Origin of the sequence: Bradyrhizobium sp. Ce-3 (assembly GCF_022835695.1) — a bacterium.
Lineage (GTDB): Bacteria > Pseudomonadota > Alphaproteobacteria > Rhizobiales > Xanthobacteraceae > Bradyrhizobium.
In genome coordinates this window covers 1-447,500 of sequence record NZ_BQUV01000006.1, presented here as the reverse complement: position 1 = coordinate 447,500, position 447,500 = coordinate 1, and the positions used below count along the sequence as shown (strand labels likewise).

Annotated in this window: 415 protein-coding genes, 4 tRNA genes, 2 rRNA genes, 4 pseudogenes and 3 riboswitches (1 of these 428 running past the window's edge); of the genes and pseudogenes, 198 read left to right on the top strand and 227 right to left on the bottom strand. The window is 64.4% G+C overall.

All coding sequences use genetic code 11. The annotated features are described in order from the left end of the window. From BRSPCE3_RS22870 to BRSPCE3_RS22855, 4 genes are all read right to left on the bottom strand, one after another. Positions 1-1,195: ribosomal RNA gene (locus BRSPCE3_RS22870) — 23S ribosomal RNA — on the bottom strand (it extends 1,651 nt beyond the left edge of the window). Between the two features lie 431 nt (positions 1,196-1,626). Beyond that, a tRNA-Ala gene (locus tag BRSPCE3_RS22865) sits at positions 1,627-1,702 on the bottom strand. A gap of 35 nt (positions 1,703-1,737) precedes the next feature. Then, positions 1,738-1,814 (bottom strand) — tRNA-Ile (locus BRSPCE3_RS22860). 210 nt (positions 1,815-2,024) lie between these two features. Further along, a 16S ribosomal RNA gene (locus tag BRSPCE3_RS22855) occupies positions 2,025-3,513 on the bottom strand. Together the 16S and 23S rRNA genes with 2 tRNA genes alongside form the textbook arrangement of a ribosomal RNA operon. A gap of 1,019 nt (positions 3,514-4,532) precedes the next feature. On the opposite strand from BRSPCE3_RS22855, the gene BRSPCE3_RS22850 reads away from it, so the two are divergent. Next, on the top strand, positions 4,533-6,596 hold the full coding sequence (locus tag BRSPCE3_RS22850; protein ID WP_244068468.1) for a M23 family metallopeptidase: 2,064 nt from the start codon (positions 4,533-4,535) through the stop codon (positions 6,594-6,596). 104 nt (positions 6,597-6,700) lie between these two features. Further along, positions 6,701-6,958, top strand: a complete 258-nt coding sequence (locus tag BRSPCE3_RS22845) for a hypothetical protein (RefSeq protein WP_244068466.1) — start codon at positions 6,701-6,703, stop codon at positions 6,956-6,958. A 53-nt stretch (positions 6,959-7,011) separates the two neighbouring features. On the opposite strand, the gene clpB is transcribed toward BRSPCE3_RS22845, so the two are convergent. Further along, positions 7,012-9,663 carry an ATP-dependent chaperone ClpB gene (gene clpB, locus BRSPCE3_RS22840; RefSeq protein WP_244068464.1) on the bottom strand — a complete coding sequence of 884 codons (2,652 nt, stop codon included), beginning with the start codon at positions 9,661-9,663 and terminating at the stop codon, positions 7,012-7,014. Between the two features lie 191 nt (positions 9,664-9,854). After that, complete coding sequence (locus tag BRSPCE3_RS22835; protein ID WP_244068462.1) at positions 9,855-10,418, bottom strand: XRE family transcriptional regulator; 564 nt, start codon at positions 10,416-10,418, stop codon at positions 9,855-9,857. A gap of 57 nt (positions 10,419-10,475) precedes the next feature. Here BRSPCE3_RS22835 and BRSPCE3_RS22830 point away from each other — a divergent pair, with 57 nt between their 5' ends. Next, complete coding sequence (locus BRSPCE3_RS22830; protein ID WP_244068460.1) at positions 10,476-10,991, top strand: GNAT family N-acetyltransferase; 516 nt, start codon at positions 10,476-10,478, stop codon at positions 10,989-10,991. A 56-nt stretch (positions 10,992-11,047) separates the two neighbouring features. Beyond that, entirely contained in the window at positions 11,048-11,824 is a 777-nt protein-coding gene (locus BRSPCE3_RS22825) for an MOSC domain-containing protein (RefSeq protein ID WP_244068458.1), read from the top strand. 57 nt (positions 11,825-11,881) lie between these two features. On the opposite strand, the gene BRSPCE3_RS22820 is transcribed toward BRSPCE3_RS22825, so the two are convergent. Continuing rightward, positions 11,882-12,562, bottom strand: coding sequence for a TIGR02594 family protein (locus BRSPCE3_RS22820; protein WP_244068456.1), 681 nt, complete (start codon positions 12,560-12,562; stop codon positions 11,882-11,884). Between the two features lie 243 nt (positions 12,563-12,805). Between BRSPCE3_RS22820 and BRSPCE3_RS22815 the strand changes: the two genes are divergently transcribed. After that, positions 12,806-13,678, top strand: a complete 873-nt coding sequence (locus BRSPCE3_RS22815; RefSeq protein WP_244068454.1) for an alpha/beta fold hydrolase — start codon at positions 12,806-12,808, stop codon at positions 13,676-13,678. A gap of 151 nt (positions 13,679-13,829) precedes the next feature. On the opposite strand, the gene metW is transcribed toward BRSPCE3_RS22815, so the two are convergent. After that, complete coding sequence (gene metW, locus BRSPCE3_RS22810) at positions 13,830-14,495, bottom strand: methionine biosynthesis protein MetW (protein WP_244068453.1); 666 nt, start codon at positions 14,493-14,495, stop codon at positions 13,830-13,832. Next, on the bottom strand, positions 14,492-15,700 hold the full coding sequence (locus BRSPCE3_RS22805) for a homoserine O-acetyltransferase (RefSeq protein ID WP_244068451.1): 1,209 nt from the start codon (positions 15,698-15,700) through the stop codon (positions 14,492-14,494). Before BRSPCE3_RS22805 ends, metW begins: the two co-directional genes overlap by 4 nt. 85 nt (positions 15,701-15,785) lie before the next feature. Beyond that, positions 15,786-15,865, bottom strand: a riboswitch (SAM riboswitch). 174 nt (positions 15,866-16,039) lie between these two features. Between BRSPCE3_RS22805 and BRSPCE3_RS22800 the strand changes: the two genes are divergently transcribed. The 4 genes from BRSPCE3_RS22800 (at position 16,040) to BRSPCE3_RS22785 (ending at position 19,747) form a co-directional block, all read left to right on the top strand. Continuing rightward, positions 16,040-16,903 carry a chorismate mutase gene (locus BRSPCE3_RS22800; RefSeq protein WP_244068449.1) on the top strand — a complete coding sequence of 288 codons (864 nt, stop codon included), beginning with the start codon at positions 16,040-16,042 and terminating at the stop codon, positions 16,901-16,903. Positions 16,904-16,990: 87 nt separating this feature from the next. After that, on the top strand, positions 16,991-18,088 hold the full coding sequence (gene hisC, locus BRSPCE3_RS22795) for a histidinol-phosphate transaminase (protein WP_244068447.1): 1,098 nt from the start codon (positions 16,991-16,993) through the stop codon (positions 18,086-18,088). A gap of 8 nt (positions 18,089-18,096) precedes the next feature. Continuing rightward, positions 18,097-19,029 (top strand): prephenate/arogenate dehydrogenase family protein, encoded by a 933-nt coding sequence (locus BRSPCE3_RS22790; RefSeq protein WP_244068445.1) that lies wholly within the window; start codon positions 18,097-18,099, stop codon positions 19,027-19,029. A 286-nt stretch (positions 19,030-19,315) separates the two neighbouring features. Continuing rightward, entirely contained in the window at positions 19,316-19,747 is a 432-nt protein-coding gene (locus BRSPCE3_RS22785) for a VOC family protein (RefSeq protein ID WP_244068443.1), read from the top strand. Positions 19,748-19,888: 141 nt separating this feature from the next. Here BRSPCE3_RS22785 and BRSPCE3_RS22780 read toward each other — a convergent pair whose 3' ends face one another. From BRSPCE3_RS22780 to BRSPCE3_RS22770, 3 genes are all read right to left on the bottom strand, one after another. Beyond that, complete coding sequence (locus BRSPCE3_RS22780; RefSeq protein ID WP_244068441.1) at positions 19,889-20,875, bottom strand: tripartite tricarboxylate transporter substrate binding protein; 987 nt, start codon at positions 20,873-20,875, stop codon at positions 19,889-19,891. A gap of 89 nt (positions 20,876-20,964) precedes the next feature. Continuing rightward, positions 20,965-21,474: a hypothetical protein gene (locus BRSPCE3_RS22775; RefSeq protein ID WP_244068439.1), complete on the bottom strand. Its 510-nt coding sequence runs from the start codon at positions 21,472-21,474 to the stop codon at positions 20,965-20,967. Between the two features lie 93 nt (positions 21,475-21,567). After that, a complete protein-coding gene (locus tag BRSPCE3_RS22770) occupies positions 21,568-23,136 on the bottom strand; it encodes a hypothetical protein (protein WP_244068437.1) in 1,569 nt (522 codons plus the stop codon). Positions 23,137-23,449: 313 nt separating this feature from the next. Between BRSPCE3_RS22770 and BRSPCE3_RS22765 the strand changes: the two genes are divergently transcribed. After that, on the top strand, positions 23,450-23,767 hold the full coding sequence (locus BRSPCE3_RS22765; RefSeq protein WP_244068435.1) for an antibiotic biosynthesis monooxygenase: 318 nt from the start codon (positions 23,450-23,452) through the stop codon (positions 23,765-23,767). 16 nt (positions 23,768-23,783) lie between these two features. On the opposite strand, the gene BRSPCE3_RS22760 is transcribed toward BRSPCE3_RS22765, so the two are convergent. Further along, positions 23,784-24,971 (bottom strand): DUF2125 domain-containing protein, encoded by a 1,188-nt coding sequence (locus BRSPCE3_RS22760; RefSeq protein ID WP_244068433.1) that lies wholly within the window; start codon positions 24,969-24,971, stop codon positions 23,784-23,786. 126 nt (positions 24,972-25,097) lie between these two features. On the opposite strand from BRSPCE3_RS22760, the gene BRSPCE3_RS22755 reads away from it, so the two are divergent. The 5 genes from BRSPCE3_RS22755 (at position 25,098) to BRSPCE3_RS22735 (ending at position 33,213) form a co-directional block, all read left to right on the top strand. Continuing rightward, positions 25,098-25,706 carry a gamma-glutamylcyclotransferase gene (locus tag BRSPCE3_RS22755; protein ID WP_244068431.1) on the top strand — a complete coding sequence of 203 codons (609 nt, stop codon included), beginning with the start codon at positions 25,098-25,100 and terminating at the stop codon, positions 25,704-25,706. A 112-nt stretch (positions 25,707-25,818) separates the two neighbouring features. Next, complete coding sequence (locus BRSPCE3_RS22750) at positions 25,819-27,615, top strand: caspase family protein (RefSeq protein ID WP_244068429.1); 1,797 nt, start codon at positions 25,819-25,821, stop codon at positions 27,613-27,615. A gap of 163 nt (positions 27,616-27,778) precedes the next feature. Then, positions 27,779-31,072, top strand: a complete 3,294-nt coding sequence (locus BRSPCE3_RS22745) for an efflux RND transporter permease subunit (protein ID WP_244068427.1) — start codon at positions 27,779-27,781, stop codon at positions 31,070-31,072. A gap of 71 nt (positions 31,073-31,143) precedes the next feature. After that, on the top strand, positions 31,144-31,611 hold the full coding sequence (locus BRSPCE3_RS22740; RefSeq protein WP_244068425.1) for a peroxiredoxin: 468 nt from the start codon (positions 31,144-31,146) through the stop codon (positions 31,609-31,611). A 120-nt stretch (positions 31,612-31,731) separates the two neighbouring features. Beyond that, positions 31,732-33,213, top strand: a complete 1,482-nt coding sequence (locus BRSPCE3_RS22735) for an aldehyde dehydrogenase (protein ID WP_244068659.1) — start codon at positions 31,732-31,734, stop codon at positions 33,211-33,213. Positions 33,214-33,278: 65 nt separating this feature from the next. Here BRSPCE3_RS22735 and BRSPCE3_RS22730 read toward each other — a convergent pair whose 3' ends face one another. From BRSPCE3_RS22730 to BRSPCE3_RS22720, 3 genes are all read right to left on the bottom strand, one after another. After that, positions 33,279-34,034: an SDR family NAD(P)-dependent oxidoreductase gene (locus tag BRSPCE3_RS22730; RefSeq protein WP_244068423.1), complete on the bottom strand. Its 756-nt coding sequence runs from the start codon at positions 34,032-34,034 to the stop codon at positions 33,279-33,281. 244 nt (positions 34,035-34,278) lie between these two features. Continuing rightward, entirely contained in the window at positions 34,279-35,037 is a 759-nt protein-coding gene (locus tag BRSPCE3_RS22725) for a 1-acyl-sn-glycerol-3-phosphate acyltransferase (RefSeq protein ID WP_244068421.1), read from the bottom strand. 13 nt (positions 35,038-35,050) lie between these two features. Further along, positions 35,051-35,761, bottom strand: a complete 711-nt coding sequence (locus tag BRSPCE3_RS22720; protein WP_244068419.1) for a YdcF family protein — start codon at positions 35,759-35,761, stop codon at positions 35,051-35,053. Positions 35,762-36,068: 307 nt separating this feature from the next. On the opposite strand from BRSPCE3_RS22720, the gene BRSPCE3_RS22715 reads away from it, so the two are divergent. Then, on the top strand, positions 36,069-37,064 hold the full coding sequence (locus BRSPCE3_RS22715) for a hypothetical protein (protein ID WP_244068417.1): 996 nt from the start codon (positions 36,069-36,071) through the stop codon (positions 37,062-37,064). Positions 37,065-37,082: 18 nt separating this feature from the next. Here the strand turns inward: BRSPCE3_RS22715 and BRSPCE3_RS22710 are convergent, their stop codons facing one another. Together BRSPCE3_RS22710 and ftsE are read right to left on the bottom strand one after the other, a co-directional pair. Then, positions 37,083-38,054: an ABC transporter permease gene (locus tag BRSPCE3_RS22710; protein WP_244068415.1), complete on the bottom strand. Its 972-nt coding sequence runs from the start codon at positions 38,052-38,054 to the stop codon at positions 37,083-37,085. Next, complete coding sequence (ftsE, locus tag BRSPCE3_RS22705; RefSeq protein WP_244068413.1) at positions 38,047-38,706, bottom strand: cell division ATP-binding protein FtsE; 660 nt, start codon at positions 38,704-38,706, stop codon at positions 38,047-38,049. Before ftsE ends, BRSPCE3_RS22710 begins: the two co-directional genes overlap by 8 nt. 173 nt (positions 38,707-38,879) lie before the next feature. Here ftsE and BRSPCE3_RS22700 point away from each other — a divergent pair, with 173 nt between their 5' ends. Both BRSPCE3_RS22700 and BRSPCE3_RS22695 read left to right on the top strand, forming a co-directional pair. Further along, positions 38,880-39,749 carry an MJ0042-type zinc finger domain-containing protein gene (locus BRSPCE3_RS22700; RefSeq protein ID WP_244068412.1) on the top strand — a complete coding sequence of 290 codons (870 nt, stop codon included), beginning with the start codon at positions 38,880-38,882 and terminating at the stop codon, positions 39,747-39,749. A 38-nt stretch (positions 39,750-39,787) separates the two neighbouring features. Further along, positions 39,788-40,165, top strand: a complete 378-nt coding sequence (locus BRSPCE3_RS22695; protein WP_244068409.1) for a response regulator — start codon at positions 39,788-39,790, stop codon at positions 40,163-40,165. 323 nt (positions 40,166-40,488) lie between these two features. Here BRSPCE3_RS22695 and BRSPCE3_RS22690 read toward each other — a convergent pair whose 3' ends face one another. Next, on the bottom strand, positions 40,489-43,143 hold the full coding sequence (locus BRSPCE3_RS22690) for a TIGR02302 family protein (RefSeq protein ID WP_375709948.1): 2,655 nt from the start codon (positions 43,141-43,143) through the stop codon (positions 40,489-40,491). Between the two features lie 171 nt (positions 43,144-43,314). Between BRSPCE3_RS22690 and BRSPCE3_RS22685 the strand changes: the two genes are divergently transcribed. Continuing rightward, positions 43,315-43,698, top strand: a complete 384-nt coding sequence (locus tag BRSPCE3_RS22685; protein WP_018268955.1) for a carboxymuconolactone decarboxylase family protein — start codon at positions 43,315-43,317, stop codon at positions 43,696-43,698. Between the two features lie 99 nt (positions 43,699-43,797). Beyond that, positions 43,798-44,709 carry an NAD(P)-dependent oxidoreductase gene (locus BRSPCE3_RS22680; RefSeq protein WP_244068405.1) on the top strand — a complete coding sequence of 304 codons (912 nt, stop codon included), beginning with the start codon at positions 43,798-43,800 and terminating at the stop codon, positions 44,707-44,709. 95 nt (positions 44,710-44,804) lie between these two features. Here BRSPCE3_RS22680 and lysA read toward each other — a convergent pair whose 3' ends face one another. The 3 genes from lysA to argH form a co-directional block, all read right to left on the bottom strand. After that, positions 44,805-46,070 (bottom strand): diaminopimelate decarboxylase, encoded by a 1,266-nt coding sequence (gene lysA / locus BRSPCE3_RS22675; RefSeq protein ID WP_244068403.1) that lies wholly within the window; start codon positions 46,068-46,070, stop codon positions 44,805-44,807. A 48-nt stretch (positions 46,071-46,118) separates the two neighbouring features. After that, positions 46,119-46,394, bottom strand: a complete 276-nt coding sequence (locus BRSPCE3_RS22670) for a lipoprotein (protein ID WP_244068401.1) — start codon at positions 46,392-46,394, stop codon at positions 46,119-46,121. A 92-nt stretch (positions 46,395-46,486) separates the two neighbouring features. Continuing rightward, on the bottom strand, positions 46,487-47,884 hold the full coding sequence (argH, locus tag BRSPCE3_RS22665) for an argininosuccinate lyase (RefSeq protein WP_244068399.1): 1,398 nt from the start codon (positions 47,882-47,884) through the stop codon (positions 46,487-46,489). A 127-nt stretch (positions 47,885-48,011) separates the two neighbouring features. Here argH and BRSPCE3_RS22660 point away from each other — a divergent pair, with 127 nt between their 5' ends. Further along, a complete protein-coding gene (locus BRSPCE3_RS22660) occupies positions 48,012-48,704 on the top strand; it encodes a TlpA disulfide reductase family protein (protein ID WP_309296327.1) in 693 nt (230 codons plus the stop codon). On the opposite strand, the gene BRSPCE3_RS22655 is transcribed toward BRSPCE3_RS22660, so the two are convergent. Both BRSPCE3_RS22655 and BRSPCE3_RS22650 read right to left on the bottom strand, forming a co-directional pair. Beyond that, a complete protein-coding gene (locus BRSPCE3_RS22655) occupies positions 48,705-48,893 on the bottom strand; it encodes a putative motility protein (protein WP_244068395.1) in 189 nt (62 codons plus the stop codon). A gap of 95 nt (positions 48,894-48,988) precedes the next feature. Beyond that, positions 48,989-49,840 (bottom strand): LysR substrate-binding domain-containing protein, encoded by an 852-nt coding sequence (locus BRSPCE3_RS22650; RefSeq protein ID WP_244068393.1) that lies wholly within the window; start codon positions 49,838-49,840, stop codon positions 48,989-48,991. A gap of 108 nt (positions 49,841-49,948) precedes the next feature. Here BRSPCE3_RS22650 and BRSPCE3_RS22645 point away from each other — a divergent pair, with 108 nt between their 5' ends. After that, positions 49,949-50,332, top strand: a complete 384-nt coding sequence (locus BRSPCE3_RS22645) for a tautomerase family protein (RefSeq protein ID WP_244068390.1) — start codon at positions 49,949-49,951, stop codon at positions 50,330-50,332. Further along, complete coding sequence (locus BRSPCE3_RS22640) at positions 50,329-51,540, top strand: aminotransferase class I/II-fold pyridoxal phosphate-dependent enzyme (RefSeq protein ID WP_244068388.1); 1,212 nt, start codon at positions 50,329-50,331, stop codon at positions 51,538-51,540. The genes BRSPCE3_RS22645 and BRSPCE3_RS22640 overlap by 4 nt, the downstream gene beginning before the upstream one ends. Before the next feature lie 136 nt (positions 51,541-51,676). Here the strand turns inward: BRSPCE3_RS22640 and BRSPCE3_RS22635 are convergent, their stop codons facing one another. The 5 genes from BRSPCE3_RS22635 to BRSPCE3_RS22615 all read right to left on the bottom strand — a co-directional run bounded on the left by BRSPCE3_RS22635 (position 51,677) and on the right by BRSPCE3_RS22615 (position 55,441). Further along, the gene (locus BRSPCE3_RS22635; RefSeq protein WP_244068386.1) at positions 51,677-52,558 is read right to left on the bottom strand and encodes a 3-hydroxybutyryl-CoA dehydrogenase; all 882 of its coding nucleotides are present in this window, start codon (positions 52,556-52,558) and stop codon (positions 51,677-51,679) included. 248 nt (positions 52,559-52,806) lie between these two features. Continuing rightward, the gene (locus BRSPCE3_RS22630; protein WP_244068384.1) at positions 52,807-53,757 is read right to left on the bottom strand and encodes an electron transfer flavoprotein subunit alpha/FixB family protein; all 951 of its coding nucleotides are present in this window, start codon (positions 53,755-53,757) and stop codon (positions 52,807-52,809) included. Beyond that, positions 53,757-54,506: an electron transfer flavoprotein subunit beta/FixA family protein gene (locus tag BRSPCE3_RS22625; protein ID WP_244068382.1), complete on the bottom strand. Its 750-nt coding sequence runs from the start codon at positions 54,504-54,506 to the stop codon at positions 53,757-53,759. Before BRSPCE3_RS22625 ends, BRSPCE3_RS22630 begins: the two co-directional genes overlap by 1 nt. Before the next feature lie 117 nt (positions 54,507-54,623). Next, complete coding sequence (locus BRSPCE3_RS22620) at positions 54,624-55,196, bottom strand: cob(I)yrinic acid a,c-diamide adenosyltransferase (protein WP_244068380.1); 573 nt, start codon at positions 55,194-55,196, stop codon at positions 54,624-54,626. A 50-nt stretch (positions 55,197-55,246) separates the two neighbouring features. Next, positions 55,247-55,441 carry a twin transmembrane helix small protein gene (locus tag BRSPCE3_RS22615; RefSeq protein ID WP_024584739.1) on the bottom strand — a complete coding sequence of 65 codons (195 nt, stop codon included), beginning with the start codon at positions 55,439-55,441 and terminating at the stop codon, positions 55,247-55,249. A gap of 165 nt (positions 55,442-55,606) precedes the next feature. Here BRSPCE3_RS22615 and BRSPCE3_RS22610 point away from each other — a divergent pair, with 165 nt between their 5' ends. Continuing rightward, on the top strand, positions 55,607-56,467 hold the full coding sequence (locus BRSPCE3_RS22610; RefSeq protein ID WP_375709951.1) for a YihY/virulence factor BrkB family protein: 861 nt from the start codon (positions 55,607-55,609) through the stop codon (positions 56,465-56,467). On the opposite strand, the gene BRSPCE3_RS22605 is transcribed toward BRSPCE3_RS22610, so the two are convergent. Further along, complete coding sequence (locus BRSPCE3_RS22605) at positions 56,391-57,674, bottom strand: ATP-binding protein (RefSeq protein ID WP_244068376.1); 1,284 nt, start codon at positions 57,672-57,674, stop codon at positions 56,391-56,393. The two genes, BRSPCE3_RS22610 and BRSPCE3_RS22605, sit on opposite strands and share 77 nt — an antisense overlap. Before the next feature lie 181 nt (positions 57,675-57,855). Beyond that, positions 57,856-58,725, bottom strand: coding sequence for a tRNA glutamyl-Q(34) synthetase GluQRS (gluQRS, locus tag BRSPCE3_RS22600; protein ID WP_244068373.1), 870 nt, complete (start codon positions 58,723-58,725; stop codon positions 57,856-57,858). A gap of 166 nt (positions 58,726-58,891) precedes the next feature. Between gluQRS and BRSPCE3_RS22595 the strand changes: the two genes are divergently transcribed. Together BRSPCE3_RS22595 and BRSPCE3_RS22590 are read left to right on the top strand one after the other, a co-directional pair. Then, complete coding sequence (locus BRSPCE3_RS22595; protein WP_244068371.1) at positions 58,892-59,545, top strand: DNA-3-methyladenine glycosylase; 654 nt, start codon at positions 58,892-58,894, stop codon at positions 59,543-59,545. Positions 59,546-59,711: 166 nt separating this feature from the next. Further along, the gene (locus BRSPCE3_RS22590) at positions 59,712-61,274 is read left to right on the top strand and encodes a glycosyl hydrolase family 17 protein (protein ID WP_244068658.1); all 1,563 of its coding nucleotides are present in this window, start codon (positions 59,712-59,714) and stop codon (positions 61,272-61,274) included. 69 nt (positions 61,275-61,343) lie between these two features. Here the strand turns inward: BRSPCE3_RS22590 and BRSPCE3_RS22585 are convergent, their stop codons facing one another. Next, entirely contained in the window at positions 61,344-62,231 is an 888-nt protein-coding gene (locus tag BRSPCE3_RS22585) for a LysR family transcriptional regulator (protein ID WP_244068369.1), read from the bottom strand. 179 nt (positions 62,232-62,410) lie between these two features. Between BRSPCE3_RS22585 and BRSPCE3_RS22580 the strand changes: the two genes are divergently transcribed. The 5 genes from BRSPCE3_RS22580 (at position 62,411) to BRSPCE3_RS22560 (ending at position 69,110) form a co-directional block, all read left to right on the top strand. Then, a complete protein-coding gene (locus tag BRSPCE3_RS22580; RefSeq protein ID WP_244068367.1) occupies positions 62,411-63,382 on the top strand; it encodes a nitronate monooxygenase family protein in 972 nt (323 codons plus the stop codon). 23 nt (positions 63,383-63,405) lie between these two features. Further along, on the top strand, positions 63,406-64,923 hold the full coding sequence (locus BRSPCE3_RS22575) for an acyl-CoA synthetase (RefSeq protein WP_244068365.1): 1,518 nt from the start codon (positions 63,406-63,408) through the stop codon (positions 64,921-64,923). A 104-nt stretch (positions 64,924-65,027) separates the two neighbouring features. After that, positions 65,028-66,113, top strand: coding sequence for a DUF2855 family protein (locus BRSPCE3_RS22570; RefSeq protein WP_244068362.1), 1,086 nt, complete (start codon positions 65,028-65,030; stop codon positions 66,111-66,113). Between the two features lie 111 nt (positions 66,114-66,224). Continuing rightward, on the top strand, positions 66,225-68,009 hold the full coding sequence (locus BRSPCE3_RS22565) for an NAD(P)/FAD-dependent oxidoreductase (protein WP_244068360.1): 1,785 nt from the start codon (positions 66,225-66,227) through the stop codon (positions 68,007-68,009). A gap of 123 nt (positions 68,010-68,132) precedes the next feature. Beyond that, complete coding sequence (locus BRSPCE3_RS22560; RefSeq protein ID WP_244068358.1) at positions 68,133-69,110, top strand: peptidyl-alpha-hydroxyglycine alpha-amidating lyase family protein; 978 nt, start codon at positions 68,133-68,135, stop codon at positions 69,108-69,110. Positions 69,111-69,271: 161 nt separating this feature from the next. Here the strand turns inward: BRSPCE3_RS22560 and BRSPCE3_RS22555 are convergent, their stop codons facing one another. After that, a complete protein-coding gene (locus BRSPCE3_RS22555) occupies positions 69,272-71,032 on the bottom strand; it encodes a chloride channel protein (protein ID WP_244068356.1) in 1,761 nt (586 codons plus the stop codon). A 192-nt stretch (positions 71,033-71,224) separates the two neighbouring features. Between BRSPCE3_RS22555 and BRSPCE3_RS22550 the strand changes: the two genes are divergently transcribed. The 3 genes from BRSPCE3_RS22550 (at position 71,225) to BRSPCE3_RS22540 (ending at position 72,854) form a co-directional block, all read left to right on the top strand. Then, positions 71,225-71,782 (top strand): HNH endonuclease, encoded by a 558-nt coding sequence (locus BRSPCE3_RS22550; protein ID WP_016845270.1) that lies wholly within the window; start codon positions 71,225-71,227, stop codon positions 71,780-71,782. Between the two features lie 301 nt (positions 71,783-72,083). Continuing rightward, complete coding sequence (locus BRSPCE3_RS22545; protein ID WP_244068355.1) at positions 72,084-72,413, top strand: helix-turn-helix domain-containing protein; 330 nt, start codon at positions 72,084-72,086, stop codon at positions 72,411-72,413. Positions 72,414-72,605: 192 nt separating this feature from the next. Next, positions 72,606-72,854 carry a hypothetical protein gene (locus BRSPCE3_RS22540; RefSeq protein WP_244068352.1) on the top strand — a complete coding sequence of 83 codons (249 nt, stop codon included), beginning with the start codon at positions 72,606-72,608 and terminating at the stop codon, positions 72,852-72,854. 35 nt (positions 72,855-72,889) lie between these two features. On the opposite strand, the gene BRSPCE3_RS22535 is transcribed toward BRSPCE3_RS22540, so the two are convergent. The 10 genes from BRSPCE3_RS22535 to BRSPCE3_RS22490 form a co-directional block, all read right to left on the bottom strand. After that, complete coding sequence (locus tag BRSPCE3_RS22535) at positions 72,890-73,375, bottom strand: antitoxin Xre/MbcA/ParS toxin-binding domain-containing protein (protein WP_244068350.1); 486 nt, start codon at positions 73,373-73,375, stop codon at positions 72,890-72,892. 45 nt (positions 73,376-73,420) lie between these two features. Then, complete coding sequence (locus BRSPCE3_RS22530) at positions 73,421-73,789, bottom strand: hypothetical protein (protein WP_244068349.1); 369 nt, start codon at positions 73,787-73,789, stop codon at positions 73,421-73,423. 154 nt (positions 73,790-73,943) lie between these two features. Continuing rightward, complete coding sequence (locus BRSPCE3_RS22525; RefSeq protein WP_244068346.1) at positions 73,944-75,689, bottom strand: hypothetical protein; 1,746 nt, start codon at positions 75,687-75,689, stop codon at positions 73,944-73,946. Between the two features lie 285 nt (positions 75,690-75,974). Then, the gene (locus tag BRSPCE3_RS22520) at positions 75,975-76,271 is read right to left on the bottom strand and encodes a hypothetical protein (RefSeq protein ID WP_244068344.1); all 297 of its coding nucleotides are present in this window, start codon (positions 76,269-76,271) and stop codon (positions 75,975-75,977) included. Positions 76,272-76,299: 28 nt separating this feature from the next. Then, the gene (locus BRSPCE3_RS22515) at positions 76,300-77,073 is read right to left on the bottom strand and encodes a hypothetical protein (protein ID WP_244068342.1); all 774 of its coding nucleotides are present in this window, start codon (positions 77,071-77,073) and stop codon (positions 76,300-76,302) included. Continuing rightward, on the bottom strand, positions 77,070-78,203 hold the full coding sequence (locus BRSPCE3_RS22510; protein ID WP_244068340.1) for a DUF2235 domain-containing protein: 1,134 nt from the start codon (positions 78,201-78,203) through the stop codon (positions 77,070-77,072). The genes BRSPCE3_RS22515 and BRSPCE3_RS22510 overlap by 4 nt, the downstream gene beginning before the upstream one ends. Further along, positions 78,200-79,411 (bottom strand): DUF1488 family protein, encoded by a 1,212-nt coding sequence (locus tag BRSPCE3_RS22505; protein WP_244068338.1) that lies wholly within the window; start codon positions 79,409-79,411, stop codon positions 78,200-78,202. The genes BRSPCE3_RS22510 and BRSPCE3_RS22505 overlap by 4 nt, the downstream gene beginning before the upstream one ends. Further along, positions 79,408-80,172 carry an E2 domain-containing protein gene (locus BRSPCE3_RS22500; protein ID WP_244068336.1) on the bottom strand — a complete coding sequence of 255 codons (765 nt, stop codon included), beginning with the start codon at positions 80,170-80,172 and terminating at the stop codon, positions 79,408-79,410. The genes BRSPCE3_RS22505 and BRSPCE3_RS22500 overlap by 4 nt, the downstream gene beginning before the upstream one ends. 9 nt (positions 80,173-80,181) lie before the next feature. Next, the gene (locus tag BRSPCE3_RS22495; protein WP_244068334.1) at positions 80,182-81,663 is read right to left on the bottom strand and encodes an adenylate/guanylate cyclase domain-containing protein; all 1,482 of its coding nucleotides are present in this window, start codon (positions 81,661-81,663) and stop codon (positions 80,182-80,184) included. A 10-nt stretch (positions 81,664-81,673) separates the two neighbouring features. Next, a complete protein-coding gene (locus BRSPCE3_RS22490; protein ID WP_244068332.1) occupies positions 81,674-82,786 on the bottom strand; it encodes a cyclic nucleotide-binding domain-containing protein in 1,113 nt (370 codons plus the stop codon). A gap of 158 nt (positions 82,787-82,944) precedes the next feature. Here BRSPCE3_RS22490 and BRSPCE3_RS22485 point away from each other — a divergent pair, with 158 nt between their 5' ends. Both BRSPCE3_RS22485 and BRSPCE3_RS22480 read left to right on the top strand, forming a co-directional pair. Further along, positions 82,945-83,262 carry a helix-turn-helix domain-containing protein gene (locus BRSPCE3_RS22485; RefSeq protein WP_244068330.1) on the top strand — a complete coding sequence of 106 codons (318 nt, stop codon included), beginning with the start codon at positions 82,945-82,947 and terminating at the stop codon, positions 83,260-83,262. Position 83,263: 1 nt separating this feature from the next. Then, on the top strand, positions 83,264-84,139 hold the full coding sequence (locus BRSPCE3_RS22480; RefSeq protein ID WP_244068329.1) for an ImmA/IrrE family metallo-endopeptidase: 876 nt from the start codon (positions 83,264-83,266) through the stop codon (positions 84,137-84,139). A 134-nt stretch (positions 84,140-84,273) separates the two neighbouring features. Here the strand turns inward: BRSPCE3_RS22480 and BRSPCE3_RS22475 are convergent, their stop codons facing one another. Genes BRSPCE3_RS22475 through BRSPCE3_RS22460 form a run of 4 tightly spaced genes read right to left on the bottom strand, consistent with a single transcriptional unit; the run spans position 84,274 to position 92,291 of the window. Next, positions 84,274-85,377, bottom strand: coding sequence for a Wadjet anti-phage system protein JetD domain-containing protein (locus tag BRSPCE3_RS22475; RefSeq protein WP_244068327.1), 1,104 nt, complete (start codon positions 85,375-85,377; stop codon positions 84,274-84,276). Positions 85,378-85,379: 2 nt separating this feature from the next. Continuing rightward, positions 85,380-89,996: a hypothetical protein gene (locus tag BRSPCE3_RS22470; RefSeq protein ID WP_244068325.1), complete on the bottom strand. Its 4,617-nt coding sequence runs from the start codon at positions 89,994-89,996 to the stop codon at positions 85,380-85,382. Continuing rightward, a complete protein-coding gene (locus BRSPCE3_RS22465) occupies positions 89,983-90,885 on the bottom strand; it encodes a hypothetical protein (RefSeq protein WP_244068323.1) in 903 nt (300 codons plus the stop codon). The genes BRSPCE3_RS22470 and BRSPCE3_RS22465 overlap by 14 nt, the downstream gene beginning before the upstream one ends. Further along, entirely contained in the window at positions 90,882-92,291 is a 1,410-nt protein-coding gene (locus BRSPCE3_RS22460) for a hypothetical protein (protein ID WP_244068321.1), read from the bottom strand. The genes BRSPCE3_RS22465 and BRSPCE3_RS22460 overlap by 4 nt, the downstream gene beginning before the upstream one ends. 246 nt (positions 92,292-92,537) lie before the next feature. On the opposite strand from BRSPCE3_RS22460, the gene BRSPCE3_RS22455 reads away from it, so the two are divergent. Next, positions 92,538-93,524, top strand: coding sequence for a 5'-nucleotidase (locus tag BRSPCE3_RS22455; RefSeq protein WP_244068319.1), 987 nt, complete (start codon positions 92,538-92,540; stop codon positions 93,522-93,524). Positions 93,525-93,611: 87 nt separating this feature from the next. On the opposite strand, the gene BRSPCE3_RS22450 is transcribed toward BRSPCE3_RS22455, so the two are convergent. Beyond that, positions 93,612-93,908: a helix-turn-helix transcriptional regulator gene (locus tag BRSPCE3_RS22450; RefSeq protein ID WP_244068315.1), complete on the bottom strand. Its 297-nt coding sequence runs from the start codon at positions 93,906-93,908 to the stop codon at positions 93,612-93,614. A 442-nt stretch (positions 93,909-94,350) separates the two neighbouring features. Here BRSPCE3_RS22450 and BRSPCE3_RS22445 point away from each other — a divergent pair, with 442 nt between their 5' ends. The 14 genes from BRSPCE3_RS22445 (at position 94,351) to BRSPCE3_RS22380 (ending at position 112,700) form a co-directional block, all read left to right on the top strand. Next, positions 94,351-94,644 (top strand): hypothetical protein, encoded by a 294-nt coding sequence (locus BRSPCE3_RS22445; RefSeq protein ID WP_244068313.1) that lies wholly within the window; start codon positions 94,351-94,353, stop codon positions 94,642-94,644. A gap of 653 nt (positions 94,645-95,297) precedes the next feature. Next, positions 95,298-96,143, top strand: a complete 846-nt coding sequence (locus tag BRSPCE3_RS22440) for a metallophosphoesterase (protein WP_244068311.1) — start codon at positions 95,298-95,300, stop codon at positions 96,141-96,143. A gap of 537 nt (positions 96,144-96,680) precedes the next feature. Continuing rightward, the gene (locus BRSPCE3_RS22435; protein WP_244068309.1) at positions 96,681-98,825 is read left to right on the top strand and encodes an AAA family ATPase; all 2,145 of its coding nucleotides are present in this window, start codon (positions 96,681-96,683) and stop codon (positions 98,823-98,825) included. A gap of 799 nt (positions 98,826-99,624) precedes the next feature. Continuing rightward, complete coding sequence (locus BRSPCE3_RS22430; RefSeq protein WP_244068307.1) at positions 99,625-100,080, top strand: hypothetical protein; 456 nt, start codon at positions 99,625-99,627, stop codon at positions 100,078-100,080. Further along, positions 100,077-100,790, top strand: a complete 714-nt coding sequence (locus BRSPCE3_RS22425) for a TnsA endonuclease N-terminal domain-containing protein (RefSeq protein ID WP_244068305.1) — start codon at positions 100,077-100,079, stop codon at positions 100,788-100,790. Before BRSPCE3_RS22430 ends, BRSPCE3_RS22425 begins: the two co-directional genes overlap by 4 nt. 114 nt (positions 100,791-100,904) lie before the next feature. After that, positions 100,905-103,154, top strand: a complete 2,250-nt coding sequence (locus BRSPCE3_RS22420; protein WP_244068303.1) for a Mu transposase C-terminal domain-containing protein — start codon at positions 100,905-100,907, stop codon at positions 103,152-103,154. A 5-nt stretch (positions 103,155-103,159) separates the two neighbouring features. Continuing rightward, positions 103,160-104,323 carry an AAA family ATPase gene (locus tag BRSPCE3_RS22415; RefSeq protein WP_244068301.1) on the top strand — a complete coding sequence of 388 codons (1,164 nt, stop codon included), beginning with the start codon at positions 103,160-103,162 and terminating at the stop codon, positions 104,321-104,323. Then, entirely contained in the window at positions 104,323-106,692 is a 2,370-nt protein-coding gene (locus BRSPCE3_RS22410) for a TniQ family protein (RefSeq protein ID WP_244068299.1), read from the top strand. The genes BRSPCE3_RS22415 and BRSPCE3_RS22410 overlap by 1 nt, the downstream gene beginning before the upstream one ends. Positions 106,693-107,132: 440 nt before the next feature. Next, complete coding sequence (locus BRSPCE3_RS22405) at positions 107,133-107,342, top strand: hypothetical protein (RefSeq protein ID WP_244068297.1); 210 nt, start codon at positions 107,133-107,135, stop codon at positions 107,340-107,342. A gap of 193 nt (positions 107,343-107,535) precedes the next feature. Further along, positions 107,536-107,760, top strand: coding sequence for a hypothetical protein (locus tag BRSPCE3_RS22400; protein WP_244068295.1), 225 nt, complete (start codon positions 107,536-107,538; stop codon positions 107,758-107,760). A gap of 423 nt (positions 107,761-108,183) precedes the next feature. Further along, positions 108,184-108,828, top strand: coding sequence for a response regulator transcription factor (locus BRSPCE3_RS22395; RefSeq protein ID WP_244068293.1), 645 nt, complete (start codon positions 108,184-108,186; stop codon positions 108,826-108,828). A gap of 177 nt (positions 108,829-109,005) precedes the next feature. After that, on the top strand, positions 109,006-109,290 hold the full coding sequence (locus BRSPCE3_RS22390) for a circadian clock KaiB family protein (protein ID WP_244068291.1): 285 nt from the start codon (positions 109,006-109,008) through the stop codon (positions 109,288-109,290). Beyond that, positions 109,287-110,753 (top strand): circadian clock protein KaiC, encoded by a 1,467-nt coding sequence (kaiC, locus tag BRSPCE3_RS22385; RefSeq protein WP_244068289.1) that lies wholly within the window; start codon positions 109,287-109,289, stop codon positions 110,751-110,753. The genes BRSPCE3_RS22390 and kaiC overlap by 4 nt, the downstream gene beginning before the upstream one ends. A gap of 36 nt (positions 110,754-110,789) precedes the next feature. After that, on the top strand, positions 110,790-112,700 hold the full coding sequence (locus BRSPCE3_RS22380; RefSeq protein ID WP_244068287.1) for a response regulator: 1,911 nt from the start codon (positions 110,790-110,792) through the stop codon (positions 112,698-112,700). A 426-nt stretch (positions 112,701-113,126) separates the two neighbouring features. Here BRSPCE3_RS22380 and BRSPCE3_RS36185 read toward each other — a convergent pair whose 3' ends face one another. Next, entirely contained in the window at positions 113,127-113,354 is a 228-nt protein-coding gene (locus BRSPCE3_RS36185) for a DUF6894 family protein (protein ID WP_375709947.1), read from the bottom strand. A 127-nt stretch (positions 113,355-113,481) separates the two neighbouring features. Between BRSPCE3_RS36185 and BRSPCE3_RS22370 the strand changes: the two genes are divergently transcribed. Then, positions 113,482-114,198: a Crp/Fnr family transcriptional regulator gene (locus BRSPCE3_RS22370; RefSeq protein ID WP_244068284.1), complete on the top strand. Its 717-nt coding sequence runs from the start codon at positions 113,482-113,484 to the stop codon at positions 114,196-114,198. Positions 114,199-114,467: 269 nt separating this feature from the next. On the opposite strand, the gene BRSPCE3_RS22365 is transcribed toward BRSPCE3_RS22370, so the two are convergent. After that, positions 114,468-116,378 (bottom strand): sensor domain-containing diguanylate cyclase, encoded by a 1,911-nt coding sequence (locus BRSPCE3_RS22365; RefSeq protein ID WP_244068282.1) that lies wholly within the window; start codon positions 116,376-116,378, stop codon positions 114,468-114,470. A 224-nt stretch (positions 116,379-116,602) separates the two neighbouring features. On the opposite strand from BRSPCE3_RS22365, the gene BRSPCE3_RS22360 reads away from it, so the two are divergent. The 3 genes from BRSPCE3_RS22360 (at position 116,603) to BRSPCE3_RS22350 (ending at position 118,475) form a co-directional block, all read left to right on the top strand. Then, on the top strand, positions 116,603-116,842 hold the full coding sequence (locus BRSPCE3_RS22360) for a PilZ domain-containing protein (RefSeq protein WP_244068657.1): 240 nt from the start codon (positions 116,603-116,605) through the stop codon (positions 116,840-116,842). 607 nt (positions 116,843-117,449) lie between these two features. Continuing rightward, positions 117,450-117,836 carry a response regulator gene (locus tag BRSPCE3_RS22355; protein ID WP_244068280.1) on the top strand — a complete coding sequence of 129 codons (387 nt, stop codon included), beginning with the start codon at positions 117,450-117,452 and terminating at the stop codon, positions 117,834-117,836. Between the two features lie 477 nt (positions 117,837-118,313). Then, on the top strand, positions 118,314-118,475 hold the full coding sequence (locus BRSPCE3_RS22350; RefSeq protein ID WP_244068277.1) for a Flp family type IVb pilin: 162 nt from the start codon (positions 118,314-118,316) through the stop codon (positions 118,473-118,475). Positions 118,476-118,870: 395 nt separating this feature from the next. On the opposite strand, the gene BRSPCE3_RS22345 is transcribed toward BRSPCE3_RS22350, so the two are convergent. The 4 genes from BRSPCE3_RS22345 to BRSPCE3_RS22330 form a co-directional block, all read right to left on the bottom strand. Further along, positions 118,871-119,092 carry a hypothetical protein gene (locus BRSPCE3_RS22345; protein WP_244068275.1) on the bottom strand — a complete coding sequence of 74 codons (222 nt, stop codon included), beginning with the start codon at positions 119,090-119,092 and terminating at the stop codon, positions 118,871-118,873. Positions 119,093-119,463: 371 nt separating this feature from the next. Then, complete coding sequence (locus BRSPCE3_RS22340) at positions 119,464-119,643, bottom strand: hypothetical protein (protein WP_244068273.1); 180 nt, start codon at positions 119,641-119,643, stop codon at positions 119,464-119,466. Beyond that, complete coding sequence (locus BRSPCE3_RS22335; RefSeq protein ID WP_244068271.1) at positions 119,640-119,957, bottom strand: hypothetical protein; 318 nt, start codon at positions 119,955-119,957, stop codon at positions 119,640-119,642. The genes BRSPCE3_RS22340 and BRSPCE3_RS22335 overlap by 4 nt, the downstream gene beginning before the upstream one ends. A gap of 398 nt (positions 119,958-120,355) precedes the next feature. Beyond that, positions 120,356-120,811, bottom strand: coding sequence for an Hsp20 family protein (locus BRSPCE3_RS22330; protein WP_244068270.1), 456 nt, complete (start codon positions 120,809-120,811; stop codon positions 120,356-120,358). A gap of 711 nt (positions 120,812-121,522) precedes the next feature. Between BRSPCE3_RS22330 and rpoH the strand changes: the two are divergent. Next, a pseudogene (gene rpoH / locus BRSPCE3_RS22325) lies at positions 121,523-122,466 on the top strand (RNA polymerase sigma factor RpoH). A 960-nt stretch (positions 122,467-123,426) separates the two neighbouring features. On the opposite strand, the gene groL reads toward rpoH, so the two are convergent. After that, positions 123,427-125,049 (bottom strand): chaperonin GroEL, encoded by a 1,623-nt coding sequence (gene groL / locus BRSPCE3_RS22320; protein WP_244068267.1) that lies wholly within the window; start codon positions 125,047-125,049, stop codon positions 123,427-123,429. A 48-nt stretch (positions 125,050-125,097) separates the two neighbouring features. Then, positions 125,098-125,412 carry a co-chaperone GroES gene (gene groES, locus BRSPCE3_RS22315; RefSeq protein ID WP_244068265.1) on the bottom strand — a complete coding sequence of 105 codons (315 nt, stop codon included), beginning with the start codon at positions 125,410-125,412 and terminating at the stop codon, positions 125,098-125,100. Between the two features lie 702 nt (positions 125,413-126,114). Here groES and BRSPCE3_RS22310 point away from each other — a divergent pair. The 9 genes and pseudogenes from BRSPCE3_RS22310 to BRSPCE3_RS22260 form a co-directional block, all read left to right on the top strand. After that, the gene (locus BRSPCE3_RS22310; RefSeq protein ID WP_244068264.1) at positions 126,115-126,375 is read left to right on the top strand and encodes a hypothetical protein; all 261 of its coding nucleotides are present in this window, start codon (positions 126,115-126,117) and stop codon (positions 126,373-126,375) included. Positions 126,376-127,511: 1,136 nt separating this feature from the next. Beyond that, positions 127,512-127,967 (top strand): NADH dehydrogenase ubiquinone Fe-S protein 4, encoded by a 456-nt coding sequence (locus BRSPCE3_RS22295; protein ID WP_283843157.1) that lies wholly within the window; start codon positions 127,512-127,514, stop codon positions 127,965-127,967. 556 nt (positions 127,968-128,523) lie between these two features. After that, positions 128,524-128,745 (top strand): hypothetical protein, encoded by a 222-nt coding sequence (locus tag BRSPCE3_RS22290; RefSeq protein ID WP_244068262.1) that lies wholly within the window; start codon positions 128,524-128,526, stop codon positions 128,743-128,745. A 39-nt stretch (positions 128,746-128,784) separates the two neighbouring features. Beyond that, entirely contained in the window at positions 128,785-129,420 is a 636-nt protein-coding gene (locus BRSPCE3_RS22285) for a MarC family protein (protein ID WP_244068261.1), read from the top strand. 745 nt (positions 129,421-130,165) lie between these two features. Then, entirely contained in the window at positions 130,166-130,615 is a 450-nt protein-coding gene (locus BRSPCE3_RS22280) for an Hsp20 family protein (RefSeq protein WP_244068260.1), read from the top strand. Positions 130,616-130,699: 84 nt separating this feature from the next. Then, entirely contained in the window at positions 130,700-131,197 is a 498-nt protein-coding gene (locus BRSPCE3_RS22275) for an Hsp20/alpha crystallin family protein (protein WP_244068259.1), read from the top strand. Between the two features lie 92 nt (positions 131,198-131,289). Continuing rightward, positions 131,290-131,823: a hypothetical protein gene (locus tag BRSPCE3_RS22270; RefSeq protein WP_244068258.1), complete on the top strand. Its 534-nt coding sequence runs from the start codon at positions 131,290-131,292 to the stop codon at positions 131,821-131,823. A 479-nt stretch (positions 131,824-132,302) separates the two neighbouring features. Beyond that, a complete protein-coding gene (locus BRSPCE3_RS22265) occupies positions 132,303-132,536 on the top strand; it encodes a DUF6894 family protein (RefSeq protein WP_244068257.1) in 234 nt (77 codons plus the stop codon). 431 nt (positions 132,537-132,967) lie between these two features. Beyond that, a pseudogene (locus BRSPCE3_RS22260) lies at positions 132,968-133,240 on the top strand (carbonic anhydrase); the annotation flags it as partial. Positions 133,241-133,411: 171 nt separating this feature from the next. On the opposite strand, the gene BRSPCE3_RS22255 reads toward BRSPCE3_RS22260, so the two are convergent. From BRSPCE3_RS22255 to BRSPCE3_RS22240, 4 genes and pseudogenes are all read right to left on the bottom strand, one after another. Next, positions 133,412-133,603, bottom strand: coding sequence for a CsbD family protein (locus BRSPCE3_RS22255; RefSeq protein ID WP_244068256.1), 192 nt, complete (start codon positions 133,601-133,603; stop codon positions 133,412-133,414). 480 nt (positions 133,604-134,083) lie between these two features. After that, a pseudogene (locus tag BRSPCE3_RS22250) lies at positions 134,084-134,537 on the bottom strand (hypothetical protein); the annotation flags it as partial. Between the two features lie 58 nt (positions 134,538-134,595). After that, entirely contained in the window at positions 134,596-134,841 is a 246-nt protein-coding gene (locus tag BRSPCE3_RS22245; RefSeq protein ID WP_244068255.1) for a hypothetical protein, read from the bottom strand. A 24-nt stretch (positions 134,842-134,865) separates the two neighbouring features. Continuing rightward, positions 134,866-135,087 carry a hypothetical protein gene (locus tag BRSPCE3_RS22240; protein ID WP_244068254.1) on the bottom strand — a complete coding sequence of 74 codons (222 nt, stop codon included), beginning with the start codon at positions 135,085-135,087 and terminating at the stop codon, positions 134,866-134,868. Between the two features lie 441 nt (positions 135,088-135,528). On the opposite strand from BRSPCE3_RS22240, the gene BRSPCE3_RS36180 reads away from it, so the two are divergent. Continuing rightward, on the top strand, positions 135,529-135,747 hold the full coding sequence (locus tag BRSPCE3_RS36180; protein ID WP_375709946.1) for a hypothetical protein: 219 nt from the start codon (positions 135,529-135,531) through the stop codon (positions 135,745-135,747). Then, a complete protein-coding gene (locus BRSPCE3_RS36175) occupies positions 135,744-135,956 on the top strand; it encodes a glycosyltransferase (protein ID WP_375709945.1) in 213 nt (70 codons plus the stop codon). Before BRSPCE3_RS36180 ends, BRSPCE3_RS36175 begins: the two co-directional genes overlap by 4 nt. 572 nt (positions 135,957-136,528) lie before the next feature. On the opposite strand, the gene BRSPCE3_RS22230 is transcribed toward BRSPCE3_RS36175, so the two are convergent. Further along, entirely contained in the window at positions 136,529-136,756 is a 228-nt protein-coding gene (locus BRSPCE3_RS22230; RefSeq protein ID WP_244068253.1) for a hypothetical protein, read from the bottom strand. Between the two features lie 232 nt (positions 136,757-136,988). On the opposite strand from BRSPCE3_RS22230, the gene BRSPCE3_RS22225 reads away from it, so the two are divergent. Both BRSPCE3_RS22225 and BRSPCE3_RS22220 read left to right on the top strand, forming a co-directional pair. Continuing rightward, on the top strand, positions 136,989-138,092 hold the full coding sequence (locus BRSPCE3_RS22225) for a DUF1236 domain-containing protein (RefSeq protein WP_244068252.1): 1,104 nt from the start codon (positions 136,989-136,991) through the stop codon (positions 138,090-138,092). A 24-nt stretch (positions 138,093-138,116) separates the two neighbouring features. Next, entirely contained in the window at positions 138,117-138,434 is a 318-nt protein-coding gene (locus tag BRSPCE3_RS22220) for a hypothetical protein (protein ID WP_244068251.1), read from the top strand. Between the two features lie 207 nt (positions 138,435-138,641). Here BRSPCE3_RS22220 and BRSPCE3_RS22215 read toward each other — a convergent pair. From BRSPCE3_RS22215 to BRSPCE3_RS22200, 4 genes and pseudogenes are all read right to left on the bottom strand, one after another. Beyond that, positions 138,642-138,745: pseudogene (locus BRSPCE3_RS22215) on the bottom strand (DNA ligase); the annotation flags it as partial. 547 nt (positions 138,746-139,292) lie between these two features. Next, entirely contained in the window at positions 139,293-139,526 is a 234-nt protein-coding gene (locus BRSPCE3_RS22210; RefSeq protein ID WP_244068250.1) for a hypothetical protein, read from the bottom strand. A gap of 93 nt (positions 139,527-139,619) precedes the next feature. After that, on the bottom strand, positions 139,620-139,757 hold the full coding sequence (locus tag BRSPCE3_RS22205) for a DUF1236 domain-containing protein (RefSeq protein ID WP_244068249.1): 138 nt from the start codon (positions 139,755-139,757) through the stop codon (positions 139,620-139,622). Between the two features lie 198 nt (positions 139,758-139,955). After that, positions 139,956-140,153, bottom strand: coding sequence for a hypothetical protein (locus tag BRSPCE3_RS22200; protein WP_244068248.1), 198 nt, complete (start codon positions 140,151-140,153; stop codon positions 139,956-139,958). A 13-nt stretch (positions 140,154-140,166) separates the two neighbouring features. On the opposite strand from BRSPCE3_RS22200, the gene BRSPCE3_RS22195 reads away from it, so the two are divergent. Further along, positions 140,167-141,570 (top strand): TAXI family TRAP transporter solute-binding subunit, encoded by a 1,404-nt coding sequence (locus BRSPCE3_RS22195; RefSeq protein ID WP_244068247.1) that lies wholly within the window; start codon positions 140,167-140,169, stop codon positions 141,568-141,570. Between the two features lie 825 nt (positions 141,571-142,395). On the opposite strand, the gene BRSPCE3_RS22190 is transcribed toward BRSPCE3_RS22195, so the two are convergent. The 3 genes from BRSPCE3_RS22190 to BRSPCE3_RS22185 all read right to left on the bottom strand — a co-directional run bounded on the left by BRSPCE3_RS22190 (position 142,396) and on the right by BRSPCE3_RS22185 (position 143,399). Further along, on the bottom strand, positions 142,396-142,758 hold the full coding sequence (locus tag BRSPCE3_RS22190) for a PRC-barrel domain-containing protein (RefSeq protein WP_244068246.1): 363 nt from the start codon (positions 142,756-142,758) through the stop codon (positions 142,396-142,398). 80 nt (positions 142,759-142,838) lie between these two features. Then, on the bottom strand, positions 142,839-142,967 hold the full coding sequence (locus BRSPCE3_RS36080; protein ID WP_283843156.1) for a hypothetical protein: 129 nt from the start codon (positions 142,965-142,967) through the stop codon (positions 142,839-142,841). Between the two features lie 195 nt (positions 142,968-143,162). Continuing rightward, entirely contained in the window at positions 143,163-143,399 is a 237-nt protein-coding gene (locus BRSPCE3_RS22185; RefSeq protein WP_244068245.1) for a hypothetical protein, read from the bottom strand. A gap of 305 nt (positions 143,400-143,704) precedes the next feature. On the opposite strand from BRSPCE3_RS22185, the gene BRSPCE3_RS36170 reads away from it, so the two are divergent. Then, complete coding sequence (locus BRSPCE3_RS36170) at positions 143,705-143,839, top strand: hypothetical protein (protein ID WP_375709944.1); 135 nt, start codon at positions 143,705-143,707, stop codon at positions 143,837-143,839. A gap of 377 nt (positions 143,840-144,216) precedes the next feature. Here BRSPCE3_RS36170 and BRSPCE3_RS36165 read toward each other — a convergent pair whose 3' ends face one another. Beyond that, positions 144,217-144,756, bottom strand: coding sequence for a YihY/virulence factor BrkB family protein (locus BRSPCE3_RS36165; protein ID WP_375709943.1), 540 nt, complete (start codon positions 144,754-144,756; stop codon positions 144,217-144,219). Between the two features lie 20 nt (positions 144,757-144,776). Next, positions 144,777-145,163, bottom strand: coding sequence for a YhjD/YihY/BrkB family envelope integrity protein (locus tag BRSPCE3_RS36160; protein ID WP_375709942.1), 387 nt, complete (start codon positions 145,161-145,163; stop codon positions 144,777-144,779). Positions 145,164-145,725: 562 nt separating this feature from the next. Here BRSPCE3_RS36160 and BRSPCE3_RS22170 point away from each other — a divergent pair. The 5 genes from BRSPCE3_RS22170 to BRSPCE3_RS36155 all read left to right on the top strand — a co-directional run bounded on the left by BRSPCE3_RS22170 (position 145,726) and on the right by BRSPCE3_RS36155 (position 149,005). After that, complete coding sequence (locus BRSPCE3_RS22170; RefSeq protein ID WP_244068244.1) at positions 145,726-146,730, top strand: DUF3618 domain-containing protein; 1,005 nt, start codon at positions 145,726-145,728, stop codon at positions 146,728-146,730. Beyond that, positions 146,727-147,266, top strand: coding sequence for a hypothetical protein (locus BRSPCE3_RS22165; RefSeq protein ID WP_244068243.1), 540 nt, complete (start codon positions 146,727-146,729; stop codon positions 147,264-147,266). The genes BRSPCE3_RS22170 and BRSPCE3_RS22165 overlap by 4 nt, the downstream gene beginning before the upstream one ends. Continuing rightward, positions 147,263-147,658 (top strand): phage holin family protein, encoded by a 396-nt coding sequence (locus BRSPCE3_RS22160; RefSeq protein WP_244068242.1) that lies wholly within the window; start codon positions 147,263-147,265, stop codon positions 147,656-147,658. Before BRSPCE3_RS22165 ends, BRSPCE3_RS22160 begins: the two co-directional genes overlap by 4 nt. Next, positions 147,655-148,383, top strand: a complete 729-nt coding sequence (locus tag BRSPCE3_RS22155; protein WP_244068241.1) for a hypothetical protein — start codon at positions 147,655-147,657, stop codon at positions 148,381-148,383. The genes BRSPCE3_RS22160 and BRSPCE3_RS22155 overlap by 4 nt, the downstream gene beginning before the upstream one ends. 334 nt (positions 148,384-148,717) lie before the next feature. Further along, entirely contained in the window at positions 148,718-149,005 is a 288-nt protein-coding gene (locus BRSPCE3_RS36155) for a hypothetical protein (RefSeq protein WP_375709950.1), read from the top strand. 119 nt (positions 149,006-149,124) lie between these two features. Here BRSPCE3_RS36155 and BRSPCE3_RS22150 read toward each other — a convergent pair whose 3' ends face one another. The 3 genes from BRSPCE3_RS22150 to BRSPCE3_RS36150 all read right to left on the bottom strand — a co-directional run bounded on the left by BRSPCE3_RS22150 (position 149,125) and on the right by BRSPCE3_RS36150 (position 150,830). Continuing rightward, positions 149,125-149,805: an HAD family hydrolase gene (locus BRSPCE3_RS22150; RefSeq protein ID WP_244068240.1), complete on the bottom strand. Its 681-nt coding sequence runs from the start codon at positions 149,803-149,805 to the stop codon at positions 149,125-149,127. A gap of 192 nt (positions 149,806-149,997) precedes the next feature. Beyond that, positions 149,998-150,369, bottom strand: a complete 372-nt coding sequence (locus BRSPCE3_RS22145; RefSeq protein WP_244068239.1) for a nucleotidyltransferase domain-containing protein — start codon at positions 150,367-150,369, stop codon at positions 149,998-150,000. A 269-nt stretch (positions 150,370-150,638) separates the two neighbouring features. Then, on the bottom strand, positions 150,639-150,830 hold the full coding sequence (locus BRSPCE3_RS36150; RefSeq protein ID WP_375709949.1) for a hypothetical protein: 192 nt from the start codon (positions 150,828-150,830) through the stop codon (positions 150,639-150,641). A gap of 1,062 nt (positions 150,831-151,892) precedes the next feature. Here BRSPCE3_RS36150 and BRSPCE3_RS22130 point away from each other — a divergent pair. Both BRSPCE3_RS22130 and BRSPCE3_RS22125 read left to right on the top strand, forming a co-directional pair. After that, the gene (locus BRSPCE3_RS22130) at positions 151,893-152,240 is read left to right on the top strand and encodes a hypothetical protein (RefSeq protein WP_244068238.1); all 348 of its coding nucleotides are present in this window, start codon (positions 151,893-151,895) and stop codon (positions 152,238-152,240) included. Continuing rightward, positions 152,237-152,704 (top strand): DUF3147 family protein, encoded by a 468-nt coding sequence (locus BRSPCE3_RS22125; protein ID WP_244068237.1) that lies wholly within the window; start codon positions 152,237-152,239, stop codon positions 152,702-152,704. Before BRSPCE3_RS22130 ends, BRSPCE3_RS22125 begins: the two co-directional genes overlap by 4 nt. Before the next feature lie 220 nt (positions 152,705-152,924). On the opposite strand, the gene BRSPCE3_RS22120 is transcribed toward BRSPCE3_RS22125, so the two are convergent. After that, positions 152,925-153,527, bottom strand: a complete 603-nt coding sequence (locus BRSPCE3_RS22120; RefSeq protein ID WP_244068236.1) for a cysteine hydrolase family protein — start codon at positions 153,525-153,527, stop codon at positions 152,925-152,927. A 1,023-nt stretch (positions 153,528-154,550) separates the two neighbouring features. Further along, entirely contained in the window at positions 154,551-154,970 is a 420-nt protein-coding gene (locus BRSPCE3_RS22115) for a hypothetical protein (RefSeq protein WP_244068235.1), read from the bottom strand. A 182-nt stretch (positions 154,971-155,152) separates the two neighbouring features. Between BRSPCE3_RS22115 and BRSPCE3_RS22110 the strand changes: the two genes are divergently transcribed. Then, entirely contained in the window at positions 155,153-155,362 is a 210-nt protein-coding gene (locus BRSPCE3_RS22110) for a response regulator (protein WP_244068234.1), read from the top strand. 35 nt (positions 155,363-155,397) lie between these two features. Here the strand turns inward: BRSPCE3_RS22110 and BRSPCE3_RS22105 are convergent, their stop codons facing one another. Together BRSPCE3_RS22105 and BRSPCE3_RS22100 are read right to left on the bottom strand one after the other, a co-directional pair. Beyond that, entirely contained in the window at positions 155,398-155,676 is a 279-nt protein-coding gene (locus BRSPCE3_RS22105) for a nucleotidyl transferase AbiEii/AbiGii toxin family protein (RefSeq protein WP_244068232.1), read from the bottom strand. A gap of 88 nt (positions 155,677-155,764) precedes the next feature. Further along, positions 155,765-156,694: a type IV toxin-antitoxin system AbiEi family antitoxin gene (locus BRSPCE3_RS22100; protein WP_244068230.1), complete on the bottom strand. Its 930-nt coding sequence runs from the start codon at positions 156,692-156,694 to the stop codon at positions 155,765-155,767. 550 nt (positions 156,695-157,244) lie between these two features. On the opposite strand from BRSPCE3_RS22100, the gene BRSPCE3_RS22095 reads away from it, so the two are divergent. The 7 genes from BRSPCE3_RS22095 (at position 157,245) to BRSPCE3_RS22065 (ending at position 163,750) form a co-directional block, all read left to right on the top strand. Beyond that, a complete protein-coding gene (locus BRSPCE3_RS22095) occupies positions 157,245-157,619 on the top strand; it encodes a DUF6364 family protein (RefSeq protein ID WP_244068228.1) in 375 nt (124 codons plus the stop codon). Beyond that, positions 157,616-158,236, top strand: a complete 621-nt coding sequence (locus BRSPCE3_RS22090) for a hypothetical protein (protein ID WP_244068226.1) — start codon at positions 157,616-157,618, stop codon at positions 158,234-158,236. The genes BRSPCE3_RS22095 and BRSPCE3_RS22090 overlap by 4 nt, the downstream gene beginning before the upstream one ends. Positions 158,237-158,703: 467 nt before the next feature. Then, positions 158,704-159,906, top strand: a complete 1,203-nt coding sequence (locus tag BRSPCE3_RS22085; protein ID WP_244068225.1) for a DUF3150 domain-containing protein — start codon at positions 158,704-158,706, stop codon at positions 159,904-159,906. A 211-nt stretch (positions 159,907-160,117) separates the two neighbouring features. After that, positions 160,118-160,630: a MarR family winged helix-turn-helix transcriptional regulator gene (locus BRSPCE3_RS22080; protein WP_244068224.1), complete on the top strand. Its 513-nt coding sequence runs from the start codon at positions 160,118-160,120 to the stop codon at positions 160,628-160,630. Between the two features lie 2 nt (positions 160,631-160,632). Next, positions 160,633-162,684, top strand: a complete 2,052-nt coding sequence (locus tag BRSPCE3_RS22075; protein WP_244068222.1) for an FUSC family protein — start codon at positions 160,633-160,635, stop codon at positions 162,682-162,684. Continuing rightward, positions 162,681-162,887 carry a DUF1656 domain-containing protein gene (locus BRSPCE3_RS22070; RefSeq protein ID WP_244068221.1) on the top strand — a complete coding sequence of 69 codons (207 nt, stop codon included), beginning with the start codon at positions 162,681-162,683 and terminating at the stop codon, positions 162,885-162,887. Before BRSPCE3_RS22075 ends, BRSPCE3_RS22070 begins: the two co-directional genes overlap by 4 nt. Then, complete coding sequence (locus BRSPCE3_RS22065) at positions 162,884-163,750, top strand: HlyD family secretion protein (RefSeq protein ID WP_244068220.1); 867 nt, start codon at positions 162,884-162,886, stop codon at positions 163,748-163,750. Before BRSPCE3_RS22070 ends, BRSPCE3_RS22065 begins: the two co-directional genes overlap by 4 nt. A 53-nt stretch (positions 163,751-163,803) precedes the next feature. Here BRSPCE3_RS22065 and BRSPCE3_RS22060 read toward each other — a convergent pair whose 3' ends face one another. Further along, positions 163,804-164,670, bottom strand: a complete 867-nt coding sequence (locus BRSPCE3_RS22060) for a tetratricopeptide repeat protein (protein WP_244068219.1) — start codon at positions 164,668-164,670, stop codon at positions 163,804-163,806. Positions 164,671-164,744: 74 nt separating this feature from the next. Continuing rightward, the gene (locus BRSPCE3_RS22055) at positions 164,745-165,398 is read right to left on the bottom strand and encodes a FecR family protein (RefSeq protein ID WP_309296323.1); all 654 of its coding nucleotides are present in this window, start codon (positions 165,396-165,398) and stop codon (positions 164,745-164,747) included. A 473-nt stretch (positions 165,399-165,871) separates the two neighbouring features. Here BRSPCE3_RS22055 and BRSPCE3_RS22050 point away from each other — a divergent pair, with 473 nt between their 5' ends. Then, positions 165,872-170,734 carry a DUF5801 repeats-in-toxin domain-containing protein gene (locus BRSPCE3_RS22050; RefSeq protein WP_244068218.1) on the top strand — a complete coding sequence of 1,621 codons (4,863 nt, stop codon included), beginning with the start codon at positions 165,872-165,874 and terminating at the stop codon, positions 170,732-170,734. A 68-nt stretch (positions 170,735-170,802) separates the two neighbouring features. Here the strand turns inward: BRSPCE3_RS22050 and BRSPCE3_RS22045 are convergent, their stop codons facing one another. Continuing rightward, a complete protein-coding gene (locus BRSPCE3_RS22045; protein WP_244068217.1) occupies positions 170,803-172,572 on the bottom strand; it encodes an alkaline phosphatase family protein in 1,770 nt (589 codons plus the stop codon). A 305-nt stretch (positions 172,573-172,877) separates the two neighbouring features. On the opposite strand from BRSPCE3_RS22045, the gene BRSPCE3_RS22040 reads away from it, so the two are divergent. Beyond that, positions 172,878-174,308: a cytochrome c peroxidase gene (locus tag BRSPCE3_RS22040; protein WP_244068215.1), complete on the top strand. Its 1,431-nt coding sequence runs from the start codon at positions 172,878-172,880 to the stop codon at positions 174,306-174,308. Positions 174,309-174,320: 12 nt separating this feature from the next. Here the strand turns inward: BRSPCE3_RS22040 and BRSPCE3_RS22035 are convergent, their stop codons facing one another. The 4 genes from BRSPCE3_RS22035 to BRSPCE3_RS22020 form a co-directional block, all read right to left on the bottom strand. Next, positions 174,321-175,007: a hypothetical protein gene (locus BRSPCE3_RS22035; protein WP_244068214.1), complete on the bottom strand. Its 687-nt coding sequence runs from the start codon at positions 175,005-175,007 to the stop codon at positions 174,321-174,323. 119 nt (positions 175,008-175,126) lie between these two features. Then, the gene (locus tag BRSPCE3_RS22030; protein ID WP_244068212.1) at positions 175,127-177,184 is read right to left on the bottom strand and encodes an alkaline phosphatase family protein; all 2,058 of its coding nucleotides are present in this window, start codon (positions 177,182-177,184) and stop codon (positions 175,127-175,129) included. A gap of 237 nt (positions 177,185-177,421) precedes the next feature. Next, on the bottom strand, positions 177,422-178,798 hold the full coding sequence (locus BRSPCE3_RS22025) for a cytochrome c peroxidase (RefSeq protein ID WP_244068210.1): 1,377 nt from the start codon (positions 178,796-178,798) through the stop codon (positions 177,422-177,424). Continuing rightward, positions 178,795-179,580 carry an EfeM/EfeO family lipoprotein gene (locus BRSPCE3_RS22020; RefSeq protein ID WP_244068209.1) on the bottom strand — a complete coding sequence of 262 codons (786 nt, stop codon included), beginning with the start codon at positions 179,578-179,580 and terminating at the stop codon, positions 178,795-178,797. The genes BRSPCE3_RS22025 and BRSPCE3_RS22020 overlap by 4 nt, the downstream gene beginning before the upstream one ends. Before the next feature lie 300 nt (positions 179,581-179,880). Between BRSPCE3_RS22020 and BRSPCE3_RS22015 the strand changes: the two genes are divergently transcribed. Further along, positions 179,881-180,318, top strand: a complete 438-nt coding sequence (locus tag BRSPCE3_RS22015; protein ID WP_244068207.1) for an A24 family peptidase — start codon at positions 179,881-179,883, stop codon at positions 180,316-180,318. Between the two features lie 6 nt (positions 180,319-180,324). Here the strand turns inward: BRSPCE3_RS22015 and BRSPCE3_RS22010 are convergent, their stop codons facing one another. From BRSPCE3_RS22010 to BRSPCE3_RS21965, 10 genes are read right to left on the bottom strand one after another with little or no spacing between them, the layout of a single operon-like run. Continuing rightward, positions 180,325-180,963, bottom strand: a complete 639-nt coding sequence (locus BRSPCE3_RS22010; RefSeq protein WP_244068205.1) for a hypothetical protein — start codon at positions 180,961-180,963, stop codon at positions 180,325-180,327. After that, positions 180,963-181,526: a type II secretion system protein GspM gene (gene gspM, locus BRSPCE3_RS22005; protein ID WP_244068204.1), complete on the bottom strand. Its 564-nt coding sequence runs from the start codon at positions 181,524-181,526 to the stop codon at positions 180,963-180,965. Before gspM ends, BRSPCE3_RS22010 begins: the two co-directional genes overlap by 1 nt. Further along, on the bottom strand, positions 181,523-182,596 hold the full coding sequence (locus BRSPCE3_RS22000; RefSeq protein ID WP_244068202.1) for a PilN domain-containing protein: 1,074 nt from the start codon (positions 182,594-182,596) through the stop codon (positions 181,523-181,525). Before BRSPCE3_RS22000 ends, gspM begins: the two co-directional genes overlap by 4 nt. Next, on the bottom strand, positions 182,596-183,543 hold the full coding sequence (locus BRSPCE3_RS21995) for a general secretion pathway protein GspK (protein WP_244068201.1): 948 nt from the start codon (positions 183,541-183,543) through the stop codon (positions 182,596-182,598). Before BRSPCE3_RS21995 ends, BRSPCE3_RS22000 begins: the two co-directional genes overlap by 1 nt. Next, entirely contained in the window at positions 183,543-184,250 is a 708-nt protein-coding gene (locus BRSPCE3_RS21990; protein ID WP_244068200.1) for a type II secretion system protein J, read from the bottom strand. Before BRSPCE3_RS21990 ends, BRSPCE3_RS21995 begins: the two co-directional genes overlap by 1 nt. Then, positions 184,247-184,660, bottom strand: coding sequence for a prepilin-type N-terminal cleavage/methylation domain-containing protein (locus BRSPCE3_RS21985; protein ID WP_244068199.1), 414 nt, complete (start codon positions 184,658-184,660; stop codon positions 184,247-184,249). Before BRSPCE3_RS21985 ends, BRSPCE3_RS21990 begins: the two co-directional genes overlap by 4 nt. Further along, complete coding sequence (locus BRSPCE3_RS21980; RefSeq protein WP_212016541.1) at positions 184,635-185,099, bottom strand: type II secretion system protein; 465 nt, start codon at positions 185,097-185,099, stop codon at positions 184,635-184,637. The genes BRSPCE3_RS21985 and BRSPCE3_RS21980 overlap by 26 nt, the downstream gene beginning before the upstream one ends. Before the next feature lie 15 nt (positions 185,100-185,114). Beyond that, on the bottom strand, positions 185,115-185,630 hold the full coding sequence (gene gspG, locus BRSPCE3_RS21975) for a type II secretion system major pseudopilin GspG (RefSeq protein ID WP_244068198.1): 516 nt from the start codon (positions 185,628-185,630) through the stop codon (positions 185,115-185,117). Positions 185,631-185,647: 17 nt separating this feature from the next. Continuing rightward, positions 185,648-186,859 (bottom strand): type II secretion system F family protein, encoded by a 1,212-nt coding sequence (locus tag BRSPCE3_RS21970; protein WP_244068197.1) that lies wholly within the window; start codon positions 186,857-186,859, stop codon positions 185,648-185,650. Positions 186,860-186,863: 4 nt separating this feature from the next. Beyond that, positions 186,864-188,540 (bottom strand): GspE/PulE family protein, encoded by a 1,677-nt coding sequence (locus BRSPCE3_RS21965; protein ID WP_244068196.1) that lies wholly within the window; start codon positions 188,538-188,540, stop codon positions 186,864-186,866. A 345-nt stretch (positions 188,541-188,885) separates the two neighbouring features. On the opposite strand from BRSPCE3_RS21965, the gene gspD reads away from it, so the two are divergent. Both gspD and BRSPCE3_RS21955 read left to right on the top strand, forming a co-directional pair. Next, entirely contained in the window at positions 188,886-191,273 is a 2,388-nt protein-coding gene (gene gspD, locus BRSPCE3_RS21960) for a type II secretion system secretin GspD (protein ID WP_375709941.1), read from the top strand. A gap of 13 nt (positions 191,274-191,286) precedes the next feature. Further along, positions 191,287-191,820, top strand: coding sequence for a tetratricopeptide repeat protein (locus BRSPCE3_RS21955; protein ID WP_244068195.1), 534 nt, complete (start codon positions 191,287-191,289; stop codon positions 191,818-191,820). A 6-nt stretch (positions 191,821-191,826) separates the two neighbouring features. Here the strand turns inward: BRSPCE3_RS21955 and BRSPCE3_RS21950 are convergent, their stop codons facing one another. From BRSPCE3_RS21950 to BRSPCE3_RS21925, 6 genes are all read right to left on the bottom strand, one after another. Continuing rightward, positions 191,827-193,326: a PepSY domain-containing protein gene (locus tag BRSPCE3_RS21950; RefSeq protein WP_244068194.1), complete on the bottom strand. Its 1,500-nt coding sequence runs from the start codon at positions 193,324-193,326 to the stop codon at positions 191,827-191,829. 2 nt (positions 193,327-193,328) lie between these two features. Further along, positions 193,329-195,605 (bottom strand): TonB-dependent siderophore receptor, encoded by a 2,277-nt coding sequence (locus tag BRSPCE3_RS21945; RefSeq protein ID WP_244068193.1) that lies wholly within the window; start codon positions 195,603-195,605, stop codon positions 193,329-193,331. 105 nt (positions 195,606-195,710) lie between these two features. Continuing rightward, positions 195,711-195,907: riboswitch (cobalamin riboswitch) on the bottom strand. 203 nt (positions 195,908-196,110) lie between these two features. Next, positions 196,111-197,040 carry a GTP-binding protein gene (locus BRSPCE3_RS21940; protein ID WP_244068192.1) on the bottom strand — a complete coding sequence of 310 codons (930 nt, stop codon included), beginning with the start codon at positions 197,038-197,040 and terminating at the stop codon, positions 196,111-196,113. A 1-nt stretch (position 197,041) separates the two neighbouring features. Then, positions 197,042-198,532 carry an amidohydrolase family protein gene (locus tag BRSPCE3_RS21935; protein WP_244068191.1) on the bottom strand — a complete coding sequence of 497 codons (1,491 nt, stop codon included), beginning with the start codon at positions 198,530-198,532 and terminating at the stop codon, positions 197,042-197,044. Between the two features lie 151 nt (positions 198,533-198,683). Beyond that, positions 198,684-199,076, bottom strand: coding sequence for a hypothetical protein (locus BRSPCE3_RS21930; protein ID WP_244068189.1), 393 nt, complete (start codon positions 199,074-199,076; stop codon positions 198,684-198,686). 151 nt (positions 199,077-199,227) lie between these two features. Further along, positions 199,228-201,084, bottom strand: a complete 1,857-nt coding sequence (locus BRSPCE3_RS21925) for an ABC transporter ATP-binding protein/permease (RefSeq protein ID WP_244068187.1) — start codon at positions 201,082-201,084, stop codon at positions 199,228-199,230. 194 nt (positions 201,085-201,278) lie between these two features. Between BRSPCE3_RS21925 and rpmE the strand changes: the two genes are divergently transcribed. After that, positions 201,279-201,506 (top strand): 50S ribosomal protein L31, encoded by a 228-nt coding sequence (rpmE, locus tag BRSPCE3_RS21920; RefSeq protein ID WP_016845230.1) that lies wholly within the window; start codon positions 201,279-201,281, stop codon positions 201,504-201,506. A gap of 267 nt (positions 201,507-201,773) precedes the next feature. Here the strand turns inward: rpmE and BRSPCE3_RS21915 are convergent, their stop codons facing one another. Further along, the gene (locus tag BRSPCE3_RS21915; protein ID WP_244068186.1) at positions 201,774-202,406 is read right to left on the bottom strand and encodes a LysE family translocator; all 633 of its coding nucleotides are present in this window, start codon (positions 202,404-202,406) and stop codon (positions 201,774-201,776) included. Between the two features lie 236 nt (positions 202,407-202,642). Next, a complete protein-coding gene (locus tag BRSPCE3_RS21910; RefSeq protein WP_244068184.1) occupies positions 202,643-203,269 on the bottom strand; it encodes an FMN-binding negative transcriptional regulator in 627 nt (208 codons plus the stop codon). 98 nt (positions 203,270-203,367) lie between these two features. On the opposite strand from BRSPCE3_RS21910, the gene BRSPCE3_RS21905 reads away from it, so the two are divergent. Beyond that, positions 203,368-204,888: a PLP-dependent aminotransferase family protein gene (locus BRSPCE3_RS21905; protein WP_244068183.1), complete on the top strand. Its 1,521-nt coding sequence runs from the start codon at positions 203,368-203,370 to the stop codon at positions 204,886-204,888. Between the two features lie 16 nt (positions 204,889-204,904). Here the strand turns inward: BRSPCE3_RS21905 and BRSPCE3_RS21900 are convergent, their stop codons facing one another. Continuing rightward, positions 204,905-205,417, bottom strand: a complete 513-nt coding sequence (locus tag BRSPCE3_RS21900; RefSeq protein WP_244068182.1) for a DUF1465 family protein — start codon at positions 205,415-205,417, stop codon at positions 204,905-204,907. A gap of 510 nt (positions 205,418-205,927) precedes the next feature. Further along, positions 205,928-206,119 carry a DUF1192 domain-containing protein gene (locus BRSPCE3_RS21895; RefSeq protein ID WP_163158235.1) on the bottom strand — a complete coding sequence of 64 codons (192 nt, stop codon included), beginning with the start codon at positions 206,117-206,119 and terminating at the stop codon, positions 205,928-205,930. Between the two features lie 262 nt (positions 206,120-206,381). On the opposite strand from BRSPCE3_RS21895, the gene metG reads away from it, so the two are divergent. From metG to BRSPCE3_RS21880, 3 genes are all read left to right on the top strand, one after another. Beyond that, positions 206,382-208,061: a methionine--tRNA ligase gene (gene metG / locus BRSPCE3_RS21890; protein WP_244068181.1), complete on the top strand. Its 1,680-nt coding sequence runs from the start codon at positions 206,382-206,384 to the stop codon at positions 208,059-208,061. Between the two features lie 69 nt (positions 208,062-208,130). Further along, positions 208,131-209,129, top strand: a complete 999-nt coding sequence (locus tag BRSPCE3_RS21885) for an NAD(P)H-quinone oxidoreductase (RefSeq protein ID WP_244068180.1) — start codon at positions 208,131-208,133, stop codon at positions 209,127-209,129. Positions 209,130-209,249: 120 nt separating this feature from the next. Next, positions 209,250-212,126, top strand: coding sequence for an EAL domain-containing protein (locus BRSPCE3_RS21880; RefSeq protein ID WP_244068178.1), 2,877 nt, complete (start codon positions 209,250-209,252; stop codon positions 212,124-212,126). 192 nt (positions 212,127-212,318) lie between these two features. Here the strand turns inward: BRSPCE3_RS21880 and BRSPCE3_RS21875 are convergent, their stop codons facing one another. Further along, on the bottom strand, positions 212,319-212,576 hold the full coding sequence (locus tag BRSPCE3_RS21875; RefSeq protein WP_244068177.1) for a hypothetical protein: 258 nt from the start codon (positions 212,574-212,576) through the stop codon (positions 212,319-212,321). Between the two features lie 122 nt (positions 212,577-212,698). On the opposite strand from BRSPCE3_RS21875, the gene BRSPCE3_RS21870 reads away from it, so the two are divergent. Next, entirely contained in the window at positions 212,699-214,192 is a 1,494-nt protein-coding gene (locus BRSPCE3_RS21870; RefSeq protein ID WP_244068175.1) for a diguanylate cyclase, read from the top strand. 7 nt (positions 214,193-214,199) lie between these two features. Here BRSPCE3_RS21870 and BRSPCE3_RS21865 read toward each other — a convergent pair whose 3' ends face one another. From BRSPCE3_RS21865 to BRSPCE3_RS21855, 3 genes are all read right to left on the bottom strand, one after another. Further along, positions 214,200-215,327 carry a Cj0069 family protein gene (locus BRSPCE3_RS21865; protein WP_244068174.1) on the bottom strand — a complete coding sequence of 376 codons (1,128 nt, stop codon included), beginning with the start codon at positions 215,325-215,327 and terminating at the stop codon, positions 214,200-214,202. Between the two features lie 146 nt (positions 215,328-215,473). Continuing rightward, complete coding sequence (locus BRSPCE3_RS21860; protein ID WP_244068173.1) at positions 215,474-216,550, bottom strand: nickel/cobalt efflux transporter; 1,077 nt, start codon at positions 216,548-216,550, stop codon at positions 215,474-215,476. Positions 216,551-216,555: 5 nt separating this feature from the next. Further along, on the bottom strand, positions 216,556-216,834 hold the full coding sequence (locus tag BRSPCE3_RS21855; protein WP_016847064.1) for a metal/formaldehyde-sensitive transcriptional repressor: 279 nt from the start codon (positions 216,832-216,834) through the stop codon (positions 216,556-216,558). 250 nt (positions 216,835-217,084) lie between these two features. Between BRSPCE3_RS21855 and BRSPCE3_RS21850 the strand changes: the two genes are divergently transcribed. The 6 genes from BRSPCE3_RS21850 to BRSPCE3_RS21825 all read left to right on the top strand — a co-directional run bounded on the left by BRSPCE3_RS21850 (position 217,085) and on the right by BRSPCE3_RS21825 (position 222,336). Beyond that, on the top strand, positions 217,085-217,903 hold the full coding sequence (locus BRSPCE3_RS21850; RefSeq protein ID WP_244068172.1) for a sulfurtransferase/chromate resistance protein: 819 nt from the start codon (positions 217,085-217,087) through the stop codon (positions 217,901-217,903). A 73-nt stretch (positions 217,904-217,976) separates the two neighbouring features. Next, entirely contained in the window at positions 217,977-218,342 is a 366-nt protein-coding gene (locus tag BRSPCE3_RS21845) for a hypothetical protein (protein ID WP_244068171.1), read from the top strand. Positions 218,343-218,509: 167 nt separating this feature from the next. After that, positions 218,510-219,106: a superoxide dismutase gene (locus BRSPCE3_RS21840; protein WP_244068170.1), complete on the top strand. Its 597-nt coding sequence runs from the start codon at positions 218,510-218,512 to the stop codon at positions 219,104-219,106. Positions 219,107-219,245: 139 nt separating this feature from the next. Further along, positions 219,246-220,424 carry a chromate efflux transporter gene (gene chrA, locus BRSPCE3_RS21835; RefSeq protein WP_244068169.1) on the top strand — a complete coding sequence of 393 codons (1,179 nt, stop codon included), beginning with the start codon at positions 219,246-219,248 and terminating at the stop codon, positions 220,422-220,424. 96 nt (positions 220,425-220,520) lie between these two features. Beyond that, the gene (locus tag BRSPCE3_RS21830) at positions 220,521-221,495 is read left to right on the top strand and encodes a magnesium transporter CorA family protein (protein ID WP_244068167.1); all 975 of its coding nucleotides are present in this window, start codon (positions 220,521-220,523) and stop codon (positions 221,493-221,495) included. Between the two features lie 124 nt (positions 221,496-221,619). Then, positions 221,620-222,336: a dihydrofolate reductase family protein gene (locus BRSPCE3_RS21825; RefSeq protein WP_244068166.1), complete on the top strand. Its 717-nt coding sequence runs from the start codon at positions 221,620-221,622 to the stop codon at positions 222,334-222,336. 29 nt (positions 222,337-222,365) lie between these two features. On the opposite strand, the gene BRSPCE3_RS21820 is transcribed toward BRSPCE3_RS21825, so the two are convergent. Both BRSPCE3_RS21820 and BRSPCE3_RS21815 read right to left on the bottom strand, forming a co-directional pair. Further along, positions 222,366-223,184: an outer membrane protein gene (locus BRSPCE3_RS21820; RefSeq protein ID WP_283843155.1), complete on the bottom strand. Its 819-nt coding sequence runs from the start codon at positions 223,182-223,184 to the stop codon at positions 222,366-222,368. A gap of 171 nt (positions 223,185-223,355) precedes the next feature. Next, positions 223,356-224,081, bottom strand: coding sequence for a TetR/AcrR family transcriptional regulator (locus tag BRSPCE3_RS21815; protein WP_244068163.1), 726 nt, complete (start codon positions 224,079-224,081; stop codon positions 223,356-223,358). A gap of 204 nt (positions 224,082-224,285) precedes the next feature. On the opposite strand from BRSPCE3_RS21815, the gene BRSPCE3_RS21810 reads away from it, so the two are divergent. Next, entirely contained in the window at positions 224,286-225,554 is a 1,269-nt protein-coding gene (locus BRSPCE3_RS21810; protein ID WP_375709940.1) for an HlyD family secretion protein, read from the top strand. 16 nt (positions 225,555-225,570) lie between these two features. Then, on the top strand, positions 225,571-227,172 hold the full coding sequence (locus tag BRSPCE3_RS21805) for a DHA2 family efflux MFS transporter permease subunit (protein WP_244068162.1): 1,602 nt from the start codon (positions 225,571-225,573) through the stop codon (positions 227,170-227,172). Positions 227,173-227,257: 85 nt separating this feature from the next. Here BRSPCE3_RS21805 and BRSPCE3_RS21800 read toward each other — a convergent pair whose 3' ends face one another. Continuing rightward, positions 227,258-228,157 (bottom strand): LysR family transcriptional regulator, encoded by a 900-nt coding sequence (locus BRSPCE3_RS21800; protein WP_244068161.1) that lies wholly within the window; start codon positions 228,155-228,157, stop codon positions 227,258-227,260. Positions 228,158-228,237: 80 nt separating this feature from the next. Here BRSPCE3_RS21800 and BRSPCE3_RS21795 point away from each other — a divergent pair, with 80 nt between their 5' ends. The 4 genes from BRSPCE3_RS21795 to BRSPCE3_RS21780 are packed head-to-tail and all read left to right on the top strand — an operon-like array spanning position 228,238 to position 233,817. Further along, entirely contained in the window at positions 228,238-228,834 is a 597-nt protein-coding gene (locus BRSPCE3_RS21795) for a hypothetical protein (protein ID WP_244068160.1), read from the top strand. Then, the gene (locus BRSPCE3_RS21790) at positions 228,831-230,024 is read left to right on the top strand and encodes an efflux RND transporter periplasmic adaptor subunit (RefSeq protein ID WP_244068159.1); all 1,194 of its coding nucleotides are present in this window, start codon (positions 228,831-228,833) and stop codon (positions 230,022-230,024) included. Before BRSPCE3_RS21795 ends, BRSPCE3_RS21790 begins: the two co-directional genes overlap by 4 nt. Then, positions 230,021-233,140 carry an efflux RND transporter permease subunit gene (locus BRSPCE3_RS21785; protein WP_244068158.1) on the top strand — a complete coding sequence of 1,040 codons (3,120 nt, stop codon included), beginning with the start codon at positions 230,021-230,023 and terminating at the stop codon, positions 233,138-233,140. The genes BRSPCE3_RS21790 and BRSPCE3_RS21785 overlap by 4 nt, the downstream gene beginning before the upstream one ends. 20 nt (positions 233,141-233,160) lie before the next feature. Further along, complete coding sequence (locus BRSPCE3_RS21780) at positions 233,161-233,817, top strand: hypothetical protein (protein ID WP_244068156.1); 657 nt, start codon at positions 233,161-233,163, stop codon at positions 233,815-233,817. Between the two features lie 2 nt (positions 233,818-233,819). Here the strand turns inward: BRSPCE3_RS21780 and BRSPCE3_RS21775 are convergent, their stop codons facing one another. The 8 genes from BRSPCE3_RS21775 to coxB form a co-directional block, all read right to left on the bottom strand. Next, positions 233,820-234,653, bottom strand: a complete 834-nt coding sequence (locus tag BRSPCE3_RS21775) for an SURF1 family protein (protein ID WP_244068155.1) — start codon at positions 234,651-234,653, stop codon at positions 233,820-233,822. Next, on the bottom strand, positions 234,650-235,036 hold the full coding sequence (locus BRSPCE3_RS21770) for a DUF983 domain-containing protein (protein ID WP_244068154.1): 387 nt from the start codon (positions 235,034-235,036) through the stop codon (positions 234,650-234,652). The genes BRSPCE3_RS21775 and BRSPCE3_RS21770 overlap by 4 nt, the downstream gene beginning before the upstream one ends. A 62-nt stretch (positions 235,037-235,098) precedes the next feature. Then, complete coding sequence (locus BRSPCE3_RS21765; RefSeq protein ID WP_244068153.1) at positions 235,099-235,995, bottom strand: cytochrome c oxidase subunit 3; 897 nt, start codon at positions 235,993-235,995, stop codon at positions 235,099-235,101. Between the two features lie 56 nt (positions 235,996-236,051). Further along, on the bottom strand, positions 236,052-236,690 hold the full coding sequence (locus tag BRSPCE3_RS21760) for a cytochrome c oxidase assembly protein (protein ID WP_244068652.1): 639 nt from the start codon (positions 236,688-236,690) through the stop codon (positions 236,052-236,054). Between the two features lie 5 nt (positions 236,691-236,695). Then, positions 236,696-236,860, bottom strand: a complete 165-nt coding sequence (locus BRSPCE3_RS21755) for a CoxF protein (protein ID WP_244068151.1) — start codon at positions 236,858-236,860, stop codon at positions 236,696-236,698. A 38-nt stretch (positions 236,861-236,898) separates the two neighbouring features. Further along, complete coding sequence (locus BRSPCE3_RS21750) at positions 236,899-237,837, bottom strand: heme o synthase (RefSeq protein WP_244068150.1); 939 nt, start codon at positions 237,835-237,837, stop codon at positions 236,899-236,901. A 63-nt stretch (positions 237,838-237,900) separates the two neighbouring features. Further along, positions 237,901-239,517 carry a cytochrome c oxidase subunit I gene (ctaD, locus tag BRSPCE3_RS21745; RefSeq protein WP_244068148.1) on the bottom strand — a complete coding sequence of 539 codons (1,617 nt, stop codon included), beginning with the start codon at positions 239,515-239,517 and terminating at the stop codon, positions 237,901-237,903. A gap of 96 nt (positions 239,518-239,613) precedes the next feature. After that, positions 239,614-240,453: a cytochrome c oxidase subunit II gene (gene coxB, locus BRSPCE3_RS21740; RefSeq protein ID WP_244068147.1), complete on the bottom strand. Its 840-nt coding sequence runs from the start codon at positions 240,451-240,453 to the stop codon at positions 239,614-239,616. 484 nt (positions 240,454-240,937) lie between these two features. Between coxB and BRSPCE3_RS21735 the strand changes: the two genes are divergently transcribed. Beyond that, positions 240,938-241,468 carry an invasion associated locus B family protein gene (locus tag BRSPCE3_RS21735; protein ID WP_244068146.1) on the top strand — a complete coding sequence of 177 codons (531 nt, stop codon included), beginning with the start codon at positions 240,938-240,940 and terminating at the stop codon, positions 241,466-241,468. Positions 241,469-241,585: 117 nt separating this feature from the next. Here the strand turns inward: BRSPCE3_RS21735 and BRSPCE3_RS21730 are convergent, their stop codons facing one another. The 3 genes from BRSPCE3_RS21730 to BRSPCE3_RS21720 are packed head-to-tail and all read right to left on the bottom strand — an operon-like array spanning position 241,586 to position 243,130. Beyond that, on the bottom strand, positions 241,586-242,188 hold the full coding sequence (locus tag BRSPCE3_RS21730) for a TlpA disulfide reductase family protein (RefSeq protein ID WP_244068145.1): 603 nt from the start codon (positions 242,186-242,188) through the stop codon (positions 241,586-241,588). Between the two features lie 35 nt (positions 242,189-242,223). Beyond that, the gene (locus BRSPCE3_RS21725; protein ID WP_244068144.1) at positions 242,224-242,727 is read right to left on the bottom strand and encodes a hypothetical protein; all 504 of its coding nucleotides are present in this window, start codon (positions 242,725-242,727) and stop codon (positions 242,224-242,226) included. Positions 242,728-242,737: 10 nt separating this feature from the next. Next, positions 242,738-243,130 carry a DoxX family protein gene (locus BRSPCE3_RS21720; RefSeq protein WP_244068143.1) on the bottom strand — a complete coding sequence of 131 codons (393 nt, stop codon included), beginning with the start codon at positions 243,128-243,130 and terminating at the stop codon, positions 242,738-242,740. Positions 243,131-243,257: 127 nt separating this feature from the next. Here BRSPCE3_RS21720 and BRSPCE3_RS21715 point away from each other — a divergent pair, with 127 nt between their 5' ends. From BRSPCE3_RS21715 to BRSPCE3_RS21695, 5 genes are all read left to right on the top strand, one after another. After that, complete coding sequence (locus tag BRSPCE3_RS21715) at positions 243,258-243,713, top strand: helix-turn-helix domain-containing protein (RefSeq protein WP_244068142.1); 456 nt, start codon at positions 243,258-243,260, stop codon at positions 243,711-243,713. 278 nt (positions 243,714-243,991) lie between these two features. Beyond that, positions 243,992-245,416 carry a metalloprotease TldD gene (gene tldD / locus BRSPCE3_RS21710; RefSeq protein WP_244068141.1) on the top strand — a complete coding sequence of 475 codons (1,425 nt, stop codon included), beginning with the start codon at positions 243,992-243,994 and terminating at the stop codon, positions 245,414-245,416. Then, positions 245,416-246,186 (top strand): signal peptidase I, encoded by a 771-nt coding sequence (gene lepB, locus BRSPCE3_RS21705; RefSeq protein ID WP_244068139.1) that lies wholly within the window; start codon positions 245,416-245,418, stop codon positions 246,184-246,186. The genes tldD and lepB overlap by 1 nt, the downstream gene beginning before the upstream one ends. Positions 246,187-246,297: 111 nt before the next feature. Continuing rightward, entirely contained in the window at positions 246,298-246,642 is a 345-nt protein-coding gene (locus BRSPCE3_RS21700) for an MmcQ/YjbR family DNA-binding protein (RefSeq protein WP_244068138.1), read from the top strand. Positions 246,643-246,752: 110 nt separating this feature from the next. Continuing rightward, positions 246,753-247,319 (top strand): nucleotidyltransferase family protein, encoded by a 567-nt coding sequence (locus tag BRSPCE3_RS21695; protein ID WP_244068137.1) that lies wholly within the window; start codon positions 246,753-246,755, stop codon positions 247,317-247,319. Positions 247,320-247,436: 117 nt separating this feature from the next. Here the strand turns inward: BRSPCE3_RS21695 and BRSPCE3_RS21690 are convergent, their stop codons facing one another. The 3 genes from BRSPCE3_RS21690 to BRSPCE3_RS21680 all read right to left on the bottom strand — a co-directional run bounded on the left by BRSPCE3_RS21690 (position 247,437) and on the right by BRSPCE3_RS21680 (position 250,123). After that, positions 247,437-247,991 carry a PAN domain-containing protein gene (locus tag BRSPCE3_RS21690; RefSeq protein ID WP_244068136.1) on the bottom strand — a complete coding sequence of 185 codons (555 nt, stop codon included), beginning with the start codon at positions 247,989-247,991 and terminating at the stop codon, positions 247,437-247,439. Between the two features lie 143 nt (positions 247,992-248,134). Continuing rightward, entirely contained in the window at positions 248,135-249,505 is a 1,371-nt protein-coding gene (locus tag BRSPCE3_RS21685; protein ID WP_244068135.1) for a glutamate--cysteine ligase, read from the bottom strand. Positions 249,506-249,598: 93 nt separating this feature from the next. Continuing rightward, positions 249,599-250,123 carry a MarR family winged helix-turn-helix transcriptional regulator gene (locus tag BRSPCE3_RS21680; protein WP_244068134.1) on the bottom strand — a complete coding sequence of 175 codons (525 nt, stop codon included), beginning with the start codon at positions 250,121-250,123 and terminating at the stop codon, positions 249,599-249,601. Between the two features lie 130 nt (positions 250,124-250,253). Here BRSPCE3_RS21680 and gstA point away from each other — a divergent pair, with 130 nt between their 5' ends. The 5 genes from gstA (at position 250,254) to BRSPCE3_RS21655 (ending at position 256,004) form a co-directional block, all read left to right on the top strand. Continuing rightward, entirely contained in the window at positions 250,254-250,871 is a 618-nt protein-coding gene (gene gstA, locus BRSPCE3_RS21675) for a glutathione transferase GstA (RefSeq protein WP_244068133.1), read from the top strand. A gap of 295 nt (positions 250,872-251,166) precedes the next feature. Next, positions 251,167-252,351 carry a hypothetical protein gene (locus tag BRSPCE3_RS21670; RefSeq protein ID WP_244068132.1) on the top strand — a complete coding sequence of 395 codons (1,185 nt, stop codon included), beginning with the start codon at positions 251,167-251,169 and terminating at the stop codon, positions 252,349-252,351. 98 nt (positions 252,352-252,449) lie between these two features. Then, a complete protein-coding gene (locus BRSPCE3_RS21665; protein WP_244068131.1) occupies positions 252,450-254,240 on the top strand; it encodes a type I secretion system permease/ATPase in 1,791 nt (596 codons plus the stop codon). Next, positions 254,233-255,525 carry an HlyD family type I secretion periplasmic adaptor subunit gene (locus BRSPCE3_RS21660; RefSeq protein ID WP_244068129.1) on the top strand — a complete coding sequence of 431 codons (1,293 nt, stop codon included), beginning with the start codon at positions 254,233-254,235 and terminating at the stop codon, positions 255,523-255,525. The genes BRSPCE3_RS21665 and BRSPCE3_RS21660 overlap by 8 nt, the downstream gene beginning before the upstream one ends. Positions 255,526-255,695: 170 nt before the next feature. Then, entirely contained in the window at positions 255,696-256,004 is a 309-nt protein-coding gene (locus tag BRSPCE3_RS21655; protein ID WP_244068128.1) for a hypothetical protein, read from the top strand. 301 nt (positions 256,005-256,305) lie between these two features. On the opposite strand, the gene BRSPCE3_RS21650 is transcribed toward BRSPCE3_RS21655, so the two are convergent. The 4 genes from BRSPCE3_RS21650 to BRSPCE3_RS21635 all read right to left on the bottom strand — a co-directional run bounded on the left by BRSPCE3_RS21650 (position 256,306) and on the right by BRSPCE3_RS21635 (position 262,133). Continuing rightward, positions 256,306-258,519 (bottom strand): 3-hydroxyacyl-CoA dehydrogenase NAD-binding domain-containing protein, encoded by a 2,214-nt coding sequence (locus tag BRSPCE3_RS21650; RefSeq protein WP_244068126.1) that lies wholly within the window; start codon positions 258,517-258,519, stop codon positions 256,306-256,308. An 18-nt stretch (positions 258,520-258,537) separates the two neighbouring features. Next, a complete protein-coding gene (locus tag BRSPCE3_RS21645; RefSeq protein ID WP_244068125.1) occupies positions 258,538-259,746 on the bottom strand; it encodes an acetyl-CoA C-acetyltransferase in 1,209 nt (402 codons plus the stop codon). Between the two features lie 73 nt (positions 259,747-259,819). Beyond that, the gene (locus BRSPCE3_RS21640) at positions 259,820-261,607 is read right to left on the bottom strand and encodes an acyl-CoA dehydrogenase C-terminal domain-containing protein (protein ID WP_244068123.1); all 1,788 of its coding nucleotides are present in this window, start codon (positions 261,605-261,607) and stop codon (positions 259,820-259,822) included. 109 nt (positions 261,608-261,716) lie between these two features. Continuing rightward, positions 261,717-262,133, bottom strand: coding sequence for a nuclear transport factor 2 family protein (locus tag BRSPCE3_RS21635; RefSeq protein ID WP_244068122.1), 417 nt, complete (start codon positions 262,131-262,133; stop codon positions 261,717-261,719). A gap of 197 nt (positions 262,134-262,330) precedes the next feature. Between BRSPCE3_RS21635 and BRSPCE3_RS21630 the strand changes: the two genes are divergently transcribed. The 5 genes from BRSPCE3_RS21630 to BRSPCE3_RS21610 all read left to right on the top strand — a co-directional run bounded on the left by BRSPCE3_RS21630 (position 262,331) and on the right by BRSPCE3_RS21610 (position 269,872). Further along, positions 262,331-262,918, top strand: a complete 588-nt coding sequence (locus BRSPCE3_RS21630) for a PadR family transcriptional regulator (RefSeq protein WP_026191938.1) — start codon at positions 262,331-262,333, stop codon at positions 262,916-262,918. A gap of 371 nt (positions 262,919-263,289) precedes the next feature. Beyond that, a complete protein-coding gene (locus BRSPCE3_RS21625) occupies positions 263,290-266,862 on the top strand; it encodes a tetratricopeptide repeat protein (RefSeq protein WP_244068120.1) in 3,573 nt (1,190 codons plus the stop codon). A 274-nt stretch (positions 266,863-267,136) separates the two neighbouring features. Next, positions 267,137-267,838 (top strand): hypothetical protein, encoded by a 702-nt coding sequence (locus BRSPCE3_RS21620; RefSeq protein ID WP_244068119.1) that lies wholly within the window; start codon positions 267,137-267,139, stop codon positions 267,836-267,838. 325 nt (positions 267,839-268,163) lie between these two features. After that, on the top strand, positions 268,164-269,093 hold the full coding sequence (locus BRSPCE3_RS21615; RefSeq protein WP_244068118.1) for a sulfite exporter TauE/SafE family protein: 930 nt from the start codon (positions 268,164-268,166) through the stop codon (positions 269,091-269,093). Further along, the gene (locus tag BRSPCE3_RS21610; RefSeq protein WP_244068117.1) at positions 269,090-269,872 is read left to right on the top strand and encodes a TIGR02186 family protein; all 783 of its coding nucleotides are present in this window, start codon (positions 269,090-269,092) and stop codon (positions 269,870-269,872) included. Before BRSPCE3_RS21615 ends, BRSPCE3_RS21610 begins: the two co-directional genes overlap by 4 nt. On the opposite strand, the gene BRSPCE3_RS21605 is transcribed toward BRSPCE3_RS21610, so the two are convergent. Beyond that, positions 269,873-271,180, bottom strand: coding sequence for an aspartate aminotransferase family protein (locus BRSPCE3_RS21605; RefSeq protein ID WP_244068116.1), 1,308 nt, complete (start codon positions 271,178-271,180; stop codon positions 269,873-269,875). A gap of 147 nt (positions 271,181-271,327) precedes the next feature. Between BRSPCE3_RS21605 and BRSPCE3_RS21600 the strand changes: the two genes are divergently transcribed. Next, a complete protein-coding gene (locus BRSPCE3_RS21600) occupies positions 271,328-271,810 on the top strand; it encodes an Lrp/AsnC family transcriptional regulator (protein ID WP_244068115.1) in 483 nt (160 codons plus the stop codon). Between the two features lie 15 nt (positions 271,811-271,825). Here BRSPCE3_RS21600 and BRSPCE3_RS21595 read toward each other — a convergent pair whose 3' ends face one another. Together BRSPCE3_RS21595 and BRSPCE3_RS21590 are read right to left on the bottom strand one after the other, a co-directional pair. Further along, on the bottom strand, positions 271,826-273,154 hold the full coding sequence (locus BRSPCE3_RS21595) for an NRAMP family divalent metal transporter (RefSeq protein ID WP_244068114.1): 1,329 nt from the start codon (positions 273,152-273,154) through the stop codon (positions 271,826-271,828). 90 nt (positions 273,155-273,244) lie between these two features. Next, positions 273,245-274,183: a DMT family transporter gene (locus tag BRSPCE3_RS21590; protein ID WP_244068113.1), complete on the bottom strand. Its 939-nt coding sequence runs from the start codon at positions 274,181-274,183 to the stop codon at positions 273,245-273,247. A gap of 97 nt (positions 274,184-274,280) precedes the next feature. Between BRSPCE3_RS21590 and BRSPCE3_RS21585 the strand changes: the two genes are divergently transcribed. Next, on the top strand, positions 274,281-275,144 hold the full coding sequence (locus tag BRSPCE3_RS21585) for a LysR family transcriptional regulator (protein ID WP_244068112.1): 864 nt from the start codon (positions 274,281-274,283) through the stop codon (positions 275,142-275,144). 121 nt (positions 275,145-275,265) lie between these two features. Here BRSPCE3_RS21585 and pdeM read toward each other — a convergent pair whose 3' ends face one another. From pdeM to BRSPCE3_RS21565, 4 genes are all read right to left on the bottom strand, one after another. Further along, positions 275,266-275,937, bottom strand: coding sequence for a ligase-associated DNA damage response endonuclease PdeM (pdeM, locus tag BRSPCE3_RS21580; RefSeq protein WP_244068110.1), 672 nt, complete (start codon positions 275,935-275,937; stop codon positions 275,266-275,268). Positions 275,938-276,000: 63 nt separating this feature from the next. Further along, positions 276,001-278,739: a ligase-associated DNA damage response DEXH box helicase gene (locus BRSPCE3_RS21575; RefSeq protein WP_244068651.1), complete on the bottom strand. Its 2,739-nt coding sequence runs from the start codon at positions 278,737-278,739 to the stop codon at positions 276,001-276,003. A gap of 195 nt (positions 278,740-278,934) precedes the next feature. Beyond that, the gene (locus BRSPCE3_RS21570) at positions 278,935-280,161 is read right to left on the bottom strand and encodes an ABC transporter substrate-binding protein (protein ID WP_244068109.1); all 1,227 of its coding nucleotides are present in this window, start codon (positions 280,159-280,161) and stop codon (positions 278,935-278,937) included. Positions 280,162-280,484: 323 nt separating this feature from the next. Beyond that, on the bottom strand, positions 280,485-281,411 hold the full coding sequence (locus BRSPCE3_RS21565) for a methyltransferase domain-containing protein (protein WP_244068108.1): 927 nt from the start codon (positions 281,409-281,411) through the stop codon (positions 280,485-280,487). A gap of 143 nt (positions 281,412-281,554) precedes the next feature. Between BRSPCE3_RS21565 and BRSPCE3_RS21560 the strand changes: the two genes are divergently transcribed. The 5 genes from BRSPCE3_RS21560 to BRSPCE3_RS21540 all read left to right on the top strand — a co-directional run bounded on the left by BRSPCE3_RS21560 (position 281,555) and on the right by BRSPCE3_RS21540 (position 287,125). Further along, a complete protein-coding gene (locus tag BRSPCE3_RS21560) occupies positions 281,555-282,640 on the top strand; it encodes a ligase-associated DNA damage response exonuclease (protein ID WP_244068107.1) in 1,086 nt (361 codons plus the stop codon). Then, entirely contained in the window at positions 282,637-284,520 is a 1,884-nt protein-coding gene (locus BRSPCE3_RS21555; RefSeq protein WP_244068106.1) for a cisplatin damage response ATP-dependent DNA ligase, read from the top strand. Before BRSPCE3_RS21560 ends, BRSPCE3_RS21555 begins: the two co-directional genes overlap by 4 nt. 105 nt (positions 284,521-284,625) lie before the next feature. Continuing rightward, on the top strand, positions 284,626-284,931 hold the full coding sequence (locus tag BRSPCE3_RS21550; protein WP_244068105.1) for a DUF6460 domain-containing protein: 306 nt from the start codon (positions 284,626-284,628) through the stop codon (positions 284,929-284,931). Positions 284,932-284,953: 22 nt separating this feature from the next. Next, positions 284,954-285,688: an MBL fold metallo-hydrolase gene (locus BRSPCE3_RS21545; protein WP_244068104.1), complete on the top strand. Its 735-nt coding sequence runs from the start codon at positions 284,954-284,956 to the stop codon at positions 285,686-285,688. 114 nt (positions 285,689-285,802) lie between these two features. Continuing rightward, positions 285,803-287,125: an MATE family efflux transporter gene (locus BRSPCE3_RS21540; RefSeq protein ID WP_244068103.1), complete on the top strand. Its 1,323-nt coding sequence runs from the start codon at positions 285,803-285,805 to the stop codon at positions 287,123-287,125. Between the two features lie 95 nt (positions 287,126-287,220). Here the strand turns inward: BRSPCE3_RS21540 and BRSPCE3_RS21535 are convergent, their stop codons facing one another. Both BRSPCE3_RS21535 and BRSPCE3_RS21530 read right to left on the bottom strand, forming a co-directional pair. Continuing rightward, positions 287,221-288,318: a quinone-dependent dihydroorotate dehydrogenase gene (locus tag BRSPCE3_RS21535; protein WP_244068102.1), complete on the bottom strand. Its 1,098-nt coding sequence runs from the start codon at positions 288,316-288,318 to the stop codon at positions 287,221-287,223. Then, complete coding sequence (locus BRSPCE3_RS21530) at positions 288,315-288,659, bottom strand: DUF952 domain-containing protein (RefSeq protein ID WP_244068101.1); 345 nt, start codon at positions 288,657-288,659, stop codon at positions 288,315-288,317. Before BRSPCE3_RS21530 ends, BRSPCE3_RS21535 begins: the two co-directional genes overlap by 4 nt. A gap of 199 nt (positions 288,660-288,858) precedes the next feature. Between BRSPCE3_RS21530 and BRSPCE3_RS21525 the strand changes: the two genes are divergently transcribed. Beyond that, a complete protein-coding gene (locus BRSPCE3_RS21525) occupies positions 288,859-289,512 on the top strand; it encodes a helix-turn-helix transcriptional regulator (protein ID WP_244068100.1) in 654 nt (217 codons plus the stop codon). 176 nt (positions 289,513-289,688) lie between these two features. Here BRSPCE3_RS21525 and BRSPCE3_RS21520 read toward each other — a convergent pair whose 3' ends face one another. The 6 genes from BRSPCE3_RS21520 to BRSPCE3_RS21495 all read right to left on the bottom strand — a co-directional run bounded on the left by BRSPCE3_RS21520 (position 289,689) and on the right by BRSPCE3_RS21495 (position 295,144). After that, positions 289,689-290,474 carry a class II aldolase/adducin family protein gene (locus BRSPCE3_RS21520; protein ID WP_244068099.1) on the bottom strand — a complete coding sequence of 262 codons (786 nt, stop codon included), beginning with the start codon at positions 290,472-290,474 and terminating at the stop codon, positions 289,689-289,691. Positions 290,475-290,718: 244 nt separating this feature from the next. Next, positions 290,719-292,359: a lysine--tRNA ligase gene (locus tag BRSPCE3_RS21515; protein WP_244068098.1), complete on the bottom strand. Its 1,641-nt coding sequence runs from the start codon at positions 292,357-292,359 to the stop codon at positions 290,719-290,721. A 223-nt stretch (positions 292,360-292,582) separates the two neighbouring features. Next, positions 292,583-293,617: a transporter substrate-binding domain-containing protein gene (locus BRSPCE3_RS21510; RefSeq protein ID WP_244068097.1), complete on the bottom strand. Its 1,035-nt coding sequence runs from the start codon at positions 293,615-293,617 to the stop codon at positions 292,583-292,585. A 91-nt stretch (positions 293,618-293,708) separates the two neighbouring features. After that, positions 293,709-294,299 carry an SCO family protein gene (locus tag BRSPCE3_RS21505; RefSeq protein WP_244068096.1) on the bottom strand — a complete coding sequence of 197 codons (591 nt, stop codon included), beginning with the start codon at positions 294,297-294,299 and terminating at the stop codon, positions 293,709-293,711. An 18-nt stretch (positions 294,300-294,317) separates the two neighbouring features. Continuing rightward, positions 294,318-294,548, bottom strand: coding sequence for a hypothetical protein (locus tag BRSPCE3_RS21500; protein ID WP_244068095.1), 231 nt, complete (start codon positions 294,546-294,548; stop codon positions 294,318-294,320). A gap of 116 nt (positions 294,549-294,664) precedes the next feature. After that, the gene (locus BRSPCE3_RS21495; protein WP_244068094.1) at positions 294,665-295,144 is read right to left on the bottom strand and encodes a hypothetical protein; all 480 of its coding nucleotides are present in this window, start codon (positions 295,142-295,144) and stop codon (positions 294,665-294,667) included. Between the two features lie 281 nt (positions 295,145-295,425). Between BRSPCE3_RS21495 and BRSPCE3_RS21490 the strand changes: the two genes are divergently transcribed. After that, positions 295,426-297,084, top strand: coding sequence for an FAD-binding dehydrogenase (locus tag BRSPCE3_RS21490; RefSeq protein ID WP_244068093.1), 1,659 nt, complete (start codon positions 295,426-295,428; stop codon positions 297,082-297,084). Positions 297,085-297,166: 82 nt separating this feature from the next. On the opposite strand, the gene BRSPCE3_RS21485 is transcribed toward BRSPCE3_RS21490, so the two are convergent. Further along, positions 297,167-297,529, bottom strand: coding sequence for a hypothetical protein (locus BRSPCE3_RS21485; protein ID WP_244068092.1), 363 nt, complete (start codon positions 297,527-297,529; stop codon positions 297,167-297,169). Positions 297,530-298,014: 485 nt separating this feature from the next. On the opposite strand from BRSPCE3_RS21485, the gene BRSPCE3_RS21480 reads away from it, so the two are divergent. Further along, a complete protein-coding gene (locus BRSPCE3_RS21480; protein WP_244068091.1) occupies positions 298,015-298,683 on the top strand; it encodes a type 1 glutamine amidotransferase domain-containing protein in 669 nt (222 codons plus the stop codon). 644 nt (positions 298,684-299,327) lie between these two features. On the opposite strand, the gene BRSPCE3_RS21475 is transcribed toward BRSPCE3_RS21480, so the two are convergent. Further along, positions 299,328-300,062 carry a hypothetical protein gene (locus BRSPCE3_RS21475; RefSeq protein WP_244068090.1) on the bottom strand — a complete coding sequence of 245 codons (735 nt, stop codon included), beginning with the start codon at positions 300,060-300,062 and terminating at the stop codon, positions 299,328-299,330. A gap of 122 nt (positions 300,063-300,184) precedes the next feature. Next, positions 300,185-300,532: a helix-turn-helix domain-containing protein gene (locus BRSPCE3_RS21470; RefSeq protein ID WP_244068089.1), complete on the bottom strand. Its 348-nt coding sequence runs from the start codon at positions 300,530-300,532 to the stop codon at positions 300,185-300,187. Between the two features lie 105 nt (positions 300,533-300,637). Between BRSPCE3_RS21470 and BRSPCE3_RS21465 the strand changes: the two genes are divergently transcribed. Together BRSPCE3_RS21465 and BRSPCE3_RS21460 are read left to right on the top strand one after the other, a co-directional pair. Then, on the top strand, positions 300,638-302,089 hold the full coding sequence (locus BRSPCE3_RS21465; protein WP_244068088.1) for a CDGSH iron-sulfur domain-containing protein: 1,452 nt from the start codon (positions 300,638-300,640) through the stop codon (positions 302,087-302,089). Positions 302,090-302,210: 121 nt separating this feature from the next. Further along, entirely contained in the window at positions 302,211-302,561 is a 351-nt protein-coding gene (locus tag BRSPCE3_RS21460; protein ID WP_244068087.1) for a RidA family protein, read from the top strand. A 68-nt stretch (positions 302,562-302,629) separates the two neighbouring features. On the opposite strand, the gene BRSPCE3_RS21455 is transcribed toward BRSPCE3_RS21460, so the two are convergent. Next, complete coding sequence (locus BRSPCE3_RS21455) at positions 302,630-303,709, bottom strand: aromatic ring-hydroxylating dioxygenase subunit alpha (RefSeq protein ID WP_244068086.1); 1,080 nt, start codon at positions 303,707-303,709, stop codon at positions 302,630-302,632. 106 nt (positions 303,710-303,815) lie between these two features. Here BRSPCE3_RS21455 and BRSPCE3_RS21450 point away from each other — a divergent pair, with 106 nt between their 5' ends. The 7 genes from BRSPCE3_RS21450 (at position 303,816) to BRSPCE3_RS21420 (ending at position 309,166) form a co-directional block, all read left to right on the top strand. Beyond that, the gene (locus BRSPCE3_RS21450; RefSeq protein ID WP_244068085.1) at positions 303,816-304,724 is read left to right on the top strand and encodes a LysR family transcriptional regulator; all 909 of its coding nucleotides are present in this window, start codon (positions 303,816-303,818) and stop codon (positions 304,722-304,724) included. 101 nt (positions 304,725-304,825) lie between these two features. Continuing rightward, positions 304,826-305,515 carry an RNA polymerase sigma factor gene (locus tag BRSPCE3_RS21445; protein ID WP_244068084.1) on the top strand — a complete coding sequence of 230 codons (690 nt, stop codon included), beginning with the start codon at positions 304,826-304,828 and terminating at the stop codon, positions 305,513-305,515. A 94-nt stretch (positions 305,516-305,609) separates the two neighbouring features. Beyond that, positions 305,610-306,131: a DUF4142 domain-containing protein gene (locus BRSPCE3_RS21440; protein ID WP_244068083.1), complete on the top strand. Its 522-nt coding sequence runs from the start codon at positions 305,610-305,612 to the stop codon at positions 306,129-306,131. 11 nt (positions 306,132-306,142) lie between these two features. Then, complete coding sequence (locus tag BRSPCE3_RS21435) at positions 306,143-306,463, top strand: cupredoxin domain-containing protein (protein ID WP_244068082.1); 321 nt, start codon at positions 306,143-306,145, stop codon at positions 306,461-306,463. A 94-nt stretch (positions 306,464-306,557) separates the two neighbouring features. Next, positions 306,558-306,920: a nuclear transport factor 2 family protein gene (locus BRSPCE3_RS21430; RefSeq protein ID WP_244068081.1), complete on the top strand. Its 363-nt coding sequence runs from the start codon at positions 306,558-306,560 to the stop codon at positions 306,918-306,920. A gap of 171 nt (positions 306,921-307,091) precedes the next feature. After that, positions 307,092-307,889 (top strand): helix-turn-helix transcriptional regulator, encoded by a 798-nt coding sequence (locus tag BRSPCE3_RS21425; protein WP_244068080.1) that lies wholly within the window; start codon positions 307,092-307,094, stop codon positions 307,887-307,889. A 107-nt stretch (positions 307,890-307,996) separates the two neighbouring features. Next, positions 307,997-309,166, top strand: a complete 1,170-nt coding sequence (locus BRSPCE3_RS21420) for a cytochrome P450 (protein ID WP_244068079.1) — start codon at positions 307,997-307,999, stop codon at positions 309,164-309,166. Positions 309,167-309,172: 6 nt separating this feature from the next. Here the strand turns inward: BRSPCE3_RS21420 and BRSPCE3_RS21415 are convergent, their stop codons facing one another. Together BRSPCE3_RS21415 and BRSPCE3_RS21410 are read right to left on the bottom strand one after the other, a co-directional pair. Beyond that, on the bottom strand, positions 309,173-310,102 hold the full coding sequence (locus tag BRSPCE3_RS21415; protein ID WP_244068078.1) for a dihydrodipicolinate synthase family protein: 930 nt from the start codon (positions 310,100-310,102) through the stop codon (positions 309,173-309,175). 37 nt (positions 310,103-310,139) lie between these two features. Then, the gene (locus BRSPCE3_RS21410; protein WP_244068077.1) at positions 310,140-311,306 is read right to left on the bottom strand and encodes an NADH:flavin oxidoreductase/NADH oxidase; all 1,167 of its coding nucleotides are present in this window, start codon (positions 311,304-311,306) and stop codon (positions 310,140-310,142) included. 246 nt (positions 311,307-311,552) lie between these two features. On the opposite strand from BRSPCE3_RS21410, the gene BRSPCE3_RS21405 reads away from it, so the two are divergent. Next, positions 311,553-312,572: an LLM class flavin-dependent oxidoreductase gene (locus BRSPCE3_RS21405; protein WP_244068076.1), complete on the top strand. Its 1,020-nt coding sequence runs from the start codon at positions 311,553-311,555 to the stop codon at positions 312,570-312,572. A gap of 302 nt (positions 312,573-312,874) precedes the next feature. Here the strand turns inward: BRSPCE3_RS21405 and BRSPCE3_RS21400 are convergent, their stop codons facing one another. The 4 genes from BRSPCE3_RS21400 to BRSPCE3_RS21385 all read right to left on the bottom strand — a co-directional run bounded on the left by BRSPCE3_RS21400 (position 312,875) and on the right by BRSPCE3_RS21385 (position 315,124). Beyond that, positions 312,875-313,057: a hypothetical protein gene (locus BRSPCE3_RS21400; protein WP_244068075.1), complete on the bottom strand. Its 183-nt coding sequence runs from the start codon at positions 313,055-313,057 to the stop codon at positions 312,875-312,877. A gap of 43 nt (positions 313,058-313,100) precedes the next feature. Further along, on the bottom strand, positions 313,101-313,364 hold the full coding sequence (locus BRSPCE3_RS21395; RefSeq protein ID WP_375709939.1) for a DUF3551 domain-containing protein: 264 nt from the start codon (positions 313,362-313,364) through the stop codon (positions 313,101-313,103). A gap of 59 nt (positions 313,365-313,423) precedes the next feature. Then, positions 313,424-313,497: transfer RNA gene (locus BRSPCE3_RS21390), tRNA-Gly, on the bottom strand. Positions 313,498-313,603: 106 nt separating this feature from the next. Beyond that, the gene (locus BRSPCE3_RS21385; RefSeq protein WP_244068074.1) at positions 313,604-315,124 is read right to left on the bottom strand and encodes a 4-amino-4-deoxy-L-arabinose transferase; all 1,521 of its coding nucleotides are present in this window, start codon (positions 315,122-315,124) and stop codon (positions 313,604-313,606) included. 199 nt (positions 315,125-315,323) lie between these two features. Here BRSPCE3_RS21385 and BRSPCE3_RS21380 point away from each other — a divergent pair, with 199 nt between their 5' ends. The 4 genes from BRSPCE3_RS21380 (at position 315,324) to BRSPCE3_RS21365 (ending at position 317,715) form a co-directional block, all read left to right on the top strand. Continuing rightward, the gene (locus BRSPCE3_RS21380) at positions 315,324-315,902 is read left to right on the top strand and encodes a methylated-DNA--[protein]-cysteine S-methyltransferase (RefSeq protein ID WP_244068073.1); all 579 of its coding nucleotides are present in this window, start codon (positions 315,324-315,326) and stop codon (positions 315,900-315,902) included. Between the two features lie 9 nt (positions 315,903-315,911). Further along, complete coding sequence (locus BRSPCE3_RS21375; protein ID WP_244068072.1) at positions 315,912-316,763, top strand: AraC family transcriptional regulator; 852 nt, start codon at positions 315,912-315,914, stop codon at positions 316,761-316,763. Positions 316,764-316,819: 56 nt separating this feature from the next. Then, the gene (locus tag BRSPCE3_RS21370) at positions 316,820-317,179 is read left to right on the top strand and encodes a VOC family protein (protein WP_244068071.1); all 360 of its coding nucleotides are present in this window, start codon (positions 316,820-316,822) and stop codon (positions 317,177-317,179) included. 119 nt (positions 317,180-317,298) lie between these two features. Continuing rightward, positions 317,299-317,715: an SRPBCC family protein gene (locus tag BRSPCE3_RS21365; protein WP_244068070.1), complete on the top strand. Its 417-nt coding sequence runs from the start codon at positions 317,299-317,301 to the stop codon at positions 317,713-317,715. 191 nt (positions 317,716-317,906) lie between these two features. Here the strand turns inward: BRSPCE3_RS21365 and BRSPCE3_RS21360 are convergent, their stop codons facing one another. From BRSPCE3_RS21360 to BRSPCE3_RS21350, 3 genes are all read right to left on the bottom strand, one after another. Beyond that, positions 317,907-319,349 (bottom strand): MATE family efflux transporter, encoded by a 1,443-nt coding sequence (locus BRSPCE3_RS21360; RefSeq protein WP_244068069.1) that lies wholly within the window; start codon positions 319,347-319,349, stop codon positions 317,907-317,909. A 120-nt stretch (positions 319,350-319,469) separates the two neighbouring features. Continuing rightward, the gene (locus tag BRSPCE3_RS21355) at positions 319,470-320,519 is read right to left on the bottom strand and encodes a hypothetical protein (RefSeq protein ID WP_244068068.1); all 1,050 of its coding nucleotides are present in this window, start codon (positions 320,517-320,519) and stop codon (positions 319,470-319,472) included. A gap of 307 nt (positions 320,520-320,826) precedes the next feature. After that, positions 320,827-321,933, bottom strand: a complete 1,107-nt coding sequence (locus tag BRSPCE3_RS21350; protein WP_244068067.1) for a 2'-deoxycytidine 5'-triphosphate deaminase — start codon at positions 321,931-321,933, stop codon at positions 320,827-320,829. A gap of 133 nt (positions 321,934-322,066) precedes the next feature. Further along, a riboswitch (SAM riboswitch) is annotated at positions 322,067-322,146 on the top strand. Between the two features lie 76 nt (positions 322,147-322,222). Here BRSPCE3_RS21350 and BRSPCE3_RS21345 point away from each other — a divergent pair. After that, complete coding sequence (locus tag BRSPCE3_RS21345) at positions 322,223-323,437, top strand: O-succinylhomoserine sulfhydrylase (protein WP_244068066.1); 1,215 nt, start codon at positions 322,223-322,225, stop codon at positions 323,435-323,437. 66 nt (positions 323,438-323,503) lie between these two features. On the opposite strand, the gene BRSPCE3_RS21340 is transcribed toward BRSPCE3_RS21345, so the two are convergent. The 5 genes from BRSPCE3_RS21340 to BRSPCE3_RS21320 all read right to left on the bottom strand — a co-directional run bounded on the left by BRSPCE3_RS21340 (position 323,504) and on the right by BRSPCE3_RS21320 (position 331,050). Next, entirely contained in the window at positions 323,504-324,277 is a 774-nt protein-coding gene (locus BRSPCE3_RS21340; protein WP_244068065.1) for an SDR family NAD(P)-dependent oxidoreductase, read from the bottom strand. Between the two features lie 134 nt (positions 324,278-324,411). After that, positions 324,412-325,557, bottom strand: a complete 1,146-nt coding sequence (gene pimD, locus BRSPCE3_RS21335) for a pimeloyl-CoA dehydrogenase small subunit (protein WP_244068064.1) — start codon at positions 325,555-325,557, stop codon at positions 324,412-324,414. Positions 325,558-325,738: 181 nt separating this feature from the next. Next, positions 325,739-326,929 carry a pimeloyl-CoA dehydrogenase large subunit gene (gene pimC, locus BRSPCE3_RS21330; protein WP_244068063.1) on the bottom strand — a complete coding sequence of 397 codons (1,191 nt, stop codon included), beginning with the start codon at positions 326,927-326,929 and terminating at the stop codon, positions 325,739-325,741. Between the two features lie 186 nt (positions 326,930-327,115). Next, a complete protein-coding gene (pimA, locus tag BRSPCE3_RS21325) occupies positions 327,116-328,798 on the bottom strand; it encodes a dicarboxylate--CoA ligase PimA (RefSeq protein ID WP_244068062.1) in 1,683 nt (560 codons plus the stop codon). A 155-nt stretch (positions 328,799-328,953) separates the two neighbouring features. Next, the gene (locus tag BRSPCE3_RS21320) at positions 328,954-331,050 is read right to left on the bottom strand and encodes a 3-hydroxyacyl-CoA dehydrogenase NAD-binding domain-containing protein (protein ID WP_244068061.1); all 2,097 of its coding nucleotides are present in this window, start codon (positions 331,048-331,050) and stop codon (positions 328,954-328,956) included. A gap of 170 nt (positions 331,051-331,220) precedes the next feature. On the opposite strand from BRSPCE3_RS21320, the gene BRSPCE3_RS21315 reads away from it, so the two are divergent. From BRSPCE3_RS21315 to BRSPCE3_RS21265, 11 genes are all read left to right on the top strand, one after another. Beyond that, positions 331,221-332,087, top strand: a complete 867-nt coding sequence (locus tag BRSPCE3_RS21315) for an IclR family transcriptional regulator (protein WP_244068060.1) — start codon at positions 331,221-331,223, stop codon at positions 332,085-332,087. A 69-nt stretch (positions 332,088-332,156) separates the two neighbouring features. Then, positions 332,157-332,954, top strand: coding sequence for an ABC transporter ATP-binding protein (locus BRSPCE3_RS21310; RefSeq protein ID WP_244068059.1), 798 nt, complete (start codon positions 332,157-332,159; stop codon positions 332,952-332,954). Next, positions 332,951-333,664 (top strand): ABC transporter ATP-binding protein, encoded by a 714-nt coding sequence (locus BRSPCE3_RS21305; RefSeq protein ID WP_050406253.1) that lies wholly within the window; start codon positions 332,951-332,953, stop codon positions 333,662-333,664. Before BRSPCE3_RS21310 ends, BRSPCE3_RS21305 begins: the two co-directional genes overlap by 4 nt. A 12-nt stretch (positions 333,665-333,676) precedes the next feature. Next, positions 333,677-334,555: a branched-chain amino acid ABC transporter permease gene (locus tag BRSPCE3_RS21300; RefSeq protein ID WP_021076976.1), complete on the top strand. Its 879-nt coding sequence runs from the start codon at positions 333,677-333,679 to the stop codon at positions 334,553-334,555. A 2-nt stretch (positions 334,556-334,557) separates the two neighbouring features. Further along, positions 334,558-335,574 (top strand): branched-chain amino acid ABC transporter permease, encoded by a 1,017-nt coding sequence (locus BRSPCE3_RS21295; protein ID WP_244068058.1) that lies wholly within the window; start codon positions 334,558-334,560, stop codon positions 335,572-335,574. A gap of 16 nt (positions 335,575-335,590) precedes the next feature. Beyond that, the gene (locus BRSPCE3_RS21290; RefSeq protein WP_244068057.1) at positions 335,591-336,820 is read left to right on the top strand and encodes an ABC transporter substrate-binding protein; all 1,230 of its coding nucleotides are present in this window, start codon (positions 335,591-335,593) and stop codon (positions 336,818-336,820) included. Positions 336,821-336,938: 118 nt separating this feature from the next. Continuing rightward, positions 336,939-338,165: an ABC transporter substrate-binding protein gene (locus BRSPCE3_RS21285; RefSeq protein WP_244068056.1), complete on the top strand. Its 1,227-nt coding sequence runs from the start codon at positions 336,939-336,941 to the stop codon at positions 338,163-338,165. 241 nt (positions 338,166-338,406) lie between these two features. Beyond that, on the top strand, positions 338,407-339,633 hold the full coding sequence (locus tag BRSPCE3_RS21280; protein ID WP_244068055.1) for an ABC transporter substrate-binding protein: 1,227 nt from the start codon (positions 338,407-338,409) through the stop codon (positions 339,631-339,633). 159 nt (positions 339,634-339,792) lie between these two features. Next, entirely contained in the window at positions 339,793-341,019 is a 1,227-nt protein-coding gene (locus BRSPCE3_RS21275; protein ID WP_244068054.1) for an ABC transporter substrate-binding protein, read from the top strand. A gap of 203 nt (positions 341,020-341,222) precedes the next feature. Beyond that, positions 341,223-342,455, top strand: coding sequence for an ABC transporter substrate-binding protein (locus tag BRSPCE3_RS21270; RefSeq protein WP_244068053.1), 1,233 nt, complete (start codon positions 341,223-341,225; stop codon positions 342,453-342,455). A 21-nt stretch (positions 342,456-342,476) separates the two neighbouring features. After that, positions 342,477-343,760 carry a glycerate kinase gene (locus tag BRSPCE3_RS21265; RefSeq protein WP_244068052.1) on the top strand — a complete coding sequence of 428 codons (1,284 nt, stop codon included), beginning with the start codon at positions 342,477-342,479 and terminating at the stop codon, positions 343,758-343,760. Positions 343,761-343,835: 75 nt separating this feature from the next. Here BRSPCE3_RS21265 and BRSPCE3_RS21260 read toward each other — a convergent pair whose 3' ends face one another. Further along, positions 343,836-344,354, bottom strand: a complete 519-nt coding sequence (locus tag BRSPCE3_RS21260) for a MarR family winged helix-turn-helix transcriptional regulator (protein ID WP_244068051.1) — start codon at positions 344,352-344,354, stop codon at positions 343,836-343,838. 179 nt (positions 344,355-344,533) lie between these two features. On the opposite strand from BRSPCE3_RS21260, the gene BRSPCE3_RS21255 reads away from it, so the two are divergent. From BRSPCE3_RS21255 to BRSPCE3_RS21240, 4 genes are all read left to right on the top strand, one after another. Further along, positions 344,534-345,574: a branched-chain amino acid ABC transporter permease gene (locus tag BRSPCE3_RS21255; RefSeq protein WP_244068050.1), complete on the top strand. Its 1,041-nt coding sequence runs from the start codon at positions 344,534-344,536 to the stop codon at positions 345,572-345,574. A gap of 5 nt (positions 345,575-345,579) precedes the next feature. Next, the gene (locus BRSPCE3_RS21250) at positions 345,580-347,349 is read left to right on the top strand and encodes an ATP-binding cassette domain-containing protein (RefSeq protein WP_244068049.1); all 1,770 of its coding nucleotides are present in this window, start codon (positions 345,580-345,582) and stop codon (positions 347,347-347,349) included. Beyond that, entirely contained in the window at positions 347,346-348,077 is a 732-nt protein-coding gene (locus tag BRSPCE3_RS21245) for an ABC transporter ATP-binding protein (RefSeq protein WP_244068048.1), read from the top strand. Before BRSPCE3_RS21250 ends, BRSPCE3_RS21245 begins: the two co-directional genes overlap by 4 nt. 237 nt (positions 348,078-348,314) lie before the next feature. Continuing rightward, positions 348,315-348,710, top strand: coding sequence for an endonuclease domain-containing protein (locus BRSPCE3_RS21240; protein WP_244068047.1), 396 nt, complete (start codon positions 348,315-348,317; stop codon positions 348,708-348,710). 126 nt (positions 348,711-348,836) lie between these two features. Here the strand turns inward: BRSPCE3_RS21240 and BRSPCE3_RS21235 are convergent, their stop codons facing one another. The 9 genes from BRSPCE3_RS21235 to BRSPCE3_RS21195 all read right to left on the bottom strand — a co-directional run bounded on the left by BRSPCE3_RS21235 (position 348,837) and on the right by BRSPCE3_RS21195 (position 357,810). Next, a complete protein-coding gene (locus tag BRSPCE3_RS21235; RefSeq protein WP_244068046.1) occupies positions 348,837-349,988 on the bottom strand; it encodes an ABC transporter substrate-binding protein in 1,152 nt (383 codons plus the stop codon). Positions 349,989-350,076: 88 nt separating this feature from the next. Continuing rightward, complete coding sequence (locus tag BRSPCE3_RS21230) at positions 350,077-350,496, bottom strand: thioesterase family protein (protein WP_095731507.1); 420 nt, start codon at positions 350,494-350,496, stop codon at positions 350,077-350,079. 61 nt (positions 350,497-350,557) lie between these two features. Continuing rightward, on the bottom strand, positions 350,558-351,319 hold the full coding sequence (locus tag BRSPCE3_RS21225; protein WP_244068045.1) for an SDR family NAD(P)-dependent oxidoreductase: 762 nt from the start codon (positions 351,317-351,319) through the stop codon (positions 350,558-350,560). A 20-nt stretch (positions 351,320-351,339) separates the two neighbouring features. Continuing rightward, entirely contained in the window at positions 351,340-353,211 is a 1,872-nt protein-coding gene (locus BRSPCE3_RS21220) for a feruloyl-CoA synthase (RefSeq protein WP_244068044.1), read from the bottom strand. Further along, the gene (locus BRSPCE3_RS21215) at positions 353,208-354,002 is read right to left on the bottom strand and encodes a crotonase/enoyl-CoA hydratase family protein (protein ID WP_244068043.1); all 795 of its coding nucleotides are present in this window, start codon (positions 354,000-354,002) and stop codon (positions 353,208-353,210) included. The genes BRSPCE3_RS21220 and BRSPCE3_RS21215 overlap by 4 nt, the downstream gene beginning before the upstream one ends. Before the next feature lie 246 nt (positions 354,003-354,248). Further along, the gene (locus BRSPCE3_RS21210; RefSeq protein WP_244068042.1) at positions 354,249-354,710 is read right to left on the bottom strand and encodes a DUF3237 domain-containing protein; all 462 of its coding nucleotides are present in this window, start codon (positions 354,708-354,710) and stop codon (positions 354,249-354,251) included. A gap of 63 nt (positions 354,711-354,773) precedes the next feature. Continuing rightward, a complete protein-coding gene (locus tag BRSPCE3_RS21205) occupies positions 354,774-356,090 on the bottom strand; it encodes a TRAP transporter large permease (protein WP_244068041.1) in 1,317 nt (438 codons plus the stop codon). 6 nt (positions 356,091-356,096) lie between these two features. Then, entirely contained in the window at positions 356,097-356,663 is a 567-nt protein-coding gene (locus tag BRSPCE3_RS21200; protein WP_244068040.1) for a TRAP transporter small permease, read from the bottom strand. Positions 356,664-356,787: 124 nt separating this feature from the next. Next, entirely contained in the window at positions 356,788-357,810 is a 1,023-nt protein-coding gene (locus BRSPCE3_RS21195; RefSeq protein ID WP_244068039.1) for a TRAP transporter substrate-binding protein, read from the bottom strand. A 270-nt stretch (positions 357,811-358,080) separates the two neighbouring features. On the opposite strand from BRSPCE3_RS21195, the gene pobA reads away from it, so the two are divergent. Continuing rightward, entirely contained in the window at positions 358,081-359,250 is a 1,170-nt protein-coding gene (pobA, locus tag BRSPCE3_RS21190) for a 4-hydroxybenzoate 3-monooxygenase (protein ID WP_244068038.1), read from the top strand. 398 nt (positions 359,251-359,648) lie between these two features. Continuing rightward, positions 359,649-360,104, top strand: coding sequence for a PaaI family thioesterase (locus tag BRSPCE3_RS21185; RefSeq protein ID WP_244068037.1), 456 nt, complete (start codon positions 359,649-359,651; stop codon positions 360,102-360,104). A gap of 16 nt (positions 360,105-360,120) precedes the next feature. On the opposite strand, the gene BRSPCE3_RS21180 is transcribed toward BRSPCE3_RS21185, so the two are convergent. Continuing rightward, complete coding sequence (locus BRSPCE3_RS21180; protein WP_244068036.1) at positions 360,121-361,014, bottom strand: LysR family transcriptional regulator; 894 nt, start codon at positions 361,012-361,014, stop codon at positions 360,121-360,123. Between the two features lie 118 nt (positions 361,015-361,132). Here BRSPCE3_RS21180 and BRSPCE3_RS21175 point away from each other — a divergent pair, with 118 nt between their 5' ends. Beyond that, positions 361,133-361,768 (top strand): pyridoxamine 5'-phosphate oxidase family protein, encoded by a 636-nt coding sequence (locus tag BRSPCE3_RS21175; RefSeq protein WP_244068035.1) that lies wholly within the window; start codon positions 361,133-361,135, stop codon positions 361,766-361,768. On the opposite strand, the gene BRSPCE3_RS21170 is transcribed toward BRSPCE3_RS21175, so the two are convergent. Both BRSPCE3_RS21170 and BRSPCE3_RS21165 read right to left on the bottom strand, forming a co-directional pair. After that, on the bottom strand, positions 361,765-362,496 hold the full coding sequence (locus tag BRSPCE3_RS21170) for a glutathione S-transferase family protein (protein ID WP_244068034.1): 732 nt from the start codon (positions 362,494-362,496) through the stop codon (positions 361,765-361,767). The two genes, BRSPCE3_RS21175 and BRSPCE3_RS21170, sit on opposite strands and share 4 nt — an antisense overlap. A 64-nt stretch (positions 362,497-362,560) precedes the next feature. Continuing rightward, entirely contained in the window at positions 362,561-362,794 is a 234-nt protein-coding gene (locus tag BRSPCE3_RS21165; protein WP_244068033.1) for a hypothetical protein, read from the bottom strand. A gap of 194 nt (positions 362,795-362,988) precedes the next feature. Between BRSPCE3_RS21165 and BRSPCE3_RS21160 the strand changes: the two genes are divergently transcribed. Together BRSPCE3_RS21160 and BRSPCE3_RS21155 are read left to right on the top strand one after the other, a co-directional pair. Next, the gene (locus tag BRSPCE3_RS21160; protein ID WP_028336549.1) at positions 362,989-363,687 is read left to right on the top strand and encodes a YafY family protein; all 699 of its coding nucleotides are present in this window, start codon (positions 362,989-362,991) and stop codon (positions 363,685-363,687) included. After that, entirely contained in the window at positions 363,687-364,034 is a 348-nt protein-coding gene (locus tag BRSPCE3_RS21155) for a YkgJ family cysteine cluster protein (RefSeq protein WP_244068032.1), read from the top strand. Before BRSPCE3_RS21160 ends, BRSPCE3_RS21155 begins: the two co-directional genes overlap by 1 nt. A 64-nt stretch (positions 364,035-364,098) precedes the next feature. On the opposite strand, the gene BRSPCE3_RS21150 is transcribed toward BRSPCE3_RS21155, so the two are convergent. Further along, positions 364,099-364,506, bottom strand: a complete 408-nt coding sequence (locus BRSPCE3_RS21150) for a hypothetical protein (protein ID WP_244068031.1) — start codon at positions 364,504-364,506, stop codon at positions 364,099-364,101. Positions 364,507-364,675: 169 nt separating this feature from the next. Further along, positions 364,676-365,029 carry a DUF3307 domain-containing protein gene (locus BRSPCE3_RS21145; protein WP_244068030.1) on the bottom strand — a complete coding sequence of 118 codons (354 nt, stop codon included), beginning with the start codon at positions 365,027-365,029 and terminating at the stop codon, positions 364,676-364,678. 438 nt (positions 365,030-365,467) lie between these two features. On the opposite strand from BRSPCE3_RS21145, the gene BRSPCE3_RS21140 reads away from it, so the two are divergent. Next, positions 365,468-366,880, top strand: a complete 1,413-nt coding sequence (locus BRSPCE3_RS21140) for a TAXI family TRAP transporter solute-binding subunit (protein ID WP_244068029.1) — start codon at positions 365,468-365,470, stop codon at positions 366,878-366,880. 405 nt (positions 366,881-367,285) lie between these two features. Next, the gene (gene glgX, locus BRSPCE3_RS21135) at positions 367,286-369,400 is read left to right on the top strand and encodes a glycogen debranching protein GlgX (RefSeq protein ID WP_244068028.1); all 2,115 of its coding nucleotides are present in this window, start codon (positions 367,286-367,288) and stop codon (positions 369,398-369,400) included. 182 nt (positions 369,401-369,582) lie between these two features. Here glgX and BRSPCE3_RS21130 read toward each other — a convergent pair whose 3' ends face one another. Then, positions 369,583-370,470, bottom strand: a complete 888-nt coding sequence (locus tag BRSPCE3_RS21130) for a LysR family transcriptional regulator (RefSeq protein WP_244068027.1) — start codon at positions 370,468-370,470, stop codon at positions 369,583-369,585. Positions 370,471-370,578: 108 nt separating this feature from the next. Between BRSPCE3_RS21130 and BRSPCE3_RS21125 the strand changes: the two genes are divergently transcribed. The 4 genes from BRSPCE3_RS21125 to BRSPCE3_RS21110 all read left to right on the top strand — a co-directional run bounded on the left by BRSPCE3_RS21125 (position 370,579) and on the right by BRSPCE3_RS21110 (position 375,794). Further along, positions 370,579-371,604, top strand: a complete 1,026-nt coding sequence (locus tag BRSPCE3_RS21125; RefSeq protein WP_244068026.1) for a DUF1254 domain-containing protein — start codon at positions 370,579-370,581, stop codon at positions 371,602-371,604. Between the two features lie 209 nt (positions 371,605-371,813). Continuing rightward, positions 371,814-373,679, top strand: coding sequence for a sigma-54-dependent Fis family transcriptional regulator (locus BRSPCE3_RS21120; protein ID WP_244068025.1), 1,866 nt, complete (start codon positions 371,814-371,816; stop codon positions 373,677-373,679). A 124-nt stretch (positions 373,680-373,803) separates the two neighbouring features. Next, positions 373,804-375,387 carry a tetratricopeptide repeat protein gene (locus tag BRSPCE3_RS21115; protein WP_244068024.1) on the top strand — a complete coding sequence of 528 codons (1,584 nt, stop codon included), beginning with the start codon at positions 373,804-373,806 and terminating at the stop codon, positions 375,385-375,387. After that, positions 375,387-375,794, top strand: coding sequence for a hypothetical protein (locus BRSPCE3_RS21110; RefSeq protein ID WP_244068023.1), 408 nt, complete (start codon positions 375,387-375,389; stop codon positions 375,792-375,794). The genes BRSPCE3_RS21115 and BRSPCE3_RS21110 overlap by 1 nt, the downstream gene beginning before the upstream one ends. A gap of 22 nt (positions 375,795-375,816) precedes the next feature. Here the strand turns inward: BRSPCE3_RS21110 and BRSPCE3_RS21105 are convergent, their stop codons facing one another. From BRSPCE3_RS21105 to BRSPCE3_RS21090, 4 genes are all read right to left on the bottom strand, one after another. After that, a complete protein-coding gene (locus tag BRSPCE3_RS21105; RefSeq protein ID WP_244068022.1) occupies positions 375,817-376,572 on the bottom strand; it encodes an SDR family oxidoreductase in 756 nt (251 codons plus the stop codon). A 177-nt stretch (positions 376,573-376,749) separates the two neighbouring features. Beyond that, positions 376,750-377,304: a flavin reductase family protein gene (locus tag BRSPCE3_RS21100; protein ID WP_244068021.1), complete on the bottom strand. Its 555-nt coding sequence runs from the start codon at positions 377,302-377,304 to the stop codon at positions 376,750-376,752. Positions 377,305-377,383: 79 nt separating this feature from the next. Further along, positions 377,384-378,484: an LLM class flavin-dependent oxidoreductase gene (locus BRSPCE3_RS21095; protein WP_244068020.1), complete on the bottom strand. Its 1,101-nt coding sequence runs from the start codon at positions 378,482-378,484 to the stop codon at positions 377,384-377,386. A gap of 394 nt (positions 378,485-378,878) precedes the next feature. Further along, positions 378,879-381,218, bottom strand: coding sequence for a mechanosensitive ion channel domain-containing protein (locus BRSPCE3_RS21090; protein WP_244068019.1), 2,340 nt, complete (start codon positions 381,216-381,218; stop codon positions 378,879-378,881). A gap of 327 nt (positions 381,219-381,545) precedes the next feature. Between BRSPCE3_RS21090 and BRSPCE3_RS21085 the strand changes: the two genes are divergently transcribed. Then, entirely contained in the window at positions 381,546-383,276 is a 1,731-nt protein-coding gene (locus BRSPCE3_RS21085) for an ATP-dependent Clp protease adaptor ClpS (RefSeq protein WP_244068018.1), read from the top strand. A 7-nt stretch (positions 383,277-383,283) separates the two neighbouring features. Here the strand turns inward: BRSPCE3_RS21085 and BRSPCE3_RS21080 are convergent, their stop codons facing one another. Then, complete coding sequence (locus tag BRSPCE3_RS21080; protein ID WP_244068017.1) at positions 383,284-385,374, bottom strand: tetratricopeptide repeat protein; 2,091 nt, start codon at positions 385,372-385,374, stop codon at positions 383,284-383,286. Positions 385,375-385,511: 137 nt separating this feature from the next. Here BRSPCE3_RS21080 and BRSPCE3_RS21075 point away from each other — a divergent pair, with 137 nt between their 5' ends. The 3 genes from BRSPCE3_RS21075 to BRSPCE3_RS21065 all read left to right on the top strand — a co-directional run bounded on the left by BRSPCE3_RS21075 (position 385,512) and on the right by BRSPCE3_RS21065 (position 389,456). Continuing rightward, positions 385,512-385,976, top strand: coding sequence for an Rrf2 family transcriptional regulator (locus BRSPCE3_RS21075; RefSeq protein WP_244068016.1), 465 nt, complete (start codon positions 385,512-385,514; stop codon positions 385,974-385,976). Then, positions 385,963-386,781, top strand: a complete 819-nt coding sequence (locus tag BRSPCE3_RS21070; RefSeq protein WP_244068015.1) for a class I SAM-dependent methyltransferase — start codon at positions 385,963-385,965, stop codon at positions 386,779-386,781. The genes BRSPCE3_RS21075 and BRSPCE3_RS21070 overlap by 14 nt, the downstream gene beginning before the upstream one ends. Before the next feature lie 314 nt (positions 386,782-387,095). Next, positions 387,096-389,456 carry an IPT/TIG domain-containing protein gene (locus BRSPCE3_RS21065; RefSeq protein WP_244068014.1) on the top strand — a complete coding sequence of 787 codons (2,361 nt, stop codon included), beginning with the start codon at positions 387,096-387,098 and terminating at the stop codon, positions 389,454-389,456. Between the two features lie 421 nt (positions 389,457-389,877). On the opposite strand, the gene BRSPCE3_RS21055 is transcribed toward BRSPCE3_RS21065, so the two are convergent. From BRSPCE3_RS21055 to BRSPCE3_RS21025, 7 genes are all read right to left on the bottom strand, one after another. Then, positions 389,878-390,162: a hypothetical protein gene (locus BRSPCE3_RS21055; RefSeq protein WP_244068012.1), complete on the bottom strand. Its 285-nt coding sequence runs from the start codon at positions 390,160-390,162 to the stop codon at positions 389,878-389,880. Positions 390,163-390,237: 75 nt separating this feature from the next. Next, entirely contained in the window at positions 390,238-390,642 is a 405-nt protein-coding gene (locus BRSPCE3_RS21050; RefSeq protein ID WP_244068011.1) for a DUF3597 domain-containing protein, read from the bottom strand. 280 nt (positions 390,643-390,922) lie between these two features. After that, positions 390,923-391,423, bottom strand: a complete 501-nt coding sequence (locus BRSPCE3_RS21045; RefSeq protein ID WP_244068010.1) for a Rab family GTPase — start codon at positions 391,421-391,423, stop codon at positions 390,923-390,925. Continuing rightward, positions 391,423-393,174, bottom strand: coding sequence for an OmpA family protein (locus BRSPCE3_RS21040; RefSeq protein ID WP_244068009.1), 1,752 nt, complete (start codon positions 393,172-393,174; stop codon positions 391,423-391,425). Before BRSPCE3_RS21040 ends, BRSPCE3_RS21045 begins: the two co-directional genes overlap by 1 nt. 1 nt (position 393,175) lies before the next feature. Then, on the bottom strand, positions 393,176-393,538 hold the full coding sequence (locus tag BRSPCE3_RS21035; protein WP_244068008.1) for a hypothetical protein: 363 nt from the start codon (positions 393,536-393,538) through the stop codon (positions 393,176-393,178). Between the two features lie 160 nt (positions 393,539-393,698). Beyond that, positions 393,699-394,355: a response regulator transcription factor gene (locus tag BRSPCE3_RS21030; protein ID WP_212021280.1), complete on the bottom strand. Its 657-nt coding sequence runs from the start codon at positions 394,353-394,355 to the stop codon at positions 393,699-393,701. Positions 394,356-394,394: 39 nt separating this feature from the next. Next, complete coding sequence (locus BRSPCE3_RS21025; protein WP_244068007.1) at positions 394,395-395,465, bottom strand: sensor histidine kinase; 1,071 nt, start codon at positions 395,463-395,465, stop codon at positions 394,395-394,397. Positions 395,466-395,712: 247 nt separating this feature from the next. Here BRSPCE3_RS21025 and BRSPCE3_RS21020 point away from each other — a divergent pair, with 247 nt between their 5' ends. Continuing rightward, positions 395,713-396,021 (top strand): hypothetical protein, encoded by a 309-nt coding sequence (locus tag BRSPCE3_RS21020; RefSeq protein WP_244068006.1) that lies wholly within the window; start codon positions 395,713-395,715, stop codon positions 396,019-396,021. A 37-nt stretch (positions 396,022-396,058) separates the two neighbouring features. Here BRSPCE3_RS21020 and BRSPCE3_RS21015 read toward each other — a convergent pair whose 3' ends face one another. Further along, a complete protein-coding gene (locus BRSPCE3_RS21015; RefSeq protein ID WP_244068005.1) occupies positions 396,059-397,012 on the bottom strand; it encodes an alginate lyase family protein in 954 nt (317 codons plus the stop codon). Between the two features lie 247 nt (positions 397,013-397,259). Between BRSPCE3_RS21015 and BRSPCE3_RS21010 the strand changes: the two genes are divergently transcribed. Genes BRSPCE3_RS21010 through BRSPCE3_RS20995 form a run of 4 tightly spaced genes read left to right on the top strand, consistent with a single transcriptional unit; the run spans position 397,260 to position 399,908 of the window. Continuing rightward, a complete protein-coding gene (locus BRSPCE3_RS21010) occupies positions 397,260-397,712 on the top strand; it encodes a MarR family winged helix-turn-helix transcriptional regulator (protein ID WP_244068004.1) in 453 nt (150 codons plus the stop codon). Between the two features lie 45 nt (positions 397,713-397,757). Then, positions 397,758-398,333: an isochorismatase family protein gene (locus tag BRSPCE3_RS21005; protein ID WP_244068003.1), complete on the top strand. Its 576-nt coding sequence runs from the start codon at positions 397,758-397,760 to the stop codon at positions 398,331-398,333. Further along, positions 398,320-398,649 carry a hypothetical protein gene (locus BRSPCE3_RS21000; RefSeq protein ID WP_244068002.1) on the top strand — a complete coding sequence of 110 codons (330 nt, stop codon included), beginning with the start codon at positions 398,320-398,322 and terminating at the stop codon, positions 398,647-398,649. The genes BRSPCE3_RS21005 and BRSPCE3_RS21000 overlap by 14 nt, the downstream gene beginning before the upstream one ends. Next, on the top strand, positions 398,646-399,908 hold the full coding sequence (locus tag BRSPCE3_RS20995; RefSeq protein WP_244068001.1) for an MFS transporter: 1,263 nt from the start codon (positions 398,646-398,648) through the stop codon (positions 399,906-399,908). Before BRSPCE3_RS21000 ends, BRSPCE3_RS20995 begins: the two co-directional genes overlap by 4 nt. A 42-nt stretch (positions 399,909-399,950) precedes the next feature. Here BRSPCE3_RS20995 and BRSPCE3_RS20990 read toward each other — a convergent pair whose 3' ends face one another. The 25 genes from BRSPCE3_RS20990 to BRSPCE3_RS20870 all read right to left on the bottom strand — a co-directional run bounded on the left by BRSPCE3_RS20990 (position 399,951) and on the right by BRSPCE3_RS20870 (position 425,045). Further along, positions 399,951-400,142, bottom strand: a complete 192-nt coding sequence (locus BRSPCE3_RS20990; RefSeq protein ID WP_244068000.1) for a hypothetical protein — start codon at positions 400,140-400,142, stop codon at positions 399,951-399,953. Between the two features lie 120 nt (positions 400,143-400,262). After that, positions 400,263-400,688, bottom strand: a complete 426-nt coding sequence (locus BRSPCE3_RS20985; protein WP_244067999.1) for a hypothetical protein — start codon at positions 400,686-400,688, stop codon at positions 400,263-400,265. Positions 400,689-400,784: 96 nt separating this feature from the next. Next, entirely contained in the window at positions 400,785-401,705 is a 921-nt protein-coding gene (locus BRSPCE3_RS20980) for a lytic transglycosylase domain-containing protein (protein WP_244067998.1), read from the bottom strand. Between the two features lie 39 nt (positions 401,706-401,744). Further along, positions 401,745-402,278 carry a YbjN domain-containing protein gene (locus BRSPCE3_RS20975; protein WP_244067997.1) on the bottom strand — a complete coding sequence of 178 codons (534 nt, stop codon included), beginning with the start codon at positions 402,276-402,278 and terminating at the stop codon, positions 401,745-401,747. Positions 402,279-402,291: 13 nt separating this feature from the next. Next, complete coding sequence (locus tag BRSPCE3_RS20970) at positions 402,292-403,368, bottom strand: peptidylprolyl isomerase (protein ID WP_244067996.1); 1,077 nt, start codon at positions 403,366-403,368, stop codon at positions 402,292-402,294. Further along, on the bottom strand, positions 403,365-403,958 hold the full coding sequence (locus tag BRSPCE3_RS20965) for a hypothetical protein (protein WP_244067995.1): 594 nt from the start codon (positions 403,956-403,958) through the stop codon (positions 403,365-403,367). The genes BRSPCE3_RS20970 and BRSPCE3_RS20965 overlap by 4 nt, the downstream gene beginning before the upstream one ends. A 2-nt stretch (positions 403,959-403,960) precedes the next feature. Continuing rightward, positions 403,961-405,847 carry a putative porin gene (locus BRSPCE3_RS20960; protein ID WP_244067994.1) on the bottom strand — a complete coding sequence of 629 codons (1,887 nt, stop codon included), beginning with the start codon at positions 405,845-405,847 and terminating at the stop codon, positions 403,961-403,963. A 48-nt stretch (positions 405,848-405,895) separates the two neighbouring features. Next, positions 405,896-406,705: a TonB C-terminal domain-containing protein gene (locus tag BRSPCE3_RS20955; protein ID WP_244067993.1), complete on the bottom strand. Its 810-nt coding sequence runs from the start codon at positions 406,703-406,705 to the stop codon at positions 405,896-405,898. Continuing rightward, positions 406,702-407,223, bottom strand: a complete 522-nt coding sequence (locus BRSPCE3_RS20950; RefSeq protein WP_244067992.1) for a hypothetical protein — start codon at positions 407,221-407,223, stop codon at positions 406,702-406,704. Before BRSPCE3_RS20950 ends, BRSPCE3_RS20955 begins: the two co-directional genes overlap by 4 nt. 20 nt (positions 407,224-407,243) lie before the next feature. Further along, positions 407,244-407,648 (bottom strand): biopolymer transporter ExbD, encoded by a 405-nt coding sequence (locus tag BRSPCE3_RS20945; RefSeq protein WP_244067991.1) that lies wholly within the window; start codon positions 407,646-407,648, stop codon positions 407,244-407,246. Positions 407,649-407,653: 5 nt separating this feature from the next. Beyond that, complete coding sequence (locus BRSPCE3_RS20940) at positions 407,654-409,684, bottom strand: DUF2341 domain-containing protein (protein ID WP_244068649.1); 2,031 nt, start codon at positions 409,682-409,684, stop codon at positions 407,654-407,656. A gap of 5 nt (positions 409,685-409,689) precedes the next feature. Beyond that, positions 409,690-411,351, bottom strand: coding sequence for a ShlB/FhaC/HecB family hemolysin secretion/activation protein (locus BRSPCE3_RS20935; protein ID WP_244067990.1), 1,662 nt, complete (start codon positions 411,349-411,351; stop codon positions 409,690-409,692). Between the two features lie 264 nt (positions 411,352-411,615). Continuing rightward, positions 411,616-412,596, bottom strand: a complete 981-nt coding sequence (locus BRSPCE3_RS20930) for a FecR domain-containing protein (protein ID WP_244067989.1) — start codon at positions 412,594-412,596, stop codon at positions 411,616-411,618. Between the two features lie 453 nt (positions 412,597-413,049). Continuing rightward, entirely contained in the window at positions 413,050-413,592 is a 543-nt protein-coding gene (locus BRSPCE3_RS20925) for an RNA polymerase sigma factor (RefSeq protein WP_244067988.1), read from the bottom strand. 200 nt (positions 413,593-413,792) lie between these two features. Then, entirely contained in the window at positions 413,793-414,521 is a 729-nt protein-coding gene (locus BRSPCE3_RS20920) for an energy transducer TonB (RefSeq protein WP_244067987.1), read from the bottom strand. Next, entirely contained in the window at positions 414,518-415,288 is a 771-nt protein-coding gene (locus tag BRSPCE3_RS20915; RefSeq protein WP_244067986.1) for a secretin and TonB N-terminal domain-containing protein, read from the bottom strand. Before BRSPCE3_RS20915 ends, BRSPCE3_RS20920 begins: the two co-directional genes overlap by 4 nt. A 276-nt stretch (positions 415,289-415,564) precedes the next feature. Then, positions 415,565-416,638 carry an acyltransferase gene (locus BRSPCE3_RS20910; RefSeq protein WP_244067985.1) on the bottom strand — a complete coding sequence of 358 codons (1,074 nt, stop codon included), beginning with the start codon at positions 416,636-416,638 and terminating at the stop codon, positions 415,565-415,567. A gap of 8 nt (positions 416,639-416,646) precedes the next feature. Further along, entirely contained in the window at positions 416,647-417,900 is a 1,254-nt protein-coding gene (locus BRSPCE3_RS20905) for a glycoside hydrolase family 5 protein (RefSeq protein WP_244067984.1), read from the bottom strand. Between the two features lie 20 nt (positions 417,901-417,920). Next, positions 417,921-418,811: a class I SAM-dependent methyltransferase gene (locus BRSPCE3_RS20900; RefSeq protein WP_244067983.1), complete on the bottom strand. Its 891-nt coding sequence runs from the start codon at positions 418,809-418,811 to the stop codon at positions 417,921-417,923. Continuing rightward, positions 418,808-420,028: a glycosyltransferase family 4 protein gene (locus BRSPCE3_RS20895; protein ID WP_244067982.1), complete on the bottom strand. Its 1,221-nt coding sequence runs from the start codon at positions 420,026-420,028 to the stop codon at positions 418,808-418,810. Before BRSPCE3_RS20895 ends, BRSPCE3_RS20900 begins: the two co-directional genes overlap by 4 nt. Beyond that, the gene (locus BRSPCE3_RS20890) at positions 420,028-421,257 is read right to left on the bottom strand and encodes a glycosyltransferase family 4 protein (protein WP_244067981.1); all 1,230 of its coding nucleotides are present in this window, start codon (positions 421,255-421,257) and stop codon (positions 420,028-420,030) included. The genes BRSPCE3_RS20895 and BRSPCE3_RS20890 overlap by 1 nt, the downstream gene beginning before the upstream one ends. Further along, a complete protein-coding gene (locus tag BRSPCE3_RS20885) occupies positions 421,254-422,084 on the bottom strand; it encodes a polysaccharide deacetylase family protein (protein ID WP_244067980.1) in 831 nt (276 codons plus the stop codon). Before BRSPCE3_RS20885 ends, BRSPCE3_RS20890 begins: the two co-directional genes overlap by 4 nt. Continuing rightward, entirely contained in the window at positions 422,077-423,405 is a 1,329-nt protein-coding gene (locus BRSPCE3_RS20880; RefSeq protein WP_244067979.1) for an O-antigen ligase, read from the bottom strand. The genes BRSPCE3_RS20885 and BRSPCE3_RS20880 overlap by 8 nt, the downstream gene beginning before the upstream one ends. Continuing rightward, complete coding sequence (locus BRSPCE3_RS20875; RefSeq protein ID WP_244067978.1) at positions 423,402-424,841, bottom strand: GumC family protein; 1,440 nt, start codon at positions 424,839-424,841, stop codon at positions 423,402-423,404. Before BRSPCE3_RS20875 ends, BRSPCE3_RS20880 begins: the two co-directional genes overlap by 4 nt. A gap of 45 nt (positions 424,842-424,886) precedes the next feature. Continuing rightward, positions 424,887-425,045: a hypothetical protein gene (locus BRSPCE3_RS20870; RefSeq protein ID WP_244067977.1), complete on the bottom strand. Its 159-nt coding sequence runs from the start codon at positions 425,043-425,045 to the stop codon at positions 424,887-424,889. Between the two features lie 629 nt (positions 425,046-425,674). Between BRSPCE3_RS20870 and BRSPCE3_RS20865 the strand changes: the two genes are divergently transcribed. Then, positions 425,675-427,009, top strand: coding sequence for a lipopolysaccharide biosynthesis protein (locus BRSPCE3_RS20865; RefSeq protein WP_244067976.1), 1,335 nt, complete (start codon positions 425,675-425,677; stop codon positions 427,007-427,009). Here BRSPCE3_RS20865 and BRSPCE3_RS20860 read toward each other — a convergent pair. The 8 genes from BRSPCE3_RS20860 to BRSPCE3_RS20825 all read right to left on the bottom strand — a co-directional run bounded on the left by BRSPCE3_RS20860 (position 426,932) and on the right by BRSPCE3_RS20825 (position 433,650). Further along, on the bottom strand, positions 426,932-427,927 hold the full coding sequence (locus BRSPCE3_RS20860; RefSeq protein WP_244067975.1) for a glycosyltransferase family 2 protein: 996 nt from the start codon (positions 427,925-427,927) through the stop codon (positions 426,932-426,934). The genes BRSPCE3_RS20865 and BRSPCE3_RS20860 overlap by 78 nt on opposite strands. A gap of 13 nt (positions 427,928-427,940) precedes the next feature. Continuing rightward, positions 427,941-429,074, bottom strand: coding sequence for a GNAT family N-acetyltransferase (locus BRSPCE3_RS20855; RefSeq protein ID WP_244067974.1), 1,134 nt, complete (start codon positions 429,072-429,074; stop codon positions 427,941-427,943). A 400-nt stretch (positions 429,075-429,474) separates the two neighbouring features. Further along, entirely contained in the window at positions 429,475-429,849 is a 375-nt protein-coding gene (locus BRSPCE3_RS20850; RefSeq protein ID WP_244067973.1) for a hypothetical protein, read from the bottom strand. Between the two features lie 176 nt (positions 429,850-430,025). Beyond that, positions 430,026-430,313 (bottom strand): DUF5658 family protein, encoded by a 288-nt coding sequence (locus BRSPCE3_RS20845; RefSeq protein WP_244067972.1) that lies wholly within the window; start codon positions 430,311-430,313, stop codon positions 430,026-430,028. After that, positions 430,300-431,109: a sterol desaturase family protein gene (locus BRSPCE3_RS20840; RefSeq protein WP_244067971.1), complete on the bottom strand. Its 810-nt coding sequence runs from the start codon at positions 431,107-431,109 to the stop codon at positions 430,300-430,302. The genes BRSPCE3_RS20845 and BRSPCE3_RS20840 overlap by 14 nt, the downstream gene beginning before the upstream one ends. A 370-nt stretch (positions 431,110-431,479) precedes the next feature. Continuing rightward, positions 431,480-431,746, bottom strand: coding sequence for a hypothetical protein (locus tag BRSPCE3_RS20835; RefSeq protein WP_244067970.1), 267 nt, complete (start codon positions 431,744-431,746; stop codon positions 431,480-431,482). Between the two features lie 194 nt (positions 431,747-431,940). Then, a tRNA-Arg gene (locus BRSPCE3_RS20830) sits at positions 431,941-432,017 on the bottom strand. Between the two features lie 154 nt (positions 432,018-432,171). Further along, positions 432,172-433,650: a sensor histidine kinase gene (locus BRSPCE3_RS20825; RefSeq protein ID WP_244067969.1), complete on the bottom strand. Its 1,479-nt coding sequence runs from the start codon at positions 433,648-433,650 to the stop codon at positions 432,172-432,174. 363 nt (positions 433,651-434,013) lie between these two features. Here BRSPCE3_RS20825 and rpmH point away from each other — a divergent pair, with 363 nt between their 5' ends. The 11 genes from rpmH (at position 434,014) to dapE (ending at position 443,554) form a co-directional block, all read left to right on the top strand. After that, on the top strand, positions 434,014-434,148 hold the full coding sequence (gene rpmH / locus BRSPCE3_RS20820) for a 50S ribosomal protein L34 (protein ID WP_008542748.1): 135 nt from the start codon (positions 434,014-434,016) through the stop codon (positions 434,146-434,148). Between the two features lie 32 nt (positions 434,149-434,180). After that, the gene (rnpA, locus tag BRSPCE3_RS20815; protein WP_244067968.1) at positions 434,181-434,591 is read left to right on the top strand and encodes a ribonuclease P protein component; all 411 of its coding nucleotides are present in this window, start codon (positions 434,181-434,183) and stop codon (positions 434,589-434,591) included. Positions 434,592-434,594: 3 nt separating this feature from the next. Then, a complete protein-coding gene (gene yidC, locus BRSPCE3_RS20810) occupies positions 434,595-436,475 on the top strand; it encodes a membrane protein insertase YidC (protein ID WP_244067967.1) in 1,881 nt (626 codons plus the stop codon). A gap of 113 nt (positions 436,476-436,588) precedes the next feature. Beyond that, on the top strand, positions 436,589-437,239 hold the full coding sequence (gene yihA, locus BRSPCE3_RS20805) for a ribosome biogenesis GTP-binding protein YihA/YsxC (RefSeq protein ID WP_244067966.1): 651 nt from the start codon (positions 436,589-436,591) through the stop codon (positions 437,237-437,239). After that, positions 437,239-437,607 carry a DUF423 domain-containing protein gene (locus BRSPCE3_RS20800; protein ID WP_244067965.1) on the top strand — a complete coding sequence of 123 codons (369 nt, stop codon included), beginning with the start codon at positions 437,239-437,241 and terminating at the stop codon, positions 437,605-437,607. Before yihA ends, BRSPCE3_RS20800 begins: the two co-directional genes overlap by 1 nt. Positions 437,608-437,778: 171 nt before the next feature. Then, entirely contained in the window at positions 437,779-438,672 is an 894-nt protein-coding gene (gene argB / locus BRSPCE3_RS20795) for an acetylglutamate kinase (RefSeq protein WP_244067964.1), read from the top strand. Between the two features lie 59 nt (positions 438,673-438,731). Then, positions 438,732-439,718, top strand: a complete 987-nt coding sequence (locus BRSPCE3_RS20790) for a DUF1036 domain-containing protein (protein ID WP_244067963.1) — start codon at positions 438,732-438,734, stop codon at positions 439,716-439,718. A 171-nt stretch (positions 439,719-439,889) separates the two neighbouring features. Beyond that, positions 439,890-440,579, top strand: coding sequence for a pyrimidine 5'-nucleotidase (locus BRSPCE3_RS20785; RefSeq protein ID WP_244067962.1), 690 nt, complete (start codon positions 439,890-439,892; stop codon positions 440,577-440,579). A gap of 123 nt (positions 440,580-440,702) precedes the next feature. Further along, positions 440,703-441,548, top strand: a complete 846-nt coding sequence (gene dapD, locus BRSPCE3_RS20780) for a 2,3,4,5-tetrahydropyridine-2,6-dicarboxylate N-succinyltransferase (protein ID WP_244067961.1) — start codon at positions 440,703-440,705, stop codon at positions 441,546-441,548. A 214-nt stretch (positions 441,549-441,762) separates the two neighbouring features. After that, on the top strand, positions 441,763-442,350 hold the full coding sequence (locus tag BRSPCE3_RS20775; protein ID WP_244067960.1) for a DUF805 domain-containing protein: 588 nt from the start codon (positions 441,763-441,765) through the stop codon (positions 442,348-442,350). A 49-nt stretch (positions 442,351-442,399) separates the two neighbouring features. Beyond that, positions 442,400-443,554, top strand: a complete 1,155-nt coding sequence (gene dapE / locus BRSPCE3_RS20770; RefSeq protein WP_244067959.1) for a succinyl-diaminopimelate desuccinylase — start codon at positions 442,400-442,402, stop codon at positions 443,552-443,554. Positions 443,555-443,740: 186 nt separating this feature from the next. On the opposite strand, the gene truA is transcribed toward dapE, so the two are convergent. Genes truA through def form a run of 3 tightly spaced genes read right to left on the bottom strand, consistent with a single transcriptional unit; the run spans position 443,741 to position 445,971 of the window. Continuing rightward, entirely contained in the window at positions 443,741-444,478 is a 738-nt protein-coding gene (gene truA, locus BRSPCE3_RS20765; protein ID WP_244067958.1) for a tRNA pseudouridine(38-40) synthase TruA, read from the bottom strand. Beyond that, positions 444,478-445,413 (bottom strand): methionyl-tRNA formyltransferase, encoded by a 936-nt coding sequence (gene fmt / locus BRSPCE3_RS20760; RefSeq protein ID WP_244067957.1) that lies wholly within the window; start codon positions 445,411-445,413, stop codon positions 444,478-444,480. The genes truA and fmt overlap by 1 nt, the downstream gene beginning before the upstream one ends. Positions 445,414-445,443: 30 nt before the next feature. After that, positions 445,444-445,971, bottom strand: a complete 528-nt coding sequence (def, locus tag BRSPCE3_RS20755; protein ID WP_244067956.1) for a peptide deformylase — start codon at positions 445,969-445,971, stop codon at positions 445,444-445,446. A 170-nt stretch (positions 445,972-446,141) separates the two neighbouring features. Between def and BRSPCE3_RS20750 the strand changes: the two genes are divergently transcribed. Next, positions 446,142-447,350: a DNA recombination protein RmuC gene (locus tag BRSPCE3_RS20750; protein ID WP_244067955.1), complete on the top strand. Its 1,209-nt coding sequence runs from the start codon at positions 446,142-446,144 to the stop codon at positions 447,348-447,350. The last annotated feature ends 150 nt before the right edge of the window (positions 447,351-447,500 follow it).

Below are 447,500 nucleotides of genomic sequence, written 5' to 3'. Positions count from 1 at the left end.
ATTTAGACCAGTGAGCTGTTACGCTTTCTTTAAAGGATGGCTGCTTCTAAGCCAACCTCCTGGTTGTTTTGGGATTTCCACATCCTTTCCCACTTAGCCACGAATTAGGGGCCTTAGCTGTAGGTCCGGGTTGTTTCCCTCTCCACGACGGACGTTAGCACCCGCCGTGTGACTCCCGGATAGTACTCTCAGGTATTCGGAGTTTGGTTGGGTTTGGTAAGACGGTAAGTCCCCCTAGCCCATCCAGTGCTCTACCCCCTGAGGTATTCATCCGAGGCGATACCTAAATATCTTTCGCGGAGAACCAGCTATTTCCCAGTTTGATTGGCCTTTCACCCCTAACCACAAGTCATCGGAGTCTTTTTCAACAGACACCCGTTCGGTCCTCCAGTGAGTGTTACCTCACCTTCAACCTGCTCATGGCTAGATCACTAGGTTTCGGGTCTAATACAACGAACTTGACGCCCTATTCAGACTCGCTTTCGCTGCGCCTTCGCCTATCGGCTTAAGCTTGCTCGTTAAATTAAGTCGCTGGCCCATAATACAAAAGGTACGATGTCACCCAGAACGTATCTTGGGCTCCATCTGTTTGTAGGTGTCCGGTTTCAGGTCTATTTCACTCCCCTCGTCGGGGTGCTTTTCACCTTTCCCTCACGGTACTGGTTCACTATCGGTCGCTGAGGAGTACTTAGGCTTGGAGGGTGGTCCCCCCGTGTTCAGACAGGATTACACGTGTCCCGCCTTACTCGTGGATACATCATCGCATTACTCGTACGGGGCTATCACCCTCTGAGGCCCAGCTTTCCTGACTGGTTCCGATTGTCTTTGATGTATCACTGGCCTGGTCCGCGTTCGCTCGCCACTACTAACGGAGTCTCGATTGATGTCCTTTCCTCCAGGTACTTAGATGTTTCAGTTCCCTGGGTTTGCTTAAAACCTCCTATTTTATTCGGAAGTCTCATACCTTCTCTTGATAACCGGAAATCCAAAACCTCGCGGTCTGATTTCTTCCATTTCTGGTCGAACCCCAAAACACAAGGTCTTGGAGTTCCGGCTATCGAAGGTGGGTTTCCCCATTCGGAAATCCGTGGATCAAAGCTTCTTCGCAGCTCCCCACGGCTTATCGCAGCGTAGCACGTCCTTCATCGCCTCTCAGCGCCAAGGCATCCACCGAACACCCTTAAGGCACTTGATTGCTCTCATTATCAATGTCCACACACTCGGCAGAATGTTGTCTGCACAACTGCCCGGAGACCGGAGTCTCAGGCACGCATCCTCGATGAATGCGATTGTGCAGCCGGACATTGACTAGAAAGACCAGCTTGCTTCGTAAGATCGGCCCGATAGCGAGGCGGTCAAGCTTCGCTACAAAGATCGTTTTACAACTCGCTCACCTCACTCATCTTGCGATGAGCGACGATGCGCGAGCGCCGAAAACGATCTGGAGATTAGGAATGGTACCCGCGAATTGCTTCGCAGATCCAAACTCGGATCGATCTCCTCTTTACGATGTCAGAAAACACGCACGTCACCGTCCATCCGGACCAATGAGTGCGAAGTGATGTTTCGCGGACGATTTGAACAGAGCTTCCTGCACAAGGCGTATTATCGAGCTTCAATTCCATCTGGTGGAGCCAGACGGGATCGAACCGACGACCTCATGCTTGCAAAGCACGCGCTCTCCCAGCTGAGCTATGGCCCCGTACCAGAAGACGAATGCTCCGCACTCGATCAAAATGGTGGGCCTGGGAAGACTTGAACTTCCGACCTCACGCTTATCAAGCGCGCGCTCTAACCAACTGAGCTACAAGCCCCTAACACGAGAGACATGCCGGCGCGCACCCGACGTGAAGTCGGTGCATCGCACAGCGCTCAGCCCCTGGCGCGTGTTCGTCCGCGAAGAAAGAGAAACGAAGACGGCGAAATCCCGCCAATGGAGCTCAACAATCCTGAAACTGTTGGCCCCTGAATGTTTCTAAAACGGTTCGATAGTGAGCGTGAGCTCGCTGAAGAACCATCCTTAGAAAGGAGGTGATCCAGCCGCAGGTTCCCCTACGGCTACCTTGTTACGACTTCACCCCAGTCGCTGACCCTACCGTGGCCGGCTGCCCCCTTTCGGTTAGCGCACCGTCTTCAGGTAAAACCAACTCCCATGGTGTGACGGGCGGTGTGTACAAGGCCCGGGAACGTATTCACCGTGGCGTGCTGATCCACGATTACTAGCGATTCCAACTTCATGGGCTCGAGTTGCAGAGCCCAATCCGAACTGAGACGGCTTTTTGAGATTTGCGAAGGGTCGCCCCTTAGCATCCCATTGTCACCGCCATTGTAGCACGTGTGTAGCCCAGCCCGTAAGGGCCATGAGGACTTGACGTCATCCCCACCTTCCTCGCGGCTTATCACCGGCAGTCTCCTTAGAGTGCTCAACTAAATGGTAGCAACTAAGGACGGGGGTTGCGCTCGTTGCGGGACTTAACCCAACATCTCACGACACGAGCTGACGACAGCCATGCAGCACCTGTCTCCGGTCCAGCCGAACTGAAGAACTCCGTCTCTGGAGTCCGCGACCGGGATGTCAAGGGCTGGTAAGGTTCTGCGCGTTGCGTCGAATTAAACCACATGCTCCACCGCTTGTGCGGGCCCCCGTCAATTCCTTTGAGTTTTAATCTTGCGACCGTACTCCCCAGGCGGAATGCTTAAAGCGTTAGCTGCGCCACTAGTGAGTAAACCCACTAACGGCTGGCATTCATCGTTTACGGCGTGGACTACCAGGGTATCTAATCCTGTTTGCTCCCCACGCTTTCGTGCCTCAGCGTCAGTATCGGGCCAGTGAGCCGCCTTCGCCACTGGTGTTCTTGCGAATATCTACGAATTTCACCTCTACACTCGCAGTTCCACTCACCTCTCCCGAACTCAAGATCTTCAGTATCAAAGGCAGTTCTGGAGTTGAGCTCCAGGATTTCACCCCTGACTTAAAGACCCGCCTACGCACCCTTTACGCCCAGTGATTCCGAGCAACGCTAGCCCCCTTCGTATTACCGCGGCTGCTGGCACGAAGTTAGCCGGGGCTTATTCTTGCGGTACCGTCATTATCTTCCCGCACAAAAGAGCTTTACAACCCTAGGGCCTTCATCACTCACGCGGCATGGCTGGATCAGGCTTGCGCCCATTGTCCAATATTCCCCACTGCTGCCTCCCGTAGGAGTTTGGGCCGTGTCTCAGTCCCAATGTGGCTGATCATCCTCTCAGACCAGCTACTGATCGTCGCCTTGGTGAGCCATTACCTCACCAACTAGCTAATCAGACGCGGGCCGATCTTTCGGCGATAAATCTTTCCCCGTAAGGGCTTATCCGGTATTAGCTGAAGTTTCCCTCAGTTGTTCCGAACCAAAAGGTACGTTCCCACGCGTTACTCACCCGTCTGCCGCTGACATATTGCTATGCCCGCTCGACTTGCATGTGTTAAGCCTGCCGCCAGCGTTCGCTCTGAGCCAGGATCAAACTCTCAAGTTGGACTTGAACTTTTGAACCGGCTGATCACAACGTTTGACGAGGTCCCACCATTCTTCGTCGACCGAAGTCAACGAGCCGCCTGCGATTCACATCGTTGGCAGCGATGGTGTAACCTTTAAAACGTGTACCGCCGAAGTCTTTCGTCCACTCTCAGAAGTTCAAAAGCCGAAGCTTTCAAGTCTCCCGAGAGACGCAAGGACTCCGCCGTCCACGTTTCTCTTTCTTCATCTTCACTTGTCAAACAGCCCGGGATCCGATGACCCCACACCCTTAGAGGGTGGTTCTACCCCTCAGCGACGGACAGTGAACCTCAACCGATTTATGTCGGCTGCTGTGTCACTCATCGAAGTGAGGAGCATCAGAGGCGCGTTCGCTCGCCTTGGTCAGTGACCCGGCGGCGCCGCGCTCAGTGGTTGGTTTATAGTCCCCACCCCTCGGGATTGTCAACGGCCATTGTCAACAAATCGTCGCACGCCAAAATCGCTTGTGCAGTGCGAAGAAATTCTCGTGCTTTCCATGACTTAGGTCGGAGGTAAAAATTCGTCACCCGGCCCTCGCGGCAAAAAACTTCAAAAAAAACTTCAAAAAAGTTTGGCGCCGGGGTGCCCCGAGAGGCCCTCCCGAACGGGTTCCGGGCCGTCCCGGGCCGGATGGCGGCATCGACCTGGTTAAGGGAAGCTTTTCCACCTCAAATGCCGCACTTGAGCCACAATCCTGCGACGTTCTCGCTATAACGAATGCATTGAACCGCTCGTAACCTGTGGGGGCACGGGTGGTTTTTCTGGGGGACCAGGCGATTTTCTCCAAGAACCCGTCGCCTCTTCCCTTTACGGCCGAGCACCATCGAGAGATCTGCACACCATTGACGTTCGGGATCGCGGCTAGCTAATGGCCATCGGCTTCTCGACTTTGATGCGTGTGGCTCGCCACACCGCCGAGATTCCTCTTCGGGGGATCAGGGTGGGGACGAGGATGAGCAAAGGTCGCGCGCAGTTGCTGGAATTCGGGGGGATATCGGGTTGAGCCAACGGGCGTCACGCGGAAGCGGCATTGGGCGCGAGACCGGGATGATCGATCTCGGTCACGAACCGCCGCTTTCAGTCGACGGCACCGAGGCCGCGGTGATCGATCGCCGCCGTGTCTCCGTACAATGGTTCAGCGGCACCATTCTGACTGGTCTATGTGGCGCAGCCCTGATCGGCGGCGCCGTTTTTGCGTCGCTTGATGGCGAGATGACCTTCGCCAAGGTGCCGGAGCGCGTCGAAGGCGCGCTGCGCGGCGCCTTCACCGGCAACGATCGCGTCGTCAGCCTGCACAAGGGTGACCGCCTGCCGCCGCCGAGCGAATCCTCCGCCTCCCGCAGCCTGGTGCGCGTGTCGACCGTAACCCGCGTCGGCAATCGCGACGTGATGCGCGTCCGCCCCTTCATCCGGATTTCCGGCAATCTCTCGATGACCACGAGCGATCTGTCGTCGAAGATTCCGGCCTTCAATGCACAGCGTCTGTTGACCGATGTCGGCTCCGACGCGCCGGCGGCGACCGAGGATCCGAATGCGGCCGATGCCGCCGAGCCCGACGCCGAGGTCTCTTTCGTCACCAAGGATCTCGGATCGGTGCTGCCGAAAGCCAAGCTCGCCGCCGTTGTCGCGCTCGACGACATCCTGATGCGGGTGCGCGATGCCGCCAACTGGCGCGGCTCCGGCAGCTCGGTGCGCTACGCCTCACTTGCCAATGCCACGGCCGATGCCAGCGGCGCCGGCCCCGATATGCGGATGGCCTACGCCACCGAGGGCAACACATCCGATCCCTATGCGGGCTTCGAGACCCGCGTGGTGCCGGAGAATGTCACCCTGCTGCCGAAGACCAAGGAGCAGGTCACCGGCGGCAATCCGGTCGGCGAACGGGTCCACCTCGTCAAGAAGGGCGACAGCATCACCTCGATCCTGCGCGATCAGGGCGCAACGCCCGACGAGGCGAAAGCGATTGCCGCAACGCTCGGCCCGCGCGGCCGCGACGGCGGCCTGAAGGAAGGCCAGAAGGTGCGCATCCTGATGGCGCCGGCAGCACCGGGCGCCCGGCTGCAGCCCTATCGGGTGATCGTCGCCAACGAATCCATCGTGGAAGCCGTCGCCGCGCTGTCCGATCTCGGCAAATACGTCGCCGTCGACGTGCAGAGCATGAACACCACGACCGACACCGCCGACAATTCCAGCGACGATGACGAGGATGATGGCAGCGGCGTGCGGCTCTATCAGAGCATTTACGAGACCGCGCTGCGCAACAAGGTGCCGCCGACCGTGATCGAAGACATGGTCAAGATCTACTCCTATGACGTCGATTTCCAGCGCAAGGTCCAGCCCGGCGACTCCTTCGACGTGTTCTTCGCCGGCGAGGACGAGGGCGTCACCAGCACCGAAAAGACCGAAGTGCTCTACGCCGCGCTGACCGTGGGCGGCGAAACCAAGAAATACTACCGATTCCAGAGCTCCGACGATGGCGTCGTCGACTACTATGACGAGACCGGCAAGAGCGCGAAGAAGTTCCTGGTGCGCAAGCCGGTCAACAACGCGATCATGCGTTCGGGCTTCGGCGGCCGCCGCCATCCGATCCTCGGCTATGTGAAGATGCACACCGGCGTCGACTGGGCCACCGCCTACGGCACGCCGATCTTCGCCTCCGGCAACGGCGTGCTCGAGAAGGTCGGCTACGAGGGCGGCTACGGCAAATATATCCGCATGAAGCATTCGAATGGATATGAGACGGCCTACGGCCACATGTCGGCCTTCGCCAAGGGCATGGAGATCGGCAAGAAAGTGCGGCAGGGCCAGGTGATCGGCTTTGTCGGCTCGACCGGCCAGTCGACCGGCCCGCATGTCCACTACGAAATCCTGGTCAACGGCCGATTCGTCGATCCGATGCGCGTGAAACTGCCGCGCGGCCGTTCGCTCGAAGGCCCGATGCTGGCGGCCTTCGAGAAGGCGCGCGACGGGATCGAAGCCCAGATGTCCAGCCGCGGCAGCTCACGTATCGTCTCGGATGCCACGAGCTCGACGTCGCAGACCCGCTCCATCACCAACCGCTAACGTCACCGTCGGCCGGCGGGAACCCGCCAAACCGTTCCGAACGGAACGATTCACAGCCGATTCGGCTTGTCCAGGCTGGGCCCCCCCGTGCAGAGGAGGCAAGCATGGCCAGCATCACTCGCAACGACGTGTTGAAAGCCGTCAGCCACGCTGACGATGTTACGATCGCCAAGATCATCGCATCGGGAGCAACCTTGGCAGAGCTTGCCGAGGCGCAGGCTTGGCTTGCCAATGACGAGCCGCTGATCAATGCCGGCAAGCCGCTGGCTACAGGTCGCGCTCGCGAGCTGGTCGACATCCTGTCCGAGCTCGAGCCCGCGGAGGACGATGAGCCGTCACCACCCATCGTCCCGCAGGACTAATTCACAAGGCAAATCCTCCCCGCGGCGTGCGGGGAGGATTTTCGTTATTGCACTCAGTTCAGCTTGCGCTTCGAGACCGGGGCGTCGAACTGCACGATCTCGGCGGTCTTGGACACCTGGCCGTTGAAGGTCAGCACATTGCCCTTCTCCGAAATCACCACGCGATCGCCGTCCTTGACCTCGCCGGTGAGGATCATCTCGGCCAGCGGATCCTGCACGCTGCGCTGGATCACCCGCTTCAACGGGCGGGCGCCGTAAGCCGGATCCCAGCCCTTCTCCGCGAGCCAATCCCGCGCCTTGGCATCGAGCGTGAGCTCGATCTTGCGATCCTCGAGCAGCCTGGTCAGCCGCGCGAACTGGATCTCGACGATACGGCCCATCTCGTTCCGCTGCAGGCGGTGGAACAGGATGATCTCATCGATGCGGTTCAGGAATTCCGGCCTGAAATGCGCCCGCACGACGCCCATCACCTGATCACGGACCGCAGCAGTGTCCTCGCCCTCCGGTTGATTGACCAGGAATTCCGAACCGAGGTTCGAGGTCATGATGATCAGCGTGTTGCGGAAATCGACGGTGCGGCCCTGACCATCGGTCAGGCGGCCGTCGTCGAGCACCTGCAACAGCACGTTGAAGACGTCGGGATGCGCCTTCTCGATCTCGTCGAACAGCACGACCTGGTAGGGCCGGCGCCGCACGGCTTCGGTCAGCGCACCACCCTCGTCGTAGCCGACATAACCGGGAGGCGCGCCGATCAGCCGCGAGACCGAGTGCTTCTCCATGAACTCGGACATGTCGAGGCGGACCATCGCGGTCTCGTCGTTGAACAGGTCAGCGGCGAGCGCCTTGGTCAGCTCGGTCTTGCCGACGCCGGTCGGGCCCAAGAACATGAACGAGCCGGTCGGCCGGTTCGGATCCTGCAAGCCGGCGCGGGCACGGCGCACCGCGGTTGCCACCGCACGCACCGCTTCGGCCTGGCCGACGACGCGCTTGGCGAGCGCATCCTCCATCTTCAGGAGCTTGTCCTTTTCGCCCTCCAGCATCTTGTCGACCGGCACGCCGGTCCAGCGCGAGACGACCTGCGCGATGTGGTTGGCGGTGACCGCCTCCTCCATCATCTCGCCGCCGTTCGGCTTGCTGCTCTCCTGCGCCTCGATGTCGGCGAGCTTCCTTTCCAGCTCGGGGATCCGGCCATAGGCCAGCTCGCCCGCCTTCTGGAATTCGCCGCGACGCTGCGCATTGGCGAGCTCGACGCGAAGCGCATCGAGTTCGCTCTTCAGCTTCTGGGCATTGGAGAGCTTGTTCTTCTCCGCGCTCCAGCGCGCCGTCAGCGCCGCCGACCGCTCTTCGAGGCCGGCGAGCTCCTTCTCCAGCGTCTGCAAACGGCTCTTCGAGCCGGCATCGCTTTCCTTCTTCAGCGCCTCCTGCTCGATCTTCAGCCGGATGATGTCGCGATCCAGCGAATCGAGCTCCTCAGGCTTGGAATCCACCTGCATCTTCAGCCGCGCCGCCGCCTCGTCCATCAGATCGATGGCCTTGTCGGGCAGGAAGCGGTCGGTGATGTAGCGGTTCGACAGCGTGGTCGCGGCCACCAACGCGGAGTCGGTGATGCGCACGCCGTGATGCTGCTCGTACTTGTCCTTCAGGCCGCGCAGGATCGAGATGGTGTCCTCGACCGTCGGCTCGCTGACATAGATCGGCTGGAACCGGCGGGCCAGTGCGGCATCCTTCTCGACATGCTTGCGGTACTCGTCGAGCGTGGTCGCACCGATACAGTGCAGCTCGCCGCGCGCGAGCGCGGGCTTCAACAGGTTGGACGCATCCATCGCGCCGTCGGTCTTGCCGGCGCCGATCAGCGTGTGCATCTCGTCGATGAACAGGATGATGCCGCCCTCGGCGGACGAGACCTCCTGCAGCACGGATTTCAGCCGCTCCTCGAACTCGCCGCGATATTTCGCGCCGGCGATCAGGGCGCCCATGTCGAGCGACAGCAGCTTCTTGTCCTTCAGGCTCTCCGGCACGTCGCCGTTGAGGATGCGCAGCGCGAGGCCCTCGACGATCGCGGTCTTGCCGACGCCGGGCTCACCGATCAGGACCGGATTGTTCTTGGTTCGCCGCGACAGAACTTGAATCGTGCGGCGGATCTCCTCGTCGCGGCCGATCACCGGGTCGAGCTTGCCGTCGCGCGCAGCCTGGGTCAGGTCGCGGGCATATTTCTTCAGCGCGTCATAGGCATTCTCGGCGGTCGCGCTGTCGGCGGTGCGGCCCTTGCGCAGCGCTTCGATCGCCGCGTTCAGGTTCTGCGCCGTGACGCCGCCCTTGCTCAGGATCGAGGCCGCCTCGCTGCCCTTCTCGAGCGTGAGCCCGAGCAGCAGCCGCTCGACGGTGACATAGCTGTCGCCGGTCTTGTCGGCAGCCTTTTCCGCCGCATCGAAGGCGCGCGCCAGCTCCGGCGACAGGTAGACCTGTCCGGCGCCATTGCCCGAAACCTTCGGCAGCTTGTTCAGCGCCTCTTCGGTTGCTTTCAGGATCGCTCTGGAATTGCCGCCTGCACGGTCGATCAGACCGCCGGCGAGCCCCTCATTGTCGTCCAGCAGCACCTTCAACAGATGCAGCGGTGAGAACTGCTGGTGACCGTCGCGCATTGCGAGCGACTGGGCAGACTGGATGAATCCGCGCGAGCGCTCGGTGTACTTCTCAATGTTCATTCGTTTTCCCTCGGCCTGCCGTCACCACCCATTCAGGCATGGTTCCGGCATCTTCATTGGGTTTCCGCGGGCCGCGTTGACGTTCCTCAACCAGCCTCTGGTCGTCGCCATCATTTTTCAGGCTTGCCGCAGATGTGGGCACTTGGTTCCGAAACGGAAGAGCCACAGTCCGCGATTTCGCCCGATGAAGCTCAGCGCCGCACGATGGCGACAAGGTAGCGGCAAGGCTGAGCGGTCTCGTTACGGAAGACGATGTCGGACGGCGGCCCGAGCTCGACGCGGTCACCCGCAGCGAGTTCGTGACGCTCCGCCCCCTCCATCAAGGTGAGGCGGCCGCCGATGACCCACACCACCTGACGGACCAGGTGATAGGCGCTGGCAGGGAAGCCGGCTTCCTGGTTGGCAGGCAGTTCGACCTCGACCAGCTCCAGCGGATTGGCCGGATGCAGGAACACCTGCCGCCGCAGATAGGCCGCCTTCGGATCGCGCCACACCGGCTGATCCTTGGCCCGCTGCAGGCGGGAATGGCCAGAGGCAACCTCGAACAGCGCGGCCATGGTCAGGCCATAGGCCGTGGCAATCCGCGACAGCGTCGCCGCCGTCGGGCTGGCCTCCGCCCGCTCGATCTTGCTCAGCATGGCCTTGGACACGCCTGCCCGCCCGGCGAGTTCCGCCAGCGACCAGCCGCGGCCCTCCCGTTCGGCGCGAACCCGGCGCCCGAGAGCCTCATCGGCACTGTCTTCTATAATTGACATAACGTCTTATATAGTAGACGATGGGTGCGGTTCAAGAGATTTATCGAGGAACGGCCCATGATTATCCACCCCGCCACCGAGCAGGACATCCCTGCGATCACCGCGATCTTCAATGAGGCGGTGGTCAACTCGAGCGCGATCTGGACGGAGAAGCAGGATTCCGAGGCCGAACGGCTGGCCTGGATGCAAGCCCGGCTGGCGCTGGGCTATCCAGTGCTGGTCGCGGCGGAAGGGGCTGAGGTGCTGGGGTACGGCACGTTCGGCGATTTCCGGGCCTTCCCCGGTTACCGCTACAGCGTTGAGCACAGCGTCTACATCCATGCCGACCATCGCGGCCGCGGGCTTGGCCGGATCATCGTCGATCAGCTGATCACCGCGGCCACCGCGCTCGGCAAGCACGTCATGATCGCCGGCATCGACGGCGGCAATCCCGCCTCGCTCCGGCTGCACGCGCAGGCCGGCTTCGTCGAGGTCGCGCGGATGCCGGAGGTCGGGCGCAAGTTCGGCCGCTGGCTCGAACTCGTGTTCATGCAGCGCCTGCTGGATGCCGCGGGCGCAGCGCGGCCCGACTAGCTGCCTTGGCGTTGCCGGCGGTTCTCCTCGCAGGCCAAACAGGCTAGAGCGGGCGGATGGACAGCACGCAGACTTCCTCCGCCAGGATCACCGGCATCTACCGTTACCCCGTCAAGGGGCTCACGCCCGAGGCCTTGCCCCGCGCCGAGCTCAAGGTCGGCGAGACGCTGCGCTCGGATCGCCGCTATGCGATCGAGAACGGGCCGAGCGGGTTCGATCCCTCGACGCCGAAATGGCTGCCGAAGCCACACTTCCTGATGCTGCAACGGGACGAGTGGCTGGCGCCGCTGCGCGCCCATTTCGACGACGACAGCCACGTGCTGACCTTGCACCGGGATGGCGCGATGCTGGCGCAGGGCGATCTCGAGACGGAAGAAGGCCGCGCGGCGATCGAGCGCTATTTCACCGACCGTCATGCCGGCCAGATCAAGGGAGCGCCCAAGGTGCTGGTGAGCCCCGGGCACAGTTTCTCCGACGTGCCGCGCAAGGTGGTCTCGATCATCAACCTGGCGAGCCTGCGGGCGATCGAGGAGATGGTGCAGGCGCCGGTGCATCCCTTGCGCTTCCGCGCCAACCTCTATGTCGAGGGCTGGCCGGCCTGGCATGAAGCCGGCCTGCTCGACCAGACCATCGCGATCGGCAGCGCGCGGGCCAAGGTGGTGAAGCGCATCACCCGCTGCGCCGCGGTCAATGTCGATCCCGATACCGGCGCGCGTGACCTCTCGGTTCCGAACACGCTGATGCAGCGCTTCGGCAACAACGAATGCGGCATCTACGCCGAGATCATCTCTGACGGTGGCGCGGCCGTCGGCGACACCATTGCCGCCGAATAATCACTAGCGTCGCAGGCTGGGCGAGGCGCACATGCGCCCTGCCCAGCTTTCGACGGCTCAGTTCGACGGCATCACATAGGCGTAGATCCGGCCGCGCGAGACCGGCACCTCGCGGACGCGGTGGCTGCTGTTGCCCGAGATCATGATCGGATTGCCCTTGGCATCAACGCCGGTGATGATCCCGACATGGCCGCCGCCGCGGCGGCCCATCACGGCGATGGCGCCGACCTGCGGCCCGGATACGCGCGTGCCGTATCTGGCGAACGAGCTCGCCATGTCGGAGCCGGTGCCGCGATGGCCGGTCTGCTGCAGCACCATGTTCATGAAGCGCGCGCACCACAGGCTGGAGCGGCCGGTCGGGTTGCCGCCGCCGAGATAGCGGCGCGCCGTGGCGACGATGCCCGATGAACCGAAACCATCTGCCGCAATGACGCCGCCGGTGTTGGGCACAGCCTCAGCGCTGCCGGGCAACTGCGCCGCGTTGGTCTCGACGATCCCGCCTGGTTGCGCGAGTGCGCGGCGCTCGGCGCGCGACAGTCGCGCAGCGTGCCGATAGTAACGATGAGCTGAATGGCGCGCGTGATGACCGGCTTGATGACCGGCTTGGGCCGAATGCGCGTGACGCGAATGGTGCGGACGGGCCGACGCCGGAGCGGCGGAGATCACGGCAAGGGTGAGCGAACACAGAGCCAGCGCCAAAACTCGAAGCGACCGGCGATACGCAAGCAACTGAACCATACTTCACTAGATCCTCTGTCACGCCCCCCAACTCCCCGTCGCGTTCCCAAGCGAACACCTGACGGAACACGGCGGTGGTTTTGAAAATCGGGGTGTGGCGCGAGGAAGATTTCATGCGGCGCGGGGAGAACGATTTCTGGGTCATTCCGCGCAAATTCCATGACCAAAATAGCCAGAACTGCCGCATTGCAGCCGCGGAAATTAATTGCAAATCTGGGGCAGGCCAACGAGAGGAGAATTTCAATGCCCCCTGCCGTCACGAAAGATCATGTCCGCCTTCATTTCGAAGAAGCAGGCAGCGGCACCCCGATCATCTTCCTGCACGAGTTCGCAGCTGATCACACCAATTGGGAACCGCAGATGCGCTACTTCTCGCGCGGCCACCGCTGCATCGCCTATTCGGCGCGCGGCTACACGCCGTCGGACGTGCCTGCGAGTGCCGAGGTCTACACCTACCAGCATTTCTACACCGACGCGCTGGCGGTGCTCGACCATCTCGGCATCGCCAAAGCGCATTTCATCGGGCTCTCGATGGGCTCCTATTCATCGCTGCAAATCGCGCTCAATGCCCCGGAGCGCGCGCTGTCGATGACGCTGGCCGCGGTCGGCTCGGGCTCCAGCCTCGAGAATCTCGATGCCTTCCGCGCGCAGTGCCGCGCCAATGCCGAGCAGCTCGAGAGCATCGGCTCGGTCGAGGTCGCCAAGGTGACGCGCGAGGCGCCGAGCCGGATCCCGTTCCTGGTCAAGGACCCGCGCGGCCACGCCGACTTCTACGCAGCGCTCGCCCGCCACGACGCCAGGGGCTCGGCCAACACCATGCGCAGCTTCCAGGGCGGCAGACCCTCGATCTACACCATGACCGACGCCATCAAGCGCGTCGCGACGCCGGCGCTGATCCTGTGCGGCGACGAGGACGACAATTGCATCGCGCCGAGCATGTTCCTGAAGCAGCACCTGCCGGCCGCGGGCCTGTCGTTCTTCCCGAAGTCGGGCCACGTGCTCAACCTCGAGGAGCCGGCGCTGTTCAACGAGATGGTGGAGCGCTTCATCGCGCTGGTCGAGGCCGGCCGCTGGCCGGTGCGCGATCCGAGGTCGCTGGTGGCGGCACCGGTGTAGGCCGTCATTCCCCGGTGCGCAATTGCGCACCCGAGGGCGATGCGCAGCATCGAACCCGGAATCCATTCATCCACGGAGTCTGCGGCTCAATGGATTCCGGGTTCTCGCTTCGCGAGCCCCGGAATGACGACCGTGGTTGGTTGCCCAGCCGTCACTTGCCCTGCCCACCCCGGCTGAGCAAAAACACGCCCTGCTCGCCGAACATGTTCCAGACCCACCACGGCAGGTTGAGCGGCACCGGGCGGCCGTAGAGATCGAGCGCCACCGCGCGCTCCATCTTGACGTTGATCTGCTCGCAGAGCTCCACGAAGTCCTTGATGGTGCAGAAATGGATGTTCGAGGTGTCGTACCAGCTCGCCGGCAGATTCTCGGTGCGCGGCATGTGGCCGCCGATCAAAAGCTGCAGCCGCATCTTCCAGAACCCGAAATTCGGGAACGAGACGATGGCGCGCTGACCGATCCGCAGCAGGTTCTCCAGCACGACCTTGGGCTGCCGCGTCGCCTGCAAGGTCTGCGACAGGATCACGTAGTCGAAGGCGTCGTCGGGATAGTTGACGAGGTCGGTGTCGGCGTCGCCCTGCACCACCGCGAGCCCCTTGGCGACGCAGCCATTGACGCCCTCGCGCGACAATTCGATGCCACGGCCATCGATGCCGCGGCTCTCCAGGAGCTGCAGCAGCTCGCCGTCGCCGCAGCCGACGTCGAGCACGCGCGAGCCCGGCCGCACCATCTCGGCGACCAGGAGATGATCCCTGCGATAGCCGCCGGTCCGCTCCGGCGCGACGCCCGGCAAGGGCAAGGTTTGCTGCATGCTCATGACTGCGCGACGCCCTCGTTCAATCCGCGCGCCTTGCCTGCGGCCAGCAGGAAGGCGCGGGAGATGTCCAGGAATTCGGGCACGTCGAGCAGGAAAGCGTCGTGGCCTCGATCGGTCTCGATCTCGGCGAACGACACCCGTGCGCTCGACGCATTCAGCGCATGCACCAGCGCGCGCGATTCCGAGGTCGGAAACAGCCAGTCGCTGGTGAACGACACCACGCAGAACCGGGTCTGGATGCCGGCGAACGCCTTCGCCAGCACGCCGTTATGGTCGGCGGCGATGTCGAAATAATCCATCGCGCGGGTCAGATAGAGATAGCTATTGGCGTCGAAGCGCTCGACAAAGGACGAGCCCTGGTAGCGCAGATAGCTCTCGACCTGGAAATCCGCGTCGAACGAGAAGGTCGGCAGTTCGCGGTCCTGCATCCGCCGCCCGAACTTGCGGTGCAGCGCGGCGTCCGACAGATAGGTGATGTGCGCGGCCATCCGCGCCACCGCCAGCCCGCGATGCGGATGGGTGTCCTCGTCGACATAGCGGCCGCCGCGCCAGTCAGGATCGGCCATCACCGCCTGACGCCCGAGCTCGTGGAATGCGATGTTCTGCGCCGAGTGCCGCGTCGAGCACGCGATCGCAAGCGTCGCGAACACACGCTCGGGATAGGCCGCGGTCCATTGCAGCACCTGCATGCCGCCCATCGAGCCGCCGACCACGCAGAACAGCGTCGCGATGCCGAGCCGATCGATCAGCATCGCCTGTGCGCGCACCATGTCGGGGATGGTGATGATCGGGAAATCGAGACCCCACACCTTGCCGGTCGCCGGATTCAGCGACGCCGGCCCGGTCGAGCCCATGCAGCCGCCGATCACGTTGGAGCAGATGATGAAGTATTTGTCGGGATCGATCGGCCGGCCCGCGCCGACCATGGTGTCCCACCAGCCCGGCTTGCCGGTGACGGGATGGGTGTTGTTGACGTGCTGATCGCCGGTCAGCGCGTGGCAGATCAGGATCGCGTTGGAGCGATCGGCATTGAGCTCGCCATAGGTCTGATAAGCGATCTGGAACGGTGCGAGATCGACGCCGCAATCGAGCTTGAGCGGCTGGTCCATGCCGAACTTCGCCACCAATGACGACGGATGATCGGCCTCATGGGCGCGATCATCGCTTGGGGTTTGCGGGCTCGGTATCGGACGCACGTTGCTCATCTAGGCGACCTTGCCTCCGCACGGGAGGGCTCGACGGACCTCAGGCCAATAAAAAAACCCGGCCTGAACAAAGGTTCGGCCGGGAGCTGAAGCGTCCCCGGCCTGTTTAGCGAGTTGTTTAACGTGGCTGCAAGCCGGCCGGCTCAAATGACCACGGGACGCTGGGAACGTAGTCCCCACGCCCCCCGCCGTCAAGGCAGCCCGGCCCACGGCCGATTGGTTAACCGATTGCGCAAGGCACGCCTGCGCCGTTTCTCTTTGCTTTCGCTGCCCGTCTTTCCTAATCAGGGACCCTGTCCGACGCGGCAACGGGCCGCCCTGACGACAAGGTTTGAGAGCATGTCCAACCCACCCCCGTCGCCGCCCTCGCTGCAGGATCTGCGCAAGGAGATCGATGCGATCGACGAGCAGGTTCACCGGCTGTTGATGGCGCGCGGCGACATCATCGACCGCCTGATCCAGGTCAAGAAGACCCAGGAGGTCGGCTCGGCGTTCCGCCCGGCACGCGAGGCCAGCATGATGCGCGAGCTGGTGCGGCGTCATCGCGGCATCCTGCCGCTCGACACCATCGAGAGCATCTGGCGCGTCATCATCTCGACCTTCACTTACGTGCAGGCGCCGTTCGCGGTGCATGCCGACGTTTCGGTCGGCGAGTCCGCGATGCGCGACTCGGCACGGTTTCACTTCGGCTTCGTGGTGCCCTACGTCTCGCATTTCAGCGCCCAGGCCGCGGTCGAGGCGGCGGCGAAGTCGAAGGGCGACCTCGCGCTGGTCTCGGCGATCGCCAGCCGCACGCCGTGGTGGAACGCGCTGGAAGCCGATGGCGCGCCGAAGATCATCGCGCGGCTGCCGTTCCTCGAACGCGCCGACCATCCCGCCGCGTTGCCGGTGTTCGTGATCTCGCGGGTCGCCGACGACGCCATGGTGACCGAGGTGCAGACCTGGAGCGTGCGCGTCTCCGGCTGGAACGCCGATGTCGCCCGTGCGCTGGCGCCGCTCGCCGAGATCGTCGCGGTCCCCGACACCGCCTTCGACGGCGCGGCGCTACTGGTCTCGGTCACCGGGCAGGACCTGACCAACAAGGGTTTCGAGGCCATCAAGCTGGCGCTGATCAAGGCCGGCGCCTCGGTGCGCTCGTCGGCCCTCGTCGGCAGCCACGCAACGCGCTATACGGTGCCCTCTAACGGATCGGCCAAGAGCTAGCCGTCTGTACAAATTCTTGTTTTGACGCGTTTTCTTCACGCGAACCGGTATCCACTTCGCTGGAAAACGCTCTGTTCGGAGTTGATGATGTCCCGCCCCGTGCCGAACCCCGGCATCCTCGATATTGCGCCCTACACGCCCGGCAAGAGCCCGGTGCCGGAACCGGGCCGCAAGGTGTTCAAGCTGTCCGCCAACGAGACGCCGTTCGGCCCGTCTCCGAAGGCGATCGCGGCCTACAAGGCCGCGGCCGATCATCTCGAGGACTATCCGGAGGGCACTTCGCGCGTGCTGCGCGAGGCGATCGGCCGCGCCTACGGGCTCGATCCCGACCGCATCATCTGCGGCGCCGGCTCCGACGAGATCCTCAACCTGCTGGCGCACACCTATCTCGCCCCCGGCGACGAGGCGATCTCGACCACCCACGGCTTCCTGGTCTACCCGATCGCCACCATGGCGAACGGCGCCAAGAACGTGATCGCCGCCGAGCGCAACTTCACCGCCGACGTCGACGCCATCCTCAAGGTCGTGACGCCGAAGACCAAGCTGGTCTGGCTCGCCAACCCGAACAACCCGACCGGCACCTACATTCCGTTCGACGAGGTCAAGCGGCTGCGCGCCGCGCTGCCCTCGCACGTGCTGCTGGTCATCGACGCGGCCTATGCCGACTATGTCTCGCGCAACGACTACGAGCTCGGCATCGAGCTGGTCGCCACAACGGACAATACCGTGGTGACGCACACCTTCTCCAAGATCCACGGCCTCGCCGCGCTGCGGATCGGCTGGATGTTCGGCCCGGCCCATATCGTCGATGCATGCAACCGCATCCGCGGCCCGTTCAACGTCACGACCCCGGCGATGCTGGCGGCGGTGGCGGCGATCGAGGACACCGCGCATGTGCAGATGTCGCGGACCCACACCGAGCAGTGGCGCAACTGGCTGACCGAGGAGATCGGCAAGCTCGGGCTGAAGGTGACGCCGAGCGTCGCCAATTTCGTGCTGATCCACTTCCCGACCGACAAGGGGCGGACCGCGGCGGAAGCCGACGCCTATCTCACGAAGCGCGGCCTCGTGCTGCGCGCGCTCAACAATTACAAGCTGCCGCATGCGCTGCGCATGACCATCGGCACCGAGGAAGCCAACCGCCTCGTGGTCGATGGCCTGCGCGACTTTTTAGGTGGAAAGTGAACACCGACGTGACCACGGCTCCGCTCTTCAACCGCATCGCGCTGGTCGGCTTCGGCCTGATCGGCGGCTCGATCGCGCGCGGCGCGCGCGCGCAAGGCCTGGTCGGCGAGATCGTGACCACCGCGCGCTCGGAGAAGACGCGCGCCCGCGTCGCCGAGCTCGGCATCGTCGACCGCGTCGTCGCGACCAATGCCGAGGCGGTGAAGGATGCCGATCTCGTCATTCTCTGCATCCCGGTCGGCGCCTGCGGTCCGGTCGCCGCCGAGATCGCCGATCATCTGAAGCGAGGGGCCATCATCTCCGACGTCGGCTCGGTGAAGGGCGCCGTGGTCAAGGACATGGCGCCGCATCTGCCTGACGGCGTGCACTTCGTGCCGGCGCATCCAGTGGCCGGTACCGAGCATTCGGGGCCGGATTCCGGCTTCGCCGAGCTGTTCATCAACCGCTGGTGCATCCTGACGCCGCCCGAGGGCACCGATCCCGCCGCGACCGACCGGCTGCGCGCGTTCTGGGCCGCGCTCGGCGCCAAGGTCGAGATCATGACGCCGGATCATCATGACCTCGTGCTCGCGATCACCAGCCATCTGCCGCATCTGATCGCCTACACCATCGTCGGCACCGCCGACGAGCTGGCGCAGGTGACGGAATCCGAGGTCATCAAATTCTCCGCCGGCGGCTTCCGCGACTTCACCCGCATCGCAGCGTCGGACCCGACGATGTGGCGCGACGTGTTCCTCGCCAACAAGGACGCCGTGCTCGAGATGCTCGGCACCTTCACCGAGGATCTGTCGAAGCTCACCCGCGCGATCCGCCGCGGCGACGGCGAAGCGCTGTTCGACCACTTCACCCGCACCCGCGCCATCCGCCGCGGCATCGTCGAGATCGGCCAGGATTCCGCCGCGCCGGATTTCGGACGGCCACATGCCAATTTGAAGAAGTAGGCGGGATAGCCCCGACTCTCTCCACCCGTCGTCGCGGCGAAGGCCGGGACGACAATGAGGATAGTTCCTAGATTCATCGTCTCATACCGCCGGTGTCATCACCCGCGAAACACTGACCGGGCGATCCAGTATTCCAGAGACAGCAGTGCTTGAGCGGAGAGGCCGCGGCGTACTGGATCGCCCGGTCAAGCCGGGCGATGACAGTTGAGGATGCAGCCCCGACCGTCATTCCCGACTAGCCCAAAGCGCTGTAAGCTGACGCGCGCCGATGACAGGGAGCGATCAGATGATACTCAGTCCCGATCATGTGACCATCGCGGTGGCCGATGCCGGCCCGGCGATCGCATTCTTCGCACTGCTGGGTTTCAAGAAGACCCACGTCGCGACCATCGACGGCGGTGTTCCAGCGCAGTACATGGGCATGCCGGCGATGAAGGCGCAGCACATCACCCTCACACTCGAAGCAGCGGATTTTGAGATCCAGCTGCTTCAGTTCGACGCGCCGCCGGCGACCGATCCGGGCGTGCACCCGACCAATCTGCGCAAGCTCGGTTTCAATCACCTCGCGTTCCGCGTCGACGACATCGAGGCCGCCACCGCGCACCTGGTGACCAACGGCGTCACCATGCTGAGCGAGGAGATGGACTACATCAGCCGGAAGCTCCGGCTGTTCGAGGGGCCTGAGGGCATCACCTTCGAGCTGGTCCAGCGGGACTAATAAAACTGCTGCGGTTGCTATCCCTCGTCATTCCGGGGCAGCCCGGAGGGCCGAACCCGGAATCCATTCATCCTCAATCGCTGCGGCTCTATGGATTCCGGGCTCGTGCTTCGCACGCCACGGAATGACGAGGAGAGATGCCTACGCCGGCGGCAGACCGAGCGACTGGGCGGCTTCCATCCAGACCGGCAGTTCGCGCTGATACAGCGCATTGCTGTCCTGGAAGCCGATCGCGGGCTCCAGCACGAAGGTCGCGAGCACCTCCTTCACCTTCGCATCGTTGTTGGCGGCGACGCAGAGCTCGGATAAGCGATCCACGATCGGCTGCGGCGTCGCCTTCGGCAGCGCCCAGCCCGAGAAGCCGCTCACGGTGAAGAATTTCGACGTCGCGCCCTGCTCGGGCAGCGTCTTGATCTCCTTGATCGCATCGACCTTCTTCGCATGCACGGCGAACACGACGCCGCGGCTGCTCTGCAGCACGCTCTGCGCCGCGGTGTAGCTGCCCATCGCGACGTCGAGCGTGCCTTCCGCAAGTCCGGTCCACATCGGTGCCTCGCCGCGATAGTGGATCGGCTCGATAGCGAGGCCGTATTGCTTGTTGAGCTCGTTGATCGTCATGTGCGGCGCCGAGCCCGCGCTGTAGGTGCCGAAGTTCACCTTGTTGCTGCGCGCATAGGCGACGAACTCGGCGAGCGACTTGACGCCGAGCTTCGGGCTCGCGACCAGCAGGAGCCCGGCGCCCGGAATGATGCTGACCAGCGCCAGATCCCTGTCCATGTCGTAGCCGGGGTTCTTCATCATCGCCCGGTTCATCACGTAAGTGGTCGAGATCGAGCACAGGATAGTGTGGCCATCAGGCGCGGCACGCGCGACCTCGGCGGCGCCGATCGAGCCCGAGGCGCCGGCCTTGTTCTCGATGACGACGGTCTGGCCGACCTGCCTGGCGATGAATTCGCCGAACGCCCGCGCCAGCAGGTCGGTCTGCCCGCCGGCCGGATAACTGCAGATCATGCGGATTTGCCGCGACGGCCAGCCGGCCTGCGCCGAGGCGCCGCGCGACAGCAAGGGCATCGCCGCGGCCGCGGCTCCGGCAGTGATGACGTGACGGCGACTGAATTGCGCTGGCATGTAAGTCCCTCCCCGATTTTTCAGCGAGGGTAACGCATCGGGCAGCCTCAGCTACGGGACAGATTGGCGCAGCGGAGCCACGGCGGCACTCACCGTCGCAACCGTTGATCCCGGATCGGACCCGCCGCCGAGATCGGCGCGACCTTCTGTGCCGGCCGCTGGCGGCCGATGAGGCCGGCGATTGTCAGCATGACGCCGCCGCCGAACCACCACGAGCCGATCACAAACTCCCATGCGGGTGGCGGTATCTCGTCGAACACGATGCCATAGACCGACACCAGTGCAGCCAGCGCGGCGAGGAAGATGCCGGCCGCGCTCATCAGCTCGACGGCATCGATGCGCCCGGTCGCGCGCATCACGGGCCGCGGAATGTCGACGCCGAGGTAGAACCCGACGGCGCCGATCACGATCGTGGTCACGATGAAGGCCAGCGTACCGAACACGGCGATGTGCCCCTTGGCGAGCTGGGCCGCGACAAAGGTGCCGGCCATGGCCCCGGCCATCGCCAGCCCGGTCCGCTGCAGCACATGCGCGGCGCGGCTGACCGTCATCAGCTCGCGGGCGATCACCGCCCGCTCCTTTCTGCTCACGATTCTCATCGGCTGTGTCCTTTCCAGCTCTGCGCTCCCTCTCCCCGTTCTTGCGGGGAGAGGTGAAACGAAGCCCGCAGCCCTGCTCGAAGTCATCATGGCCTAGAACGGGTAGTAGCGGATCTGGGTCATGACGATGTGGTCGTCGGTCTTCGGCGCGCCGCCGACGCCTTCGAAGGCGAAGCGCTGGTTGTACGAGTACTGGACGCCGGCCTTGATCGCCCCGTAATCGCCCTTGAAGATCGTGTCGTAGAAGCCGACCGTGTATTGCCTGACCTCCGAGGTGTTGCCGTTGCAGGTCGCCGCCGGCGAGTTCTCGATGTTGCAGCCGAGATTGTTGTAGAGCGGATTGCCGTAGCCGAACGGCACCGAACCGACATTGGAGAACGTCGCCTTGGTCTTCTCGAGGCCGGCATAGGCGTAGAGATCGAGCGACGGCGTGGTGTGCCAGACCGTGCCGAGCAGGAACGCCGTGATCGGCAGCGGCTGGATCGAGCCGTCCTGGCGCAGCGTCGCATCCGGGAACGGCGTCGCGGTGAAGCGGCCGAGCGCGCCGTGCGACGCGGAGCCCTGCAGCTCCAGGACCTTCGGCACGATCTCCGCCGAGAAATGTCCGCCGAAACTTACCGTGTTGACGTCGTGATTGGCGAAGTTGAAGTGATCGTAGAAGTCGCGATACATCGCCCAGCCCTCGAGATGCAGCTTGTAGGGCCCGAGCCGCGGATCCCACGCGCCCTTCACGGTGAAGTCGGGTATGTGATTGAGGCTGACATTGTTGGCGTTGTTGAAGAAGCTGCCGCCCGGGCCGGTGAGGTTGACGAGGACATTCGGGTTCAGCACGCCCTGCGGGCCGACCGCGGGTGTGCCGACCAGCGGATTGTTGCCGCCGAAGAACGAGGTCTGCGCATTCTCTGCCGAGACCGCGAGCTTGAACTCGGGCCCGATATCCTGCCAGACGCGGATGCCGGGCTGCCGCGCCGCGAGGAAGCCGGGCACCGATTCGAAGTCGATCACGCCGGGAGCATCGACCCCGCGCGGATCGATGCCGGCCTTGCTCGGCGCGTTCAGCGACCAGCTCTGGCCGGCGAGTACATGCAGGCCGAGATCGGTGCGACTGACCTCGATGCTGGCCTGGCGCAGCCGCGGGTTGAACGAGTTGGTCGCAACCGAGTTCGCGGTCTGCGCCGCGCCCTCGAGGTCCAGTTCGCCGTAGCCCGCGACGCGGGTGTTGGCGAACACCTCGGCTTCCGCGAGCAGCGAGAACCGGCTCTGCCGCGCGGAGAAGCGCGATTCGTCGGTGTTGAAATTCTTGCTCTGCGGAAACGGAATGAAGTTGTAGACCGAGCCGGTGTCGGAAGCGAGATTGCGGCTGCGATAGATGCCGGTGAGATCGACCCAGCCGCCGAAGGTGAAGGTGACGCCCTTGTAGCAGAGCTTGCCCGACGCGCAGGGATCGAACGGCACCGGCGCCTTCGCCGCCATCTGTGTGTTCTGCAGTGCGCTCTGTCTTGCCGCCAGCGCCTCTTCCTTGCGCGCCTGCACTTCCATCTTCTGTTCGAGCTGCTTGAGACGCGTCTTCAACGCCTTCAGCTCCGACGCATCGTCGTCGGCCAGTGCTGGACCTGCCGACAACAGCATGCTGCCGAGCAGAATTCCCCCGAGAATTCGCATCGCTTCCTCCACACGAGGTTGTTTCCTCAGGCGAGAGAGCGGTACTCGGTGAATGATATTCGCGGGGCCCCGCAATATTCCGGTCACGTTTTTCTCATCGCGACCGCGGGAATAGTTCGCCGCTGTCGGCGATATCGCGCGCGAGGGATTAAGGAGTGAACGCTGTGTGTGGGCTGATTTTGCGCAGCACAATCTGCCGCTCCTCCGGCGGCGAAAAAAAGCGGACGCGTAACAACCGCGATCGCGAGACCGAATTGTCGTTCGGCGCCTGTTTCAAGCCGCCATGGACATCCGATGGACGAAGGGTAGCAACATGATCGGTGAAGTCATTGTGGTCGGTGACCTGAAGTTACGGGATGACGCCTCGCTCGACGAATACAACCGGCTCGGCGAACGCATGTACGACATCGTCAGTCGGCTTCCCGGATTCCTGTCCGTGAAGTCGTTCAAGGCGGCGGACGGCGAGGAGCTCACCCTGTTTCGCTTTGCCTCGGAAGAAGCGCTCGAAGCCTGGCGCCGTCATCCGGACCATGTCGAAACCATGCAGCGCGGACATTCCGAATTCTACGCCAGCGGCTTCCTGCAGGTCTGCAAGGTGATCCGCGAGGTCGGCCCGTTTGAGCATTCCTGACGAACCCGCTGTTTGCTCAGAACAGCGGCGGAATCTGCGCGACTTTCAGCGGACCGAGGAACACCGCGCCGTCGGCGAAGCGCAGCGGGAAGCTGCGCGCCTTCTTGCCTTCGAGCGTGGCTTCGGTGCCGAGCGAATTGATGCCGGCCGAGATGCCGGCATTGGCGTTCTGCTTGATCACCTTGCCGAGGCCGGGAATCGCACGGTCCAGCGCGCCAAAGAGATTGCTGAGGTCCTGGCTCTTCACGCCCGGGGCGACGCGATCGAGCGTCGACTGCGGCACGCCCTCCTCCAGCATCTTGTCGATGCCGAGCGCGGGGATGACGCGCTCGAGGCCGGCGACCGTCATCTGCAATTCGCCCTCGATGCGGCCCTGCGCGTTGAGGCGCAGCGTGCCGGCCGCGACCGACAGCACATCGCCCTGCTCGATCCGCGACTGCTGGATCTCGACGCTGCCGCCGGCGGCCTGGATCTCGCGGAAGCGATCCGGCCACGGCTTCGGCGAAAAGTCCCTGAGGCCGTTCAGCCGGGCATGGATGTCGGCGTTGAACGGCTGGGTGAGCAGCGGATGCACCTCCTGCAAGGTGCCGCCATTGATCTGCAGCACGGCCTCGATCGCGGGGCTGTCCGGCGCCGAGCCATCGACCTGCCTGCCGTGCAGCTCGATGTGATTGACACGCATCAGCGGCGTCGGCGCGGGACCGCCGGTGCGGTCGATCGCGAGATCGTCGAAAACCAGCGAGGCGCGTTGCGGCGGCGCCGGCAGGCCGACCACGCTGCTGCGTCCGAGCTTCCAATTCACCGACAGCGTCGGCTGCGCGTTGCGCTCGGCGATCGTGGCCGGGCCCTTGAACTCGGCGATGACCAGCTTGGGATCGTAGACCTGCGCCACCACCAGGATCTCGGCGAGCCGCGCCACGAACGCCATTCGCGGCGAGGCGGTCTGCGACACCAGCATCACGCTGGGCTGCTCGCAGCGGACTTCGAACCGGAACGGGTAACCCGCCACCGAGCGCTTGTCGCAGTCATAGACCCGGCCGGCCTTCGCCTCCTGCGCGCGCCAGGCATCGGCCTGCACGCCGACCTGTGAGGCGGCGAAGAACCAGAAGCCGCTCCACGCGACCGCGGCGATCAGGACCGCGACAGGGACGGCATACAGGCCGAAGCGCGAGCGGCGGCGGGGGGCGGAGGTCATCTCGGACATGCGGCGTCCTTTGGCGGGCGAATTTGTCAAAATCGAAGCGGCGGCCATCGTTCTAAAGGTTAAGTGTTGGAAACAGAACGAAATTTGCTTCGCTTCGACGGCCCGTTCTGCTAGCCCATCGGCGCGATGTCAGCAAATCCTCCCCATTCCGAGACCGACGGCGACCTCTGGGTGTTCGGCTACGGCTCACTGATGTGGAAGCCGGGCTTCGAGTTCCTGGAGCAGGTGCCGGCGCGGCTGATCGGTGAGCATCGCGCGCTCTGCGTCTATTCGTTCGACCATCGCGGCACGCCGGAGAAGCCGGGCCTGGTGCTCGGGCTCGACCGCGGTGGCGCCTGCCGCGGCATCGCGTTCCGCGTGGCCGCCCCGCTGCGCCACGACACCATCGCCTACTTGCGTGCGCGCGAGCAGACCACCAACGTCTATCGCGAGGTGATGCGATCGGTGTGGCTGGAGAACGCGGCACGCGACCGCGTCTCGGCGCTGGCCTATGTGGTCGATCGCGGCCATGTGCAGTATGCCGGGCGGCTGTCACTATCGGAGCAGGTGCGCCTGGTGCAGCAGGGCCACGGCCGTTCCGGCAACAACCGCGACTATGTGCTCTCGACCGTCGCCTCGATCGAGAAGCAGGGGTTTCGCGATCAGCCGCTGCATCAGCTCGCGGCGATGCTGCATGATTCGGGCACGACGCTGCACCGCGATGCGCACGTCGCTGACAAGCTCGATCCGGGCTGAAACGCCATTGACGTCGATCCCCGCGCGTTGAGGAACCCGGCTCGCGAATGTTCGCCACGGCGCGAACAATATTGTGGTCTCAATTTCCGGTCGCTGGAATGGAATGACCGGAATGCGCCCCTCGTTGTCGAAGCTCGCCGCGATCGCCCTGCTGTTGCTGCTGAACACCCCATCCTATGCCGGTTTGAGAGAGGATGGCGCGGTCTGCGACGCCAAGAATTCGCAGCCCGACCTGGTGATCCCCGCCTGCACCCGCCTGATCGCGGCCAATCCGAGGGGGCGCGACCTTTCGATCACCTATTACAACCGGGCGCTGGCCTGGCATAACAAGGGCGACCTGGAGAAAGCCAAGGCGGACTACGATCAGTCGATCGCGATCAATCCGTCGTTTGCGCCCTCCTATGGCCAGCGCGCCAAGGTGTTCCTGCAGAACCAGGACTATGATCGCGCGCTGAGCGACTTCGATCAGGCGATCCGGCTGAAGCCTGCCGGTCCGTTCAGCGCCGGCTGGTTCAACAACCGCGCCGAGCTGTTCGTCGCCACCGGCGACTATGATCGCGCGCTGGCCGACTACGGCAGATCGATCGAGCTCGACCCCAATTCCTGGTATGCCTATGTCAACCGCGCGCTGGTCTATGATTTCCGCGGCAAGGACCGCCTTGCGGCGCTGCATTGCCAGGATGCGATCAAGATCGCGCCGCGCGCCGGCGGCCCGTATTATTGCCGCGCCGTGGTCGAGATCAGCGCCGGTGACATCGACAATGCCGCACGGGACATCGAACATGCGATCGCCGTCCAGGACGGGCAATCCGAGTTCTACTCGCTGCGCGGCCTGACGCGCGCCGGCAGAGGCGAGCTCGACCACGCGATGCGCGACTACGACCACGCCACGCAGCTCAATGCACAGGGCGCACTGAACTACGCACGGCGCGGCCTCGCCGACGAGAAGAAGGGCGATGTCGATGCGGCGCGCGCCGACTTCCGCCACGCGCTCGACGTCATCGGCCTCGATCAGCTCGACCGCACCCAGGGCCAGCGCGTCGCGCGGGACGGCCTGCAACGGCTCGACAAGGTCGCCAGCACGGACAAGAGCGTCGCCGCGGATCACGACGTAGCTAAGCCTGCGCCCGTGGTCGCCGAGGCGGTTCCGGTTCCGCCGATCGGCGCGGGCCAAAAGGCCGCCGCGACCGAAAAGCGCGTCGCCCTGGTGGTCGGCAATTCGAAATACCGCTCGGTGCCGGTGCTGCCGAACCCCGGCCAGGACGCGGCGGCGATCGCCGACACGCTGCGCGCGGTGGGCTTTCAGGATGTCCGCCTCGTCACCGACGCCACGCGGGACAGCCTGGTCGAGGCCCTGAAATCATTCGCCAACGCGGCTGACGGTGCCGACTGGGCGGTGATCTACTATGCCGGGCACGGCATGGAGATGGCGGGCGAGAACTATCTGGTGCCGGTCGACGCAAAGCTCGCGACCGACCGCGACGTGCAGTTCGAGGCGGTCGCGTTGACCCAGGTGATGGGCGCCACCGAAGGCGCGCGCAAGCTGCATCTCGTCATTCTCGATGCCTGCCGCGACAATCCGTTCGCCAACCAGATCAAGCGCACGGTCGCGTCGCGCTCGATCGGCCGGGGATTGGCCCAGGTCGAGCCCGACAGCGGCACGCTGGTGGTCTACGCCGCCAAGCACGGCCAGGTCGCGCTCGACGGCGACGGCGGCCACAGCCCGTTCGTGACGGCCCTGATCAAGCGCATGCAGACGCCACGCATCGAGATCCGCAAGCTGTTCGATCTGGTGCGCGACGACGTCATGGCCGCGACGGATCGGCGGCAGCAGCCCTTCAGCTACGGCTCGGTCCCGGGAGCTGAGGACTTCTACTTCGTCGGCGCGAGCCAGAATGCCGCGAAGTAGTCCGCATTCGAAAACCACACGATCGGCAATACGGCGGTCGTCGGGCGTTTGTTGCGGCCAGACAAATCCCGGCGGACATATGGCAGCACCCTGTGACATTTAGGCTTTTGCATCGCGGCGCGGACGGATAGAAGCTGGTCCGCAAACATCGCTCGCTGATGCAATGAACCTCTCCGCTCCCTTCGTCCGCCGCCCGGTCGGCACCACACTGCTGTCGCTTGGACTGGTGGTGGCGGGCATCATTGCGTTCTTCAAGCTGCCGGTGTCGCCGCTGCCCGACGTCGATATCCCGACCATCATGGTGCAGGCGACGCTGCCCGGCGCAAGCCCGGCCGACGTCGCGGCCACCGTGGCGAGCCCGCTGGAACGTCACCTCGGCCAGATCGCCAGCGTCACCGAGATGACGTCGACGTCCTCGCTTGGCTCCGCCCGCATCACGCTGCAATTCGACATCGACCGCGACATCAACGGCGCCGCGCGCGACGTGCAGGCCGCGATCAACGCGGCGCGCGCCGATCTGCCGACCAACCTGCGCACCAATCCCACCTACCGCAAGTTCAACCCGGCCTCGGCGCCGATCCTGATCTACACCTTGACCTCGGACACGCTGACCCCGGCCGAGCTCTATGACGCCGCCTCGACCACGCTGGCGCAGAAGCTGTCGCAGGTCGAGGGTGTCGGCGAGGTCTCGGTCGGCGGCGGCTCGCTGCCCGCGGTGCGGGTCGAGCTGATCCCGCCGGCGCTCTATAAATACGGCATCGGGCTCGAGGACGTCCGCGCGGCGCTCTCGAGCGCCAATGCGCATAGCCCGAAGGGCGGCATCGACGTCGGCGACCAGCGCTACCAGATCTACGCCAACGACCAGGCCCGCAAGGCCGCCGACTACAAGCCGCTGGTCGTCGCCTACCGCAACGGCGCGGCGGTACGCCTGACCGACGTCGGCGACGTCATCGATTCCGTCGAGAATGTGCGCACGCTCGGCCTCTCCAACGGCAAGCCGGCCGTCGTGATGATCGTGTACCGGCAGCCGGGCGCCAACATCATCAAGATGGTCGACAGCGTGAAGGGGCTGATGCCGCAGCTCAGGGCCTCGGTGTCGCCCGCAATCGACATCACGCTGGCGATGGATCGCTCGAAGACGATCCGGGCCTCGCTGCACGACGTCGAGATCACGCTGCTGATCGCGGTCGCGCTGGTGATCCTGGTGGTATTCGCCTTCCTGCGCAATGCGCGGGCGACGCTGGTCCCTGTGGTGGCGGTCGGCGTGTCGCTGATCGCGACCTTCGCCGTGATGTATCTGCTCGGCTACACGCTCGACATCTTCTCGCTGATGGCGCTGACGGTGGCGACCGGCTTCGTGGTCGACGACGCCATCGTGGTGCTGGAAAACATCACCCGCCACATGGATGCGGGGCTGTCGCGCATGGAAGCGACGCTGCTCGGCACCCGCGAGGTCGGCTTCACCGTGCTGTCGATGAGCGTGTCGCTGATCGCGGTGTTCGTGCCGATCCTCTTGATGGGCGGTTTGGTCGGCCGGCTGTTCCGCGAATTCGCCATGACCATCACGATCGCGATCGTGATCTCGCTGGTGGTCTCGCTGACCACGACGCCGATGATGTGCGCGGTGGTGCTGCGCAAGGAGGAAGGCCAGTCGCATGGCTGGATCTACCGGGTCAACGAGCGCGCCTTCGAGCTGATGCTGAGCGGCTACCGCGCGACGCTCGGGCTTGCGCTGCGGCATCCGCTGCTGGTGATGCTGATCCTGGCCTCGACGCTCTATCTGAACTTCCATCTCTACAAGGTCGTGCCCAAGGGCTTCGTGCCGCAGCAGGACACCGGGCTGCTGGTCGGCTCGATCCAGGCCGACCAGAGCACCTCGTTCCAGCTGATGCAGCAGAAGCTGACCCAGTTCATCGACATCGTGAAGTCCGATCCGGCGGTCGATACCGCGGTCGGCTTCACCGGCGGCGGCGGCGTCGGCCCCGGCGGCACCAACACCGGCACCGTGTTCGCCTCGCTGAAGCCGATGGACGAGCGCAGGTTGAGGGCCGACAAGGTGATCGAACGGCTGCGCGAGCCGCTGGCAAGCGTCGCCGGTGCCACGCTGTTCCTGCAATCGATCGGAGATCTCGGCGCCGGCGGACGCTCCGGCAACGCAGCCTATCAATACACGCTGAAGGGATCGACCTTCGAGCAGCTCAATGAGTGGACGCCGAAGCTCGTCGCCGCGCTGCAGAAGGAGCCGACGCTCGCCGACGTCAACACCGACCAGCAGAACAAGGCGCTGCAGGCCAATCTGGTGATCGATCGCGACGCCGCCTCGCGGCTCGGGATCACCGTCAGCCAGCTCGACAACACGCTGTATGACGCGTTCGGGCAGCGCCAGGTCTCGACCATCTTCGTCGCGCGCAACCAGTATCACGTCATCATGGAGGTCGCGCCGCGCTTCTCGCGGGATCCGCAGACCCTGAAGGAGGTCTATATCTCGACCTCGGGCGGGTCGGCGAGCGGCACCCAGAGCACCAATGCGGTGGCCGGAACGGTGGCCTCGTCGTCGCAGAAGAGCTCGATCAGCTCGGTCGCCGCCAACGTGGTGCGCAACCAGGCCACCAACTCGATCGGCGCCACCGGCAAGGGCGTCGCCTCGACCGGAACCGCGGTCTCGACCAGCGCCGAGACGATGATCCCGCTGTCGAGCGTGGCGCGCTTCGAGCATGGCGAGACGCCGCTCTCGGTCAACCACCAGGACCTCCTGGTCGCCAGCACCATCTCCTTCAACCTGCCGCCGGGCGTCTCGCTGAGTACCGCGACCACCACGATCGAGAACGCGATGCATGCGCTCGGCATGCCCGCCGGCATTTCCGGCGGCTTCGCCGGCTCCGCGAAGATCTTCCAGCAGGCGCTGGCGAACGAGCTGTTCCTGATTCTCGCAGCGCTGGCGACGATCTACATCTCGCTCGGCATGCTCTACGAGAGCTACGTGCACCCGCTGACCATCCTCTCCACCCTGCCCTCGGCCGGCGTCGGCGCGGTGGCGGCGCTGATGCTGTCGGGCACCGATTTCGACATCATCGGCATGATCGGGGTGATCCTGCTGGTCGGCATCGTGAAGAAGAATGCCATCATGATGATCGACTTCGCGCTCGACGCCGAGCGCCAGCGCGGGCTGTCATCGCGCGATGCGATCTACGAGGCCTGCCTGATGCGCTTCCGGCCGATCATGATGACCACACTCGCCGCGCTGTTCGGCGCGGTGCCGCTGATGATCGGCCTCGGCGAAGGCAGCGAGCTGCGCCAGCCGCTCGGCATCGCGATCTTCGGCGGCCTGATCCTGAGCCAGATCCTGACGCTCTACACCACGCCGGTGGTCTATCTCTATCTCGACCGCGCCAGGCTGTGGACGCAGCGGCGCCGCGCCGCGCGCCGCGCAAGGCGGGCCGCGGCACGCGCGACTTGATCGCCAGCCGTTGACAGGCCGCTGGCGATCTTGCCAACTTCGCGCGGTGGGCGGACGCAAGGAACCAGGCCGTGACTCCAGCACCTGAAATCGCCGCGTCGCGCTGGTTCAACACCAGCGAGCCGCTGACGCTGGCCGCGCTGCGCGGCCGCCCGGTGCTGCTGCACGCCTTCCAGATGCTGTGTCCCGGCTGCGTCGCGCACGGCACGCCGCAGACCCAGCGCGCGTTCGAGCTGTTCAAGCATTCCGACCTCCAGGTGATCGGGCTGCACACCGTGTTCGAGCATCACGCGGCGATGACGCCTGTATCGCTCGAAGCCTTCATCCACGAGTACCGGCTGACCTTCCCGATCGGTGTCGACGAGGCCGGCGACGGCACGCCGATCCCCCTCACCATGGCGCGCTACGGCATGCAGGGAACCCCGACCAGCATCCTGATCGGCCGCGACGGCAACATCGTGCATCACGGTTTTGGCCAGCAGAGCGACATGGCGCTCGGCGCCATCATCGCAGCCGAACTGGCGGCGCCGCGCGGCTGATACCGGCCCCAAGCCGGCTGCAACCCTTGCATACCCCTCGCACGCAGCTGCGTTATGACGGCATCGCGCAAGGCGTGGTACCGTCTCGCCAACCAGAATATCGCCTTGCGGGAGGATCTCATGAAGACCTATCAGCTCTACATCAACGGCCAGTATGTCGACCCCGCCAACGGCGAATGGTTCGAGACGGTCGATCCCTATCGCGGCGAGGCCTGGGCGAAGATTCCGCGCGGCACGGCCGCCGACGCCGACAAGGCGGTGAAGGCCGCCAATGAGGCGATGTGGAACGGCCCGTGGGCCCAGATGACGGCCTCCGCACGCGGCAAGGCGATGCGCAAGCTCGGCGACCTCGTCGCCGCCAACGCCGAGCGGCTCGCCGAGATCGAGGTGCGCGACAACGGCAAGCTGATGGCCGAGATGCTGGGCCAGCTCCGCTACCATCCGGAATGGTGGTGGTATTTCGGCGGCCTCGTCGACAAGCTCGAGGGCGGCCTGGTGCCGATCGACAAGGCGGACACCTTCGCCTACACCACGCACGAGCCGGTCGGCGTCGTTGCGGCGCTGACCGCGTGGAATTCGCCGCTGCTGTTCGTCGCCTGGAAATGCGCCGCCGCGCTCGCGGCCGGTTGCGCTGTCGTGGTCAAGCCCTCGGAATTCACCTCGGCGAGCACGCTGGAATTCGCGGCACTGACCAAAGAGGCCGGGATTCCCGACGGCATCTTCAACGTGGTGACCGGGTTCGGGCCCGAGGCCGGCGCCGCACTGATCTCCCATCCCGGCGTCGCGAAAATCACCTTCACCGGATCGGACACGACCGGCGCAAGGGTCTACGAGACCGCGGCCAAGAGCCTGAAGCGGGTCTCGCTCGAGCTCGGCGGCAAGTCGCCGAATATCGTGTTCGAGGACGCCGACCTCACCGCGGCCGCGGCCGGCGCGATCTCGGGCATCTTCGCCGCGACCGGGCAGACCTGCATCGCCGGTTCGCGCCTGCTGGTGCAGAGCTCGATCAAGGAGAAGTTCGTCGCGCGCGTGCTGGAGCTCGCGAAGTCCGCCAAGATCGGCGATCCCATGCAGGCCGACACCAATGTCGGCCCGATCACGACGCCGGCGCAGTACAAGAAGGTGCTCGACTACATCGATATCGCGAAAGCCGAAGGCGCGCGCTGCCTGCTCGGCGGCAAGCCGGCCACAGGCGACGGCATCAAGGGCGGCCAGTTCGTCGAGCCGACCATCTTCACCGATGTCGACAACACCATGCGGATCGCGCGCGAGGAGGTGTTCGGCCCGGTGCTGTCGATCATCTCGTTCGACACCGAGGAAGACGCCATCCGGATCGCCAACGACACGATCTACGGGCTTGCCGCCGGGATCTGGACCAAGGACCTCGCCCGCGCCATCCGCGTGCCGAAGCAGCTGCGCGCCGGCACGGTGTGGGTCAACACCTATCGCGCCATCAGCTACATGATGCCGTTCGGCGGCATGAAGTTCTCCGGCGTCGGCCGCGAAAGCGGCATCGACGCGGTGCGCGAATATCAGGAGACCAAGAGCGTCTGGATCTCGACCGCGACCGACGTGCCGGCGAATCCGTTCGTGATGCGGTGATAGGCCTCTTTGGTTCACCTTTCCCTGATCGCGGAAAGGTGAACCGGGCGCACGCGCCGCCGCCGCTAATGCATCGCCATCGGATTGCCGCCGTCCACGACAATCGTCTGCCCCGTCACGCTGTCCATTCGGCAATAGGCCACCACAAGCTGGGCGATGTCATCGGCGCTTCCGGTTCGTCCAAGGACTGACTGGGCGCGCGCCGTTTGCCGCATGGCTTCGGGCACACGCTCCGCCATGCGCGTTCCTTCAACCAGGCCGGGGGCAACACAATTGACGGTCACTTCGGGCGACAGCGTGACTGCCAGGCAATGGGTGAGGTGGATCAATGCTGCCTTGCCGACCGCGTAGGCGATACTGCTGCCGCCCGGTGCAACCCCGGCGATTGAGGCAATGTTGACGACGCGACCAGCCTTGTACCGCCGAAGCTCGGAGGCAAAGCCGCGTGCCAGCAGAAATGGTCCGCGAAGATTCGTTTCAAGAATCCGATCCCAGATCTCGGGCGTCAAGGCGTCGAGTTCCTTGAACGGGATGCCGACGTTCCAGGCAGCGTTGTTGATCAGGATATCCAACCGACCAAAGTGGCCGGTCACGGCTTTGACACACGCATCGACCGATCGAGGATCGCGCTGATCAAGCTGTACTGCGAGACTGCGCCGGCCGGCTTTCCGAATCGCGTCGACCAGTTCACCCGCGCGCGCCGTTTCCGCCACGTAGGAAACGGCAACGTCCGCACCGGCGGCGGCGAGAGCCTTGGCAATCGCCTCTCCGATTCCACCGGAGCCGCCGGTGACCAATGCAACTTTTCCGTTGAGCTCCATGGCTGGCTTCCCCTTCGTCCACACGAACGGCAACGCTCGAGGCGAAGGATACACGTTTCAGCGCAGCCGGCAAAAATTGCGGTAAATCCATGCGCGTCCGTGTCCGGGCGAATACGCGGTCTTTATCTCCCGCCTTGATCGGACCAGTGACTATCGGCTTTCAACGCTCGATCGGCGATGATCTGGTTCGCTGATGCATGCCCCCGCGATTTTGTGCGACGGGAGAGCGTGAACGAGATCGGCCCTACCCCTTCGGGCTCGGCACGCCGCCGAACAATGTCGCCTGCTCGGCGCGGCCGGCGTCGACGATGCGGGTGGTGGCGGTTTCGATCGCTTCGCGCAGGAGGGTCATGAACTCGTCGCGCGGCAGGCCCGGCGGCAATGGATCGAGGAATTCGACCACCAGCGTGCCGGGATAACGCATGAAGGTGCGGCGCGGCCAGAACAGCCCGGAATTGAGCGCGACCGGCAGGCACGGCACGCCGCTCTCGGCATAGATCTGGGCAACCCCGGCCTTGTAGTTCGGCGGCGCGCCGGGCGCAGTACGGGTGCCTTCCGGAAAGATCACGAGCTGGCGGCCGAGCTTCACCTCGGCGGCCGCGCGCTTCAGCGTCTTGATCAGCGAGCGCGGGCCGCCGCCGCGCTCGACCGAGATCATGCCCACTTTCTTGAGGTACCAGCCGAACACCGGGATCATCATCAGCTCGCGCTTGAGGATGAACAGCGGGTGCGCGAAGAAGCGCACCAGCGCAAATGTCTCCCAGAACGACTGGTGCTTCGAGGCGACGACCAGCGGCCCGCTCGGGATCTTCTCGACGCCGCGGAACTCGATTCGGATGTTGCAGATCACGCGCATCAAAAACAGGGTGGTGTTGGCCCACAAGGCTTCGAGCGCCATCAGCGCGCCCCGCGGCAGCAGCAGCGCCGGCAGCGCGATGATGCAGAGCATCACCAGCACCAGATAGAACAGCACGTTGAAGATCAGCGAGCGCAGGAAGATCATTTCACACTTGGTCCTAATTCGCCTGCGCCGTCGCCGGGCGGCGTGGCATGGCGGCCGGCTCGGCAAGATCGGAGGTCAGGTCGAGGCCGATCGCGGCCAGCCGCACCCGCATCTCCGCGGCGACATATTTGGCGTATTCCGATAGCAAGAGACGGAACGTTCCGCCACTCGTCCACCACGGCTCGTCGCGCCATTTGTCGCCGACCACCGCGAACGGAATCAGCGTGATGTCCGGCATCGCATGCGACAGTTCCACGATCGCCCGCGGCATGTGGTAGTTCGAGGTCACCACGATCAGCGACTTGAAGCCGCGCTCGCGCACCCAGCGCCGCGTCTCCGCCGCATTGCTGCGGGTATTGACCGCCGAGCGGTCGAGATCGACGCAGCATCTCATCAGCCCCTGGCTGTCCGGAACCGAGCGCGAAATGTCGCTGGCGTCGTTGGTCGGATGCACGCCCGAGATCAGCAGACGCTTGCCGTAACCTGCCGCCAGCAGATCCATCGCGTCCGAGACCCGCGACGAGCCCCCGGTCAGCACCACGATGCCGTCGGCATTCTGCGGCGGATCGGTTTCGACGCCGCGCAATTGCGAGAGGAAACCGATGAAGCCGACCGCCGCGGCGACAAAGACAAGCGCCAGCGGCGCGACGATGGCCGCGCGCAGCCAGCCGCGCGGGCGCGCGGCATGGCCATTCGGCGACGTATCGTCGGACTGCAAACTCATGTGATGCGGCTGTCCTTCCCCCCGGGGATTTTAAAGCATGATCCGGAAAAGTGGAAACCGGTTTTGGCACGAGAATGGCCGCGCGGCCGTTCGGGCCAGCAAGCATTGCCGGGGGCGCTGCGCCGAAATGACGGTTGGCCTTGCGGCGGCTTCGCAGATCACGGAGCGATGAGACGGCCGCTTCGCCGCCACTCGCCCTTTAATTGTGGATAACGCACCGAAACACGCGGCAGCGAATTCGCCCCCCGATTGAGCTTGCAGGACGCTCTACCGATAGTGGGCACATTGCCAGACGGGGATTTTCATGATGAAGCGCGCGCTCGCCATTGCCTTTTCGCTGCTGACTGCAGGCTGCGTCACCGATAACGGAGCAGGCTTCGTCGACAGTGTCAGCGCGATTTCGTCGGCGCTCACTGCACAGGACACGCTCGAATTCGACCTTCGCAAGGACCTCGCGCGCAGATCGAATGAGCTCGAGTTCATGTCGAACGGGACGTATTCCTGCGGCGAACCGAAGAGCTCCTTCATCGCGGACTCCGAGGAGTATTACCGCGATCTCAACCGACGAAACGTCAAGAAGCCCATTGGTTGGAATGTCGTCCTCGAACTGCGCAAAAAGGACAGGGAGAACGACGAGTTGCTGAAGGCCGTTCTGACCTACGGCAATCAGATGAAGGCGCTGACGTCCGATTTCGAGTATGCAAAAGGCCTTGTTGGCGTGATCAAGGGCGAGGTCGCGGCCCTCAAACAGGGTGGCGGCCTGTCGGATGCCGGTTCGGTGCTGACCGGCCTCAACGCAGTCCTGGTCATTGCCGAACAATCGGCAGGCGGCTTCGAGGCAGCGGCGGTTCAGCACGCCGCGGCCGCGATGCAAGAGGGCCTGGCCCTCGCAGCCAAGCGTCTCTCCGCCGACGCCGTATTGGCCGGGCTCACGAAAACCGAAGCGATCGCCTTCCGCTACTGGGACGCCTGTCAGACCGAGCGCCTTCGATTCTATCGCGACTATTACTATCCGATCCGGAAGCAGAAGGAGTTCGTCAACGGCGACGGGCAGCCCTACTACCAGGGCACGGCGAAATCCAGCGTCATCGATTTCGCCCGCGAGTACCGGCAATATCAGCTCGACAGGGAGGCCTTCATCAGCCGCCGGCCCAATTTTGTCAGCCTGATCAACAATGTCGTCGAAGCCAACAAGAAGATCATCGAGGCGCCCGACCGCGACGCAATTCTGGCCGCCGGAAAGGCACTGGTCGACACGACGACGGCTATTCAACCCGCCGCGGTGACCCTCGCATCGCGGTGATCGCGAGATCGCAGACCGTCAGTCGATATCGTCGAGCGTGGCAAACAGGGTGCGCCGCGACGCCCATGCGGTGATCGCGGCGATCAGCACCGCCTGCAGCGCCAGCACCAGGTAGCCGGACGGACGCAGCGAGAAGGTGCCGAGCAGGGCCGCGAACTGGTCGCCGACCGGCGTGCCGGAGAACCAGTTGGCGATCGACTCGGAGAAGCCGAACGCCAGCATCGCCGCACCGCCGCCGATCAGCCCGCCCTCGAGGCCGAGCCTGAGGAAGTGCCGCAGGAAGCGGTTGGCGATGAAGCTGTCGCCGGCGCCGACGAAATGCAGCACCTCGACGATCGGCCGGTTGGCCGCCATCGCGCCGCGAGTTGCGAACGACACCGAGATGATGGTGGCGATGATCACGAGGATCAGGATGCCGACGCCGGCAAACACCGTGGCGCCGGTCATCGAGCGCATGCGTTCGATCCAGGCGCGGTGATCGTCGACGCTCGCGGTGGGCGCCGCCTGGGTCACCCGCGCACGCAAGCCGGCGAGATCGAGCGTGGTGCCGGGCTGCACCCGCGCCACGATCACGCGCGGCACCGGCAGTTCGTCGATCGAAAGCCCGCTGCCGAGCCACGGCTCCAGCAGCTTGGCGGATTCCTCCTTGCTGAACGGACGGACCTCGAGAATGCCGGGCTGCGCCCGCATCGCATCCACAGCGGCCTGCGCGTCGCGGTCGAGGTCGCGGCCCGGCGAGGGGCGTACCTGGATGGTGATCTCGCTCGACACCTCCGACTGCCATTCGGCGGCCGACGCGCTGACCAGCAGCACGGTGCCTGTGGTGAGCGAGGCGAGGAAGGTCATGATCGCGACCACCGCGACCAGCGCGCGGCCCGAGATCGAGGCGCGCGGCACGATCGGCGACATGTTGCGTGCGGTGGCCGGGACCTGCGGGCGTTCGCGCCCGAGATCGACCAACGACACCTTCTCGTCGCCGCTCCTACTCATAGATGTGCAGCCGTCCCTGATGCAGCACCAGCCGCCGCGCCTCGTATTGATCCATCAGCGTGATGTCATGGGTCGCGATGATCACTGCGGTGCCGGATTTATTGAGCTCGATGAACAGCCGCAGCAGCCGGCGCCCGAGCGTCGGATCGACGCTGCCGGTCGGCTCGTCCGCCAGCAGCAGTTGCGGACGCGAGATCACCGCGCGCGCGATCGCCGCGCGCTGCTTCTCGCCGCCCGACAGGATCGGCGGCAGCGCGTCCATGCGCTCGCCGAGGCCGACCCATTTCAGCAGGTCGATCACCTCGCGGCGATAGCTCGATTCCTCGCGGCCCATGACGCGGAACGGCAGCGCGACATTCTCATAGGTCGTCATGTGGTCGAGCAGGCGAAAATCCTGCAGCACGATGCCGATGCGCTTGCGCAGGTCGGCGACCTGCTCCTTGTTGAGCAGGGAGATATCCTTGCCGAACAGATTGACCAGCCCGCGGGTCGGCCGCAGCGACAGGAACAGCAGCCGCAGCAGCGAGGTCTTGCCGGCGCCGGACGGGCCGGTGAGGAACTGGAACGAGTGCGCCGGGATCATGAACGACAGGTCGCGCAAAATCTCCGGGCCGAGCCCGTAGCGCAAACCGACATTTTCGAACCGAACCAATGCGCTAGCTCCGTTCGAGAGGGCCTGTGGCCCGATACCCCATACTGGCGGCCCGAACACCCGCCGATCCGTTCGCGAACCGCACAGAAAGCTTGTGCGTCGGTTATGGTTTCCGATTCGTTAACGGTCGCTCAGTAGCATCCGGGCATACCACACGGTGGAGATTCGGCTCCATGCATATCGTTTGCCCGCATTGTACAACATCCTATGCCATCAATCCGGCCACCCTGGGCGAGGCCGGCCGGACCGTCCGTTGTTCCCGTTGCCGCGAGGTCTGGCTGGCCCGGCCGGAGGACGCGATCGGGGCTGTGGCGCCAAGTTTGGCCTACCAGGCCGCCGGCTCCGATCTCGCCGCCGAATGGGAGGCGATGGGCCGCGGGGAGGCTGACGAGACCCCGGTGGTCGAAAGCCCCTCGATTTCGGCCGATTTGCCGACCGATGGAAGCGACTCCGCGACCGAATGGCCGGTCGTGGCCGCCGCGGATGCCGCTGATCACGCCGACACCAAGGAGGCGGCCGGAACCCGACGCCGCTTCGGCCTGCCGCGGCTTCCCCGGCTGTTCCGCCTGCCGTCGCTGCCCCGGATTCCCTTCATGCCGGTGATCGGCGCGCTGCCGACCACCTGCGCCGCGATGGCCGCGCTGATCATCGCGCTGTTCGTCTGGCGCAACGACGTGGTGCGGCTGCTGCCGCAGACCGCGCTGTTCTATAAAATGGTCGGGCTCGACGTGAATTTGCGCGGCCTCGCCTTCAAGGACCTCAAGATCACCAACGAGACCGTGGACGGCAAGCCGGTGCTGGTGATCGAGGGCATGATCGTCGGCCAGACCAGGAAGCCGGTGGAATTGCCGCGGCTGCGCTTCTCGGTCCGCGACGCGCAGGGCGCCGAGATCTATGCCTGGAATGCGGTGCTGGAGCAGCCGGTGCTCAATCCCGGCGAACGCGCCTTCTTCAAGTCGCGGCTTGCCTCGCCGCCCCCCGAAGGCCGCAATATCGACGTACGCTTCTTCAACAAGCGTGATCTCACCGGCGGCCGCGCCTGAGGCTGCCGGCCAACACTTTCGGGACCTGACCAATCGCCATGACGCGTGTTCTGATCGCCGACGACGAAGACTCGATGCGCTCGCTGGTGGCGCGCGCCATCGCCATGGACGGCCACGAGACCGTGACCGCGCAGGACGGCGCCGAGGCGCTCGAGGTGCTGACGCGTGACGAAGGCGCGTTCGACCTCCTGCTCACCGACATCCAGATGCCTGTGATGGACGGCATCGCGCTGGCGCTGACCGCGGCGCGCGACTTTCCCGAGTTGAAGATCCTTCTGATGACCGGCTTCGCCCATCAGCGCGAGCGCGCTTCCGGCCTCGAGGCGATCGTGCATGATGTGGTGACGAAACCGTTCTCGGTGGCGGATATTCGCACCGCGGTGGCCGACGCGCTGGCGGCACGGAAGGGGAGCTGATCGTCATTGCCGTGTGGCCACAGACTTAAGCGGCCCCAGCTCGAAGTTTGAATTTCGATCTTGCCGGAACTAGAATAGCGGCGCCCTTAGCCAAGCCGGGAGAGTTTGACTTGGCAAGGGGATCAGCTGGGGCGTTGTAAAAGGCGCAGACGGGTCTCTCCCATCCTCCCAGCACCAAAAAATCCGAACCACGTCACCCCAGATTCGAATTGTGCCACCCGGCCGTTACTCGTCTTTGCGAGGAGCGATAGCGACGAAGTAATCCACGCCTCGGCAAGCCGAGATAATGGATTGCTTCGCTTCGCTCGCAATGACGAAGAGCCTCAATACTCCTTCAGCAGCCGCTCGATGTAGTCGAGCTCGATCTGCGGCCGTGACGGATCGGCGAGGCGGCGGCGCAGCTCTTCGAGAATGCGGCGGACGCGCTGCACGTCGATCTCGCCGGGGATCTTCACCGTGTAGTCGTCGCCGAATTCGCGGCCGTGCAACGGGCGGCCGAGCGGATCGGTCTGGTTGCCGCCGCTCTGCTGGCGGCCGGCGCGGTTGCCGGGGCCATCGCCGGGCTGGTCGCCGTCGCCCTGCTGCATCGCGTCGGCGAGGCTCTGCGCGCCCTTGCGCAGCGCATCGAGCGCGCGGCCCTGCGAATCCACCGCGGCGTCGGCATTGCCCTCGCCGAGCCGGCCGGAGGCATCGCCCATCGCGGAATCGGCCTGGTCGAGCCCGTCGCCGTCATCGCCCTGGTCGCCCTGATCGCCGCCTTGCTCGCCCTGCTGGGCCTGATCGCCCTTCTGGCCTTGCCCCTTCTGGCCCTTCTGACCGCGCTGGTCCGGGCCCATGCCGCGCTTGGCAAGTTCTTCCTGCAGCTTCTTCAGGCGGTCGCGCAGCCCCTGCTGATCCTGCTGCAGGTCGCCCATCGACTGATCACCCTGCTTGCCGCGCATCCGGTCGCGCCGGGAATCCTGGCCCTGCTTGAAGGTCTTGTCGCGCAGCTGCTGCTGCTTGCGGATCATGTCGCCGAGCTCGTTGAGCGATTGCTGCATGTCGTCGTCGCCTTGGTTGGGCTGCGCCATCTGCAGGTTTTCCAGCATCTGCTGCATCTGTTCCAGCAACTGCCGCGCCGCATCCTTGTCGCCTGACCGCGACATCCGCTCCATGCGATCGAGCATGTTCTTGAGATCCTGCTGGCTCAGCATCTTGGTGTTGGGATCGAGCGGCCGCGCCAGCTGCTGCGGATTGTTGCGGTACTGCTCGGCGAGCTGGCGCAGGAAATTGTCCAGCGCGGCGCGCAGATTGTCGGTGAGCTTCTTGATCTCCTCGTCGCTCGCGCCGCGCTCCAGCGCCTGCTTGAGCGCGTCCTGCGCCGCGCGCAGCGCCTTGTCGACATCGGTAATGTTGCCGTCCTCGATGGTGACGGCGAGCGCCCACAGGCTGGCGACGACCTCGCGCAGCTGATCGTCGGTGCGCGCCGCCTCGAGCTGGCGGGCCACGGTGTGCAGGCCGAGATAATAGCCGGTCTCCGGCATGAACATTTCGGGCGCGATCATCAGCGCGTCGAGCGCGGCGTAGACCTGGCCGTTCTGGTTGGCGTCGAGCGCCAGGATGCGGCGCTGCTCGATCAGCGCGCGCGCCAACGGCTTGGTGAACAGCCGCTCGGGCAGCCGCATGTTGAACGGCTCGCTCTTGCCCTCATTGCCGGCCTCATCCTTCGCCGTCAACGTCAGCGTCACGTCGGCGCCGGCATAGGGATCCTCGCTGAGGTCCTTCACGGTCTGGCCGACGCCGTTGCGGGTGCGCGCGTTCGGCAGCACCAGCGCGAATTGCGGCGGCTCGAACACCGGACGCGGCTGCGCCGCCTTGCCGTCGGCGTCCTTCCTGCCGTCGGCGTCCTTGGGCGAATCCTTCGGCGCATCGGCCGGCCGCGCCGCGAACTGCGCGCGCGCTTCAGTGACGCCGTAATCGTCCTCCAGCCGGTAGGACATCTGCAAGGCGCCGCGCGCCTGCCGCTCCGGATCCTTGGCGAGCGCAATCGACGGCGGCCGATCCGGCGTCGCGGTGAATTTCCACTGCGGCTGGCCGGCCGGCGCGCGGACATGCGCGGTGCCGTCGCCGGTGATCTTGAAATGCCGCTCGTTGGTGCCCTTCGGCGCCTGCCCCTCCGGCGCGACCTCGGCGACGCCGCCACCGACCACGACGTCGATGGTGCCGCCGCTGGAGCGCACCAGCAGCGTGCTGCCCGAGGGAACCGCGAGCGGGGTGGTGTCCGCCGCGTTGGCGTCCTTGTTGGCGTTCGACAGGATGATCGGCGGCTTGCCGGTGTAATTCGGCGGCGTCACCCAGGCATCGACCCGGACATTGGCCGGCGCCATGATGCCGTTCCAATCGAATGCGGACGCGACTCGCAGGCCGCGCTCGTCGCCGGCGGCGAAATAGGTTGCCACCAGCATCACGATGACCAGCGCGCGCAGCGCCCAGGGATCGTGCAGCGAGACGCGCGGCCGCGGCAGACCGGCACGGATGCGCTTGAGCGAGGCCAGCGTGCGTTCGCGCTGCGCCTGCCACAGCGCCAGCGCGAACGGGTCCTTGTTGGTGAGCGTATCGGAGAGCGTGGTCGCCGGGCGATGGCGGATGCCGGCACCGCGGTCGAGCCGGCTCAGGCCCTCCTCACGGCTCGGCCAGCGGAAGCGCAGCAGCGGCAACAGCGCTGCGAGCGCGGCGATGCCGAACAGGCCGGCGCCGGCGAGACGTGCGACAAACGGCAGCACCAGCCACAACCCGGCCCAGGACGCGACCAGGAACAGACCCACGACGGTCAGGAACCGCGCCAGATGCGGCCAGGCCCGTTCCCACGCGATCGCAAATTTCGCCCGCTGCAGAGCCTCCGTCAGCTTCGATTGCGTCAGTTTCAGCCGCGCGATCGCATCGCTGTCGGGGACGGCGTGTGACGGGGTGTCAGACGGGTCGATGTTGGCTCCGCTCAATAACATCTCCGGGGTAGCCGGCAGATCAGCCTAGCACAGCGGCGGCTTTGAGGCACCCGTTCCCCGACGTAACCCACACCGGGAAATACGCATAACACGAAGGCGTGACTGCGGCAGTTCGACCCCGTAACTTCCCGGCCCGAACCAAGCCTTAACGCATGAGGAAACGATATGGACCAGAAGACGCACGACAAGGGGCTCGAAATCCGCAAGGCGGTGCTCGGCGAGGCCTATGTCAACAATGCGCTGAAGAACTCGGACAGCTTCAACAAGCCGTTCCAGGAACTCGTCACCGAATATTGCTGGGGCGCGGTCTGGGGCCGCGAGGAGCTGCCGCGCAAGACCCGCAGCATGCTCAACCTCGCCATGATCTCGATCCTCAACCGGCCGCACGAACTCAAGGCGCACATCAAGGGCGCCCTGACCAACGGCGTGTCCCGCGACGAGATCCGCGAGATCTTCATGCAGGTCTCGATCTATGCCGGCATCCCGGCCGGCGTCGACAGCTTCCGCATCGCGCGCGAAGTGTTCGCCGAACTTGACAACAAGGCGTGAGGCGCACGCCGCTTCCGCATCGTCGTCCCGGCCTTCGCAGGGACGACATCGAGTACGGGGCGCGCGACTCCGCACATAACGACGTAGAGGAAACGACTCATGGAAATCGGATTCATCGGCCTCGGGAAGATGGGCTTCCCGATGGCGCGCCGGCTGATCGAGGCCGGCCACAAGCTCACCGTGTTCGACACCAGCAAGGACGCGCGCGATCGCCTGGTTGCGCTCGGCGCTCAGGCTGCGACGTCGCCAAAGGATATCGCCGACCGCGTCGAGACCGTGATGGCGAGCCTGCCCTCGCTGCAGGCCTCGCTCGAGGTCGCAACCGGCACAGGCGGCGTGATCGAGGGCAAGCGCGTCAAGCGTTTCATCGACCTCTCCACCGTCGGCTCGCGGATGGCGGTGAAGATCCACGATCTCCTGGCCAAGAAGAACATCGTGCAGATCGACAGCCCGGTCTCCGGCGGCGTCTCCGGCGCCGAGAAGGGCACGCTGGCGGTGATGGTGTCGGGCCCGCGCGCCGATTTCGAGCTGGTGAAGAGCGCGCTCGACGTCATCGGCAAGGTGTTCTTCATCGGCACCAAGCCGGGCTCCGGCCAGACCATGAAGCTCGCCAACAACTTCCTGTCGGCGACTGCGATGGTCGCGACCTCGGAGGCGGTGGTGATGGGCGTCAAGTCCGGGCTCGATCCGGCCGTGATGATCGACGTCATCAATGCCGGTTCGGGGCTGAACACCGCGAGCCGCGACAAGTTTCCGCGCTCGGTGTTGCCGCGCAGCTTCGACTTCGGCTTCGCCACCGGTCTGATGGTGAAGGACGTCCGGCTCGCGGTCGAGGAGATGCGCTCGCTCGGGCTGTCGATGGAAGTCGCCGAAGCGGTCGGCCGGCTCTGGGAGGTCATCATCCGCGACGAGGGTCCGGAGTCGGATTTCACCGCGGCGATCAAGCCGATCGAGAAGGCCGCGGGCGTGATCGTGGGTGGCGGCAAGGGCGGCAGTCACGCCGCGAAGTAAGACGCGTAGCCCGGATGGAGCGTAGCGTAATCCGGGGTTCGTGCCACATCAAAGACCTGCCCCGGATTTCGCTTCGCTACATCCGGGCTACGGCCTCACAGCCACGGCGCGGGCTTGTCCATCGCGATCAGCGCGTCGACGTCGATGCGCGGGCGGACCACGGCGTACTGGTCGTCCTTGACCAGCACCTCCGGCACCAAGGGCCGGGTGTTGTAGGTGCCCGACTGCACCGCGCCGTAGGCGCCGGCGGTCATGATCGCCAGCAGGTCGCCGGCCTTTGGCTGCGGCAGCGTGCGGTCGAGCGCGAGGTAGTCGCCGGTCTCGCAGACCGGGCCGACCACGTCGGCGATCATGGTCGGTGTGTCAGGCGCCGGCTGGCGCACCGGCAGGATGTCGTGATGCGCCTCGTACAGCGTCGGCCGGATCAGGTCGTTCATCGCGGCGTCGATGATGACGAAGTTCTTGGCGTCGCCCGGCTTCACATGGATCACGCGGGTGACCAGGATGCCGGCATTGCCGACGATCATGCGGCCCGGCTCAAACATCAGCGTGCAGCCGAGATTATGCGTGACGCGCTTGACCATCGCGGCATAGGCCGCGGGCACCGGCGGCGCGGCGCGATCCAGATGATAGGGAATGCCGAGGCCGCCGCCGAAATCGATATGCGAAATATCGTGGCCGTCGGCGCGCAGCGTCTGGACGAATTCGGCGAGCAGCCGGAAGGCGGCTTCCAGCGGACCGAGATCGGTGATCTGGCTGCCGATATGCACGTCGGTGCCTGTCACCTTGATGCCCGGCAGCTTCGCGGCGCGGGCATAGACCTCGCGGGCGCGGGCGATCGGAATGCCGAACTTGTTCTCCGACTTGCCGGTCGAGATCTTGGCATGGGTGCCGGCGTCGACGTCGGGATTGACCCGCACCGAGATGCGCGCGGTGGTCTTCATCTCGACCGCAAGGCGCGACAGCATCTCGAGCTCCGGCTCGGATTCGATGTTGATGCAGAGGATGTCGGCGGCGAGCGCGGCCCGCACCTCGCCTTCGGTCTTGCCGACGCCGGAGAACACGATCTTCGACGGCGGGATGCCGGCCGCCAGCGCCCGCTTCAACTCGCCGCCGGACACCACGTCGGCGCCGGCGCCGAGCTTGGCCAGGGTGCGCAAGACCGACTGGTTGGAGTTCGCCTTCATCGCGTAGCAGACCAGCGCCTTCTCGCCGGCGAAGGCCTCAGTGAAGACGCGGTAGTGCCGCTCCAGCGTCGCCGTCGAATAGCAATAGAACGGCGTGCCGACGGCTTCCGCCAGCTCAATGAGATTGACCGCCTCGGCGTGCAGCACGCCGTTGCGATAGTCGAAATGGTTCATGACACGCTAGGTTGTTTGAGCATGATTTTTCAGATCATGCTCCCGATATCAATTGCCGAGCAGCGGATCGAGGATGAAGGGCCGTTTATTGCCTTTCGGCGCGGCCGGCGCGGCATCCGACCCATAGGTCGGATTGAACACGCTGGGCTGCGCCGCCCGCTCGCTCTCGGTATCGCCCGGTGCCGCAGCCGTGCCCGGCGCGGCGTTCGCGGTCGGCGGCAGGTCGAGCGGTCCCTTACGGCCGCAGCCGCCGAGCGCCAGCGCTGATACGCTCAGCACAATGATGGCCCATCCCGAGGGGGTCAGGCGGTTCTTGCTAATCACGACGAATTCCCCAATTCGGGCGGCACCATACAAACATTGGCGTGCTCTGGCGAGAGGCGGAGGCCCGAGAAATCACCGCCAAATTTTCCGGTTCAGCCCAATTTTCGCTCTTTTTCCAGCCGCTTGGCCCAGGCCTTCGCCTGCGCCATCACATTCTTCGGCGCTGTGCCGCCAAACGAGGTCCGGCTCTTGACCGAGGATTCGACGCTGAGCACCTTCAGCGCGTCCGCCGTGATCTTCGGCTCGACCTCCTGCATGGCCGTCAACGGTAATTCGTGCAGCGCCACGCCCTGCTTCGAGGCCAGGCCGACGATGCGCCCGGTGACGTGGTGGGCGTCGCGGAACGGCATCTTCAGGGTGCGCACCAGCCAGTCGGCGAGGTCGGTCGCCGTGGCGTAGCCCTCACCGGCCGCGGCCTTCATCTTCGCCTCGTCCGGCACCAAATCCTCGACCATGCCGGTCATGGCGCGGATCGCGAGCGACAGCGCCTCGAAGGCCTCCATGGCGCCCTGCTTGTCCTCCTGCATGTCCTTTTGATAGGCGAGCGGCAGGCCCTTCATCACGATCAGCAGCGCGGTAAGCGCGCCGATCACCCGGCCGGTCTTGGCGCGGACGAGTTCGGCCGCATCCGGGTTGCGCTTCTGCGGCATGATCGACGAGCCGGTGGTGAACTTGTCGCTGAGCTTGACGAGGCCGACCAGCGGCGAGGTCCAGATCACGATCTCCTCGGCGAAGCGCGACATATGCACCGCGCAGATCGCCGCCGCCGACAGCGTCTCCAGCACGAAATCGCGGTCGGACACCGCATCGAGCGAATTGGCCATCGGCCGGTCGAAGCCGAGCGCCCTGGCGGTGGCGGCGCGGTCGATCGGAAACGAGGTGCCGGCGAGCGCGGCCGCACCCAGCGGCGATTCGTTCAATCGCTTGCGCGCGTCGGCAAAGCGGCCACGGTCGCGGCCTGCCATCTCGACATAGGCCAGCAGATGATGGCCGAAGGTGACGGGCTGCGCGGTCTGCAGATGGGTGAAGCCCGGCATCACGGTTCCGGCATGCTCCAGCGCGCGGGCGACCAGCGCCTGCTGGAACGCGGCCAGCGCGGCCTCGGTCTCGTCGATGGTGTCGCGGACATAGAGCCGGAAATCGGTCGCGACCTGGTCGTTGCGCGAGCGTGCGGTGTGCAGCCGGCCCGCCGCGGGACCGATCAATTCGGACAGCCGCGACTCGACGTTCATATGGATATCTTCGAGCGCGCGCTTGAAATCGAAATCGCCCTTGCCGATTTCTGACAAAATCGTGTCTAGACCTTTACCGATATTTTTCGCATCAGCAGCGGTGATGATGCCTTGCGCGGCGAGCATCGCGGCGTGGGCCTTGGACGCGGCAATGTCCTGGGCATAAAGGTGACGGTCGACGTCGATGGAGACGTTGATTTCCTCCATGATCGCGTCGGGACGCTCCGAGAACCGGCCGCCCCACATCTTGTTGCTCATGACATCTCGCTCACGAATTTGTATTTCAGGCCGCACTGTTTCATCGCCGGAGCGGCGAAACGGCGTGGCGGTTCGGGACGTATTCCCGGCACTGCATAGCCATATCTGACCCAGGATGACAAACGATATGCCCGAGACCACCCCATCCGAACCGACCGCCAAGCCGAGTGCCAGGCCGACCGCCAAATGGCGCATCCCGCTGGTGATCGGCGCCGTGCTGGCCGGGGCCGTGATCGGCTATGTCGGGGTCTCCGGCCTCAAGCATCCCGCCGGCGGCGATATCGCCTGCAACAGCGCGGTGGATCTGGCGAAGAAGATCGGCCCGCTCGCCCATGGTGAGGTCGCGGCGCTGACCATGGCGACCACCCCGCTCAAGCTGCCCGACCTGACCTTCGAAGACGCCAACGGCCAGCCGAAGAAGCTCTCGGACTGGCGCGGCAAGACCGTGCTGGTGAACCTGTGGGCGACCTGGTGCGTGCCCTGCCGCAAGGAAATGCCGGCGCTCGACAGCCTGCAGACCAAGCTCGGCGGCAAGGATTTCGAGGTGGTCGCGATCAACATCGACACCCGCGACCCGGACAAGCCGAAGAACTTCCTGAAAGAGGCCAATCTGACCAATCTCGGCTATTTCAGCGACCAGAAAGCCAAGGTCTTTCAGGACCTTAAGAACATAGGCAAGGCGCTGGGCATGCCGACCTCGGTGCTCATCGACGGCAAGGGCTGCGAAATCGCCAATATCGCCGGTCCCGCCGAATGGGCGAGCGACGATGCGATCAAGCTGGTGAAGGCAGCGCTACAGCCCGGCGCGGCGGCATTTTGATCAGGCAACGGCGTTGAGGTTGCCGCCGATGCCAGGGGACAGATTCGCGGTGGAGGGATTGCCGAGCAGGGTCTGAACCGCGAATTTCTCCGCGTCGAGGTTCTGCTTGGTCACGCGGGTCGCGATCTCACCCTGCAAATTGCCCTGCTGCATCGACAGGATGCTGGTGACCATGCTCATCATGTCCATACGCGGTACTCCCAAGCTGGTTCTGCGTAGCGCGCGAAAGTTAATGCTTGGGTAACGGACGGCCGCGTCAGGCTGACGCATCGTCTGAATGTGGCTCAGGCCGCGTTCGCCGCGAAGGCCGCGCCGAGGGTGCGCAGCGCCTGCCGGGTCCGCGCATCCGATAGCTTCGAGTGCAGCATGACATCGCGGGACGGCAGCGGCGGCAGGCCGAGCTTTGGCCCGAGGTCGACGGTATCGGCCGGCGCCACCCGGCGCGCCAGCGCCGCGACCGCAAGGCCCGCCGAGATCGCAGCCCCGATCGTCGCAAGCCCGCCGCCGACGAACGCCTCGGTCCAGGCGATGCCGGCAGCGTCGAGAGCTTCGACCGCCATGGCACGCACGCTGCACGGCTCGGCCTGGGTAGCCAGCCGCAGCGGCTCGCCCGGCCGGTGGTGAAAATCGGGCGCGGCCATCCAGCCGAACGGCTCCTCAAACAGCACGTCGCCATCGCGGCGCTTGGCGTCGTGGCGCAGCACGATCGCGGCATCGAGCTTGCCGTCGTCGAATGCACCGAGCACCGCACGCGAGGTGTCGACATGCAGCTGGATCACCAGGCCCGGATCGGTGCTGTTCATCCGCTTCAACAGCGAGGCCAGTTCCGATCCGACGATGTGGTGGCTGATGCCCACGACCAATCGCCGATGCTCGACCGCGAACGATCCCATCGCCGATTGATGCGCGGCCACCAGATTGCGCGCCGCGCCGAGGAAGGCGGCCCCCTCAGCCGACAGCCGAACCAGCCGCGGCGTCCGCTCCAGCAGCCGCCGGCCAAGTCCGTCCTCCAGCCGCCTGATCTTCAGGCTGACCGCCGACTGCGTGGTCTCCATGACCTGCGCCGCCCGCGTGAAGCTGCTGAGGTCGGCCACCAGGACGAAGGCCTGCACCGCCTCGACGTCGAGCGCTTTCATGGCCGTCCATTTAAATTGACAATCATTGAAATGCGATATCATACCGTTTTTCAATGATCAATCTGCTCCTAGGATCGGCTGCACGCAACGCTTCCAGGAGCCACCATCATGCCGCTGACCCACGTCTCGCTGCGACAGGGTAAGCCCGCCGCCTACCGCACGGCCATTCTCGACAGCCTTTATCGCGCCCTGCGCGAGACCTTCGATGTACCGGACGGCGATCGCTTCATGACGATCTCCGAGCACGACGGCGACGATTTCGCCTATGGCGCGGACTATCTCGGCATCAGGCGCAGCGACGATCTGGTCATCATCCAGATCACGGTCAGCAACACCCGCCCGGTGGCGCAGAAGCAGAAGCTCTATCGGCGGATCGCCGACCTGCTGGCGGAAAGCCCCGGCCTGCGCACTGAAGACATCTTCATCAACCTCGTCGAGGTGCTCCCCGAGAACTGGTCGTTCGGCAACGGTGAGGCGCAGTACGTCCGATGACCGCTGCCCCGATCCTCTCGCCGCGCATGAGCGGCATCAAGCCATCGCCCGCATCGGTGCTGCGGCGCCGCGCCCGCGAGCTGCGCGCCGCCGGGCGCGACATCATCGAGCTGTCGTCGGGCAATCTGGACTTCCCGACACCGGATCATGTGATCGCGGCGGCGCATGAGGCGGCGTTGCGCGGCGAAACCCGCTACACCGATGTCGACGGCACGCCCGAGCTGAAGCGCGCGGTGCAGGCCGCGCTGCTGCGCGACCATCGTCTCGACTATCGTCTGGATGAGATCGTCATCACCAACGGCTCGACCCAGGCGCTGTTCAACGCGCTGCTGGCGACGCTTGTGCCCGGCGACGAGGTGATCGTCCCCGCACCCTATTGGGCGCCGTATCTCGATCAGGTGCGGCTCGCAGGCGGGGCGCCGGTGGTCGTGCCCTGCGCGCAGAACAACGGCTTCAAGCTGCGTGCCGAGGACTTGCAGGCGGCGATCTCGGCGCGGACGCGCTGGATCGTGCTCAACAATCCGGTCAATCCCTCAGGTGCGTTGTATTCGCGCGAGGACCTGTCCAGGATCGCCGCGATCCTGCTGCGGCATCCGGACATCCGGGTGCTTGCCGACGGGCTCTACGAGCACATCACCTTCGACGGCGCGCCGGCGCCGACGCTTGCGGAGATCGAGCCGCGCCTGAAGCCGCGGACGCTGACCGTCAGCGGCCTCGCCAAGAGCTACGCGATGATGGGATGGCGCATCGGCTATGCCGCCGGCCCTTCGGCGCTGATCCGCGAGATGATCACGATCCAGTCGCAGACCACATCAGGCGCCTCGTCGATCAGTCAGGCCGCCGCGGTGGCCGCGCTCGACGGCGCGCAGGACGTGCTGGCAGAGCGCGCCGCCATCCTTCGCACGCGGCGCGACCGCTTTGCTGCACTCGTGAACGAATGCAGCGGTCTCTCCTGCACGCCGCCCGAGGCCACGTTCTATCTGCTGGTCAGTTGCGCCGGCGTGATCGGCAAGCGCGCACCCGACGGCAAGGCGATCGAGACCGACCGCGATTTTGCGGCCTATCTGCTCGAACACGCCGATCTGGTGGTGTTTCCCGGCGAGGATTTCGGGCTGTCGCCCTATATCCGCGTCAGCTTCGCCAATCCTTCACCAGTCATCGAGGAGGCCGGAAGGCGGCTGACGCGCGCCTGCGCGGCCTTGCAATGAGGCCTCACGGACACAGCCAGCGCCTCGCGCTGGCCGCGCATCTGCTCGGACTTGGAACGGGTGTGACTGTCATTATCGGTCTGGTGCCCGCGACGCTTGCGCTGTTGCGGGCACTGACCTGAAACGAGAACGGCGATTATCGCGTCGGGACCGGCTTGTCGCCGCGGTAGTCGTAGAAGCCGCGCTGGGACTTGCGTCCAAGCCAGCCGGCCTCGACATATTTCACCAGCAGCGGACACGGCCGGTACTTGGAATCGGCGAGTCCTTCGTGCAACACCTGCATGATCGACAGGCAGGTGTCGAGGCCGATGAAATCGGCGAGCTCAAGCGGACCCATCGGGTGGTGCGCGCCGAGCTTCATCGCGGCATCGATCGCCTCGACGTTGCCGACGCCTTCATACAGCGTGTAGATCGCCTCGTTGATCATCGGCAGCAGGATGCGGTTGACGATGAAGGCCGGGAAATCCTCCGACACCGCGACCTGCTTGCCGAGCTTGGCGACGAACGCCTTGGCGGTGTCGAAGGTCGTGTCGTCGGTGGCGATGCCGCGGATCAGCTCGACGAGCTCCATCGCCGGCACCGGATTCATGAAGTGAATGCCGATGAATTTCTCGGGACGATCGGTCGAGGCGGCGAGCCGCGTGATCGAGATCGACGACGAGTTGGTCGCAACGATCGCGTCCGGCTTCAGCACCGCACAGACGTCGTGGAAGATCTTGCGCTTGGTCTCTTCCTTCTCGACCGCGGTCTCGATCACGAGATCGCAATCGGCCAGCGCATCGAGCGTCTCGGCAGAGGCGATGCGGTCGAGCGCCTGCTTGCGCTCGCTCTCGCTGACCGCCTTCTTGGCGACCTGGCGGGTCAGATTGCCGTTGATGGTCGCCAGCGCCGACTTCAGCCGGTCGCCGGACACGTCGTTGAGCACCACGTCGAAGCCGGCCAGCGCCGCCACATGGGCAATGCCACTGCCCATCTGGCCCGAACCGATCACGCCGACCTTTTTGATTGCCACCGTCATCTTGTCATCCACCGGAACGGCGCGCATGTCGCGCCTGCCCAATTCCAACGATACCCGAAGTGAAGCCTTCCGGGTTGCCCAATCCGCCGGAAAACGTTTCCCGGGACCATGATGTGATTACAGGTCATCACACCCGGATCCCATTTTCCCCTGTCGAGCATGATCCTTTCGGAAAAACGTTTCCGGATCATTGCCTCGAAAATAACAACACCGGCCGGAGCTTAGCCACCCGGCCGGTGTCTTGTCGCTTACTTTCCGAGCTTGCCGAGCGCTTCGGTCAGCTCCGGAACCGCCTGGTAGAGGTCGGCGACCAGGCCGTAATCGGCGACCTGGAAGATCGGCGCGTCCTCATCCTTGTTGATGGCGACGATCACCTTGGAGTCCTTCATGCCGGCCAGATGCTGGATCGCGCCGGAGATGCCGACCGCGACATAAAGTTCCGGGGCCACCACCTTGCCGGTCTGGCCGACCTGCCAGTCGTTTGGCGCATAGCCGGCGTCGACCGCGGCGCGCGAGGCACCGACGCCGGCGCCGAGCTTGTCGGCGAGCGGCTCGATGTACTTCGCGAAGTTCTCGCGGCTCTGCATGGCGCGGCCGCCCGAGACGATGATCTTGGCCGAGGTCAGTTCCGGACGGTCGCTCTTGGCGACTTCCTCGCCGACGAACGTCGACAGGCCGGGATCGGCGGCCGATGCGGCGTTCTCGATGGCCGCGCTGCCGCCTTCGCCGGCAGCGGCGAAGGTCGAGGTGCGGACGGTGATCACCTTCTTGGCGTCCTTCGACTTCACGGTCTGGATCGCGTTGCCGGCATAGATCGGCCGCTCATAGGTGTCGGGTGCGACAACCTTGATGATCTCGGAGACCTGCATGACGTCGAGCAGGGCTGCGACGCGCGGCATCACGTTCTTGAAGCGCGAGGTCGCGGGCGCGACGAACGCGTCATAGCCGGACGCCAGCGCCACGATCAGCGCAGCCAGCGGCTCGGCCAAATCGTGCTCATAGGCGGGGCCTTCGGCCACCAGCACCTTGCTGACGCCGGCGAGCTTGGCGGCTGCTTCCGCCGCCGCCTTGGTGCCCTGGCCGCCACCGGCAACCAGCACATGGACGTCGCCGCCGAGCTGGCTCGCCGCGGTCAGCGCCTTGTTGGTCGAGTCCTTCAGGGTCTCGTGGTCGTGTTCGGCAATCAACAGCGTCGTCATCAGAGAACCCCGGCTTCGGTCTTGAGCTTGTTCACGAGTTCGGCGACGTCCTTGACCTTGACGCCCGCCTTGCGGCCTGCCGGTTCCGCGGTCTTCAGCACTTCCAGACGCGGCGTCACGTCGACGCCGTAGTCAGCGACGCTCTTGTCGTCGATCGGCTTCTTCTTCGCCTTCATGATGTTGGGCAGCGAAGCGTAGCGCGGCTCGTTGAGGCGGAGGTCAGTGGTGACGATCGCCGGGCCCTTCAGCTTGATGGTCTGCAGGCCGCCGTCGACTTCGCGCGTGACCTTGAAATCAGAACCATCGACCTCGAGCTTGGAAGCGAAGGTCGCCTGCGACCAGCCGAGCAGCGCGGCCAGCATCTGGCCGGTCTGATTGCTATCGTCGTCGATCGCCTGCTTGCCGAGGATGACGAGGCCGGGCTGCTCCGCCTCGACCACCGCCTTCAAGATCTTGGCGACACCGAGCGGCTCGACATTGCCTTCAGCCTTGACCAGGATGCCGCGGTCGGCGCCCATCGCAAGCCCGGTGCGAATGGTCTCGGAGGCCTGCGCCGGTCCGATCGACACCACCACCACCTCGGTCGCCTTGCCGGCTTCCTTCAGCCGCAGCGCTTCCTCGACGGCGATTTCGTCGAACGGGTTCATCGACATCTTGACGTTGGCGAGCTCCACGCCCGTCCCGTCGCTCTTGACGCGGACCTTGACGTTGTAGTCGACGACCCGCTTTACCGGCACAAGAACCTTCATCGATCCTCTTTCGCTTTGATTTTATGGGTTTCGGTTGGCTGGCGCGGAACCTAAAGGTCCCGTTTCCCCCGGTCAACGCGCCAAAGCCAAAAAACCGTCCCCCGGTTTTGAACCAGTTTAGCGGTTCTGGCCCGGCACCCACAACACGTCTCCCGCCCCCTTGTTGTTCAGGAAGCGGCTGGCAACGAACAGGAAATCCGACAGGCGGTTCATATACTGGATGCCAGCTGCATTGACCGGCTCGTCGGGCCGGGCGGCGAGTTCCACCATCATCCGTTCCGCGCGGCGACATATCGTCCGGGCGAGATGCAGATATGCCGAGGCGGCCGTGCCGCCGGGCAGCACGAACGAGGTCAGCGGCGCGAGCTGGTCGTTCAGGCTGTCGATATCGCGCTCGAGCCGCTCGACCTGGCTCGCCAGCATCCGCAGACGCTCGGCCTTGCCCTCGCGCTCGGGCACCGCAAGGTCGGCACCGAGATCGAACAGATCGTTCTGGATCCGGCCGAGCATCGCATCGGCGTCGGGGCTGTCCGCGAGATGCAACCGCACCACGCCGATCGCGGCATTGGTCTCGTCGACGGTGCCATAGGCGGCGACGCGCAGATCGTATTTCGGCCGCCGCTCGCCGGAGCCGAGCGCGGTGGTGCCGTCATCGCCGGTGCGCGTATAGATCCGATTGAGAACGACCATGGCCGTGATCCCCTAAGGTTTGCGCATCGCCCGCTTCGCTCGCAGCGAGTCTAGCGTCCCATCGCCCAGACTGCGAGCATCGCGATGACGATGGCGACGAACTGCAGCAGCACGCGCAGCCGCATCAGCTTCTGCGATGTGTTCGGCGAGCCGCCCTTCATCATGTTGATGAGGCCGAGCAGGAGCACCAGCGCGACGGCGCCGACGGCGATAGGAAGAATGATCGTGCTGAGGACAGATGTCATCTGCGGTACATAACACCGCAGGACGCGGACTTCCACACAGCCGAGCCATGCAACCAACTGGCTTTTCAAGGCGTAATATCAGATGCTGGGCCGTCCTCGGACCGAGCGGTTGTCGACAATGCCGGGTGGAATGTGAATCAGCTTCGTTACGTCACCCACGTCGTGATGGATGCCTTTTACACGTTCCTCGCCGATGACGGCTGGGCGATCGCGAGCCACATCGCGCTGTCGACCCTGATGGCGCTGTTTCCGTTCCTGATCGTGCTGACGTCGGTGGCCGGTTTCTTCGGCTCCAAGGAGCTCGCCGATCAGGCGGTCGGCCTGCTGCTCCAGGTCTGGCCGGATCAGGTCGCCGGGGCGTTGTCCGGCCAGATCCACGACGTGCTGACCAACACCCGCGGCGACATCCTGACCATCGGCGCGGTGCTCGCGGTCTACTTCGCCTCCAACGGCGTCGAGGCGCTGCGGGTCGCACTGAACCGCGCCTATGCCGTGATCGAGCCGCGGCGCTGGTACTGGCTGCGGCTGGAATCGATCGGCTACACGCTGGTGGCGGTGTTCGCCTCGCTGGCGATGGCCTTCCTGATCGTGCTCGGGCCGCTGATCATCGAGGCGGCGCGGCGCTATATCCCGTTCTTCGTCGAATCCAACGAGAGCCTGCTCAACACCGCTCGCTACGGCATCACGGTGCTGGCGCTGGTGGTCGCACTGTTCATCCTGCATGCTTGGCTGCCGGCGGGGCGCCGCAGCTTCACCCAGATCCTGCCGGGCATCATCTTCACCATGGTGGCGTCGCTGATTTCCGGCATCGGCTTCGGCATGTACCTGGCGCGCTTCGCCAACAATTACGTCACGATGTATGCGGGGCTCGCCTCGGTGGTGATCGCGCTGGTGTTCATGTATTTCATCGCCGCGATTTTCGTGTTCGGCGGCGAGCTCAACGCCGCGATCATGAAGTCGCGGCTACCGCGCGGCGTGTCGCTTCATGCAGCGCAGTTGCGAGTGCCCGCGGAGAAACAGGCTTGACCAGGAAAGCATCGGCGCCGGCGGCGCGCGCCGCGGCCTCGTCCTCGGCACGCCCGGAGATCCCGACGATCACGATCCGGCCGTGCGGCGGCGGCAGCGCGCGGATGCGCTTGATGGCCTCGACGCCGCCGATGCCGGGCAGCACCATGTCCATCAGCACGGCATCGAAGGCGCCCTGTCCGAGCCGATCGGGCGCGCCCTCGCCCTGACCGATGAATTCGGCATGGTGACCGAGCTCGGTCAGGATCGTGTTGAGCACGACGCGGCCGAACGGATTGTCCTCGATGCTGAGCAGCCGCAGCCCCTGCGATGACGGCGCCGCCGCGCTTTCGCTCGAAGACGCAGCGGCCGGTCCTGCGGCTGCAGCCAGCACCACGTTGAGCGTGAAGACCGTGCCGCCGCCCTTGCGCTGGGCCACGGCGATGTCGCCGCCCATGGCGCGCGCGAGCTGCTTGACCGAGGACAGGCCGAGCCCGGCGCCGCCGAACCGCGCGGCGATCGAGACATTGGCCTGCGAGAACGGCCGGAACAGGCGCTTGACCTCCGCCAGCGTCAGGCCGATGCCGCTGTCGGAGACCGCAAAGGCAACGCCGATCTTGCCGGCGTTCCTGCCGCGGCTCTTTTCCCTGGCCGCGCGCACCGGCGCGACGTGCAGCTCGATGCTGCCCTGCTTGGTGAACTTGACGGCATTGTCGATCAGGTTCTCCAGCGCGGCGCGCAGCCGGACCGGATCCCCGACCGCAAACGCCGGCAGCTTGTCGGAGACCTCGACCGCGGCCTGCAGCCCCTTGGCAGCGGCGCGGCCGGCCAGCGAATCTCCGGCGTGGCGCGCCAGCGTGCGCAGGTCGAAGAAATCCTGCCGGATCTCGAGCCCCGGCCCCTCGCTCCGGGAGGCATCGACGAACAGGGTCGCAAGGCTCGCCAGATGCTCGGCGCCGGCCCTGATGGTATCGACCCAGCGCCGCTCGCGCTCGCCGAGCTCCGAGGTCGCGAGTAGATTGCTGATCGCGAGGATCCCGGTCAGCGGCGTCCGTACCTCATGGGCAAAGGCGGCAAGCGCGGTCTCGACCATGCCGGGAGCAGATTTTGGGGCCGTCCTCGGCGCAGCCGGTTTGCGGCGCGGCCTGGCCGCCACCTTGACGGTGCCGGTCTTGGCGGCGCGTGTTTTGGCGGTTCGCGTTCTTGCGGCGCGCGTCTTCGGCGGCATCCTTTTGGATGGCCGCTTGCTGCGCCGTACGCGCGATCTTGACGCCATGGTCTCCGTGATCCCCGCCCCTGATCACAACATGGCATGCCAGGCGTGCTGGAGTCACGGCAGCGTTTGCGGGCGGCGGCCGCAACGCACATGATGGTAACCGCTCTGCTCCGCGATCGAATTTGGCCGCAATCTACGGCAGACCGACAAGACGGCGGATGTCGGCCGGGCTCGTCCCCGCCGCCCGCAACTCGCGCAGCCCGGTCGCCCGGGTCGATTTCGACAGCTTTTGGCCACCCGCGTCGCGGATCAGGCGGTGGTGCCGGTAGACTGGCGCGGGCAGGCCGAGCAGTTCCTGCAACAGCCGATGCACGCTGGTCGACCAGAACAGGTCAACGCCCCTGACCACATCCGTGACGCCCTGCAGGGCGTCGTCGATCGCGACGGAGAGATGGTAGCTGGTGGGGGTCTCCTTGCGCGCCAGGATCACGTCACCCCAGGCCTCAGGTTGGGCCGCCACCTCTCCTCTCTCGCTGGCCGGCCCGTCGCCCGCTTCCTGCCAGCGCAGCGCGCCGGCGCGGGCGCAGGCTGAGGCCATGTCGAGCCGCAGCGCGAACGGTGCGCCCTCCTCGATCAACCGGTCGCGTTCCCTGGCCGACAGCGATTTCGCTGCCCCCGGATAGAGCGGCGCGCCGTCCGGATCGCGCGGCCATGCGCCACCGGCCTCGCGCTCCGCGACCAGCCGCGCGATCTCGGCACGGCTTTCGAAGCTCGGGTAGACCAGCGCCTGCGCCGCCAGGCGATCGATCGCTGCACCATAGGCCGCAAAATGCTCCGACTGCCGCCGCACCGGGGTCTCCCAGGCGATGCCGAGCCAGGCGAGATCCTCGTAGATCGCCTGCTCGAACTCCGGACGGCAGCGCGTCGCGTCGATGTCCTCGATCCGCAGCAGGAAGCGCCCGCCCGTATCACGCGCGAGGTCGTGGTTGAGCAGCGCCGAATAGGCGTGGCCGAGATGCAGGTAGCCGTTCGGACTCGGGGCGAAACGGAAAACGGGTGGCATAGCGGTCGATCGTGCGTTCATTGCCGGGCTCGCCCCGGCGTCTCTGATTTGAGCATGAAACCGGCTTCCACTGTTTCCGGATCCCGCGCCTGGACAAGACTCTGTTACGATAGGGGATGAGCGCGCGGGTCAAGCCCGCGCATGACAAGCCGATGCAGACCCCGCAATGCTGATTCATCTCGAAACCCAGGCCGATCTCGACGACGCCATTCAGAAGCTGGTCGCCCAGGATCGCCGGCTGCGCCCGATTCTGGAAGCGACAGGCATGCCGGCGATCCGGCAGCGCGAGCCGGGGTTTGCCGGGTTGGCCGCGATCGTCTGCGGCCAGCAGCTATCGACCGCCAGTGCCGCGGCGATCTGGGGCCGCGTCAGCACGGCGTTCGACCCGTTCCACCATGATGCGATCCGCAAGGCGCGCGCCGACCGGCTCGGCCGGCTCGGGCTGTCGGCGGCCAAGATCAAGACGCTGAAGCATATCGCACGCGAACTCGCCGAGGAGCGGCTGAACCTCGACGTGCTCGCCAACGAGGAGGCCGATGCCGCCCACAACACGCTGACCGCGCTGCCCGGGATCGGCCCGTGGACCGCCGACGTCTATCTGCTGTTCTGCCTCGGCCATGGCGATGCGTGGCCGGCGGGCGACCTTGCGGTGCAGGAAGCGGTCAAGGTCGGGCTCGGGCTGAAGGAGCGGCCGACGCCGAAGCAGATGGCGCCGCTGGCCGAGCCGTGGCGTCCGCTGCGCGGCGCCGCCGCGCATCTGTGGTGGGCCTATTATCGCGTGCTCAGGAATCGCGAAGGCGTGATCGCCAGTGCAAAGTAGGCCGGCGAGAAAAACACTCCACCCGCGCGATCGGGTGATATAGCATCGGTAGACGGATACTTTTTCAATTTGCCGGCCTCGCCCATCTCGCACGCTCAGCACGTCCTATTGCAAGGAGACGGACCTGGTTTCCCTCCGTATCCCGCTGACGCTTCTCTCGATTTGTCTGGGCGCCATCGCCGCGGTGTGGTGGTGGCTGGGCATCCCGGTCAACCTGGTGCGCGCACCGATCGACCCGAACGAGAAGGTCCAGTGCATCTCGTACGCCCCGTTCCGCAACAATCAGACATCACTTTCGCCGGCGACGCAGGTGACGCCGGAACAGATCGCGGAAGACCTCGCGCAACTCGCAAGGATATCCAACTGCATCCGGACCTACGCGACCGATCTTGGCCTCGATCAGATTCCCGGACTGGCGGCCAAGGCGGGGCTGAAGGTCATTCAGGGCATCTTCCTCGATCGGGACCGCAAGAAGAATGCGACGCAGGTCGCAACGGCGATCCGCCTCGCCAAGGAATATCCGGACACGATCATCGCGCTCGTGGTCGGCAATGAGGTCTTGCTGCGCAAGGAAATGTCGGCATCCGACCTCGCCGCCACGATCCGCGCGATCAAGGCGCAGGTCAGTGTTCCCGTGACCTATGCCGACGTCTGGGAGTTCTGGCTGAGCAACCGCGAATTGGCCGACGCCGTCGACTTCGTCACGATTCACATCCTGCCCTATTGGGAGAATATTCCAATCGCGGCGGAACATGCCGCCGCGCACGCCGACGAGATGCGCCGGCAGGTCGCGGCGGTCTTTCCGGGCAAGGAAATCTTCATCGGCGAAGTCGGCTGGCCGAGCGAGGGGCGTATGCGCGAATCCGCGCTGCCGTCGCGCGTCAATCAGGCGCGGGTGGTCTCGGAAATGCTCGACCTGGCCCGGCGCGAGCATTTCCGCGTCAACCTGTTCGAGGCCTATGACGAGGGATGGAAGCGGGAGATCGAGGGCACGGTCGGCGGCTCCTGGGGCTTGTTCGATTCCGAGCAGCGCGCGCTGAAATATCCGCCCGGACAGCCCATCAGCAATTTTCCGCTCTGGAAGCTGCAAATGGGCAGCGGAATGGCGCTGGCGATCCTGGTCTTCGGCGCCGCATCGCTGACCTTGCGCCGCAAGCCGAGGGAGGGGCAATTAAGGTCCTGGCTTGCGGTCGGCGTATCGGCGACCACAGCCGGAATCCTGTTTGGGGTGGCCGCCCAAAGACTGGTCTATGAGAGCTACGGAACCGGCGGCTGGCTGGTGTGGGGCTCGCTGCTGCTGGCGGCAACGGCTTCGCCGGTGTTTGGCGCCAACGCCTTCATGTCGGGCCGCGCTCCGCCCAGTTTCCAGGAACTGTTGGGCCCAAAGGGCTATCACACGGAATCAGTGCTGGTGACCGCGCACGGATTGGCCCTGATGGTCACCGTCGTGGTGGGGACGGCGGCCGCGCTCGGTCTGATCTTTGACCCGCGCTTCATCGATTTTCCGTTCGCGCCGCTCACCATGGCGGCGGTGCCCTTTGCGGCGATGACGCTGCTCAACCCTCCCGGCAAGGGAATCCGCCCGCTGGCGGAATCGATCTTTGCCGCGATTTTCGTCGCAGCCGCGATCTATATGGTCTTCAACGAAGGACTGGAGAACTGGCAGTCGCTGTGGACCTGCGCGGTCTTTGTCCTGCTCGCGGCGACGCTGTGGCGGGCGCGAGCCTGAGGACCGCTTGGTTTGGCGTGTTTTCTTCCCGCGAACCGGTGTCCACTTCGCTTGAAAACGCTCCGGTTTCTAGCCGCGCAGCCTGACGCGGTCCTCGCGTGCACAGTCGGTGACGAAGCCGATCACGGCGCGCACCGCGGGTAGCTCGACCAGATCGGGATGGGCGAGCAGCCAGAGATCGGAGAGGCTCGTGAGCTTGTGCGGCGCGACCCGCACCAGATCGGGATAGTCGGCTCCGACCAGGCAGGACAGCGCCGTGATCCCGAGCCCGGCCCGCGCCGCCGCCAGCATGTCGCCCTGCGAGGAGCAGCGCATCACCAGCGTGCCCTGCCGCGTGATGACATCGCTCCACTGCGCCAGGCGCACATTCGAGGCCTGGTCGGCAAACCCGATCACGCTATGGCCCTTCCACTCGTCGGGCCGCTCCGGAAGCTTGCGCCCGGCCGCATAGGCGCGTGACGCATAAAAGCCGGCGCCGAGCCGCCCGATCTTGCGTCCGATCAGGTTCTCGTCCCCCGCATCGACCGGCCGCAGCACCACGTCGGCCTCGCGGCGCCGCACGCTGGCCGGAAACGGGTGGGTGATGATCTCGAGCTGGATGTTGGCATGGTCACGCAGGAACGGCCCGAGCCGCGGCATCAGCCAGTGCGCGGCAAGCGTCGCGCCGATCGACAGCTTGACCACGCCGCGGGCCTGCGCACCGGTTGCGGACGCCGAGGCTTCCGCGCGCAACGCCGCCGCGGACATCGCGTCAGCGTGCTCACGGAACTTGCGGCCGTGTGATGTCAGCGACAACCCATCGTTGGAACGGGCGAACAGGCGGGTGCCGAGTTGCCGCTCCAGCGCCGCGACGTTGCGGCCGACGGTCGGATGGCTGATCCGCAGCCGCCGCGCGGCGGCGGCGAAGCTGCGCGTCTCCGCCACCGCGACGAATGTCTTGCAAAGCTCCCAGTCCATGCCGCTCGCCCGCCCTGTCGTTCATTTTTGGATGATCCGCTGTTCAATATTGAACGCCATAACGGAGCCGTCCAGCCCTATATTGCCGCGCAAGAGAGCCGCCCGCTCCAACCATCACAAACAGATCGCGTGTCCGCTCCGGCTGCCGGCCGAGCGGTCCGCCATGGAGGATCCGAACAATGTCGCTGCCCGCTTCGCTCGCCAACAAGCTTGAACTGCCGGTGGTCGGCTCCCCGCTGTTCATCGTCTCGGGGCCGGAGCTCGTGATCGCGCAGTGCAAGGCCGGCATCGTCGGCTCGTTCCCGGCGCTGAACGCCCGCCCGGTCGGGAAGCTCGACGAATGGCTGACGCGGATCGAGAACGAGCTCGGCGAATACCAGGCGCTGCATCCGGAGAAGAAGGTCGCGCCCTACGCGGTTAACCAGATCTGCCACGCCTCCAACGACCGGCTGATGCACGACATGGAAGTGTGCGTGAAGCACAAGGTGCCTGTCATCATCACCTCGCTGCGCCCGCCGTCTGAGATCGTCGAGGCCGCGCATTCCTATGGCGGCGTGGTGTTCCACGACGTCATCAACGTGAAGCACGCCCGCAAGGCCGCCGAGCAGGGCGTCGACGGACTGATCCTGGTCTGCGCCGGCGCCGGCGGCCACGCCGGCACACTGTCGCCGTTCGCGCTGGTGCGCGAGGTCAAGCAATGGTTCAACGGCACGATCCTGCTGTCGGGCGCGATCTCCGACGGCTGGAGCATCGCATCCGCGCTCGCGCTCGGCGCCGACCTTGCCTATATCGGCACCCGCTTCATCGCGACCGAGGAAGCCAATGCCGATCTCAAATACAAGCAGGCGCTGACCGAATACGCCGCGCACGACATCGTCTATTCGAACCTGTTCACCGGCGTGCACGGCAACTACCTCGGACCGTCGATCGCCGCGGCGGGGCTCGATCCCGCCAATCTGCCGGTCGCCGACAAGACCAAGATGAACTTCGGCTCCGGCGGCAACACCAAGGCCAAGGCCTGGCGCGACATCTGGGGCTCGGGCCAGGGCATCGGCCAGATCACCGATGCCCCGCCGGTCGCCGAACTGGTGGCGCGGCTGAAGGCGGAGTACACCGAGGCGCGCAGCGACTTCCTGCGGGCGAGCGCCTGACGCCCGGACCTGGAGAGACCGGCATGATCATCAGCGGCGACAGACAGATCAGCTATGGCGACATTCACGCCCGCATCGCGCGGGCGGCCACCGGCTTGCGCGCGCTCGGCGTGCAGGGCGGCAAGCCGGTCGGCATGATGCTGCGCAACGACTTCGCGCTGTTCGAGGTGGCCGCAGCCGCAGCCGCGCTCGGCAGTCCGGTGGTGCCGATCAACTGGCATCTGAAGGCCGACGAGGTCGCCTACATCCTCGCTGACAGCGGCGCCGACACGCTGGTCTGCCACGCCGACCTGCTGCCGCAGATCCGCGACGGGCTGCCGGCGGCAATCAAGCTGCTGGTGGTGACCACGCCGCCGGAGATCGCGGCGGCCTATGGCGTAGCGCCCGCGCTCACAACCGTGCCTGACGGCTTGACCGACTGGGACGTCTGGCGTGAGACGCATCAGCCGCTGACCGACGCGCCGATCGGCGCCGCGCCGATGTTCTACACCTCAGGCACCACGGGCCTGCCGAAGGGCGTCAAGCGCAAGCCGATGCCGTTGGAGCAGCAGGCGGCCGCCGCGCGCGTCGGCGCCATGACCTACGGCGTCAAGCCGAACGAGGATCAGGTGATCCTGATGAACGGCCCGATGTATCATTCGGCACCGCACTCCTACGGCATGCTCGCGTTCCGCTGCGGCTGCGCGATCGTGCTTGAGCCGCGCTTCGATCCCGAGGACCTGCTGCAGCTGATCGCGCGACACGGCGTGACCCACATGCACATGGTGCCGACCATGTTCGTGCGGCTGTTGCGGCTGCCGGAGGAGACACGGCGACGCTACGACCTGTCGTCGCTGCGCTTCATCGTCCATGGCGCGGCGCCCTGCCCGGTCGACGTCAAGCGCGCGATGATCGAATGGTGGGGACCCGTCATCAACGAATATCTCGGCTCGACCGAGACCGGCATCCCGGTGTGGCATTCGTCCGCCGAGGCGCTGGCCAAGCCCGGCACCGTCGGCCGCGCCATCGAGGGCGGCATCGTCAAGATCTTCCGGCCCGACGGCACGCCATGCGACGTCGGCGAGCCCGGCGAGATCTTCATGCGCCAGACGTTGATCTCGGATTTCGACTACCACGGCAACGCCAAGGCACGCGCCGAGGCCGACCACGACGGCCTGATCAGCGTCGGCGATGTCGGCTATCTCGACGCCGACGGATATCTGTTCCTGTGCGATCGCAAGCGCGACATGGTGATCTCGGGCGGCGTCAACATCTATCCGGCCGAGATCGAGAATGCGCTGATCGGCATGGAAGGCGTCCGCGACTGCGCGGTGTTCGGCGTGCCCGACGACGAATATGGCGAGCGGCTGTTCGCCTGCGTCGAGCCGGAAGCCGGCAGCACGCTGTCGGCCGCATCGATCCAGGAATTTCTCCGCGGCAAGCTCGCCAACTTCAAGGTGCCACGCGATATCCGCTTCATGGACGCGCTGCCGCGCGAGGCCACCGGCAAGATCTTCAAGCGCAAGCTGCGCGACCTCCACCGCGAAGGACAGCTCCGCTGAGCGACGTGACGGCGGAGCGAACGGCGTTTGAAACTTAGTTGCTGTTGCAAAAGGCCGGCAATCGACGCAACGATGCCGGCGCATCGGAAGCTGGGATCATCGCCATGAACTCCACCGACTTCATCGTCATCCGCAACGACCTGCAGCAGTGCAAGGTGATCGAGACGCAGCTGCCCGACGCCGCAGCGCTGCCGGCCGACGCGCTGCTGGTGAAGGTGACCCGCTTCGCGTTCACCGCCAACAACATCACCTACGCCGTGATCGGCGAGCAGCTGAAATACTGGCACCTGTTCCCGGCGCCCGAGGGCTACGGCATCATCCCGGTGTGGGGTTTTGGCGAGGTGTTGGAATCGAAGCATCCCATGATCGCAGCCGGCGAAACGCTGTTCGGCTATTTCCCGATGGCGACCCATCTGGTGATCGAGGCGGCCGACGTCAGCAAGCGCGGCCTGCGCGATGCGGCCGCGCACCGGCAGGAGGTGTCGCCGGTCTACAACGCCTATGCCCGCATTTCCACTGACCCGACCTATGCCGGCCGGCAGGGCGACTTCCGCGCGCTGCTGCTGCCACTATTCATGCTCTCATTCCTGGTCGACGACGCCCTCGCCGAGAATGAATTCCACGGTGCGCGCCGCGTCATCCTGTCCTCGGCCTCGAGCAAGACCGCGTTCGGGCTCGCCCATCTCCTGCACAAGCGCGGTATCCGGGTGATCGGGCTGACCTCGAAGGGCAATGTCGATTTCGTCGCTTCGCTCGGCTGCTATGATGAGGTCATCACCTATGACCAGGTCGGCACGATCTCGGCGGCCGAGCCGGTCGCATACGTTGACATGGCCGGCAACAGCGCGCTGCGCGAGACGTTGCATCGGCACTTCGGTGTGCAGATGGTCTATTCCGGCCGGGTCGGGCTCACGCATCGCGCGAGTGGGCCGGACGAGCCGACGCTGCCCGGCGCCAAGCCGGTCTGGTTCTTCGCGCCGGATCAGATCCGCAAGCGCGCCAAGGAATGGGGGCCTGGCGGCATCGACCAGCGTTTTGGCGCCGCATGGGCCGAGCTCGTGCCGCATCTGCCCGATTGGCTCGAGGTCGTCGAGCGGCGCGGCCCGGCCGCGGTGCGCGAAGCCTATCTCGATACCCTGCAGGGCCGCGTTCCGCCGGATCAAGGCCTGATCCTGTCGCTGGCCGAATAGGCGATATCCCGTCACGCCCTTTCTGCGGCCGCGCCAATGGGTATAGGCTCGCGGACAAAGGGAACGCCGCCAAGAAAGTGTCACCAAGCGGCCGATGACGAGAAACGCCCGATGCTCGACAAGACGGACGATATTTCGGTCGCCGCCGACAATTGGCTTGTGCAGTTCGAGGATGCGCTGGCGGGCCCCGACGATGTGCTGCTGAAGCCGCTGTTCCATCCCGAGAGCTACTGGCGCGATGTGCTGGCACTGAGCTGGAACATCCAGACCGTCAACCGCGCCTTTGCGATCGTCGAGGAACTGCCGACACATGCGCGCCGCAGCGCGCCGCATGATTTCCGCATCGATGCCGAGCGCGCCGCGCCCCGCCGGGTGACGCGCGCCGGCATCGATACGATCGAGGCGATCTTCAAATTCGAGACCGCCGTCGGCCGCGGCCACGGCATCGTGCGGCTGATCCCCGACGCCGCCGACGGCGATCAACTGAAGGCCTGGACCTTGCTGACGGCGCTCGAGGAACTGAAGGGGTTCGAGGAGCAGCAAGGCCACACGCGGCCGCGCGGACAGGCCTATTCGCGCGACTTCCGCGGACCCAACTGGCTCGATTTGCGCAACGCATCCGCCGAGTATACCGACCGCGATCCCGATGTGCTGGTGGTCGGCGGCGGACAGGCCGGGCTTGCGATCGCCGCCCGGCTGCAACAGCTCAAGATCGATGCGTTGATCGTCGACCGCGAGGCACGCGTCGGCGACAATTGGCGCAAGCGCTACCATGCGCTGACCCTGCACAACCAGGTGCAGGTCAATCATCTGCCCTACATGCCGTTCCCGCCGAACTGGCCGACCTACATCCCGAAGGACAAGCTCGCCAACTGGTTCGAATCCTATGTCGACGCCATGGAGCTGAACTTCTGGACCGGCACGGAATTTACGGGCGGCAGCTATGACTACGCAGCGGGGCGTTGGACCGTTGAGCTGCGCCGCGCCGACGGCACTGTGCGCAAGATGCAGCCGCGCCATGTCGTGATGGCGACCGGCGTCAGCGGCATTCCCAGCATACCGGACATCCCGTCGCTGAAGAATTTTTCCGGCAAGGTCATGCATTCCAGCGGCTATGAGGACGGCGAGCACTGGGCCGGCAAGCGCGCGCTGGTCATCGGCACCGGCAACAGCGGCCACGACATCGCGCAGGACCTGCATTCCTCCGGCGCCGAGGTCACGCTGGTGCAGCGCTCCTCGACGCTGGTCACCAATATCGAGCCGTCGGCGCAGCTGGCCTATGCCGCCTACAATGAAGGCTCGCTCGAGGACAACGATCTGATCGCGACCTCGATGCCGCTTGCGCTCGCCAAGCGCAGCCATGTGCTGATCACCGAGCAGTCGAAAGAGCTCGACAAGCAGCTGCTCGACGGCCTTGCGCGCAGGGGGTTCAAGCTCGATTTCGGCGACGGCGGCACCGGCTGGCAGTTCAAGTACCTGACCCGCGGCGGTGGCTACTATTTCAACGTCGGCTGCTCCGATCTCGTCGCCAGCGGCGCGGTGAAGCTGCAGCAGTTCGCCGACATCGACACCTTCGTCAGCGAAGGCGCGCGGCTGAAGAGCGGCGAGACGGTTGCCGCCGATCTGATCGTGCTCGCGACCGGCTACCGGCCGCAGGAAGAGCTCGTGAAGAGACTATTCGGCGAGGCCATGGCCGCGCGCGTCGGCCCGATCTGGGGCTTTGGCGACGGCCAGGAGCTGCGCAACATGTACACCCGCACGCCGCAGCCCGGCCTGTGGTTCATCGCCGGCAGCCTCGCGCAATGCCGTATCAACTCGCGCTATCTCGCGCTGCAGATCAAGGCGATCGAGGCAAGTCTGCTGCCGCGCGATGTCGGGCCGGTGGCTAATTTTTGAACCGTCATTCCGGGGCGCGCGCAGCGCGAGCCCGGAATCCATCAGGCCACATCGCACGTGGCGAAATGGATTCCGGGCTCTCGCTTCGCGAGCCCCGGAATGACGAAGGGAGGGAGACCAACAATGCCAACCATCCTCGGCACCGGCGAGCACCGCTATCGCGTCGTCGAGAACTTCGCAAAACTGCCCGACGGCTGGAGCCTGACCGACGTCGCCTCGGTTGCCGTCGACAGCAAGGACCGCGTCTATGTCTTCAACCGCGGCGACCATCCGATGGTGGTGCTCGACCGCGAAGGGAATTTCATCCGGAGCTTCGGCGAAGGCGTGTTCTCGCGCGCGCACGGCCTGCACATCGACGCCGACGACAATCTCTATTGCACCGATGACGGCGACCACACCGTGCGCAAGTGCTCCACCGACGGCAAGGTTCTGCTGACGATCGGCATCCCGAACAAGCCGGCGCCGTTCATGAGCGGCGAGCCGTTCCATCGCTGCACCCACACCGCGCTGTCGCCGAACGGCGAGATCTATGTCTCCGATGGCTATGGCAATGCCTGCGTCCACAAATACACGCCGGACGGCAGACTGATCAAAACCTGGGGCACGCCGGGCACCGATCCCGGCCAGTTCAACATCGTGCACAACATCGCGACTGACTCCGATGGCTGGGTCTACGTCGCCGACCGCGAGAACCACCGCGTGCAGGTGTTCGACGGCAACGGCCGATACGAGACGCAGTGGAACAACCTGCACCGGCCGTGCGCGCTGTGCTGCTGCGGGGGCGGCAAGCAGCCGAATTTCGTGATCGGCGAGCTCGGCCCGGGCATGGCGGTCAACCGCAAGGTGCCCAATCTCGGCCCGCGGCTGTCGATCGTGGATCACGCCGGCAAGCGCATCGCCCGCCTCGGCGGCGAGCACGGCCCCGGCGTCGAGACCGGCAAATTCCTGGCGCCGCACGGCATCGCGCTGGATTCGCGCGGCGACATCTATGTCGGCGAGGTCGGCGTCACCGACTGGAAGACCAGCTTTCCGGACACCGAGATGCCGGCCGCGGTGCGCGTGACGCGGTGCTTGCAGAAGCTGGAGCGGGTGGCGGTGTAGCTATCGATATTGAGGCCATGCCGTCGCTCTAACTCCGTCACCCTGAGGAGCGCGCATCGCGCGCGTCTCGAAGGGTCGACGGCCCCGACCGTGGCCGTGCATCCTTCGAGACGCCGCTTCGCGGCTCCTCGGGATGACGGGTTGAATAGCACCCGCGAAAATCAAATCTCGCCGATCACCTCGCGGCGGCGCTGCTCGGATTCTTCAGCGTAGCGCCGCATCGCGTGCGCTTCGGTGAGCAGGCCGATCGGCCGGCGGTCGCCATCGCCTTCGACCACGGCGAGCGATTCCGCTTCCGCGGCGTCGAACACCGCGATCGCCTCCTGCACGTTCATGCCGGGATGCAGCACCACGTCGGAATAGCGCAAGATCCCGGCGAGTCCCTTGTCCTCCTCGAGGTCCGGCGCATGCGCTTCCGCCACCAGCGCCAGCCCGGCATAGCGTCCCTCGCCGTCGACCGCGACGACCTGGGTCTTCGAGCCCGGCGGAAATTCCTCGCGGAACGCCTCGATCGGCATCGCGGCACTCACCGTCGTCATATCCTGCCGCATCATCTTGCCGACCGTGAGATCGCGGATCCAGCCGATATCGGCGGCGCTGCGGATGGTCTCGCCGCGCAGATGCAGCCGCCAGGTCGCGAACGAGTAGCCGAACAGTTCGCGCGTGATCGTGGTCGAGATGATGACCGCGACCAGCACCGCGGTGGTGAGCCAGAGGTTGCCGGTGGATTCCAGCGCGATGAACGACATCGTCAAGGGACCGCCAATCACCGAGGCCGACAGCGCGCTCATGCCGATCACGGCATAGGCGTTGGGATCGAGGTTCAGTCCCGGCCACACGATGTCGACGCCGGCCGCGAACAGCCGGCCGCCGAGCGCGCCCATGAACAGCGTGGCGAAGAACAGCCCGCCACGAAAACCCGAGCCGAGCGACACGATCGAGGCCACCGCCTTCAGCGCGAACACGCCGGCGATGAAGGCGAGCGGCATCGCCACGATGCCGGCGAAGCGCAGCGCGCCATGGCCCGACGACATCACCTGCGGCGTCAATAGCGCCATCGCGCCGACCGCAAGCCCGCCGAGCGCCGGCCGCAGCGGCGGCCACAGCCGGGTCTTGGTGAGCAGCGCCTCGCACAGCGTCACCCCGCGCATGATCGCAATCCCGGTCAGCGCCGCGACCATGCCGAGCAGCGCGGCAATCGCCAGATCACGCCCGAGCACGTCGCCGACGGTTCCGACGCCGACGCCGAGCGGCAGCGGCTCGAAGGCATGGGCGACGAAGTATCCGGTCACCGCCGCCACGCCGACCGGGGTCAGGCTCGCCGGCGTGTAGCCGCCGATCACAAGTTCGAAAGCGTAGAATGCGCCGGCGAGCGGCGCGCTGAATGCGCCGGCGATCGCCGCAGCCGCGCCGCAGCCGACCATGATTCGCTGGTCGTTGCGACGGAGATGAAAGCCGCGGCCGAGCGAGGCGGCGAGGCCGCTGGAGAGTTGGGTGTAGCCGGCCTCGAGCCCGACCGAGCCGCCCACGCCACTCGACCAGATCGTCTGCAGCGCCACGATCACGCTGCCGCGGAACGACATCCGACCGCCATAGAGCGCATTGGCCTCGATCGGGTCGATCTCGCGGGCCGGCCGGACCCGGAGCAGCAGCAGGAACGCAAATCCCAGCACCAGGCCGCCAATTGTGGGAACCAGGAGCGCGCGCACCGGATCGATGCTCAGTTGGCTCGATAACCGGTCCCCCAACGGAATATTGAACAGCACCGAATGCAGCACCGTGACCAGGCCGCTCATGACCGCCACCACGAGGCCGCCAATGGCGCCGATCAGCACCGCCAGCACCACGAGGCTGGTCTCGTGCGCGCGCACGAATGCGCGCAACCGGCGCGGCGCTTCGAGATAGCTTGTGGTCGTGGTCATCGGCAGGGTCCGTCACTGGCCGACAGGGCCTTGCGGCTCCCTTTACGGGCCTCGCAGGCAGGAGGCAATCGGGGCAGGAACATGGCAGAGCCTGGCGGATAAGCCGCTCATTGCTCTTCACAATCCCGTCACGCTGCCTGTAGTATGTGAGTGCATGCTGCTTCGCAGCTAATGGGAGATCAGGAGCGTTATTTGAACGCACATGTCTCGCAAGGCGGTTGGCCGGTGCTGGTCTTGAATGCGGACTTCCGGCCGCTGAGTTACTACCCGCTGTCGCTCTGGTCCTGGCAGGACGCGATCAAGGCGGTGTTCCTCGATCGTGTCAACATCGTCGAATATTACGACCGCGCGGTACGAAGTCCTTCCTTCGAAATCCAGTTGCCGAGCGTCGTATCCCTCAAGTCCTTCGTCAAGCCGACCACCCACCCCGCCTTCACCCGGTTCAACGTCTTCCTGCGCGACCGATTCAGCTGCCAATATTGCCTGTCGGGCGACGACCTCACCTTCGATCACATCATTCCGCGCAGCAAGGGTGGCCAGACCACCTGGGAGAATGTCGTCGCCGCCTGCTCGCCCTGCAATCTGCGCAAGGGCAATCTGACGCCGCAGCAGGCCAAGATGTTTCCGAAGCAGACGCCCTACGCGCCGACGGTGCATCAGCTGCATCGCAACGGCCGGCTGTTTCCGCCGAACTATCTGCACGAGAGCTGGCTCGATTATCTCTACTGGGATACTGAGCTCGATCCGTAGGCCCGAGTCTCGGCGGTGTGCTGCGACTCATAAGAGTGTCAAAACACACATAAGAGTGTCACGTTTTTCGCCCCTCCCAAGCTCGAAAAATAACAACCTGAGGTAGGCAAACCGCCAGAATTCGGCGGAATTGGCTCTGATTCCGCAGTTGCAGCACGCAGCCGTCCCGCCTGCGGTAAGGCGCGGTGAACGTCTCAAAATGGTGCGCCTCAGAGATTGAGCGTCGGGCTGAAGCACTATAACGTTTGAAGAACCACGTTTTTCCCGCCGCTGAGCGCCTGTTGGACGTCCGGAGGTCCCGATGGGCTGGGTTCAAGATGCTGAAGCGCGCATGACCGCGGAAGCAAGGAAGGCCATGCTGGAGAGCGGCGATTGGTTGACGACTGCCGAAATTGCGAAGTTGACCGGCCTCAGCGCCCGCCATCCAAGCGCGCAGCCGAACAAATGGAGGAAAGAAGGCCTGATCTTCGCCATCCGACATCTGAACATCGACTATTTCCCGAGATATGCATTGGATCCCGCGGGCGGTCACTATCCATTCAAGTCAATGGCGCCGGTACTCAGAATCTTTCAGGGAAAAAAGAAGACTGGAATCTCGCGTACTGGTTCGCATCGGTCAACAGCTTCCTAGGCGGTAAGCGCCCGCAAGATGTCTTGGCTACCCAGCCTGAACGAGTTCTCGCTGCAGCGCAGGATGAAGTTGCGGGCATCCTCCATGGGTAGTGCCCTGCAGCCTTGGCGATGTCCATGCTGACCGAAATCTACGAGATCTCCACCCCAGAAGAGATACGCGCGGTCGACAATCGGAATTGATCACGTCGGGATGCTGGTCGGCGACGGCGAGTTCTCGCGCGAACAGCTTCTCGCCCGGACCGCGGCGGTCGCGGCGGCAATATTGGCGCCATCGCCGTTTTCGGCACTCTTTATCACGGCAAAAGCGGAATTCATCGTCGAATGGGCAGCGGAGGCATTAAAGCCCACGATCGCCCACTCAGGCGCGGCGCCCGAGCTGCTCGGTCCGGCTCAGGCCACAGCTGTGCTACGATTCATAAGAGTGTCAAAGCACGAATAAGAGCGTCGCGCTTTTCGGCTCAGCTGGCCAAAGCGCTATGAATAGACGCCGTATGCGAGGCGAGCGAGGTGTTGTTCGATGAGCTCAATGCCAACCGGCGTAGCAAGCAGATCGATCGGGTAGCGCCGGTCAAGACCAATGGCTGGACGCCTGAGCCACTGCTCGGCCTCTTTCTGCGAACCGAATACATCCGTGGCTTTGGCCAAAATCTCGGCGAACTTCCAAGTTCGCGCGCTTTGTTCCTGGCTGAGCAGTTTGGCTGGAGTGCTCTTGCGCCGCTGACAGGGACCAAGGCTGATTCCAACGGCCTTTTCCAACGCGTCCGCTTTGTCAATCACGATCAGGCTATGGACGAGGTAGTTCAGGGCGGACCTAGGAAGTCCGTCCAACAGCATTTCATGCGCGTCGAGGAGGCTTGTGATACGGCCAAATAGGATGCGCGGCCCGCCGAGCAGATCGACCACTTTCTGCAAATCGTTGCCGGGTTCATTTGAAACCGATTTTTCGGTTGCCCTGGTCATGTCTTGTCCTTTGACGGGTATCACCCCAACACGTGTTACCGCTTTTCAGTCCCGCTGAGCAGCGCCAAAATTTCGCTCAACGACCCTTCTGGCCGACCGCCTCAGCCGAACCCGCGCGTCGTAGCCGCCGAAATTGACGCCTTCTGCCAGGTAGAACGGCGACGAGTTGCGCAGCCTCACCATGTCACGATCGCGGCTGGTCAACCTGGAAGCAAGCTCTCTCGTCGGAAGCGCGAGCAGTTCCTCCCACTCACGCACGAACGGCCAGCCAGCGAATTGGCCTGCCTGGCCTGCGTGAGCGATCCTAGCCTTCTCAGCCAGCGACGGGTCACGACGAAGCATCCGCGCAATCAGCCGATGCATCATTAGCTTAGCGGTGTCGCTGACCACTCCCTCATTCACTTCGGTGGTCATTCCGGGTCGTCCTCTTCCTCCGCAAATATAATGTCTGGAGCTGGAGTGCGGGAGACTTTAGGCCATGAGGCCTTCAGCCGTCCTGCGGGTCAACGTGATCGCATCCGAAGTGATCGCCCAGCTCGCCCGCAAATCGAAGCAGCGTAGCCCTCCGTCATGACAGTCGACTCTCGAGCATCTTGATTGCTTCGCTGGCGCTTAGGATCCTGGGTTGTCTAGGATCCTGCTCCCACAAACGTTCGGAGCAATCCCAGATCCACTCCTCGAACGGAGAGACCACAAAGGGAACGAACCGACGAATCTGTCGAAAGTCGAAATTGCTACCAGTTGAATTGTCGCGAAAGAATTCAGCCAGACTCAATGCTTGAGAGATCTTCTTTTCCAAGCGGCGATTCCGTTCCGAAATCGTAGCTGGCCGCCCAATCTCGTAGTCAAGGGGACGGCCGATCGATACGCACTCGAATAGGAACAGCTCGTCCCCGATAATTACTCCGGCATCAAGCTCCCTGGTTTCGCCTTCCGGGGTCTTCTTGATGCCCGCCTCCACGTTGAACCCTCGTGACGTCAGCGCCGAACGAAAGACCTCTTCGAAGGCCGGCCCACGGCTCTGTGGATCATAGGCCAACCCGACGAACAGGTTCGTAAGCAACGCTGGTAGCGCATGCAAGTCAAGCACATCGCCGAGCCCAAATGGAATAAACAGATAACGGGGACCACCGCTCCAAAGAGAGATGGCTGCCTGACGCTCTATCGTGAGGGTCAACGCGGACACGATCGTAGCCGCCACGTCCCGCGGCACGGCTACCTTGACAGAGAGCAGAGGCAGGCGACGTTCGATCTCCTGATATAGGCGGTCAGACGAGAATTCGAGATGGCGGTATCCGCGCATCATGGAATTAAGGAGGTTCGAGCCGAACGCTCTCATCATGTCTTCTTCACGGGTGCTTGCGAAGAAAGGAGCTGGCGCGTTGAAGATGTTGGCTACCGCCCATATGACGCAAATATATTGCGACAAACTATATCCATATTGAGCTTCGAACGCCGCATCTAGGAACGTGTGCGAATCTAGAAACTGACGCACGTTAAAGATGCCAGGAAGATAGTTTGTCCGCGCCCGGATCGGCTCGTCCACGCCGAAGCCTCTCCAAAAATCAGGCCCAGTTTCCCTCCTAGACGTGTTGTAGACCGGAACAATCACTTCGTCGATCGTTGACAGCCCGGGCCTGGAAGCCGGCGCTGCTTGAGGGTCAAACCAGACCCCAAGGGTCGACGAAGCCCACGCCATCTCTGCAGTTCGAGAATCGATACTCGCAATCAGAAATTTCTGCTCTAGGGTGTCTTGCTCCTCCCAGCTGCCATCATCACTGACAACGATCTCGCATCCCTTTCCGATAGACCGGAGTAGAGCACATGCTCGCCAGTACTGGTAAGCAAGGCCCTCGACTAAATGCAAATCGATAAAGTCATCCGCCGAAAACTCGCCAATCACAAGTTGAGGGGAGCGAGCCAACGCCGAGACGAACTCTCGAAATTCGGCGCTCCGTTTGGGAAGGCCGGCATCGATGAGCCCGCGATTCATCCAACCTCCGAGAATTTGGTCTGCGGAAGCCTGATCGGATCTAACCACATCATTTGGCGTTCTGGACAGCGACCCATGCTTGAAAATGGCGAGTTCGACGGTCCTGCGGACGAGCGCGATGGTGCGTTCGTCGTCGACGCCCACTTCATGCCCAGGACTCAGTGCAATCCCGGTTCGCCGATATAAGTGGAGCCAAAAGAACACCGAGTGGCGACGCAAAGTTGATGCGATCTCGCCTTCAAGAGCATCGAGATACTCTCGGAAGACTGGCCATGCGCGCTCTACCGGGATCCGCTGTCCGATTGGAAGTCGGCCGGCCAAGAATCCCTTCCTAAATTCAACAGGCTTTTGAAGTAAAGCCCGATTGATTTCCCTCGAGTATAGCTTGGCAAGCGTTAGAAATGCCGGCTGATAGTACATCATTGAACGCAGGCCTGTCGGGTTGCAGCCTCGACTACGCTAAGGGCTCTCCTCATCATTTGAAACCACGGATGCATCTTATTTGCAGCGCATGTCCGAATCTGTAGGCCAGCTCAGCATAGCCGTCGGGATTGGAGACCCAAGCCGACGCCTCAAGTTGTCCACCTCCGCGGCAAACATTGCCACCTAGGGGAAATGGCTCTGACTGCCCGCGTGAAACGACCGATCAAAGCGCGACACGCTTGGAACGGATTCCGACTTGCAGCAATCCCCCTTATTGTTCTCCTCGAAAACAGGAGAGATCACCATGCCCAGGACCGAGCCAACTACTTCACCAAAAAGATCGCAAAAATGATCCCCTAGTCGTGTCTGTTCGATCGGCTCAGAGTCGGGTTTCCGCTTCAACGCCATTACGTTGTTGAACCGATTGCGGTCGCTGACGACATCCTGCACGCGGTCGTGACGCTGACCGTCGAATGACATAAGGGAATGTCACGTTCTCCTATCGAATTCAGGCGTTCCGAAGTCCTGGCGTCTCGATGAGGAACGGAAATCTGAGGTCGTCTATGTCGGGCGCGTCCTTCACCTGGGCCACCAGCGTCATAGTCAACTCCTCGCCGACGTACCGTCTGAAGACGGCCGAGGCGAAGCCGAAGGTGAATTCAGAGAGATCGCGCGCGACCGGCGCCATTTCCTCCAGAAGTTGCCGGAGCGCCCCGTTAACGTCGACCTCCGCGAGCGCCTTAGCCATGCCGTGGACCAGGACGAAATCGGACACGAAGAAGAACGTGTTCAGCAGTGCCTTGTTGAAATAGACCGCCCAATCCGCGTCTTCCCCTCGATCTTCCGCCGCCGCCTTCTCAAAGGCCGCCTCAATCTCGTCCATCTCCGGGTGGTGGAAGGCGTAGTTGTTGCGGATCACGGCGAGCCGATTGAACCTGCCGAACCTCTTCTTGAGGCTCTCCAGTGCTGCCGCACCCGGTGCATCGAGCAGCGTCAGGTATTCGCGGCCAATGGGCCTCTTTAGAAAGCGTCCCTCGATCAGCCGCCAGGCCTCCTGCATCGCGCCGATCGCGAGCCTGACGAAGATCTGCGTCTGAGCCCCCTCCAACCGTTCCTTGACCGGATCCGTATCCTCGCCGTTAGTAAGGACGATCACCAGTTTCCAGAGCGCGTTCACCTGGTTCGATGCATGACCGAGAGCGAGGAACAGACATCGCTCCTCCTTCTGCATCTTGCTAAGAAGCTCTTTCGTGATGTCCATTCTGAGAATGTCGAGCGTCACCGCACGTTCTCCTTCGGATCATCTGCACGGACTGCGCCCGCCAGCTTGCCGGGATCAACGGCCTTCTCCTTCGCCCATATGGCCAGGTTTGGCGGACGATAGGTCTCGTCAGCACGCCAACGGTCGAAGACCGAGCCATCGACGGTCTCGTTGATGCGCGAGGTCGTAGCCTCCGTCCCTCTGTCGGGTGCCAGGCCGACGGGTCGATAGAACGGTCGCGAGACCAAACGGTAGAGACCCCAAGCGAACTCGGCATAAGAATCCGTGACAGTCGGCGCGACCTGGGAAACGTCAATCGAAACCTGATCGCGGAAGGCGAGTCCCAAGCCGGCCGCCTTGTCCATCAGCCAATTCAACGGGCGCTGCGCCAGCGGGTCGCTGGCGTAGCCTCCGCCGACATTCGCATGTGCGCCGACAAACCATCGCTGCTCGACCTTCTCGATCTGTCGTTCGGCGGCACCTTCGTGCCCGATCCTGTCGGTCCTAGTCCAGAAGGTTGGCTCGAAATTCTTCCGGTGTTCGTCCAGCGCCAACGCGTGGAACGCGTTTTCGTTGTCGAGCCTGAGATGAGTATCGAGGAATTGAAACTTGCGGACTTTGGCTGCCACGGTCCAATCCGGAAACCCAAGCGAGCCAACGGTATCCCAGACACCGACGAACTTGATCTTGGTCGGTCGCGAATATGTAGTTAGCCACCGCTCCTCGATCGAGGCACCGTTCGGAAGTCCCTCCGTCAGCAGCGTCCTGATCGTCTTGGCGCCATAAATGCGATAGCGAGCGTAGAGTTGCTGGATCGACAGCGGCGCACCGACCTTGAGGACACCGCACTTGCTGATGAGGCCGGACAGGCTGCGGGCGGTGTAGGCGCCGCGACTGAACCCGAAGATGAAGATTTCATCGCCGTCGTCGAAGTTCTGGATGAGCCAAGTGTAAGCTTCGATGATCTCGTCGTCGATGCCCCATCCCGTGATACCGCCGCGCGCGGCCTCTCCGCTGCGCGTACCGACGCCTTGGCTATAGTAGACGCGCTGATCGGTGGTCTCGGCCGTCAGGGACTTCAACCGCCAGACGTTCGTGTTGTTGTTCAAGGTATTCCAAGTGCCGTCTAAGAAGATCGCAAGCCGCTTCATGAGCGTCCCCAAACCGTTGCCGGCCGCCGCGGCGCCTGATCGCTATCGTCCTCGAGCGGATCCAGATCTTTAGGTCCGAGGAAAATCTTGCCGTCGCGTTCGATCAGCCCCCTCGCGGCCTTCTCCAGTGCCAGCCGGCGCAGCCGATCTTCGTGCCGATGAAATGCTTCGATCATCTGACGGGACCCTGCCGGAAGCGATCGCTCTTCGATATCCTCGAGGAGGTCGCCATGAACGTGGCAGATAGCAATTGCGCCGTCGATCACTGTGCCGAACTGTACGATGGCGCCTTGCACCTCAAAGACTTCGTGCAGAAAGAGATCCGGACGCCGTGCGCGCGTCTTGTCCGGTTGGAATAAGGGAAAGTTGCGCAGCACCGAGAGCGCGTCGACTACCGAGGCGAAAAGCCCGGGATTGTGGTAGAATCGGATGAAATACTGAAGCTCCTCGCGCTCAAAAGTCTCTTCGGACACGATGCCCAGGAAATGAACCCGCTCGCGGAAGTGTCGGGCCCCGCGCATAGGGTTGCGCGGGTCGAAGGTGCCGACGATTGGAAACATCCTGCCGTTGTCGCCGATCCAGCGGTAGCCGGCCCAATCCGGGACGGCGTCGATTCCGTAGGCAATCTGTCGGCAATCGATACGATCGGGTCTACCCGCAGCGCGAGCGTCAACGACCAGCATCGAAATCGACTTCCCGTCGGGCAAGGGAAACTTTGACGGCCGCCCATCGTTCTGCGCCTTACCGACGATCCTTTCGATGGCCTTCAGGGTCTCGCCCTCCGGACTTTGTTTCCTCAGATCGCTGCGCCGCCGCCGCTCGCTCTCGTCGAGAGACGCTTCACCGGCTGTCGGTGGCATTGGCGAGGTCAGCATCCTGCCGAAGAACGGACCATGCTCCCACGTTGCGGCCTTCGCCGCTTCGGACTCGTCGAACGACAGAAGTTCAACGTTCCAACCGTCGAAGGCGAAATCGACCCTGGTCTCTCCGACACCAGTGGCATGTTCGTAGACAGGAGAGACGCCGCAATCGTGCAGCGCACGAGCGAAGCGGACCTCGAACAGCGTCGCCATGTTTTCGGTTGACAGGCCGCCGCGCTCGCCGGCGCGCGCGAGTAAGGCTCCCGTCCAGGATAGTGGTCGGAGCGTCTCGATCGCTTCGGCCGTGGAGAGCGCCTCCGCCGTAGTGAGGACGGAGAAGGAGGTCATGTCGTCGTTCCTTCCGTTTTCGCTAGAACAGCACTGTCGCCGGAGCTCCTCAGCGGACACTCCTGCATCGTACCACAACACGTTACGTGGCCGCGCAGACTGCGCCAGTATCGATCGACCATGATCCGCCGTCGGTGTTCGAGCGCAATCGGACAACCGAGTCCGCTACGGTAACAGTCTCGTCGCAGCAGGATGCGTCCGCGTCGGTCGGTTCGGCCGCAGACGCACGCGCTGCGTCCGTTCCGCAACGTTCCAGTCCTCGGATCAACCTTGCGCAATCCGGACGCGATGAGACCTGTGTCAAACGCGACGGCCTCGCGGTAGGCAGCGCGCAACCCGAGTTGGTCTGCTGCGCTCTCCGCCGCGAGTTCCACTTCGCCGGCGTCTCCATGAGAAAGTTGGGCTTCGCTGGGCCAGAAACCTGTCTCCGCCGCAGTCTCCTGGCAGAGCGCGAATGCATGCAGCTTGTCCCACCATGCCGGCGCCGTCTCGGCGGTGATGCCTTCGCCCGCTCGCAGCCCGATGCAGAAGGAGCCGTCTGGGTTGATATGCCGTTCCGGGCAGAACGCCGGCAGCGTGCTACCGATATGGCGCTCGGACACGCTGACGTCGTCATCGAGGTGAAGGAGCCTGAGCTCGAAGAGCCTGGTGAAGGTCTTGCTGGTCCGCAGTGCGACCATGTCGACAGAGGCCTCACGGCCACCGATCGACCGGAAGTCAGCCCAGGTCGGGCAGCATGCTGCGAGCGCGGCGAGAGACATGACTAACCGTCAACCCCGAGGCGGTTTTCGCGCTGCCGCGTGGGAACGCGCCGCCGGTTCGTTGCGCAGGATCTGCACCGCGGGTGCCTGCGCCGTCCAGAGCAGATCCGAGGCGGCGTCGAAGGACATCAGGCGGCCGGCGGAGAAGTGCTTGCGGACGGCCGGATCGGCGATCGCAGCGGCGGACGCTCCCAGCCGGACGCCGCCGCGTTCGATGGCCTGCTGCGTCCGCTCGGCCTCAATTGTCGCCCGGCTGGCGGCGCAGCGAACGCTGTCGTCGCCACGCTGTCCTAACCGCGTCATCGGCGTCGTGCCGTACTCAATGCCGACGGCCAGGTCGATCGCCGCGTCCGAACGCACGGTCTCCAGGCAGAGGTCGAACGAGGACCTCATCGCGGAGGCGCAGAGCACCGCCTCGCGTACGCTCTTGGCTGCATCGTCGGCTCGTTCGCCTTCGGCCAAGCAACCATGGATGCAGTCGCCGATGAAGCGCACGCGTTTGCCGCCGAAATCCTCCTTCAGGACGGAGTTGAGTTCCTCCCGGATGACATGGACGATCTTGACTGCTTCGCGAATCTTTACCGATCCACCCAGGATCGACTGGTCGACAAAGTTGGTGAACCCGTCGATATCCGCGAAGATCGAAGCCATACCCATGCGGATCGAGTTCGCTGGCGAGAGTTCACTGAACTTGACAGTGGACAACGGCAGCGTCGGGCGCTTGAAGCGGAACGTCGGTTCCGCAGAGTCGATGGCGATCTCGTTAGCAGTGCGATCGAGGCTGTCAAAGGTGTACTTTCTCGCGGCATTCAGAACGTATGCCTCGTCCAGCGTCATGGTGCCGGCGTGCTTGCGGATGGCCTGAGCAGCCACACGCTTCTGCGCTGTATCGGTGAGGAAAATGCCCTGTTCGATCCCGGAGGAGACGAGCTTCGCCGCATGGTTGGCGGGCCGACCGAGGAACAAAGTGTCCTTCTCATGCGCACCACGTCCGGTCGTCATAGCGAGGCACTTGCCGTGATCGATGCCGAAGCGGATACGCGAAGGAAACCCGTGAGCCTCGCCGACCTTGCGCGCCGCTTCCGTAAGCTTGCGTGCGAGCGCCACGGCCCGTTCGATCTGGGCTGCGGGATCGCCAACGGGCGAGGCGATCACGGCATGAAGCCGGGCGCCGTGGTAGTCGACGCGATCGCCGTCGTCGCCATCGACTATGGCGTCCCAAACCCGATAGTGCATGTTGAGGAAGCGGAGCAGGCGCCGGTGCGCCTTTTCGGTCTCCCGACCTTGATCCGCGACCAGATCCTCGAAGTCGAGGAGCTGTCCGTAGAGGTGGGCGCCCTCAACCACGAAGGCCTCGCTCGTCGGCATGCGGCTCAGCAGGCCACGCTTGGCCAGCACGGAGCTGTCGAGCGCCACCTGGCGGTCAACTTCAGGCACAGTCTTGAGGTGCTCGCGGATTCTGGATTTGGCGCGGTCTGCATTCCAAGGCATTGTGTCCTCCTCAGATGGAATAGACGTCGATCTCGACGCCGTGCTTCACTTCCACCTTCGTCGGGCCCCGGAAGGTGTCGGGGTTTGCGCCGGATCGGACCATCAGGTCGCGGAGGGTTGGGCTGATCCTGATTTCGCCGAGGTCTGGGGACTTCGCCTGTTCGTATCTCGCGGCGGTGTTGACGGCTGCGCCGAGCAACGTGACAGCGATCCTGCCCTCGGCACCGAAATCGCCGAAGGAAACCTCGCCGGCGTGCAATCCGATTCGCAGGCCGAGCGGCAGGCCGTGCTTCTCGAAATAGGCCCTGCAGTCCGACGAGACCTTCAGCACGCATGCGAGGACCGCGGCGGGCTCGCACTTCTCGCGGTCGCCGGAGTCCACGAACCAGTAGGCCATCGCGCCGTCGCCCATCAGCTTGTCGATCTGGCCGCCGCTGTCGCATACCGCGTTAATCTGAATGGCGGCAATGTCGCGGAGATGGGCCGCAACCTCGCTCGGAGACTTGGACGCCGACCAGACGCTGAACCTAGCAATGTCGCTGAAGAGGATGATTGCGCGGCGGTTCTGGATCGCAGGCCGCTCGCCACGGGTCGCCATCTTGACGAGACCGAGGGCGTCGCCGTCAGAGAATCGGCGAAGAAGCAGTTCGTGCTGAGCGACCAGGCTTCGCAATTCGGAGCGCATGTCCGTCGCCTGCTCGAGCTTGTGATTGATGACGCTTGCCAACGTCAGCGTCCAGACGACCTTCTCGTGGTCGTTCAGGCGCTCCTGGAACGAAGCGTCGATGCACAGCAGTTTGACCGGACCGATCGCCTTGACGTCGGCGGTCCGGGTCCCGTCCTTGCCCGACAGGACGTGAACGAGCCCTTGCTCGCCGAACAGTTCGCCGGGTCCGCGGAAGGCAACTATCTGATCATCGGCGCGAACCTCGACCTGGCCGTCGATGACGAGCCAGCACCCCTGAACACGATCGCCCCGTTTGCAGATCGGCTCGCCCGGCAGGAAGTCAAGTTCGGTACGCAGGCTGGTACGTTCCAGCGCGCTCCGGATCACTGCCGGGTCGGGGCAGAACTGCTCAAGGAAGAGGCTCAACTTCTTTTCGACGACGGCGGGAAGACCCATATTCCGGTTCCATCAGTGGGAACGTGAAGACTAAAAGGCGCCGATTCGCTTTCGCGCCACATTAAGTATGTCGATTCCGAACATATCGAAGGCCTTTGCCGCAAGTCAAGGACGGGTTATGGTGCTACTCCGAACAAAACGCACAGGGGAAGCGGCGCGTGGCAGAGACAATCCGCGATCGGATTAAAGCACTGAGAAAAAAAGAGAAATTGACGCTTGATCAAGCCGCGGAGCAGGCTGGCCTGAGCAAATCCTATCTTTGGGAGCTCGAGAACCGCGATCTACCCCGCCCGTCCGCCGACAAGCTTGCCGGCCTGGCTCGCGCCTACAACGTGACGGTCGACTATCTTTTTGGGGGCGACCCGGCCGAAAATTTGGAGTCGGCTGAGGACAGGGCATTCTTCCGCGAATATCAATCGATGTCGTCCGAGGCCAGGGCTCGGCTTCGGCGCCTCGCGAAGGCGTTGGACGAGTGACATGAATTTCGAGGGTTGGGGACCTCAGAGGTGGGCAATCCACTTCAATCAGATGTTGAACCTTGCCAACCCTCCCAATCGGTATCGCTTCGATGTCGGCCGCCTCGCCATGGAAACTTCGCGAGCCATGTTTCCTGCCGATCCAATTACCAAGGTCGAAGAAGAAGATCTCGACGGCTTCGCTGGGTCCCTCGTTCCCGCCGACTCTCGGACCAGGTGGGGTATCGCCTTCGGCAGAGGACAATCGAGCGGCAGGCGCCGGTTCACGATCGCGCACGAGTTCGGTCACTTCCTTCTTCACCGCAAAAAGTTTCCTAATGGCATTCACTCGAGTGAGGCCGCCGTCGATGGCCGGACAAAGCTCGAGGTAGAGCGCGAGGCGAACGAATTCGCGTCGTGGCTTCTGATGCCGTTGGACGACTTCCGCAAACAGATCGCTCCCAAGGACAAGCCTGATTTCGACGCCATTGGCGCGTGCGCTGACCGCTACGAAGTGTCGTTGGTCGCAGCAGCCCTGAGGTGGCTGAGGTACACGGAGCGGCGAGCCGTTCTTGTGACTTCGGTCGACGGCTTCATCAAATGGGCTTGGTCCAGCGAGATTGCGCTTAAGAGCGGAGTCTTTATCCGAACCAGCCGCGGCCCAGTCGAGCTTCCCGGTGGATCCGCGGTCGGACAGGAGCTGTTTACGCCGGAGGCCCGAACCGGCATCGATCATCCGGCAGGTGTGTGGTTCAATCAGCCCACCAAAGAACATTCCTTCAGGAGCGAGAAGTACGACACCGCCTACACTCTGCTCCATCTCGGTGATGCTGAACCAAAATCGTGGGCCGAAGAAGAGCCGCTCGAAGACACATTTCAGCGTTTCATGCGGAGATAGCGCGCTTGCGCTACTCGCTGATCGGATGAGAGGTCCCTGATCGCCGCATTCGAGCTTCAGCGGAAGCCGGTGCTTGAGCTATTGGGCGTCCAATCTGAACGGCTACCTCGAGTTCGACTCAGACTATCCCTTCACTACTTGGCCACCTCGGCTTCGCCGCGCGGATATTCTAAAATCCGGTCAGCCAGCGCTACGAGATCGGGGTCGGCTACGTATTCTTGGTCGACGGCCCGGAGACGACACGCATCGGCAAGGCGGGAGATGACGATATCCGTGCCGAGCGGCTCGATCTGCCCCGTCTTGTCTACCAATCCACAGTACGGATGGCTTGTCGCGGGATCCGCTGCGGCTACCAGCATGGGACCGTAGAGCGCGCTCAAGTTTAGATGCGGCACAACTGCACGAAGCTTGATGAATATGTCCAGTCCGGCCAGATCTAGATCACCCCAAAAGCAGCAGGTATCGACGGCGACGGCCTCCGCCAAGGTGAACGGCGGTGTGCCGGCAATGCGTGCGATCTTGATCCGGTCCAACCTGCCTTCGGTTCCCGCGCCAGACCAGGCTATACCATACCCATAGGTGGCGATCACGGTGATGCGCTCTGCGATGCCGAGTCCGACCAATCGCTCGAAGCATTCAGGATTTTCAACGAGGAGAGTGAACTTGCTTCGTGTCGGGCCGGCTCCCAACACATATCGGGGGCGGCTTCCTAGCGATGCATCCGACAATCCAGCGGCGGAGAGAGCCTTCCCCCACTTTCCCAAGATCTTGGACGAGCCAAGCAAATATTTGGCGCTGATTTCATAAGGATCACGCCCAGCGAACGTGTCTCTATCCGCAACAAGCCGGAAAAAGCCATCCAGAAGATGCTCCATGTCGGAGCGCGAGAGCCCAGACAGAGCCGGACCGACCTCTCGCAACGCCGCCTCCACCCCGGGATCGATGGTCCGCGATGCGAGCAAATGGCGCCATTCACGCTCATGCAGCGGAATGATCATCGGTCGGGCAGGCAAAAACTGTTGGATGGTGACGCGGCCCAATCCGTCGCCGGTCGGCGCTATGTTATCGATGACCCCTGCCTGCGAGAGGGCAAAGAGCCGATGTCGGATCTCAAGGTGTGCAATCCCCAGATTGTCGGCCAGGCGCTGCACCAGCCGCGAACCATTCACCCAACCGCGATCTCCGGCAAGCCGCTGGAGCTCTCTTCGGATCCTATTCGCGTCGGCATCTTCGGTCATGTTCATTGCCCGAGCGTGGCGTGATCGATCGTTTCATCGTCGGCTTTCACCGCGCCGTTTGCACCCTTTCTCTCATGAACGCGATCGATATGGAGCGAGACCGGTTCGATCTCTCCTTCGTGACGCCCCAGTTCGCTTGCATCGACGGATTTTCCGTCCTCGAGGTAGACGTACGAGCCGCTTCGGCCGCGCTTCATTCGTGCAAGAACTATATGGTTCGGGAAAATCTCCGCATCATTTTGGTACTGAGGATGATGAATCAACCCGATCAGTTGGAAGTTGCCGCGCACCTTGGACATCGCGCGCAATGATTCCTTGATCAACTCGCGGTTCGAAAGGTTCGAGAAAAGGCCGTCGATGATGACGACTTTCTGCGCCAGAGCCCGAGCGAGGCGGCGCCCACGAGCATCCTTCACTTGCAGCCTGATGTCCCGCTCGATCGCGAAGTCCGCGAGTTTGAGCAAGAGCATGAGCATGATCGCGTTCTGTTGTCCCGTACTGATCTCATCATCCAGCCGATAGGATTCGCCGGCCCGCAACTCGGGATGGCGGATCCTGACTTCCGGCTCCGAGAACATGCCGCGATAGAATCGCAGCCGGATCTTCTCCTTCAGCGTCTCGTCGTATCTTTCCTGGCTCGGGATGACGTCCGAGCGCCCAGCCTCGATTTCCTTTTGGCGATGATCTTCGTCGCTTTCGATCATCTCGACGATCTCGTTCAGCAAGGCTTCCGTCTGCGATTCGCTATGAATAACTGCCCGGATCTGAATGCCCGCCTCGTCCAGCGCCCCGCTCTCCGCTTCAGCGTTCCAATTCATCGCCTTGCGCATCGCCTCGAAATTGCTTTGCAGTCGTATGGTCATGTTCTTAAGCGTCGTCGCGAGCTCGCGCCGCCGTTCCTCCAACGTTTCGTGGGCTTCCTGCGACAGTTTGTTATTGTCCTGCCATTGCTTTTCGAAGTGTCGGAACATTTGTTCCGCATGTTTGGGCTCGTTGCGAGCCTGGTCGAGCCGCTCCTTCTCGTTTGAGCTGAGCCGCAGACCCTGGTCGTCGAGAACTTTGCGGATTTCAGCGTGCAGCAGCTTTCGAAAGCGCTCCAAGTCCGACTTCGCTTCCTTGATCGCTTTGCTCCGGGTCCTAAGATCGAGGGCCTCGACGTCGGTGCGTAATTCGCCGGCAAGTTCGACGATCGCATGTGGATCGTCCTTATCCGCCTCATCGAGTCGCCTGGAAGAACGGATCGCTCGACCGAGCTCGTCGGATACAGTATCGGCGGCGTCCACGGAAACTTCGAGATCAGCGAGCACTTCCTGGGCGATGCGGTATTGGGCCGTCAAGCGGCGAGCGACTTCGTCGAGCGTAGCCGACCTCGGACGCCATTCGTCCAAGCCGTTTTGAGCATCCCACTCGCTCCTCCTATGCGTCTCCATGGCCTCGCCAAGATCGCGCCGTTCGTCGCTCTTCTTGCGGATTTCGGCATCAAGATTCGCTTCGACCCCTGCGGCCAACTCCACGCGCTGTTGAGCAAGTTCGAACTGGAATTTCGTGCGTGTTCTCGCCCGTTCGCGAACCTTCCGCAGTTCAGCGCCGACGCCGGGCGCGGTCTGCATGAAACTCGGCCCCCCATCGCGAACAAACCTAGAGAGGTCCCGCAAGCCCGGCACTTGCGACGCCCGCTCCGCCATCCTCGAGAACAGAGCCTCCGCATTTGAAACGGATAATTCGGCATTTTCGAGGGCCACGCCGGCCTCGGTCGCTTGGCTCCCCAGTTCCGTCAACCGTCGAGAAATGTCCTGCTGTTCGGCCAGCAGGGTATTATATCGAGCCTCGCCGCCGAGGCTGGTGTACCGCTCCGCCCCGCGGATCGCTGCTACGGAGTCTTCGCTTGCCCGTTCCTCGAGGCGGGGCAGTCTGACCTCGATGTCGGCCAACTCCTTCTCGGCCAGCGCCGCAGTCTCTTCGAGACGGTCCTCCTCCGACTTGCGAGCAGACTCCACGAGCCTTGTATCGGAGTGGCCTGGAGCGAGAGCGGCCTTTTCCTGCAGCGCCGCCGCAAGCTCCGCCTTGAGTTTGGCAGCTCGCTCCTCAAGCTCACGTTTCTCGCGCTCCACGAGGCCGGGATCAAGAAGGCAATCAACCGGTCGCGTTCGCGCACCTAAGATATAACTGTACGCGCTTCCATCCGATTCTTGGATGTTTCCATCGCGACAAAACGCTTCGAGTTCGGAACGCACTAGCACGGGAGCGGGGATTCCCTCCGAAAAAAGTACGTTGGCGACAAGATCAGCTTCCTCCACCGTCTCAAGGACCGGGGCGAACAGAAGGCCGGAGAAGTGCGTGAGGGCCAACCTCAGACGATCCGGAGACAAGTCGAAACTCGAAACCGAAGCGTGCAACGGTTGCACTCCTTTCCCTGCGGTGCGCAGGATACGGTCCTCGACCTGGCCGGCGGCGATTTGGGCGCGTTCGAGCTCTGATCGCCGCCGCTGCACGTCGCCGTAGCTCTTTTCGAGTTCGGTACAGATCCCCACCATTTCGTCTCGACGTCTTGCCCGTCTGGTAGAGACCTCAACCGCGATCTCGCCCGGGAATGCCGCTCGAAACGCAGCAAGTTGCTGCAATGGCCCCTCTGCTGCAGCGATCCGTGCCTCAAGGCGCGCCTTCTGATCGCTTGCTTCCCGCAGTTCACGCTTGACCCGTTCGAGAAGTCCAGGAACCGCCTCGCCTGGAAACAATGCAGCAAACTTTTGAGCCAATCGACGCTCCGTCGTGATGCGGTTCAGGGCATCCTCAGACTGTTGCTGACGCCGTGTCTCGGTTTGCAGGTCCCTGGTGATAGCATTGAGTTTGCGTTCTGCGTCCTTCTGGTTGCGTCGCGCCTGTTCCAGCCCATCGGTCGCCGTACGCTTGGCGGCTTCGATTTCGTCCGCGAGAGACCCAGGATTTGCATCGCGGCCGTTCTCCGACAAAAAAGCGTTCCATCGTCCATATAGCGCGGCATCAGCCGCGAAGCGTTGCTGGTGCTCTTCGAACCGCTTTTCCGCGAGCTGAAAATGCTCCTCAGCCAGAGCTCCCGTCTTCGCGGGAGCCGCAAGGTCGTTATCCGAGAAGAGACCGCTCCGTGCCATCTCGTCATATGCGTGGCGAGCCGCATCCATGCTGCGCTGGCGCGAATGCAAGCCCTCGAGCTCCTTTTCTACCTCCTTCCGCTGCCCCTCAGCCTGGGCGTACTTGCGCCCCGCTTCGGCTCTTTGGCGATCGAAAGCGACGACCTGCTTTCGGGAGAAGTTCGTATCAGCTTCGGTCTCGGCCCATTCGAACGCTGCCCCCAGCGCCCTCAGGGCTGAGTCCTTCGACCAGCCCGGAGCAAAGCCGGACGCAGTCGCAATCAAGGCAACGGCGGCATCGTCGCCGTAAAGCGTGGTCGGACCACTCGACGAAGGGGCCCGCGAAGGGATTTCGATTGCTTGCGCCCGAACAAGCGCAACTCCACGTTGGCCCGTGCGGCTCGCCCGCTCGTTCACCCTTGCCGGCTCTTCTCCCGTCATCGCACCGATCGCCGCGTCCGGAAGGCGCCAGATATTCTCCTGGATCTTCAGATACGCCGCGACTTCCCTCGTCTTCTCGTCGCCGGGCAACGAGCACTTGGGGACCCCGGGAACAGGCCGCTCGATTACGAGCGTCCGAAGAAAGGTGGCTTCGCCAGCCAGGGTTCGGCATCTGACTTCGTACGTCCGACGCGCCGCCGTCACGTCGCTCGCCGCCACCTTTACGCGCTCGATGGCGTCGAGAGCTCGCTTGGTCTCCGATAGCTCATTTTGCCGACGCCTGGACTCCGCGAGGGCCATGCCGATCTTGCGAGCGGAAATCAGGATCGTGTCCTCGAAGCGCCTCTCTCCCTCCACGGCCTCGTTTCCCATCGTGCCAACCAGGAGCTCTGGCGCCAACACGCTATAGAAGAACGCTTCGTCGTACCGTTCACCGTGCTTGGACTTCACTTTCAAGAAGCTGGAGGTACCGTCGCCCGCGCCCTTCTTCTGGTATTCGATGATCTGCCGAATGTTTCCGCGGTCGAAATGTTTGCCGATCTCGATAAGCCATTCGTCTTCGGTGGGGTCTATGAGAGCTCCCTTCGCGGCTCTCAAGCCACGGCGGAACACATCGTCCGCGATCAATGTCACCCGGTGACCGTCCCGGACCGCCACGGGACAATCCTCGAGCTTGCCGTCGTATTTATAGAAGACGACCTTTTGACCGTCGCCGCTGTAGCCGTAGATTCCAAGCACGTATCGTTCACCGCCAACCGGCTCATCTCCGGTACGAGAAACGCCGGCATGCCCCGACTCTAACGGATGCAGCACCTCCATGCGTATGTGGGACCCGCACGGTGCCGAGCGGGGCGCCATTTTTGCGCGAGCGTCGCTGGTGAACTCGCGGTCACGGCCCAGCAGAGCCAGAATCGCCCGGGTCATCCGCGTTTTTCCAGTGCCGTTGTGAGCCTGGACGGCCGTCGATTGACCGCGGAAATCCAACACGACGTGGCGGTAGTCCGGGTTCCACTCTCTTGTTCGCGTAAGGTCGAGCCAATTGGCGATCTCGATCCGGTTAATGACCGACATCGGCGCCCCCGTTCAGATGTCGGCGCTTGTCGGATTCTTCATCGGGATCCTCGTCCATCTCTTCGTCCGGGAAGCTTGCAGTTCCGGAAGATCGATCTTCGGCGAAGGTTTGGGTACCCTCGATTATGCTAACCACTGCATCTTCCGCTGGCTGCCTGTCAGTTTCATCTGCGGCCATGAGATAGAACGCCTGGCGTTCGAAATTCAGGGACATCTCGACCGCTGCGTTCAGCGTCTGCCGATATTGTAGTTCGCCTTCCCCTTCGATCCGATCTAGTAGCGCCGCTTCCTCCATTGCGACGAGAAAACGCCGCGCCCTTGTCTCGATCGAGCTTCCTGTGCTGTCGATGAGAATTTCCCAGACAGCCCGCCCGCGCACGTCCGACGGCGCGCCTCGCGTGCGCATCAGTTCGATCTGTTCCTGAACCTCGCGCGCTAGTTGGGAAACGTTGACAAACGCTTCCTTGAAGCGCCCGACGGCATCGATGCCACGATCAAGACGCGTGTAGAAGAACCACTGCATCATGGCCCAGAGCTGTGCAGCCCAGACGACCACGTGTTCGAGGGGCTCGGTACTCCGGCGGTCCCTCATTCGCTCGAATATCCACCCCGAATCGATGTAGGGCGCTTGTTCATCCGTGCAGCGCCTTGCCATAACGAAGACTTGGCCGCGCGCCGCGACGCCGATGGCTCCTTGCTCGTAGGAGCGCATGGTGAAGCCTTGCGCGTTCAAGAACGCTTCGAAATCTTGATAGCCGGAGATCTCGCTTGTCAGGATTTCAGCTACCTGAGCTTCGCCGTCGCGCCTTCTTCTTCCCTCGGGGTGGGTCGAGCAAGTTCGATAGGCAAACAGGAAGGAAAAGGCGCGCCCCATATCCGCTGGCGTCATGCACTTCCTCCGTCGATCCAAATAACGGGATCGTCGCCGCGTAGCCGAAGAGGACCAACGGTCACGTCCATACGTGCGCCAGACAACCCGACCGAAATACTGACCTCTTCGTCCGCAAGTTCATCGGGCAGGCTGAAGACTCCGAAAAAGCTTGCCGGGGTTTCACCCTCTAAAAAAGTAAGACCAGCATCCTTCACAAAATCACTCAACGCTACCGGACCTTGGCGAAGGCGAGCCAATATCCATGATCGATTTCGCTCGAGAAACGACTGAAATCTTTCCTGCGCGATTTCTTCAGTCTGCTCTTCAAATACGACTGCCTCAGCGCTTGGCCGAACTGCGCCAAGGTCCGCCCGTCCGACGAAGTCCTTCGGATGAAACCAGACGCTCCGGGCGCGCCATGGCCCCAAGTCGGCGAAAAGATTCAAGAGCGCGTCATGCGATGGCGCCGAATAGACCAGCCGCCGGCACACCTCGTGGAAGCGGACGACGCCTAGTGGCGCGCGACGACGACTTTGGATGTTCTTGATGAATTCGATGAAATGCCGCTCGAGACTATGCAGCGAGTGGTGGACTCCCTCAACATGGCTAAGAGCGTCCGCGATCTCCAGGCCCTCGATACCCCGGAACGAGCGCCATCGCTCAAAGCGCTCCCTTGTGGTGGGCGATGCCAGCGCGGTCAGAGCTCGTGAGAGGGCTGTGCCAGCCATGTTCAACATCTCGCGATATTGTTGGCCGCGCTCCTGAAATTCAGCCCGCAAACTTTCGAACGTAGGACTTTCCTCAATCTCGGTGAGACGCTCATTCAAGGCACGGAGGTTACCGATAACCTCGTCACAGATGCGGGGGATGTCCTCGAAGACGCCTCGCTCGATCGAAGCAGGTATCCGCTCGACGTCCTTGTCTTCATAGAGCCAATCCTGGTGCAGCGCGCTGATACGCATAAACAGCCGTCCAGCGTCGCTGAGACGAACTTGTCCGAATCGCTTGTCAAACCTCAGCAGCTGCGTCGGGTTCTGCGTAACGCGACTTTCTTCTGCCGGCAGAGAACCGGGATCGAGGTATCGGATTTCGCGCTCTAACGACAGAAAGCTCAGACAATACTCCAGGTCTGAGCGCTCTATGCCGCCGATCTTCTCCGAAAGTTCTTCGTGGAGCCTGGAGACCGGGACTGGCCCGCTACTGCCTTGCTTTGCACGGCGGTGCAGGAGTTCGATGGTCTGCAGACCAAGCCATAAGTAGTAGCCTGCGGCAGCGCTAACCTGGGGCTGCTGTGCCACGTTGGTCGAGCGAGAACCGCGATCTCGCCTGCTGTTGTGGAGATCGAGCAGGCGGGCAACCGTCGCGACCAGTCGCACGTCATGCGGCAGATCTCCCTGATTAGCCGTCGCCAGTGCTTGCGCCATGGTCCCCCAGAACTGCCACCGGATTGAACCTTTCCCACTGCTCAACCACAAGGGAAAAGATATTGAACTTTATGGGTATTTCGTCGCGGCCTTCTGCCGGGTCAAAATCCAAATCGCAGGAATGGCTGGTTCGCCGAGATCCGGGCGGATATGTCGCGCGAGCACTGGCAAAAGCCGTCGTCGCTACAAAGGGAAAACAAGAGGCTAGACCTGGCAACGCAAACGTAAGTGAATCGAGACGGATAGATGGTCGTTGTTGGCACCTCAATCGAGTCAAGTAATCCTGCTCCAAATACTGACCCCGCGGCTTCCCTCAGAGCTAATCCGCTTCGGATTGGCATATCAACGCGTGCGCTGTTCGACTTGGAGGAAGAGCATCGTGTTTTTGAGAAGCAGGGCGTGAGGGCTTATGCCGCGATGCAACTAGATCGCGAAGGCGTAATCCTTGGTAGAGGAGCCGGTTTCGATGTGGTGGAGCGACTTCTTGCGTTGAACGTGTCCGGAAATATCCCATACGTCGAGGTGATCCTTTTGTCGCAGAACTCACCCGATCTCTCGCTACGAGCATTCAAGTCAATTGATCACTACGGCCTTGACGTGAAGACTGGAAGTTTCACGAGTGGGCGTTCTCTTTCACCCTTCGTGCATGCATGGGGGATTGACCTCTTTCTCTCGAACATGGATGCCGACGTAAAGGAAGCCGTTGCAGGGGGCGCAGCGGCCGCACGACTGGGTAACGCGCCCAAAGATCGACCCGAGACACCCGCCGACGAAGTTCGGGTCGCATTTGACGGCGACGCGGTCGTGTTCGGTCCTGAGTCCGATATCATCTATAAGGAACAAGGCCTTGAAGCTTTCTTGGCACATGAGACCGCGAACGCGAGCAATCCTATGGCGCGCGGCCCGTTCGGCAACTTTCTTCACAAGTTGTCTGCTTTACGTCGGGTCTTTCTGGACGAGGGAGGCGTCAGCAAAGTCCGAATAGCGCTTGTAACTGCTCGAAACGCTCCTGCCCATGAGCGCGTCATTCGCACACTCCGGGCGTGGGGAACGCCGGCTGACGAAGTACACTTCGTCGGTCCCCAGCCAAAGGCACCAATCTTGAAGGCCCTTGGCGCCCACATTTTCTTCGACGATCAGGAGAAGCATGTCCTCGGAGCGGCGGCGGTGGTCCCAGCGGGTCACGTGCCTGGACCGCACGATCCGAACGCACCGGTAATCCCGGCACGCTAATGGTCTATGGCGCACCAGATGCGCTTAGAACTCGTTGTCTAGCCAAGACAACGTACGGACACCAGAGCCTTCACCAAGAGGTTTGCGTTATAGCAAGCCGATCTCTGCGTCAGGCACCCTCTCGATGCCAACCGCGACCATCTTCCTGAACTGAAATCGTATGCCCGCCGCCTCCAGCGTCTTGCGGAGGATCTCCGACGTCTCTGAGTACGGCACGGACTTGCCCTGTTCAAACCGATTCAAGGTCGTCTTAGATACGCCGGCCCTCTTTGCGAGATAATCTTGGTTCCAACCTAGCCAGGCACGCGCGGCTCTCACCTGCGCAGGCGAAATATCCGGCTCGCGCGCGTTAACCATAACTCTGGACTTTTTGTCCTCGACCATATCAATCCGAGCGACGATTTGTTATATTAACGAGCGGTTAAACATGGCGCCTTGGTGGGACAACGCCACACCAACAATCGAATCCTACAGTGACAACCCTTTCCAGGTCCTTGGCCTGGGAGAGGTGCGGTATTGCCCGCGTCTGCCAAGAAACGGAAGGCCGTCAAATGAATCCTTGGCGAAGTCGATAACAAAAGCAACATCGACACCGAGCCAACAGCGCTCGGGTCTCATCCTCAGAGCTCGGTATCGTTCAATGGCAACCACCATACGTTTGGGGGAACACATGCGCGCGACCCATGAAGGCGTTGCTCACGGCAAACAGCAACTGGACCCAAATACCCACCTTTCTTGGGTTCACCACTTGGCGGCTCCGCCGACTCACTGGTGGCGAATTCGATCCCCGTACGACTTCAGCTCGAAGGACGTACGAGCGATCCGCATGGCACTCCTTCGCACCGACATCGTCAACGACGCGGACTGGTTTCGAGCGGTCGGTGGAGATGCGGCCGCTGCTATCGGTATCGCAATCAAGACGCTGAAATGTCATGGGATGAGAAATCCTGTGACGGACGCAGTGATCTCGGCGGTTCTCTGTTGTGCCCTCGAAGAAGATCCCGCCGCAAAAGTCGTGATGCTTTCAGTACTACGTCGTCGGGCGAAAATCGATCCGGTCTGCTACGGCCTTCGGCTTCGCTGGCTTCATGCGAGATTTCACGACGTGCTGACCTGGTAATTTGTCTAGCTCCGGTCAGGACGGTCGACCTCAGCACGTCATCTCTGACGGCGAGACGATCAGCGCGATACCTCTTCGTTCGAACGATGCAAGGAGTCGATCGAATGGCCGTTTCCGGACCGAACTGGCGTATCCAATTGATCAACGCCCACCGTGACCTGTTTCGGGCTCCAGCCAGGGCGCCTGTCCTCGCGCAAGCTTATCCGCAGTGTGGTCCGGGATGGCAGGAGATACTCACCAAAGCCTGTGCGCGGATAAGCGCTTCTCTCGGTCCGCAGGAGAGTATCGAGCTTGAACAGATCAAGGCGAAGCGCGGCGCCTTGCGCATCTACTGGCGCGGCAGATTGTCAGAGCACTCAAAATGGATGGTGGAGGGTGCTGTTGCTCTGGCTGAAGCCAGATCAGCTACGACTTGCGAACAGTGCGGTCAAGAAGGTCGACTCACTCGTGCAGCACGTATTCTAGCGACTCGTTGTCCGATGCATCAGACGGGCCGTCTTGTCCCAACTGAGGCGAGATTTCAGAACGTCCATATCGTCCAAAGTGTAGTCGACGGTCGATGCACAGTCGCTTGTCAACGGTACGACAGGGCGACTGACAGCTTCGTCGACATCGACTGAACGGATGACAAAACAGGACGGGGAGTTGACCAAATGCGGCTGTGGATTCTCTCGGACCTGCACGTCGAATTGACCCGTGGCTGGGATCTGCCCTCAGGCGACGCGCAACCAAACTTCGACGTCCTCGTTGTTGCCGGTGACTTGATTCCGCGCATGGAACGCGGCGTCCGCTGGCTGCTCGAGCGCGTGCCCGACAAGCCCGTCGTCTACGTCCCAGGGAACCATGAGTTCTACGGCACCGATATCGACAGAACTGTCGAGAAGGCAGTCGAAGCCGCCGCAGGTACAAAGGTCTTCGTGTTGCAGGATCGCTGGATCAGACTCGGCGATGTCACCTTCGCGGGCGCGACCCTCTGGACTGACTATGCGCTATTTGGCGACGAACACCGCGCCATGACCGTAGCTGCGGATCGCATGAATGATTTCAAGAAAATTCGCGTGGGTCGCTACGTCGAGCGCTTTCGGCCACCGCATGCACTGTTACGGCACAGGAAGTCACGCGCCTTCTTGGAGACCGAGTCACGCAAATCACAGGGGAACGGCAAGCTGGTCATTGTTACGCATCATGCTCCGATGCCGAGTTGGGGCCGCCTTGTGGCCCCGCTCCGTCCGGGCGCCAAGCCCACTGACGACGAGGTCCTGGACGCGGCTTACCGTAGCGACCTGACCTCGCTGATGTGGCCGGCCCCGATCGCAGACGGCAAGAACGCGCTGCGGCCTGCGGACCTCTGGATCTACGGCCACACGCACGAATCCGAGGACGTCATTATTGGGCACACGCGCATCGTCAGCAACGCGAAGGGTTACGGCCCTTGGTTGCCGAAGCAGCGCGACTGGGACAATCGGCGGTTCGACCCGAACCTCGTCATCGAAATCTGAGGGAGGTCGGAGTGACGCACATCGCCAACAGTGTGCAGCCGGCCAACGTAACGTGCCTTCTCTTGCGCTCGATTTCGAGAGCCAGTTCATATTCGACAGTATCGACAGCACGGAGCTGCCCAAACCGTTGGTTTCCACCGCGACCGCCGCTGTGGTCTTGGCGTGAGGTTCGGCGCTTCGACACACATTCAATCAACCTCGGCCCGATCCACGGCCGCGGTCGAACTCCGATCGCGCATCGACGACTATTGCATCGTTCAACCAGAACTCGAATTCGGTCAGGTCGCTGCTCGACGTCACTTCGGCGAGGTGCTCTCGCGGAGGAACGATCGCGCCGAAACGGTTCGAACCCGACAATGGGATCGTAGTTCCTGAGACCCGAATCTGAGTACGTGCATTCTCTCAGGCGCGATGGTTGCGGTCACCCACGACCAGACCCGCCATCTGCAGTGATCGTGCACTCCGTCCTGAACAGTCGCCTCTCTCTTTTCTGTCTTCAAGCCGTTTGGCCAAGGTCAACCTCGTCAGGAGCCATTGATGACGCGCAAGAATGTCGCTACAGCGCAGCGTAATCGAATTACGGCGCACGCGAAGAAGCAACCTTCCGCAAGAAGAGCGCACGTCGCTGACGATGGCCTCGTCATGCCGCGTTTTGACCTCGGGCGTATCCGGGATGTGTTGACGATAGGCGCCGAAGGACCCACTCCGCAGAAGCTGAGCGTTCTGCCCGCCCCAAGCGGCGGTGAATCGGCGCCAAGCGCCGCGGTTACGAGGAAAGACCGTCCATCGGCTCGATGCACGATCGTAGCGGCGGCGTTTGATGCAGCAACCAGTGGCGCAACTCGACGTCAGCTAAAGGGAAACTTCGCGCTCGCAGTGATCGTGCTGGTACCGGGACCCAGCTGGATACAACCTGTCCAGAACCTATTCACCTCACGATTCGGTGGGCGATGGCTGATGGTCTCCGCGGAGAGCCTTAAAACGCCTCAGCAGAGGTCCGATCGAAACGCCGAGGTCGCAGCCGATCTCGCGAGCGGTCAACCGGTCGTCGGATTCGCTGTGCAGCGCGATGCTTTGCCTGCGGCCCTGACGACGGCGGCGGACTTGACAATCCGTATCAACGCACCGACCGGTGCGACTATCGGACGCGCGATGCGAATGTTCACCGGGCGAAGGACCCCAAGCGAGATCGAAGAAGTGGTCAGCGGCGGGCTCGATTTTCACGATCTTGTTGCGGCATTTCGTGCAGAATCCTCGCCGGCTCAGATCATTGAGCGCCTTCGGAATGCTGCGATGGCGCTGAGGGGTGCCAACACGACGGAACGACTGCCAAAGTTAGAGGACGCAGCCGAGTATGGCGCAGCAAGGACATGGGGTTTGGCGCTGGCGAGAGATATCGCAGACTACCGTGCGGGTCGTCTCGACTGGCAAGGTGTCGACCGCGGCGCCGTCCTATATTCAGAGCCTGGGCTCGGCAAATCCCTTTTCGCACGAATCCTTGCAAAAGCATGCGGCGTACCGCTGGTCACATCTTCGATTGCCGATCTGTTCGCCGGTTCGCCAGGGTATCTGGATTCCGTGGTAAAAGCGTCTCGCGCAATATTCGAACGCGCCGCGACGATGGCGCCTTGCATCCTGTTCCTCGACGAACTCGATGCGCTGCCGAACCGCGCCACCATGTCACCTCGCGGGGCCGACTGGTGGACGCCTGTAGTGACTGATTTCCTGCTTAGCCTAGACAATGCGGTCGCCGGCAAGCGATCCGGAATCGTTGTGGTCGGCGCTACCAATAACATCAGTGGTGTCGACGCCGCCTTGTTGCGGCCTGGCCGACTGGAGCGAGCGATCGAAATCAGACGCCCCGATCACGTAGGCGCGCTCAACATACTAAGCTACCATCTGGATGGGGAGCTGGCGCAGGCGGACCTCACCGACATCGCCCATCTGATGGACGGATCAACCGGCGCCGAGATCATGATGGCCGTGCGCAACGCGCGCCGCATTGCCCGTTACGCCAACCGCGCGCTATTGCTGGATGATCTCGTGCAGGCGGTCGCGCCGGTAGAGGATATCGCGCCAGCGGCGCTCAACCGGATCTGCATTCACGAAGCTGCCCATGCGGTGGCCTCGCTCGTCGTCCCTTCGGGAGTGCTCAAGGGCTGCATTATCGGCAAGAGCGGCGGATCGGCCGGCCGAACGATGTCGACCTGGGAGGCTAACGACCTGGTGACAGCCAATTCCATTGAAAAGCGCGCGGTCGTCATACTAGCCGGTCGAACCGCCGAGCAAGTTCTAATTGGCAATGCGACCGTAGGGTGCGGTTTGGACGATGACTCAGATCTCGCGCAGGCAACTCAGCTTATTGCGATGGTGCACGCTTCCGCTGGCCTTGGGGACACTCTAGCCTACACGACTTCGCATGGGGACGCGCTGAAGGCCGTACGCGATGATCCCGACCTCAGATTCAAGGTCGAGCGACACTTGCAGATCCTGCAAAGTCGCACCCAGGAGATCGTACGACGTCACCGCGACGCGATCGTCGCAGTCGCTGACCGGCTCCGCGAGCGCCGCCGGCTTTCGCGAGAGGAGATTTGTCAGATCGTCGACGCGACACCAGCTGCGAACGCATTCGCGAGCGATCAGTTTCGGCGCCTGTGGCAGAGGTTGCGGACAAGATCGTGAATGATGCATCGAAGTTTAGCGATCACGGGTAGGAAACCTTCAAAGTTTTCATCTACGCAGTGGGGCATGAGCACCAAGACCCACATCCTTAGAGCGCGCCTCGGGGCGATGCGTCTGATCCGTCCGGTAGTCTGACCGGCCGAAGGTTCTTTAAGGACCGTCGGCCCCAGCGCCGGCGGAGAGGTCATCTCCTCGAAATTGCGGTTAATCCGACGACCGGTCCGCCGAGACCGGAGAGGAGCTGTAGCCGATGATTTCCCCCGTTCCCAAAGGCGGTTTCGCGTCAGTCGCGTAGCGGATTCCTAAGTCCGCGCTTCGACGGGGCGCCGAAAGCGCCGGAGGGAAAGTCCCCGTCGAGAAAATCCGGCGGGATCCACCCAAGACCGAAAACTGAGGAAAGGTCGCTGCGCGCGAGTGCAGCTGCCTCCGGAGAGCATTGCCAAACACTAGCAAAATGAAAATCCGTCGCTGAAAGGCGACGGTTTCGGAAGACGTCAACTGCGCTTGAAAAAGCAAAGCGCCCCTGACGTCGGCGGGAGACCAGCGTGTTAGCCGCACCTGGTCCCTGCCGACGGGAGCGTCGAAGACGGCAACCGAAGATTCACCCAGAGAGGGTCAACGAGCGCCGCAGTAACAGCTCAAGCTCTTAGCCCCTCTCCGACCAGGAAACAACCCGCGCGCCGACCGCGTGCGGGAACGGCGGAGCTTTGCCCCGGACATGGTGAACGAATCCCGACCTCGACGTCGGCTCGTCCGAAGAAGTCCTGGGTGAGGTCTCCGTCGCAATCGGAGAAACCCGATGTGCGATTCCGAATCCGCGCCTCGTCACGAGGCGTTTCTTCGCCACGGAGGCCTGGCCCTCCACCTCGACGTTTTCATCGAACCTCTGTCTGGGGGTGCGACCTCCTATCGCATCACGTGCACAGAGCAGGAAACCGGCTGGATTCTCGGCAGCGCACTGCTGGCGGGAGGTCCTGACGGTGGTCCACCGAGCCTCAGCCTTTCGGACCTGGCGCCGTTGCTTGGCGGCTCCTATCGCCTCGCGTCGATCTTCGTCGAAGTCGAATCCGAGCGACTGCGCAGGCAAACCCGGCGGGCGGCTGATCGCTTAAGACGCCGTGACCGAAGCTGGCTCCGCCGCGCGAGGCGGCTCGTGCCGGACGCCGAACTGTCGATCCCCTACGAGTCCTCACTCGAAAGGGATTGGCTCACCCGGACGGACGCGACCGGCACCTTCCTGGAGCCAGCCGCATGACCTTCGAGTCGATCAGGGATCTCAGGAGGTATTTTGGTCCGTCGATCGGGTCCGTGAATATCGCTCGAGACAGGTACCGGTCCGTCCCTTTCGAGTCAGAGCTCGAGAGGGACTGGCTGCTCCTCACGGACGCTTTCGATCTCGACCTGAGATCGATCGTGTCCCAGCCGAGAATAGGCACCGGAAAGAGCGGCGGCCTGCCGTACCGCTTCGACGGTCGCTTGTGGCACTGGATCCCGGATTTCGTCCGGATTCGGAAGGGCCGCAGAGGACTTCAAGATCCGTCCCCGGATCTGGTCGAGATCAAGCCGCTTGGCGAACTCTATCCGGAGTACCCGGATGATGAGCGGCGGCAGGAGTTCGAGCGGGCCTGGATCAAGGCGAAGTGGGAGGCGGTCAGCGCCCACTGCCAAGCTCGTGGCTTCGGCTTCGAGCTCGCAACGGAGAACGAGATCCGTGTTCAACCGGGTCTCATCAACGCGGAGACGATGCGATCCTGCGCTGGTCCGCACTTTCCGTCGCATTGGGAAAAGCTCGGGCGATTGGCTGTGTTGCGCTTGCCACGTGAGAGCAGCACCAGCGACCTTCAGCGGATGCTGCCGGCCGATGTGGACGCGTTCTCCGTGGCATTGCGCCTGGCGTGGCGGGGTGAGCTTTTGCTCGACCCGTTGGAAGAGTGGTCGCGGACGACGAAGTTCACTCGCGGCTGAGAGGGGTCCAGCAAGGACTCGTTGTCGATGAATCGATCGTAAACGCCGCAGAACGCGCGCGTTTACGATTTGATTCTTGCTGGCGTGGAATCCTTCGAGCGGGGGCGAAACGAAATGAGCGTACAGGTACCCGTAAGGATCCAGACCGGGGCGCCAGTCAGGATCGATGGCAAGGAGTATTCCGCCGGTCCGGTCATCAGCGGCGGCCGCGTCTTCTATGACAAGGAGGCCGGCTCCCAGATCGTCCTGAGCGAAGTCGTACAGATGCAGATGGCGTTGGCCTATCGGCTGCGCGACGATAAGCCATATCAGAAGCTCAGCAATGCCCGGAAGCACAGCCTTCGCATTGATTGGGGTACCTTTACTCCGGCTGAACGCAAGACCGCGCTCGCGCGCGCGTTGTTCGTGCGCAAGCTCGACAAGGTTGAACCGGCGAACCTGCGCGCAAGGAAGAAGATCATCCTACGTATCGTCGAAGAGATCTGCAGATGTTGGAAGATCCCGCCGGAGAAGCAGCCCTCCGTTCGCCAGGTGCGAACTTGGTATCGGATCTTCGTGACTGCGGGCCGCGACGTGCGCGCCTTGGTGCCGTGCAATTGGGCTAAGGGCCGCCGCGAGACACGCTACCCTCAATGGCAGATCGATGAAATCAATCGGCTGATCAACGAGAAGCTTGCGGTACCGACGCCGTCAAGCTTCCGCCAGGCTAGGATTCTCGCAAACGAGCGGCTTAAGACAGCGGCCGCAGGTCGCGGCGAGGCGCCTGTACTGCTTGGACGAGGCGGTCGCATCGGCGGGAACCTACTTGCGCGCATGCTGCGCGAGCGCGACAAGTTCGAGGTCTTGGTGGCGACCGCGAACATGCGAGAGGCAAAACGCCAGGCGCAGTCGGTGCAACTCGGGCCGCAGGGTAATCTCGTCAACCGCCAGTGGGAGGTCGACCACACCCTACTGGACATTCTGGTAATCGACGAGAGCACCATGCAGATCGTCGGCCGTCCTTGGATGACCGCTATCATCGATCGATATTCGCGCTGCATCGTGGGCTTTTCCCTGAGTTTCGCCCCACCGTCATGGGCGAGCATCATGGATGCCTTGCGCGTGGCCGTGATGAAGAAGGACTGGATCATCGCCGGTCTCGGTGGAATCACGCGGACATGGGATTGCTTCGGCGTTCCGCGACGGCTGATCACGGACCACGGTCGCGATTTCAAGTCGATCTCTATGGAGGAGGCCAAGGTCGCGCTGGATTTCGAGCTCAAGCACGCGCCGCCTCGCAAGCCGTGGTTCAAGGGCAAGATCGAGCGCTGGTTCAGGACTCTCGAGGAGCAGATCATTCACACCATTCCAGGCACGGTGTTGTCGAAATGGGAGGATCGCAAGTTCTACGACTCCGAGGAGTTCGCGGTGCTCACGATCCATGAGGTGAACTGGATCGTCGCCAAGTGGGTCATCGACGTCTACCACCATACCCAGCATAGCAAGCTCGGTCGCTCGCCGGCCCAGGCCTGGGCGGAGGGATTGCACGAAATTCCGCCGCCGCGGGAGCCGCCGGCTGACCTGCTAATACCCATGACCGGATTAGTGGTGCCGCGTTCACTGCAAAAAAGCGGCATCCGCTACATGGGACTGCGCTGGGAATCTCCGGAATTCGCGCGAGCGCGCGCCTTTCTTCCGGATTCTGCCAACGTGAAGGTCAGGATCGATCCGCTCGATATTTCGATCGCCTACATCTACGACGAACATAGAGAGAAGTGGGTCGAAGGCCAGCTCGTCGAACCAACGGAAGCGCGTGGCCTTTCTCTCAATCAATGGTGCACGATCGCCAAGCTCCGGCGGCGCATCGCGGAGGACGATGCTCTGAGCGAAGAGGCTGCGCTGGCCCGAGCCTTGGAGGAAATTGGAGAATACGTTAAGGAGCGCGTACGGGAGCGCCGAAAGGGCAAGGCACCGCAACGGTTCAAGCGGTTCGTCAGCGCGGGTTCAGCCTGGAGTGCGATCCGCCCCGAACGCCTCGATCCCGAAATGAAGCCTCCCGGCTCCCATACCATCGGCATCACCCCGGTGGAGTCGCCGCCGCTGCAGCCGCATGCTCCGTTCACAGACCCGAAGCGCCGGAAGATCAACAAGGGTGCGCGCAACAAGGCGCTCGCGGGTGGTGAGGAGCACGAGGCGACCGGGCGAACGAGCGGTGCCGAAGATCGCACTGAGGAGCAGACGGAAAATGACGAGCATACGCCGTCTGCTGCCACCGCCCAGAAGGACGAAGCCGTACCGTCTCAGGCACCAAGACCGGAACCAGCGCCGAAACCGAAGATCAAGATGAGGCCGATAGACTACGGCGGCACTAGGGAAGAGGAATGAACGGAATGCAGAAGCCGAAGAAATTCGCGGATTGGAAGCCGAGAGACCGCGTCGCGTACCTGAAGCAGCGTATGTTCGAGACGGCGGATTCCCAGCGGATCGATCAACGGCTGTTTCGGCTGTTCGACACCGCCGGAACTGGGCCTGAAGGCGACGGTGCCTTCATTGTGGGGGAGACGGGCGTAGGCAAGACCACCGGCGTTCGCCTCTTTACGGATCGCATTTACGAGGAGCTGCGCGCCGAGGATCCCTCTGGGACATGGTCACGGCCCGAGATCGCCGGCACGGATCTACGTCCCATCGTCCATGAGACCGAGAAGGGAATCAAACGTCCGATCGCGGTCGTTTACGTCGGCAAGAACACGACCTTCAATTCATTCCTCGGAGACACGGCCGACGCCATCCAGGTGAATTTGCCCGCCGGCTTCAAATTCGGTGAGGCCCAGATTCGTGTCAACAAGGCCGTGAAGAGGCAGGGCATCAAGATGATTATCTTCGACGAGGCGCAGCACATCGTCGAGGGAAATATGAACACTTATGATGCGGGCGACGTGTTCAAGTTGCTGATCAAATCGCGGGTCCAGGTGGTGTGCGTCGGTCTGACCCATGCGCTGGATCTGGCGACCGCCAACGACCAGCTCGACCGGCTCGTCAAAAAGAAGGTGGTGCTCGAGCCGTTTCGATGCACGGTTAATGATTATCCAGAGCTTGACAAGAAGGGCAATATCGTCGGTGACGAGGTGCAGGAACCGACGGAATTCCGCGAGTTGATGGCCCTGATCGATCGCAGGGATGCCGCCGATTGCGTGTTGCCCTTCGACAAACCATCAAAGCTTTCAACGCCAGATATGGCACTGCGGATCCACCAAGCGGGTGGCGGCTTCATCGGCAGGATCATGCCGCTGATCTATGAGGCCGCGACTTTGGCCATCTACGATGGATCGGCATGGATCAACAAGAGCCACTTCGCGGAAGCCTATCGCGAATCAAGTCAATGCGACGACAAGGACAACTGGTTCTTGATGGAGTTTCCATCGGTGGACGCTGGCTTCGGCTCGATAAGGCAGAAGAAGCTAGTCTCGACCGGACTCGCCAAGAAGCAACTTGAGCGGCATATGAGCAAACGCTCGCGCCGGCGCGTCAGCGACGCCATCGCAGGGCGCGATTGATGCTGGGGACATCGCTTCGGCGACCGATCGGGCTCTATGCCTGGGACCAAGTGCGGTCCGAGGAAAGCGCGCTCGGCTTTCTGCTGCGCTTGGCTGAAGAGAACGGTCATCCCTCGACGGACAGCACCGTCGTTGACGTGGGTGTCCGGCGTGCCGGCGTCGCCCGTGGTGTCCACGAGCACATCCAGCGGCTCGCATCCGAAGCGAGAACGACGACTGCGACGCTTCTTGCAAACAGTCCCGTTCTCAGGGAGGACAACAAGCTGGTGCTGCGCGGCCATGTGGTCAATAAGTATCTACACTTCGGCGTTCGCAGGCTCTGCCCCGCGTGTATCGTCGAATCCGATCACCATCGGTTCTGGTGGGATCTCGTTCCGGTATCCGCGTGTCCGCGGCATCGATTGGAACTAGTCAGCGCATGCCCATGCGGCGCCGAACTTAGTTGGCGTGACGCCGGCGTGTCGATCTGTACGCATTGCGGCGCACAGGACCGCCATCGGTTCGATCGCCGGCAGGCCGACGCCAAGGTGCTGCGGTCGGACGCATACATTCTGTCGCGCTTCGGTATAGGATCGTCAGAACGTGTCGCTGTGCTTGATGCGCTCGAGGTGGCCGACGTATTCAAGACTTTGGAGCGCATCGGTTCAGCCTGCGAGGGTTACAGCCTCGCATGGCGTTCGGCAAAGTCGCTAGGCATTCCGCTCGGGCAGGTACAGGCGCGCGGGTTCGAAGCTCTCGCGGACGGTAAACTAGACGAAGTGCTAACCCGCATCTACGACGGCTATATAGCCCAAGGAGGTGACCAGGATCGGGGCTTCGGCCACTGCTACGGTTGGCTTTACCACTGGTTCAATCATAAACGAGGCGTAAAATTCTCCCCGCTCCTGGCGGAAGCTTTCCTCCTGCATGGGGCAGCCCGTTTTCCGGTGGTGCCGAAGGCCAGGCTCGGTAAGCTTACCGATCAAGCGCGTCGAAAGCTTTCGCTCAAGGCAGCTGCCGCAAAAGCGGGGACGTCCGTCTTTGCGATGAAGAACATTGGTCTGGCGCTCGGTCTTATCCGGACCGAAAAGCGTTCTGGAAGTCAGCTATCCTTTCCCATCGAGGAAGTTGAGCGGATCGCGCGTGACCTGAAGGGGGCGCTTTCTCAGGAAGAGACCCAGAAGCGTCTTGGGATCGGCTTGCGACCGATGCGCGAGATCATGGGCAACGGTTCGCTGGTGCCGGCGGTCAATGGCGGCGGCCAGCGCCACGTCTTCGTGTTCCGTCCTGCCGACGTTGATGCCCTGCTGGATGGACTTGCCGGCGGCGCACCGGTCGTCGTCAAGGCTTCGACATCGTTGCTGCCCATCTCCAGTCTCGGGCGTGGTCGTGTCGCCACGATTGGTGGCTGCGTGCGCCTCATTCTCGACGGCAAGTTGCAAGTTCGGGAGCGCTTGAAGGGCGGCAATGGCCTGCGCGGGCTGCTCATCGATGAGAGCGAGTTGGAGGTTGCGGTCAAACCGTCGACCAATGAAATGATACCGTTCGCCGCTGCAGCGCGATTGATGCGGCTAAATTCGCGTGGACTGAGCCGAGCGATAACCATCGGCATGTTTGCCGGCTTGGAGAAGGGCGCAAAGGCATTGCCGGCAAAGCAGGTGGAGGCGTTCGCACGAAAGTTCATCATGATGGGAGAGATCCGCGAGCGCGTCGGCGGCTTCTTCCCGACACTGAAGGATCAGATCGAGCGCGCCGGGTTCAAGCCTGACAAGAAGCTGGCCCAATGCCTGAACTCGGGTTACCTGCGCGCCGAAGTGGAGCCATTCCTTGATCGTCTGAAGGCGGGCGAAGTTTCACTCGAAATGCCGCCGCCCGCGCGCCAGGCTGTGATCGACGAGACGCGGCGCATCCTCGATAAGGCAAAGCGCCCCATTGAGTCCAAGGAAATTCTCACGCTGCTCCGCAAGAAGATCCGGATCGGCCCGTCCGACCAAGATGCCTTCTTCTACACCACCATGAACGAGGAGAAGCAGGATTTCGTCTACATCGTTGGCGCTGGTTGGTGGCTTCGCCAGCGCTCCTTCATGGGGCGTGTTTTTTCTATCGAGCGCCAGGCGAGCTACCATGACATCGTGGACGATGAGGTCGTGGCAATGATCAGGAAGGCGAACCAACCGATGACGCCCGACGACATCATCGCGGGCCTGACGAAGAAGGGTGCTGTGATCGCCGCTGCCGACCCCGTCGTCTATCTGCGCCGTATGGCAATCAGAAGACCAGAGGTCGTGCGATTCCACGGCAAGGGCTATTGGGATGCGGGTCGGCCCTGGACACCTGCCGGATATGTGGCGCCCCGGGCTCGATTGATAGGCCGCGAGAACGCATTATAATGTAGATTGTAACGTGGAGGATGATCAATCAATATCGCGAACAAGGCTACAACTCTTAGCGTCCGCGCCATTGGCGATCCCAGCGGAGTGATCCTTCCGAAGCCGACACTCGAGCATTTGGGCGTCAGCCGAGGGGAACATCTCATTGCCACCCCGGTACCTGGAGCTGTCGTGCTCATTCCGGACGACAGCCGAATGGGAAAAATCGTTTCCGACGCTCTTTCCTTCATGGAGGAGCATGACATGCTTTCCGCGAATTGTCGATCGGTGACGTGAATAGCTATGGAGTTCAAGCCACTAACAGCAAGAGAGATCATGCTGTTGCACGATATGCTGATCACCCAGTACGGAGGCGCCGCCGGGGTGCGCGACAGGGCGCTTCTCGAGGGAGCAATTGGGCGTGCAGATTTTTGTCTGACCTACGGAGGCACTCCGTCGATATGACGGAGTCGATAGTTGATGCGGCGGTCGCCGTCGCGTCTGGTATCATTCGTTCGCATCCTTTCGTTGATGGCAATACTTTCGTTGATGGCAATAAAAGAACGGCTCTGATGGTCGTCCGCTCCTTGTTGAATCTAAACGAGATCGAGTTCGCCCCTCCTCGAGAGGAAACCGCCGATGCGATGGTCGAGTTGGCGTCCGGCGATTGAAGCGAGGGGGACTTCAAGGACTGGGTCGCGAAGCATTCAAGTCCACGCAACCATCCTTCGAGCACTCCAACTAAGACGCGTTAAGGAGACAAGCTGGACGACGGCAAGGCCCTAATCTCCCGAACCCTGCAAACATGGGCTTTCATGAGAGTCTCGCTACGGAACTCCCACGCCATCGCTGGCGAAGGGTTCGTTGTCTTTTCGCCCCGATCTTCGCCAAGCGAGCTACCACGACATCGTGGATGGTGAGATCGTTGCAATCATCAGGAAGGCGAGCCAACCGATGATGCCCGACGATATTATCGCCGACCTGACGAAGAAGGATACCGTGATCGCCGCGGCGGATCCCACCGTATATCTGCGCCGCATGGCTGTCAGAAGACCCGAAGTCGCGCGCTTCCACGGAAAGGGCAATTAGGATGTGACGCGGTCGTGGCTGCCGACGGGCCGTGTGCGGAAAGCGTCGCTTACCGCGCTGCGGTAAGCTTTCGACCAACGTTTTCCTATACGCAAACGGGAATGCATTCAGGACGTGCAGTCGAAGAGATTTCCGACCAGCAAATTCGGCATGGAAGGCGGGCAATCGGCAGCGGCATTTGTGGCTGGGGAGGCGATCGCGCGCAATTGGTAGGAAACTCGAGGCAGGGCTGACTTGCGATGCACATCGAGCCCTGTGTCGTGTCTTGATCGACCACGCAAATAGCGCCGGGAAGGTTCCCCCGGCTGCATAAAATGACGCAAAACTACTAGGTATTTGGTCAAGAGGAACCAGATCCACCCTCCGCACGTTGACGGGGCAACCCAACCCGAATTGACCGATCAGCAACACAGGGAACCAGTCATGGACCAGGTGGTGAGTGATGATGCGCGCGGGCACGCGCGATTGGAACGAATCATTTCCGCAATTTGCGGCGGAGTAATATTCGTTGATGCCAGCGGCCGAATGGTCGGAATGGACCGCACGGCTCAAAGCCGCTTCGACGGGGAGATGAAGCAGTTCGAGCTGCCACTCCGAGAGAGCAGCGACGCCGTCGACTGTTTGATATCCGCCGAAACCCTGAACATTAGAGGAATATCAACTCTGGTCTGCGTGATTCAGGAGCGTCAATCCACTGAACGCGAAGTTATGACCGCGATGGAGTCAGTCCTGGCCGATACCTCGTCATTCGCGCGCAGCGTTATCGATCGACTTAAGACATTGCGCTTTGCATCTTCCGCCCCTGCGATGCAGGAGCTCGACGTTCTGACCGATCGCGAAAAAGAGATTCTAGGGTTGATCTGCCAAGGCAAGAGCGACCTTGAGATGAGCGCGGACCTCAAGGTTTCCCACAATACCGTGCGCAACCACATCGCGTCGCTTTACCGCAAGATTGGGGTCAACCGGCGAAGTGCCGCGATACTCTGGGTCCGCGAGCGCGGCATCACCGCTGAGAGCTTGCGTAACAGACGAAGTCGCCGGCCGCCGTCCGACCTGCAGGCGCTTTAGCGACTGCAGGCATACTAGTACTTTGGTATTTTTCGCTCTCTTGCGCACGACCGGTGCTTGTTGTTCCCTCAACTGGTTCATGGTGTTCACTGGGAGCTCCGTAACTCGAATGCTGCAGTGCCGTTGCGCGGCGCTGCAGCCATTGGGCCGACGGTCAGAAGATAAGGCAATGCCTCCGTGGCCGCACGCTTGCTTCGACTCTATATCGCCGGCAATTCCGCTAGTTCACGCCGGGCCCAACAGAATCTTGAGCGTTTGCGGGAGTCCATCGGCGCCCACGGATGGGATGTCGAGATCATCGACGTGCTCGATCGGCCGGAGCTCGCAGAAAGCGCGCGAATCATCGCCACGCCGACCCTCTCCTACGAAGATTCGGTCCGTACCCGACGCATTGTCGGCGACCTCAGTGACACGGTGCGAGTTCTTGAGTTTCTCGGTATCGATCAAGAGGACGAGGCATGAGCACTGAGGAAATGGAGATCACAGGCGTCCTGGAGCGGGTCAAGACTGGCGTCGAAGCATTCGATGAATTGGTCATGGGCGGGCTGCCACGGGCACGCACCACCGTGGTCGGCGGTACGCCCGGCAGCGGCAAGACTGTGTTCGCGACCCAATTTCTCGCTCACGGCATCACTCAGTTCGACGAAAACGGTGTCTTGGTGACGTTCGAGGAGCCGCCCGCTGACATTCAGGCCAATATGAGCGGCTTCGGCTGGGACTTGGCAAGGTGGAAGAAGGAAGGCCGTCTCGCCTTCGTCGATGCCAGTCCGCCGGCGAATGATGAACTCGTGATCGGCGACTTCGACCTCGCAGGATTGTTGTCGCGGATCCAGCACGCCGCCAAGAGTGTCAATGCGCGGCGGGTGGTTCTCGACTCACTCACTCAACTGTTCGATCACTTTATCGGCGATCCGAAGATATTGCGTCGTGAGCTGTTTCACATAAGTACCGCACTGAAGAAGACGGGACTTACCGTATTGATGACGGCGGAGCGCAACAGCGAATACGGCGAGATTACCCGCCACCGGCTTGAGGAATTCGTCGCGGATAACGTGATCATCTTGCGGAACGTGCTCTATCGTGAAAAGCGTCGCCGCACGATCGAGGTCCTAAAAATGCGTGGTAGCCACCACGTCGAGGGTGAAGCGCCATTCACGCTGCTCGGCGGGCGAGGCGTGGTGGCTATACCGTTGTCGTCGCTTCGCCTGGAGCAGCACTCGAGCACATTGCGGGTCACGAGCGGCAACGTCGATATCGACGAGATGTGCGGCGGCGGCTTCTTCCGCGACAGCGTGACGCTCGTCAGCGGGGCGACGGGCACGGGCAAGACGCTCCTGGTGACCAATTTCGTGTCCGGCGGAGTTGAGGCAGGAGAAAAGGTCATCATGTTCGGCTACGAGGAAAGCCGCGGTCAGCTGTTCCGCAACGCCAGCGGCTGGGGTGCCGATTTCGCGCGCATGGAGGCCGACGGCAAACTGAAGGTCGTCAGCCTCTACCCCGAGGCGCAAGGCCTGCCCGATCACCTGCTGACGATCCAGGGTATGGTCGATGAATTCAAGCCCAACCGTATCGCTGTCGACAGCCTATCGGCGCTGGAGCGCATCGCCCCTGAAACCGGCTTCCGCGAGTTCTTGATCAGTTTGACGTCCTTCATCAAGAAGCGGGAGATCGCCGGTCTCTGCACCGCAACAAGCAAGTCGCTGCTCGGCGGCGAGAGCGCGAGTGAACAGCACATCTCAACCATGACCGATTCGATTATCTTGCTGCGATACATCCAAGAACGGGAAACCATGCACCGCGGCTTGATGGTGCTGAAGATGCGCGGCAGCGAGCATGCCAAGGAGATCAGACGATTTTCCATCGACGGCACAGGCATGCATCTTGGAGAACCGTTCAAGGAAGCGCCGAACGTTTTCAGAGAGTGACTTTGCGCACGAAACACAAAAGTGCGTGAGACGGGCATGACGGAAACTGACATCGGCTCCAATATCAAGCAATCGGACATCCGATTCCTGATCGAGAAAAATGCTGACGGCATCATCGTCGTCGACGAAGGTGGCCTAGTGCTGTTCGCTAATCCGGCAGCCGAGCGCCTGTTTGGTCAGCCGGCAGACGCATTGATCGGTTCGCCGATCGGATTACCGATCGTGGTCGGCGACATGAGCGAGATTGCGATCCATCAACCCGGCGGCGGGCTGGTGGATGCGGAAATCCGCACCGTAGAGACCAGCTGGAATGGTCAGCCAGCACGTCTGGCGAGCATTCGCGATGTGTCCGAACGCCGCGCCATGGAAGATCGCATGCGTCACGCCGCAAAGATGGAGGCGGTCGGGCGCCTTACCGCTGGCATCGCGCACGACTTCAACAATCTGCTCACCGTCGTGTTAGGTAATCTCGAAGCTGCGCGGCGCCGGACTGCTCGCGACAATGGGGCGCTAACGGTCATGCTCGACAACGCGATCCGAGGAGCACAGCAAGCTGTACAGTTGACCAGCAAACTACTCGCCTTCGCTAGGCGCAAGCCGCTGGAATTCCGCCGAGTAGACCTTTCCGAGTTGATTGCCGGAATGACGGACTTGCTGCAGCGGACGTTAGGCGAGAGCATTGCCGTGCGAACCGAGGTGCCGCCGGAGCTATGGCCGGTCGAGGTAGATCCGACCGAGTTGGAATCGACGATCCTCAACCTTGCCGTCAACGCGCGTGACGCGATGCCGGATGGCGGAGAACTTACGATCGCGACCGAGAACATCGATCTTACGCGCGACGAGTCGGACGAAGCCGACGGTGAAGAAAGGCCACATGTCAAGATTTCGGTCGCCGACACCGGAACAGGTATGGCGCCAGAGGTGCTTAGCCACGTCTTTGAACCGTTCTTCACCACCAAGCCCGATGGACGGGGCACAGGCCTTGGATTGAGCCAGATCTATGGTTTCGTCAAACAGAGCGGCGGGTATGTTCGGCTTGCCAGCGAGCTCAACGTAGGGACCAGGGTCGATATTTTTCTTCCGAAGGCCATCATGCGGCCTGATCAGGCGCTACCCGGCGTCGAGCGGTCGTCCGAGTTCGAGGCCGTCCCGCGTGCGCGCGACGGCGAGACAATCCTCACGGTTGAAGATGACGAGGATGTACGCGCCACCACCGTGCGTAGCCTGCGTGAACTCGGGTATACGGTGCTCGAAGCGGCCGACGCGGCCGCTGCGCTGCAATTATTGAATAGTGAGGTACGGATCCAATTATTGTTCACGGATCTGGGCCTTCCCGGCCAAATCAACGGCAAGATGCTGGCAGATCGTGCGCGGGCGCTGCGTCCCGAACTGAAAGCCCTTATCACGACGGCCTACGCGGGCGACATTCTCATTCGAGAGGGAAGGCTCGATCCAGAAATCGAGTTGCTCAGCAAACCATTTACGTTTGCTTCGCTCGGAACTCGCATCCGTGGATTGCTCGACGGTGGAGTTCGACATCCGGGCCGCGTTCTCCTGGTTGAAGACGAGTTTCTTCTGCATCTTCTCGTCACCGATATGTTGGCGGAAGCCGGGTTTGCGGTCGATGTCGCGACCAACTTCAAGGAGGCCTCTGCTAAGGCCGGATCGGGCATCGAGAATATGGTGGCTGCTATCATCGATTTGGGATTACCTGATCGACCTGGCGACGAGTTGGTTACGGAGCTGCGCGCCTTGTATCCCGAACTACCGATTGTGCTCGCAACCGGCTATGCCGACGAGGATGTTCGAAAACGCTTCTCCGTCGCAAGAGGAGTCCAACTGCTCACGAAGCCATTCCGATCCGACGAGTTGATGGCGGCGCTCACGAGGGCTGGAGTGAGGACGTCGCTCGCCGGCAGAACCGGCGCGTTACCTGACCCCGGATAGTGGGTTACCAGTGCATTGCTCGAAAAGACCCTACCTCATGAACGGTGACGCGGCACGAGAACTCCACGCCACTTGTGAAGATCGAATCGAGGGCGCGACAAGCGCTATTTCCGAAAGAAGGGTGAGAGCGACTGCTTTTGCGTGCCTGGCTTTCCAATTGAATCTGAGCTGCGCATTTTCGGCTACTGTATCGGGCTTGAATGCAGAGATGTTGCGTCCTGACGTTCCAATTAAGCAAGCTTTACCTTACCCAACGATCCAACACGGCGCGCGCTTGGATCACCGAACGCAGCGGTGCGCGTGTGGCCATGTTCGTTCTGAAGTGGCGACGAGCCGCCATAAGGATACAAAATAAGAGCAACGAGTGAATGCGGCAGAGACCAGAGCCTTGTCAACCGTGGCCCGATGTCGTCCTTTGGGCGACGATCAGTGCCTTTCGGCAAAAACGTGAATGACGCAGACTGGGTTCTCCGCCTCATCGGTTACTTCCAGTCGCCATTCCTGGCCCGGCACGAGCGCGCCATCCAAGTCCTGGAGGAGTTGTCCGGCGGTGAAGGTGGCCTCTTTCCACGCAGCGTCCTTGCCAGGAAGTTCGACGCCGGTTTCATCGGCGTAACGTTTACCGTGGTAGAGATGAAAGAAATAACAAAGCATCTTGGATGGCAGATCCGGATCATTGCGGTAAACCCTGCGAAACAATTTATTACATATGCGCTCGTTCCAAGCGTATGGTCGGGCAGCGGACTGTTTCTCGCCTTACGCCTTCTCAAGGAACCCTGAGATGCCCATCGAGATGGTGATCCGCAAATTGCGGTTGCACTCCGAGTTGCCTGACGCAGATATCGCGGCGCTAAGATCGATCGTGGCTCCGGTGAAGAATTATCCGGAAGATTCGGTCATCATTCGCGAAGGGGAGCCCAGTACTCAGTGCTGCGTGATATTGAGCGGCTTCGCCTACCGGTCCAAGGTTTCGGAACAGGGGAAGCGGCAGATCCTGTCTTTCCACATTGCTGGCGACATGCCCGACCTCCACGGCCTGCCGCTGAAGCGCATGGATCATGACCTGACGACGCTCTCGAAAGCGCAGCTTGGCTTTATAAATCATGATTCACTTGAACGAATCCTCGTCACCCGTCCGGCATTGGCGCGGGCGCTTTGGCGGGAAACGCTTGTTGACGCCGCGTTATTCCGACAGTGGATCGTCAATCTGGGCACGCGATCGGCGTCGGGGCGCTTGGCCTATTTGATTGCGGAATTGCGCCAGCGACTTGGAGCCATGGGATTGGTAGCCAACGAGCAGTTTAGTTTTCCGGTTACGCAATCGAAGCTGGCCGACGCACTTGGACTAAGCGTCGTGCATGTCAACCGGGTCCTTCAGGCTTTCCGCTCCCAGGGCATCCTCGATTTGAAGCGAAGAGTGGTCACACTTGGCGATCTCGAAAAAATCGTCGAGCTCGGTGGATTTGACAGTCTCGAGGACGACACAAGCCCGGCATAGGGGCTACTTGCGCGTCGGCCTGGTCATTCCGCGAGGAGCCGCATCAACATCTGACGAGCGGCAAGCCCTCATCTCATCCGTTACCGGATTTCCCAATTGCTTGATCGATGGAGCCGCCGCCGGATCAGCGATGTCGGTCAGTGCGGCCCTTGATGATTGTCTCGCGATCATTTCCGTGAGCCAGCGTCCCTTGCGCCTCAGTCGTTCGCGCAATTGGGTAAGACCCACTTCCCCAACGAGCACCTGGTCAGGGACGAGCACCTCAGGACTCACGCGGTCTTTGCGCCGGGCCAAGCGACCACCTGCCCAGACATGACCAGCCGATCGCGCCCGGCCTCCTTGGCGGCATAAAGCGCCCGGTCGGCTGCCGCCACAAGGGACTCCCCGGCCACACTCTGAGTGGGATTGTTGGTCGCACCGCCCAGACTCACCGTAACGAGCCTGGAGGGCGGATTCAGCGCGTGCAGCATGCCCAATTCGCGAAGTGCCTCGCGCACGCGTTCGCCGACCTCTACACAGCCGTCGGCGTCGGTGTTCGGCAGCAACAGCGCGAACTCCTCGCCACCGTACCGCGCGGCAAGGTCTGCCGGCCTCCGGACCTGTGCAACCAGAATCCGGGCCAGCGAGCGCAAGCAGGCATCGCCGGCCTGGTGGCCGTATTGATCATTGAACTTCTTGAAATGATCGACATCGATCAGAAACAGCGAAAGCGGCGTGCCGTCGCGCTTCGCCCGCGCCCATTCCTCCGCGAGGCGCTCGTCAAAGTGCCGGCGGTTGGCGAGGCCCGTGAGGCCGTCGGAAGTGGCAAGCGCGGCGAGCTTGTCCTGCAGATCCTTCTGCTCCGTCATGTCGCGCGAGATCGCCACCACGCCGTCGATCTCATTGCTCATGGAGGAGCGGGTGACACGCAGTGCCGTCTCGACCCAGATCGAGTTCTTCTCGCGATGGCGGGTCCGGTAAATGATCCGCGCCTCTTCGGCTTCTCCCCTCTTCAGGGCGTCGATCGCCTGTTCCAGCCGCGGCCGGTCCTCAGGATTGATTCCCGCAAGCGCCGGCGTTCCGAGCAATTTGGCAGGGTCCCAACCGAACACACGGGCGCATGACGGCGATGCATAGAGAATTCGCTCGTCCAAGCCGATGCGCATGACGACGTCGCTACATTGCTCAGCCAGCAGACGGAAGTCCGCCTCTTTGGCTATCAGGGCTGTCGCCATGCGCTGCCGCTGAGAGAGGTAGCGCACCAGCCAAAAGCCGATCAGACCAATCGATATGGTCAGGCCGGCAACGATGGTCATGTGGACGATTGCCTGCTGGCGCCACGATGCCAAAGCGTCGTTCTGAGCCATCGTCGCCAGGATCAGGATTGGATAACGCTTGCTCAGCTGGTAGAAGCTCAACCGCTGCAGCCCGTCGAGAGGAGATTTGAAATAGTAGACGCCGGCATCCGCGCGATGATGCAGCGTCTGAAAAAGCGGCGAAGTCGACATGTCGCGCCCGACGTAGGCGCCTTCGTCGTCGCCGCTGCGCGCCAGCATGATTCCGTCGGCGCTCAACAGCGATACCGCGCCGTTGGGGCCGATGTCGAATCGCCGGTAGAATTGCGTGAAATAGGCCACGTCGATGCTGGTCAACACGACGCCAGCGAAGCTGCCATCCGGATGATTGAACCGGCGGGACGCAGTGATGATCCATTGGCCTCCCGACCGGCTCTTGACCGGTCGACCTATCAAGGTCCCGCGGTCGGCCGACGCGCGATGGCGCTGGAAATAGTCGCGGTCGCTGTTGTTGAGGTCGGCCAGATCGACGTCTTCAGTGGTCGCAAGCCAACGCCCGGTTTCATCGTAGATGAAGATACCGCGGATGCGCTTCCTGTTGTACTTCCTGGACTGGAGAAACGTCTGCACCTTGGCGATCGCCCCCGGGCTCGTTCCGCCGATCTCCATGCGGTCAACCATGCCGATGAGGATCGTGTCCGCCAACTCGAACGTGTCATCGGCGTGCTGCGTCAGCGAGTTGGCGAGATTGGCCATGTCCACTTCCGCATTTCTCAGATCGACTTGGCGGGATTCCCACTCTCGCCACCCGCTCAGCACAAGAATGGCGAGGCAAGCAAACGCCACAAATCCCGCAGTCCATAGTGGCAGGCGGGTCTTGCCGAGTTCGCGGCGGTTGTGTGGCATCCGGGTTGCTCCGTTCCGAGCACGCTCGCATACAGGTCCTTAATTCCGGATTGTTCTCCCAGCAGCGGCGCGCGATGGGTAAACGCTTGGTAATCACGGCGCGTTTAATGTCTTGAGACGGGTGACGCCCCATTAACCAAGTCCGTTTATCCTTTCGAACAGAACGTTGCGTGGCGGCAGTTTCGCGCGTTGTCGTCTGTACCTTGATCGTGACGCGGTCGGTGATGGAACTTCGAGCGGCACAGCGACGGCGGATGCTGAAAGCGGGCACGATCTCGTTCGGTGGTGGCGCAATCGATTGCACTGTGCGTAATCTATCGATGTCCGGGGCCGCACTGGACGTAACATCACCTATCGGCATTCCAGATCGGTTTACGCTTGTGATGGGCCCAGACACCCAGCTGCCATGCCGCATCGTGTGGCGAAAAGAGAATCGCGTCGGTATTCGGTTCGAAGCAACTTAGCGTGTCGCAAAAGTAGTTCTCACGGTCGCTACGTCAGCGCGGGCAGCGCGGGCAGCGATCAGTTCGGCTCGTTCGAACAACATCCTTGAGCAACAGCCGGAGCACTCGAGCCAGGTTCGAGCAATCCCTGTTTGGGATGTGGCCCATTGGCCAGGATAGCGAGGACGAGACTCTCGGTGTTGTGTCCGTTCGAGCGCCCCAGCGCCGGATCGACCGGGAACTGCGTTCCGCATACCTTCTTCTTTTCAGGGTGTGCCTTCGTCGAGGCAGCGCAGTAACTTCTCCAGCCGGGGAGACATTGGCGCAGCATCCGGCTTGAGGTCATGCTGCAATCGCTCTCCGATCTCCCGACAGATCGCCCGACAGTGCGCCGGTTCTAAATCCGGACGGGAATCAGGGGCGTGAGCGGACGCTGAGACGGCCATGTTTGCCATGGCTTCCATCCTTCCTTTTGTGCCTCTGCCACCATTTTGCTAACGAAGATGGTCTGCTCTTGATCCTGCGAAGCGTTCACTTTTGAACATTTTTACAGGAACCGAGCACGCGGCCCGCGTCAGTCCAGGCGCTGCGATGGCGGCGCGTCGTTTCACGCAGAGAGAAATGGACCTTGAACCAGATCGAAGTCCTCGTGGTTGACGATGAATGCTTAGTCCAGCGCTTCGTGAAGGAAACGCTTGAAGAGGCGGGTTTTCGGTGCGTGATGATCTCGTCCGGCGAGGAAGCATTGGGCTTCCTGCGAAAAGCTGGCGATCAATACCGCGCCCTCGTGACCGATGTCCGGCTCGGGCCCGAGGTCATGGACGGCTGGCAGCTTGCCCGCGAAGTTAGAGAAATGCGCCCCGAGTTCCCCATTGTTTACATGACTGGCGACAGCGCCGAAGAGTGGACCGCTCACGGTGTCCCTAACAGCATTCTGCTGACCAAGCCGTTCGCGCCTGCGCAACTGGTGACCGCTGTTTCCCAGCTTCTCAACGCGGGGAGCCCGCCACCGTAGATCATAAGACCCTAACCTCCTGGCTAGGCAGCGGACGGCCCCGGGTCTGCGGCCCGTCCATCAGAGGTCCTTGGGTGAGGTTCGAGGATTAAGAAACTGGCGGCGATGACTTTGCGGAGAGACCCAATTTGGTTCTTCTGCGGAGCGGCTCCGGCGGCGGGCCGGGAGCGCCCGCTGTCCGACCCACCGAAGCACTCGAATCGATTCCGGCCGCACCGAACGGTTCCATGCTATCGCATGCGGCCTGACGACCCGGTTCCGCTTGACCGCTTCGTAACCCCTGTCTGCTTGCCCCGCTTGCGTCCAAAAGCCCCGCCTACCTAGCCGCACGGCGGGGCATTGCCTCGTAGGGAACGGACGCCGGCTGCGGACGGGCAACCCGCGCCGATTCCATGGTTAGGAATTTGCCACTGGCGAGCGTTGCCCCTTTGTGTGCGCCTTCACAGGAGCTTAATTCATTCTCCCTAGCGTGCGCGAATGAAGATGTTGCGAAAATTCCTGGCTGACGAGACTGCCGCGACGGCTATCGAATATGGGCTGATCGCTGCGGGGATCGCCGTTGTGATCATTTCGGCGGTGAAGGGCGTTGGAACGAAGCTCTCCGGAACTTTCAGCACGATCAGCACGTCTCTGAAATAGGGTACGGCGCCAAGTTTGCTCACGGTGCGGCCGCCGTGGTGTTCTCAGCATGGGAAATGCCCCGCCGTGTCGCTGCCCAATGTCAAGTACAGATGGCGGCGCAGTCGCCGGCCCAGGCTGCCTTTCTTGATACGAAATGAGGCCGAGGACTACGATCAGCCGAGCCATCGCGCATAAGGTCTCAGTGCCTCTTCCCACCCGGAATTGTGATCAATTCTTCCCAGCTCGCATCACGCACCGTCACCTTACGCCCCGTGCGCTCAGCGATTCTCCGTGCCACCTCAAGAGCCCGATCTTCATCGGCAATTCCAAAACGATGAACGAGCGCTTATTCGTCGAGACCCCAGCGCCGGTGAGTATCATGTGGGACGCTCTTCCCTTGAATATCTCATCCGTCACCGGACTTCTAATTGCTTGATCGCCTCCGCCGAAATCTCTGCAGGATCAGCGATATCGGTCTGCGCGACCTTGATGATTGTCTTCGCGATCATTTCCGTAAGTGGGTCATCGCGATCCTTGACGCAGAGCGCATGTAGGGTTTGCTCGTAAGCTGTCACAATGCGGGTAATCTCCGTCGGCTTCATCTGCCGGATTTGCGTATGCAGATAGGTAGACATTTTTACCCTCCCAGCCCATGTAGGTCGTCAAAGTCAATCTTCTTGCTCGCAGAAAGCGATAATTGTCACAGCCACGCCTATTCTGCTCAGTCCCTTTGGTACGATGGTCGTCGGCCTATCAACCACCCTTTTGACTCAGCGAGTCCACCTATGCTGAGCTAGTTTCTTCAAATCTCATCCATACCCATGGTCGTCAGAACGGGGAGCGTGTCACGGATTTCGATGTAGTCCATCTGGGTGAGCTTCGTCGGCCGGATCGAGCGGGCTGACGATGAAGCGCCTGGCTCTGATATCCCGCAAGACCCAGCGAAGTCGGATGGCCTCATCCAGCGGCAAACTCTTCAACTCCGTCATGCAACCAACTCATCCTCTCACGCCGCGCGGGCGGGCTGCTCCGTCTGTCGAAGCTTATCGAGCAGTCGCTGCTCTTCGTTGATGCGCTGGCGAAACTGCTCGCGCTCCCGTTCCGAGGTCGCGGTAGCAAGGAGATACTGGTAATGTCCAATGATCTTCTCGCTGCCGCGGATAAGTGTCTTTTGAAGGTCGATCATGGGTGGCTTTCTCCCGATGTTCCGGCGGCTGGGATTGACGTCAGGCACGTCCCGATGGGGGGTACGTCAGACGCCACGCGTTCTACGGCTTCAAGCTCCTCGGCGAGGCGTCTTTCGATGAATTGACGCTCCAACTCGGAAAGTTGGGTTTTCAGTAGCCGCCGATAACGCCAGATGTTGTTACGGTGCGCTCGAAGTTGCTCGAGCCGCCGGTCGATCAATCCGGAGCGTCGCTTCTCCTCTGGGCCGTATCTTGAGGTCCAGCGGGCTTCAATCCTGTCGACGACTTGTTTGGGCAGCTTGATGTCGGTCATCGCACTCTCCTACGCGACAAGAGGACGGGCCGTCGACCGCAGGCGCGCTGGTTTCCTGCCGGCGGTTGACGTGGGCCGCCGTCCAGACTGCGAAGTGCAGCCGAGGTCACACCGACGCCAAGGGACGCTAAAAGTCCCTTCGGCACGCGCAATGCAAGATTGGATGGAACGGCAGCGGGCGCGGAACCCCGGGACGCCAGAATGGCCCGCTTCTCGGCCATGGAACGAGTCCGAGAATACATCCCGTGGACGTTCGAACCGTCGCTCGTTTGGGATCAATGACTTCAGAGCGTGCAGATTTGTATACGCGGTCGTCGGCCGCATGGTTGCCTCCGTTCTGTAGACGATATCGATGTTTAAGGCCGCGTGCCGGACTTCCGGCACGCAGCTGCGCTGGGTCAGGCCGCGGATTCGAGCTGTCGGTGCGCCTTCGTCGACGCTGCGTTGATCGCGATCCGCCGCGGCTTCATGGCCTCGGGAATCTCGCGCGCAAGCTCAATCTTGAGGAGCCCGTTGTCAAATGCAGCGCCCTTTACCTGAACGTAGTCGGCCAGGCTGAACTGCCGCTTGAACCTCCGGGTCGAGATCCCCTGGTAGAGGTATTCGCGCTCGGCCTTTTCGGGCTTGTTGCTTTCGATCGTGAGGACGTTCTGCTCGGCCGTCACCGAAATCTCGTCAGGTGCGAAGCCTGCGACCGCAAGCGCAATCTGATAGCGGTCTTCGGCCAGCCGTTCGATATTGTAGGGGGGATAGTTGTCGTCGCCACCGGCCCGGTTGGCCATTTCGGCAAGATCGAAAAGACGGTCGAAGCCGATCGTCGAGCGGAAGAGAGGGGAGAAGTCGTATGTGCGCATAGCCAAATCCTCCAGAGAGCAAGATGGATATGAACGGCACCGGGACACAACCGGCGCCCGTCTCGCCTGGGCCCGCATGGGCGCCCAGACACCGCCCCGCTAAGCGGGGCTGGCGCGGCAAAAATTATGCAGCAGAGTTACGGCGTCAAGAGCCGTTCCGAGAAAAAATTGCGATCCGCCGTCGATCCGGCCCGCCAATGGTGCCAATGGTGAACGAGCGGAAGCATCGCGGAGCTGCGCGGCAGCTCGCCCTCTCTGGACTTGCTGCAATGCGGTATCTGGCATCGGCACGTCGGACGTGGTGGCCCTGCATGCCGGCAAGTTCGAGCGATCCTTCGCGGCGAAGATCGGCCCTGCAGATGCCGCAGATAAACGTGCCACCGGCAGCGCACCTGGTCCACTGGAAACAAAACCTCACCATCACCGTTTTAATCAACGTCTGAATGGGTCTACGAGACACTTCCCGGCTGTTGACTTGGAATGAGACGTGTCGACATTTCTGGCGCGATCTCGCGCGACATCAGTACCGCTTTCGCCGGGCCAGCTCTTTCAAAGCTATGCTTGGACATCGGCCGGATCGCATGAGGCAGCGCCTTCGACACTCACATCGCGGGTTAGAATATGTTCTCACGTCGAGTAGGCGAAACCCTAAGTTGAGTTTTATCTGCTTGATGCATGCGTGGTCGGAAGGAACAGAAAGGAGCGAGCATCATGCCTAGTATCGCTGCGCTGCCCTCCCTATCCTCGAGGGACGGGCTCTCTCGGTACCTAACTGAGATTCGAAAATTCCCCCTTCTTGAAGCTTCCGAAGAGGTCGCTTACGCAAGGAGCTGGCGAGATCACGGTGATCGGCAGGCGGCATACCGCCTCGTGACAAGCCACCTGCGTCTGGCTGCAAGATCGCAATGAGTTACCGCCATTACGGCTTGCCAATTGCCGACATCGTTTCGGAGGCCAATCTCGGCTTGATGCAAGCCGTCAAGCGCTTTGAGCCCGAGAGGGGTTTTCGGCTGGCCACTTATGCCATGTGGTGGATCAAGGCGTCGGTCCAGGAATACATCCTGAGATCGTGGTCGCTTGTGCGAATGGGCACCACGCCCGCGCAAAAAAAGCTGTTCTTCAAGCTAAGGCAGCTCAAGACCAGAATTGCCGCCGCCGACGAAGGTGATTTGAGACCAGAGCAGGTCAATTACATCTCCAAGCAGCTCAAGGTGAGCCCGCCTGACGTTATTGAAATGAATCGTCGATTGCGCGGTGATTATTCGTTGAATGTTGCGATTGGCGATGCGGAGGCAACAGAAGAATGGCAGGACCGCTTGATAGATCCTACCCCAGATCCGGAAAGCCGCCTCAGCGAGATCGATGACTATCATCGGCGACAGGTCGCGCTGACGGAAGCACTCAACACATTGTCAGCGCGCCAGCGGGCCATCGTCGAGGCGCGCCTGCTCGCCGATGAACCGAAGACCTTGGACGAACTGGCGCGGGAGCACGGCGTTTCGCGCGAGCGGATCCGGCAGCTCGAAGGGCGTGCCGTCGAGCTGATCAGGAGCGCGGTCCAGGCCCGCATCGCCGAAACCCAAGCACGCTCGACGGCCGGGCTGAAGGGACAGCCCTCGCTGCAAGCCAAGTTTCCAAGCTACGTGAGATCTTGATATCCAGCCCCACAAGCTCTCGGCGCTATTGGACTGGTCATCGCATCGGAGACGCAGGCATGATTACCGAGGTCGTAATCGCTATCGTTTTTGCAAATTTATTCGGCGCGGCAGCGTGGGCGCCTTTATTGCTTGAAGGGCTCGCTTCATCGTGTGAGCCAACCACAATTGGAGACCAATCTACTGGCGCGCTCGATCAAGCCGCCGGTCGACAGGTTCTTCCATAGTCCTCTCGGACAATTATGCCAGCCGGCGCGTCCGCGGGGATGGTATTGCAGGCCACGGAACCGCCTGGCTCTTCGCGATCGTGCGCGATGAGGGGTTCGCACCTGCGGCCGACCAGCCTACAACGGGTGATTGGCACTGCCCGGTGAGCATCGCGATGTCGCGGTGCGCACCGGGCATTGTGGGCAGGAGTTAGCCGATCGTCGGCTCTCCGTGCACGCAGTCTGGCGAAACCTCGAAAGCCCTCGATGGGTCAAGGCTCGGTACTATGAGAGTGTCAATTCTCATTGTCGGGGATGTTGTGCTCCACCTCATCCAGGGCATCGAGCCGGAATATGGGATCGGCGGAAGCGGAAGTAGGTCCTCCTTCGTTGTCGGTGGACCATTTGTCCGTTGCGGGCTGTCAGCTCCCCACGCCGCGAGCGACGGTAGGCTCAGGACGGCTGCGAGCAATCCCGTCAGCAGCGTACGGGTGGTACGGGGTGCGGCGGAACCGTTGCTTCGATGCTCCGCACGAGCGGAGCCAATGATTCGATCCAGGATCATCTCATCCTCCTATCGTTCGAAAACCTGTCAGCGCGATCGTTGCGAAAGCTCGAGGCGAGCGCAGCTCCGTCTCGACGCAACACAGCTGGAAACTGCATGCTCATCGTGAGATTCTTGCTCGTTATCTGCTACCTCCCTGCTACATTGAGCGAGCGGTGCCCGGGGCGCCACGCCCGGGCACCGACCTAGTCAGAAGTCCATCGACGGCGCGACCGGAGCCGGGTCCGCCTTCTTGGGCTTGTCGGCCACCAGCGCCTCGGTCGTGATCAGCAGCGAAGCGACCGAGGATGCGTCCTGGAGCGCGGTGCGTACGACCTTGGCCGGATCGATCACGCCGGCCTTGACCAGGTCCTGGTAATCGCCGGTGGCCGCATTGAAGCCCCAGTTGTAGTCGCTGTGCTCAAGGAGCTTGCCGACAACCAGGGAGCCATCCTCGCCCGCGTTCTGGACGATCTGCCGTGCCGGCACCTGGATCGCGCGACGCACGATGTCGATGCCAGCCTTCTGGTCGGCGTTAGCCGTCTTGATGCCGTCGAGCGCTCTGAGCGCGCGCAGCAGGGCGACCCCGCCGCCAGGAAGAATGCCTTCCTCGACCGCGGCCCGGGTCGCATGAAGGGCGTCGTCCACCCGGTCTTTGCGCTCTTTGACCTCGACCTCTGTGGCACCACCGACGCGGATCACGGCGACGCCGCCTGCGAGCTTGGCCAGCCGCTCCTGCAGTTTCTCCCGATCGTAGTCGGACGTGGTGTCCTCGATCTGGGCCTTGATCTGGGCGACGCGCGCCGCGATGTCCTTCTTGGCGCCGGCACCGTTGACGATCGTGGTGTTCTCCTTGTCGACCACCACCTTCTTGGCGCGGCCGAGCATGTTGAGAGTGACGTTCTCGAGCTTCATGCCGAGGTCTTCTGAGATCGCGGTGCCGCCGGTGAGGATCGCAATATCCTCCAGCATCGCCTTGCGGCGATCGCCGAAGCCGGGCGCCTTGACGGCAGCGACCTTCAGCCCACCGCGCAACCGATTCACGACCAGCGTCGCGAGCGCTTCGCCCTCGACGTCTTCCGCCACGATGAGGAGCGGCTTGCCGGATTGCACCACTGCTTCGAGCAGCGGCAGCATGGTCTGCAGTCCGGAAAGCTTTTTCTCGTGGATCAGGATGTAGGGGTCTTCGAGCTCGACCCGCATCTTCTCGGTGTTGGTGACAAAGTACGGCGAGACATATCCGCGATCGAACTGCATGCCCTCGACCACCTCGAGTTCGGTGTTGAGGTGCTTCGCTTCCTCAACCGTGATAACGCCTTCGTTGCCGACCTTCTGCATCGCGTCTGCAAGGAAGCGGCCGATCTCGGTGTCGCCATTGGCGGAGATGGTGCCGACCTGCGCGATCTCGTCGTTGGATGTGATCCTCTTCGCATGAGTTTTCAGATCGGAGACAATTGTCTCCACCGCAAGGTCAATGCCGCGCTTGAGGTCCATCGGATTCATGCCAGCAGCCACCGATTTCGCGCCCTCCTTGACGATGGCCTGCGCCAGCACCGTCGCGGTGGTGGTACCGTCGCCGGCGAGGTCGTTGGTTTTCGATGCCACTTCGCGGACCATCTGGGCGCCCATGTTCTCGAACTTGTCCTCAAGCTCGATTTCTTTGGCGACGGTGACGCCGTCCTTGGTGATGCGCGGCGCGCCAAACGACTTTTCGATCACCACGTTGCGTCCCTTGGGACCGAGCGTGACCTTCACTGCGTTCGCCAGTGTGTCCACGCCGCGCAGCAGGCGGTCGCGGGCTTCGGTCGAGAATTTTACGTCCTTGGCAGCCATGATGTCGATCTCCTTTCTGTTCAATGACTGTCAGCCTACCAGCGGCCTTTAGGCCGCCTTCTTCAGCTTGCCGCTGTCTTCGACGACACCAAGAAGGTCGCTCTCCTTCATGATCAAGAGATCCTGGTCGTCGATCCTCACCTCCGTCCCCGACCATTTACCGAACAGGACCCGGTCTCCAGCCTTCACATCGAGCGGGATCAGCTGTCCCTGTTCATTCCGCGCTCCGGGACCCGCAGCGATGATTTCGCCTTCCTGCGGCTTCTCCTTCGCGGTGTCGGGAATGATGATGCCGCCGGCGGTTTTCTCCTCGGCATCAAGGCGGCGCACGAGCACACGGTCGTGCAGCGGACGGAAATGCATGCACATCCTCCTTTGCAATCTAGCGATGTAATTTGACCGGGGCCGGATCCCAGCCCCGGCGGAAAATCCAATTAGGATCGTAGAAGGACCATTCAAGAGGTCGGCCAAAACTTTTTGACAATCCGGGCTCGTAGTGTGCCGAGCATCGCGTTGAACCCAGTTTTGCGTTTCCCTGATGACCGCTATTTTCCGAACCGCAAAAACGTTGGCTTTCAATGGATCACTCGCACGGCCTTGCTGGCCGACCTGATTGCCATCTGGCGTCAACGAAAGTACCGATAGACCGTCCCAACGGTGGCCCTAGTCAAGCACATCCCCCCTGTAGCCAACATCTCCGTGGGGGCGAATCCGAAGGGGCAAGCCGCTCTATCGTGGGCCGCGGTCCACCAGGTCGGAAGCGATAGACTCGAAGATCAGGAGCTTCTTGAAAGATCGAGCAGCTCATCTAAATCAATTGCCGCCAAGGCCCTATTGCAGGGAACGGCACGCCAAATGCCGCGAGGATCTGGCGTTTCGGCATAACCGCGTTGCTTGCAGGAGAATGTGGCTATGAAGCTCTATCATCTTCCGTCTGCACCCCACTGGGGTGCAATCATCGAACGAAGCTTCAACCGAATTGTTCGCTGGTTCGCCGGCCCATTCAGAAATTGGCGCGCCAGGCTCTCGGCTTGGAGAAACAGGACTTGAACTGGAGGGCGAACAATGCGTGGCTTTTACGTAGCGTTTGCCTTGTCGATGCTGGTGGTCGGCACAAGCCAGGTCGCCGGAATGGAGCGGGCGCCGCCCAAGCGTAACGTCCAGTCCATTGCGGCGGTTCAAGCGAAGTCATCTGATCCGGTGACGCCGATCCGGAAAGCCGGTCTCAAGCGTCAGTTCAGCGCCACTCCGGACTTCCGCGCTGAAGAGCTCATTCCTGATATCTGCAAGGGGTGCTCTTTCCGAGCCGGTGATGGAATTCGATGACTCGCGTTGCAACCGCTAGGACGTCATCGCGCGGATAGGTGCCGCACGACGTCTGCGGCCACCCGACATAACGCGCGCAAGCGTGTCATCGTCGATCGCGCAGCCTATTCACGCTTTTTGTTTGGTAAGGAGGATCCAATGAAGGGAAAAGCAGCTCTGACGGCCCTTGCGGCTTTGGCTTTCACGTCGAGCGCCGTGGCCATGCCGAATGGTCTGCCGCGAGCGCAGCATACATCTAAGGTCGACCCCAATGTTGAGCAAGTTCGCTGGATCTGCAACCCGTGGGGACGATGCTGGTGGCGCCCGAACTTGTATGGCGCCTACGTCTATTATCCGCCTCCGCCGCCGCGCTTCTACGTGGGCCCGCCGTGGTGGCATCGCCGCTGGCATTGGCATCATTGGTGGTGAGGACGAGGACAGCGGGGCCGCCCCGAGGGCCCCGTTCGTTCATTAAGCTTGTAAGACGCCATTGACGGACGGATTGCCCGCCGCTCCGGTCTCGTGCCACGGGATTTCCGTTAATTCGTTTGTGACCGGACCAACCCGGGGCGGGGCGAAAGGCACGTGGCGTGCACATGACCGGTTCAACGGAGCTAATGGAACCACCGCTTGCAAACAGCGTAACGTGATGTCCCTCCTCGGTTAGGCAATGCACGACGCCCTCCCTCCCGCCGTAAAGCCGCGGCGGCACGCTCCCGAACAACGGAGCAACCGGTGCAATTCGCGTTTCATCCTCCGTATGTAAGCTTGCTCGTAGGACCTGACGCGTTGCTCGTTTGGTGCACTCCCGGAGCTGTCGCTTATGGCCGCGCTATGAACACTAAGGGGGCGCCGTCGTTACTCCTTGCGATGCAATCGCTCCACGCATGACTTTCCACAGAGACGGCAAGTAGATGGGATGGCACACGCCGCGTCCGCAAGAGATAGCAAGGGACTTGAAACGTCAAAGGTCGCTTCTAAGTTGGCTCGGCACAAACACGTAACTGCTCGGCTGCAGTCACCGCGTTTGCGAGCATGACCCGAGCAAAATGCTCGCCCGGTGTCGTTAGTGGCCATCGTGCCGCGCTGCCGCATGAAGAAAAACGGAGACCAACGAATGTGAATTAGGCAACTCAACACTACCAGCGGAGGCGGAGATGCCGGCCAATACCCGATCTACATTTCCAGCTGATGCTCAAGCCGTCATATACAAGGTGGCGCCTTCAGTCATGACTTCAGCGCCGCGGAAAGAAGAATGGAAACTTAAGTTTGAGCGTCGCACGCCGCTGAGGATCGAGCCATTGATGGGTTGGACGGAAGACGATGATCCGCTCGCCCTACTCGAGCTCTCATTTCCCTCAGCAGCGGCGGCGATCGCCTACGCTCGCGGACAGGGGTTGCAGTACATGCTTCTGGATCGTCCAGCATGTGACCAAGAACCCGAGTTGGTCTCGCGTCATGGCTTACCCGAAGGCCCAGCAGCGCCGGATCCGCGACGGAAGTCTGAAAAGCATAGGAGGGCAGCTCCACGAACCATTACTCGCCGGCTGATGCCCTTTCCGAAGATTTCGGTTTCGGTGATCTCAAGAGGCTTGCAATCGAGCACTGCTTGAACGTCGAGCGCGAACCGGTTCTCAGGACTTCCGTCACAAGGGCGTCGTCATCCCACACGAGGTTGGGACGTCATGCAGGATGTGGCACTCGCTGACTCTCACGAATCCGAACACAGAGTTGGCGGGCGTACCCGTGCGGCGCTGGCACGGCAGCCGTGCCATTGCGATTGATGACCTGACAGCCAGACGCTCTCGTGCCGCGACAAGCTCTCCAGGCTAACCCCTTTCCGAGAAACCTTGAAAAACCCGAGTTTGCTCCTATCGTCTTTTGTGAGCAAGCTTCACATTGCTGACGGATATTCGGTCGGAGGCAATTGACTGTGGACACGAAACGGGGATCGAGTTTTGCAGGTGCCGGAGATCTTGTGGCGCACGCTGAGGCGGCTCGCCAGTACCTTGCCGAGCTGAGCGCAGCCTGTGCGAACGGTGACAAGAGCACGGCCCGCAGGGCACTGCGCCAGGCAATCAGTGAACTCGAACTCGCCCGCGCGATGTTGCGGATTGGAATCGACTGACCTGGAGTGCTGATGTCGGGCGTTTGGCCAGAGATCTCGTCATGACGGCGCAGCTTCACGATTTACTCACTGAGGCACTTGAAAGCATCAAGTCGGGCGGCTTGATCCGAAAATACAGTCTGGTTTGGGCCGGTCGTAGCGAGGCGCCACGCATCATCGTGTGGAAATCCGCCGACGTTTCAGACGAGGCGTTGCGTCGTACGATGATGAGATCACTGGCCGGCCTCGCGGCTGAGTCGCAGATTGCCATCGAAAAGGATTGAGGACTGCAGAGCAGCCGCTGTCCTCGGTAGACCACGACCATGCTTTGGAATCAGTTCATCGGGATCACAATGCTGCTCTACGCGCTGACGAATCCGGTCGGAGCGATTCCAATCTTTCTGGCGATCACGCGGCAAGCCGGAAGCGCGAATATCCATCGCATTATTGTTTTGGCCTGCACGGCGGTCGCGGTTTTCTTCGTGGGGGCCGCCGTGCTCGGCAAGGAGATCCTGGGTTTTTTCAACGTCGGCCTCAACGACTTCCGTATCGCGGGCGGGTTACTCGCGCTGGTCATCGCGCTCGAGATGTTTCAGGCCCAGTATGGGAAATTCATACAATCACCCAGCGGAGTGGACAGCCGTGAGGTAGATATTCATGGAATGGCGATAACGCCGTTTGCATTCCCGTTACTGGTCGGCCCAGCCGAAGTGAGCATCATCATCACCCTCTCCAATGATAATCCGGGCTGGCTATCGAAGGCGCTGCTTGCCGCGGCGTCGATCAGTGCAACATTCCTGATCGGGGTGACACTCTGGACGGCAGCGGCGATTGAGCGGTTCCTGGGAAAGACCGGAATTAACGTCATAACACGCATCATGGCGCTCATCGTAGCGGCGATAGGCGTGAACTTCATAATGACGGGCCTTCGGAGCGAATTGCCCGGATTGGCGGGCTGAGCTTCTGCCGCGGCCAGCTGCCGGCAGGGGCTTCGAGCCGGCGGCAGGAAGACCCTCGCGCTGGAGCGCCTTCCCGCTGGCTGCTTGCGGGTTATCGTCCGCCCATATGCGATTGCCGCGCATCAGCTTACGCCTCGAATCCAGGGTATGGCGTCGAACGAAATTCGAGACAAAGAAGGAATGTAATCAGTTGGGCGGCTCAGCTTTTCCCATTGAGAGCAAGCTGGTCCGCATGGGCAACTGACCGGTGGCGGTGGAGGTGGAGCGAATGGAAATGCCGTAATGGGCTGGCACGAATGTTGACAGATGTGCCTCCCCGGGGGTGGCTCAACTCACCGCTGCCAGTGACCTAGCCGGGATGTCACCGTTCTCTAGTTGTCCTGCCCCTTGATCTGGATCAAGGAATTTAAACCTCTCGAACAAAGTGCAAACGCGCCTCCCATGCCGTCTGGTACGCGAGCCACAATGCCCCGCATCAGCGCAGCTCGCCCGTCGTGCGCTTGGTGGGCAAATTGAACGAACTCGGTTCCGGTGCGGGCTGGAATAACCGAGCCAAACCAAGCCAAAAATTTTTACAGCCACCCTTGAAACTGAATGCCGCCTTTCTAATTGGATTTTTGCCGCTTTCGGGCGGGTGCCGGGCGCCAGGTTGGGCTCGGCAGAGCGAACAGGGCGCCGGACCGGTGTCTTGCACCATATGTCTTGCGCTCCTTCGTATCCATCTTGCTCTCAGGAGGACTTGGTTATGAGGACATACGATTTCACCCCCCTGTGGCGTTCGAGCATCGGATTCGATCGCCTCTTCGATCTTCTCGACGAAACCCAGCATCGGTCCGAAGACAATTACCCGCCGTACAACATCGAGCGGCTCGGCGAGGACCGTTACCAGATCTCGGTGGCACTGGCCGGCTTCAGTCAGGATGAGATTTCCGTGACGGCCGAGCAGAACGTACTGACTGTAGAGGGGCGCAAGGGCGATAAGGACCAGCACGAATTCCTCTATCGGGGCATCTCGGCGCGTCCCTTCAAGCGGCAGTTCAACCTTGCCGATTACGTCCAAGTGAAGACGGCGATGTTCGACAATGGTCTGCTGCGGATCGAACTCGTGCGCGAAATCCCCGAGGCCATGAAGCCTCGGCGCATCGCCATCGAAAGCGACGCTCCTGCCGCGCAAATCACGCAGAAGGCGGCCTGAGCCCGCTTCATGTTGGGTCAAATCACGCACGGACGATAGTCGCCCGTGCGCGGACCAGCTGCATGTTAAGTTAAGGAGGATATCATGGGTATTCGGGATCTGGTTCCCTGGACCAAAGGTCAAGAACTCTCAACCAGGCGCGAGGCGTTCGATCCGTTTCTCACGCTCCACCGCGAGATGAACCGCCTGTTCGATGACGCCTTCCGCGGCTTCGGCTCTTTCGGTCGCATCAACACTCCGCTGATGGAGGGCCAGTTCAGCTGGCCGCGCCTGGAACTGAGTGAGACCGACAAGGAGGTCGCGGTTTCTGCCGAACTTCCGGGCCTCAGCGAAAAGGATGTCCAGATAGAAATCGCCAATGGCGTCCTTTCGATCCGCGGCGAACGGAGAGCCGAACGCAACGACGATTCCAAGTTCGTCAGCGAACGGTACTACGGATCTTTCGAGCGACAGATTTCGCTTGATGGCGTCGAAGAAGACAAGGCGAGAGCCGAGTTCAAGAACGGCGTCCTCATCGTCACGCTACCGAAGTCCGAGCAATCGAGATCGAGCGTCAAGCGTATTGCGATCAATAGCAACTGACATCTGAGGTCGGCGGCGCGCAAACGTCGCCGACCTCATCCTAAACTCGTATCAACCCGTCTCTGGACGAAAGGAGAAATAGGAGACACGGCATGAGCCACGTCAATCATAATGCCAACATCATTGATCCCCTTTTCCATCCGGTATCCCACTACAATTCACCGGGAGATGTATTGCACGATGCTCGGCTTTCGACAGACGAGAAGCGCGTCATCCTCTCGTCCTGGGCGTCGGATATGTACGCCGTCGAGTCCCAGTCGGCTCTTCGGGAGGTGCCCGGCATCACGCATCAGTTGCGCCTTGCCGACATCCTGTCCGCGCTGAAGCGTTTGGACGAGGAGAATGACCCGCCGCCTCGCGGCGGAATGGCGATGCGGCCGCCTCGCTTCAGCAAGCTTGTTTGCGCTGTTTCCGATCCAGAACGACATGCTGCGACGAGGCGGCATCGGCCGTTGAGAATATCTCGCGCCGATGCTCGGTGGACCCGCGAAGCAAATGTACGGCGGTACCGGCGGCTGTTGGACACGCAACTGACTGACGCTGAACGCAACTTCATCAGGCGGCGTCTTGTCGAGGAACTAAAGGGCTTGATCGCCTCCAGGAGCGAGCGTCGTCACACCAACTAGCCCGGGTTCGGACGGTGTACGACTGCGAAACTATCGAAGAAGGTAAGAAAAGATGGCAGCAGATCCGTTAGCTCAAGCGAAGATGGGTACGGAAGCCCTTGCGCTGTGTATCGCAGGGGTCTTGTGCGAACGTGACCCATCGCTTTTGTCCCTGTTCCAAGAGAGTGCGAAGACGCTTCATCGCATTCTCGATGATCGTGGAGATCATGAGGCGGCAGCAATGATCGGCGCATTTGGTCGAGCACTAATCAAGCGTCCTCCAATCCCAAATTGACAATAATGACGAGCCAGAAGGATACAAAGAACGCTCGACCTAGGCGCTCAAGTTGAAAGGAACGTCGTTGAGCTTGAACAACAACGTGGACTGGAGGGATATTTGATCTGTGATTCTGTCTCCATGCCAATCATCTGCGGAGCCTCGCAGTTTCGTTGCCGCGCAGGCTCATAGTGCAGCGCGATCTAGATTGAGCTTCCGGACGATGAAACGCTACTTCTTCGACATCCGGGAGGACGATGAACTCGCGGTAGACGAGGAGGGCATCCTCTTACCCGATATCGAGGCAGCCGAGATCGAGGCAGCTAAATCGTTAGCTGACGTCGTGCGCGATCGAGCCATTGCCAATAGGTCGCGTCAAGTCACCATCGAGGTGCGAGATGAATCTGGAGCCATAGTGGGAGAGCTCAGTCTTCAGCGTGCGGCGCGAAGGCATTGATTGACGATAAGCCGCTCGCGCCCCGTTGACGGGCATGACGTTCTTGCGTGAAGGCTGCGCCATTCCGCCAGAGGTCGCGGAGCGCGAGCGGTAGGACGCGAAACTACCGTGAGCGGGCCGTTATGCACGGCGCGCTCAGATGGACGGTGGGCAGACCATGGCGACGCGGCTCGCTCAGAGTCCGGTCAACGGCTGTCTGCCAAGCGCGCGAGCGCTCGGTTGGCTGATTGCCAGTTGGCAACCCTGACTCGCTTACAAACAGAACTGGCGAAATCAAGTTCGACAGTTAGTCGAAACGCCGCTACCCGGTAGTTACGGAAGAGGGCGCGTCCGCTGCGTGGATACAGCAATTCTTGGAGCCGATTCCATCGAAGGCAGGAGCATCAAGAACGCGGGCGCCCCTGGGGAATAGGCAAAGGATTGGAGGAGTCATGTTAGAAGATCTGAAGGAGAATAATCGCGCCTGGGCGGCCCAGACACTTGCGCAAGACCCAGAGTTCTTTCGACGGCTCGCCCGGCAGCAGTCGCCGAAATATCTCTGGATTGGCTGTTCCGACAGCCGCGTGCCGGCCAATACGATTGTAGGTCTCGATCCCGGCGAGTTGTTCGTACATCGTAACGTAGCAAACCTGGCTTCTCCCGAGGACGCCAATTATCTCTCGGTTCTTCAATTTGCGGTGGATGTGCTAAAGGTCGAACATATTGGCCGGCAGAAGACAGCAGTGGGTTAGCCGCTTGCCTTCTCGATCTTCGCAAAAAGCTTTAAAATCGTGGCTCTTTGCGGAGTGGCGTCACTCGCGATGTGGCTACAGCCGGGAGCGCCCCGTGGCGGAGAAAGGCCGCCCGAAGGCGGCCAGTTCTTGATCATCCGTTGCTTATTTTTTAAGGGCATCAGCGGCGTCCCGGGCCGCATCCTTCACGTTTCCCGCGGCGTTGTGGACAGAACCCTTGGCCTTGTCGATTTTACCTTCGGCTTCCAAGTCCTTGTCACCGGTGAGCTTGCCGGCACCTTCTTTGACGGCGCCTTTTGCCTTGTCGGCAGCACCCTTAATGTGTTCGCGATCCATGATCGTGTTCCTCTACTGTCTGGGATGTGGGATAACGAAAGAGCTAGGCAGTCGTTCCTACGAGAGTGGGGTCTTCCAAGCGGGCGTCCGCCGATGGCTCTGAGCGAGCAGCCTGAGCGAAAGGACATGCTTCCAAATCGGCTGTTCGCGGGCAACGTCCTCGCGATAATCGGATACCTCGGCCTTGTTACAGCTCTCAACGGCTGCCTTCGGTTGTGACAGATTGATGCACCCCAGCGACGCCTGCGAGCACCGTTGGCTTTAGCGAACTGAATGGCGTAGTGCCCAGCGCCGCACCCACCATCAGCTTCACTGGCCTTCAATTCTCCATCACGAGTTGTCCCAACGATTGAGACCATAAAGTCTTGCCAGGCAGCTTCCGTGATCTTCAGTTTCGTTAACAGGGTTCCGGACGATCTCGGCGCGCTCTGAGCGCGGGCCTGCGGTGCCCGTCGTTCGGTAAACCCGGCGGCGCGACCTACTTCCGCTGAGGGACAGGCTCACACGGGTGACGACCTCGTCCCAGGCGCGCTCTTCTTCGGCGGGATAGTTGATCAGCACGCAATGGACCAGCCGTCCCGAGAAGTTGCAGCGGTTGTACCAAACCTTGTCGCCCTTATAGCTGGAGACCGCGAAGAAGCGGGGTGTCACTCGCTCTTGTATTGGATGCGGGAAGGCGGTGCTTCTTCGCAAGAAAGGCAGCGGGTGAATTGTTCGCGAGGTTGGGCGCGGCTTGGATCGTGAGATCGGCGCGGCCATCTGCGGTTCAGAATCGTTGCCCGTACCCGTCCGGTCGGCCGGCTTCTTCTGTGAAGATCGAGAAAGGGAACTCCACCGAAGTGCCGCTCTGCGGAATGGTGTACCTGGTCCATCTCACCGGCTGCGTCGAGACCGTCGATGTCGCGGCAGCGAGTGCCAAGGCAAGACTCACCATGATTGCTATCATCGCATATCCCTCCGGATCGCGTTCCGCTGAACCGGCGGAGCCGGTCCTACCCTTCTTTCAACGCCGACTTGACCTCACGTACCGGCCAGCTTTCGCCGTCCTCGATCACACGGACCTTTGCGTCTCCGCCGACCAGCACGTGAGAACTCAAATCATCGTCAGCCGGTATGACGACGATTTCCGTCTCGGGCTTCCAGTTCAGCGTTAGGTCGAGATCACCAGGGAAGGCCTGCCAGCGCGAGCCGTCCTCAAGCTCGACGATGTGGCTCTCGGAGTGTGATCTGATCTTCATGGCGCGGGCCAAGGTGCCAGCGCGCTACTTCTGCCCCGATGGAGCTTGGGGGTAGGAATTGTTCGGGTTCTGCTTGTTCGCTTCGTGATGTCCAACCGCGCATCCCGCAGCAGCGCCCAGCTTGCCATGGCCCGCCATGTGGCCGGCAACACCGCCGACGATGGCGCCCTTGATGCATCCTTTGGCTTCCGCCGGTGACGCTAAGGCGAGTACGGATAGGCAAATGATGGTCAAGATCGCTTTCATGATCGTTCTCCGAGTTGAAACGCTTCGGAGAATCAAGTCGCATGGAGGATTGCCGTTCCTCTCGGGCAGCCGGTGGCCGCGGAATGCACGGTTCGCAGGACCGGAACCACTCGTCCCTCGCCTGCCGCACCTGGAGCGGCTGCTCGCCCTCTGGACGGCCGTGCCAGATCGCTCCGATAGCGGCCGCCCGATCTTGATGCATCAATTTCGCTGGATCAAAGGCTTCCTCCGCCTTTGCGATCGCCACGCTCGACGCCAGGCGCGCGATGGAACGGCCAAAACCTTCGGCGCTCCGCAGACTGATGTGAGTCTTAGGTTTCAGGATGCGAATGGATCGCGACCATCCCGCACGATTTGCCCAAGGACCTGTTTCGGCCCTCTTAGGAAGGTGGTTCGTACTTGGCTTGGTCTGCTGACGGCGGACAAGGGTCGCGGAAGACGGTGCGCATCGCACGTGGTGCCGAGATGCTGTTCCGGGTCGCCGCCAAGATACCTCGCGCGGAGACGGCCTACTTCAAGAAGAAGCTCGAACCGGACATCGATGGCGAAGAGGTCCAACTTGTCGACGAGATGGACGAAATCAGGAAGCAGCCGTTCCTCGCCGGGCCGCCGCGCTGCTGTTTCCGATCAATTAGCCGGAGCCTTTCGGGCTCGTCATGACCGAAGCGATGGCCTGCGAGACGCCCGTGATAGCCTACCGCTCGGCCTCGGCGCCCGACCTGATTGAAGACGGCGTTACTGGCTTCATCGTCGACAACGAGGAGCAGGCGATCAGGGCGGTGAACGAACTTGGGCCGGCTGGACAGGAGAGCCGTCCGCCCCCGGTTCGAGGAGCGCTTTGCATCGAGCCGGATGGCGAAGGCTTATGAAGCCCGATATCGCGAAATGGTCGCTCGCGTGAGAGACCCGTCCTGAGGCCGCCCATGTCGAACGGCCTCGGAGCCCGGTCGTTGAGTTGCCGAATGACGAGGCGCGCATGAAATCCATCTTCTCAACGACGGCGGCTTTGTTCTTCTTGCCACGGCGGCGTTCGCAGAAGAAGCGCCTGTCCCGCTGCCGAATCCAGCAGGCGGGCGATTAATTAAGCAAGCCGAGGACTGTTCCAAGCACGTGTGTTCATGCGGGCTTGCCTCCGCTCCGAAGGGAGGGCGGTCGCTGCCATTCGCTGGTGACGACCGAACTCGCTGACGAACGACGCGGAGAGGAGCCCCCGGGGCCCCCTCTTTGATGCCGGGAGCGCTCGCAAGAAGAAAAACGAAAACGGCCCGTCCGGTTCCTGGACGAGCCGCTCGCGCGAAAGTCTATTCGCTTAGTGCATGTGAACCAAGAAAAAGCCGACGCCGCCGACAACGACAATGGCGGGAACGGCCCACAAAAACAATACGGGCATTTTCTCCTCCAACTCTTTTCGAACGTTTCCGACAGGCCAACAGGGCCGAGCCTACTGTTCGGTGCAGACCTTGGTGGTCTTCACGGCCGACTCTGCTTCAGTCTTGGTCTTGTAGACGCCGTCGCCCACGACGGTGGTGGTCGTCGTCGTCGGCTTGGTGTCGACAACGGTGCACTTCTTGGTTGTCGCGTCGCGGACGATGTAGAATTCGGCGGCGCTGGCGGCTTGCGTGCCGATGGCGAAAGCGGCGATGGCGCCGCACACGATCAGCTTCTTCATGATGTGCTTCCTCCAATGGTTCGTAAGTAGTCACTGCCAACGACGGGTTCAGTTACAAGTTCCACCTGTTCCCGACGGCCCTGCCGTAGCGTGCTGCTGCGGTGTCGCAGCAATCTTTCTCTCGCCGGAATCAATCGTCGGCGCACGTGCAATTCTGATTGCGGAGTTTTCCCGATCAGGAACTCCGCCCACCATCGCGTGTTAACGGGCGACCGCATGAAGGAGATTCCAGATGAACACGCACTTCTTTTTGGCTACGACGGCTGCAGTCGCGATTGCGACTTCGGCATTTGCCCAGTCGTCTCCCAACACTTCGAGCTCTAATTCGCCGACCGCGCAACGACCGCAGGATTCCACTTCAACGACGCCGTCCTCGACGTCCACTACACCGTCGTCCAACTCGTCCGGGCAGACCAGCAATCCTTCGACGAACTCGGCCCAGACGCAGCAGCCTTCCTCGACCGGTCAGAACGCTGCGAACCAGTCGTCCAATTCCGGGACCGGGTCCAACGCCACGCAGGCGCCGACCCCCGGCAACTCGACCAATCAAGCCCAGACCAGCCAGCCTTCCAACCAGACCACTACGCCCTCAAACCAAGCGCAGACCAATTCGCCCTCGACCGGCCAGACCCAGAGCGCGAATCCGCCGGCCTCGACCAGCAATCAGGCGCAGTCTCCGACCGGCAGCAACTCGACCAACACGGCCCAGCAGCCGACCAACCAGCAGAACACGGCCGATCGCTCGTCGAACACCAATGTGAACGCGTCGGTGAACATCAACGATCAGCAGCGGACGCGGATCAGCACGTCGATTTCGCACCTGAACATTCAGCCCCTCAACAACGTGAACTTCTCGCTGTCGGTCGGCACGGTCGTGCCGCGCGACGTCCGCGTGCAGCCGCTGCCGGCGGAGGTGGTCGAGATCGTGCCCCAGTACCGAGGCTACGACTTCGTTCTGGTGAAAGACGAGATCGTCATCGTGGAGCCCTCCAGCTACAAGATCGTCGCCGTGATGCCGTACTCGGGCCGCTCGACCGCGGCGGCGCCGGCGCGCTCCGAGCAGCGCAAGGTCACCATCAGCGATCGTGAGCGCGAGGTGATCCGCAAGCATGCCAAGGCGCGTCCCGTCGAGCGCGAACGGCAAACGACCGGCAGTACGGTGCGAACCGAGATCCGCCGAGGCGAGCGAGTGCCGGACGACGTGGAGATCGATGCTTTCCCGGACGAGGTCTATCGCGAGGCGCCGAGCCTGCGGGAGTACCGATACATTCACCGGGATAGCCGCACCTACATCGTCGAACCGCAGGAACGTCGTGTCATCGAAGAGATCGACTGATCTCGCCAAGGAAGGAGAACGCTCATGAAGACAATTGCACTTGGAGCTTTCGCGACGGCCTTATTGGCTTCGGCTGCCTCCGCCGCTCCGCTCAATCCGACCGCGGTCGGTTCACCCGAGTTATCCGGGATCGACCAGGTCCGGCTCGTTTGCAACGAGTACGGCCGCTGCTTCCGGACCCGCGGTCCCCGCTATGTCGAGCGCTATTACGGCGACGACGACGGCTACGTCGTGCGCCGGAGCTACGGCTACTACGGCGCACCAGGATACTACGATCGCGGTTACGGCTACTACGGCGGCGGGCCGAGCATCGGCTTCAGCTTCGGCGCCGGCCGTTGGTAACCAATGAAAGGGCCGCTCGCCGAGCGGTCCTTTCGATACGGATATCGACGTTGCGGTGATCTGAAGTCCGCTCCTGCCAGATTGGAAGACGGAAAGAGCAACTGCTGGCGCGGCTCGACGCCGGACCCGGCCCTGCCGCTTTCGGATGCGGCTTCGACCGCTTCTGCAGGTGGCGGCGGCAGTCTCGTCAGATCCATGGTCGACCTAGACCGAGAAGTCGGTCGTGCCGTCGGCGGCCGGCACGACGATCTCGCCGTCGATGACCGCGGAGTCCCCCTGATGTGGCAGGCGTCGTGGGCGACCTTTTTGAATCCATGCCGAAGCTCACTGGCGAGTGGCTGGGGACCGGTATCGCCGGCGGCCTGCTTGCGGAGGCTGTAATCGGCGGGCTTGCCTCCTCGGCTTACGGCTGGGAACCCGGCTATGCGGCGGCAGCGGCTATTAGCCACTATGGCTACGACGAACCCTATCGCTGGGGCGGCGGCTACACGGCGCCCGTATCCTACGGCCACCGTTATCACCGCGTCGTGCGCCCCGCCCACGCCTATACCGCTGATCCTATCCGGTCGTGCGGGACCGCTGGCATCCCAACTACCCACTGTGAAACCAGTCCATTTAATCGCAACCAAGGCCGCGCGGCAAAGGCGCGGCCTTTTCGTGGTGGGGCCCATCTTCCGCTCACCGATCTCCGAAGAAAAGCTCGTGCCGTTCGAAAGCCAGCCGCCGTTCGCGAGCTCTTCTCGACATCCTCGTCAGTCGCGTGACATGCGGCTCCGCCCGGGACTTGGTCTGCGTTTCTTTCTTGATCTCCGAAGGAGGCGCTGCATGGAGGGCGGCCATCGCCTCCCGCAGCGGCTGCTACGGTTCGTCGGGCATCTGCTCGGCCTGCACGACCTTCGGGGCGTCGGCGCGCGGACGCGTGTGGAAGACGGTCTTCTTCGGAAGACTTCTCGCCGAGCCGATCCGGATGGTCATCTTGTCGGGATCGGTCACGCCTTCGCGCTCGGTCGGGGCCGGCAGGTACCGGTCCGCGGCAAAGAGCAGCGTCAGCAGAAGCCCGCCTACGAATACGAAATATTGGATGATCGTCATGGACCGCCGTTCTCGGAATGAAGGATCGCTTTTGCGGCTGGGGCCGGACGTTGAGCGGGGCGGGCCGCGTTCAGACGATGCGCCCCGCTTCGCCTAATCCACTTCCTGGACCACGGTGCGCGTCGACGGGTCGACCAGCATCACCCGTTCGCCCGAATAGACGTAGCGGTACTTGGTGAGCGAGGGGCCCCATTCGTCGGGCACTGCCTTGAGCTCGACATCGCGCGGCACCGGTGAACCGACGACGTCTCCTCGCGGCTCTGTATCGGACGGATCTTGTGTTCGGTGACGTAGGTACGGATTTTGGTGCGGTATTCGGGTTCGATCTGAACGGCAGCGGCATGGCCGGTGCCTGTGGTGGTGACCACCGTGGACTGCGCCATCGCGCCCGTCGAGATCATCACCGCCATCGCGGTCGTCAGTAGAAGCTTATTCTTCCTCCTCGCCGCCATATGCGGCAGCGTCGCGAACCTTCGAATGATGGCAGGTTCCGCCATCGGCGCCCGAAGAAGTATTCAGTGGAAGCCGGGTGAACTCATTATCGCGCAAAGGAACATTCCGGTCGGACACCGGTTCGCCCAAATTCCCGGCGGCGCGCTTGCAGTTCCCAAGCACACGTTTGTTCACGTAGGTTCTGCTGATGTCATCTTCCGATCCAGTCAGGAGTACCCAAGATCGACGCCAGCGAAGGCTATTGATCGTGCTGGCTTTGGGATTTGTTGTTTTCGGCGGCGCTGCGGCCTCCCTCTTCTACGTCTTGCAGCCCGAGATCCTCCGGGTGGCAGTCGGACCGGCAGGCAGCGACGATCATCAGGTGGTTCAAGCGATGGCCGAGGCTTTCGGAGAGGAAAGCAGGATGGTCAAGCTTTCCCCGATCACGACGGAAGGGGCGGCCGAATCCATGGCTCTGCTGGGCGTCGACAAAGCCGACCTGGCAATCGGTCGCGGCGACCTTGGCATGCCTGCCGACGCGCAGACAGTGGCCGTCCTGCGGAAGAACTACGTCGTCCTGTGGTCGCCCTCCGGGCGACTGGGCAAAGACTCCAGGAAGAAGGCCAGCGGCAAGATCGGAGAGATCGCCGATCTGGCGGGTCGCAAGGTCGGCATCATCGGAAGGACCGGAGCCAACCTCGCATTACTACGGACCATTCTCGGCGGCTCCGGCGTGGACCCGGACAAGATTACGACGGTCCAATTCGGGACCGAAGAAATCGAAAAACTTGCGCAAGACGCCACCCTCGATGCCTATCTCGCCGTCGGTCCGCTCGACAGCAAGATCACTGCCGCCGCGATCGCCGCGACTTCGCGGTCGCGCGGAGCTCCGAAGTTTCTTCCGGTCGAAGCATCCGAGGCGATCGCTTTGAAGAACGCCCGCTACGAAGCCGAGGAAATTCCGGGCGGTGTCTTCAACGCGAAACCGGCCTGGCCCGAGGACAAGGTCGACACCATCAGCGTCAACCATCTCATCCTGGCCAGGAAAGAACTGTCAGAAGCTAAGGCAGCGGCCTTCTACCGGCAGCTTTTCGCTGTCCGAGACACCATCGCGCAACGAGTCGCCGGCGCCGCGCACATCACGAAGCCCGAGACGGAGAAGGAGGCGGAGCCCTCCGTGCATCGGGGCGCCGCGGCGGTCATCAACGGTACCGAGCGAACCTTTCTGGACAAATACAGCGACTACTTCTGGTTCGCCTTGCTTCTTCTTTCTGGCATCGGTTCGGCCGCCGCTTGGCTGCGTCGCTATCTGAACCGGGACGACCGGGACGACACCACCAGTCATCGCAACCGCATTCTGGTCGTAGTCCGGAAGGTTCGCGACGCCGAGTCCGAACAGGATCTGCTGACGTCGCAGCGCGAAGTCGATGCGATCATCGACGAGACCCTGAAGTGCTACGATGATGGAACGCTCGAACAAGAGGACCTGGCCGCATTCGGTCTGGTACTTGAACTGTTCAATCATGCCGTAGCCGAAAGGCGAGCGACGCTGCAGGGCGTCCCGGCGGATCAAACAAAAGCTTCGGGTCCAACCCTTGCCTCTCGCCGATAAGCGCCCCAGGAATGCAACTCTCTATCGGGTCTATCGGGCGCTGTTTCGAAGCTGCTCGCTGCACTACGAAGGGGGATCGTGTCAGGTCGGGCGGCGCGAGGAGACGACAGCTGCGCGATGTGGAAGGCTAGGAGTGCGGCGTCTTCGCGCACCACCACTAAGGCGGGTTTGATCCCTACTTCTACCGACGCACTCAATTCGTTCGCCAGACGCAAGCCCGGAGGTGGCGCTCGTTCTTCGGGGGTGACAAACAACTTGCCGGACGTGGGCGTGGCAGTCAGCGCGCCTATAGGAACAGCGAACAGCAGCCTCGCGATGACCGGCAACGTCCAGAGCAGAAGGAGCAGCGAAAGAATTCACGATCGCCTTCGCGATCTCGGTCTCGTGCCGTTTTATAAGACGACCGGGGCGTCGTGACGCCGCTTACCGTCCTAGTCCGGTCGCCATTTAGTCAACATGAGCAGGCCGAAGTGAAGGGGAAAATATCCCTCGACCATCTTCGGACGATCAATTCTTCACGGCCGGGGCGCCACTCTCACCTCGAGCACGTCCACGTGCGCCGGTCTCAATGCCGATCGTCTGGACGCAAGTTTAGCGCGGCCTCGATCCCTTGCAGTTCACGCTTCTCAGCGTACCGCCAGTCCTCGATAAGTCCAAGGTTCGTTCCGATTATTGCAACGCCGAACGCCCGGGATGCGCGGAAGCGCAAGAGCCGTTGCACGCAAAGGCAGAGGCCCGTGTTCCACTGCGGATATAGGCAACGGCTCCTTTTAGGACGTGGCATCTTGCGAGGTTCGCCGATACCAACGATCCTAACAAGCCTCCTTAGAGACCCGTGACGCCATAGTAGTCGTTAACGGCGCGTGTCCGCGAAGTATCCTCCCAATTCCAGCTCGTCTCATCGGCGTACTTTGGTGCGCCTTCCAGCTGCTGCTGGGTGATGTTGGTCCGGTATCCGCCGAGTGCTGTGTCGTACTTCAGCGATTGCCACGGCAGGGGATAGTGATCATCGCCGAGGCCGAGGAAGCCGCCGAAGCTCAGCACCGCATAGGAAACCTTGCCACTCAGCTTGTCGATCATCACCCGCTCAATCGAGCCAATCTTTTGATTGTCGGCGCCGTAAACGGCCGTGCCCTCCACCTTGTCGCTACCGATCAGGGTGCCCGTCTCACGTTGTTCTGTGGCCATGAGGCCCTCCTCTGCTTTGAACACGGACAAACGGTGCCGAAGGCCAGACGTTCCTCGACTGCGCGCACGATCAAAACCGCTCAGCCGACCACGCCCCTAAGGCCCTGCACGATAATCCAGGCAAGGAAGGATGTGATCGCGGCAATCATCAGATCGGCACGACCCGATTGCAGAATGGTGCGCCGCAGGCGCTCAAGGAGATCATTCATCGAGGTCGCCCGCATCGAGGTGCGGATACCGGGGAGCCTTGTCGATCAGGGCAAAGCTAGATGCCCGTCGACCGGTCAATTCGGAGTTTATCAAAGAGCCCGGCGTAAGACAGGCCAAAAGTGAACAGAAGCCAGGGAGTCCAGTTCGGAGCGTTTCGAGGGGACGCCGATGTCGTTGTCAGTCGCGTGGCGCCCTCAACCTCCGGTGCCGGAGGCCCCGCCCTCACCCGCCGGGGGCGTTTTGTGCGAAGGTGGGCTCTCAGTGGGCGCAGCTTTGTCAGATGAGCCGGCCGAGAGCTGGCTCTCCGCATCTTCAAGTTCGGCCAAGATATCTCTCAACAGCAGCCGTCCCATCGGGTCAGTGGTCTCCGCCAGCAAGGCACGGTATTGCTCGACTGTTGCATGCAGCTTGTGACGATCTTCGTCAGTCATGGCCGTCTCCTCCAAGAGACGACGTAGTTGCGGCAGCGTTGTTGCAACGAGCCGTTCAATATCTCTCGGAGAAGCGCGGGCGAGTGCCGGCAGCCGCCGATCGCGGTCTTCATCGCGAAAAGCCGGGGCTCAATCTGGGTCGAGATCGTCCGCCGGCCGAAATCCACCCATCAGATCTCGCGGAGAAAGCAGGGATAGGCAGGCGTTGCTAAGCGTGTGTTCACAAACATTAATTCCGAAAAGGCCCGCTCGTAATGGCAACAAACTGACTGCGCGAGTTGAAGCTTCCGACAAAGGAGGTTGTTATGAAACTCAAGTACGCTGTAATCGGGCTATCCCTGTTCGGAGGCATAACCCTTGCTGCCAACTCGGCTTGGGCCATTCCGAACGGGCAGCCGGAAGCGGGCAGCATTGCCGGCGATAACGCGAACCTCGATTAGGTGCGCTGGGTCTGTAATCCTTGGGGCCGCTGCCATTGGCGTCCGAACTTTTACGGCGCCTACGGATATTATGGGCCCCGGTTCTATGGACCGCGCCCTTGGGGATGGCGTCACCGGTACTAGCATCGCTGCTAATGGCCCGACCCAGTTGCGGCTGCCCGTTCGTCGACGAGAGGCCGGCCCAGAGCCGGCGGTGGTGGCGGTGGCGCTCAGCGACTGCGGACACGGGCCAAAGCTTATCGGCAGAGCGAAACGCCCGTCGGCAAATCGATTTATGCATTCGACAGCGGCCGCCAGTCACGCGGGCGGGAGGTCGTCAGCGCCAGGTCGGCGCAACTTTCACAGTCCCGATAATCGATGCTTGGACGGGCAACATGTCACTCACCCTGTCCGAATCTAAATGTTGCGCTAAAGCGGTGCGGCTGCCAAGCGTCACGATCATCCAGCTGCAGCGAGGCCGGTTTCGAGCGATCGTCCCCATTATCTTGTTGATCGCCGGGTTTTGGCGTTGGCCCGGCGATGGCGCGCGTGAGTTCGGCGCCAAACGAGAAAATTTGCGCAGAGTAATAGGCCCACAGCAAAATCAAGATTAGGGCGCCAGCCGCGCCGTAGCCGGAACTGGCGGCAGTCGTCCCGAGGTACCAGCCGATCAACGATTTTCCGATCGTGAACAGGATGGCAGTGACGAAGCCGCCGATAATGACGTCGCGCCAGGCGATAGGCGCGTCCGGCAGCACCTTGAAGATGGCGGCAAACAACGCGGTAAACAGCGCTATCGAGACGACGGTATTTAAAAGCGACAGCAACGGCAGCGCGAAAGCCGCGTGCGTGCCGAAATAATTTCCGAGCGCCGCGAGGGCCGTACTTGCGGCCAAGGACACCATCAAAAGGAAGCCCAGCGCAGCGACGAGCCCCAAACTCGCAGCGCGCGTCCGGATCAAGGAAAACCAAGGTTGATCGGGTGATTTGACCTCCGAGGCGCGGATCCTCTCTGCATTTCGCTGAAGACGCCGGACGCCGTGATGACTACAATCAGTATACCAAGAAACGACGCGGCCGCGCTGGATGATTTGTCGCTTGACCGCGCGAGCATGGTTTGGATCAGTTCGCCGCCTTGCTGCCCGAACAGTCCACTCAGTTCCTTCACGAGGCTGCCACGCACGGCGTCTGCCCCGAATACGAGGCCGGCAATCGCCACCACGATCAGAAGGACGGGCGCGAGTGAAGTCACAACATAGAAGGCGATAGCGGCGCCCCTGCTTAATGCTTCATGGGCGAGAAAACCGCTCATGGCCTGTTTGAGAATTCTCCAAGTCGCCGCCATGGCCGACGTCCTGATTGAACGCACTTCAAGGCTTGCAGGCCCCGCGTTGTTCCAATTAGGCCAGGCCCGTCGGGCCGCGGCTTCCGCGGCCCAACACGTCGGCGGGCGCTGGATCACAATCGCGATGACGTGTTTGACCTACATCGCTCGCCGTTTAGAGGAGGTGCTGTGCAGATAGCAAATGTGGTCGTGTCGTGCCGCGGCCATGGTGCCCGAGACCTGAAGCAGCCAGCAACGACCCAGGAAGGATATTCCCGATAGGCTGCGCAGCCACTTCGGGTCGACCCGCCATACCTGTCCCTCTTATCGGTCTCATCTTAGGTTCGCAGCTGGTGCGGTGAGTGGGCATTGGGGTCCGGCTGGGACGCCGCTCATCGAGACTCGGTATGAGCGGCGCAAAGCTTGCCCGATGGGACGGCGCGGTGCTTCCAGCGCCGAGCCGGCGAAGTCTCGCGCCGACGAGTGTAGAGCCACGTGCCCCCGGGGTCACCGAGGAACGATTCAACAGAGGGCGAGTTCGTTTTAGAACAAGGGCAATAAAGGCACTAAGGCGGTGACGGCCATGACGACGCGATCCGTTGAGGAGTTGCGACAAGAGTCCGAGCGGAGCCGCGCGCAGCTCGCGGCTACCGTTGATCGGCTAAGAGAGCAGATTACCGACACCGCAGAAGACCTCCGCTACAAGGTCTCGCCACAAGGCATCAAGTCGGAGGTGTCCGAGTTCGTGAGCCGCAAGACACAAAGCTGGCTCGATACGCTGAAGCAACAAGCGATGGAGAACCCGATGCAGGCGCTTGCTGCCGGGACTGCCGTCGCGGTTCCTGCGCTGCGGCTGGCACGGGGCTTTCCACTGCCCCTCCTGATGATTGTGGCTGGCGTTGCCCTGAGTTCGAAGACGGTGCGTACCCGCGCGGCGGAAGTGGCAGCTCCGGCGGTAGAAAGGACAAGAGCAATGGCCGGCGAAGCCGCCGGGCGGGTTCAGTCCTTCAGCGAGGGCGCGGCAGCTACGGTAGCCGCGACCGGGCGCCACGCCGTGGAACTCGCAAGCGAAGCCCGAGCAAAGGCGACCGATCTCGCAAGCGACCTGAAGGACCGGGCGACCCAGACGAGCGGCAAGGTGAAAGCCGGCTTCGATGCTGCGTCCGAAGCGGCCAAAGACCAACTCGAACGGGCCCGCTCGACCACGCATGATAGGGCCACCGCCGCACCGGAAACCGTACGTCAGGTGTTCCATGACAACGCCGCGATGATCGGCACCCTCGGAATCGCGATCGGCGCGATTATCGCGGCTTCCCTTCCCGATACCAAGACCGAGGCTGTCGCGGTCGGCAAGGCAAGCGATAACCTGAAGCATGCCGCACGCGACGCCGCCCAGTCCGGCTTGGAGACGGCCAAGGAAGCCATATTGTCGGCCGCTGATGCTGCCGCGAAAAGCGTATCGGATGCGGATCTCGGCAAACATGCGAGCCGCATGACCCAGGATATGTCCGACAAACTGAAGGACGCGGCCAACGACATCGTGACGGCGGCATTTGATCCTTCGCGAACGGAAGAGAGAGCGTCATGACCGACTCCGATCTTCATACCCAGAAAGGTTCTTCTCAAGGCCAAGGCGCGACCGCCCCGAACCTGAAGGATCAGGTCGCCAGTGCTGGCGCGGAAGTGAAACAGCGCGCAGGCGATGCGTTGAGAGCCTCAACAGACCTCGCACGCGACAAGTTCGAGGAGGCTGCCGACCAGGCCATGGAAGCGGCAGAAGGAGCCGCTGATCGGTTCCAGGACAAGGCCGAGGCGCAACAGCGGTCGGGTGCGGATTTTGTAAACCGGTTTGCTGGCAACATCCGCCAGGCCGCTCATGCTTTCGAGACCGACGCCCCCTTTGCCGCGCGCGGGATCAATTCCGCCGCCGACTATGTGGAAGGCGCCGCCGAAAAGGTTCGCGAGGGCACTTTCCGGGATCTCCTCGACGGGGCAACCGACTTCGCCAGGCGGCAGCCCGCCGCTTTTGTTGGACTCTCCGTGCTCGCCGGCTTCGCCGCTGTCCGTTTCCTGAAGGCTTCAGGGAAGGAGTCTTCGTCCTCGCGAAGCGAGGACGCATCATGACTACGCAATCGGATTTTCGCACGATCTCAGCCCTACTGGGCGACGCCCTCTCGCAGTTCGCCAAGCTCTTCCAGAACGAGGTCGATCTCGCCAAAGCCGAATTCGGCGAGAAGACGCGGCAGGTTAGTCATGCGGTAGGCTTCTTCGCCGCGGGCGCGATCTTGGTCATCCCGGCGATTGTCATGGCGCTTTTCGCGCTGTCCGCCGCCTTGATCGCGGCGGGCTGGTCAGCACCGATCTCCTATCTTGTTTCAGCAGTCGTTGCCGCGGTCAGCGCTGGCGTGTTGTTTGCGGTCGGCAGGAACCGGCTGGACGCGCGCAATCTGGCGCCCCGCGAAACGATCCGCCAGCTCGAGAAGGACAAGAACACTGTAAAGGAAATGGCGCGATGAGCGGCACACAAAGGGGTAGCTTTCTTGACAATTTGCGCGAAGCGGTGCGCGAAAACCCACTGGCCGGCATTCTCATTGGCGGTGGCGCCCTTTGGCTGTTAGTCGGCAACGCGAGAGTGAAGAGCGCGGCCAGTTCGGTAAGCGAGGCCGTTTGGCCGAAAGCCGATACCGGCGCGCCAGATACCCGGCCGGCGCCGAAATTCACCAACAGTCCTCCAACGGCCCCCGAAATGGACGTTGGATCATCACAGCCCCTCAGCGATACGCTGCGCGACGCCAGAAGCTCGGCGTCCGATGCCATGTCAAACGCAGCGGGTACGATCAAGGATCGACTCGATGAGGGCGTCGCCTATGCGCAGGAAAGCTTCGGTAAGCTTGGTGATAAGTTGCCCCAAAGTGAAACTATTGCGCAGGTGCAGTCCTCCCTTTCGGATCTGCTCGAAAGACAACCGCTTCTGCTTGGTGCGATGGGCGTTGCGGTGGGAGCCGCGCTCGGGAGCGCGCTCAGTGCGTCCGATCTCGAGAACGAATGGGTTGGCGAGTTCAGCGATGGTGTTAAAGATGACCTGAAAACGCGAGCCGGAGCGGTGTCGCGGAGCATGCGCGAAGCCTCTGATACGCTCAGGGCCGAAGCCAGTGACATAGGGGCGGAAACTCTAGAAAGGCTGCAAGAGGCCGGCAAAAGCGGGATGAATGCAGTTCGCGAAAATCTGAGCGAGCGATAGCCTAGGCCACGTGTGGAAGCTTCTTTCGGGAATGGAAGTTGGCGCCTTAGGCCGTGCGGCATTGGTCCAGCCAGAGACGCGACCGCAGTGAATTATCCGTCCGAGCTGCTCTCCTCGCGCTCAGAGCCTCTTGCGGCAATCTTCTCAGCGGCTAATTTTCGCTCGAATGAAACGCTGAGATACCGGATGTATTGAGTCTTTAGGCAAAGCCGAGGAGGAAGCCATGAGGACATATTTGATTCCAGCGGTGATCCTTAGCGTCGCAGCATTGGCCCCAGCAGCGGCCCAGACGACTGCACCTGGCCAGAGTGTGCAAGAAGAGGCCGATAAGGGCATTAAGACGAATAACTCCGGCGCCTCCGGTTATGTAGGCGACCAGGAACGGCCCGGGGCTTCTGCCCATCCGCCCGGAGAGCCCGAGCATGCCAATACGCCATCCAGCGCGACCTCGTCACCGAGCGCTCAGAATTCGGGGGCCGGAATTAGCGGGGCGCCGGGAAGCAAAAGCGGTCCAGCGGCCAAGCAGGGTACTGTGGGTTCGAACCTGCCAGTGCAGGAGCAGGATCCTGCAAACGTAAAGGGGCTCCCCGGAAACAAGAGCGGCCCCCCCGCCAAACGGTAGACGCTGCCGCACGAGCTCGCGCGGAATGCGGGTTACCATCGAACGCAACCACGCGCCGCGTATCCCGCGACATAATTCGTGGCCTTAAAGTCCGATGGGCGCACACGCTCCCTCTGCAATCAAAAATGTCTTGTTTCACGAGGGTCCTTATCCTCTCCGAATAAGAGCCCCTCGAGTTCTGTGATTTGTTCCAGAACATCAATGGCGCCTGCTTCGAGCAACGCGTCGCGCGCGAAACCGCCGCTCAGAAGCCCCACCGCGGTCACACCCGCGGCGGCCGCAGCCGCGCAATCGTAAGGCGTGTCGCCGGTCATCACGCAACGCCCGGCGGGGAGGCCAAGCTTTTTGACCGCGAGATCGATCACCGCGGGATCGGGCTTGCCCTTGGGAATATCATCGCCGCAAGCGATATAATCGACAAGGTCGTCGACGCCGAGGAGATCGCGATAGACCTTCAGCGGCGCTCCCTTGCAGTCGGTTGCGAGGGCGATGGCGCCGCCCCCTTGCTTGATTGCGGTGAAAAGCGCGCGCACGCCCGCGAAGGGCCGGACCGAGGCAAGATAGCTTTGCTCGTAGTATTTCCCAGCATCCTTGAGCATTTGCTTTCGCTCGTCTTCCTTGAACGACGGCGCAACAAGCTTCAGTGTCTCGTCGCCATCGAGGCCCGAATAGAGTTGCAAGGTTTCGTATGAAACGGCGTGCCCGCGCTCTTTGAGCGCTTCCTGCAGGCTTTTGAGGGTGTGGGGCACACAATCGACGAGCGTGCCTTCGATATCGAAAATAAAGCCGCTGAATATCATAGAGTAATCCTCCAGCTTCCAACGTGCGTCGCAGCAAAGAGTTCTTCAAAATGTCATTCCCCGACGACAGGCGTTTTCGAACAGCGTCCGCCAGCTGGTGGCGATCGGCGCACGGGTCGTATTGAACGCGGAATAATAGGCTAGGCTGACGGGGTCGTCGGGCGCTTCGCCCTCCAGGAGGCCTTAGCGGCCCTAGCTTGATGGGACGCTTTGTTCAGCAGGTCGCGGATCATGGCCGGCCTCGACGACGACCCCGTCGCGCTTGATCGCGCGGATCAGTGCCGGGCTGGTGTGCTGTTCCGGGTGCTCCCATTCGTCCAGGGAGACAGGCACCGTTTGGATGTCCAAGCTGGTCTCGACGATCGCGTCATACGCAAGATCAGCCAGCCGATCCCGGTCGGCCCGGCGGTCGGGAAGGTCGCGCAACACGACGGCGATATCGATGTCGCTGTCCCATCGGGCTCCAGCCCGTGAGCGGCTGCCGAACAACACAAGCTTCACCAACCCGTCGCCGTAGGCGGCGCGGGCGGCGTGTCCGAACAGAACCAAGGTCCGTTGAGCCATCGGCGCTACGGTCTGATCTAAGGCGATGCTTTGAGCCGGCCATCGCCAACATATAGCGCTTTAAGCCCACGTCAGAAACTCGGACTGGCCGATTCCCGCGCGAAATGGGGCATGCCAGTCCCTCTACGCGAGCCGGGATCTCAGTTTGCGGCATCAGGTCAAACAGATCTTCGCAGACCGGAGCCTTCACGACGGACTTGTCGCGCTCAAGCTTGGTGAGGCCCGCGCGACACCCTGTCAGCTGCTCACGGTCGAGGGATCGATTATCGTCAGACCGGCGGCATTGAACGAACTCGTGTCGCGCGATAACACGGCGGACCCGCGCGTGGCGGCGATCGCGGCGACATCTCCGAGAGGGCGGTGCCGAGCCATAGCCGGCCCTCGGGACGTACGGCTGTCTCCAGAATGGCGCGCGTTTCCGCTTTCGCGCTACGATTGTGCTGCGCCGCACGGACTTCCAGAGCGCGCTGCGCCTCTTCGAAGAGTTGCGGAGGGTTACAGCGACCATGATCGTGTCCTGCGGAAACTGACTGGGATGCTATGAAAGAAGTATGTTTGAAAGCATTCTAAGAAGAGTGCTGCGGCGCTCACGCGTTTAGGCTCCGAAGCATCGGAATGAACATCTATTCGATTGGTGTTTACTGGAAACCGGTTGGCAATATCTTCAGTACCCCCAATGGCTTTGAACGATCCGCGACTCCCCATTTTGACCCTCTGAGGGGAAGTTGAGACAGGCGACTGCTCTGCATTTCGCAGGAACCGGACCGAGGCTTCGCCGTTTTTAAACTGAGACTGGGCGAGCTTCGGCTGGAGCCTGCGGTGGTCACGACGTTCATCTCTGCAAAGGACTTAGAGCTAGTCGCTCTAAGGGAGATTCGCGCTTTCCCCGGTGGCGAATACGTTGTCTCCGTCGAACTCGAGGTTGTCGAAACAAGAAGCGCCGGAGACACGAAGTGGACGCTGACCGCAACCGTCCGGGACGGAGCCGATCTTGACAGCGTCCAACACGCTGTCAGCACCACTTCCAGAAGGCTGATGCATCGATATTCTTTGCGGACCGACTGGTGACCAAGCTGATGCCGCGGTCGATAGCCGGTTGAGTGGACATGGTGCCCGCGGCCGAACTGATCGTGCGGAAACGCATTCGCAGCTTCCACCATCGCCGGCGGGGTCAAATACACGATCATGATCGAGGCCCTGTTGGCAATCGCCCACGAGGCCTCGGTGGCAAGTGACGTATTAGCTTCGAACCTGCGAGAAATTGTCTTCCTCTACAGCGCAAACATATCGTGAACCGGACTGCAACTGGCGCGTTAAAAGGTACTTGTTTTTGCGATCGCACAACTATGACCAGGGCAGCCGGATTTCCAGAAAGTCTCTATCGCCAAGATTTATCACACGAGCGCGGGCCTGTCCCAGCAGGAAGAATGACGATGTCGTCGTCGACGCTCATTCGCCGCTGCCCCGCGCAAAAGTCCAGTCTATTGAAGCGGAGGTCCGCTCGCGAAACTTGGCAAAACGAAATGACTGAATACGTCGTTCGCTTTCTCGTCGGCGGTGCCCTGGTGTCAATTTTCGCGACGCTTGGCGATATCCTGCGACCCAAGAGCTTCGCTGGCCTGTTCGGGGCCGCGCCCTCCGTCGCGCTCGTTACTCTCGGTATCGCGCTCTACACGCACACTCCCGACTACGCGGCCCTGCAAAGCCAGGCGATGATGGCGGGCGCGGGCGCGCTCGCTGCCTACAGCATCGTCGTAAGCAATCTCCTCATTCGGGCACGGCTGCGAGCATTCCCGGCCACGATGATCTCCCTCGTCGTCTGGCTAGTCGTTGCCTTCGGCCTGCTGGCGCTCGCCGGAGGACCACTATGACGCCAATTCACTTTTCACCGTCATCACTCAAGGAAGGGCGTTGGTACGAGTACCTGATCCGCTTCGCGCTCGGCGGCGCCGCCACCGCGCTCACCGGTCTCATCAGCAGCCGCTTCGGAGCTTTGGTCGGCGGCCTTTTCCTCGCCTTTCCTGCCATCTTTTGCGCCAGCGCGACGTTGATCGAAAAGCATGAAATCCGCCGTAAGCACGGGGCTGGTCTCGCCGGGACGCGTCGCGGCCAAGAGGCGGCCGCGGTCGATTCCGCCGGCGCGGCCCTCGGCGCACTCGGCATGTTGGCATTCGCGGTCGCGTTCTGGCTGACGGTCGAGGTCAGCGCGCCCGGAGCGTTCGTTGCCGGCTCGCTCGCCTGGCTGGTCGTCTCCGTGGCGGCTTGGTACGTCCGGCGCAAGATAAGGTCAGCGCGCGGAGGGCGATGGCAGCGCCACCAAAGCAGAGTTTATTGAATGTTACGTTGGTCGCTCCATAGCTCTGGTCATCTTACGTTGGGCGGCTGTTGTGAGCGGACGGAGTGCGGCTAATCTATTTCGCCACCAATGCGGGCGGCCTTGAATCCTTGCCGCTTTGCTCTTCCGACCTCGAGCGCAGCGCGTTGGGTCCTAAGCCTCGACGCTCGACTTCAACTGTCATGTGGGATTCTGTCTGTCGCACGATAGCAAACCACCTTCACGGGGCCCAACCGTCTAGCACCTCTTCGGCGTCCGCCAACTCGACTTGGATATCGAACCGACCAGCGTAGAGCTGCATCGAGGCGTTGTGCGCTTCGTCCGAAGAGCTACACAGGCCATCCTTCACGACAATCAACCGATAGCCATGGTCCACGGCGTTTAGCACGCTCGAAAGGACGCAAACGTCGGTTTCAGAGCCAGTGACGATTAGGGTATTCACATGTTTAGCCTGCAAATGCGCGTGAAGCTGGCCGGTTGCGAAGGCGGAATAGACCGGTTTATCGATTACAGTAGCGGGCGGTGCGAATTGCTCGAGTTCTGGCACGAGACGAAGAAGCGAGAGATCCATGACAGCGCGGGTGACGGATGGCCATTTTGCGTAGTAGGTTTGCCACATTCCTTTGGCTTCGCCAGACGCGATCGGAGGAATGAGGCGCGTAAAGATGGTGCGCTCGGGCGCACGACGAACGAGGCTTTCGATCGTGGGAAGCACGCGACGCAGCCAAGGCGTCGGCCATGGACCGTTTTCGGCGAACAAGCGTTGCATGTCGATGCAGAGGTGGACACTATATGGCCCCGGGGGGCCCTTAAGCCTGCCCATATCAACCACCTTGTGAAAATCAGCACGTCAACATTGTCGCTGAACTTCCGTCTCGTCTCGACGTTCCGGTTAATTGTGAACCGCACCGCCGGAATCAAGACGGCCGAGCGCAACCATCATCGCGGCGGCGCTCTTCCAACCGCGGGACTTTGTTCCAAGCTTGGAAATTCGCCTAGCCGGCACAGTGAGTTCAGCTCGCGACCTCAACCGCACGCTGAATTTTTGGACACGCAACCGGCTGATCGCGATGCTACGGCACAAGGCTAACGTGTGGGCATTACCCTGGTCGAGGTGCGCGGGGCGTACTCGACCGTGATCGGCCGCTCCGATGGCGGTTCGAGAGAGTTTCGAAAAAGCTAAGCCGCTGGCGCTTTCGCCAGCTTTGGCCGCCTCCGATGCCGAATGACCGACACGCCCCGATCGGTCGAGGTCCGACCGCCGGGTTTTGCCGATTGCCAGTTAAGCGCTTGAGCTTCGAGCTTTTGTGCCCAACGCCTCTCAAATCGGTCCACGATGTGGCGCGGCAAGTTCGATCCAGTCATGTTGGCGATCCTTGTGAGACCGGTCGCCCTGATCAGGCCGGCGACGCGAGACGCTTCGGTCGGACTCCGGGCGCGGTCGATTCATTCAACGCGCGAAGATATTCAAGGGTCCATTCTAGAGCGATGAAAAGCCCTTTGGTTTGAGGTTGCCACACCGTCGAGGCGCGCTGATGAGCTCGGTCAATGCTGATGGCGGGTGGCACGGCGCCCGCACATGCACCCGGCTAGGCTCGCTCGGTAGATTGGCTGTGCCCGTCAGGACCAAAAGCCGCGTGATTGAATTGATAGAGTGGTCATGTCATCGGGGGCACGGAAATACTTGCTATCGGGATCGTTCTGCGGCGGCACGGAATGCTCGGCTGGGCACAGCGTTGGGACCGATGGCGGACCCGACGGATCAACCCCGTCGACCGGGGCGCTTTCCTCCGAGGCATTGCGCAACATCAACGACGCAAAAGCCGCCGTGCGAGCACGGACGCCCCTACGAAGCCTGGGCTCTTCCCCGCGCTGCGATCAGATCGCGCCGGCGCCGCTTTCTATCCCGCTTGCGCCGGTCTGTCGCAGTCGAAGGTGCCTTTGTCGGCACCGCTCCCGGCGTCGATTCATCGATAACAGGGAATGGAGGAGGCTCGTCTGTCGGGGCGGCGGCCGGCCGCGCCTCCATGACCTCAATGATGGAGCGGCCTTTGTCCGTGATACGCCAGCCACCGTTGAGCCTCTCGACGAGACCTTGCGAGAAGATGTCCAGGCCCGGCGCCCGCGCCGCCAATCTTTTGGTGCGTTCGGCCCAGTCGCGTCCGCTGGTCGCAAGGATCGCCACGTCGCGCTTGAGGTCCACAATCGTCGCGAACCCATCCGGATAGCTAATCAACACCTTGAGGACCGTCACCTGGAAGTTCACTGCCTCCCTCCACACGGCTTCCGCGAACCCGGTGCGGTGCAGCTTAGAGGCCTCGATAAGCGGCTGTCGACGTCACTGTTCGACGGCAAGTAGCGGAGTGCGCTGAAAGCGACCTTACCGGCATCACGAAGGTGAAGACTCCGGCCTCCAAACGTATCATGATCGGCCCCGGGGACTTAGGGATGGCTGCCTCGAGCAACGAACGGCCGATGTGTCCGGTTTGCAAGCACCGGATGGCCTTGGCGCGGATCTCGCCGGGCGAGCGTGGGTTAGAGGAGCGCACCTTTGAGTGCTCGACCTGCGGGCGGACCGAAAAGCTCTCCATGCCCGTAGATCCCCTGAAAACCGATGCGGTTGGTTGGCTGGCCGGCGAGTTGAAGCCGCCGAACTGAGGTTTTGGTCAGGTCGCCATTCGCCTTCAGGCCTTCTAGGGATAGTTCTGGCGAATGATCCGCGACGGCTGAACAAGATTGCGCAAGCCGACGACGGCTTCGTCGATCAGGCCGCGCGGAGCCGAGTTCATGATCGGTCGCACTGCCCGGATCAGATGCTGCTTGACGATGGCGGGCCGGCGCCGCTGGACCAGAACAAGGTCGATATCTTCCGAATACCGCGCCGCCGGCGCGAGGTCCATCTTGTGGAGCGCGGTGCCGCCGCGCATCGCGAGATTGGCCCGGAGGAATTCGTCCTTGAGGATCGCGACCATGCACCGCGTGATCAGCAGATCCTGCTCGACCTGAACGTCGCTCGACCAGGGAGCGTGTTCGCGCCATGCAATGATTTCGCGCTGGGGATCAAGCTGCAGCCTCGAGGTTCGCGTTCACTTGTATGCCCCATTCCGCATCAGTCTCTGCCGGACCGCCACCTGGGTCCAGCGGAACGGCCGCGAGCTTCCTTCCTGCCAACCATTCGCGGACCACAGAAGTGAGCTTCTCCTGGCCGGCACGGGCAAGCAGGAAGCCCAGACGTTGCGCGGCCGGGACGGTCCGCCTCGTGTCGAGGGCCTTCCAAAGATCCCGACGCGAGATGCTCGCCGCCAAGTCTGCAAGGATCAAGAGCGTCTGCCCGGGGCTGCACGGCGCATAGGTCGCCAAGTCGACCGCGGTAAGGGCGGGGCTGCCGACGCGTAGCGGGGCCCAAAGCCCCTGCTTTGTGGACACTAGGTCCTCGGGGATGTGAGCCCTTTGAAAGAAACGGAGGCGCAGCCGCCCGCACTCGATCGGGCGCATCCATTTGGAGACCACCACCTGCGTTTCCATGGGGGCGAAATGGGATGAGCCCGCATCGGCCGCGGCCGACAGGAGGCCCACATAGTAGGGCTGCCCGAGATGCTTCATGAGGTCATCGAGCCACCACTCCACCGGCGGCAGCCCCATGCTGCGATGCTCCGGAGGGACGATAACGAATACCGGTGATTTGGTCAGCAGCCGCCGGACCGCGCCCCTTGCCGCCAACCGTCTCAGAGCGGCTTCCACCGCGCGGCTGCCCGGCCGATGCGGGATCTCATCGGCTGAAAAGAGCAGCCTCCCACTCGCCTGAACCTGATCTACAAAGCCCTGAGCACTATCTGCCATTTGCAATAAATTATGTTGCGAATAGCAGATGTCAATCGGTCGCGGTCGGACCCCGAGCACTATCTGAAGGACCGCGAGGTCAAGGAGTTCATTGAGGCGCATCCGGATGTCTTCACGATCGAGGAGCCGACCGTCGGAAAGACCGCGCAACGTGCGTGCACCTTCTGAGCACGGTTGCGTGGCTCCGCGGACTGCAGGAGATCGGCATCCTCGCGTCGGCCGAGAACGTCATCCGAGCGATGACGCATCCAACAGATCCGTCGCGGCTTCCCCGCAAATTCAGCGACCTTCCGGACGGCGTCGACGATCGAGCCGAGATCGGGAGCACTTGGCGCCCGTGAAGACCAGGCCGGGAAGGATCGATGGCGCAGATGTGCGACCAGCCGGTGCCGACCTTGGCCGAAGGCGACAGGATCCTTGGGTCCATGGATCAATCGAAACATCCCCGTCCGACCTCCCGCTCAAGACCTCGACGCTGCCGTGCTCTTGCGCAGAGGCATCGGCCCGACGGCTGTACCGCCAAACACCGCCCGAAGCCGCGGACATGCTGATAAGTCTAGGGGGCCCTCGACATGTCGAGACGCCCGGGCCGAGCACCGAGCACCCGCTTGGAGCGGAATGGTAAAGAGCTCCGGATCTTGGCGTTGCCAGAATACGTACTTACGTATATACGTAACATTCGCACCTCTTGGAGGCAAGAATGCTCCGAGCTTTTACGCTTAACCTCGATGATCATCTGATGCGGGCAGCCAAAGCGCGCGCGCTTCAGGAAAGAACTTCTGTCAGCGAGATCGTTCGCCGACTTCTGTCGAACTATGTCGGCCTGGCGGTGGAACAGCCGCCAATGGCCGACCCCACAAAGATCTCCGAGGTGCTCGATCGCTACTCCAGGGGCGAAATCCGCCGTGGCGAGGCGATGCGCGCGGTGGGTTTGGACATCGCGGATCTGGATCAGTTCAACGCCTTGATGATTGAGTTCGGCATAGGATGGCCCGAACAGGATGCCGCACGCGTCGCGGAGCAGGCCGGAATTGTCGCGGGCATCATTGCCCGCGAAGGCGAGTCCGCGCGATGATCATACGACAGCGCATCTCCCTGCTCATTCCCGACGCCTCGCCCCTGATCTCGCTGGGACAGGCGAGCGTGACTTCGCAAAACGGCACCGAGTATCTCGATCTGCTGCTCAAGGCCGGCCTTCCGGTGTACGTGACCGACCAGGTGCGGTGGGAGGCGACGCGCCTGAAGGCGTTCGGCCATCCGATCGCCTCGCACGTCGAGCGCTGGTTCGAGCGGCATCCCGAAGTCGAAAACGTTACGACGAAGATCGGAAAGATGAGGGAAGCAGCCGAGAATGCAGGGACGCTAACCCAGGATATGCTCGTGGATCAGGGCGAGGAATCGGTGCTTCAGGCCATCCGGGCGGGCCTCGTACCAGCTGGTCCGTACCTCTTCCTCTTCGAGGAGGATCGGCTTGCCGATCCGTCGTTCTTCGGAGTCTACCCGGTCCATGTAATCTCGCTCTACGGCTTTCTCGTCGGCCTCGAACGGGCCAAACTCGTCTCTTCGGCTGACATGGTGCTCCAGAGCATCCGGTCGAGCGGCCGGAAGGTAAAGGCGGACATCATCGATCGCCCGACGAGAAAGGTGGAAACCCCCGCGGAAGAGTCGGAGTGGATTCCCCCGAAACCATGATCCCACCGGCGAACTCCGTCGCGCCAAATCAGGCTGTCTTAGAGGGTATGAGATTGCAACCAGACGTGGCGAGACTCTTCGCTTCCGCGATTCCGTTACACTCTTATGAGTCTCAAAACCCCGTCCGATACACTCTTATGAGTCGCACGCGACACTCTTATGTGTCGCACATGCTCCGAAATTGTTGGGTTTCTTTGGTTAATACGACACTTTTATGAGTCGCAGCACAGGCGGCACGGCTGCCCTGCGTCAGGCCGGCGCGTTAACGAATTAACCTCCACAAGTTGAATTTGTTGACGGCTCACGCGTCTCGCTGGAGAGTCGCGAGGAGGACGCACGCCTACGCGGAGCAGTTCTGAAATTGTCATGCTCGCGTGATGTCGACCGACCGAGGTTGTCGGCTGTCATTTGATCCTGTCGTCCGACGATGCTGTCGCAATTCGGCGGCAGAGACGAGATGACGAATCATGCTTGGCGCAACGTCCGATACAGCGGTTCAGCTTATCCCCCCGCGCGACGGTCTGTCGATCGCGCCAGATCACCCGCGTCAGCAGCCCGAACCAATCGCGCGGGCCGGCACGCAAACGTCGCGCAAGGGCGCCGCGAGGCCGATGACGACGGCTGACGTTCCCGCCGTCGCGCGCCTGTTCCTCAAGGTCTTCAGGGGTATCGACAAGCCCGCGAGTGCCGACCTCAAGCGCTATCTGCACGCGTTGACCCTGGGGTCACCGTCCTACAATGCGGTGGCCGGCACCCAAATCTATCAGCAGCAAGACGGCCACATCTCGAGCGCACTGCTCTCGATCCCGATGCATTTCATCGCCTGCGGCAATGTCATCCCGGGCCGGCTGCTCGGCGTTTTCATGACCAACGGGGACTCCGCCGGCGCGGCCCAGCTCAATCTTGGTCTGCGACCGAAACGGGCAAGTCTTTCGTTCTGCGACAGTGCATCGCCGACCAGCGCCAAATCGCTGCTCGCCATCGGCGGCAAAACGATTCCGTTGCAGAACCTGGAATGGGTGCGCACATTCCGTCCGCTGGGGGCACTCGTCGAGCGCCTGCGGCCGCGCTTCCTGCACCCCCGCCTGGCAACGCTCGCGCGCCCCGTTGACGCTCTCCTCGGTCGCCTGCGCGGCGATGAAGAGATCGAGGGAGCCGCCGAGCTGAAGGTGCGGGAGATGTCCGTGCCGGACTTCGTCGCACACGCCCCCCGGTTCATCGCCCATTACGCCGTCCGTCCGCTTTGGTCGGAGGACGAGCTCGGTTGGCTGGTCGGCCTGGCGGCGCAGAACACCAAACTCGGTGCGTTCACGATCCGCGCGGTCGAAGACCGTTCCGGCGCGATGATCGGCTGCTTCGTCTACTATGCGGCGGCGGGGCGGACCGCGCATGTTCTCAACATCCTGTCACTTCCCGACCAGGAGGTCGGCGTGCTCTGTGCGATGTTCCGGCATCTCGAGAGCACCGGCCATGTCGAGGCCCGCGGCCGTGCGCAACCGGCGCTGATGGCCGGGCTCGGGCTGCAGCGCCGGCTCGTGTTCCGGCATCGCGCCTTCGCCATGGCGTTGACGCGCGTTCCGGAGGTGAACGAGGCCATTGTACGCGGTGACATCTATGTCGGCGGCCTCGCCGGCGAAGACTGGAGCCGATTGATGCACGACTTCGGCTGAAATCGGCCGCGCGCTGCCGCTCCGCTTGACAAAAATATCGAAAACAACCCCATGCACAGTAGGGGTTGGGGTCGCTGATCTTCCCACCCTCATCAGGTAGTGCCCATCCACATCCCGACGCCCCCTGATGCGTGATCGCATTTGCGTGATCATGGGCCATGGTCGCGGCAATATTATTGCATCCTAATAGTTTGCATCCTATCTAATTTCCATGCCCTCGTCGCAATCCCACATCCACGCCGAGATCGGGCGCCTGATCACCAGGCTGGCCCGGATCTGGCGTCGCGAGTCGGATCAGGCGCTGTCGGATCACGGCCTGTCCTACGCAACGGCAATTCCGTTGCTGCTGCTGTCGCGGCAGGGCGAGAACGTCCGCCAGGGCGTGCTGGCCGACGAGTTGGGCATCGAGGGGCCTTCGCTGGTGCGGCTGATCGATCTGCTCCAGACCGAAAACCTGGTCGAGCGTCGCGAGGACCCGACCGATCGGCGCGCCAAGACGCTGCATCTCACCGCGGCCGGCGAAGCCAAGGTCGAGGAGACCAACCGGGTGCTGCGCCGGGTTCGCGCCAGCGTGCTGAAGGATATCGGCGCCGACGAACTTGCGGTAACCTTCGAGACGCTGCAGCGCATCGACGAGCGAGCGAGCCGCCTGCACGACGCCAAGACTGACGTAAAGACTGACGCAAAGACTACTCCAGCCAGGACCGCTCCAGAGGCGAAATAGTCATGCGCGCGGGAGAGCCGTTCCTGGTCCGCCATGCGGACCTCATCTTCGCTTTGAAGACGTTCGCCGCGTCGATGCTGGCACTTGTGATCGCAATGGCGATCGATCTGCCGCGGCCGTATTGGGCGATGGCGACGGTCTATATCACCTCGCAGCCGCTGGCCGGCGCAACCAGCTCGAAGGCGTTCTTTCGCGTGATCGGCACCCTGGTCGGCGCCAGCATGACGGTTGCCCTGGTGCCGAACCTGATCAATGCGCCGGAGCTCTTGTGCCTCGCGATCGCACTCTGGGTCGGGCTCTGCCTCTATCTGTCGCTGCTCGACGGCACGCCGCGCAGCTACGTCTTCATGCTGGGCGGCTACACCGTCGCACTGATCGGCTTTCCGTCGGTGGCCGACCCGGGCAGCATCTTCGATATCGCGCTGGCGCGGGTCGAGGAGATCTCGCTCGGCATCATTTGCGCGAGCCTGGTGTCGACCGTGGTGTTTCCGCGCAGCGTCGCGCCGGCGGTCGGCGGCCGCGTCAGGAGCTGGCTGTCGGATGCGCGCCGTCTGTCCCGCGACGTGCTGCTTGACCACGGGACCAGCGAAACCCACCGGGCCCAGCGCCTTCGCCTTGCCACCGACATCGTCGAGATCGATACGCTGGCGACCCATCTCGCCTATGACCGGCTGGCCGACGCGAGCACCGTGCGCGGCCTAGGTGAGGTCCGGCTGCGCATGCTGATGCTGTTGCCGATCGTCACCTCGATCGAAGACCGGCTTGCCGCACTCGGCGAGGCGACGCTGCAAAGCCAACCGGAGCTGCGGCGCCTGATCGGCGATCTCGCCGCATGGATCGTCGACGAGGATCGCCAGCGGCAATCCGGGGACGAGATCCGCGCTGCGATCGCCGCCCGGCAATCCGCACTCGACGGCCTCGCGCCGCGCGAGCGCATCATCACGATCAGCCTGCTGCTGCGGCTCCGCGAGCTGGTCGATATCTCGGCCGACTGCCGCGCAATAGGTGATGCGATTGCCGCGGGCCGGGATATCTCGACCGTCCCGCTGGCGTTCCATCCGGAGTCGGGAGCCGCACCGGTCCGTCATCGCGACCACGGCATGGCGCTGTGGTCGGCCGCGGGGGCGGCGGTTGCCATCCTGATCTGCTGCGGCCTGTGGATTGCGACCGGCTGGCCCGATGGCGCCTCGGCGCCGATGATGGCGGCGGTCGCCTGCTCGTTCTTCGCCGCGCAGGACGAGCCGGCGCGCAGCATCCGCGCCTTCGGCCTGTTTTCGCTGGTCGCGATCGTCGTCGTCGCGATCTATCAGTTCGCGCTGGTGCCGGGCATCTCCCATATCGAGGTCTTGATCGCCGCGCTGGCGCCGACCTTCCTCGCCTACGGCTTCCTGATCGCGCGGCCGAAAACCGCACCGATCGGCTCGGCGCTCGCTGTGAACACCGCGACGCTGCTTGCGCTGCAATCGACCTACAACGCGGATTTTGCCGGTTTTGCCAACAGCTCGGTCGCCTTTTTCCTCGGTATCGTCATCGCCGAGATCGTGACGCGGATCGCGCGCGGCGTCGGCGCCGAATGGATTGCCAAGCGGCTGATGACGTCGAGCTGGCAGACGCTTGCGGTCGCCGCCGAGCGGCGCGGCCATGGCGATCGCGCGCAGTTCGCCGGCCTGATGCTGCATCGGCTCGGACTCCTGGTCCAGCGCATCGCCTTCATCTCGGAGAGCGACCGCCGCGATGCCCACAGCCTGGTCCAGCTGCGCATCGGGCTCAACATCATCGACCTCAGGCGGGCCCGCTACGGCCTCGCCGCATCGACCGTGCGCGCGATCGACGACATGCTGGACGACCTCGCGGCGGCGTTTCGTGCCCATGCCGACGAGGCCATGCCGGCCGGATTACTGTCGCGCGTCGACGCAACGGTGACCGCGGTCGTCAAGGATCCCAATGAACGCGCGCGGGACGATGCATTGCTCGGCCTCGTCGGCATCCGCCGCGGCCTGTTTCCGGATGCGCCGGCGTATCGATCGCAGCCCGAGGAGAGTTTTGCCGCATGAGATATGAGCTCGACATCTACGGTGTGCTGGTCCCCGCGCTGCTGCTGTGGCTGATCGTTGCCTATGTGCTGAGCGCGGTGGTGAGCCGGATCATGCAGCGCCTCGGGGTTTACCGGCTGGTCTGGCATCGCGCGCTGTTCAATTTCGCACTGTACGTATGCCTGCTCGGCATCGTCGTTTATGTTTCGGAGTTTCTGCCATGAAGGGGAATTTCGCCTGGCTCGGCCGGGTCGCGCTGACCGCGATCGCCGTCGTCGCTGCGCTCGCCGTCGCGCGTGCGCTCTGGGTCTATTATATGGAGTCGCCATGGACTCGCGACGGCAGGGTACGCGCCGACGTGGTGCAGGTCGCCCCTGACGTGTCCGGCTTCGTCACCGACGTGCTGGTCAAGGACAATCAGCAGGTGCATCGCGGCGATATCCTGTTCCGGATCGATCGCGCTCGGTTTGCCCTGGCATTGCAGCAGGCCGATGCCGCGCTCGCGGGCCATCGCGCCACGCTGAATCAGGCCGAGTCCGATCTCAAGCGCTACAGCTCGCTGACAACAGATGCGGTGTCGCAGCAGAAGCAGGAGCAGGTGCTGGCGACCCAACTCCAGGCCAAGGCCGCCTATGATCAGGCGGTTGCCGATCGCGCGGTCGCCCAGCTCAACTTCGATCGCAGCGAGGTGCACGCATCCGTCAACGGCACCATCACCAATATGGACCTGCGGCCCGGCGCCTACGTGACCGCGGGCAAGGGCGTGATGGCGCTGGTCGACACCGATACGCTGCATGTCGAAGGCTATTTCGAGGAGACCAAGCTCGCGCGCATTCGCGTCGGCGACAAGGCGCAGGTCCGGCTGATGGGCGAGCCGGTCCGGCTCACCGGACATGTCGAGAGCATCGCGGCCGGCATCGCGGACCGCGACCGCACCGACGGCGCGAACCTGCTTGCGAACGTCAATCCGACCTTCAGCTGGGTTCGGCTGGCGCAGCGCGTTCCCGTGCGCATCACGCTGGATCGGCTGCCGGACCGCATCGCGCTGGTCGCCGGCCGTTCGGCAACGGTCGAGATCATGGACTAGCGCCGCTTCCGTTCCGATGGAATCGGAACGGGGCCCACGTCAATCATCCGCGCCTATTGCACGCCGTAACGTGTGAAGTCGTCGCCGATGCTGCCCTGAATAGCCTTGGCGGCCGCCATGTCGGTGTTGCCGCCGGACTTGTCGCCCTGCTTCAGCCTGGCCAACCCGCGGCCATAGAGTGCGCTTGCCAGCTTCGGATCGATGCGAAGTGCGGAGCTATAGTCGTTGATCGCCGCGCCCAGCTCACCGGTCTTCAGGTAGATCAGACCACGCGAGTCGTAGGTCGCGGCGTTGGCCGATCCCGATTGCAGCGCCTTGTTGCAATCTTGCAGCGCCTCCTGCAACGCGCCAAGGATGGCACGACTCCAGCAGCGTCCGTTCCACACACCGTCCAGGTTCGGCTCGAGGCGAATCGCCTGATCGTAATCCTGCGCGGCGCGGGCATAGTCATTCTTCCTCAGATAGACGCCCGCGCGGTTGGCAAAGGCCTCGCCGTAGTTCGGGTTGAGCTTGATGGCCTGATCGAAAGCCTCGGTCGCGCTGTCGTAGTCGCGCTTCTTGAAGTAGGCCACGCCGCGGTTGTTGAACGGCTTGGTGTAGGTCGGGTTGAGCTCGATCGATCGATCAAAATCCCCGATGGCACGATCGTAGTCTCCCTTGGCAGCATAGGCATTGCCGCGGTTGTTGTAGGCGATCGCAAGCCCGGCAGGCGTCACGTCCTGTCCCGCATCGATCAACGCCGTGCACGCGCCGATGCGCGCATCGGCCGGCGTATGGTTGAGGCCGCTGCACAATCCGATATCCCGGAGATAGCCGCCCTTTTGCTTCGGGTTTTGCGCGAGCGCCGCCGACGCCAGCAACAGCAGGATGAGGGCCGCCGCCGGACCGCTAATCGCACCGGTACCTGCACGAGGCTTCATGTCGGGCTCCGGTTTTGACGACGCGCAGACGCCGATTTCCGAAAGTAGCCGCTCAGGACCGACACCTTCCTCACCTAGCATCCGCGACAGATGTTCGGGTTGAACCTGCGATAGGTGTTTTGCTCCGATTGCGGCGTCACGCGCGTCGCGGGCTTTCTGAGCAGCTTGCTCTTGCCCTCTTCGACGAGCGTGGCGAACCTGACCGTTCCATCGTCGGATATCTCGATGCGTGGCGTGGTGCCTCGAATTCCCATCGTCGCGGCGGGGGTGTCGATCTTCATGTCGCCGGTCTTCGCGATGTTGCCGGCAACGAAGGTGAACGTGCCATTGGCCAGCTTGAACAGGGTCGAGTTCGACTTGCCGTTCGGGTCGTACACGAACTCGGTCATGGCCATCTTGGCGTTGCTCGACAGATTGAACGAGGTGCCGTCGGTGAAGTTGATCGCGACCCGTCCGTCGGCTCCGGTCTGCACCACGTCACCCAAATAGACGAGGTCGCCAACCTTGGTCTGGGCTCGTTGATCGGAGAGCGCGGCCTGAACGACGACCGCGCTCGTATGCTCGATCGTGACCGCGCCGCTGGCCGCGACGACTTTGCCGATCAACTTCGCCGGAGGATCCTGGACCGCGGGTTGGACCGGCTCGGTTTGCGCCAGCACCGGACCGGAGGTCAGTGTGACGAGCGTCACGATGCAGGCAAGCAATTGAACAATAAAATGAATGCGCACGATCCCCTCCCTCGAGAAGATCTTGTCGTGTCGCGGCGCGATGGTGATCTGGACCGCCGGGCCGAGACCGCAGGACCTTGAGTGCCGAACGAGTTGCAGCAGACAGGCTAAGCGCCTGTGGCAGTTCACTTAAAAATTAACGTGTGGACAATTTACGTGGTAAATATACACTAAATCCAGTGGGGCTGCACCGGCGATATAAGGACACCGGCTCTGCCGTTTTTGCAATCGCTCTTGCAGTTCTGGACTTCGATTTTCACTACCGAATTTAGTTTCAATCAGGACGTTTCGGCGGGCAAGCCTATGGCTGCCGGTGCGAGGGATTTGTCACCTCGCAGCGCGCAAAGGCCAAACCAAAAAACTGCGGCACCACGTTCCGCCTGAGCTGCTCAGCAGGCGAAAAGCCAATGTTAGTCGCGTCCGGCGTAGCGTTCGGGGACGTGAGCTCGGCCGTTTTGGACGAGCTGCCCCACGTGCTTGGCATTGTTCAGACGGTGACCGGCTCGGGCACCATCGCGCGCGCGCGCGGCATTGCCATTCCAATCGTTGCAGGCAATCCCCTTTGCCAGGGCGACGTCATCGAGACCACGGCCGGCGCGTGGGTCGCAATCCGTCTGACCGATGGCACGGTGCTCGACCTGCCGGCTGGTTGCCGGCTGGAGCTGGGCGATCTGGTCCAGCACGCCGGCAGCATTTTGCGGCCGCGCCTGTTTGCGAGAACCAGAAGCATCTTCCGCCTGATTGGCCGCCGATTGGCAGGCGCAGGCATCCTGACCGCGGAGACGTCTGTCGGGACCGTCAGGGCCAGCGGTCTCGGCATGCTGTCGTTCGCCGCGCTGACGCTTTCGCTCCTGGACGATGCGCGGGCCGCCGAACCGAACGTCACCTTCCTGGACGACGACGCCATCAACTACAAGGACCTCCACCACGGTGTGTTCGAACTGGTGACCAAGGAGGCGATCCCCCGGCACATCATCGTCGATGACCCCGGAGAGACGATCGTCCTGACCAAACGTGGGTCCTCTGTCGGCGTGAGCCATGTCACGAATTCCCCGTCCCATATGGAAGAATTGCGCGAGGACCAGCAGGAGGCGCTTGCCAATTTTGAGAAAGGATCGGGATCAAAGGGGTCCGGCATGCCCGGCCCCGAGGGGTCGCCGTTATTGATCCCGATCGATTTCAATCCGTCTGGCTCGCCGTTGCCGGTGCAGGATCCGCTCGGGCCGGTGCCCGTGTTTCATTTTGCGCAAGTTGAGGTGTTCAAGCCGCCGCCGGCGCCGCCGAGCCTGAACCTTGGGGCGGGACCGATCGAAGTCGATACGTCGAAGTTTGACGACTTCACTGCGGCGAGCGGGACCTTCGCCGCGAGCAGCAGTGGCGGCACGCTGACATTCGGCATCAGCGGCGGTACCGCCGGCAACGTGGCGCTGGGCGGGCTGACCTACAACGTGTCGAGCACCGGCCAGTTCGGCACGCTCTACCTCAACAGCGCGACCGGACACTATACGTTCGTTCCGAACAATGCCGCGATCAACGCACTGAAGGTCGACGCGACCCAAAGCTTCGTTATCACGGTTTCGGACGGCACCCTCTCGGCCAGCGAGAGCTTCAACATTCCGATCGTCGGGGTCGACGACGCTTCCGTCATTTCCGGCGCCAACATCGGCTCGGTGGTAGGCTCGGTCGGGGTCAGCGGCGCCTCGCCCGGTCTGCTCGTGGCGACCGGCCTGCTCACCGACACCGATGTCGATGACCCCGCCAACACATTCACCGCCGTGACCGTGCCGACGACAAGCGCGGGCGGCCATGGCACATTCACGATAACGACGGGCGGCGTCTGGACCTACACGCTCAACAACGCCGACGGCGCCGTGCAAGCCCTCCATGTCGGCCAGACACTGACCGACAGCTTCACGGTGACCACGATAGGCGGAACCCCCGAGGTGGTGACGGTCACCATCAACGGCCCGCTGATCGGAGCTGGAACGGCGCCGTCGCTGACGCTGAGCGAAACCCATCTGACGGCGACGGCGCTGGACGACAATATCGCAGGCTCCGCGCCGAACGCGGCGTTGACGACGACGTCCGCCGACTTTTCGGCGGCGTTCATCACCGCACATGGGAGCGGGGCTACGGTCAGCTACGCGTTGGCGATCAGCGGCGGCAACGGCACCGCATCGGGACTGACCGACTCGCACACCGGGCTGTCCGATGTGCTGGTTCTCAATGGCAACACCATCGAAGGCCATGTCGGCGCCACCAACGGTACGCTGGCATTCACCATCGCGCTCGACCCGGCGACAGGCCGCTTGACCTTCACCGAGTATCGCCCGGTGGTCCAGCCGCACGGCACCAGCCCGGATAGCGGCGAAGGCGTGACGTTGGCGAGCGGGGTCGTCAGCCTGATCGGGATCGTCACCAAGGACGGCGAGTACCAGGATCTGAGCGTCGATCTCGGCGGCAGGCTGACATTCACCGACGACGGCCCAAGCATCACGGCGAAGGCCCCGGCCCCGTCGCTGACGTTGAGCGAGACGCATCTGACGGCGACCGCGCTGGACGACCACATCGCGGGCTCTGCGCCGGATGCAACGCTGACGACGACCTCGGCCGACTTCTCGACGGCGTTCAACTCGGTCCAGGGCGCGGATGGCGCGACGATCAGCTATGCCCTGACGATCACCGGTGGCAACGGCACGGCGTCGGGCCTGACCGATTCCCATACCGGCCTTGCCGACGTGCTGGTCCTGAACGGCAACACCATCGAAGGTCACGTCGGCACGACCGGCGGCACACTGGCATTCACCATTGCGGTCGATCCGGCCACCGGACGGGTGACGTTCACGGAATACCGGGCAGTGACGCAACCGCTCGGCAGCGATCCGGACAGCGGCGAAGGCATCACGCCGGCAGCCGGGATCGTCAACCTGGTTGCAACCATCACGGACAGGGACGGCGACTTCCAGAGCGCGAGCCTAGACCTCGGCAAGCAGCTGACGATCACCGACGACGGTCCCTCCATCAGCGCCAACGGCACCGCGCCGTGCCTGACCTTGAGCGAGGCGCATCTGACCGCCACGGCGCTGGACGACCACATCGCGGGCTCGATGCCGGATGCGGCGCTGACGACGACCTCGGCGGACTTCTCGACGGCTTTCACCTCGGTTCAGGGCGCGGATGGCGCAACGATCCGCTATGCGCTGACAATCGCGGGGGGCAACGGTACGGCGTCCGGCCTGATCGACTCCCATACCGGCTGCGCCGACGTGCTGGTTCTGAACGGCAACACCATCGAAGGTCATGTGGGCACGACCAGCGGCACACTGGCATTCACCATTGCGGTCGATCCGGCCACCGGGCGGGTGACGTTCACGGAGTGCCGGGCGGTGTCGCAGCACGATGGCGAAAGCGCCACGCTGTGCGCCGGAATCGTCAACCTGGTGGCGACGATCACGGACAAGGACGGCGACTTCCAGAGCGCGTGCCTCGACCTCGGCAGGCAATTGACCATCACCGACGATCAGCCATGCATCGCGGCCAATGGCACCGCTCCGTCGCTGACATTGAGCGAGACGCATCTGACCTCGACGTGGCTGGACGACCATACCGCAGGCACGATGCCGGACGCGGCGCTGACGACGACGTCGGCCGAGTTCGCGACAGCGTTCACCTCGGTCCAGGGCGCTGACGGCGCGACCACCTGCTACGCGCTGACGATCACCGGCGGCAATTGCACGGCCTCGGGTCTGATCGACTCGCATACCGGCTGCGCCGATGTGCTGGTCTTGCACGGCAACACCATCGAAGCTCACGTCGGTTCGGCCGGCGGTGCACTGGCCTTCACCATCGCGGTCGATCCGGCGACGGGATGCGTGACCTTCACCGAGTATCGGGCGGTGACGCAGCCGTACGGCACCAATCCGGACACTGGCGAAGGCGTGACGCTGAACGCCGGGGTCGTCAACCTGGTGGCAACCGTCACCGACAGGGATGGCGACCACCAGAGCGCGAGCCTTGACCTCGGCACGCATCTTACGATCACCGACGACGGCCCGACGATTTGCGACTTCCAGCCGATCGTCGTGGCTGCTCAGGACCATCAGGTCGCCAACGGCACCTTTGATGTCAATTTCGGCGCGGACGGCGAAGCCGCGATGTGCGTCGCCGTGCATAGCGGGGCCGTCGGCGATACCGGGTACGATCTCACCACGACGAGCCTGGGTCACGGCATCACCTCGGTGCATGTCACCGGAAACAGCGACGATTACACGTTCTACTATTTGACCCATGCGGTGAATGGCGGCGTCGAGCTGGATGCGTATCTTGCTGACTGCGCCGGCACGCTGACCGATCCGTTCTTCCAGTTGAAGATCGATCCGAACGGCACCTTCTGCTTTGATCTCGAGCATGTCGAGGTGCAGAAGGACGTCACCGTGACCGGCGTCGATTTCGACGCCCCGGCCTGCGGCAAGCTGTCATTGACGGCTCCCGACGGACAACTGGTCGTCACCGGGTCTGACTGCTTTGGCCATCCGGTCGACGTCAAGGCCTCCGCCGACGGGATCGCGGTCGGCGACAGTGGCCAGCAAATGGACCCGACCGAGCAGCTGAACCTCGGGTTCACCGGGCAGCAGTCGCAGGTCAGTTTCGCTCTCACGCAATGGCATGGTTACGGCAGCGCCGGCGTCATCTTCAAGGTTCTCGACGGCAGCGCCGACGTTCACGACTTCTGCATCAACGTTCCCATGCCGGCAGGCGGCAGCACCGGCATCGTGGTGCAGCAGACATCGGATGCTTCGCTGATCGACACCTGCCATTTCGACAGCACGACGTCGACGTATACGCTGTACGTCGACAAGGCATTCGACCAGGTCCAGGTCGACTACGATCACGCCGCGAGCGGTCACGCCACCTTCGCGGTCGACAACATTGCCTATACTGAAACGGCGAAGATCCCCGACACCGGTCTCCTGTTCGATGTGACGGCGGTCGACAGGGACGGCGACTCGGCCACGTCGAGCCTTCAGGTCGGCATTCAGTGCCACGCCGCGTGGACGGACGCCTTCGCATTCGCAGCCAGTCCGGATAGTGCCACGCCGGCCAGCAGTGCCGGCGCCGCGCCGCTCACGTCCGCAACGCCTGCGCAATCCTTCAATTTCAGCGCGGACGTTCCGAGCCCACAAACGCCGAGCGCTTCGGCTCTCCCCGCAGACGATCACGGCACGGCGTGGTTCGCGACCGCCGGACCGGCGATCCCGGCGCCGCAACCGGACAATGTCCTGAACAACATGCTGGACGCGCTGGGCGCCCACACATCACACGATCTGATCGTGTAGCTTCTCAAGATGCGATCCAAACGCCGGCCCGCGCCACACATTGGCGCGGGCCGGGCTTGTTTCTCCTATTAGTGCCAGCCCTCGCCGGCCTTCAGCGCCGCCGAGAGGCTGCGCACCGGGCGCGTCACCAGCGGATCGAGGTCGAAGCGCTTCTCGAGCATCTTGAGGATCGACGTGGTGTCGAAGTCCTCATGCGCGACGCCCGACTTGTTGAAGCGCTTGGCGATCAACAGCGCCGGAATGCGGGTGCCCGGGCCCCACTGATCCGCAGCCCTGGCTTCCGCGCCATGACGGTTGTGCGGCGGGGGCGGAACGTGATCCCACTGTCCGCCGAACTCGTCATAGGTGATGACAACGAGCGTGTCCTTGCCATCCGGCCCTTCGACGATCGCCTTGACGAGATCGACGAGGTGCTGGCTGCCTTCGGACTCGCTGGTGTAGCCCGGATGCTCGTTCTCCTCGCCGATCGGCTTGATGAAGCTGACCTGCTTGAGCCGGCCGTTCCTGGCCGCCTGGATGAACTCCGCCTCGTCCTTCAGGTGATCCCGGCGGGCCTGCGTTCCGGGCGCGTAGCTCGCGAAGTAGTTGAGCGCCTGGTGATGATACTGGAAGTCCACGTCGGGGCAGTTCGGGAACACCGCGGTGGAGACATGGTTCGGATCGGTGCAGGTCGTGCCGTTGCCGTTGGTCCAGCCGGACGCGCCGACATCGCCATTGGCGTTCGACCAGCCGCCCGAATACCAGGCCCAGTCAACATGCTTGGCCGACAGCCGATCGCCGATGTTCGGCGTGTGCAGCGGCGGCAGGCGCTTGATGTCGGGAGTGCCCGGCGAATAGGGCTGATAGGTCGGCTGCGTGGTGTTGACCGCGTAGTCGCCGCAGGCGAGACCCGCCGGCAGACCGGCCTGGCTGCACTTGGCCGTCAGCTGCGCATCCTTCACGGTCGAGACCGGCGCATAGAGCGGCGTGCTGGTCGGCATGCCGTTGGCATCAACGATCGAGTGGAAGTCGTTGGCACTGCCGTCGCTCAAGGCGCCGACGAACTGCGGCGGCGCAGCCGCGACCAGGAACTGGTGGTTGAGGAACGAGCCGCCGAAAGCACCCTGGAAGAAGCTGTCGGCGATGACGTAGTTCGGGGCGCCGTGGCCGTGGAGATAGGCGTAAATCGGCAGCTTCCTGGTGTCGTAGTAGCCCATCACAAGACCCGCGGCGTCGCTGCCGGTCATGTAGCGGTTCTGCCGGCCGCCGTTGAGCTGGTACTGCTCGCTGTAGAAGCGGTGCACGATGTCCTCGGTGCAGCCGCCGGGCGCGCCGGTGCCGTTGAGGAAGCCGTGCGCCGCGAAGGCGCCGAGCGGCTTCGGACAGGTGGTCGCCGAGGTCGGGATGAAGTCGTTGATCTCGAACGGCTTGTTCTTGAAGGCGCTGAGGATCGCGACCGAGCCGGTATTGTCGGTGCAGGTGGTCGGCTGCGGCGACGGCGAGGTCAGGTTGACGTCGTTCTGCAACAGGCAGGCATAGACGGTCTGATTGTCCTGCCGAACCTGCAGCGTATGCGCCTGATCGGCGTCGGAGGTGCCGTTGATCCGGTCACGGCCGACATCGCCCCAGTGCCCGTACAAATTATCGAAGCTGTGGTTTTCCTGATAGATGACGACGATGTGCTTGTATTGGTGCACACCTTCATGGCCGCGATCGCGCAGGTCGCGCAGTTCGTCCCGCACCTCGTGCTTGAACTCATCAACGATCTTTTCGACCAAATTCTCGGCGTTAGCCACCGGCGAGATGGCAACGGCGCCAGCAACAATCGCGAGCGCCGGAATGGCTCCCCAAAGCCGCATAGTGCTCTCCTGATTTCAGAAAGAAATAGAAATGGAGCTACACGCTATGCAAAACACATTTCGCCGGGATGACTGTTTTTCGACGCGCGCACAAACGCGTGAAAAGATGTTCGCACGGAGATAATTTCCGCCCCGTCGGACACAGATCGGTTGCGGTTCGTTGATCGATCGTCATCAAACCGCAATCAACAGTCGTCTATCCAAACAGATGGTCATTGATCCTGCCGACAGGAAACTGTCACCTCGGTGACATCTTCCGACGCACGGCAGCGCATATGCATTTGTGACGGGGGCGTTTTGGCGCAATGGCTTGGGATATCCTGACGTCCGGCTCCGGAATATGTCGTGCGGCATCGGCCGATCGTGGCGCGCGACCGGCATGCTTTGCGTTGCTGGCGCTCGTCGTTGCGCTTCTGCCGCTGCGCGCAACGGCGTTCCCGCTCGGCGGCGACCAGAGCGTGCTGCCGGCCGGCACCGAATTTTCCGAGGAGGCGCTGGCGCGGCCGCGCGAGCTGTTTCACTCCGAAGCGACCGGCGGGCGCAAATCCTATCTGGTCAATCTCGGCGATCTCGCCTTCAACTCGCCGTCGATCCTGGGCGGCAAGGCCCGGCAGGCCGAGATGAGCTGCGGCACCTGTCACGTCAACGGCGCATCGAACCCGAAACTGTTCGTGCCGGGCGCATCGTCCCGCCCCGGCACCTTCGACACCACCAGCCTTGCCTTCAACGCCAAGACGTTCAACAGCATCCTCGATCCGGTCCGGATTCCGAGCCTGCGGGGTGCCCGCTTCCTCGCCCCCTACGGTCATGACGGGCGCATGACGTCGCTGCGCGACTTCATCTATAATGTGATCGTCAATGAATTTTCCGGGCCGCGCCCGAGCGACGAGGTGCTCGACGGCCTGGTCGCCTACATCAACGACATCGATTTCCTCCCCAATCCGAAGATTGCGCCCGGCGGCAGGCTTGGCACGCAGGCGAGCGTCGAGGAACGCCGCGGCGAGGCGCTGTTCTTCAAGCCGTTCCCGAAGCAGGCCGAATTGAGCTGCGCCGGCTGTCACGTTCCGGCTGGCACCTTCAACGACCAGCTGCGTCACGACGTCGGAACCGGCGGGCTGGTGAAGACCCCCACCCTCTTGAACGCCAATTTCAATGCGCCGTATTTCCACGACGGGCGCTACGACAGCTATGAACAGGTGGTCGATCATTTCGATCGTCTGTTCGACCTCGACCTGTCGACCCAGGACACGCAGGATCTCGTGGCCTATCTCAACGCGGTCGGCGACGGCGAACGTCCGTTCGACAAGGACGGCGTCGTGCTGCGGATGAAGGAAGTGCTCGAGCTGTCGAGCGTGCTCGAGGTCGCGATCCCGGCCGCCGATACCGCGGTGGTGTCCCTCGCCGTCACTGGCGTCGGCGCCGAATTGCGTGAACTGACCGAGCACATCCCCGACATCAGGAACGTTTCGGTCGGCGGCAAGGACGAGCGGCTGGCGGCGCGCGCGATCCTGAAGGACCTCGTCGTCACCCTGCGCCGCATCGACCTCGAGGTCGCGGCCGGCCATATCGACGAAGCGACGACGGAATACCGCAAATTCGCCCAGCTGGTGAGTTTCGACGTTCCGGTCGCCCTGAAGAAGGCCGAGCCGTGGTCGCTGTTCAACGGCAACGTGCATCAATCGCACTACACGGCGCTCGGCCGGCTGCTGCCGATGACAGGCCGGCAGTCGCAGTAGCGCAGGGCCGGCTCACTGCGAGGCGGGCGGCTCCACCCACACGTCGCTCTGCTGGATCCGGCGGATCAGCGCCTGCGGGTCGAATTTGCGCAGACCTGCAGGGATTTCGAAGCTTTGCGCCGGCTGCGGCTCGTCGCGGATGTGATCGGCGGCGATCACCGTGCCGTCGTCGGTCCTGATCCGCACCGGAAACCTGCGCGCGCGGTCGATCCAGCCGACAAAGCCGGCACCGGACGACGCCGTGATTCGGTAAGCGTCCGTGCTTGGACCCGCACTTGCTTCCGCTTCGTCGCGCTGACAATGCCACGCCGCGGGATCGACCGGCGCCGACAGCTGCGCGATCGCCTGCCATTGCCGGCAGGGATCGTCCGGATCGACCGGGACGAACATCGACGTCAGCGGACTGGACTGCCGTGCGTCCATGAAAACACGGGCGCCGGGACGGACGAACACCGCCGCGGGCTTGCCCGTATCGATCAGGAAGAAGCCATCCGGCAACGCCGTTGTCTCGATCCGGGCCTTTTGCTGCGAGACGCGCAGCGTTCCCAGCTTGGTCGACGTGTCGTCCTTTCGGGCGACGAGGTCGGCGGAAAACTGCTGCGCCGCGGCCGACATCGGAACAGCGGCCAGGACGGCAACGGCAAGCAGGCGGGCTGCCGCGTTCCGGCTTGTTGAGCACGTCTTCGCGTTGCGCTTCATTGCATGGTTCCAGTCAAACAGGCGGAGGCAGGCAAAATATGACGGCGCCGACCGAACCATCGGTTCGATCGGCGCCAGCCTTGGTTCAGATCAAGATCTCGTGCCGGACGAGCGCTCGATCACTCGGTGTAGGACAGCGTGACCGGCTTGCTGAAGTCGAACGCGTCGAACAAGTCAGACAGCGCCGGGCTGTTGGTCGGCACATACTCGTTGTTCTTCGAGTAGCTCGGGTTCGGCAGGTTGTCGCGGCTGCGGTTCGTCAACGGCTGGAGGGCCCAGTTGCGTTCGATGAACTTCAGCAGCGAAACGTGGTCGGCGTAGTTGTGGTTGACCTTGCCGCCCGTCGAATAGGGCGAGAGGATCAGGGTCGGAATCCGCGGTCCGTCGCCGAAGAAGTCGATGGACTGCTGATAGCCGGAGTCCCAATAGCCACCGGCCTCATCCCAGGTGATGAAGACAGCAGTTTCAGCCTTCAGCTCCGGATTGTTGTCCAGCGCGTTGAGCACGTTCAGGACATAGGCTTCGAACAGATCGACCTTCGAGCTCTGCGGATGACCGTCGAGCAGCCCGTCCGGCTTGCCGAACGACACCGCGGGCAGCGTGTTGCCCTGGATCGCCGTGATCAGATCGGCGGTGTCCTTCATGTGAGCCTGACGCACGGCCGCGTTGGCCATGATCGAGGTCGCATACTGGAACGGATTGCAGATCTGGCAGTAGGCAACACCGAGTGCGTGCGCCGGATCGGCGACCGCAGCGGCGCTGAGGTTGGGGTTCGACGGATTGGCGGCAACCGCGGCGTTCGACAGCGCCACGGCGTCGTTGAACGCACCACCATAGTACGCCCAGGAGATGTTCTTCTCCATCAGCGCATCACCGATCGTGCGGACCGACGACGGCGGAACGTTGCTACCGCCCGACAGCGCACCGTTGGGCAGATAGCCCGGGTTGACGTTGTTGAGCATGTAGTAGTGGTTGGGCTTGCAGTTCGGCTCGGCCGCGTACGGCAGATTGTTGAGGTAGGTGACGATCGGCTTCACGCCGGGCTGGAACACGTCGGAGCAATTGCTCCAATTGCCGTCGACAGTGTAGCGGTTGACCGAGCCCGCGGCCGGATTCGGATTGGCGATCACGCTGGCCGGCGGGGTCACCGGATTGCCCTTGCCGTCGCTCCAGAACGCCGCGTCGCCGGTGCCGAGCATGAAGTGGTTCGCGCCGGTGCCGCCGTGGAACGACTGGTGGAAGTTGTCGCTCAGCGTGAAACGATCCGCGAGCATCTTCAGGACCGGAGCCTGACCCTGCTGGGCGTTGTAGAAGCCCATCGAGTTGGCCATGCTCTTGTTCGACGCCGAATAGGTCGCCATCACGAACGGGAACAGGTCGTTCAGGCAGCCCGAGTTGTTCTTCTTGGAGGCGTTGGCGGCGCTGCAATCTTCCTGCTGCCAATCCTGATAGAAGCGATGGGTCGAGTCGCCGGTGTAGTCGTCGTCGCTGATCTGCTCACCCTGCAACTGGAACGGTCCGTTGAGACCGCCGGCGCCGGGAATGCGGGTATCCAGCACACCGGTCGGCAGGCCGCTGAAGCCGGTGGTGAGGATGTCGAGATCGGCCGGATCCATGTCCTTCTCGACGCTGGCCTCAGTGATCGTCTTGAACGGAGGCGAAGTGTCGCTCTGCGCGGTCGGCGTGCCGTTGGTGTTCGGCTGCGGCATCAAATTGGTCGCGTTGTAGGGCGACTTCGAGATCACCGGCGCGCCGATATAGAACGACGTCTGGCCCGCGACCGAGTACTGCTGAGCCTGCGCGAAGTTCGGTCCCGGCGTTCCATCCTCGTTGACGATGCCCTTCGACAACAGGTTGGAGATGGTCTGCCCCTTGCCCTTCGGCTTGTAGATGCCGAAGGTGTGATCGAGACCGCGGTTCTCGCCGATCAGGATGATGACGTGCTTGATCGGCGAAGCCGTCTTCACGCCGTGATCGCCGTCGCCATGATGACCATGGTTCTCATGCTTCGCACGATCGCCCTCTTCGTGCGCCTGGTGATTGTGATGGGAACGCTTGTCCCAATCGCTGCGACCGCCCGGATAGTGAGCGGCATATGCGGCTGTTGCGACGAGCACCGTTGACGCGATGCAGAGCGCGGTGCTGGTTCGCCAGTGCTTTTTGTAATTCAAACTCATTGTCGACCTCAGGGTGTTTGCGGTTAGCAACACTCCCTGCTTAGTGCGACAGTATGACGCATGGTTTTCGCTTACGTGAAAGCGCGCGAGAAATTTCGAAACGTTCAAAGATTTTCCATGGAGACATCTGCTGCAGCACGCTGCATCTCCACGAATCTAGTTTTCAACGGACAATAGAAAATTGATTGAGCATCCGCGCAACGATGCGGATCGCAAATGCACCGTGATACGGCTCGATCAATGCGAAACGTGCCTGGAACGCATCACCTGACGAAGCGCCGCGTAATGCTGGTCATGCACGCCTTGATTGAACAGCGACCACGGCTCGGCGCTGGCCAGTAGCGCGGGAACAGCAGCCGCCATCAGATTGCGATAATTCCTGAACTCGGCTGCAGCATCCGCGTTGCGCCCCGCCGCAACCGCCATCTCGATTCGCCGCAGCGTCAGCACCAGCTCCTTGAGACCGTTGCGCGCAAGCACGCGCTGCTGTTCGCCGCCCGATACGCTGGTGTTCTTGCGGTCGGGATATTGCTCGGTCAGTTCACGCAGCTCGCGGCCGATCGTATCGACCGCAAGCGCGACAATGTCCTTGTCGCCGGCAGGAATCGCGGTCGCCAGCACCGTCGAGAAGTCGTTGATCTCCTTCAGCGTCGCACCGGCCCCGTCGCGCTCATAGGGCTGCACGCCATCGCCGACCGCCGTGAGATAGGCGACGAGGTCGCCCTTGTCCTGTGCCGAGAGATCGAGCTGAAAGGTCCGGTCGAAATAGTCGACCACCTGGTCGTAATTGTCGAAGCGGCCATCGTGAAAGTACGGCGCGTTGAAATCGGCATTGCGCAGGGTCGGCGTCTTGAACAGGCCGCCCGAACCGACATCGTGCTGCTGGTGATCGACGAAGCCGGACGATGGAACGTGGCAGCCCGCGCAGCTCAGCGCGGGATCGTGCGGGAACGGCTTTGCGAACAGCGCCTCGCCGCGGCGCTCCGCGTCGGTGATCTTGCCGGCCAGCCGCCCGGCGGGGCCGAGGCTCGGATTGGGCAGGAAATCGATGTCGTGAAGATAGGCCACGATCGCGTCGAGCGTCGCCGGCGACGGCTCGGGACCTGCGAACTCGCTGGTGATGACGTTGTGGACGAAATCGCGCAACGAGGCGAAGCGGCCGTCGGCGCCATAGGGCGCAAGATAGCGGGCGCCGCGGAGGCTCGGAATCCGCACCGGATCGAACGCCAGATTGTTGGCCTTCGGATTGAACAGCGGGCCGGTGGTGTCGAACGTGCCGGGCTTGCTCGACATCTTCGGCATGAAGAACTTGGCGTTGTTCGCGCCATTGACGTGGCAGGTGCCGCAGCTCACGCCGGCCTGCCGCGCCACCTCGCCGAGCAGCCCCGGCGAGTTGAAGGCAAGATCGCCGAGATTCACCAGATACGACTTGGCGCCGGTCCGCCCCGACTGGAACACCTCGCGCGGCTTGTCGAGCGCATCCTCGTTCAGCTCGGTCGCAACCGGAAGCACCGTCTTGTCACCGTCGACCGGAAACGCCACCGCGCGCCCGAGCAATGCAAGGACGAAGACGCCGGAGAGCAGCGCAGCCAGACGCAGGTGAAGCAATCTCATCGCGCCTGGGCCTCCAGCGTCGGGCGTTGCAGCCCGAGCTTCGCCGAAGCGCTCTGCAACGCAACCACGAGTTCCTCGCTGGTCTGGCGCAGATCGGCAATATTGACATGCGGCAGATCGGGCGTGGCGACGATCGCCTCGAGCTGCTCGATCCGGTTCGTCACCATCTCGTCGAGCTTGCCGTCGACCGTGTTGAGCGCGGCGGAGAAGATCGTGTGGTAGGCAAAGTCGATGCCGGCGATGTTGTTGCGCATGTCGTCCAGCGAGGTGCCGCTGATCCGCGACTCGCCGCCATCGGCCTTGCTCTCCCCGACTTCGTAGGCGAGCCGCACGGTGCCATCCAGCAGGCCCTGCGGCGTCAGCTTGATATCCTTGAGCTTGCCGTGGAGATCGTTGAGGTGATCGACAAGGCCGGTCGCGTCGCTCGCAACGTCGGTGCTGCCGGCTCCGAACAGCTTCGCCTCGATGGCGTGGAACCCGCTGTCCGCGTTGGGCCAGGCGTCGATCTGCGCATCGAGCTCGGGCACGAAGCCTGCGGTGAACACTTCCGAGCGCTCCCAGCCGGCGCGCGCCGACAGCCAGGCCTTCTTTGCACCGGGCAAGTCCGCGGCAGCCGCGCGATCGCGCAATGCACGCGCGCCCGCCAGCGCACTGGCAACGCCCTCGATCAAATGCGGCCGATAGCGCTCGGCGCCGTCCTCGAGAGTGCCCGCGTTCGCGGCACGCACGCCTGCCGACGCTGCCAGCAAAGCCAGGCACGCCGCCACTCGCATCTTGTGCATAGTCAACCCACTCGTCTGCCGCGAAGGGCTCGCGGCATGTAGCGGAGCAAACTATTGTCGGTATCCTATGCGGATTTGTGACAGCGCAGACTTTTTGTCGCATCTTTTCTACTGTGCGATCGTCGTCGACGATCACAATTCTGCAAAGCCCTTCGCCGTGTCTCCTGATCGCTTGAAAATCCACTGTTCAACGCGCGCGAGTTGTTGCAACACAGTGCCCGCACACGTCACACTTGTCCCGTCACCATGCAGATCGATCGCGAAACTCTTTATTTCATTGGATCCTACGGCGCGCTCTGCATGCTCTGCTGCGCTGTCGCGCTGATCGATCTGCGCCACGGCATCATTCCAAACTGGCTGAACCTTGCGATCGCAGCGCTCGGACTTGCCAACGTCGTCATCACGGAAGGCACGACGGCCGCCTTCAGCGCAATGGCGAGCGCCGCCCTCGTCGGCACCGTGTTCTTTCTCTTGCAGCGGCTTTACTTCGCCGTGCGGCATGCGGACGGGCTGGGACTGGGCGACGTCAAGTTTCTTGCCGCGGCGACGATCTGGGTCGGCGCGCTGTCGATTCCGACCCTGCTGCTGATCGCGGCAGTCGCGGCACTTGGTGTCGCCGGCGGCCTGCACCTCGCGGGACGCGAGATGAAGCGCCAGACCGCGATCCCGTTCGGCCCGTTTCTCGCGCTCGGGCTGCTCCTGACGCCAGTCCTGCAGAACTGGCTCGGACTAAACTAGTTCACGTCACATCTGGCGCCGCGCGGCCAGCGGCTTCCTCTCCGTGCTGATCGGGACGAGACGGGCATCGCCGCTCTCTTCGCTGCCGGGCTGGGGCAATGTCAGCACGGCCGCCTGCTCGTCCTTCTGCATCGTGACTTCGCGTCCGCTGATCGATCGAAGCTTCCAGCCCTGGAACTCGTCGCCGATCTTCAGCCGCAACGCGGTCTTGTTCGTCTGATCGAGAAAGATCCCGAAGCTTTCATCGTCGCCCGCGATCGTGCCGACCAGCGACAGCGACGGCGGTTCGGTCGCGACCTTGCGCGGCGGCGGCGGCTTGCTGACCTCGGGTTCCGCGACGACCGCGGGCGGAGGTCGCCGCGACGGCGAGAACACCGGGCGGTCGCGCGTGTTCGACAGCGTTTTGAGCGGAATGCCCCACAATGGATTGGCGCTGAGCGGCCGCGGCGTCGGTGCCGGCGCAGGCGCCACCCGGACCGACGTCACCGGCTCGGACGGCGGCGGTGAACTCAGCACCGGCCCGCCCAGGCGGGTATCGTCGAGCATCCCGGCGTCCAGCGCATCGCCGGATGGATCAGGCACGGCGGCCGGCGCCGAATAGGCCGACACCGCCAACAGCACGATGGTCGCTGCGAAGCGTCGCATCATTTGGCTCCTCGCCATTGTCCGGAGACGCCCAGCAGCACGCGCAGCTTGCCGGGATCGGCGCCCTTGGCGGCCTCGTCGGCGACGGGCTGCACGACCAGCTGGTCGATGAACAGGAACGGCATGCCCGCCTCCAGATCGTAGAGCACCTGCTGCAATTGCGCCTGCTCGATCTCGCTGCTCGCAACCATGCTGATGAAGCCGGCCTTGGCCGGCGCGGTGGGAACGTCGAGCTGCGTCGACAGCACATTGCCGCCGGCCTTGATCACCGCGCCAGATACGCGTTGCAGCAGGGTGGCGCCGGCAACCGTGACGGTCGCGCCCTCGAGATAGGCCGAGCCGGTCGGCATCGCAGGCTGACCGGGCGCGGTGTTCGCCTTCGATCGTCCCTCCAGCTGTTCCAGCATGCCGGCCGACGCCGCAACGTCGCTGTGCAGGCCGATGATGTCGGAGAGCGACGAGATGACGACGAACAGCAACAGCACGAACAGGCCGAGATAGCTCGCGGTCGCGACCAATGGCGAGGTGCTGACGGCGGTCAGCGATCGGGATGCTGCGCTCATGAGCCGGACCCAAAGTAAGCGGTGATGTTGGCCTCGACGTGGAACCGCTCCGCCGATTCATTGGCGGCACGGGTCGTCGGCGCGAAGAAGGTGGCGCGGGTAAACTGCGGCGACTGCTCCAGCAGGCGGATCAGCGACGGCGCATCCTGGGTCAGCCCCACCACCTGCACCTTGTTGCCCTCGATGCGCAGCTCCGTCACATAGGTGGTGTCGGGCAGCACGCGCGAGACCGCCTCCAGAACCATGACGCTCGATGGCGTGGTCTGCTTGCGCTTGGCGAGCAGGCCGAGGCCGGACGAGTCGCCATTGGCGTCGAGGCGCAACGCGGCGCGGCGCTGCGAGATCCGGTGCTGCAGGTCTTCCTGCTCCGATTGCAGCCATCCGCCGAGATAGATGTTGAGCAGCAGGGAGACCGCCGCCGCGGCTGCCGTCGAGATCAGCCCGATCCGCAACAGCCGCGGAACTGCAGGGCCGGCAAGGCCGCGCAGCGACCTGTCGAGCAATGTCACCTGCTGCGGGGCACCGTCGCTGCCGGCCGCCGGCGCCGTGACCGCGATCGAGGCGGCGCCCAGCGCCCTCGCCAACCGGATCAACGGATCGACCTTGCTCGCCGCCGTCGCGCTGAATGCGACCTCGATGCGGTCGTTGGCGATCGGCTGCGGCGAACCCCAGCCGAACACGGCATCGGCGGCGGGCCACGGCGTCAACCGGTCGACCTGCGCGCGGATCATGCCGTCGAGGAAGTCGCCCGCCTGGCTCGGGAAATCGAGCACACGGCTGACGATATGGTCCGAACGCAAGCGAATTTCGACGCGACTGCCATCGAACGCCGTCTTCCACTCCACCGGCAACGGCGGCTGCGGCGCGTCATGATCGAGCCGGAACGAAACGGGCGCCGAGGGCAAACCATCCTTCGCCACGGCGAGACGGGCGGTGAAGCTGCCGTCACCATTCTCGTCGAGCTCGACGCTGCGCCGGCGCATGAACCTATCAGCGACGCCGTCAACGGCCGTCGCAACCGCGCCGATCCATTGCTCGAACCATTGCCGTGCCTCGGCGAGCATTGCCATCAACCTTTCCTCCGCGGCAGAACGATATTTCGCGGCTCGACGTCGTTCTGCCAGGACAACACGCGATAGGGCTCGGTCTTGTCGCCGAGCGCGATCACCGCTTCAGATGCGGTGCGGTGACCGTTGCGGAACCGGATCGAGATCGCGATCCGGTAGCATGGGCTCTGCGCCGTCGACGCCGCAGCTTGCGGGTTCGCGGTCTGTGCGCCCGCAGGGGCCTGCGCTGCCGCGGCAATTCCGTTCGGCGAGGCCGTACTTGCCCCGAGTGCGGGCGACCCGAAGCTGTCTTGTTGCTTGCCTGACGCCTTGTCCACGGCCAGAGCGACCTCGGGTGCAGCGATGCTCGAATCAACATCCGGACTGCCGTTGAACACGGTCACGAACGGCAGCACGCGATCGACAAAGGCTTCGGGGATGCCGGCGACCAGCGCCAGCTCATTGACATGGGTGAACAGCCCCTGCCGCGGCGAATAGCCAAGCGAATTGTAGCGCGCGGCCTCGACATTCTCGCTGCCCGGCACAGGCCGGGTTCGCCAGCCGACGATCCGCTCGGCATATTCGCCGGCGGCGTCCTTGTGGGCGCCGAGCACGACGAACAGGCCAGTCAGCATCTCCTTCGACGCGTAGTTCAGGTCGACCCGGCCGGCTTCCGATGTGAAGCTCACGCCGACGCTGGCATCGTCCAGCCCGAAATGAAACGCTCCGTATTGCGGCCTCGTCTTGTCGTCGGTCAGCGTCAGCTGATAGGCGGTGAGCTCGAGCCCGGCCGACACCAGCGCCTCGGTCTGCAGCGACAAATCGCTCGCCGCCAGTGCCCGCGCCGATGCGGCCAGATAGGCCGAGAAGATGATCGCCAGCGACGACAGCGCCAGCAGGATCCAGAGCACCGCAACGATGACGAAGCCGCGATCGGCCGGGGATCGGCTGACATGACCGGACGCGCTCATCACGTCTTCCCCTGATCGGTGGCGCCGTCGGAACTTGGCTTGTCGCCGCAATTGCCGTCCGGCTTGGTGCAGTCGCTCGGGATCTGGACATGGACCGGCGCGATGGTCGACACCGACAACACGCGCTGGCTCGCCGCATCACGCACGGTCAGGCGGATCATGGTCGGCAGCTTGTTGGCATCCCTCCATGTCGCCTTCCAGGCCCGGTCGGGACCGGCATAGGCGAACGACAGCCGATAGGGCGCGCGCAGCAGCACCACGGGGCTGCCGAGATGCACCTGTTCCGACAGCGACACGCCGTCGGCCAGCGGCGTGAACCGGGTCTGCGAGCGGACCGTGACGAACTCGCCGCGATCCCGGGTCTCGCCAAGGCGCACCACGTCGAGCCCCGGCCCCGCATTCGGCCCGACCGACGTGCGCACGAACGTGACCGACAGCTCCGATCCCTCGAACAGCGGCTTGTGGGTATCGCGATTGGCGGCGACGAATTCCGCCGCGGCGAGATCGGCGCCGATCCGCTCCAGCGCGATCCCGATCAATTCGCTACGCTGGATCCGGTCGATGCCTCTGTTCCAGCTCGGCAGCCATTCCCCGGTGATGCCGGCGAGCGCCGACAGCAACAGCCCCATCAGCGCCAGTGCGACGATGGTCTCGATCAGCGTGAAGCCGCGCTCACCAGTTCGCTGTGTACCCTTTGCCCGGGTCATTCCGAAGACCTCGGCATCAGGCGCACGGTGCGGATGTCGGACAGCGCACCACCCGGAGATTTGACGCGGATCCGCACCAGCTCCGGCACCCAGGGCACGTTGTTACCCTCGGGCACCGTCCAGTCGCCGCCGAGCGGACTGACATCGATGGTCCAGCGGTAACCCTCCGCCTGCCCGGTCGATGCTCCCGGCTGCATTTCGGCCCGCGGCGGAATACCGACCGTCATCAAGGTGCGCACCGCCTGCATCAGCGCCACGTGCTGCTCCATGGCCCGCACGCCGCGCGTCTTGACGCCCATCACGGCGCCGATCGCAACGATCGAGACAGCCACCAGCGCCAGCGCCACCAGCACCTCGATGATGGTGAACCCCGCATCCCGGCGGTCAGTTGGCGGCGACGTCGCGAGCAACGATTTCAACCCTTCCGGTGAGCCAGTTGACGCGGACCTCATAGCCTGCATCGAGCCGCGTCAGCGCGATGGAGCCGCCGCAGGATCCGCCATTGGCGAAGAAGCGGATGGTCGACAGCGCGGCGCGGCGCTGGCAGCTCTGTGGCAGCACCGCATCGAACCGCACGTCATCGGGGATCCGCACCGTCATGCGCGACGCCCCCGAATGGATCACCCGGCTCGGCGCATCGACCAGCGTCGCAACGCTGGTGCTGCGCTCGATGGCGGCGTTGCGATCGGCCTTCAGCAGCGTCGCGGTCTGCAATGCATAGGCCTGCAGGCGCGAGCGCGAGGTCTGGTGCGGAATGAACGGAAGCAGCACGGCCGCCAGCAGCGCGATGATGGCGAGCACGCACACCATCTCGAGCAGGGTAAAACCGCGCTGCGTCGCGTCATTCATGCGTGCCACGCATCCCTACTGGTCGTTGTTGGCGGCTGTCGTCTTCTCGAGCGAGATATCGGCCGAGGTTCCGCTGCCGCCTTCCTGACCATCGGAGCCGTAGGAGACGATGTCGTAGGGTCCATGTTCGCCCGGCGAGCGATAGAGATAGGCGTGATTCCAGGGATCGTTCGGCACGTTGCCGCCCTTCAGATACGGCCCGTTCCAGGCCGCGACGCCCGGCGTGCGCCGGACCAGCGCGGCAAGCCCCTCCGCCGTGGACGGGAAGCGTCCGGCGTCGAGATAGAACAAATCGAGCGCGCTGGAAAAGCTCTGCAGCTGAATGCGCGCGGTCTTGACCTTGGATTCGCTGAGATAGTTGAGCACTCGCGGCCCGATCAGCCCCATGATCAGGCCGATGATTGCGATCACCACCAGCATCTCGACCAGGGTGAAGCCCGCCTCGCCCGCACGCCCTCGCCTTTGCGACTGCGCGCGATCGCGTCCCGCTCGCGTGGAAAACGCCTCGATGATGGTGTTGCGCGATATCATGACCGATGACCCCTGCTTTAACCGACTAGCTGCGTGACCGAGAGCAGCGCCGTCATGACCGACACGATCAGGCCGCCGACCACGGTGCTGATCGTGATGATCGCCAGCGGACCGACAATGCCGACGACGCGGTCCAGGCTGCGCTGCAATTTTGCTTCGTAGAATTCCGCGACCCGCCCGGCCAGCACCGGCAGCTGCCCGGTCTCTTCGCCGAGCCGCAGCATGCGGACCGCCATCGGCGGCAGGCTGCCCGCGACGGCGAGTGCTTCGGACAATTTTCCGCCGTGGCGGACGCGATCGGCGGCGGCGGTCCAGTTCGCCTCGCTGCCGGTCACCGCCATGATGTCGACCAGGATGCGCAATGCGGCGGTGAGGTTGACGCCGCTGCCGAGCAGGACGCCGAGATTGCGGCAGAACAGGCTGGCGCGATAGAACTGGAAGGCGCTGCTGATGCCCGGCACCCGCGAGATGGCGTTGACCAGCGCGGCGCGCACCCGCGCCTGCCGCAGCAGCCACCATGCGAGCGCAATCGCGGCGGCGCTGATCAGGCTTGCCGCCGTGGCGTTGGCGCGCAGGAAATCCGACACCGCGATGAAGCTGGCGAGCGCGGTGTCCGACTTGCCGCCGAAATCGCCGAGCACCGTCGAGAATTGCGGCAGCACGAACAGCAGGAAGAACAGCATCACGCCGGATGCCGCGACCAGCACGAAGGCCGGATACTGCATGGCATCGGTCAGCTTGCGCCGCATCTGCTCGGAGCGCGCACGCTCGGTGCCCAGCATCTCCAGCACGGAATCAAGCGTGCCGGAGATTTCGCCGACCCGGACCAGCGCGATGTACATCGGCGGGAACAAGCTCGGATGATCCGCCACCGCGTCGGCAAAGCTCTCGCCGGTGAGCAGGGCGGCGCGGATCTTGGCCACCAGCGGACGCATCCGCCCGACATCGGCATCGCCCGACAAGAGCTCCAGCGCATCGTCGAGCCGCGCGCCGGCCTTGAGCAGCAGCGCAAGGTCGCGCGTGAAGGTGGTGACCTCGGCCGCACTCGGCCCGCCGAACAGGCTGCGGCCACCGGCGGCGCCGGATGCGCGCCTGTCCTCGGTGGTCTCGATCGGCAGCAGCTTGAGATATTCGATCCGCCGCGCCACCTCGGCCGCGGTCGGCGCGGAGATCGTGCCGTTCACGATCTCGCCGGCCTGGGTCAAAGCGCGATAGCGATAATTCGGCACGGCGTCACCGCACCGTCGCGACGCGGAGGATCTCGGCGGGCGAGGTCAATCCGGCGCGGCATTTGGCGACCCCGTCATCGAGCATGGTGGTCATGCCCGCGCGGATCGCCATCGTATCGATCTTCAGCCCGTCGGTTCGCTCCCCGATCAGTTCACGCAGTTCGTTGGACAGTTCGAGCAGCTCGAACACGCCGAGGCGGCCGCGATAGCCGGTCCCGCTGCAGCGCTCGCAACCGCAGTGTTCCTGAACGATCTCGCCGGCCTTGAAGCCGAGCGCGGCGAGCCGGGGATCCTCGGTGAAATCGGCCGCCGCCAGCGGCCGCGCCGTCTTGCAGCGCTCGCACAATTGCCGGACCAGACGCTGCGCGATCACGCCGCGCAGCACCGAGCGCAGCAGATAACCCTCGACCCCGAGGTCGAGCAGCCGCGGCACCGCGGCGGCCGCGGTCTCGGTGTGCAAGGTCGTCAGCACCAGATGCCCGGTCAGCGCCGCATGCACCGCGACATGCGCGGTCTCGGAATCGCGGATTTCACCGACCATGATCACATCAGGGTCCTGGCGAACGAAGGAGCGCAGCGCGGTGGCGAAGGTCAGCCCGATCGCCGGCTTGATCTGGGACTGGTTGACGCCGGGCAGCTCGTATTCGACCGGGTCCTCGATCGTGAGGATCTTGCGGCTGGGCTCGTTGAGGATCGACAGGATCGTCGCCAGCGTCGTGGTCTTGCCGCTGCCGGTCGGCCCCGTGATCACAACCATGCCGTGCGGCAGCTTCAGCAGCCGCCGCAGCTTGGCTTCGTCGGGCTCCGAGAAACCGAGCTTTTCGACCACCAGCAGGCCGCGGTCCTTGGGCAGGATACGGATGACACAGGATTCGCCATGCTGCGTCGGCATGATCGCGACGCGGATATCGATGTCGGTCCGCCCGGCCCGCAGCCGCGCCGCGCCGTCCTGCGGCAGGCGGCGCTCGGCGATGTTGAGGTTGGCGATGATCTTGATGCGGGAGACCACCGCCTGCGGCAGCACGCCCGACAGCGCCGCGACCGGCCGCAGCAGGCCGTCGATCCGCAAGCGCACCATCAGACCGCCGGAAAACGGCTCGATATGGATGTCACTGGCGCGCAGCTCGACCGCCTTCTCGATCAGATCGTTGACCGCACGCACCACCGGCGCGCCGCTGGCAAGATCGCGCAGGCTCTCGATATCGTCTTCGCGAGGCAGCGCCGCCGCCGCATCATTGGCCTCGGCCTCCTCGGTGCTGGAGGAGTTGTTCAGCGCGATGGCGACGTCTTCCGACGACGCCACTTTTACTTGTAGGCCGGCGCCGAGCACAATCTGCGCCGCGCGCTGCGTCGCCTGGTCTGTCGGATCGACGACCGCAAGCACAGTGGTCCCGTCGGCCGCCCGGCATGGATAGACCATGGTCTCGCGCAGGAAACGCGGCGAGAACGCCCCGACCAACGGTTCAGCCGAGGTCATGTCCTGGAGCGTCAGACGGCCGAGCGCAAAGAAGCGCGCGGCCTCGTCGGCGAATTCGCTCGGCGAGAGGCTGGTGACCTCCCACAGCTTCAACTGCCTGAATTCGGCGCCCTGCCCGGTCCGCTCCGCCGCTCCATCGCCCGGCGCCAGGTGATTGTTCTGACGCAGATAATCGACGAACCGAACGGACAGGTCGTTGGCCATTCTCGATATCCCGCCACACTATTCCGGATCAGTTCGTGCCAAGTGCCGCTGCGCGCCGCTTGCGTGCCGCCGCGTTCGGCTCCCGGCAATTGTGCGGTTATCGATCCGAAGTGTGACAGCTGTGCGAAGTCACATCGTTCGCCGCGCTCAACAAACCTTGACGTGACATCGCGGACACGGTTGCGCGCCGGCCGCACAATCTTGGTGCGTTGCGATGGGCAGGTCGCGAACGACAATCATGTAACCAATTTATTTCTGTCATGTTCGATCGCTAAGAGTCCGACCGGGGTAGGACCGATCGTCGCAAGCAATCGAAATATCAGTTAGTCAAAGCGAAGGGCCTTCATGCAACGCGTAGGCACAGTGGGCCGCTGCCCGACGATCCGTGGCGGCCTCGCGGCCATTTTTGCCTTGACGTCAATGGGGTTGTTGGCGTCCTGCAATTCCGCGACCGTCGGCGAGAGCGTGGACGCGTCGCAACTCGACGTCACCGACAAGGTGCGCTCGCTGGATCTGACGCAGCGCCAGCCGCAATCGGTGAACGCGCTGGCGGCGACGGGTGGCAGCCAGAGCGGCAGTGTCCGCGCGGCGATGTATGACGGAAGCGAAGTGACCGCGGTCGCGGACGCGCGGTCGCAGCCGGCTTCGAACGGCAACGGCTTCGACCTGAATTTCGAGAGCACGCCGGTGGCGACCGTCGCCAAGGTCGTGCTCGGCGACATCCTGCATGTCGGCTACACCATCGACCCGCGGGTGCAGGGCACGGTGAGCCTGGTCTCGGTTCGCCCGGTGCCGAAATCCGACATGGTCTTCGTGCTTGAAAACGCGCTCCGCCTGAGCGGCGTCGTGCTGCTCAAGGATACGGCAGGCTATCGCCTGACGCCGCTCGGCGACGCCGTCGGCGGCGGCCGCATCGATGCCGCGGCGGCCAATCCGGAACCCGGGTTCGGCATCTCGGTGGTCCCCCTGCAATATGTGTCGGCCCAGACCCTGCTGAAGCTGACCGACAGCTTCGCCACACGGGCGGGCGCGATCCGCGCCGACACGACGCGCAATTTGCTTCTGATCCAGGGCACCGGCGCCGAGCGCCGCACCGCCGTCGACACCGTGCTCAGCTTCGACGTCGACTGGATGCGCGGCCAATCGGTCGGCATCTTCCCGATCTCGAGCGGCTCGCCCGCGCCTGTGATCGCCGAGCTGGAGAAGATCGTCGATTCCGGCGAGAACGGGCTCAGCCAGAACGTCATCAAGTTCATGCCGATCGCGCGCCTGAACGCGATCCTGGTCGTGACCAAGAAGCCGGACATGCTGCACACCGCCGCAACCTGGATCAAGCGCCTCGACCGCAACGACACCGCGCGCACCACGGTCCATGTCTACCGCGTCAAATACGGCGATGCGCGCCAGATCGCGCGGGTCCTGACCGACATGTTCCTCGGCGGTTCATCCGGCAATCTGCTCGACAGCGCCGACAGCCAGCTGGCGCCCGGCTCCGGCACCTCGTCGACCTCGAGCGTCGCCGATCGTCTGTCGCTCAACAACAACAACGGCTCGAATTCGGGCATCGGCGGCTTCGCATCCCGCGGCACCTCCGGAACAGGCGCGACGGGCCAGGGCCTCGGCCAGGGATTTGGCGCCGGCGGCCAAGCCAACAATCCCAATAATCAGGGTCAGGGCAACAATGGCGCGCTGGATGCCGGACGCGGCGCCGGCGGCGGCAATGGCCAGCCGGTCATGCAGGACGTCCGGATCACGCCCGATGTCGTGAACAACAATCTGCTGATCTATGCCGACCAGGCCAACTACCGCATCATCGAGGCGACGCTGCTGCAGATCGACGAGCCGCAGCTGCAGGTCGCGATCGACGCCACGATCGCCGAGGTCACGCTCAACAACACCCTGTCCTATGGCGTGCAGACCTATCTCACCAGCCAGAACCTCGGCCTGAAGCCGAACACCGGCTCGATCCTCGGCACCCAGGCCACGGCGGCGCCCGCGACCACGACGGACGCGACCACCGGGGCCGTCAGCGTCGCAGGCTCGCTCACCAATGCCTACATCAACCAGGCCTTTCCCGGCTTCAATTTCCTGATCGGAAACGCGACGCAGCCGAGCCTGATCCTGGATGCGCTGCACGCCGTCACCAGCGTCAAGGTGCTCTCCAATCCCTCGCTGGTGGTGATCAACAACCAGGTCGCGACGTTGCAGGTCGGCGACGTCGTCCCGGTCTCGACCGGCAGCGCGACGGTGCTGACCACCAGCAACACGGTGGTCAACACCATCGACTATCGCAACACCGGCATCATCCTGAAGGTCTCGCCGCGCGTCAGCGTCAACGGCACCGTGCGGCTCGACGTCGAGCAGGAGATCAGCAATGTTCCCCAGAGCAGCGGCAGCACGGTCAACCTGACGCCTACCGTTTCGGAACGGCGGGTCAAGAGCCAGATCTCGGTGGCCAACGGCCAGACCGTGCTGCTGGCGGGCCTGATCAGCGAGCAGCAGAGCGGCGTCCGCAACGCGCTTCCGGTGCTCGACCAGATTCCGGGCCTCGGTGACGCTTTCGGGCATCAGAGCAACGGCACCCAGCGCACCGAGCTGATCATCTTCATCCGCCCGCAGATCATCCGCAACGGCTCCGACGCCCAGGTGGTGGCCGAGGAGCTCCGATCGAAACTGCGCGGCAGCATCGCCACGACATCGACCAATGCGCCGATCACGACCAGCTACCACTGAGGCGGGCGACAGCATGCTCCGCCTCACGCAACGGACAAGTCTCTGCGCTTCGCTTGCGGTCGCGCTTTGGGCCATCGGCGCCTCTGGCGCGAGCGCCGACGGCGTGGCGCGCGGCGCGGCCGCCTTCCATCGCGGCGATTATGTCAAGGCGGCTCGAGAGCTCGCGCCGGCCGCCGATCGCGGCAATCCGCGAGCCTTGGGCGAACTCGGCTTCATGTATGAGCACGGCTTCGGCGTCCCGCAGGCCTATGACGCTGCCGCGGATCTCTATTATCGCGGCGCCGTGCAGGGCGACCCGTTCGCGCAGGCCCAGCTCGGCCTGATGTACGACAAGGGTCACGGCGTTCCGAACGATTACGTGCTGGCCTACAAATGGCTCAATCTGGCGGCGGCCCGCACCAACGGGCGGCAGCGCGATGCCTATCTCCGGTTCCGCGATGCGGTCGCATCAAAGCTCTCGAGGAACGAGATCATCGCCGGCCAGCGATTTGCATTGGGGTGGGTCCTCGACCGGCCGGCGCCGGACGTGCACCTGACGGTGAAGTAGCGTCGGCTATCCTGGCGTCTGCGCGAGACGTGCAGCCGTGCGCCGCCTTCGCAGCTGCTGCCGCCGCAACCGGCGCCAGCCGATCACGATACCGCTGATCGAGACGATGGTGCCGACCGCCGACAGCAGCCACACCACGACGTCGCGTGCCGGCGAGATGCGCAGCAGCAGCGGAAAATCCAGGCTGTGCAGCGCATTGAACAGCCAGCGATAGGAGCGGCGGCTGTCGTCGCTGCGGTCGAGGATCTCGGCAGTGACGGGCGAGACGTGCAGCCAGGTGTGAGCGGGATCGTCGAAGCCGATCCGCAGCACCGGAAGCTCGCGCACCTGATGCAGCGTGTACCAATAGGCGTCGGGTTGATCGAGAGGTTGCGCCGAGATCAGCGTTGCTCCCGGCATTGCGCGCTTGGTAGCCGCGACGATGTCGTCGCGCGAGAGCGTGACCGGCGCGCCGGTCGCGGGATCGGCGAGGCTGCGACGGCCATTGCCGTCGTCGAGCACCATCAGCGGACGCCCGCCGATCCAGACGAAGCGCGCCTCCACCGCCGGCGTCGGCGGCGCTGACTGGAAGCCGGCGACGATATCGGGCGTGTCGTGGCCGCTATAGCCGACCGCGATCTCGCGGGTGACGCCGCGCCCGGAGAACGCGCCGCCGGGATTGAGCGACAGCCAGCCGCTGAACATCCAGGTGAAGACGAAGATGCCGCCGACGAGACCGGCGATGTGATGCCAGGCCATCCAGCCACGATAGGGCGAGACGGCGCCATCAGCGTAACGGCGCGTCAGCCGCAGGCGGAGGATCCCGACCCAGAAGCCGGTGACCGCGACGACGAGGCAGATGCCGGAGATCCACAGCACCACGTCGCGCCACAGCGGACCGTCCTTGCGCAGCACGGTCGGATAGATCCAGTGCGGAATCGAGCCGAGCCAGTTCCAGATCCGCTCCTGCCGCGTGGTGTCGAGCGCGATCTCACCGCTGCGCGCGGAGACATAGAGCTCGGTGCCATCGGGATCGCCGAGACCGATCAGGTAAAGCGGCCGCAGCGGATCGAAGCGCGCCGTCACCGACCATTGGTCGCGCGTCACCGTGTCGAGCAGTTGCAGACGCACCGCCTGCGGATGATGGCGTGCAATGGCCAACGCCTGATCCGGTGCGATGCGATCGACCAGGCCGCCATCGGCCGCCGAAATGGTGACGGCGCCGCCCGTCCGGCCGGTCATTCGATAGACCGGCGTGTCGTCCATCATCGACAGCCGCAGGTCACGCGGATAGCGCTCCATGCCCGCGAGCGCCATCGCGCGGTCGGGTGAGATCCGCACCTTGCCCCACGAAATGACAGGGAGCGCCGCGAGGCGCTCGCTGTCGGTGAGGCGCGGAAAGGCCACGTACATCATGACGAGGCCGGAGATGAACCACATCGCGAACAGCAGGCACGTCGCGATGCCGATCCAGCGATGGACGACATAGAGCCACCGCCGCCCGCGCCGGATCAGAGCCTTGCGCATGGTCAGAACTTCACGTTGACGGACAGTTCGGCGGTGCGCGGCATGCCCAGCAGCCACTGCCCCGTGCCGTTCGAAGTCACCGCATAGACCTTGTCGAACAGATTGTAGACGCGGAACGCGACTGTGGTGCGGTCATCCGGCTTCCACCTGACACCGCCATTGACCACATTGTAGCCCGGCCGCAGCTGGGTGTTGGCAAGGTCAGAGTACATCGCGCCGACCATCTGCACGCCGCCATAGACCGACCAGTTCGGCGCAAAATCCCAGGTCAGCCAGACGTTGGCGACCTTTTGCGGCACGTTGATCGGGACATTGCCGGCATAGCTGACGAGCTTGCCGCCCATCAGCTGGCTGTTGTTGTCGTACTTGGCCTGCAACATCGCGACATTGGTGTCGATGCGCCAGCCATCATTCAACGCCAGGCCGATCGATGCCTCGACCCCGCGGGATGATTGCTGGCCGATCTGCAACGACGCGCCGGGAGTGCTGGGATCGGCGACCAGCAGGTTGTTCTTGACGATCTGATAGCCCGCCAGCGTCCACTCGCCCCGGCCGCCCAGGAACGACTGCTTGACCCCGAACTCGGTCTGCTTGCCGGTGGAAAGCTGAAACGTTTTTTGCGAGGCCGACAGCGAGATGATGTTGCCGACCGGGTCGACGCCGACCGCATACTGGCCATAGAACGCGAGGTTCTTGATCGGCTCATAGACGACGCCGGTGCGCCAGCTGGTGCCCGACAATGTGGTGTCGAAACTGTTCCCCGGTACCTTGTAGTCGGTGCGGTCCACCTCGGGGCGATCGTATCTCACCCCGGTCACCAGCGACAGCTGATCGGTCAGCGACAGCCGGTCTTCGGCGAACAGCGCGTATTGATTGACGATCGCGTTGAAGCCCGGCGTGGTCGCAGTGGTCGTCGCGAAGAACGAGCCGGGATCGAACACGTAAGGATTGACCGACGACGCGCCGCCATAGGGCGAATTGTTGGTGTGGGTGAAGTCGATCCGGTTGACATCGAACCCGGCAACGAACTGGTTCGCGAGCCCGAAGACGTGACCGCTGAAGGTCGCATCCATCCGGTTGCCGAGTTGCTTCTGGTCGTGGAAGATCTCGATATAGCTCGAACGGTCGATCAGCTGGGTCTTCGGATTCCAGGTGTAGTTCTCGATGTCGCGCCAGTGCCGCTCGCTGGTCAGATAATACAGCGTGTTGTTGATCTTGACGCCGTCGGCCACGTCCCACTCGGTCTTGAACTGGGTCCAGCTGTCCTGGTAGCGGATCGCGCTGTCGGCCGCATTGTAGTTCTTGAAGCGCAGCGCGTCTTGGATCTGGCCGTTGATCAGCGGCGTGCCGAAATAGCGCGACGGGCTGCGGTCGCCATAATCCTCGGACAGCGTGAAGGCGAGATTTTCCGACGCCTGCACCCGCACGGCGGCGGAGACCACCGCATTCGAGGTCTTGTCGCGATCGACCCAGCCGTCCGACATGTTGCCGGTGGCGTTGATACGGTAGGACACATTGGGATTGATCGGACCGGTGCTGTCCACCGAGAGCCGTCGCGTCATGTTGCTGTCGAGCGAGACCTCGGCCTCGTTATAGGGCGTGCCCTGCGGCTTCTTCGGGATGACGTTGATGACGCCGCCGATCGCGCCTTCACCGTACAGCACCGAGGCGGGGCCGCGCAGCACCTCGATGCGCTGCGTCGACCAGGTGTCGTAGGGGAACGTCAGCGTGCCGGAGCCGATATAGAAGCGCGTGCCGTCATACAGCGTCATCACCGAATTGCTGCCGGCAAAGCCGCGGGTGCTGAACGACAGGCCGCCATTGCCGGGCGCCGGCGTCGCGATGAACCCGGCCGCGTTCTGGGTGACGGCGTCGAGCACATTGTGCTGGCCGCGCTCGGCGATGGTTTGCGCCGAGATGATCTCGACGCTGGCCGGTGTCTGCAACGGCGTCAGGTTGAGACGGCTGCCGGTGCCGCCCTGGGTGGTGGCGTTGAGCGTCGGCGATGCCGGCCCCGATGTGCCTGACGCCGCAGCCCGCGGCGCGCCGCCGGCCGCGGCGGCCGTTGCGGATCTCGGCCATGGCCGTGATGCGGCGGCGCTGTTGCTGCTTCGCGCCGCGGGTTTGGGCTTTGCGGATGCCGAGGGCGCGACCTCGATCGGATCGAGCGCGGTGGGTGGAGGCGTCTGTGCGCCGGCTTCGGCCGGCAACAACAATGATGACAGGGAGCAGACGAGACCGAGGCGCCATTTGCGCGCAACGGGAGAGGAGGGAGACATGAAACGACTCGCGGTAACGTGGCACGTCACCGCGAACGCGGACTGGCGCATTGCCCAAAAGGCAGTGCTCCGATCCCACCAGGACGCCCCCGCCCGATGTGCTCGCGTGTGACCACGACTGACGGCAGGTCTCCTGGCTCACGGGTCATCGCCTGTCGACGCCTTCCCGGACTGAACAGCCCAGTGGCAAATTGACGAAAGGCTCGCCGTTCACAGTTGCGGGGACAGCTGCGGCATTGGGGTTACCCTCGCACCGCATTCCCTTTTGATCCCCGAAGGGAACCGTCGCCAAAAACGATAGGTGCTGGCGGCAGAGCTGTCAATTCGACGCGATTGCCGCACACATGCTTTGCGCGACGGTGCTGCGGCGACGACACAGGAAGTAATCCGTCATCTTGAGGAGCGCGTAGCGCGTCTCGAAGGATGCACGGCCCGGCTGGTGGCCGATTCATCCTTCGAGACGCCGCTTCGCGGCTCCTCAGGATGACGGGAAACTAGGTTCGCATCACCCTGCTTCGACGCATCCCTGCATCGCCTCATCGATCTCCGCGCGCGAGAGCGCGCCCATCTCGGCGATGAACACGATTCGCGTGCGCGGGGCATCGGGTACCGGCACGCCGCCCGCAGCCAGCGTCGCGCGGCCGCCGGCGAGTTGAAATACCGTGAGCCGCCCCGGCTGCTCGACGGTCTCGAACAGTCCCTTTGCCCGCGCCAGTTTCGGCGCCAGCCGGCCGATCACCTGCTGCAGGCGCGGCAGCGATATCTTCCGCTCCGAGGTCCAGCTCAATGTCTCGAACCGGTCGGATGCCGGGCGGCGCGGCGTGGTCTCGCGCGGCGCCGGCATATGGTCGAGATCCGCCGGAAACAGCAGCGCGGCCGGCACCTCGCCGTGCAGCGCATCGACCACCACGGCCGCCGGACGCACCGCGCGCACGGCGTCGCGGATCGCAGCGCGCGCGCCGGCATCGGCCAGATCGACCTTGCTCAGCGCCACGACGTCGGCCGCTCGCAGCTGCGCGCGCAGCAGCGCGTCGTTCAGCATCGCCACCGGTTGCGTCGCGTCGACCACGCACAGCACGGTCTCCAGCGGCGCCTCCTTCCAGATCACCGGATCCATCAGGTTGCGCACGATGTCGGCGGGATCGGCGATCCCGCTGGTCTCGATCACGATGAATTCGGGACGCGGATCACGCCGCAGCAGGGTTGCGAGCGTGCGCAGCAGGTCGCCCTCCAGCGTGCAGCAGATGCAGCCATTGCTCAGGCTGACCACGCCATCGCTGGCGCCGGCGATCAGCTCCGCATCGATATTGATGGCGCCGAAATCATTGACCACGGCGGCGATGCGCTTGCCTTGCGCATGCGCCAGCAGATGGTTGACGACGGTGGTCTTGCCCGCCCCGAGAAAGCCCGCGACCAGCAGGATCGGGACCGGCACCTCAGCCCCCGGTGACGGGCCGGCGCACCGGCCGGCCGGGACGTGCCGCGACATCGAGCACGCCGTCATTGATCAGCGGTTGGCCGCTGACCACGAGGTGGCGCACGCCTTCCGCCGGGCGGTTCATCGCGGAGAAGGTCGCACGGTCGCTCAGCGTCTCGTAGTCGAACACCACGACATCGGCGTCCGCGCCCGCCTGCAGCCTGCCCTTGGCGCGCATCGCCGGCGTGCTCGCCGACAGGATTTCCGCCGGGATCAGCGCGCATTTGCGGATGCCCTCCAGCAGCGACACTTTCTTGCGCTCGCGCACCCATTCGCGGATGAAGCGGGTGAAGCAGCCCGCCGAACGCGGATGCGAGGTGGCATCGTCAGGCAGCGGCCAGGCGTCGCCGCTGTAGGGGCGGCCGTCCGACAAGGTCCACGGCATCGCGTCGGAGGCGATCGCACCGCCCGGATACAGCACCGCCATGTCGAGCAGATCGCGATGATGCGCGTTGTTTTCGATATCGAGCACATGCCACAGCACCAGCGTCGAGGGCTCCTCGGCCTGCGCCGCCAATAGCTCCTCGCGGCTGCCGAAGCGATGGCCGTCGGTCACGCGCTGCACCGAATCGTAGCCGAGGCCGTTGCGTTCCTCGAATTTGGGATCGCTGAAGAAGGTCGCCGCCAGCACGGTCGAGCCGGTGCCGTAAGGATAGGCCTCCACCGTGATCGGCAGGCCCTGCGCCTGCGCCTTGGCGATCAGCGCAACGCAGCGTTCGATGTCGGTCTTGCTCGACGAATTGAAATGGCAGATGTGCATATGCGCGCCGGTGGCGCCGGCATAGCCGATCAGGCGGATATAGGCCTCGGCCGCGCTCTCGGGATCGATCCGGGACATGTAGGCGACATGGGTGAAGGTCGGCACCGCATGATTGGCCGCCAGCTGGCACACCGCGGTCAATTCCTGCACGCCGGCGCCCGGCGCATAGGCGTTGAGAATGCCGATGCCGATGCCGCCCTCGTTCAGACCATTGGCCAGACGCTCGAGGATGCCGCCGACCTCGCTTTCGGTCGCCACGTTCTCGATCCAGCGGCGATCGCGCATTGCCGCGCCGAACGATTCCAGCGAGCTTTCCGAATTCGAGCCGGTCATCGCGCCGATCCGCGCGAACGCCCAGTTGGCGGCGGCGCCGTAGTTCAGCACCCGCCCCTTCTCGGCCTGGCGCTTGTACCAGGACGCGACCGGCAGCACGCCGGCCTCGAGGTCCAGCGTCGTCGTCACCCCGTCAAAGGCCTGCATGCGATCGGCCGGAATGGTCTGGCCGTGCGCGTGCAGGTCGATGAACCCCGGCGCCACCACGAGCCCGGTGGCGTCGATCTGCCGTTCGGCGCCGCCGAGGCCGGTGCCGACCGCGGCGATCTTGCCGTCGACCACGGCGACGTCGCCGACCGCGTCCATCCCGCTGGCCGGATCCACCACCCGGCCGCCGCTGATCACCAAACCACCCATCTCGCCACTCCCCGCATTCCGAAACCGACCAGTCACCTGTCGGGCACAGAGAAGCGCATCGCAGGCATCACAGCAACCGGGCCAAGGTTGTGGCGACATGCTGTGGCGGAATATCCGCCGCGTCGGGATGGCGACTGCAGAGCGCCTGTCCTTACGTTCCGGCTGCACGTCGCGATGGCAGCCCCCGCCAGAGATCATTGCCGGGCTTGATGCGGCTCGCCACGAGTTTCGGCGGCGTGCGGTCCCTGTCGAGCGCCGCTTCGACCGCGCGCTTGAGCCTGACATTGTCGATCTGTGCCAGGAATCGCCCGACGACGGCATCCTGATCCGCACCACGTGCGGAGATTGCCGCGCACAGCTCCACGGTCGTCCTGCGGAAGAAGTGGAAAGCGTCGTCGGCCGCGCCGCCCAGCCGGTCGACCTCGCCGGCCACGCCGAGCGCGTGCATCCGATCGTCGCCATCGCGCGTCACCGCGAAGCGCAGCACGGCAAGCTGCCAGACACGGAGCAGCTGGCGTTCCGGTTCGGTCGCATCCTCGCGCATCAGTCAAGCACCCCGCGCGCCGATGCCCCTTCGGCTGTCGAGGGAGGTCAGGCGCGGCGCGACTATCCCCGCGCGGGAATAGGTTTTCGAGGGGGGCCGGCGCTCGATCGTATAGGATTAGCGTAGGCGGCGCGCGCCGGGTCCCAATTCGCTAAATCCCCTCGAACTGCAGCCGCGCCAGCCGCGCATAGAGGCCGCCGGCGGCGACCAGCTCGGCGTGGGTGCCCTGCTCGACGATCTTGCCCTGGTCCATGACCAGGATGCGGTCGCACGACAGCACGGTCGCCAGCCGATGCGCGATCACCAGCGTGGTGCGGTGGCGCATCAACTCCTCCAGCGCGGTCTGCACCAGCGTCTCGCTTTCGGCGTCGAGCGCCGAGGTCGCTTCATCCAGCAGCAGCAACGGCGCGTCGCGCAGGATCGCACGCGCGATCGCGATGCGCTGGCGCTGGCCGCCGGACAGCGTCACGCCGCGCTCGCCGAGCTGGGCGTCGAAGCCTTCAGGCAGCCGGCGCAGGAATTCGGTGGCATGGGCGAGATCGGCGGCACGCTCGACCTCGGCATCGCTGGCGTCGGGCCGGCCGAACCGGATGTTCTCCCGCGCGCTGGCGGCGAACACCACGGAATCCTGCGGCACCAGCGCGATCCGCGCGCGCACCTCGGCCGGGTCGGCCTGCCGGATCGGCACGCCGTCAAGCGAGATGGCGCCGGATTTCGGATCGTAGAACCGCAGCAGCAAATGGAACAGCGTGCTCTTGCCGGCGCCGGAGGGGCCGACGATCGCGACCTTCTCGCCGGAGCGGACCGCCAGCGACACGCCGTCGACCGCGAGCGCGCTGGGCCGGGTCGGATAGGCGAAGCTGACATTGTCGAAGCCAACGTCGCCACGCGCCGGCTGCGGCAACGCGCGCGGCGACGCGGGAGCCGCGATCTGCGGCTTGACGCGCAGGATCTCGAACAGCCGTTCGGCGGCGCCCGATGCGGCCGAGACCTCGCCCCAGACCTCGCTGAGCTGGCCGAGGCCGCTCGCCGCGAACGCCGTATAGAGAATGAACTGGCCGAGGCGGCCCGGGCTGATGGTTCCGACCAGCACGTCATGCGAGCCGACCCAGAGGATCACGACGACGCTGGCGAACACGATGAAGATCACGATCAGCGTCAGCACCGCGCGCGCCTTGGTCGAGCTGCGCGCGGCGTCATAGGCCTGCTCGACCTCGCGGGCAAAGCGCGTCCTGGCGAGCCGCTCGCCGGTATAGGCCTGCACGGTCCGGATCGCGTTGACGAGCTCCGAGGCGTATGCGCTGGCATCGGCCAGCGTGTCCTGGGCGGTGCGCGACAGCCGCCGCACCCAGCGGCCGAACGCGACCAGCGGAATCACGATGATCGGGATCGCAAGCAGCACGAAGCCGGACAGCCGCGGGCTGGTGATCACCATCATCGCGGCGGCGCCGAAGAACAGCATCAGATTGCGCAGCGCGATCGAGACCGAGGCCCCGACCGCGGACTTGATCTGGGTGGTGTCGGCGGTGAGCCGCGACACCAGTTCGCCTGACCGCGCGGTATCGAAGAACGACGGCGACAGCGAGATCAGATGCGCGAACACGTCGCGCCTGAGATCGGCGACGATGCGCTCGCCGATCGTCATCACGAGGTAGTAGCGCGAGGCGCTGGCACAGGCCAGCACCGCGACGACCGCGATCATCACGCTGAAATAGCTGTTGATCATCGCGATGCCTTCGGGCGTGAAGCCCATGTCGATCATCCGCCGCACCGCGACCGGCACGATCAGCGTGGTGATCGCCGCAATCGTCAGCGAGATCAGCGCAAGGATCGCCCGCCCCTTGTAGCGCGCGACATAGGGCGCGAGCGCCAGCAGCGGCCGCAGCCGGGCGCGGCTCTTGGCCGGCTCCGTGATCTGGCTCTCGATGAAGGCTTCCTCATCGAGCAACGCGTCGCGCGGCGGCTGCGGGGCGCCGTGCGGGGTCTCAAGCTGTTCGGCTATGCTCATCAATCTAGACCGGTTCTATCGCCCCCCACATAGGCCCGCCGACCCCCGGCTGGCAAATCCGGTAAAGTCCCAATCCGGTGATGGGCTTAAGCCCTTTCTTGGCTTGTTTTGGGGGGCTCCATGGGTTATAGACCCGGCCAAATCCCGTATCTAATACATCTTGAGACGGGCGCTGGCGCGCCGAAGGAACTGTCATGAAAGCCGATATTCATCCGAATTATCATACGATTAAGGTCGTCATGACCGACGGCACCGAGTACCTGACCCGCTCGACCTGGGGCAAGGAAGGCGACACGCTGAACCTCGACATCGACCCCAAGTCGCACCCGGCCTGGACCGGCGGCACCCAGCAGCTGATGGACCGTGGCGGCCGCGTCTCGCGGTTCCAGAAGAAGTTTTCGGGCTTCCTCAAGAAGGACTAAAGTCCGCTTCGGGATCGCCCCGCGATCGCATGCAAAACGCCCCCGCCTCGGGGGCGTTTTTGTTTTTGGGAGCTCCGGATTGAGCGCGCGACTCTCTCTCTACGTCGTCCTGGCGAAAGCCAGGACCCATAACCACCGCATTCGGTGAAGGACGGGATCGCGGCCCCAGCGTCGCGCAACAACTGAGAATTGGGATAATGGGTCCTGGCCTTCGCCAGGCGACACCGAGTTTGTTGCGCCACTGGTGCGTCACACACCACATTCTCCCTAGCGATCCCCGAACGCCAGCCGCGCGCCGAGCGCGACCAGGATGCTGCCGCCGATCCGTTGCATGATGCGCTGCGACCTCCGCGAGCGCCGCAGCTTCGCCATCACGACGCTGGCGAAGCACACGCAGACGATATCGACCGCCGAGAACGTCAAATTGACTGTTGTGCCGAGCAGGAACAGCTGGGCCCAGACCGGCAGGCCGGCCGACGCATCGACGAACTGCGGCAGGAACGCCAGGAAGAAGATCGCGGTCTTCGGATTGAGCACCTCGACCACGATGCTCTGCGCGAACGCACGCTCCGCGGAGAGCGGCGCGAGTTCGGAACGCTTGAGTTCGGAACGCTTGGTGTTGTCGCGATCGCGGAACAGCGACAGCCCGAGCCAGACCAGATAGGCCGCACCGGCAAGCTTCATCGCCATGAATAGCGGCGGCACCGCATGAAACAGCAGCGCAAGGCCGGCGGCCGCGGCGATGACATGGACATAGCCGCCGAGATGCAGGCCAAGCGAGGCCATCATCCCCGCACGCCGGCCGCCCGCCAGCGTGCGGGCCGCGGCGTACAGCATGGCAGGGCCCGGGATCAGCGCGAAGGTCGCGGTCGTGATCGCAAAGGCAAGGTACAATTCCATCGATCGCTTTCGTCTTTACTACGAATTGAGCAGCAGACTCGTCTTCACCTCGCCCCGCTTGCGGGGAGAGGTCGTAACGCATCGCTAGATGCGTTACGGGTGAGGGGGAGTCTCCGCAAACGCGGCTATCACCGTGGACGCGGAAACGGCCCCTCACCCCAACCCTCTCCCCGTAAAGACGGGGCGAGGGAGCGCAGCGCCGCCGAAATCGCGACTTGATCCAATCCCATCATGCCCTAGCTCGCCGGGATCATCGCCGCGACTTCGCGGTCGACCGGATTGTCGCTGGCGCCAAGGCCCGCGATGACGCCGGCGCGATCCTCGAGCTTGCGGTTCTGGCTCATCTTCTTCTTGGCATCGATCCGGCTGATCGGCATCCGGACGCCGACGATGCCGCGCAGTTGCGCCTTGATGAAATCGTCCGGCGCATCGCTGACCTGCCAAACCTCCTTGCGCGAACTCTCGTGCAACCGGGTCAGCCGCGTCACGATTTCGAGCAGCCGGTCGGCATCCTCGAAGAACTCGGCTCGGCCATAGGCGTGCACGGCGACGTAATTCCAGGTCGGCACCACCTTGCCGTGCTCGGCCTTGGTCACATACCAGGACGGCGTCACATAGGCGTCGGGCCCCATGAAGATCGCCATCGCCTCGCCGACCGGAGGCAACTTCCACTGCGGATTGGGCCGCGCGACGTGACCAACCAGCGTGCCGTACTCGCCCTCGGTCTCATTGAGGATCAGCGGCAACGGCGTGCCGATAAGGCCGTCGGCGGTCGCGGTGACCAGCGTCGCGAGCCTTGAGGCCCGCATTGCGGCGTGGATCGGACCGAGCTCGTCGATCTTGAAATGCGGCGGCAGGTACATGGCGGACCTCTCGGCAGACCTCATCAATTGCTGCTCGCACCATAGCGCCGAAGTGGCCTATGATAAGGGCCACTTTCGCTCACAATGACTGGTCCACTATGCCCCGCCTGCGCGCCACGATCAGCATCCCCTCGCTCGGCGCGGTCGACCGCGCCATGGGGCAGGTTGGACGCCAGATCGCGCAGGCGCTGCGCGCTGCGATCGCCAATGGCGAACTGAAGGCCGGAGAATATCTGCCGTCGACCCGCGCGCTGTCGGCCTCGCTCGGCGTCGCGCGCGGCACGGTGACGGAAGCCTTCGAGCAATTGCAGGCCGAGGGCTATCTGGAATCGCAGGTCGGCGCCGGCACCCGCGTCGCGCCGACGCTTGCGGAGCAAGCGCGGCCGGTTCGTCCGCCGGCTGGCCGCGGCCCGAACAAATCAGCGCCGATCGCGTTGCCGCCGCGCGCGATGCGGCTTGCCAAGGTTGCGGCGGCGTTCACGCCGATGCCGGAAGTCCCGTTTGCGATCGCGGTCCCCGGCGGCGCGGTCGCGCCCGACGACAATTGGCGCCGCCTCGGCAACCGCGTGCGCGCATCGCGCGCGGCAGCGCCCGCAAGCTATGGCGATCCGCGCGGCCTGATGGAGTTGCGGCAGGCGATCGCCGACTATGTGCGCAAATCCCGTGCGGTGCATTGCGAGCCCGAGCAGGTCGTGATCACGGCCGGCACCCAGCAAGGCCTCTACCTCGCCGGCCGCGTGCTGCTGTCGGCGGGCGATCGGGTGTGGGCCGAGGATCCCGCCTATCCCGGCATGACTGCGGTGCTCGACGATCTCGATCTCGTCACCACACGTGTGGGCGTCGATGCGCAAGGCATCGACATCGATGCCGCGATCGCCGCGTGTCCGCATGCGCGCGCGGCGTTCGTGACGCCGTCGCATCAATATCCGCTCGGCATGCCCTTGAGCATGGCCCGCCGCAACGCGCTGGTGACGTGGGCCGAGCAGCGCAATGCGTGGATCGTCGAGGACGATTACGACAGCGAGTTGCGCTATGCCGGTCATCCCTTCCCGTCGATGCAGGGCCTCGCGCCGGCGCGCGTGATCTACCTCGGCACCTTGAGCAAGGTGCTGTTTCCCTCGCTGCGGCTCGGCTACGTCGTGGCGCCGCTGCCGCTGATCGATGCCTTCGCCGGCGCACGCGCCCTGCTCGATCGGCATTCGCCGACCGCCGACCAGCATGTGCTGGCGGCGTATATGCGCGAAGGGCTGTTCGAAGCGCATATCCGGCGTATCCGCGGCGTCTATGCCGCGCGCCGCGCGACGCTGATCGCCGCGCTCGAACGACACATGCCACAAGGCGTCACGCTGCAGCCGAGCGACCAGGGCATGCATCTGTTGTTGTGGCTGCCGCACGGCCTCGACGACGTGCAATTGGCAAAGACAGCACTCGCCGCCGGCATCGTGGTGCGGCCGATCTCACCGATGTACCAGGCCGCAGCACGGTGTGGCCTGATGCTCGGCTTCGGCGGGTTTGAGCCGGAGGAGCTGGAGGCAGCGGCGAAACGGCTGCGGCGGGTGATTGATCAGCATGCACCACCGCGGCGGGCGAGGCCGCGCCGCGCTGAAGCTTCACACTGATTTGACTGTTCGGACCCTATTGCTCGAACGCGGCCTTGAGGCGGTTGAGCTGCGGCACCAGCGGATTGCCGATCGAGGAACGATCCGGCGCCGGCGCGTGGATCGTGGTGTCGAGGCGGCGGACGCGCGCCTGCAGATCCATCGAGCGGGCGATCAACTGCTGCAATTGCTCCGGCAGTTTGGTCACCATGTCGACCGGGCCGGGATCGGCGGCCGACAGCTTGACCTTGGTCTTCTCGCGATTGGCCTGGGTCAGCGTCATCTCGCCTTCCTTGACCGCGCGATGCAGCAGCAGCCAGGAAGCGAGCTGCATCAGCCGCGTGGTCAGGCGCATGCTTTCGGTGGCATAGGTCAGGCTGACGGACCGTTCCAGCGCCTTGGCCTCGGTGCGGCCGTCGCCGTCGAGATAGGCGGCGGTCTGCTCGACCAGGTCCATGCCTTCCCGAAAGAGCACGCCGAATGCCGCAGAATTGGTCAGCCGTTCACTGAACAGCACAAGCCCGGCTTCGCTCTGGGAACGATCGGCCATGGTTAACGCCCTCACACCATCGTAACGCCCGCTGGCATCTGACGCGCCAGCTTATGATGAACAAATCATTGCGCGGGCGCGCCGAAGAGTCCAGCCGCAACCGGATTTATGGTTTCCAGCCGGGGACGCAACAAAAAAGAGCCGCCGTTTCCGGCGGCTTTGAAGTTGATAACAGGGAGGCGTCAAACAGAGTGGACAGGAGCCACTCGGTGTCCAAACGAGGACAATGCAGTCATAAACGAGAAAGCTTAACCGATCGTAAATGAGCGGATTTCTTCAGGCTTTGTTTGCCATGTCGGCCAGTGACCTAGTTTGGGACAGGTGCTCGGACGTCTCCCCGCCGTCGTCCTGGCGAAAGTCAGGACCCATACCGCGTGATTGATCGAGGAAGCATGGTGCGCGTACTGCGGCCGCCAACCAGGCGGCCAGTCTTCGCCAAACCACTCCCTGTGATTATGGGTCCTGGCTTTCGCCAGGACGACGGCTGCGTAGCCCGGATGATGCGGCGATCTACGACTTGAAGAACGAATTCGCGGCATCCTTCGATGCGCGCTTCTTCGTCATCGCCTCTTTCAGGCGATCGACTTCGGCCGTGAGCAGCGCGATGCGCTCGGTCAATTCCTCGACCGACAGCAGCGAGAGATCCTGCCCGATCTCGTGGCTGATCTTCTTCCGCGGCCGGTCCTCATCCTCAATCGGCATGTGTCCTCCCGGCGATGTGATCTGGCGCCCTGCGTCCAGAGATGGTAAATTATCGTCGTGCAGGAGAATTTTGTAGTGACTTTCGTGTGCGCACAACATCTGACGCGAATGCCCCGGCCCGACCGCAAGGAGTCTGACCGGACGGGATAGTGCGCCTGCGCGCCAGGCATGAGCCGACCCCAAGCCCTTCCGATCATGCGGGAGGGCTTTTTGATTTTTCCGATCCGGGGTCGGCATCACCGAACGCGAAAGACCCTGACCCATGGCCAAAATTCTCATCACCAGCGCCCTTCCTTACGTGAACGGCGTCAAGCATCTCGGCAATCTCATAGGCTCGCTGCTGCCCGCCGACGTCCATGCCCGCTTCCGCCGGCAGGCCGGTGACGACGTGCTCTTCATCTGCGCGACCGACGAGCACGGCACACCAGCCGAGCTCGGTGCGATCGAGGCCGGACAGGATGTCCGGGCGTACTGCGATGCGCAGCACGCCGTCCAGGCCGATATCTACCGCCGCTTCGGCCTGTCCTTCGATCATTTCGGCCGCACCAGTTCGCCGCACAACCATGCGCTGACGCAGCATTTCTATCGCCGGCTCGACGCAGCCGGCCTGATCGAAGAGCACACGTCGCGGCAGGTGTTCTCGCCGGCCGACCGGCGCTTCCTGCCTGACCGCTACGTGCTCGGCACCTGCCCGCATTGCGGCGATGCATCGGCGCGCGGCGATCAATGCGATCAGTGCGGCACGCTGCTCGATCCGCCAGACCTCATTGATCCACGCTCGGCGCTCTCAGGCGATCGCGCGCTGGAGATCCGCGACAGCCGTCATCTGTTCCTGCGCCAGTCGCAGCTGGTCGAGAAGATCGGCGCCTGGATCAATCGCCGTACCGGCTGGCCGCCCTTCGTGGTGTCGACCGCCAGGAGCTGGCTCAATGCCGAGCTGCGCGACCGCTGCATCACGCGCGATCTCGCCTGGGGCATTACGGTGCCGCGCGACAACTTCGAGGGCAAGGTGTTCTACGTCTGGTTCGATGCGCCGATCGGCTACATCGCGGCGACGCAGGAATGGGCCGCCGCTGCGCCTGGTCGCGATTGGCGCGACTGGTGGTGGCAAGCGGACGAGGTCAGCTACATCCAGTTTCTCGGCAAGGACAACATCCCGTTCCACACCGTGAGCTTCCCGGCGACGCTGCTCGGCTCCGGCGAACCATGGACAACCGCCGATGTGATCAAGGGATTCCACTGGCTGACTTACGAGGGCGGCAAGTTCTCGACCAGCAGGAAGCGCGGCATCTTCACCGACGCGGCACTGGAGGAATTGCCCGCCGATCTCTGGCGCTGGTGGCTGATCGCCAACGCGCCGGAAAGCGCCGACACCGATTTCAGCGTCGCCAGGTTCGCTGCCGACGTGAACAAGGATCTCGCCGACATCTTCGGCAATCTCGCCAACCGCATCATCAGCTTTGCTCATCTCGTCTACGACGGCTGCATCCCGGATGGCGGCGTCCCCGGCGATGCAGAGCGACAGCTCGCGCATGATTTGGAGCAGCGCGTCGCGACGCTGCATCGCCATCACACCGCGCTGGAGTTTCGCACCGCGGCGGCAACGACCCGCGCGATCTGGGATGACGCGAACGCTTACCTGCAACACACCGCGCCCTGGACAGCGATCAAGTCCGATCCTGATCGCGCGGCGGTCGTCACCCGCACGGGCCTCAACCTTGTCGCACTGTGCGCGGCGCTGGCGTGGAGCATCGTGCCGAACCTTGCGGCGCGCGTGCTCAGCGCACTCGGTCGCGACGATGTGATCCCGCGCTGGCCCAATGGCCCACTGCTCCCGCAGCTGAATACTGGCGCCGGCACGCCGGTCGCAAGGCTCGGCCCGCTGGTCGAGAAAATCACGCCTGAAAAAGCCGACCATCTGACGAGGCGGTTCGGGGCTTAATGACGTTTCGCTTCGCTGGAAAAGGCGGTATGCCATCCGCCAATCCTCTCCACTGACCAGGGACCAGCCATGCCCAATCTGCCCGCGCAAATGACCGTCGTCGCCATCAGCAAGCCCGGTGGCCCGGAGGTGCTGGTGCCCGAGACCCGCGCGGTGCCGGTGCCGAAGGCCGGCGAGGTCCTGGTCAAGGTCGCGGCCGCCGGCGTCAATCGCCCTGACGTCGCGCAGCGCTCCGGCTCCTATCCGCCGCCGCCCGGCGCGAGCGACCTGCCCGGCCTCGAGATCGCAGGCGAAGTGGTCGCGCTCGGTGAAGGCGCCAAGCACAAGATCGGCGACAAGGTGATGTCGCTGGTCGCCGGCGGTGGCTACGCGCAATATTGCATCGCGCAGGACGCGCAGGCGATGACCGTGCCGTCCTCTCTGTCGATGCAGGAAGCCGGTGCCATTCCGGAAACGCTGATGACCGTGTGGCACAACGTGTTCGAGCGCGGCGCGCTGAAAGCCGGCGAGACGCTGCTGATCCACGGCGGCTCGTCGGGCATCGGCACGATGGCGATCCAGCTTGCCAAGGCGTTCGGTGCCAAGGTGATCGTCACCGTCGGCTCGCAGGACAAGGCCGACGCCTGCCTCAAGCTCGGCGCCGATCACGCGGTGAATTACAAGACCGAGGATTTCGTCGAGGCGGTGAAGCAGGCCACCGGCGGCGCCGGTGCCAATGTCATCCTCGACATGGTGGGCGGCGACTATATCGACCGGAACTACGACGCCGCCGCGGTCGAGGGCCGCATCGTCCAGATCGCGTTCCTGTCGGGAACACCGAAGGCAACGGCCAATTTCGCCAAGCTGATGGTCAAGCGGCTGCACCACACCGGCTCGACCCTGCGGCCCCGTAGTAATGCGGACAAGGCGGCGATGGTCGCGGCGATCGAGGCAAAGGTGCTGCCGTTGCTGCGCGAAGGCCGCGTCAAACCGCTGATGGACAGCACATTCCCGCTGGAAAAGGCCGCCGACGCGCACCGGCGCATGGAGACCAGCGAACATATTGGCAAAATTGTGTTGGTGGCTTAACTCTCGCAGCGGAAGCAGGGGCGGAAACCCTTTGATTCCCTTCGCTTTCGTGTCATTTATCGCGCCACCGCCGGGCCGGTCGCCGGGCCCGGTCAGTTTGTCGATCGCGGAGTACTGACATTGCGTCTGATCAGGTGCCTTGCGCTGCTCGCGCTGGGCCTCATGATGTTTGCCGCTGCGCCTGACGCGTATGCGATCGACGCCGTCAGCGTGCGCAGCGACGCGCCGGCGATCGATTTGACGGCGGTTCTCGACCATCAACGCAGTGAAGCCGACCGCATCCAGGTCTCCACCGCCCCCGGAACCGACGGCATCGTGCGCCGCATCGAAGTTCGCGCCCGCGAAGGCGGCCAGAACTGGGTGGTGTTCGCACTCGCCAACAACACCGACGACCAGCTCGACCGCCTGATCGTCGCGCCGCACTATCGCATCGTGTCGTCAGGCCTGTTGTGGCCCGACCTCGGCCTGTCGCGCATCGCCACCATCACGCCGTCGGTCGGCGATCGTCCCGAGCGGCAGGAAAGTCCGACCGCCGACGTGTTCCGCATCACGCTCGATCCCGGTGCCGTCGTCACCTACGTCGCGGAACTGCGCACCGACAAGCTGCCGCAGCTCTATCTGTGGGAACCCGACGCCTACAAGGACAAGGTCAACTCGTTCACGCTGTACCAAGGCATCGTGATCGGCATCTCGGGCCTGCTCGCGCTGGTGCTCACGATCTTGTTTGTGGTCAAGGGCAGCATCATGTTCCCCGCCGCCGCCGCGCTGGCCTGGGCGGTGCTGGTCTATATCGGCGTCGACTTCGGCTTCTGGGGCAAGGTGCTCGACATGTCGAACAACGCCGAGCGCGTCTGGCGCGCGGCGGGCGAGGCGATCCTCGCGGCGACACTACTGGTGTTCCTGTTCGCCTACCTCAATCTCAGTCGCTGGCACGTACGCTATTCGCACATCACGATCGGCTGGCTGGTCTTCCTCGGCTCGCTGGTGGCGCTGGCGCTGTTCGATCCCGCGGTCGCCTCCGGCATCGCGCGGATGTCGCTGGTGATGATCGCCTTCGCCGGCTTCGCGCTGATCGTCTATCTGTCGACCCACGGCTTCGACCGCGCGGTGCTGTTGATCCCGACCTGGTTCCTGCTGGTGGTCTGGGTGGTGGCGGCCGGCATGACGGTCGCCGGCTCCGTCACCAACGACATCGTCGGCCCCGCATTGCTCGGCGGCCTGGTGCTGATCGTGATGCTGATCGGATTTACTGTCATGCAGCACGCCTTCGCCGGCGGCGGCGCCACCACCGGCGTGGTGTCCGATGTCGAGCGCCGCGCGCTGGCGCTGACCGGCTCCGGCGATCTGATCTGGGACTGGGACGTCTCCGCCGACAAGGTGTTCACCAGCCCGGAGACCGAGGCCCTGCTCGGCCTCAAGCGCGGCACGCTGGAAGGCCCCGCCGCGAAATGGCTCGAGGTGCTGCACCCGCTCGACCAGGACCGCTTCCGTGCCGCGCTCGACAGCGTGCTCGACCAGCGCCGCGGCCGCCTGGTGCAGGATTTCCGGCTGCGCACGCCCGACGGCCATTTCATGTGGTTCGCACTGAAGGCGCGGCCGGTGGTCGGCTCCGACGGCGAGGTCTCGCGCGTGGTCGGCACGCTGACCGACGTCACCGAGTTCAAGAATTCCGAAGAGCGGATGCTGCACGACTCCGTGCACGACAACCTGACCGGCCTGCCGAACCGCCGGCTGTTCATGGACCGCCTCGGCGCGGTGGCCAACCTCGCCAAGACCATGCCGAACCTGCGGCCGACCTTGATGGTGATCGACCTCGACCGCTTCAAGCAGGTCAACGATTCCGTCGGCATTGCGGTCGGCGATTCCATCCTGCTCACCCTGGCGCGGCGCCTGACGCGCATCCTCAAGCCGCAGGACACGCTGGCGCGGATGGCCGGCGACCAGTTCGGCCTGATCCTGCTGTCGGAGCAGGACCCGGCGCGGATCACCAATTTCGCCGAGACCATCCGCAAGACCATTCGCGCGCCGATTGCCTTCAACGACCGCGAGATCTTCCTGACCGCCTCGATCGGTCTTGCGCTGTCCGATCCGGCGGCGCCGCTGACCGACGAGATCATCAAGGACGCCGAGCTTGCGATGTATCATTCCAAGCGGATCGGCGGCGACCGCATCGATGTCTACAAGCCGGCGATGCGAGCGCGGAAGACCGACCGCCTGACCCTGGAGAGCGACCTGCGCCGCGCCATCGAGCGGCAGGAGATCACTATCCTGTACCAGCCGATCGTGCGGCTGGAGGATCGCGCCATCGCCGGCTTCGAGGCGCTGGCGCGCTGGGACCATCCCAAGCTCGGCCGGATGTCGCCGTCGGAGTTCATCAATGTCGCCGAGGAGACCGGCCTGATCGTCGATCTCGGCATGTTCGTGATGGACCAGACCGCGCGCCAGCTCGCGGTGTGGCAGCGCGCGATGCGCGCCCGCGAACCGATCTTCGCCTCAGTCAACGTGTCGTCGCGGCAATTGCTGCGCCACGATCTGATCCACGACATCAGGACCGTGCTGTCGCGCTCCTCGGTGGCGCGCGGCACGCTGAAGCTGGAACTGACGGAATCGCTGGTGATGGAGAACCCGGAGCACGCCGCCCAGATGCTGGCGCGGATCCGCGAGCTCGGCACCGGGCTGTCGCTCGACGATTTCGGCACCGGCCACTCCTCGCTGTCCTATCTGCAGCGCTTCCCGTTCGACACCATCAAGATCGACCAGTCCTTCGTCCGCACCACCAGCCGCGGCACCCGCCCGGTGATCCTGAAGTCGATCATCGCGCTGGCGCACGATCTCGGCATGGAAGTGGTCGCGGAGGGCGCCGAGACGGATTCGGATGCCGTCGAGCTCTACCAGCTCGGCTGCGAATACGCGCAGGGCTTTGCCTTCGGCGAGCCGATGGATGCGGATGCCGCAACGCGGCTGCTCACCGAGGAACGGCTCGAAGCCGCGAGCTAGGCGCTGACGCGCGCACCCTGCCACTTCGTGCACGGATGTCATGCTCTGCGAAAGCGGAGTGTCCAGTACGCCGCGGCTTGTCCGTGTTACGTCGATGTCTCTGGAATACTGGATCGCCCGGCGGAGCCTGTCATCGGGCGCGCGTTCGCCCGACCCGGTGGCGGGCGATGACGACGTAGGGTGTTGCCGCCGCTAGCGCGGCTTCGGCATGCGCTTGAACTTGACGCTTTTGCCGTCGGCCTGGCGGGTGGCGATGTAGCCGGCCTCGAGGCAGGCCTCGCGCTGCGGCATCTTCTCCTGCGGGCTGCGCAGGGTTTCCCACCACGACGCCCGGTGCGCGGCGCGCGGCAGCGCCGCATCGATGATCGCCTCGATCTCGTCGAAGGTCAGCACGAATTCGGGCAGATGCTGCTTCTTCAGATGATCCCGCAGTGCGTCGTAGTCGTCCACAACGTCCTCGATGACAAACGATAAGGGTCCGGCAACCACCCGTTAACCCATTCGGCGGCCGCTGTCGCCATTTAAGGCGACAACAAGATTTCCCGATGCATGACGGCACATTGGAGCGGGACATGCCATTTCGACGGGGAAACGACGCAAAGCGGCGCTGGCGGCTATCGGCAAAGCTGCTGATCGCGGCGTCGGTTGCGACCGTGCTCGGCTTCTCCGCGGTCTGCGTCGGCGTGATGTTCGACATGCGCCGCGGCGAGGAGCAATTGGCACGCCGGACCCTGGAGAATCTGGCGTCGGGCATCGAGGCCGACATCAGCCGCAACATCGAGCTCTACGACCTGTCGCTGCGCGCGGTCGCCAGCAATCTGGAAATGCCGGAGATCCGCAATGTCAGCAAGGAACTGCGCCAGCTGATCCTGTTCGATCATGCCGCCACCGCCAAGCATTTCGGCGCGATCCAGGTGTTCGACAGCAAGGGCAATCTGACCATCGACGCGGCGAGCCTCGACCCACGGCCGGAGAACCGCAGCGACGAGGAATATTTCGCCATCCAGCGCGACCACCCCGACGCCGGGCTGTATATCAGCCGGCCGATGCTGCATCGCGGCGCCTACGCCATCGTGCTGAGCCGGCGCATCGTCGGCGAGGACGGCGGCTTCCTCGGCGTCGTGGTCGGATCGATCCGCTTCAGCTATTTCCACGATTTGTTCGACCGGCTGACGCTGATGCCGGGCGATACCATCACCGTGCTGCGCAACGACCGCACCATCATCATGCGGACGCCGTTCGATCTCGACGTGATCGGCAGGAATCTTGCGGAGCAGCTGGACTGGCAGGCCGCGAACCTGAAGGTCGGCGGCGCCTTCTCCGGCAAGGGGCCGGTCGACGACACGCCGCGGCTCTATGTCAGGCGCAGCGGCACCGGGCCGCTTTACGTCGTGGTCGGCAAGCCGCTCGAGGCCGTCTTCAACCTCTGGCGCACCGAAGCGATCCGGATCGGCGCGATCATGGCGTTCCTGATCCTGTTCGTGCTCAGCGCGACGCTGGTGCTCGCCCGCGAGATCGTCCGCCGCGCCGATGCCGAGGACAAGCTCGAGGAGCTGGCGACCACCGACGCGCTCACCGGCCTGAAGAACCGCCGCAAGTTCGACGGCGAGATCGACCGCGAATGGCGCCGCGCCGGCCGGCACGGCCAGCCGGTCGCGCTATTGATGATCGATGCCGATCATTTCAAGGCCTACAACGACACCTACGGGCACCAGGCCGGCGACCAGGTGCTGGTCGGGATCGCGATCTGCATCTCAGACGCGGTGCGCCGCGCCGGCGACTGTCCGGCGCGCTTCGGCGGCGAGGAATTTGCCGTGCTGTTACCCAACATGACCGCGCTCGAGGCCCTCAACCTGGCCGAGACCATCCGTGGCAAGGTCCAGCAATGGTGCGAGGGCGAGTTGATCACGACGGTCAGCATCGGCGTCGCCAGCATGCGGCCGGTTGCCGGCCAGCAATGGTCCGACCTGATCGAAGCCGCCGACAAGGCGCTCTACGCCGCCAAGGCCAACGGCCGCAACCAGTCCGTCCTCGCCACCGTGCCGAAGATCGCGCTGGTGGCCTAGGGTCGGCTCATTGTCGCTGACAGTTGAGGATGCCAGCATCAGGCTCCAGCCTCCGACCAACGCGATCCCTGACCGTCCGCGCGATCGCGGCCGGCGCCTCGTCGGGGATCGCAAAGCAGGAGCTCGCGTTGATCTCGCACAGCACGTAGCTGTCGGCACCATCGGCATCGCGCGGACCGTAAAGGAAATCCGCATCCCAGATCACCGGCAGCGACGCCTCGTCGATCGCGAGCGCCGCCATCAATTGCGGAATCCATTCGTGCTCCATCAGGCTGCGCAGCGCCTGGAATTGCGCGGCATCCGGGCCGTGCATGATGCGCGGTCCGGGCTGCGCTTCCGGTGAATCCGGACCTTCCGGAGGCGGCGGGATCAAGGCCTTGATCAGCTGGTGGCCGAAGCCCGCGACCTTCGATCCGCTGACGTAACAACGGATCATGCCTTCGGGCAGCCGCGGCTGGAATGCCTGATCGATGATGCAGCCGCCGCAACCGAAATACGGCTCGCAGCGCGCCATGAACGCGTCCAGCGGCATCTCCTCGGGCCGGCTGCCGCGCAGCGCGTGGAGCACGCGGACAGTGGCGTCCGAATCCGGCAAGCCTTCGACCTTCAAGCCTTCCAGCTTCAAGGCTTCCACCTTCCAGACGCCCTGCCCGCCATTGCCACGGTTCTGCTTGAGCACGCGCGGCCCGGCGGTGCGCAAGCGCGACGGGAATTCGGCGCGGAAGGCGTCGAAGGTCGCATAGCGATGCGTATCGGCGCCCCAGCCGAGGTGCTGCGTGCGATAGAGCACGTCCTTGACGCCGATCTTGAGGATGACGTCGGGATGCGCGCTGACCCACGGGCCTTTTGCCGCGACCTCGCGCAGCAGCGGATCGAGCGCCGCGCGGGTCTTGCCCTGATGGATCGGATCGACCCACACGAGCACGCCGTCCATGGTCAGCAATTGGGAGCGGACGGTGTCGGCGAATGTCTCGTCATAGACGACGGGAACGGCCTCGATGCCGGCGGCTTCGAGCGCGTCGAAGACGCGGACGAAGCGGTTGTTCTGCACCGTTGCCTCCCGGCGCGACGCGGCATCGCCGCGCCACAGGATGGCGATCTTGGAACGACGGGTTGTGTGCTGTTCGGTGTCCATATCAAAGCTCCACGACGGGTTGTCGCGCAGAGCTTGGACCGAGGTCTCACGGGGAGTCTGGCTATCCCCTTGGGGGAGAGTCTAGACCACCTCGCACAGGTTTCAAGAGGGATGTGGGATGAAATGAATTGCGCAGTGATCCCGGATCACGCGCTGATCCCGTGCAAGCCGAGCCAGCCCGTATAAAGGCCGACGAGCACGATCAGCACGGCCGAAACGTAGGGCGCGCGCTGGGCGAGGCGACCGAAGCCACCCCAATGACGCTCGACATGGCGCAGGCTGAGCGCGGCCGCGACACCGGCCGAGACCATGGTGATCGCAAGCCCGATGCCGAAGCAGAGCACCAGCACGAAGCCGAGGCTGAACTGCTTGAGCTGAAGGCAGAGCAGCAGCACGGTGATCGCCGCCGGACACGGGATGAGCCCGCCAGTCAGGCCGAACAGAATGATCTGCCCCGTCGTGACGGTGCGTCCGGCAAACCGCTTGCGGATGTCGGCGGCGTGCGCGCGCGCATGGGAGTCGGCGACGTCGCCGAGGTCCATATGCGCATGGTCGTGCTCCTCGAACAGGACTTCGGCCATATCGCCGCGTACCGAGATCCGCGCCTTGAATTCATGCGGCTCCGGAATCTCATCGATGCTTTCCAGATAACCGTCGCGGCCGGCGAAGCGAAAATGCTGCTCGCTGCCGTCGGGACGGATGGTCAGGACATCGACCTCGCCGGCCGCCGGCAGCGCCGCGGCAGCGCTGCGCAGGCGCCAGCGCGGCGGTACGCCATCCTCGAAGACTTCGAGCGACAGCGACTGCCCGGCCAAGGTCAATTGGCGACTTTCGTCGTGATGGTGGTGATGATCGTGGTCATGATCGTGTTCGGCAGCCTGCTCGCGCCAGGTGCGCCACGCCATCCAGGCGGCGATCGCGATGATGATCGCGGCCGAGACCAGTTGCAACCAGGCCTCGCTGCGTTCGCCGGACCATTGCTGGCCGAAATGCAGCCCCGCGAGTGCGACGATCCAGACGATCGCGGTGTGCGAGATCGTCGCCGACAGGCCGAGCAGCACCGCCTGCACCACCGTGCCGCGGATCGCGACGATGAAGGCCGCCATCATCGTCTTGGAGTGGCCGGGCTCGAGCCCATGCAGCGCGCCGAGCAGGATCGCACTGGGGATGAACAGCCATGCATGCGCGCTGCTCTGCTGCAGCAGCTGAGACAGATCGGCCATGTGCTTCACTTCAAATAGGTACGAACGACGTCGATCAGATCAGCCGCGCCCTGGGCCTTCTCGGGATCCTTTTCCCGGGCGGGATCCACCACGTGATGGCGGATGTGGTCCTCGAGCAATTCCGCGGTCAGGCCGTTGATGGCGCCGCGAACGGAAGCCACCAGCATCAACACGTCGGCACAGCCGATCTCGGACTCCAGCGCCCGCTCGACGGCCTCCAGCTGGCCCTTGATGCGGCGAACCCGGCCGACGAGCTTGGACTTGTGCTTGATCGTATGCGACATGGAAGTAATATAGGGGGGTACCCTATATTGGTCAACGGCGCTGTCGGCCAGTTTTGGCCGGCATCGTTGCGATCGAGATGTCGGCGACGGGATTGTTCCTGTCATCGACTTTGAACTCTTGGTGATCCGCCGAACCGCCAGGGCGATTGACAGCAAGGAGCATTCGTCTTCTATTGAACGCACGGGGATGTGCGATCTCCCCGCGAGGCGACATGCCCAAGAATCGCGTCCTGTTCACCAAGGACGCACCATGTCGTCATACACCTCGATATCATCCGAAAAATTGTCTCGTCTCATCGGCACCGCCAAGGCGCCGACGCTCGTCGATGTTCGCCTCGATGAGGATTTCGCCGCCGACCCGCGCCTGATCCCGGGCGCGGTCAGGCACTCCCATCTCGACGTGCAGAATTGGGCATCCGGCCTCGGCGGCCAGTCCGTTGTCGTCGTCTGCCTCAAGGGGCAGAAGCTTGCCGAAGGCACTGCCGCCTGGCTCCGCTGCGGCAACATCGCAGCCGAGATTCTCGAGGGCGGGCATCTCGGCTGGCGGCAGGCGGAGCTTCCGACCGTTCCTGCCGACAGAATTCCGAAACGTGACGGGCGTGGCCGCACCGTCTGGGTAACGCGATCGCGGCCGAAGATCGATCGCATCGCCTGTCCATGGCTGATCCGCCGCTTTGTCGATCCGGCCGCCGTGTTCCTGTTCGTCGCATCGGCGGAAGTCGAGGCTGTCGCCGAACGCTTCGAGGCCACGCCGTTCGACATCGAGAACGTGTTCTGGAGTCATCGCGGCGAACTCTGCACCTTCGATGTGATGGTCAAGGAATTCGGCCTGTCGACGCCGGCGCTGGAGCGGCTTGCGACGATGGTGCGGGCGGCGGATACCGCTCGGCTCGAGCTCTCGCCGGAAGCGCCTGGACTGCTCGCGGCCTCACTCGGCCTGTCGCGCATGTTCGACGACGACCTCGAACAATTGAGCGCAGGCATGCTGCTCTACGACGCGTTCTATCGCTGGTGCCGCGACGCGACCAGGGAGACGCACAACTGGCCGACCAGCAAGGTGAAGCCGTGACGGTTGCGATCGTCCGCTTCATCTGAGCAGGCGCAGCTGAAGAACCTGGGGCAGCACAACCAGGAGAACGACCATGCAGAAGCAAAAGCTCACCCACCTGATTCTTGTGATTCTTGCGCTCGCGATGGCAGGCGTCGCCATGCCCGCCCATGCCCTGACGCAGGACGAGCTTATCGCGAAACTTCAAACCGCCGGCTATGCGAATGTAAGCGACATCGTGGCCGTCCATCCACCGGCAAGCGAGACGCTGCGCGGCGTCGTCGATCGTGTCGATGAACGCAATGACACGCTGCTGATACGCCTCTCTGCGGGCAGAACGGAACCGTTCAGGGTTCAGGATGGCCTGATCTTCAACGCCGTCCGTTTCGGCGATCCCGTCGAAATCTCTGTGCAGACCATCTCGGGATTCCCGACCATCGTCGGACTCAAAAAGGAATAGAGCCGCGATCCGACGCAAGGATCGTTCAACGCAAGGACAAGCCGATGACAATCAACACAGAGCGCCGAAACTTCATCGCAGCGGCTGGCGTAGCCGCAGCATCTGCAACCGTGCTTGGCGTCAGCCAGGCCGCGGCCGAAACAAGTCCGCAGACAGGAGCAAAAGCCATGTCTTATCAGGCAAAGCCAATGCCGTTCGATCCAAAGTCGATCAGCGGCATCTCGGAGAAGATACTCGTCAGCCATTACGAGAACAATTACGTCGGCGCGGTGAAGCGGCTCAACGCAATCGGCACGCAGCTTGCCGAACTCGACTTCGCCAAGGCCCCGAACTTCGTCATCAACGGCCTGAAGCGCGAGGAGCTGATCGCTGCGAACTCGATGATCCTGCATGAGGTCTATTTCGACGGGCTCGGCGGCGCGGGCAAGCCGAACGGCGCGCTGGCCGACGCGATCGCGCGCGACTTCGGCAGCCTGGAGCGTTGGCGGACCGAATTCGCGGCCATGGGCAAGGCGGAGGGCGGCGGTTCGGGCTGGGTGATCCTCGCCTACTCGCCCCGCGACAAGCGGCTCGTCAACCAATGGGCCGCGGACCACACGACGACACTCGCCGGCGGCCGCCCGGTCCTGGTGCTCGACATGTACGAGCACGCCTATCACATGGACTTCGGAGCCGCGGCGGCGCGATATGTCGACATCTACATGGAAGCCATCCGCTGGGACAACGCCGCCAGACTGTATGAGCAGTATTCGAAGGAAGCCTGAGGAGAGACACGTGCACCAGGTAGCAAGCGACGGCTGCCGCGACGTCATGCTTTCGGGCTCTTCACGCTGATACCGGCTGGGCCTGGCATCCCCAATCCGCAACGAGACGCCAATTTCGTTCCGAGGAGATTTTTCAACGATGACGCCGACCACCTCGCAGCGCAGCCATTTGACAGAGCTGGCACGCTATTTCCTGCGCCTCGGCTTTCTCGGTTTCGGTGGGCCGGTGGCGCTCGTCGGGCAGATGGAGCGCGAGCTGGTCGACGGCAAGAAATGGCTGACCAAGGATGAGATGAAGGAATCGATTGCGATCTGCCAGTCGCTTCCGGGACCGCTCGCAATCCAGGTCGGCATCTATGTGTCCTGGCTTCGCGGCGGCTTCTGGGGCGCCTGGGTCGGCGGATGGTGCTTCATCCTGCCGAACTTCGTCATCGTGGCGGCGCTCGGGGCGCTGTACGTCTATCTCGGCGATCTGCAGCCGGTCACCGCGATCTTCTACGGCGTCAGTCCGGCGGTGATCGCGCTCATCCTGCATTCCTGCTATCGGCTGGCCAAGCTCGGCATGGAGGACTGGCTGCAATGGGTGATCGCAGCGGTGTGCCTCGCCGTCACAGTCATTCTCCAGGCCGAGGTCGCGCTCTTGTTCATCGGAGCGGGCATCGTGGGAATCCTCTATTATGGCAGGCCGTTCAAGCGCACGCCTGCGATCCTGCCGGGCATTGCCATCGTGCCGGCCGCTGCCGGTCCGATCGCGCCGGTCGCGAGCGGGTCCACGCTCACCAAGCTGTTGCTGTTCTTCCTCAAGGCCGGCTCGCTGACCTTCGGCAGCGGCCTCGTCATTGTGCCGTTCCTCGAACAGGGGCTCGTGCAGCAATACAACTGGCTCGACGAGCGGCAATTCCTCATCGCGGTCGCGATCGGCATGATCAGTCCCGGACCGGTGGTGATCACGGCGACCTTTGTCGGTTACCTCGTGGCGGGATTTTGGGGCTCGCTGGTCTCCACGATCGGCATCTTCCTGCCGTCGTTCCTGCTGGTGCTGATCGTTGCCCCGCTGCTGGCGCGGCATCGCGGAAACCCCAACGTGCAGGGCTTCGTGAAGGGCGCCTATGCGGCGGCCATCGGCACCATCCTCGGCGCTTGCATCCTGCTCGGCAAGATCGCGATCGGCGACTGGCTGACGGCGCTGATCGGCGTGATCTCGCTGGCCGTCCTGTTCCGCTGGAAAGTGAGCAATCCGCTGTTGATTGCCGCGACGGCCGCCGTCGGCCTGGTCGCCTATCCCTGGCTGCAACCGACCTGGGTGATGGTGCACTAGCCGGACACGGGACCAAGCTCCGCCCGCTGCATGGAACCGCTCGGCGGTCCCCGATATTGTCGTGGGCCGCGCCCCCCAATGCATGGAGCCCAAGTGGTGCTGAAACTATACAGATCGGCGATCCCCGATTGGCGGAGCGTCGGCGTCGAATTGCCGTCCGACATCATCTGGATCGATCTGCTCGATCCCACCGAGGACGAGAAGCAATTCGTCGAGCGCATGCTCGACATCCGCGTCCCCACAGAAAGCTCGTTAGGCCAGATCGAGGCGTCGAGCCGCCTGGTCTCCGATCATGACCGGCTCTATCTGAGCTCGCCGGCGGTGCGGCTCGACGACAACAACGAGGCCGAGATCACCAATATCGGTTTCGTGATCGGCCCAAAGGTGCTGGTCACGGTGCGGTTTGCGCCGCTCGCCACCTTCGACGAGGTGATGAAGCGGATCGACACCGACAAAAGCTTGCAGAACGGCATGTGCGTGTTCACCGCGCTGCTCGAGGCCATGGTCGATCGCGGCGCCGACGTGCTGGAGCAGCTCGGCGCCAAAACCGACCGACTGTCGCGCGGCGTGTTCAAGGGCGGGCTGGTGCGGAGCAAGCAGCCGGTGCGCTCCAGCCGCCGGCTGCGCGAGGCGCTGGAGAATGTCGGCGAGCTGGCCGATCGGCTGGCGAAGGCGCGCGACGTGCTGCTCGGGGTCGGCCGGATCGCGAGCTTCGCCGACGATGTCGGCAATGAATGGATCACCGCGGCGTCGAAGCGGCGGCTCGAGGCAGTGTCCAAGGACGTGGCTTCGCTCGGTGACTACGAGACCAGGCTGTCGGACAAGATCCAGCTGCTGCTCGACGCCGTGCTCGGCTTCATCAACATCCAGCAGAACGGCCTGTTCAAGATCCTGACCATCGTCTCCGTGGTCGGCGTTCCCCCGACCATCCTGGTCGGGGTCTGGGGCATGAATTTCAAGGTGATGCCGGAGCTCGGCTGGACCTACGGCTACCCGCTGGCCTGCGCCGCGATCATCGCCAGCGGCATCCTGCCCATACTCTGGTTCAAGCGACGCGGCTGGTTTGATTAGGCGGACAAGCGAAGTTGAAACGGCGCTGCACGATCCGCGTTGAGAACAAGCCCGCGGCTCGCTAAATCAGCCCCTGCCCCACCCGCCTTTGCGGCGTTGTCGTTGCCACGAAAGAGTTGAGCTCATGCGCCCCCACATCATCTGCCACATGGGCACGTCGATCGACGGCCGGCTGCATCCCAGCCGCTTCACCAAGGCCGCCGCCGGGATTCCGGCCGACGTGCTGCGCTCCCACTACGAACGGATCCATGACGGCTTCAATGCCGACGGCTGGATCATCGGCCGCGTCACCATGAACGAGATGGCCAAGGGAACGGAGCGGCACATCGCCAATGCACCGAAGCTGCCGCGCGAGCCGCATCTCGGCAACCGCAACGGCCGCAAGCTCGCCGTTGGCGTCGATCCGTCGGGCCGGGTCCATTTCGGCAAGGACGATGTCGGCGGCGATCATGCCGTTGCATTGCTCGGCGAACAGGTCTCCGATGCCCATCTCGCCGAACTGCGCGAGGACGGTGCGTCCTACATCTTCGCCGGCCCCAAGGGCGACGATCTGCCGGGCGCGATGGCGCAGCTGGCCTTGCTGTTCGGCGCCAGGACGCTGCTGCTCGAAGGCGGCGGCGGGATCAATGGCGCGTTCCTCAAGCACGGGCTGATCGACGAGTTCTCTACGCTGATCTTTCCTGCGGTCGACGGCGTCGCCGGATCGCAATGCATCGTCGACTATCACGGCCCCGCGGGCGACCGCCCCGGCGCCGGGCAATCGCTGCGGCTGACGCATTGCGAGACGCTGGAAGGCGGCATGGTCTGGCTACGTCACGCCGTCGAGCGCGCGCCGGGCTGAGCGGCCCTCGGAGGCCGCTTGCGCAGGCGTCAGAACTTGTAGCTCAACGCGGCGCGCGCGACGCTGAACCTGTTCTCGCGGCTGGCGTTGTACCGGATCTGGCTCTGCAGCGGATCGGTGCCCTGGAACGTCGCCGTGGTGGCGCTGCTGCCGAGGTCGACATAGAGATATTCGCCGCGCAGCGTCCAGTTGTTGGTGAAGGCATATTCGGCGCCGCCGCCGACGGTCCAACCGACGCGGACGTCGGAATTGTCGCCAAGCCAAAGCCGCGACAGGCCGTTGGAAAACGCTTGCGAATGGACGATGTTGGTCTTCACGTCGCCAAAGGCGAGACCGCCGGTCGCGTAGACCAGCAGGCGCTCGGCCGGCACGAAGCCGATGCGCCCCCGCACGGTGCCGAACCAGTCGATCTTGCTGGTGTTCGTGGGATTGTAGCTTCCCGTCACGCCGCCGGGGAGGCCGACGGTGATGCTGCCATTCCTGGTCGATTTCAGGTCGATATAGTTGAAATCGGCTTCGACGCCGAGGACGACCCTGTCGATCTGGGAATTGTATCCGACCAACCCGCCGGCGGTGACGCCCGCCTGATTGCTGTTCGAAACGGGAACAAGGATGATGTTGGCTGGCGGAATCAGCGAAGCAACATTGCTGCTGGTCGTGATATTCCCGCCGTCATACCAGGCGCCGCCGACATTGACGCCGGCGTAGAAGCCGGACCAGTTGAACGCGGGAGCCACCAAAGGCGGAGCCTTGGTCCAGCTACGCTCCGGGAGATCAGCGGCGGATGCCGCGCTTGCAAACCCCAAAAATGAAATCAGGCCAGCCCCGACAATTGCAAAACCACGCATTCCCATTCCATGCACCCGGCGAAACCGCCTAACTCAGGGTTGTGGCACGGACGGGAGGCGTGCGACAGCATGTCTCATTCGAGTTTGATTCATTTCTGCATCCTGTGACGAAGTTGCAACGACCTGCGTTCGCAACCCGTCAAGCGGAGGTATTCTGGAGCAGCGCGCGGATCAGTCGGTTTCGGATCGGAAACCATTTCTACATGCAGCAACGAAGAACCCGACGCCGCGCGCGACATGCGCGTCGATCTCGGGGTCGAGCGCCTTCAGGTCGACTTCGTACAGCGCGCGCATCAGCATCGGCACCGCGATGATGTCGAGGAACAGGCGCGCCGTCGTCGGCAGTTGATCCGGCGCGAAGGCCGGCAGCTTGCCGAGTTCGTCGGACCGCGTCAGTTCGCGCAGCAGGTGAACGCCGAGCTCGGTGGCGAGCGCGCGCGCCCGGCGGTTGACGGTGGCGGCGAGATCCGGAAAGCGATGCGCCTCCGCGATGGCGAGCCGCATCAGGCCGATCCGGTCGGCGTCGAGGCCCCAATGCAGCAGCGTCGAGGCAACGCTGGTGAGGCGCTCCTCCACCGTCGCGCCGACCGGCGCGTCCGCCTTGAATTCGGCAATGCGGGACAGGATGTCTCGAGTCACCACCTCGGTGAACAGGGCCCGCTTGTCGCGGAAGCGCGCATAGATCGTGCGCTTGCCGGAGCGCGCGACGTCCGCGATCTCGTCGATACTGGCGCCCTCGAACCCGCGCTGCAGGAAGATCTTGCGCGCGGCATCGAGGATCCGTGCGTCGACCTCGCCGGCGAGTTCCTTCGGCGGCCGGCCGGCGCGCACCTCGGTCGGCCTGGCCGCCGGCTTGGTCTTGGGCGCCGACGGGGTCTTCAGGGTACTGGCGGTCATCAGCTTTCCCCGGGTTCCATGGGCCGGTCCGGCCGGCATTGTCAGGCAATATAGCCTTATCACATCTAGTTGTAAATAGAACGGTACAGTACCGTTTCTATTGACACTGCCCGCCTGCGGGACTATTTGCCGCACAGAACGAAACGGTATCGTTCCTTTAGACGAGGCCCGTTGCGACCTCGCCCCGCAGCAGGAGCAGCGATCATGTTCGAAGACAATGTTCTGGAGCGCGACCAGGAGGGGCATCAGGGCATCGAGGGCGCGCCCTCGATGCCGGCCGCTGATGAACTCGCCGTCACATCGGAACGGCCGGAGACCACCGCACGGGCTCCGGCGCAGGAGCGCCCGGCGGGCAAGCAGCCCGCCCCGCCGGCGACCATCCCGCCGGAGGTGACCGGCAAGGCAACACGGCCGGGCTTCCTGCGCCGCCGTCCGGTCGTCTCCGCGGTTGGCGCCGTGCTGCTCGCCGCCACGCTCGGCGGCGGCTATCTCTACATGGACTACGCGCAGCATTTCGAATCCACCGACGACGCCTTCATCGCCGCGCGGCAATCCGCGCTGGCGCCGAAGGTCTCCGGCTACATCACCGCCGTGCCGGTCACCGACAACCAGCATGTCGCGGCCGGCGACGTGATCGCCCGGCTCGACGATCGCGACTATCGTGTCGCGCTGGCGCAGGCCGAGGCGCAGGTCGCGGCCGCCCGCGCCAGCATCGAGAATGTCGACGCGCAGCTCGACGTGCAGCAGGCGCAGATCGCAGCCAATCAGGCCCAGGTCGACCAGGCCCAGGCGGCGCTGACCTTCGCGCAGCAGCAGGCGACGCGCTATCAACATCTGGAGCAGACCGGCTACGGCACGGTGCAGAATTCCGAGCAATACACCTCGCAACTGCATCAGCAGCAGGCCTCGCTGCTGAGCGCGCAGGCGACGCTCAACCTCGCGCAGCGCCAGGTCGAGTCGCTGAAGGCGCAACGCAAGAGCGCGGTCGCCAACCTCGCCCAGGCCGAAGCGCAGCGCGACCAGGCGCAACTCAACCTGTCCTATACGACGGTCACCGCGGCGCAGCCGGGCCGCGTCGTCAATTTGTCGGCGGCGGTCGGCCAGTTCGCGCAGGCCGGCACCAACCTTTCGATGTTCGTGCCCGACCAGATCTGGGTCACCGCGAACTTCAAGGAGATCCAGCTCGACAAGATGCGCCCCGGCGAGAAGGTGACGCTGAAGATCGACGCCTATCCCGGCCGCACGATTAACGGCCATGTCGAGAGTGTGCAGCCCGGCTCCGGCACCGCGTTCTCGCTGCTGCCGGCGCAGAACGCCACCGGCAATTACGTCAAGATCGTGCAGCGCGTGCCAGTGAAGGTCGTGATGGACAATCCGCCGGCCGACGTCGCGCTCGGACCGGGCATGTCTGTCGTCCCGACGGTGCGGATCAATCCCGCGCCATCGCTGTTCGAGCGGCTTGGTAAGCTGTGATCCCGGGAGGACCGTCATGAGTGCTGCAGCAATCGATGGGCGAAGCCTCCCTGCTCCGAACGTCGCCGTCAATCCCTGGCTGATCGCCATCGTGGTTGCGCTCGCGAGCTTCATGGAGGTGCTCGACACCACCATCGCCAACGTCGCGCTGCCCTATATCGCCGGCGGCATGGGCGTGAGCGAGGACGAAGCTTCCTGGGTGGTCACCTCCTATCTGGTGTCCAACGCCATCATCCTGACCGCTTCGAGCTTTCTCGCGAAGATGCTGGGGCGGAAGAGGTTCTTCCTGATCTGCCTCGGCATCTTCACCGTCAGCTCGATCCTGTGCGGCTTCGCCCCCAATCTGAACGCGCTGCTGCTGTTTCGCATCCTGCAAGGTCTCGGCGGCGGCGGCATGGTGCCGGTGGCGCAGTCGATCCTCGCGGATGCGTTCCCGCCGGCCAAGCGCGGCCAGGCGTTTGCGGTGTTCGGCATCGCCGTGGTGGTGGCGCCGGTGGTCGGCCCGACGCTTGGTGGCTGGCTGTCGGACAATCTGTCCTGGCACTGGTGCTTCCTGATCAACGCCCCGGTCGGCCTGTTCGCGACGGTCGCGATCGCCACGGTGCTGCAGGAGCCTGCGAAAGCCAAAGACCCGAACAGGGATCAGAAGCAGGACAACTCGTTCGACTTCATCGGTTTTGCGCTGGTGGCGACCTTCCTCGGCGCGCTCGAGGTGACCCTCGACCGCGGCCTCGAGGACGACTGGTTCGGATCGTCCTTCATCATCAGGTCAGCGACGATCTGTGCCGCGGCATTCGTGCTGATGATCCCGTGGGAGATGACCCGCCGCAATCCGATGATCGATCTGCGGATGGTCGCGACCCGGCAGTTCGGCGCGAGCTTTCTGGTGATGCTGGCGACCGGCGCCATCCTGCTCGCCACCACCCAGTTCCTGCCGCAGCTGGTGCAGCAGGATTTCGGCTACACCGCGACCTGGGCCGGCCTCGTGCTGTCGCCGGGCGGCGTGGTCACCATGCTGATGATGTTCGTGGTCGGCCGGCTCGCCGCCAAGGTGCAGCCGAAATATCTGATCATCGTCGGCGCGCTGGTGATTGCGGCCTCGATGTACAGCATGACCAACGTCTACGGCGATCTCGGCTTCTGGTTCATGGCGCGCTCGCGCATGCTGATCGGCGTCGGCCTGCCGCTGATCTTCATTCCGATCATGACGGCGTCCTATGACGGCATCCCCGCCGGGAAGACCGACCAGGCCTCCGCGCTGATCAATGCGGCACGCAACACCGGCGGTTCGATCGGCGTCTCGCTGGTCTCCAACGTGCTGACGCATCGCCAGCAATTCCACCAGAGCCGGCTGGTCGAGCAGGTGACGCCGTCAAGCCCGCAATACCAGGACACGCTGCACCAGGTCACCGACTTCTTCGTCGCCCAGGGCAACTCGCTGGCACAGGCGCACAGCCAGGCGATCCAGTGGATCGGCCAGCAGGTGCAGACCCAAGCCTCGTTCCTGTCCTACATGGATGCGTTCTGGGTCCTGATGCTGATCGCGCTGTCGGCGATCCCGCTGGCGCTGACCTTGCGCAAGGTCAAGCTCGGCGGCCCGGCTCCTGTCGGCCATTGACGAAGAGCAGTGGTCGAATGGATGGGCCCGCGCCCGCGCCACAGACCGGCGCGGGCGTATCGATTCCGGATCGTCTCGATAGAGATCAAATGCCGCGCGTCGCGGCGATGATCGTGTCCCGCAGCCAGCGGTGCGCCGGCAGATCGTCGAAGCGGCGGTGCCAGCTCATGACGCTCTGCAGCTTCGATGCGTCGAACGGCAGCTCCCGCATCTCGATCGGGTAGGCGCGGCGGAATTCGAGCGCCAGCTTGCGTCCGAGGATCGCGACCATGTTCGATTGCACCAGGACCGCGCCGGCGGACAGATACGGCACATCGGAAGCGATGGTGCGGCTCGCCTTGCGCGCTCGCAGCCAGTCGTCGATGAAATCCAGATCCTCGCCGCTGGAGGTGATCGCAAGGTGCGGCAGCTCGACCAGCGTCTCGCCGGTCAGCTTCTTGCGCAGGGCCGGGTGACCGGCCCGCAGCACCGCGACGAAGCGATCCTCGATCAACCGGCGGGATGCAAAGCGCTCGCCGTCCAGCGCGCGAGCCGAGATCGCAAGATCGAGCTCGCCGCGATCGAGCCTGTCGGCGAGATTGAGCGTCCCGCTCGGCACCAGCGTCAGCCGCACCTTGGGCGCCTGCGCGCGCACCGCCGCGATGACCGCGCCAGCCACCACCACTGCGGCATAATTGTTGACGGCGATGCCGAAGCGCCGCTCGGCCAGCGCCGGCTCGAAACACTCGCCCTCGACCGCGATCTGCAGCTCGCTCAGCGCCTTGCGGACCGGCAGCGCAAGCGCTTCCGCCCGCGGCGTCGGCAGCATGCCGGACGGCGTGCGGACGAACAGCTGGTCTTTCAGCGCATGACGCAGCCGGTTCAGCGCGTGGCTCACGGCGGGCTGGCTGATGGCGAGCACTCCGGCCGCGCGGACCACGCTACGCTCGCGCATCACGGCGTCGAACACCAGCAGGAGATTGAGATCGAGATTGCGCATCCGCATGCCATCATCATGCACGATGTGAATTGACGGATAAAGACAATTCATTTGAATAATATCGGGCCAGAGCCCAGCTTCCATGCATGCCTGAAAGCCTGCATAGCACCGTCGCAACGCGGCCCCTTCGCACCACCCCGCGGGTGCTGGTCGGCGTCCTGGCCGCCCCCGAGACCGCTGATATCGTCGAGCCGGAAATCCTCGCGCAGTGGCGGCGGCTGACGCCGCAAGCGACGTGGCTGCCGATCGTGCTTCGCGAAACCAGCCCTGCCGGCATCCTGGGCAGCGTTACGGATGCGCTCGACCGTCTCGGCATGACCGCACGGCAGCTGATCCTGTTGGGCGAAGGACACCTCGCGCGGCACGTGCTCGAACTGGCGCTACGGGGCGAACTGCCCTGCGGCGGCATTGTCGCGATCGATGTCGCCGTCGACGCACCGCCGTTTCGCATCATGTCGACGGCGACCGCGATCCGGCTGGTCATTCATCACAACGACGAGGCGCCGCGAGACAACCTGATCGGCGCGTTGCGCGCCGCGGATCTCGACGCACGCATCATCAATCTCGACCTGGTTGCCGGCCGCGGGACGGACGCAGCCGCGGCGAGCGCAACGGAAACCTTCGTCCTGGAGCTGGTCGCAACGATCGGCCGCCGGACAACCGATGGAGCTGGCGACCCATGACATCGAAGACCCTCAAGATCGCGTGCGCGGCCCTGGTGGCGGCCGCCGTAATCGGTGGCGGCGCCTATGCCCTGCATCGGCCGGACGGCGCGACGCATACGTCTTCGGCCGAGCCGCAGACTGTTCCGGCGGCCATCCCGGTGACGACGGCGAAGGTCCTGCAACATGACGTGCCGATCGTGCTCGAGGGCCTCGGTACGGTGACGCCGATCAACACGGCGACCATCCGCACTCAGGTGCAGGGCACGCTCGACAGCGTCGATTTCGTCGAGGGCAAGCAGGTGAAGCGCGGCGATGTGCTCGCCAGGATCGACCCGCGGGTCTACGAGGCCCAGGTCGACCAGGCCGAGGCCGCGCTGGCGCGCGACGAGGCGAGCCTGAAGAACGCCAGGACCAATCTGGCGCGAACCCAGCCGCTCGCCAATCGCGGCTTCGCAACCCAGCAATTGCTCGATACCCAGGACTCGCAGGTGTCGCAGGGCGAAGGTACCGTCGCGCTCGACAAGGCGGCGCTCGAAGCCGCGCAGACCCAGCTGAGCTTCGCCACGATCACGGCGCCGTTCGACGGCGTCACTGGCATCCGCCGCGTCGATCCCGGTAACGTCGTGCACCCGACCGACACCAACGGGCTCGTGGTCCTCACCCAATTGCAGCCGATCGCGGTGATCTTCACGCTGCCGTCCGGCGAGATCCCGGGTGTCCGGCAGGCGCTGGCATCCGGGGACGCCTCAGTCGACGTCTATGACGCCCAGAACAAGCGCAAGCTCGACCACGGCAGCCTGATGCTGATCAACAACCAGGTCGACAGCTCGACCGGCACGGTGCAGCTGAAGGCGTCCTTTCCCAATGCCGGCAACACGCTGTGGCCCGGCAGCTTCGTCAACGTCCATCTGACGATCGCGGTTCGCCACAACGCGCTCACCGTGCCGCTGACGGCGGTTCGCCAGGGACCGGACGGCAGTTTTGCCTATGTGGTCGGACCGAACAACGTCGTCAGCATCCGCAAGGTCACGACCGGCCAATCGCGCGACGGACAGGTCCTGATCGAGCAGGGCCTCGCGGCGAACGAGACGGTCGTCACCGCGGGTCAGTACCGGCTCAATCCGGGGAGCACCGTCGAGATCGTGCCCGACGACAAGAAGGACCAGGTCCAGGACGCGACCACCGCAAGCGCAGGCATGCTGCCATGAACATCTCCGCAGGTTTTATCCGCAAGCCCGTCGCCACCGCCTTCCTGGCCATCGCCATCGTGCTGGTCGGCATGATCGCCTTCGTGCGCTTGCCGGTCTCGGCGCTGCCGACGGTGGATACCCCGACCATCCAGGTCACCGCGCAATTGCCCGGCGCCGATCCGCAGACCATGGCCTCCTCGGTCGCAACCCCGCTGGAGCGGCAGTTCGGCCAGATCGCCGGCCTCACCGGCATGAGCTCGAGCAGCGGGCTCGGCAACACCCAGATCACGCTGCAATTCGCATTGAACCGCAGCGTCGATGCCGCCGCACAGGACGTACAGACCGCGATCGATGCGGCATCGGGGCAATTGCCCAAGACGATGCCGTCGCCACCGACCTTCCACAAGGTCAATCCGGCCGACGTGCCGGTGCTGCTGATCGCGCTGACGTCAGACACCGAGCCACTGACCAAGGTCGACGACTATGCCGACAGCATCTTGGCGCAGAAATTGTCGCAGGTGCCGGGCGTCTCGCTCGTCACCATCGGCGGCATGCAGAAGCCATCGATCCGGGTGCAGGTCAATCCGGCCAAGCTCGCCGCAGCGGGGCTCGATCTCGAGCAATTGCGCGCTACGCTCGGCAACATCACCGTGAACCAGCCCAAGGGCGTGCTCTACGGCAGCCAGCAAGCCTATACGCTCGCTACCAACGACCAGGTGCTGGTCGCGAGCAAATATGACGATCTGATCATCGCCTATCGCAACGGGGCGCCGGTGCGCTTGCGCGATATCGGGCATGCCATCGTGGCCGCCGAGGACGTCACGCTGCATGGCTGGTACAACGACAAGCCCGCGGTCGTCCTCGCGATCCAGCGCCAGCCCGGCGCCAACGTGATCAGCACCGTCGACGGCATCAAGAAGCTGCTGCCGCAGCTGGTGTCGAGCCTGCCGTCGGACATCAAGGTTCAGATCGCCTCCGACCGCACGCAGACCATCCGCGCCAGCGTCGCCGACGTTCAGCTCACACTGGTGCTGACCATCGCGCTGGTGGTCGGCGTGATCTTCCTGTTTCTGCGCAATCTGCGGGCGACCATCATCCCCGCGGTCTCGGTCCCGATCTCGCTGATCGGCACCTTCGGCGTGATGTATCTGCTCAACTACAGCCTCGACAATCTGTCGCTGATGGGGCTATCGATCGCGGTCGGCTTCGTCGTCGACGACGCCATCGTGATGATCGAGAACATCTCGCGGCATATCGAGGAAGGCCTCTCGCCGATGCAGGCCGCCCTGAAGGGGGCCGGCGAGATCGGCTTCACCATCATCTCGATCTCGGTCTCGCTGATCGCGGTGTTCATTCCGCTGCTGCTGATGGGCGGGGTGATCGGCCGCATGTTCCAGGAATTCGCCGTCACGGTGTGCGTTGCCATCGTTGTATCGGTGATCGTCTCCGTGACGCTGACACCGATGATGTGCGCCTGGCTGCTGTCGCCGCACCGGGACGCCGAGGCTGGGGTCATCTCGCGCGCGCTGGAACGCGGCTTCGTCGCGATCCAGGCCGCCTACGAGGCCGTGCTGGTTGTAGCGCTGCGCCACAAGGCCGCGACACTGTCGATCATGCTCGCAAGCGTCGCAGTGACCGGCCTGCTGTTCGTCGGCATCCCCAAGGGCTTCTTTCCGCAGCAGGACACCGGCATGATCACCGGCATCACGGAAGCCTCGGCCGACATCTCGCCGGCGCAGATGGCAACGCTCCAGCGCAACGTCATCGACGTCATTTCCAGGAACCCCTCGGTCGCCAATGCGACCGGTTATATCGGACCGGGCGGCCCGACCGTCACCGAGAACAATGGCCGCCTGTTCGTGCTGTTGAAGCCGCGCAACGAGCGCAACGCGTCCGCCGATCAGGTGATCCGGCAACTCGACACTGCGCTGCAGGGCATCAAGGGCATGTCGGTGTTCATGCAGGCGACGCAGGACATCAATCTCGCCAGCCGCCTGTCCAAGACGCAGTACCAGTTCACCCTCACCGACGTGAATCAGGACGAGCTCAATCTGTGGGCCGGCAAGTTGTATCAGAAATTGAAAACGTTGCCGGAACTGGCCGACGTCGCGACCGACCAGGCCAACGCCGCGCGTCAGCTCAGGCTGCAGATCGACCGCGACGCGGCTTCCCGACTCGGCATCGATCCGGCCGCGGTCGACAACACACTCTATGATTCATTCGGTCAGCGTCACGTCGCCCAGCTGTTCACAACACTCAACACTTATTACGTGATCCTCGAGGTCGATCCGTCGTTCCAGCTCGGCCCCTATGCGCTCAACCGAATCTATGTCCGCTCGTCGGCGGGAACGATGGTGCCCTTGAGCCAGATCGCGAGCATCGAGTACGGCACCGCGCCGCTCTCCGTAAACCACCAAAGCCAGTTTCCGTCGGTGACGCTGAGCTTCAACCTGGCGCCGGGCACGACGGTGGGGACTGCGGTCGCAGCCGTGCAGAAGGCGACCGCGGAGCTGCACGTGCCTTCGACAATTGTCACCAGTTTTCAGGGCAACGCGCAGGCGTTCCAGGCGGCGCTCGCCTCGACGCCGGTCCTGATCCTCGCCGCGGTGGTCGCCGTCTATCTGATCCTCGGCATGCTCTATGAGAGCACGATCCATCCGATCACGATCCTCTCGACCCTGCCGTCCGCCGGGCTCGGCGCCTTGCTCACGCTGTGGGCGTTCGGCCTGGGGCTCGACGTGATCGGGCTGATCGGCATCATCCTGCTGATCGGGATCGTGCAGAAGAACGGCATCATGCTGATCGACTTCGCGCTGCAGGCCGAGCGGCAGCAACATCTCTCCGCCGAACAGTCGATCTATCAGGCCTGCCGCGCCCGCTTCCGGCCGATCCTGATGACGACGATGTGCGCGATGCTCGGCGGCGTTCCGCTGATGATCGGCAGCGGCACAGGATCAGAACTGCGCCAGCCGCTCGGCTTCGCCATCGTCGGTGGGCTGATCGTCTCGCAGCTGATGACGCTGTTCACGACGCCGGTCGTCTACATCTATCTCGACGGGATGATCCATTGGATCAACCGAATCCGCCGGCGCCGTTCAGGTGGGCCCGCGGCACATCCGACATTGTCGACCTGAACGTTGCAGCGGAGACGAGCATGGACATGCGTTACAGCGCGATGCGAGGGACGATCGGAGTGCGCGAGGCCGCGTTGCGGTTCTGGGCGATGAGGACCGTTGCCGCAGCGCTGGGCGAAATCGGGGGCCATGCCGTTGCGGGCAAGGGAAGTCACTTCCTGGCTGCGGCCGTCGTGGCTTTGATTGGAGCCCTGTACGCTCGCGAACGGAGCGGTCGGAACGCGTTCTGGCCGGTGCTGGTGGGCGTCTCGACCCTCAGCGCGGCATTGGCCCATATGGCGGACCGGTCACTCGGGATCGGCGATGTTGTCCCCTCCGTCCAGTTGGCGGCGCTGTTCGCGCTCGCCCTGATTGTCTGGGCTCGGGTGGCGGGAACAGCGGGCTTGCTCGCCGTCGGCTCGATCCGGGACCACGCGCCGTTTTGGATTGTCGCGATGCTTGCGCAGGCATTCGCCAGTTCGTTGGCCGATTGGGTGGTGGATCCCGGTCAGACCGGCTCGTCCATCGTGCTGCTGGCCGTCGCAATCGGCCTGCCGGCGGTGGCCGCGGCTCGCTGGGCGCGGATCGCGCGGCCTGCGCTGTTCTGGGCCGCGTTTGTGCTGACCGGAATTCTCGGCGCGCTCTGGGGTGACACGCTGATCCGCCTGATCAACGCCGGCCACGCGCTTTCGACTTGATCTCAAGCACCCCTGCGGCGCTGGCCGCGCCACCACAGGCCGAAGGCGATCGTGACCGCGGCGGCCAGCGAGAACCAGGTGATCGCGTACTGCATGTGGTCGTCCTTGAGACGGACCTTGAGCGGGCCAGGTTTGGGCGTGCCGCTGTCGGGCACCGGGGCCTCGAGGTCGATATAGAACGGCGCGAGCTGAGCACCGTCCTTGCCCCAGCCGAGCGCCTGCGCCATCGCGCGATGGTCGCGCACGAACCACAGCCGCTTCGCAAGATCTTCCTTCGGGGTCAGCCGGCCCGGCGGCTCGGGAAAGCGGATGTAACCGGTGAGTTCGACCGGCGTGCCGGTGACGAGCCGGCCGGCGACACGATCCTCGAAGGCGCGGTCCTGCATCGTGTTCTGCACAAAGCCGGTATTGATCACGATGGTCTCGCCGCTGGCGAGTTTGGCCGGCAGGAAAGCCCAGGTGCCGGGTCCCGAAACGTCGTCGCGCACCGCGGAGCCGGAGCTGAAGACCATCACGTCGGGCTGCTTCGCATAGGTCACGGTCAGGGTGACGCGGCGGAATTCGTCCCTCGCCGAGCTCAGCGTGGGCCATGCCGATGGCGGCGGCAGCGCTTCGGTCGGTGCGGCCAGCCGCGTGTCGAGCGCGGCGATCAGCGCATGCTTCTCGACGCGGCGCTGCAATTGCCAGAAGCCGAGGGCGACAAACACCGCAATCAGGATCAGCGTGAAGATGCCGAAGCCGGCCGCGCTCGGCCGGTGCGAGCCTTTTGACGCATTTTGTTGGCGCGAAGCGGTACCCACTTCGCTGGAAGACGCTTTGTTCGTGGTGTCGTTCATTTCGGGTCGCGCTCGATCAATTGGCCTTCGGCGGCCTTGTGGTGGAATTGCAGCGCGATCAACAGCGCCTTCATGGAACGCAGCGGCAGGATCGTGGTCACCACGATCAACGGCAGCCACAGCGCGGCATGCACCCAGAACGGCGGCTGGTACTTCACCTCGACGATCAGCGCCGCCGCGACCACGATGGCGCCGGCCAGCATGATGATGAAGATCGCCGGCCCGTCACCGGCATCGATGAAGGCGTAGTCGAGGCCGCAGGCCTGGCAGCGCGGCGCCAGCGTCAGAAAGCCGGAATAGAGCTTGCCCTTGCCGCAGCGCGGGCAGCGGCAGGCGATGCCGCGCAACGCGCTCTCGGTCACAGTGGGCGGGGTATCGGTCATCGGTTCTCTTCAAAAGCAAAGGGGCGGCCGTTCGGCCGCCCCCTCTTAGCACGTCGGTGAAATCAGTGGGCGCCGTGCGCCATCGTCTCGGCGCCGTGGCCCCAGACGTAGATGCAGATGAACAGGAACAGCCAGACCACGTCGACGAAGTGCCAGTACCAGGCGGCAAACTCGAAGCCGAGGTGCTGCTTCGGCGTGAAGTGGCCGGCATAGGCGCGGATCAGGCAGACCAGCAAGAAGATGGTGCCGACCAGCACGTGGAAGCCATGGAACCCGGTTGCCATGAAGAAGGTCGCGCCATAGACGTTGCCGCCGAACGAGAACGTCGCATGGGCGTACTCATAGGCCTGCACGCAGGTGAAGAGGGCGCCGAGAATCACGGTGAGGATCAGGCCCTGCTTGAGGCCCTGACGGTCGTTCTCCAAGAGCGCATGGTGCGCCCAGGTGACCGTGGTGCCCGAGGTCAGCAGCAGCAGCGTGTTGAGCAGCGGCAGATGCCAGGGATCGAAGGTCTCGATGCCGTGCGGCGGCCAGGTGCCGGGAACCGAGCAGGCGCCCATCGCGGTGCCGGCGCCGCAGCCGAACACCGCATCGCGCGTGGCGTGCACCGCGTCGGCCGGGAACAGCGCCGAGTTGAAGAAGGCCCAGAACCAGGCGACGAAGAACATCACCTCGGAGGCGATGAACAGGATCATGCCGTAGCGGTGGCTGATCTGCACCACGCGGGTGTGGTCGCCCTTGTACTGGGCTTCCTTGATCACGTCGCCCCACCAGCTCGCCATGGTGTAGAGCACGCCGATGGCGCCGACGCCGAACACGATCGGGGCGGCGGAGAACATGTGGTGCATCCAGCCGATCGCACCGAACGCCATGATGAAGGCCGAGATCGAGCCGACCACCGGCCACGGGCTCGGGTCGACGAGATGATAGTCGTGATGCTTGACTTGCGCCTCAGCCATTGCCGCCTCTCCATTCGCGTGCCCTCAGGCACGTCTCAAGTCTTGAATTCCGAAACCTAGCCGCCCTTGCGCTGCTCCGCCTCGCCGGCCGCCACCGGCTTCGGCGTCGGATCGCGCACGGGAAAGAAAGTGTAGGACAAAGTGATCGTCTTCAGCGTGTCGTTCTCGCTGTCCTTGGCCAGCGCCGGATCGACATAGAACACCACGGCCATCTCGCGCTTCTCGCCCGGCGCCATGGTCTGCTCGGTGAAGCAGAAGCAGTTGATCTTCTGGAAATAGGCGCCGACCGTCAGCGGCGCGACGTTGTAGGCGGCTTGTCCGGTCGTGGTGCGCGCCGACTGGTTGGTCACGGTGTAATAGACCGTGACCACCTGGCCGATCTTGACGTCGATCGTGGTCTGCTCGGCCTCGAACTTCCAGGGCAGGCCCGGCGCGACGTTGGAATCGAAGCTGACCGCGATGGTGCGCTCGAGCGGCGCATCCGAAGGCAGCGAGGTCGCGACCTGGGTGGTGCCGTTGAAGCCGGTGGTGCGGCAGAACCAGTTGTAGAACGGCACGGCCGCGTAGGACGCGCCGACCATCAGCACCACGACGAAGCCGCAGATCGACGCGACCATGGCGTCGCGCGTCAGCATGCGGCGCGTGACCTTCTTGCCCTCGCCTTGCGGAGCCTGCGGTGTGCCCTGGTTCGCCATCTCGTTCACAGCGGCCGCACCAGCACGGCCGGCCCCTTGACGAGGGTAACGGCGAAGAACAGCACGACCATGACGCCGAGCGCGAGCGCAATCGCGATCGAGCGCTGGCGGCGGCTCCTGAGCTGCGCCTCGGTGAGGACGATGCCTTCCGGTTCGTGTTTCTCGTCCATTGGTATCCCGTGCGCCCCCATCTCGCCCCCCGGCGTCCCTACCCGATGAAGACGGGCAGGATCGCGCGGACGACGACCTCGGCGAGGAGGACGGCGAACAGCGCGAACAGATAAAGGATCGAGAAGGCGAACAGCCGGCGCGTGGCGCGGTTGGCTGCAACACCCTCGCGGCGGCGATAGACCTCGATGGCGAGCCACAGCATGCCGGCGCCGAGCACCAGCGACGTGACGCCGTAGATCGCGTCGAAATAGCCGAGCGGCCATGGTGCCAGCGCGATCGCGACCAGCACGACGGTGTAGAGCAGGATCTGGAGCCGGGTCGCGTCGGGTCCGGCGACGACCGGCAGCATCGGGATGCCGGCGCGCGCATAGTCGTCGCTGCGGAACAGCGCCAGCGCCCAGAAGTGCGGCGGGGTCCAGAAGAAGATGATCAGGAATAGCAGGATCGGCTCGACCGAGAGCGAGCCGGTCGCGGCGGCCCAGGCCACCACCGGCGGCAGTGCGCCGGCCGCGCCGCCGATCACGATGTTCTGCGCGGTCCAGCGCTTCAGCAGCATCGTGTAGATCACGGCATAGAAGAAGATGGTGAAGGCCAGCAGCGCGCCCGCCACCCAATTGACCAGGATGCCGAGCGTCATCACCGAGAAGAAGGCGAGCGTCAGGCCGAAGGCAGCGGCCTCGGCCTGGGTGATCCGGCCGCGCGGGATCGGCCGGTTGGCGGTGCGCGACATCAACGCGTCGACGTCGCTCTCATAGGCCATATTAAGCGCGCCGGAGGCGCCGGCGCCGACCGCGATGCACAGGATCGAGGTGAACGCCAGCACCGGATGCACGTGCACCGGCGCGATCATCAGCCCGACCAGCGCGGTAAAGATCACCAGCGACATCACGCGCGGCTTCAGGAGCGCGATGTAGTCGCCCACTTCGGCCTCGGAGATCCGGGGCAGCTCGATGGCGTTGTGATCGACAACCGACAAGATCAGGTCTCACTTCTCTTCAAAAGGCGCGGCGCACCCAGGGTGCGCCGCGTTGTCTTGGACTTACTGCACGCGGGGCAGCACTTCGAACTGGTGGAACGGCGGCGGCGAGGTCAGCGTCCACTCCAGCGTGGTCGCACCCGCACCCCACGGGTTGTTCGCGGCCTGCTCCTTGCGTACGAAGGCATCGATCACGCCGTAGATGAAGATCAGGACGCCGAAGCCGGAGATGTAGGAGCCCCAGGAGGAGATCAGGTTCCAGCCGGCGAAGGCGTCCGGATAGTCGACGTAGCGGCGCGGCATGCCCGACAGACCGAGGAAGTGCTGCGGGAAGAACACCAGATTGACGCCGACGAAGGTGAACCAGAAGTGGAGCTTGGCGATCCGCTCCGAGTACATGTAGCCGAACATCTTCGGGAACCAGTAGTACCAGCCGGCGAAGATGCCGAACACGGCGCCGAGCGACAGCACGTAGTGGAAGTGCGCCACCACGTAATAGGTGTCCTGCAGCACGCGGTCGACGCCGGCATTGGCCAGCACGACGCCGGTGACGCCGCCGACGGTGAACAGGAAGATGAAGCCGACCGCCCAGATCATCGGCGCCTTGAACTCGATCGAGCCGCCCCACATCGTGGCGATCCACGAGAAGATCTTCACGCCGGTCGGCACCGCGATCACCATCGTGGCGGCGACGAAATAGGCCTGCGTCGCCGACGACATGCCGACGGTGTACATGTGGTGCGCCCACACCACGAAGCCGATGCCGCCGATCGCGACCATGGCGTAGGCCATGCCGAGATAGCCGAACACGGGCTTGCGCGAGAAGGTGGAGACGATCTGGCTGACCATGCCGAACGCCGGCAGGATCAGGATGTACACTTCGGGGTGGCCGAAGAACCAGAACAGATGCTGGAACAGCACCGGGTCGCCGCCGCCGTCGGCCGCGAAGAAGGTGGTGCCGAAATTGCGGTCGGTCAGCAGCATGGTGATCGCACCGGCGAGCACCGGCAGCGACAGCAGCAGCAGGAACACCGTCACCAGGATCGACCACACGAACAGCGGCATCTTGTGCAGGGTCATGCCCGGCGCGCGCATGTTGAAGATCGTGGTGATGAAGTTGATGGCGCCGAGGATCGACGAGGCACCCGCGAGATGCAGCGAGAGGATCGCGAAGTCGACTGCCGGACCCGGATGGCCCGAGGTCGACAGCGGCGCGTACATGGTCCAGCCCGCGCCGACGCCGTTGGCGCCCGGCTCACCCTCGACGAAGGTCGACATCAGCAGCAGGGCGAACGAGGCCGGCAGCAGCCAGAACGAGATGTTGTTCATGCGCGGGAACGCCATGTCCGGCGCGCCGATCATCAGCGGCACCATCCAGTTGCCGAAGCCGCCGATCATCGCCGGCATGACCATGAAGAAGATCATGATCAGACCGTGCGAGGTCACGAACACGTTATAGGTGTGCGTCTCGTGGAATATCTGGACCCCCGGGTACATCAACTCGGCACGGATCGCGATCGACATCGCAGCACCGATGATGCCCGCGATCACCGCAAAGACCAGGTACATCGTACCGATGTCCTTGTGGTTCGTGGAGTAGAGATAGCGCCGCCATCCGGTCGGATGGTGGGCGTGATCATCATGGGCGTGATCGTCGTGTGTCGCTGCGCCTGTCGCCATGTTCAAAATCCTGCCTTGCAGTCCCTCTCGGACCTTGCGGTCCCGTCGCCCTTATTCCGTCCGCGCTGTAAGCCCTGGGCCCAAAACCCTTGAGGCTTACTGCGCCGCCTGACCAGCCGAGGCGTAGGAATTCGCCGGGTTGGTCGCAAACTTCTTCTTCGCGCCCTCAACCCAGGTCGCGAATTCCTGGTCGCTGACGACCCGCACCGCGATCGGCATGAAGGCGTGGTCCTTGCCGCACAATTCCGAGCACTGGCCGTAGAACACGCCGGTCTTGGTGGCCTTGAACCAGCTCTCGTTGAGGCGGCCGGGAACCGAGTCGATCTTCACGCCGAAGGCCGGCACCGCGAAGGAATGGATCACGTCGGCGCCGGTGGTCTGGATCCGCACCACCTTGTTGACCGGGACCACCATCTCGTTGTCGACGCCGAGCAGACGAGGCTGCTTGTCCTTGTCGAGCAGCGAGTCGAACTCGAACTTGCCGTTATCCGGGTAGGCGTAGGACCAGTACCACTGCTTGCCGGTCACCTTCACGGTGAGGTCCGGCTTCGGCACGTCGAGCTCCAGGAACAGCAGGCGGAACGACGGCACCGCGATGCCGACCAGGATCAGGACCGGGATCAGCGTCCAAGCCACTTCGATCAGCGTGTTGTGGGTGGTCTTGGAGGGGACCGGGTTGGCGCGGGCGTTGAACTTCACCACCACGATGATGAGCAGCGCCAGCACGAACAGCGTGATCACGGTGATCAGCACCAGCAGGAAATTGTGGAACCAGATGATGTTTTCCATCACCGGGGTCGCGGCTTCCTGCAGCGTGTGCTCCCACGGCGCCGGCTGCCCCATTTCGGCGAAGGCCGATCCCGCGGCGATCGACGCCACACCCGCTACCGCCAACCCCAGCAATTGCCTGCCCAACCGGCCAATCGACATATTCATGCCGCTCGCGCTCCCTTGCATTATTCCCCAAAGCACCCCCGGCATGTGGCCGGAAATGCAGCACGATCCGCCCTGACAAACGGCCTTCCGGACATACCCGTCTCTGAGTCAAGGTGGGTACGGGAGCCAGATCGCTAGAACGCGTCGAAATCCAGCCTCTCAAACCATAATTCTCAGGCGCTCGCAATGCAGTAGTAGGGCCGAAAGCCATGCGCCTGCGATGAACCTGCCGCTTGCGATTTTTCCCGCAGAATCAAGCGAAAGTCGCCGAAACAACGCCGCATGCAGTTGACAGGGGAATTGCCGGATGTACCCACAGACGGGATCGCCCACAGGAACCTGATTCGCTGCAGGCTGCCGCAATCCGGCGCGGGAATGGCTCCAGGATCGCCTTCAAGGCGCCCTATTGCGGTATCAGTCGACTTGCGCGTGCGACCGGCGGCCGAAATGGCCGGACTGACCAACATCTAAAGGATCGACCCGGATGGGCGCTTCGAACATTCTGGCAGGACAGAAGGCCGGCTGGCTCGGCAGCCTGCTGGTGCTCGCCCTCACCGTTTTGGCTCTGACCCAGCCGGCGAACGCCCAGGGCGCGGTGCGCTCGGTCCATGGCGACTGGCAGATCCGCTGCGACACTCCGCCCGGCGCCCAAGCCGAGCAATGCGCGCTGATCCAGAGCGTGGTAGCCGAAGACCGCTCCAACGCCGGTCTGACCGTGATCGTGCTGAAGACTGCCGACCAGAAGAGCCGCCTGATGCGCGTGGTCGCGCCGCTCGGCGTGCTGCTGCCCTCGGGCCTCGGCCTCAAGCTCGACAATCAGGACGTCGGCCGCGCCGGTTTTGTCCGCTGCCTGCCCAATGGCTGCGTCGCCGAGGTCGTGATGGACGACAAGCTGCTCGGCCAGCTCAAGAACGCCAAAACCGCGACATTCATCATCTTCGAGACCCCGGAAGAGGGCATCGGCTTTCCGCTCAGCCTGAATGGGCTGGCCGAGGGCTACGACAAGTTGCCGTAGGGGAACGAGCGGCACATGAAGGTGTAGCCCGGATGGAGCGCAGCGCAATCCGGGGCCGCGTTCATCGTGGATTGACCGGTCCCGGATTTCGCTTCGCTTCATCCGGGCTACGCGATCTCACCGCCCACCGGCCGCATAATAATCGAACACCGCACCCGCCTCCGTGGACAGCCAGTCCGCCTCTCCCGTGATATAGCCCTCGACCTGTCCGGTGATGCCGATCAGGAACGAGATCGGCATGCCGTAGAGCGCGAACGGCGTGTCGACCTCGGCGGCGTCGACGCGCGAGACGAGACCGCCCGGATCGAAGCCGATCGCAAGCTTGCGAAGCTTGAGCTGCCTGACATAGGGCGCGACCGCCGCCCGGTTGCGATCGGTGCTGATGGCGACAACCGTAAGGTCGCTGCGGCCGCTGGCGGCGAGCCGATCCAGCATCGGCAGCTCGGTGCGGCACGCCGCGCACCAGGTGGCCCAGAAGTTCACCAGCACCAGCCTGCCTCTGAACGCGGCGAGGTCGAGCACGCCGCCGGCGAGCGCGGGGATCGCAACCGGCGGCACCGGGCGGGCGCCCTCGATCTGCGTGAACTGGTGCCGGATGGTGCCGAATTGCGGCGGCCCCGACGCGGCGTGCAGACGTGCTGCCGGCATCGCGAACGAGGCACCGGCGCCGATCATGCCGGCGACAACGGCGCGGCGCGTGGGCACGCGAACAGACGTCATGTCGGGTTCTCCGCTTGCGTTGATGGCCAGATCGTTCAGGACCGGATGTAGGACCAGCCGGCTTCCTGCAATTCGATGATCCGACCGGGCCCATTCGGCACCAGGTCGACATTGTCGAGCAGGACCAGCGGATGTCCCTCGGCGCGTTCCATGCCGAGCTTGGTGGCTTCGCAGACCACGAAACGGATGTCCGGTGTGAGGCCCCGCACCACCCGCAACAAATCCTTCACCGGCGAAGTATCGGCCCGCAGCATGTGGACGCCGGCATTGTAGGCAACGACTTCGATCTCGAACGGCTCGTTGCGCTCCCGATAATATTTCGGGAGGTTGAGCGCGGTCGAGATCAGCGCCCGCATCGTGGTCGGGTCGTCGCTGTTGATCGGCAGCACCACATGGTGCACGCGCGGCTCCGCCTTCTTCGGCTCCGGCTTGGAGACCGCCGCGACCGAGCCGGTGAGCAGCAATGTCACCGCGAACGGCACCGCGAAGGCCAGCGCAAGCCCCGCGGCTAGCGTGAGGATCCGGCGAGAGACGCGCATCGCGTCCACCTCACGGTGCGCTCGGGAGCAGGGCGAGCTGGCTGCGCTTGGCGTAGGCGACGATCGCGCTCAGCGTCAGCAGCACCAGGGCGGGCACCGGCGAGCCGCCGATCACGAACAGATGCGTGAGGGTGGCGCCAACCATGATGCAGCTCAGCAGCACGCCGCCGAACGCTGCGACCGGGGGCAGCAGGATCAGGACGGCACCGAGCAGCTCCAGCGATCCGGTGAGATAGCGGAACCATTGGCCGAGCCCAATGTGCTCGAATTCCTCGACCAGCATCGGCACGCCGTAGAGCTTGGCGGCGCCCGCGGCGGCAAAGGCCAAGGCAAGCAGGCCCCTCACGACCCAGAGGCTGACGGATTTCCAGCGCGACGGCGCCGCGGCAACAGCAACTGACATGGATTGCTCCCCAATTGTTCGAACAGGCCGCGCGGTCCCCCACCCCTTCGGGGTGGCCGCGGCTTTCGATGCACTAAATTCGGGAGTAAGATGAAAAGAACAAGTAGGATGCTTTTTGTGAGGTAGTATGAAAAAACTGACTATTGAGCCTCAAGAGCCTCCTGCGGCGGCGTCCGAGCCGTGCAACGGCGACCTGTCGGCGCAATTTCATCGCGCCCTTTCGGTGCTGGCCGGCAAATGGAAAGGCGACATCCTCTGGCAGCTGGTCGAGCGCAAGCGGCGATTCGGCGAATTGCGCCAGGCGATCCCCGGCGTGACCCAGCACATGCTGACCACCCAGCTGCGCGATCTCGAAGCCAACGGCCTGGTCAAGCGCACCGTCTACCCCGAGGTGCCGCCACGGGTTGAGTACGAGATGACGCCCTCGGCCAAGGCGCTCAAACCTGTGTTCGACGAGCTCTATCGGTGGGCGCAGGAGCATGGGTTTCCGACCTCGGCACAGGGCGCGGCCCAGCCGAAGCCTGAACCGTCCGGCGATGGCGACCTGCCACAAGACCAGCGGCGTAAGGCCGGCCGGCGCTGAAACTGATGACGACAAGGTGAGGGTCGCGAGCGGAAGCCGTGACCAATGTCAACGTCGCGGGCACTCCCGGATTGCCACCTCACACACTATCTCAGACAGTCGCCGTCCAGGCCTGAACCGGGACCGGTGCAGGTTTCCGGGTTGTAAGATGAGTTTTCGGCTCGTCTCTGCTTCAATTGCCCGAAATCCCTGCCTCCGGGTTCCCTACTGGCAATCAGTTGCGCTTCAGGCGAGGATGACGAGGAATGCCCAAGGAATCGCATTGCGTCGGAGTGACCATGACCAATCCTGCCACGACCTCCCTGCTCGACCGCGCCAATCTAGACCGCGATGCCGTCCGCCGCGAGGTGACGCGTGGACTTGAAGGCGCCGACGACGGCGAGCTGTTCCTGGAATACGGGCAGACCGAGGCGCTGGTGTTCGACAACGGCCGGCTCAAGCAGGCAACCTATGACACCTCGCAGGGCTTCGGCCTGCGCGCGGTCAAGGACGACGCGGTCGGCTATGCGCATTCCTCCGACGTCTCGATCCCGGCGCTGATCCGCGCCGCCGATGCGGTGGCGGCAGTGCGCGGCGGCTATGCCGGCACATTCGCGGCGGCGCCGGCCCACACCAATGTCAGACTCTATGGCGACGAGAATCCGCTCGACGGTCCGGCCTTCGAGGCAAAGGTAAAACTGCTCGGCGAGATCGACGCCTATGTCCGGGACAAGGATCCGCGGGTGCGGCAGGTCTCGGCCAGCCTCACCGCGACCTGGCAGGTGGTCGAGATCCTGCGGCCCGACGGCGAGAGCTATCGCGACATCCGCCCGCTGGTGCGCGTCAACGTCTCCGTGGTCGCCGGCCAGGGCGACCGGCAGGAGAGCGGCAGCAAGGGCTATGGCGGCCGCGAGGGCTATGCGCGCTTCATCGAGACCAAGGCCTGGCGCGACGCCGCCGACGGCGCGCTGCGCGAGGCGCTGGTCAATCTCGAATCGGTGCCGGCTCCTGCCGGCGAGATGGACGTCGTGCTCGGGGCCGGCTGGCCCGGCGTGATGCTGCATGAAGCCGTCGGCCACGGGCTCGAGGGCGACTTCAACCGCAAGCAGACCTCCGCCTTCGCCGGCCTGATGGGTCAGCAGGTCGCGGCCAAGGGCGTCACCGTGGTCGACGACGGCACCATGGCGTCGCGCCGCGGCTCGCTCTCGATCGACGACGAAGGCACGCCGACCAACCGCACCGTACTGATCGAGGACGGCATTCTGGTCGGCTACATGCAGGACCGCCAGAACGCGCGCCTGATGGGCATGAAGCCGACCGGCAACGGGCGCCGGCAGAGCTATGCCCATGTGCCGATGCCGCGCATGACCAACACCTACATGCTCTCGGGCGACCGCGACCCGGCCGAGATCATCGCTTCGGTGAAGAACGGCATGTACGCCGCCAATTTCGGCGGCGGCCAGGTCGACATCACCTCCGGCAAATACGTGTTCCAGTGCACCGAGGCCTACAAGATCGAGAACGGCAAGCTCGGCGCGCCGCTGAAGGGCGCCATGCTGATCGGCAATGGACCGACCGATCTCCACAGGATCACCATGATCGGCAACGATCTTGCGCTGGATACGGGAATCGGCACCTGCGGCAAGAACGGCCAGGGCGTGCCGGTCGGCGTCGGCCAGCCGACGCTGCGGATGGAACGGATTACGGTCGGAGGAACGGGCTAGTGAGCAGCGGAAACGAAGTCGTGACGGCCAAGCCGACCAGCTGGCGCGGGCAGGCCGTGCAACTCGCTGCGATCGTGGCCGTCGTGTTCCTCGCCAAAGGCGCGATCGCCGAGCCGTTCTACGTGCCGTCGGGATCGATGGAGCCGACGCTCCTGATCGGCGACGCGCTGGTCGCCTCGAAATTCCCCTATGGCTACGGCGCGGCGTCGCTGCCGATCCAGATCACGCTGCCGGAAACCGGCCGCGTGTTCGGTGAGACGCCGAAGCGCGGCGACGTCGTCGTGTTCCGCTGGCCGGGCGACCGCTCGCAGGCCTGGGTCAAGCGCGTGGTCGGGCTGCCCGGCGATCGCATCCAGATGCGGCAGGGCCAGCTCTTCATCAACGACCATCCGGCGGCGCTGAAGCCTGACGGCACCGGCTTCGCCGAAGACGATCGCGGCGGCGGCGAGGACGCCTACCGCTATATCGAGACGCTGCCGAACGGCGTCAGCCACGCGATCTTCAAGATCCGCGACAATGGCAGGCTCGACAACACCGCCGAGGTGACGGTGCCGCCGGGCCAATTGTTCGTGCTCGGCGACAACCGGGACAATTCCGCCGACAGCCGCGTGCCGGTGCGCGACGGCGGCGTCGGCCTGCTGCCGATCGACAATCTGATCGGCCGCGCCGACGCGGTGGTCGGCTCCTGGGACATGGGCATCCGCAGCCAGCCGGTCTGGACCTGGCTCTCCGGCTTCCGCCTCGCACGCTTCTTCACCTCGGTGCAGTGAGCGCGTAGCCCGGATGCGGCGCAGCGCAATCCGGGAAAGGTCCGTCATCGTGCGAGAACCCCGGATTGCGCTGCGCTCCATCCGGGCTACGTTCTTGGCGAGGCACTGGCCGTGACCTTCGACGACATCAGGCAAATCGCGCTGGCGTGGCCGGAGGTCGAGGACGGCTCGTCCTACGGCACACCGGCACTGAAGGTGCGCAAGAAGATGCTGGTGCGTCTGAAGGAGGACGGCGACAGCCTGGTGATGCCGGGCGTGCCGCCGGACGAGCGCGACATGCTGGTCGAGAGCCAGCCGAAGGTGTTCTACTTCACCGATCACTACCGCGATTATCCGATGGTGCTGATCCGCCTGTCGAAGGCCAAACGCGCGACGATCGAGCCGCTGCTGCGCCGGCACTGGCGCACGCTGGCCTCGAAGAAGGCGGTCAGGGACTACGACGCGACCGCGGCATAGCTTTCGTCCGTCATTGCGAGCGCAGCGAAGCAATCCATGTCACGACATAGCGGATCGATGGATTGCTTCGTCGCTTCGCTCCTCGCAATGACGGCGAGGAACTCGGGAGCATGACCCAGGACGAACTCCTCGCCGCGGCGCTGCGCAACCCGGTCAATCAGGCGATCACCGACGTGCTGCAACGTCTCGCCTTGCCCGACGCCTGGCTGGTGGCGGGCTGCCTGGTGCAGACCGTGTGGAACGTGCTGACCAACCGGCCGCTCGATCACGGCATCAGCGACTACGACGTCTTCTACTTCGATCCGGATCCGTCGTGGGAGGCCGAGGACGCCGTGATCCGCGACCTCAAGGCGCGGCTCGGCCATCTCGGCGTCGCGATCGAGGTCCGCAACCAGGCCCGTGTCCATCTCTGGTATCCGGGCAAGCATGGCCTGCCCTACCCGGCGCTGTCGCGTTCGACCGACGGCATCGATCGCTTCCTCACCGAGAACACCCAGATCGGCATCCGCCGCAGCACGCACGGCCACGACGTCTATGCGCCGCACGGTTTCGATGATGTCGCGCGCATGATCGTGCGGCCGAACCGGACCGCGAATTTCTCGGCGGCGAACTATGCGCGGAAGGCGGAGCGATGGAAGGCGCTGTGGCCGGAGCTCACCGTGCTGGCGGCGGAGTAGCCGCTTCGTGGTTTCGTAGCCCGGATGCAGCGAAGCGAAATCCGGGGCAGCTCTATCCGCGGCGAGCGCGGTCCCGGATTGCGCTTCGCTGCATCCGGGCTACGCATTCTTTGCGTGTCAGCGCACCACGCCCGACGTGAACCCCGCCTTGCGGCGCGGCGGCTTGATCTCTTTCTTCAGGAAGCAATGCGCGTCGCGGCCGGCGTAGCCGGGCCGGGCATAGGTCCAGGCGCGGCACTTGTTGTCGGCGGTGCAGGCCGCCTGGCAGGCCTCGTCGCCGTCGCTGCTCTTCAGTTCGAAATTCTTGTAGTCCCCGCCGAGCCGGTCGATCGAGGTTTCGATGGCGCCGTTGCGCGGTTCGACCACGCCGGCACCGCGCACCCCGGACACGCAGCAGACATCCGGCACCCGTGGCGGCACCGTGCTCTTCAGCCAGCACACCGCGCCATTATTGGCGTCGGTCGGATAGTTGAAACTCCAGGCGCGGCAGCGGCGGTCGCGCTCGCAGGTCAGCGCGCAATCGGCCGGATCGCCTGTCGTCACCGGCGCGTTCAGATAGTCGCCGCCGGGACGGTCGAAATTGGTCTGCGCCAATGCCGGACGTGCGACGACGGCGGCCGCAACGACCGCCAACATCACCACACACGCCCTAAAGAGGCGGCCTATCCCCATGAGAATGCTTTCAAATTCGCGCAGCCCCGCGCACGCCGCGGGGCGTCATTTGAACGCCATGAACCTGTACGGCTGATGAACGGCGGGTGCGACACCACCGCCGCTCGCGCGCGTTTCGGGCCGGGATGAGGGCCGAGCGGGGATTAGAAAGCGTACTCCTGATAGACCGGTTCCACCGAGCCCTTCCAGGCACCGTCGAACTTCTCCAGCATCTCCTCGGCCGGCGAGCGGCCGGCCTCGATGATGCGCTCGAGCGGTTCGAGGAAGCGGCTCTCGTCGCGGCCGAGATGATCGATCCGGCCGCGACGGCGCAATCCGGCATGCGACAGGATCAGGCATTCCTTGGCGATCTCGAACAGATAGCGGTCCTTGATCCGCGCCTTGAAGCCGAAACGCGGCACGTCATCGCGCAGCGCCTGCCGTTCAGGCGCGGTCCAGTGCCGGACGATGTCCCAGGCGGCATCGAGGCTGTCATTATCGTAGAGCAGCCCGACCCAGAATGCCGGTAGCGCCGGCAGCCGGCCCCACGGCACGCCGTCGGCGCCGCGCATCTCGAGGTAACGCTTCAGCCGCACCTCGGGGAAGATCGTCGAGAGATGGTTGGCCCAGTCCGACAGCGTCGGCCGCTCGCCGGGCAGAATCTTGTTCTTGCCGGCGAAGAAATCGCGGAACGACGAGCCGGAGACGTCGATGTATTCCTCGCCGCGCTTGACGAAATACATCGGAACGTCGAGCGCGTAGTCGACATAGCGCTCGAAGCCCATGCCGTCCTCGAACGCGAACGGGATCATGCCGCTTCGCGCATTGTCGGTGTCGCGCCAGATCTCGGAGCGGAACGACAGGAAGCCATTGGGCTTGCCTTCGGTGAACGGCGAGTTGGCGAACAAAGCCGTCGCGATCGGCTGCAGCGCCAGCGACACCCGCAGCTTCTTCACCATGTCGGCTTCCGAGGAGAAGTCGAGATTGGTCTGCACCGTGCAGGTCCGGAACATCATGTCGAGGCCGTATTTGCCGACCTTCGGCATGTAATTTCGCATGATCTTGTAGCGGCCCTTGGGCATCACCGGGATCTGCTCGCGCGACCAGGACGGCGTCATGCCGAGGCCGAGGAAGCCGATGCCGAGCGGGGTTGCGATTTCCCGCACCTGCGCCAGATGCGCCATCAATTCCGACTGGGTCTGGTGCACGGTTTCGACCGGCGCGCCCGACAATTCGAACTGCCCGCCCGGCTCGAGCGAGATCGCGCCGCCGCCGGTGACGTCATAGAGCCCGATGATGTTGCCGCGCTCCATGATCGGCTCCCAGCCGAGCAGGAGCTTCATGCCCTCGAGCAGCGCGCCGATGCCCTTGGCGCCCTCATACGGCACGGGCTGATGGCCCTCGAGCGTGAACGGGGTCTTCTCGTGCTCGGTGCCGATCCGGAATTCGGACTCGGGCTTCACGCCGGCTTCAAGCCACGCCACAAGTTCGTCGCGCGACTGCAGCGGCGTCATGTCGATCTGGTCACGCGCCATACGAAATCCAACTCAAGGGCGCTTCGATCGAAGGCGCGCGGTGGCAGGGGCATCCGTGGGCCACAACGGCCGCGGATGATGGGATCAGGAATATCATCGGGCAGGCACGCCGTCTCGCGCAGGCGCGGCCTTGCTATCGCTCTTCGTATCGACCTTGGCATCGGCCTTGCCGTCGCCACAGGAGCAGCCCAGACGGTCGAGCAGGCCGCACAGCCTTGCCGCGTCGGCATCGGACAGTTTCGAGCCGACATGCTTGTCGATCGCGGCCGAATAGGCGCTCCACATCTTCTTCTGCAACTCGCGGCCGGCTTCGGTGATCTCGACGAACTGGCCGCGCTTGTCGATCTTGCATTCGCGCCGGGCCGCGAGCCCCTCGTCGACCAGCTTGTCGATCAGCCGCGAGGTCGAATATTGCGGAATCAGCATCTGCCGCTCGAGCTCGACCGGGCGCAGCTCGCCGGACGGCGCGCGCGACAGCTCGAGCAGGGCGTCATACCAGGCGAGCGGCGGAAAGCCGGCCTTCTTCAAATCCTGCTCGACGCAGTCAAGCACCCGGCTCGGCACCCGCATCAGGCGGATCCAGGCGGCCGTCGCCTCGCTCGATAGCTTGCGTTTCATCGTCTAGCCCATAAGGTCCCGGCACCGAGTGTACCGCACTGAATGCATCTGCATCAATCTTGACTATTTCATGCAGGTGCATGTAGGCAATCCCTCTCCGGACGCCAAGAACAAGGGAAGGAATACCCCCATGAAGCTTTATTACTCCCCCGGTGCCTGCTCCCTCTCCCCCCACATCGCCCTGCTCGAGGCTGGCCTGCCCTACGACCTGGTCAAGGTCGATCTGCGCGCCAAGAAGCTCGAAAACGGCGACGATTTCCTGCAAGTGAACCCCAAGGGCCAGGTGCCAGCGCTGGCGCTGGATACCGGCGAGATGGTCACCGAAGGGCCGATCATCATCCAGATGATCGCCGACCGGGTCGCCGACCGGAAGCTGGCGCCGGCCCGGGATTCCAACGAGCGCTACAAGCTGCTCGAATGGCTGAACTACATCACGACCGAGCTGCACAAGAACCTCGGCCCGATGTTCTCGCCCGTGCTCGCCGACGACGCCAAGGCCTTCTTCAAGGACCGCGCCATGGGCAAGTTCAAATATGTCGAGAGCCAGCTCGCCGGACGCGAGTACCTGATGGGCAACCAGTTCACGGTCGCCGACGGCTACCTCTTCACCATGATGATGTGGGCGCAGGACCGGCTCGGCTTCGACTTTTCCGGCCTGCCGAACGTGACCGCCTACAAGGCTCGCGTCGCCGCGCGCCCGAAGGTGCAGGAAGCGCTGCAGAAGGAAGGCCTGCTCAAGGCGGCCTGAGCTTTCGCGCCAGTTTCATCAAGACGTGAAAGGGCCGGATCAAGATCCGGCCCTTTTTTCTGCGCGCGATCGACGAGGCCTCGGCATCGCCGTGCGGCAAGTCGACCTCCGGCCGGCCCTCACTACAATTTTCAGCAGTTTGTCGTCTTCCGCGTAGCGGCGCCTTCGCCATGTCGCGAACGCGGCGGCCGGGGTGCGGCAACTATTCCCCTGATCGGGCGTAGCCGAACTGCTGCCTCACCCAGCGGGAGATGCGCATATGAGTAGCTCGCTATCCAGCAACGCGGCCGACCGGATGGTCGAGGTCCTGGCGGGCTCGACGGCGTTGCTTGCAAACCCCGTCGGCAGCCTCACCGACCTTCCGCTCCCGGCGACATCGGTTCTGCCTGAGGACAGCCCCACCGATGCCGCCGCCAGCCAGTTGGCCCACGGCCTGATCGACGCGCTGCCAGCGGCGAATGTGCTCGAAAGCAACGCATCCCTGCTCGACGACGGCCCCGGCGGCGGCGCCGGTTCCGACTTACCGGTGGCCGGGAACTTGCTGAACCCGAGCGACCTGCCTATCGCCGGTGAGCTGCTGAACGCGGTGTTGCCAGCCGAACCCGACCCGGCATCCGCCCTCACGGCATCAGGCGGAATGCTGCAATCCGTGCTCGACACCGCCGGTACCGCGGTTCAGAGCGGGGTGCATTCCGCAGCTGACGTCCTGCCCCAGGCGACTGCCCTGCCCGACGCGCTTCATGGCATCACAAATCTCGGACAGGCGATCGACCTGGGCAGCATCGGCACAATTGGGGCCAATGGCGGCCATGCCAATCTGGTTGCCGACATTCTGGACGTGCCGGGACAGATCCTTGCCGGCAATCTCGGCGAGACGATCGCGCATCTCGGCGCTGACATCTCCGACATCGTCCATGTCGTCTCTGGACTGGTAGACACCGTAGTCTCCGACGTCAGCGGCCTGTTGAGCCCGGTGTCCGGCCTGGTCAACCAGCTCAGCCACGGTCTGCTCGATAGCGGCCTGCTCAATCTCGGCGGCGACGCCACGACTGGCGGTGGATTGCTGGGCGGCTTGCTCGGCGGCCTCACCGGCAGTGGCAGCGGTCAGTTGGCCGGCGGCAATATCGGCCCGGTGCAGACGAACGGACCGACGCCTGACATCCTCGCAGCGCCGACGTCGGGCGATCATCATACGGTCGACACCGGCCAGACCGGACCGCATCTGCTCGACCTCGGCGCCCTCACTAGCTCGCACGGCCTCAACATCCCGAGCCTCGGCGGTGTCGGCGCCGACGGACTGGCCGGCAATCTGCTCGGCAGCCTGAACCTCAATCTGCTCGGCGACAGCAGCGCCTCCGGACCCGCCGCGAGCGCGCCGGTCGCAGCGCCGCTCGATCTCGACGCGGTCGCGCACGATCTGCTCTCGCCGCTCACACATGGTCACGGCATCCTTGATGCGCACGGCACACACATCCTCTGAGGTTACCGCAAATCGGCGGATGCGCGGGAGCGCCGCGCTTCCGCGTCTCCCTCTCCATGTCGATTGGGCATCACAGGCTTGAACATCCGCGGGGCGCGATGATCGGTCAGGGCAAACGCTTCTCCTCACTGCCGGTCGAAATCCGGGACGCGATCACGGCCGTGCGCGGCGCGCTGATCGCCGTGGCGATGGCGAGCGGCCTCGTCAATCTCCTGATGCTGGTCGGCCCGGTCTTCATGCTGCAGACCTACGACCGCGTGCTGCCGAGCCGCAGCGTCCCAACCCTGGTCGGCCTGCTGGCGATCGCGCTGGTGCTGCTCGTCGTGCAGGCCGGCGTCGACGTGCTGCGCAGCCGGCTGCTGGCGCGCATTGCCGAGATCTTCGACGAAAGCATTCGCGGCGCCGTGTTCGACGGCGTGCAGCATGCCTCGCTGAGCCGGCCCAATGGCGACGGCCTGCAGATCATGCGCGACCTCGACACCATCAGGGGTTTTGTCGCCGGCAGCGGCCTGGTCGCGATTTTCGACCTGCCATGGACGCCGCTCTACATCATCGTCTGCACGCTGTTTCATCCGCTGATGGGGCTGGCGGTGGCCGGCGGCGCGGTTGCGCTGGCGCTGATCACGGTCGGCGCCGAGCTGTTCACACGCGCACCGACGCGCTCGCTGGTGGCGCTGGCCTCGTCGCGGCGCCAAATGGCGGAGACCGCCTTCCACCATGCGCCGGTCGTGCACGCGCTCGGCATGCAGCAGCGGATGGGCGAATTGTGGTCGGAGCGCACGCAGGCTTACCTGAACGCGCAGCGCGTGACCTCCGATCTGACCGGCACCTTCGGCAGCGCCTCGCGCTTCCTGCGCATGATGCTGCAATCCGGCGTGCTGGCGCTCGGCGCCTGGCTCGTGATCAACCAGCAGGCTACCGCCGGCGTCATGCTCGCGGCGACCATCCTCTCGATCCGCGCGCTGGCGCCGATCGAGCTCGCAATTGCCAACTGGCGCAGCTTCATCGCGGTCCGCGCCAGCGTTGGCCGGCTTGCCGAAGCCTTGACCGCGGTGCCGCCGCGGCCGGCGTTCACCCCCTTGCCCGCGCCGAAGAGCGAGCTTCGCGTCACCTCGATCAGCCTGACCGCGCCGGCCAGCGACGCCGTGGTGCTGCATGAGGTGAGCTTCGCGCTGCACACCGGCAACGCGGTCGCAGTCGTCGGCCCGAGCGGTTCCGGCAAATCGACCCTGGCGCGTGCGCTGGTCGGCATCGGCGCCCCGGTGCGCGGCGTGATCCGGATCGACGGCGCCACGCTGGCGCAATGGGATCCGCTCGCGCTCGGTCCGTCGATCGGCTATTTGCCGCAGGACGTCGCGCTGTTCCGCGGCACGGTGGCCGAGAACATCTCCCGCTTCGCCGCCGAACCCGATGCGGCCAAGCTGCTCGCCGCCGCGCGCGAGGCCGGCGTGCACGAGTTGATCCTTCGGCTGCCTGACGGCTACGAGACCGAAGTGGGCGACGGCGGCCTGATGCTGTCGGGCGGCCAGCGGCAGCGCATTGCGCTGGCCCGTGCGCTCTATGGCGATCCGTTCCTGGTCGTGCTCGACGAGCCGAACTCGAATCTGGATTCCGAGGGCGAGCGCGCGCTGATCCTCGCCATCGCGCGGGTCCGCGCCCGCGGCGGCATCGCGATCGTGATCGCGCATCGGCCGGCGGTGCTGCAGGCGGTCGATCACATGCTGGTGCTGAACGAGGGACGCATGCAGGCCTTCGGCACCACGGCGGCGGTGCTGCCTCTGCTGGTGCCGAAAACATCGCAGCCGGCGCCAGCCACGGCCGCAGAGCCGGCCCCGGTTCCCGCGCGCCGCCGACGCAAGAAGGAAGCGGAGCCACGGCAAAATGCCTAGCGCCCGGCAGTCCATTCGCCATCACATCCTCGCGGTCGCCATCGCTGCGGCGTTCCTCGTCGCCAGCATCGGCATCATGGGCGCGGCGACCAGGATGTCGGGTGCGATCATCTCGCAGGGATCGCTGGTGGTCGAATCCAGCGTCAAGAAAGTGCAGCATCCGTCCGGCGGCGTCGCCAAGAAGCTCTTGGTCGAGGACGGCAGCCGCGTCGCCAAGGACGACCTGTTGATCCTGATGGACGAGACAGTGGCGCAGGCCAATCTCACCGCGGTGACCAAGAGCCTGTGGGAGCTCGAAGCGCGCCGCGCGCGGCTGCAGGCTGAGCGCGACGGCGATGCCGAGATCATCTTCCCCGACAGCGTGGCGGCGCTCAACGATCCCGCGGCGCAGGCGGTGGTCTCGGGCGAGCGCCGGTTCTTCCAGCTGCGCAGGGACGCCAATGACGGGCAGAAGCAGCAATTGAAGGAGCAGATCGCGCAGCTCAAGGAGCAGATCGGGGGCATGCAGGACCAGTTGAGCGCCAAGAAGCAGGAAGCCGATCTGATCGCCAACGAATTGACCGGCGTACAGCAGCTCTGGGAGCAGCGCCTGGTCTCGCTGTCGCGCCTCTCCGCGCTGCAGCGTGATTCGGCGCGGCTGCTCGGCGAGCGCGGCCAGCTCACCGCGTCGATCGCCCAGGCCAAGGGCAAGATCTCGGAGACCGAGCTGAAGATCCTGCAGGTCGATCAGGATTTCCGCTCCGGCGTGGCCAAGGAGCTGGCCGACATCCGCGCCAAATATGCCGATACGATCGAGAAGCAGGTCACCGCGAAGGACCAGACCGAGAAGCTCGAGATCCGCGCACCGCAGGCCGGCGTCGTCCACGATCTCACCATCCACACCCAGGGCGGCGTGATCGCGGCCGGCGAAACCATCATGACCATCGTGCCCGACCAAGACAATCTGATCGTCGAGACTCATGTTGCGCCGCAGGATATCGATCAGGTCAAGCTCGGCGCATCGGCGGTGCTGCGCTTCACCAATTTCAACCAGCGCACCACGCCCGAGATCGAGGGCGAGGTCAGCCGGATCGGCGCCGACGTCTCGCGCGACGACAAGACGGCCCCGACCTACTTCCTTGTCCGCATTGCGATTCCGCCGGCAGAGCTGAACAAGCTCGCGGCCGCACATCTGCTGCCGGGCATGCCGGTCGAGGTGTTCATTCCGACCAGCGAGCGAACCGTGCTGTCCTATCTGATGAAGCCGCTGGCCGACCAGGTGCACCGCGCCTTCAGGGAGAAATGAGCGGTGCAAACTTTCGGCACGCGCTGGAACAAATCAAAATTAATCCGCATTGTACCGGTTAAGACTAAGTCGGTGTACTTCCGGCTGAGGGCGTAGCTGTCCTTGTTCGTGCGATCCAACTGACCGACTATGACCTGCGGCGCGCCCTCCGCTCCAACTGGTCTGAAAATGTGACGATCGCCTTTACCCTGTTATTGACCAGCACGCTCGTTGGGCTGGCAACCAGTTTGTATTTTCGGGTTTGGACATTGATGCTGGTGTCGCCGCTGATCGCGGTGCTCGCGGTCATCGTGCTCCAGTCCGACGGCTATGCCTTTGCCACCGGCGCTCCGATCGTCGTCGCCTGCCTCGCCTTCAATCAGATCGCCTATCTCGCCGGCGCTTTGCTGTCGCCGGAGAACGACGGCTCAATGGCGGAAGAAATCGACGGCATTCCAGGCCGCCACCGCAAGCACAAGGTCCACGGCCAGGACGAGTAGCACGAGGCCGGTCCAGGACGGCCCCTTGCCCCGCAAGCGCAGCAGATTCCAACGTCGCGGCGATGGCAACGAACGCTTGCCCGCGGTTTCAGCGACCCCATGCTTGAGCACAACACGCATCTGCACGACACCCCAGCCTGATCGTCTCAGCGATCGACCAGCAAGAGTGATGCCAGCAGCGTGGTGCCAGTTGGGAGCAAGCATGGCGGGACTTTGACCGCGATGACCGTCACGCAACAGGATCAAGTCGGATCGATGACCGGCTTGATCCTGTGCGGTCTGTCCCGGAGAGAGACGACGCTTACGCCGCCTGCTTCTTCGGCGGGAAGCGACCGTAGAAGGTCTCGCCCTTGGCCGCCATCTCCTCGAGCAGCTTCGGCGGCGTGAAGCGCGAGCCGTACTTCTTCTCGAAGGTGTGGCAGAGTTCGACGAACTTCCTGGTGCCCATGAAGTCGATGTAGGACAGCGCACCGCCGGTGAACGGCGCGAAGCCGAAGCCGAGGATCGAGCCGACATCCGCCTCGCGCACGTCGGTGATGACGTGATCCTCGACGGTGCGCGCGGCCTCCACCGCCTGCACCACCAGGAAGCGCTGCTTCAACTCCTCGACGCTGAGCGTGTCGGGATCGAGCCGCTTGGGCTGCAGATCGGCCAGCCCCGGCCACAGGCTCTTCTGACCCTTGCCCTTCTCGGGATAGTCGTAGAAGCCCTTGCCGTTCTTGCGGCCGAAGCGGCCCTGCTTCTCGACCATCTCGACCATCAGCTTCTTCTGCGCCTGGTCGATCGCGTTGGGGCCGAGATCGGCCTCGGTCGCCTTGGTGATCTTCAGCCCGAGATCGAGCGCGACCTCATCCTGCAGCGATAGCGGCCCGACCGGCATGCCGGCCATCTTGGCGGTGTTCTCGATCATCGCCGGCGGCACGCCTTCGAGCAGCATCTCGTTGCCCTCGGAGATGTAGCGCATCACGCAGCGGTTGGCGAAGAAGCCCCTGCTATCATTGACAACGATGGGCGTCTTGCCGATCGCGCGGACATAGTCGAGCGCGGTCGCGAGCGCCACGTCGCCGGTGTTCTTGCCGAGGATGATCTCGACCAGCATCATCTTCTCGACCGGCGAGAAGAAGTGGATGCCGATGAACTTGCCCTGGTCCTTGAACTCCTCGGCCAGCGAATTGATCGGCAGGGTCGAGGTGTTGGAGGCGAAGATCGCGTCCGCCTTCAAGATCGGCTGCGCCTTGGCATAGGTGTCGGCCTTGACCTTGCGGTCCTCGAACACGGCCTCGATGACGAGATCGCAGTCGGAGATCACGTTGTAGTCCGATGTTGCCGAGATGCGCGCCAGGATGGCGTCGCCGGCCTCCTGCTTCATGCGGCCCTTGGCAATCTGCCCGTCGACCACTGTCTTGGCGTGGCCCTTGCCCTTGTCGGCGCTCTCCTGGTCGCGATCAACAAGCACGACGTCGATGCCGGCCTGCGCCGAGACATAGCCGACGCTGGCGCCCATGAAGCCGGCGCCGATCACGGCGAGCTTCTTCACCTTGGTCGGCGGCACGCCGGCCGGGCGACGAGCACCCTTGTTCAATTCCTGCATCGACAGGAACAGCGAGCGGATCATCGCCGCCGCTTCCTTCGAGCGCAGCACCTTGGTGAAGTAACGCGACTCGACTCGCAGCGCGGCGTCGATCGGCAGCTGCAGGCCTTCATAGACGCAGCTCATGATGGCGCGCGCCGCCGGATAATTGTCGTAGGTCTCGCGGCGATAGATCGCGTTGCCGGCCGGGAACATCTGCATGCCGGCCTTCGAGAACACCAGGCCGCCGGGCAGCTTGAAGCCCTTCTCGTCCCACGGCGCCACCGCCTTGCCGCCACCCTTGATCCAGTCCTTCGCGGCCTTGATCAGGTCAGCCGCGGGCACCACCGCGTGAATCAAATTGAGCGCCTTCGCACGCGTGAGATTGACCGCCTCGCCCTTGAGCAGCAATTGCATCGCATCCGCCGGCTGCACCAGGCGCGGCACACGCTGGGTGCCGCCCGCGCCGGGGAACAGGCCGACCTTGATCTCGGGCAGACCGAGCCGGGTCTTCGGGTTCTCGGCCGCGACGCGGTAGTGGCAGGCCAGCGTGATCTCGAAGCCGCCGCCGAGCGCAAGCCCGTTGATCGCGGCGACCCACGGCTTGCCCGAGGTCTCGATCGCGCGGAACGACAGCGACATCTGGCGGCTCTGCTCGAACAGCATCTGGTTCGCGGCTTCCTCGCCCTTCTCCTTGAAGAGCTGCGCGTAGCTGCGGTTCATGCCCTCGAGCATCGAGAGATCGGCGCCGGCGCAGAACGCCTCCTTGGCCGAGGTGATCACGACGCCCTTGATCGCGGCATCGCTGGTCGTCTGCTTGATGATTTCGCCGATCTCCTGGGTCGAGACCTCGTCGAACACGTTCATCGAACGATCGGGGATATCCCAGGTGACCAGCGCAATGCCGTCGGCGTCGACGTCGAACTTGAAATTCTTGTAAGCCATGTTGTTCGCTCCCTCGCCTCAGACGCGCTCGATGATGGTGGCGGTGCCCATGCCGCCGCCGATGCACAGCGTCACCAGCGCAGTCTGCTTGTTGGTGCGCTCGAGCTCGTCGAGCACGGTGCCGAGGATCATCGCGCCGGTCGCCCCGAGCGGATGGCCGAGCGCGATCGCGCCGCCATTGACGTTGATCTTGGCGTTGTCGATGTCGAACGCCTGGATGTAGCGCAGCACCACCGAGGCGAACGCCTCGTTGAGCTCGAACAGGTCGATGTCCGATTTCTTCATGCCGGAGCGCTCGAACAGTTTTTCGGTGACGTCGACAGGGCCGGTCAGCATCATCGCCGGCTCCGAGCCGATATTGGCGAAAGCGCGGATTTTTGCCCGCGGTTTCAGGCCATGTTTCGCGCCCGCTTCCTTGCTGCCGAGCAGCACCGCACCGGCGCCGTCGACGATGCCGGAGGAATTGCCGGCGTGATGCACGTAATTGACCTTCTCGACCTCGGGGTGCGACTGGATCGCCACCGCGTCGAAGCCGGCCATCGCCGCCATCGCCGCGAAGGACGGCTGCAGCTGCGCCAGCGACTGCATCGTCGTGGTCGGGCGCATGTGCTCGTCCTTGGCGAGGATGGTCAGGCCGTTGACGTCCTTGACCGGGACCACCGACTTGCTGAAGCGGCCTTCCTCCCAGGACTTCGCCGCGCGCTGCTGGCTCTGCACCGCGTAGGCGTCGACATCATCGCGCGAAAAACCGTATTTGGTCGCGATCAGGTCGGCCGAGATGCCCTGCGGCATGAAATAGGCCGGCACCGCCATCGAGGGATCCATCGGCCAGGCACCGCCGGAGGCGCCGATGCCGACGCGGCTCATCGATTCCGCGCCGCCGCCGATCACGAGTTCATGCTGGCCGCTCATGATCTGGGCCGCGGCGAAATTCACGGCATCGAGGCCGGAGGCACAGAAACGGCTGATCTGCACGCCCGGCACCTTCTCGCCGAGACCGGCGTTCAGCGCGGCGAAGCGGGCGATGTCGCTTCCGGCCTCGCCGACCGGATCGACCACGCCGAGCACGACGTCGTCGACGGAATCCTCGGGCAGATTGTTGCGCTCCTTCAGCGACTTCAGCGGCACCGTGGCGAGCGCCAGCGCGGTGACCTCGTGCAGCGCGCCGTCGGCCTTGCCGCGGCCGCGCGGGGTACGAACGTGATCGTAGATGTATGCCTCAGGCATGACGCCCTCCTTGATATGAGGATCATAATATATACGGAAGGAAGCGCCGCCGCAGCGCTGCGGCGGCAGTTTTTTAGAACGCTTCCGCCGCCAGTTCCATCGTGGTGGCGCTGCCGCTCTGGATCCGGGCCAGATGCACCACGGTCTCCGGCAGCAGCCGCTCCATGAAGAAGCGGCCGGTGACGAGCTTGGTGTTGAGATAGGGCGTCGTGCCGGCGGCAGCCTTGTCCTGCGCCACCTTGGCCATCTTCGCCCACATGTAGCCGAGCGCGACGAGGCCGAACAATTTCATGTAGTCGGTCGCGGCGGCGCCGGCATTGTCGGGCTTGGTCAGCGCGTTCTGCATCAGCCAGCCGGTGGCCTGCTGCAGATGGCCGAGCGCGGTGGAGAGCGGGGTGATGAACGGCTTCATCGCCTCGTCGGCGCCATGCTCCTTGGCGAAGGCACCGACCTCGCCGAAGAATGCCATCGCGGCGCGGCCGCCGTCGCGCGGCAGCTTGCGGCCGACCAGGTCGAGCGCCTGGATGCCGTTGGCACCCTCATAGATCATCGCGATGCGGGCATCGCGCACGAACTGCTCCATGCCGTGCTCGGCGATATAGCCGTGGCCGCCGAACATCTGCTGCGCCGAGACCGTGTTGGCGAAGCCGGTGTCGGTCAGCACGCCCTTCAGGACCGGTGTCATCAGGCCCATGTGATCGTCCGCCGCCTGACGATCCTTTGGATCGTTGGAACGGTGCGCGACGTCGCTCTTCAGCGCGGTCCACATCACCATGGCGCGCGCCGCCTCGTTGAAGGCGCGGATGGTGAGCAGCGTGCGGCGCACGTCGGGATGCACGATGATCGGGTCGGCCGGCTTCTCGGGCTCCTTCACGCCGGTCAGCGAACGGCCCTGCAGGCGCTCGCGCGCATAGGCGACCGCGTTCTGATAGGCGACTTCCGACTGCGCGAGGCCCTGCACCGCGACGCCGAGGCGCGCCTCGTTCATCATCACGAACATGCCCTGCATGCCCTTGTTCTCTTCGCCGATCAGCCAGCCGGTGGCGTTGTCGTAGTTCATCACACAGGTGGAATTGCCGTGGATGCCCATCTTGTGCTCGATCGAGCCGCAGGTGACGCCGTTGCGCTGCCCCAGCGAGCCGTCGGCATTGACCAGCACCTTGGGCACCACGAACAGCGAGACGCCCTTGATGCCCGCCGGCGCGCCTTCGATACGCGCCAGCACCAGGTGGATGATGTTGTCGGCAAGATCGTGCTCGCCGGCGGAGATGAAGATCTTGGTGCCCGTGATCTGGAAGCTGCCGTCGGCCTGGCGCACCGCCTTGGTGCGCAGCAGCCCGAGATCGGTGCCGCACTGCGGCTCGGTCAGGTTCATGGTGCCGGTCCACTCGCCGGCGACCATCTTCGGCACATAGGTTTTCTTCTGCTCGGGGGTGCCGTGCACCAAGAGCGCCGCGGTCGCGCCCATAGTGAGCCCGCCGTACATCGCGAACGCCATGTTGGCTGAGATCTGGAATTCGTTGACCGCCTGCGAGAGCGTCACCGGCAGGCCCTGGCCGCCGAATTCCGCCGGCGCCGACAGGCCGAGCCAGCCGCCTTCGGCGACCTGCTTGTAGGCGTCCTTGAAGCCCTTCGGCGTGGTGACGCTGCCGTCGTCATTGCGCTTGCAGCCTTCGAGATCGCCGGTGCGATTGAGCGGCTGCAGCACCTCCTCGCTGAGCTTGGCGGCTTCGCCCAGGATCGCCTCGCGCACGTCGGCCGACGCATCGGTGAAGCCGGGAAGATTGCCGTAGCGATCGATCTGGAAAACGTCGTTCAACAGGAAGCTGACGTCTTCGACGGGGGCTTTGTAGGTCGGCATGCTGATCTCCCGGCTGGCTCGTGGCCGCGTTGGCGACCGATGCTGCGCAGCGTTGTCCTTGGGTTTGTTGCAGCGGACCTTATCCGGTTCGGGAGGTCCGCGGCAGGTGCTATCGCGACTGTGATTGCGACGTTGCGCCGCTCTGCTTTATCAACTCCTCGCCCATCATCCGATGCAGCAGGTTGATCGCCTTGAGCGGGCGCACCATCACCTTGAAATGCGTGATCCGGCCGTCGCCATTGAATGTGATGATGTCGACGCCGTTGAGCTTGATGCCGTCGATCTCGTTCTCGAATTCGAGCACCGCGCCGGTGTCGTTCTTCCATTCGCCGAGATATTTGAAGGTCGGTCCGCCGAGCACCTTGGCGGCGCTGGTGAGATATTTGAAGGTAATGTCGCGGCCGCGCTGCGGCGTGTGCACGACCGGACTTTCGAACACCGCGTCGGGATGCAGCAGATCCCACAAAGCGGCGGTGTCGTGGGACTTCATGTAGGCGTACCACTTGTCGAGGCCCGGCTTGCTCATTCGGACGTCTCCTGCGGCGGGGTTGAAGAAGCCTGAACATCGGCCGCGCGCGACAAGGCGGCACGCCGATGCGTATCGGGCGGGCGAGAGCCGAAGGGCGCTCGCCCGCATATGCATATTGACGCATATGCACAGTAACGCATAAAGTCAAGCAAACTTGGGAATGGCTAGTTTGGGAACTCTGATGGAGGTGGGCGTTGGCACTCGGTGACGCAATCCTCGCCTGCCTCACGGAACGTCCGATGACGGGCTATGAGCTCGCCAAGACGTTCGACGCCTCGATCGGCTTCTTCTGGAAGGCCGACCATCAGCAGATCTACCGCGAGCTCTCGCGGCTGCGCGACAAGGGCCATGTCCAGGGCCGCGAGGTCGTGCAATCCGGCAAGCCGAACAAACTGGTCTACACGCTGACGGCCGAGGGTCGCGCGGCGCTGAAGCACTGGGCGGCGCGGCCGAGCGTTCCGCCGTCGATCAAGGACGATTTGCTGGTCCGGCTCTATGCGCTCGACTGCGTCGACATCGAGCCGCTGCGCACCGACCTGATGGCGCGGCTGGAGCATCACCGCGACCGCTATGAGCGCTACGAGCGGCTGCTCAACAAGCGCTTTCCCGACGGCACCGCACCGCCGGCCGACGTCGGCAAGATGCTCAGCCTGCGGCTGGGGATGCGTCATGAGCGCATGGTGGTGGAGTGGTGCGAGGAGGCGCTCGACGCGCTGTCGGCGATGTCCGGCCGCGGCAATGTGCTGCCGCTCGACGACGGCAAGCGCGAAAGCAACGGCTAGAAACAATCGCAAGCCTGTGCGTGCAGTCACGCCAAGCGGCCTTGCTTTGCCTGCGTGTAGCCCGGATGGAGCGAAGCGTAATCCGGGGCGGCTCCACCAGCGGATAGCGCGGCCCCGGATTACGCTTGCGCTCCATCCGGGCTACAGGTCCAACTTCTCCGAAGGCCTGTCCTGATCCGGCGCAACGAGTTCCCGGATTCCCTAACTTTAAGGCCCGCCGGCGGCATTCCTTAACCCGTTATTTACCGTGACGGGAAAAAGTCAGCAGCTGAAGCAGACGACCAGCGCAGAATTCGATTGTCTCTTAACGGGAATGCGCGGGGAGGCTGCGGGCGCAGAGTATGGCGCCGGAGTCGGGACCGGACGGAATCATGAATTCGCGCGTATCGTGGAGTGTTGACGGCATCGATCCCTCCGTCCGCGACAGGGCCGAGGCGGCTGCGCGCCGTGCCGGCATGTCACTGAACGACTGGCTCAATTCCACCGTCGGCGAGCCGAGTCCGCAGGATTGGCGCATGGAGCAGCGGCAGCCGATGCCGACCCGCGAAAGCCGCGAAGTCGCCGACATCCATCAGCGGCTCGACGCCATTACCCGCCAGATCGAACAAATTGCAAAGCCGCTGACGCGCGCCGAAGCCGTGCGCGCCGAAGTGCCGCGCGGCCAGCCCGCCGTGGCGCGGCAGCTGAACGACGCGATCTCGCGTCTCGATGCGCGGCTGTCGCAGATCTCGCGGCCGCAGCCAGCGCGCGAGCCGCAACCCCAGCCGACTCGTGAAGCGCAGATGCAGCGGGAGCCGCAGATGCAAGACCGGCAACTGCAGGACCGGCAACTTGAGGAGAGGCTGCGCCAGGCGGAGGCGGTCGAGCGCGCCGCAGCCCAGGTTTACCGCCCCTCGCCGCCACTGAGCCCCGCCTCGTTCGATTCCGCGATCGCGGAGATCGCCGCGCGCCAGAACGAGCTCGACGCATCAGCAACACGGCAGATGCCGCCGCGCAGCGCGCCGCCGATGCAGCACACTGCGCCGCCAATGGCCGCCTATGCGCCGCCGCCGGCCGCCGCCGCCGGCCCGGACTTCTCCTCGCTCGAGCGCCATCTGCTCAAGATCACGAGCCAGATCGAGGCGCTGCAGCGGCCCGACCATGTCGAGCAATCGATCGCCTCGTTCCGCGGCGAGCTTGCCGAAATCCGCCAGGCCATCACCGAGGCGATGCCGCGGCGCGCGATCGAATCGATCGAGAACGAAATCCGCTCGCTGCATCACCGGATCGACGAGCTCCGCCACGAGGGCAACAACGGCCAGGGCCAGGCGATCGCCGGCATCGAACGCGCGCTGTCGGAAATCCGCGAGGCGCTGCGCACGCTGACGCCCGCCGAGCAGCTCACCGGCTACGACGAGGCGATCCGCAACCTCGGCACCAAGCTCGACATGATCCTGCGCGCCAACGACGACCCGTCGACGGTGCATCAGCTCGAGAGCGCGATCGGCGCGCTGCGCGCCATCGTCTCCAATGTCGCCTCTAACGACGCGCTGCTGCAGCTGTCCGGGGACGTGCACGCGCTGGCCGCGAAAGTCGACCAGCTGTCGCAGATGTCGCGCGCGGAGTCCCACGGCGATGCCTTCGCCGGGATCGAGCAGCGCATTGCCGCATTGGCCTCGACGCTGGAAAGCCGCGAGCGGCCGACCAGCTATGACAATACCGACGCCATCGAGGGCGCCCTGCGCTCGCTGTCGGAGCGGATCGACCGCCTGCAGGTCGGCAACGACAGCTCGTCGGCGTTCACCCATCTCGAACAGCGCGTCTCCTATCTGCTCGAGCGCCTGGAGTCCGCCGATCAGCGCTCCGGCAATCTCGGCCGGGTCGAGGAAGGGCTGCATGACATCATGCGGCACCTCGAGGCGCAGCACGCCCATCTCGCCTCGCTCGCCGACGCCACCCGCAACACCGTTGGCAGCTCCTCGCCGCAGCCGATGATGGACAGCGGCATCGTCGACCTGGTGAAGCGCGAGCTGTCGGACATCCGCTTCAGCCAGTCGGAGACCGATCGCCGCACCCAGGATTCGCTGGAGACCGTTCACAACACGCTCGGCCATGTCGTCGACCGGCTGGCGATGATCGAGAACGATCTGCGCACGGTGCGCACCGCGCCGCCGGCCCCGCCTGTCCCTGCCTATGCCGAACCGCGGATGGAAGCACCGCGGATGGAAATGCCGCGCGCGGCGATGCCGCAGCCGATCGCGCAGCCCAAACCTGAATCGTACAAGCCGGAATCGTACAGGCCCGAACTGCCCAATCCTGCGCTGGCGCAGGAGCACTTCATGTCCGCGCCGCGCGAATTCCATGCCGCGCAGCCGGTCGAGGCCGCGCCACCGCCGCTGCCGCCGCGCGCGATCAGCGAGATCCTCGAACCGCATGCGGCCTCCGCACGCGCTGCGATCGCTCCGGAACTGCCGCCGGATCATCCGCTCGAGCCGGGCACGCGCCCCTCGGGCCGGGCCTCGTCGCCGTCGGAGCGAATTGCGGATTCCGAGCGCGCGATCTCTGATCTTCCCGCCGGCAAGAAGGAGCCGGTCTCGACCTCGAGCTTCATCGCCGCCGCACGTCGCGCCGCGCAGGCCGCCGCCGCGCAACCCGTCAACGACAAGGCGGCACGCGCAGCGAACAAGGCTGCCGCCAAGGCCAAGGACAAGGCCGACAAGGCCGCGAAGGCGGCTGCCGCCAAGGCCGGCGCGCCGGCGACTGGCGCGCTGGCGGCTGGCGCGCCGGAGGCCCAGCCTTCGACCATCACCTCCAAGATCCGCTCGCTGCTGGTCGGCGCGAGCGTGGTCGTGATCCTGCTCTCGACCGCCAAGATGGCGATGAACCTGCTCGACACCAGTTCTGCACCGCAGGTGCCGGCGATCGAGCACAGCGAGCCGGCTCCGGCCCCCGCCCAGCGGCAGCCGCCTGTCGAGAATTCCGTGACGCCCGCGCCGGCTGCGCCTTCGGGCTTGCCCGGGCCGTCGATGACCTCGCCGACCCCGCTCGGCCGCCAGTCCAACAACACGCCGGCGCCGAACACGCTCGACGGCGCGCAGGTGACGATCCCATCGGCCCCCGCGCCCGCAGCCGCTCCGGAGCCGGCCGCGGCACCGCTCGCGGCCGCCAGCGATATCACCGGCACGATTCCGACTGCACCGCCGCTCGGCGGCAAGCTCGCCACGATCCAGATTCCGGCGGGCGAGAAGCTGCCCGACGCGATCGGCGGTCCGGCGCTGCGCACGGCCGCAATCAAGGGCGACGCGGCCGCGGCCTATGAGGTCGGCGTCCGCTTCGCCGAGGGCAAGGGCGTGCCCGCCAATATCGACGAAGCCGCCAAATGGTATGGCCGCGCGGCGCAGGCCGGCGTGGTGCCCGCGATGTTCCGGCTCGGCACCTTCTACGAGAAGGGCCTCAGCGTGAAGCGCGACTTCGATGTGGCGCGACGTTACTACGTGCAGGCCGCGGAGCGCGGCAACGCCAAGGCGATGCATAACCTCGCCGTGCTCGACGCCGACGGCGGCGGCAAGGGCGCCGACTACAAGAGCGCTGCGCAATGGTTCCGCAAGGCGGCCGATCGCGGCGTCGCCGACAGCCAGGTCAACCTCGGCATCCTTTATGCCCGCGGCATCGGGGTCGAACAAAACCTCGCCGAGTCCTTCAAGTGGTTCAGCCTCGCCGCCGCGCAGGGCGACGCCGACGCCGGCCACAAGCGCGACGACATCGCCAAGCGGCTCGACCCGCAGTCGCTGGCCGCCGCCAAGCTTGCGATCCAGACCTTCACGGCCGAGCCGCAGCCGAGCGATGCGGTCAACGTGCCGGCCCCGGCCGGCGGTTGGGACGGCGCGCCCGCCCAGCCCGCGGCGGCGAAATCCGTCAAGCCACCGTCGAAGCGGACGGCGGCGCTCGCTGCGCCAGCTCACTAGGACAACAAGAGCTGCGGCGCCTTGACGGCGCCGCCGTCTTGTCCCTCCGCCCCTCCGCCGTGTAGACAGACGCGCAGTCCCGCGCCGATTGCGCGCGCGTTCCGGAGGGTCAGGCTTGTCCGTCGATGATCGTCAGGATGGTGGAACGGGCCCTCGTTCGTCGCCGACCGGTCCCCGTGTCGCGCCGCCGCGGCAGACTCCATCCCCGTTCGCCCCGTTTGCGGCGCGCCCGAAGGATCCGCCGTCCTCGCCGCCTCCGCCGCCCCCGGGGAACATGGCATCGCCGCGCGGCACCTTCCGGTTCTCGTTGCCGTCCATCATCATCTTCGTGCTGCTGCTGTCGAGCGTCGTCATTCAGGCCTACCGCGACCTGTCGAAGCCGGGCGCCTGGGACTTCTGGCGCGAGACCTATATCGCGGCGAGCATGACGTCCGAGGTGATTTCCGATGCCGACATCGATGGGTCGGGCCGCGGAAGGCGGGCACTGGCGATCAGCGGCACGATCGGCTCGGCCAGCGCGAGTTGGCTCCGCGACCGGCTCAGCGAAGCGCGGCTCGCGCCAGGCGATGCGGTGCTGCTGTCGTCGCCGGGCGGCGCGCTGAATCAGGCCGTGATCATGGGCGAGGTCATCCGTACGCACGGGCTCGTCACGGCCGTGGCCGCATCGGATGCCGCGGGCAAGCTCCGCCCCGCCGCCTGCGCCAGCGCCTGCGTCCTGGTCTATGCGGGCGGCGTGACCCGCTATGGCATCGCGGGCTCGCGGCTCGGCGTGCATCGCTTCACGACCAGCGCACCGGTCAGCGATCCCCTCGCCGAGGCGCAGCGCATCCAGGGCATGGTGCTCGGCTACATGACCAAGATGGGCGTCTCCTCCGGGATCGTCGAGGCGATGTCGCAGACCTCGGATATCCGCTGGCTGAGTCCGAAGGAAGCGCTCGCGCTGAACCTGATCACCAAGCCGGTCGACCGGCCCTGAAGCATGATCCCTCGCGACAAACCCGGAACGCGTTTGCACGGAGATCATGCTCAACCAAGCCGGCACGAGCGCCATTAATCTGAATTATCAACCACGTGCGCAGCAGAGCGGCAGCCTGCGGCGAAAAATGCCACCCGGAGCGGATTCTTTAGTCCCTCCTCCCTCCGATTTCGGTTATGCAAGAACGCGGCAATCGACCCGCGTTCGCCTGCTCCTTGCGCGCCGACCGGATTCGTTCAGCCGGAGAATGCCCGACCCGAACGACATCACGCCGTGATGCGGCCTTGCGCCTCAGCATGCGGCGAACCGACAAGAAGCGACGCGCGTGCAGCTCTATCTCCCGATCGCCGACATTCCGGTCAATGTCTTCCTCGTCCTGGCGATGGGCGCGGCGGTCGGATTCGTCTCCGGCATGTTCGGGATCGGCGGCGGCTTCCTGATGACGCCGCTCTTGATCTTCGTCGGCATCGCGCCCGCGGTCGCGGTTGCCTCGGTCGCCAGCCACATCGCGGCCTCCTCGTTCTCCGGCGCGATCTCCTATTGGCGCAGGCGCGCGATCGACCCGCTGCTGGCGGCGGTGCTGCTGGTCGGCGGCACGATCGGCACCGCGCTCGGGGTGTGGACCTTCACCTTCCTGCGCTCGCTCGGCCAGCTCGACCTGATGATCGCGCTGTCCTACGTCATCCTGCTGACGACGGTCGGCGGGCTGATGTTCTGGGAAGGCCTGCGCGCGATGCTACGCGCCCGCGGCGGCCGCGCCGTCACCCTGCGCAAGCCGGGCAGCCATGGCTGGATTCACGGCCTGCCGCTGAAGCTGCGCTTCAAGCGCTCCAAGATCTACCTCTCCGTCATCCCGGTGGTCGTGGTCGGGCTCGTGATCGGCTTCATCGGCGCGGTGATGGGCATCGGCGGCGGCTTCATCCTGGTGCCGCTGATGATCTATGTGCTGCGGGTGCCGACCTCGACCGTGATCGGCACCTCGATGGTGCTGACCCTCGTCACCATGGTGTTCGCCACCATGCTGCATGCGGTGACCAACCATCTGGTCGACGCCGTGCTGGCGCTGATCCTGATGATCGGCGGCGTCACCGGCGCGCAATTCGGCGCCCGCGCCGGCCAGAAGATCCGCGGCGAGCACCTGCGCCTGCTGCTCGGCCTGCTGGTGCTCGCGGTCGGGATCCGCTTTGCGGTCGAGCTGGTGATCCGGCCGCAGGACCTCTACAGCATCCGCGAAACCGGCGGAGCCCCGCCATGAGGTTGCGCGCGCCGCTTGCCATCATGGGCCTCGTCGCCGCCGGTCTGGCGGCCGTGCCCGCTCATGCCGAACGGCTGATCGTGTCGGTCTCCAACCACCGCGTCACCGTGACGCCGAACTATTCCGGCGGCGAGCTCGTGCTGTTCGGCTCGGTCGAGAGGGACGACAAGACGCCGCCCAATCGCGGCAATTACGATCTCGTCGTCACGGTGGCCGGCCCGCGCGCCGACATGGTGACGCGGCGCAAGGAGCGCAGGTTCGGGATCTGGATCAACACCGACTCCCGGCAATTCCTGCAGGTGCCGGGCTATCTCGCACTGTTCTCCAATCGTCCGTTCGACCAGATCGCCTCGCCCGATGTGCAGCGGCGGCAGCAGCTCGGGCTCAACAATGTGCTGTTGATGCAGCGGGTCGGGCCGGATTATGCCGACGTGGTGCCGAACGATCCGTTCCGCAGCGCCTTCGTCCGCCTGCGGTCCGAACACGGCCTGTACCGCGAGGCCACCTCGGCGGTGACGTTCCTGACCCCGACCCTGTTCCGCACCGGCATTCCGCTGCCGGCGGAGGTGCCGATCGGCACCTACAATGTCGAGATCAAGCTGTTTTCCGACGGCGCGCTGGTGACCAAGACCGATAGCGCGTTCGAGATCGTCAAGATCGGCTTCGAGCAGTTCGTCGCCACCACCGCGCGGCAGAACGGCCTGGTTTACGGCCTCGTCACCGCGTTCATGGCGCTGATGACCGGCTGGATGGCCTCAATCGTGTTCCGGAAGGATTGATCAGCCGGCTTTCTGCAACGCGCTTTCGAATGCGTCGCTGAGGATCGAGAGGCCGAGATCGATCTCGTCGTCGCTGATCGTCAGCGGCGGCGCAATGCGGAACACGCTGCCCATGCCGGGCAATTGCACGATGTTGGTGCTCAGCCCGAGCTCCATGCAGCGCTGCGACACACGGGTTCCGAGCGCCTCGTCGGGCTGCTTGCTGAAGCGGTCCCGCACGATCTCGATGCCCTGCATCAGCCCCCTGCCGCGCACGTCGCCGATGCATTCGAACCTGTTCTGCAGCGCGAGCAGCCCGTCCCTCAGCCGCGCGCCCGCGATCCCGGCGCGCTCGGCCAACCGGTCGCGCAGGATGATCTCGATCACCTTGAGCCCGACCGCGGCCGGCATCGGGTCCGAGACATGCGTCGTGTAGAACAGGAAGCCGCGTTCGTGACAGCGCTCCTCGATCTCGGCCGAGGTGATCACCGCGGCCAGCGGCAGGCCGGCGCCGAGCGTCTTCGACAGGGTCAGGATATCGGGCACGACGCGATCGCGCTCGAACGCGAACATGGCGCCGGTTCTGCCGAGGCCGGTCTGGGCCTCGTCGACGATCAGCAGCATGCCGCGCGCGCGGCATAGCTGCTTCAGCTCGGCGAGGTAGCCCTCCGGCAGATCGATCAGCCCGCCGGAGCTCAGGATCGGCTCGGCGATCATGCAGGCGAGCGAGCCGGTCGATTGGCGATCGATCAGATCGAAGGCGTAGGCCAGTTCAGCCCGCCAATCGTTCGCGCCGCCGAAGCGGGGCCGATAGGGATTCGGCGTCGGGATCGCGAGCGAACCGACCGGCGCGGGACCATAGCCCTTGCGGCCGGCGGAATAGGTCGCGCCGGCCGCGCCTGATGTCATGCCGTGCCAGGACTGCGCGAACGCGACGGTCTCGAAACCGCCGGTAAAGAGCTTGGCCATCTTGATGGCGGCCTCGTTCGACTCAGCCCCGGTGCTCAGCAGCATGACGCGATCAAGCCCCGGCGGCAGCAGCTCCGCGAGCTGTTCGGCCAGCGCGACCACCGGGCGGGTCAGCATGCCGCTGAACAGATGGTCGAGCCGTTCGGCATGCGCGCTGATGGTCTGGACGATCTCCGGGTGACCATGACCGAGCACGGCGCTCATCTGCCCGGACGTGAAGTCCAGGATGGCGCGGCCGTCGGCGTCATAGACGAAGGAGCCGGAGGCGCGCTCGATGATGACGGGCGCGAACGTCCCGCCATAGCGAATGAGATGGCGCCGCGCACGATCCCAAAAGGATTGGTCGTCATTTCCAGCCATGCCGGTTTCCTTGCTGCCCGGTCGCCACGATCGCCGACCCTCGCAGGGCATCCTATGCGCGGACCTGCGCAATGACATTGCGATTTGAGATGCATTTCGTCCCATCTTCTGCGATCAATTGCGCAGAATGCGAAAAATGCGAAAGAAATGGGAACCGCGATCGTGATCGACGAGATCGACCGGAAGATCCTCGACGTGCTGCAGGTCGAGGGCCGCATCACCAATCTCGAACTGGCGGAACGGATCGGCCTGTCGTCCGCCCCGTGCATGCGACGCGTCCGGACCCTGGAAGAGGCCGGCGTCATCAATTCCTATGTGGCGCTGGTGGATCCCGCGCGGGTCGGACTCGGCTTCGACGTGATCGTTGAAGTTCGCCTCAAGCAGCAGAACAGGGAAGCCTTCGATCGCTTCGAGAAGAAGGTGATCGGCCTTCCGGAGGTGGTCGAATGCTGCATGATCGCCGGGGATTGGGACTATTCGCTGCGGATCATGTCGTCGGACCTCGCGCGCTATCAATCCTTCATCCTCGACCGCCTGATGCATCGGGACAGCGATATCGCGAGCTATCGCACCACCATCATCCTGCGGAAGGTGAAATCGACGACCAAGATCGATACGTCGCTGTTCTGAACGTGATTGACCATCCTACAGGAGCAGCCCGCCCCCCATTGCGATCACACTGAGCGCCATCGCACCGGTCGAGAGCCAGCCGAGCCAGTAGAGCCACCCGCCGATCACAAAACGGTCCATCACGTCCCTGCGGCGGGCCATGAACATCAACAGCACCATCACCGGCACCGCGAGCACGCCGTTGACGACCGCGCTCCAGTACAGCGCCGAGATCGGATCGATCGGGGTGAAGTTGAGCGCAATGCCGATGCCACCCGACAACGCCAGCACCGAGTAGAACGCGATTGCCTCCTTCGGCTTGCGCGTCAGTCCGACTGGCCATTGCCGCCCTTCGCTGACGGCATAGGCGGTCGCACCCGCGAGCACCGGGATCGCCAGCAGGCCGGTGCCGACGATGCCGAGCGCGAAGATCACCTCGGCAAACGGTCCGGCAATCGGGCGCAACGCCTCGGCGGCCTGTGCCGAGGTCTGGATATCGGTCTTGCCGGCGGCATGCAGCGACGCGGCGGCAGTGACGATGATCGATAGCGCGATCACGTTGGAAAACGCCATGCCGGTGATGGTGTCGGCGCGGATGCGCGAGAATTCGCGCTGTGCGCCGTAATGCCGCTTGATCAGCGGATGCTTGTTGGGATCGATCCGCTGCTCCTCGGCCTCCTGCGAGGCCTGCCAGAAGAACAGATAGGGCGAGATCGTGGTGCCGAGGATCGCGACGATCGTGGTGAAATAGTCCGCGCTCCAGGTGACGCGCGGCAGCAGCACACCGACCAGCGCCTCCGTCCACGACACCTTGGCAAAGGCAAGCGCAGCGACATAGGCGAACAGGCTGAGCGTCAGCCATTTCAGGACGGCGACGTAGCGCCGATAGTTCATGAAGATCTGGGCGGCCACCGAGGTCACGCCGAACAGCACGACGTAGAGGATGGCCGGACCGCCGATCAGGAGTTTGGTCGCATCGGCCATGGCCGACAGGTCGGCGGCGATGTTGACGGTGTTGGCGATGAACAGCAGCGTCACCACCGCAGCGAGGAGCCAGCCCGGATAATGCTTGCAGACATTGCCCGCGATGCCGTGGCCGGTGACGCGGCCGACCCGCGCCGAAATCTCCTGGATCGCGCTCATCAGCGGGAAGGTCAGCAGCATGGTCCAGCCGATGCCGTAGCCGAGTTGCGCGCCGGCCTGGCTGTAGGTGCCGATCCCCGAAGGATCGTCGTCGGAGGCCCCGGTGATCAGGCCGGGACCGAGCGTCTTCAGGACATTGCGGGCGCTGAACGACTGGCGCTTCGCCGCCTCGTCGGCGGACCGGTCATTCTGCCTTCGCGAAGTCGTCCTGTGCTGCGTCATGCCCGGTTCCGGCCGTCGCGACAACGAGCCGGATACCGTCAAGGTTCCAATGATGAACCCCGGGGACCTATCGGCCGGCTGATGCGCAGGTCACGCTAATCTGGGCGCAGCGGCGGCCGCAGGGCGGGTCACCAGATAGATGCCGAGCGCGACCGGAATGATGCCGAGCAGATCACGAAATTCGACATGCTCACCGAGCACGAGGTAGGCGAACAGCATGCCGAGCGGCGGCATCAGGAAGTGATAGGCGCTTGCGGCGGTCGCGCCACACACCTTCAGGAGATGAAACCAGAGCAGATAAGCGAGGATCGAGCCGCCGAGCACAAGGAAGGCAAAGGCGCCGGCAAGCCGCATGCTCGGCACGATGTCACCGACGCTGGCGAGCGTGAAGGCGAACGGCATCACCGCAAGGCCTCCGGCGATGTTCTGGATGCCGTTGCCGATCCACAGGCTGCCCTTCGGCGCCAGCAGCTTGAACAACATGGTGCCGGCGACGATCGAGGCGAGCGAGGCCAGCGTGAACAGGATGCCGTGCGGACTGTCGGTGCCGACCTTGAGGCGATGCCAGACGATGAAAGCGACGCCGACGATCCCGAGTACGAGACCGATCACCTTGCGCACGGTCATGCTCTCGCCGAGGAACAGCGCCGCCAGCATCGCGGTGAACACCGGATTGGCGGAGACGATCAGCGCGCCGAGCCCGGCCGACACCGTCTTCAGCCCGGTATAGCCGAGGCCGAGATAGAGCGCGTTGTTGGCGACGCCGATCACCGCGAACACGGCGGCATCGCGCCAGGTGAGATCCCATGTGTCCCGGCGCAGCCAGGAGATGCCGAGGATCAAGACCCCGGCGAGCGAGAATCGCGCGGCCAGCAGGATCAGTGGCGGGCAATCGGTGACGCCGATCTTGCCGGCGACGAAGGCATAGCTCCACAGCAGGCAGAACAGGGCGATCAGCAGCGGCAGGGTGTTGAAGCGGGCGCGGGGGGCGGCCATCGAGGTTGCGGCGGGCGAGCTTGCTGAGGACATGGCGGTTTCTCCTTCGGCGATGATCTAGGCCCGCGCCTTGATATTTGGAAATTAAATGATAGACTGACATCCAGTGGATTTATGAATGGAGGCTGCGATGCTCGACCTGGAGCTGTTGCGCAGTTTCGTCTCGGTGGTCGATGCCGGCGGCTTTACCCGCGCCGGCGAGCGCGTCCACCGCACGCAATCGACGGTCAGCCAGCAGATCAAGCGGCTGGAAGAGGATGTCGGCCAGCCGCTCCTGATCCGCAGCGGCAAGGACGTCACCCCGACGGAGGCCGGCGAACGGCTGTTGACCTATGCGCGGCGGCTGTTGTCGCTCGCCGAAGAGGCGCGCGACGTGCTCTCACGGCCCGGCAGCGAAGGCGCGATCCGGATCGGCATCACCGAGGATTTTGCCGCCTACCGGCTGACGAGATTGCTCGCGACCTTCTCACGCAGCCACCCGAATTTGCGGCTCGACGTGCGCTCCGGCCAGAGCCTGTCCCTGTACCGCGATCTCGAACGCGGCGATCTCGATCTCGCGCTGATCAAGCGCTCTGCCAGCGAGAAAGGCGGCATCGCGGTGTGGCCGGAACGCGTGCATTGGGTGACCAGCAAGAGCCACCCGCGCGACACCGCGACCGGCTCGGTACCGCTGATCGGCTTCGGCTCAGGCTGCCTCTACCGCGCCTTCGCCATTCATGCGCTGGAGCGCGCCGGCCGCAACTGGCACATGGCCTACACCTCCTCCAGCCTCGCCGGCATCCAGGCCGCGGTCGCGGCGGGCCTGGGCTTAAGCATTCTCTCGGAAATGTCGATCCAGACCGAGCATCGCGTGCTCACCGCGAAAGACGGCTTTGCCCCGATCGAGCGGACCGAAGTCGCCCTCGTCGCCGCCCCCGAAGCCAGCCCGGCGACATTGCGGCTGGCGGATCGGCTCGCGGAGTATTGCGAGAGCGTGCAGGCGAAGGCGGCGTGAGGTTATCCACTCGTCATTCCGGGGCGTGCGAAGCACGAGCCCGGAATCCATTCATCCACGAACCATGCGGCCCAATGGATTCCGGGCTCTCGCTTCGCGATCCCCGGAATGACGAGGAAACTCAATAACACCGCGACGCCACGAAGGCGTGGACGCGGTTGTCGCCGAGCACATGGGCCATGAAGCCGGGCGATCCGAATATCCGCGCGAATGCCGCGTCGCGGATGCTCAAGCCCCCGGCATAGGCGCCGAACGCCGGCATCACCGCGCGCTCGCCGTCACTGGCGAAACAACGCCGCTCGATCGAGCGGCCACGGGTCGGCACCCGTGCCTTGGGGTGCAGATGCCCGGCGATCTCGCCGGCTGCCCCCGTCGGCTCATGGCGGAACGCGATCGGCCCGATCGCGACCTCGGTTGCGACCACGCCGCCGAGACTCGACGGCAGCGCCGGATCGTGATTGCCCGCAATCCAGATCCAGCTGCGCCGCACTTGCAGCGCCGCGAGCGCTTCGCGGTCCGGACCCGACAGGCGCGCATGAGCATCGCGATCGTGAAAGCTGTCGCCGAGCGCGATCACCTGCCGCGGATCGTGCCGCGCGATCACGGCGGCAAGCCGGCTCAGCGTCGCCACCGTGTCGTAAGGCGGCAGCAGCACGCCGCGGGCCGCGTAGCTCGAGCCTTTTTCCAGATGCAGGTCGGACACCACGAGCAGGCTCTGCCGCTCCCAGAACAGCGCGCCGGAGCAATCCGCCACGAAGTCGACATCCGCCACCGTGACCCTCGCAACGCGCATGTCGTCACCGTCTCGCAAAGCTAGCGCGCTTGCCGTCACGTCGGGTTCCCCAGAGTACCAGCGTTATGTCGTCGCCTCCCGCACGAGTTCCTCGGCCGCCTCGGCCAGAAGCTCGTCGGATGCTTCGCCATAAACTGACTCGCGGCCGATTTCCAGCAGCGCGGGGACGGCAAGCGGAGAAACGTGGTCGAGGTCCTTGTGCGTGATTCGGCCGTGGATGCGCGCAAGCATGTCGCTGAGACGGCGGAGATCGAGCAATCCCGTGGCGGCATCGCCGCGCGCGGCACGCAGCAGCACGTGGTCGGCCTGGTGCTTGCGCAGCACGTCGTAGATCAAATCGGTCGAGAACAGCACCTGGCGGCGCGACTTCTCCTCGTCGGTGAAGCGGCGTGCGATCAGGCCGGAGATGATGGCGCAGTTGCGGAAGGTGCGCTTCATCAGCGCGGATTCCGCAAGCCACGCCTCGAGGTCGTCGCCGAGCATGTCAGGGTCGAACAGCGCGTTGAGATCGAGCTTGCCGTGCCGGATCATGAAGGAGAGATCGCCGACGCCCCAGACCGCCAACGCATATTCATTGGCGACGAACCCGAGCGGACGGGCGCGGGCGCGCTCCAGCCGGCGCGTCAAGAGCATGCCGAGCGTCTGGTGCGCCAGCCGTCCCTCGAAGGGATAGCAGACCAGATAATGGCTGCCGCCGCGCGGAAAGGTCTCGACCAGCAGCTCACGCACCGCAGGCACACGGGAGAATTTCCGCTGCAACGACAGCCAGTCATGGACCTGGTCCGGCAAGCCTTTCCAGGCCCGGCTGTTGTCGAGCAGCTTGCGGACCCGTTCGGCAAGATAGGTCGAGAGCGGAAACTTGCCGCCCATATAGGACGGCACCTTTGCATCCTTGTCGTTGGCGCGGGAGACATAGACCTGGTCCTCGACCAAGGCCTCGTAGCGCACCACCTCACCGCCAAAGACGAAAGTGTCGCCGGGCACCAGGCCTTCGATGAAGACCTCCTCGATCTCGCCGAGCATGCGGCCGCCGCGGGCAATCACGCCGGTCGACCCGGAACCGCCGGCGCGCGAGCGCACCAGCCGCACCTTCAGCATGGTCTCCTCGACGATGGTGCCGACGTTGAGGCGGTAGCTCTGCCTTACCTTGGGATTGGTGACGCGCCAGCGGCCCTGCTTGTCCTGCTTGATCCGCGCGAACCGCTCGTAGGTTTTCAGCGCGTAGCCGCCGGTCGCGACGAAGTCGACCACATCGTCGAAATCGGTGCGCGACAGCGCGGCATAGGGCGCCGCGGTCCTGACCTCGTCGTAGAGTTCATCGGACAGGAACGGCTTGCCGCAGGCGCAGCCGAGCACGTGCTGGGCCAGCACGTCGAGCGCGCCGGTGCGCAGCGGCGGCGTGTCCTGCGCATTCTCAGCGATGGCGTCGATCGCGACGGCGCATTCCAGCACCTCGAACCGGTTGGCCGGCACCAGCACGGCGCGCGAGGCCTCGTCGAAGCGGTGGTTGGCGCGGCCGATCCGCTGCATCAGCCGCGACGAGCCCTTCGGCGCGCCGATATTGATGACGAGGTCGACATCGCCCCAGTCGACGCCGAGATCGAGCGAAGAGGTGCAGACCACGCCGCGCAGCCGGCCGGCCGCCATCGCGTCCTCGACCTTGCGGCGCTGCGCGACGTCGAGCGAGCCGTGATGCAGCGCGATCGCAAGCCCGTCGTCGTTCATGCGCCAGAGATCCTGGAACAGCATCTCGGCCTGGCTGCGGGTGTTGACGAACACCAGCGTGGTCTTGTTGCGCTTGATCAGCTCGTAGACCTCTGGCAGCGCGTGGCGCGCGCTATGCCCCGACCACGGCAACCGTTCCCGCGTGTCGAGCATCTCCACCACCGGCGGCGCGGCGCCACCGGCGGTGACGACGTCGGCGGATACGCGCGCGCCACCCGGCTGCGGCACCAGGAAACGCGCGAGCTGTTCCGGCTCGGCCACCGTTGCCGAGAGGCCGATGGCCCGGGCGTGCGGCGCGATGGTCCAGAGCCGCGCCAGCCCGAGCGACAGCAGATCGCCGCGCTTGGAGGTGACGAGCGCGTGCAGCTCGTCGAGCACAATGCGCTTCAGCGAGGCGAACAGGAACGGCGCATCGTCGGACGCCAGCAACAGCGCTAGCTGCTCGGGCGTTGTGAGCAAGATGTCAGGTGGATAGCGCCGCTGCCGCTGCCGCCGCGACACCGGGGTGTCGCCGGTGCGGGTCTCGATCCTGATCGGCAGCCCCATCTCGGCAACCGGTGTCTCCAGATTGCGCGCGATATCGACCGCGAGCGCTTTCAGCGGCGAGATGTAGAGCGTGTGCAGACCACTGGAGCGACGAACGCCGCGGCCGGTGGAGACGAGGTTTGGACGAACTGCCTTCGATTCAATTTCATCGCTTGCGAGATCGTCGGGCTCCCTCCCCCTGAAAGGGGGAGGGTTGGGGTGGGGGTCAGCCGCTTGCTCCGCGCCCGCGGCTGACCCCCACCCGTCGCGCGCAGGCACGCGCCGACCTCCCCCTTTCAGGGGGAGATGAGTGCCCTTGCGGTCAAGCTCCCCGCTCAATTCCACCAGCGTCGGCAAAAACCCCGCCAGCGTCTTGCCTGCACCCGTGGGCGCGATCAGCAGCGCGGAACGCTCTTCGCGCGCCTTCGCCAGCAGCGCGAGCTGGTGCTCGCGCGGCGACCAGCCGCGCGAGGCGAACCAGTCGCGAAACCGGCGCGGCAGGAGATCGGCCGTTTCCGACGGCGGAACGGAAAAGAGATCGAGCGTCGACACGCCCAAGAGGTAAGTGGTTCAGGCGGTTTCGTCGAGGGCAGGGGCGGAAATGGCGGCAGATGGCAGCAAGGTGCCGCCTCTCTCCCCGGCGTCATTGCGAGGAGCGAAGCGACGAAGCAATCCATCTTTCCCCGAGAAGATAGGTGGATTGCTGCGCTTTGCTCGCAATGACGGGGATAGAGCGAATGCCCGCCCCTACTCCGTCATCGGCTCGCCGGAGAGGTCCCAATCCTTGCCGTTGAAGATCGAGACGTACAGCGTCTTCATCGGCGTGTAATCGTCGGGCGTATAGCTGTAATTGATGCCGTCGAGGAAATAGGGCGAGTGGAAACCGGCCAACGTGGTGGCGTGCTTCAGCACGTTGGCGCGGGTCAGGTCGCCGCCGCAGCGGCGCAGGATTTCGCCCATCGTCGCCGCCTGGCCGTAGCCGGCGAAGGCGATGGTGTTGTCGGGGTCGATGTTCGGCAAGTACTTCTTGCGCAGCTCCTCGAACGCGACCACGTCCGGATCCTTCTCGTAACGGGGAACGCCGACTTCCTTGTTGTAGCGGATCGCGACGATATCCTTGGCGTTCTCGAGCCCCGCGGCGCTCAGGATCGAGCGGCCGGTCGAGCCCGCCGACAACAGCTGCAGCGGCTTCCAGCCGAGCTCGGCGACCTTGCGGATCGACTGCGACGTCGCCTTGCCGGTGGTGATGTTGTAGAACACATCGGCGCCCGACTTCGAGAGATTGATGAGCTGGGAATCGACCGTCGGATCGGTGAGATCGTAGGTCTGCTCCATGATCACCTGCGCCTTGCCGCCGGCATCGGCCAGCACCTTCTTGAACGGCCCGAGGAAGTCGCGGCCGAAATCATCGTTCTGGTAGAGGATGCCGATCCTGGCGTTCGGTTTCACGCTGACGACGTGTTTCGCAAGGATACGCGCCTCGGTCGGATAGAGCGGCAGACCCGCCATGGTCCATTTGAAGTTCTTCGGGTCGTTCCACTTCGAGGCGCCCGTGTTCAGCAGCAGTTGCGGCACGCCCTTGGAATTGAGATATTTGTGCACGGAGGTCTGCGGCGCGGTGCCGAGCGAACCGTACAGCGCCAGCACCTCCTCCTGCTCGACAAGCCGGCGCGTCGCCTCGACGCATTTCGGCGCGCTGTAGGCATCGTCCATGGTGAGAAACTTCACCTTGCGGCCGTTGATGCCGCCCTTGTCGTTGAGCATCTGGAAATAGGCTTCGCCGACGCGGCCGAGCACGCCGTAGAGCGAGCCAGGACCGGAATGCGGCACGGTCTGGCCGAGCTTGATCTCGGTGTCGCTGGCACCCGGATCATACTTCTTGTCGGCGGCCCAAACGAACGGCGCCGGCAGCACGGATGCTGCGATCACGGACAATGCGGTGGCGCCGAATTCGCGCCGTGTATGCTTTTTCATTATTTCTCTCCCTGAGGCGAAAAGCTCTCGCATTCCGCCCTGCGCCGGGCAAGCGCGAAGTCGCAGCTTTGCGGCGCAATGCCGCGTCACGGCAAATGCGTAGCGTGTAGACTCAAGTTGGGGGGTGATGTGTGGGATCGCCTTCTCATCCTCCCCTGGAGGGGGAGGATCGGTTCGCATGGAGCAAAGCGGAATGCGAACCGAGGTGGGGTGACAGTCTCACCATTCGCACAGTGCCCGTGTGGAGAGATCACCCCACCCCGGCTCTCATTTCGCTTTGCTCAATGTGAGCCGACCCTCCCCCTCCAGGGGAGGGTGAAGCATCACGGCTTGACGGCGACGGCGACGAGCCCGGGCGCGGGGACGTTGTCCTCATTGCGCGCCGAGAGATCGTCGAGCAGCGCCAGCGTCAGTCCCGCGGCGGCGACGGAGGCGCGCACATAGGCCGCGCTGTGGGCGTAGCGCAGCCCCTCGCCGAGGATGACGCCCTCCCCGTCATGGGTCTCGGTGGTGAAGGCGAGCACGCCGCCCGGTACCAACACGCGCGCGGCCTCGGCAAGCACGGGCGCGAGATCGGCGACATAGACCATCGCGTCGGCAGCGAGGATCAATTCGGCGCTGGCATCCGGCTTGCCCGCAATGCCCTGCAGCATGTCGTCGACCTCGAGCTCGGCATAGTGTCCGCTCGCGCGCGCCTTGTCGATCATGCGCGGCGACAGGTCGATGCCGATGAAGCGGTCGACATGCTGCGCGAATGCAGCGGCCGCCAGTCCCGTGCCGCAGCCGAGATCGATCGCGCGCTTGAAGAAGGCCGGCTTCTTCGCCGACGCGCGCACCGACAGCACCGCCTTGAACAGCAGCGCCGGGCCGCGATAGCCGAGATCGCCGACCAGCGCGGCCTCGAAGCGCGGCGCGTACTGATCGAACAATGTCTGCACGTAGCCCGGCGACATCGCGCTGACGGCCTCGACGCCGAGCTGCATCAGATGCAGGCCGGCGCCATGGCGGTCCTCGGGATCGGCGTCGCGCGCGGCGCGGAAGGCTGCGATCGCGGCCTCGCGCTGGCCGAGCTCGAGGCGGATCTTGCCCAGCGTGTACCAGGCCGAGGTGAATTTCGGCACCAGCTCGATCGCCTGTTCGAGCAGCTCGGCGGCGGCCGGCAGGTCGCCCTTCAATTGCAGGTCGCGCGCGAACTCGTAGCGGCGGTCGGCGACGAGATCGCCGGAGGACAGAAACAGACGGGGAGCCATTTTCTCTAAGGAACCAATCGTGTCTTAAGGATCCTGGCCGAATGGCCATCCATCAAAGCACGGACTTTTTCCGGAGATGGATGCGCGGGTCAAGCCCGCGCGTGATGGCTAAACATCGCGGATCGAGCGCCTATATAGGACCAATGCGCCCGCAAGACATCCTGATGCCCGTCCCGGCCGGGCTTTGCTGCAAGCCCGGCGGCTTCCACATCGATCCTGTCAGGCCGGTCGAGCGGGCACTGATCACCCATGGCCATTCCGACCATGCGCGCCCCGGCCATGGTGCCGTGCTCGCGACCCAGGAAACGCTCGACATGATGCGGCTGCGCTACGGCGAGAACTTCGCCGGCTCGACGCAGGCGGTCGCTTACGGCGAAGAGATCCGGCTCGGCGACGTCACGGTGACGTTTCATCCCGCCGGGCACGTGCTGGGCTCCGCCCAGATCTCGGTCACCTGCAAGGATACGCGCATCGTCGCCTCCGGCGACTACAAGGATGCCCGCGACCCGACCTGCGCGCCGTTCGAGCTGGTGCCGTGCGATGTCTTCATCACCGAGGCGACCTTTGGCTTGCCAGTGTTCCGCCACGGCGACGCCGCCGGTGAAGTGAACAAGCTGCTGGCATCCGCAAAACTGTTTCCGGAGCGCGCGCATCTGGTCGGCGCCTATTCGCTCGGCAAGGCGCAGCGCGTGATCGCGCTGCTGCGCGAGGCCGGCTACGACGCGCCGATCTATCTGCACGGCGCGATGGAGAAGATCACCTATTATTACCAGGAGCGCGGCATTGCGCTCGGCGAGCTCCGGCCGGCGCGCGGCATGAAGAAGGCCGAGCTTGCCGGCACCATCACGCTGGCGCCGCCGAGCGCGACCGCAGACGTCTGGACACGGCGCTTTCCCGATCCGGTCACCGCCTTCGCCTCGGGCTGGATGCGCGTGCGTGCCCGGGCCCGCCAGGGCGGCGTCGAGCTGCCGCTGGTGATCTCCGATCATGCCGACTGGGACGGCCTGACGGCGACGATCGCCGCCACCGGTGCCGGCGAGATCTGGGTCACCCACGGCCAGGAAGACGCGCTGGTGCATTGGTGCAAGAGCAAGGGACTTGCCGCGCGGCCGCTCGATCTGGTCGGCTATGGTGACGAGGATGAAGGCGAGACGGCGGCGCTGACCGGCGAAGGCGAGGCGCAGCCTGTCGGTGAGGCCCAGCCCGTCGGCGAGACCAAGAAGCCATGAACCGCTTTGCCGAGCTGCTCGACCGCCTCGCCTACGAGCCGGGCCGCAACAACAAAATCAAGCTGCTCGTCGGCTATTTCCGCGAGACCGAAGATCCCGACCGCGGCTACGCGCTGGCGGCGCTGACCGGCGCGCTGTCGTTCAAGCACGCCAAGCCGGGCTTGATCCGCGATCTGATCACCGAACGCACCGATCCGGTGCTGTTCGGCTACGCCTATGACTACGTCGGCGATCTTTCCGAGACCGTTGCGCTGATGTGGCCGAAGGCGATTGGTGCATCTCACAACGAGTCTTTGCTGGGCTACCCCTCTCCCCACCCCTCCCCCGCAAGGGGGGAGGGAGCCCAGCCGTCCTGCTCACCTCACGACGATAACGAAGTGACCGACGTGGGTGAGGGACCCACTGGTGGACAGGCTCCCTCCCCCCTTGCGGGGGAGGGTTGGGGAGAGGGGTTCCGCGGACGAGACGTCAGTGATGATCTGCTCTCGCGCAACGACCGCGACCTCCGCACCCACAACAACCCGCCTCCTCCCACTCTCGCCGACGTCGTCACCACGCTGCGCACGCTCGGCAAGGCCGAGCTGCCGGCGCAGCTGGCGCGCTGGCTGGACGAGCTCGACGAGACCGGGCGCTGGGCGCTGTTGAAGCTCGTCACCGGCGCGATGCGGATCGGGATCTCGGCACGGCTGGCGAAGACCGCGGCCGCGGCGCTCGGGACTAAGGATCCGCACGAGATCGAGCTGATGTGGCCCGGCCTGTCGCCGCCCTATCTCGACCTGTTCGCCTGGCTCGAAGGCCGCGGCGACAAGCCTGTCAACAGCGACCCGACGCCGTTCCGTCCGGTGATGCTGGCGCACGCGATCGAGGATGCGGACTTTGCCAATCTCGACGCCGCCGATTTCAGCGCGGAATGGAAATGGGACGGCATCCGCGTGCAGGCGGTATCGGGCCGCGATGCGCGCGGCCATATCCAGGCGCGGCTCTATTCACGCACCGGCGAGGACATCACCGGCAGCTTCCCCGATCTGGTGCCGTCACTCCACCTGCCCGGTGCGATCGACGGCGAATTGCTGGTGCTGCGCGACGGCCGCGTGCAGACCTTCAACGTGTTGCAGCAGCGGCTGAACCGCAAGGTCGTTTCGCCGAAGCTGATCAAGGAATTTCCGATCCATCTGCGCGCTTACGATCTGCTCGGCGACGACGCGAACGATCTGCGCGAGCTGCCCTTCACCGAGCGCCGCGCGCATCTCGAAGCCTTCGTCGCCAGACTGAATGATCCGCGCATCGACCTGTCGCCGACGGTCGCGTTCGCGAGCTGGGAAGAGCTCGCTGCGGCGCGCGCCGATCCGAAGAGCGCCGGCGCCGGCGACGATGCCGATGCGGTCGAAGGCGTGATGCTGAAGCGGCGCGACGCGCCCTATCTGCCCGGGCGGCCGAAGGGCCCGTGGTGGAAGTGGAAGCGCGATCCGCACATCATCGACGCGGTGCTGATGTATGCCCAGCGCGGCCACGGCAAGCGCTCATCCTATTATTCCGACTATACGTTCGGGGTCTGGACCCGTGGCGAGGCCGGCGACGAGCTGGTGCCGGTCGGCAAGGCGTATTTCGGCTTCACCGACGAGGAGCTGTTGCAGATCGATCGCTTCGTCCGCCGCAACACCACCGAGAAGTTCGGTCCGGTGCGACATGTCGTACACGAGCCGGATCAGGGGCTGGTGCTGGAAGTCGCCTTCGAGGGCCTGCAGCGCTCGCCGCGGCACAAATCCGGCATCGCGATGCGCTTTCCCCGGATCAGCCGGCTGCGCTGGGACAAGCCCCCGCGCGAAGCCGACCGGCTGGAGACACTTGAACGGCTGTTAATCTCCATGACAGCGAATTAATTCCGCGGTTGCATGGCAGCCATTGATCGCGGCCCGCGGGTTTCCCATGTGGTGCGCCGTGACCTATAATGCGTCATGTGCGGACGATTCCGCCAGGAGATTGCGATGCCAGACAACATCCGGGACTTGCCGGCCGGCCAGAGCGACGGCCTGTACCGCTTTCTCGGCGGATCGCCGCTCTCGGTGGCGTTCCGGCTGATCCTGCTTTCGATCCTGGTCGGCGTCGTGCTCGCCGCGATCGGCCTCGACCCCTGGAACATCCTCTACAGCATCCGCCGGCTGTTCCAGAGCATCTGGGATTTCGGCTTCGATGCGATCAACTGGGCCTGGCGTTATTTCCTGCTCGGCGCCGTGATCGTGGTCCCGATCTGGCTGCTGTCGCGGCTGTTCGGCGCGCCGCGCGGCCGCTGATCCAAAGGAAAGCTCGCAGCCGATGCACTTGCGATTTGTCGGCTGCGGCGATGCATTCGGCTCCGGCGGCCGCTTCAACACCTGCTTCCACGTCAGCGGCGCGCGCGCCAATTTCCTGATCGACTGCGGCGCCTCCTCGTTGCCGGCGCTGAAGCGGCTCGGGATCGACCGCGATGCGATCGACCTGATCCTGATCACCCATTTCCACGGCGATCATTTTGCCGGCCTGCCGTTCTTCCTGCTCGATGCGCAATTCTCCCGCCGCACAAGGCCGCTGGTGATCGCAGGTCCCGAAGGCATCGAAACGAAACTGCCTGCGGTGATGGAGGTGATGTTCGAGCACTCCTCCAAAACCAGACAACGCTTCGACCTGTCCGTCGTCACGCTCGCCCCGCACGAGCGACGCAGCTTCGGTGAGGTGAGCGTGACGCCCTTCCCGGTAGTGCACGGCGAATCCGGCGGGCCGTTCCTCGCCTACCGCGTCGAGGCGGAAGGCCGCGTCGTCAGCTACAGCGCCGACACCGAATGGACCGACGCGCTGATCCCCGCCGCGCAGAACGCCGACCTCTTCATCGTCGAAGCCTATACCTACGACAAGATGGTCAAGAACCACCTCAGCCTGAAAACGCTGGAAGCGCATTTGCCCGCCATTAACACGAAACGCGTGGTGTTGACCCATATGAGCGACGACATGCTGGGCCGCGTCGACAGCCTGCCCTACACGGCAGCCAGTGACGGCATGGTCGTGGTGTTCTGACCATGCAACGCCTTGTCGGCAGCCCCCTCGCCACCGCATTGCTCTGAGACCAATTCCGGCATGGTCGCGCCACGGACGACGCGATAGAAGCGTACATCCCTCACAATTGTAGCCATGCACGCCCCCGTTCATCCGAAGATCACGACCCGCCAGGTGTTCGCCATCGCAGGCCCCGCGATGGTCGCCAACCTGACCACGCCACTGATCGGCATCGTCTCGACCACCGCGATCGGCCGGCTCGACGATGCCGCGCTGCTCGGCGGGGTGGCGATGGCCTCGGTGATCTTCGACTGCCTGTTCTGGCTGTTCGCCTTCCTGCGCATGTCGACGCTGGCCTTCACCGCACAGGCACAGGGTGCCGGAGAGCCACAGGAATATGCCGCCATCCTGGTGCGCGGCTTCATCGTCGCCGGGCTGATCGGCGCGGCGCTGATCGCGCTGCAGGTGCCGCTGGCCGCAATCACGTTCCAGCTGATGGGCGGCAGCGAGGGCGTCACGCGCGCGGCCAAGAGCTATTTCATGATCCGGATCTGGTCGGCACCACTGGCGCTCGCCAATTACGTCATCCTGGGCTGGCTGGTCGGCCAGGCGCGCGCCAATCTGGCGCTGGTCCTGCAGATCGTGATCAATTTGATCAACATGGCCGCGACCGTGCTGCTGGTGCAGGTCTACGGCGCCGGCATTGCAGGCGCTGCGATCGCTGCCGTGCTCGCCGAGACCGCCGGCTTCGCCGCCGGCATCGTCGTCGCGTGGCGGATCGCGCAAGGCGGCTTCGCCGTTCCGGCGGCCACGCTGTTCGACCGCGCCAAGCTGATGCGTATGCTCGCCGTCAACCGCGACATCATGGTCCGCACCGCGGCGCTGATCGTCGTGTTCCTGTTCTTCACCGCCAAGGGCGCGCGCGAGGGCGACGTGACGCTGGCGGCGAATTCGGTGCTGAACAATTTCCTGCTGGTGAGCGCCTTCTTCCTCGACGGCCTCGCCAACGCCGCCCAGCAGCTGTGCGGCCGCGCCTTCGGCGCGCGCGACGCGCGCGGCTTTGCCGATTCGACCCGGCTGGTGCTGCTGTGGGGCATCGGCTTTGCGCTGGTGGTTTCGGTGCTGTTCGCGCTGTTCGGGCCGGCACTGATCAATCTGATGACGACCAGCGACGACGTGCGCCGCGCTGCGCGCGAGTTCCTGGTGTTCGTGATCCTGGCGCCCTTGCCCGGCGTGTTCGCGTTCGGCTTCGACGGCATCTATGTCGGCGCGACCTGGGCGCGCGAGATGCGCAATCTGATGCTGGCCTCGCTCGCGATCTTCCTTGCCACCTGGTGGGCGCTCAGCGGATACGGCAACACCGGCCTGTGGATCGCGCTGCTCGGCTTCTACGTCGCGCGCGGCGGCTTGCAAGGCCTGCGCTATCCGGCGCTGTTGAGGAAGTCGTTCAAGGCGTAGCCGCGTAGCCCGGATGAAGCGAAGCGAAATCCGGGGTCTGCATTCGCGGTGAGACTGTCCCGGATTGCGCGTCGCTGCATCCGGGCTACAGGTCCTTACCTGACCGGCCAATCCTCGGCAGTGATCGTCGCGGCATCGGCGCCGACGATTTCCGACAGCGTGTCGCGCCCCGTGCGCAGCAAGGTCGAGGACAGATCGCGCTTGATGTCGTCGACCAGGCCGATGCCCTTGTAGACCAGCGAGGAATAGATCTGGACCAGGCTGGCGCCGGCGCGAATCTTGGTCAGCGCGGCGCCGCCGCTATCGATGCCACCGACGCCGACCAACGGAAACGCGCCTTCGACGCGGACATAGGTTTCCGCCACCATGCGCGTCGACAGACGGAACAGCGGACGACCCGACAGGCCGCCCTGCTCCTTGGCGCGGTTCTCCTCGCGCAAGGTCGAGGGACGCGCCAGCGTGGTGTTGGCGACGATCATGCCGTCGACCCGCCGCGAGCGGGCGATGTGCACGACATCGTCGAGCTCGGCGAGGCTGAGGTCCGGCGCGATCTTGAGCAGGACCGGTGAATCGCCGGCGTTCTTGCGCACGCGCTCGCGGGTATCGATCACCCGCGCCAGCAGATCGTCGAGCGCCGCCGATTGCTGCAGATTGCGCAGGCCCGGCGTGTTCGGCGACGAGACATTGACGGTGAAATAGCTCGCGACCGGGGCAAAGGTCTCGATCAGCTTCACATAATCGGCGACGCGGTCCGGCGAATCCTTGTTGGCCCCGACATTGACCCCGATGATGCCGCCGCCGCCGGCGCGCGCGGCGAGCCGCCGCAGCACGGCTTCGGCGCCGTCATTGTTGAAGCCCATGCGGTTGATCACGGCCTCGTCGCGCTCCAGGCGAAACAGCCGCGGCCGCGGGTTGCCGGCTTGCGGCTTCGGCGTCACCGAGCCGATCTCGACAAAGCCGAAGCCGAGCCGCAGCAGCGCGTCCGGCACCTCGGCGCTCTTGTCGAAACCCGCCGCCATACCGATCGGGTTCGGAAAGTTCAGTCCAAAGGCGCGCACCGCGAGCTTCGGATCATCTGCCCGCTGCCGGATCGGCGGCAGCAGCTTCAGGCCCTGGATTGCCATGCGATGGGCATCCTCGGGATCGAACCAGCGCAGCAGCGGCAGCGAGAAGGCGTCGAAGGCGCGGATCACGGCTTCAGCTCCGGAACGTCGTGGCCACCGTCGGAGCGCGCGCGCAGGTCGAGGATCTCGGTGACCGCGCCGAGGTCGAGTTCGCCATAGAGGTGCGGGAACAGCTCGTCATTGCGCGACCGCTCCCAGCGCAGGGCGTCGCCAAGCGCATCGGCATCGACCGCGACCAGGAACAGGCCGGTCTGGCCGTGGTAATGCTTGCGCGCGGTCTCGGCCACCTGCGAGGCGGTCGAAAAATGGATGAAGCCGTCGCGATTGTCGTCCGCACTGCCCCGGTACACGCCCTGCCGCTCGGCCTCGCGCCAGGCCGAAGCGGGGGTGATTTTATAGATCATAGGCACGGCCCGGCCTTCCCTTTTGTCCTTGAGTCTCTTGGGGTTTTATCCGGATTTGAGGGGAAATGCCCCAGACGCCATGTGGCGAGCGAGGGACCGTAAAGGCGGCGGCGGCGCAACTCAAGCGGTGGTGGGACACATCCGACGGCAGATTTGCGAAAATCGAAGTTTCAGGCAATAATTCCTACCATCCGGGATGTTCTCGATGGCCAAACAGTCCAAAGCCGCCCGACCGCTGACCCATGCGCAGGTCTGGGCCGCGCTCGACCGGCTCGCCGAACGCGCCGGCCTGTCGCCCTCAGGCCTTGCCAAGCAATCCGGGCTCGATCCCACCACCTTCAACAAGTCCAAGCGCGTGACCGGCGACGGGCGCGAGCGCTGGCCCTCGACTGAATCGCTCTCCAAGGCGCTGGCCGCGAGCAATGCCAGCATGGAAACCTTCGTACAGTTGCTCGGCGACGGTCCGCGCGGCGGCCAGTCGGTGCCGCTACTCGGCTTCGCGCAGGCCGGTGCCGGCGGCTATTTCGACGACAGCGGCTTTCCCGCCGGCAAGGGCTGGGACGAGGTGGCGCTGCCGGCAACCACCGACGAGCACGCCTATGCACTCGAGATCGAGGGCGACTCGATGAAGCCGGCCTATCGCGAAGGCGACATCATCGTGGTGTCACCCGCGACCGCGATCCGCCGCGGCGATCGCGTCGTGGTGCGCACCACCGGCGGCGAAGTGATGGTGAAGGAATTGAGGCGCCGCACCGGCAAGGTGCTGGAACTGGCGTCGCTCAATCCGGAACATCCCGACCGCATGCTCGATGCAGAGGAAGTCACGTGGATCGCGCGCGTGGTGTGGGCGAGCCAGTAGCTAGCTGAACCATTAGCCACAAAATCAGTGTCGTCCCGGCGAAGGCCGGGACCCATAACCACCGCCGTTTGAATTATAGCGAGCTGGGGCCGCAGCCTGCTCTAACAACCCAACCCTTTGGTAATGGGTCCCGGCCTTCGCCGGGACGACGGTGGTATTTGCGGCACGACCTCCGCTTACGTCGCGTAGTCCGGCTCCTTGCGGTCCAGCATCCGCTTCAGCGCATCGAAATGCCGCTGCGACGGGCTCGGGCCGTTGTAGAGGTGGTCGTCGCGGAAATCGCGCTTGGTCTTCTCCACCACATGCTGCGGCAATTGCTTGAGCGGCTGCTGGGTCCACATCGCGTAGATCTGCACCTGCGCGGCGCGCTCGATGTAATAGAGCCGGTCATAGGCATCGGCGACGGTCTCGCCGACGGTCGAGATGCCGTGGTTGGCCATGAACAGGATGGTCTTGTTGCCGATCACCTTGGCGAGCCGTGCGCCTTCCTCGGGATCGAGCGCCGGGCCGGTGTAGAGATCGTCATAGGCGATCGCCTCCGACAGCCCAACCTCGGTCTGGCCGATCTCCTTGATGCGCGGATCCTCGAGCCGCGTCAGCGCGCTCGCATACGGCATGTGGGTGTGGAACACCGCCTTGGCCTGCGGCAATGCCTTGTGGATCGGCGCATGGATGCAGAAGCAGGAGCGCTCGACCTCACCCTCGCCGCGCTTCACCTGCGCATCGTCGATGCCGACCTCCATGAACGACGATGCCGTCACCTCCGACCAGTGCATGCCGAACGGGATCTGGTAGTAGCGATCGCTGCGGCCGGGCACCACGAAGGTGAGATGGTTGAAGATGCCTTCGGAAAAGCCGTGGATGTAGGCAAGCCGATGCGCGGCCGCGAGATCGACCCGCGCCTGCCATTCCTCGGCGCTCGTACTGTCCTGCAGCGACGTCGGCGAAACCCTGAACTGCATGCGCATGCTCCCATCTGTGCCGGTCTCTCTGCGGAGGCCGTGCTGATTTTATGGGAGCGAGTGTAGCGCAATCCGGCGCAACCCTGGCTGATATTGCCGGGGATCAGCCATCCGGATTTTGCGGCGCTACGCCGCAGGCGTGGTGCCGTGCCCGGATGGAGCGCAGCGCAATCCGGGGCAAGCCGCGCCAGTGGCGAGGTTCCCGGATTTCGCTGCGCTCCATCCGGGCTACATTCTTTTCAGGCTACGACGATCGCGCCAGCGCGCCGTCGATCATGTTGACGGCGTTCTGCACGCCGTAGACCGCGACGAACGAGCCGAAGCGCGGGCCCTTCTCCTGGCCGAGCAGCACCTGGTAGAGCATGTTGAACCAGTCGAGCGAGACGCCGGGACGGCCGTCCTTGCCCTTCTTGACCATGTCGAGGAACGGCTCGCGGCGGCCGATCTCGTAGACCACGTTCTGGATGTCTTCCGCGGTCGCGTTCGCCGGCATGTTGGCGAGCGCATCGCGCAGGTCCTGCAGCGCGGCGCGCTCAGCTTCAGTGGGCTCGCGGAACTGCTTGGTCGGCGCCACGAAGTCGCGATAGTAGTTGATGGCGTAGCCGACCATCGCGTCTAACTTCGGATGGCTCTCGGGCGTCACGCCCGGCCGGTAGCGGCCGATGAAGCCCCACAGCGTTTCGGCATTCTCGGCGTTCGACGACGACACCAGCGTCAGCAAGAGCTGGAAGGTGACGGGCATGTCGGCCTGCGGCGGCTTGCCGGAATGGATGTGCCAGACTGGATTTTGCAGCTGCTGCCGTGGCTCCTGTCGCGTGAAGCCGTCGAGGAACTGCTGGTAGTCGTCGACATTGCGCGGGATGACGTCGAAATACAGCCGCTTCGCCGCCTTCGGCTCGCGATACATGAACAGCGACAGCGATTCCGGTGAGGCGTAGCGCAGCCACTCGTCGATCGTCAGGCCGTTGCCCTTCGACTTCGATATCTTCTGGCCCTTCTCGTCGAGGAACAGCTCGTAGTTGAAGCCTTCCGGCGGCGTGCCGCCGAGTGCCGCGCAAATCTTGGCGGACAGCTTCACCGAATCGATCAGGTCCTTGCCGGCCATTTCATAGTCGACGCCGAGCGCATACCAGCGCATCGCCCAGTCCGGCTTCCATTGCAGCTTGCAGCGGCCGCCGGTGACGGGAACGGTGACCCTCTCCTTGGTCTCGGGATCTTCATAGGAGATGGTGCCTGCCTTGGCGTCGTGCGCCGTCACCGGCACGTAGAGCACGAGGCCGGTGCGCGGACAGATCGGCAGGAACGGCGAATAGCTCGCCGCCCGCTCCTCGCGCAGCGACGGCAGCATGATCGCCATCACCTTCTCGATCCGCTCCAGCATCCGCAGCAGCGCGGCATCGAACCGACCCGAGGTGTAATACTCGGTCGAGCTCGCGAACTCGTAATCGAAGCCGAACTGATCGAGGAAGGCGCGCAGCCGCGCATTGTTGTGCTGGCCGAAGCTCGGATGGGTGCCGAACGGATCCGGCACCTTGGTCAACGGCATACCGAGGTGCTTTTCCAGCAGCTCCTTGTTCGGCACGTTGTCCGGCACCTTGCGCAGGCCGTCCATGTCGTCAGAGAAGGCGAGCAGGCGGGTCTTGATCTTGTCCTCGGTCAGCACGCGGAAGGCGTGGCGCACCATGGTGGTGCGCGCGACCTCGCCGAAGGTGCCGATATGCGGCAGGCCCGACGGGCCGTAGCCGGTCTCGAACAGCACCTCGTCCTTCGGATTTTTCTTCAGCCGCGCCACAATCGCTTTCGCCTGCTCGAACGGCCAGGCGTTGGATTGTTCGGCGAGCGCCCGCAGGTCGCTCGGGCTGGCGGCAAGATCAATCACGGACATACTTCAGGCTTTCTCCAAAAAGGCCGCGAAAACTAACGCTTTCGCGGCAAAATGCAAAGTTGCGCTCCCTCGCCCCGCTCTTGCGGGGAGAGGGTTGGGGTGAGGGGCTCTATCCGCGTCAATGGCAAGAGACGGATTCGCGGAAGCTCCCCCTCACCCGGAATTCAAGCTGCGCTTGAATTCCGACCTCTCCCCGCAAGCGGGCGAGGCGAAGACCACAGCATCAAAACGGGCTGATCGAGAAATAGCGCAGCCACAGATCGGTGAAGCGGCCTTTCTCCCAGATCCGGAACAGCGCCCAGTTCAGCGACTGCCGCAGCAGGTCGTTGCCCTTGCGCACGGCGATGCCGACGCCCTCGCCGAAATAGCGGCTTTCGACGAAGGGGCCGCCGGAGAACGCGCAGCATTCGGCGGAATCGGTGCCGTTGATCCAGAACGCCAGCGAGATCGCATCGCCAAAGATGAAATCGACCTCGCCGCGGCGCAGTGCGGCGCGCAGCGCATCGTTATCCGGATAGGAATGGATCTCGGCGTCGGTGAACATCGCCTTGAGGTAGGCCTCGTGCGAGGTGCCGGCGATCACGCCGACCTTCTTGCCCTCGAGATATTCGGGACGGATTTCCGGCATCGCATTGTCGCGGCGCGACACGAAGCGCGCCGGCGCGCGATAATAGGGGTCGGTGAAATCGACCTTGGCGCGCAGCTGCGGCGTCACCGCCATCGAGGCGATGATGGCATCGCCCCGGTTGGTGGCGAGCGCATCGATCAGGGTCTCGAAGCGGCGCATCTGGATGGTGCAGGTGACCTTGATCTCGTCGCAGAGCGCGCGCGCCAGGTCGACATTGAAGCCGGCCGGATTGCCGTCCGGGCCGGTGAAGTTGAACGGCGGATAGTCGGTCTCGGTCAGGAAACGGATCACGGTGAGGCGCGACAGGTCCGGCCGGTCCGGCCGCCGCCGCGGGTCCCAGAAGCCCGGCACCGCCTGCGGCGCGGCCTCGGCGGCCTTGGGCGGCTGGTTCGGAGCCGACGGGGCGACAGCTGCCGGCGGCGCCGCTGCCGGGGGTGTTGCGGGCACCGCTTGTGCGGGGACAGGCTTGGTCGGCGCGGGCTTGGCCGCCGGTGTCTGCGGCGCCGGTGCCGCGGGTGTCTGCGCGCGCGCAAGTCCCGCCATCGCCAACAGGGCGGCCACCATCATGCCAGCGGCCAGGCGAAGCTGGCGCGGGCGGACGGCAAACGACTGGGCGGACGGATCTGGCATAACCGGCAATATCAGGGAATTGAACGGCTTATAGACCATTCGGCGCCCGAATCGAGCGCCGAATGGGTTAATTCTGAATCGGAAATGGCGGCTAGAGATACCGTTTAAGATCGACTGCAGCCTCTTCCGGCGTCCGTTTCAGATTGAACGGCGCGACGAAATGGCCGTCGCGGTCCATCAGATAGATCAGCGCGGTGTGGTCCATCGTGTAGTCGCCATCCTTCAGCGGCACCTTCTTGGCGTAGACACGGTAGCTCGACAGCACCTTGGCGATCGCGGCCGGATCGCCGGTCAGGCCCTTGAGGTGCGGATCGAAGCTCGACAGATAGTCCTTCATCGCCGTGGCGGTGTCGCGTTCCGGGTCGACCGAGACGAAATAGGCATTCACCCGATCGGCATCCTTGCCCATCGCCTTCAACACCTCGGAAATCTCGAACAACGAGGTCGGGCAGATGTCCGGGCAATGGGTGAAGCCGAAGAAAATCAGGGTCGGCTTGCCCTGCAGGTTCTTGTCGGTGACGGTCTGGCCGGCCTGGTCGGTGAGCTGGAACGGCCCGCCGATCGCGGCCGGCGCGGCGACGGTACGCAGGCCACCGATCGCCCACAGCATGAGAAACAGGCCGACCGCCAGACTGCCCGCGAAGGCAGCAAAGATCACCAATGGGCGCGTGGTCCGGGGCATGATGCGAGGGCGTCCTTGTCAGAAGCAGGCGGCGATGCCGGCCGAGATCATTTCGAAAAACACCGCGGTCCCGTAGTGGAACCAGAGCGCGGCGGCGGCAAGCAGGGCCAGCCCGCCGATACCGGCAGCGCCCCACAGGATCGCAGACGCCACCCGGCCCTGCGGAGCCGTGACAAGCTCGGATCGGGTGGAGATCGGCTGAACCATCACGTTGAGATAGGCCCGGTTCCGGCCAGCAGCAAGCGCCATGGCGGTCGCAGGCCGTCAAATGATGGCGAGGCGCTTCTTGATTGCCATCAGGCCATGCTCCAGCTTGCGCCGGCCATGACGGCCCACAATGGAGATCGAGAGCTTCGTGTGCGGGCTCAGTGGGTGGGCTCGGTGGCCGGTTTGGGCGCCGACGCCTGGGCGTTGAGGTAGCACGGCTTGTACAGCGCCTGCAGTTGCTTGCCGCGCAGGAAGATCATGCGCCGGGTCAGGCCACCGCGCTCCATGATCCATTTGCGCACCGCCGGCGGGTACATCAGGTACAGCATATGGGTGGCTTCGGGATTGGGCACCGGGCGGCCGTTGTCGCCGTAATCCCAGGCGGCATGGAAGCCGAGACTGGCGTGTGAGGTCACACAGATCCGGTCATGCGGGACCTTGCCGAGCACGATGGTGCAGGCCGAGGCGCACAGCCCGTCGATGATCACCGTCTCACCCGATGTGCGCAGGTCCTGATATCGGTCGACATAGACGCCGATCTTGCCGCCGCGATCGTCGGCGATCCTGACCACTGCTTGAGACGCCCCCATTCCCGCCAGCAGGAGAACCGCAGCGAGCAACCCCGTCATCAACTTCATTTTTGGCCAGCCCCAGTCGAAACCGAATCTGTTTGGTCTGTGATGCAAGACAATCGTGAGCGTGTTGCGGCCGCGCATTTTTGTCCAGACGAGCGAAGCCGGTCAAAACAAATTCAAATTGGGTGTTGCGCCCACGCTGCAGTGACGCGTGGAAAAGGTCCCAAACTGGAACAGCTTGCCGCAACCATTTGGTGCCTCGCCGCCACAGGCAAGGTCCATTTGCCGTTGACCACACGCAACGACGCGGTTTTGAATCCGACCCGGGACAGGGGGAATTAAACATGGCTGACGATGCAGACGTGATCGTGATTGGCGCCGGGCTCGCCGGCCTGGTCGCCGCAACCGAGATCGCCGACGCCGGCAAGCGCGTCATCGTGCTCGACCAGGAAGGGGAACAGAGCATCGGCGGTCAGGCGTTCTGGTCGTTCGGCGGATTGTTCCTGGTCGATTCGCCGGAACAGCGCCGGCTCGGCATCAAGGATTCGGCCGACCTCGCGATGCAGGACTGGATGGGCACCGCGGGTTTCGATCGTGAGGAGGATCACTGGCCGCGCCAATGGGCCGAAGCCTACGTCGCGTTCGCGGCCGGCGAGAAGCGCGACTGGCTGCGCGCGATGGGCCACCGTATCTTCCCGGTGGTCGGCTGGGCCGAGCGTGGCGGCTACGACGCCATGGGCCACGGCAATTCGGTGCCGCGCTTCCATGTGACCTGGGGCACCGGCCCCGGCATCGTCGAGCCGTTCGAGCGCCGCGCGCGCGAGGCCGCCAAGAGCGGTCGGCTGGTGTTCAAGTTCCGCCATCGCGTCGATGCGCTCAACGTCACCAACGGCGCCGTTGATGGCGTAAGCGGCGCGATCCTGGAACCGAGTTCGGTCGAGCGTGGCAAAAGCTCCTCGCGCAATGTTGTCGGCGATTTCGCGCTGCGCGCGCCGGCGGTGATCGTCGCCTCGGGCGGCATCGGCGGCAATCATGATCTGGTGCGGCAGAACTGGCCGAAGCGGCTCGGCGAGCCGCCGACGTTCATGATCTCCGGCGTACCCGAACATGTCGACGGCCGCATGATCGGGATCACCGAGCAGGCAGGCGGCCGGCTGATCAACCGCGACCGGATGTGGCACTATGTCGAGGGCATCCAGAACTGGAACCCGATCTGGCCGCGCCACGGCATCCGGATTCTGCCGGGGCCATCGTCGATGTGGTTCGACGCGTCAGGCAAACGGCTGCCGGCGCCGCTGTTCCCGGGCTCCGACACGCTCGGGCAACTGCACTACATCATGAGCACCGGCTACGATTATTCGTGGTTCATCCTGACCCAGAGCATCATCAAGAAGGAATTTGCGCTCTCCGGCTCGGAGCAGAACCCCGACCTCACCGGAAAAAGCTGGCGCATGACGGTCAAGCGCGCCACCAACAAGGGCGCGCCGGCGCCGGTCGAAGCCTTCAAACAGCACGGCGCCGACTTCATCGTGCGCGACAATCTCACCGAGCTCGTCGCCGCGATGAACAAGCTCGCCGGCAACGACCTGTTGAGCCTCGACGCGATCAAGACCCAGATCGAGGCGCGCGACCGCGAGATCACCAATCCCTACGTCAAGGATGCGCAGGTGATGAACCTGCACAATGCGCGGCGCTATATCGGCGACAGGCTGATCCGCACCGCGAAGCCGCATCGCATCCTCGATCCCGCGCACGGCCCGCTGATCGCGGTGAAGCTCAACATCCTGACCCGCAAGACGCTCGGCGGCTTCGAGACTGACCTCGATTCACGCGTGTTCGGCAGGGATCACCAGATCATCCGCGGGCTCTACGCGGCCGGTGAAGCCGCCGGCTTCGGCGGCGGCGGCGTGCACGGCTATCGCTCGCTGGAGGGCACGTTCCTCGGCGGCTGCCTGTTCTCGGGCCGCAACGCGGGGCGTGCGGCAGCGAAAGCCGTCAGCTAGCGCGCTGTTCCGAGATGCAGCAGGCCCGCCGGCTCGAACCGGCGGGCCTTTGTTGTTCCGCTTCTTCAGGCTGCGAATTTCGTCAGGCGATCTTGGTGAACAGCGTCAGGATGCCGTTGCTGAGATTGACCGCGACAACCTGTGCCGAGTTCAGTCCCTTCGCCTTCAGCGCGGATGTCGCTTCCTGGGACGCGTCGATGGAACCCCGCAGGTTCTTCAGATCTTCCTCGCTTGCCTTTGCGATGACAGCCTCGACCCTTGACCGGACTTCGGGTTTCAGTTCCTTGACGTCGACGACCTGTATGGTCCGGATGGCGGTGGATTCCTCGGATTGAGCCTGCGGCGGCGCCTTCGGTTGTGTTCCCTGCGTTTGCGCCCAGGCAGGAGTTCCAAGCGAGAGTGCAGCGGCAGCAATGATGGATGCCGTCGAGATGCGGATGCGCATGAACATTCCTTGTGTTGATTGCCCCCAACATGCCGCGACAACGAGCTTTGCTCGCTGATGGTTCCGGCCGGAAATCCGCTCTCCAGACCGGTTCCGTACGAAAGTCATGGGACCGTCGCAGGGACGCCGTCAAAAATATCGAAAACAACCCCATGCACAGTAGTAGCCGGCGGCGGCCGCGCTCGACCAAATGACTTGACACGTCGGGCAACTCAGGAAGATACTTCTATTATTCCGAATAGGCGCAATATCCCGTCACTGCTTGCTCTCATCGTGCTCCAGGCGCGTACCCATAAACTCGAAATGTCCGCTTTCGATGGTGAAGCGGGCACGCGACCCCGACCCCAGGAAAGTCGCCTTGTGCCCCATCGCGGCATCGGGTCGCAGATACCTTGGTTCGATTGCGTGGTCGGAGACATGCTATCGTCGGGTGTGGTTTTGACGACGCAAGGGCGTAGCGAGATCGGAAGGCCGAGGAGAAATACGTGACCCAACATGTCCTGTTCATCGTCACCAACGCAGCCGTGATCGGGCCGCGCAGCCGCAAGACCGGATTCTTCTTCGCCGAGGTCGCGCATCCTTTCGATGTACTGGACAAGGCGGGAATTGCGATCGAGTTCGCGTCACCTGCCGGTGGATGGACACCTTACGACGCGTATGATGAGAAAGACCCTGCCCAGAGAGAATTTTTCGAGAGCAAGGGCTTTCGCCGGCTGAATCACAGCCGCAAGCTGTCGGAAGTGGATGCCGCGGACTACGATGCGATCCTGGTGCCCGGCGGCCTCGGGCCGATGGTCGACATCCAACGCAACGCAGACGTCCAAAGGGCGATCGTGCGGGCCTGGACGACGGGCAAGATCGTGTCGGCCGTCTGTCACGGTCCGTGCTCGCTCCTCGGGGTCAACCTCGGTGACGGAACGCCATTCGTGCGCGGCAAGAAGCTCACGTCGTTCTCCAAGAAGGAAGAGCACGACTACGCCCGCGAGGACGTGCCCTACGAACTCGAAGACGCGCTCAGGGCAGAGGGGGCCGAATACTCGTCTGCAGCCAACTGGCAACCTTACGTCGTCGTTGATGGCCGCCTCATCACCGGCCAGAATCCCGCCTCGGCGGGCCCTCTGGCAAAAGAGTTGCTCGCGGCGCTCAAAGCATAGGCGTCGGCGGTCAGTAACGCGGCGTCACGTGACGTGAGTGACGCGGCCGCAGGGGTGCTCGTGGCCCTGACACATCTCGGGGCTGTGTCTGAGCCAACGCAGAGTAGGCTCCGTAGCTGGGCCTGCTATTTGAATAAATCGAGAAGTTTGGATCCTGAGCCGATGCCGCGGCCGGCTCGGAGACTTGCGCAACCACGGGTGTCAACTGAACTGCGGAAAGAACAAGCACTGCACCCAATACCGTGAGTCTGGTCATCGACGCTCTCCTGTCGCCGGTCCTCAAAGCGAAGAGCCGACTGTTTGCTGCCGCGGACATTGTACAGTGAAGCGGCCGCTTCCCGCCGAACTCCGAGAGCGGGTTTAGCCTTTCTTGCGAGGATTGAGGGACACATATTCGGCATTTGAGGCCGTCAGGGGCACGAGGCACGTGCGGCACATGCGCTGCAAGACAACCGCTACTGGACCGGGGGCGATCCACCTTTGCATGGTGTTGGTGGAAGACAGCAGAGCCGGTCGATGTCGCCTTCCGACCCACGGCAGACGTTCGCGTCATTAGTCTGGCATGCAGCGCAGCATGTCGCGATAGGCCAAAGCGGAAATTAAGAATGAGGATAGGCGCCAGCTTTTAGGTCGATCAGGTGTTCTTAATCGCTGCAGTGACTTTTCCGCACGAGGTCGTCCACATAGGTCTTGCACTCATAGAGCGGGGCGCCCGTTTCCGCCCGGACAAGGGCAATTGCCGCGATCGGGTTGCGGTCTTGCACCAGTCTGCTCACGCGCTCGAGCACATCGTCTGGCAACGTGATCTGAGAACTTGGATCAGCTGAACGCGTCTTCGTCCAGATCACTGGAGCGGCTTTGTCGGTCCACTTGATCATGTCCCCACAACGTTCGGCATAACCGCACGCGACGAGCGCGGCAATCTCGTGCTCGAATTCAATCGTCGGCTTGAACGGTTCAGAACCTGAACAAAGCTGCGTCCCATCGGGGCCATAGTCGCATGCGGTTTCGAAATATGCCTCAAGCAGGCGCCCGAATAGCGCGTCTGGAAGCTCACCACGGGCGAGCACACCCGCCCGGGTTTCACGAGCTGGTAAGAACTTATACAGAGCAAACGCTTCCTCGCCCGGACGCCGCTTTGCATCGACGTATTGCTGCCAGGTCATGCCTTGATAGCCACTCCCGGTCGCTACCAAGGTCAAAGCGACGCCGAGCTCCCAAAGCACGTAGCACCCATCCTCGAACGGATTCTGTGCGCAGTGCCAATAATAGCCTGGCGTGTCGCCTGGTTCGAGCGTCATCGAAAAGCGCCGCGCGAGGCCGACGGCGAGCTCCGCGGCCAATCGAAGGCGTGCTGATGGTTGATCGACCCCCGTCATTTCGCCATCTATCCCAATGCTGTACGCCCCTGGGGGGCGACCTCACAGGCGGCTTCGCCGCGAAGCCTACTCTCTGAAACTTAGGATTTGGTAGACGACCACAACGTGCGGCGTGAGAATTCCTAGTCCGCCTCCGCACTGAGAAACCGGACGCCGAACGTGTCGGCATTGGCCTCGCCCCAGTCGTAGAGCGCCTGCAGCATCGGCTTCAGCATCTCGCCGCGCTTGGTCAGGCAGTAGCGCGAGGCGCCGCCGCCGCGCTCCTGTTTGACGAAGCCTGAATTGCACAGATCGCGCAGCCGCTCGGTCAGCACCTTGTCGCTGAGCTGCGGGATGTCGTGGCGCAGCTCGCCATAGCGCATCGGCCGGACTTTCAGGCGGCTGAGGATCACGGTCTTCCATTTGCCGCTGAGCTGATCGATCGAGAACTCGACCGGGCAACCATATTTGCGCTTGGTCTTGCGGATCATTGCAACGCTCCCGCGGCACTTTCCATCTGGTTCGTTGAGAGCCGCCATCGATCCATCTAAGCACGCTTTGCACGGGTTGGGCGAGTTCAGGGATCATTGCAAGGCATGACAGACGACAGTTCCGCCCAAGGTCCGAGCCCCCAGCAACAGCCGCGCAAGCGCATCATCGTCAGACGCAACGGCCCCTACGAACCGGAGCCCGGCATTCCGATCGTCGATCATCTCGGCGTGCCTGTTGCAGCCGAGGCGCCGGTGCGGCTCTGCCGCTGCGGGCAGTCGCGGACCAAACCGTTCTGCGACGATAGCCACATCGCGCGCGGCTTCACCGGCGCCAGGGATCCGCGGCGCGTGCCCGACAAGCTCGATGTCTATGCCGGGCAGCAAGCCTACATCTTCGACAACCGCGGCAGCTGCGCGCATTCCGGCTTCTGCACCGACCGGCTCAACGCGGTGTTTCATCTCGGCGAGGAGCCGTTCGTCGCGCCGAGCGGCGCCCGCCTCGACGATCTCATCAATGCGGTGCGCAGATGTCCATCGGGGGCGCTCGGCATCGGCATTGGTCCCGCACGCGACGCCAACCTGTCGGACATCAGCCGGCCGCCGCAGATCGAGGTGTCGAAGGACGGTCCCTATCGCATCAGCGGTCATATCGAGCTGGTCGATGAGGATGGCACGCCGATCGCGCAGAACGCGGGTGCGTCGCCGGAACATGCCAGCCTGTGCCGCTGCGGTTCGTCGCTGAACAAGCCGTTCTGCAGCGGCATGCACTGGAACGTCGGGTTTCACGACCCTGTCCCCGATCCGATGCGGGAGCCGACGCTGTTCGAATGGGCCGGCGGCTATCCGGCGCTGCTCGACATGACGCGCATCTTCTACAGCCGCTACGTGCCGGAGGACCCGCTGCTCGGCCCGCTGTTCGCCGAGATGTCGCCGGACCATCCCGAACGGGTGGCGGCCTGGCTCAGCGAAGTGTTCGGCGGCCCCAGATTCTACACCGAGCGCTATGGCGGCTATCGGCGGATGGTGTCGCAGCACATCGGCAAGGAAATCAGGCCGGAGCAGCGCGCGCTGTGGGCCACCTACATGGTGCAGAGCGCCGACGATGCCGGGCTGCCGTCCGATCCGGAATTCCGCGCCGCCTTCGTCGCCTATATCGAATGGGGCTCGCGGATCGCGGTGGAGAATTCCGGCGCCGATGCGAAGCCGCCGCCGAACATGCCGGTGCCGCGCTGGTGGTGGGTCTGCAACGCAACGCCCGCCGCACGGCCATCGGCAACCACGGGCGATCCGCAGGCCGCGCACGACGTCAGCTTCGCGCTGCCCGGGCCCGACGAGGCCGTGCAGTTCGAGCAGCACATCCGGCCGCTGTTCCGGCCGATGGACCGCAACTCGATGCTGTTCGCGTTCGATCTCTGGAAGGAAACGGATGTTGCCAGGCACGGTCAGCAGATCCTGGCCCGCCTGGAGGCCGGCACCATGCCCTGCGACGGCGCCTGGCCTGCCGAGCGGATCGCGCTGTTCGCGAAGTGGGCGAACGGGCAGAATCCGGAGGCCTGATTGCGCCGAGGCGATCTCGGAGCAATTTCGAGCGATTTCGGTGAACGGTGCTGCAAATTGTGCAGTAGCGGTGGCCACATTGGCGCGGTAGACAGTGCCCGCCATTCAAGTGGAGACCCAAATGAGCATTCAGCGTTTCGAAACCGGCCCGCGCATGAGCCAGGTCGTCGTGCACGGCAACACCGTCTATCTCGCCGGCGTCGTTGCCGGCAAGGCCGCGGGCGGCAGCGTCACCGAGCAGACCAAGGACATCCTGTCGATCATCGACGGCCACCTCGCCAAGGCCGGCACCGACAAGTCGAAGCTTCTCAGCGCGACCATCTACATCACCGACATGAAGACCTTCCCGGAGATGAACGCGGCGTGGGACGCCTGGGTCTCGGAGGGTAACACCCCGGCCCGCGCCACCGTCGAGGCCAAGCTCGCGGCGCCGCAGTACAATGTCGAGATCATGGTTGTCGCCGCCAAGTAAGCGGGGCGACTGGCTACCTCAAATTTACCTGAATGGCGCGGCGGCCCAGGCCACCGCGCCATTCGTGTTTATGCGGCGCGTGCCGTGCCCTTCTCCGCCTCGAGCCGACGCGCGAACAGCCAGCGGAAATAGGTCAGCGGCGCATCGGCGCCGATCGCGAGCAGCTGATAGTCCGGATCGACATCGAGCACCTTCTGCTGGGCCTCGATGAAGTCCTTGTCCTCGTTGAAGGCTTCCTCGAGCGAATGTCGCAGCGACAGCGCGATGTTCGGATTGTCGGTGTCGAAATCGTGCAAATAGTTCCAGAAGAAGTGCGTGGACGAGCGCGTCTCCGGCGTCATGAACTGCGCGTTGCGATATGACCGCGTGCCGGGAACCTGAACGCCTTTCTCGACGCCCTGCCCGGCCGGCGCAAACGTGGTGTCGAGCGTGAAGATGCCCGGCACGATCATGCGGCCGATGTTGCGGCGATCGACCTTGTCCTCGCGGTTGGAGATCACCTTCTTGTGGTAGGGCGGCGCATCGGCGCCCATGTGCCAGCGCTCGACCCGGAAGCCGTCATCCAGCTTCTCGATCGCCACCGGCTTGGTCTTGTAGGCGTATTCCTCGGAACCGCCGAGCGTGTTGGTGTGCACGAAAGCGAGATGGGCGAAATCGCTGAGATTGTCGACGATCAACAGCCAATTGGCCTTGTAGTGCATGTAGCCGGGCAGGCCGCGCCATTTGGGATCCTCGAGCGGCGGATAGTCGAGGATCAGCTTCGGATCGGCCTTTTCAGGATCGCCGGTCCAGATGAAGACCATGTTGTAGCGCTCGACCACCGGATAGCTGCGCACGCCGAGCTTGGCCGGGATCGCGTCCTGGCCGGGGATCTGGATGCACTTGCCATCGGCCGCGAACTTCATGCCGTGATACATGCACCTGATATCGTCGCCCTCGATGCGGCCCATCGAGAGCGGCGCGGCGCGATGGCAGCAGCGGTCGTCGAGCGCGACCACCTTTCCGCTGGCGCCGCGATAGATCACGATCGGCCGCTCCAGAATGGTGCGCGCCAGCTTCTTGCCGTCGATCAGCTCGTGGTTCAGCGCCGCCACGTACCAGGCGTTGCGCAGAAAAATTCCGTCGTCGTCGGCCAAGCCCACTGCCATGTCACCCTCCCGATGCAAGATTGCTTGCAACGAGGTTAGGTGATCCCGGCGATCGGGATAATCCGATTTGGCTGGACACACTGTACCGCTGGATGGACAATCGGCCATGGAGTGGCGCGACTGGGAGCTGTTTTGCGAGGTTGTCGAGCATGGCGGCTTCACCGCGGCCGCGCGCGTGCTCGGCCATCCCAAATCGAGCCTCAGTGCTGCGGTGCAGCGCCTCGAAGCCAATCTCGGGCTGCGGCTGATCGAGCGGACCACGCGGCACCTGCGGCTGACCGATTCCGGCGAGACCATTTATCGCAAGGTCCGCCCGCTGTTCACAGCACTGCACGACACCCGCAGCGAGGCGCTGGCGATGTCGAGCGCCGTCGCGGGCACCTTGCGGATCAAGGCACCTTACGAATTCGGCGCGCACCACGCGGGACCGGTCGCCTGCGCGGTGATGGGCCGCTATCCGGAGCTTGCGATCCGGATCGATGTCGAGCACGACATCGTCAATCCGATCGCCGAGAATTACGACATCGTGTTCGCGATGCTGGAGGCGCCGCTGCCGTCAGCCGGCATCGTGATCCGCCGCGTCTTCACCCTCGAGCGCGGCCTGTTCGCGGCGCCGGCGCTGCTGGAGAGGTTCGGCGAGCCGCGCACGCTGGATGAATTGCGAAAGCTGCCGCTATTGACCGGTCCCAGCGATCCGCCATGGGCGATCACCGCGCCCGGCGGCGCGGTCGAGCATCTCGCGGTGGATCGCGCGCGGCTCACCAGCTCGAATGCGCATGTCCGCTTGCAGGCGGCGCTCGCCGGCCATGGCGTGCTGCGGGTCACCGCGAGCTACACCCGCGCCGCGGTCGCAGCCGGCCAGTTGAAACGGCTGTTGCCGGACCATGCCTGCGAGCCGCTCAACGTGCATGCGCTGCTGCCGGCGCGGCAATATGTCCCGGCGAAAGTCCGCTGCTTCCTCGATGCGATGGAAGCGCATGCGCGCGGCGATCCCGAGGCCTACATCAAGCCGTAGCCCCTGACCGGGTCTTTGGCCGACCCCCATTTTCTCGGGAACCTGTCCGGCCGGTCGGCATCCAATGGTAATATACCGCCAACAGTGAGGGCGAGCCCGCCATGCGCCAGGCCCATGTAACATCCCCGCCGCCGATCCGCTCAGGCGATGCAGCGCTCGTGCAACGGGCGCTCGCCCGCGACGAGGCCGCGATCCGCGCCATCATGCAGGCCAATAATCGCCGGCTGTTCCGGCTGACGCGCGGCATCCTGCGCAACGACAGCGAGGCCGAGGATGCGGTTCAGGATGCCTATGTGCGCGCCTTCACCCATCTGGACCAGTTCCGCGGCGACTCCAGCCTCTCGACCTGGCTGTCGCGGATCGCGATGAACGAGGCGCTCGGCCGCCTGCGCTGCAAACACGCAAGCGTGGAGTGGTCCGAGCTACCGAACCGCGCCGCAGACGCCCAAATCATCCAGTTCCCGCTGTCGTCAGCGGCCGATCCGGAAAAATCCATGGCCCAGCGCGAAATCCAGCAATTCGTCGAGCACGCAATCGATGAGCTGCCCGAGGCATTCCGCCTCGTCTTCATCACCCGTGTGATCGAGGGCATGAATGTCGAGGAGACCGCCGACATCCTCGGCCTCAAGCCGGAAACCGTGAAGACCCGCCTGCACCGCGCCCGGACCATGCTGCGCGACAATGTCGAGCGGAAGATCGGCCCCATCGTGATGGAGGCCTTTCCGTTCGCGGGCCGGCGTTGCGAGCGATTGACCGAGGCGGTCCTGAAACGGCTCGGCATCACAGCATAGATTTCCGGGAACCTCTCGCTATCAGCACCATCCAACTCCTGTGCAAGCAACGACGTGCCGTGCGCTACGCCCGGCTCAACAGGAGTGTCAAACCATGTTCGTTCGATTGAGCATCGCGGTCGCCGCGCTCAGCGTTCTCACCGGCGCGGCGCTGGCCCAGGGCGCAAAGCTGACCGATCCGCAGATCGCACACATCGCCTACACGGCAGGTGTGATCGACATCAACGCCGCCAAGCAGGCGGAGACCAAAGCTTCCAACAAGGACGTCAAGGCGTTCGCCAAGGACATGGCGCGCGACCATGAGGCGGTGAACAAGCAGGCGCTCGACCTCGTCAAGAAGCTCAAGGTGACGCCGGAGGACAACGACACCAGCAAGGCGCTGTCCAAACAGGCGGCCGACAAGCTCGCCGAGCTCGGCAAGCTGAAGGGTGCCGCCTACGACAAGGCCTATATCGACAACGAGGTCGCCTACCACAAGACCGTCAACACCGCGCTGGAAACGCAGCTGATCCCCTCGGCCAGCAATCCCGAGCTGAAGAGCCTGTTGCAGACCGGCCTGAAGATCTTCCAGGGCCACCAGCAGCATGCCGAACATGTTGCGGCCGGCATGAAGTAGGGAGCCGCGTGATGCTGCCCGGACGCTATCTCGCAACGCTGGCCTTGCTCGCGCTCGGCGCGCTGGCTGTCCCGGCGCATGCCGCCACCCTCCGGATCGTGATGGAGAATATGGCGATCTCGCCGGCCGAGGCTTCCGCCAAGGTCGGCGACACCATCGAATGGGTCAACAAGGACGTGTTGGCGCACACCGCCACCGCGAAGAACGGCGACTTCGACGTGACGATCGCGCCGAAGCAGACGATCAGGTCGGTTCTGATCAAAGCCGGCACTGTCGACTATTATTGCCGCTATCACCCCAACATGAAGGCGGTGCTGACCATCGCGCCATAACGTGCGCGATGACCTGCGAGGTAATCGATCGGCGCACGCAAACCTTCGATAGTCCGGACAGCCGCACAGTCCGGCCCATCGGAAGGAGAGCACCATGACCGACCACAGGACCATTGCCCGCAACTATATCGAGCTCTGGAACGAGCGGACGCCGAGCCGGCGCCGCGAGATGCTGAGCCAGAATTGGACCGCCGACGCGCGCTACATCGATCCGCTGATGAGCGGCGACGGCCATGAGGGCGTCGATGCGCTGATCGCGGGCGTGCAGCAGAAGTTTCCGGATTTCCGTTTCAAGCTGATCGGCGAGCCGAACGGCTTCGGCGACCACGTCCGCTTCTCCTGGGGCCTCGGACCCGACGGCGTCGACAGCCCGATCAAGGGCACCGACTTCGCCATGCTGAAGGACGGCCGGATCCGGAGCATCACCGGCTTCCTGGATCAGGTGCCGGGCGCCTGAGGAATTCTGTCATTCCGGGGCAGCCCGAAGGGCTGAGCCCGGACTCCATCAGGCCACAAAGCTTGCGGCGCAATGGATTCCGGGCTCTCGCTTCGCGAGCCCCGGAATGACGAGGGAACTTCCACCCCGACAATGTCGCTGCTAGTCTTCCCGAAACACAGGGAGGACGCCATGAAGGCCGATTACGCCTTCAAGACTTCTATCGTCAGCGACATCACGCCGGCACTGCTGGCGATTGGACGCGACGGCTTTGCGCAGGCGCTGATCGGCGCGCTGCGCCGCGTCGCCGGGGTCGGTCACTGCATGGTGTTCTCGTTCACGGGCCCGCGCTCCGCCGCGTGCCTGCTCGACGTCGGCAACATCCCGACCGGGCGGGATCTCGGGATCGCCTATTCCGAACATTTCCACCAGGCCGACCCGAACCGCGACGCGGTATTCGAGGGACGGGCGCAGGCGGCGCCGATCATGCTGCCGACCTTCGCCCGCCGCATGTACAGCGACGGCTATCGCAAGATCTTCTTCGACGATTCCGACATCGTCGACAAATTCGCTTCGGCGATCTGGACCGGCGACACCTGCTTCTATGTCAATTTCTACCAGATCACCGAACAGGGCCGCTTCAGCCGCGGGCAGATCGCGCGGCTCGCCGCGGTCGCGCCCGCATTGACCGCAGCGGTGGCGCGGCACTTCCAGCGCGAACCGGCTGCGGATATTGATCCAATCGAACGGCTGAAGGCGCTGTTTGCGCGCGCCGAACCGCTCGTCAGGCTGACCGGGCGCGAGAAGGAGGTCTGCCTGCGCATTCTGTCGGGTCTCAGCTCGGAAGCGATCGCGGCCGAGCTCGGCATCGGGCTGCACTCCGCCCTCACCTATCGCAAGCGCGCCTATGACAAGCTCGGCATCTCCTCGCAGAACGAACTGTTTGCAATCGCGCTGCGGCTGATGGCATCGGCGCGAAGCCTGAATTGAGCAGCGCTGAACGGGAACACGCGCCTGTCCCTAACGGTAGGGACAGACCGGTGGCGTCCGCCGGACTATGCTTGGTTCGAAACCTGACGCCAAGCCGAGATCACATCGTGAGCACCGCGCCCCATTTCGACATCGACGTCGCCGCCTTCTGGCAGGATCCCTATCCGGCGCTCGCACGCATGCGCAGGGAGGCGCCGATCGCCTTCGTGCCGCAACTCGGCAGCACGCTGCTGTGCAACCGCGACGACATCTTCGTCTCCGAAAAGCAGATCGACGTGTTCTCGTCGCACCAGCCCGAGGGGCTGATGAACAAATTGATGGGCCACAACATGATGCGCAAGGACGGCGATGCGCACATGAATGAGCGCAAGGCGATCTTTCCGGCGATCTCGCCGAAGACAGTGCGCTCGCACTGGACCGCGCAGTTCGCCGGACACGCAACCCGCATCCTCGACGCATTGCAGCCGGACGGCGTGGTCGATTTCGTGCAGGCTTTCGCGCTGCCGTTCTCGGCCGAATGCCTGAAGTCGATCACCGGCCTCACCAACATGCGCTTCCAGGACATGAACGCTTGGTCGCAGGGCATGATCGACGGCATCGCGAATTACGTCGGCGATCCCGCGATCGAGGCGCGCTGCCATGCGGCGACCTCCGGCATCGATGCCGCGATCGACGACATGGTGCCAGTGCTGCGCAGGACACCCGACCTCAGCCTGCTCGGCGTGCTGCTGCAGACCGACATGCCGATGGAGAGCATCCGCGCCAACATCAAGCTCGCGATCTCCGGCGGCCAGAACGAGCCGCGCGATGCGATCGCCGGCACGGTGTGGGCGCTGCTGACCCATCCAGATCAGCTCGCGCTGGCTGCGAGCGGTGCGATCCCATGGCTGCAGGTGTTCGAGGAATATGCCCGCTGGATCTCGCCGATCGGGATGTCGCCGCGGCGGATCGCAAAGCCCTGGACGATCCGTGAGATCGCGTTCGAGACCAATGAGCGCGTGTTCCTGATGTTCGGCTCGGCCAATCGCGACGAGAAGCACTTCGACCGGCCCGAGGCGTTCGACGTGCGCCGCGACGCCAGCAAAAGCATCGCATTCGGCGCCGGTCCGCATTTCTGCGCCGGCGCCTGGGCCTCGCGCGCCATGGTCGCCGACGTCGCGCTGCCCGCGATCTTCGAGCGGCTGAAGAACCTGCGCCTGATCGAGGACCAGCCACCGCGGATCGGCGGCTGGGCATTCCGCGGCCTGCTGGATCTCCCGGTGACGTGGGACGCCTGAACGCTATTAGCGTCCCCAGCGCAGCACGACCGGATCGAGCGTCCGTGCGATCTCGATCAGGCCGGCGCGCGTCGCCGGATGCAGCGGCTGCAGCGGGTGGCGCACCCCGTCCGATTTGATCACGCCGCCCTCGCGCATCAGGACCTTGCAGGCCTGCAGGCCGCATTGCCGGTTCTCGTAATTGATCAGCGGCAGCCAGCGCGCATAGGCCTGCACGGCCTCGTCGCGGCGGCCGGCGAAGAACGGATCGATGATCTGGCGGATGCCGTCGGGATAGCCGCCGCCGGTCATCGCGCCGGTGGCGCCGGCATCGAGATCGGCCATCAGCGTGATTGCCTCCTCGCCGTCCCACGGTCCCTCGATCGCGCTGCCGCCCTTCTCGATCAGGCCACGCAGCTTGTTGGCGGCCATCGGCACCTCGATCTTGAAATATCTGACGTTGCCGAGCTCCTTGGCCATCCGCGCCAGCAAATCGACCGACAGCGGCGTGCCGGCGACCGGCGCGTCCTGGATCATGATCGGAATCCCGATCGCATCCGACACCACCCGATAGAATTCATAGATCGCCGGCTCGCCGACGCGGAAGGTCGCGCCGTGATAGGGCGGCATGATCATTACCATCGCAGCACCCGCGGCCTCGGCCTCGCGGCTGCGCGCGGCACACACCGCCGAGGAAAAATGCGTCGTGGTGACGATCACGGGAATGCGGCCCGCGACATGCTCGAGCACCGCATGCATCACGGTCTCGCGCTCCGCATCGGTCAGCACGAACTGCTCGGAGAAATTGGCCAGGATACAGATGCCGTGCGAGCCCGCATCGATCATGAAATCGATGCAGCGCCGCTGTCCGTCGAGGTCGAGGTTGCCGCTGGCGTCGAAGATCGTCGGCGCGACCGGGAACACGCCGCGGTAGGGCCGCTGGGCCGAAATCGTCATGTCAGAGCCTCCCTGATGATGTGTGGTCGTCGATCCGTCAGACCGCACGGAACGGCAGCGGCGGGCCGTCGAGCTTGCGCAGCCCCGGCTCGCGCCGCTCCAGCCACCAGCCATACTGCTTCGGCCAGGAGCCGAACACCTCGCCGCTTCGGCCGTCAAGCGCAAGCTCGGCATGCAGCGGCCAGTTCGGATCGAACAGCGCCTCGCGGCCGATCGCGACCAGATCGGCCTGGCCGCTGGCGAGAACGTCTTCCGCCTGCTGCGGATGCAGGATCAGGCCGACCGCGATGGTGCCGACCTCGGCGGCACGACGGATCTCGTCGGCATAAGGCACCTGGAAGCCGTAGCCGCGCGGAATCCGCGCCGCGGTCGCCGAGCCGAGCAGGCCGCCCGACGAACAGTCGATCAGATCGGCGCCGCGCGCCTTGGCTTCGCGCGCGAACGCGATCTGATCCTCGAGCGTCAGGCCGCCGTCGACGCCGTCGACCGAGGAGATCCGCACCGACAGCGGCCGCTCCGCCGGCCAGGCGGCGCGCACGGTCTCGATGATCTCGAGCGGATAGCGCATCCGCCCGGCGCGGTCGCCGCCATAGCCATCGGTGCGGCGGTTCGACAGGGGCGAGAGAAATTCGTGCAGGAGATACCCGTGCGCGCAATGCACCTCGACGAATTCGAAACCGGCCTCCACCGCGCGCAAGGTGGCGCGCCGCCATTGCTCGCGCAGCGCGGCGAGCTCGGCCACATCGAGCGCATGCGGCATCAGCCAGCCCTCCTCCATCGGGATCGCGCTCGGCGCCACGGTCCGCCACGGCAGATCGCCGCGCGCACGGTCGGCCGCGTCGAGCGCGGCATTGCCGTACCAGGGGCGCTGCATGCTGGCCTTGCGGCCGGCATGCGCGAGCTGGATCGACGGCACCGCGCCATTGTCCTTCAGGAAGGCCGCGATGCGCTCAAGCGGCGCGATCTGCTCGTCGTTCCAGATGCCGACGTCACCATGGGTGATGCGCCCTTCGGCGGTCACCGCCGCGGCCTCGACCATCACGAGCCCGGCGCCGCCCTGGGCGAATTTGCCGAGATGCACGAGGTGCCAGTCATTGGCGAGACCGTCGGTCGCGGAATACTGGCACATCGGCGAAATCAGGATGCGGTTTCGGGAGGTCACGCCGCGAAGCGTGATCGGCTGAAACAGGAGCGGCTGCGGCATCGGGACCTGCGGAAACATGTTGGCGGGAGAAATCGTGGCGGAAAGCTAGGCGGCGCGTCCCAAGATCGCAAGTCACGCCGCGGCGCAGGCGGCACGACCTGCGCGCATGCGGCCCTTGCAGACGGCGCAATGTGCAAAACCCGCAACATTCGCGACGGAAAAATTTCCGGGCTGGTAAACACTTTCCGCCATCGCCGCGTCACGCCACGGATCGCAATTCGCACCCGACATGCCTACATTGCCGACATGAAGAAAATCGGATTCCTCTCGTTCGGGCACTGGACGCCCTCGCCGCAATCCCAGGCCCGCTCGGCCGCGGATGTGCTGTTGCAATCGATCGACCTCGCGGTCGCCGCCGAGGAGCTCGGCGCGGACGGCGCGTATTTTCGCGTCCACCACTTCGCGCGCCAGCTGGCCTCGCCGTTCCCGCTGCTGGCGGCGGTCGGCGCCAAGACCAGCCGGATCGAGATCGGTACCGCCGTGATCGACATGCGCTACGAAAATCCGATGTACATGATCGAGGACGCCGGCGCGGCCGACCTGATCGCGGGCGGACGCCTGCAGCTCGGCATCAGCCGCGGCTCGCCGGAGCAGGTGATCGATGGCTGGCGCCATTTCGGCTATCAGCCGGGCGAGGGCCAGAGCGACGCCGATATGGGCCGGCGTCATACCGAGATCTTCCTCGAGCTGCTGCGCGGCGAGGGATTTGCGCAGCCGAATCCGCGGCCGATGTTTCCCAACCCGCCCGGCCTGCTGCGGCTCGAACCGCTCTCGGAGGGCCTGCGCGAACGGATCTGGTGGGGCGCCGGTTCGAACGCCACCGCGGTCTGGGCGGCGAAGCTCGGGATGAACCTGCAGAGCTCGACACTGAAGAGCGACGAGACCGGCGAGGCCTTCCACATCCAGCAGGCCGCGCAGATCCGCGCCTACCGCGCCGCCTGGAAAGAGGCCGGCCACACACGCGAGCCGCGAGTCTCGGTGAGCCGCAGCATCTTCGCACTGGTCGACGATCGCGACCGCGCCTATTTCGGCAACGGCCAGGAGGAAGACCAGATCGGCTTCATCGACGAGCGGACGCGCGCGATCTTCGGCCGCAGTTATGCCGCCGAGCCGGATAGGCTGATCGAGCAGCTCAAGACCGACGAGGCGATCGCTGAGGCCGACACCCTGCTGCTGACCGTCCCCAATCAACTCGGCGTCGCCTACAACGCGCACGTGATCGAGAGCATCTTGACGCACATCGCGCCGGCGATGGGATGGCGGTGAGTTTGCGGATCAGCACCCGCGGCGGCCGTCCTTCCAGGGGGTGTGGTTGAAAGCGGACGACCGGCCGCGGGCTCGAACCGACCGTTCTCGGCCGGAGGCTGGCCGGTTCTGCAGGGCCAATGCCGGAACCGGCGAGATCGTTCCGGCGGAACTCCGTTCTCAAGCGCGGAGAACTACGGAAACATAACTGCGCGTTGTGAGAAGAACAGGTTGAGTACGGATCGTTAGTTGCGCACGTTGCGTGAACAAACCGCCGTAATATCCCGGGACAATCGCGGGGCCTGTCCGAGGAGGCGCCCGCGTCAGGAATCCTGATCGCGATCGGTATCACGGAGCGCGAGATCGTGGCGAAGCCGATCGACGCGCTCATTAATTCGCCGGTTCAGTTCCTCGTCCTCGTTCGACGAGCTACCGCGACGGGCGCGAATGACAAATACGCATCCGATCAAAACGATCGCGACGAGCGCGTAGAACCACCATTCCATCTATCGATCTCAAATGGACGCTCGCGAAGACGAGCGGAAACAGTCACTGTTCACGCCTGTAACGGCGCGCCGATCTCGGCGGGCCACCTGGCGCGTAATAAGGGTTCACCAGACAACTCGCCGGAAGCCCCATGGCGGCCGCCCGGCACTGATTCAGCGACGTGAAGTCGCAGTCCATTCGATCGCCGAGCAACGCACCATAGACATGCATGCAGATCGGATAGCGAGGATCGTACATTTGTGCGGATGCCGGCCTTGTCATGCAAAGCGCGCCCAGCGCAAGCAGCAGCGCTCCGAGCAACTTCACGTCAGGTCTCCCGTGAGTACCGCGAAACTCGACCGTCGCGCGAAATCTTGCCAAGGGGTTGGAGCGGGCGAAGGGAATCGAACCCTCGTATGCAGCTTGGGAAGCTGCCGTTCTACCATTGAACTACGCCCGCGATCTCAATTGCTTGAGGTCACCCCTCACGGGCGCGACCTGCCGGACCATAGCCCGGGCGGAGGCAGCGGATCAAGCGTGCATTGACGCCGACCGCCGCACCGCCGCTACTGGCCCATTCTCACGAGCGCGTCATTGATCGCAAAGGGCGCGGCGGCAGATGCGTCGCAGGTGCCGCTCCGCGCGTAGATGCAGGCTTCGCTGAACCCGACATGAGCGCAGCTTTGCCGCGAAAAATCCGCCGGCAAGTCGCGCTCCGCCTCGGGCCGTGCCAGGATACGGTTGAAGGCCGGCTTGGTCGCCTGCAACAGCAACGGCGGCAGGATCACCTCGGCGAGCGGATCGGCGGGCTGCAGCGCATAGAGCGGCGCCGGGCCGGCCAATCGCTCCCGTCCCGGCAATTGCTGGAAACGAACGTCGTAGAGCGCAAGGCCGCACATCTGCGGATCGCCGCGCAGTTCAGCGGCGAGCCGCGCAGCGCCGACGCCGCGCGTCCAGTACTCGCGCATGCCTTCGCTTGCGAAGGCGAGCGCCACCGACAGCAGCGCCCAGCCGCCCAGCACGATCGGCAACGCCCGGCGGCGCCAGCCGTCTTTGCTGCGCAGCGACTGCACCCAGTCGGCCGATCCAAGCGCCGCGATGATGGTGAGCAGCACCAGGGACAGGAAGACGAAGCGGTATTCCTTGTGCGCGATCAGGCTGTGGAAGACCAGGTTGACCAGCGCGACCGCCAGCAGCAGCGGTGCGTGCCGCCAGCCGCGCCAGATCGCAGCGAGCGGCAGCACGATCGCGACCGACCACACGGTGAGGAAATCGATGAGATAGGCCGCCGGCGGCGACACGCCGAATTCGATGGCGCGATCTCGCACCAGGTTTTCCCTGATGTTCGCGATCAGCCAGGCGAACGGCACGCTGCCATGGGCAAGGTCGATCGTGGCGGCGAGCAGCAGCGCGACGAGCCCGCCGGCGACCAGCGGAATCAGGTTTCGCCAACGCGCCCAGCACGCACCGAGGGCCAGCACGGCGATGGCCGGCGCATACTGGAAGCGGCAGACAAAGGCGAAGGCGAGCAAGGCACCGCCGATCGCGAGACGCCGCTGCGATGGACGATCGGTGATCAGCAGCGCGGCCGGCACGATGAGCGCTGTCGCCAGCGGCTCGCCCAATGTGTGCGGCGCGAGCATGATCAGTTCGAACCAGACCGCGGCTGCGAAGGCTGCCACGATGGCATGGGTTCGCGAGATCCGCGCGCCAAGGACCCAGGCGCTGGCCACGATCGACAGCGACGCGCATGCGGCGATCAGGCGCGGCACCAGGAAGGCACCCACGCCGCCCGGCGCCATGGCGTCGCCGAGCGCGACCGGCCCGGCCATCAAGGTCGGCAGGAACCAGCCGCGGATGCCGTCGCGCCATTCCCACGTCAAAATGCCGTCATGGCCGAGCATGCGCCACGCCGGCTCGAGGTACTGAAAGATCTCGTCGGGATAGATCACGTTGGGCCAGACCGCGGCCGCAACGCGCAGCCCCAGCGCCAGCAACAGCAATGCGAACAGGGGATGAGAATGTCCGGCAGCGCGCCCGACCGCGCCCGCGCTGCCGGGCGCGGCTTCGACGCTCGTGCTCGTCATCGTTCCGCCGATCGTCTTCTGGAGCAGCATGCCGGCGACCAGATAGCGGGCAAAGCCTTTAAGATGCGTGACCGGGAGCTGCGTGACCGGACGCTGCCGGGGTCACACAGCGCGGCCGCAACATGCTTAACCAATCGTCAAGATTCCGGATGCGCCGGACCGCGCCGATGTTATGATCGTTGTGGGGGTTGGCGGCGTCATGGCGGGGCGTGGGTACACCATTTTCGACACGGCAATCGGCCGATGCGGCATCGCATGGGGCGAAGCCGGCGTCGCCGGTGTCCAGCTTCCCGAGCTCCGCGAAATCGAAACCCGCAGGCGACTGTTCCAGCTCTATCCCGATGCACGCGAGATGCGGCCTCCCGAGGAGATCGCGGTCGCGATCGAGGGCATTGCCGCGATCCTGCGCGGCGGCCATGGTGATCTCACCGGCGCAGTGCTCGACATGAGCGGGATCCCGGCCTTCAACCAGCGCGTCTACCAGACCGTCCGCGCCATTCCGCGCGGCGAGACCCGGACCTATGGCGAGGTCGCGAGCGCGCTCCGTGCGTCCGGCGCGGTCTATTCGGTGGCGCAGGCGCTCGGCCGCAATCCCTTCATGATCATCGTGCCCTGCCACCGCGTGCTCGAGGCGGATCACCATGCCGACCGGATCTCGCAAAACGGCGGCAGCGCTTCCAAGCGGCGGCTGCTGTCGATCGAGGGCGCCCAGCCGACCACCAGCAAGACGCTGTTCGACGTGCTGCTGCCCGTTGCACGGCCCCGGCCGCACCCCTAAATCTGGGGCATGACCCGAACCACGCTGTTGCAGCGCGATCGCATCACGGTGAACGAGTTTCGCTGCACGGCGGAGCCCGGCGACAAGCCGTTCGTCGAGCAGTTCGCCTGCCACTCGGTATCGTATGTGCGCAGCGGCAGCTTCGGCTGCCATTGCCGCGGCCGCTTCCATGAACTGGTGGCAGGCTCGATCCTGGTCGGCCATCCCGGCGACGAATACAGTTGCACGCACGACCATGTGGTGGGCGACGAGTGCCTGTCGTTCTTCCTCGACCCGGAGCTGGTCGAGACGATCGGCGACCGCACATCGGTCTGGCAGGTCGGTTCGGTGCCGCCGCTGTCCGAATTGATGGTGATCGGCGAGCTCGCCCAAACGGCGGCAGCTGGCAACAGCGACGTCGGCCTCGACGAGATCGGCCACCTGCTCGCCAGCCGTCTTGTCGAGCTGGTGTCCGATCGCAAGGCAAAGCCCCTCACCGCCGGCCTGCGCGATCGCCGCCGCGCGGTCGAGGCCGCGCTGTGGATCGACGCCAATTCACATCGCGCAATCGACCTCGACGATGCCGCGGAGCAGGCCGGCTTGAGCACCTTCCATTTCCTGCGGCTGTTCTCGGCGGTGCTCGGCGTCACACCGCATCAATATCTGGTGCGCTCGCGGCTGCGCCATGCGGCGCGCCGGCTCGTCGACGACGACAGCCCAGTCACCGACATCGCCTATGACGTCGGCTTCGGCGATCTCTCCAATTTCGTACGCAGCTTCCACCGCGCCGCCGGCGCCTCGCCGCTGAAATTCCGCCAAGAATTCCGCGGAGCCTCGCGCGGCGACCGCAAGATTCTCCAAGAACGTCTTGCGCTGCAATAGCTAGGGTTCACCGGTCCGCGCGTCCGTCGACGCGCCAAGTGACTGGAGACCTCATCATGTACGACCACATCGGATTGCGCGTCACCGACCTCGACGCCAGCGTGCGCTTCTACACCGCGGTACTGGCGCCGCTCGGCTTCGTGCTGTGCTCGCGCGACGACAGCGGCGCCGGCTTCGGGCCGAAGGGCGAACCCGCGCTCTGGCTGCATCTGCACAAGGGCAAGGCGCAAGGCGGCGCCCACATCGCGTTCCGCGCCCCGAGCCATGACGCGATCAAGACATTCCACAGCGCGGGCCTGAAGGCCGGCGGCAAGGACAACGGCGCGGCGGGCCATCGCAAGGACTACAGCCCGACCTACTACGCGGCGTTCCTACTCGATCCCGACGGCAACAATGTCGAGGCCGTGTCGACTTAGGCAAACGCCACGCATTCCGACGTCATCCTGAGGAGCCGCGCAACGCGCGGCGTCTCGAAGGATGGCCCCGAGCAAGATCCTGTCATCCTTCGATGATGACCACGCGAAAGGTTACAAAGATGGCTTCCATCTACAAGGACATTCCGATCGACGCGCCGGCCGATCACGTCTGGGACGCGCTGCGCGATTTCGGCGCGCTGCATACGAGGCTGGTGCCGGGCTTCGTGACCGACACCCAACTCGACGGCGACGTTCGTACCGTCACTTTCAGCAACGGCACCGTGGCGCGCGAGACGCTGGTCGACTGCGACGACAAGCGGCAGCGGCTGGTCTATGCGATCAGTAGCGAGCGGCTGAAGCAGCATTCCGCCTCGGTGCAGGTGTTTGCCGAAGGCGACACGCGCTGCCGGGTGGTGTGGATCGCCGACGTGCTGCCGCACGAGGTCGCGCCCTACATGGACGCGCAGATGGACCTCGGCGCGGCGGCGATGCAGACGGCGCAGGCGAAATCGGCGCGGGCGAAGAACGCGGCGTGATGTGACTGGCCGCGCATCTTGAACTGAGACCGTCACCCTGAGGAGGTCGCGAAGCGACCGTCTCGAAGGGCGACGGCCCGGCTCTGTCCGCGAGCATGTTGAGGCATTGGGGCCGTGCATCCTTCGAGACGCGGCCAAGAGGCCGCTCCTCAGGATGACGGCGAGAGAGTGAGGATGACGGGTTTAATAGCTTAGGACAGCGCCGGCTGCGCTCCCGCGACCGGCGCTGACTTGCCCCAGCGCGTCAGGATCACGCTGAGGCAGGACAGCACGCCGAGCACGCCCATCGAGGCGGCGGCGAGGGTGAAGAAGTCTTGCGCGCTCGCCTCATGGGTCGACAGCCACCAGCCGCCGGTGCCGATGAAGATCAGCCGCGCGGTCTGCGCCAGCACCGGGCCCAGCACCTTCGCCGCGCCCTGCGAGGAGAAATACATCGACATCGCAAGCCCGATGAAGGCGTACATCGGCGCGGCGGTCGAGAGATATTGATGGCTGGTCGCCCGCACATGCGGATCGCTGGTGAACAGGTTGACCCAGAGGTCGGGGAACACGGCGATGAAGCTGCCGACCACGCCGACCGACAGGAACGACAGCGTGCCGGCGGTCCAGGCGATCCGCCGGGCCCGCGCGACCCGCTCGGCGCCGACCGCCATGCCGATCATCGGCACCGAGGCGATGCCGACCGCAAACGCCACCGAGGTCAGCATGAATTCGAGCCGCGCGCCGATGCCGTAGCCGGCGAGCACCGCGGTGCCGAACTGCGCCAGCATGTGGGTGAAGATCGAGATCGTCAGAACCGATTGCAGCGGCGAGAAGCAGGAGACCGCGCCGACCCTGAGGATGTCGATGAACATCGCCCATTGCACGCGCAATCCCTTGAGCTTCGGCTTCACGCGAGCGCGCCCCGAGAACAGATACCAGCCCATCACGCTGATGCTGATCGAATAGGCGATCAGCGACCCCGCCGCGACGCCGCGCATGCCGAACTGCGGCACCGGCCCGAGGCCGAGCCCGAGCGTGCCGCCGAGAATGATCTGGCACACCGCCGAGGACAGGATCATGGTCGACGGCAGCTTCATGTTGCCGGTGCCGCGCAGGATGCCGGCCATCGTGTTCATCAGCCAGGGCAGGATCGCGCCACCGAAGAAGATCTGCGAGTAGGCGATCGCATTCGCCAGCACGTTGCCGCGGCCGCCGAGCAGTTCGAGCAGCCGCGGACCGAAGGTCAGCATGCCCAGCATGAAGGTGGCACCAAACGTCAATCCGATCAGCAGCGCATGCATCGCGAGCGTCGAGGCGCGCTCGATCTCGCCGGCACCGAGCGCGCGCGCGATCGCGGACGCGACGCCGCCGCCCATCGCGCCGCCGGACATCGTCATGGTCAAGATCACGCAGGGAAACACCAGCGCCATCGCCGCGAGCGACTCGACGCCGAGCCGGCCGATATAGGAGGTCTCCGCGATCACGACGCAGGTGCCGGCGGAGAGCGCGATCACGTTTGGCCACGCCAGCCACAACAGCGTGCGCAAAATCGGCCCGTCGAGCAGCGCATTGCGCGCAGGTCTCGTCACCGGCGGCGGCAGCGGCCGTTCTTGTTCGTCGACAGGTATTTCGGCGAGGCCGAGATCGGACATTTCTACTCCCACGCGCGATCTAGGGGAGCCGCGCCATGGTGTCTCCCTACCATGGCAACAGCGGATTCCACGTGCACGGGACGCAAGGGGGGCCTGCGCGATTGCAGGTGAACCCAAGCGCTAGCCGATCGACCAAACGAACGGCGCTCCTGCGGCGCCATTCGGCTTCAGATGCACCGGAATATGCCGTCCGCAGCCGGCCGCCAGCCCTTCGAGCAGACCGGTCAAGACGCTGGCGCAGGCCGGGTGATAGTCGGCCACATCGGTCATCAGCTTCCAGCCCTGCTGGCGGATCTCGAACTGGCCCTCGGACTCGCTGATCTCGGCGCTATCATCCTGCGACTCGAACAGCGTGCGCAGGAATGCGGCAAATTCCGTGGCACGGCCACGGCGGCCGCCGAGCGCCTGCGCGACCTCGTCGAAATACTGCATGCCAATCAGTCTGCCGGTGAGATGCAGCAGGTAGCTGGCATCCTCGGGCCCGAACACCTGCACGATGACGGGGGCTGCGGTCTTCACATATTCCATCGCGTAGTTGCGATAGGCCTTCTCCAGCCGCTGACGCGGCCAGCTGTCGACCGGCAGCGCCGGCGCGGTCTTCGGGTCGAACAGCGGAGCCTCGAGGTGCCGCGCGAACACCAGGCGCTGGTCGAGCTCAAGCGGATGATCGTATTCGCAGTAATAGCCCTCGAGCCCGTTCTGCCCGTCGACGCTCTGCTTGGTGCAGACGAAGCCGAGCCTGAGATCGCCGAGCGCCACGCCATTGTTGGCGTGCCAGCCGCGCAGCATCGCGCGCGAGACCTCGCCGGGGACGCCGCAGATCGCGGTGCCCTTCCAGATCCAGCGCGGCGGCGGATAGCGGATCCAGGCCTTGCGATCGCTCTCGTACATGTATTCGACATGCACGCCGCCGATCCAGTTGGAGAGATAATGATACTGCGCGGCCGCGACCGCCGGCGGCAGGCCATCGAGGCCGAGCTTCTTCAGGCCGGGCAGGAAGCGCTCCTGCTGCTGGCGGCGAAACACGCGGAAGACGAACTCGGCGGCATCGGCGGTGCCGCGCCGCGTGACCACGGTGAGGATCAGGCCGGTGAAGAAGGCGTGATAGAGATCGGCGACGCTGCGCCACTTGCGCCATTGGGCTTCGCGTGCGTCCTGCTCTCCGGTCATGCTTGCTCCCATGTTCTCGTTGGCGAGATCAGGCTCGCGTGCATGATCGTAGCCCGGATGCAGCGAAGCGCAATCCGGGGCAGCTCAATCCGCGTATGCACCATCCCGGATTTCGCTGCGCTGCATCCGGGCTACGGAATTGCACACGCGCGAAGCGGAAATACACACTCGGTGTCATCGCCCGACTTGATCGGGCGATCCAGTATTCAAGAGACAGTTGTGATCGATCGAGAGGCCGCGGCGTACTGGATTCCCCGCTTTCGCGGGGAATGACGGCGGAGGATGACGCGAAATCCGACTCGCGGAATTACACGCGAAAATGCTTGGAGAGCTTCAGGCCCTGCGCCTGGTAGTTCGAGCCGATGCGCTGGCCGTAGAGTGCGTCGGGGCGCTCCAGCATGCGCTCATAGACGAGGCGGCCGACGATCTGGCCATGCTCCAGGATGAACGGCACCTCGCGCGAGCGCACTTCCAGTACGGCGCGGGCGCCCTTGCCGCCGGCGCCGGCATAACCGAAGCCGGGATCGAAGAAGCCGGCATAGTGGACGCGGAATTCGCCGACCAGCGGATCGAACGGCACCATCTCCGCGGCGTAGTCCGGCGGCACCTGCACAGCCTCTTTCGAGGCCAGGATGTAGAACTCGCCGGGATCGAGAATCAGGCTGCCGTCGGAGCGCGCCTTGATCGGCTCCCAGAAGTCGTCGACCGCATAGCCGCCGCGGCGATCGACATCGACCACGCCGGTGTGGCGCTTGGCGCGATAGCCGACGAAGCCGCCCGAGCTCGCGCCGGAGAGATCGACCGAGAGCGCGACGCCATGGGTGAGATCGGCATTGTCGGCGTCGACCAGCCGCTCGGAGGCATGCAGCGCGTCGAGCTCGTCGGCGGTCAAGGTCGCCTCGCCGATCCGGAAGCGGACCTGACTGAGCCGCGAGCCCTCGCGCAGCAGCACGGGAAACGTCTTCGGCGAGATCTCGGCATAGAGCGGGCCGTGATAGCCGGCGCCGATCATGTCGAAGCGGCGGGTGCCGTCGGCGATCACGCGGGTGAACACGTCGAGCCGTCCGGTTGAGCTCTTCGGATTGGCCGCAGCCACGATCTCCGGCGGCAGCGCCAGGCTCTCCAAGAGCGGGACGATGTAGACGCAATTGGTCTCCAGCACGGCGCCGTCGGACAGATCGATCTCGTGCAGCTTGAGCTGGTCGATCCGCTCGGCGACAGTGGCATCGGGCCCCGGCAGGAAGCTGGCGCGGACCCGGTAGGCTATGTCGCCGAGGCGGAGATCGAGGCTCGCCGGCTGGATCTGGCTCTCGACGAAGTCGTAGGCGGGCAGAATGAGGCCGGCCTCCGCCATCTCCGCGATCATGCGGTCGGGCAGGATTCCGTTGGATTCATCTTCCAGCGTGAACGACACGATACGGTCCCTCGGCGATCCCTCGAGATGGCCCAAAATCATAGTCTCAACGGCCACCAAGCCCCAAAATATAGGCTTTTACGGGTTATCCGATGACCGTCTTGACGGAAAGGGCGCGAGGGAATATCAGCTGCACTTATCCCGTGGTGATTTGAGCCGGCCGGCTTGCAGCCACGTTAAATAAGTCGCTAAACAGGCCGGGGACAGTGTGATCCCGGCTTGTGGAGGTTTCTCCAGGCCGGTTTTTTTGTGGTCATTTTCCAGCGGAAATGGCCACTTCGGAGGTCACATGTCTGAATCCAAGTCTTCTGAAGCCAAGTCTTCTTCTACCGCCCATTTTCGTCCCGAAACCCGCCTGGTCCATGGCGGCACGCTGCGCTCGCAATTCGGGGAGACGTCGGAAGGGCTGTTTCTGACCCAGGGCTACGTCTACGACAGCGCGGAGCAATGCGAGGCGCGCTTCAAGGGCCAGGATCCCGGCTTCATCTATTCGCGCTATTCCAACCCGACCATTGCGATGTTCGAGCGCCGCATGATCGAGCTCGAGGGCGCCGAAGCCGCGCGCTCGACCGCGACCGGCATGGCCGCGGTGACGACCGCGATCCTCGCGCCGCTGAAGGCCGGCGACCACGTGGTGGCCTCAAAAGCGTTGTTCGGCTCCTGCCTGTACGTGGTGCAAGACCTGTTGCCGCGCTACGGCATCGAGACGACCTTGGTCGACGGGCTCGATCTCGACCAGTGGCAGCGCGCGCTGCGGCCGAACACCAAGACCTTCTTCCTGGAGAGCCCGACCAATCCGACGCTCGACGTGCTCGATATCGGCGCGATCGCCAAGATTGCGCATAGCGGCGGCGCCCGGCTGATCGTCGACAACGTGTTCGCGACGCCGATCTGGCAGAGCCCGCTGTCGCTCGGCGCCGACGTCGTGGTCTATTCAGCGACCAAGCATATCGACGGCCAGGGCCGCTGCCTCGGCGGCGTCATCCTGTCGTCGGAAGCCTTCATCGCCGAGCACATCCATAATTTCATGCGCCAGACCGGCCCGTCGCTGTCGCCGTTCAACGCCTGGGTGCTGCTGAAGGGGCTGGAGACGCTGGGCGTCCGCGTCCGCGCCCAGACCGAAAACGCGGCCAAGATCGCCGAGGCGCTGGCCAACCACCCGAAGATCACGCGGCTGGTCTATCCGGGCCGCGCGGATCATCCGCAGGCCGCGACGGTGAAGAAGCAGATGGGTGCCGGCTCGACGCTGGTCGGCTTCGAGGTCAAGGACGGCAAGGCCGGCGCGTTCCGCTGCCTCAACGCGCTGAAGATCTCGCGCATCTCCAACAATCTCGGCGATGCCAAGAGCCTGGTCACGCATCCCGCCACCACGACGCATCAGCGCCTCGCGCCGGAAGCCCGCGCCGAACTCGGCATCAGCGAAGGCTTCATCCGCTTCTCCGCCGGGCTCGAGCATCCCGCCGACCTGATCGAGGATTTCGAGCGGGCGCTGGAGCAGGTTTGAGGCAGAGCTGAAACGCATCACGGCCGGGCTGAAGCCCGGCCATGATTGATACTGGCAAGTGAGAGCTTACGTCGCCGCCGTCGTGACGCCGCCGTCGACCACGATGGTCTGGCCGGTCATGAAGGTCGAGGCGTCGGACGCGAGATAGGCCACTGCGCCCGCGATCTCGTCGGGCTCGCCGATGCGGCGGAGCGGCGTCGAGGCGGTGCGGCGCTTCAGATTGTCCGGGTCCTCCCACAGCGCGCGGGCGAAATCGGTCTTCACCAGGCCCGGCGCCACGCAATTGACCCGCACGCCCTTCGGACCCCATTCACCGGCGAGGCTGCGGCACAGCGCGAAGTCGGCCGCCTTGGAGATGCCGTAGGCGCCGATCACCGTCGAACCCCGAAGTCCGCCGATCGAGGAGATGATGACGACCGAGCCCTTGCCGCGCTCGGCCATCTGCGGGATCGCCAGCGCGGACAGCCAGATGTTGCTCTTGACGTTGGAGCCCATGATCTTGTCGAAGGCTTCGTCGGTGATGTCGAGCAGCGGGCCGTAATACGGATTGACCGCGGCGTTGCAGACCAGGATGTCGATCTTGCCGTAATGCTTGATCGTGCCCGAGACCAGCGCCTCGACCTCCGCGCGGCGCGCGATGTTGCAGGGGATGACGAGCGCATCACCGCCGGCCTGCTTGATGCCGTCGGCGACGACCTCGCAGGCATCCGCCTTGCGCGAGGAGATCACGACCTTGGCGCCGAGTTTTGCGAGCAGCTCCGCCGAGGAGCGGCCGATGCCGCGGCTCGAGCCGGTGACGACGGCGACCTGGCCGGTGAGATCGAACGGGGTGTTTTTCATTGTTGTTGCCTCCCGGATGGGCCGTCATTCCGGGGCTCGCGAAGCGAGAACCCGGAATCCATTGGGCCGCATCATTGGTGGTGAAATGGATTCCGGGGTCAGCCCTTTGGGCTGCCCCGGAATGACGGTTGGAACTACGCCAACAGCCCGCCGCCCCCGCTGACGCGACGCAGATGGTAGTCGGTGTCGCCGAGCGTGTTCTCGATCATGGTCAGCCGCTTGAAGTAGTGGCCGATCTTGGCCTCCATGGTCATGCCGATGCCGCCATGAAGCTGGATCGACTGCTGGCCGACGAACTTCAGGGACTTGCCGACCTGCACCTTGGCGGCCGCGACCGCGGACGAACGCTCCTTGGCATCGGTGAAGTCCGACGCCATGGTCGCGAACATCGACATGCTGCGGGCCTGCTCCAGCGCCACGAACATGTCGGCGGCACGGTGCTGCAGGCTCTGGAACGAGCCGATCGCAACGCCGAACTGCTTGCGGGTCTTGATGTACTCGACGGTCTCCTTCAGCGATTCGTCCATCGCACCGACGGCTTCCGCGCACAGCGCAATGCGGGCTTCGTCCGCGACGCGTTCGATCAAAGGCAGGCCGTTCTCGGGATCGCCGATCGCGGCATCCGCGCCGACCTCGACATTGGTGAAGGTGATGTCGGCCGCATGCAGGCCGTCCTGGGTGGGATAGCCCTTCCGGGTGACGCCCTTGGCATCGGCCGGCACCAGGAACACGCCGATGCCGGCCTTGTCGCGCTGGCCACCCTTGGTGCGCGCGGTGACGATCAGCGTGTCGGCGTTCTCGCCGTTGAGCACGACGAACTTCTCGCCGTCGATGACCCAACCATCGCCCTTCTTCTTCGCCGTGGTCACGACGTCGAACAGGTCGTAGCGCGAGTTCTTCTCGAGCTGGGCAAAGCCGAAGGTCCTGCTGCCGTCGATGATGCCCGGGATGTAATTGGCCTTCTGCTCGGCCGAGCCGCCATGGCGCAGGAAGCCGCCGGCGACCACCACGGTGGCCAGATAGGGTTCGACCACCAGCGCCTTGCCGAGCGCTTCCATCACGATCATGGTCTCGACCGCGCCGGCGCCGAAGCCGCCGTCAGTTTCGGCGAAGGGCAGACCAAGCAGGCCCTGCTCGGCGAGCTTGCCCCAGAGCGCTTTGCTCCAGCCGCCCTTCTCCTTCATGTACTTCTTGCGCGCATCGAAGTCGTAGGCATCCGCCAGCAACCCGTCGACGCTTTCCTTGAGAAGCCGCTGCTCCTCGGACAGATCAAAATCCATTTTACCATCTCTCCAAAATCACGCGGGCGTCCGCCCTGATCTCCACTCGTCATCCCCGCGAATGCGGGGATCCAGTACGCCGCGGCCCACATTGGGAATCACGATCGCCTCGGCCGTACTGGGTCCCCCCGCCCCTGTGCGCAATTGCGCGCAAGGCGGGGGACGACACCGAACTTGTGGCCTACAGCCCCAGCACCGCCTTGCTGATGATGTTGCGCTGGATCTCGTTGGAGCCGCCGTAGATCGAGACCTTGCGGTTGTTGAAGTAGCTCGGCGCGATCTGCGCGGTCCAATCCATGCTCTCGTTGGAGCCGGCATCGCCGTGCTCGTCGTAGGGCGCGGCGAACGGGCCGATGATCTCCATCAAGAGCTCGGTGGTGGTCTGCTGGATTTCCGAGCCCTTGATCTTGAGCACCGAGGACGCCGGGTTGGGCTTGCCCTTGCCGTGCTTGCCCTCGTCGGCGACGACGCGGAGCTGGGTCAGCTCGAGCGCCTTCAGCTCGATCTCGCAGGCCGTGAGCTTTTCGCGGAACGCGGGATCCTCGATCACCGGACGGCCGCCGGACTCGACCTTGGATGCCAGCGCGCGGATGCGGCGCAGCCGCTCCTTCGACACGCCGACCCGGGCGATGCCGGTGCGCTCATTGCCGAGCAGGAACTTGGCGTAGTCCCAGCCCTTGTTCTCCTCGCCGATCAGGTTCTCGACAGGAACCTCGACGTCGTCGAAGAACACTTCGTTGACCTCATGGCCGCCGTCGATGGTCTGGATCGGGCGCACGGTGACGCCCTTCGACTTCATGCTGAACACGATGAAGGAGATGCCCATCTGCTTCTTCGCGTTGTTGTCGGTGCGGCAGAGGCAGAAGATCATGTCGGCGTGCTGGGCCAGCGTGGTCCAGGTCTTCTGGCCATTGATGATCCACTTGTCGCCACGGCGCTCGGCCTTGGTCTTCAGCGAGGCGAGGTCCGAACCCGAGCCCGGCTCCGAGAAGCCCTGGCACCACCAGTCGTCGACGCTGGCGATGCGCGGCAGATATTCCTTCTTCTGCTTCTCATTGCCGAAGGTGTAGATGACAGGGCCGACCATGCTGACGCCGAAGGCGAGCGGCTGCGGCGCGGGATAGGACTGCAATTCTTCGTTGAAGATGTAGTGCTGCACGGTGGTCCAGCCGGTGCCGCCATATTCCTTCGGCCAGTGGGTGACGCCCCAGCCCTTCTTGTTGAGGATACGCCACCACGTGACCATCTCGTCCTTCGACAGATGGCGGCCTTCCTGCAGCTTGCGCCTTGTGTCCGGCGGCACGTTGTTCTTGAAGAACTCCCGTACCTCCTCGCGAAACGCTATCTCTTCCTTGGTGAAAGCGAGATCCATCGGATCCTCCTTTTGAAATTCAACTTCCTTATCACTCTCTGCTGTCGTCCCGGCGCAGGCCGGGACCCATAACCACCGGCCTACGTGTTTGGCAACGCCGGCTGCCGCTTGCGCCTATTACGTAGGCCGCGGCGTATGGGTCCCGGCTTTCGCCGGGACGACGGATTCATTGCACCATGTCGTCCATCATGAGCGCGATCCTGATGCGGTCTGTTGTGGTTTGGATGTCTTCGGCTGCTGCTGGCGCAATTCGTGACGCGACAGCTTGCCGACCGGGGTGCGCGGCAGCTCGGCGACGAACTCGACCGCCGCCGGCAATTCATGCTTGCCGACCTTGCCGGTGAGGAATGCGCGCAGCTCGTCGATCGAGAACTCCTTCTCGCCGTCGCGCAGCTTGATGAAGGCCTTGGCCGCCTCGCCGCGGTAGTCGTCGGGAATGCCGATCACGATCACTTCCTGCACGGCAGGATGGGTGTAGATCGCCTGCTCGATCATCTGCGGATAGACGTTGAAGCCGCCGGAGATGATCATGTCCTTCTTGCGGTCGACCAGATAGAAATAGCCGTCGGCGTCCATGTAGCCGATGTCGCCGGTCAGGAAGCGGTCGCCGACGAAGGCCTCCGCGGTTTCCGCCGGCCTGTTCCAGTAGCCCTTGGTGACGTTCGGGCCGCGGATGCGGATTTCGCCGACCTCGCCGACCGGCATCACCTTGGTGGAATCCTCCAGCGACACCACGTCCATCTCGATGCCGGGCAGCATCAGCCCGATCGAGCCCGGCTTCTCCGGTCCTTCCTTGGGATGGCCGGTGCCGGGCGAGCAGGTCTCGGTCATGCCCCAGCCGCTCTTCAGCTTCATGCCGACGCGGCGTTCGAAGACCTTGGCGACCTCGACCGGCAGCGGCGCGCCGCCGGAGCCGGCGACCACCAGCGAGGACAGATCGCGCTTGTCGAGATCGGGCAGCGAGGCGATCGCGATCCACATCGTCGGCACGCCGGGAAACACCGTCGCGCGCTTGACCTCGATGTCGCGCATCACAGCCTCGACGTCGAAGCGCTGGTGCAGCGAGATCAGATGCCCGCGCCGGATCACCGACAGCAGCACGACCGTCAGCGCGTAGATGTGAAACAGCGGCAGCACGCAGATCACGCGCTCGATCGCATTGCGCTCGAGCCGGCCCGGCTTGCCCCAGACGTCGTAGATCGACACCGCCGCGGTGAGATTGCCGTGGCTGAGCATGGCGCCCTTGGGCAGGCCCGTGGTGCCGCCGGTATATTGCAGCAGCGCGACGTCCTCGACATCGACCGCAGGCCATTGCGATGGCTTGGTTGCGCCATCGATGAACTGGCGATGCGTGATGATCGCGGGGTTATCCGGCAACGCGGTTTGCGGCGTGCCGACCTTGCCCCAATTGTCATCCTCGCAAACGATCAGGCGGTCGAGCAGACCCTTGGCGAGGAATTTCAGCGCGGTCGGCAACAGCGCCGAGAGATTGCTTGTCACCAGCACGCGCGCGCCGGAGTCCGAGAGCTTGTGCGACAGCGCGATCTCGCCATCGAGCGGCGACAGATGCACGACGCGGGCGCCGGCCTTCAGCGCACCGAAGAAGTTGATCGGATGATCAGGCGAATTGCCGAGGAACAGCGCAACCGAGGCGCCCTTGCCGTAGCCTGCCCGCAGGAAGGCGGCAGCCGCGGTCTCGACCAGGGCCTCGAGCTCGCTGTAGCTGATCTGCCGGTCGCGGAATTCGAGCACCGGGCGCGCGCCGAACTCGGCGGCGGCATTCGACAGCAGGTCCGGCAGCGTGCCGCGCGTGATCTCGTCGCTCCACTGCACGCCCTTGGGATAATATTGTTCGCCGGGATAGGTCATGGATGCCTTCGCAGGGACTCTATGAAGTCGTCATTCCGGGATGGCCCGAAGGGCCAGACCCGGAATCGATCAAACCGCATGCGCCGAGGCGCAATGGGTTCCGGGCTCATCGCTTGCGCGATGCCCCGGAACGACACAGTTAGGCCAACGGCCGATCACGCCGCCTTCGACGCCGCGGCGAGCGAGGCGAAGGTCTTGCCTTCGTCGGCGAGCTTCCTGAGCAGCGGCGCCGGTTCGAGCGAGGGATCGTTGGTCTCCTTGGCGTAGAAGGCCAGGCGATCGGCGATGTGCTTGAGGCCGACGGTGTCGGCCCAGAACATCGGGCCGCCGCGATAGATCGGCCAGCCATAGCCATAGAGCCAGACCACGTCGATGTCGGACGGCCGCGCCGCGATGCCTTCGGCGAGGATCTTCGCACCCTCGTTGATCATCGGGTACATCATGCGCTCGAGGATCTCGTCGTCGCTGACGACGCGCTTCTTGCGGCCGAGGCGCGCCAGCGTCTCGTCGATCAGCTTCTCGACCTCCGGATCGGGCAGCGCCGAGCGCGAGCCCGGCTCGTACTTGTAGTAGCCCTTGCCGGTCTTCTGGCCGAAGCGGCCGGCTTCGCAGAGCGCGTCCGCGATCTCCGACTTGATGCCGCGGTCCTTGCGCGAGCGCCAGCCGATATCGAGACCGGCGAGATCGCCCATCGCGAACGGGCCCATCGGCATGCCGAACTTGGTGACCACAGCGTCGACCTGCTGCGGCAGCGCGCCTTCGAACAACAGCTTCTCGGACTGCTTGCCGCGCTGCGCCAGCATGCGGTTGCCGACGAAGCCGTCGCAGACGCCGACCACGGCCGGCACTTTGGCGATCTTGCGGGCGATCGAAACCGCAGTCACCAGCGCGTCCGGCGCGGTCTTGTCGGCGCGCACGATCTCGCACAGCTTCATCACGTTGGCCGGCGAGAAGAAGTGCATGCCGAGCACGTCCTGCGGACGCTTGGTCGACTGCGCGATCTCGTCGATGTTGAGGTAGGAGGTGTTGGAGGCCAGCACCGCGCCCGGCTTGGCGTATTGGTCGAGCTTGCCGAACACTTCCTTCTTGACCGCCATGGTCTCGAACACCGCCTCGATCACCAGATCGGCATCGCCGACGTTCTCGATGCCGACGACGCCGTTGATCAGCGCCATCCGCTTGGCGGGCGCATCCGCCGGGATGCCACCGCGCGCGGCGGTCGCCTCGTAGTTCTTCTGCATGATGCCCATGCCGCGCTTGAGCTGCTCCTCGCCGGTCTCGATCAGGGTGACCGGGATGCCGGCATTGACGAACGACATCGCGATGCCTCCGCCCATGGTGCCGGCGCCGAGGATGGCGACGCGCGCGACGTTGCGCGACTTGGTGCCGTCGGGCACGCCCGAGATCTTGGCGGCCTCGCGCTCGGCGAAGAAGGCGTAGCGCTGTGCCTTGGACTGGTCGCCGTTCATCAGCTTGAGGAAGCCCTCGCGCTCCTTCTTCAGGCCCTCCTCGAACGGCAGGTCGATCGCGGCGCCGACCGCGTCGGCGGCGGCGAACGGCGCCTCGAGGCCGCGCGACTTCTTGGTCAGCGCGGCGACCGCATTGGTGAAGATCGAACGGTCGGCCTTGGCGGCGGCGAGCTTCGAGTCATCATCGCGCAGCTTGCGCAGCGGACGCTTCTCGGCGACCACCTTGCGCGCAAATGCCTCACCGCCCGACGCCGGACCTTCGACGATCTCCTCGATCAGGCCGGCCTTGAGCGCCGCGTCCGCACCGATCGGATCGCCGCCGACGATCATCTTGACGGCGAGCTCGGGACCGACCGCGCGCGGCAGGCGCTGGGTGCCGCCGGCGCCCGGCAGCAGGCCGAGCTTCACCTCGGGCAGACCGAGCTTGGCGTCCTTGGTGGCGACACGGTAGTGGCAGGCCAGCGCGACCTCGAGACCGCCGCCGAGCGCGGTGCCGTGGATCGCGGCAACGATCGGCTTCGGCGAGCTCTCCATCAGGCTCAGCACGTCGGCGAGCCCGGGCGGCTTCGGTGGCTTGCCGAATTCGGTGATGTCGGCGCCGGCGATGAAGGTGCGGCCGGCGCAGGTCAGCACGATGCCCTGAACCTGCGCGTCATCGATCGCACTCTTGATGCAATCGAAGATGCCGGCGCGCACGGCCGCGCTCAGCGCATTCACCGGCGGACTGTTAACCGTGACGACGGCAATGTTGTCATGACGTTCGAGCTTGACGACTTCACTCACCGGGACTCTCCCTGGATGCTTGTTCTTGGACTTGTGTTGAGTAGCTGCACGACTTGCGTCGAGCCGCTACGATTAGACCAATTTCGCACTGCGAAATTTAATTCCACATCTTGACACGGAGGGTTATTTTGAAGCACGAGCCTTGTCAACGAGCATGACAAGGTGAGGGAATGAAGCGCGCCAGCAAGAAAGCCGCGACCGATCGCAATTTCGTCGTCGCGCTTTCCCGCGGACTGGACGTCCTGCGCGCATTTCAACCCAATGACGGGCTGCTCGGCAATCAGGAGATTGCCGCCCGCACCAAGTTACCGAAGCCAACCATCTCCCGGCTGACCTACACGCTGACCAAGCTGGGATACCTTACACCTGTACCGAAATTCGAGAAGTATCAGCTCGCGCCGTCGGCGATGGCGCTCGGCTATGCCGCGCTCGCCAATCTCGGCGTTCGGCATTTGTCCGAGCCCTATCGAGAAGAAGTGATGCGCGCGACCGGCGGCGCCGTCGCGGTCGGCGGCCGCGACCGGCACAGCATGATCTATTTCGGGCAGAGCCGGAACGGCCTGGCGCTCGGCGTGCAACTCGACGTCGGCTCGCGGGTGCCGATCGCGACCACGGCAATGGGTCGTGCCTATATTTGGGCGTTGCCACCCGACGATCGGGCCGCTTTACTGCGCGAGCTGCGGGATCACTACGGCAGCCGCTGGGCCAAGATGCGCGACGGCATCGAACGCTCCGGCGAGACAGTGGCGAAGTACGGCTTCACCATGTCTGCCGGCGACTGGCAGAATGACGTCGCCGCGGTCGGCGTTGCATTGAGATTGAACGACGGAACCGGTCCTTACGCCTTCAATTGCGGCGCACCGGCATTCCGCTTCACGGAAGACAGATTGCTCAACGACATTGGACCTCGTCTTGTCGCGATGGTAAGGAACATCGAGCAGGCGCTCGGTGGAATGGCGCCGCAATCCAAAAAAGAAGAACGCAAAAAGACCAGAGTAGGAGGGAAAGTTGCACGTTTGGCCGAGGGGATCAGATAGCCTCCATCACGTCCAGCGAAACGCATCGCAGGGCCGCTCGCACCGCTCGAAGACGGCGGGCGAGACGAGATGACGCAGGCACAGCTCGCGCAAGGGAATGATCCCTTGCTCGCGGTTCGCGACGTCAGCGTCGTGTTCGGCGGCATCATCGCATTGAATGGCGTGTCGTTCGACATGCGCCATGGACAGATCCTCGGCCTGATCGGACCGAACGGCGCCGGCAAGACGACGCTGTTCAACTGCCTGTCGCGGCTCTACCAGCCGTCATCCGGCGACATCCTGATGGAAGGCAAGAGCATCCTGTCGCGGCCGCCGCACCGGATCGCCGAGATCGGCATCGGCCGCACCTTCCAGAACGTCGCGCTGTTTCCCAATCTGTCCGTGATCGACAATGTGCGCGTCGGCGCGCATGCGCGCACCTCGAGCGACATCGTCAGCGACTCGCTGCGCCTCGCCTGGGTCCGCCGCGGCGAGAACGACATGAACAAGAAGGTGCATGGCATCCTCAGCTATCTCGATCTCGAGGACGTCGCCCACACCGTGGTCTCGGGACTTCCGTTCGGCACCCAGAAGCGCGTCGAGCTGGCGCGCGCCCTGGCCGCCGATCCGAAGATCCTGCTGCTCGACGAGCCTGCCGGCGGCCTCAATCACGAGGAAGTCTACGTGCTCGGCGACCTGATCCGCAAAATCCGCGATGACCGTAAAATTACGGTACTGCTGGTCGAGCATCACATGGGTCTCGTGATGTCGATCGCCGACCACGTCGTCGCGCTCAATTTCGGCCGCAAGCTCGCCGAAGGCACGCCGGCCCAGGTCCAGGCCGACCCCGATGTCATCAAGGCCTATCTGGGGAGCAAGGACCAATGACCGCGATGCTCAACGTCAAGGACCTGCGCGCCTATTACGGCCAGGTCCAGGCCCTGCACGGCCTCAGCTTTTCCCTCAACGAGGGCTCGCTGACCACCCTGCTCGGCGCCAACGGCGCCGGCAAGACCACCACGCTGCGGGCGATCTGCAACATGGTGCGCTCGACCGGTGCGATCGAGTTCGAGGGCAAGCCGATCGGCACCCGCTCCACGGAGAACGTCGTCCGCCTCGGCATCGCCCATGTGCCGCAGGGCCGCGGCACCTTCACCAACATGACGGTGGAGGAAAACCTGCAGCTCGGGGCCATCAGCCGCTCCGACACCAAGGCAATCGGCTCCGACATCGAGCGGATGTACGAACACTTCCCGGTGCTGAAGCAGCGCTACACCCAGCAGGCCGGCACGCTGTCCGGCGGCGAGCAGCAGATGCTCGCGGTGGCGCGCGCGCTGATGCTGCGGCCGCGCCTGATGCTGCTCGACGAGCCGTCATTCGGCCTCGCGCCGCTGATCGTGCGCGACCTGTTCCGCATCCTCGGCAAGATCAATCGCGAGGAAAAGGTGACCATCCTGGTGGTCGAGCAGAACGCGCAACTCGCGCTCGAGCTCGCCGACCAGGCCTATGTGATCGAAACCGGACGGATCGTGATGTCGGGCAATGCCAAGGACATCGCGAACAACGAAGACGTCCGCAAATCCTATCTCGGCTACTGAGGAGCTGGCACAATGGAGCTTTTTGCCAACCAGGTCCTGGCCGGCATCGCCACCGGCGCGATCTACGCCTGCATGGCGCTCGCGGTCGTGATGATCTACCAGGCCATCGACCATCTGAATTTCGCCCAGGGCGAAATGGCGATGTTCTCGACCTTCGTGTCGTGGCAGCTGATGCAATGGGGCGTGCCGTATTGGGGCGCCTTCGTGCTCACGGTCGCGTTCTCGTTTGCCGCCGGCATCGTCATCGAGCGGCTGCTGTTCAAGCCGCTGGCCAAGGCGCCGATCCTGACCAATGTCGCCGGCTTCATCGCGCTCTATGCGATCATCAACTCGGTGGCCGGCCTGATCTGGGACTTCACCATCAAGCAGTATCCGACGCCGTTCGGCTCCTCGCCGTTCCTCGGCAGCCAGCTGATCTCGACCCACCAGGCCGGCATGATCGGCATCACGCTCTTGATGCTGCTGCTGCTGTTCTTCTTCTTCCGCTTCACCCGGGTGGGCCTTGCGATGCGGGCGGCGGCCTCGTTGCCTGAATCGGCCCGGCTGGTCGGCATCAACACCTCGTGGATGATCGCGCTCGGCTGGGGCATGGCGTCGGCGATCGGCTCGATCGCCGGCATGATGATCGCGCCGGTGGTGTTCCTCGAACCCAACATGATGCTCGGCGTGCTGATCTACGGATTTGCCGCGGCCGTGCTCGGCGGCCTGACCAGCCCGTTCGGCGCCGTGATGGGCGGCTTCCTGGTCGGCATCTTCGAGAACCTGGTCGGCACCTACATTCCCGGTGTCGGCAATGAACTGAAACTTCCGATCGCGCTTGCGCTGATCATCGTCGTCCTGGTCGTCAAACCGGCAGGCCTGTTTGGCCGCGCCATCGTCAAGCGAGTTTGATCATGAGCGCCGCTGAAGAAATCGTCACAGAAGCCCCCGCCGTCGAAGCCGTGCCCAAGCGGGCCATGACGCTCGGCTATGGCACCTCGCTGGTCGTGCTCGCCGCGTTGATCCTGATCCCGCTGTTCGTGAAGAACTTCATCATCTTCCAGATGACGATGCTTCTGATCTACGCCCTTGCGGTGATGGCGCTCAACATCCTGACCGGCGGAAGCGGCCAGTTCTCGCTCGGCCAGAGCGCGTTCTACGCCGTCGGCGCCTATACGTCGGCGATCCTGATGGAGCATGCGGGCATGAACTATGCCCTCACGCTGCCGATCGCCGGCATCGTCTGCTTCGGCTTCGGCTTCCTGTTCGGCCAGCCGGCGCTGCGGCTGTCCGGCGTCTATCTCGCGCTCGCGACCTTCGCGCTCGCCACCGCAATGCCGCAGCTGCTCAAGCTCGGCTATTTCGAGCACTGGACCGGCGGCGTGCAGGGCCTCGTCGTCACCAAGCCGGATGCCCCGTTCGGGCTGCCGCTGTCGCAGGACATGTGGCTGTACTACTTCACCCTGGCGGTCTCGATCGCGATCTACGTCGCCTCGGTGAACCTGCTGCGCTCGCGCTCGGGGCGCGCCTTCATGGCGATCCGCGACAACGAGATCGCGGCCTCCGCGATGGGCGTCGACGTCGCGCTGTACAAGACGCTGGCGTTCGGCGTCTCGGCCGGCATCACCGGCGTGGCCGGCGGTCTCGGCGCCATCGCGGTGCAGTTCGTGGCGCCCGACGGCTACACCATCCAGCTCGCGATCTCGCTGTTCCTCGGCATGGTGGTCGGCGGCGTCGGCTGGCTGCCCGGCTCGATCGTAGGCTCCGCCTTCATCATCTTCGTGCCCAACATCGCGGAAGGCATTTCCAAGGGCCTCTCCGGCGCGGTGTTCGGCGTACTGCTGTTCCTCGTCATCTTCCTCGTGCCGCACGGCGCCAGGCAGGTTGCGATCGTTGCCCAGCAACTGGCCGCGAAGCTCAAGAAGAACTAACCAACCAGGAGATATTATGCTTTCTACCGTTCGGATCGCCGCGATTTTCGCGGCGATCACAGCCGTTGCTGCGACGTCCACTGCCGCATTCGCCCAAAAGAAATACGACACCGGCGCCAGCGATACCGAGATCAAGGTCGGCAACATCATGCCGTATTCGGGACCGGCCTCCGCCTACGGCGTGATCGGCAAGACCGAAGAAGCCTATTTCAAGATGATCAACGACCAGGGCGGCATCAACGGCCGCAAGGTCAACTTCGTCAGCTATGACGACGCCTATTCGCCGCCGAAGGCGGTCGAGCAGGTGCGCAAGCTGGTCGAGAGCGACGAGGTGCTCGTCGTGTTCAACCCGCTCGGCACGCCGTCGAACACCGCGATCCAGAAGTATCTCAACTCCAAGAAGATCCCGCAGCTGTTCGTCGCGACCGGCGCCACCAAGTGGAACGATCCGAAGAACTTCCCGTGGACCATCGGGTGGCAGCCCAGCTACCAGAGCGAGGCCCAGATCTATGCCAAGTGGCTGATGAAGGAGAAGCCCGACGCCAAGATCGCGATCCTCTATCAGAACGACGACTTCGGCAAAGACTACCTCAAGGGCACCAAGGACGGCTTCGGCGCCAAGGCATCCTCCAGCATCATCATGGAAGAGAGCTATGAGGTATCCGAGCCGTCGATCGACGGACATATCGTCAAGATCAAGGCCGCCAATCCCGACGTGCTGCTGATCTACACCACGCCGAAATTCGGCGCCCAGACCATCAAGAAGACCGCCGAGCTCGGCTGGAAGCCGCTGCAGATCATCACCAACGTGTCGATCTCGGTCGGCAGCGTGATGCAGCCGGCCGGCTTCGACAATGCCCAGGGCGTGCTCTCGGCCGCCTACGCCAAGGACGGCTCCGACCCGCAATGGGCCAGCGATCCCGGCATGAAGAAGTGGAACGCGTTTCTCGACAAGTACATGCCGGGCGTCGATAAGACCGACAACGGCGTCGTCTACGGCTACGGCGCCGCGCAGACGCTCGCCAAGGTACTCGAAATGTGCGGCGACGATCTTACCCGCGCCAACGTCATGAAGCAGGCGGCGAGCCTGAAGGACTTTGCGCCCGACACCATGCTGCCCGGCGTCAAGATCAACACCTCGGCCACCGACTTCGCCCCGATCGCCCAGCTGCAGATGCAGCGCTTCAAGGGTCAGAAGTGGGAACTGTTCGGCGAGATCATTTCCGGCGACATCCCCTCCGAGTGACGTTGCACTGCGGGAATAACACAGCAGCCTCCGCGATCTCTGTCGCGGGGGCTTTTTGTTGACGCCCCGCGCCGATGGTATTGAATACGCGAAACTAAGAACCCGAGGTGGGGAAACCATGACTGCCGCACGTCCGTCCCTGACGGCGCTGTTGTCCGCATTCGCTCTGCTCCTGACGAGCTGCAATGTCGCGCTGGCGCAGAAGAGCTACGACACCGGGGCCAGCGACACCGAGATCAAGATCGGCAACACCATGCCCTATTCGGGTCCTGCCTCCGCCTTCGGGGTGATCGGCAAGACCGAGGCGGCGTATTTCAGGATGATCAACGAGGCCGGCGGCATCCACGGCCGCAAGATCACGTTCATCTCCTACGACGACGGCTACTCGCCGCCCAAGACGGTGGAGCAGGCGCGCAAGCTGGTCGAGAACGACGAGGTGCTGCTGGTGTTCGGCTCGGTCGGCACCGCGACCAACGCGGCAATCCGGAAATACATGAACGAGAAGCAGGTGCCGCAGCTGTTCATCGCCTCCGGCGCCTCGAAATGGAACGACCCCAAGAACTATCCATGGACCATGGGCTGGCAGCCGTCCTACCAGGACGAGGCGCGGGTCTATGCAAAATACATCATGAAGCACAAGCCCGACGCCAAGGTTGCCGTGCTCTACCAGAACGATGATTTCGGCAAGGACTATCTCAAGGGCCTGAAGGACGCCTTCGGCGACAAGGCTGCGATGATCGTCGCCGAGGAAGCCTACGAGACGTCGGAGCCGACGATCGACAGTCACATCGTCAAGCTGAAGGCCTCCGGCGCCGACACCTTCATCAGCATCACCTCGCCAAAATTCGCGGCGCAGGCGATCAAGAAGGCCGCCGAAATCGCGTGGACGCCACTTCAGGTCGTCGCCAACGTCTCGGCCTCGGTCGGCGGCGTCATGCAGCCGGCCGGCTTCGAGAATGCGCAGGGCATCCTGTCGGCGTCCTATCTCAAGGACGGCGCCGATCCGCAATGGGACAGCGATCCCGGCATGCAGAAATTCCTCGCCTTCCTCAAGAAGGATTATCCCGACGCCAACAAGCTCGACGGCGCCACCTCGTACGGTTACGCCGCCGCGCAGACCATGGCGAAGGTGCTCGAGATGTGCGGCGACGACCTGACCCGCGCCAACATCATGAAGCAGGCCGCGAGCCTGAAGGATTATGTCCCCGGCACGCTGCTGCCGGGCATCAGCATCAACACCTCGCCCACCGACTTCGCGCCGATCAAGCAATTGCGCTTGATGCGGTTCAAGGGCGAGAAGTGGGAGCTGTTCGGTGACATCATCTCGAGCAATCTGAGCAACTGATCTTCGCGAATTTTCGCCGCCATCCGCACGCTCAACTCAGCAGCGCGACCTTGGCTCACCGCAATCTCCGCGGTTAGATCGGGCGGATCGGCGAGCGCGACTAAAGACGCAGCCCGCGCGGTCACGCCACGGGGGCTTTTCGTTGAGACGCCCCAGGTAAAATGATAGTTTCCACCGATAACAACGAGCCCTCGAAACAGGGGGCCGCGACACATCATCGGCTATCAGGGAGAGAAACCGCATGTCTGCAATACGACATCTGGCGGCATTTGCCGTTGCGTTCGCGCTCGTCTCCGCATCCGGCAGCGCGGCGCTTGCCCAGAAGAAATACGATACCGGCGCCAGCGACACCGAAATCAAGATCGGCAACATCATGCCCTACAGCGGAGCCGCCTCCGCCTATGGCGTGATCGGCAAGACCGAGGAGGCGTATTTCCGCAAGATCAACGCCGAGGGCGGCATCAACGGCCGCAAGGTCACCTTCATCAGCTACGACGACGCCTACACGCCGCCGAAGACCGTCGAGCAGGCGCGCAAGCTGGTCGAGAGCGACGAGGTGCTGATGATCTTCAATTCGCTCGGCACGCCGCCGAACTCGGCGATCCAGAAATACATGAACCAGAAGAAGGTGCCGCAGCTGTTCGTCGCCACCGGCGCCACCAAGTGGAACGACCCGCGGGAATTCCCCTGGACGATGGGCTGGCAGCCCAACTACCAGAGCGAGTCGATCATCTATGCGAAGTACATCCTGAAGAACAAGCCGGACGCCAAGATCGCGGTGCTCTACCAGAACGATGATTACGGCAAGGACTATCTGAAGGGATTCAAGGACGGGCTCGGCAGCAAGGCCGCATCGATGATCGTCGCCGAGGACAGTTACGAGGTGACGGAGCCGACCATCGATTCCCATATCGTCAGGCTCAAGGCCTCCGGCGCCGACGTGTTCTTCAACATCACGACGCCGAAATTCGCGGCGCAGGCGATCAAGAAGAACGCCGAGCTCGACTGGCATCCGCTGCACTTCCTCAACAACGTCTCGTCCTCGATCGGCAGCGTGATCAAGCCGGCCGGCTTTGCGGCCGCGCAGGACATCATCTCGTCGCAATATCTGAAGGATCCGACCGATCCGCAGTGGAAGACCGACAAGGCAATGATCGCCTGGAACGAATTCCTCGATAAGTACTATCCCGACGCGAACCGCGCCGATGCCTCCGTGATGTACGCCTACATCGTCTCGCAGGGCCTGGTGCACGTGCTCAAGGCATGCGGCGACAATCTGACGCGCGAGAACATCATGAAGCAGGCGGCCAGCATTCGCGATTACGAGCCCGGCGGATTGTTGCCGGGCGTCAAGGTCAACACCTCGGCGACCGACTTCGCGCCGCTTTCGCAACTGCAACTGATGCGCTTCAAGGGCGAGACCTGGGATCGCTTTGGTGAAATTTTGAGCGGCGACGTCGGCGGCTGACCCGGAATTGTCGACTAAAATACGCGGCCCCTGCGGCGTTGTCGCAGGGGCTTTCCGTTGAGACGGCCCGCCTAAGATGGTATTTTCATCGCATAACAACAGAGCTCCCGAAACAGGGGGCCGCGACACATTCGTCTGACAACAGGGAGAGAGACATCAATGTCCGCTACCACAAGACTTGCGGTCCTCGGGGCCGCGCTCGCGCTCGTCGCGACATCCGGCAGCGCCGCGCTTGCCCAGAAGAAATACGACACCGGCGCCGGCGACACCGAGATCAAGATCGGCAACATCATGCCCTACAGCGGACCCGCCTCCGCCTATGGCATCATCGGCCGCACCGAGGCCGCCTATTTCAAGAAGATCAACGACGCCGGCGGCATCAACGGCCGCAAGATCAACTTCATCTCCTATGACGACGCCTACTCGCCGCCAAAGGCCGTGGAACAGGCCCGCAAGCTGGTCGAAAGCGACGAGGTGCTGCTGATCTTCAACTCGCTCGGCACGCCGTCGAACTCGGCGATCCAGAAATACATGAACTCCAAGAAGGTGCCGCAGCTGTTCGTCGCCACCGGCGCCACCAAGTGGAACGATCCGAAGGACTTTCCCTGGACCATGGGCTGGCAGCCCAACTACCAGAGCGAGACCCAGATCTACGCCAAGTACATCCTGAAGAACATGCCGAACGCCAAGATCGCGGTGCTCTACCAGAACGACGATTACGGCAAGGATTATCTGAAGGGTCTGAAGGACGGCCTCGGCCAGAAGGCCGCCAGCATGATCGTCGCGGAGGAGAGCTTCGAGACGTCGCAGCCGACCATCGACAGCAACATCGTCAAGCTGAAGGCCAGCAACGCCGACGTCTTCATCGACATCGCGACGCCGAAGTTCGCGGCGCAGGCGATCAAGAAGGTCGCCGAGATCGGCTGGAAGCCGACCCACTTCCTCAACAACGTGTCGGCCTCGGTCGGCAGCGTGATCAAGCCGGCCGGCTTCGAGAACGCGCAGGACATCATCTCCGCCGCCTATCTGAAGGACGCCTCCGACAAGCAATGGGACAATGATCCCGGCATGAAGGAATTCTACGCTTTCATGGCCAAGGACTTCCCCGAGGGCGACAAGCTCGACGGCGGCACCGTGGTCGGCTTCGGCGTGGCGCAGACGCTGGTTCAGGTGCTCAAGCAGTGCGGCGACAACCTGACCCGCGAGAACATCATGAAGCAGGCGGCGAGCCTGCAGGACTTCCGCACCGAGGTGCTGCTGCCCGGCATCAAGATCAATACCGCCGCGAACGATTTCGCCCCGATCAGCCAGTTGCAGCTGATGAAGTTCAAGGGCGAGAAGTGGGAACTGTTCGGCGACGTCATCAGCGCCGACGTCGGCGGCTGATTTCCGGCAGATATCCGGCTGACAATGGCCCCCTGCGCGATACGGTCGCAGGGGGCTTTTTCATGAGCCCTGTCATCCGCTCATCGCCCTCGGAGAGCGATGTCGCTTACACTTTGGCCGGCAATGCGCTAGGTAAACCGGCAAGACCCCGACAAAGAACCCGACGCCCCAGTGCGCCGGCAACAACAAGGAGATTTCGGGAAATGCCGATGCCGATCCGTCACCGTGTCGCAACCGCCCTGCTCGGCCTCGCCGTCGCCACCGCGACCGGCCATGCCGCATGGGCGCAGAAGAAATACGACACCGGTGCGAGCGACACCGAAATCAAGATCGGCAACATCGTGCCCTATAGCGGCCCGGCGTCGGCCTATGGCGTGGTCGGCAAGACGATGGCCGCGGTGTTCAAGAAGGTCAACGACGACGGCGGCATCAATGGCCGCAAGATCAACTTCATCTCCTACGACGACGCCTATTCGCCGCCGAAGGCGGTCGAGCAGGCCCGCAAGCTGGTCGAGAGCGACGAGGTGCTGTTCCTGTTCGGCACGCTCGGCACCGCCTCCAACACCGCGATCCAGAAATACCTCAACGCCAAGAAGGTGCCGCAGCTGTTCGTCGCCACCGGCGCCACCAAGTGGAACGATCCGAAAGCGTTCCCGTGGACCATGGGCTGGCTGCCGAGCTACCAGAGCGAGTCGCGGATCTACGCAAAATATCTGCTCAAGGAGAAGCCCGCCGCCAAGGTCGCGGTGCTCTACCAGAACGACGACATGGGCAAGGACTATCTGAAGGGCCTGGAAGACGGCTTCGCCAGCGACCCGGCGCGGATTGCCGCCAAGGAGAGCTATGAGGTCGCCGAGCCCACCATCGATTCCCATGTGGTGCGGCTGAAATCCTCCAACCCCGACGTCATCATCTTCTTCACCACGCCGAAATTCGGCGCCCAGGCGATCAAGAAGCTCGGCGAGATGAACTGGAAGCCGGTGACGATCGTCTCCAACGTATCGGCCTCCACCGCGACGGTGATGCGCCCCGCGGGCCTCGACAATGCGCAGGGCGTGATCTCGGCGGCTTACGCCAAGGACGCCAGCGATCCGCAGTGGAAGGACGACGCCGGCATGAAGGCGTTCGACGAGCTGCTCGCCAAATACATGCCCGACACCAACCGCGTCGATGCCTCGGCGATGACCGGCTACAACATGGCGACCACCATGGTCGAGGTGCTGCGCCGCTGCGGCGACGATCTGACCCGCGCCAATGTGATGAAGCAGGCGGCGAGCCTGCAGCAGTTCGCGCAGGGCGGCTTGCTGCCCGGCGTGACGCTGACCACGGGGCCCGCCGACTTCCAGCCGATCGAGCAGTTGCAGCTGATGCAGTTCAAGGGCGAGCGCTGGCAATTGTTCGGCGACGTCATCAGCGGCGAAGTCGGCGGCAATTGACCGCGTAACGAAAGCACAGCCATGACCGACCGTCGTCCCTTCCTGCGTTCGATCTTCGATGCCGCGGTCGCGGCTGCGCATCCCGATGTGGTGCTGGCGTCGCGGCTGCGGCCGGCACCGAAGGGCCGCGTGATCTGCCTCGCCGCCGGCAAGGGCGCCGGCGCGATGGCGGCTGCGGCGGAGCGGCACTATCTCGACACGCTCGGCCTTGAGCCGTCACGGCTGGTCGGCATCGCCACCACCCGCCACGGCCATGGCGTGCCGACCCGCCGCATCAGGGTGGTCGAGGCCGGCCACCCGGTGCCCGACGAAGCCGGCCTGCGCGCGGCCGACGATACGCTGCAGCTCGCGGCAGAAGCCACGCCCGGCGATCTGCTGCTGGTGCTCCTGACCGGCGGCGGCTCGGCGAACTGGATCGCGCCGGTCGAGGGCGTGAGCTTTGCCCAGAAGCAGCAGGTCAACCGCGCGCTGCTGCGCTCCGGCGCGCCGATCGGCGAGATGAACATCGTCCGCAAGCATCTGTCGCGGATCAAGGGCGGACGGCTGGCGCGTGCCGGCCAGCACGCCGCCGAGATCGTGACCCTGGCGATCTCGGACGTGCCGCACGACGATCCCTCCGCGATCGCCTCGGGGCCGACGGTGCCGGATCCGACCACGCTGGCCGATGCCCGTGCGCTGGTCGCCAAATACAATCTTTCGGTCGACGATGCGGTCCGCCGCGCGCTCGACGATCCCAGCAACGAGAGCTGCAAGCCCGGCGATCCGGCCTTTGCGCGGGCGACGTTCGAGCTGCTGGCGAAGCCGAAAGCCTCGATCGACGCCGCGGTGAAGGTCGCGCAGGACGCCGGCTACGAGACCATCGCGCTCGGCGCCGATCTCGAAGGCGAGGCCCGCGACGTCGCGGCCGCGCACGCGCAGCTTGCGCTGAAGGCGCGCGCCGAGGGCAAGCGCGTCGCGATCGTCTCCGGCGGCGAGCTCACGGTGACGGTGCGCGGCAACGGCCGCGGCGGCCCCAACCAGGAATACGCGCTGGCGCTGGCCGACCAGCTCAAGGACACGCCCGACATTTCGGCGCTGGCCGCCGACACGGACGGCGCTGATGGCGGCGCCGGCAGCGCCACCGACCCGGCCGGGGCGGTGATCGATCAGGCGACCTTCGCGAAGATGAAGTCGCTCGGCCTCGATCCGAGGGCCTATCTCGAGAACAACGATGCCACCGGCTTCTTCGCGCAGACCGGGGATTTGCTGCTGACCGGGCCGACGTTGACCAATGTCAACGATGTCAGGGTGATTTTGGTGGATTGATCGACCCGTCATTCCCCGGTGCGCAGTTGCGCACCTGAGGGCGGCGCGAAGCGACGAGCCCGGAATGACGAAAAGTCAAAACTCCTGCGCGAGCTTCGCCAGCATTTCCAGCAGCGCGGCGTGGTTGGCCGGGCCGAGCACCTCGATCAGCCGCGCCTCGTGCTTGTTGGCGACCAGTTTCTTGGCGCGCGCCAGCACGGCGCGCCCCCTGTCGGTCAGGACCAGGATGTGGGAGCGGCGGTCGTTGGTGGAGCGCATCCGCGCGCAAAGGTCGCGGCTCTCCAGCGCGTCGAGCATGGCGACGAAATTCGGCCTGAGGATGCCGAGCGTATTGGCGATCTCGGTCTGGTTGCGGCCCGGGTTCTTGTCGAGCAGCAGCAGCACCGAAAACTGCGCCGGCGTCAGCTGCAGCGGCGCGACGCAGCGCAGGAAGTCCTCGAACACCTTGAGCTGGGCACGCTTCAGCGAATAGCCGAGCAACCCGGACAGTTCGCCCAGTTGCAGCATGCTGTCGTCCCCGGCAGGATCGACCGGTTCCCTGCGCAGGGCTCGCGGCGACCGGACGGCATCGGAGGCGGTCTTGGAAACAGTCATCGCTCCAGGCTCGCAATCCCGGTACAAAAACCCCGCGGGACGCTCGGGGACCTTGAGATTATATCTAATAATCGTTATGCACTATATCAAATATCGGCGGCTATCAACAGCCGATATCGGCCGACCCGGCCGGCACAGCCGGCCGCGGCGGTCCGACGCTTGAGGGGGAGCGCTCGGCCTTGAACACAACGATCATGCTGTTCCTACTGCAGGACGGCATCACCAATGGCGCAATCTACGCACTGCTCGGGCTGGCCCTGGTGCTGGTGTTCGCGGTCACGCGGGTGATCCTGATCCCGCAGGGCGAATTCGTCACCTACGGCGCGCTGAGCTACGCCATGCTGGCGACCGGGCAGGTGCCCGGCACGGTGCGCCTCGCGGTCGCGATGGGCCTCGTCGCTTTCGCGCTTGACCTGTTCTTCGCGCGCAAGGCGCTGCATGCCAAGCTGGTGATGCGCTCGGTCGCGCTCAACATCGTCTTTCCCTTCGCGCTGCTCGGCCTCGTCTATGCGCTGGTTGGTCCTCATACGCCGATCGCCGTCAACATCGCGCTCGCACTTCTGATCGTGGCAGCGATCGGGCTGTTCCTCTATCGCATCGCGTTCCAGCCGATTGCGCACACCTCCGTGCTGGTGCTGCTGATCGCCTCGGTCGGCTGCCATCTGGCGCTGCAGGGCCTCGGCCTGGTGTTCTTCGGCGCCGAGGGCCTGCGCGGCCCGGCGCTGTCGGGTGCCGCGGTCACCGCCGGTCCGCTGCGCTTCACCGGCCAGAGCCTTGCCGTCTACGGCCTGACGGTCGGCTTCATCGTCGCGCTATGGCTGTTCTTCGGTTACACCAAGACCGGCAAGGCGCTGCGTGCCACCGCGGTCAACCGCCTCGGCGCCCGCCTGGTCGGCATCCGCACCACGCTGTCGGGCCAGATCGCGTTCCTGCTCGCCTCCGTGATCGGCGCCATTTCCGGCATCCTGATCGTACCGATCACCACGCTCTACTACGACACCGGCTTCCTGATCGGCCTGAAGGGCTTCATCGCCGCCATCATCGGCGGCCTGGTCAGCTATCCCCTCACCGCGGTCGCGGCCATCGTGGTCGGCATCGTCGAGGCCTTCTCGTCGTTCTACGCCAGCAATTTCAAGGAAGTCATCGTGTTCACGCTGATCCTTCCCGTCCTGGTGCTGCGCTCGCTCGCAGCGCCGCAGGTCGAAGAAGAGAAGGATTGAGCGCGATGACGCAGCGGCTTCCTCTCATCATCTTCGCGCTCGTGATGGCGGTGATCCCGCTTGTCCCCGGCATCCCGCCGTTCTGGATCGTGCTGCTCGACAATATCGGCCTCGCCGCGCTGGTCGCGATGGGGCTCGTGCTGCTCACCGGCGTCGGCGGCCTCACCTCGTTCGGCCAGGCTGCGTTCTGCGGCTTCGGCGCCTACACGACCGCGGTGCTGACCACCGCCTACGGCGTCTCGCCGTGGCTGACGCTGCCGGCTTCGCTTTTGGTCAGCGGCATTGCGGCGGTGCTGCTCGGCCTCGTCACGGTGCGGCTGTCCGGCCACTATCTGCCGCTCGGCACCATCGCCTGGGGCATCGGGCTGTTCTATTTGTTCAGCAAGCTCGAATTCCTCGGCCGCAACGACGGCATTTCGGGCATTCCGCCGCTCTCGATCGGCTCGTTCAGGATGCTGAGCCCGGACACGATCTACTACGCGATCTGGGTCGCGGTGCTGATTTCGGCGCTACTCACCATGAACCTGCTGGATTCCCGCACCGGGCGCGCGATCCGCGCGCTGCGCCGCGGCCATATCGCGGCCGAAGCCTTCGGCGTGCAGACGCCGCGTGCCAAGCTCCTGGTGTTCATCTATGCCGCGGTGCTGGCCGGCCTGTCCGGCTGGCTCTACGCACATTTCCAGCGCGCCGCCAACCCGACACCGTTCGGCGCGCAGGCCGGCATCGAATATCTGTTCATCGCCGTGGTCGGCGGCGCCGGTTACGTCTGGGGCGGCGTGCTCGGTGCCGGCATCGTCGTGATCCTGAAAGAGGTGCTGCAGAGCTATCTGCCCTACATTTTCGGCGGCCAGAGCCAGCTTGAGACCATCGTGTTCGGCATCATGCTGGTGCTGCTGCTGCAGCTCGCGCCGCAAGGCGTCTGGCCCTGGCTGATGTCGTGGCTGCCATTCAAGCCTGCCCGCAAGCCGCCGGATACATCGGTGAAGCTGGAGCACCGCGAGCGCGCACCCGGAACGTCGCCGGTGCTGCTGCACGTCGAGAAAGCGCGAAAACAGTTCGGCGGCGTGCTCGCGGTGAACGACGTCTCGTTCGACGTCAACGCCCGCGAGATCGTCGCGCTGATCGGCCCCAACGGCGCCGGCAAGAGCACGACCTTCAACCTGATCACCGGCGTCCTGGCCGCGACCAGCGGCAAGATCGCCGTCCACGGCAAGGAAGTTGCGAATGCGCCGCCCCAGGAGGTGGTCAAGCTCGGCGTCAGCCGGACCTTCCAGCACGTCAAGCTGGTGCCCGACATGACGGTGCTGGAGAACGTCGCAATCGGCGCGCATCTGCGCGGCAATTCCGGGGCGATCTCCAGCATGCTGCGGCTCGACCGCGCCGACGAGGCGAAGCTGCTGGCGGAAGCCGCCCGGCAGATCGCGCGCGTCGGCCTGTCCGACCAGATCGACCAGCTCGCGGGCTCGCTGTCGCTCGGCCAGCAGCGCATCGTCGAGATCGCGCGCGCGCTGTGCGTCGATCCGATGCTGCTGCTGCTCGACGAGCCGGCCGCCGGCCTGCGCCACATGGAGAAGCAGCGGCTCGCCGCGCTGCTGCGGCAATTGCGCGACGGCGGCATGTCGGTGCTGCTGGTCGAGCACGACATGGGGTTCGTGATGGACCTTGCCGACCGCATCGTGGTGCTCGATTTCGGCACCAAGATCGCCGAGGGTACGCCGGCCGCGATCAAGCGCAATCCCGACGTGATCAAGGCCTATCTCGGAGCCGCCGCATGAGTGCACTGCTGACGGTGACCGACGTACACATCTCCTACGGCAAGGTCGAGGCCGTGCGCGGCGTCTCGCTCGACGTTGGAGAGAACGAGATCGTCACCATCATCGGCGCCAACGGCGCCGGCAAGACCACACTTCTGAACGCCATCATGGGCGTGCTGCCGCTGAAGGGCCGCACCACCTTTGCCGGCACCGACATGGCACCATCAGATATCGAGGACCGCGTCGCCACCGGCCTCAGCCTGGTGCCCGAGCATCGCGAATTGTTCGGCACCATGAATGTCGAGGATAATCTCGAGCTCGGCGCCTTCCGGATCGCCAAGGCGGTCGCGGCGACCTCGCTGGAGCGGGTCTACACGCTGTTTCCGCGGCTCAAGGAACGCCGCAAGCAACTCGCCGGCACGCTGTCCGGCGGCGAGCAGCAGATGCTGGCGATGGGCCGCGCGCTGATGGGCGCGCCGAAACTCCTGATGCTGGACGAGCCGAGCCTCGGCCTCGCCCCGATCATCGTCGCCGACATCTTCCGCATCGTCGGCGAGCTCCGCGCCGCCGGCGTCTCGGTGCTGCTGGTCGAGCAGAACGCCCAGGCCGCACTGCAGATCGCCGATCGCGCCTATGTGATGGAGCTCGGCGAATTCGTGCTGTCGGGCACCGCGAAGGAGATCGCCGCCAACAAGGGCGTCGCCGCGAGCTATCTCGGCTTCCAGCACGAAGGCGAGAGCGCGATCTAGGACGCGCAGCTCCACCGCAGAGAGACTGTCACCCCACCTCGCCGCGCATTACATGCGCGGCGATCCTCCCCCTCCAGGGGAGGATGAAGACGGCTGCGACCTCAGATAAAGATTTCTGACCATGCTTGCATTCGCGCAACGATTGCACTCCACTTCACCCTCCCCTGGAGGGGGAGGGTCGAGCGCGCGCGATGCACAGCATCGCGGGTGCGATCGGGGTGGGGTGAAGCCGCACAAATGGTCTCAGCATCGATCCGAAGAGCGGCTGCGAAGAAGCTCCGCGCGAATGCCACGCCGCACGAGCGGATGTTATGGCGCGCGCTGAAGGAGCTGCCGACGGAGGGCACGCATTTCCGAAAGCAAGCTCCGATCGGTCCCTATATCGTCGACTTCTTCTGCCCGGCCAAACGGCTGATCGTCGAACTCGACGGCGGACATCACAACGACGATGAAACCGCGAAGCACGATCACGAGCGACAGGAGTGGCTGGAGAAAGAGGGCTATCGTGTCATCCGGTTCTGGAATTCGGAGATCACGGCCGACCTCAACGCCGTGCTTGAGCGGATCTATGTCGAGATCTACGGCGCTCGCGAGGCGGAAGCCGTGGCGTTGAAACACCACCGACGACGATAGACCGTCACCCCACCCCGCTTCACATCGCTGCCGCGACGTGAAGCGACCCTCCCCCTCCAGGGGAGGGTAAGAAAAAAGCCGGCCCTGGTTGGGACCGGCTTCTTCGCTTCGTGGATGGCGATCAGCTTACATCGCCGGGACGTACTTGCCGTCCTTGACCGTCAGCAGGATGCGCGAGCGGTCGTCGAGGCCGTAGCGGTCCTTTTCGGTCCAATTGTAGACGCCCTGGCTCGCGACGATCTCCTTCTCGGAGATCAACGCCTGGCGGATCGCCTCGCGGAATTCCGGTGTGCCGGGCTTGGCGGTCTTCAGCGCCGTCGGGATGATGCGCTTCAGCACCTCGAAGGCATCGAAGGAGTGGCCGGCGAACTGGCTGCGGCTGTTGGCGCCGTATTTGGCTTCATAGGCCGCGTTCAGCGTCAGGCCCGGCTTCTTGGTCAGCGCGCTGTCGGGCTGGGTTTCCGGCGACATGATCGGGCCGGCCGACATGATGACGCCTTCCGCCGACGCACCCGCGATGCGGATGAAGTCCATCGTGGCGGCGCCGTGGGTCTGGTAGATCAAGCCCTTGTAGCCGCGCTCGCGCAGCGCGGTCTGCGGCAGCGCCGCGGCGGTGCCGGAGGCGCCGACCAGGATCGCGTCGGGATTGGCGGCGACCAGCTTCAGCACCTGGCCCGCGACCGACGTATCCGGACGCGCGAAGCGCTCCTCATCGGTCATGGTCAGGCCCATCGGCACGGCCTGCGCCTTGAAGTCGTTGACCCAGAGATCGCCGTAGGAATCCGAATAGCCGATGTAGCCGACGGTCTTGATGTTGTGCGCCTTCATGTGCTCGTAGAGCACCTTGCCCATGATCGGAATCGACTGCGGCAGGTCGACCGACCATTTCGCGCGGGCGTCGTTGATCGGGAACGGCGCGAGGCCGAAATGCGGGATGCCGGCCTCGTTGGCCACCGTCGACACCGCGATCGTGGTCGGCGTGATGCAGGAGCCCATGATGATGTCGGCCTTGGACTCGGTGACGAAGCGCCGCGTATTGGTGGTCGCCGCCGTCGGATCGCCGGCGTCGTCGAGCACGATCAGCTTCAGCGGCACGCCGCCGATCTCCTTCGGCACGAAATCGAGCGCGTTGCGCTCGGGGATGCCGAGCGCCGCGGCAGGCCCCGTGGTCGAGATCGAGATGCCGATGGTGATTTCATTGGTCTGCGCCAGCGCGGGCGCGCCCGGCAGCGCGATAGCAGCTGCAAGCGCCGCGGCGGCGAGAGTGGCCTTCTTCATTCATTCCTCCCTGCGATTAAGTTTTTTGGGTTTAAACCAGTTTTGCGGGCCAATTCAGCCCCTTCTTTAGGTCATGAAGGACGGCAAGTCAGCCCTTCATGAAGCGGTCGATGACCTCCTGCGGAAATGGCGCCGATTTCAGCCTGGCGGGATCGTCCGGGTGACGGCCGACCAGCACCCTGGTCTCGAATGCCTCGATCGCCAGTGCCTCGCCCTTGAACACGCGGTGCACCACCTCGAAGCTCGAGCGCTTGATGCTCTCGATCCGGCTCTCGATGGTAATCCAGTCACCATGGGTCGACGGGATGTGGAATTTCGCCCTTGTGTCGACCATGGGAATGCCGACCAGGCCGTATTTGTGGACGAGGTCCTGCTTCGAGCAGCCGGCCGCTTCGAACATGATCGAGGTCGAGTCGTCGAACATCGCGAAGTAGCGTGGGTAATAGACGATGTTGGCGGGGTCGCAATCGCCCCACTGGATCTGTACATCGCGCCGGTTGACGAACATGGCTTATCCTCGATCGAGCAGGGGCGATCCGGAGGCGCGTCATGCTCCCCCGGATCATGCGTCAGCGCGGCGCCATCCGGAGCGCGGCATCGAGCCGCACCACTTCGCCGTTCAGATAGGGATTGTCGATCATGTGCAGCGCCAGCGAGGCGAACTCGTCGGCCTGGCCCAGCCGACGCGGGAACGGGATCGCGGCGGCGAGCGAATCCTGGGCCTCCTGCGGCAGGCCGGCCAGCAACGGCGTCATGAACAGGCCGGGCGCGATGGTCAGCACGCGGATGCCGAATTGCGCGAGCTCACGCGCGATCGGCAGGGTCATCGCGACGATGCCGCCCTTGGAGGCCGAATAGGCCGCCTGCCCGATCTGGCCGTCATAGGCCGCGACCGAAGCCGTCGAGATCACGACGCCGCGTTCGCCGGTCGCGAGCGGCTCGAGCTTCGCCATCTCTGATGTCGCGAGCCGCAACATGTTGAACGAGCCGATCAGATTGACCTTGATCACCTTGTCGAAATCGGCGAGCGCCATCGGCCCCTCGCGGCCGATCACGCGCTTTGCGACCCCGATGCCGGCGCAGTTCACCAGCACGCGCGCCGGGCCATGCGCCTTGGCGGCGGCAGCGACCGCGGCTTCGGCGGCGGCCGCATCGGCCACGTCGCAGGCCACGGCAATGCCGCCGATCTCGGCGGCGACGCTCTCGGCCAGCTTGGCGTTGAGGTCGCAGACTGCGACCTTGGCGCCCTGCGCGGCCAAACGGCGCGCGGTCGCCGCGCCCAATCCCGATGCGCCGCCGGTGACGATGGCGGCCTGGTCCTTCAACTGCATGGCATTCTCTCCTTGAATGGTCAGACGAGTTTGATCACCGATGCCGGCGGCACCGGCGCGTAGAGCGTGTCGATGGTGTCGGTGCGATGCTCCAGCACCGCGCGCTGGTTGATCGAGCCCTTGTCGGTGACCTCGCCGCGGTCGATCGACAGCGGCGTGTCGAGCAGGATCGCCCGCGCGATCCGGTTCGACGAGCCGGTGGCGCCGGCAAGGACACGCGCGAAGCGTTCACGGAAGGCCGCGCGCACCAGCGGATCGTTAGCCGCGGCCGCGATGTCGCCCGAGGCCAGCGCCGGATTGATCAGGCGGCAGCCGTCGAGATCGAGGATCACGATCGCGGCGAGCTCGTCGCGATTCAGCCCCGCGATCACGACATCGCGCACCAGCGGCGCGCAGGTGCCGACGAAGCGCGCCCGCAACGGCCCGACGCTGACCCAGGTGCCGCTCGCCAGCTTGAAATCCTCGGCGATGCGGCCGTCGAAATCAAACCCGGCATCGAGATCGCCGGCGTTGGCAGGCTTCAGCGCATCGCCGAACTTGTAGAACCCCTCCTCGTCGAACGCCTTGGCAGTCAGCTCGGGCTGCCGCCAGTAACCCGGCGTCACGTTCGGACCCTTGGCGCGCACCTCGAGCTTGCCGTTGTTCGGCACCAGCTTTGCGTCGTTGCCCGACACCGGAAGCCCGACATGGCCGGAGCGGCTGGTATCGGGCCGCACCGACATGAAGAACGGCGAGGTCTCCGTAGCGCCGAGGCCGGTCAGCATGGGCACGCGATAGCCTTTCTCCTGCACGGCGAGTTCGTCGAGGCTGTTCCAGATGAACGGCGACAGCGCGGCACCCGAGAAGAACATCGCATGCAGCCGGTGGAAGAATTTTGCGCGGAGAGCTGCGTCGTCGCGCAGATAGGGCAGCAGCGACTCATAGCCCTTGGGCACGTTGAAATAGACCGTCGGCGAGATCTCGCGCAGGTTCCGCACCGTCTCCTCGATGCCGCCGGGCATCGGCTTGCCCTCGTCGAGATACATCGAGCCGCCGTTGAACAGCGTCAGCCCGACATTGTGGTTGCCGCCAAATGTGTGATTCCACGGCAGCCAGTCGACGATCACAGGCGGCTCGTCCTTCAGGAACGCCAGCGTCTCGCGCAGCATCACCTGGTTGGCGCAGATCATGCGCTGGGTGTTGATGACGGCCTTGGGATTGCCGGTCGAGCCCGACGTCAGCAGGAATTTCGCGATCGTGTCCGGACCGATTGCGGCATGGGTCGCGTCGAGGCGCGGATCCTCCGGCTTTGCCATCAGGCCGGCGAGCCGCGTCACACCGCGGCCGGCCACGGTGCCGCGGCTGGCCGCGATCTCGACGTCGGGGCCGACATTGGCGCGCAGCGCATCGGCGAATTTGTCGGCGTCGTCGACGAAGACCAGGCCGGGCGTCAAGAGCTTGATGACGAAGCTGAGCTTGCCGTAGTCGCGCGACACCAGCGAATAGGCCGGCGATACCGGACAGAACGGAATGCCGGCATAGAGCGCGCCGAGCGCGATCAGCGCATGATCGATCGAATTGCCCGACAGGATCACGATCGGCCGCTCGGCCGACAATCCGCGCGCGATCAGCGCCGAGGCGATGCGCCTGACGGCCTCGAGCAGTTGCGCGTAGCTGATCTGGCGCCAGCCGCCGCCGGCGGCGCGCTCGGCCATGAAGACGCGGCTCGGCTCGGCTTCCGCCCAATGATGCAGGCGATCCGTGAGGCGAAGCGGGAAGTCGGCGAGCTTGAGCTTTGGCCGGAGGTAGATCGTGCCGTCGTCGCGGCGCTCGACGGTGACGTCGGGATTGCCGAACGAGATCGGGCGCAGCGGATGCGCGCTCACAGCGGACGCGGGCGAAGTGGCGCTCATGTCGGCTTCACCTTGGCGGTCTTGCGATCCAGAAAGGCGCGGATCCGCTTCTTGGCTTCCTTGTCGCTCTGCGCCACCGTCGCCATCAGCGATTCCATCAGGAGGCCGGTCTGCGGATTGGCCTCGGCGATCATCGGCAGTGCCTGAAGCACCGCGAAATTGGTCAGCGGCGCGTTGGCGGCGACGCGCTCGGCGAGCTCCAGCGCCTTCGGCAGTGCGCCGTCAGCCTCGGTGAGATATTGCGAGAAGCCGTAGGCGGCGCCCTCGGTCGCCGAATAGACCCGGCCCGTGAGCATCATGTCGGCCATCCTGGGCACACCGATCAGGCGCGGCAGCCGCACCGATCCGCCGCCGCCGACGAAGATGCCGCGCTGGCCCTCGGGCAGCGCGAAATAGGCCGACGGCTCGGCGACCCGGATATGCGCCGCGCAGGCCAGCTCCAGCCCGCCGCCGATCACCGCGCCCTTCAGCGCAGCGATCACGGGCACGCGGCAATACTGGATACGGTCGAACACGCGGTGCCACATCTGGGAATGCACCAGGCCCTCGGTCGCGTCGCGTTCGGTCAGTTCGGAGAGATCGAGGCCGGACGAGAAGTGATCGCCGATGCCGTGGATGACGACGGCACCGATGTCGTCTGAAATCGCGGAAAAGCAATCCCGCAGCGCCAGGATGATGCCGTCGTTCAGCGCATTGCGCTTGGCGGGCCGGTTGAGCCCGACCGTCAGCACCGCGCCCCGCGTCTCGATCGTGAGCAGCGAGGCGTCACCCGCGTCGGCAGCGTTTCCCATGGTGTTATTGCTTCCTGGTTAGAATAGTTATGTTTTATAACGATTAGCGCAGGAGTCAATAAGGGACAGCCTTCACCCTCCCCTGGAGGGGGAGGGTCAGCTCACATGGAGCGCAGCGGAATGGGAGCCGGAGTGGGGCGACGGTCTCTCCACCCGATCGGTGCCCGTGCGGAGAGATCACCCCACCTCGCCACGCATTGCATGCGCGTCGATCCTCCCCCTCCAGGGGAGGATAAGGGCGGAGTTCTACAACACCTGATGCACGTCGATCACGACGCGGTCGGCATGGCGGGCGGCGGAGCCGATGAAGATGTGCTGCATCAGCCAGCGGTAGTTCTCGGCACCGGTCTCGAATTTCGGCACGGTCCGGAAATAGATCAGCTTCGGGTCGACCGGCTCGCCGCGCTTGAGCTTTTGCAACAGCTCGACCGGCCCGAAGCGGATGCCCTTGTTCTCGACATAGACGACGGCGCCGTCGTCGGTCTCAAAGGCGTATTTCGCCTCCAGCTCGATCAGCTCATTGGGCCGGATGATCTGGAAGTCGGCGCCGAAGGGGAGCACCTTGCCGTTGATCCCCTCGCCCTTCACCTCGCCGCCGACGATCGGAATGATGCGGCGGACGCCGCTGCCGATGTCGCCGACGGACGTCACCTCCGCAATCCGGGCGGTAATGGTGAAGACGTATCTGGTCTGAAGTTCGGGGGTCATAAAGAACCTATATTTCAGGCATGATCCTTTCGGAAAACCGGGTCCACTTTTCCGGGATCATGCCTAACCTATCATGCGCTGCGGCAGCCAGGTCGCAAGCAGCGGGAACAGGATCAGAATCACCAGCCGGATCAGATCGGTGATCACGAACGGCAGCACGCCGACGAAGATCGTCGACATGTTGACGTCCTTGATGACGCTCTTGATCACGAACACGTTCATGCCGACCGGCGGATGGATCAGGCCGAGCTCCACCGTCATGACGATGATGATGCCGAACCAGATCGGGTCGAAGCCGAGCGCGGTGACAACCGGAAACACGATCGGCACGGTGAGGATCACCATCGCCATCGCGTCCATCAGGCAGCCGAGCACCAGATACATCAGGAGGATCAGCGCCAGCACGCCATAGGGGCCGATGCCGAGCCCGGTGAGGAACGCGGTGACATTCTGCGGCGTCTGGGTGATGGTGAGGAAATAGCCGAAGCAGAGCGCGCCGATCAGCACGGTGAACACCGCGGCCGCGGTGCGCGTCGCCTGCAGCAGCGATTGCAGGATGCCGTCCTTGGTCAGCTTGCCTCTGAGGATGCCGATGACGAAGGCGCCGACCGCGCCGACCGCGCCGGCTTCGGTCGGGACAAAGAAGCCGCCATAGAGGCCGCCGATCACGAACAGGAACAGCAGCAGCGGCGACCAGACGTCGCGCAGCGCCATCAAGCGCTCATGCCACGACGCCTTCTTGCCCGCCGGCAGGAAGCCCGGCCGCGTCACGCCGATGATGCCGATCGTGATCATGTGCATCAGGATCGCGAGCAGGCCCGGCACCACGCCGGCGATGAACAGCTTGCCGATGTCCTGCTGGGTGATGATGCCGTAGACCGCGAGCACGGTGGATGGCGGCAGCATCGCCCCCAGCGTGCCGCCGACCGCGATCACGCCGGTGGCGAAGGACTGCGGATAGCCGAAGCGGCGCATCTCGGGATAGGCCACCGCCGAGAAGGTCGCGGCGGTCGCCACCGACGAGCCTGAAATCGCGGCGAAGCCGCCGCAGGCCGCGATCGTCGCGATGCCGAGCCCGCCCTTCCAATGGCCGACAAAGGTGTTGGCGGCGCGGAACAGCTCGCGGCTGATGCCGGAGACGGACACGAAGGCGCCCATCAGCAGGAACATCGGGATCACGCCGAAGGAATAATCCGTCACCGTGCGCATCGTGGTCTGGCCGACCAGCTTCAGCGCCGGGGCAAAGCCGGTGAGGTAGCCGAAGCCGGTGATGCCGACGAGGCCCATCGCCATGCCGACCGGGACCCGCAACAGCATCAGCACGAACAGGCTGACAAAGCCGATGACGGCGACGGCCTCGGGACTGAGGTCGAGACTCATGGCCGTCTACTCCGCGGTCTTGATCTTGGCGTCATGGATATCTTCCGGATGGAAGATCAGGCGGTAGGTGCGGATCGCGATCAGCAGCACCGCCGAGACGTCGCCGATCCACGACACCAGGAAGAACGGCCACACCGGCACGCCGAGGTCCATGGTGACGATGTGGCTGTTCCTGGTGTCGATCACCTTGTCGACCAGCGTGTAGGTCTGCACGCTCACCACGAACAGCAGCACCAGCGTCGCGAAGATATCGATCCAGCGCTGATGGCGCGGCGTGGCGTTGGCCCAGACCAGATCCACGGTGATGTGGGTGCCGCGATAGCTGGTCGCGGCGATACCCCAGAAGATCAGGATGCCGAGCAGGAACTGGCCGAAATTGTAATAGTCGGGGATCGTCACCGCGAAGAACTTGCGCATGAACACCGCGGTGAAGGTGTTGAGCGCGACGACGCCGACGAAGAAGGCCGCCACCCATTCGATCGAATCGATGAAGCGGTCCATGATATTCTTGCGCGCCGGCTCGGGTGGACCGGTGATCACGCCTTGCGGAGAGATTTCGGAGTTAGCCGTCATGATTCGCTTCTCTCAACGCGTCATTCCGGGGCGCGCGTAGCGCGAGCCCGGAATCCATACTCACGATCGTGGTTATGGATTCCGGGCCTGCGCCAAGCGGCGCATCCCGGAATGACGAAGTCAGTTAAATCCCCGCCTCGTACTTCTTCAGCGTGGCCTGCAGATCGGCATCGATCTTTTCGGCATCGCCACCGGCCTTCTTCACCGCCTCGGCCCAGCTGTCGTGCAGCGGCTTGACCGCCTTCTTCCATTCGGCGAGCTGATCAGGGGTCAGCGGATAGACCTCGTGGCCCTGTAGCGCCTTCATCTTGGTGCGGCCGTTGGCTTCGAAATCGGTCCAGGGATCGGTGACCTTGGAAGCCCATTCCGGCGAGCAGTGATCGTCGATCACCTTCTTCTGGGCGTCCGACATCGAATTATATTTGGCGAGGTTCATGTTGTAGGTGAACACCGTCGTGTAGAGCGGCACGTCCATGTGGTACTTCACCACCTTGTCGATGCCGAACAGGAAGATCGAGCCCCAGGGGAAGGTGATCTCGTCGGCCACGCCGCGCTCGATCGCGTCGCGCGATTCCGGTGCGGAGGCCTGCACATTGGTGCCGCCGAACATCTTCACCATCTCGCCGATGGTGCTCTGCGCGGGACGCACCTTGACGCCGGAGAGGTCGCTCGGCAGCACGATCTTCTTCTTGCCGTGCAGCGCGCCCGGATCGTGGATGAAGGCGAAGCACAGCTTGGTGTCCTTCATCTCGGTCGGCGCATATTTGTGGTACCACTCGTTCAGCGCCAGCGTGCCCTTCTTGCCGTCGGAGAACACGAACGGGAGCTGGCCGGCGGCGGCGATCGGGAAGCGGCCCGGCTGATAGCCGGGATTGACATAGGTGACGTCGGCGATGCCGTCGCGCGCCATGTCGTAATGGTCGAACGCCTTGCCGAGCTGCTCGGACGGAAACACGGTGACCTTGATGGTGCCGCCCGATGCCTTCTCGATATCGGCAGCCCAGGCCTGCGTCGCCGGCACCAGCGGATGCGCCGGCGGCACCCATAGCGACACCTTGAGATTGACGGTCTTGTCCTGCGCGACGGCAGGCCCTGCGGCCGGCACGATGGCCGCTGCCATCAGCAGCGCCAACACACTTTTCCTCATCTCGTCTCCTCCTCTCCAGGACGGCGGGCTTGGTGCCCGGTCTCATTACTTAACATGTTATCTAATTCGCGCGCAGTTTCAAGATGGAATCTGCAGGGCGGACGCCACGTCGCACCCGCCTCCTCCGCCATCTTGCGCTGCGGCGAACGCGCTTGCCGCGCAAATCCGCCTTGCCAAAACTGTTATATGATATAGTTGCCTTGGCAAGTTGACGGCGCTCGCCCGCGCGGGCGCCGGGCTGAAAGCCTATCCGATCGGGAGGACAAGGTATTGCGGACAAAAGTAGCAATCATCGGCGCAGGTCCGGCCGGACTGTTGCTTGGGCAACTACTTCATACTTTCGGCGTAGACAACGTCATTCTGGAGCGGCAGACCCCGGACTACGTGCTGGGGCGGATCCGCGCCGGCCTGCTCGAGGAAGGCACGGTGTCGCTGCTCGACAGCGTCGGTGCCGCCGCCCGGCTGCACCAGGAAGGCCTGGTGCATCACGGCGTCGAGCTGGCGTTCGGCGGCGCGCGGCACCGCATCGACATGCACGCGGCGACCGGCAAGACCGTGACCATCTACGGCCAGACCGAGGTCACGCTCGACCTGATGAACGCCCGCAAGGCGGCCGGCCTGACCACCGTGTACTCCGTCGCCGACGTCAAGCCGCATGACTTCGACACCGATCATCCGCGCGTCACTTACGTCAAGGACGGCGTCAGCCACGAAATCGCCTGCGATTTCATCGCCGGCTGCGACGGCTTCCACGGCATCAGCCGCGCCAGCGTGCCGGCGTCGGCGATCACGAGCTATGAGCGGGTCTATCCGTTCGGCTGGCTCGGCATCCTCTCGGAGACGCCGCCGGTCTCGCCGGAACTGATCTACAACAACCACGAGCGCGGCTTTGCGCTGTGCACGATGCGCTCGAGCCACCGCAGCCGCTACTACGTGCAGTGCCCGCTCGATGATCATGTCGATCAATGGTCGGACGAGCGGTTCTGGGATGAATTGAGGCGGCGTCTCGACCAGAAGGCCGCCGACGAGATCGTCACCGGCCCCTCGATCGAGAAGAGCATCGCGCCGCTGCGCAGCTTCGTCGCCGAACCAATGCGGTTCGGCCGCATGTTCCTGGCCGGCGACGCCTCGCACATCGTGCCGCCGACCGGTGCCAAGGGGCTGAACCTCGCCGCCAGCGACGTGCACTATCTGTCGCAGGCGCTGCGCGAATATTACGACGAGAAATCGTCGGCTGGGCTCGACGGCTATTCGGCCAGGGCGCTGGCGCGGGTCTGGAAGGCGGTGCGCTTCTCCTGGTGGATGACCTCGATGCTGCACAAATTCCCCGACGAGGGCGAATTCGCCGCACGCATCCAGATCGCCGAGCTCGACTATCTCGTCAGCTCGAAGGCGGCGTCGACTTCGCTGTCGGAGAATTACGTGGGGCTGCCGTTCTGATCCGTCGATCGCTGAGGCCTGCCCCGTCATCCTGAGGTGCGAGCGGAGCGAGCCTCGAAGGATGCACGGCCAACAGCCGGGCCGTCGACCCTTCGAGACGGGCCGCTCCGCGGCCTCCTCAGGGTGACGGAATTGGAGATCGCGCTTGCATCAGGCTCAAGCTGCCGCCGGAGACGTTCCCTCACCTTGCGGCGCACTACGACAGGATGATGGCGCGGCCCGCGGTGCAGAAAACGATCGAGATCGAAAGCCGTCGGCTACGAATTTCCGGCGTAACCGGCCGACGCGCCGACGCTTTCAAACACAGGCGCAAATCCCGTTTAAAACTTTGTAGGCGGTGAAACCGTCATCGACATCGCGTTCAATGGCGTCAACCCAACGCCATATGCGAGCCAGAGATGACCACCGAAACGCAAGTCGCCCCCGACATTCCCCAGGATATCCCGCAAGGCTTCGAACCGCTGTTCCGCAAGAGCCCGCTCACCGAGCCCTGGGAGCCGCTGTACCAGAAGAAGACCGAGCGCTCCGTCATCATCGGCCTGCGGCTGGCGAGGCCGCACACCAACGGCCGCGGCCTGATCCATGGCGGGCTGATCGCAGCCCTCGCCGATAACGCGATGGGCTATAGCTGCGGCCAGGCGACCGGCTGGACCACGTCCTACGTGACGATCTCGCTTACGGTCGATTTCGTCGGCTCGGCCAATGTCGGGCAGTGGCTCGCGATCGAGAGCGACGTGATCAAGACCGGCAGCACGATCTGCTTCGCGCAGAGCCTGATCAAGGCCGACGGCGTGACGATCGCGCGCGCAAGCGGCACGTTCCGCGTGGTGCCGAAGAAGGCGCCGGTGAGCTAAGCGCGTTCGCGCTGATCTAGCCGAAGTGCCAGTCGGTGATCTCGGTGACGAGATCGATGAAGGTCCGCACCTTGGCCGACAGCAGCCGGGATGTCGGGTAGACGACGTGGATCGGCACCGGCGGCTGCTCGAACGCGGCGAGCACGATTCGGACCCGCTTGGCTTTCAGCGATTCGGCGGCCTGATAGGCCATTACCCGGGTCAGTCCGCCGTCCTGCTCGGCGAACTGGATGGCAGCATCCGAGCTGTTGCTGGTGAAGCGCGGCATCGGCGTGATGCGGATCTCCTGGCCGTCCTCCATGAAGCGCCAATCCGGGGTCGCGGTCATGGCGCCGAACTGGATCGTGTCATGGGCAGTGAGGTCTGCCGGCCGCTTCGGCTCGCCGCGGAGCCTGAGATAGCCGGCCGAAGCCACCACGATGCGGCGCATCTGGCCGACATGGCGCGCCACCAGCGTCGAATCCGGCAGGTGACCGAGCCTGACCGCGAGGTCGACGCCGTCCTCGACCAGATTGATTCTTCGATCCGACAGCCGCAGGTCGACGCCGACATCGGGATAGCGCTTCAGGTAGGCGGAGACGACCGGGCTGACATGGAGCCGTCCAAAGCCGAACGGCGCCGAGATCACCAGCCGGCCCTCGGGGCGGGTGCGCTCGCTCTCCACCGCGTCCTCGGCCTCCTCGACATCAGCGAGGATCCGCCGCGCCCGCTCCAGGTAGCGCGAGCCGGCGTCGGTCAGCGTCACCTGACGCGTGGTCCGCTGCAACAGCCGCGCGCCGAGCCGCTCCTCCAGCGCCGCGATCAGCCGCGTGATGGCTGACGGCGACAGGCCGAGCTTGCGAGCGGCGGGAGCAAACCCCTCGAGGTCCGCCACCGCGACGAAGGCCTGCATGGCGTCGATCCGGTCCATGACACTATTGCATAATCGGCAATAGTGAAGTGTCAATCCATCAGATTGCCTACGATCCGGAAATACCCATGTTACGGTCCAAGGACGGCCGCTTTGTCGCCCGTGGCGGGAGACTCAGATGTCAGACGCTGGCAGCTATTCGAGCGATGTCGGGTTCACCCCGGCGGTAAAGGAGATCCAGACCCGCAAAGGGTCGCGCGCGACCTATGCCGAGGTCGAGGCCCATGGCGGCTGGCAGACCGAGGTCGACGAGAACCTCGCCGCCTTCCTCGCCAACACCAACAGCTTCTATCTCGCCACCGCCTCGGCCGGCGGTCAGCCCTACATCCAGCATCGCGGCGGGCCGAAGGGCTTCGTCAAGGTGCTCGACAAGCACACCATCGCGTTCGCCGATTACAGCGGCAACCGCCAGTTCATCACCCAAGGCAATCTCTCGGAGAACCCGAAGGCCTATATCTTCGTGATGAATTACGCGTACCGGCAGCGGGTGAAGATCTGGGGCGAGGCACGCGTGGTGGAAGACGATCCCGCGCTGACGCGTTCGCTGATGCCGCAGGGCTATCGGGCGCGGCCCGAGCAGGTGATCCTGTTCAAGGTCACGGCGTGGGACACCAACTGCCCGCAGCACATTCCGCAGAAGTTCGATGCGGCCGACGTGTCGACCGCGCTCGCCTCACGCGACCAGCGCATCGCCGAGCTCGAAGCGGAGCTCGCCGCATTGAAGGGCGAGCCCGCACCCGCCGCGCCCGCTTAGGCCGCCTGCTGCTGCAGCGGCGCCCAGGCGAACTCCGGATAGTACTGCTGCATCATGCGGCCGACATAGGCGGTGAGATTGCCGAACTTCTCGGTGCGTTCGCGCAGCGGCGAATCGAAGAACGGGGTCAGGATTCCGGCCAGCGCGCCGAATGCCGTGGCATCGGTGCCGCAGGGTGCATTGCCCATCAGATAGGGCTTGTCGCCGAGCTGCACCGACAGCGCGAACAACGAGCGGAGCGCGAGATCGACATCCTCATCCGGGCCATGACGGCCAAGCCCGCTCAACAGATAGTTCTCGGCGACGCGGAACTGGGCGTCCTCGCGCATCTTGTCGCGCATGTGGTCGGGTGCTCCGTCGAAGAAATGTGCGGGCCCCTTGGCGAAATTGGTGTCGTCGACCCAGCGCGCGCCGACCAGCGCCCAGTAGACGTGATGCTCGATCATGCGCTCGAACGCCCAGGCCTGCGCGCGTGCCTGCAGGCTCAGCGGCGCATCGAAATCGAAACCGTATTTGCCCTCGATATGGGCGCGGATGAAGGTCGAATCGGCGATCGTCTCGCCGTCGTCGGCGATGAACGGCAGCTGGCCTTTCGGAGAGGCCGGCGGCATCGCCTTCTCCTTGCGATAGTCGAGACCGGCCATCTTGAGCTGGACCTCGGTCTTGGTCACGAAGGGGCTGATTTCAGGCAAGCCGAAACCCGTGCCAAAGCCAAAAAGCGTAATCATATGAAGCTCCCGATCGCCTGTGGTCGTGAATTGAAGCTAGCTGTCCCCTGCTGCCAGCATGGTGTCAGCAGTAGTGGCATTCACTGCCGAGCGGGCTCGCGGGTGCGAGGCGGCGAACCGCCTCGCGAACCCGCTTGACCAACCGTGCGCGCCCGTAGGACCAGGCTACGCTGATGGACTGTGCAACCAGCGCGACCAGGGCCCAGCGCAGGTCGCCGGAGGTGGAGTAGACCGTGACCAGTTGTTCCAGCGCGAAGCCCTGCGCCTGCCGGAAACCGAGTTCATCAAGATTCGTCATGGACAAATTCCCTTCACTTGAGGTGTTGTCCTGATATAGCCCCCACCTGCTGCCAACATGCTGTCAGCAGCAGTGACGGGTGGCAGCGAAAAGGCGACACGCCGAGTGACCAAGCGAGCTGCCGAGACGCTTGCAAGACACTCGTCAAGACGCCCGATAACAGAGCGACCAAGAGAATTGCCGAGAGAACTGCCATGAGACGCGCCGACCGGCTGTTTCAGATCATCCAGGTGCTCCGCCGCACCCGTAAGCCTTTGACCGCGGATGCGATCGCAGCCGAGCTCGAGACCTCGAAGCGGACGATCTATCGCGACATCGCCAGCCTGATCGAGCAGCGGGTGCCGATCCGCGGCGAGGCCGGCATGGGCTACATCCTGGAGAAGGGTTTCGACCTGCCGCCCTTGATGCTGACACCCGACGAGATCGAGGCCTGCGTGCTTGGCGCGCAATGGGTGGTCGGCCACGCCGATCCGGCACTGGCACGCGCGGCCGAGGATTTGATGGCCAAGATCGCCGAGACCGTGCCCGACCGACTCAGGCCGTTCGTGCTGGAGCCGGCGAGCCGCGCCCGTTCCGCCTGGAACCGGGAGCCGGACCGTATCGACATGGTCAGGACCCGCAGCCAGATCCATGAGGGCAAGAAGATCACGCTGAACTATCGCGACGAGCATGGCCGCGACTCCGAGCGCACGATCTGGCCGATCGCGGTCGGCTATCACGAGGCGGTGCGGCTGCTCGCCGCCTGGTGCGAGCTGCGCAAGGATTTCCGCAGCTTCCGCACCGACCGCGTGGTCACGGCGGTCTATCACGACGAAAAATATCCGGAGCGGCGCGACCTGCTCAGGGCGCGCTGGCGGCGCAGCCTGGTGTGGGAAGCGCCGAGGGACACCTGATGGCCGACGATGCGATCAACGCGACGGACGCGAGCGCCGACCAGTCCCCTTGCCAATCCTGCGGCGCCTGCTGCAGCTATTCGGCGAACTGGCCGCGCTTCACCGTCGAGGACGACGCGCAGCTCGATCTGATCCCGCCGCAATTCGTCAACGCGCGACAATCAGGGATGCGCTGCGACGGCGACCGCTGCTCGGCGCTGTCGGGCAAGGTCGGAGAGGCAACGCGCTGCGAGGTCTATGCGGTACGGCCGGAGGTGTGCCGAACCTGCCTGCCCGGCGACGCGGAATGCGCGATGGCGCGGCGCCGGCACGGGCTGCCGCTCATTGCGAGCGCGCAGCCGGATTGAACACGGCCCTTTTATTTGGGCATGATCTCCGCGGAAAACCGGTTTCCACTTTTCCGGATCATCCCTAGGCCGTCACAGTCACCGTCTCGCTGACGTCCTCGTCGTCGAGCTCGTCGTCGACAACAGGCGCGAAGCTCGACAGCGGCTTGGTCGACAGCGTGATCGGCTTGCGGCCGCCATGCGACACGGTCGCAACGCGAGCCGGCTCGCGCGAGAGCGCGTAGAGCGTCGACCCGACGCGGCCGCCGACATTGGCCAGTTCCCACTCGCTGCAGCTCGACGCAATCGCCACCGCGAGTGCATGCAGATGGCTGCGGCGATAGCAGAACAGCGCCAGCCTCGCCCGGACGTCGGGCGCGACATTGGCAACCAGCAGCGAAAGCCCGTTCGGATTGGCGCGGTACATCTGGCCGAGCAGGTCGTCCGCAACTGGGCAGGCATCGTTCTCAAAGGCGTCGCGGCTTGAAAACATTTGCAAATCCCCCTCGATCGGGAAGATGCCGCGCAATCCTCTAACGAAAGGTTAACCACGGCCTCCGGTCGTTCCCGGGGACCCTTGCCCGTTGCACGCGAATCACATCCGCCGCGAAGCGGACGGTGGTCGCTGATTCGAGCTGAGGGACGAGACGCCGGCCGGCCGCTCAGTTGGCGGCCATGTAGATCGACAGCGCAAAGCCCGTGAGGTGGTGCAGCGCCTGGTCGACCCCGATCAGGGTCCAGAACCAGGGATGCCCGGACTCCAGCGTCACGCCGAAATGCGAGGCGCAGATGCCTTTGCAGCGATCGACGATGATGTGGATCACGAAGTCGATGAAGGCGACGTACCAGAACCGCGGCGCCACCACCAGGATCAGCGCCAGCGCGACCGCGAGATGGACCAGGCAGTGCGCGAGCAGCGGCATCGCCCAGCCGGTCTTCTGGTCCTTGCCGATCGCCATCCAGGCGTTCTGCAGCATGAAGTCAGCGATGATGTGCTTGGTGGTGAGAAGCAGCATCCATCCCACCAGGGCACCAACCGACACCGACGATGACATGGAAGGAAACAACAAGCTGACGCCCTTTTACTTCGATGAATGTGATTGAAAGAAATCCGGGTCAGGCCGTCAGCACACGTCCGCAAAACCAAGCGTGTCTCATTTATGACATCTCCGGCGGCGGAATGCACCTGCGGCTGTCTCGAAAATCACATCTGGGTTCGAGCGTCGATAGTGGCGATGGTCATGTGGCATCGCGGCGCAGCTCCCAAGGTCAGGCAACCGGGATTAAGGTTACGGCGGGCAGCCGGTTTGCATTCACCCCGGGGAGGTATATCGTCCGACCGCAGGAAATTTTCTTTCTTTTATAGCCATTTACGGATTCACCGGGCGGCGCCGCGCCGATTGGGTTACAGGCGGCAGGCCGTACCGGACGGGTGACGATCCAGGTGATCAGCCATGACTGCCGAAGCCCCCGCGCCTTCGCCGATGTCGCCGCGGCCGCGCCCACCGGCCGCCAAGCCGGTCGTCAAGAGCAACCGCGCGCAGATCATCGTCTTCACCCTGCTGACGCTGTTCTTGAGCGCCGTCACCGTGGTCGGCGGCCGCCTCTGGCTGCGCAATTCCGAAACGCTGGTGTTCGCGGTCGGCGACGTAAACGGCCCGGAGGCGAAATTCGCCGCCAAGCTCGCGACCGTGCTGAAAGCCAATTCGTCGCGGCTGCGGCTGAAGATCGCTGCGAATCCCGACAACGCCAAGGCGCTGGCGCAGTTCGACCGCCGCGACGCCTCGCTTGCCGTCCTGCGTACCGACGCCAAGGTGCCGCCGCGTGCCCGCGCCATCGCGATCCTGGAGCATGACGTTGTGCTGGTGCTCAGCCCCGGCGGCAAGAAGATCAAGTCGCTGACCGAGCTCAAGAAGAAGAAGATCGCGGTGGTCGGCGACGGCGAGAACAGCGTCAATTTCGTCCGCAGCGCATTGGACATTTCGGACAGCCCGGATGCGGCGCAGCGGGTGCAGCAGGCGCCGCCGAACACGCCGTTCGACAAGCTGTTCGCCTCGGGCTTCGCCGCCGTGGTCGCGATCGAGCATGCCTCGAAGATCATGAAGGACAAGAGCTACGAGCAATATGCCAAGCGCTCCGGCGGCTTCACGCTGAACGCGATCGACGCGGCCAAGGCGCTGGCGCGCAAATATCCGGCAATCTCGGAGGAGACGGTCTCGACCGGCATGCTGTCGTCCTCGCCGGCGATCCCCGACGACGAGGTCGACACCATCGGGCTGCAATGGCTGCTGGCCGCGCAATCCTCGATGTCGACGACGACGGCCGCCGAGCTCGCGCGGATCATCTACGAGAACAAGTCCGAGCTCGCGCTCGACGACGGCTTCGCCAGCAAGATCGAGCCGGCGGCGACCGACAAGGACGCGTTCATCGTCGCCCATCAGGGCGCCGCCGAATACATCAACGACGACACCAAGTCGTTCATGGACCGCTACAGCGACGTGATGTATCTCGCCGCCGCCGCGCTCAGCATCATCGGCTCGATCTTCGTCGCGATCTACACCAAGATCACCCGCATCGCGCCGGAGAAAGCCAGCGAGCTGGCTGGCCGGATCCTCGACATCGGCGAGCGCGTCGAGCACACCACCTGCGCCGAGCACCTCGACGAATTGCAGGACGAGCTCGAGGCGATCCTGCGCGGCGCGGTGATCGGCCTGCGCGACGGCACCGTGTCCGGCGACGGGCTCGACACCTTCAAGCTCGGCTACGAGCTGGTCCGCGACGAGATCGCGCTGCGCCGCGATCATCTCAAGCGCCACCCCGCGGCAGTCGATGAAAATCTCGTGGTGGTGAAGACCGCAAACGGGTGAGGCAAGGCCGATGATTGCGCCGCATATTCAGTGTCGTCCTGGCGAAAGCCAGGACCCATAACCACCGCAGGTGATGATGAACGGGATCGCGGCCCCAACATCGCGCAACCATTCTCATTTGGGGTAATGGGTCCTGGCTTTCGCCAGGACGACGATGTGGATGGTTCGCAAGTCAAGACGTCGCACCACGCACTCTCGCCAGGCGCGCATGCGGTTGATCCAGCCTCTCCTCGTCATTCCGGGTTCTCGCTTCGCGAGCCCCGGAATGACGAAGAGAGACAACGGGGCACGTTCGGCCCTGCCCCGAATGTCACACGAACCACGGCAACTGCCGCTAAAATCGCCAATGCAACGTTTTCGGCGCGGCGGCGTTTGTTGCAGGTTGATCCAAGGCTTGGGGGACCGATGTCCGATTTCGTGATTGAGGAAGGGCTGCCCTATCCGCTGGGCGCCCATTGGAGCGGCCACGGCACCAACTTCGCGGTGTTTTCCGCCAATGCGACCAAGGTCGAGGTCTGCCTGTTCGACGGCGAGCGCGAGACCCATCGCTTCGAACTGCCTGAATATACCGATCAGGTGTTTCACGGCTTCATCAACGGCGTGCAGCCCGGCACGTTCTACGGCTATCGCGTCTACGGCCCCTACCAGCCCGAAGGCGGCCATCGATTCAATCCGAACAAGCTGCTGCTCGATCCCTATGCCCGCGCCCATGCCGGCAGCCTCACATGGAATCCGGCGGTGTTCGGCTACAAGATGGAGAGCGGCGACGATCTCACGTTCGACGAGCGCGACAGCGCGCCGTTCATGCCGAAATGCGTGGTGTGCGATCCCAATTTCGACTGGGCGCAGGAGCCGCAACGGCAGGAAGCTCATTGGGACGAGACCGTCGTCTACGAGACCCACGTCAAGGGCTTTACCAGACAGCACCCTGGCATCGACGAGCATCTGCGCGGCACTTACGCGGGCTTCGGCTCGAATGTGGCCATCGACTATCTGAAGGCGCTCGGCATCACCTCGGTCGAACTGCTGCCGGTGCATTCCTTCATCAACGACAGCAACCTGCTGGAGAAGCACCTCACCAATTACTGGGGCTACAACACGATTGGCTTCTTCGCGCCGGACCCGCGCTATGCCGCCGATGTGCCGAACAGCCTGCGCGAATTCAAGGAGATGGTGGCGCGGCTGCACGGCGTCGGCCTCGAGGTCATTCTCGATGTCGTCTACAACCACACCGCCGAAGGCAATGAGCGCGGCCCGACGCTGTCGTTCAAGGGCATCGACAATGCGAGCTATTACCGGCTGCTGCCCGACAAACGCCGCTACTACATCAACGACACCGGCACCGGCAACACGGTCAACCTGTCGCATCCGCGGGTGATCCAGATGGTGATGGACAGCCTGCGCTACTGGGCCGGCCACATGCATGTCGACGGCTTCCGCTTCGACCTCGGCACCATCCTGGCGCGCGAGGTCTATGGCTTCGATGAGCAGTCCGGCTTCCTGAAGGCGATGAACCAGGACCCGCTGCTCGCGACCGTCAAGCTGATCGCCGAGCCCTGGGACTGCGGTCCCGGCGGCTACCAGGTCGGCGGCTTCCCGCCGGGCTGGGCGGAATGGAACGACAAGTATCGCAACACGGTGCGCGATTTCTGGCGCGGCGAGGCGGCGCCGGGCAGCCTGGCGCCGCGGCTGCTCGGCTCGCACGATGTGTTCAACCGCGAGGGACGCCGCACCTGGGCCAGCGTCAACTTCATCACCGCCCATGACGGCTTCACGCTGAACGACTGGGCGAGCTACAACAACAAGCACAACGAGGCCAACGGCGAAAACAACAACGACGGCTCGTCGGACAACCATTCCTGGAATTGCGGCGCCGAGGGCCCGACCGACAACCCCGAGATCCGAACCTTGCGCGAACGCCAGAAGCGCAACATGCTGGCGACGCTGTTGGCCTCGCAGGGCACACCGATGCTGCTCGGCGGCGACGAGTTCGGCCGCACCCAGCGAGGCAATAACAATGCCTATTGCCAGGACAACGACATCTCCTGGTTCGACTGGAATTTCTCCGACGATGCCGAGAAGCTGCTCGCTTTCACCAAACGGATGATCAAGCTCAGGCGCGACTATCCGATCCTGCGCCGCAGCCGCTTCCTCAGTGGCGATCGCGATCCGCAGCTTACGATCCGCGACGTGGTCTGGATCAGCGCCTCAGGCGTGGAGATGACGCAGGCCGACTGGACCACCGGCTGGATCAAATGCTTCGGCGTCGTGCTCGACGGCCGCGCCCGCAAGACCGCAATTGCGCGCGAGGGCGAGGACGACACCGTACTGGTCATCCTCAACAGCTATGAGGGCGAGGTGGATTTCAAGCTGCCGGCAACGACCGCAGGGCCACTGTGGTCGCTGCTCGTGGATACCAACGCGGCGGAGGAACCGGCGGGCGCGCAGTTTGCGTTCGGCAGCACGTACAAGGCGGCCGGACGTTCGTTTGTGGTGCTCACGGCCGGTGAGGTGAAGTAGGTCCGTAGGGCGGACCGGCGAAGCATATCGACGGGGCGCAGTTCCCTCTGTCGTCATTCCGGGGCGTGCGAAGCACGAGCCCGGAATCCATTGGGCCGCACATTCCGCGGATGAATGGATTCTGGGCTCGACGCTATCGCGTCGCCCCGGAATGACGAGGAGAGAGTACGCCCCCCCTCCATTCACACCGTGCAGGCCTGAACGATGTTCGGCAGATAGCCCTGGCAGAAATCCAGGTAGGTTCGCACGATGGTCGATTGGTGACGGTGCGGCGGATAAAGCAGGTTGAGCGACCACTCCGGCAACGGGTGCTGCGGCAGCAACTGCACCAGGCGTTTCTCGCGGATCGCTGCGGCCGCGAGGAACGGCGGCAGCTCGGTGACCACGTCGCCGCGGAGCGCGCGAATGCAGAGGTGGTGGTAGTCGTTGGTGGACAACACCGCCCTCGGCTCGACAACATGGCCGCCCAGCTGCCAACGCACCTGGCTATCGATCCGCGACGCCCACACCCCGCATGGCAAACGATCAAGCGCGTCCGGATGCTTCGGCATGCCGACGCGCCTGAGCAACCGCGGGCTGGCGACCAGAACATTGCGAAACGACAGCACGCGGCGCGCCACCATCGCCTCGTGAACGATGGCGCCGACCCGAAGCGCGACATCGATCCCGTCCTCGAGCAGGTCGACGCGACGCTCGGTCGAATAGAGGTGAATCTGGATGTCCGGATAGCGCTGCTGGAACGCCCCCAGCAGGTCCCACCACGGCTCGAACGTCTGCGGCAACGATAGCCGCAGACGCCCCTTCAACTGCATCTGGTCGTTGACGATGGCCTGCTCGGCCTCCAGCAGCTGCTCGATACCCTGACCGGCGCGCTCGTACAGCCGCGCGCCGGCGTCGGTGAGTTTCGCGCCGCGCGCCGAGCGCGCCAGCAGCTGCACCTTGAGCTGCCGTTCGAGGTCCCGGATCCGGCGGCTCAGTGTCGGCAGCGGTATGTCGAGGCGGGCGGCGGCCGCCGAAAGGCTGCCGGCCTGCACAACCGCGACGAACATCCTGACCGCGTTGAGATCCATCGAACAAGCCTACCATATCTGGAAGGCTCGTTGCCATTCATCGGCATATATTTTCATATTTGGCTGGATTAGCTCTCGGCGATGAGCGATCTCACCCCCGGAGAGCCAATGAAAACGAGCATCCTCGCGGCCTTGTCATTCGCGTTGGCGAGTTCGACCGCATCTGCGCAATCGCCCTTGCCGGCCAAACCCGTTACCGTCGAGAATTACAATCGCGCCCAGACCGACGTCTACTTCGCCGGCGTGGTCAAAGGCGGCGGCTTCGGAAAATTCCGTCATGGCCGCGAGCTTGCACCCCCGGTGCAATCGGGCATCGTCCGCCCCAACCGCGACACGCTGTACTCGTTCGCGATCTTCGATCTCGATGCCGGACCGGTGACGATCACGCTGCCAGGCGGCGCCAGGCGCTTCATGGCGATGCAGATCGTCAATGAGGATCAATACACCACGGCTGTCTATTACGGCGCGGGCAGTCATACCCTGACGCGCGAGGCGATCGGCACGCGCTATGCCATTGCGGTGGTCCGTTTCCTGGTCGATTTTTCGAACGCCAACGAGATCGGGGAGGTTCACGCCTTGCAGGACGCGATCGCATCGAAGCAGGAACGCCCCGGCGCATTCGAGATTCCGAACTGGGACGAAGCCAGCCTCGGCAAAGTGAAGGCAGCACTGCTGCAGCTTGGCACCACGGTCTCCGATACGCGGCGCATGTTCGGCGCCGATGCGCATCAGGTCGATCCGGTGAAGCACCTGATCGGCAGCGCCATGCTGTGGGGCGGCAATCCCGAAAAGGACGCGCTGTACCTGCCGATCACGCCGACGCGCAACGACGGCACCACGGTCCATACGCTGACGGTGAAGGACGTTCCGGTCGACGGCTTCTGGTCGCTCACGGTCTACAACAGTGAGGGCTATCTGCAGCCGAACCCGACCAACAGCTACGCGGTGAACAGCGTGACTGCCAGGGCGGCCGCCGATGGCGCGGTCACCATCCAGTTCGGCGGCTGCGACGGCAAGGTCCAGAACTGCCTGCCGATCACACCGGGGTGGAATTACACGGTACGGCTGTTTCAGCCGCGGCCCGACGTACTCGATGGCAACTGGAAATTTCCCGAGGCGCGGCCTGCGGATTGAGCCCGTCGTCGACATCGCTGCGTAGGGCGGATTAGCCGAAGGCGTAATCCGCCATCCCGCGTGCTGGCTTACGGCGGATCACGCTTCGCCAATCCGCCCCACGCACCTCTGCCTCCCTCCAAGGTCCCCTCCCCGCGACCCCGTCGGCCAATTGACATTCGGCCATGGGCTGCCAGACTTCGCAGAAAATGAGGGGTGGAGACCTCTGGATGGCCAATCTTTCGGCCTCAAATCACGTCGCCCGTGTCCTATCGGCGGCCAATCAGGTGGCCGGCGTCGACACCGAGGCGCGGATTGCGGCGTCCTGGCGGCGCTGCGTGGTCAATCACAACCTCGATCCGGCCCGGCGCGGGCCGCCGCAAACCCTGACCGAGGCCGAGGTCCGGCACATCGCCGAGCCGATGGAGGATCTGATCCAGGTCGCGATCCCGGAACTCGAGGACCTTGCCCGCGTGCTCCACGACGCCGGCTATTGCGTCAACCTCGCCGATCCCAACGCCACCATGCTGGTGAGCCGGCTGCCCGGAGGCGACTACGCGCGGATGTTCCTGGAGTGGAAGATCTACACCGGCTCGAACTTCGCGGAGACGTTTGAAGGCACCAACGGGCTCGGCACCGCACTCGCCGAGCAGCGGCCGATCATCGTGCATGGCGACGAGCATTTCCGCGAGCAGTGGCACATGTTCACCTGCGCGGTGTCGCCGCTGTTCGACCATGCCGGGCGGCTGGCCGGCGCCGTCAACATCTCCTCCTGCCGCAGCGATCTCGGCCGCAGCGCGCATGAACTGGCGCTCGCCGTCACCACGGAGGCGACGCGGCGGATCGAACAGTCGTTCTTCCGCCGGCGCTACCGCGCCTCCTGGATCGCGACCTTGCCCGGCGACGGGCACGGCATGCTGGCCTATGACGATGACCGCCGCGTGGTCGGCGCCTGCCGCACCGCGCGCGGCGTCTTCGGCTTGACGGATGCGATGATCGACGACGGCATCGACCTCTCGCATCTGATTCAGCTCGACGATCGCACGGCGCGGGCCGCGGACGAACCGGTCACGCTGCGCCGCGCCGACGGCACGCCATGGGGCCGCGGCCGCGTAGCGCCGCCGGTGCGCGCGCGTTCGACGCGCCCTCTGCCGGCGCCGCCGCGCGAAGCGCCGGCCGGACAATTTTCCGGCCTGCACCGGCTCGCAGGGCGCGATCCCGTGCTGATCAAGGGCGTGAAGCGGCTGATGACGGTCGGCAATCTCGATCTGCCGATCCTGCTGCGTGGCGAGACCGGCGCCGGCAAGGACGTGTTCGCGCGCGCCATCCACGCCGCAAGCAACCGCGCCGGCCGCAACTATGTCGCGCTGAACTGCGCGGCGATGCCGGAGAGCCTGATCGACGCCGAGCTGTTCGGCTACGAGGCCGGCGCCTTCACCGGCGCGCGGCGCGAGGGATCGAAGGGGCTGATCGTGCAGGCCTCCGGCGGCACGCTGTTCCTCGACGAGATCGGCGACATGCCGCTGGCGCTGCAGACAAGGCTGCTGCGCGTGCTGGAAAATCGCGAGGTCTGGCCGCTCGGCGCGCTGAAACCTGTACCCGTCGATATCCGCCTGATCAGCGCCACCCACCGCGACCTGGCGCGGATGGCCGAGGACGGCGGCTTCCGCTCGGATCTGTATTACCGGCTGCGCGGCATGGAGATCCGCCTGCCGGCGTTGCGCGAACGCGCGGACCGCAGGGACGTCATCGCACAGATCGCCGACGAGGAAGCGCCGCATTGCCGCATCTCAACTGAAGCCTGGGCGCAGCTGATGGCCTATCCGTTCCCCGGCAACATGCGCCAGCTCCGCCACGTGCTGCGGCTCGCCGGCGCCACCGCCGAGGACGGCGTCATCACCGAAGCCGATCTCGACCTGCCGCCGCCCGGCGGGCGCCCCGCTGCGGCCGATCATGCGGCAAGCGAGCGCGACGCGATCATCGCGACATTGCGCGCCAATGGCGGCCGGGTGAACGACGCGGCGAAAGCACTCAAGCTCAGCCGCGCGACATTGTACCGGAAGATCAAGGCGTTGGAGATCGAGCTCGACGGCTAGACGAAATATTTCGTTTCGAACGGCATCGTTCGGACATGAATGCTCCGGAAGAGGCAGTCTTGTTCCGGCCGGGCGGGAAAGGTGCTATCCTACGCCTTTCATTCAACGCCACGGAGCGGGTCCCATGACACGGTTTCCCCTCGCTGTGGTCGTTGGCCTCATTGCCGCGACCATTTCGCAGCCTGCTGCCTCGGATTCGACTGAACAACGATTGGGCAAAGTGCATTTCGCGACGTCCTGCAAGCCCGCGGCGCAGGAGCTGTTCGATCGCGCCATGCTGTATCAGCATTCGTTCTGGTACAGCGCGTCGCGACGCACATTCGAGGAGGTGCTCGAGGCCGATCCGCAATGCGCCATCGCCTATTGGGGGATCGCGCTCAGCTACCTCTACAACCCGCACGGGCCGCCGCCGCCGGAGAACCTTCCGCTCGGCCTTGAGGCCGCCAAGAAGGGCCAGGCGCTGGGTGCGCAGACACCGCGGGAGCGCGAATACATCGATGCGATCGCCGCGATGTATGTCGACTACGACAAGGTCGATCACCGCACCCGTGTGCAGCGATTCCTTGCCGCCGAAGAGCAGGTCGCGACGCACTATGCCGACGACGACGAGGCGCAGATCGCCTACGCGATCACGCTCAACGTCGCGGCGTCCCCGGCCGACAAGACCTATGCCAATCAGCTGAAGGGCGCGGCGCTGCTCGAACCGATCTTCAAGCGCCAGCCCGAGCACCCCGGCATCGCCCACTATCTGATCCATCTCTACGACTATCCGGCGCTCGCGGAGAAGGGCCTCCCCGCCGCGATGCGCTATGCCAAGATCGCGGAGCGCGCGCCGCATGCCCAGCACATGCCGTCGCACATCTTCACGCGCGTCGGCTACTGGAAGGAGTCGATCGCCTCGAACAAGGAATCCGCGCGCATCGCCAAGGAAGACGGCGAGCAGCAGGATCAGGCCCACGCGATGGACTACCTGGTCTATGCCTATCTCCAGCTGGGCCAGGACAAGGAGGCGCGCGCGGTGGTCGACGAGCTCGGCAAGATCGAGTTCAAGCAGGATCGGTTCGCCGGCCCTTACGCGGTGGCGGCAAGCCAGGCCCGCTATGTTTTCGAGCGTGGCGACTGGAAAGGCGCGGCCATGCTTGAAGTGCGTCCGACCAAGTACGCCTATGCGGACGCCATCACCTATTTCGCGCGGGCAGTCGGCGCCGCGCGTTCCGGTGACCCGGCGGCCGCCAAGGCCGATATCGGCAAGCTCGCCGAGTTGCGCGACAAGTTGAAGGACGCCAAGGACGCCTACTGGTCCAACATCGTCGACATCCAGCGGCAGATCGCGAGCGCCTGGGTGCTGTACGCCGAAGCCAAATACGACGATGCGCTCGGCGCGATGAACGCCGCCGCAGAGGCGGAAGACAAGACCGAGAAGCATCCCGTCACCCCGGGGCCGCTGGCGCCGGCGCGCGAGCTCTACGCCGCGATGCTGCTTGATCGCGGCAAGGCTGCCGACGCGCTCGCCGCCTACGAGGCCGTGCTCAAGAAGGAGCCCAACCGGCTGGCGGCCTATCTCGGGATGATCAAGAGCGCCAAGGCGTCCGGCGACCAGACTAAGGCCCGGGAGTGCGCTGATCAGATTGCCCGGCTCACCGCGGATGCGGATTTGTCGCGGCCGGAGTTGATCGAATTGCGCCAGACCACCGGAAGCAAGCCGTGATGCCGCGGACGACAGCATGGCGCAACGGCGGTGCGACGCTGCTCGGCGCCGTTGCGCTGTCGCTTTGTCAGGTGCCGTCGCTCGGCGCGATGGAGATCCTCGGCCAGGCCGGTGTGCTCGGTGAATGGGAGCTGACCGGACATCTCACCGAAAGCGGACCCGGCACGCCCCGGCAATTCTCCGGGCCGCTGAAGATGAAGCACGTGGGAATCTGCACCCAGGATGGGCCGGACGAGCGCGCCGGCGAGATCAAGCTGCAGATCACCGGTGCGGATTCGCAGGTCACGGCCGAGTTGGTGCTGGACGGCGCGCCCTGCACCTACAGCGCCCGCAAGACGCACAATTACGAGGGCACGCTGTCCTGCGAGGGCCGCGCGCCCGTGCCGCTGCTGGTGTGGCTCAAATAGACCTTGCCGTCAGGCTTTCCGGTCAGGCTGCGGACCGCGAGCGGCGCAGCCATTCGTTCAGATCGATGCGGCCGATGCGTGCCTCACCCAATGGCACCAGCGAGTGCTCCTCGACCCGGCCGCCCCAGTAGAGCGCGTCAGGATCCTTCACCACCTGTCGCGGGTCGCCCTTTGCCTTCAGGTAGCGGGCCACGATCTCGTTGAACGGCGCGCGGTCGGGACCTGCGATCTCGACGATGCCGTCGCGCGGCGGCTGCAGTGCGATGTCGGCAACAAGGGCCGACACATCCTCAGCAGCGATCGGCTGGAACAGGCCGGGCGAGAGCCTGACCGTGTTTCCAACTGCGCCGGCATCGGCGATGGCTCCGACGAACTCCATGAACTGCGTCGCGCGGACAATGGTGTAGGGAATGCCGGCCCCCTCGATCAGCTTCTCCTGGGCGACCTTGGCACGGAAGTAGCCGTTCTCGGGCGTGCGGTCGGTCCCGACGATCGAGAGCGCGACATGGTGCTTGACGCCGGCCGGCTTCTCCGCCGCGAGAAGGTTGCGGCCGGAGGTCTCGAAGAATTCCATCACCGCCTTGTTCTCGAACGACGGCGAGTTGGCGAGATCGATCACCACGGCCGCGCCGGCCAGCGCATCCTTCAATCCCTCGCCCGTGACGGTGTTGACGCCATTCTTGGGCGAGGCGGCGACGACGTCGTGGCCACCTTGCCGCAGGATGGCAACGGTCCTGGAGCCGATCAGTCCGGTGCCGCCGATCACAACGATCCTCATGGTTGGGTCTCCCTTGTCGATGACTGGAGGTCTCGAGATGCGCTTGGGGTCCCAAACGGCCGACGGAAAGCGCAGCGGCACTTATAGCATGCCGCTCGCACGCACGGCGCGCGCGTCAAATTGATCGGGATGGGTCAGCGAAGCTGATTGACTATGGAAGACGTGCCGCCAGCCGCTTTACGAAAACTCGTTCCAGCTCACGCGCCGCGCGTCGACGTCGCCGAGCGTGATCGGATCGTGGATGTTGCGCACGCTCTGGAAGCCGGAACGCAGATAGATCAGCGGATCGACCGTGGTCGCGGCGCGGACATGCTGGACCTCGCCGATGAAGATCGAATGGGTCTTGGTCTCGAGCTCCTGGCTCAGCACGCAGTCGAACGCCGCCACCGCATCCTCCAGCACCGGGGCGCCGGTGGCGCCCGTGGTCCAGCGCCCAAACGCAAACCGGTCGTCGCCGTTGACGCCCTTCTGGCCGGAGAAGGTCAGCGCCAGCAGCGCATGGTCCTCGTTCAGGAAGTTGATGACGAAATGGCGCTCGGCGCGGATGCGCTCATGCGCGCTGGCATTACGGTTAACGCAGACCAGCACCGAAGGCGGGTTGTCCGACAGCGAGCAGGCCGAGGTCACGGTCAGGCCGGTGCGCTGTCCCGGCTCGCGGCCGACCGTCACCAGCGCCACCGCGCCGGCGCAATGCCGCATCGCTTGCTTGAAACTCTGTGCGTCGACGCTCATGCCGCAAAACCTCATAGAAAAGCTCCATCTAAGATATGCGACGCGGGGTACGAGGCAAGCCCCGCACCCCGCGCAGCTGTCATGCGGCCTTCTCGAACTCGGCGCCGAGATGCTTCAGCCGCGGCATCACCTCCTGCTTCAGGAGCCGCAGGGAGTTGTGCCAGGCCTCCGGCTTGTGCTTGTAGTCGAAGCCGAACACGCACAGCACGCCGAAGCCGCCGACCTCCCGGTAGATCTTCTCGATCTTCTCGGTGACGGTCGCCGGCGAGCCGACGATCCAATTCCGGCGCGCGCAATATTCGACGGTAACGTCGCTGTCCGGCACATCGGGCGCGTGCTTCAGGTAGTCCTTGAAGCCGAAATGGCCGAGCAGCGGCAGGAAGTACTCGCCCATCATCCGGCCCATCATGTCGCCGGTCGAGAGCTTCCACGCCTCCTCGTCGGTATCAGCCACGAACACCTCGCGCACCAGCCGCCAGTCCTTGCGACTCGGCTTGCGGCCGGTCTTGGCGGCACCAGCTTCCACCGACTCCCAGTGGCTGCCGACATAGGCCGGGTTGAGGTTGAGGCTCATCGGAATGAAGCCGCGCTCGCCGGCGAGCTTCAGCGTGTCGGAATTCTTCGACAGGCCGGCGACGCCGATCGGCGGATGCGGCGCTTGCTGCGGCTTGATGTGGGGTTTCAGGAAATCGAACATCGTGTCCGGCTTGGTCACCGTCCAGAACTTGCCCTTGTGGGTCCACGGCGCCGGCTCGGTCCACATCTTCAGGATGATCTCGAGCGCCTCGCGGGTCATGTCGCGGTTCTGTCCCGACATGCCGTCGACGTTGAACATCGCCCAGTCGCTCGGCAGGCCGGAGGCGGCGACGCCGAAATTCAACCGACCGTTCGAAAGATGATCGAGCATCGCGACGCGATTGGCGAGCTCGGCGGGGTGATGATACGGCAGCAGGAAGCCGCCGGGCCCGATGCGCAGATTCTTGGTCTGCAGCAGCGCCTGCGCGACCAGCAGATCGGGCGACGGATGCGGCTCCCAGGGTGCGGTATGATGCTCGCCGATCCAGGCTTCCTGATAGCCGAGCTCGTCGAGCCAGCGCAGCGTCTGTAGGTCCCAGTCGTGCCCCTCCTTCAATCCGCACTCCGGCGGGTGCGAGGGCATTGTGAAGTAGCCAAGCTCCATGTGCGTTTCCTTCCTTCGCGTTTGGGTTCAGTCATGCAATGCGTCTTGCCGCGCATTCGCGCGACAGTCAGCAAGCGCTGTGCCAGCGAGGAAATCGCAGGGAATGCGCGGGATCGGCAGGATTTCGGCCGGGCCGCGGCCGATCGCCGGGCATAGGAAGGCTAACGGCGTCTCACGGTCGCAAGACATGTCGCAACCGTGAGACGCGGCGATAAGCATTCAGCCAGTTTACTCCCTCTCCCCGTTCTTACGGGGAGAGGGTTGGGGTGAGGGGCTGCCTCCGCACAAACGACGATAGCTGTGCTCGTGGAGGCTCCCCCTCACCCGGAACGCATCTCACGATGCGTTCCGACCTCTCCCCGCACGCGGGGAGAGGGAAGCGGAGCCTGCCTCATCAGCCCGCCGCGCGGCGCGGCAGCGCGCTGGTATCAGGCTCCGAGGGCGGCGGAAGCTGCATCAGGATGGTCTGGCCCATCGAAGCGATCTCGATGCCTTCCTCCTGGAAGCGGCGCTTCATGCGGCGGTTGAATTCGCGCTGCACCGACCAGCGGCCGCTATCGGTGCAGCGGATCTGGCCGACGATGGTCACGACCGAGCCGTCGACCTTGTCGACGCCCCACAATTCGAGGTCGCCTCGAATGAATGCGCGATACGCCGTCTCCTGGCGCATCCCTGCAACGATGTCCTTCAGCACCTCGCCGGCGCGGTCGGTGTCCTCCTTGTAGGACACGTTGACGCTGACCGCGGCGTTGCCCGCACCGCGGCTGGAGTTGGTGATCGTGGTCACGGCGCTGAACGGCACGACATGCACCGAGCCGTCGCCGGCGCGCAGCCGCATGGTGCGGATCGAGACGTTCTCGACCACGCCCGACAGGCCCGACACCGTGACGGTGTCGCCGACCTGCACCGTGTTCTCGATCAGGAGGAACAGCCCGGTGATCAGGTCCTGCACCAGCTTCTGCGAGCCGAAGCCGATCGCGATGCCGACGATGCCGGCGCCGGCGAGCAGCGGCGCGACGTTGACGCCGATCTCGCTCAGCGCGGTGAGCCCGACCACCGCGACGATCATGCAGAACAGCGCAGTGCGCAGCATCGGTTGGAAGGTGCGCAGCCGCGCGGCGCGGGCGTAATGCCCGTCGCGCGAGAGCGTGTCGATCTGCCGGTCCATCAGCGCATTGGCAACTTCCCAGATCACCGCCGCGGCGAGCGCGGCAATGCCGATCGTCACCAGCGCCGAGATCAGGCGCGAGCCGATCTGGCCGCCATAGAACCAGACGATGGCATCGACGCCCCAGACCTCGAGCAGCGCGACGAAGCCGATCAGGGCGATCACCGCGGTGACCACCTTGCGCAGCAGCGGCAGATAGCGGTTGGCGCGGGTCTCGAGCCCCGGGAAGCGCTCGATCAGCTCGGGGCTGATGCGGAAGCCGCGGTCGATCAGGCTCAGCACCACCATGATGACGAGCCGCGTGACCAGCAGTACCGCAACGGTGCCGACGAAATATTGCAGCAGCAGCGAATAGCCGTTGCGGATGTTGAGCGCCCACACCGCCCACAGCGCGAGGTCGAGCGCGATCGCCAGCACATGCCAAAGGCTGGCGAGGCGGTTGCGGACCCGCGCCGCGAACCCGATGCGATCGGCCGGCGCGCGGATGACGTCGGCGACCTGCCGGCGGCACTGCAGGATGATGACGACGATGAAGAGGTGCACCACCAGCATCACCAGCCGGATCAGCGCGGCATAGCCCGCGCGATGCAGCCCGAGCAGCAGCGCGACATTGGCAAAGGCGATGCCGGACACGCCGACGGCGACGATGCGCCGCGCCCAGATCTCGATATAGGCCGCAGTCTCGGCCCGGACGCGGACCAGGCCGAACGGGCCGGCCAGCGCCCGCACCGCGCAGATCAGCACGCGCGAGAACACATAGGCGTTGACGACGGCGAGGATCACGAGCCGCGTGGTCGACTGGTCGCCGATCTCGGTGCCGAGCAGCGCGGTGGCTGTGCCGCCGAACACGACGACCGGCAGCAATTCGAGCAGCAGGCGGCCGAGCACGAAGGGCAGCCGGACCAGCGACTGCCAGGCCCGCGCCAGGCTGAGCCGGCGGCGATGCAGGTCGGCCTCCGGCGTGACGTCGGCAACCGACGACGGCGGATCGGCGCTGGCGAGCGTCTGCACCGGCACGCGCGCGGTCTGCGGCAGCCGCGCTTCGAGGAATGCGACCGGCCGCTTGATGAAGCGGAACACCACCCATTCAGCTGATAGCGCGCAGCCGAACACCAGCGCCAGCTTCCAGGCGATGTCGATCAGGAGGCCATAGGCGGCCGGATCGTTGGCGGTACGCACGAACCAGTAATAGAACGCCGGGAAATGCGTCAGCGTGCGCGCGACGTCGGCGACCTCGCGCGACATCTCGCCGACCTGTTCCGATACCATCAGCAGCAGCTGCGCGCCGAGGCTGTCCGCGCTGAGCGGGATCGCCGACTGCGGCTGCTCGGGCGCCGGCTGCGCCGCCTGCGGCGAAGCATTGGCGATCGCGCGCAGCGTATTGATGATCTCGCCGCGCTTCTTGTCGTCCTGCAGCGTGTCGAGTGCGCGCTTGGCCTGCTCCGGCGTCAGCGCGTCGCCGGTCACGGGTTGCGGCGGCGCCGGCTTGGCGGCCGGCTGCGCCAGCGCAGGAGAGACGAACAGGGTGATGATGAGGAGAAGCGCAAGGCGAATTTTGTGCGACACGAGGGCCTCTTATTAAAATAATTGCGCGACGGCAGATCCCCGGGGAGGACTCTGCACTCGCGCTCGCGCCATGTCGGATCGCCCCTTTTCGCCTTGATGATGTGTCGGAAGTTTGCCGCTGCGGCGACCATCTCTTGGCATTTGCCGCAGCACGAACGTCACAGGTGTTGAGCCGCGTTTACCGCATGCAGTGCATTCCCGACTGGACCGGCCGAGCGGCTCACCACACGTCAGGGATGAGGCGGCGGAATCTTTCGCTTGACGCAGATCGGCGGCCATGTTGTTCTTATTTTGTTCTTTTGGTTCCAATTGCGTTCCGAGGTGATCATGCACGACGTTTTTGCCGAGAACGGCCCGGTCAAGCTCTTCATTCATGATGACGACAGGACGCCGTTGGAATTCATGCGGAACCTGTTACGCACGGTATTCGGCAAATCCCGGAAAGAAGCGATTGCCATCACCGCGCGGATCGAGGCTCAGAACGGTTTCGCCTGCGGCCCCTATCCCGCGACGGTGGCCAAGGCGCTGCTTGAGTCCGCCCAGCAACTGATCGATGGCAATGGCCATCCATTGCTGATCACGCCGGCAGCCGCCGAAGCGGCGCGGCCGTGCGACCTCTGTGGCGCGCTGGAACCCGTGACCGACGTCTTTCTCATCCGCAGGACGGTCTGCCTGTGCGGCAACTGCTTGATCGCCGCGCGGGCGAGCTCGGAAAATCTGCCGAGTGAAGAGTTCAGATATGCCTTCATGGCGCTCGATTGGCATTTTGCCGGGACGCCGCGCAACCAGATCATGACCCGGTCGCGGCAGTTTCCTGGTCACATGCGTGCAGACGTCCAGATCGCGATCGACAGATTGTTCGACGCGCCGATCCATTTCTTCGGCCTTCATGAGCAACACCGCTATGAGACCCTCACGATAGCCGCGCTGATGGAAAACAGCCGCAATGCGCCGGCGATCGCGCCGCCGCAATATTACGATATCGACGTGGGCGAGCCCGAGTCGGTGAAATGCCTGACCAATGGATTGTGGCTGTGCCAAACCGAAGAGCTGCGCTACGCGGTGCTGCTCAGCTACCATCGCGACTATCAGGGCGAGCCGGGCTTGCGGATCGAACTCGCGGTGCCCGCAGGCGCCGCCGGAAACAGCCTGGTGCAGCGGACGTTTGCCGAGCTGGAAGCGGCCGTGCATGCGGCACGGTCCTATCGCGGCAAGATCCTGTCGCTGGAAGATGCCGCGGACTATCGCGGGCGCGCCCGCGGCGTGACCGTGCATCGGCTGCCGACGGTTGCCCGTGATGACGTGATCCTGCCGGAACGGACGCTGCGGCTGCTCGACCGCAACGTGCTCGACTTCGTCGAAAGCCGCGATCTGCTGCGCAAGCTCGGCCAGTCGACCCGCAAGGGCATCCTGCTCTACGGCCCGCCCGGCACCGGCAAGACCCACACCATTCGCTACCTCGCCACCAACCTGCCAAACCACACCACGCTGATCATCACCGCCGAGCAGGTCGGCCTGCTCGGCGCATATATGAGCCTGGCGCGGCTGCTACAGCCGGCGATGGTCGTGATCGAGGACGTCGACCTGATCGCACGCGACCGCGAGGACATGGGCGGACCGTGTGAGGAATCGCTGCTCAACAAGCTGCTCAACGAAATGGACGGCCTGAAGGAGGATTGCGATATCCTGTTCGTGCTGACCACCAACCGGCCCGAGGAGCTGGAAGGCGCGCTGGCCGGCCGGCCCGGCCGCATCGACCAGGCGATCGAGGTGCCGCTGCCCGACGAGAGCGGCCGCGGCAAGCTGATCCGGCTCTATGGCCGTGGCCTGCCGCTCGAGCCGCCGGTCATCGATGCAGCGGTGCAACGCACCGCAGGCGTCAGCGCCGCCTTCATCAAGGAGCTGATGCGCCGCATCGCGCAGGCCAGTATCGCCCGCGGAGGCGGCCAGGATGTCACCGCCGAGGACATCGACGGCGCGCTCAACGAGATGCTGTTCGACGGCGGCCGGCTCAACGTGAAGCTGCTCGGCGGCGCGCAGGGAATGAGCGTGGGATGATACCGGGTCAGTGCGCAAAAGACGCCGGCAGCAGCAACTCCCGCTCCCCTCGCGCGAGCCGTGCAAGCTCGTCCGACATCCGCGCCAGCACGGCTTCCCAGGCCTGCGGCCTGTCCTGGCGGAACAGCCGCATGGTCGGATACCAAAGCGTGTCGGCACGATCGCGCAGCCAGCGCCAGTCGAGCGCATAGGGACACAGCATCCAGACCGGACGGCCGAGCGCGCCGGCGAGATGCGCCACCGCGGTGTCGACGGCGATGACGAGATCGAGCGCGCAGACCGCCGCCGCGGTGTCGGCGAAATCGCCGAGCGTCGGCGCGAGGTCGACGATATCGGCACCAAGGCCCCGCAGCACCGGAGCATCGTCCGGCCGCGGCTCTTTCTGCAGGCTGTAGAGCTGCACGCCTGAAGTGACCAGCCGCGGCAGCACGGCGTCCGCCGGCAACGAACGCTGGCGGTCGCCCTTGTGCCTGGGATTGCCGGACCAGACCACGCCGACCTTCAGCGCGGACACGCCACCGAGCGCCTCGCGCCAGCGCGCGAGCTTGACGGCATCCGCCTGCAGATAGGACACCGCGGCGGGAATGGTCTCGACGGTGGTGCGGAAGATCCGCGGCAGGCTGAGCAGCGGCAGTTGCAGGTCGAACGGCGGCAGCGGCTCGCCGCGGGCAAACACCGCGACGCCGGGCAGCATCGGCCGCAGCAGCGAAACCAGTGCCGGCTGCACCTGCAGAATGATCCGGCCGCCGCTGCCCGCCAGCATCGGCACGTAGCGGACGAAATTGATGGCATCGCCGAGCCCGTATTCGGCGAACAGCAGCAGCGTGCGTCCCGCCAGCGGCTCGCCCTGCCATTCCGGCTCGTCGAACACGGGATCGCCATCGCTGAGCATCTTGGTCTTGCGGCGCCACTGATATTCTTCAAAGCCCTCTTCGAACTCGCCGTTCATCAGGAGGAAATGCGCGTGGTTGTAATGCGCGAGCGGCTGCTCGGGATCGAGCGCGATGGCCCGGCGCGAGGCCACCAGCGCGGCATCGATCTCGCCGGCATTGCGCAACGCGACCGCAAGATTGGCGTGGCCCTTGGCGTAATTGGGTTCGAGCTCGATGGCACGCCGATGCGCGGCGACCGCCGCCTCGACCAGGTTCTGCGCCTCGAAGATGATCCCGAGATTGGTGTGCGCGGCGGCATAGTCCGGCTTCAGCACCAGGGCGAGCTCGGCACAGGCGATGGCATCGTCGACCTGCCCGAGTTCGAACAGGGCGGCGCCGAGATTGTTGAGGATGACGTGGTCGGACGGATCGCGGGCCGAGACCTGCCGATAGATGCGGACGGCCTCCTCGCGATCGCCCGCCTCATGCAGCACCATGGCGAGCAGGCGCTGCGGCGCGATGTTGCCAGGGTCGAGCGCGATCGCGCGGCGATACTGCAGGATTGCGTCCTCGAGCAAGCCTTGGCGATAGAGCGCGGCGCCGAGGCCCGCATGCAGTCCGGGATTGTCGGGATCGGCGGCAAGCCCGCGGCGATAGGCCGTGGCGGCGGCTTCGTGCCGCTTCTGATCGCTCAACACATTGCCAAGGTTGAGCCAGACGCCGCGATAGGCCGGATCGCGCGCGATCACCTCGCGATAGGCCTGCTCCGCCTCGGCCGGCCGCTGCTGTCCGGCCATGGCAACGGCAAGGTTGAACCGCGCCCGCGTCAGGCCGCCATCGAGCGCGATCGCGCGGCGAAACGCGGTCTCGGCCTCGTCGAACCGCGACAGGTCGCACAACGCGACGCCGAGCTTGATGTGCAGGCCGGCATCCTTCGGCCGCAGCGTCACGCCGCGCTGGAACGCCGCCACCGCGCCTTCATGCTCGCCCTTCACGGCCAGCGCATCCCCGAGCGTGGCGAACGCCGGCCCATGGTGCGGATCGAGGCTGAACACCCGGTTCAGCAGCACCGCGCCTTCCGCGGCGCGATCGGTCACGAAGGCGATGACGGCGGACAGATGCAGCGCCGGAACATGGTCGGGCTCGGCGGTGAGGATGTCGCCGCACAGCGTGCCGGCCTCCATCGCGCGGCCCGCACCATAATGCGCCACCGCATCCAGCAACATCCGATCAACTGCCGCACTGCCCACGATACCGCCCCCGCCAAAGACCCCGATGGGGATTAAACGCGCGACGACGCCAAATCCGGCACGCAAATAATGCCCTCTTGACGCACAGCCAATCATGTAACATATGAAGTTACATGATACGTGATAGCCGCTTATCCGGTGTCCTGCACGGCCTGCTTCACATGATCGGAGCGGGCGAGCCGGTCACGTCGGAGCAACTTGCGCAGGCGATGGCCACCAATCCTGTGGTCGTCCGCCGCGTGATGGCGGGCCTGCGCGAACAAGGCCTGGTCCGTTCCGAGAAGGGTCATGGCGGCGGCTGGACGCTGGCACGCGATCCGACCGACATCACGCTTGCCGACATCTATCGCGCGGTCGGCGCGCCCACCATCGTCGCGATGGGCCATCGCTCGGAAAACCCCGGCTGCCTGGTCGAACAGGCAGTCAACGACGCGCTGTCAGGCGCGTTTCGCGAGGTCGAGGCGCTCTTCATGAAGCGGCTCGGCGCGGTGACGCTCGACGCGCTCGCGAAGGATTTCAGGCGCCGGCTCGCCAAGCACAAACAGAGCCTCGAGGACCAGATTCATGCCGTCAAGTGAGCAGGCGAACCCGCTTCCGTTCAACGATCCCGCGCATTGGGACAAGATGGTCGCGACCTACGAGGCGCAGTCGCAACCGTTCACGACGCACTTCGCCGAGGCCGCGGTCGCGATGCTCCCGATCGGCCCATCGTCGAAGGTGCTCGACGTCGCCACCGGGACCGGGGCCGCGGCGCTTGCCGTCGCGCGCAGGGGTGCCGACGTCACCGCGATCGACTTCTCCGCCGGCATGGTGGCGCGGGTCCGCGCGCATGAAGTAGCGAATATCGAGGCGCGCCAGATGGACGGCCAGGCGCTCGATTTGCCGGATGCCGCCTTCGATGCGGCGGTGTCGGTGTTCGGCGTGATGCTGTTTCCGGACTGGCGCGCCGGGCTGCGCGAGATGGCGCGGGTGACACGGTCCGGCGGCTCGGCGGCGATCGCGGTCTGGAAAAGCGCCGATGGTGCCGCCGTGCATCTGCTGCTCGCACAGATCATCCGGCGGCTCTATCCCGACAATGTCACGCCGATGCCCTGCACGGGCCTCGCCGAACTCGCCGATCCCGGCCGCCTCGCAGTCGCGGTCGTCGCCGCCGGCTTCGCCGATCCTGTCGTCGTCGAGGTCACCCACGACTTCAAGCTCAACGTCGCCAACCCCACCGAGGTCGACCGGCTGTTCGAGTTCATGCCGCATTGGAGCGGTCTCGATGCCGAGCAGAGCGCCGCAGTGGCGCGCGCGTTCCGGAGCGAGATCGAACGGGGGCGGATAGGTGACACCTTCACGATTCCCTCGACTGCGCTGATCGCGACGGCGCTGCGGCCGTAGCCGCCGCTGTCTCGCAGCGCGTGGCGACTGAAGCCGATGCGACATGCGAGCGGGTGCGTTATCAATTACCCATCCTGCGTGCGCTGAATGGGAATGATCGGTCGCGCGCGGCCATACCGCGCGCTAACGGCTTCTCAAATCGTGCAATGACGTAGCGGCGCAGCAACGCCGCGTTACAAAAGCCGATGCGCGCAGAGATTCCGCGGCGTGCCGCGCGAGCCGCGTATTACAACGAACCCGTATTTTTTGAATGTGCGCCGATTCCGCAGCGGGCCGGCGCGACGGGGGTTACCTTGTTGCCGATCGCAAATTTCATGCGGATGCGTCTCCGCTTCGCCGCCTCGCGTCCTGCATCCGACCCCCGCACCAGACTGCGGCCGATGGCGATCGCGCAACGCGCCGGATGCGCCCTCGCCGTGGTCGTAGCCACGCTGTTCAGCCACGCCGCGGTGGCTAGCTCGCCACCGGCGGTGGTCTCGATCTCCCCGACGACGGGGCCCGCGGCGGGCGGCACCACCGTCGTCATCGCGGGCGGCGGCTTCAGCACCGCGACCGCCGTGCGCTTCGGCGCCACCAATGCAACAAGCTTCGTCATCAATTCGAGCGAGCAGATCACCGCCGTCGCACCGGCCGGAACCGGCACGGTGGACGTCACCGTCACCAGCCCGTCCGGGACATCATCCACATCGCCGGTGGATCGATTCACCTATGTGGCGTCCGCGCCGACGGTGACGTCGATTTCGCCCGCCACGGGGCCGACCACAGGCGGCACTACGGTCACCATTACCGGCACCGGCTTCACCGGCGCCACCGCGGTGAAGTTCGGTGCCACCAGCGCGACCGGCTTCACCGTCAACTCGGCGACCTCGATCACGGTGACCTCGCCTGCCGGCACCGGGACGGTCGACGTCACCGTCACAACCGCGGTCGGCACGTCGGCAGCGTCGGCGGCCGACCAATTCACCTATGCGAGCCCACCGACGGTGACGTCGGTCTCGCCCGGTTCGGGACCAGCTGCGGGCGGCACCTCGGTCGCGGTCACCGGCACCAACCTCACGGGCGCCACCGCGGTGAAGTTCGGCGCAACCAGCGCGGCGAGCTTCACGGTCAATTCGGCGACCTCGATCACCGCGATCTCGCCCGCCGGCAGCGGCACGGTGGACATCACCGTGACGACGGCGGTCGGCACCTCGGCAGCATCGGCGGCGGACCGCTTCAGCTTTGCGGAAGCGGCGACCCAGATCGCGCTGACCTCGTCGCAGAACCCGAGCAGCTTCGGCCAGCCGGTGACCTTCACGGCGAGGGTCACCGCCTCAAGCGGCACGCCGACCGGCACGGTGACCTTCAGCGACAACGGTTCGCCGATCGGCACCGCGACGCTGGCTTCGGGCACCGCGACCTTCTCGATCGCGACGCTTGGGATCGGCAGTCACAGCATCACGGCGAGCTATGCCGGCAACGCATCGTTCAACGCCAGCACCTCGCCCGTGCTGGCGCAGAGCGTGGGCGTTCCGGCTGACAGCGTGAAGCTGCGCGCGCTGCAGATCGACATCACCAAACTGGTGGCGCAGAATTCAGGCCAGGCGATCTCGGGCGCAATCGACGGCGCGATCTCGGAAGGCTTTGACGAGGGCGGCAGCTTCATGACGCCGAGCGGCTCCGGCATGCGCTTCAACTTCGCCGCCGATCCGGACAGCGGCGTGGCGGAGGCCGATACGCGAAATCGCGGAGCGTACGCGCCGGATCGCAATTCCGGCGCGGCCGGACGCACCGGCGGCAATTCGCGGATCGACAATGCGTTCGCGGCAATCGATCAGCAGATGCCGGCCAAGGCGAAGTCCAAAGCCACGCGCGAAGCCCGCGACTGGCTGTTCTGGATCGATATCAGAGGCAGCGGCATCGACCGCTGGTCGTCCCCGACCGCGCCGGGCGTCGGTACGTCAGGCTCGTCGATCTACGGCAACCAGCTCAACGCGCTGATGGGACTGACCTACAGGGCAGCGCCGAACCTCCTGATCGGCGCCGTCGCCGGCTACGAGACGTTCAACTACACCGCCCAGGACATCAGCGGAAAGCTCACCGGCGACGGCTGGACCGCGGGCACCTATCTCGGCTGGATGATCTCGCCGACGCTGCGCTACGACGCCGCCGTGACCTTCTCGGAGATCGGCTACAATGGCGTGGCCGGAACGGCGCAGGGCAATTTCAACGGCGACCGCTGGATGTTCGCGACCGGGCTGACCGGCAGCTACAAGATGAGCGGCGTCCTGATCGAGCCATCCGCGCGGCTCTACACGCTGTGGGAACACGAGAACGCCTATGTCGACACGCTCGGCACGCTGCAGACGGCGCGTGACTTCGTCACCGGCCGCGCATCTGCTGGCGCCAAGCTGAGCTATCCGCTGGCATCGACCGACGGCGTGGCGTTCGCGCCCTATCTCGGCCTCTATGGCGACTACTACTTCAGCAAGGACGACGCGGCGGCGCTGGCGGTGAACGGCATCCCGGTCAACCCGACGCTGGTGCTGGAGGGCTGGTCGGCCCGCGTCACCGGCGGGCTGAACGCCAGGATGGCCGGCGGCACGATGCTCGGCCTCGGGGCGGAGTATGGGGGGCTCGGCGGCACCGCCCGGATCTGGACCTTCTCGGCCAGGGCGCGCGTGCCGTTCAACTGATCGGAGACGGTCACGAAGAGCTGCGCTCCCTCGCCCCGTTCTTACCGGGAGAGGCTTGGGCTGAGCAGCCGTCTCTGCGTATCCGGCGATAGCCGCATTTGCGGAGCCTCCCTCCCCCTAGCCCTTGCCGTCGTGCTGCCTTTCTCCATCGCGCCTTTCTTCGTCACTCGGCGGCCGCAGACCGGGGCTGTTGGCCCAGCGGTCGAGGTCCTCGATGATCCGCCGGTGGCTCGGGCGCAGTGTCGACGGAGCCCCGGGCTCCTGCGACAATTTTCGAGGCAGCTTGACCTGTCCTGGCATGGCTAGGCTCCAGAGCTGGGGCTGTGCGCAGAATTCGGCGAGAGATCACCACGCACGCGACTTGAGAACATCGCGAACGGCCCGGCGAGGGGAGCGCCGGCCGCTGCAAGGGTGCGAACGATTATTGGCGGTGTGCCGGCTTCGCGGGTGCCGCGACCGGTTGCGCAGGCGCCGCCTGCTCCCACGGCGCCGGCAGGATGACCCGCGCCGGTGGCGGGATCTGCGCGGCGCGCTGCACATTCACGGTTGCATTCGCCGAATGCGGCTCATCGCCGGCATTGTCCGCGCGGGCGATGGCGATGGTGATGCCCAGCGCCATTGCAGCGAGGCCTACTCCCGCGCCGATCGAAGCGCCGACAACGCCGGTCCGCGGCCAGTTCCGGATGGCAAGACGGGATGAGGTCATCGCAACTGCTCCTCACGCAATACGCATCGTTCGGAGCCGTGCGGGCAAGCGTCCCGCACGGCTGAAGGCGGCTCGTCAGGTCTTGATATCGGCCGGCAGCTTGCCGCCATTGGCGGCGAGCTTCGCCATCACCTGCTGATGCAGCCAGACGTTCATGGTGGCGGTGTTGTTGGTATCGCCGGTGTAGTGCAGCTCCTTGGCGAGTTCCTTGCGCGCGGCAAGGCTGCTGTCGAGGCCGAGCGCCTTCATCAGGTCGACGATCGACGAGCGCCAGTCGAGCCTCTCGCCGGTGGCAGCCGCCGCCTTGTCGACGATCGCCGCGACATCGACGGTTTGCGCGGCGGGCGTGGCAGGACCTGACGATGATGTCGACGTTGATCCCGGTGCCGATCCGGGCGCAGCAGTCGCCGAAGTCTCAGCTGTCTTGGCCTGGGCGCCATGGCCGAAGATGGCACCCATGATACTTCCAAAAATGCTCATGTCTCTCACTCCGTGCGCCCGAGACAGCGTTGGTCTCGTGGCTGGTTCCGGTGACAGTGCGGACGATAGGCAGGCCATTGGCCGAGTGGAAGATGACCATCGTCACTATCGGAGTGAGGGGCAGCGTGGTGCAGTGAGGGGAGAATCGTGCGGTCGTGCACCGCACGTCGCGCGCGTTTCATCGTACGCCCCACGTGCGATGAAGTCAGCCGTCCCGGCCCGATTCGCCAGCCCCGAGAAGTCGGGACGGCTGACACCAGCGCGCGTTCAGCGTCGAGAGCTAGAGCTGCCGGCGACGGATCGTCTGTGCGAGCTCGGCAAAGCTTTCCGCGATGCCGGCGCCGGTCTTGGCGCTGACCGATTTGACGCTCGACTTGGCGAGCCCGGCGATCGCGCCGGCGCTGCCCGCGGCCTCCGGCAGGTCGATCTTGTTCAACAATGCCCGGTAGGGCCGGCCGGGGAATCGCTCCTCGAAGCCGCGGACCAATTCGACCATGCGGGTCACGGTCTGCGGTCGCGTGACGTCGGACACGATGATGGCCGCGGAGGCGCCGGTGACATAGACGGTGTCGAAGATCTGCGTGCCGAAATCGCCGTCGGTGTCCCACAGCACGAGGCGCATCGGATCGCCCCCGTCCGCCGGCGCCACGTCATGGCTGAGGATCTCGACGCCAAGCGTCGACTTGTACTGGCCCTCGAAGCGGTTGTAGATCAACCGATAGAGGATCGACGTTTTGCCGACCCCCATATCGCCGAGCAGCATGACTTTTGCGGTGAGCATCAGCGGGCCACTTCGCCTCGGTAGACCGTCTCGAAGGCGACGCGGCGGTTGCCGCCGACGGTGGCGTCGAGCCGGTCGGTGATCGGCATCGTCGCGGCGCGCGACACCAAAATCAGCCGTGACGGGTCGACCCCGAGCGCGGTCAGCCTGCGCTGCACCTGCTCCGCCCGCTTGCGTCCCAGCGTCTTGTTGGTGCCTTCGGTGCCGCTCTGGTCGGCATAGCCGACGATGCGCAGCCTGAGATCGTTGTTGGCCATCAATCCGGCGAGCTCGCGGAGCTGCTGCTCGGCCTGGTCATTGTCGAGGAATTCGTCGGCATTGTTGACGAAGAAGATCGCGGTCGTGGTGATGAAGCGGTCGAGCCGCGCCGCCGGTCCGTCGACGACGGATTGCAGCTTGCCGACTTGCTCGCCCAGTTTCGCGGACTGCTCGCCGAGCTTGTCATATTGTTCGGCGAGACCGGCATATTTCTGGTCGCCCGACTTCGCCTGCGCGCCGATCGCCTCGCGCATCTGGTCGAGGCTCGCCTGCAACCTCGCCATGCCCTGCTGCAGGCTTGCGATGCCGGCTTGCGAGGCCGCGGCCTGCTCCGGCGTCGACACGAGGCCGATGCGGTTGACCACCTTGTAGGGCGTCGCCGCCGCAGCGAGCGCATCGAGCAACGGCGCGGTCTCCAGCTGGCTCGGCTCGAGGCCCGAGACGGCGACGCTGCGGCCGCCGTGATCGAAGTCGAGCCGCAGCGGGAACGTGGCCAGCAAAGGCTGCCTGGCCGCGAGCTGCTCCAGCGCCGCATGGGTCCGCCGCTCCAACAGGCCGCGCGTCACCGAGGTCGCGGCAAAGTAAAGCAACAGCGCGAGCAGCGCCGCGAGCACGGCGAACAGGATCACCTTGCCGCGCCTGCTCGCGATCCTTCGCGGCGCGTCCTCGGTCTCGATCGCGGCGGCGAGCGACGCCAGCATCGGACCATCGCAATCCGCGCCGCGGTCGATGCGCTCGATCGCATCGAAGAACAGCGAGTTGATCCTGGCATTGTCGGCGGGACGCAGCGGGCCCAGACATTCTGCCGCCAGGATGAAGCGGGGCGAGGCGCGCAGCGCGAGCTGCCGGCCGCCGAAATCGAGCGTCTGCAGATTGCCTTCGCCGGCCAGCGCCTGCACCGAGAATTCGAGGATCGCCGCGACCATGGCGCTGAGCAGGTCGGCGCGCTCGTCGGCGGTCGCCTCGCGTTTCCAGTCGGCGATCAGGCGGCCATTGCCGCGTTCGATGATCAGCAGCCGGTTGATCTGCGGCGGGCGATCGGCGAGCACGAACTCGCTGATCGGACGTCCCGTCACCAGCGACTTGACCCGCCCGACCCACAATTGCGCCGAGGTCAGCGCATTGATGCGCTGCTCGAGCGAGGCCACCAGTTCCCTGAAGGAATTCGCCACCGCGGCGCTGACCAGCCGGCCGACGATCGGATAGAGCGCCTCGATCATCGCCTCGCGCGAATTCTTGATCTCGCTGCGGATCGCGGAGACCACGACCGGTGCAATCGCACTGGCGAGCTCACGCGGCCGGTTGACCTCGGCACGCTCCAGCGCCTCGACCAGAATGCCGGCGGTGGCGGTCTCCAGGCGATCTGAATTGCCGACATAGCGCTGCAGCGAGTCGAGGTCGGCCTCCAGCGACGTCAGGCGCGTCGCCTCGGGCTGAAACAGCAATGTCTTGAGCTGCTCGATCTCGCGATTCTGGCCGGCAGCAGCTGCCATGCTATTTGCCCGTGCGGCCGGATCCCAATCCGCTGATCACGGAGCCGAGCTGGCTGATGGCCGCGCCAACATCCTTCAGCGAGTCGAGGCGCTTCTGCTCGGTGTCCCGCTCCAGATCGGAGAGCCGCGCGGAAAGCGCGGTGAGCTCGTTAGTGAAGTCGGCCTGCATCTGCTTGAGCGAGGCCTGCATCTCCTCGCGCAGGCCCGACAGGTTGGTCTCGAGCGAGCGTTGCGCGCCGCCGAACAGCAGGTCGCGGACCTGATCGATCGCCGCCATGCCATGCGCCGCGGCGTCCGCGCCGTTGCCGGCTGCCGCATTTGCCAGTCCATCCGTATCCTTGGTCTGGCGCTCGATACCCTTCATGGTCATTTCCTGCTTACTCAAAGCCGCGCAATCCGGACCTGCGGTGTCAAAAAGCAAATCCGAAACAACCCTATAGCTAATTTTGCGGGCGTGGCCCAGAGAAAGGCGAGCAATCTCAGCCAGATCAGCCGCCTGGTTGTACGGACAAGGACAATTATTCCTAGTAAGTTATTGCCTTTATTGCGAGTTCTGTACGGTTCTTGACCTGGCATTTCTCCAGGATCGTGCTGACATAGTTCTTCACGGTTCCCTCGGCCAAATGCAGCCGTTCACCGATCTCTGTATTGCTCTTGCCCTCGACGATCAGCGTGAGAATTTCGTTCTCCCGCGCCGTCAGCCCGTCGCGAACCGGCAGCTTCGCCGAGACGCGCGGACCGCGCAGCCGCTTGAACTCATCGAGGATGCGCGCGGCGACGCTCGGCGACAGCCCGGACTGGCCGTTGATCACGGCGCGGATGGTCGAGGCGATCTCCTCCATCCTGGCGTCCTTCAGCAGATACGCCTTGGCGCCGGCGCTGACCGCCTCGAAGATCAGGTCGTTGGTCTCGAATGTCGTCAGCACCACGATATGGGTCTGCGGCAGCTCGCGGAGAATCCGCTGGGTCGCCGCGATGCCGTCGACACGCGGCATCTGCAGATCCATCAGGATCACGTCCGGCCGATAGCGCCGCGCGAACTCGATGGCCTGCTCGCCGTCGGCGGCGCCGGGAAGGATCTCGAAATCGTCGTTCTGCTGGGCAAGCAGTGTGGCGATACCTTCCCTGATCAGGGTCTGATCCTCGGCGATCAGCACCCGCACCTTCTCAATTCTGCTCACGTCATCCTCTCGAAGGTCCTGAACAAGGCGGCGACCACATCAGTCCGCCAGCACGCCGGCAGACGTAGCCGGCGGCACCGCCACGGGGAGCGATATCCGGACCAGCGTACCCTGTCCGGGCGCGCTCTCCACCGCGCAGCTTCCGCCGACAAGTTCAGCAAATTCGGCCATTCCAAGCAATCCGAAATGTCCGGGTGTCGGGACCGCGAGATCGAAGCCGCGGCCGTCGTCGCGGATCTCGACAATGAGCTTGCGGCCGACCGCCGCCGGCTCGTCGTAGGCATGAAAGGACACGCGGCGCGCCTGCGCATGGGTCTGAACATTGCGCAGCGCCTCGCTGAGAATGCGCTGGATCGTCAGGCCGCAGTCGCGCAGGCCGGGCCTCGCCTCCTCGTCGATCTGCATCGACACCCTGACGCCGCTGCGTGCGGCGAAGTCGCTGAGCAATCCCTCGACATCGGGATCGAGCTTGAAATCGTCCGGCGTGCGAAGGCGATCGATGGCTTCGCGGGCCCGCGACAGCCCGCTCGCGGCGGCATCCTCGGCCGTTGCAAGGCTGTCCGCCACGCGTGCGGGATCGGCCGTCAGATAATGCCTGATCAGCCGGATCTGGGTCAGCAGCGCCACGATCGAATGCACCAGCGTATCGTGCAGATCGCGCGCCAGCCGCAGCCGCGTCCGCGCCAGCGAGGCAAACCGCACCTCCGCGCTCGCCGCCTCGAGCTGCTGCTCCATCAGGCGGCGGGCCCGGCGCTCGCTGCCGAGCAGCGTTTCGACCTGACGGCCGGCAAAGTCCGGCATCGCGATCACGAAGTAGTGCAACAGCGAGGCATTCCACCGCACGACCGCCGTCATCGGCTGCGTGATGTCGGGCGACGCACCACGCACGCCGGCCAGCGCGATCATGTCCCGCTGGCCTGCCGCAAGCGCCGCCAGTTCGGCTTCCATGCCGACCAGCAGCATGCACTCGCAACAGTCGATGCCGATCGCGGGAAGCCATTCGACCAGCCGACCGGTCTTCCGCTGCATGCTCCGGTCGGCGCCGATGACGGCGAGACCGATGACATCGGCTTCTGCGGCCGCAAGCAAATCCGCGCTCAGATCGATCATGCGTTGCCCATCAACTCAGCGAGCAGCCCACTCTGGCGTAAGCCCGAAGCGGCGGCAAACGAATATGACTTTCGTCACAACCGATCCTGACTTTCGTCAGCTGCCGCCGCCGCCCGAAATGCGGTTGTCTCAGCGGATGAGCAACAGCGCAAGCCACGTTGTGCCACATGCCGGCGTCCATGACGATGCCGGCCGTGCGCCGGGCTTCGCCGAAGGCCGCGCCAGTCGACCGGAATGTGAGCTGACTATGAAGGCCGCGCCACGGAACGCGTCGCGCATCGACCTGCGCATGTTGGCGGAGGCAGAAAAGCCCGCGCGACGCCGACGCCTGAGCGCCACCCAGAAGCTGGCGTTGCAGGAAGCGCTCGCCGGCCGCCTGCAGCTCTATCCGCGCGGATATGCCGCGAGCAAGACCGGGCCGTTCCACTCCCGACGCGCCATCCTCGGGCTGGTGCGCGCCGGCCTGATGAGCCTCAGCGCGACGGCGCGCTATGCGGCCGTGACCCGGCGCGCCCGGGATATGTACGAAGCTCCGGCGGCCGCCGAGAGCGAGTAATCGCACCTCATCGGCGCCGCGTATCTCTGGCCGACGCTTAGCCCGGCAGGGGCGCGCCCCAGCTTGCCGTCACGTTGCCGCCGAGCCGCGGGTTGTTCAGAGGCCGCCGCGCGCGCAGAATCGGCGGCAGGTCCGGACTGTGAAACCGGGCGTAATACGGCTCCATCCAGGCAAGGTCGCCCTGGAAGGTCCAGGGGAACAGCTGCTGCGGCACCTGGGTGAGCGCGCCGAAGCTGCGTTCGTCCTTGACCGCGCGAATGATCACGGCGGCGAGCCGATGGATCGCGCCATTGTTCTCGGCATAGAGGTCGATCTTCCGGCGGCTTGCGAGTTCGGCGCAGAACACCAGCGGGGTGAGCGCGAAATTGTGGTAGTGTAACGCGCGCTCGCCACGCTTCAACTCGCGATCCAGTTCGCCGTGAGGCCCGATATCCCTGATGCCTTGTCGCGCCCGGGAAAGCCCCGCCTCGACCAGATCAGCCCGATCCGTCAGCGTGCCGATCGACATCAGGTCGAGCCCGGCCCAATAGACCAGATTGTTGCCGAGGTGGTTGATGCGATCGGCATCGCGCGTCTCCTCGGCCATCCGGATCAGCCACGGCTTGATCTGCTGGAAACGAGGATCCGCCTTCATCGACGCAGCAGGGAAACGCAGCAGCACCATCGCGAAATCGGTCCCGGCCCAGGAACGCTCGAAATCGCCCTGGTAATTCGCACCCATTGTGAGCAGGGCATTTCCCCTCGCCCAGCTTGCGAGCAGGTCCAGCACGCAATCCTGGTCGCGTTCATCGGCGGCCTTGTTGACCTGCGCAATGAACGCATGCAACGGCTTGATCGCCTCCGAGTAGCCGCCGGCATCCTGGTAGAAGCCGGGCGGATCGACCGACGTCAGCGCCGGCGGCGCCTCGCACGTCCGGGCCGCGGCCGGCTGCGCGAGACAAGTGAAGACGATCGACACGCCGATCGCCGTGAAACGAATCCAAAGCTTCATGGAAAGAACTCCGCGAGCCACCGCGGGGACGAGACGCCACGTCGTGAGCGCAAGCGCACTCATCCGCAATCGCGCGCAAGAAGACAACAAAACCTAACGTGATGCACTCAAGAACCGGATTCAGGCGCGGTTCAGATTCGCGTCGTCCGGCAAAGCTCTGCGATGACGCCGGCGATCACGGGAATATGAAGCTAGACTGCGAAGACAATCTTTACAGTTTATCTTCATATATGCCATTCTCCACGTCATGAGCAATGCAGCGGCCCGTACCGGCTCAGCGCGCACATCCGCGCTCGCCGAAGACCTTCGCCTTCTGATTGGAACGCTGAAGCGCCGGCTTCGCGAACAGGGCCAGCGCGAGGATCTGCCGCCTTCCCAGGTCGCGGTGCTGCTTCGCCTCGAAAAGGACGGCCCCGCCACCGTGTCCAGCCTGGCGCGGTCGGAGGGAATGCGTCCGCAATCGATGAGCTCGGCGATCGCGGCGCTCGAGGCCGCAGGCCTGGTCCGCGGCGCGCCCGATCCGGACGACGGCCGGCAGACCATCATGTCGCTCACCGACGTTTGCCGCGAGCGGCTGCGCACCGGCCGCGCCGCGCGGCAGGACTGGTTGTCGCGCACCATCGCCGCGCGGTTGTCGGCGAAGGAACAGGATGAACTCGGCGCCGCGGTCAGGCTACTGAAGCGGCTGGTCGAAGATTGATGCCGGCCGCGCCGCATCGATCGCCGTCACGCTAAGGAAACGATCATGGCCCTCACCACACTCGATCCGGTCACCGCCCTCATTGTGGTCGATCTGCAGGCGGGCCTCGTCGGTGCGCCCTTCATCCATCCGTTCGCCGACGTCGTGGCGCGCACCGGCGCCCTAATGACAGCGTTTCGAGAGCGCCGGCTGCCGATCGCGCTGGTCAATGTCGATGGCACGGCACCCGGACGAACCGAGCGGCCACGCCTCGACGCGGCATTTCCCGACGGCTGGACCGACCTGATCCCCGAGCTCGCACGGCAAGCGAGCGACATCGTCGTCACCAAGCGGACATGGGGCGCGTTCGCCAGCACCGACCTCGAGAAGCAACTGCGCGCCCGCGGCGTCACCCATGTCGTGATCGCCGGCGTTGCGACCGGCACCGGCGTCGAATCCACGGCGCGGCAGGCCTATGAGGCCGGCTTCAACGTCACGCTCGCGACCGACGCCATGACCGATGCGCGGCCGCACGCGCATGCCTACAGCATCGAGCATGTGTTCCCGCGGCTCGGCGAAACCGGCTCGACGCAGGCGATCATCGATCTGCTGGAAAGGACCAACGCACATGAACTGGCTTGACCTCGTCGCCTATTTCTTCGGCGGTGCCTTCCTCACCAATGCGATCCCCCACGTCGTCGCCGGCATGATGGGCGAGCCGTTCCAGAGCCCGTTCGCGAAGCCGCCGGGTGAGGGCCTGTCGTCATCGACCGTCAATATCGTGTGGGGCTTCTTCAACCTCGCGGTCGGATATCTCCTGGTCTGCCGCGTCGGCGAGTTCGGCTTGAGGATCACCAGCGACGTCGCAGCGCTTGGGCTCGGCGGCCTCGTGATCGGCCTGTTCCTGGCGCGGCGGTTCGGACGGTTTCACGGCGGCAATGACCCGCAGAGAACATGAGACGCGTCTTTCGATCACTCGCCAGCTTCAACTACCGGGTCTGGGCGGCCGGCGCGCTGGTGTCCAACATCGGCACCTGGATGCAGCGCGCCGCCCAGGACTGGCTGGTTCTCACCCAGCTCACGCAGCATAGCGCGTCCGCCGTCGGCATCGTGATGGCGCTGCAATTCGGACCGCAGCTACTATTGATGCCGTGGACCGGGTTTGCCGCCGATCATTTCAACCAGCGCAGGCTCCTGATGGCGACCCAGGCGACGATGGGCGCGCTGGCGCTGGCGCTCGGGATTCTCACCGTCACCGGGCTGGTGCAGCTCTGGCACGTCTACACCTTCGCATTCCTGTTCGGCTGCGCCGCGGCGCTCGATGCGCCAGTGCGGCAGACCTTCGTGGCCGAGCTGGTCAGCGACACCAACTTGTCGAACGCGATCGCGCTGAACTCGACCACGTTCAATGCCGCGCGGATGATCGGCCCCGCCGTTGCCGGCCTCATCATCGCCTCGGTCGGCACCGGCTGGGCGTTCCTATTCAACGGCGCATCGTTCCTGGCGGTGCTGACCTCGCTGACCCTGCTGCGCACCTCGGAGCTGCGTCCGAACGCACGCGCCCATCCCACCAAGGGCAGCGTGATGCAGGGCTTTCACTATGTCTGGTCGCGCCCCGATCTCCGGGCGACGCTGATCATGCTGTTCCTGATCGGGACCTTCGGGCTGAACTTTCCGATCTTCATTTCCACCATGGCGGTCGGCGTGTTCCACACCGATGCGCGCGGCTTCGGCCTGTTGTCGTCGATGATGGCGCTCGGCACGATGTCGGGCGCGCTGCTGGCCGCGAGCCGCGAGCAGCCGCGCTTCTCGTCCCTGATGCTGGGATCGGCGATCTTCGGGCTCGGCTGCACGCTCGCCGCTCTGGCGCCGAGCTACTGGCTGTTCGCCGCCGCGCTGGTCGTGATCGGCGTCGCCGCACTGACCGTCACCAACACCTCGAATGCGCTGATGCAGCTCTCGACCGAGCCCGCGATGCGCGGCCGCGTGATGGCGCTGCGGCTCGGCGTGGCGCTTGGCGGCACGCCGATCGGCGCTCCGATCGTCGGCTGGGTCGCCGATCACCTCGGCCCGCGCTGGGCGCTCGGGGTCGGCGCCGCCGCCGGCTTTGCCGCCGCGATCGTAGCCCTGGTCATGCTGTCGCGATTGGGCGGCGAAGCCGAACATCGCAGCCAGGAGGCGCGAAGAAGCGAGGTCAAACTGCCACAGCAGCGTTGATCATGGCTGACGCGAACCGGTATCCACTTCGCCGAAATCGCTCTAGAACGCGTAGGAATTCGTGTTGGGCTGTACCGTCAGCCGGAAGGCGACGTCGGTCGAACCGTCCATCCGCTCGAGGATTTCACCGCAAACCAGGCAGCGAAACTCACCCGCCGCGCCGCCCTTCGACGTCAGTTCGATCCGGCGATAGCCGGCTTGGCATTTTGGGCACGTCACATCGGATTTGCGCATGAAGTCAGCAAGCGGTTGAGAATCAGCAAGCGGTTGCTGCCTTCATTGTCCCATATGCCACCATCGGAAATGTGACGAGTCACACCTCGATGATCGAGCATCAATCGACATCCACGATCGTCACCGATGTCCGACCGGCGACGTGTAAACCGGCGCGGCCGGCCGATAGGGAAACGCCGAGACCCCGAAGTTGCGGCCATATTGCTGCTGCACCGCCGGGATGTTGACCACGCCCACCTTGAGGTCCTGCGATTTCGCATCGATCGGCGGCGTGTTGGTCACCGGCGGATTGACCTGATCGACCTGCTTCTTCAGCCGCTCGTTGATGCAGCCAAGCGACGCCGCATCACCGCAACGCTCGGGCGCGCCGCCGCTACCTCTTGCCGCAGCCCGGCCGGCGCCGCCAGGCGTGTCGCGGTTGAGATTGACCGACGGCGGCGGCGCACCGACGACGATTTCCGGCAGCGGCGTGCGCTGCTGCGTCTGGGCCGGCGCCGGCATCGCCGACAATGCGGCAACGGCGATCGCCAACATCAATGCTTTCATCGGTGCTGCTCCCTGCAGAACCAGGACTGTTTCAAACGATAGGAAGCCAAAGGAGGATATCAAGGCGACGACATCAATGACGGCGGCGTCGCGTTGCTATTTGCCTCCCCTTGCCTGGATCACAAGTGCGTTCAGCCGCGTGTTGAGCGCAATGAGATCGACGCGCCCGATCCATCCGCCGCCGCCGAGGCATTTGCGGCCACATCCGCCGCCGCCAGCACCGCCGCTGCGCCCGGGTTCGCCGAAGGTCGCGACCGGCACGGTTCCCGTCACGCGGAAGCCGCGGGCAAACAAACGGGAGCGCACCGCCACGCAATAATTCACCGATAGATAAGAAAAGCGGGTCTCGCCGTGACCGGCGCGGTACTTCATGACTGCGGTGCAGAGGTCGCCGCCGGCCCGGCGCCACGCCTGCGCAAGATACATGACACCGAGGTGAATGTTGTTTTCGGGTATGGCCAGCTCGGCGAGGGAGCCGGAAAAGCCGAGCATGCGCGCGGTCGACGGCAACAGCTGCATCAGTCCGATTTCGCCGACGCCGCCGATCACGTCGGGATTGTAGCCGCTTTCCACGCCCATCACGGCCTCGGCGATCTCGGGTGCCAATCCAGTCCCGGCCGCCTCCTTCTCGATCAGCGCGCGGTAGCGCATGCGCGCGTCCGACACCGGGGCCTGGCTCGTGGACGACGGCGGGAGATTTCTGCCACCTGTGTCCTTTGCCGTGTCCCTGACCGCATCCTTGGCCGGTACGACCGGCTGCGCCGCCGCCTCAGCCGGCGGCTTTGCCGTGGCATCGGCAGCAGGCTCGGCCTGGTCGAAGGCCGCAAAGCGCGTGCTGAATGACGACGCCGGCGTCGCTTCCTCCGCGTGAGCGCGCTGCGCAAGACACAGCGCAAGACACAGTGCGAGCCCCAGGCAACCAGCTGCAATGCGGCGGTTCCAGCGACGCGCAGGATCGCGCTGCTTCCGCCATCGGCCGAAGCAGCTCGCCGTCATCGTCGAGACACCGTCGTTCATTGATCGCTCGTGGCCCTGATCGCCGCGCGCCGGCGCGACTTACTGGATGGTGGGAGCGGCTCCCGCTTCCGCGGTGTGGTCATGCGCCGGCTGCTGGGTGGTCGCACCGGGCTGCGGCGCAGCGGCCGCAGCGCCATTGCGGGCGGCAAGCTTCGGCAGCTCCTCGCGCAGATAGGCGATCAGCTCCTGAACCAGCCGGTCCCAGACCTCGATCTGCGCCCGCACGAAGTTCGGCGCCACGCCGCCGGCAACGGAGAGGTCGAGGCAGAACACCAGGAATGGATGGCTGAGCTGCAGCCGCCCGAACCGCCGGGTCGCGTTCCAGCGATTGACGAGGTCGAGCGGCAGCTCGCCCTGCACCTGCAGCGTGGTGACCAGCGTCGCGTCGACAAAGCCCTGTTCCTCGCCGACCAGCTGATTGCCCGGCCGGATCTCGAAGCCCAGCCCAGCCGTCGCCGAACGCAGGTAACTCGTGTTGGCGACCGGATCGGTCAGCGTTTCGACGCGGTAGCCGACAGTCTGGAAGCTGTCGCGCAAGGCTTCGAGCGTGAGCTTGGTGATGATCTCGGACATCCTGGTCTCCGGATTACTTCTTCGACGCGTCGAGCAGGCTCGACAGTGCAAGTTCGTTGAGAACGGGCGGATGCTGCTTCAGCAGCTCGGCGAGGTAGGCCCGCCGCATCATGTTCGACCGCTCCGAGCGGATCTGCAGCACCAGCTGGTCGCGCACTTCCGGCAGGGTGCGGGTGTAGGACGCCTTGGTGTCGATCAGCTTGATGATGTGCCATCCGTCATCGAGCTTGATCGGCTCGGAGACGCTGTTCTTGGCGAGCCCCATCACCTGGCTGCGGATCTCCGGACGAATCTGGGTCTCCGCAACCCAACCGAGGTCGCCGGCGTCCTTGGCGGCGTTGTTGTCACCGCGCGCGATCGCCGCGAAATCGGCTCCCGGCGCCTTCAGCTTGCGCTGCACATCGTCGAGTTCCTGCTTCGCCTTGTCCTCGGCGGCCTTGTCGCCCTCCTTCGGCGCGGCGACGAAGATCTGCGCCAGCTGGAATTGCCGCGGCATCAGGAACGCGGCGCGATTGGCCTCGTAGACCTTCTGCAGATCGTCCTCGCTCGGGAAGTTCGCCGGCGGCGTCGAGACCGATTGCAGATAGAGCTCGACCACCGCGCTTTCGCGGGTCCGCTCGAGCTGCGCGGCGACGGCGGGTTGCTGGTCCCACTTCTTCGCCGCCGCCTCCTGCAGCACGAGGCGGTTGGCGAGCAGCAGCCGAACCGCCTGGCTGAGCATGGCCGGATCCTTGGCGAGCGCGGCCTGCTCGCGCGGGGCGAGTGCTGCGACATAGCTGCGGAGATCGTCGGCCGAGATATTGGTGTCGCCGACCCGCGCGATGACGTTCTCGGGCGCGGTGGCCGGCTTCGGCGCGGCTGCGACCGGAGCCGGCGCGGGTGTGGCGGCGGCTTGCGCCTGTGTCGCGGGCTGCGGCTGCGGCTTCCTCACCGGAGCCTGCACCGTCCGGGGCGCGGGTGCCTGTGTCTGGGCCTGCGCCGATGCATCGCGCGGCGCCGCGAAAGCCGCCAAGGCACCGGTCAAGGCAGCGGTCATTCCGGCGGCGAGGCCGATCGACCGAAGCGGTTTTGCGATATGGGCGGTCGTCATGGATTCACCTTCTGATCGAGGAACTTGTCCTGGCTTTCCTGCAGCTGGTTCTGGATCTCGACCCGGCGCTGCTGAATCATCGGCTCGCGCGAGACCACGATCTCGCCGATGGTCAGATCCTTGTAGCGCTGCACCATCTCCTTGCCGGCCTTGACCAGCAGGGTGTTCTTGGCGAGGCAGCTCTTGGTGCTGGCCTTGTAGGCGGTGGCCTCACCTTCGAACTTGGCGCGCTCGGCGTCCTTGCTGCGGGCAACGGTGGCCGCCTCCTCGTAGGCCGACTTCCACTTCTCCAGCGTCTCATCGCGTTCGGCGAGCCGTTGATTGAATTCGTCGACCGCGTCGCGATGTTCCTTGTCGGCTTTCTTCAGCTGCGCCTTGAGGTCGTCGACCTCCTTCTTGGCCGCCGCCTTTTCGCGATCGGCGTCGGCGACTTTTGCCTGCAATGCCGTGCGCTGGTCTTCCAGCGCGCGGGTCTGCGCCGTCGCGCTGCGCAACGCGTCGCGCAGGCGGTCGGTCTCGGACTGGGCGAACGCGGTGCCGGAGCTCAAGGCTCCGATCACCATCATCAGGATGAAGAGTGCGATGCGCATGGTCAGAACTTTGCGTTGAGGTCGACTTGCAGGACGTCGACGGCATAGGGGTTGCCGGCGATGCTGTTGGCGCTCATCCAGCGCAAGGTCGCCCAGACATTCTCGCCGAGACCGATATTGCCGCCGACGAAATAGCCCTTGAGGTTGGTGCCGCCGAGACCGAAGTCGGAGTCGGCAAAGGCATCGATGGTGGCGTCGGATTCCAGGTATTTGTAGCCGGCGTGGACGTTCCAGTCCCAGAGATGCCTGATCTCCCGGTCGCCGACCGTGACGCGGCCGAGCCAACCCTGATTGCCACCGTTGAACGGACCGGGCGTGGTGCCGCCGTCCGGGCTCGGCGCGCGATTGTTCATCAGCACGCCATAGATGGCAGCCTGCGCATTCATGTAGGAGCGGCTGAAGGCGGTGTTGTAGACATACTCGCCGTCGAGCACGATGTGGGTCGGATGGAATTGTCCGAGATCGAGCTGTCCGCTGACCACCACCGGGCGGTACTGGCTGACCAGACCGAAATATTCGAACTGATTGATCTGACCGCCATTGTTACCCGTGCCGATGGGATCGGCGATGATCTGACGCAGCGGGAAATAGGTATTGCCCTTCTGCGCGAACGACGGCCGGGTCAGGTCGGTGTCGCAGACGTCAGATGCGGATGAGACCCGGCAAGGGCTCGAGAACTGGCCCTGGACATTGTCGAAGTCGTAAAACGCCACGCCGAACCGGAACGCATATTCCGGGCTGAAGCGCGCGTTAAAGCCGGCCTGACCTCCGAACAGCCACTTGTCATGGCTGGCGAATTTGCTGGGCGGCGAGTTCAGATTGTTGGGGTCGACCGGCAGATTGCTGCCGGCATTGAAATCGGTGTTGTAGATCGGGAATGCACCGCCCACCACGAACGGCGTGAAGCCTTCCCACACCTCGTGCTTGGCCTGAACCGCGAAGCCGTCGAAGCCGAGCTCCTTGTACCAGACGAGATCGGTCGGCGACCAGAACGGGTTGTCGATGCGGCCGGCGGAAATCCTGAGATCGTCGCCCCAGGTCTGCCAGTTGATGTAGCCGCGATCGAGCCAGACGCCGTATTTCGAGAAATTGCCACCGCCGCCGCCGAGGGTCTGGTTGGTCGACACCGGCGAGCTGTTCTCGCCGGTCGCGATGCGCAAGCCGGCGGTGAAGCCGTAGAGCAAATCCGCTTCCATGCCGAGCCGGCCGCGGAACCGGAACTGATTGCGATCCTGCGTGGCGTCGTAGGTCGGTCCGAACGAATTGCTCGAAATATCATACGGCGAGCCGGTATTGATCGCATTGAAGTTGGCGGCGCCGGCCTGGTCGTTCCCAGCAGGGAAATAGTTGCCCTGATAGCGCACGCGCGCATCGCCGTAGAAGCGGATGCGCTGGGCCCACTCCGGATAGGTTCCGGGCGACGCCCAGTTTTCCTTTTGTGCCTTGGCCATCACCTCCTGCTTAATCTCTTCCCGTAACTGCCGTTTGACGACTTCGGGAACGTAGGTGACGTGCTTGGTGCCGGGCGGTTGCGCCGCCGCGGCGGCGGCCGTCGCAGCCTTGGTGGCGTCGTCGGCCTTGGTGGTGGCGTCCTTGGCGGCCTGGCGGGAGACATAGGCCTCGTCCTCGGCCTGCTTGATCAGCGCCTGGGCCTGCTCCTCCTTCAGAACTCCCTGCTGCACCAGCAGATTGACCAGGTTGACTGTGGCATTCGACGATGTCGGCTTGGTGCTCGACACTTTCGGCTTCTTGGCGTCGGCCTGTTTCGGCACAGCGGCGGGAGCCTGGTCCGCGGTCTGGCCCACGGCCGGCGTTGCGCAGGCGAGCGCGCTCAGCGACACCGCAAGCGGCAACGCGCGCCATTCTGCGTGAGCTCGTTTCTTAAACATCAGTCCCCCAGTTCTCACTCGCACATTGAAGTCTTAAGGTTGGTCTCGTCAGCTCGGCCGTCGCGCGGTGACGCGCGTGACCACCGGCATCGGCATGTCCTTGGGCGGCGGCTCGCGCAGCGTCAGGCTGCCGATCACCTCGTTGCGAAGCGCCGCATCGATCTCCGGATTGCCTGACGACGGCGTCAGGACGACACGGGTGACGTGGCCGGAGCCGTCCACCCACAGCCGCACCTGGATCTGCGTCGCCATGTTGCGGGTCTTCGGATTGGCGCGGATCGCCGCCTCGACCTGCGAGGTGATGATCGTGGTGTACCAACCCCAGCGGCTGCCACCGCCGCCGCCTCCGCCGTACGGGCTACCGCCGGGCTTGCCGCCGAGATTGAACAGATCGCCGGGGCCGGTCGGCTTGGCATCAAGCGACAGCGGACCGGGCGGCTCGTCGTTCTTGGCGTCCTTGGCCGGCTGGTCCTTCGGCTTGTCGACCGGCTTCTCTTCCTTGAACTCGGGCTCCGCCATCTTGGGCTGCTCGATCATCTTCTGCTCGGGCTGCGGCTGTGGCGGCGGAGGCGGCGGTGGCGGCGGCAGCGTCACATTGACGATGGTGAGGTCGCGCACCTGTCGCGGCGGCGGCAGATCGTCGTGGCCGAGGAAGAAATAGACGGCGCCGCCGAGGAACAGCGCGACCACCGCCACCACCGCGCCATAACGCAGCAGCGCATTGCGCTCGACCGTTCTGGCGGTTGCGCCGCGCGCAGGCGCCGGGGCGGCTGTCGCGGGGGCGACCGCAACATCATGGTCTTCAACGGATGGCGTGGCACGCGCGGCCTGCGCGTTATCCCGCAACGGCGCGTTCATGGTGCGGCCTCCATCGAGGCGCGGCTGGTCAACCGGTCATTGACGTATTGCATCACGAAGCTGGCGAGCGCATCGAAGTCCGTGGTCTTCAGGATGACCTTGGTTTCGGGGCCGGCCTCGATCGCGGCCTGGAACGTCTCGATCTCGCTCAGATAGTCGACATAGGCCGCCGCATCGATCGAGAGCCGGGTCCACGGGTATCTGGAGATCGTCAACCGCAGCGGATTGTCGGCAGGCTCCCGCCCCGCGACATGCCGGCGCAGCACATCCGCGAGCTTGACCAGCAGCGCCTCGCCATGGACCGGAAACGCCAGGACCTCACCCCGCGCCTGCTCGCGCAGGTCCGGCGCGGACGGCCCGACAATCGAACCGGCCGGGCTCGATGCCGGCGGCACCGGCGCTACATGCTGACGGTCGGCGGCATCGCCGCTGTGATCGAATGATCGCATCACGCCGCTGAGCCACGACCGCAATGTCTTGCGCTCGGTCAGTGGGAAAGGCGATGGCTGGGTGATCATGGCGTCGCGTCCCGGCCGTCTCACTTCACGAGCGGCTTGGTGGCGAGCCCGACCTGGCTCAGGCCGATGCGGCTGAGCAGATCGAACACATCCATCACGCTCTGGTACTGCGCCTGCGCATCGCCGCGCAGTACCACGGGAAATTCCGGCGTCAGCGCCTTCTGCTGGATCAGCCGCTGCTCGAGCTCGGCCAGCGTGACCGGCACGGTGTCGAGGAAGATCTTGCCGTCATTGGCGACCGTGATCGCCTTGGTGGTCTGGGTTGCAAGGCTCGGCGCTGCCGAGGCCTTCGGCAGATTGACCTTCTGGCCCTGCACGGTGGCCGTCGTCATGATGATGAAGATCACCAGCAGCACGTAGGCGAGATCCAACATCGGCGTGATGTTGATGTCGTCATAGGGCTTGGAATCGGCCTGGATCTGCATCGCCGTTACTCCGCGGCGATGCGGTGTTCGACCGGGTCCGGCCGGTCGGCGGAGTAGAATTCCGCCATCTTGGTCACGAACTCGTCGACGAAGACCTGAATGTCGTTGGTCAGGTCCTTGATCCGCGAGATCAGGTAGTTGTAGCCGAACAGCGCCGGGATCGCGACGCCGAGACCGGCGACGGTCGCCACCAGCGCCGCGGCAATGCCGGGCGCGATCGCGTTGACGTTGACGTCGCCACTGGCCGCGATCGCCGCGAAGGTGATCATGACGCCGACCACGGTGCCGAGCAGGCCGAGGAACGGTCCGCCGGAGATCGCGATCGTCAGCACCACCATCAGGCGGTTGAGCCGCTGCATTTCCTTGACGACACCGCTGTCGAGCGCCGCGCGGATCGCCGCGATCGAGACCGCCGACAGCACCGGAGCGCGCTGCGAGTTGCTGAAGCGATGGCGGATCTCCGCAGCACCAATGTGGTAGATGCGGTAGAGCGACGACGAGCGCATCATCTTGGCGTCGGCCTCGGTGAGCCGTCCGCCGAGCGTCGAGATGTCGTCGGCATCGCCGCGGTCCAGCATGGTGAGATCGGCAGCGATCTCGCGGAAGCCCTTCATGAACTGGGCGTTCGCCTTGGCCTGCCTGCTGAGATACGAGGCCCTGTCGAACATCACGACCCAGCTGATCGCGGCCATGATCAGGAGGATGCCGATCACCACCCAGCCGTCGAGCGTCACCGACTTCAGGATCACTGCGAAGTAACCGGACAGCCAGCTTGCGGTCTCCTCGTCGACGCTGAACGCCATCAGCTTGGCCTGGTCGGGGCCCTGCCCGATCGCCATCACCTTGATCAGACCGGCGGGGCGCGCGACCTTGCTGATCTGCACTTCATCGATGTCGCCGACGAAGCCGGCCATGGCCGCAGCAGGCGCCGGGACCGGCGTTGCCGCCGCATCCGGCGTCGCCGCGGGCGCGGCTCCACCGTCCGCAGCCGACGCATCAGGGGGCGCTGATGGTGCTGCTGCGGACGGGGCCGTCGCAGGCGCGATCGGAGAAGCGCTGGAGGTCGACGAGTCCCCCCCGATCAGGCCAACAGTATTGAGAGCCGGCAGGCTCGCGCTGAGCGCGGCATAGGACACGCCGTCGAGATAGAGCGTGACCTGGCCGTTTGCGGCAACGACGGCGACATGGTGCCAGCTGCCGGCCGCGACCGGTGCTCCGGCAGTCGAACGCTGCACGGCGCCCGCGTTGCTGACCTCGACGAACGGGCTGCCATTGTCGACACCGATCACGAGCGCGTTGGCGCCGTCACGCCGGCTGAACAGAGCGGCGCTGGGCTGCAGCGCGGCCGGCTTGATCCAGGCGGACCAGGTCAGCGCCGCGCCATCCGGCCAGGCGAGTGACGGCGAGGCCGGCACGGTCACCGGCGCGCGGCCGTCGAGCCGCAGCCCGGTCCCGATCAGCGAACCGTCCGCCGGCTGGCCGACGCTCTGGGCGTTGTTGGCCCACACCGAGGAATCGATCGCCGGCGTGCCGCGCTCGTTGAAGTGATAGACCGTCAGCGTATCCGGATCGTAGGTGCCCTTGGGGTCGCTGGTCGCGAGCGCTTTCTTGTTGCCGTAATAGAGCCAGATGTCGGTCCGCGCACCGGGCGCCAGATTCGGTACCGCGACCCAGACCAGGCCTTCGCCGAGCAGGGAATCGAATTTTTCGATGTGATGCTTCAGCGGCGTCTTGTCGTCGCCGGCGACGAACCGCAGATCGCTGCCGTCATCCTTCGCCGCGCTGAAGCGGAAGTTTCCGACATGCAGCCGCACCAGCACCGGCGCCGCCCCGATCGGATCGGTGACGTTGGCGCCGGACGCACTGACGTCGACCGTGATCTTCTTGCGCAGCGACCATTCGTCGTTCCACCACGCATTGGCTGGCGCGAGCGACGCCACCAGGGCGACGAGCCCGAACAACAATGCCGTCGCGACGTTTGCAATGCCTCGACGCAGCGCCGGCCGGCGCGTGCGTTGCGAGAGAGAGACACCCATCCCCATCAGAATTCACCCCAGATTCGGAAGTTCACGCGCGGACTGTTTGCGTGCGTGTATGCTTGAGTAACCCCCGGCACCGAAAACGCGACCATGCCGTTGAAATAGTCGAAGGTCTTGAAGCGCGTGCCGACGCCGTAGCTCCACGCGACGAATGACGGTTGCTGATCGGGCAGCGGCTGCTGAATCGCCGCATAGCCGGCATCGAAGAATGTGAAGAAGCGCCAATCATTGAAGGTGACGAAGCGCGGTTTGCCGTCGCCGGTTTCGCTCTTGAGTTCGCCCTGCAGCATGCCGCCGACATTGGGCGTGCGCAGCTCGAAATTGGCGACGGCGCCGTTGTCGCCGAGCACCTCGGATTCGAGATAGCCGCGCACGGTGTCGAGACCGCCGAGGCTGAACTGCTCGCTCGAGACCAGCGGACCGTCGGCAATCTGGCCCTGCACCTTGCCGTAGAGCTGGAAGCCTTCCGGCAGCTCCTGGGTATGCGAGACGTCGAGATTGAGGTGAGTGAAGCTCGGCGAAGCCTTGAACCGCTTGGCGTCGAAATCGTCCCAGGGGCTGCTCAGCGTCCGGACGTTGTAGGTGACGCCGGCATTGAACTGCGTCGTGAACTTCTCCTGCTGGAACGTCGCCCCATAGGTCGCGACGACAGGGTAGTAAGTGACCGGCGACGAGAAGCCGTCGGTGCCGAGCTTCACGGTCTGGTCGAAGTGCTTGTAGTCCATGCCGACCGACAGCGTGTGGAACAGGCCTTCGCGCGTCGGCAGCGTGATCACGGCGCGCTCGCCGATGATCAGGCCCGGACCGACCACGTTGGTGCCGCCGATGGTCGCGACATTGCTGTTCGACTTGACGCTGTAGAACAGCAGGCTGAGCCAATCGGCGTTCGGTATCCGCGCCATATAGGAGCCGGAGAACACCTCGGCGTCGCTCGGGCGCTCCGGCGCGACCTGGTAGGTGAAGCTCAGGGAATGGCCGAGCTGCCACAGATTGTCATAGTGCACAGTGGCGGAGACGCGGCTCGCCGTCGTCGACGGCGATTGCCGGTTGTTCGCCTCGAGGCTGGCGTGGATCGGCGCCTTGTCCTCGACATTGAGATCGACGTCGACGGTGCCGGGCGCCACGCCGGCGCGCAGCGCCGGAGTCACACGACGGTCCGGCCATTGGTTGAGCGACACGATGTCCTTGGTGACATCGCTGAAGTTGGGAACGCTGCCCTCCTTCAGCGAAGGCGCGCTGTCCTTGATCCGGTCGAGATCGAAATAGCGCGAGTTCTTGACCCGCAGCCGCCCGACCTTCAGCTCGGTCACCTTGAGCGTGACCACGCCGCCCGTGACGTTCTGCTGCGGAACCGCGACGCTGACGGTCTGAAGGCCCTTGTCGTGATACGCCTTCTCCAGCGCGGCGCGCGCCTTCTCGACATCCTCCGAGGTCTTGTTCGGACCGAGGAAGGGATAGATCGCCTCCTCGACCTCGACCTGGGGTAACTTGTCGGCGCCCTGCACGGCGAAATCGTCGATGTCGAAGCGCTGCAGCGGCGCCGTCGGCTTCGGCGCCGGCGCGCTTGCCTGAGCCGGCTGCTTGCCCGCCGCCGGTGCCGCGGCCGCAGCGGCGGAATCCTTCGCGGCGCGCGCCGGCACGATGGCGACCACCGAGCCAACCACGGAAAGCGCCGCAGCCGACACACGCAACCCGATCCGGCGTCGCGGACGATACCCGAAAACCCAATGATCTCTTCGACTACGCACAGACGTCCCACTTACTTCGCGCAGACGCGCGCCATCGCGACGGGAAGGCCGCGATGACGACGCCTTACTCAGAAGACGTCTGGGCGAGTGCAAACCCGCAAAAGAATCTGCGGCATCGCAAAAGAAATTTTTGGTTTGTTAGGAAATCGCGCAGCGTGCGCCGATTCGCTCGGTTGGAGTTCAGCTCATCAGCACCACACCGCCCGGCAGCGATGTGATCCGCGCGCCGAACAGTTGCTCGACCTGGGCGACGAAATTGTCGAGCTTGTCGACCTGGAATGTGCCGTTGACGAGCCGGCGCTTCAGTTCCGCATTGGTAATGATGATCTTTCCGGCGCGGTACCGGTTCACTTCGTCGACAACGCTTGCCAGCGGCCGGTCGCGGAAGATCAATAGTCCGGTCTGCCAGGCCGCGACCTGCTTGGCGTCGACCGGGAGCGTTGCCTGCAGTCCGGCACGCGAGTAGGTGACCTGCTCTGCCTTGCGAAGCTGCACGGAGCGGCCGTCCTGCTCGACCGTGACGATGCCATCGAGACAGGTCACGGAGACGACCCCGTCGATGCAGCGCGCGTTGAAGTCGGCCTGCAGTGCACTGATGCGTCCGTCGCGCGCCAGCATTACGAGCGGAGTCGGCGACGATCTTCGGGCGGCCACGGAGGCCTCGCCCGAGATCAGTTCGACCCGGGTTTCATTCGGCGCGGGCCGTAGCGCGAGGCTGGTCTGGGTGTTCAATTCAACCGAGATGTCGGGCGCCAGCATCACCTTGCGCTGTTCACCCTTGCCGGTCCGGTAGTCCGCCGAGAGTTCCTCGATCGACGGCCACATCTCGAGCGGCGGATGGATCATCACATAGCCGGCCGCCGCAGCAATCGCACCGCCGAGCACGATGCGGCGTGTCAAGGGGCGTGACGGCCGCGACGACAGCCTCGCAATGGAGGCGGCGGCCTTCTCGTCGGCAAGCTCCTTGGCCGCGGCGCTCGCGGTACGAAGCAGCCGGGCAGCCTTCCTGAACGCCTCCTCGTGGCCGGGGCTTTGCGCGCGCCAGTCCCGCAACGCGTCGACATCGGCGCGCGTCGGCTCGCCGGCCTTCAGCCGAACAACCCAGTCAAGCGCCTCATCCAGCAACGGATCGGGCCCGGATGTGCGGGTCGGCTCGGTCACAACGGATCGCTCATCACCCTGCTCGCCAAACCTTCACCTCCCGATCGCATCGAGCACACAGTGAAGGTCGCTATATAGACGATTCCGACGGCAGCGGGGCATCGCATTCGGCCGTTGCGCACAGCGCAGGCAGAAACATCCGGCAATCGCGGCGCGCACCGGAAGCCGGCATGTCGATGGCATGCCGGCTCAATTGCGTCCGAACCTGTTCTCACGCGCCGCAACACGTCCAGCGAACCTTTCCCAGGCACCCCAACGGTCCTTATGAGATCGCTCTCTATTCGATAGACGACTGAAAGCCCTCTATCCCGCAGCACAGAGGTTGAAATTCCTGCAGCCGGTTACCCCAGATTTACGGTCAAGCGCCTGCAGCCGTTGGCAATAATCCTCCGCAACGAATTTCGGCGGCCCGTGCCGCATGACGGCGGGCGTTGCGGCTACAGCGAAATTCGATCACGAACGGGGGCGAGGACCGCCGAGGCGACGGATCAAAGTATAGTCGAGGCAATCGGCACAATGGCTCAAGGCCAGCTTCAAATCGCTTTCCACCGTTCTCACGCTGACACCGAGCCGGGTCGCGACATCCTGCGGCGACCGTCCCTCGATCGTAATACTATAAAGTACATCGCGCGGCCGTTCCGGCAATTCGGCGAGCGCCCGCTTGAAGGCGTCGATATCGGAGCGCGCTTCGACGATTCTCGCCGGGCTCGGTCCGTCATCACTCACGTCGAGCAGTGCATCGATTTCGGCGGCGCTGACCCGAAGATTCTGCGCCTTCTGACGATCCCTCGCGATGTTGATCGCGATGCGGAAGATATAGTCGGCGGGGCTGCGGATCGGCACGGCATCGGTGACCCGCTCGAGCCGCAGGAACGTCTCGTGCAGGGCTTCGTAAGCGAAGTCCGATGATCCCAGACGGCGGGTCAATTTCTTGACGAGGCCATCATAATTGTCAGCAAGCTGCCCCCGCAGCCGCACTCGATTGATTTCAGCCACGTTTCGCGGCCTCCCAGACACCAGCCCGATATCCAGATTGAATTGTTCTTGAAGCTGCCCATCTCGTAACGGGCGCGCACAACACATTTATGACGGTAACAAGTCGACACCGAACGACACGGAGGTTGATGCGTTGCGGTCACATCCAAAAGTTGAACGGCCAGCATTCGCCGAAGAAGCAAGATGGCAACGCGCTCGGATCAAGCCGGATCGAACACCAGGGTGATCTGAATGTTGAGCCGGTCGGGCAAGGCCGACGGGATCGTCGGCAGCGGCTGCGCGCGGCGGATCGCATCGACGGCAGCCTTGTCGAGCACGGCCTCTCCGGAGCTGGTCTTGACCCAGACCTCGAGCAGGGTGCCGTCGCGCTGCATCGAGAACAGCGTCTCGACCGCCCCGTGCAGCCGCCCGAGTCGCGCGGCGTTCGGATAGCGCTGGTAGCGCGCCACATGACGAAGCAGCGTCTGCTGAAACTTCACGGCGACACTGTTGGGCGGCGCATCGGCAGGCGATGGCGTCGGACGCAGGCTCGGCACGGCGGGCTCCGCCGGCATCGGCTCGCGCGCCGGGGCCGCGATCAGATTGTCGATCGGCGGATCGGAGCTCTCCGGCGACACCTCGGTGCGGCTGGCGAGGGTCGCGGTTTGCGGCTGCGACACCGGCGCAACCGGAATCGGTGCGGGCGTCGGGCTCGGCAGCAGGCGGACCTGCACGATCGAGCTCTGCTCCCGGCTCGCCGGCCCGGCCGGCGGCTGCAGCCGGATCCAATAGATGCCACCGACGAACAGCAGCGTCGCGATCGCCGGCACCAGCAGCAGGCGCAGCACCTCACCCGAGGTCCAGGCGTTCGGATCATCGGGATGGAACAGCAGGGTCATCGGGCTCACGCCGCGCACACCGTCAGCTCCGCTGGTGTCGTTGGCGCTCATTGGAACGATTTCACCCGGATCGCGATCCGCACCGGCTGCGACGCATTCGCAGGCGTCATCCGGCTCACGGTCAGTCCTTGCAGCGCCGCGGTCACGGCGGCGTCGCGATGCTGATCGCCCGTCGAGCGCAACAGCTGGGTTCGCTGAATCGTGCGTGACGGGTCGATCCACAGATCGACGACGAGCTGATAGCTGCCGCCGCGCGGCCCGATATTCTTCTGCAGCGCTTTCTGGATGTCGAGCTGCAGGCTTTCGCTGTAGTCGCGCAGCACGCCGGTGTCGTTGCCGTCACCGCTTGCACGCACCTGCAGCGTGCCCAGCGACAGATCCGCGGTCGCGAGCGGGCTCGCCGGCGGGCGGTCGGCACGCACGCTGCGCGACGCGAGGGTGATGGCGTCCGGACGGATATACTGGACCTTGAGGTCGGTTCCCGTCAGCAGCAGATTCAACGCATCCTCGGGCGTGAGGCTCCCCGCGACCGACGTCGACTTCCGGCCGGTCGCCGAGTTGCTCTCATAGAGCACCTGAACGCCGGTTCGCTCGCCATAGGCCTGCAGCGCGCTGGCAAGCTGCTGGGCGGGGATGTTGAATTCGATCGGCGCGGCTACGGCCGTGGTCTCGCGCTGCTGCGCGGCGACGGCGCAGATGCTGCCGATCAGCAGCGCAGCGCAAATCCCGAACAGATGCCGCGGCCTTGCGGAGGCGCCCGGAGCGTCAATGCCGATCGCGGCGTCCGCGCGTGCGCCATTTGATCCGACTGCCGTCATGACCTTGCTTCGGCCCAAAGTGACCGTGGGTGGAAATTCGGCCAGCATATCTCTGCGGGATAGCCTTCCGGCCAGCGAACCTGCGTTCTTTATATCTGGAATGTGACGGCCGTCTAACCGGCCTATCAGTCGACCGACGTGCCGGGAATTTGTGCTGACGTTTCAGCGCGAAAAGTTCCCGATGACGACCGAAGCGGCGGCGCGCCCAAACGCCTTGCGTTTGTCGCGAGGGAAAACCGCTTCACGCTTTTCCGGATCATGCTCTGACGCCGTCCGTCACGGCCGGCTCGCCACACCGTGCCGGAGCACGATCGCACGCCCGAGCATGATCATCGGGCGTTCCACCAGCCTGTAGACCAGCCAGGACGCCAGCAGGGTGAGCCCCGTGCAGACCAGCATCGTGGCGACGTCACCGATCTGCCCGGTCAACGGCAGGAAGCGGTAGACCGTGACGTTGACCGGCCAGTGGAACAGATACATCGAATAGCTGATCAGTCCGATCCGCGACAGCAGCAGCGAACGCGGCCGGTCGAACTTGACGGCGGCAAAGAAGACCACAAAGGCGAGCGCGTAGGCGACAAGGACGGGCGTCAATCCCTCCATGATGAAATTGTCGCCGCGCGCCAGCGATAACGTGGCAACCGACGGCACCGCAAGAACCTGCGCAAGCACCAGCGCCAGCGCGGCCATGCGCGCGCCCGGCAGCCGCTCGACCAGCCACAGCCGCAACAGCAGGCCCAGGAACAGGAATGACAGGTGCATGCCGAGATACTGCACCGGCAGATTGGCAATGCCGTGCGTGCGCAATTGCACCGGCAGCGCCGTCGCGACCACCAGCGCCAGGCTCAGCATCGACAGCACGCCGACTCGTCGCAGCGTGCCGACCGAGAACAGCAGCGCGATGAGGATGTAGAACACCAGCTCGATGAACAGCGTCCAGTAGATCGGCGAAAGCCAGGGCTGGCCGAACAGTGCCGGCGCCATGGTCATGTTGGCAAGCACGGTCACCGCGCGCGGCGGCTCGCCGCCAAGCCATGCCATGGTCGCTAGCACCGCGAGCGCGAGCCACAGCGCGGGATAGAGCCGGAACGCGCGCGAAACGGCGAACTGGAACAGCGGCCGTTCGCCGCCGATGCTGAATGGCACCACGAAGCCGCTGATCAGGAAGAACAGCGCCACGCCAAACCGGCCGAGGCTGACGCTCTGAACGAGCAAATCGCCGGCCATGTTCATCGGTCCGGCGGCAGGCGGGGTCTGCCTGAGCAGATCGCCGAACATGTGCTCGACCATGACGCCAAGCGCCGCGATGGCCCGCAATCCGTCGATATTGGCGTAACGCTGCGGTGTCATGGCTGATCTCATGAGGCTGCGAGGCCGAGCGCATTGCGGGTCGCCGCATCGAAACCGGGGCCGGTCTCGTTCTCCGCGAGCGCGAAGCCGCCGGTCGCCAGATAAGTCCAGCACGACCAGGCGAAGCCGTAGCTTTCCGCGAGCTCGCGCATATCGCGCAGCCAGATCGCGCGCGCCGCTGCACCCTCAACGGTGTCTTCAAACGGCGTCCTGTGCACGCCGAATTCGCCGAGCAGGATCGCCTGGGCCGGCAGGTTATGCGCGATGCGCCAGGCCACCACCTGCTGAAACGTCCGTTCGAGCGTCGCTCGGTTGAAGCCGGAGCTGACATAGCTCGCGAGCGTCCGCTTGGCCTGACGGGCCTGGTCGAGCTGGGCGCCGCTGAGGCCCAGCGCCGTCACGCGTTGCTCGGTTGCCCGCTTCATCGCATCGACCGATGCGGGTGCCGGATAGACGATCGCGTCCAGCGCATAGGCCGGGCTGCCGAGCAGGCCCTGATGGGTGAACTGCCACGGCGAATAGTCGTGATAGGTGAAGATCAGGCGCGCATCGCCGGCAAACGGGGCCATGCCGATCTGCGGCAACGCGCCCGGCGCGTTCATCGATCCGCCGCCCAGCACGAGCGGCAGCGTCGCCGAACCGCTGCGCGCGGCGGCGTAGGCGGCCTCGAGCATCGGCTGCCATGCCGCCGCCGTTATCTCCGGCTCGTTCATCAGTTCGAGCGCGATCCGCGGCGGCGCCGTATTGCCCTGCTCTGCGATGAGCTGGCCGAGCCGGCCGGCCAGACGCGTCAGCAGTGCGAGCACGGCCCGGAATTTCGGCGTGTTGACGCCCGCCGTCAGCTCCGCGGGCTGATAGGCCGGGTTCATCGCGCTTGGATGCAGATCCACGATCACGCCGAGATCGGCGGCGAGCAGATCGCGGACCGTATTGACGACGAGATCGTCGAGCCGGTCGCGGCTCGATCCGGCGAATACCAGGAAAGGGCCGACATCGACGACCAGACGGACAAAGTCGAATCCGGCGCCGCGGATCGCGTTGCGCTGATCCGCGCCGAACTGAAAGCGCGGCGCGGAAAACGGCGGATCGACATAGACGCCATCCGCCTGCACATCGGCCCATCCGAATGCATGCGCGACGCCGATCCCGCGACGGAAGTTGGGAACTGGGCTGGCGGGATCGGCCACGGCCGGCAGCGTTGCAAACGGAGCCAGCATCGCGACGCCGGCGATGCTGCGGAGAATGGAACGACGGCTGGTCACGGCGCCCCTCCCGATCGCATTCAAGCGCCGACCCTGCCCGGATAGCGCGCGGTGAGCGCACCATCGAGCACGATCATGTCGTCCTGGCCCGCAAAGGGTGCCGCGAGACCGGCGAGCGAGAGATCGCGAAGCGCGGGATCGATGGTGCGCGACGGCACGAACCGGGCGTCGCTCCATCGCTGCGCCTCAAACGCCGCGATGTAGTCGGCGGGGCGCAGCCGGTTCGGCTGCCCGGGAAAGCGGAACAGCCGGTAGATCGATTCGGGATAACGATAGATGTTGTTGGGGTCGTGCTCGCGGATCCAGCGCGAATGCGTCTGCAGGTCGATGATGTGGACCGCCGCGCAGCCGGGCCTCGCCACCTGCGTCAGGCTGGCGACGGTATCGGGAACGCTGTCGTAATGCTCGAACGCCGCGCAGCTTACGATCAGGTCGAAGCTCCGTCCCGCGGCGAGGCGCGGAATGTCGAAGTCGCGGCCGACCGCATAGCCGAACTCGCGGGCGCCGGACGTCGACGCGAGAGCGCGCGCGCGTTGTCGATCCGTTGCGGCTCCCTCGGCGAAGCGATCGAGCAGCAGCTCGTAGAACACGGGATCCTCGTCGCCGGCGAGATTGAACACGTCGATGGCGTGATAGGACCGCGCACCCAACGCGAGGAACAGCACGCCGTTGCCGCGCGATGCGCCGGGACTGAGCTCCAGCACGTCACGCCCGCGCAGATCGAAATCGGGCGGCATGAAGCGGCGGAGCGAGCCGAAGACGTCGAGCAGATAGGCGATCTGGCCCTCGACGTCGAATTTCGACACGGTGTTCGGCGTGGCATAGCCGCGCAGCTTGTCCTTGCTCCAGGCAAGGCCGAGGAAGCCGAGGCCGAGCACCGTCATTTCGAGCTTGCGCAGAGCCGGCGTCACTGTCGGCCTCCGAATCCGAGATGGTTCTTGAGATCGGCGCCGCCGCGCCGCGCATGACCCGGCTGCCGGGCGGCCAGCGCACTCTCGTAGACCTCGATGGTATGGTCGACGATCGGGTCCCAACCAAAGCAATCGAGGGCGTGCGCGGCGCGCGCGGCTCGTTCCGGCGCGCCGTCGGGCGCAACGAGCTTCAGCCGGATGGCCTCGGTCAGCGCGTCGATCCTGCCGAGTGGAAAGTAGCTCTCCGGCCCGAGATCGAGCGCGAGGTTGGCGTCGATGTCGCTTGCCAGGCAAGGCACCCCGTGGCTCAGCGCCTCGAGCAGCACCATCGGCATGCCTTCATGGCTCGACGGAAGCACGAACAGCGCTGCGTTCCGGTAGAGCTGGGCGAGGCTCTCGCCGGACTGGAAGCCCGTCATCACGACGCCGGGCGTCGCCGCCGCCGCCTGCTCGACCGCACGCAGATAACGGCCATTGTGATCGGCGGTGCCGACGATGATCAGTTTCCTGTCCGCATCGCCGAGCCGCGCAAAGGCGTCGATCAGATCGAGCTGCCGCTTCTCCTCGACGATCCTGCCGACGCACAGGATGTAGCGGTGCGGGGTCACCTCGATATAATCGAGATAGGAGGTCCCGAGCTTCGGAACGCTGCTCTCCACGCCGTTCGGAATGAAGGTCGCCGTGGCGCCGAGCCTGGCGCGGACGGAATCGACAATGCCCTTGGCCACGCCGATGCGGGCATGCGAGAACTTCATTCCCATCCATTCGCCGGTGCGCAGCACCGACTTCGCCATCCATCCCCATTTCTGGCGTTCGTAGTCGAAGCCGTGATGCGTCACCACGACGCGAAGGCCGAGCAGACGGGCAAGCGGCGTGAGCAGCGCCGGCCCGATGGCATGGATATGAACCAGGTCCGGATTGCGCCGGGCCGCCGCAAACAGCCCCAGCGTGGTGTGCAGCAGCGCTTCGACGTTCTTGGAGCGCGGCGTCCAGACCGGCGTCACGGTGACGTTCTTCCAGACATAGGGCTCCGGCGACGGCAGATATGGCTTGCGTCCGAGTACCTCGACCTGCCAGCCGCGCTGCGCGACCCGCACCGCGAGCGCGGCGACGTGGGTTTCGACCCCGCCCTGGATCTCGGGGATGCCGCGCAGGCCGAGGAAGATCACCTTCCTCGGCGGGCGCTCCGCTCCGGCGGCTGGTATCAATGTGTACATCAGTGCACCACTGTCTCGTAGAGCTGCATCGTGCGGTCGCGGTACTTGTCGGGAGAGAATTCCCGCAGCACCCAGTCGCGGCCCGCGGCGCCAAGCCTGTTTCGCGAGGCGCGGGGAAGCTTCGCCATGCCGGCCAGGGCCTCGGCCAGCATGCCGACATTGCCCGGCTCCACCAGCACGCCGGTCTTGTTGTGAACGATCAGCTCGGGAATGCCACCGATCCGCGTCCCGATCACCGGACGTCCGAGCGCGTAGGCCTCGAGGACGCTGATCGGCGCGTTCTCATACCATTCGGAGGCGAGCACCAGCGCGCGTGATTCTCCGATCAGCTGCTTCAGCTCCGGCTTGCCCATGTAGCCCGCGAACACGACGTCGGCATCGAGTTCGAAGGCGAGCTGGCGCAAGGCGGCCTCTTCGGGCCCGCTGCCGACCAGGATCAGCCGCTGACGCGCGAGTGCCGCGGCCCGCACCAGCGTGGCGAGCCCCTTCTCCGGCGCGAGCCGCCCCGCATAGACAAAGTAGTTGCCCTCGTGGCACCAGGGCGTGAACTGCTCGGCGTCAATGAAGTTCGGGATGTAGGCGATCCGGCTCGCGTCCCAGCCCCACTCCACCAGCTTGTCGCGGTAGAAGCGGCTCGGCGCGATCAGGCAGTCGAGCGTGTCGCGGTAGAGGCCGAAGCTGCGATGAACCAGGGTCTCGAGGAGCACGAGCCCGCTCACCACGGCCGAGTCCTTGACGCAGCGGCGCAGCAGGACGTTGTGGATCCGCCCACCGCGGCAGCGTTCGCAGACTTCGCCCCGGCTCAGCATCTTGTAGGCGGGACAGATCAGCTTCAGATCATGCGCGGTCATCACGACCGGCACGCCTTCGGCCTTGAGGACGTCGAAGATCGAGGGCGAGATGTGATGGTACACGTTGTGGGCATGTGCCACCGACGGCTGCACACGGCCGATCAAGGCGCGGATCTTGCGGCGCGCCTCCAGCGAGAAGATAATCTTCGCGGCCTGCCTGGCCTTCGTGATCGGTCCAAGGGTCCGGCCATATTCGATCTCGGAAACGAAATAGTCGGACCACTGGCTCGGCAGATTGTCGGGATGCTCCATCGCGAAGGGCACGACATCCCAGCCGGCTGCGGCGAACAGATCGATCTGGTCGAGGAACACGCTCTCGGCGCCGCCGCGCCGATAGAAGTAGTTGTTGATGGCGAGAAGCCGCCGCGCGCCCGTCATCGACCACCCTCCCGGAATCCCATGCTGTCGAGCGCAGCATCGACGCTCAGCACGCAGCAGCCGCGCTCGACCGCATGCGCGACCAGCCGCTCGAAGGCCTCGGGCGTGCAGCCATAGGGCGTCGGCGCCGGCGCGATGTCGTGCGTGAAGAAGATCAGCCAGCCCGGCTTTGCCACTAGCGCGTCGATCCAGCGCGTCAGCCCCGCCACATGCGTCTCTGGCTGGCGGATCTCGACGGCCTCGAGAAAGGTCGGGTCGGTTGGCCCGCGGTTGATCGCCTCGCCGCCTGCGCGGCAGGTCCGGTACGAACGAGTCAGGATCCGCCGCTTGCCGAAGCTGCCGCTGTTGTAGGGATAGGCGAAATTGCGCCGGCCCGGGCGCGGGTCGACCGCGTCGAGATAGCGGGCGTTGTCCGCGAGGTCAGCGACGAAGCGGGCGCGATCGACGTGTCTGACATCCTGATGGCCAAAGGTGTGGCAGCCGATCTCGTGACCGCGCGCGGCGAGTTCCCTGCAGCCGGCCGCATCGATCAGGGTACGATCCGGCTCGACACGTCCCTCGAGGCCACCCGAGATGTAGAAGGTGCCGCGCGCGCCGTGAGCTTCGAGGATCGCAGCACCGGCATGAAGCGCGGAGTCGGGAACGTCGTCGAAGGTAAAGGACACGATCGGTTGCAGGCTCGGGACCTCGATGACCCGCCATCGCGTGGCCCGGATCAAGCGGTTGGTCAGACTGCCGGCGAGCCGGTCGATCGCCGCCGGCAGGCGGCATGCGGCTTCCGGCGCGGGTGGCGAGACGGCAAGGCTATGCATGTCGAGGCTATGCATGGACCGTCTCCCCGACATGCATCGCGGTCGCCGGCTCGCGAATTTCATGTGCGCTCGCCTGCAGGCGGAGCCCGAAGATCGAGACGATCACCATGAACCAGGCGAGACTGCCGGACTGGAAGTACAGGCTCTCGACGCAGGCCGTGAACACGCCGTAGAGCCAGATCCGGGTGAACAGGCGGGTCAGCGCGGGATCGTTGTCGCGCGACTCGGCGCGCGACACGTCGCGCAGCGGCAGCCAGACCAGCAAGGCCAGCGTCAGAATGAGCCCGGGGATACCTGTGGTGATCGCGGCATCGAGATAGGCGTTGTGGGCGTTGAAGGCGCCGACCGCCCAACTGGTGCCGCCGCCAGCCTTGTAGACCATCTCATCGGTTTGCCAGAACAGCTGGAAGCCGTAGCCGGTCAGCGGCCTGTCGGCGACGGCGGCAGCACCGACGCGCCAGATGTCGATGCGGTTGGTGAAGGTCGGGTCGACCCCGAGACTGGCGACCAGTTCCCGCATCGCAGGCGAGATCGAGCAGCCGATCGTGACGAGGTTGAAGGCCGCGATCCCCAGAAACACCATCGGGATCCGGATCGGCCGCCATCGCTCGAAGATCCAGGCGATCACGAGAATGCCCGGCAACGCCGCGGTGGCGGATTTGCCGCCGGTCTGAGTGAGGAACACGGCCGCCAGCAACGTGATTGCTCCGCCGACGATGCGACGGCCGGTGCTGTACAGATAGAGACCGGTGAAACTGATGATCACCATCGCCGCGGCCGCGACGTTCTTGTGCGCGAAATGCCCGCGCCACAGCCCGGCGTTCATCGGCTCGCGCACCTCGCTCGCCTGATGAATCGCCAGCTGCGGCCACAGCGCGACGCCGAGATAGGCGAAGGCCAGCGTCCCGACGCAGCACATCGACATCATGCCGGCAAACTGACGCTCCGAGCGCGGCAGCAGCAGGAAGATGCCGGCATTGACAATCGTCAGCGTCGCCAGCACGACGCGCTTCAGTGCGAGGTCAGGGTGCGCCGAAATGGCGGAGACGAACGCAAACCATAGCAGCGTCACGATCAGGACGCTGCGCGGCCGCACGGCGAGATGACGCGCCGGTGAGCTGATCGCGGTCAGCCACAGGCTCGCGGTCAAGCCAAGGAAGACGATCTGATTGATGGTGCTCGACTTGTCGGCGGCGGGATCGGCCGCATCGACCGCCGACAGGTCGATGAATGGCGTCAGCGTGACGAGATAGAACAGCAGCGTCGCCACGAACAGCGGCGGTCCCAGCAAGCCGATCGCGCCGCCGCCCTCGCGCATATCGCCTGATTGCATCATGTCGCCCTGCTCCTGGCGAAACGAAGCGCGTCGAGATAGCCGAAGCCGGCGAGTGCGGCGGCACAAAGCAGCAGGCCCAGCGCTGCTCCCGCCGCAGCCGCGATGATCGGACGGGGCGGCCAGGTCGGCCGGAACGGCGCGACGGCGGGCGAGATCACGCGCACGTCGGTGGCGTCGATCTGCTGGCGCTCGGCGGCCTCGCCGGAGCGGGTCAGGAACGTCTGATACAGCGCGGTCTTGGCGCTGGCTTCGCGCTCGAGCTCGCGCAGCTTGACCTGGGCCTGGTCGTCGACCGACACATTGCCCCGCAGGGTGCGCGTTTCCTCGTTCAGCGTATCGAGCGCGACCTTGGCCTGGTCGACCTCGAAGCGGGCGGCACTGCGCAGCCGCTCGGTCTCGGACTTGATCGCCTTGGTGAGGGCTTCGGATTCGGCCATCGCGTTCAGCATGGCGGGGTGGCGTGGCCCGAGCGTCTGGGTGAGGGTCGCGATCTGCCTGCGCAGCGCCGCCTCGTCCGCGAGCAATCCCGACAAGGTTTGCGACTGCACCGCGCCGGCCTGCACGCCGTAGAGCGCCACCGCGCGCGAGACCTCGTTGTAGCGCGCCTCCGCTTCGGCCAGCCGCGCCTTCGCATCGGTGAGTTTTCCGCTCATCCGCTCCATCGCTTCGGAGCTCAGCGGCTGTCCGGACGGCCCCTGCTGCAGGCCATGGGCGCGACGGAACGCCTCGGTACGGTCTTCCGCCTCGGCCGCGGCGGCCTTGAGCTCACCGAGCCTGGCTGTCAGCCCTTGCGCAGCGCGTCCGGCCCGCTCGGCGTCGGCGCGAACGACCTGTTCGCGGAAAGTCTGGGCGATGGAATTCGCGAGCCGCGCCGACATCGCCGGTTCGCTCGCCCAGACCGACATCGTGACGACATAGGAACGCTCCTGTCGCGTCACCTTGATGCGCTTGGCCAGTGCGACCATCAGATCGTTGCGTTCGGCGGCGTCAGACGCACGGCGGTCGAACAGCCAGCTGAGATCGAGCAGGCGCAGCCTGTCGGCGAATTCCGGATCGTTCCGGAGGCCGAGCTTGTCGATGACACGGTGCAGGACATTGCCGGACGTGATCGTGCGCATCTTGCTCTCGACATCGAGAATCTGGCTGTCGCTCTGGACGTTCGCCGCGTAGAGATCGTTCGGGGTGACCAGCAGGTTGGACGGCGAGATCGTGAGATCGGTGATCGCGGTGAAGCGGGGCGTGACGAGCTGCGTCGCGCCGACGGCCGCGATCGCACCGGCGAGCGCCGCGACCAGGAGCCATCGCCAGCCTTGCAGCAGCCAGCCCGCGACCTGCATCGCGCTGATCACGACGGCAGGCGCGGAAACCGTTCCGCTCACCGTGCGAAAGGCGGCATCGCTGCGCGGCGGCCTGCTGTTATCGGTTGCTGTGTACATGTCAGTTGACTTCACTGGAGGGCATGCCGGCTGGGTGGGCGCGGCTTACTTGTCGCCGGACGAGCCTTCGCCCTCGGGAGCGACGCTGCTGCTCAGCGCGGAGCCGGATCCATCGATCGTGTCGCCATGCAACACGTGCCCGTTGATGATTCTCTTGACGTTCAGAGCAGCGATCGGGGCCAAATCGTCCATGACGATCTCCATGTCCTGTCCCAAGCAGTCGTTTCGCTCGGCTTGGCCCACTATCCCCCTCCCGAAAGCGCAGACAACCTTGAGTGGTTTTTACAGTTAGGTGTTAGCGTTAACCTTACCATCAATCTATCGGATATCAGCATGCAAGATGATGGACGCATAAAAGCTGATGCCTTGCGACGAACTGATGGGGAATCCATCATCAACCTTTAATTGAACCGACGAACGAGCAGCTTTGTGAGCGGCTTGCGGGAGAATTGCGCCCGCAACCCTCATGGCGCGCTCGCAGTTTCGCGGCCAAGCGGCTTCGATGGCGGATCACGTCATCTGCCTGGATTGCTGCACGCGTGAGCGGTGTCTCGATCGAGATCATGAAGTGCCGTCGAACATCAAGCATCGGTGCGCGCGAGAGATGGCGGCATTCACGATAGCGGATGAATCAATGGCACACCGATGAGCGCGACCGATCGCATCGCCGCGCCGCCCCGCGTTAACGTCAATTTCGAACAGCGCGCTGCGCGCGATACGCGGCGCATGCGAGCCTGATAAAGTGCACCAATGGGGATCGACCGCCAGCCAAGGGCCGTGGATCATTGCTACACATCAGTGCCGTTAGCCGCACAGTCTCGAGCGCAACGCCGATGATCGTCAGCTATCTGCTGTCGAGCGGATCGCTGGCGGCGGCGAGCCTTGCCCAGCTTGTGACGTTTGCGATCCTGGCGCGCGCGCTCGGGCCGGCCGAATTCGGACTGTTCGTGCAGATCACGGCAGCGACCGCGATCGCGGCGCAGATCTGCGGCCTCGGCGCCTCCGACTGCCTGCTGCGCAGGGTCGCACGCGAACCGGCGAGTTATCCCGATCTGCTCGGTCACAACCTTCTCCTGATCGGGCTCACCGGCGCGCTGCTCGTGCTCGGCGGTGTCGCTGCGATGGCGTCGTGGACGCGCATCGGCTCCGGTCCGTCGATTGCCCTCTCGACCATCGCCCTGCTGTTCCTTGCCAATGTCGTGTTGGTCCGCCTGATCCTTCTCGTCGAAACCGTATTCCTCGGCCTTGGCCAGGTTCGCGCGGCGAACCGCTCGGTGGTGGGCTTCGCGATCGCCCGCACTGCCACGGCCGCGCTCGCCTGCATCGCGTTCCACGCAGCGAGCCTGGCGGAATGGGCGGTGTGGCAGTTCTGCGGCCACCTGCTCTACGCATTGCTGGGACTGATATGGCTGCGGCCGCTTGGCCGGCCGCATTTCAAGATCCTGCGCGAGGAATTGCGCTCCGGCGTCCTGTTCAGCTCGCAGTTCGTCGTTCGGGCGATTCGATCCAACGTCGACCTGTTCGTGATCGGCCTGTTCATGCCGATCGAGACGGTCGGCAGCTATGGCGTGGCCCGGCGCATCATGGACAGCAGCTATCTTTCGATCGACGCCTTCAACCGGCTGATCTATCCGCGCTTCGCGCGCGCCAGCCGCGACGGCCTGCATCTGGCATTGCCGGCGGCGAAGCATGCGCTGGTCGCAGCGCTCGGCCTCGGCGTTGCGACATTCCTCATCCTGTTCATGCTGGCGCCGGAGCTGCCACGGCTGTTCGGCCACGAGTACCACGATCTCGCATTCTTCGTGCGCTGCCTGTCCGGCACGGTCGTCCTGATCGGCGCCTGGGCGGTCGCGATGGACCTGTTGGGGGCATCAGGACGACAGGGCGCGCGCGCCTTGATCCTGAACAGCACCAACCTCGCCGGCAGCGGCCTGATCGCCGCGGCGACGTGGCTCGCCGCTCCGATCGGGACGTTCGTCGCGCTCTATGTGATCGAAGGCTCGCTGGTCGTCTCCGCGTGGCTGGTCGTGCTGCGGCTCGTACGCCGCAGCCGCCGGGACGCGGACGAATCCGGCAGCGCCGCTTCGTTGTCAGGGAGTGTCCTGGACGACGCGGCTGTCGATCCAGGCCGCCGGAGCCTTGCGGCCGTGGAAGAAGCCGAGCGGTAACGCCGCGGCGTGGAACAACCACGCGACCACGGCATAGAGACCGAGCGTCAGGCTGCGCTGACGCCAGCTCATCAACCCGATGATGGCGGCAATCATCGCCGCATCGATCGCGAGCCCCAAGCCGGCCGGCATCAGGAACGGCAGCACGACCATCCCGGCCAGCCACAGATAGACTGCGCCCCACAGCTTCAGTTCAGGCAGCTCCTCAACCAGCTGCTTCCACTGCGGCTTGCCGAACGCCGCCCGCAGCAGCTCACCGATGCCGCGCAGGTAGCCCGACTTCCAGCGCCGGACGAGCAGCGCGTAGGCGTTGATCGCATGCCCGAAATGCCGGACGAAGCTGCGGTCGAGCCGATGCAGCGTCCAGCCGCGCGAGCGCAGCCGCACGCCGAGATCGAACTCCTCGTAACCATGCAGGTTGCGGTCCGACAGATAGCCGACCTGCTCGATCGCGGCCCGCCGATAGAGCCCGCCGCCGTTCATGCGGTCGATGTCGCCGATCCGGTTCTCCGGCGAGACCCTGCGGCCGCGCCGCACATATTCAAGGCTGGTGTCGTTCATCTCCACGACATGCCCGGTCACGCCCGCGGCACCGGGATTGGCCGCAAGATAAGCCAGCGCGTCGGGCAGGAAGCCGGGATCGAGCAGCATGTCGCCGTCCATCAGGCAGATGAACGGCTCGCGGCTGTACTGGAAGCCGAGCTGCGGACCGATGCCGCAACTCGGCGCGATCGCGGGTTCGAGCTGCACGACACGGACGGGATATCTGGCCGCAATCGCCAGCGTCCGGTCGCGCGAGCCGCCATCGGCCACGATGACCTCGCCGCCGATCCCCTCGAGCGCGGCCAGCACGCTCTCGACCGCCGGGCCGATCCGCGCCTCCTCGTTGAGTGCCTTGAGGATGACCGATACCGACATCTCAGCACCCGCCTCAGTGGAAATCGGACATCAGCCGGCTCCAGTCTTCGCTGGCGAGGCCACCAACGAAGATGTCACCACGCGCGACGGCGTCGTTTGCGTCAGGCAGCCGTGTCAGCACCACTGCGAAGGCCTTGTGCCGGAACACGAGCCAGCGTTGCAGCGACAGTCCCGCCATCAAAGCGGGGTGCGCGCGACCGCGGGCTTCGACGTGGCCGGAGCTCTCGAGATAATGGAACATCGCATTCAGCACGACGATCTCCTGGCCGCGCTGCGACAGCACATTGAGAACTTGCGCTGTCCGACCTGGTGCCGCGTAGTAGACGAAACAACCAATCAACGCGCCTGCGCGATCTTCGACCGAGCGAATCGTCAGCGTGCCGCGCGTCGTGTTCTGCGCCGCGAGCGACACCAGCCAGCCGAGCTCCTCTTCCGACCACTCAGGTCGAACAGCATAGTGGGCGATGAAGCCCGGCGCCTGCTCGAGGAAAGCCTCGACGGACATGTCGGTGACCTTGGCCGCGCCGGGCTCCACGGCGTTCTTTTCGCCGAAGCGGCGCAGCAGCAGCGTGTCGATGGGTCGCGCGAGCGTCGTAAGGCCAAGGCTCCTGCCGCGAAAAAAACGATCTTCAAGACGGCCGGCCAGCGCACCCAAGGGACGAAAGCTGCGCGTCCATTCCAGATTGTGGACGGGGATCGGCTTTGCACCGATTGCCCGCCAGTGATTGAACGTGGTTGGCGAAGCCGTGTCGCTGAATTGAATGTCGGGGCGCCTCGGCCGCAAGGTCAGAACGAGCTGCGCCGCACCGGCGGCCTCCTTGTCCGTCATCAGTGTACAGACCAACCGGCCAGGCACGGCGGTGCCGCAAGCGATGAAACCCATCGGCACCGCGAGCATCGCGCTCGGGATGCGCCCGTCCGGCTGCTCGTAGACCTGCGCGCCCGTGGTTTCGCTGTAGGATGGAGCCTCGAGGAGGATCACCTTCAGATAGCTCTGAAGGTCCAAATCCGCCGCACGATCCGAGCCTCTGTAAATCTTCATGAAAAGTCGGGCGACCGCGGGTACATCCGCAGCGGTCATCGGCCGGACCGCACCCTTGCGCGGAGGCGGCGCATCGACCGGCGCTTGCTGCTCGGATGCCTGCATCTAGCCCACCGAGATTGGTGGACGCGATCGCGCGTCACGCGGGTGGCTGGCCTGCAAAGCAATATGCGACGTTGGGTTCAACATGCTTCGCCACTTAATCTCTGTCCAATCGCAGCGGCGTCGTCGGACGCCAGTATGAATAATCAACAAAAGCCGATGACCTTGTCGCCGCATGGCTCACCGCGTGGTGCGCCTGGCCCAGCCATCACTGTCATCATTCAAGTCAATCGAGCGTCTTAACCTCGATCGCGCCACCAGGCGCTCGTCCTGCGGCAACCCTCCAACTTCATGCGGGAGCCGTCAAGAAATTCAACTTGTGGAGGTTAATGCGCGAGCGGACGTCGTTCCGTGACATCCGCATGACCGCGCGATCGGGCCGCGTCAGCGATCCAGTCACATGCTACTTGGGAGCGATGGTTCCGGTCACCTTCAGTCGTGCCGACCGCACCCAACCCGACACGTCGTTGCCCGTTCCCGGACTGAGGTACATCACCGAAGACCAGCCATCATTGGTCTGCGCATAGGCGATCAGCGCGTCATTCGGAATGACGAACACGCCGCGCATCGGACAGTGCAGGTTCGGCGCCGAGTAGAATTGCAACCGTCCGGTGCCCGTCACCACATTGGCGAGCGGCGGCAACAGCATCGGGACGCGGCTGGTGCCGGTCTGCGGCTCCTTGCAGCTCGACGGCGTCTGCGCATGCACGGTCGCACCCAGAGCGCCCAGGATCACCGCGCTACCGACGATGCAGGCGAGCACGAACCTGTCCGACATCACTCATTCTCCTGGATCGCCGGAACGCGATCATCGGTCATTCCAGGATGTTTGTCGTCGGACGATGCGGGCAGGTTCTGCGGGATACGACGAAAGTCTGCGCATCCGCCAAGGGGAATGAAAGTCCGCGCAGGGCAAACACTTCGCCGGTTGCGACAACCGGCGAAGCCGCCGGCTCAGCTATTGCCCGCGATGATGACGAGATTGTTCAGGACAGGAGTCGAGCAGAAGGCGACGACGAGCGCGATGTTGTAGACGTTGTTGCTGCGCCAGAGCAGCCACGTGATGAGGAATGTCAGGCCGAGCTTCGGGACCAGCCACCATACGCCGAACCACGTCTGCGCGAGATGCATGAACGGGTTCAGCTCGCCCAAGCCGAGGCTCAGGATCACGTTGGTCGACTCCAGGTCGGCGTACCCCAGCAACAAGACGAGGAGCACCAAAAGACCTTTAACCCAATTCATTCCGAGACTCCCGATGCCAGTAATGCCGAAGATGCCGGATTGGCCAGATCACGCTGTTGATGATGTCCACGCGCTCGGCAGGCACGAGGCCCGTTGCAGGATATTCGTCCGGCTTCGGTATCCAGGCCGTGCCGAACAGAATGTCCAAGAACGGAAAGAAGGCAGCGAAGTTCTTGTCGCGATGCTCGGGAAGGACCGAATGATGGATCCGGTGCCATTGCGGGTTGTTGACCCACGTCACATACCGACCGAGCGGAATGCGGACATTGAGATGGGCACACGCATCGGGGATGAAGAAAATAAATCCCACCACGATCACCATGTCTGGCGGGACGCGGAACAAGATCGCCATGACCGGAAGAAAGGCGTCGGACAGCACCCGCTCCAGCCAGAAGTGTCGACCGCCGGTAATGAACGTAATGCCGTTCGCGCTGTGATGGAACGAGTGCATCGCCCAGAGAAACGGGATCGCATGTTGAAGGCGATGGTATGCGTACTTGTAGAGATCGGCTGCCACCACGATAATTGCGAGAGAGACGTACCACCAGTAACCGTCGGTCGGTAACTTGATCCAACCGACACCCGCGTAGCTCGCAATTGCGCCCGCGCTGATCGCCGCGAGCGGAGCAAGCATGTACGATAACCCGAGGCTCACGATCACCGCGAGCCAATCATCACGAAACTCGCCGTGAGGAACGTCCGCAATCGGCCACCGTTTTTCCAGGATGCGACTGACGTAGACGACACCCAGAAATACCGACGCATAAAGGACGATGTTTGCAAACTGACTCGGCATCGGGAAAAACTCGCCGGTTCAATAGGGCGGACAATAAGAATAAAAACATTGCCCACGCCTATACGCCTAAAAACCTTATTTTTTCTCAACGGTCGGGCACGCGCAAGCAGGGTTTCTACGGGCGTTCCCTCGCCCTTCGGCCCGATTCCGACGGGCCGTTCTGGTTCGTGCGGCTGCCGCGTGCTCGATGCGGAAATGTCGGACGAGTCTGCGGCTTCTGCGCGGCTGCCACGGCAAACAGTCGGCCCCGAGATAACAGGGCCGATCGCGCTACCAGCGCGCCTAATTCTGCTTGCGCACGCCGGGACTTGTGCGGACGAGAGAGCCCGCAACGTCGTCGCGGGCTCTGTCGCAGGGTCGGCAATGCCGGTCAGTGCAGCGAACGGTCAGCCCGGACGGACGCCCGTGCGGTCGTGATCTTGTTTCGCGGTGTCAGGACGTGGAGCTGATGCGGCGTGGCCGCCGATGTGGCAACCGGCGCCTGCTCGCGGACGTTGGCCGCGCCAAGCACGCCAGCCTGCACCGGCGAGATCGGCAGCCCCGCGGCCTCGAACGTCGGAAGCTCGGCAGCGGATGCGACCGTTGCACTCGCGATCGCGAGGGTGGCGGCAATGATGGAGAGGGAAATCTTGGTCACTGGAAGGCTCCTCGGTAGGACTCGAGGAGCAGACGTAAGCTCGTCTTGCTGCATTGCAATAAAGTAATTGCGGCATCGCACAAATATTTGACGGCCGCGGCACCCGACATCCGGAAATCACCGCGCGGTCAATGCCTTCGCCGGACGGCGGACCCGGCCCTCGCCGCGAAAAATCCAATGGAAACAAGCTTAAATGGCGCGCCCGGAACGATTCGAACGTCCGACCCTCAGATTCGTAGTCTGATGCTCTATCCAGCTGAGCTACGGGCGCATTTTCGCGGTAGGGCATAAGCCCGCGTGGCTCCGGCAGACCGGAACGTCGCGAAAGAGCGCTCTAGCTACAGGCTCCGGCTTCAGTTGGCAAGGTCTGGAAACGCCCAATTTCGGCTGCGGCTCGAGCCGTCCCGGAACTGCCCGGACGGCGCTTAAGCCCGCGCCCGCTCGCTGCGGACCGACAGCAGTTCGACCGGGCGATCCGGGATCGAGATCCGGAAGGTGGCGCCGATGGTACCCTCGACCAGGTGGATATGGCCGCCATGGGCGCGGATCAGCTCGGCGGCGATGGCGAGGCCCAGCCCGCTGCCGCCGGGGCGGCCGGAGGTCTGGAACGCCTCGAACAGGTGCTCGCGCGCCTTGGCCGGCACGCCGGGGCCGGTGTCGGAGACCTCGATGATCGCGACCGTCCCCTCGCGGCGGCCGGTGATCCGGATCTGCTGGGCGCCGCCATCGCTGTCCGGCCGGCTTTCGAGCGCCTGCGTCGCGTTGCGCACCAGATTGAGCAGCACGCGGAACAGCTGGTCCGGGTCGGCATCGATGGTGAGGCCGCGCTCGATCGCGCTGATCCAGGTGATCGAGACCTCGGTCGCCAGCCCGGCCGATTCGCGCACCTCGGCCACGGCCGGCTCGACCATGATCACGCGGCGGTCGGGAGCGGCCTCCTGTGCGCGGCCATAGGACAGTGTCGACTGGCAGAAAGCGATGGCGCGCTCCAGCGAGCGCAGCAGTTTCGGCGCGAAGCGCTGCACCCGCGGGTCCGGCACGCTGGCAAGCTGGTCCGACAGCAATTGCGAGGACGCCAGCAGATTGCGCAGATCGTGGTTGATCTTGGAGACGGCGAGCCCGAGCGCGGCGAGCCGGCTCTTCTGATGCAGCATCGAGACCAGGTCGCGCTGCATGTCCGACAGTTCGCGCTCGGCGACGCCGATCTCGTCGCCGCGCTGGCTCGGCACGATGATTCGCGCCGAACTCTCCGGATTCTCGTGGAAGCCGACCAGGCTCGCGGTCAGCCGCCGCATCGGCCGGACAAACAGATAATGCAGCGCCAGATAGACCAGGCCGGCGGTGAGGCCGGCAATCAACAATGCGACGACCAGCACGTTGCGCGAGAAGCGGTACATCGCCTGCCGCAGCGGCTTCTCGTCGATCACGACCTCGATGAATTGCGCCTGGCCCGGCGCCGGGCCGACCACGCGGATGGTCTGGTCGCCGTGCTCCAGCATGATCTCGAAGGCGTCGACAATCGCCGACCACACCGTCATGGCCCGCATGTCGACGTCATGGTCGATCGCGGCCGGCAGGTCGGCGCTGGCGAGCAGGCGGCGCTGCTGTCCGAGCTTGATGGCAACCGCACGGGCGCCGATGCTGGTCAGGATCTGCCGCGCCAGCGAATCCGGCACCAGGCCGGAGGGGGCGGCGTCGAGCACCAGCGCCGCGGTATTGGCGGCGGCCAGGCGGTCATTGAGCCGGTTCATCCGGAAGTTCGCGATCGCAGGCACGTAGATCAGGAGCCCGGCGATCATCACCAGGGGGATCGTCAGCAGCAACAGCTTGCCCGACAGCCCGAGCCGGAGGGACGGCTTGGGCCGCTGCGTCTGCGCGGTCGCCTGATCGTCAGTTAGAGCCACAAGATAAGGCCTTGTTTGGCTTAGGGGTCGGAAGATGCGGCCCGGCCCCCAAGCCGGTCAAATTACGGATCGCTAATGTCGGCGGTTCCCCGAACGCCGCCAAGCGCTCCCTTGCCGTCAAAAACCCCGCGAAAACAGTTATATTCGCCCCAATTGCGACGTTTCAAAGAAGCCTTTTTGCGACGCCCTGTGACATTGACGAAAACAGGGCGCTCCCTTATAAGCCGCGCCAACTGTCCGCGATGGCCCGGTTCTTGACCGGGGGCGGCTCTTTGGGGCCGTAACGGCTCGTTTGGGCCCGCCAGCATCACCGGACTCCATCTCAATACAACGGCAAATTGCCCGGTCAGCGGAGAATTACCCGTGAAGCGGACTTATCAACCCAGCAAATTGGTGCGCAAGCGCCGTCACGGCTTCCGCGCCCGTCTCGCCACGGCCGGCGGCCGCAAGGTCCTCGCTGCGCGTCGTGCGCGTGGCCGCAAGCGCCTGAGCGCCTGAGCCCGGACGTCTCCTCTCCGGAGATACCCATTATGGATCGGCTGAGGCAGCGGGCGGATTTCCTCGCCGTTGCCAATGGCGCACGGGCGAATACCGCGGCTTTTGTGCTGCAGGGCCGCCGTCGCGACGATCAGGGGCCGACCCGCGTCGGCTATACCGTCACCAAGAAGAACGGCACCGCGACCGAGCGCAACCGCATTCGCCGCCGGCTTCGCGAAGTGATGAGACGGGTCGATGCCGTATTCATGCGGCCGCACCATGATTATGTGCTAGTCGGCCGTCGTGACGCGCTGACCCGCGACTTTGCGACCATGATTGACGATCTGCGGTCGGCGCTGCGTCGCCTCGACCGGCCTGCGCCCAGGACGGTTACCCACAAGACGGGTAACGACAAGGCGGGTAACAAAAGCGCGCCCAATCCGAATGGAATGACGAGACCCTGAGAGATGTCCGACAACCGCAACACGATCATCGCCGTCATTCTGTCCGGCCTCGTCCTGATCGCCTGGCAATACTTCTACAACGTGCCGCAGATGGAGAAGCAGCGCGAGGCGCAGAAGCAGGCCGAATTGCTGAAGCCGTCGCCGCAGGCCACCCCGGGGGCCGCTCCTGGCGCAGCTCCTGGCACCGCGCCAGGAACCTCCGCGTCACCGTCGCCGACCGCGGGTGCGCCTGCTGACGCGCCGGTGGCGAGCCGCGAGACGGTGCTCGCAGCCGGCCCGCGCATCAAGATCGAGACCCCGCGCGTCACCGGCAGCATCGCGTTGAAGGGCGCCCGGATCGACGACCTCGCGCTGGTTCAGTTCCGCGAGACGGTCGACCCCCAATCGCCGGCCGTCGTGTTGCTCTCGCCGTCGGGCACCGCCGAGCCTTATTATGCCGAGTTCCTGTGGCTGACCGCCAACGGCTCGTCGGTGAAGACGCCGGACGCCGACACCGTCTGGCAGCAGGAAGGATCGAACAGCCTGACGCCGAGCACCCCGGTGGTGCTGAAATACGAGAACGGCCAGGGCCTGACCTTCCGCCGCACGATCACGATCGACGATCGCTACCTGTTCTCCGTCAAGGATGAGGTCAACAATCTCGGCAGCGCGCCGGTAACGCTGTATCCGTTCGGGCTGATCTCCCGCGGCGGCAAGCCGCCGGTCTCCGGCTACGCGATCCTGCACGAAGGCCCGATCGGCTATCTCGGCGAACACGGCCTGCAGGAATTCAGCTACAAGAACCTCGACGAGGCCAAGACCCCGACCGGCGGAAACTCGCGCGGCATCGTGTTCACGAAGGTCACCGATGGCTGGCTCGGCATCACCGACAAATATTGGGCCACCGCGCTGCTGCCGGAAACCACCGCGACGCTGGACAGCGCCCGCTTCACCACCGGCGACAAGCGCTACCAGGCCGACTACATGCTCGGCGCGCAGACCATTCCGATCGGCGGCACCGGCGTTGCCAATGCGCGGCTGTTCGCTGGCGCCAAGGAGGCCGCCACCGTCGGCCTCAACTTCCCGCTGGTCGGCTTCGGCGGCTACAACAAGCAGCTCGGCCTCAACCATTTCGATCTCTTGATCGACTGGGGCCACTTCTATTTCATCACCAAGCCGATGTTCCTGGCGCTCGACTGGTTCTATCGCCTGGTCGGCAATTTCGGCATCGCGATCCTGTTGGTGACCGTGATCGTGAAGCTGTTGTTCTTCCCGCTCGCCAACAAGTCCTACGCCTCGATGGCGAAGATGAAGTCGGTGCAGCCGCAGTTGCAGGCGCTGAAGGAACGCTATCCTGACGACCGCGTGAAGCAGCAGCAGGAGATGATGGAGATCTACAAGAAGGAGAAGATCAACCCGATCGCCGGTTGTCTTCCCGTCGTTGTCCAGATCCCGGTGTTCTTCTCGCTCTACAAGGTGCTGTTCATCACCATCGAGATGCGGCACGCGCCGTTCTTCGGCTGGATCAAGGACCTCTCGGCGCCCGATCCGACCAATCTGTTCACGCTGTTCGGTCTGATCCCGTTTGATCCGATCGCGCTGCTCGGACCGCATTTCGGGGCCTACCTGGTGATGGGCATCTGGCCGATCATCATGGGCATCACGATGTGGGTGCAGATGAAGCTCAACCCGGCGCCGCCGGACCCGACCCAGAAGATCATCTTCGACTGGATGCCGTTGATCTTCACCTTCATGCTGGCCGGCTTCCCGGCGGGTCTCGTGATCTACTGGGCCTGGAACAACACGCTCTCCGTGCTGCAGCAGAGCTTCATCATGCGCAAGAACGGCGTGAAGGTGGAGTTATTCGACAATCTGAAGTCGACCTTCGCCAAGAAGCCGACTTAGCTAGCACCGTCATTGCGAGCGAAGCGAAGCAATCCATGCCTCGGCACGAGGAGAGATGGATTGCTTCGTCGCTTCGCTCCTCGCAATGACGGAACGAGAGTGGGCCGCCGCGCATGACCGCCGAACCCGATGCGAAGCTGATCGAGCAGGGACGAAAGCTGTTCGCCGGCGACTGGCATTTCATCTGGGCCTCGCCCTCGATCGAGACGCTGCCGCCGATGGCCGGCCTCGAGGTCGCTTTTGCCGGCCGTTCCAATGTCGGCAAGTCGAGCCTGATCAACGCGCTGACCGGCCGCAATGCGCTGGCGCGCACCTCGCATACGCCGGGCCGCACCCAGGAGCTGATCTTCTTCGAGGGCCCGGAAAACGCGGACTTTCGTCTGGTCGACATGCCGGGCTACGGCTACGCCTCGGCGCCGAAGACCAAGGTGGCGTCGTGGACGGCGCTGATCCACAAATTCCTGCTCGGACGCGCGACGCTGGCGCGGGTCTATGTGCTGATCGACGCCCGTCACGGCATCAAGGATGTCGATCTCGACGTGCTGAAGACGCTGGACAAGTCCGCGGTCAGCTACCAGGTCGTGCTGACCAAGGCCGACCAGGTCAAGGCCGGCGAGCTCAAGACCGTCACCGCCGACACCATCGCGACGCTCGCAAAACATCCCGCCGCGTTTCCCGAGGTGCTGGTGACCTCGTCGCGCACCGGCGACGGCATGCCAGAGCTGCGCGCCGCCATGGTGCGGCTGATCGAGGAGCGGCGCTGATGAGCGGCGCACCACGGCTCCTGATCGGCGTTGCCGCCATCATGGGCGCCTGTGGCGTGATGCTGGCGGCGGCCGCGGCCCACCTGCCCGACGCCACGCGGCTGGCGACAGCGTCCTCGATGCTGCTGTTCCATGCCCCCGCCGTGCTCGCGACGATCGCGGTCGCGGACCGCGCCATCATCCATCCGAAGATCGGGATCGTGGCGGCTGCCGGCTTCGTCATCGCGGCGTCATTGTTCGCCGGCGACCTGGTGGCGCGCCAATATGGCGGCCAAGGCTTGTTTCCGATGGCCGCGCCATCAGGCGGAACGTTGCTGATCGTGAGCTGGGTGGTGCTGGCGGTTTCCGCCATGTGGCCGAGGCGCTGACCCTGTAGCGTAGCCCGGATGCCGCGCAGCGAAATCCGGGACCTGCATCCGCGGCACGATTCCCGGATTGCGCTTCGCTCCATCCGGGTTACGAATACGTCCCGCTTTGCGCCCTGCCCGGCAATCGGATAGAACCGCGCCCGTCCCCCCGCTGACGATGAGACCAGCCCCATGACCGACCAGCAGATCAGCCCGCTCGATCAGGCCCGCATCCTGTCCGAGGCGCTGCCGCACATGCAGGAATATGACGAGGAAACCATCGTCATCAAATACGGCGGCCATGCCATGGGCGCCGAGGACACCGCCAAGGCGTTCGCGCGCGACATCGTGCTGCTGGAGCAGACCGCGATCAACCCGGTGGTCGTGCATGGCGGCGGTCCGCAGATCGCGACCATGCTGAAGCGGCTCGGCATCCAGTCGGAATTCGCAGCCGGCCTGCGCATCACCGATGCCGCCACCATCGAGATCGTCGAGATGGTGCTGGCGGGCTCGGTCAACAAGCAGATCGTCGGCTACATCAACGAGGCCGGCGGCAAGGCCGTGGGCCTCTCCGGCAAGGACGGCAACATGGTGAAGGCGTCGAAGACGACGCGCACCATGGTCGATCCCGATTCCAACATCGAGAAGGCGGTCGATCTCGGCTTCGTCGGCGACCCCGAGAAGGTCGACCTCACGCTGCTCAATCAGCTGATCGGCTATGAGCTGATCCCGGTGCTGGCGCCGCTGGCGACCTCGCAGGACGGCCAGACGCTCAACATCAACGCCGACACCTTTGCCGGCGCGATCGCGGGCGCGCTGAAGGCCAAGCGCCTGCTGCTGCTGACCGACGTGCCCGGCGTGCTCGACAAGTCCAAGAAGCTGATTCCGGACCTGTCGATCAAGGAGGCCCGCAAGCTGATCGCCGACGGCACGATCTCCGGCGGCATGATCCCGAAGGTCGAGACCTGCATCTACGCGCTCGAACAGGGCGTGCAGGGCGTCGTGATCATCGACGGCAAGACCCAGCACGCGGTGCTGCTCGAGCTCTTCACCAACCAGGGCACCGGCACGCTGATCCATAAGTAATGGCAGACGCGGGACACACGGCGAGGATCCCTCGCCGGTCGCAGGCGGCACGGCTCGCGATGTCGCTGCCGGCCGCGCTGGTGTCGTTCCTGTTCTCCGCGGCGCCGGCGCATGCCGACCTCAAGCTGTGCAACCGCATGAGCTATGTGATCGAGGCCGCGATCGGCATCGACGACAAGGCCGCGACCGCGACACGCGGCTGGTTCCGGATCGATCCGGCGACCTGCCGGGTCGTGGTGCAGGGCGCGCTGACCGCCGACCGCGTGCTGCTCAATGCCCGCGCGCTCGGCGTCTATGGCGCATCGCCGATCCCGCAGAATGGCACCGACACGCTCTGCGTCGCGCAGGACAATTTCGTGATCGCCGCCGCGCGGCAATGCCGCTCCGGCCAGACGCCGGCGCAATTCACCCAGATCACGCCGACACAGACCGATGACGGCAATCTCGTCGCCTACCTCGCCGAAGACAGCGAATATGACGACGAGCAGGCGCGGCTCGCCGGCATCCAGCGCCTGTTGGTGATCGCGGGCTACGACGCGGCGCCGATCGACGGCGTCGACGGGCCGAAGACCCAGAGCGCGCTGTCGGCGTTCCTCAGGAGCCGCGGCCTCGCCAGCGACATCGTGCAGTCGCCGAACTTCTTCACCACCATGGTCGACGCCGTGCAGAAGCCGTCGCCGAGCGGGCTGACCTGGTGCAACGACACGCCGCACAAGGTGATGGCGGCGGTTGCGACCGACGACGGCAAGGCGGTAACCAGCCGCGGCTGGTATCGGATCGATCCCGGCAAGTGCCTGCATCCGGACGTCACGGGCGCGCCGAAGCAGATCTATTCCTTCGCCGAGGCGGTCGACGGTGACAACCGCGCCATCCGCATCAAGGACAAGCCGCTGAACTGGGGCGGCGCGGTGCAGCTCTGCACCCGCGACAGCAAGTTCGAGGTCAACGAGCAGGGCGACTGCGCGACGCGCGGCCTCACCGCACTCGGCTTCACCACCGTCGACATGACCAGCGGCGGCAAGACGCTGCGCTTTGCGATGCCGTGAAGACAATGGCGCCGCGTACACAACCGTCGTCCCGGCGAAGGCCGGGACCCATAACCACCATGCTGAGTTTTGTTCACCGTCGATGACCACAAAATCAAAGCCGACTCACACCAGGTTCACCAATAGCCGCCGCGGCGTATGGGTCCCGGCCTTCGCCGGGACGACAGCATCATGAAAACTCCCCGCAGCTTCGGCCATGTCGAGATCTGGGTGTTCGACCTCGACAACACGCTGTACCCGCATCACGTCAATCTGTGGCAGCAGGTCGATGCGCGGATCGGCGAGTTCGTCGGCAACTGGCTGAATATCTCGCCCGAGGAAGCACGGCGGCTGCAGAAGGACTATTACCTGCGCTACGGCACCACGATGCGCGGCATGATGACCGAGCACGGCGTTAAGGCCGACGACTACCTCGCCTATGTGCACAAGATCGACCACTCGCCGTTGCAGCCGAATCCGGCGATGGGGGCTGCGATCGCAAAACTGCCGGGGCGCAAGCTGATCCTGACCAACGGCTCGGTCGACCATGTCGATGCGGTGCTCGGCCGGCTCGGCATCTCCAATCATTTCGACGGCGTGTTCGACATCATCGCCGCCGATCTCGAACCGAAGCCGGCGCCGCAGACCTACCAGAAGTTTCTCAAACTGCACGACGTCGACCCGGCGAAGGCTGCGATGTTCGAGGACCTCGCGCGTAATCTGGTGGTGCCGCATGAGCTCGGCATGACCACCGTGCTTGTGGTGCCCGACGGCAGCCAGGAGGTGGTGCGCGAGACCTGGGAGCTCGAAGGCCGCGACGCCGCTCATGTCGACCACGTCACGGACGATCTCACCGCCTTCCTGCAGCGGCTGAAGCCGTAACCCGGATTACGCTGCGCTTCATCCCGGCTACACACCCGCGTCAGTCTTGACTCGGCGGCCTCAGATCCCGAAAAGGCCCTGCAAACTCCCGTCCTATCCCCGATACGTCCAAGGATCGTCCCGATGTCGCTGTCCGCCCTCGAAACCACCGTCAACACTGCGTTCGACGCCCGCGAAGGCATCTCGACCTCGACCAAGGGCGAGGTCCGCGAGGCGGTCGATCACGCGCTGGAGCTGCTCGACAAGGGCGAGGCCCGCGTCGCCGAGCGCGAGGCGAGCGGCAAGTGGAAGGTCAATCAGTGGCTGAAGAAGGCGGTGCTGCTCTCGTTCCGCCTCAACGACATGGGCCAGATCTCGGGCGGCCCGGGCAAGGCCTCGTGGTGGGACAAGGTGCCCTCGAAGTTCGAGGGCTGGGGAGAGAACCGCTTCCGCGACGCCGGCTTCCGCGCGGTGCCGGGGGCGATCGTGCGCCGCTCGGCCTTCATCGCCAGGAACGTCGTGCTGATGCCCTCGTTCGTCAACCTCGGCGCTTACGTCGATGAAGCCACCATGATCGACACCTGGTCGACGGTCGGCTCCTGCGCCCAGATCGGCAAGCGCGTGCACATCTCCGGCGGCGTCGGCATCGGCGGCGTGCTGGAGCCGCTGCAGGCCGAGCCCGTGATCGTCGAGGACGACTGCTTCATCGGCGCGCGCTCGGAGGTCGCCGAGGGTGTGATCGTGCGCAGGGGCGCGGTGCTGTCGATGGGCGTGTTCCTCGGCGCCTCGACCAAGATCGTCGACCGCGAGACCGGCGAGATCTTCGTCGGCGAAGTCCCGGAATATGCCGTCGTGGTGCCCGGCACGCTGCCGGCCAAGCCGCTGAAGAACGGCCAGCCGGGCCCGGCCACCGCCTGCGCCGTGATCGTCAAGCGCGTCGACGAGCGCACCCGCGCCAAGACCAGCATCAACGAGCTGCTGCGGGACTGATCGGCGCCGCACGCCGCGACAATCCATTACCGTCACCCTGAGGAGGCCGCGCAGCGGCCGTCTCGAAGGGTCGACGGCCCGGCTGGTGGCCGTTCACCCTTCGAGACGCGCTTCGCGCTCCTCAGGGTGACGGGTCCGACATCGAACCAATATCCGTTCGAAGCCGACATAACTCCGGGCCGCGAAAAATTGCCGCGGCCCGGAGATCATTTCCATGGACTGGGCCAATTACCTGTTCGGCTTCAAGGGCCGCATCAACCGGGCCAAATTCTGGCTCGGCGGCCTGATCATCGTATGCTGGATGGCGTTCCTGGCCGCGCTGGTGATTGTTGCGGGCCTTGGCGGCAAGGACGCGTCCTTCAGCTTCAATGTCGAGGACATCTTCCGGGCATTCGACCCGGACAGCTACAAATCCCTGACCTGGGCCGGCGTGCCGACACTGGTGGCCAAGGCCAGCGGAACGGTGCTGTTCGTCTGGGTCTATATCGCGGTCTCGATCAAGCGCCTGCACGACCGCGACAAGAGCGGCTGGTGGATGATCCCGTTCTTTGCGATCCCGGGTCTGATGAGCCAGTTCGGCGGCCGGCTTCCCGATGAATCCTATTGGGTGATAGCCGCCGGCACGATCGTCTTCGTGCTTTATATCTGGGGCTTCATCGAGCTCGCTTTTCTGCGAGGCACCTCCTACCCCAATCGCTATGGTCGCAATCCGCTGGGAAAAACCCATGTGAGCCGCGGCGGCGACCGCGGCAGCTGGTCGCGCTCCACGCAGGGCTGGGATCAGCAGAGTGAGCTCGAATGACGCCGCACAAAGCTGGTCCAGCAGCGGTGTGACGTGTTAAGCGAGTGGCATGAGTGATGCCGTCTCCATTACCCGCGATCTGGTTCGCTGCCCCTCCGTCACCCCGGCCGACGCCGGCGCGCTTGGCGTGCTCGAAGGCCTGCTGAAAGCCGCCGGCTTCGACGTCCACCGCGTGACGTTCTCCGAGCCCGGCACCGCCGACATCGACAACCTCTATGCCCGCATCGGCAACTCAGTGCCGCATATCACCTTCGCCGGCCACACCGACGTGGTGCCGCCCGGCGATGAATCGGCGTGGACGCTCGGCGCTTTCTCCGGCGAGGTGAAGGACGGCTATCTCTACGGCCGCGGCGCCGTCGACATGAAGGGCGGCATCGCCTGCAGCGTCGCCGCCGTGCTGCAATATCTCGGCGACCACGATGGCAAGCCTAACGGCTCGATCTCGTTCCTGATCACCGGCGACGAGGAAGACGTCTCGATCAACGGCACCGTCAAGCTGTTGAAGTGGTGCGCCGAGCGCGGCGAGAAGTTCGACCATTGCGTGCTCGGCGAGCCCTCCAATGTCGAGGTGCTCGGCGACATGATCAAGATCGGCCGGCGCGGCTCGCAGTCCGGCACGCTCATCGTCGATGGCGTGCAGGGCCACGTCGCCTATCCGCACCGCGCCTCGAATCCGGTGCCGGACATCTCGCGGCTGATCGTGGCGCTGAGCGACGAGCCGCTCGATCACGGCAGCGCGCAATTCCAGGCCAGCAACCTCGAATTCACCACGGTCGATGTCGGCAACACCGCCGGCAATGTGATCCCCGGCCAGGCGCGCGCCAAGTTCAACATCCGCTACAACGACAACCACACCCAGGAGAGCCTGCGGCAGCTGGTCGACGCACGGCTGGTGAAGGCCTGCGGCAATCGCATCCGCGCCCACATCGACTGGCAACCGTCGAACTCGAACGTGTTCGTGACCCAGCCCGGACCATTCACCGACCTCGCGGTCGCCGCGATCGAGGAGGTCACCGGCCGCAAGCCGGAGCTGTCGACCTCAGGCGGCACCTCGGATGCGCGCTTCATCTCCAGCTATTGCCCGGTGATCGAATTCGGCCTGGTCGGCCAGACCATGCACCAGATCGACGAGCGCACGCCGGTGGCTGATCTGGAGAAGCTGACGAAGGTCTATCGCGGCGTGCTGGACAGGTATTTCGGGTGATCAGCCAGTTGGCTGGACAAAAACATCGAAAACAACCCCATGCACAGTAGGGGTTGGGGTCGCTAGTCGTTCGCCCATACCAGATACAGTCTGTAGGATGGGTGGAGCGCAGCGATACCCATCGCCTTCGTGGCGAGATGATGGGTATCGCTTCGCTCCACCCATCCTACAGATCATTCGGGTCGCCTAGTAATCCACCCGCATCAGATAGAGCCCGTCCGGCGGCGCGACGGGGCCGCAGGCGGCGCGGTTGCGGGCCGTGAGCGCGGCAAACAGATCGTCCGCGCTCCAGCGGCCCTCGCCGACCCAGACCAGCGAGCCGACCATCGAGCGCACCTGGCTGTGCAGGAACGAGCGCGCCGATGTGACGATGCTGATGGCATCGCCCTCGCGCGTGACGTCGAGCTGATCGAGCGTCTTCTCCGGCGACTTGGCCTGGCACTCGGTGTCGCGGAAGGTGGTGAAATCGTGCTTGCCGAGCAACCGCTGCGCGGCGGTGTGCATCGCCGCCGCATCGAGCGCCCGCGGCACGCGCCAGACCCGGCCGATGTCGAGCGCGAGGTTCGCGCGGGTGTTGGTGATGCGATAGAGATAGTGCCGCTTGGTCGCCGAGAACCGCGCCTCGAAATCGTCCGGCACGATGTCGGCCGCGAGCACGCCGATCGGGTTCGGCCGCAGATGCGCGTTCAACCCGTCGCGGAAGCGGCCGGGCGGAAAATGCTTGGCGATGTCGCAATGCGCGACCTGGCCGCGCGCATGCACGCCGGCATCGGTCCGCCCTGCGCCATGGACGCGCGCGTCCTCGCCGCAGATCGCCTTGACCGCGGTCTCCAGCGCACCCTGCACGGTCGGCGCGGTATCCTGGATCTGCCAGCCGGAGAACGGCGTGCCGTCATACTCGATGGTGAGCTTGTAGCGCGGCATCAGCCGAGCCGCGCAGGCGGCTGCAGCGGTGTGCCGCGCAAGAAATCCGCCGCCTTCATCGGCGCCTTGCCGGCGCGCTGCAATTCGAGGATCCGGATCGCGCCGTCGCCGCAGGCGATCGCAAGATTATCGTCGAGCACGTCTCCCGGTTGGCCCGAGCCCGTCGCCAGTTCGCAGCGCAGGATCTTCAGCCGCACCGGCTCGCCTTCGCCGGCGAGCTCACACCACGCGCCGGGGAACGGCGACAGCCCGTGAATGTGCCGCAGCACCGCATGCGCCGGCTGGGTCCAGTCGATCCGCGCCTCGGCCTTCTCGATCTTGGCGGCGTAGGTGACGCCGTCCGCGCTCTGCCTGGTCAGCTGCAAGCCGCCACGCTGCAGCCCGCCCATCGCGCGCACCATCAGATCGGCGCCGAGCGGCGCCAGCGCGTCGTGCAGGTCGGATGCCGTCATGCTGTCGGTGATCGGCAGCTGCTCGGCCATCGCGACGTCGCCGGTGTCGAGGCCGACATCCATCTTCATCACCATCACGCCGCTCTCGGCATCGCCGGCCATGATGGCGCGGTTGATCGGCGCGGCGCCGCGCCAGCGCGGCAGCAGCGAGGCATGCAGGTTGAAGCAGCCGAGCTTCGGCGCATCGAGAATGGCCTGCGGCAGGATCATGCCATAGGCGACGACGACCGCGGCGTCCGCGTCATGGGCGCGAAACTCCTCGAGCGCTTCCGGCGTTTTGAGGGTCTTCGGCGTCAGCACGGGAATGCTGAGACGGCGCGCCTCCTGCTCGACCGGCGTCGGCTGCAATTGCAGGCCGCGCCGGCCACCCGGCTTCGGCGCGCGGGTGTAGACGGCCACGACCTCATGACCATGGGCCACCAGCTCCAGCAGCGTCGGCACCGCGAAATCGGGCGTGCCCATGAAGATCAGACGAAGCGGCATGCGATCGATTTCTTCCGAGAGTGAGTGGCGTTACTCCGCCGCGCGCTTGGCGGCCTTCTCGAATTTCTTGAAGACGCGGTCGCGCTTCAGCTTCGACAGATAGTCCACGAACAGCACGCCGTTGAGATGATCGATCTCGTGCTGGATGCAGGTGGCGTAGAGCCCCTCGGCATCCTCCTCGTGCAGCTTGCCGTCGAGGTCGGTGAAGCGCAGGCGCACCCGCGCCGGGCGCTCGACCTCCTCGTAATATTCGGGGATCGACAGGCAGCCCTCTTCGTAGACCGACAGTTCTTCCGAATGCGAGACGATCTCCGGATTGATGAACACCCGGGGCTGCGGCGTGGTCTCGCCGTTCTCGTCGCGCTTGGCGAGGTCCATGGTGATCAGCCGCAGCGGCTGCGCGACCTGGATCGCCGCGAGCCCAATGCCGGGCGCGTCATACATGGTCTCGAGCATGTCGTCGGCGAGCTTGCGGATCTCCGGCGTCACCTTCTCGATCGGTTTCGACACCAGACGCAGCTGCTTGTCCGGCAGGATGATGATTTCTCTTAAAGCCATGGCGGCGATTTAAGCTGCGGGCCTGATGCGGTCAATGCGTTCAGGAACCGGTTAAGACGGCCTTAACCACGTTTCTTTACGCAACGCTAACCAAGAAATTTAAGGAAGTGTTTACCATAAATGTTCCCTTTTCGTTCGATGGCCCCGCCGAATCGGCTACAACTGCCGGCATGAACGAGATTCTGCTCACGATTGGCGACCTTCCCGTCCGCGTCTCCGACGCGTTGATCGGCCTTGGCGCGCTGGCGCTGATCCTGCTGTTCGCGATCGCCATGGTGATCGCGCGCGCCAGCCGGCGCGGCGCGGAACTGGCGATGGCCCAGGCCATCCGCGCCGACGAGTTGGAGGAGCGGCTCGCCGACATGCTGCGGGCCCAGAGCGAGGCCTCCGGGCGGGTGGACGCGATGGGGCAGGCACTGGCCGGCCGGCAGGCCGAGATGGCCCGCGCGGTCAACGAGCGGCTGGATTCGGTGACCCACCGGGTCGGCCAGTCGATGGAACAGACCACGCGCAACACGATGGATTCGCTGCGCGTGCTGCACGAGCGGCTCGGCATCATCGATCACGCCCACAAGAACCTCAGCGAGCTCACCACCCAGGTCACGACCCTGCGCGACGTGCTCGCCAACAAGCAATCGCGCGGCGCGTTCGGCCAGGCGCGGATGGAGGCGATCGTCCAGGACGGCATGCCGAAGGGCTCGTTCGAGTTCCAGTACACGCTGACGTCGGGCAAGCGGCCGGACTGCGTCGTGTTCCTGCCCGACCAGCGCCCGCTCTGCATCGACGCGAAATTCCCGCTGGAGGCGATGACCGCGCTGCACGATGCGCGCAGCGACGAGGAACGCAAATCGGCCGGCCAGCGGCTGCGCGCCGACGTGCTGAAGCATGTCAGCGACATCGCCGAAAAATACCTGATCCCGGGCGAGACCCAGGACACCGCGCTGATGTTCGTGCCGTCGGAATCGGTCTATGCCGAGATCCATGACGGCTTCGACGACGTGATCCAGAAGGCCTATCGCGCCCGCGTCGTGCTGGTGTCGCCCTCGCTGCTGATGCTGGCGATTCAGGTGATGCAGCAGATCCTGAAAGACGCCCGCATCCGCGACGCCGCCGACCAGATCCGCAACGAGGTGATGCATCTTGGTGATGATCTCGGCCGCCTGCGCGATCGCGTGCTCAAGCTGCAGACCCATTTCGGCCAGGTCAACGAAGACGTCCGGCAGATCCTGATCTCCGCCGACAAGATCGAAAAGCGCGCCGGCCGCATCGAGGAACTCGACTTCAGCAAGGCCGAAACCCCGATCGAGGTGCCGCGTTTCGTCAAGGGCAGCACGTCCGAGCTGTTCCCCGCCCCGCGCAAGCTGCAGGCGGGGGAGTAGTATGGCCCCCGATATCACCCCGTAATCGGTGTCATCGCCCGGCTGGATGTTTAGTCCGGAGACATGGCTGACACTTGTTCGGACACATCACTGACAGGTTGGCGGTTGGTCAAGTCGATTGATGCGACCTGCCAGCTGGCGAAGAAGACG

Excerpts from the sequence above, each read along its gene's own strand:
- BRSPCE3_RS22845 (WP_244068466.1), top strand. The coding sequence starts at position 6,701 with ATGGCCAGCATCACTCGCAACGACGTGTTGAAAGCCGTCAGCCACGCT.
- clpB (WP_244068464.1), bottom strand. The coding sequence starts at position 9,663 with ATGAACATTGAGAAGTACACCGAGCGCTCGCGCGGATTCATCCAGTCT.
- BRSPCE3_RS22835 (WP_244068462.1), bottom strand. The coding sequence starts at position 10,418 with ATGTCAATTATAGAAGACAGTGCCGATGAGGCTCTCGGGCGCCGGGTT.
- BRSPCE3_RS22830 (WP_244068460.1), top strand. The coding sequence starts at position 10,476 with ATGATTATCCACCCCGCCACCGAGCAGGACATCCCTGCGATCACCGCG.
- BRSPCE3_RS22825 (WP_244068458.1), top strand. The coding sequence starts at position 11,048 with ATGGACAGCACGCAGACTTCCTCCGCCAGGATCACCGGCATCTACCGT.
- BRSPCE3_RS22820 (WP_244068456.1), bottom strand. The coding sequence starts at position 12,562 with ATGGTTCAGTTGCTTGCGTATCGCCGGTCGCTTCGAGTTTTGGCGCTG.
- BRSPCE3_RS22815 (WP_244068454.1), top strand. The coding sequence starts at position 12,806 with ATGCCCCCTGCCGTCACGAAAGATCATGTCCGCCTTCATTTCGAAGAA.
- metW (WP_244068453.1), bottom strand. The coding sequence starts at position 14,495 with ATGAGCATGCAGCAAACCTTGCCCTTGCCGGGCGTCGCGCCGGAGCGG.
- BRSPCE3_RS22805 (WP_244068451.1), bottom strand. The coding sequence starts at position 15,700 with ATGAGCAACGTGCGTCCGATACCGAGCCCGCAAACCCCAAGCGATGAT.
- BRSPCE3_RS22800 (WP_244068449.1), top strand. The coding sequence starts at position 16,040 with ATGTCCAACCCACCCCCGTCGCCGCCCTCGCTGCAGGATCTGCGCAAG.
- hisC (WP_244068447.1), top strand. The coding sequence starts at position 16,991 with ATGTCCCGCCCCGTGCCGAACCCCGGCATCCTCGATATTGCGCCCTAC.
- BRSPCE3_RS22785 (WP_244068443.1), top strand. The coding sequence starts at position 19,316 with ATGATACTCAGTCCCGATCATGTGACCATCGCGGTGGCCGATGCCGGC.
- BRSPCE3_RS22780 (WP_244068441.1), bottom strand. The coding sequence starts at position 20,875 with ATGCCAGCGCAATTCAGTCGCCGTCACGTCATCACTGCCGGAGCCGCG.
- BRSPCE3_RS22775 (WP_244068439.1), bottom strand. The coding sequence starts at position 21,474 with ATGAGAATCGTGAGCAGAAAGGAGCGGGCGGTGATCGCCCGCGAGCTG.
- BRSPCE3_RS22770 (WP_244068437.1), bottom strand. The coding sequence starts at position 23,136 with ATGCGAATTCTCGGGGGAATTCTGCTCGGCAGCATGCTGTTGTCGGCA.
- BRSPCE3_RS22765 (WP_244068435.1), top strand. The coding sequence starts at position 23,450 with ATGATCGGTGAAGTCATTGTGGTCGGTGACCTGAAGTTACGGGATGAC.
- BRSPCE3_RS22760 (WP_244068433.1), bottom strand. The coding sequence starts at position 24,971 with ATGTCCGAGATGACCTCCGCCCCCCGCCGCCGCTCGCGCTTCGGCCTG.
- BRSPCE3_RS22755 (WP_244068431.1), top strand. The coding sequence starts at position 25,098 with ATGTCAGCAAATCCTCCCCATTCCGAGACCGACGGCGACCTCTGGGTG.
- BRSPCE3_RS22750 (WP_244068429.1), top strand. The coding sequence starts at position 25,819 with ATGCGCCCCTCGTTGTCGAAGCTCGCCGCGATCGCCCTGCTGTTGCTG.
- BRSPCE3_RS22745 (WP_244068427.1), top strand. The coding sequence starts at position 27,779 with ATGAACCTCTCCGCTCCCTTCGTCCGCCGCCCGGTCGGCACCACACTG.
- BRSPCE3_RS22735 (WP_244068659.1), top strand. The coding sequence starts at position 31,732 with ATGAAGACCTATCAGCTCTACATCAACGGCCAGTATGTCGACCCCGCC.
- BRSPCE3_RS22730 (WP_244068423.1), bottom strand. The coding sequence starts at position 34,034 with ATGGAGCTCAACGGAAAAGTTGCATTGGTCACCGGCGGCTCCGGTGGA.
- BRSPCE3_RS22725 (WP_244068421.1), bottom strand. The coding sequence starts at position 35,037 with ATGATCTTCCTGCGCTCGCTGATCTTCAACGTGCTGTTCTATCTGGTG.
- BRSPCE3_RS22720 (WP_244068419.1), bottom strand. The coding sequence starts at position 35,761 with ATGAGTTTGCAGTCCGACGATACGTCGCCGAATGGCCATGCCGCGCGC.
- BRSPCE3_RS22715 (WP_244068417.1), top strand. The coding sequence starts at position 36,069 with ATGAAGCGCGCGCTCGCCATTGCCTTTTCGCTGCTGACTGCAGGCTGC.
- BRSPCE3_RS22710 (WP_244068415.1), bottom strand. The coding sequence starts at position 38,054 with ATGAGTAGGAGCGGCGACGAGAAGGTGTCGTTGGTCGATCTCGGGCGC.
- BRSPCE3_RS22700 (WP_244068412.1), top strand. The coding sequence starts at position 38,880 with ATGCATATCGTTTGCCCGCATTGTACAACATCCTATGCCATCAATCCG.
- BRSPCE3_RS22695 (WP_244068409.1), top strand. The coding sequence starts at position 39,788 with ATGACGCGTGTTCTGATCGCCGACGACGAAGACTCGATGCGCTCGCTG.
- BRSPCE3_RS22685 (WP_018268955.1), top strand. The coding sequence starts at position 43,315 with ATGGACCAGAAGACGCACGACAAGGGGCTCGAAATCCGCAAGGCGGTG.
- BRSPCE3_RS22680 (WP_244068405.1), top strand. The coding sequence starts at position 43,798 with ATGGAAATCGGATTCATCGGCCTCGGGAAGATGGGCTTCCCGATGGCG.
- lysA (WP_244068403.1), bottom strand. The coding sequence starts at position 46,070 with ATGAACCATTTCGACTATCGCAACGGCGTGCTGCACGCCGAGGCGGTC.
- argH (WP_244068399.1), bottom strand. The coding sequence starts at position 47,884 with ATGAGCAACAAGATGTGGGGCGGCCGGTTCTCGGAGCGTCCCGACGCG.
- BRSPCE3_RS22660 (WP_309296327.1), top strand. The coding sequence starts at position 48,012 with ATGCCCGAGACCACCCCATCCGAACCGACCGCCAAGCCGAGTGCCAGG.
- BRSPCE3_RS22655 (WP_244068395.1), bottom strand. The coding sequence starts at position 48,893 with ATGGACATGATGAGCATGGTCACCAGCATCCTGTCGATGCAGCAGGGC.
- BRSPCE3_RS22650 (WP_244068393.1), bottom strand. The coding sequence starts at position 49,840 with ATGAAAGCGCTCGACGTCGAGGCGGTGCAGGCCTTCGTCCTGGTGGCC.
- BRSPCE3_RS22645 (WP_244068390.1), top strand. The coding sequence starts at position 49,949 with ATGCCGCTGACCCACGTCTCGCTGCGACAGGGTAAGCCCGCCGCCTAC.
- BRSPCE3_RS22640 (WP_244068388.1), top strand. The coding sequence starts at position 50,329 with ATGACCGCTGCCCCGATCCTCTCGCCGCGCATGAGCGGCATCAAGCCA.
- BRSPCE3_RS22635 (WP_244068386.1), bottom strand. The coding sequence starts at position 52,558 with ATGACGGTGGCAATCAAAAAGGTCGGCGTGATCGGTTCGGGCCAGATG.
- BRSPCE3_RS22630 (WP_244068384.1), bottom strand. The coding sequence starts at position 53,757 with ATGACGACGCTGTTGATTGCCGAACACGACCACGAGACCCTGAAGGAC.
- BRSPCE3_RS22625 (WP_244068382.1), bottom strand. The coding sequence starts at position 54,506 with ATGAAGGTTCTTGTGCCGGTAAAGCGGGTCGTCGACTACAACGTCAAG.
- BRSPCE3_RS22620 (WP_244068380.1), bottom strand. The coding sequence starts at position 55,196 with ATGGTCGTTCTCAATCGGATCTATACGCGCACCGGCGATGACGGCACC.
- BRSPCE3_RS22615 (WP_024584739.1), bottom strand. The coding sequence starts at position 55,441 with ATGACATCTGTCCTCAGCACGATCATTCTTCCTATCGCCGTCGGCGCC.
- BRSPCE3_RS22610 (WP_375709951.1), top strand. The coding sequence starts at position 55,607 with ATGGATGCCTTTTACACGTTCCTCGCCGATGACGGCTGGGCGATCGCG.
- BRSPCE3_RS22605 (WP_244068376.1), bottom strand. The coding sequence starts at position 57,674 with ATGCCGCCGAAGACGCGCGCCGCAAGAACGCGAACCGCCAAAACACGC.
- gluQRS (WP_244068373.1), bottom strand. The coding sequence starts at position 58,725 with ATGCCACCCGTTTTCCGTTTCGCCCCGAGTCCGAACGGCTACCTGCAT.
- BRSPCE3_RS22595 (WP_244068371.1), top strand. The coding sequence starts at position 58,892 with ATGCTGATTCATCTCGAAACCCAGGCCGATCTCGACGACGCCATTCAG.
- BRSPCE3_RS22585 (WP_244068369.1), bottom strand. The coding sequence starts at position 62,231 with ATGGACTGGGAGCTTTGCAAGACATTCGTCGCGGTGGCGGAGACGCGC.
- BRSPCE3_RS22580 (WP_244068367.1), top strand. The coding sequence starts at position 62,411 with ATGTCGCTGCCCGCTTCGCTCGCCAACAAGCTTGAACTGCCGGTGGTC.
- BRSPCE3_RS22575 (WP_244068365.1), top strand. The coding sequence starts at position 63,406 with ATGATCATCAGCGGCGACAGACAGATCAGCTATGGCGACATTCACGCC.
- BRSPCE3_RS22570 (WP_244068362.1), top strand. The coding sequence starts at position 65,028 with ATGAACTCCACCGACTTCATCGTCATCCGCAACGACCTGCAGCAGTGC.
- BRSPCE3_RS22565 (WP_244068360.1), top strand. The coding sequence starts at position 66,225 with ATGCTCGACAAGACGGACGATATTTCGGTCGCCGCCGACAATTGGCTT.
- BRSPCE3_RS22560 (WP_244068358.1), top strand. The coding sequence starts at position 68,133 with ATGCCAACCATCCTCGGCACCGGCGAGCACCGCTATCGCGTCGTCGAG.
- BRSPCE3_RS22555 (WP_244068356.1), bottom strand. The coding sequence starts at position 71,032 with ATGACCACGACCACAAGCTATCTCGAAGCGCCGCGCCGGTTGCGCGCA.
- BRSPCE3_RS22545 (WP_244068355.1), top strand. The coding sequence starts at position 72,084 with ATGGGCTGGGTTCAAGATGCTGAAGCGCGCATGACCGCGGAAGCAAGG.
- BRSPCE3_RS22540 (WP_244068352.1), top strand. The coding sequence starts at position 72,606 with ATGCTGGTCGGCGACGGCGAGTTCTCGCGCGAACAGCTTCTCGCCCGG.
- BRSPCE3_RS22535 (WP_244068350.1), bottom strand. The coding sequence starts at position 73,375 with ATGACCAGGGCAACCGAAAAATCGGTTTCAAATGAACCCGGCAACGAT.
- BRSPCE3_RS22530 (WP_244068349.1), bottom strand. The coding sequence starts at position 73,789 with ATGACCACCGAAGTGAATGAGGGAGTGGTCAGCGACACCGCTAAGCTA.
- BRSPCE3_RS22520 (WP_244068344.1), bottom strand. The coding sequence starts at position 76,271 with ATGTCATTCGACGGTCAGCGTCACGACCGCGTGCAGGATGTCGTCAGC.
- BRSPCE3_RS22510 (WP_244068340.1), bottom strand. The coding sequence starts at position 78,203 with ATGAAGCGGCTTGCGATCTTCTTAGACGGCACTTGGAATACCTTGAAC.
- BRSPCE3_RS22505 (WP_244068338.1), bottom strand. The coding sequence starts at position 79,411 with ATGACCTCCTTCTCCGTCCTCACTACGGCGGAGGCGCTCTCCACGGCC.
- BRSPCE3_RS22500 (WP_244068336.1), bottom strand. The coding sequence starts at position 80,172 with ATGTCTCTCGCCGCGCTCGCAGCATGCTGCCCGACCTGGGCTGACTTC.
- BRSPCE3_RS22495 (WP_244068334.1), bottom strand. The coding sequence starts at position 81,663 with ATGCCTTGGAATGCAGACCGCGCCAAATCCAGAATCCGCGAGCACCTC.
- BRSPCE3_RS22490 (WP_244068332.1), bottom strand. The coding sequence starts at position 82,786 with ATGGGTCTTCCCGCCGTCGTCGAAAAGAAGTTGAGCCTCTTCCTTGAG.
- BRSPCE3_RS22480 (WP_244068329.1), top strand. The coding sequence starts at position 83,264 with ATGAATTTCGAGGGTTGGGGACCTCAGAGGTGGGCAATCCACTTCAAT.
- BRSPCE3_RS22475 (WP_244068327.1), bottom strand. The coding sequence starts at position 85,377 with ATGACCGAAGATGCCGACGCGAATAGGATCCGAAGAGAGCTCCAGCGG.
- BRSPCE3_RS22470 (WP_244068325.1), bottom strand. The coding sequence starts at position 89,996 with ATGTCGGTCATTAACCGGATCGAGATCGCCAATTGGCTCGACCTTACG.
- BRSPCE3_RS22465 (WP_244068323.1), bottom strand. The coding sequence starts at position 90,885 with ATGACGCCAGCGGATATGGGGCGCGCCTTTTCCTTCCTGTTTGCCTAT.
- BRSPCE3_RS22460 (WP_244068321.1), bottom strand. The coding sequence starts at position 92,291 with ATGGCGCAAGCACTGGCGACGGCTAATCAGGGAGATCTGCCGCATGAC.
- BRSPCE3_RS22455 (WP_244068319.1), top strand. The coding sequence starts at position 92,538 with ATGGTCGTTGTTGGCACCTCAATCGAGTCAAGTAATCCTGCTCCAAAT.
- BRSPCE3_RS22450 (WP_244068315.1), bottom strand. The coding sequence starts at position 93,908 with ATGGTCGAGGACAAAAAGTCCAGAGTTATGGTTAACGCGCGCGAGCCG.
- BRSPCE3_RS22445 (WP_244068313.1), top strand. The coding sequence starts at position 94,351 with ATGGCACTCCTTCGCACCGACATCGTCAACGACGCGGACTGGTTTCGA.
- BRSPCE3_RS22440 (WP_244068311.1), top strand. The coding sequence starts at position 95,298 with ATGCGGCTGTGGATTCTCTCGGACCTGCACGTCGAATTGACCCGTGGC.
- BRSPCE3_RS22435 (WP_244068309.1), top strand. The coding sequence starts at position 96,681 with ATGACGCGCAAGAATGTCGCTACAGCGCAGCGTAATCGAATTACGGCG.
- BRSPCE3_RS22430 (WP_244068307.1), top strand. The coding sequence starts at position 99,625 with ATGTGCGATTCCGAATCCGCGCCTCGTCACGAGGCGTTTCTTCGCCAC.
- BRSPCE3_RS22425 (WP_244068305.1), top strand. The coding sequence starts at position 100,077 with ATGACCTTCGAGTCGATCAGGGATCTCAGGAGGTATTTTGGTCCGTCG.
- BRSPCE3_RS22420 (WP_244068303.1), top strand. The coding sequence starts at position 100,905 with ATGAGCGTACAGGTACCCGTAAGGATCCAGACCGGGGCGCCAGTCAGG.
- BRSPCE3_RS22415 (WP_244068301.1), top strand. The coding sequence starts at position 103,160 with ATGCAGAAGCCGAAGAAATTCGCGGATTGGAAGCCGAGAGACCGCGTC.
- BRSPCE3_RS22410 (WP_244068299.1), top strand. The coding sequence starts at position 104,323 with ATGCTGGGGACATCGCTTCGGCGACCGATCGGGCTCTATGCCTGGGAC.
- BRSPCE3_RS22405 (WP_244068297.1), top strand. The coding sequence starts at position 107,133 with ATGACGGAGTCGATAGTTGATGCGGCGGTCGCCGTCGCGTCTGGTATC.
- BRSPCE3_RS22395 (WP_244068293.1), top strand. The coding sequence starts at position 108,184 with ATGGACCAGGTGGTGAGTGATGATGCGCGCGGGCACGCGCGATTGGAA.
- kaiC (WP_244068289.1), top strand. The coding sequence starts at position 109,287 with ATGAGCACTGAGGAAATGGAGATCACAGGCGTCCTGGAGCGGGTCAAG.
- BRSPCE3_RS22380 (WP_244068287.1), top strand. The coding sequence starts at position 110,790 with ATGACGGAAACTGACATCGGCTCCAATATCAAGCAATCGGACATCCGA.
- BRSPCE3_RS36185 (WP_375709947.1), bottom strand. The coding sequence starts at position 113,354 with ATGCTTTGTTATTTCTTTCATCTCTACCACGGTAAACGTTACGCCGAT.
- BRSPCE3_RS22370 (WP_244068284.1), top strand. The coding sequence starts at position 113,482 with ATGCCCATCGAGATGGTGATCCGCAAATTGCGGTTGCACTCCGAGTTG.
- BRSPCE3_RS22365 (WP_244068282.1), bottom strand. The coding sequence starts at position 116,378 with ATGCCACACAACCGCCGCGAACTCGGCAAGACCCGCCTGCCACTATGG.
- BRSPCE3_RS22360 (WP_244068657.1), top strand. The coding sequence starts at position 116,603 with ATGGAACTTCGAGCGGCACAGCGACGGCGGATGCTGAAAGCGGGCACG.
- BRSPCE3_RS22350 (WP_244068277.1), top strand. The coding sequence starts at position 118,314 with ATGAAGATGTTGCGAAAATTCCTGGCTGACGAGACTGCCGCGACGGCT.
- BRSPCE3_RS22345 (WP_244068275.1), bottom strand. The coding sequence starts at position 119,092 with ATGTCTACCTATCTGCATACGCAAATCCGGCAGATGAAGCCGACGGAG.
- BRSPCE3_RS22340 (WP_244068273.1), bottom strand. The coding sequence starts at position 119,643 with ATGATCGACCTTCAAAAGACACTTATCCGCGGCAGCGAGAAGATCATT.
- BRSPCE3_RS22335 (WP_244068271.1), bottom strand. The coding sequence starts at position 119,957 with ATGACCGACATCAAGCTGCCCAAACAAGTCGTCGACAGGATTGAAGCC.
- BRSPCE3_RS22330 (WP_244068270.1), bottom strand. The coding sequence starts at position 120,811 with ATGCGCACATACGACTTCTCCCCTCTCTTCCGCTCGACGATCGGCTTC.
- groL (WP_244068267.1), bottom strand. The coding sequence starts at position 125,049 with ATGGCTGCCAAGGACGTAAAATTCTCGACCGAAGCCCGCGACCGCCTG.
- groES (WP_244068265.1), bottom strand. The coding sequence starts at position 125,412 with ATGCATTTCCGTCCGCTGCACGACCGTGTGCTCGTGCGCCGCCTTGAT.
- BRSPCE3_RS22310 (WP_244068264.1), top strand. The coding sequence starts at position 126,115 with ATGCGTGGCTTTTACGTAGCGTTTGCCTTGTCGATGCTGGTGGTCGGC.
- BRSPCE3_RS22295 (WP_283843157.1), top strand. The coding sequence starts at position 127,512 with ATGCCGGCCAATACCCGATCTACATTTCCAGCTGATGCTCAAGCCGTC.
- BRSPCE3_RS22290 (WP_244068262.1), top strand. The coding sequence starts at position 128,524 with ATGACGGCGCAGCTTCACGATTTACTCACTGAGGCACTTGAAAGCATC.
- BRSPCE3_RS22285 (WP_244068261.1), top strand. The coding sequence starts at position 128,785 with ATGCTTTGGAATCAGTTCATCGGGATCACAATGCTGCTCTACGCGCTG.
- BRSPCE3_RS22280 (WP_244068260.1), top strand. The coding sequence starts at position 130,166 with ATGAGGACATACGATTTCACCCCCCTGTGGCGTTCGAGCATCGGATTC.
- BRSPCE3_RS22275 (WP_244068259.1), top strand. The coding sequence starts at position 130,700 with ATGGGTATTCGGGATCTGGTTCCCTGGACCAAAGGTCAAGAACTCTCA.
- BRSPCE3_RS22270 (WP_244068258.1), top strand. The coding sequence starts at position 131,290 with ATGAGCCACGTCAATCATAATGCCAACATCATTGATCCCCTTTTCCAT.
- BRSPCE3_RS22265 (WP_244068257.1), top strand. The coding sequence starts at position 132,303 with ATGAAACGCTACTTCTTCGACATCCGGGAGGACGATGAACTCGCGGTA.
- BRSPCE3_RS22255 (WP_244068256.1), bottom strand. The coding sequence starts at position 133,603 with ATGGATCGCGAACACATTAAGGGTGCTGCCGACAAGGCAAAAGGCGCC.
- BRSPCE3_RS22245 (WP_244068255.1), bottom strand. The coding sequence starts at position 134,841 with ATGAAGATCAGATCACACTCCGAGAGCCACATCGTCGAGCTTGAGGAC.
- BRSPCE3_RS22240 (WP_244068254.1), bottom strand. The coding sequence starts at position 135,087 with ATGAAAGCGATCTTGACCATCATTTGCCTATCCGTACTCGCCTTAGCG.
- BRSPCE3_RS36175 (WP_375709945.1), top strand. The coding sequence starts at position 135,744 with ATGACCGAAGCGATGGCCTGCGAGACGCCCGTGATAGCCTACCGCTCG.
- BRSPCE3_RS22230 (WP_244068253.1), bottom strand. The coding sequence starts at position 136,756 with ATGAAGAAGCTGATCGTGTGCGGCGCCATCGCCGCTTTCGCCATCGGC.
- BRSPCE3_RS22225 (WP_244068252.1), top strand. The coding sequence starts at position 136,989 with ATGAACACGCACTTCTTTTTGGCTACGACGGCTGCAGTCGCGATTGCG.
- BRSPCE3_RS22220 (WP_244068251.1), top strand. The coding sequence starts at position 138,117 with ATGAAGACAATTGCACTTGGAGCTTTCGCGACGGCCTTATTGGCTTCG.
- BRSPCE3_RS22210 (WP_244068250.1), bottom strand. The coding sequence starts at position 139,526 with ATGACGATCATCCAATATTTCGTATTCGTAGGCGGGCTTCTGCTGACG.
- BRSPCE3_RS22195 (WP_244068247.1), top strand. The coding sequence starts at position 140,167 with ATGTCATCTTCCGATCCAGTCAGGAGTACCCAAGATCGACGCCAGCGA.
- BRSPCE3_RS22190 (WP_244068246.1), bottom strand. The coding sequence starts at position 142,758 with ATGGCCACAGAACAACGTGAGACGGGCACCCTGATCGGTAGCGACAAG.
- BRSPCE3_RS36080 (WP_283843156.1), bottom strand. The coding sequence starts at position 142,967 with ATGAATGATCTCCTTGAGCGCCTGCGGCGCACCATTCTGCAATCGGGT.
- BRSPCE3_RS22185 (WP_244068245.1), bottom strand. The coding sequence starts at position 143,399 with ATGACTGACGAAGATCGTCACAAGCTGCATGCAACAGTCGAGCAATAC.
- BRSPCE3_RS36170 (WP_375709944.1), top strand. The coding sequence starts at position 143,705 with ATGAAACTCAAGTACGCTGTAATCGGGCTATCCCTGTTCGGAGGCATA.
- BRSPCE3_RS36160 (WP_375709942.1), bottom strand. The coding sequence starts at position 145,163 with ATGGCGGCGACTTGGAGAATTCTCAAACAGGCCATGAGCGGTTTTCTC.
- BRSPCE3_RS22170 (WP_244068244.1), top strand. The coding sequence starts at position 145,726 with ATGACGACGCGATCCGTTGAGGAGTTGCGACAAGAGTCCGAGCGGAGC.
- BRSPCE3_RS22165 (WP_244068243.1), top strand. The coding sequence starts at position 146,727 with ATGACCGACTCCGATCTTCATACCCAGAAAGGTTCTTCTCAAGGCCAA.
- BRSPCE3_RS22160 (WP_244068242.1), top strand. The coding sequence starts at position 147,263 with ATGACTACGCAATCGGATTTTCGCACGATCTCAGCCCTACTGGGCGAC.
- BRSPCE3_RS22155 (WP_244068241.1), top strand. The coding sequence starts at position 147,655 with ATGAGCGGCACACAAAGGGGTAGCTTTCTTGACAATTTGCGCGAAGCG.
- BRSPCE3_RS22150 (WP_244068240.1), bottom strand. The coding sequence starts at position 149,805 with ATGATATTCAGCGGCTTTATTTTCGATATCGAAGGCACGCTCGTCGAT.
- BRSPCE3_RS22145 (WP_244068239.1), bottom strand. The coding sequence starts at position 150,369 with ATGGCTCAACGGACCTTGGTTCTGTTCGGACACGCCGCCCGCGCCGCC.
- BRSPCE3_RS22130 (WP_244068238.1), top strand. The coding sequence starts at position 151,893 with ATGACTGAATACGTCGTTCGCTTTCTCGTCGGCGGTGCCCTGGTGTCA.
- BRSPCE3_RS22125 (WP_244068237.1), top strand. The coding sequence starts at position 152,237 with ATGACGCCAATTCACTTTTCACCGTCATCACTCAAGGAAGGGCGTTGG.
- BRSPCE3_RS22120 (WP_244068236.1), bottom strand. The coding sequence starts at position 153,527 with ATGGGCAGGCTTAAGGGCCCCCCGGGGCCATATAGTGTCCACCTCTGC.
- BRSPCE3_RS22110 (WP_244068234.1), top strand. The coding sequence starts at position 155,153 with ATGGCTGCCTCGAGCAACGAACGGCCGATGTGTCCGGTTTGCAAGCAC.
- BRSPCE3_RS22105 (WP_244068232.1), bottom strand. The coding sequence starts at position 155,676 with ATGGTCGCGATCCTCAAGGACGAATTCCTCCGGGCCAATCTCGCGATG.
- BRSPCE3_RS22095 (WP_244068228.1), top strand. The coding sequence starts at position 157,245 with ATGCTCCGAGCTTTTACGCTTAACCTCGATGATCATCTGATGCGGGCA.
- BRSPCE3_RS22090 (WP_244068226.1), top strand. The coding sequence starts at position 157,616 with ATGATCATACGACAGCGCATCTCCCTGCTCATTCCCGACGCCTCGCCC.
- BRSPCE3_RS22085 (WP_244068225.1), top strand. The coding sequence starts at position 158,704 with ATGCTTGGCGCAACGTCCGATACAGCGGTTCAGCTTATCCCCCCGCGC.
- BRSPCE3_RS22080 (WP_244068224.1), top strand. The coding sequence starts at position 160,118 with ATGCCCTCGTCGCAATCCCACATCCACGCCGAGATCGGGCGCCTGATC.
- BRSPCE3_RS22075 (WP_244068222.1), top strand. The coding sequence starts at position 160,633 with ATGCGCGCGGGAGAGCCGTTCCTGGTCCGCCATGCGGACCTCATCTTC.
- BRSPCE3_RS22070 (WP_244068221.1), top strand. The coding sequence starts at position 162,681 with ATGAGATATGAGCTCGACATCTACGGTGTGCTGGTCCCCGCGCTGCTG.
- BRSPCE3_RS22065 (WP_244068220.1), top strand. The coding sequence starts at position 162,884 with ATGAAGGGGAATTTCGCCTGGCTCGGCCGGGTCGCGCTGACCGCGATC.
- BRSPCE3_RS22060 (WP_244068219.1), bottom strand. The coding sequence starts at position 164,670 with ATGAAGCCTCGTGCAGGTACCGGTGCGATTAGCGGTCCGGCGGCGGCC.
- BRSPCE3_RS22045 (WP_244068217.1), bottom strand. The coding sequence starts at position 172,572 with ATGCGGCTTTGGGGAGCCATTCCGGCGCTCGCGATTGTTGCTGGCGCC.
- BRSPCE3_RS22040 (WP_244068215.1), top strand. The coding sequence starts at position 172,878 with ATGGCTTGGGATATCCTGACGTCCGGCTCCGGAATATGTCGTGCGGCA.
- BRSPCE3_RS22035 (WP_244068214.1), bottom strand. The coding sequence starts at position 175,007 with ATGAAGCGCAACGCGAAGACGTGCTCAACAAGCCGGAACGCGGCAGCC.
- BRSPCE3_RS22030 (WP_244068212.1), bottom strand. The coding sequence starts at position 177,184 with ATGAGTTTGAATTACAAAAAGCACTGGCGAACCAGCACCGCGCTCTGC.
- BRSPCE3_RS22025 (WP_244068210.1), bottom strand. The coding sequence starts at position 178,798 with ATGAGATTGCTTCACCTGCGTCTGGCTGCGCTGCTCTCCGGCGTCTTC.
- BRSPCE3_RS22020 (WP_244068209.1), bottom strand. The coding sequence starts at position 179,580 with ATGCACAAGATGCGAGTGGCGGCGTGCCTGGCTTTGCTGGCAGCGTCG.
- BRSPCE3_RS22015 (WP_244068207.1), top strand. The coding sequence starts at position 179,881 with ATGCTCTGCTGCGCTGTCGCGCTGATCGATCTGCGCCACGGCATCATT.
- BRSPCE3_RS22010 (WP_244068205.1), bottom strand. The coding sequence starts at position 180,963 with ATGCGACGCTTCGCAGCGACCATCGTGCTGTTGGCGGTGTCGGCCTAT.
- gspM (WP_244068204.1), bottom strand. The coding sequence starts at position 181,526 with ATGAGCGCAGCATCCCGATCGCTGACCGCCGTCAGCACCTCGCCATTG.
- BRSPCE3_RS22000 (WP_244068202.1), bottom strand. The coding sequence starts at position 182,596 with ATGGCAATGCTCGCCGAGGCACGGCAATGGTTCGAGCAATGGATCGGC.
- BRSPCE3_RS21995 (WP_244068201.1), bottom strand. The coding sequence starts at position 183,543 with ATGAGCGCGTCCGGTCATGTCAGCCGATCCCCGGCCGATCGCGGCTTC.
- BRSPCE3_RS21990 (WP_244068200.1), bottom strand. The coding sequence starts at position 184,250 with ATGACCCGGGCAAAGGGTACACAGCGAACTGGTGAGCGCGGCTTCACG.
- BRSPCE3_RS21980 (WP_212016541.1), bottom strand. The coding sequence starts at position 185,099 with ATGAATGACGCGACGCAGCGCGGTTTTACCCTGCTCGAGATGGTGTGC.
- gspG (WP_244068198.1), bottom strand. The coding sequence starts at position 185,630 with ATGATATCGCGCAACACCATCATCGAGGCGTTTTCCACGCGAGCGGGA.
- BRSPCE3_RS21965 (WP_244068196.1), bottom strand. The coding sequence starts at position 188,540 with ATGGCCAACGACCTGTCCGTTCGGTTCGTCGATTATCTGCGTCAGAAC.
- gspD (WP_375709941.1), top strand. The coding sequence starts at position 188,886 with ATGCAACGCGTAGGCACAGTGGGCCGCTGCCCGACGATCCGTGGCGGC.
- BRSPCE3_RS21955 (WP_244068195.1), top strand. The coding sequence starts at position 191,287 with ATGCTCCGCCTCACGCAACGGACAAGTCTCTGCGCTTCGCTTGCGGTC.
- BRSPCE3_RS21950 (WP_244068194.1), bottom strand. The coding sequence starts at position 193,326 with ATGCGCAAGGCTCTGATCCGGCGCGGGCGGCGGTGGCTCTATGTCGTC.
- BRSPCE3_RS21945 (WP_244068193.1), bottom strand. The coding sequence starts at position 195,605 with ATGTCTCCCTCCTCTCCCGTTGCGCGCAAATGGCGCCTCGGTCTCGTC.
- BRSPCE3_RS21935 (WP_244068191.1), bottom strand. The coding sequence starts at position 198,532 with ATGGGTGGTTTGGTGATCAGCGGCGGCCGGGTGGTGGATCCGGCCAGC.
- BRSPCE3_RS21930 (WP_244068189.1), bottom strand. The coding sequence starts at position 199,076 with ATGCGCGAGGATGCGACCGAACCGGAACGCCAGCTGCTCCGTGTCTGG.
- BRSPCE3_RS21925 (WP_244068187.1), bottom strand. The coding sequence starts at position 201,084 with ATGAGCATAGCCGAACAGCTTGAGACCCCGCACGGCGCCCCGCAGCCG.
- rpmE (WP_016845230.1), top strand. The coding sequence starts at position 201,279 with ATGAAAGCCGATATTCATCCGAATTATCATACGATTAAGGTCGTCATG.
- BRSPCE3_RS21915 (WP_244068186.1), bottom strand. The coding sequence starts at position 202,406 with ATGGAATTGTACCTTGCCTTTGCGATCACGACCGCGACCTTCGCGCTG.
- BRSPCE3_RS21910 (WP_244068184.1), bottom strand. The coding sequence starts at position 203,269 with ATGTACCTGCCGCCGCATTTCAAGATCGACGAGCTCGGTCCGATCCAC.
- BRSPCE3_RS21905 (WP_244068183.1), top strand. The coding sequence starts at position 203,368 with ATGCCCCGCCTGCGCGCCACGATCAGCATCCCCTCGCTCGGCGCGGTC.
- BRSPCE3_RS21900 (WP_244068182.1), bottom strand. The coding sequence starts at position 205,417 with ATGGCCGATCGTTCCCAGAGCGAAGCCGGGCTTGTGCTGTTCAGTGAA.
- BRSPCE3_RS21895 (WP_163158235.1), bottom strand. The coding sequence starts at position 206,119 with ATGCCGATTGAGGATGAGGACCGGCCGCGGAAGAAGATCAGCCACGAG.
- metG (WP_244068181.1), top strand. The coding sequence starts at position 206,382 with ATGGCCAAAATTCTCATCACCAGCGCCCTTCCTTACGTGAACGGCGTC.
- BRSPCE3_RS21885 (WP_244068180.1), top strand. The coding sequence starts at position 208,131 with ATGCCCAATCTGCCCGCGCAAATGACCGTCGTCGCCATCAGCAAGCCC.
- BRSPCE3_RS21870 (WP_244068175.1), top strand. The coding sequence starts at position 212,699 with ATGCCATTTCGACGGGGAAACGACGCAAAGCGGCGCTGGCGGCTATCG.
- BRSPCE3_RS21865 (WP_244068174.1), bottom strand. The coding sequence starts at position 215,327 with ATGGACACCGAACAGCACACAACCCGTCGTTCCAAGATCGCCATCCTG.
- BRSPCE3_RS21860 (WP_244068173.1), bottom strand. The coding sequence starts at position 216,550 with ATGGCCGATCTGTCTCAGCTGCTGCAGCAGAGCAGCGCGCATGCATGG.
- BRSPCE3_RS21855 (WP_016847064.1), bottom strand. The coding sequence starts at position 216,834 with ATGTCGCATACGATCAAGCACAAGTCCAAGCTCGTCGGCCGGGTTCGC.
- BRSPCE3_RS21850 (WP_244068172.1), top strand. The coding sequence starts at position 217,085 with ATGTCGTCATACACCTCGATATCATCCGAAAAATTGTCTCGTCTCATC.
- BRSPCE3_RS21845 (WP_244068171.1), top strand. The coding sequence starts at position 217,977 with ATGCAGAAGCAAAAGCTCACCCACCTGATTCTTGTGATTCTTGCGCTC.
- BRSPCE3_RS21840 (WP_244068170.1), top strand. The coding sequence starts at position 218,510 with ATGTCTTATCAGGCAAAGCCAATGCCGTTCGATCCAAAGTCGATCAGC.
- chrA (WP_244068169.1), top strand. The coding sequence starts at position 219,246 with ATGACGCCGACCACCTCGCAGCGCAGCCATTTGACAGAGCTGGCACGC.
- BRSPCE3_RS21825 (WP_244068166.1), top strand. The coding sequence starts at position 221,620 with ATGCGCCCCCACATCATCTGCCACATGGGCACGTCGATCGACGGCCGG.
- BRSPCE3_RS21820 (WP_283843155.1), bottom strand. The coding sequence starts at position 223,184 with ATGCGTGGTTTTGCAATTGTCGGGGCTGGCCTGATTTCATTTTTGGGG.
- BRSPCE3_RS21815 (WP_244068163.1), bottom strand. The coding sequence starts at position 224,081 with ATGACCGCCAGTACCCTGAAGACCCCGTCGGCGCCCAAGACCAAGCCG.
- BRSPCE3_RS21810 (WP_375709940.1), top strand. The coding sequence starts at position 224,286 with ATGTTCGAAGACAATGTTCTGGAGCGCGACCAGGAGGGGCATCAGGGC.
- BRSPCE3_RS21805 (WP_244068162.1), top strand. The coding sequence starts at position 225,571 with ATGAGTGCTGCAGCAATCGATGGGCGAAGCCTCCCTGCTCCGAACGTC.
- BRSPCE3_RS21800 (WP_244068161.1), bottom strand. The coding sequence starts at position 228,157 with ATGCGGATGCGCAATCTCGATCTCAATCTCCTGCTGGTGTTCGACGCC.
- BRSPCE3_RS21795 (WP_244068160.1), top strand. The coding sequence starts at position 228,238 with ATGCCTGAAAGCCTGCATAGCACCGTCGCAACGCGGCCCCTTCGCACC.
- BRSPCE3_RS21790 (WP_244068159.1), top strand. The coding sequence starts at position 228,831 with ATGACATCGAAGACCCTCAAGATCGCGTGCGCGGCCCTGGTGGCGGCC.
- BRSPCE3_RS21785 (WP_244068158.1), top strand. The coding sequence starts at position 230,021 with ATGAACATCTCCGCAGGTTTTATCCGCAAGCCCGTCGCCACCGCCTTC.
- BRSPCE3_RS21780 (WP_244068156.1), top strand. The coding sequence starts at position 233,161 with ATGGACATGCGTTACAGCGCGATGCGAGGGACGATCGGAGTGCGCGAG.
- BRSPCE3_RS21775 (WP_244068155.1), bottom strand. The coding sequence starts at position 234,653 with ATGAACGACACCACGAACAAAGCGTCTTCCAGCGAAGTGGGTACCGCT.
- BRSPCE3_RS21770 (WP_244068154.1), bottom strand. The coding sequence starts at position 235,036 with ATGACCGATACCCCGCCCACTGTGACCGAGAGCGCGTTGCGCGGCATC.
- BRSPCE3_RS21765 (WP_244068153.1), bottom strand. The coding sequence starts at position 235,995 with ATGGCTGAGGCGCAAGTCAAGCATCACGACTATCATCTCGTCGACCCG.
- BRSPCE3_RS21760 (WP_244068652.1), bottom strand. The coding sequence starts at position 236,690 with ATGGCGAACCAGGGCACACCGCAGGCTCCGCAAGGCGAGGGCAAGAAG.
- BRSPCE3_RS21755 (WP_244068151.1), bottom strand. The coding sequence starts at position 236,860 with ATGGACGAGAAACACGAACCGGAAGGCATCGTCCTCACCGAGGCGCAG.
- ctaD (WP_244068148.1), bottom strand. The coding sequence starts at position 239,517 with ATGGCGACAGGCGCAGCGACACACGACGATCACGCCCATGATGATCAC.
- coxB (WP_244068147.1), bottom strand. The coding sequence starts at position 240,453 with ATGAATATGTCGATTGGCCGGTTGGGCAGGCAATTGCTGGGGTTGGCG.
- BRSPCE3_RS21735 (WP_244068146.1), top strand. The coding sequence starts at position 240,938 with ATGGGCGCTTCGAACATTCTGGCAGGACAGAAGGCCGGCTGGCTCGGC.
- BRSPCE3_RS21730 (WP_244068145.1), bottom strand. The coding sequence starts at position 242,188 with ATGACGTCTGTTCGCGTGCCCACGCGCCGCGCCGTTGTCGCCGGCATG.
- BRSPCE3_RS21725 (WP_244068144.1), bottom strand. The coding sequence starts at position 242,727 with ATGCGCGTCTCTCGCCGGATCCTCACGCTAGCCGCGGGGCTTGCGCTG.
- BRSPCE3_RS21720 (WP_244068143.1), bottom strand. The coding sequence starts at position 243,130 with ATGTCAGTTGCTGTTGCCGCGGCGCCGTCGCGCTGGAAATCCGTCAGC.
- BRSPCE3_RS21715 (WP_244068142.1), top strand. The coding sequence starts at position 243,258 with ATGAAAAAACTGACTATTGAGCCTCAAGAGCCTCCTGCGGCGGCGTCC.
- tldD (WP_244068141.1), top strand. The coding sequence starts at position 243,992 with ATGACCAATCCTGCCACGACCTCCCTGCTCGACCGCGCCAATCTAGAC.
- BRSPCE3_RS21695 (WP_244068137.1), top strand. The coding sequence starts at position 246,753 with ATGACCCAGGACGAACTCCTCGCCGCGGCGCTGCGCAACCCGGTCAAT.
- BRSPCE3_RS21690 (WP_244068136.1), bottom strand. The coding sequence starts at position 247,991 with ATGGGGATAGGCCGCCTCTTTAGGGCGTGTGTGGTGATGTTGGCGGTC.
- BRSPCE3_RS21685 (WP_244068135.1), bottom strand. The coding sequence starts at position 249,505 with ATGGCGCGTGACCAGATCGACATGACGCCGCTGCAGTCGCGCGACGAA.
- BRSPCE3_RS21680 (WP_244068134.1), bottom strand. The coding sequence starts at position 250,123 with ATGAAACGCAAGCTATCGAGCGAGGCGACGGCCGCCTGGATCCGCCTG.
- gstA (WP_244068133.1), top strand. The coding sequence starts at position 250,254 with ATGAAGCTTTATTACTCCCCCGGTGCCTGCTCCCTCTCCCCCCACATC.
- BRSPCE3_RS21670 (WP_244068132.1), top strand. The coding sequence starts at position 251,167 with ATGGTCGAGGTCCTGGCGGGCTCGACGGCGTTGCTTGCAAACCCCGTC.
- BRSPCE3_RS21665 (WP_244068131.1), top strand. The coding sequence starts at position 252,450 with ATGATCGGTCAGGGCAAACGCTTCTCCTCACTGCCGGTCGAAATCCGG.
- BRSPCE3_RS21660 (WP_244068129.1), top strand. The coding sequence starts at position 254,233 with ATGCCTAGCGCCCGGCAGTCCATTCGCCATCACATCCTCGCGGTCGCC.
- BRSPCE3_RS21650 (WP_244068126.1), bottom strand. The coding sequence starts at position 258,519 with ATGGCTTACAAGAATTTCAAGTTCGACGTCGACGCCGACGGCATTGCG.
- BRSPCE3_RS21645 (WP_244068125.1), bottom strand. The coding sequence starts at position 259,746 with ATGCCTGAGGCATACATCTACGATCACGTTCGTACCCCGCGCGGCCGC.
- BRSPCE3_RS21640 (WP_244068123.1), bottom strand. The coding sequence starts at position 261,607 with ATGCCGACCTACAAAGCCCCCGTCGAAGACGTCAGCTTCCTGTTGAAC.
- BRSPCE3_RS21635 (WP_244068122.1), bottom strand. The coding sequence starts at position 262,133 with ATGAGCAAGCCGGGCCTCGACAAGTGGTACGCCTACATGAAGTCCCAC.
- BRSPCE3_RS21625 (WP_244068120.1), top strand. The coding sequence starts at position 263,290 with ATGAATTCGCGCGTATCGTGGAGTGTTGACGGCATCGATCCCTCCGTC.
- BRSPCE3_RS21620 (WP_244068119.1), top strand. The coding sequence starts at position 267,137 with ATGGCATCGCCGCGCGGCACCTTCCGGTTCTCGTTGCCGTCCATCATC.
- BRSPCE3_RS21610 (WP_244068117.1), top strand. The coding sequence starts at position 269,090 with ATGAGGTTGCGCGCGCCGCTTGCCATCATGGGCCTCGTCGCCGCCGGT.
- BRSPCE3_RS21605 (WP_244068116.1), bottom strand. The coding sequence starts at position 271,180 with ATGGCTGGAAATGACGACCAATCCTTTTGGGATCGTGCGCGGCGCCAT.
- BRSPCE3_RS21600 (WP_244068115.1), top strand. The coding sequence starts at position 271,328 with ATGGGAACCGCGATCGTGATCGACGAGATCGACCGGAAGATCCTCGAC.
- BRSPCE3_RS21595 (WP_244068114.1), bottom strand. The coding sequence starts at position 273,154 with ATGACGCAGCACAGGACGACTTCGCGAAGGCAGAATGACCGGTCCGCC.
- BRSPCE3_RS21590 (WP_244068113.1), bottom strand. The coding sequence starts at position 274,183 with ATGTCCTCAGCAAGCTCGCCCGCCGCAACCTCGATGGCCGCCCCCCGC.
- BRSPCE3_RS21585 (WP_244068112.1), top strand. The coding sequence starts at position 274,281 with ATGCTCGACCTGGAGCTGTTGCGCAGTTTCGTCTCGGTGGTCGATGCC.
- pdeM (WP_244068110.1), bottom strand. The coding sequence starts at position 275,937 with ATGCGCGTTGCGAGGGTCACGGTGGCGGATGTCGACTTCGTGGCGGAT.
- BRSPCE3_RS21570 (WP_244068109.1), bottom strand. The coding sequence starts at position 280,161 with ATGAAAAAGCATACACGGCGCGAATTCGGCGCCACCGCATTGTCCGTG.
- BRSPCE3_RS21565 (WP_244068108.1), bottom strand. The coding sequence starts at position 281,411 with ATGGCTCCCCGTCTGTTTCTGTCCTCCGGCGATCTCGTCGCCGACCGC.
- BRSPCE3_RS21560 (WP_244068107.1), top strand. The coding sequence starts at position 281,555 with ATGCGCCCGCAAGACATCCTGATGCCCGTCCCGGCCGGGCTTTGCTGC.
- BRSPCE3_RS21555 (WP_244068106.1), top strand. The coding sequence starts at position 282,637 with ATGAACCGCTTTGCCGAGCTGCTCGACCGCCTCGCCTACGAGCCGGGC.
- BRSPCE3_RS21550 (WP_244068105.1), top strand. The coding sequence starts at position 284,626 with ATGCCAGACAACATCCGGGACTTGCCGGCCGGCCAGAGCGACGGCCTG.
- BRSPCE3_RS21545 (WP_244068104.1), top strand. The coding sequence starts at position 284,954 with ATGCACTTGCGATTTGTCGGCTGCGGCGATGCATTCGGCTCCGGCGGC.
- BRSPCE3_RS21540 (WP_244068103.1), top strand. The coding sequence starts at position 285,803 with ATGCACGCCCCCGTTCATCCGAAGATCACGACCCGCCAGGTGTTCGCC.
- BRSPCE3_RS21525 (WP_244068100.1), top strand. The coding sequence starts at position 288,859 with ATGGCCAAACAGTCCAAAGCCGCCCGACCGCTGACCCATGCGCAGGTC.
- BRSPCE3_RS21520 (WP_244068099.1), bottom strand. The coding sequence starts at position 290,474 with ATGCAGTTCAGGGTTTCGCCGACGTCGCTGCAGGACAGTACGAGCGCC.
- BRSPCE3_RS21515 (WP_244068098.1), bottom strand. The coding sequence starts at position 292,359 with ATGTCCGTGATTGATCTTGCCGCCAGCCCGAGCGACCTGCGGGCGCTC.
- BRSPCE3_RS21510 (WP_244068097.1), bottom strand. The coding sequence starts at position 293,617 with ATGCCAGATCCGTCCGCCCAGTCGTTTGCCGTCCGCCCGCGCCAGCTT.
- BRSPCE3_RS21505 (WP_244068096.1), bottom strand. The coding sequence starts at position 294,299 with ATGCCCCGGACCACGCGCCCATTGGTGATCTTTGCTGCCTTCGCGGGC.
- BRSPCE3_RS21500 (WP_244068095.1), bottom strand. The coding sequence starts at position 294,548 with ATGGCGCTTGCTGCTGGCCGGAACCGGGCCTATCTCAACGTGATGGTT.
- BRSPCE3_RS21495 (WP_244068094.1), bottom strand. The coding sequence starts at position 295,144 with ATGAAGTTGATGACGGGGTTGCTCGCTGCGGTTCTCCTGCTGGCGGGA.
- BRSPCE3_RS21490 (WP_244068093.1), top strand. The coding sequence starts at position 295,426 with ATGGCTGACGATGCAGACGTGATCGTGATTGGCGCCGGGCTCGCCGGC.
- BRSPCE3_RS21485 (WP_244068092.1), bottom strand. The coding sequence starts at position 297,529 with ATGCGCATCCGCATCTCGACGGCATCCATCATTGCTGCCGCTGCACTC.
- BRSPCE3_RS21475 (WP_244068090.1), bottom strand. The coding sequence starts at position 300,062 with ATGACGGGGGTCGATCAACCATCAGCACGCCTTCGATTGGCCGCGGAG.
- BRSPCE3_RS21470 (WP_244068089.1), bottom strand. The coding sequence starts at position 300,532 with ATGATCCGCAAGACCAAGCGCAAATATGGTTGCCCGGTCGAGTTCTCG.
- BRSPCE3_RS21465 (WP_244068088.1), top strand. The coding sequence starts at position 300,638 with ATGACAGACGACAGTTCCGCCCAAGGTCCGAGCCCCCAGCAACAGCCG.
- BRSPCE3_RS21460 (WP_244068087.1), top strand. The coding sequence starts at position 302,211 with ATGAGCATTCAGCGTTTCGAAACCGGCCCGCGCATGAGCCAGGTCGTC.
- BRSPCE3_RS21455 (WP_244068086.1), bottom strand. The coding sequence starts at position 303,709 with ATGGCAGTGGGCTTGGCCGACGACGACGGAATTTTTCTGCGCAACGCC.
- BRSPCE3_RS21450 (WP_244068085.1), top strand. The coding sequence starts at position 303,816 with ATGGAGTGGCGCGACTGGGAGCTGTTTTGCGAGGTTGTCGAGCATGGC.
- BRSPCE3_RS21445 (WP_244068084.1), top strand. The coding sequence starts at position 304,826 with ATGCGCCAGGCCCATGTAACATCCCCGCCGCCGATCCGCTCAGGCGAT.
- BRSPCE3_RS21440 (WP_244068083.1), top strand. The coding sequence starts at position 305,610 with ATGTTCGTTCGATTGAGCATCGCGGTCGCCGCGCTCAGCGTTCTCACC.
- BRSPCE3_RS21435 (WP_244068082.1), top strand. The coding sequence starts at position 306,143 with ATGCTGCCCGGACGCTATCTCGCAACGCTGGCCTTGCTCGCGCTCGGC.
- BRSPCE3_RS21430 (WP_244068081.1), top strand. The coding sequence starts at position 306,558 with ATGACCGACCACAGGACCATTGCCCGCAACTATATCGAGCTCTGGAAC.
- BRSPCE3_RS21425 (WP_244068080.1), top strand. The coding sequence starts at position 307,092 with ATGAAGGCCGATTACGCCTTCAAGACTTCTATCGTCAGCGACATCACG.
- BRSPCE3_RS21415 (WP_244068078.1), bottom strand. The coding sequence starts at position 310,102 with ATGACGATTTCGGCCCAGCGGCCCTACCGCGGCGTGTTCCCGGTCGCG.
- BRSPCE3_RS21410 (WP_244068077.1), bottom strand. The coding sequence starts at position 311,306 with ATGCCGCAGCCGCTCCTGTTTCAGCCGATCACGCTTCGCGGCGTGACC.
- BRSPCE3_RS21405 (WP_244068076.1), top strand. The coding sequence starts at position 311,553 with ATGAAGAAAATCGGATTCCTCTCGTTCGGGCACTGGACGCCCTCGCCG.
- BRSPCE3_RS21400 (WP_244068075.1), bottom strand. The coding sequence starts at position 313,057 with ATGGAATGGTGGTTCTACGCGCTCGTCGCGATCGTTTTGATCGGATGC.
- BRSPCE3_RS21385 (WP_244068074.1), bottom strand. The coding sequence starts at position 315,124 with ATGACGAGCACGAGCGTCGAAGCCGCGCCCGGCAGCGCGGGCGCGGTC.
- BRSPCE3_RS21380 (WP_244068073.1), top strand. The coding sequence starts at position 315,324 with ATGGCGGGGCGTGGGTACACCATTTTCGACACGGCAATCGGCCGATGC.
- BRSPCE3_RS21375 (WP_244068072.1), top strand. The coding sequence starts at position 315,912 with ATGACCCGAACCACGCTGTTGCAGCGCGATCGCATCACGGTGAACGAG.
- BRSPCE3_RS21370 (WP_244068071.1), top strand. The coding sequence starts at position 316,820 with ATGTACGACCACATCGGATTGCGCGTCACCGACCTCGACGCCAGCGTG.
- BRSPCE3_RS21365 (WP_244068070.1), top strand. The coding sequence starts at position 317,299 with ATGGCTTCCATCTACAAGGACATTCCGATCGACGCGCCGGCCGATCAC.
- BRSPCE3_RS21360 (WP_244068069.1), bottom strand. The coding sequence starts at position 319,349 with ATGTCCGATCTCGGCCTCGCCGAAATACCTGTCGACGAACAAGAACGG.
- BRSPCE3_RS21355 (WP_244068068.1), bottom strand. The coding sequence starts at position 320,519 with ATGACCGGAGAGCAGGACGCACGCGAAGCCCAATGGCGCAAGTGGCGC.
- BRSPCE3_RS21345 (WP_244068066.1), top strand. The coding sequence starts at position 322,223 with ATGTCTGAATCCAAGTCTTCTGAAGCCAAGTCTTCTTCTACCGCCCAT.
- BRSPCE3_RS21340 (WP_244068065.1), bottom strand. The coding sequence starts at position 324,277 with ATGAAAAACACCCCGTTCGATCTCACCGGCCAGGTCGCCGTCGTCACC.
- pimD (WP_244068064.1), bottom strand. The coding sequence starts at position 325,557 with ATGGATTTTGATCTGTCCGAGGAGCAGCGGCTTCTCAAGGAAAGCGTC.
- pimC (WP_244068063.1), bottom strand. The coding sequence starts at position 326,929 with ATGGATCTCGCTTTCACCAAGGAAGAGATAGCGTTTCGCGAGGAGGTA.
- pimA (WP_244068062.1), bottom strand. The coding sequence starts at position 328,798 with ATGACCTATCCCGGCGAACAATATTATCCCAAGGGCGTGCAGTGGAGC.
- BRSPCE3_RS21315 (WP_244068060.1), top strand. The coding sequence starts at position 331,221 with ATGAAGCGCGCCAGCAAGAAAGCCGCGACCGATCGCAATTTCGTCGTC.
- BRSPCE3_RS21310 (WP_244068059.1), top strand. The coding sequence starts at position 332,157 with ATGACGCAGGCACAGCTCGCGCAAGGGAATGATCCCTTGCTCGCGGTT.
- BRSPCE3_RS21305 (WP_050406253.1), top strand. The coding sequence starts at position 332,951 with ATGACCGCGATGCTCAACGTCAAGGACCTGCGCGCCTATTACGGCCAG.
- BRSPCE3_RS21300 (WP_021076976.1), top strand. The coding sequence starts at position 333,677 with ATGGAGCTTTTTGCCAACCAGGTCCTGGCCGGCATCGCCACCGGCGCG.
- BRSPCE3_RS21295 (WP_244068058.1), top strand. The coding sequence starts at position 334,558 with ATGAGCGCCGCTGAAGAAATCGTCACAGAAGCCCCCGCCGTCGAAGCC.
- BRSPCE3_RS21290 (WP_244068057.1), top strand. The coding sequence starts at position 335,591 with ATGCTTTCTACCGTTCGGATCGCCGCGATTTTCGCGGCGATCACAGCC.
- BRSPCE3_RS21285 (WP_244068056.1), top strand. The coding sequence starts at position 336,939 with ATGACTGCCGCACGTCCGTCCCTGACGGCGCTGTTGTCCGCATTCGCT.
- BRSPCE3_RS21280 (WP_244068055.1), top strand. The coding sequence starts at position 338,407 with ATGTCTGCAATACGACATCTGGCGGCATTTGCCGTTGCGTTCGCGCTC.
- BRSPCE3_RS21275 (WP_244068054.1), top strand. The coding sequence starts at position 339,793 with ATGTCCGCTACCACAAGACTTGCGGTCCTCGGGGCCGCGCTCGCGCTC.
- BRSPCE3_RS21270 (WP_244068053.1), top strand. The coding sequence starts at position 341,223 with ATGCCGATGCCGATCCGTCACCGTGTCGCAACCGCCCTGCTCGGCCTC.
- BRSPCE3_RS21265 (WP_244068052.1), top strand. The coding sequence starts at position 342,477 with ATGACCGACCGTCGTCCCTTCCTGCGTTCGATCTTCGATGCCGCGGTC.
- BRSPCE3_RS21260 (WP_244068051.1), bottom strand. The coding sequence starts at position 344,354 with ATGACTGTTTCCAAGACCGCCTCCGATGCCGTCCGGTCGCCGCGAGCC.
- BRSPCE3_RS21250 (WP_244068049.1), top strand. The coding sequence starts at position 345,580 with ATGACGCAGCGGCTTCCTCTCATCATCTTCGCGCTCGTGATGGCGGTG.
- BRSPCE3_RS21245 (WP_244068048.1), top strand. The coding sequence starts at position 347,346 with ATGAGTGCACTGCTGACGGTGACCGACGTACACATCTCCTACGGCAAG.
- BRSPCE3_RS21240 (WP_244068047.1), top strand. The coding sequence starts at position 348,315 with ATGGTCTCAGCATCGATCCGAAGAGCGGCTGCGAAGAAGCTCCGCGCG.
- BRSPCE3_RS21235 (WP_244068046.1), bottom strand. The coding sequence starts at position 349,988 with ATGAAGAAGGCCACTCTCGCCGCCGCGGCGCTTGCAGCTGCTATCGCG.
- BRSPCE3_RS21230 (WP_095731507.1), bottom strand. The coding sequence starts at position 350,496 with ATGTTCGTCAACCGGCGCGATGTACAGATCCAGTGGGGCGATTGCGAC.
- BRSPCE3_RS21225 (WP_244068045.1), bottom strand. The coding sequence starts at position 351,319 with ATGCAGTTGAAGGACCAGGCCGCCATCGTCACCGGCGGCGCATCGGGA.
- BRSPCE3_RS21220 (WP_244068044.1), bottom strand. The coding sequence starts at position 353,211 with ATGAGCGCCACTTCGCCCGCGTCCGCTGTGAGCGCGCATCCGCTGCGC.
- BRSPCE3_RS21215 (WP_244068043.1), bottom strand. The coding sequence starts at position 354,002 with ATGGGAAACGCTGCCGACGCGGGTGACGCCTCGCTGCTCACGATCGAG.
- BRSPCE3_RS21210 (WP_244068042.1), bottom strand. The coding sequence starts at position 354,710 with ATGACCCCCGAACTTCAGACCAGATACGTCTTCACCATTACCGCCCGG.
- BRSPCE3_RS21205 (WP_244068041.1), bottom strand. The coding sequence starts at position 356,090 with ATGAGTCTCGACCTCAGTCCCGAGGCCGTCGCCGTCATCGGCTTTGTC.
- BRSPCE3_RS21200 (WP_244068040.1), bottom strand. The coding sequence starts at position 356,663 with ATGACGGCTAACTCCGAAATCTCTCCGCAAGGCGTGATCACCGGTCCA.
- BRSPCE3_RS21195 (WP_244068039.1), bottom strand. The coding sequence starts at position 357,810 with ATGAGGAAAAGTGTGTTGGCGCTGCTGATGGCAGCGGCCATCGTGCCG.
- BRSPCE3_RS21185 (WP_244068037.1), top strand. The coding sequence starts at position 359,649 with ATGACCACCGAAACGCAAGTCGCCCCCGACATTCCCCAGGATATCCCG.
- BRSPCE3_RS21180 (WP_244068036.1), bottom strand. The coding sequence starts at position 361,014 with ATGGACCGGATCGACGCCATGCAGGCCTTCGTCGCGGTGGCGGACCTC.
- BRSPCE3_RS21175 (WP_244068035.1), top strand. The coding sequence starts at position 361,133 with ATGTCAGACGCTGGCAGCTATTCGAGCGATGTCGGGTTCACCCCGGCG.
- BRSPCE3_RS21170 (WP_244068034.1), bottom strand. The coding sequence starts at position 362,496 with ATGATTACGCTTTTTGGCTTTGGCACGGGTTTCGGCTTGCCTGAAATC.
- BRSPCE3_RS21165 (WP_244068033.1), bottom strand. The coding sequence starts at position 362,794 with ATGACGAATCTTGATGAACTCGGTTTCCGGCAGGCGCAGGGCTTCGCG.
- BRSPCE3_RS21160 (WP_028336549.1), top strand. The coding sequence starts at position 362,989 with ATGAGACGCGCCGACCGGCTGTTTCAGATCATCCAGGTGCTCCGCCGC.
- BRSPCE3_RS21155 (WP_244068032.1), top strand. The coding sequence starts at position 363,687 with ATGGCCGACGATGCGATCAACGCGACGGACGCGAGCGCCGACCAGTCC.
- BRSPCE3_RS21150 (WP_244068031.1), bottom strand. The coding sequence starts at position 364,506 with ATGTTTTCAAGCCGCGACGCCTTTGAGAACGATGCCTGCCCAGTTGCG.
- BRSPCE3_RS21145 (WP_244068030.1), bottom strand. The coding sequence starts at position 365,029 with ATGCTGCTTCTCACCACCAAGCACATCATCGCTGACTTCATGCTGCAG.
- BRSPCE3_RS21140 (WP_244068029.1), top strand. The coding sequence starts at position 365,468 with ATGACTGCCGAAGCCCCCGCGCCTTCGCCGATGTCGCCGCGGCCGCGC.
- glgX (WP_244068028.1), top strand. The coding sequence starts at position 367,286 with ATGTCCGATTTCGTGATTGAGGAAGGGCTGCCCTATCCGCTGGGCGCC.
- BRSPCE3_RS21130 (WP_244068027.1), bottom strand. The coding sequence starts at position 370,470 with ATGGATCTCAACGCGGTCAGGATGTTCGTCGCGGTTGTGCAGGCCGGC.
- BRSPCE3_RS21125 (WP_244068026.1), top strand. The coding sequence starts at position 370,579 with ATGAAAACGAGCATCCTCGCGGCCTTGTCATTCGCGTTGGCGAGTTCG.
- BRSPCE3_RS21120 (WP_244068025.1), top strand. The coding sequence starts at position 371,814 with ATGGCCAATCTTTCGGCCTCAAATCACGTCGCCCGTGTCCTATCGGCG.
- BRSPCE3_RS21115 (WP_244068024.1), top strand. The coding sequence starts at position 373,804 with ATGACACGGTTTCCCCTCGCTGTGGTCGTTGGCCTCATTGCCGCGACC.
- BRSPCE3_RS21110 (WP_244068023.1), top strand. The coding sequence starts at position 375,387 with ATGCCGCGGACGACAGCATGGCGCAACGGCGGTGCGACGCTGCTCGGC.
- BRSPCE3_RS21105 (WP_244068022.1), bottom strand. The coding sequence starts at position 376,572 with ATGAGGATCGTTGTGATCGGCGGCACCGGACTGATCGGCTCCAGGACC.
- BRSPCE3_RS21100 (WP_244068021.1), bottom strand. The coding sequence starts at position 377,304 with ATGAGCGTCGACGCACAGAGTTTCAAGCAAGCGATGCGGCATTGCGCC.
- BRSPCE3_RS21095 (WP_244068020.1), bottom strand. The coding sequence starts at position 378,484 with ATGGAGCTTGGCTACTTCACAATGCCCTCGCACCCGCCGGAGTGCGGA.
- BRSPCE3_RS21085 (WP_244068018.1), top strand. The coding sequence starts at position 381,546 with ATGCACGACGTTTTTGCCGAGAACGGCCCGGTCAAGCTCTTCATTCAT.
- BRSPCE3_RS21080 (WP_244068017.1), bottom strand. The coding sequence starts at position 385,374 with ATGTTGCTGGATGCGGTGGCGCATTATGGTGCGGGCCGCGCGATGGAG.
- BRSPCE3_RS21075 (WP_244068016.1), top strand. The coding sequence starts at position 385,512 with ATGATACGTGATAGCCGCTTATCCGGTGTCCTGCACGGCCTGCTTCAC.
- BRSPCE3_RS21070 (WP_244068015.1), top strand. The coding sequence starts at position 385,963 with ATGCCGTCAAGTGAGCAGGCGAACCCGCTTCCGTTCAACGATCCCGCG.
- BRSPCE3_RS21065 (WP_244068014.1), top strand. The coding sequence starts at position 387,096 with ATGCGGATGCGTCTCCGCTTCGCCGCCTCGCGTCCTGCATCCGACCCC.
- BRSPCE3_RS21055 (WP_244068012.1), bottom strand. The coding sequence starts at position 390,162 with ATGACCTCATCCCGTCTTGCCATCCGGAACTGGCCGCGGACCGGCGTT.
- BRSPCE3_RS21050 (WP_244068011.1), bottom strand. The coding sequence starts at position 390,642 with ATGAGCATTTTTGGAAGTATCATGGGTGCCATCTTCGGCCATGGCGCC.
- BRSPCE3_RS21045 (WP_244068010.1), bottom strand. The coding sequence starts at position 391,423 with ATGCTCACCGCAAAAGTCATGCTGCTCGGCGATATGGGGGTCGGCAAA.
- BRSPCE3_RS21040 (WP_244068009.1), bottom strand. The coding sequence starts at position 393,174 with ATGGCAGCTGCTGCCGGCCAGAATCGCGAGATCGAGCAGCTCAAGACA.
- BRSPCE3_RS21035 (WP_244068008.1), bottom strand. The coding sequence starts at position 393,538 with ATGAAGGGTATCGAGCGCCAGACCAAGGATACGGATGGACTGGCAAAT.
- BRSPCE3_RS21025 (WP_244068007.1), bottom strand. The coding sequence starts at position 395,465 with ATGATCGATCTGAGCGCGGATTTGCTTGCGGCCGCAGAAGCCGATGTC.
- BRSPCE3_RS21020 (WP_244068006.1), top strand. The coding sequence starts at position 395,713 with ATGAAGGCCGCGCCACGGAACGCGTCGCGCATCGACCTGCGCATGTTG.
- BRSPCE3_RS21015 (WP_244068005.1), bottom strand. The coding sequence starts at position 397,012 with ATGAAGCTTTGGATTCGTTTCACGGCGATCGGCGTGTCGATCGTCTTC.
- BRSPCE3_RS21010 (WP_244068004.1), top strand. The coding sequence starts at position 397,260 with ATGAGCAATGCAGCGGCCCGTACCGGCTCAGCGCGCACATCCGCGCTC.
- BRSPCE3_RS21005 (WP_244068003.1), top strand. The coding sequence starts at position 397,758 with ATGGCCCTCACCACACTCGATCCGGTCACCGCCCTCATTGTGGTCGAT.
- BRSPCE3_RS21000 (WP_244068002.1), top strand. The coding sequence starts at position 398,320 with ATGAACTGGCTTGACCTCGTCGCCTATTTCTTCGGCGGTGCCTTCCTC.
- BRSPCE3_RS20995 (WP_244068001.1), top strand. The coding sequence starts at position 398,646 with ATGAGACGCGTCTTTCGATCACTCGCCAGCTTCAACTACCGGGTCTGG.
- BRSPCE3_RS20990 (WP_244068000.1), bottom strand. The coding sequence starts at position 400,142 with ATGCGCAAATCCGATGTGACGTGCCCAAAATGCCAAGCCGGCTATCGC.
- BRSPCE3_RS20985 (WP_244067999.1), bottom strand. The coding sequence starts at position 400,688 with ATGAAAGCATTGATGTTGGCGATCGCCGTTGCCGCATTGTCGGCGATG.
- BRSPCE3_RS20980 (WP_244067998.1), bottom strand. The coding sequence starts at position 401,705 with ATGAACGACGGTGTCTCGACGATGACGGCGAGCTGCTTCGGCCGATGG.
- BRSPCE3_RS20975 (WP_244067997.1), bottom strand. The coding sequence starts at position 402,278 with ATGTCCGAGATCATCACCAAGCTCACGCTCGAAGCCTTGCGCGACAGC.
- BRSPCE3_RS20970 (WP_244067996.1), bottom strand. The coding sequence starts at position 403,368 with ATGACGACCGCCCATATCGCAAAACCGCTTCGGTCGATCGGCCTCGCC.
- BRSPCE3_RS20965 (WP_244067995.1), bottom strand. The coding sequence starts at position 403,958 with ATGCGCATCGCACTCTTCATCCTGATGATGGTGATCGGAGCCTTGAGC.
- BRSPCE3_RS20960 (WP_244067994.1), bottom strand. The coding sequence starts at position 405,847 with ATGTTTAAGAAACGAGCTCACGCAGAATGGCGCGCGTTGCCGCTTGCG.
- BRSPCE3_RS20955 (WP_244067993.1), bottom strand. The coding sequence starts at position 406,705 with ATGAACGCGCCGTTGCGGGATAACGCGCAGGCCGCGCGTGCCACGCCA.
- BRSPCE3_RS20950 (WP_244067992.1), bottom strand. The coding sequence starts at position 407,223 with ATGATCACCCAGCCATCGCCTTTCCCACTGACCGAGCGCAAGACATTG.
- BRSPCE3_RS20945 (WP_244067991.1), bottom strand. The coding sequence starts at position 407,648 with ATGCAGATCCAGGCCGATTCCAAGCCCTATGACGACATCAACATCACG.
- BRSPCE3_RS20940 (WP_244068649.1), bottom strand. The coding sequence starts at position 409,684 with ATGGGTGTCTCTCTCTCGCAACGCACGCGCCGGCCGGCGCTGCGTCGA.
- BRSPCE3_RS20920 (WP_244067987.1), bottom strand. The coding sequence starts at position 414,521 with ATGAGCGCCAACGACACCAGCGGAGCTGACGGTGTGCGCGGCGTGAGC.
- BRSPCE3_RS20915 (WP_244067986.1), bottom strand. The coding sequence starts at position 415,288 with ATGACGGCAGTCGGATCAAATGGCGCACGCGCGGACGCCGCGATCGGC.
- BRSPCE3_RS20910 (WP_244067985.1), bottom strand. The coding sequence starts at position 416,638 with ATGACACCGCAGCGTTACGCCAATATCGACGGATTGCGGGCCATCGCG.
- BRSPCE3_RS20895 (WP_244067982.1), bottom strand. The coding sequence starts at position 420,028 with ATGTACACATTGATACCAGCCGCCGGAGCGGAGCGCCCGCCGAGGAAG.
- BRSPCE3_RS20890 (WP_244067981.1), bottom strand. The coding sequence starts at position 421,257 with ATGACGGGCGCGCGGCGGCTTCTCGCCATCAACAACTACTTCTATCGG.
- BRSPCE3_RS20885 (WP_244067980.1), bottom strand. The coding sequence starts at position 422,084 with ATGCATAGCCTCGACATGCATAGCCTTGCCGTCTCGCCACCCGCGCCG.
- BRSPCE3_RS20880 (WP_244067979.1), bottom strand. The coding sequence starts at position 423,405 with ATGATGCAATCAGGCGATATGCGCGAGGGCGGCGGCGCGATCGGCTTG.
- BRSPCE3_RS20875 (WP_244067978.1), bottom strand. The coding sequence starts at position 424,841 with ATGTACACAGCAACCGATAACAGCAGGCCGCCGCGCAGCGATGCCGCC.
- BRSPCE3_RS20870 (WP_244067977.1), bottom strand. The coding sequence starts at position 425,045 with ATGGAGATCGTCATGGACGATTTGGCCCCGATCGCTGCTCTGAACGTC.
- BRSPCE3_RS20865 (WP_244067976.1), top strand. The coding sequence starts at position 425,675 with ATGATCGTCAGCTATCTGCTGTCGAGCGGATCGCTGGCGGCGGCGAGC.
- BRSPCE3_RS20860 (WP_244067975.1), bottom strand. The coding sequence starts at position 427,927 with ATGTCGGTATCGGTCATCCTCAAGGCACTCAACGAGGAGGCGCGGATC.
- BRSPCE3_RS20855 (WP_244067974.1), bottom strand. The coding sequence starts at position 429,074 with ATGCAGGCATCCGAGCAGCAAGCGCCGGTCGATGCGCCGCCTCCGCGC.
- BRSPCE3_RS20850 (WP_244067973.1), bottom strand. The coding sequence starts at position 429,849 with ATGTCGGACAGGTTCGTGCTCGCCTGCATCGTCGGTAGCGCGGTGATC.
- BRSPCE3_RS20845 (WP_244067972.1), bottom strand. The coding sequence starts at position 430,313 with ATGAATTGGGTTAAAGGTCTTTTGGTGCTCCTCGTCTTGTTGCTGGGG.
- BRSPCE3_RS20840 (WP_244067971.1), bottom strand. The coding sequence starts at position 431,109 with ATGCCGAGTCAGTTTGCAAACATCGTCCTTTATGCGTCGGTATTTCTG.
- rnpA (WP_244067968.1), top strand. The coding sequence starts at position 434,181 with ATGGATCGGCTGAGGCAGCGGGCGGATTTCCTCGCCGTTGCCAATGGC.
- yidC (WP_244067967.1), top strand. The coding sequence starts at position 434,595 with ATGTCCGACAACCGCAACACGATCATCGCCGTCATTCTGTCCGGCCTC.
- yihA (WP_244067966.1), top strand. The coding sequence starts at position 436,589 with ATGACCGCCGAACCCGATGCGAAGCTGATCGAGCAGGGACGAAAGCTG.
- BRSPCE3_RS20800 (WP_244067965.1), top strand. The coding sequence starts at position 437,239 with ATGAGCGGCGCACCACGGCTCCTGATCGGCGTTGCCGCCATCATGGGC.
- argB (WP_244067964.1), top strand. The coding sequence starts at position 437,779 with ATGACCGACCAGCAGATCAGCCCGCTCGATCAGGCCCGCATCCTGTCC.
- BRSPCE3_RS20790 (WP_244067963.1), top strand. The coding sequence starts at position 438,732 with ATGTCGCTGCCGGCCGCGCTGGTGTCGTTCCTGTTCTCCGCGGCGCCG.
- BRSPCE3_RS20785 (WP_244067962.1), top strand. The coding sequence starts at position 439,890 with ATGAAAACTCCCCGCAGCTTCGGCCATGTCGAGATCTGGGTGTTCGAC.
- dapD (WP_244067961.1), top strand. The coding sequence starts at position 440,703 with ATGTCGCTGTCCGCCCTCGAAACCACCGTCAACACTGCGTTCGACGCC.
- BRSPCE3_RS20775 (WP_244067960.1), top strand. The coding sequence starts at position 441,763 with ATGGACTGGGCCAATTACCTGTTCGGCTTCAAGGGCCGCATCAACCGG.
- dapE (WP_244067959.1), top strand. The coding sequence starts at position 442,400 with ATGAGTGATGCCGTCTCCATTACCCGCGATCTGGTTCGCTGCCCCTCC.
- truA (WP_244067958.1), bottom strand. The coding sequence starts at position 444,478 with ATGCCGCGCTACAAGCTCACCATCGAGTATGACGGCACGCCGTTCTCC.
- fmt (WP_244067957.1), bottom strand. The coding sequence starts at position 445,413 with ATGCCGCTTCGTCTGATCTTCATGGGCACGCCCGATTTCGCGGTGCCG.
- def (WP_244067956.1), bottom strand. The coding sequence starts at position 445,971 with ATGGCTTTAAGAGAAATCATCATCCTGCCGGACAAGCAGCTGCGTCTG.
- BRSPCE3_RS20750 (WP_244067955.1), top strand. The coding sequence starts at position 446,142 with ATGAACGAGATTCTGCTCACGATTGGCGACCTTCCCGTCCGCGTCTCC.